341 protein-coding genes, 2 tRNA genes, 5 pseudogenes and 1 riboswitch (1 of these 349 running past the window's edge) are annotated in these 366,651 nt (G+C 46.6%); of the genes and pseudogenes, 176 read left to right on the top strand and 172 right to left on the bottom strand.

The features are described from left to right. The 4 genes and pseudogenes from NDI44_RS08880 to NDI44_RS08865 all read left to right on the top strand — a co-directional run. A pseudogene (locus NDI44_RS08880) lies at positions 1 to 96 on the top strand (IS5/IS1182 family transposase); the annotation flags it as partial. Continuing rightward, a complete protein-coding gene (locus NDI44_RS08875) occupies positions 93 to 281 on the top strand; it encodes a hypothetical protein (RefSeq protein ID WP_190410886.1) in 189 nt (62 codons plus the stop codon). The pseudogene NDI44_RS08880 and the gene NDI44_RS08875, both read left to right, overlap by 4 nt. 75 nt (positions 282 to 356) lie before the next feature. Continuing rightward, on the top strand, positions 357 to 683 hold the full coding sequence (locus tag NDI44_RS08870; protein WP_190410885.1) for a diguanylate cyclase: 327 nt from the start codon (positions 357 to 359) through the stop codon (positions 681 to 683). Positions 684 to 828: 145 nt separating this feature from the next. After that, entirely contained in the window at positions 829 to 2,013 is a 1,185-nt protein-coding gene (locus NDI44_RS08865) for a ferrochelatase (protein WP_190410884.1), read from the top strand. Between the two features lie 134 nt (positions 2,014 to 2,147). On the opposite strand, the gene NDI44_RS08860 is transcribed toward NDI44_RS08865, so the two are convergent. Next, a complete protein-coding gene (locus NDI44_RS08860; RefSeq protein WP_190410883.1) occupies positions 2,148 to 2,693 on the bottom strand; it encodes an NADPH-dependent FMN reductase in 546 nt (181 codons plus the stop codon). 324 nt (positions 2,694 to 3,017) lie between these two features. Here NDI44_RS08860 and ftsH point away from each other — a divergent pair, with 324 nt between their 5' ends. Beyond that, complete coding sequence (gene ftsH / locus NDI44_RS08855; RefSeq protein ID WP_190410882.1) at positions 3,018 to 4,928, top strand: ATP-dependent zinc metalloprotease FtsH; 1,911 nt, start codon at positions 3,018 to 3,020, stop codon at positions 4,926 to 4,928. A gap of 276 nt (positions 4,929 to 5,204) precedes the next feature. Here the strand turns inward: ftsH and NDI44_RS08850 are convergent, their stop codons facing one another. Beyond that, a complete protein-coding gene (locus tag NDI44_RS08850; protein ID WP_347275884.1) occupies positions 5,205 to 5,840 on the bottom strand; it encodes a M23 family metallopeptidase in 636 nt (211 codons plus the stop codon). Between the two features lie 355 nt (positions 5,841 to 6,195). Here NDI44_RS08850 and NDI44_RS08845 point away from each other — a divergent pair, with 355 nt between their 5' ends. After that, complete coding sequence (locus tag NDI44_RS08845; RefSeq protein WP_190410880.1) at positions 6,196 to 6,570, top strand: hypothetical protein; 375 nt, start codon at positions 6,196 to 6,198, stop codon at positions 6,568 to 6,570. Between the two features lie 3 nt (positions 6,571 to 6,573). Here the strand turns inward: NDI44_RS08845 and NDI44_RS08840 are convergent, their stop codons facing one another. Continuing rightward, complete coding sequence (locus tag NDI44_RS08840; protein WP_190410879.1) at positions 6,574 to 7,863, bottom strand: lipid-A-disaccharide synthase; 1,290 nt, start codon at positions 7,861 to 7,863, stop codon at positions 6,574 to 6,576. Positions 7,864 to 8,143: 280 nt separating this feature from the next. On the opposite strand from NDI44_RS08840, the gene NDI44_RS08835 reads away from it, so the two are divergent. The 5 genes from NDI44_RS08835 (at position 8,144) to NDI44_RS08815 (ending at position 15,958) form a co-directional block, all read left to right on the top strand. Beyond that, positions 8,144 to 12,121, top strand: coding sequence for a magnesium chelatase subunit H (locus NDI44_RS08835; RefSeq protein ID WP_190410878.1), 3,978 nt, complete (start codon positions 8,144 to 8,146; stop codon positions 12,119 to 12,121). An 85-nt stretch (positions 12,122 to 12,206) separates the two neighbouring features. Next, on the top strand, positions 12,207 to 12,782 hold the full coding sequence (locus NDI44_RS08830; RefSeq protein ID WP_190410877.1) for a Uma2 family endonuclease: 576 nt from the start codon (positions 12,207 to 12,209) through the stop codon (positions 12,780 to 12,782). Positions 12,783 to 12,916: 134 nt separating this feature from the next. Beyond that, positions 12,917 to 13,756: a GTPase gene (locus tag NDI44_RS08825; RefSeq protein WP_190410876.1), complete on the top strand. Its 840-nt coding sequence runs from the start codon at positions 12,917 to 12,919 to the stop codon at positions 13,754 to 13,756. Positions 13,757 to 13,796: 40 nt separating this feature from the next. Further along, positions 13,797 to 13,937, top strand: a complete 141-nt coding sequence (locus NDI44_RS08820; RefSeq protein WP_190410875.1) for a hypothetical protein — start codon at positions 13,797 to 13,799, stop codon at positions 13,935 to 13,937. A 53-nt stretch (positions 13,938 to 13,990) separates the two neighbouring features. Continuing rightward, positions 13,991 to 15,958 (top strand): hypothetical protein, encoded by a 1,968-nt coding sequence (locus NDI44_RS08815; protein ID WP_190410874.1) that lies wholly within the window; start codon positions 13,991 to 13,993, stop codon positions 15,956 to 15,958. Between the two features lie 92 nt (positions 15,959 to 16,050). Here NDI44_RS08815 and NDI44_RS08810 read toward each other — a convergent pair whose 3' ends face one another. Together NDI44_RS08810 and NDI44_RS08805 are read right to left on the bottom strand one after the other, a co-directional pair. Beyond that, entirely contained in the window at positions 16,051 to 16,869 is an 819-nt protein-coding gene (locus NDI44_RS08810; protein WP_190410873.1) for a DUF3598 family protein, read from the bottom strand. A gap of 46 nt (positions 16,870 to 16,915) precedes the next feature. After that, the gene (locus NDI44_RS08805) at positions 16,916 to 17,818 is read right to left on the bottom strand and encodes a permease-like cell division protein FtsX (RefSeq protein ID WP_190410872.1); all 903 of its coding nucleotides are present in this window, start codon (positions 17,816 to 17,818) and stop codon (positions 16,916 to 16,918) included. Between the two features lie 178 nt (positions 17,819 to 17,996). Here NDI44_RS08805 and NDI44_RS08800 point away from each other — a divergent pair, with 178 nt between their 5' ends. The 4 genes from NDI44_RS08800 to NDI44_RS08785 all read left to right on the top strand — a co-directional run bounded on the left by NDI44_RS08800 (position 17,997) and on the right by NDI44_RS08785 (position 21,347). Further along, positions 17,997 to 18,872 (top strand): GNAT family N-acetyltransferase, encoded by an 876-nt coding sequence (locus tag NDI44_RS08800; RefSeq protein ID WP_190410871.1) that lies wholly within the window; start codon positions 17,997 to 17,999, stop codon positions 18,870 to 18,872. Between the two features lie 125 nt (positions 18,873 to 18,997). Then, the gene (gene def / locus NDI44_RS08795) at positions 18,998 to 19,561 is read left to right on the top strand and encodes a peptide deformylase (protein WP_190410870.1); all 564 of its coding nucleotides are present in this window, start codon (positions 18,998 to 19,000) and stop codon (positions 19,559 to 19,561) included. Between the two features lie 17 nt (positions 19,562 to 19,578). Beyond that, positions 19,579 to 19,773 carry a hypothetical protein gene (locus NDI44_RS08790; protein ID WP_190410931.1) on the top strand — a complete coding sequence of 65 codons (195 nt, stop codon included), beginning with the start codon at positions 19,579 to 19,581 and terminating at the stop codon, positions 19,771 to 19,773. A 215-nt stretch (positions 19,774 to 19,988) separates the two neighbouring features. Next, positions 19,989 to 21,347, top strand: a complete 1,359-nt coding sequence (locus NDI44_RS08785; protein WP_190410869.1) for a PrsW family glutamic-type intramembrane protease — start codon at positions 19,989 to 19,991, stop codon at positions 21,345 to 21,347. A 57-nt stretch (positions 21,348 to 21,404) separates the two neighbouring features. Here the strand turns inward: NDI44_RS08785 and NDI44_RS08780 are convergent, their stop codons facing one another. The 6 genes from NDI44_RS08780 to NDI44_RS08755 form a co-directional block, all read right to left on the bottom strand. Continuing rightward, complete coding sequence (locus tag NDI44_RS08780) at positions 21,405 to 22,463, bottom strand: alpha/beta fold hydrolase (RefSeq protein ID WP_190410930.1); 1,059 nt, start codon at positions 22,461 to 22,463, stop codon at positions 21,405 to 21,407. Between the two features lie 188 nt (positions 22,464 to 22,651). After that, positions 22,652 to 23,260, bottom strand: coding sequence for an exopolysaccharide biosynthesis protein (locus NDI44_RS08775; protein ID WP_190410868.1), 609 nt, complete (start codon positions 23,258 to 23,260; stop codon positions 22,652 to 22,654). A 923-nt stretch (positions 23,261 to 24,183) separates the two neighbouring features. Further along, positions 24,184 to 24,810 (bottom strand): hypothetical protein, encoded by a 627-nt coding sequence (locus tag NDI44_RS08770; protein ID WP_190410867.1) that lies wholly within the window; start codon positions 24,808 to 24,810, stop codon positions 24,184 to 24,186. A 119-nt stretch (positions 24,811 to 24,929) separates the two neighbouring features. Then, entirely contained in the window at positions 24,930 to 26,567 is a 1,638-nt protein-coding gene (locus NDI44_RS08765; RefSeq protein WP_190410866.1) for a CHAT domain-containing protein, read from the bottom strand. A 363-nt stretch (positions 26,568 to 26,930) separates the two neighbouring features. Then, positions 26,931 to 29,300 carry a protein phosphatase 2C domain-containing protein gene (locus NDI44_RS08760; protein WP_190410865.1) on the bottom strand — a complete coding sequence of 790 codons (2,370 nt, stop codon included), beginning with the start codon at positions 29,298 to 29,300 and terminating at the stop codon, positions 26,931 to 26,933. 153 nt (positions 29,301 to 29,453) lie between these two features. Continuing rightward, positions 29,454 to 29,693, bottom strand: a complete 240-nt coding sequence (locus tag NDI44_RS08755; protein ID WP_190410864.1) for a DUF6737 family protein — start codon at positions 29,691 to 29,693, stop codon at positions 29,454 to 29,456. A 356-nt stretch (positions 29,694 to 30,049) separates the two neighbouring features. On the opposite strand from NDI44_RS08755, the gene NDI44_RS08750 reads away from it, so the two are divergent. Next, positions 30,050 to 30,397 carry a hypothetical protein gene (locus NDI44_RS08750; RefSeq protein WP_190410863.1) on the top strand — a complete coding sequence of 116 codons (348 nt, stop codon included), beginning with the start codon at positions 30,050 to 30,052 and terminating at the stop codon, positions 30,395 to 30,397. 85 nt (positions 30,398 to 30,482) lie between these two features. Continuing rightward, a complete protein-coding gene (locus NDI44_RS08745; protein WP_190410862.1) occupies positions 30,483 to 30,755 on the top strand; it encodes a hypothetical protein in 273 nt (90 codons plus the stop codon). 79 nt (positions 30,756 to 30,834) lie between these two features. Here the strand turns inward: NDI44_RS08745 and NDI44_RS08740 are convergent, their stop codons facing one another. Both NDI44_RS08740 and NDI44_RS08735 read right to left on the bottom strand, forming a co-directional pair. Further along, a complete protein-coding gene (locus NDI44_RS08740; RefSeq protein WP_190410861.1) occupies positions 30,835 to 31,179 on the bottom strand; it encodes an NAD(P)H-quinone oxidoreductase subunit M in 345 nt (114 codons plus the stop codon). 134 nt (positions 31,180 to 31,313) lie between these two features. Continuing rightward, the gene (locus NDI44_RS08735; RefSeq protein WP_190410860.1) at positions 31,314 to 31,859 is read right to left on the bottom strand and encodes a 3-isopropylmalate dehydratase; all 546 of its coding nucleotides are present in this window, start codon (positions 31,857 to 31,859) and stop codon (positions 31,314 to 31,316) included. Between the two features lie 370 nt (positions 31,860 to 32,229). On the opposite strand from NDI44_RS08735, the gene NDI44_RS08730 reads away from it, so the two are divergent. From NDI44_RS08730 to NDI44_RS08715, 4 genes are all read left to right on the top strand, one after another. Further along, positions 32,230 to 33,120, top strand: coding sequence for a hypothetical protein (locus NDI44_RS08730; protein ID WP_190410859.1), 891 nt, complete (start codon positions 32,230 to 32,232; stop codon positions 33,118 to 33,120). Positions 33,121 to 33,591: 471 nt separating this feature from the next. After that, the gene (locus tag NDI44_RS08725; RefSeq protein WP_190410858.1) at positions 33,592 to 33,852 is read left to right on the top strand and encodes a hypothetical protein; all 261 of its coding nucleotides are present in this window, start codon (positions 33,592 to 33,594) and stop codon (positions 33,850 to 33,852) included. Between the two features lie 219 nt (positions 33,853 to 34,071). Beyond that, the gene (locus tag NDI44_RS08720; RefSeq protein WP_190410857.1) at positions 34,072 to 36,300 is read left to right on the top strand and encodes a GAF domain-containing protein; all 2,229 of its coding nucleotides are present in this window, start codon (positions 34,072 to 34,074) and stop codon (positions 36,298 to 36,300) included. Between the two features lie 220 nt (positions 36,301 to 36,520). After that, positions 36,521 to 38,203, top strand: a complete 1,683-nt coding sequence (locus tag NDI44_RS08715) for an AarF/ABC1/UbiB kinase family protein (protein ID WP_190410856.1) — start codon at positions 36,521 to 36,523, stop codon at positions 38,201 to 38,203. Positions 38,204 to 38,472: 269 nt separating this feature from the next. Here NDI44_RS08715 and NDI44_RS08710 read toward each other — a convergent pair whose 3' ends face one another. The 6 genes from NDI44_RS08710 to NDI44_RS08685 form a co-directional block, all read right to left on the bottom strand. Beyond that, the gene (locus NDI44_RS08710; RefSeq protein WP_190410855.1) at positions 38,473 to 39,366 is read right to left on the bottom strand and encodes a hypothetical protein; all 894 of its coding nucleotides are present in this window, start codon (positions 39,364 to 39,366) and stop codon (positions 38,473 to 38,475) included. Continuing rightward, positions 39,366 to 41,492: a hypothetical protein gene (locus NDI44_RS08705; protein WP_190410854.1), complete on the bottom strand. Its 2,127-nt coding sequence runs from the start codon at positions 41,490 to 41,492 to the stop codon at positions 39,366 to 39,368. The genes NDI44_RS08710 and NDI44_RS08705 overlap by 1 nt, the downstream gene beginning before the upstream one ends. A gap of 32 nt (positions 41,493 to 41,524) precedes the next feature. Further along, positions 41,525 to 41,821, bottom strand: coding sequence for a hypothetical protein (locus NDI44_RS08700; RefSeq protein ID WP_190410853.1), 297 nt, complete (start codon positions 41,819 to 41,821; stop codon positions 41,525 to 41,527). Between the two features lie 93 nt (positions 41,822 to 41,914). After that, a complete protein-coding gene (locus NDI44_RS08695) occupies positions 41,915 to 42,097 on the bottom strand; it encodes a hypothetical protein (protein ID WP_190410852.1) in 183 nt (60 codons plus the stop codon). Beyond that, on the bottom strand, positions 42,097 to 42,924 hold the full coding sequence (locus NDI44_RS08690) for a hypothetical protein (protein WP_190410851.1): 828 nt from the start codon (positions 42,922 to 42,924) through the stop codon (positions 42,097 to 42,099). Before NDI44_RS08690 ends, NDI44_RS08695 begins: the two co-directional genes overlap by 1 nt. An 18-nt stretch (positions 42,925 to 42,942) precedes the next feature. After that, the gene (locus NDI44_RS08685; protein ID WP_190410850.1) at positions 42,943 to 43,098 is read right to left on the bottom strand and encodes a hypothetical protein; all 156 of its coding nucleotides are present in this window, start codon (positions 43,096 to 43,098) and stop codon (positions 42,943 to 42,945) included. 192 nt (positions 43,099 to 43,290) lie between these two features. Between NDI44_RS08685 and NDI44_RS08680 the strand changes: the two genes are divergently transcribed. From NDI44_RS08680 to NDI44_RS08640, 9 genes are all read left to right on the top strand, one after another. Then, entirely contained in the window at positions 43,291 to 43,539 is a 249-nt protein-coding gene (locus tag NDI44_RS08680) for a hypothetical protein (RefSeq protein WP_190410849.1), read from the top strand. A 34-nt stretch (positions 43,540 to 43,573) separates the two neighbouring features. Next, positions 43,574 to 44,233 carry a hypothetical protein gene (locus NDI44_RS08675; RefSeq protein WP_190410848.1) on the top strand — a complete coding sequence of 220 codons (660 nt, stop codon included), beginning with the start codon at positions 43,574 to 43,576 and terminating at the stop codon, positions 44,231 to 44,233. 13 nt (positions 44,234 to 44,246) lie between these two features. Next, positions 44,247 to 44,489 (top strand): hypothetical protein, encoded by a 243-nt coding sequence (locus NDI44_RS08670; protein WP_190410847.1) that lies wholly within the window; start codon positions 44,247 to 44,249, stop codon positions 44,487 to 44,489. Then, a complete protein-coding gene (locus tag NDI44_RS08665; RefSeq protein ID WP_190410846.1) occupies positions 44,477 to 44,860 on the top strand; it encodes a hypothetical protein in 384 nt (127 codons plus the stop codon). The genes NDI44_RS08670 and NDI44_RS08665 overlap by 13 nt, the downstream gene beginning before the upstream one ends. After that, complete coding sequence (locus tag NDI44_RS08660) at positions 44,857 to 45,561, top strand: hypothetical protein (protein WP_190410845.1); 705 nt, start codon at positions 44,857 to 44,859, stop codon at positions 45,559 to 45,561. Before NDI44_RS08665 ends, NDI44_RS08660 begins: the two co-directional genes overlap by 4 nt. A 323-nt stretch (positions 45,562 to 45,884) precedes the next feature. Then, positions 45,885 to 46,241 carry a hypothetical protein gene (locus tag NDI44_RS08655; protein ID WP_190410844.1) on the top strand — a complete coding sequence of 119 codons (357 nt, stop codon included), beginning with the start codon at positions 45,885 to 45,887 and terminating at the stop codon, positions 46,239 to 46,241. A gap of 5 nt (positions 46,242 to 46,246) precedes the next feature. Continuing rightward, positions 46,247 to 46,585, top strand: coding sequence for a hypothetical protein (locus NDI44_RS08650; protein ID WP_190410843.1), 339 nt, complete (start codon positions 46,247 to 46,249; stop codon positions 46,583 to 46,585). Next, entirely contained in the window at positions 46,582 to 47,037 is a 456-nt protein-coding gene (locus NDI44_RS08645) for a hypothetical protein (RefSeq protein WP_190410842.1), read from the top strand. Before NDI44_RS08650 ends, NDI44_RS08645 begins: the two co-directional genes overlap by 4 nt. Before the next feature lie 7 nt (positions 47,038 to 47,044). Then, positions 47,045 to 47,866, top strand: a complete 822-nt coding sequence (locus NDI44_RS08640; RefSeq protein ID WP_190410841.1) for a peptidoglycan-binding protein — start codon at positions 47,045 to 47,047, stop codon at positions 47,864 to 47,866. 318 nt (positions 47,867 to 48,184) lie between these two features. Here NDI44_RS08640 and NDI44_RS08635 read toward each other — a convergent pair whose 3' ends face one another. The 12 genes from NDI44_RS08635 to NDI44_RS08580 form a co-directional block, all read right to left on the bottom strand. Continuing rightward, positions 48,185 to 49,738, bottom strand: coding sequence for a hypothetical protein (locus tag NDI44_RS08635; RefSeq protein WP_190410840.1), 1,554 nt, complete (start codon positions 49,736 to 49,738; stop codon positions 48,185 to 48,187). Continuing rightward, positions 49,738 to 50,145 carry a hypothetical protein gene (locus NDI44_RS08630; protein WP_190410839.1) on the bottom strand — a complete coding sequence of 136 codons (408 nt, stop codon included), beginning with the start codon at positions 50,143 to 50,145 and terminating at the stop codon, positions 49,738 to 49,740. The genes NDI44_RS08635 and NDI44_RS08630 overlap by 1 nt, the downstream gene beginning before the upstream one ends. A 17-nt stretch (positions 50,146 to 50,162) precedes the next feature. Beyond that, a complete protein-coding gene (locus NDI44_RS08625; RefSeq protein ID WP_190410838.1) occupies positions 50,163 to 50,825 on the bottom strand; it encodes a hypothetical protein in 663 nt (220 codons plus the stop codon). Between the two features lie 57 nt (positions 50,826 to 50,882). Next, on the bottom strand, positions 50,883 to 51,056 hold the full coding sequence (locus NDI44_RS08620) for a hypothetical protein (protein ID WP_190410837.1): 174 nt from the start codon (positions 51,054 to 51,056) through the stop codon (positions 50,883 to 50,885). Then, positions 51,053 to 51,175, bottom strand: a complete 123-nt coding sequence (locus NDI44_RS08615; RefSeq protein WP_277877490.1) for a hypothetical protein — start codon at positions 51,173 to 51,175, stop codon at positions 51,053 to 51,055. The genes NDI44_RS08620 and NDI44_RS08615 overlap by 4 nt, the downstream gene beginning before the upstream one ends. Then, entirely contained in the window at positions 51,172 to 51,369 is a 198-nt protein-coding gene (locus tag NDI44_RS08610; RefSeq protein ID WP_190410836.1) for a hypothetical protein, read from the bottom strand. Before NDI44_RS08610 ends, NDI44_RS08615 begins: the two co-directional genes overlap by 4 nt. Then, positions 51,362 to 51,580, bottom strand: a complete 219-nt coding sequence (locus NDI44_RS08605; protein WP_190410835.1) for a hypothetical protein — start codon at positions 51,578 to 51,580, stop codon at positions 51,362 to 51,364. Before NDI44_RS08605 ends, NDI44_RS08610 begins: the two co-directional genes overlap by 8 nt. Before the next feature lie 61 nt (positions 51,581 to 51,641). Beyond that, positions 51,642 to 52,169: a hypothetical protein gene (locus NDI44_RS08600; protein WP_190410834.1), complete on the bottom strand. Its 528-nt coding sequence runs from the start codon at positions 52,167 to 52,169 to the stop codon at positions 51,642 to 51,644. Beyond that, positions 52,132 to 52,470, bottom strand: coding sequence for a hypothetical protein (locus NDI44_RS08595; protein WP_190410833.1), 339 nt, complete (start codon positions 52,468 to 52,470; stop codon positions 52,132 to 52,134). The genes NDI44_RS08600 and NDI44_RS08595 overlap by 38 nt, the downstream gene beginning before the upstream one ends. A gap of 138 nt (positions 52,471 to 52,608) precedes the next feature. Then, positions 52,609 to 52,830: a hypothetical protein gene (locus NDI44_RS08590; RefSeq protein WP_190410832.1), complete on the bottom strand. Its 222-nt coding sequence runs from the start codon at positions 52,828 to 52,830 to the stop codon at positions 52,609 to 52,611. Positions 52,831 to 53,013: 183 nt separating this feature from the next. Then, positions 53,014 to 53,328 carry a helix-turn-helix transcriptional regulator gene (locus NDI44_RS08585; protein ID WP_190410831.1) on the bottom strand — a complete coding sequence of 105 codons (315 nt, stop codon included), beginning with the start codon at positions 53,326 to 53,328 and terminating at the stop codon, positions 53,014 to 53,016. A 263-nt stretch (positions 53,329 to 53,591) separates the two neighbouring features. Beyond that, complete coding sequence (locus tag NDI44_RS08580) at positions 53,592 to 53,882, bottom strand: KGK domain-containing protein (protein WP_190410830.1); 291 nt, start codon at positions 53,880 to 53,882, stop codon at positions 53,592 to 53,594. Positions 53,883 to 54,003: 121 nt separating this feature from the next. Here NDI44_RS08580 and NDI44_RS08575 point away from each other — a divergent pair, with 121 nt between their 5' ends. From NDI44_RS08575 to NDI44_RS08545, 7 genes are all read left to right on the top strand, one after another. Beyond that, positions 54,004 to 54,210 (top strand): hypothetical protein, encoded by a 207-nt coding sequence (locus NDI44_RS08575; protein WP_190410829.1) that lies wholly within the window; start codon positions 54,004 to 54,006, stop codon positions 54,208 to 54,210. A 45-nt stretch (positions 54,211 to 54,255) separates the two neighbouring features. Further along, on the top strand, positions 54,256 to 54,528 hold the full coding sequence (locus NDI44_RS08570) for a hypothetical protein (protein ID WP_190410828.1): 273 nt from the start codon (positions 54,256 to 54,258) through the stop codon (positions 54,526 to 54,528). Then, positions 54,525 to 54,758 (top strand): hypothetical protein, encoded by a 234-nt coding sequence (locus NDI44_RS08565; RefSeq protein WP_190410827.1) that lies wholly within the window; start codon positions 54,525 to 54,527, stop codon positions 54,756 to 54,758. The genes NDI44_RS08570 and NDI44_RS08565 overlap by 4 nt, the downstream gene beginning before the upstream one ends. 74 nt (positions 54,759 to 54,832) lie before the next feature. After that, a complete protein-coding gene (locus NDI44_RS08560) occupies positions 54,833 to 57,217 on the top strand; it encodes a DnaB-like helicase N-terminal domain-containing protein (RefSeq protein ID WP_190410826.1) in 2,385 nt (794 codons plus the stop codon). Between the two features lie 3 nt (positions 57,218 to 57,220). Beyond that, on the top strand, positions 57,221 to 57,436 hold the full coding sequence (locus tag NDI44_RS08555; protein ID WP_190410825.1) for a helix-turn-helix domain-containing protein: 216 nt from the start codon (positions 57,221 to 57,223) through the stop codon (positions 57,434 to 57,436). Between the two features lie 2 nt (positions 57,437 to 57,438). Then, positions 57,439 to 57,594: an HNH endonuclease gene (locus NDI44_RS08550; protein WP_199304724.1), complete on the top strand. Its 156-nt coding sequence runs from the start codon at positions 57,439 to 57,441 to the stop codon at positions 57,592 to 57,594. Between the two features lie 206 nt (positions 57,595 to 57,800). After that, positions 57,801 to 58,250, top strand: coding sequence for a hypothetical protein (locus NDI44_RS08545; RefSeq protein ID WP_190410824.1), 450 nt, complete (start codon positions 57,801 to 57,803; stop codon positions 58,248 to 58,250). Here the strand turns inward: NDI44_RS08545 and NDI44_RS08540 are convergent. Next, the gene (locus tag NDI44_RS08540) at positions 58,244 to 59,359 is read right to left on the bottom strand and encodes a site-specific integrase (RefSeq protein ID WP_190410823.1); all 1,116 of its coding nucleotides are present in this window, start codon (positions 59,357 to 59,359) and stop codon (positions 58,244 to 58,246) included. The genes NDI44_RS08545 and NDI44_RS08540 overlap by 7 nt on opposite strands. 150 nt (positions 59,360 to 59,509) lie before the next feature. Then, positions 59,510 to 59,582: transfer RNA gene (locus tag NDI44_RS08535), tRNA-Glu, on the bottom strand. Between the two features lie 291 nt (positions 59,583 to 59,873). Between NDI44_RS08535 and NDI44_RS08530 the strand changes: the two genes are divergently transcribed. Beyond that, complete coding sequence (locus NDI44_RS08530) at positions 59,874 to 60,365, top strand: hypothetical protein (RefSeq protein WP_190410822.1); 492 nt, start codon at positions 59,874 to 59,876, stop codon at positions 60,363 to 60,365. 59 nt (positions 60,366 to 60,424) lie between these two features. Here NDI44_RS08530 and NDI44_RS08525 read toward each other — a convergent pair whose 3' ends face one another. Beyond that, positions 60,425 to 62,110 carry an iron uptake porin gene (locus NDI44_RS08525; protein ID WP_190410821.1) on the bottom strand — a complete coding sequence of 562 codons (1,686 nt, stop codon included), beginning with the start codon at positions 62,108 to 62,110 and terminating at the stop codon, positions 60,425 to 60,427. Between the two features lie 216 nt (positions 62,111 to 62,326). Between NDI44_RS08525 and NDI44_RS08520 the strand changes: the two genes are divergently transcribed. From NDI44_RS08520 to NDI44_RS08500, 5 genes are all read left to right on the top strand, one after another. Further along, complete coding sequence (locus NDI44_RS08520) at positions 62,327 to 63,304, top strand: aldo/keto reductase (RefSeq protein WP_190410820.1); 978 nt, start codon at positions 62,327 to 62,329, stop codon at positions 63,302 to 63,304. A 258-nt stretch (positions 63,305 to 63,562) separates the two neighbouring features. Further along, entirely contained in the window at positions 63,563 to 64,597 is a 1,035-nt protein-coding gene (locus NDI44_RS08515) for a multicopper oxidase domain-containing protein (RefSeq protein WP_190410819.1), read from the top strand. 97 nt (positions 64,598 to 64,694) lie between these two features. After that, positions 64,695 to 65,726, top strand: a complete 1,032-nt coding sequence (locus NDI44_RS08510; RefSeq protein WP_347276891.1) for a helix-hairpin-helix domain-containing protein — start codon at positions 64,695 to 64,697, stop codon at positions 65,724 to 65,726. A gap of 24 nt (positions 65,727 to 65,750) precedes the next feature. Further along, the gene (locus tag NDI44_RS08505; RefSeq protein WP_190410818.1) at positions 65,751 to 66,185 is read left to right on the top strand and encodes a ferritin-like domain-containing protein; all 435 of its coding nucleotides are present in this window, start codon (positions 65,751 to 65,753) and stop codon (positions 66,183 to 66,185) included. 240 nt (positions 66,186 to 66,425) lie between these two features. Beyond that, complete coding sequence (locus NDI44_RS08500; RefSeq protein ID WP_190410817.1) at positions 66,426 to 67,394, top strand: FTR1 family protein; 969 nt, start codon at positions 66,426 to 66,428, stop codon at positions 67,392 to 67,394. Between the two features lie 317 nt (positions 67,395 to 67,711). On the opposite strand, the gene NDI44_RS08495 is transcribed toward NDI44_RS08500, so the two are convergent. After that, complete coding sequence (locus tag NDI44_RS08495) at positions 67,712 to 68,011, bottom strand: 30S ribosomal protein PSRP-3 (protein WP_190410816.1); 300 nt, start codon at positions 68,009 to 68,011, stop codon at positions 67,712 to 67,714. 127 nt (positions 68,012 to 68,138) lie between these two features. On the opposite strand from NDI44_RS08495, the gene NDI44_RS08490 reads away from it, so the two are divergent. From NDI44_RS08490 to NDI44_RS08480, 3 genes are all read left to right on the top strand, one after another. Next, entirely contained in the window at positions 68,139 to 68,972 is an 834-nt protein-coding gene (locus tag NDI44_RS08490; protein ID WP_190410815.1) for a TIGR01548 family HAD-type hydrolase, read from the top strand. A gap of 154 nt (positions 68,973 to 69,126) precedes the next feature. Beyond that, on the top strand, positions 69,127 to 69,600 hold the full coding sequence (locus NDI44_RS08485; RefSeq protein WP_242029116.1) for a peptidoglycan-binding protein: 474 nt from the start codon (positions 69,127 to 69,129) through the stop codon (positions 69,598 to 69,600). A gap of 314 nt (positions 69,601 to 69,914) precedes the next feature. Further along, a complete protein-coding gene (locus tag NDI44_RS08480; RefSeq protein WP_242030323.1) occupies positions 69,915 to 70,958 on the top strand; it encodes a WD40 repeat domain-containing protein in 1,044 nt (347 codons plus the stop codon). 290 nt (positions 70,959 to 71,248) lie between these two features. Here the strand turns inward: NDI44_RS08480 and NDI44_RS08475 are convergent, their stop codons facing one another. Beyond that, entirely contained in the window at positions 71,249 to 71,551 is a 303-nt protein-coding gene (locus NDI44_RS08475; RefSeq protein WP_190410814.1) for an RNA-binding protein, read from the bottom strand. Between the two features lie 394 nt (positions 71,552 to 71,945). Between NDI44_RS08475 and NDI44_RS08470 the strand changes: the two genes are divergently transcribed. Beyond that, on the top strand, positions 71,946 to 73,010 hold the full coding sequence (locus tag NDI44_RS08470; RefSeq protein WP_190410813.1) for a WD40 repeat domain-containing protein: 1,065 nt from the start codon (positions 71,946 to 71,948) through the stop codon (positions 73,008 to 73,010). 218 nt (positions 73,011 to 73,228) lie between these two features. Here the strand turns inward: NDI44_RS08470 and NDI44_RS08465 are convergent, their stop codons facing one another. The 4 genes from NDI44_RS08465 to NDI44_RS08450 all read right to left on the bottom strand — a co-directional run bounded on the left by NDI44_RS08465 (position 73,229) and on the right by NDI44_RS08450 (position 82,389). Further along, positions 73,229 to 75,649, bottom strand: a complete 2,421-nt coding sequence (locus NDI44_RS08465; protein ID WP_190410812.1) for a sucrose synthase — start codon at positions 75,647 to 75,649, stop codon at positions 73,229 to 73,231. Between the two features lie 184 nt (positions 75,650 to 75,833). After that, the gene (locus NDI44_RS08460) at positions 75,834 to 77,357 is read right to left on the bottom strand and encodes a carboxypeptidase M32 (RefSeq protein WP_190410811.1); all 1,524 of its coding nucleotides are present in this window, start codon (positions 77,355 to 77,357) and stop codon (positions 75,834 to 75,836) included. Positions 77,358 to 77,461: 104 nt separating this feature from the next. Further along, entirely contained in the window at positions 77,462 to 81,016 is a 3,555-nt protein-coding gene (locus tag NDI44_RS08455) for a tetratricopeptide repeat protein (protein ID WP_199304723.1), read from the bottom strand. Positions 81,017 to 81,459: 443 nt separating this feature from the next. Continuing rightward, positions 81,460 to 82,389 carry a tetratricopeptide repeat protein gene (locus NDI44_RS08450; protein WP_199299447.1) on the bottom strand — a complete coding sequence of 310 codons (930 nt, stop codon included), beginning with the start codon at positions 82,387 to 82,389 and terminating at the stop codon, positions 81,460 to 81,462. A gap of 565 nt (positions 82,390 to 82,954) precedes the next feature. Here NDI44_RS08450 and NDI44_RS08445 point away from each other — a divergent pair. The 3 genes from NDI44_RS08445 to NDI44_RS08435 all read left to right on the top strand — a co-directional run bounded on the left by NDI44_RS08445 (position 82,955) and on the right by NDI44_RS08435 (position 85,829). Next, on the top strand, positions 82,955 to 84,382 hold the full coding sequence (locus tag NDI44_RS08445; RefSeq protein ID WP_190410809.1) for an aspartate ammonia-lyase: 1,428 nt from the start codon (positions 82,955 to 82,957) through the stop codon (positions 84,380 to 84,382). Positions 84,383 to 84,441: 59 nt separating this feature from the next. Beyond that, the gene (locus NDI44_RS08440; protein WP_190410808.1) at positions 84,442 to 84,744 is read left to right on the top strand and encodes a hypothetical protein; all 303 of its coding nucleotides are present in this window, start codon (positions 84,442 to 84,444) and stop codon (positions 84,742 to 84,744) included. Positions 84,745 to 84,866: 122 nt separating this feature from the next. Beyond that, positions 84,867 to 85,829, top strand: coding sequence for a DUF362 domain-containing protein (locus NDI44_RS08435; RefSeq protein ID WP_190410807.1), 963 nt, complete (start codon positions 84,867 to 84,869; stop codon positions 85,827 to 85,829). A gap of 263 nt (positions 85,830 to 86,092) precedes the next feature. On the opposite strand, the gene NDI44_RS08430 is transcribed toward NDI44_RS08435, so the two are convergent. Beyond that, positions 86,093 to 86,338 (bottom strand): HNH endonuclease, encoded by a 246-nt coding sequence (locus NDI44_RS08430; RefSeq protein WP_190410806.1) that lies wholly within the window; start codon positions 86,336 to 86,338, stop codon positions 86,093 to 86,095. A 33-nt stretch (positions 86,339 to 86,371) separates the two neighbouring features. Between NDI44_RS08430 and NDI44_RS08425 the strand changes: the two genes are divergently transcribed. Further along, positions 86,372 to 86,665, top strand: coding sequence for a DUF4090 family protein (locus tag NDI44_RS08425; RefSeq protein WP_190410805.1), 294 nt, complete (start codon positions 86,372 to 86,374; stop codon positions 86,663 to 86,665). A gap of 64 nt (positions 86,666 to 86,729) precedes the next feature. Here the strand turns inward: NDI44_RS08425 and NDI44_RS08420 are convergent, their stop codons facing one another. Both NDI44_RS08420 and NDI44_RS08415 read right to left on the bottom strand, forming a co-directional pair. Beyond that, positions 86,730 to 87,122 (bottom strand): KGK domain-containing protein, encoded by a 393-nt coding sequence (locus tag NDI44_RS08420; protein WP_190410804.1) that lies wholly within the window; start codon positions 87,120 to 87,122, stop codon positions 86,730 to 86,732. Positions 87,123 to 87,276: 154 nt separating this feature from the next. Beyond that, positions 87,277 to 89,733: a dynamin family protein gene (locus NDI44_RS08415; protein ID WP_190410925.1), complete on the bottom strand. Its 2,457-nt coding sequence runs from the start codon at positions 89,731 to 89,733 to the stop codon at positions 87,277 to 87,279. Positions 89,734 to 89,870: 137 nt separating this feature from the next. Here NDI44_RS08415 and NDI44_RS08410 point away from each other — a divergent pair, with 137 nt between their 5' ends. The 3 genes from NDI44_RS08410 (at position 89,871) to NDI44_RS08400 (ending at position 92,815) form a co-directional block, all read left to right on the top strand. Continuing rightward, positions 89,871 to 90,275: a PPC domain-containing DNA-binding protein gene (locus NDI44_RS08410; RefSeq protein ID WP_190410803.1), complete on the top strand. Its 405-nt coding sequence runs from the start codon at positions 89,871 to 89,873 to the stop codon at positions 90,273 to 90,275. A 356-nt stretch (positions 90,276 to 90,631) separates the two neighbouring features. Continuing rightward, positions 90,632 to 92,119 carry a DUF2157 domain-containing protein gene (locus NDI44_RS08405; protein ID WP_190410802.1) on the top strand — a complete coding sequence of 496 codons (1,488 nt, stop codon included), beginning with the start codon at positions 90,632 to 90,634 and terminating at the stop codon, positions 92,117 to 92,119. Positions 92,120 to 92,134: 15 nt separating this feature from the next. Beyond that, entirely contained in the window at positions 92,135 to 92,815 is a 681-nt protein-coding gene (locus tag NDI44_RS08400; RefSeq protein WP_190410801.1) for a GDYXXLXY domain-containing protein, read from the top strand. A 91-nt stretch (positions 92,816 to 92,906) separates the two neighbouring features. Here the strand turns inward: NDI44_RS08400 and NDI44_RS08395 are convergent, their stop codons facing one another. From NDI44_RS08395 to NDI44_RS08365, 7 genes are all read right to left on the bottom strand, one after another. Further along, a complete protein-coding gene (locus tag NDI44_RS08395) occupies positions 92,907 to 93,149 on the bottom strand; it encodes a hypothetical protein (protein ID WP_190410800.1) in 243 nt (80 codons plus the stop codon). A 110-nt stretch (positions 93,150 to 93,259) separates the two neighbouring features. Further along, on the bottom strand, positions 93,260 to 95,074 hold the full coding sequence (gene sppA / locus NDI44_RS08390; protein ID WP_190410799.1) for a signal peptide peptidase SppA: 1,815 nt from the start codon (positions 95,072 to 95,074) through the stop codon (positions 93,260 to 93,262). Between the two features lie 88 nt (positions 95,075 to 95,162). Next, positions 95,163 to 96,236, bottom strand: coding sequence for a type 2 isopentenyl-diphosphate Delta-isomerase (gene fni / locus NDI44_RS08385; protein WP_190410798.1), 1,074 nt, complete (start codon positions 96,234 to 96,236; stop codon positions 95,163 to 95,165). An 88-nt stretch (positions 96,237 to 96,324) separates the two neighbouring features. Next, complete coding sequence (gene pyrR, locus NDI44_RS08380; RefSeq protein ID WP_190410797.1) at positions 96,325 to 96,861, bottom strand: bifunctional pyr operon transcriptional regulator/uracil phosphoribosyltransferase PyrR; 537 nt, start codon at positions 96,859 to 96,861, stop codon at positions 96,325 to 96,327. A gap of 169 nt (positions 96,862 to 97,030) precedes the next feature. Continuing rightward, positions 97,031 to 97,648 carry a peptidoglycan-binding protein gene (locus tag NDI44_RS08375; protein WP_190410796.1) on the bottom strand — a complete coding sequence of 206 codons (618 nt, stop codon included), beginning with the start codon at positions 97,646 to 97,648 and terminating at the stop codon, positions 97,031 to 97,033. Between the two features lie 244 nt (positions 97,649 to 97,892). After that, entirely contained in the window at positions 97,893 to 99,026 is a 1,134-nt protein-coding gene (cbiB, locus tag NDI44_RS08370) for an adenosylcobinamide-phosphate synthase CbiB (protein ID WP_190410795.1), read from the bottom strand. Further along, positions 98,971 to 99,414 carry an Rrf2 family transcriptional regulator gene (locus tag NDI44_RS08365; RefSeq protein ID WP_190410794.1) on the bottom strand — a complete coding sequence of 148 codons (444 nt, stop codon included), beginning with the start codon at positions 99,412 to 99,414 and terminating at the stop codon, positions 98,971 to 98,973. Before NDI44_RS08365 ends, cbiB begins: the two co-directional genes overlap by 56 nt. Positions 99,415 to 99,807: 393 nt before the next feature. Between NDI44_RS08365 and NDI44_RS08360 the strand changes: the two genes are divergently transcribed. Then, positions 99,808 to 100,221 (top strand): AbrB family transcriptional regulator, encoded by a 414-nt coding sequence (locus NDI44_RS08360; protein ID WP_190410793.1) that lies wholly within the window; start codon positions 99,808 to 99,810, stop codon positions 100,219 to 100,221. A gap of 79 nt (positions 100,222 to 100,300) precedes the next feature. Here NDI44_RS08360 and NDI44_RS08355 read toward each other — a convergent pair whose 3' ends face one another. Further along, complete coding sequence (locus tag NDI44_RS08355; protein ID WP_190410792.1) at positions 100,301 to 102,259, bottom strand: chloride channel protein; 1,959 nt, start codon at positions 102,257 to 102,259, stop codon at positions 100,301 to 100,303. A gap of 259 nt (positions 102,260 to 102,518) precedes the next feature. Between NDI44_RS08355 and NDI44_RS08350 the strand changes: the two genes are divergently transcribed. Beyond that, the gene (locus NDI44_RS08350) at positions 102,519 to 102,713 is read left to right on the top strand and encodes a hypothetical protein (RefSeq protein ID WP_190410791.1); all 195 of its coding nucleotides are present in this window, start codon (positions 102,519 to 102,521) and stop codon (positions 102,711 to 102,713) included. Positions 102,714 to 103,195: 482 nt separating this feature from the next. Further along, entirely contained in the window at positions 103,196 to 104,848 is a 1,653-nt protein-coding gene (locus tag NDI44_RS08345) for an alpha-amylase family glycosyl hydrolase (protein ID WP_190410790.1), read from the top strand. A 367-nt stretch (positions 104,849 to 105,215) separates the two neighbouring features. Here NDI44_RS08345 and NDI44_RS08340 read toward each other — a convergent pair whose 3' ends face one another. Continuing rightward, the gene (locus tag NDI44_RS08340) at positions 105,216 to 105,449 is read right to left on the bottom strand and encodes a hypothetical protein (RefSeq protein WP_190410789.1); all 234 of its coding nucleotides are present in this window, start codon (positions 105,447 to 105,449) and stop codon (positions 105,216 to 105,218) included. A 490-nt stretch (positions 105,450 to 105,939) separates the two neighbouring features. On the opposite strand from NDI44_RS08340, the gene NDI44_RS08335 reads away from it, so the two are divergent. The 5 genes from NDI44_RS08335 (at position 105,940) to proB (ending at position 111,699) form a co-directional block, all read left to right on the top strand. Next, positions 105,940 to 107,607, top strand: coding sequence for an alpha-amylase family glycosyl hydrolase (locus NDI44_RS08335; protein WP_190410788.1), 1,668 nt, complete (start codon positions 105,940 to 105,942; stop codon positions 107,605 to 107,607). Between the two features lie 195 nt (positions 107,608 to 107,802). Further along, the gene (locus NDI44_RS08330; RefSeq protein ID WP_190410787.1) at positions 107,803 to 108,372 is read left to right on the top strand and encodes a DUF3727 domain-containing protein; all 570 of its coding nucleotides are present in this window, start codon (positions 107,803 to 107,805) and stop codon (positions 108,370 to 108,372) included. A gap of 110 nt (positions 108,373 to 108,482) precedes the next feature. Continuing rightward, the gene (gene mltG, locus NDI44_RS08325) at positions 108,483 to 109,568 is read left to right on the top strand and encodes an endolytic transglycosylase MltG (protein ID WP_190410786.1); all 1,086 of its coding nucleotides are present in this window, start codon (positions 108,483 to 108,485) and stop codon (positions 109,566 to 109,568) included. A gap of 167 nt (positions 109,569 to 109,735) precedes the next feature. Beyond that, a complete protein-coding gene (locus NDI44_RS08320; protein WP_190410785.1) occupies positions 109,736 to 110,284 on the top strand; it encodes a YqeG family HAD IIIA-type phosphatase in 549 nt (182 codons plus the stop codon). Between the two features lie 305 nt (positions 110,285 to 110,589). Beyond that, positions 110,590 to 111,699, top strand: a complete 1,110-nt coding sequence (proB, locus tag NDI44_RS08315; RefSeq protein WP_190410784.1) for a glutamate 5-kinase — start codon at positions 110,590 to 110,592, stop codon at positions 111,697 to 111,699. 44 nt (positions 111,700 to 111,743) lie between these two features. Here proB and NDI44_RS08310 read toward each other — a convergent pair whose 3' ends face one another. Beyond that, the gene (locus NDI44_RS08310) at positions 111,744 to 112,901 is read right to left on the bottom strand and encodes a helix-turn-helix domain-containing protein (RefSeq protein ID WP_190410783.1); all 1,158 of its coding nucleotides are present in this window, start codon (positions 112,899 to 112,901) and stop codon (positions 111,744 to 111,746) included. A 1,601-nt stretch (positions 112,902 to 114,502) separates the two neighbouring features. On the opposite strand from NDI44_RS08310, the gene NDI44_RS08305 reads away from it, so the two are divergent. Next, the gene (locus NDI44_RS08305; RefSeq protein ID WP_190410781.1) at positions 114,503 to 115,480 is read left to right on the top strand and encodes a DUF2382 domain-containing protein; all 978 of its coding nucleotides are present in this window, start codon (positions 114,503 to 114,505) and stop codon (positions 115,478 to 115,480) included. A gap of 162 nt (positions 115,481 to 115,642) precedes the next feature. On the opposite strand, the gene NDI44_RS08300 is transcribed toward NDI44_RS08305, so the two are convergent. Continuing rightward, positions 115,643 to 118,288, bottom strand: coding sequence for a DUF3536 domain-containing protein (locus tag NDI44_RS08300; RefSeq protein ID WP_190410780.1), 2,646 nt, complete (start codon positions 118,286 to 118,288; stop codon positions 115,643 to 115,645). A gap of 492 nt (positions 118,289 to 118,780) precedes the next feature. Between NDI44_RS08300 and cax the strand changes: the two genes are divergently transcribed. Then, a complete protein-coding gene (gene cax, locus NDI44_RS08295) occupies positions 118,781 to 119,902 on the top strand; it encodes a calcium/proton exchanger (protein WP_190410779.1) in 1,122 nt (373 codons plus the stop codon). Positions 119,903 to 119,964: 62 nt separating this feature from the next. Here the strand turns inward: cax and NDI44_RS08290 are convergent, their stop codons facing one another. The 4 genes from NDI44_RS08290 to ruvB all read right to left on the bottom strand — a co-directional run bounded on the left by NDI44_RS08290 (position 119,965) and on the right by ruvB (position 122,451). Beyond that, positions 119,965 to 120,186, bottom strand: coding sequence for a hypothetical protein (locus NDI44_RS08290; protein ID WP_190410778.1), 222 nt, complete (start codon positions 120,184 to 120,186; stop codon positions 119,965 to 119,967). 76 nt (positions 120,187 to 120,262) lie between these two features. Then, the gene (locus tag NDI44_RS08285; RefSeq protein ID WP_190410777.1) at positions 120,263 to 121,084 is read right to left on the bottom strand and encodes a tetratricopeptide repeat protein; all 822 of its coding nucleotides are present in this window, start codon (positions 121,082 to 121,084) and stop codon (positions 120,263 to 120,265) included. 87 nt (positions 121,085 to 121,171) lie between these two features. Then, a complete protein-coding gene (locus NDI44_RS08280) occupies positions 121,172 to 121,327 on the bottom strand; it encodes a hypothetical protein (protein ID WP_190410776.1) in 156 nt (51 codons plus the stop codon). 20 nt (positions 121,328 to 121,347) lie between these two features. Further along, a complete protein-coding gene (ruvB, locus tag NDI44_RS08275) occupies positions 121,348 to 122,451 on the bottom strand; it encodes a Holliday junction branch migration DNA helicase RuvB (RefSeq protein WP_190410775.1) in 1,104 nt (367 codons plus the stop codon). Between the two features lie 103 nt (positions 122,452 to 122,554). On the opposite strand from ruvB, the gene hisF reads away from it, so the two are divergent. From hisF to dndE, 5 genes and pseudogenes are all read left to right on the top strand, one after another. After that, positions 122,555 to 123,325, top strand: a complete 771-nt coding sequence (gene hisF / locus NDI44_RS08270) for an imidazole glycerol phosphate synthase subunit HisF (RefSeq protein WP_190410774.1) — start codon at positions 122,555 to 122,557, stop codon at positions 123,323 to 123,325. A 102-nt stretch (positions 123,326 to 123,427) separates the two neighbouring features. Then, complete coding sequence (locus NDI44_RS08265) at positions 123,428 to 123,640, top strand: hypothetical protein (RefSeq protein WP_190410773.1); 213 nt, start codon at positions 123,428 to 123,430, stop codon at positions 123,638 to 123,640. A gap of 67 nt (positions 123,641 to 123,707) precedes the next feature. Then, positions 123,708 to 123,780 (top strand) — tRNA-Ala (locus NDI44_RS08260). Positions 123,781 to 123,877: 97 nt separating this feature from the next. Then, positions 123,878 to 124,522 (top strand): annotated as a pseudogene (gene dndD, locus NDI44_RS08255) (DNA sulfur modification protein DndD); the annotation flags it as partial. Positions 124,523 to 124,527: 5 nt separating this feature from the next. Continuing rightward, positions 124,528 to 124,923: pseudogene (gene dndE, locus NDI44_RS08250) on the top strand (DNA sulfur modification protein DndE). An 11-nt stretch (positions 124,924 to 124,934) separates the two neighbouring features. On the opposite strand, the gene NDI44_RS08245 reads toward dndE, so the two are convergent. The 6 genes from NDI44_RS08245 to NDI44_RS08220 form a co-directional block, all read right to left on the bottom strand. Then, the gene (locus NDI44_RS08245; RefSeq protein WP_190410771.1) at positions 124,935 to 126,170 is read right to left on the bottom strand and encodes a DGQHR domain-containing protein; all 1,236 of its coding nucleotides are present in this window, start codon (positions 126,168 to 126,170) and stop codon (positions 124,935 to 124,937) included. Continuing rightward, complete coding sequence (locus NDI44_RS08240) at positions 126,133 to 126,951, bottom strand: HNH endonuclease (protein ID WP_190410770.1); 819 nt, start codon at positions 126,949 to 126,951, stop codon at positions 126,133 to 126,135. Before NDI44_RS08240 ends, NDI44_RS08245 begins: the two co-directional genes overlap by 38 nt. A 74-nt stretch (positions 126,952 to 127,025) precedes the next feature. Next, the gene (locus NDI44_RS08235; RefSeq protein WP_190410769.1) at positions 127,026 to 127,271 is read right to left on the bottom strand and encodes an HTH domain-containing protein; all 246 of its coding nucleotides are present in this window, start codon (positions 127,269 to 127,271) and stop codon (positions 127,026 to 127,028) included. Between the two features lie 12 nt (positions 127,272 to 127,283). Continuing rightward, the gene (locus tag NDI44_RS08230) at positions 127,284 to 128,096 is read right to left on the bottom strand and encodes a restriction endonuclease (RefSeq protein ID WP_190410768.1); all 813 of its coding nucleotides are present in this window, start codon (positions 128,094 to 128,096) and stop codon (positions 127,284 to 127,286) included. A gap of 19 nt (positions 128,097 to 128,115) precedes the next feature. Beyond that, positions 128,116 to 129,297 (bottom strand): phosphoadenosine phosphosulfate reductase family protein, encoded by a 1,182-nt coding sequence (locus tag NDI44_RS08225; protein WP_190410767.1) that lies wholly within the window; start codon positions 129,295 to 129,297, stop codon positions 128,116 to 128,118. 186 nt (positions 129,298 to 129,483) lie between these two features. Continuing rightward, on the bottom strand, positions 129,484 to 129,957 hold the full coding sequence (locus tag NDI44_RS08220; RefSeq protein WP_190410766.1) for a hypothetical protein: 474 nt from the start codon (positions 129,955 to 129,957) through the stop codon (positions 129,484 to 129,486). A gap of 54 nt (positions 129,958 to 130,011) precedes the next feature. On the opposite strand from NDI44_RS08220, the gene gcvT reads away from it, so the two are divergent. After that, positions 130,012 to 131,157, top strand: a complete 1,146-nt coding sequence (gene gcvT, locus NDI44_RS08215) for a glycine cleavage system aminomethyltransferase GcvT (RefSeq protein WP_190410765.1) — start codon at positions 130,012 to 130,014, stop codon at positions 131,155 to 131,157. A 4-nt stretch (positions 131,158 to 131,161) separates the two neighbouring features. Beyond that, positions 131,162 to 132,196, top strand: a complete 1,035-nt coding sequence (locus NDI44_RS08210) for a M28 family peptidase (protein ID WP_190410764.1) — start codon at positions 131,162 to 131,164, stop codon at positions 132,194 to 132,196. Positions 132,197 to 132,270: 74 nt separating this feature from the next. On the opposite strand, the gene NDI44_RS08205 is transcribed toward NDI44_RS08210, so the two are convergent. Beyond that, positions 132,271 to 133,113, bottom strand: a complete 843-nt coding sequence (locus tag NDI44_RS08205; protein WP_190410763.1) for an alpha/beta hydrolase — start codon at positions 133,111 to 133,113, stop codon at positions 132,271 to 132,273. An 84-nt stretch (positions 133,114 to 133,197) separates the two neighbouring features. Here NDI44_RS08205 and gcvH point away from each other — a divergent pair, with 84 nt between their 5' ends. From gcvH to NDI44_RS08190, 3 genes are all read left to right on the top strand, one after another. After that, the gene (gene gcvH, locus NDI44_RS08200; RefSeq protein ID WP_190410762.1) at positions 133,198 to 133,587 is read left to right on the top strand and encodes a glycine cleavage system protein GcvH; all 390 of its coding nucleotides are present in this window, start codon (positions 133,198 to 133,200) and stop codon (positions 133,585 to 133,587) included. A 254-nt stretch (positions 133,588 to 133,841) separates the two neighbouring features. After that, complete coding sequence (gcvP, locus tag NDI44_RS08195) at positions 133,842 to 136,790, top strand: aminomethyl-transferring glycine dehydrogenase (protein ID WP_190410761.1); 2,949 nt, start codon at positions 133,842 to 133,844, stop codon at positions 136,788 to 136,790. Between the two features lie 121 nt (positions 136,791 to 136,911). Then, complete coding sequence (locus NDI44_RS08190; RefSeq protein ID WP_190410760.1) at positions 136,912 to 137,544, top strand: type I restriction enzyme HsdR N-terminal domain-containing protein; 633 nt, start codon at positions 136,912 to 136,914, stop codon at positions 137,542 to 137,544. A gap of 115 nt (positions 137,545 to 137,659) precedes the next feature. Here NDI44_RS08190 and NDI44_RS08185 read toward each other — a convergent pair whose 3' ends face one another. Together NDI44_RS08185 and NDI44_RS08180 are read right to left on the bottom strand one after the other, a co-directional pair. Then, complete coding sequence (locus NDI44_RS08185; protein ID WP_199304721.1) at positions 137,660 to 139,789, bottom strand: tetratricopeptide repeat protein; 2,130 nt, start codon at positions 139,787 to 139,789, stop codon at positions 137,660 to 137,662. Positions 139,790 to 139,852: 63 nt separating this feature from the next. Then, positions 139,853 to 140,254: a hypothetical protein gene (locus tag NDI44_RS08180; protein ID WP_199304720.1), complete on the bottom strand. Its 402-nt coding sequence runs from the start codon at positions 140,252 to 140,254 to the stop codon at positions 139,853 to 139,855. 164 nt (positions 140,255 to 140,418) lie between these two features. Between NDI44_RS08180 and NDI44_RS08175 the strand changes: the two genes are divergently transcribed. After that, complete coding sequence (locus NDI44_RS08175) at positions 140,419 to 140,931, top strand: DUF1648 domain-containing protein (protein WP_190410759.1); 513 nt, start codon at positions 140,419 to 140,421, stop codon at positions 140,929 to 140,931. A 147-nt stretch (positions 140,932 to 141,078) separates the two neighbouring features. Here the strand turns inward: NDI44_RS08175 and NDI44_RS08170 are convergent, their stop codons facing one another. Next, entirely contained in the window at positions 141,079 to 141,954 is an 876-nt protein-coding gene (locus NDI44_RS08170) for an NAD(P)-dependent oxidoreductase (RefSeq protein ID WP_190410922.1), read from the bottom strand. Positions 141,955 to 142,225: 271 nt separating this feature from the next. Between NDI44_RS08170 and NDI44_RS08165 the strand changes: the two genes are divergently transcribed. Beyond that, a complete protein-coding gene (locus NDI44_RS08165) occupies positions 142,226 to 143,815 on the top strand; it encodes a cation:proton antiporter (protein ID WP_347276890.1) in 1,590 nt (529 codons plus the stop codon). On the opposite strand, the gene NDI44_RS08160 is transcribed toward NDI44_RS08165, so the two are convergent. Continuing rightward, on the bottom strand, positions 143,781 to 144,488 hold the full coding sequence (locus NDI44_RS08160; protein WP_190410757.1) for a TrkA family potassium uptake protein: 708 nt from the start codon (positions 144,486 to 144,488) through the stop codon (positions 143,781 to 143,783). The genes NDI44_RS08165 and NDI44_RS08160 overlap by 35 nt on opposite strands. Positions 144,489 to 144,683: 195 nt before the next feature. Continuing rightward, on the bottom strand, positions 144,684 to 145,727 hold the full coding sequence (locus tag NDI44_RS08155) for a WD40 repeat domain-containing protein (protein ID WP_190410756.1): 1,044 nt from the start codon (positions 145,725 to 145,727) through the stop codon (positions 144,684 to 144,686). A 93-nt stretch (positions 145,728 to 145,820) separates the two neighbouring features. On the opposite strand from NDI44_RS08155, the gene der reads away from it, so the two are divergent. The 9 genes from der to NDI44_RS08110 all read left to right on the top strand — a co-directional run bounded on the left by der (position 145,821) and on the right by NDI44_RS08110 (position 154,647). Further along, positions 145,821 to 147,185: a ribosome biogenesis GTPase Der gene (der, locus tag NDI44_RS08150; protein WP_190410755.1), complete on the top strand. Its 1,365-nt coding sequence runs from the start codon at positions 145,821 to 145,823 to the stop codon at positions 147,183 to 147,185. 71 nt (positions 147,186 to 147,256) lie between these two features. Beyond that, on the top strand, positions 147,257 to 148,216 hold the full coding sequence (locus NDI44_RS08145; RefSeq protein ID WP_190410754.1) for a CbiQ family ECF transporter T component: 960 nt from the start codon (positions 147,257 to 147,259) through the stop codon (positions 148,214 to 148,216). Between the two features lie 15 nt (positions 148,217 to 148,231). After that, complete coding sequence (locus NDI44_RS08140; protein WP_190410753.1) at positions 148,232 to 149,653, top strand: anthranilate synthase component I; 1,422 nt, start codon at positions 148,232 to 148,234, stop codon at positions 149,651 to 149,653. An 87-nt stretch (positions 149,654 to 149,740) separates the two neighbouring features. Continuing rightward, the gene (gene acpS, locus NDI44_RS08135) at positions 149,741 to 150,133 is read left to right on the top strand and encodes a holo-ACP synthase (protein WP_190410752.1); all 393 of its coding nucleotides are present in this window, start codon (positions 149,741 to 149,743) and stop codon (positions 150,131 to 150,133) included. A gap of 190 nt (positions 150,134 to 150,323) precedes the next feature. After that, positions 150,324 to 150,593 (top strand): transcriptional coactivator PipX, encoded by a 270-nt coding sequence (gene pipX / locus NDI44_RS08130; RefSeq protein WP_190410751.1) that lies wholly within the window; start codon positions 150,324 to 150,326, stop codon positions 150,591 to 150,593. An 85-nt stretch (positions 150,594 to 150,678) separates the two neighbouring features. Beyond that, positions 150,679 to 151,350, top strand: a complete 672-nt coding sequence (locus NDI44_RS08125) for a YggS family pyridoxal phosphate-dependent enzyme (protein ID WP_190410750.1) — start codon at positions 150,679 to 150,681, stop codon at positions 151,348 to 151,350. Between the two features lie 197 nt (positions 151,351 to 151,547). Further along, positions 151,548 to 152,138: a cell division protein SepF gene (locus tag NDI44_RS08120; RefSeq protein WP_190410749.1), complete on the top strand. Its 591-nt coding sequence runs from the start codon at positions 151,548 to 151,550 to the stop codon at positions 152,136 to 152,138. Positions 152,139 to 152,247: 109 nt separating this feature from the next. Continuing rightward, positions 152,248 to 153,060 carry a pyrroline-5-carboxylate reductase gene (gene proC / locus NDI44_RS08115; protein ID WP_190410748.1) on the top strand — a complete coding sequence of 271 codons (813 nt, stop codon included), beginning with the start codon at positions 152,248 to 152,250 and terminating at the stop codon, positions 153,058 to 153,060. Between the two features lie 60 nt (positions 153,061 to 153,120). Further along, on the top strand, positions 153,121 to 154,647 hold the full coding sequence (locus NDI44_RS08110) for a VanZ family protein (RefSeq protein WP_190410747.1): 1,527 nt from the start codon (positions 153,121 to 153,123) through the stop codon (positions 154,645 to 154,647). A 70-nt stretch (positions 154,648 to 154,717) separates the two neighbouring features. Here the strand turns inward: NDI44_RS08110 and plsY are convergent, their stop codons facing one another. From plsY to NDI44_RS08090, 4 genes are all read right to left on the bottom strand, one after another. After that, positions 154,718 to 155,392, bottom strand: coding sequence for a glycerol-3-phosphate 1-O-acyltransferase PlsY (plsY, locus tag NDI44_RS08105; protein WP_190410746.1), 675 nt, complete (start codon positions 155,390 to 155,392; stop codon positions 154,718 to 154,720). Positions 155,393 to 155,428: 36 nt separating this feature from the next. Continuing rightward, positions 155,429 to 156,727 carry a DUF3086 domain-containing protein gene (locus tag NDI44_RS08100; RefSeq protein ID WP_190410745.1) on the bottom strand — a complete coding sequence of 433 codons (1,299 nt, stop codon included), beginning with the start codon at positions 156,725 to 156,727 and terminating at the stop codon, positions 155,429 to 155,431. Between the two features lie 66 nt (positions 156,728 to 156,793). Continuing rightward, positions 156,794 to 157,192, bottom strand: a complete 399-nt coding sequence (locus NDI44_RS08095; protein WP_190410744.1) for a DUF3119 family protein — start codon at positions 157,190 to 157,192, stop codon at positions 156,794 to 156,796. Between the two features lie 137 nt (positions 157,193 to 157,329). After that, the gene (locus tag NDI44_RS08090; RefSeq protein ID WP_190410743.1) at positions 157,330 to 158,127 is read right to left on the bottom strand and encodes an MlaE family lipid ABC transporter permease subunit; all 798 of its coding nucleotides are present in this window, start codon (positions 158,125 to 158,127) and stop codon (positions 157,330 to 157,332) included. Between the two features lie 292 nt (positions 158,128 to 158,419). On the opposite strand from NDI44_RS08090, the gene NDI44_RS08085 reads away from it, so the two are divergent. Continuing rightward, positions 158,420 to 158,713, top strand: coding sequence for a hypothetical protein (locus NDI44_RS08085; RefSeq protein ID WP_190410742.1), 294 nt, complete (start codon positions 158,420 to 158,422; stop codon positions 158,711 to 158,713). Positions 158,714 to 158,900: 187 nt separating this feature from the next. On the opposite strand, the gene glgA is transcribed toward NDI44_RS08085, so the two are convergent. Then, a complete protein-coding gene (gene glgA, locus NDI44_RS08080; RefSeq protein ID WP_190410741.1) occupies positions 158,901 to 160,373 on the bottom strand; it encodes a glycogen synthase GlgA in 1,473 nt (490 codons plus the stop codon). Between the two features lie 190 nt (positions 160,374 to 160,563). On the opposite strand from glgA, the gene NDI44_RS08075 reads away from it, so the two are divergent. Further along, the gene (locus tag NDI44_RS08075; protein WP_190410740.1) at positions 160,564 to 161,127 is read left to right on the top strand and encodes a Uma2 family endonuclease; all 564 of its coding nucleotides are present in this window, start codon (positions 160,564 to 160,566) and stop codon (positions 161,125 to 161,127) included. A 133-nt stretch (positions 161,128 to 161,260) separates the two neighbouring features. Here the strand turns inward: NDI44_RS08075 and NDI44_RS08070 are convergent, their stop codons facing one another. The 5 genes from NDI44_RS08070 to NDI44_RS08050 form a co-directional block, all read right to left on the bottom strand. Next, a complete protein-coding gene (locus NDI44_RS08070) occupies positions 161,261 to 161,923 on the bottom strand; it encodes a hypothetical protein (protein ID WP_190410739.1) in 663 nt (220 codons plus the stop codon). A 165-nt stretch (positions 161,924 to 162,088) separates the two neighbouring features. Continuing rightward, positions 162,089 to 162,508, bottom strand: a complete 420-nt coding sequence (locus tag NDI44_RS08065) for a hypothetical protein (protein WP_190410738.1) — start codon at positions 162,506 to 162,508, stop codon at positions 162,089 to 162,091. Positions 162,509 to 162,702: 194 nt separating this feature from the next. After that, positions 162,703 to 163,158, bottom strand: a complete 456-nt coding sequence (locus NDI44_RS08060; RefSeq protein WP_190410737.1) for a DUF29 domain-containing protein — start codon at positions 163,156 to 163,158, stop codon at positions 162,703 to 162,705. A gap of 126 nt (positions 163,159 to 163,284) precedes the next feature. Beyond that, positions 163,285 to 165,207, bottom strand: coding sequence for a plasmid segregation protein ParM domain-containing protein (locus NDI44_RS08055; RefSeq protein ID WP_190410736.1), 1,923 nt, complete (start codon positions 165,205 to 165,207; stop codon positions 163,285 to 163,287). Positions 165,208 to 165,345: 138 nt separating this feature from the next. Then, positions 165,346 to 166,248, bottom strand: coding sequence for a hypothetical protein (locus NDI44_RS08050; RefSeq protein ID WP_190410735.1), 903 nt, complete (start codon positions 166,246 to 166,248; stop codon positions 165,346 to 165,348). Positions 166,249 to 166,974: 726 nt separating this feature from the next. Between NDI44_RS08050 and dnaK the strand changes: the two genes are divergently transcribed. Then, positions 166,975 to 168,906 (top strand): molecular chaperone DnaK, encoded by a 1,932-nt coding sequence (dnaK, locus tag NDI44_RS08045; RefSeq protein WP_190410734.1) that lies wholly within the window; start codon positions 166,975 to 166,977, stop codon positions 168,904 to 168,906. Positions 168,907 to 169,193: 287 nt separating this feature from the next. On the opposite strand, the gene NDI44_RS08040 is transcribed toward dnaK, so the two are convergent. Further along, a complete protein-coding gene (locus NDI44_RS08040) occupies positions 169,194 to 170,855 on the bottom strand; it encodes a Ppx/GppA phosphatase family protein (protein WP_190410732.1) in 1,662 nt (553 codons plus the stop codon). Positions 170,856 to 170,964: 109 nt separating this feature from the next. Here NDI44_RS08040 and NDI44_RS08035 point away from each other — a divergent pair, with 109 nt between their 5' ends. Then, positions 170,965 to 171,849: a 4-hydroxybenzoate solanesyltransferase gene (locus NDI44_RS08035; RefSeq protein WP_190410731.1), complete on the top strand. Its 885-nt coding sequence runs from the start codon at positions 170,965 to 170,967 to the stop codon at positions 171,847 to 171,849. 75 nt (positions 171,850 to 171,924) lie between these two features. On the opposite strand, the gene NDI44_RS08030 is transcribed toward NDI44_RS08035, so the two are convergent. Continuing rightward, complete coding sequence (locus NDI44_RS08030) at positions 171,925 to 173,874, bottom strand: HEAT repeat domain-containing protein (RefSeq protein ID WP_190410730.1); 1,950 nt, start codon at positions 173,872 to 173,874, stop codon at positions 171,925 to 171,927. A 176-nt stretch (positions 173,875 to 174,050) separates the two neighbouring features. On the opposite strand from NDI44_RS08030, the gene NDI44_RS08025 reads away from it, so the two are divergent. The 7 genes from NDI44_RS08025 (at position 174,051) to NDI44_RS07995 (ending at position 181,486) form a co-directional block, all read left to right on the top strand. Further along, complete coding sequence (locus tag NDI44_RS08025) at positions 174,051 to 174,548, top strand: TIGR00725 family protein (RefSeq protein WP_190410729.1); 498 nt, start codon at positions 174,051 to 174,053, stop codon at positions 174,546 to 174,548. Positions 174,549 to 174,776: 228 nt separating this feature from the next. Continuing rightward, positions 174,777 to 175,382 (top strand): superoxide dismutase, encoded by a 606-nt coding sequence (locus tag NDI44_RS08020; RefSeq protein ID WP_190410728.1) that lies wholly within the window; start codon positions 174,777 to 174,779, stop codon positions 175,380 to 175,382. Between the two features lie 135 nt (positions 175,383 to 175,517). Further along, positions 175,518 to 175,727, top strand: coding sequence for a hypothetical protein (locus NDI44_RS08015; RefSeq protein WP_190410727.1), 210 nt, complete (start codon positions 175,518 to 175,520; stop codon positions 175,725 to 175,727). A 350-nt stretch (positions 175,728 to 176,077) separates the two neighbouring features. Next, a complete protein-coding gene (ppk1, locus tag NDI44_RS08010; protein ID WP_190410726.1) occupies positions 176,078 to 178,246 on the top strand; it encodes a polyphosphate kinase 1 in 2,169 nt (722 codons plus the stop codon). 206 nt (positions 178,247 to 178,452) lie between these two features. Then, entirely contained in the window at positions 178,453 to 179,742 is a 1,290-nt protein-coding gene (locus NDI44_RS08005) for a glucose-1-phosphate adenylyltransferase (protein WP_190410725.1), read from the top strand. A 144-nt stretch (positions 179,743 to 179,886) separates the two neighbouring features. After that, positions 179,887 to 180,402 (top strand): AAA family ATPase, encoded by a 516-nt coding sequence (locus NDI44_RS08000; RefSeq protein WP_190410724.1) that lies wholly within the window; start codon positions 179,887 to 179,889, stop codon positions 180,400 to 180,402. Between the two features lie 76 nt (positions 180,403 to 180,478). Beyond that, positions 180,479 to 181,486, top strand: a complete 1,008-nt coding sequence (locus tag NDI44_RS07995; RefSeq protein ID WP_190410723.1) for a DnaJ C-terminal domain-containing protein — start codon at positions 180,479 to 180,481, stop codon at positions 181,484 to 181,486. Between the two features lie 66 nt (positions 181,487 to 181,552). Here the strand turns inward: NDI44_RS07995 and NDI44_RS07990 are convergent, their stop codons facing one another. Then, positions 181,553 to 183,736, bottom strand: coding sequence for a serine/threonine-protein kinase (locus NDI44_RS07990; RefSeq protein ID WP_190410722.1), 2,184 nt, complete (start codon positions 183,734 to 183,736; stop codon positions 181,553 to 181,555). A 151-nt stretch (positions 183,737 to 183,887) separates the two neighbouring features. On the opposite strand from NDI44_RS07990, the gene NDI44_RS07985 reads away from it, so the two are divergent. Beyond that, positions 183,888 to 185,459: a phenylacetate--CoA ligase family protein gene (locus NDI44_RS07985; RefSeq protein ID WP_190410921.1), complete on the top strand. Its 1,572-nt coding sequence runs from the start codon at positions 183,888 to 183,890 to the stop codon at positions 185,457 to 185,459. A 16-nt stretch (positions 185,460 to 185,475) separates the two neighbouring features. Here NDI44_RS07985 and NDI44_RS07980 read toward each other — a convergent pair whose 3' ends face one another. Next, positions 185,476 to 185,796 carry a helix-turn-helix domain-containing protein gene (locus NDI44_RS07980; RefSeq protein WP_190410721.1) on the bottom strand — a complete coding sequence of 107 codons (321 nt, stop codon included), beginning with the start codon at positions 185,794 to 185,796 and terminating at the stop codon, positions 185,476 to 185,478. Between the two features lie 523 nt (positions 185,797 to 186,319). Here NDI44_RS07980 and NDI44_RS07975 point away from each other — a divergent pair. The 5 genes from NDI44_RS07975 to NDI44_RS07955 all read left to right on the top strand — a co-directional run bounded on the left by NDI44_RS07975 (position 186,320) and on the right by NDI44_RS07955 (position 191,202). Further along, on the top strand, positions 186,320 to 187,018 hold the full coding sequence (locus NDI44_RS07975) for a pirin family protein (RefSeq protein ID WP_190410720.1): 699 nt from the start codon (positions 186,320 to 186,322) through the stop codon (positions 187,016 to 187,018). A gap of 185 nt (positions 187,019 to 187,203) precedes the next feature. After that, positions 187,204 to 187,563, top strand: coding sequence for a VOC family protein (locus NDI44_RS07970; protein ID WP_190410719.1), 360 nt, complete (start codon positions 187,204 to 187,206; stop codon positions 187,561 to 187,563). Between the two features lie 10 nt (positions 187,564 to 187,573). After that, entirely contained in the window at positions 187,574 to 187,732 is a 159-nt protein-coding gene (locus tag NDI44_RS07965) for a hypothetical protein (protein ID WP_190410718.1), read from the top strand. After that, positions 187,729 to 189,003: a recombinase family protein gene (locus NDI44_RS07960; protein ID WP_190410717.1), complete on the top strand. Its 1,275-nt coding sequence runs from the start codon at positions 187,729 to 187,731 to the stop codon at positions 189,001 to 189,003. The genes NDI44_RS07965 and NDI44_RS07960 overlap by 4 nt, the downstream gene beginning before the upstream one ends. Positions 189,004 to 189,546: 543 nt before the next feature. Next, positions 189,547 to 191,202 (top strand): glycosyltransferase family 39 protein, encoded by a 1,656-nt coding sequence (locus tag NDI44_RS07955; protein ID WP_190410716.1) that lies wholly within the window; start codon positions 189,547 to 189,549, stop codon positions 191,200 to 191,202. Here NDI44_RS07955 and NDI44_RS07950 read toward each other — a convergent pair. Both NDI44_RS07950 and NDI44_RS07945 read right to left on the bottom strand, forming a co-directional pair. Beyond that, a complete protein-coding gene (locus NDI44_RS07950; protein ID WP_190410715.1) occupies positions 191,192 to 192,241 on the bottom strand; it encodes a DUF1611 domain-containing protein in 1,050 nt (349 codons plus the stop codon). The genes NDI44_RS07955 and NDI44_RS07950 overlap by 11 nt on opposite strands. A gap of 38 nt (positions 192,242 to 192,279) precedes the next feature. Continuing rightward, complete coding sequence (locus tag NDI44_RS07945) at positions 192,280 to 193,371, bottom strand: dipeptide epimerase (protein ID WP_190410714.1); 1,092 nt, start codon at positions 193,369 to 193,371, stop codon at positions 192,280 to 192,282. A gap of 43 nt (positions 193,372 to 193,414) precedes the next feature. Between NDI44_RS07945 and NDI44_RS07940 the strand changes: the two genes are divergently transcribed. Continuing rightward, complete coding sequence (locus NDI44_RS07940) at positions 193,415 to 193,987, top strand: NUDIX hydrolase (RefSeq protein ID WP_190410713.1); 573 nt, start codon at positions 193,415 to 193,417, stop codon at positions 193,985 to 193,987. A 102-nt stretch (positions 193,988 to 194,089) separates the two neighbouring features. Here the strand turns inward: NDI44_RS07940 and NDI44_RS07935 are convergent, their stop codons facing one another. Continuing rightward, positions 194,090 to 194,392, bottom strand: a complete 303-nt coding sequence (locus NDI44_RS07935) for a DUF6464 family protein (protein ID WP_190410712.1) — start codon at positions 194,390 to 194,392, stop codon at positions 194,090 to 194,092. 454 nt (positions 194,393 to 194,846) lie between these two features. Between NDI44_RS07935 and NDI44_RS07930 the strand changes: the two genes are divergently transcribed. From NDI44_RS07930 to NDI44_RS07915, 4 genes are all read left to right on the top strand, one after another. After that, entirely contained in the window at positions 194,847 to 195,560 is a 714-nt protein-coding gene (locus NDI44_RS07930; protein ID WP_190410711.1) for a hypothetical protein, read from the top strand. 106 nt (positions 195,561 to 195,666) lie between these two features. Then, positions 195,667 to 196,737, top strand: a complete 1,071-nt coding sequence (locus tag NDI44_RS07925) for a CHAD domain-containing protein (protein ID WP_190410710.1) — start codon at positions 195,667 to 195,669, stop codon at positions 196,735 to 196,737. 80 nt (positions 196,738 to 196,817) lie between these two features. Continuing rightward, positions 196,818 to 197,243 (top strand): thioesterase family protein, encoded by a 426-nt coding sequence (locus tag NDI44_RS07920; protein WP_190410709.1) that lies wholly within the window; start codon positions 196,818 to 196,820, stop codon positions 197,241 to 197,243. Positions 197,244 to 197,521: 278 nt separating this feature from the next. Continuing rightward, positions 197,522 to 197,872, top strand: a complete 351-nt coding sequence (locus NDI44_RS07915) for a hypothetical protein (protein WP_190410708.1) — start codon at positions 197,522 to 197,524, stop codon at positions 197,870 to 197,872. 73 nt (positions 197,873 to 197,945) lie between these two features. Here NDI44_RS07915 and NDI44_RS07910 read toward each other — a convergent pair whose 3' ends face one another. The 5 genes from NDI44_RS07910 to NDI44_RS07890 form a co-directional block, all read right to left on the bottom strand. Continuing rightward, a complete protein-coding gene (locus NDI44_RS07910; RefSeq protein WP_190410707.1) occupies positions 197,946 to 198,395 on the bottom strand; it encodes a hypothetical protein in 450 nt (149 codons plus the stop codon). A gap of 279 nt (positions 198,396 to 198,674) precedes the next feature. Beyond that, entirely contained in the window at positions 198,675 to 200,222 is a 1,548-nt protein-coding gene (locus NDI44_RS07905) for an alpha/beta hydrolase (RefSeq protein WP_190410706.1), read from the bottom strand. Between the two features lie 480 nt (positions 200,223 to 200,702). After that, entirely contained in the window at positions 200,703 to 201,785 is a 1,083-nt protein-coding gene (gene uvsE, locus NDI44_RS07900) for a UV DNA damage repair endonuclease UvsE (protein ID WP_242036951.1), read from the bottom strand. 214 nt (positions 201,786 to 201,999) lie between these two features. Then, complete coding sequence (locus NDI44_RS07895) at positions 202,000 to 202,638, bottom strand: hypothetical protein (RefSeq protein WP_190410705.1); 639 nt, start codon at positions 202,636 to 202,638, stop codon at positions 202,000 to 202,002. 125 nt (positions 202,639 to 202,763) lie between these two features. Further along, positions 202,764 to 203,915 carry a hypothetical protein gene (locus NDI44_RS07890; protein WP_190410704.1) on the bottom strand — a complete coding sequence of 384 codons (1,152 nt, stop codon included), beginning with the start codon at positions 203,913 to 203,915 and terminating at the stop codon, positions 202,764 to 202,766. A 343-nt stretch (positions 203,916 to 204,258) separates the two neighbouring features. On the opposite strand from NDI44_RS07890, the gene dacB reads away from it, so the two are divergent. Then, a complete protein-coding gene (dacB, locus tag NDI44_RS07885; protein ID WP_339380881.1) occupies positions 204,259 to 205,764 on the top strand; it encodes a D-alanyl-D-alanine carboxypeptidase/D-alanyl-D-alanine-endopeptidase in 1,506 nt (501 codons plus the stop codon). Between the two features lie 131 nt (positions 205,765 to 205,895). Here dacB and NDI44_RS07880 read toward each other — a convergent pair whose 3' ends face one another. Next, complete coding sequence (locus NDI44_RS07880) at positions 205,896 to 206,954, bottom strand: ABC transporter ATP-binding protein (RefSeq protein ID WP_190410702.1); 1,059 nt, start codon at positions 206,952 to 206,954, stop codon at positions 205,896 to 205,898. Between the two features lie 582 nt (positions 206,955 to 207,536). On the opposite strand from NDI44_RS07880, the gene NDI44_RS07875 reads away from it, so the two are divergent. Next, positions 207,537 to 208,778: a hypothetical protein gene (locus NDI44_RS07875; protein WP_190410700.1), complete on the top strand. Its 1,242-nt coding sequence runs from the start codon at positions 207,537 to 207,539 to the stop codon at positions 208,776 to 208,778. Between the two features lie 338 nt (positions 208,779 to 209,116). Here NDI44_RS07875 and NDI44_RS07870 read toward each other — a convergent pair whose 3' ends face one another. The 5 genes from NDI44_RS07870 to NDI44_RS07850 all read right to left on the bottom strand — a co-directional run bounded on the left by NDI44_RS07870 (position 209,117) and on the right by NDI44_RS07850 (position 216,586). Next, positions 209,117 to 210,703 (bottom strand): iron ABC transporter permease, encoded by a 1,587-nt coding sequence (locus NDI44_RS07870; RefSeq protein ID WP_190410699.1) that lies wholly within the window; start codon positions 210,701 to 210,703, stop codon positions 209,117 to 209,119. Between the two features lie 125 nt (positions 210,704 to 210,828). Continuing rightward, positions 210,829 to 211,935 carry an extracellular solute-binding protein gene (locus NDI44_RS07865; protein ID WP_190410698.1) on the bottom strand — a complete coding sequence of 369 codons (1,107 nt, stop codon included), beginning with the start codon at positions 211,933 to 211,935 and terminating at the stop codon, positions 210,829 to 210,831. 560 nt (positions 211,936 to 212,495) lie between these two features. After that, positions 212,496 to 213,275, bottom strand: a complete 780-nt coding sequence (locus tag NDI44_RS07860) for a superoxide dismutase (RefSeq protein ID WP_190410697.1) — start codon at positions 213,273 to 213,275, stop codon at positions 212,496 to 212,498. 180 nt (positions 213,276 to 213,455) lie between these two features. Further along, entirely contained in the window at positions 213,456 to 215,813 is a 2,358-nt protein-coding gene (locus NDI44_RS07855) for a TonB-dependent receptor (RefSeq protein ID WP_190410696.1), read from the bottom strand. Positions 215,814 to 215,905: 92 nt separating this feature from the next. Further along, positions 215,906 to 216,586, bottom strand: coding sequence for a tetratricopeptide repeat protein (locus NDI44_RS07850; protein WP_190410695.1), 681 nt, complete (start codon positions 216,584 to 216,586; stop codon positions 215,906 to 215,908). Between the two features lie 222 nt (positions 216,587 to 216,808). On the opposite strand from NDI44_RS07850, the gene NDI44_RS07845 reads away from it, so the two are divergent. Beyond that, complete coding sequence (locus tag NDI44_RS07845; protein WP_190410694.1) at positions 216,809 to 217,240, top strand: BlaI/MecI/CopY family transcriptional regulator; 432 nt, start codon at positions 216,809 to 216,811, stop codon at positions 217,238 to 217,240. Beyond that, on the top strand, positions 217,231 to 218,073 hold the full coding sequence (locus NDI44_RS07840; RefSeq protein WP_190410693.1) for a M56 family metallopeptidase: 843 nt from the start codon (positions 217,231 to 217,233) through the stop codon (positions 218,071 to 218,073). The genes NDI44_RS07845 and NDI44_RS07840 overlap by 10 nt, the downstream gene beginning before the upstream one ends. Before the next feature lie 97 nt (positions 218,074 to 218,170). Here NDI44_RS07840 and NDI44_RS07835 read toward each other — a convergent pair whose 3' ends face one another. After that, a complete protein-coding gene (locus NDI44_RS07835; RefSeq protein ID WP_190410692.1) occupies positions 218,171 to 218,833 on the bottom strand; it encodes a HupE/UreJ family protein in 663 nt (220 codons plus the stop codon). Positions 218,834 to 218,854: 21 nt separating this feature from the next. Further along, positions 218,855 to 219,005, bottom strand: a riboswitch (cobalamin riboswitch). Between the two features lie 95 nt (positions 219,006 to 219,100). Here NDI44_RS07835 and NDI44_RS07830 point away from each other — a divergent pair. Beyond that, the gene (locus NDI44_RS07830) at positions 219,101 to 219,226 is read left to right on the top strand and encodes a hypothetical protein (protein WP_277877478.1); all 126 of its coding nucleotides are present in this window, start codon (positions 219,101 to 219,103) and stop codon (positions 219,224 to 219,226) included. Between the two features lie 12 nt (positions 219,227 to 219,238). On the opposite strand, the gene NDI44_RS07825 is transcribed toward NDI44_RS07830, so the two are convergent. From NDI44_RS07825 to NDI44_RS07810, 4 genes are all read right to left on the bottom strand, one after another. Continuing rightward, positions 219,239 to 220,987, bottom strand: a complete 1,749-nt coding sequence (locus NDI44_RS07825; protein ID WP_190410691.1) for an ABC transporter ATP-binding protein — start codon at positions 220,985 to 220,987, stop codon at positions 219,239 to 219,241. A 128-nt stretch (positions 220,988 to 221,115) separates the two neighbouring features. Beyond that, on the bottom strand, positions 221,116 to 222,162 hold the full coding sequence (locus NDI44_RS07820) for a YdcF family protein (protein ID WP_190410690.1): 1,047 nt from the start codon (positions 222,160 to 222,162) through the stop codon (positions 221,116 to 221,118). Positions 222,163 to 222,237: 75 nt separating this feature from the next. Then, positions 222,238 to 223,725 (bottom strand): polyphosphate:AMP phosphotransferase, encoded by a 1,488-nt coding sequence (gene pap, locus NDI44_RS07815; RefSeq protein WP_190410689.1) that lies wholly within the window; start codon positions 223,723 to 223,725, stop codon positions 222,238 to 222,240. A 226-nt stretch (positions 223,726 to 223,951) separates the two neighbouring features. Next, positions 223,952 to 225,442 (bottom strand): choice-of-anchor Q domain-containing protein, encoded by a 1,491-nt coding sequence (locus NDI44_RS07810; RefSeq protein WP_190410688.1) that lies wholly within the window; start codon positions 225,440 to 225,442, stop codon positions 223,952 to 223,954. Positions 225,443 to 226,094: 652 nt separating this feature from the next. Between NDI44_RS07810 and NDI44_RS07805 the strand changes: the two genes are divergently transcribed. From NDI44_RS07805 to NDI44_RS07790, 4 genes are read left to right on the top strand one after another with little or no spacing between them, the layout of a single operon-like run. Further along, positions 226,095 to 228,749 (top strand): filamentous hemagglutinin N-terminal domain-containing protein, encoded by a 2,655-nt coding sequence (locus NDI44_RS07805; protein ID WP_190410687.1) that lies wholly within the window; start codon positions 226,095 to 226,097, stop codon positions 228,747 to 228,749. Positions 228,750 to 228,808: 59 nt separating this feature from the next. Then, positions 228,809 to 228,952: a hypothetical protein gene (locus tag NDI44_RS07800; protein WP_190410686.1), complete on the top strand. Its 144-nt coding sequence runs from the start codon at positions 228,809 to 228,811 to the stop codon at positions 228,950 to 228,952. A gap of 45 nt (positions 228,953 to 228,997) precedes the next feature. After that, positions 228,998 to 229,996, top strand: coding sequence for a UDP-glucose 4-epimerase GalE (galE, locus tag NDI44_RS07795; protein ID WP_190410685.1), 999 nt, complete (start codon positions 228,998 to 229,000; stop codon positions 229,994 to 229,996). Continuing rightward, on the top strand, positions 229,989 to 230,390 hold the full coding sequence (locus tag NDI44_RS07790) for a hypothetical protein (protein WP_190410684.1): 402 nt from the start codon (positions 229,989 to 229,991) through the stop codon (positions 230,388 to 230,390). Before galE ends, NDI44_RS07790 begins: the two co-directional genes overlap by 8 nt. 44 nt (positions 230,391 to 230,434) lie before the next feature. On the opposite strand, the gene NDI44_RS07785 is transcribed toward NDI44_RS07790, so the two are convergent. Then, positions 230,435 to 230,581, bottom strand: coding sequence for a hypothetical protein (locus NDI44_RS07785; RefSeq protein ID WP_190410683.1), 147 nt, complete (start codon positions 230,579 to 230,581; stop codon positions 230,435 to 230,437). Between the two features lie 27 nt (positions 230,582 to 230,608). Between NDI44_RS07785 and NDI44_RS07780 the strand changes: the two genes are divergently transcribed. From NDI44_RS07780 to NDI44_RS07740, 9 genes are all read left to right on the top strand, one after another. Then, the gene (locus tag NDI44_RS07780) at positions 230,609 to 230,920 is read left to right on the top strand and encodes a hypothetical protein (RefSeq protein ID WP_190410682.1); all 312 of its coding nucleotides are present in this window, start codon (positions 230,609 to 230,611) and stop codon (positions 230,918 to 230,920) included. A 240-nt stretch (positions 230,921 to 231,160) separates the two neighbouring features. Continuing rightward, positions 231,161 to 232,327 carry a glycosyltransferase gene (locus NDI44_RS07775; protein WP_339380879.1) on the top strand — a complete coding sequence of 389 codons (1,167 nt, stop codon included), beginning with the start codon at positions 231,161 to 231,163 and terminating at the stop codon, positions 232,325 to 232,327. 160 nt (positions 232,328 to 232,487) lie between these two features. Then, positions 232,488 to 233,237, top strand: coding sequence for a sugar transferase (locus NDI44_RS07770; RefSeq protein ID WP_190410681.1), 750 nt, complete (start codon positions 232,488 to 232,490; stop codon positions 233,235 to 233,237). Between the two features lie 553 nt (positions 233,238 to 233,790). Continuing rightward, the gene (gene gmd, locus NDI44_RS07765) at positions 233,791 to 234,870 is read left to right on the top strand and encodes a GDP-mannose 4,6-dehydratase (protein WP_190410680.1); all 1,080 of its coding nucleotides are present in this window, start codon (positions 233,791 to 233,793) and stop codon (positions 234,868 to 234,870) included. Positions 234,871 to 234,999: 129 nt separating this feature from the next. Then, positions 235,000 to 235,944 (top strand): GDP-L-fucose synthase, encoded by a 945-nt coding sequence (locus tag NDI44_RS07760; RefSeq protein WP_190410679.1) that lies wholly within the window; start codon positions 235,000 to 235,002, stop codon positions 235,942 to 235,944. Positions 235,945 to 236,103: 159 nt separating this feature from the next. Beyond that, complete coding sequence (locus NDI44_RS07755) at positions 236,104 to 236,676, top strand: 5-formyltetrahydrofolate cyclo-ligase (protein WP_339380878.1); 573 nt, start codon at positions 236,104 to 236,106, stop codon at positions 236,674 to 236,676. Between the two features lie 329 nt (positions 236,677 to 237,005). Beyond that, a complete protein-coding gene (locus NDI44_RS07750) occupies positions 237,006 to 237,803 on the top strand; it encodes a carbohydrate ABC transporter permease (protein ID WP_242030340.1) in 798 nt (265 codons plus the stop codon). 329 nt (positions 237,804 to 238,132) lie between these two features. Beyond that, positions 238,133 to 238,609, top strand: a complete 477-nt coding sequence (locus tag NDI44_RS07745; protein ID WP_190410677.1) for a hypothetical protein — start codon at positions 238,133 to 238,135, stop codon at positions 238,607 to 238,609. Between the two features lie 318 nt (positions 238,610 to 238,927). Then, complete coding sequence (locus NDI44_RS07740) at positions 238,928 to 239,590, top strand: ElyC/SanA/YdcF family protein (protein ID WP_339380877.1); 663 nt, start codon at positions 238,928 to 238,930, stop codon at positions 239,588 to 239,590. Positions 239,591 to 239,672: 82 nt separating this feature from the next. Here the strand turns inward: NDI44_RS07740 and NDI44_RS07735 are convergent, their stop codons facing one another. Continuing rightward, complete coding sequence (locus tag NDI44_RS07735) at positions 239,673 to 241,181, bottom strand: CIA30 family protein (RefSeq protein WP_190410676.1); 1,509 nt, start codon at positions 241,179 to 241,181, stop codon at positions 239,673 to 239,675. A 78-nt stretch (positions 241,182 to 241,259) separates the two neighbouring features. Here NDI44_RS07735 and NDI44_RS07730 point away from each other — a divergent pair, with 78 nt between their 5' ends. After that, positions 241,260 to 241,805, top strand: coding sequence for an HAD-IIIA family hydrolase (locus NDI44_RS07730; RefSeq protein WP_190410675.1), 546 nt, complete (start codon positions 241,260 to 241,262; stop codon positions 241,803 to 241,805). A 257-nt stretch (positions 241,806 to 242,062) separates the two neighbouring features. After that, on the top strand, positions 242,063 to 242,983 hold the full coding sequence (locus NDI44_RS07725) for an alpha/beta hydrolase (RefSeq protein WP_190410674.1): 921 nt from the start codon (positions 242,063 to 242,065) through the stop codon (positions 242,981 to 242,983). 52 nt (positions 242,984 to 243,035) lie between these two features. Here the strand turns inward: NDI44_RS07725 and NDI44_RS07720 are convergent, their stop codons facing one another. From NDI44_RS07720 to NDI44_RS07710, 3 genes are all read right to left on the bottom strand, one after another. Further along, positions 243,036 to 245,489 (bottom strand): HD family phosphohydrolase, encoded by a 2,454-nt coding sequence (locus NDI44_RS07720; protein ID WP_190410673.1) that lies wholly within the window; start codon positions 245,487 to 245,489, stop codon positions 243,036 to 243,038. 241 nt (positions 245,490 to 245,730) lie between these two features. After that, positions 245,731 to 246,618 carry an ADP-ribosylglycohydrolase family protein gene (locus NDI44_RS07715; protein ID WP_190410672.1) on the bottom strand — a complete coding sequence of 296 codons (888 nt, stop codon included), beginning with the start codon at positions 246,616 to 246,618 and terminating at the stop codon, positions 245,731 to 245,733. Positions 246,619 to 246,710: 92 nt separating this feature from the next. Then, the gene (locus tag NDI44_RS07710; RefSeq protein ID WP_190410671.1) at positions 246,711 to 247,403 is read right to left on the bottom strand and encodes a hypothetical protein; all 693 of its coding nucleotides are present in this window, start codon (positions 247,401 to 247,403) and stop codon (positions 246,711 to 246,713) included. A 308-nt stretch (positions 247,404 to 247,711) separates the two neighbouring features. Here NDI44_RS07710 and NDI44_RS07705 point away from each other — a divergent pair, with 308 nt between their 5' ends. Then, complete coding sequence (locus NDI44_RS07705; RefSeq protein ID WP_190410670.1) at positions 247,712 to 249,079, top strand: mechanosensitive ion channel family protein; 1,368 nt, start codon at positions 247,712 to 247,714, stop codon at positions 249,077 to 249,079. 64 nt (positions 249,080 to 249,143) lie between these two features. On the opposite strand, the gene NDI44_RS07700 is transcribed toward NDI44_RS07705, so the two are convergent. The 3 genes from NDI44_RS07700 to NDI44_RS07690 all read right to left on the bottom strand — a co-directional run bounded on the left by NDI44_RS07700 (position 249,144) and on the right by NDI44_RS07690 (position 252,151). Next, positions 249,144 to 249,971 (bottom strand): DUF3153 domain-containing protein, encoded by an 828-nt coding sequence (locus NDI44_RS07700; protein ID WP_339380875.1) that lies wholly within the window; start codon positions 249,969 to 249,971, stop codon positions 249,144 to 249,146. Between the two features lie 56 nt (positions 249,972 to 250,027). Further along, complete coding sequence (locus NDI44_RS07695; RefSeq protein WP_190410915.1) at positions 250,028 to 251,335, bottom strand: metallopeptidase TldD-related protein; 1,308 nt, start codon at positions 251,333 to 251,335, stop codon at positions 250,028 to 250,030. A gap of 291 nt (positions 251,336 to 251,626) precedes the next feature. After that, complete coding sequence (locus tag NDI44_RS07690; protein WP_190410669.1) at positions 251,627 to 252,151, bottom strand: tetratricopeptide repeat protein; 525 nt, start codon at positions 252,149 to 252,151, stop codon at positions 251,627 to 251,629. Positions 252,152 to 252,484: 333 nt separating this feature from the next. Here NDI44_RS07690 and NDI44_RS07685 point away from each other — a divergent pair, with 333 nt between their 5' ends. After that, complete coding sequence (locus NDI44_RS07685; protein WP_190410668.1) at positions 252,485 to 253,045, top strand: hypothetical protein; 561 nt, start codon at positions 252,485 to 252,487, stop codon at positions 253,043 to 253,045. Positions 253,046 to 253,069: 24 nt separating this feature from the next. On the opposite strand, the gene argB is transcribed toward NDI44_RS07685, so the two are convergent. From argB to NDI44_RS07670, 3 genes are all read right to left on the bottom strand, one after another. Next, the gene (gene argB, locus NDI44_RS07680; RefSeq protein ID WP_190410667.1) at positions 253,070 to 253,963 is read right to left on the bottom strand and encodes an acetylglutamate kinase; all 894 of its coding nucleotides are present in this window, start codon (positions 253,961 to 253,963) and stop codon (positions 253,070 to 253,072) included. 89 nt (positions 253,964 to 254,052) lie between these two features. Then, positions 254,053 to 254,628, bottom strand: coding sequence for a shikimate kinase (locus NDI44_RS07675; protein ID WP_190410914.1), 576 nt, complete (start codon positions 254,626 to 254,628; stop codon positions 254,053 to 254,055). 73 nt (positions 254,629 to 254,701) lie between these two features. Beyond that, the gene (locus NDI44_RS07670) at positions 254,702 to 256,153 is read right to left on the bottom strand and encodes an NB-ARC domain-containing protein (RefSeq protein WP_190410666.1); all 1,452 of its coding nucleotides are present in this window, start codon (positions 256,151 to 256,153) and stop codon (positions 254,702 to 254,704) included. 270 nt (positions 256,154 to 256,423) lie between these two features. On the opposite strand from NDI44_RS07670, the gene NDI44_RS07665 reads away from it, so the two are divergent. After that, the gene (locus tag NDI44_RS07665) at positions 256,424 to 256,651 is read left to right on the top strand and encodes a hypothetical protein (RefSeq protein ID WP_190410665.1); all 228 of its coding nucleotides are present in this window, start codon (positions 256,424 to 256,426) and stop codon (positions 256,649 to 256,651) included. Positions 256,652 to 256,697: 46 nt separating this feature from the next. On the opposite strand, the gene NDI44_RS07660 is transcribed toward NDI44_RS07665, so the two are convergent. Further along, positions 256,698 to 258,206, bottom strand: a complete 1,509-nt coding sequence (locus tag NDI44_RS07660) for an NB-ARC domain-containing protein (protein WP_190410664.1) — start codon at positions 258,204 to 258,206, stop codon at positions 256,698 to 256,700. Positions 258,207 to 258,587: 381 nt separating this feature from the next. Between NDI44_RS07660 and NDI44_RS07655 the strand changes: the two genes are divergently transcribed. After that, the gene (locus NDI44_RS07655; RefSeq protein WP_190410913.1) at positions 258,588 to 258,779 is read left to right on the top strand and encodes a hypothetical protein; all 192 of its coding nucleotides are present in this window, start codon (positions 258,588 to 258,590) and stop codon (positions 258,777 to 258,779) included. Positions 258,780 to 258,908: 129 nt separating this feature from the next. On the opposite strand, the gene NDI44_RS07650 is transcribed toward NDI44_RS07655, so the two are convergent. The 3 genes from NDI44_RS07650 to NDI44_RS07640 form a co-directional block, all read right to left on the bottom strand. Then, positions 258,909 to 259,646, bottom strand: coding sequence for a LapA family protein (locus NDI44_RS07650; RefSeq protein ID WP_190410663.1), 738 nt, complete (start codon positions 259,644 to 259,646; stop codon positions 258,909 to 258,911). A gap of 78 nt (positions 259,647 to 259,724) precedes the next feature. After that, positions 259,725 to 260,333: a flavin prenyltransferase UbiX gene (locus NDI44_RS07645; protein WP_190410662.1), complete on the bottom strand. Its 609-nt coding sequence runs from the start codon at positions 260,331 to 260,333 to the stop codon at positions 259,725 to 259,727. Positions 260,334 to 260,412: 79 nt separating this feature from the next. Then, positions 260,413 to 262,716, bottom strand: a complete 2,304-nt coding sequence (locus NDI44_RS07640; RefSeq protein ID WP_190410661.1) for a ribonuclease R family protein — start codon at positions 262,714 to 262,716, stop codon at positions 260,413 to 260,415. Between the two features lie 926 nt (positions 262,717 to 263,642). Here NDI44_RS07640 and NDI44_RS07635 point away from each other — a divergent pair. Beyond that, the gene (locus NDI44_RS07635; RefSeq protein WP_190410660.1) at positions 263,643 to 264,500 is read left to right on the top strand and encodes a hypothetical protein; all 858 of its coding nucleotides are present in this window, start codon (positions 263,643 to 263,645) and stop codon (positions 264,498 to 264,500) included. 295 nt (positions 264,501 to 264,795) lie between these two features. On the opposite strand, the pseudogene clpP reads toward NDI44_RS07635, so the two are convergent. Next, positions 264,796 to 265,407 (bottom strand): annotated as a pseudogene (gene clpP, locus NDI44_RS07630) (ATP-dependent Clp endopeptidase proteolytic subunit ClpP); the annotation flags it as partial. Between the two features lie 68 nt (positions 265,408 to 265,475). Beyond that, entirely contained in the window at positions 265,476 to 265,664 is a 189-nt protein-coding gene (locus tag NDI44_RS07625) for a hypothetical protein (protein ID WP_190410658.1), read from the bottom strand. 90 nt (positions 265,665 to 265,754) lie between these two features. Between NDI44_RS07625 and NDI44_RS07620 the strand changes: the two genes are divergently transcribed. The 4 genes from NDI44_RS07620 to NDI44_RS07605 all read left to right on the top strand — a co-directional run bounded on the left by NDI44_RS07620 (position 265,755) and on the right by NDI44_RS07605 (position 269,529). Continuing rightward, positions 265,755 to 265,922 (top strand): hypothetical protein, encoded by a 168-nt coding sequence (locus tag NDI44_RS07620; protein ID WP_190410657.1) that lies wholly within the window; start codon positions 265,755 to 265,757, stop codon positions 265,920 to 265,922. Between the two features lie 17 nt (positions 265,923 to 265,939). Then, positions 265,940 to 266,212 (top strand): hypothetical protein, encoded by a 273-nt coding sequence (locus NDI44_RS07615; RefSeq protein ID WP_190410656.1) that lies wholly within the window; start codon positions 265,940 to 265,942, stop codon positions 266,210 to 266,212. 316 nt (positions 266,213 to 266,528) lie between these two features. Beyond that, complete coding sequence (locus NDI44_RS07610) at positions 266,529 to 267,344, top strand: hypothetical protein (protein ID WP_190410655.1); 816 nt, start codon at positions 266,529 to 266,531, stop codon at positions 267,342 to 267,344. Between the two features lie 118 nt (positions 267,345 to 267,462). After that, positions 267,463 to 269,529, top strand: coding sequence for a thioredoxin domain-containing protein (locus NDI44_RS07605; RefSeq protein ID WP_190410654.1), 2,067 nt, complete (start codon positions 267,463 to 267,465; stop codon positions 269,527 to 269,529). Between the two features lie 532 nt (positions 269,530 to 270,061). Here NDI44_RS07605 and NDI44_RS07600 read toward each other — a convergent pair. The 3 genes from NDI44_RS07600 to NDI44_RS07590 all read right to left on the bottom strand — a co-directional run bounded on the left by NDI44_RS07600 (position 270,062) and on the right by NDI44_RS07590 (position 275,190). Further along, positions 270,062 to 271,717 carry a penicillin-binding protein 2 gene (locus NDI44_RS07600; RefSeq protein ID WP_199302347.1) on the bottom strand — a complete coding sequence of 552 codons (1,656 nt, stop codon included), beginning with the start codon at positions 271,715 to 271,717 and terminating at the stop codon, positions 270,062 to 270,064. A 321-nt stretch (positions 271,718 to 272,038) separates the two neighbouring features. Beyond that, a complete protein-coding gene (locus NDI44_RS07595) occupies positions 272,039 to 272,563 on the bottom strand; it encodes a hypothetical protein (protein WP_242031517.1) in 525 nt (174 codons plus the stop codon). 239 nt (positions 272,564 to 272,802) lie between these two features. Next, positions 272,803 to 275,190, bottom strand: coding sequence for a GAF domain-containing protein (locus NDI44_RS07590; RefSeq protein WP_190410653.1), 2,388 nt, complete (start codon positions 275,188 to 275,190; stop codon positions 272,803 to 272,805). A gap of 606 nt (positions 275,191 to 275,796) precedes the next feature. Here NDI44_RS07590 and NDI44_RS07585 point away from each other — a divergent pair. The 4 genes from NDI44_RS07585 to glgB all read left to right on the top strand — a co-directional run bounded on the left by NDI44_RS07585 (position 275,797) and on the right by glgB (position 280,186). After that, entirely contained in the window at positions 275,797 to 275,970 is a 174-nt protein-coding gene (locus tag NDI44_RS07585; RefSeq protein WP_190410652.1) for a hypothetical protein, read from the top strand. Positions 275,971 to 276,264: 294 nt separating this feature from the next. After that, positions 276,265 to 276,981, top strand: coding sequence for a glutathione S-transferase family protein (locus NDI44_RS07580; RefSeq protein ID WP_190410651.1), 717 nt, complete (start codon positions 276,265 to 276,267; stop codon positions 276,979 to 276,981). 40 nt (positions 276,982 to 277,021) lie between these two features. After that, a complete protein-coding gene (locus tag NDI44_RS07575) occupies positions 277,022 to 277,330 on the top strand; it encodes a hypothetical protein (RefSeq protein ID WP_190410650.1) in 309 nt (102 codons plus the stop codon). 549 nt (positions 277,331 to 277,879) lie between these two features. Continuing rightward, complete coding sequence (gene glgB, locus NDI44_RS07570; protein ID WP_190410649.1) at positions 277,880 to 280,186, top strand: 1,4-alpha-glucan branching enzyme; 2,307 nt, start codon at positions 277,880 to 277,882, stop codon at positions 280,184 to 280,186. A 93-nt stretch (positions 280,187 to 280,279) separates the two neighbouring features. Here the strand turns inward: glgB and NDI44_RS07565 are convergent, their stop codons facing one another. The 13 genes from NDI44_RS07565 to rpsF form a co-directional block, all read right to left on the bottom strand. Beyond that, positions 280,280 to 280,816, bottom strand: coding sequence for a type II secretion system protein (locus tag NDI44_RS07565; protein WP_190410648.1), 537 nt, complete (start codon positions 280,814 to 280,816; stop codon positions 280,280 to 280,282). Between the two features lie 324 nt (positions 280,817 to 281,140). After that, positions 281,141 to 281,833: a prepilin-type N-terminal cleavage/methylation domain-containing protein gene (locus NDI44_RS07560; protein WP_190410647.1), complete on the bottom strand. Its 693-nt coding sequence runs from the start codon at positions 281,831 to 281,833 to the stop codon at positions 281,141 to 281,143. Positions 281,834 to 281,872: 39 nt separating this feature from the next. After that, positions 281,873 to 282,961, bottom strand: a complete 1,089-nt coding sequence (gene hpsC / locus NDI44_RS07555; RefSeq protein WP_190410646.1) for a hormogonium polysaccharide secretion pseudopilin HpsC — start codon at positions 282,959 to 282,961, stop codon at positions 281,873 to 281,875. Positions 282,962 to 282,991: 30 nt separating this feature from the next. Beyond that, positions 282,992 to 283,681 (bottom strand): hormogonium polysaccharide secretion pseudopilin HpsB, encoded by a 690-nt coding sequence (gene hpsB / locus NDI44_RS07550; protein WP_190410645.1) that lies wholly within the window; start codon positions 283,679 to 283,681, stop codon positions 282,992 to 282,994. A 47-nt stretch (positions 283,682 to 283,728) separates the two neighbouring features. Beyond that, positions 283,729 to 288,732 (bottom strand): hormogonium polysaccharide biosynthesis protein HpsA, encoded by a 5,004-nt coding sequence (hpsA, locus tag NDI44_RS07545; protein WP_190410644.1) that lies wholly within the window; start codon positions 288,730 to 288,732, stop codon positions 283,729 to 283,731. Positions 288,733 to 289,330: 598 nt separating this feature from the next. Further along, a complete protein-coding gene (gene rpmB, locus NDI44_RS07540; protein ID WP_190410643.1) occupies positions 289,331 to 289,567 on the bottom strand; it encodes a 50S ribosomal protein L28 in 237 nt (78 codons plus the stop codon). A 94-nt stretch (positions 289,568 to 289,661) separates the two neighbouring features. Then, on the bottom strand, positions 289,662 to 291,674 hold the full coding sequence (gene htpG / locus NDI44_RS07535; protein ID WP_190410642.1) for a molecular chaperone HtpG: 2,013 nt from the start codon (positions 291,672 to 291,674) through the stop codon (positions 289,662 to 289,664). A 194-nt stretch (positions 291,675 to 291,868) separates the two neighbouring features. Further along, positions 291,869 to 292,507 (bottom strand): methyltransferase domain-containing protein, encoded by a 639-nt coding sequence (locus tag NDI44_RS07530; protein WP_190410641.1) that lies wholly within the window; start codon positions 292,505 to 292,507, stop codon positions 291,869 to 291,871. A 43-nt stretch (positions 292,508 to 292,550) separates the two neighbouring features. Further along, the gene (locus tag NDI44_RS07525; protein WP_190410640.1) at positions 292,551 to 293,726 is read right to left on the bottom strand and encodes a glycosyltransferase family 4 protein; all 1,176 of its coding nucleotides are present in this window, start codon (positions 293,724 to 293,726) and stop codon (positions 292,551 to 292,553) included. 18 nt (positions 293,727 to 293,744) lie between these two features. Continuing rightward, complete coding sequence (locus NDI44_RS07520; protein ID WP_190410639.1) at positions 293,745 to 294,920, bottom strand: glycosyltransferase family 4 protein; 1,176 nt, start codon at positions 294,918 to 294,920, stop codon at positions 293,745 to 293,747. Beyond that, on the bottom strand, positions 294,917 to 295,927 hold the full coding sequence (gene hpsE / locus NDI44_RS07515; protein ID WP_190410638.1) for a hormogonium polysaccharide biosynthesis glycosyltransferase HpsE: 1,011 nt from the start codon (positions 295,925 to 295,927) through the stop codon (positions 294,917 to 294,919). The genes NDI44_RS07520 and hpsE overlap by 4 nt, the downstream gene beginning before the upstream one ends. A gap of 97 nt (positions 295,928 to 296,024) precedes the next feature. Beyond that, entirely contained in the window at positions 296,025 to 298,688 is a 2,664-nt protein-coding gene (gene clpB / locus NDI44_RS07510) for an ATP-dependent chaperone ClpB (RefSeq protein ID WP_190410637.1), read from the bottom strand. 187 nt (positions 298,689 to 298,875) lie between these two features. Then, a complete protein-coding gene (gene rpsF, locus NDI44_RS07505; protein WP_190410636.1) occupies positions 298,876 to 299,208 on the bottom strand; it encodes a 30S ribosomal protein S6 in 333 nt (110 codons plus the stop codon). A gap of 237 nt (positions 299,209 to 299,445) precedes the next feature. On the opposite strand from rpsF, the gene NDI44_RS07500 reads away from it, so the two are divergent. Next, complete coding sequence (locus NDI44_RS07500; RefSeq protein WP_190410635.1) at positions 299,446 to 300,237, top strand: fumarylacetoacetate hydrolase family protein; 792 nt, start codon at positions 299,446 to 299,448, stop codon at positions 300,235 to 300,237. 25 nt (positions 300,238 to 300,262) lie between these two features. Here NDI44_RS07500 and NDI44_RS07495 read toward each other — a convergent pair whose 3' ends face one another. From NDI44_RS07495 to NDI44_RS07485, 3 genes are all read right to left on the bottom strand, one after another. Further along, positions 300,263 to 300,736 (bottom strand): Tic20 family protein, encoded by a 474-nt coding sequence (locus NDI44_RS07495; RefSeq protein WP_190410634.1) that lies wholly within the window; start codon positions 300,734 to 300,736, stop codon positions 300,263 to 300,265. 223 nt (positions 300,737 to 300,959) lie between these two features. Further along, positions 300,960 to 301,157, bottom strand: a complete 198-nt coding sequence (locus NDI44_RS07490) for a hypothetical protein (RefSeq protein ID WP_190410633.1) — start codon at positions 301,155 to 301,157, stop codon at positions 300,960 to 300,962. An 83-nt stretch (positions 301,158 to 301,240) separates the two neighbouring features. Next, complete coding sequence (locus tag NDI44_RS07485; RefSeq protein WP_190410632.1) at positions 301,241 to 301,483, bottom strand: hypothetical protein; 243 nt, start codon at positions 301,481 to 301,483, stop codon at positions 301,241 to 301,243. 282 nt (positions 301,484 to 301,765) lie between these two features. Between NDI44_RS07485 and glyA the strand changes: the two genes are divergently transcribed. From glyA to aroQ, 5 genes are all read left to right on the top strand, one after another. Beyond that, complete coding sequence (glyA, locus tag NDI44_RS07480) at positions 301,766 to 303,049, top strand: serine hydroxymethyltransferase (protein ID WP_190410631.1); 1,284 nt, start codon at positions 301,766 to 301,768, stop codon at positions 303,047 to 303,049. Between the two features lie 210 nt (positions 303,050 to 303,259). Beyond that, positions 303,260 to 304,318 (top strand): MraY family glycosyltransferase, encoded by a 1,059-nt coding sequence (locus NDI44_RS07475; protein ID WP_190410630.1) that lies wholly within the window; start codon positions 303,260 to 303,262, stop codon positions 304,316 to 304,318. Positions 304,319 to 304,354: 36 nt separating this feature from the next. Further along, entirely contained in the window at positions 304,355 to 305,626 is a 1,272-nt protein-coding gene (locus tag NDI44_RS07470; protein WP_190410629.1) for a competence/damage-inducible protein A, read from the top strand. A gap of 167 nt (positions 305,627 to 305,793) precedes the next feature. Next, a complete protein-coding gene (locus NDI44_RS07465) occupies positions 305,794 to 305,937 on the top strand; it encodes a hypothetical protein (RefSeq protein ID WP_190410628.1) in 144 nt (47 codons plus the stop codon). 23 nt (positions 305,938 to 305,960) lie between these two features. After that, positions 305,961 to 306,419 carry a type II 3-dehydroquinate dehydratase gene (gene aroQ, locus NDI44_RS07460; RefSeq protein WP_190410627.1) on the top strand — a complete coding sequence of 153 codons (459 nt, stop codon included), beginning with the start codon at positions 305,961 to 305,963 and terminating at the stop codon, positions 306,417 to 306,419. 278 nt (positions 306,420 to 306,697) lie between these two features. Here aroQ and NDI44_RS07455 read toward each other — a convergent pair whose 3' ends face one another. Further along, positions 306,698 to 307,168, bottom strand: a complete 471-nt coding sequence (locus NDI44_RS07455) for a tetratricopeptide repeat protein (protein WP_190410626.1) — start codon at positions 307,166 to 307,168, stop codon at positions 306,698 to 306,700. On the opposite strand from NDI44_RS07455, the gene NDI44_RS07450 reads away from it, so the two are divergent. Together NDI44_RS07450 and NDI44_RS07445 are read left to right on the top strand one after the other, a co-directional pair. Next, on the top strand, positions 307,167 to 307,673 hold the full coding sequence (locus tag NDI44_RS07450) for a DUF1499 domain-containing protein (RefSeq protein WP_190410625.1): 507 nt from the start codon (positions 307,167 to 307,169) through the stop codon (positions 307,671 to 307,673). The genes NDI44_RS07455 and NDI44_RS07450 overlap by 2 nt on opposite strands. A gap of 129 nt (positions 307,674 to 307,802) precedes the next feature. Beyond that, complete coding sequence (locus NDI44_RS07445) at positions 307,803 to 309,314, top strand: FAD-dependent oxidoreductase (RefSeq protein WP_190410624.1); 1,512 nt, start codon at positions 307,803 to 307,805, stop codon at positions 309,312 to 309,314. On the opposite strand, the gene NDI44_RS07440 is transcribed toward NDI44_RS07445, so the two are convergent. Further along, positions 309,295 to 310,371, bottom strand: coding sequence for an alpha/beta hydrolase (locus NDI44_RS07440; RefSeq protein ID WP_190410623.1), 1,077 nt, complete (start codon positions 310,369 to 310,371; stop codon positions 309,295 to 309,297). The two genes, NDI44_RS07445 and NDI44_RS07440, sit on opposite strands and share 20 nt — an antisense overlap. A 188-nt stretch (positions 310,372 to 310,559) precedes the next feature. Here NDI44_RS07440 and NDI44_RS07435 point away from each other — a divergent pair, with 188 nt between their 5' ends. The 5 genes from NDI44_RS07435 to NDI44_RS07415 all read left to right on the top strand — a co-directional run bounded on the left by NDI44_RS07435 (position 310,560) and on the right by NDI44_RS07415 (position 312,710). Beyond that, a complete protein-coding gene (locus tag NDI44_RS07435; RefSeq protein WP_190410622.1) occupies positions 310,560 to 311,213 on the top strand; it encodes a Uma2 family endonuclease in 654 nt (217 codons plus the stop codon). 71 nt (positions 311,214 to 311,284) lie between these two features. Next, on the top strand, positions 311,285 to 311,665 hold the full coding sequence (locus NDI44_RS07430; RefSeq protein WP_190410621.1) for a calcium-binding protein: 381 nt from the start codon (positions 311,285 to 311,287) through the stop codon (positions 311,663 to 311,665). 13 nt (positions 311,666 to 311,678) lie between these two features. Continuing rightward, on the top strand, positions 311,679 to 312,020 hold the full coding sequence (locus tag NDI44_RS07425; RefSeq protein WP_190410620.1) for a 2Fe-2S iron-sulfur cluster-binding protein: 342 nt from the start codon (positions 311,679 to 311,681) through the stop codon (positions 312,018 to 312,020). 15 nt (positions 312,021 to 312,035) lie between these two features. Further along, entirely contained in the window at positions 312,036 to 312,242 is a 207-nt protein-coding gene (locus tag NDI44_RS07420; protein WP_190410619.1) for a hypothetical protein, read from the top strand. 30 nt (positions 312,243 to 312,272) lie between these two features. Further along, positions 312,273 to 312,710 (top strand): hypothetical protein, encoded by a 438-nt coding sequence (locus NDI44_RS07415; RefSeq protein WP_190410618.1) that lies wholly within the window; start codon positions 312,273 to 312,275, stop codon positions 312,708 to 312,710. Between the two features lie 60 nt (positions 312,711 to 312,770). Here NDI44_RS07415 and NDI44_RS07410 read toward each other — a convergent pair whose 3' ends face one another. The 9 genes from NDI44_RS07410 to NDI44_RS07370 form a co-directional block, all read right to left on the bottom strand. Next, positions 312,771 to 313,055 (bottom strand): DUF2470 domain-containing protein, encoded by a 285-nt coding sequence (locus NDI44_RS07410; protein ID WP_190410617.1) that lies wholly within the window; start codon positions 313,053 to 313,055, stop codon positions 312,771 to 312,773. Positions 313,056 to 313,081: 26 nt separating this feature from the next. Next, on the bottom strand, positions 313,082 to 314,032 hold the full coding sequence (locus tag NDI44_RS07405) for an alpha/beta hydrolase (protein WP_190410616.1): 951 nt from the start codon (positions 314,030 to 314,032) through the stop codon (positions 313,082 to 313,084). Between the two features lie 70 nt (positions 314,033 to 314,102). After that, complete coding sequence (locus NDI44_RS07400; RefSeq protein WP_190410615.1) at positions 314,103 to 315,038, bottom strand: aldo/keto reductase; 936 nt, start codon at positions 315,036 to 315,038, stop codon at positions 314,103 to 314,105. Positions 315,039 to 315,108: 70 nt separating this feature from the next. Continuing rightward, positions 315,109 to 316,278: a pyridoxal phosphate-dependent aminotransferase gene (locus NDI44_RS07395; RefSeq protein WP_190410614.1), complete on the bottom strand. Its 1,170-nt coding sequence runs from the start codon at positions 316,276 to 316,278 to the stop codon at positions 315,109 to 315,111. A 245-nt stretch (positions 316,279 to 316,523) separates the two neighbouring features. After that, positions 316,524 to 317,345 (bottom strand): SDR family oxidoreductase, encoded by an 822-nt coding sequence (locus tag NDI44_RS07390; RefSeq protein WP_190410613.1) that lies wholly within the window; start codon positions 317,343 to 317,345, stop codon positions 316,524 to 316,526. Further along, positions 317,342 to 317,770 (bottom strand): DUF1824 family protein, encoded by a 429-nt coding sequence (locus NDI44_RS07385; protein WP_190410612.1) that lies wholly within the window; start codon positions 317,768 to 317,770, stop codon positions 317,342 to 317,344. The genes NDI44_RS07390 and NDI44_RS07385 overlap by 4 nt, the downstream gene beginning before the upstream one ends. 12 nt (positions 317,771 to 317,782) lie before the next feature. Continuing rightward, the gene (locus tag NDI44_RS07380) at positions 317,783 to 318,268 is read right to left on the bottom strand and encodes a glutathione peroxidase (protein WP_190410910.1); all 486 of its coding nucleotides are present in this window, start codon (positions 318,266 to 318,268) and stop codon (positions 317,783 to 317,785) included. 41 nt (positions 318,269 to 318,309) lie between these two features. Then, complete coding sequence (locus NDI44_RS07375) at positions 318,310 to 319,065, bottom strand: phosphatase PAP2 family protein (protein ID WP_190410611.1); 756 nt, start codon at positions 319,063 to 319,065, stop codon at positions 318,310 to 318,312. Positions 319,066 to 319,085: 20 nt separating this feature from the next. Further along, positions 319,086 to 319,316 carry a hypothetical protein gene (locus NDI44_RS07370; RefSeq protein WP_190410909.1) on the bottom strand — a complete coding sequence of 77 codons (231 nt, stop codon included), beginning with the start codon at positions 319,314 to 319,316 and terminating at the stop codon, positions 319,086 to 319,088. A gap of 229 nt (positions 319,317 to 319,545) precedes the next feature. On the opposite strand from NDI44_RS07370, the gene NDI44_RS07365 reads away from it, so the two are divergent. After that, on the top strand, positions 319,546 to 321,789 hold the full coding sequence (locus NDI44_RS07365; RefSeq protein ID WP_190410610.1) for a flavin-dependent dehydrogenase: 2,244 nt from the start codon (positions 319,546 to 319,548) through the stop codon (positions 321,787 to 321,789). Between the two features lie 169 nt (positions 321,790 to 321,958). On the opposite strand, the gene NDI44_RS07360 is transcribed toward NDI44_RS07365, so the two are convergent. Next, entirely contained in the window at positions 321,959 to 323,518 is a 1,560-nt protein-coding gene (locus NDI44_RS07360; RefSeq protein ID WP_190410609.1) for a hypothetical protein, read from the bottom strand. 135 nt (positions 323,519 to 323,653) lie between these two features. On the opposite strand from NDI44_RS07360, the gene NDI44_RS07355 reads away from it, so the two are divergent. Further along, positions 323,654 to 324,208, top strand: coding sequence for a GNAT family N-acetyltransferase (locus NDI44_RS07355; protein ID WP_190410908.1), 555 nt, complete (start codon positions 323,654 to 323,656; stop codon positions 324,206 to 324,208). 43 nt (positions 324,209 to 324,251) lie between these two features. Here the strand turns inward: NDI44_RS07355 and csaB are convergent, their stop codons facing one another. After that, positions 324,252 to 325,301: a polysaccharide pyruvyl transferase CsaB gene (gene csaB / locus NDI44_RS07350; RefSeq protein WP_190410608.1), complete on the bottom strand. Its 1,050-nt coding sequence runs from the start codon at positions 325,299 to 325,301 to the stop codon at positions 324,252 to 324,254. 145 nt (positions 325,302 to 325,446) lie between these two features. Here csaB and NDI44_RS07345 point away from each other — a divergent pair, with 145 nt between their 5' ends. After that, positions 325,447 to 325,788, top strand: a complete 342-nt coding sequence (locus NDI44_RS07345) for a DUF2499 domain-containing protein (protein ID WP_190410607.1) — start codon at positions 325,447 to 325,449, stop codon at positions 325,786 to 325,788. Beyond that, the gene (locus tag NDI44_RS07340) at positions 325,788 to 326,081 is read left to right on the top strand and encodes a DUF3593 domain-containing protein (RefSeq protein WP_190410606.1); all 294 of its coding nucleotides are present in this window, start codon (positions 325,788 to 325,790) and stop codon (positions 326,079 to 326,081) included. The genes NDI44_RS07345 and NDI44_RS07340 overlap by 1 nt, the downstream gene beginning before the upstream one ends. Here NDI44_RS07340 and NDI44_RS07335 read toward each other — a convergent pair. Next, entirely contained in the window at positions 326,074 to 327,579 is a 1,506-nt protein-coding gene (locus NDI44_RS07335; RefSeq protein WP_190410605.1) for an adenylate/guanylate cyclase domain-containing protein, read from the bottom strand. The genes NDI44_RS07340 and NDI44_RS07335 overlap by 8 nt on opposite strands. A gap of 514 nt (positions 327,580 to 328,093) precedes the next feature. Then, the gene (locus NDI44_RS07330) at positions 328,094 to 328,699 is read right to left on the bottom strand and encodes a CPBP family glutamic-type intramembrane protease (protein WP_242036949.1); all 606 of its coding nucleotides are present in this window, start codon (positions 328,697 to 328,699) and stop codon (positions 328,094 to 328,096) included. 408 nt (positions 328,700 to 329,107) lie between these two features. On the opposite strand from NDI44_RS07330, the gene NDI44_RS07325 reads away from it, so the two are divergent. Both NDI44_RS07325 and NDI44_RS07320 read left to right on the top strand, forming a co-directional pair. After that, positions 329,108 to 329,425, top strand: coding sequence for a hypothetical protein (locus NDI44_RS07325; RefSeq protein WP_339380869.1), 318 nt, complete (start codon positions 329,108 to 329,110; stop codon positions 329,423 to 329,425). Positions 329,426 to 329,566: 141 nt separating this feature from the next. Next, a complete protein-coding gene (locus NDI44_RS07320) occupies positions 329,567 to 329,863 on the top strand; it encodes an acylphosphatase (RefSeq protein WP_190410603.1) in 297 nt (98 codons plus the stop codon). An 8-nt stretch (positions 329,864 to 329,871) separates the two neighbouring features. On the opposite strand, the gene ggt is transcribed toward NDI44_RS07320, so the two are convergent. Next, entirely contained in the window at positions 329,872 to 331,428 is a 1,557-nt protein-coding gene (ggt, locus tag NDI44_RS07315; protein WP_190410602.1) for a gamma-glutamyltransferase, read from the bottom strand. Positions 331,429 to 332,028: 600 nt separating this feature from the next. On the opposite strand from ggt, the gene NDI44_RS07310 reads away from it, so the two are divergent. Further along, complete coding sequence (locus NDI44_RS07310; RefSeq protein WP_190410601.1) at positions 332,029 to 333,075, top strand: 3-deoxy-7-phosphoheptulonate synthase; 1,047 nt, start codon at positions 332,029 to 332,031, stop codon at positions 333,073 to 333,075. Positions 333,076 to 333,170: 95 nt separating this feature from the next. On the opposite strand, the gene NDI44_RS07305 is transcribed toward NDI44_RS07310, so the two are convergent. The 4 genes from NDI44_RS07305 to NDI44_RS07290 form a co-directional block, all read right to left on the bottom strand. After that, complete coding sequence (locus NDI44_RS07305; RefSeq protein WP_190410600.1) at positions 333,171 to 333,428, bottom strand: hypothetical protein; 258 nt, start codon at positions 333,426 to 333,428, stop codon at positions 333,171 to 333,173. A 362-nt stretch (positions 333,429 to 333,790) separates the two neighbouring features. Continuing rightward, complete coding sequence (locus NDI44_RS07300; protein ID WP_190410599.1) at positions 333,791 to 334,957, bottom strand: pyridoxal phosphate-dependent aminotransferase; 1,167 nt, start codon at positions 334,955 to 334,957, stop codon at positions 333,791 to 333,793. 317 nt (positions 334,958 to 335,274) lie between these two features. Beyond that, positions 335,275 to 336,357, bottom strand: a complete 1,083-nt coding sequence (locus NDI44_RS07295) for a class I fructose-bisphosphate aldolase (protein ID WP_190410597.1) — start codon at positions 336,355 to 336,357, stop codon at positions 335,275 to 335,277. Between the two features lie 205 nt (positions 336,358 to 336,562). Next, positions 336,563 to 337,681, bottom strand: a complete 1,119-nt coding sequence (locus tag NDI44_RS07290) for an aldo/keto reductase (RefSeq protein ID WP_190410596.1) — start codon at positions 337,679 to 337,681, stop codon at positions 336,563 to 336,565. 146 nt (positions 337,682 to 337,827) lie between these two features. On the opposite strand from NDI44_RS07290, the gene NDI44_RS07285 reads away from it, so the two are divergent. Further along, a complete protein-coding gene (locus tag NDI44_RS07285; RefSeq protein ID WP_190410595.1) occupies positions 337,828 to 338,205 on the top strand; it encodes a VOC family protein in 378 nt (125 codons plus the stop codon). A 114-nt stretch (positions 338,206 to 338,319) separates the two neighbouring features. Here NDI44_RS07285 and NDI44_RS07280 read toward each other — a convergent pair whose 3' ends face one another. Together NDI44_RS07280 and NDI44_RS07275 are read right to left on the bottom strand one after the other, a co-directional pair. Next, positions 338,320 to 338,619 carry a hypothetical protein gene (locus NDI44_RS07280; protein WP_190410594.1) on the bottom strand — a complete coding sequence of 100 codons (300 nt, stop codon included), beginning with the start codon at positions 338,617 to 338,619 and terminating at the stop codon, positions 338,320 to 338,322. Between the two features lie 112 nt (positions 338,620 to 338,731). After that, positions 338,732 to 339,448, bottom strand: coding sequence for a phosphoribosyltransferase family protein (locus NDI44_RS07275; RefSeq protein WP_190410593.1), 717 nt, complete (start codon positions 339,446 to 339,448; stop codon positions 338,732 to 338,734). Between the two features lie 262 nt (positions 339,449 to 339,710). Here NDI44_RS07275 and NDI44_RS07270 point away from each other — a divergent pair, with 262 nt between their 5' ends. Next, positions 339,711 to 340,418 (top strand): uracil-DNA glycosylase, encoded by a 708-nt coding sequence (locus NDI44_RS07270; RefSeq protein WP_190410592.1) that lies wholly within the window; start codon positions 339,711 to 339,713, stop codon positions 340,416 to 340,418. 10 nt (positions 340,419 to 340,428) lie between these two features. On the opposite strand, the gene NDI44_RS07265 is transcribed toward NDI44_RS07270, so the two are convergent. Then, positions 340,429 to 341,193 (bottom strand): HEAT repeat domain-containing protein, encoded by a 765-nt coding sequence (locus NDI44_RS07265; RefSeq protein ID WP_190410906.1) that lies wholly within the window; start codon positions 341,191 to 341,193, stop codon positions 340,429 to 340,431. Between the two features lie 1,344 nt (positions 341,194 to 342,537). Between NDI44_RS07265 and NDI44_RS07260 the strand changes: the two are divergent. Further along, positions 342,538 to 342,636, top strand: a pseudogene (locus NDI44_RS07260) (IS1 family transposase); the annotation flags it as partial. 180 nt (positions 342,637 to 342,816) lie between these two features. On the opposite strand, the gene NDI44_RS07255 reads toward NDI44_RS07260, so the two are convergent. From NDI44_RS07255 to argF, 5 genes are all read right to left on the bottom strand, one after another. Further along, a complete protein-coding gene (locus NDI44_RS07255; protein ID WP_190410590.1) occupies positions 342,817 to 343,356 on the bottom strand; it encodes a GNAT family N-acetyltransferase in 540 nt (179 codons plus the stop codon). Position 343,357: 1 nt separating this feature from the next. Then, a complete protein-coding gene (locus NDI44_RS07250) occupies positions 343,358 to 343,582 on the bottom strand; it encodes a hypothetical protein (RefSeq protein WP_190410932.1) in 225 nt (74 codons plus the stop codon). A 57-nt stretch (positions 343,583 to 343,639) separates the two neighbouring features. After that, positions 343,640 to 344,899, bottom strand: coding sequence for an AmpG family muropeptide MFS transporter (locus tag NDI44_RS07245; protein ID WP_190410905.1), 1,260 nt, complete (start codon positions 344,897 to 344,899; stop codon positions 343,640 to 343,642). 262 nt (positions 344,900 to 345,161) lie between these two features. Next, positions 345,162 to 345,800 (bottom strand): transcriptional repressor LexA, encoded by a 639-nt coding sequence (lexA, locus tag NDI44_RS07240; RefSeq protein WP_190410589.1) that lies wholly within the window; start codon positions 345,798 to 345,800, stop codon positions 345,162 to 345,164. Positions 345,801 to 345,935: 135 nt separating this feature from the next. Beyond that, entirely contained in the window at positions 345,936 to 346,856 is a 921-nt protein-coding gene (argF, locus tag NDI44_RS07235; RefSeq protein ID WP_190410588.1) for an ornithine carbamoyltransferase, read from the bottom strand. A 637-nt stretch (positions 346,857 to 347,493) separates the two neighbouring features. Between argF and NDI44_RS07230 the strand changes: the two genes are divergently transcribed. From NDI44_RS07230 to NDI44_RS07170, 13 genes are all read left to right on the top strand, one after another. Beyond that, positions 347,494 to 350,547, top strand: coding sequence for a response regulator (locus NDI44_RS07230; protein WP_190410587.1), 3,054 nt, complete (start codon positions 347,494 to 347,496; stop codon positions 350,545 to 350,547). 115 nt (positions 350,548 to 350,662) lie between these two features. Continuing rightward, positions 350,663 to 352,447 carry an alpha/beta hydrolase gene (locus tag NDI44_RS07225; RefSeq protein ID WP_348235264.1) on the top strand — a complete coding sequence of 595 codons (1,785 nt, stop codon included), beginning with the start codon at positions 350,663 to 350,665 and terminating at the stop codon, positions 352,445 to 352,447. A 7-nt stretch (positions 352,448 to 352,454) separates the two neighbouring features. Then, a complete protein-coding gene (locus tag NDI44_RS07220; RefSeq protein WP_190410585.1) occupies positions 352,455 to 353,198 on the top strand; it encodes a DUF1963 domain-containing protein in 744 nt (247 codons plus the stop codon). Between the two features lie 20 nt (positions 353,199 to 353,218). Next, entirely contained in the window at positions 353,219 to 354,130 is a 912-nt protein-coding gene (gene truB / locus NDI44_RS07215; protein WP_190410584.1) for a tRNA pseudouridine(55) synthase TruB, read from the top strand. Between the two features lie 149 nt (positions 354,131 to 354,279). Then, the gene (locus NDI44_RS07210; protein ID WP_190410583.1) at positions 354,280 to 355,062 is read left to right on the top strand and encodes a hypothetical protein; all 783 of its coding nucleotides are present in this window, start codon (positions 354,280 to 354,282) and stop codon (positions 355,060 to 355,062) included. Positions 355,063 to 355,432: 370 nt separating this feature from the next. Then, positions 355,433 to 357,403, top strand: a complete 1,971-nt coding sequence (locus NDI44_RS07205; protein ID WP_190410582.1) for a S9 family peptidase — start codon at positions 355,433 to 355,435, stop codon at positions 357,401 to 357,403. Then, on the top strand, positions 357,400 to 358,368 hold the full coding sequence (locus tag NDI44_RS07200) for a transposase (protein ID WP_190410581.1): 969 nt from the start codon (positions 357,400 to 357,402) through the stop codon (positions 358,366 to 358,368). The genes NDI44_RS07205 and NDI44_RS07200 overlap by 4 nt, the downstream gene beginning before the upstream one ends. A 29-nt stretch (positions 358,369 to 358,397) precedes the next feature. After that, the gene (locus NDI44_RS07195) at positions 358,398 to 358,592 is read left to right on the top strand and encodes a hypothetical protein (protein ID WP_190410580.1); all 195 of its coding nucleotides are present in this window, start codon (positions 358,398 to 358,400) and stop codon (positions 358,590 to 358,592) included. Positions 358,593 to 358,821: 229 nt separating this feature from the next. Beyond that, a complete protein-coding gene (locus NDI44_RS07190; protein WP_190410579.1) occupies positions 358,822 to 359,106 on the top strand; it encodes a TIGR02450 family Trp-rich protein in 285 nt (94 codons plus the stop codon). Between the two features lie 8 nt (positions 359,107 to 359,114). Further along, positions 359,115 to 359,963 (top strand): ABC transporter ATP-binding protein, encoded by an 849-nt coding sequence (locus NDI44_RS07185; RefSeq protein ID WP_190410578.1) that lies wholly within the window; start codon positions 359,115 to 359,117, stop codon positions 359,961 to 359,963. 89 nt (positions 359,964 to 360,052) lie between these two features. Continuing rightward, positions 360,053 to 360,541 carry an SMC-Scp complex subunit ScpB gene (scpB, locus tag NDI44_RS07180; RefSeq protein ID WP_190410904.1) on the top strand — a complete coding sequence of 163 codons (489 nt, stop codon included), beginning with the start codon at positions 360,053 to 360,055 and terminating at the stop codon, positions 360,539 to 360,541. A gap of 141 nt (positions 360,542 to 360,682) precedes the next feature. Then, complete coding sequence (locus tag NDI44_RS07175; RefSeq protein WP_190410577.1) at positions 360,683 to 361,039, top strand: DUF760 domain-containing protein; 357 nt, start codon at positions 360,683 to 360,685, stop codon at positions 361,037 to 361,039. Positions 361,040 to 362,010: 971 nt separating this feature from the next. Continuing rightward, complete coding sequence (locus NDI44_RS07170) at positions 362,011 to 362,388, top strand: rhodanese-like domain-containing protein (protein WP_190410576.1); 378 nt, start codon at positions 362,011 to 362,013, stop codon at positions 362,386 to 362,388. A gap of 126 nt (positions 362,389 to 362,514) precedes the next feature. On the opposite strand, the gene NDI44_RS07165 is transcribed toward NDI44_RS07170, so the two are convergent. The 5 genes from NDI44_RS07165 to NDI44_RS07145 form a co-directional block, all read right to left on the bottom strand. Continuing rightward, positions 362,515 to 363,138 carry a ribonuclease H-like domain-containing protein gene (locus NDI44_RS07165; protein ID WP_190410575.1) on the bottom strand — a complete coding sequence of 208 codons (624 nt, stop codon included), beginning with the start codon at positions 363,136 to 363,138 and terminating at the stop codon, positions 362,515 to 362,517. Between the two features lie 10 nt (positions 363,139 to 363,148). Further along, positions 363,149 to 363,691, bottom strand: coding sequence for a CAP domain-containing protein (locus NDI44_RS07160; protein WP_190410574.1), 543 nt, complete (start codon positions 363,689 to 363,691; stop codon positions 363,149 to 363,151). Between the two features lie 134 nt (positions 363,692 to 363,825). Next, positions 363,826 to 364,698: an alpha/beta hydrolase gene (locus tag NDI44_RS07155; RefSeq protein ID WP_190410573.1), complete on the bottom strand. Its 873-nt coding sequence runs from the start codon at positions 364,696 to 364,698 to the stop codon at positions 363,826 to 363,828. A 13-nt stretch (positions 364,699 to 364,711) separates the two neighbouring features. Beyond that, the gene (locus NDI44_RS07150; RefSeq protein ID WP_339380866.1) at positions 364,712 to 365,905 is read right to left on the bottom strand and encodes an alpha/beta hydrolase; all 1,194 of its coding nucleotides are present in this window, start codon (positions 365,903 to 365,905) and stop codon (positions 364,712 to 364,714) included. A gap of 10 nt (positions 365,906 to 365,915) precedes the next feature. Further along, positions 365,916 to 366,651, bottom strand: the 3' portion of a protein-coding gene (locus NDI44_RS07145; RefSeq protein WP_347276889.1) for an ABC transporter ATP-binding protein. The gene runs 20 nt beyond the window's last position; the window shows 736 of its 756 coding nt (coding positions 21–756); its start codon lies beyond the right edge, outside the window; the stop codon is at positions 365,916 to 365,918.

Raw genomic sequence — 366,651 nt, 5'->3', positions numbered from 1 at the left:
TTTTCAGGACGGTATCGCAACCGCAGAAAGCGCTTTGGCTTGCGTTTAAACCTAATTGCTGGCTTGCTCAACTACGAACTGGCACACCCTTCATGATTCATGCAGGAGGTCTACTGAAGAGCGATCGCATTCAGCAGAAAATTGACTTGGAAGCCAAGAGTATAAAAATCGAACTCACCGGGGAAATGAAAGAGCGATTTTTAGCACTGGTTCGCATGACAAAGCGCTGGGAAAATGCGGGGAAGCCATCTCAGCAAAATTGGAAGCAGATGCAACGCTGAATATTCAGTATTTCAGCGGCTATCAAGCGATTGAATGGGTAGATCCGGAATTTAATCTGTGCTGGGGTATAACCAGTGACAGTCGCAGAAAATCTTGCCCTAGCGCTAGCCAATTTATCGCTGTACGAAACTTTACAAAAACAAAAGGTACAATCTCGGCGTCAGCAACTGGGTACGATTTCGATCTCGCTGGGAGTTGCTTGCTTCCCGATTCATGGCAATACGGAAGAGGCAGTCATTCATGCGGTGGATGCGGCACTTTACAAAGCGAAGGCGCAAGGACGCGATCGCGTCCTTGCGTATGCCACTAGATGCAGCTCTTCCCCCGATCGCTCGCTCCTGACTTGTATCAATCATTGGATGGATGAATTGCGCATCAAAACTCGCTGCAATATTATCTAACTACTAAATTTTTTACCTTAATCCCCCCATAGGGGATGTTAACCTAAAAAAGGAGTGGTGCTTTGAGGGGATTGAATCTGTACGACAACGCGATCGCCCCAGTTTCCACTCTGATGTAGACACCATTCAAGTTGAGGAACGCGACTTGGTAGCCACCCCAGAAAAACTTCAACAAAATAACGATTCAGCCACTGGTAACGACCGCGTAGCCGTATTGCTGATGGGCTATGGCGAAGTAGAAAGCTACGACGACTTTGCCAACTATAACGAACAAGCTTTAAATCTACTCACCGCTAAGTTTGCGCCGGTACCGACGTGGATTTATCCACCACTCGCAAAGCTTTTGGCAATCTTTGACCTGCACGAGTGGAACCACCAGCACGATCATTTTATTTCCCCCCACAATGCAATTTTTGAACAGCAACGAGCGGGGATAGAAAAAAATCTACAAGAAAAATGGGGCGATCGCGTTAAAGTTTTCAAAGCCTTTAACTTCTGCGCTCCCTTCCTTCCCGAACAGGTTCTTGCTGAAATCAAAGAGCAGGGTTTTGACAAACTGCTGATCTACCCGCTCTTAGTAGTAGATTCTATCTTTACCAGCGGGATTGCGGTCGAGCAAGTAAATAACGCCCTTTCCAAACTCTCTGACGGTAGCGAACATTGGATTAAGGGACAGCGCTATATTCCCTCCTTCTACAACGAACCCGCCTACATCGAGTTGTTAGCGCGTCTAGTAGAGGAGAAAATTGCCCGCGATTTAGCAGTCGCCCACCTGCCCTCCCAAACTGCCATCGTGTTGATGAACCACGGTTGCCCTCATAAAGCTAAAGGATTTACCTCAGGCATCACTGAAAGTGAGGCACTCTACGAGAGAGTTAGAGAGAAGCTGATCAATAAATATCCGCTGATTTCAGTGGGTTGGCTCAACCATGACACTCCTCTGATTGAATGGACTCAACCCAATGCCACCCAAGCTGCTGAAAATCTAATTCTGCTGGGTGCTACCTCCGTCGTTTTCATGCCAATAGGCTTTGCTACTGAGAATCACGAAACTCTGTTAGATGTAGACCACATCCTGCATAACTTACGGCGTAAGCATCCGGAAGTGACCTACGTACAAATGGAGTGCGTCAACGACCATCCAGAATTTTTAAAGATGGCAGCAGAATGGGCGCATCCTCAGATTGAAGCTTTATTTTCAGAACAAGCTCTTTCCGTTAATCCTCAGATGGCGGCGATGCAAGCGGCTCATACCCACGACCACCACGATCACGGTCATCATCACCATGACCACGGTCATCACCACGACCACGATCACCACCATCATTAAATAATTGGGTGTTTTTTAACGCCTAGAACCACAAAGGAATAAAGCAAAGATACGCAAAGAAAAATCATCTCTGCGTACCTTTGCGATTTCCTTGGCGTACCTTTGCGTTAAAACTTCCCAATTGAAGCCGAAAACTAGGCAGCCTTTCTCAGTTTTTGGGTATTTTCTACTAAACTTTTAGCAAATTCATCAAAGCGCTCAGAAAGTTTATCATCCAGCAAGTTCCCATTAGCATCAAACGCTTTCCAAGCTTGTCCAATGGCAATTTGTTCCGGAATTACCCAAGCATGAACCCAGCGCATAATCACCCGCAGATCGTTGAGAGCGTTACTATTTGACTGACCTCCCAAGACACTAATTAAACCCGCAACTTTATCGCTTAGCTGGTCAAAGCTCATTAAATCTAAGGCATTTTTCAGCACACCACTGACACTACCATGATATTCAGGGGTTGCCAAAATTAAGCCATCTGCCTCAGCGACGGCTTTCCGCATCTTTGCAACATCCGGAAAGTCTGGAAATTCCTTTTCCCCATTACAAAAAGGCAGATTCATTTGCCGCAAATCAAGAACTTCTACCTCAGCACCAAGCGATCGCATTCGCAAAGCTGCCAAATTTAGAGCCAGCTGACTTTGAGATTCAGCCCGTAAACTCCCGCCAATTCCCACAATTTTGACCATATCAATCCTCCATGAAGATGAAAACAAGCTTTAGTAACCGCAAAAATAGTTAATTTTAGGCAATCACCTGTCACCGAGACATCGGTAGATAAATTTACGCTGATATTAAAACGTACTCGTTATGAATACGTTTAAGATAACAAGTTCCACCCAACTTCGTCAACAAAGCAGCCAAAACCAGCAAACCGATTCTCGGCAAGGCTGGAATCGAGACAGTTAAACTAGAAGATGGAAAGGTCTGCTCAACTCCTGATTTAGGCAGATTCCTCTGGAAATCCAGCAACCTAGGGGTTGAGTCAAAGCAGCAGGGAAAGGGCAATAGTTATGAACAATAATTCTGGGATCGAAGCATGGATAGGGGATCGACCGGCAAAAAGGTCTAAAGATTCCGTTAAACCAGCGCCACGACGCTTCTGGCAGATCGCCGCCAGTTTGATGATTTTCCAGGGGATGCTGCTGAGTCCTCCTGCCCTCGCCAAGGCAGAGCAGAACACCCTCACCTATGGCGATTTATTGCAGAAACTTGAGGCAAACCAAGTCACCAAAGTGGAAATTGACCCAGCCACCCGGATGGCTAAGGTTAGATTAACGGGGCAAAAGCCAACCGATCCGCCGCAAGAGGTAATGCTTCTAGAGCAAAACCCAGAATTGATCGAACAACTCCGCGACAAAAATGTCGAACTTGATGTACAACCTTCGACCGATAACACCGCAGCGGTGGGAGTAGCGGCAAACTTACTATTACTCTTCTTCTTACTGGGAGTATTAATGTTTATTTTCCGTCGTTCTAGTAATGCCTCTGGGCAAGCCATGAACTTCGGGAAATCAAGAGCCAGATTTCAGATGGAAGCCAAAACCGGCGTCAAATTTGACGACGTCGCCGGAATCGAAGAAGCCAAAGAAGAACTCGAAGAAGTCGTCACCTTCCTCAAACTCCCAGAGAAATTCACCGCCGTAGGTGCGAAAATTCCCAAAGGCGTCCTGTTAATTGGCCCTCCTGGAACCGGGAAAACATTACTCGCTAAAGCGATCGCAGGAGAAGCCGGGGTTCCCTTCTTCAGCATCTCCGGTTCGGAATTTGTGGAGATGTTCGTCGGCGTCGGTGCATCCCGCGTCCGGGACTTATTCAAAAAAGCCAAAGAAAACGCTCCCTGCTTAATCTTCATCGATGAAATCGACGCCGTCGGACGGCAAAGAGGCGCAGGAATTGGCGGCGGAAACGACGAACGGGAACAAACCCTCAACCAGCTCTTGACAGAAATGGACGGGTTTGAAGGCAATACTGGAATTATTATCATTGCCGCGACCAACCGTCCCGATGTTCTGGATTCGGCGCTGTTGCGTCCGGGACGTTTTGACCGACAAGTGATGGTGGATGCACCGGATCTGAAGGGACGCCTTGCGGTTCTGGAAGTTCATGCGCGGAATAAGAAAATCGCTCCCGAAGTCTCGCTGGAAAACATTGCTCGTCGGACTCCAGGCTTTACAGGTGCTGACTTAGCGAACTTACTCAACGAAGCTGCCATCTTGACCGCCAGACGGCGGAAAGATGCGGTTACAGAGCTAGAAATCAACGACGCCGTTGACCGGGTGGTAGCGGGGATGGAAGGCACACCGCTGGTGGATAGCAAGAACAAGCGATTAATTGCCTATCACGAAATCGGTCATGCCGTGATCGGCACCCTGTTACCCGGTCACGACGCGGTACAGAAAGTCACCCTTGTACCACGCGGTCAAGCACGAGGACTAACCTGGTATACTCCGGGTGAAGAGCAGGGTTTGTTTTCGCGATCGCAGCTGCTGGCTCGAATTACCGGAATCTTGGGTGGACGTGCAGCGGAAGAAGTCATTTTTGGCGACGACGAAGTAACGACGGGTGCCTGGAATGACTTGGAGAAAGTGACATCCCTGGCGCGGCAGATGGTCACGCGCTTTGGAATGTCGGATTTGGGGCCGCTGTCGTTGGAAACTCCGAATGGGGAAGTATTCTTAGGGCGCGATTGGGGGAGCCGTAGCGAGTATTCTGAAGAAATAGCGACTCGCATTGATACCCAAGTCAGAACAATTGTTGAGCATTGCTATCGGGAAGCTTGTCGGCTGATTTTGGAAAACCGAGTCTTGGTAGACTATCTGGTAGATCTTTTGTTAGACCAAGAAACGATTGAGGGCGATCGCTTTCGTCAAATTGTAACTGAACGCGCCCAAGTGCCTAAGAAAGAGGTAGCACTTCCTTAATTACCTTAATTAAAAGTGCTTGTTCTTTAAACAGAACACTTCTATAAAAGAACTCGTTTTCCTGAAAAAAACGGGTTCTTTTATTGCTAAGATTTGAGCCTGCCAATCTTCGGGGCGTTCCTGTATAACGTTTCTCAGTTGAGTGCAGTATATTGCGGTTTCTAACAAGTAGGGACATGGCATTGCCATGTCCCTACTGATGTATTGCACCCAGTCCTTGAATTGCTTTTGTCTTAGGTAAGAAGGATTGAGCCTAAGAAAATGTTGTCAAGTCGATCAATAATCAATCGTTCGTTGCCCCTGACGTTTCCACCATGATGTCTGACTTCTAGACGGTTGAAGCAAACGTTGCCCAACTTGCCGAACATTACCGGGTTGTTGAGCATACATTGCTTTAAGAACCTGAGCCGGATCTACATAGTTATCGCCATACTTTAATCCCCAGTGGAGATGAGGGCCAGTAGTGCGCCCAGTCATCCCTACCCGACCAATCCGGGCACCTGCTGGCACTTGTTGCCCTTCCCAAACTACAAGACCCCCGCTGCGATCGATGAAATAACGACCGCCATTGGCGGTTTCCACGCTCCCTTTCATGTGACAGTAGACGTGACGCCACGCACCGGACTCCACAGTAATTGAGGTGCCGCAAAGTCTATCTTGTGAGACTTTCACGACTTTCCCTGCCCACCAGTTACGAATGTAACTTCCTTCAGGTGCAGCAATGTCTAAGCCCCGATGGAATTCCAAACCCCCAGAACCAGAAGGAGAGCGACGGTAGCCAAATGCAGAAGTATAGCCTTGAAAATTTTCAACTGGGAAAGATGCCCCTTGCCAACTATTGCCAGTTAATGCCGAACTTGCTCTAACTTCCAATGCCTCAACTGATTTTGGCTGTAATTCTACTGCTGGCATTAACCAGGCTAAAGGCAGCCCTAATAAAAATAGAAATCGTCTTGGATGGAGAAAGCGGTTTTGAAGGTTTTGTGGTACGGACCCTTGCTGCATTGCTTTACTCTTCGTTTGCCCGAATTAAGATCGATAACCGAGAACTGTGGTGCTTATCTACGCAGCCAATTAACCGAAAGATGTTACTTTAGATTGCTGCCGTGTCAAGTTTGGCAGTCAAGCTTTGAGCTGGGGTCTGTCCCAGGGTGGAAATTGTCGGCACCTCACAACTTTTTTAGGCAGTGAGGAACAACCTATATTCACAGATTCTTGACTTTTGTTAAAATCCCTGAAGAGTAACTACTATAGTGTTGTAAAACCCATGCTGATTGAAATTCTACCGTTTAGATTCGAGCTAAATGCGACCGCGATCGCAGGTGCAGGTCTATGGTCGCTGGCTTTATATCTCGGTTGCTCTCCGGTCAGCGAATGGGTGATGGAGCAAATTAATCGCTGGTTTAACTTTGCTGAGCGATCGCTCTACACTTCACAAGAAGAATTTGACAGAACTCGCAAGGGTAGAGAAGCTCAAAATGCCTTCTATGCTTCTATTTTCAGCATTGTGCCTTTTTTCCTGATTGGCGCGGTTTGCAACTACGGAGTAGAACTTGGCTTAGGGCGCAGCTGGGCAATCAGTATGGGAATGCTGGCTTGTGTCGGTTGCGGGATCTACGAACTAGGGCGTCGTAGTGCTTAAAAATTAAGCATTTTGTCTTTCTAACTCCTCACAAACTAGCTTTGCCAGTTTTTGGGCAGCACCCGCTTCACCTCGAATGCTGCGGAGGCGATCGCGCATTTCCTGCAATTTTTCAGGATGATTTAAATAGTCCAAAGCAAATTCTGCAACTTCTGCCGCTTGGAGTTTACCGAGTAATTCTGGAACTATCTGGGTTTTTGCCCAAATATTAGGCCAAGCATATAAACGCCCTTGTTCCATGACTTTTTGCATGATAATCCAGTTGATCGCTTTGGCAAAACTAGAACCGAGAACTGGCAAATTAGCAAGTAAGCCCGGCAACCCATCCCAGCTTCGCATGGCGTCCAGTTGTTGAGTTGGCAATAAGACAATCATCGGGACGGCTAAAGCAGCGAGTTCAGCAGTATTGGCTCCTACGGTCGTAAAACACAGAGAACATTGAGATAGTAAGTCATAAGCTGGCGATCGCGTCCACAGTTCTACTCGCACTCCCGCTGCTGTTTTTAAATACGGAAGTTCTGGCGGATCGGGAGTTATGAGTTCTGCTGTTGCGCCTTTGACTAACTCAATCACTGGATTTTGCCTAGGATCGGCGAATCGAGCTAAAGTTTTTAGATCCAAAGTCGGCGCGACGGGGATCACAAAGCGAGTTTGGGGACGTTTAGCATAGATGCATTCTGCGATCGCCAAGCACAAAGGCACTCCTTGAGCAAGTTTTGCTGGTTTCGACCCAGGCAATAACCCAATCGTTTCGCCCGGATAGATTGCCTCGGAAATTTCTAATTTTTCATTTTTAGTGTTTAATTCTGCCGCTTCTGCCATTAAATCCCCGACAACCGAAAACTTATGAGCATATTTCTGGGGAATGCGGGCGATGAGTTCCGGTTTCATGACGCCAAATCGGTCAATCAAACTGTGCCAACGGGCGTCCCACTCTGCATAAATCACTGTGCGATAACCCAAGCGTCTGCCAATGACGACGGGAAAAACTTGATCTCCACCGAGAAACAGAACCACACCGCGATCGCGCCAATCCCAGTTTTCCGCCGTCTTTCCCCACAGTAAGAACTCCCAAAACTTCTCTGCCCCCTGTACTCGGTCTACTTCCGGGTAAGACTGGGCAATTTCTGCTTCTTTGCCACTCGCGTTGGGACAAGGAGACAGAACGACCGAGATCCGCACTGCCGAACGGTCATCCCCTAGTTGTTCCCGTAAAGCTTTTACCACAGGACGAACCCAGGTCGCTAACTCCCCAGGGCCATTTGAAAGAATCAAGATGTCCGATATTGGCATTCCACGCCTCTCCAAAACTTAATACTTATTTGCAAAAAAATGAGTAGGCACTTTCATATTTGTCAATAAATATAAAAAATTGTTGCAAAGTTTTTATCGAATTGTGTCAGATAATGCCCAAACCCCGCACTGGGTAAGCATTTTTTGGTAAAAACACTTCATAAGCCAATCAATCATCAGAACCCAGAATTCAGAAAGATGAGCGATCGCCTCAGACTTCTGTATCTTTAATTCTGCCTTCCAAAATAAGAGAACACGTTATCATTTGGAGCCTACGCGAATGTTCACTCACGTCAAGTCCACCATTCGCCACATTGCCCCGGACAACCTGCGGGGGCGATCGCTACTCAAGGTGGTCTATGTCGTGCTGGAGCCACAGTACCAGAGTGCCCTTTCAGGAGCGGTTCGCTCAATTAACGAGAACCATCCCGGCTTAGCCATCGAAATTAGCGGCTATCTGCTTGAAGAACTGCGCGACCCGGAAAACTACGAGGGTTTTAAGCGAGAAGTTGCGGGTGCCAATATCTTTATCGCTTCCCTGATTTTTATTGAAGACTTAGCCGATAAAGTTGTTGCGGCAGTAGAACCCCACCGCGACGCGCTGGATGTCGCTGTCGTCTTCCCGTCGATGCCGCAAGTGATGCGCCTGAACAAAATGGGCAGCTTCTCGATGGCCCAGCTGGGGCAATCTAAGAGCGCGATCGCCCAATTCATGCGGAAGCGCAAAGAAAAATCCGGTAGCGGCTTCCAGGATGGGATGCTGAAGCTGCTGCAAACTTTGCCCAAAGTTCTGAAATACCTGCCAATGGACAAAGCGCAGGATGCTCGAAACTTCATGCTCAGCTTCCAATATTGGCTCGGCGGTTCCTCAGAAAACCTGGAGAACTTCCTGCTGATGCTGGCGGATAGATACGTTCTCAAGGGTGTAGAGACGCGCCGTGGTTCGTCTTTCCAATACAAAGACCCCGTCACCTATGTTGATATGGGAATCTGGCACCCCTTGGCACCGCAGATGTTTGAGGATGTCAAGGAATATTTCAACTGGTACAACAGCCGCAACGATATTCCTGTCGATCTCAAAGATCCCCTTGCTCCTTGTGTGGGCTTAGTGCTGCAACGCACTCACCTCGTCACTGGCGACGATGCCCATTATGTAGCGATGGTGCAGGAACTCGAAGCAATGGGCGCACGGGTAATTCCCGTCTTTGCTTCCGGTTTAGATTTTTCTAAGCCAGTTGAGGCTTTCTTCCTCCAAGGAAACCAGACAATCGTGGATACAGTCGTATCCCTAACCGGATTTGCCCTGGTCGGGGGTCCTGCTAGACAAGATCATCCCAAGGCAATTGACACGCTTAAACGCCTGAATCGCCCCTATATGGTGGCACTACCGCTGGTATTCCAAACAACGGAAGAGTGGGAAAATAGCGATTTAGGGCTGCATCCGGTGCAAGTGGCATTGCAAATTGCCATCCCCGAACTAGATGGAGCGATTGAGCCGATTATCCTTTCCGGAAGGGATGGAGCCACTGGGAAAGCGATCGCCCTTCAAGATCGAATAGAAGCGATCGCGCAACGCGCCTTAAAATGGGCAAACCTGCGCCGCAAGCCAAAACTCCAAAAGAAAGTTGCTATCACCGTCTTCAGTTTCCCACCGGACAAGGGTAACGTCGGAACTGCTGCTTATCTGGATGTATTTGGTTCCATCTACGAGGTGATGAAAGCCCTCAAGCAGAACGGCTACGACCTCCCAGAACTGCCAGAGTCAGCGATGGCGTTGATGCAAGAAGTCATCCACGATGCCCAAGCGCAGTACAGCACTCCGGAACTGAATATCGCCTATCGGATGTCAACGCCGGAGTATGAAGACTTAACTCCTTACTCTCAACGGCTCGAAGAAAACTGGGGCAAACCGCCTGGACATCTCAACAGCGACGGGCAGAATTTATTAATCTTCGGCAAACACTTCGGCAACGTCTTTATCGGCGTCCAGCCGACCTTTGGCTACGAAGGCGATCCGATGCGGTTGCTATTCTCCCGTTCTGCCAGCCCCCATCACGGTTTTGCCGCTTATTACACCTATTTAGAGCGAATTTGGAAAGCCGACGCCGTGCTGCATTTCGGTACGCATGGATCGCTGGAATTCATGCCTGGTAAGCAGATGGGGATGTCTAACGAATGTTACCCCGATAACTTGATTGGCAACATTCCCAATCTCTACTACTACGCGGCGAATAACCCCAGCGAAGCCACCATCGCCAAGCGTCGCAGCTACGCCGAAACCATCTCCTACTTAACTCCCCCGGCTGAAAATGCTGGACTCTACAAGGGTTTGCAGGAATTGAGCGAGTTAATCGGTTCTTACCAAACCCTCAAAGATACGGGACGCGGCATCCAGATTGTTAACACGATCGTAGATAAGTCCCGCATGGTGAATCTGGATAAAGATATCACCCTGCCAGAGAAAGACGCCAAGGAGATGACCAGCGAGGAACGGGACACCCTGGTCGGTTTGGTGTACCGACGACTGATGGAAATTGAGTCGCGGCTATTGCCTTGTGGCTTGCACGTCGTTGGGAAACCGCCAAGTGCAGAAGAAGCGATCGCGACCTTGGTCAATATCGCCAGTCTCGACCGCAACGAAGAAGAAATTCTTAGTCTTCCCCGCATCATCGCCAACAGCATCGGACGCGACATTGACGACATCTATAAGAACAACGACAAAGGCATCTTAGAAGATGTCCAACTGTTGCAAGACATCACCCTTGCCACTCGTGCCGCTGTTTCCGCCCTCGTCAAAGAACAAACTGACGCCGATGGTCGCGTTTCCCTCGTTTCTAAGCTCAACTTCTTCAACATGGGCAAGAAGGAACCTTGGATCGAGTCCCTGCATAAAGCAGGCTATGCGAAAGTTGACCCAGAAGCGATTAAGCCTCTATTTGAGTATTTGGAATTCTGCCTCCAACAAGTTTGTGCCGATAACGAACTGGGTGCCTTACTCAAAGGCTTAGAAGGCGAATACATCCTTCCGGGGCCAGGTGGCGATCCTATCCGCAACCCGGATGTCCTGCCTACAGGCAAAAACATCCACGCCCTCGACCCCCAATCTATCCCCACCGCAGCCGCAGTCAAATCCGCCAAAGTCGTTGTAGACCGACTGCTAGAACGGCAACGGGCGGAAACAGGTGCCTATCCCGAAACCATTGCCTGCGTTCTCTGGGGAACCGACAACATCAAAACCTACGGTGAATCTCTCGCCCAAATTATGTGGATGGTCGGCGTTAAACCCGTGCCAGATGCTTTGGGACGAGTCAACAAACTGGAACTGATTCCCCTGGCTGAACTCGGACGCCCCCGCGTTGATGTGGTCATCAACTGTTCTGGTGTCTTCCGCGACTTGTTCATCAACCAGATGAACCTACTCGACCAAGCTGTGAAGATGGCAGCAGAAGCCGATGAACCCCTATCGATGAACTTTGTCCGCAAACACGCCTTACTACAGGCGGAGGAAATGGGCATCAACCTGCGTCAAGCGGCAACTCGCGTTTTCTCCAACGCTTCCGGTTCCTACTCCTCCAATATCAACCTGGCAGTAGAAAACAGCACTTGGGAAAGCGAATCTGAGTTACAAGATATGTACCTCAGCCGCAAATCCTTTGCCTTTACCTCCGACAGTCCAGGCACAATGGAACAGTCGCGTCAGATTTTTGAAGCAACGCTGAAAACTGCTGAAGTGACGTTCCAAAATCTCGACTCTTCCGAGATTAGCCTCACGGATGTTTCCCACTACTTCGACTCCGACCCCACTAAGGTTGTCGCCAGTCTGCGTGGGGATGGCAAAACGCCAGCATCCTACATTGCTGACACCACCACTGCCAACGCCCAAGTCCGTACCCTCTCCGAAACCGTCCGTTTAGATGCCCGTACCAAACTACTAAATCCCAAGTGGTACGAAGGGATGCTAAGTCACGGTTACGAAGGTGTCCGCGAACTCTCAAAACGCCTGGTAAATACGATGGGTTGGTCTGCAACAGCTGGTGCTGTCGATAACTGGATTTACGAGGATACAAATACCACGTTTATCCAAGATGAAGAGATGCGGAAGCGGTTAATGAACCTCAATCCTCACTCTTTCCGCAAAGTTGTCGCAACCTTACTTGAAGTCAATGGTCGCGGTTACTGGGAAACCAGCGAAAGCAACTTAGAGATGCTGCGCGAATTGTATCAGGAGGTCGAAGACCGGATTGAAGGAATAGAATAGTCGGTAACTGAAACTCATGTAGAGACGCGATTAATCGCGTCTCTACATGAGCTAAATAATCCAAAATCTAAACCCCAATGTCGGTATGACTGCCCTAACCGTCAACTTCAATCCAATTATTAAGCTGACAGATGAGCAATTTTTTCAGCTTTGCCAAGTAAATGAAAATCTAAGGTTTGAGCGCACTGCTACGGGAGAATTAATCATTATGTCACCCGCAGGGGGAGAAACAGGAAATCGAAATGGTAGACTGACGCAGCAATTATTTAATTGGGCAGATACAAATAATTTAGGGATTGCTTTCGATTCTTCTACAGGTTTTAAACTTCCTAATGGTGCAGATCGTTCACCTGATGCAGCTTGGCTAAAATTGGAACGTTGGGAGACTTTAACATCTAACCAAAAAGAGAAATTTATCCCCCTTTGTCCTGATTTTGTCATTGAGTTACTTTCACCGAGTGATAGTTTGAAAGTCGCTCAAGAGAAAATGAAAGAATACCGAGAGAATGGCACTGTTTTGGGTTTGTTAATTAACCGTAAATCCAAACAAGTAGAAATTTATCGCCAAGGTCAAGAAGTAGAAGTGCTGCAATCTCCTACTACGCTCTCAGAAGAAAATGTTCTCCCCGGATTTGTCCTAAATCTTGAACCAATCTGGTAGTGTAATAAATTCTTGATAATCTCGATACTACACACTGTACGGGATGGCTGCACAGTTGTTTAAACAAACTTAGAAATAATATTAGTGATACAGATACATTAGCCACAAACTTTCTTCAAGCTCTTAGAGCAAAAGTGCAAGAACTTAGCGGACAGCGATTGGTATTTTTTGTTGTTGGTCGTGCAGGCTGGGGCAAATCCAGTACCGTAAATTCATTAATAGGCGAGGAAAAATGTAAAGTTGATGATGATGAGGTAGCAACAACAGAAGTTACTGAATTTGATTTTGACATGAATGGTGTTAAAGCTAAAATTTTTGATACTCCTGGTCTTTGCGATGGAAGTGGGAACGACCAAAAATATATAAAAGAGATTAGTCAAAAAATAAAAAATCCTGACCTTATGTTATATGTTAATAGACTCGACGAAACTAGAATTACAGGCAACGATCAGCGCGGAATAAAAATTATTTCAGATGCTTTGGGTTGGGAAATTTGGGAAAACGCTGTTATTGTTTTCACTTTTTCAAATAATGTTAGTCCTTCTGAATATAATACAAAGCTGGCAAAAAGAACGGATCTTATCCGAAAAGCAATAGCAGATTGCATACAGAATCCCGATTTAGCATCTCAAATACCAGTAGTAGCAATAGATAATAAAAATTCTATAAGACCAGATGGCAAAGAATGGCTTGCAGAATTTTTCACAGTAGTAGCCGATCGAGTATCGTTGTACGGTCTTGTTGCTTACTTGTCTATGTTGACTTTGACAATAACAAAAAGAACTCAACTTAGTAAGCAACAGAAAGAGATTATTAGGAAAAAATTTGTCTCAGCAGTTTTTTCAAACGCTGCATCAGCGATGGGAATTGGAGTAGTCATAGCTGGACTTACCAATGCTCCAATAATATTAGGTTTTTCAAGTGCTGGTATACTAGGAACTCTCGTAGGAGCATGGCTATCTAAGGATGATTGAGAATCATCAACGTGCTTACATCAGAAAAATTTGATGGTAAGTGAACAGTGATCCCGTCTCTTCTTCCCAGAATGCGATCGCGCTTATCTTCCGGAAAATGCCCTCACGTCTATTTCCCCCAAGGTGCGATCGCATTCATCTTCACCAAAGCGCGATCGCGTTTATCTTGCCCAAAGCGTGATCGCGTCTATTTTTCATGCCAAAATCAAAGCAACTGAATTCCCTCTGTTGCGAATGAAACGCCTTACAATTTTTCGTCATACAGCGACAGCATTCGTACTGTTAGCAGTATTGGCTTGCAGCACCAAAACCACTTCTTTATCTAGAGCAAATACACCGAGTCCTATTGCATCTCCATACATTACCAAAGATGCAAACGGTTTAGTCCAGATTCAGCCGCTACTCGTCGATGCGAAGTTTCAGAACCAGTGGACACCTGAACTTGAAAAAGAGTTTCAGCAAAGAGCGAATGAGGTTATTCGCTACTACACGGGTAAAAAATACAACAACAACAGTGGGGAAAACGAAAAGCAAACTTATCCTCTTGCCATGTTTGACTTTTTAGCTGGCAACCGAGAGAAAGCGATCGCTTTTTTGGAAAAGGAAGACAAACAAGCCAAAGATAACGCCCACACTGACGGTATTGACTATTACTATTCTTTTACTCTCAAAGGTCAAATTAGAAAATATTTCTTTTTCGGTAAATTTCTAGATTCTGCCTACAAACAACGGATGTTTGACGGGGCAAAAAAATGGACAAAGCAAGATCCGAATGGTCGTCCCCACCCGATTTATGGGAGAGGTCGTGGCGGTGATGGTTGGGGGCCAAAGGTTCGTGGTAGCTGGGTAGACGGGCGCAATACCGATAATCTTAGAGCGATGCGCGAGATATCGGTTTATCTAATGGCGGAAGAAACGGGTAATGAAGAGGTGCGCCAGTTATACAAAAAGAAAATTCAGCGATATGTCTGGGCACTTTATCACATCGGGATGGGCGAGTGGGATTCGGAAAATTACCACGGTCATACCCTAGCTGCATATCTGAATCTCTACGATTTTGCGAAAGATCCGGAAGTCAAACAACTTGGTAAAGCTGCTCTTGATTGGCTTTGTGCTGCGGGAGCAGTGAAGTATTATCATGGTGGTTTTGGAGGGCCAACGAAGCGAGATTATAACAAAAGTAATGTCGTGTATGGTTCATCTGCCGCTCGTTTACTCTGGCTATATTTTGGGGATAATTCGCTGCCTAACCCTAAACCAGAACATGATTCAATTCACATCATTACTAGCGCTTACCGTCCCCCACTCGCAGTTGTGGCATTAGCTCGCAAGCAGTTTAAGAAGCCGGTTGAACTACTCGCTACAAAACCAGTTTATGAAAATTGGAAGCCTGGAGGAGAAGACCGACCGGGTTATTGGGAAACTACATTTTTTGGCAACACTTATCAGATGAGTAGTATAGCCGGTGAGTTTAGCGATGGTGATGTTGGCCCTTTCAAATTGATGGCTGAAGATTCTAAGCGAGGGGTTGATTATTTTGTCGTTAACACGGGCGACGACAGAATGAAGTCCGGGAAAAATCCAGGCGATCAAATAGGACAATACCGCAACTTGGCGCTTTGGCTACGACCTGCTTCTGATAAATCCTTTTTCTTTCAGCTACCTAAAACAGCGAAATTAGAAATAGAAGACAAGCTTTGGTTTATTAAATTAGAAAAAACTTGGTTAGCCATTCATCCAATTAATCTTAATTCTTCTACTACTGAAGTTAAAATTCAAGATAAGAAAGCAGCGCAGCTTTATCAAGATGAAAAGATATTAAAAGTAACCACAACAGGAAATCAATATGCTGGCTTTGCTCTAGAAGTAGGCGAAGCAAAAACGACGGGTAGTTATGAGAATTTTAAAAAAGCTGTAAAGACTAAGACTCAGCTAGATTTAAGCTTAATAGCAACGGGCACCGTGCAGCTCAAAGGAACAACTGGCGATACTCTCAAAATCACACATAATTCTAAGAACGAGCTACCAATTCTTATCCGAAACGGCGTCCAGCATAACTGGTTTGAAAATTTTGAACTCTACAAGTCGCCTGAAGGGAATAGCTCTATTTCTCTTGGCTGGAAAACAGGAAAACTTCGTGTTGAAGCGGGTGGTTCAGTGTTTGAAGAGACTGTTTCAAAGGATGGGAAGGTGAGTTTTTAATTATTTTTTAAACGCAAAGGTACGCGAAGGTTCACGCAAAGGTTCGCAAAGTTAAAAATTTTTCTGTGCTTCTGTGCGATTAACTTTGTTTGTCACACTTTACGCTCTGTAACTAGGGTAAGGCTAATCCATTCCCCTTTATCGCTATAGCGACGAATCATTCGCTGACGCAAATCAGGCTTCAATAACCAACCTACTTCTAGAACAAAAGATTGACCCGTTTTTACTTGCAGCGGACAATTGCAAGAGGCACCATCCGGTAAGAACAACACTTGAACGGCTAGGGAACCTTGCTCAAAGCGGAGAATGTTACCGTTCATTCTTGCAGTTGAGGTAAAAGTACGATCGCCAAAGCTCAATTGCTGAATTACGTTTCCACTCTCTTCATAATCAACTTTGAGTGTAGTGGAATAAGTATCGGGTGAGCGATAATCTGGATAGATTGTTACTGCTTCTCCCTGCCATTTTCCTATCAGTTGGTCTAGGGTTAAATGCGGTCGATCCGGAACGTCTGAATCAGCTAGCTTTTCTCGAATTAAAGTAATTTTATCTAATTGACTGTCTCGATTAAATATCTGCACGAGACGCAGACGCCGGTTGCTGTCAATTAAGCCGAGTTCAGCTCCAAATTCGGAAAAAGGAGCGAGTTGAATCGAACCTTGGGAAAAAGCTCCATTTTCAAAAAATAGAACGCTTTTTCCTAAAGAACTATATTCGAGAACTTTCTCATCGGGGGGTTGACCGGGTGGTAAGCGGCGAATGATTTGGCGAATCGTTTGGTTATTATCCAAACCTTCCAGGGAAACAACTGTAGGAGTGTCTTCCAGTAATTCTCCCGTGGGGGAGAGACGGGTAAATGAACCTTGCCATTCTCCTAAATTTTGCAGCAAACGTTCCCATTGTGATGCCATAAAAATTTTGAATTTTGAGTCTTGATTTTTGAGTTTTAACTGCTAACTATCGCAAGGCAAAGCGGCGGACAGCAAACAAACTTCCCATTAAGCCGACTGAACCGCCTAAACAAAGCAAAATCAGCGGCAACATTAAAACTTGTAGAGGACTTAATTGCAGTCCGTTCGCCAGAAATTGAATAAAATCGGGTTGGGCTGATAACAAATTGCTCAAAGTACGCTGGATAGTGCTAATCAGAATCCAAGCGATCGCTGCCCCAACTAAACCAAAGCTAATGCCTTGTAATATAAACGGTAGATAAATCCAAGCTGTCGTTGCTCCCACCAGTTGCATAATCTCGATTTCGCGCCGTCGCGCCATCACAATCAGGCGAATCGTTGTGGTAATTACTGCAACTGCGGTCATCGTTAGGACAGTAGTAATCGTAAGACTTACATAGCTCAAACCTTTATTGAGCTGAGCCAGCCGTTGTACCGCCTCATCGACATACTGCACGTCATCTACCCCTGGTACTTTCCTCAGCTTCTGCGCCAAGACAGGTACTGCCTCAGAAGTCCGCGCCTTGACTTTCAGCTCATCCACCAGAGGATTCCCTTCGAGTTGCTGGGTGGCACCATCAATCTCTGACATTCCCAGCTCTTTGACCAAAGATTCCCAAGCTTGCTCTTTGGAAATGGTTTTTACATCGACCACTTCTGGCATTTTTCCCACGATTGGGGCAACAAGTTCCACCCGCGCTCCGGGATCTAAATATACCGATACTTCCAACTGGCTCCCAAATTGAGTCAGCAGGCGTTCTAGCTGCCAGGATGCCTGTAAACTCATGCCGAATAGGAACAGCAAAACGGTAACGGTACTGATTGCCGCCCAATTCATCCAACCTCCACGCCGCAATCCCAGGAAGGTTTCGCGCAGCAGGTAGTCTAGTTTGCTCAGGAATTTAAACACGAATTTTCTCCTCAACCACAGGCATCATCAGAGAGTTTATAGCATGGGCGTTCGATTCTTTGAAGAATAGATTTTAGAGCTGGATTAGATTCTACTCTCCCGAACTGCTCCCGCTTGCCTTGAAAGTCTAAGATGTTGTAGTATTTGTAGTATAAAGGTTAATAATTATGCTTAAGTTATGAATCAGTATCGTTTTAAACGGTCATTCTCTACTGACTCCAGTTTAAGTAATAAGTTATTTGAATTGGTTGAAATCGTATTTCCTGGACTAGGGGAATTAACAGAATGCGGGAGAAAATTAGGTGCAGCTTGGGAAGATGCTTCAACTCCGTTTATTCGCTTCCATGAGGACATAGCTATTACCCATATAGGAGTGTTAGAAATTCCTATGCAAATTATGGGACAAAAGGTGAAAGTGGGGGGAATACATGGAGTCTGCACGCGGGCAGAATTTCGTAGGCGCGGCTACTACCGCGAAGTAATGGAGGAGGTGCTGGAATATTGTGATAAACGCTATGAAACGCTGGTATTGACAACACCGAACCCGGAGTTTTATACGCCTTTCGGCTTTCGGAAACTCGAAGAATACGTGTTTAAAATTAGATGGGATTCCCAGAGCGGCAGGGATAGTTTTAGAATCCTGAATTTTGATAATGACAAGGATTTAAAATTGCTACATAGACTGTTAGAAACGCGGATACCAGTTTCTAATATTGTTGGAATTGTGAAAGAGAAAGCCGTATTTTGCTTCAATGAAGGAATTCGCCCTATATACTATGCAGAAGATTTGGATTTAATCGCTTGCATGGAGATAAAAGAGACTCAACTCCACCTTTTTGATATCGTGGCAACGCAGATATACCCATTGAAAGAAATTATCGACAGAATACCCCAAACTATTGAAGACATCACGATATACTTTAGCCCTGAACTTTTGGATGCAGGAGATATCAGGGCGTTTCCCCACGCATTTGATGAGACGGTGCTAATGGTGAAGGGGAAATTTGCGGCAGAGGGAGAAAAATTTATGCTACCGCGTTCGGCGCGTTGTTGATGAAAGTAGGTGTTGGGGAAGAGAGTAAGTGAGTTAAGTAGTAAGGGAGGCAACAACTGAGAACTGTTAAGATAAAAAAACTCCACCCATTGAACATATAAGCTGTATCTGCGAGCCAGAATGCTATGACGACTGAAGTTGCCGTCGAAAAGAAAAAGTTAGAAAAACCGCCATTAGAAATTCACTATATGGGCGATCGCGTCCTGCGTCAGCCAGCTAAACGTATTGCCAAGGTAGACCAGGAAATCCGGCAGCTGATTCGGGAGATGCTGCAAACCATGTACAGCGCAGATGGCATCGGTTTGGCAGCCCCCCAAGTGGCAGTGCAAAAACAGCTGATTGTCATTGACACCGAACCGGATAACGCCGCTAATCAACCTTTAGTGTTGATTAACCCGACTATCAAGAAATTCGGGCGCGACTTGTGTATGTTTCAAGAAGGCTGTCTTTCTATTCCTGGCGTTTATATCGACGTGAAGCGCCCGGAAATGGTGGAAGTGGCTTTTAAAGACGAACAGGGACGCCCCCGCACCATGAAGGCGACTGGACTCCTCTCCCGCGCTATTCAACACGAGATGGATCACCTCAATGGCGTGCTGTTTGTGGATCGGGTGGAAAATGCGATCGCTTTGAATGAGGAGCTGAAAAAGCATGGCTTCTCTGCTCAAGCTGTCAAGCCAGTAGCTTAAGGATATCACCGCCCATGATGACCCCGAAAAGTGGTGTATTTTTGCTCGGTTCTTGCGTAGCAGCGATCGCTGCCGTTGGCTCTATTTTTGAACTCGCTTCTGGAAACCCCGACTTGGGCAACTTGCCTACAGGGATCATCCTGGCTGCCAGTATTCCTCTCGTAGGATTTCTGTTCTATGCCGCAGTTCGGGAAGCCAACTCTCACCAATAAATAGCATTGAATCAGGGTGATAGAAATCAACAAAAATCACCTACCAAAGCTTGAGACCCGGTTTCTTAAAGAAATCGGGTTTCTTCTGATAGGGTTTTTTGTAATGATGTGCTGAGTTGTTAGCTTTTAGCCGGACAGAGGGGGTCAATCCCAGCCTCTACAACTCCCCACTAATTGCTAAGCTATCGCTAATCGCTTTCTCGCAATCTACTAAAATGACAGGCCAGAGCTACACAAGTGGGTTTCTCCGGCTGCTTTCTACTGGTGCTGCTGGTACGCCGCTGCCCCCATACTTGCTTCCGCTCGATCGGGAGGTCGTGATTGGGCGCGAACCCAGTTGTCAAATTGTGTTGGATTCTAACCAACATGGTGTTGTATCCAGGCGTCATGCGGCAATCCGTCCCCTTACTCAGTCGGGAGTAGCACCCAATTGGCAAATTTGCGATCTCAACAGTGCCAATGGTACCTACGTGAACGGGAGACGCCTACAGGGATGTCAAATTTTGCACGCAGGCGATCGCATTGAGTTGGGACAAAACGGCACAGAGTTTATTTTTGAGTTTCAAACTCCCTCGATCAGAACTCAACTGTCGTCTCAGCCATTCGCACCAGTGCAGCCATCCCAGCCGGAAGGAGTGACATTTACCCAGTTATTTCCGATTTTTTCCACCGGACGAGATTTAACGAAAAAAGCTTATCTAGTACCGGGGATGGTCACAGTCGGATTTGTGGTCTTGATGTTTGCCGCTGTCGGTGAGTCGGTGGTATTCAATCTGTTACTGGCAGCTTATCTCGCTTGGGCAGCTTATTACTTTGTCTACCAACTTTGCGGCAAGCATAAGCCTTGGTGGGTACTCCTGGGTTCAGCGGTCACAACCGCTTTGATTTTGGTGAGTCCTGTCTTGCTGGCTTTCATCTATGTTTTTCGCCGTGTTTTGCCCGGAGACGTAGAAGCAGTACTCCGAGGTTCGGAACAGGTGAGTTTGATCGACTTTCCCGGTTTGTTGATCCGAATGTTTTTCGGAGCAGGATTGATGGAGGAGTTGCTCAAGGCGTTGCCAGTGCTGGGATTGTATTTAATTGGGCGGGGATTTCGCTCTCCCCTGCGCGATCGCATTGGCGTCTGGGAACCCTTAGATGGAATCCTGCTGGGAACCGCCTCAGCCGTTGGCTTCACGCTTTTGGAAACACTGGGTCAATACATCCCCCAGATTATCCAAAATGTGACACTACAAGCTGGAGAAGGTGCTGGAGAATTGGTGGGATTGCAACTCCTGATTCCCCGAATTTTAGGATCGGTGGCAGGACACATGGCTTACAGCGGCTATCTAGGCTATTTCATTGGGCTGAGTGCCCTAAAACCCAAGAAGCGCTGGACAATTTTGCTGATTGGTTATCTGACAGCATCAGGACTCCATGCGTTGTGGAACGCTACAGGCGCTGTCAGCGGCTTGTTGTTGGCGGTGGTGGGAATCATTTCCTATGCCTTTTTGACCGCAGCAATTCTCAAAGCGCGGGCTTTATCTCCAACGCGAAATTCAAATTTTGCCACCCGTTTTACTGCCCCGCCATAGTTAGTAGTGCAATTAAAAATTAAGAATGTAAAATGGCAAGTCTTACATTTTGCATTTTTAATTTTTAATTTCCTTGCACCATTCTAAAATTCGATTCCACGCCCACCAGGGATCGGGATCTCCGGTTTGACGCTGACATTCCTGACTACTGATGTACCCAACATGACCGCCATATTGCGTCAGTACTAAAGTAATGTCAGGATTGCGATCGCTAGACGCTTGCAACTCAGGCACAATTGAAGGGTCAAACATCGGATCGTCAGCGGCGTACAGAATTAGAGTCGGTTTTTTCAGGTGAGGCAACAGGTGTAGGGCACTGCTAGCGTCATAATACGCTTCGACAGATGGAAAGCCCAATCGCCCGATTACCAACTCATTGTCAAAGCCCCAAATGCTGTTAGCCCGCTCAATGGCTGCGGGATCGATTGCTTCAGGATGAACATGATGAACGCGCCAAGCCAGTCTTTTCAATTCTCGCGCGATCGCTTGTTCTAAATACTTACCCAACGGGTGTTTCACCAAATAAGATAGGGAACGGTTGGAATCCAGGCTGGGACAAATCACCGCAGCCCCCCCAATCTCCCTTTCTTGCAACTCTAGTTCCTGGCTTCTCCCCGTTAACAACTCCTGTGACGCTTTCACCGCCCATAGTGCTAGTTGCCCTCCTAACGAGTACCCCGTAAACCAGAACGGTGCAGGACAACCCATCGCTTTAGCTTGGGCAGCAATGTAGACGAAATCTTCTCCCTCGTACAAGCCATCAGAAGTCAAGGTCGGAGACAACTGAGCGGTTTTCCCGTGGGCACGCCAATCAAATAGCACCACTGCATAACCTTGTGCAAATGCCTTGCGCCCCAACAGTCTCAGAAACCATTGATTCTCTAAATCGCCGGTAATGCCATAAGTCCCCACAATCGTACCGTGAGGGCGATCGGGGATAGCAACCCATCCATAAATCGGCACGTCTCCGGCACCTGTAAAAGTTGTCTCCTGGTAACTTGGCTCCGGATCTACAGTCGTCTTCTCCCACTCGCGACCCGCCTGCAAAGCAGTATATAAGGTCATTGACAGACCATTTCTCAGCAACCAAGGCGGTGTATAGGACAAATTCGGCATCAACAAGCGCATCTGTGGAGTTCTGAGCATGAGCTGAGCATTACTTAATACAGCTTAACAAAGTAATGCTGGGTGCCTACATCCTAATTGAGATAGTGAAAAATAATCATTCTAGAGGTATCAAGATATGCGCCTTTACACTTCTATCTTGTAACCCCGAAGAACGAGAAAGCTCTAAATTATAGAATTTACTGAAACAAGCTTTGCAGCATCGAACTTAACGCTTGCCACAACGTCCCAGCAGCCACTGCAAACAACAAAGTAATCGCAGCAGTTAATCCATAACTGAAACACATCAGCAAACCATCGGCTTCTAGCATGGCAATGACGAGTAGCAAAATCCCAATTGTTGGAATCGGATTCGTAAAAGGGATGGGTAACATCAGCAACACAGACAGCCATGCAATACAAAGCCCGTTTAATTGCCAAATTTGAGGATTTTCTGCGATCCAGCGTAACCGGGGACGAGTCACTTTCTCTAGCACTCCTGTGACTCGTTGCAGATTTTTTAAAAGTTGCTGGGCAAACCAGCGGGGAAATCTGAACTGGCGAATTCTTTTGGGTAGCCAAGGAAAACGTTGCCCTAAAGCCATTTGCAACGCTAATATCAAGCTGCCGCTACCCAATATCACTGTAAATCCGGGTGGCATCGGAAACAGAAACGGCAAAACAAGTAATGCAATAACTAAACTAAAGCCCCTTTCAGAAGTTTCTGCCAGAACATCCGCTAAAGTTAACGGTTTATTCGCTAACTTCTCTAGAAGAGACTTGATATTTTGAGAGAATCTGAGATGCATGGGGTGTTAAATTCTCGGCTTTTAGGTCAACTTTTTTTCAATAAATAAATATCTCTTCTAATTTTAATGTAAAGTAAGATTGCTTTTTTCAACTGCGCTTAACTATTGGTCAGAGAAAAAAATGCAGTGGTGAAAAGCAGATCAACCCCTGCTTTTACGGGCAGAACAATTAAATAAATCCCACTAAATAGGGATGTTATCGAGGGGACTCTCATTACTTGGTATAGCAAGAGATATTTGCACAATTACGATCCCCTACCTTATTTTAGCTAGCCATTCTGTCGAATGAGAATATCCTAAGAGATACTCAATCTTGCAGTTGCTTACTCACTTAGGAACAACTAGCTATGCCAGCAGGAAGAAGTGCTGTTGACTTCCCGAAGTGGGGGTATTTTACAAAGGGCAAGCAAATTTTTCAAACGCCTGACTTCGCCAAGTGTCAACTACTCTAACAACAGATCGAGAATACCTCTAACGATTGGTGTGTATCCTTTCCAGGGATTCAGTAATAGGGAATTATTGTACCGGAGTAGGATGATCCTTAACCAAGTGGAAGCGATCGCCTGCCAGGGTCAGAAAAAAATAATGATGTTTTGTAACAAAAATTCTAGTTCTTGCATAAAAACCAGAATTTGACCGATATCTATACAGAGGGGACGGGTCTACTGATAAGCAGACCCTCGTTAACAACCCTCCAATCCTCTCCCACGTCGTCCATAGGAGCCTCTAGAATGACTGATTAAATGAACTGTTGGCAAAATGCCATCATCGATGTGTTGGCGTCGATCTGCACTATAAGGCAGCCAGGAATCGAAGTACACCTTCCTGATTCCCTGTTTGAGACTCTTTGGGATTATTCTTAAACGCCAATCACAACCAAAATCACGCTCGATATTACGCAGAGAATAAATCCGATAAAGTGTCTACTCAGGGGACTTATTTTGTGCTGAAGGGTTAAGGTCGTTGAATTGTCTGAGCGCATACCGGGCAACTGCTAAACTCAACCGTGCCCGTTCGCTCTCCGATAACTCATCCCACTCAACTGGGCGGGCAATTTCAGCTTCCGAGCCTCGCATGGCGGAAGCCAAAGGACGCGCCCATACCTGCAACACATCTTCTCCCCATTCCGGCAGCAGCTCTTGAACGCACTGTACCATCTGATCCGCGATTGACAGAGGGCTTGATACAACCTGTTGGGCTTTGTGAGCGATCGCATCCAGCCAAGCTTGGGGAACGCGGGCAGCAAACCGCTCGCTTAAACTAGATGTAACTGCGATCGCTGCTGTCGGCGCAACTGCCACATTTGTATTTGCCCAGCATTCATCGAACTTTGCATAGAGTGCTTGCGACCCCCTACTAATTTCTTCATCTAACCATCCCTCAAGTTCAAATCCTTGTTCCAGCTCTGTCCAATAGGCTTCCACATTTGGATCGGCTGGATTCCAGGGATAGGGAGCTTCTTCAGGCTGGAGGAGTGCCTCTAGTAGTTCTGCTTGCACTTGAGAAAGAGAATTCTCATAAAATCCTTCGATTGATTTCCTTGCCATCATGATGCTCCTGTGTATTGATATACCGTTCTTGGCAGGGGTAGCTACAGCGGCACTTTGGCGAGTTCCGTAAATATTATTTAGCACTCAGTATTCTGTAGGGCGATCGCTTTTACCATGCCCTAGCACTTCGTACTATCTTGAATAATGAACTCCCAAGTTTGACCCTGCATACTCCCAAACTTTATCTGGTCTCCCGATTGCAAAGGCACTTCCGGATGATAGACTTTCTGCCATCCACTCGGTCTTAAAATGAACGTGCCGTAACGAGATTTATCTTTTAGAAAGTAAGTAAGTTTACCGTCTGGGAGAGCATCGCAAATAATTTCAGCGTGCTGCCGAGAAACTTCCTGTTTTTCAATCACCAAGTCGTTTCCCTTAGGATTACGCCCCACTCGCAAACTCGTGCCACTAATTGGCGAAACTTTGCTGGTTACTCCTAACGGACGAAGATAGGCAGAGGGAGTAGATAAATCGTGCCCGGATGACTTCACATCCACCGGCAGTATCGTCACTTCCTCGCCAATTGGTCGAATCAACTCACCCTCAAAATCTGGGTGCATATACAGAACCGGCAAAGTCCAGGCAGGTTGGTTGAACTTGTAAAGCGTCAACAACTTTTGCCTTGCTACCGCCACCGCCTCATCTATAGGCATCCGTGCTGCCAGAGCTTGTGCAAAAGCCTGAATAAACGACAGAGCCTCCTCGTCGGCAATCGAGTCGCGCATTCCCAAAACTGCTGGAACACCGTGATGAATTAATACCTCTGCCAAACTGCTGCGCGGCAAACTTTGTTGGTTGTGCCGCTCTGGTTGAGCGCCCCAACAAGCATTAAACACCGCTAGCGTCACTTGACAGCGAACCAAAACCTGGGCTAACTCCGTGCCATTGATCCTGGCATCAGGTCGCAAAAACAGTAATCCACCATCCGCTGCTGGGATGCCATGACCGGCATAGAACAAGATGTTGTAATTTTCTGTTTCCAGGCGTGAAATCAATTCTGCTTTTGTAGGTTGTAAAAGCGTATCTACCTGGCACAGGACTGTTGCACCAGTATGTTCGCCATCTGGGTGTAAGTCTGGTCGTCCGCAGCGTTCCAAAATATTAGCCAGCGCCTCCGCTTCTTGTTCCAGCTGCAAGCTGGGAGCGACTTCGCTTTCTGTATCGTGTCCCAGTACCAACAGGATGTTTAGAGCCTGCTCTAAGCGCTGGGGTGGAAGCGGATCAACCGCATTGCTGGTACGACTAAACAATAGTTGTTGTGATAGAGAAATCGCTTGTTTCCCTGGTTCGGGCTGCATAATTTCCCAAGGCACAGGAATTAAGTCTGGGTCTCGAATTTCTAAGCGCAGCCGCAGACGTTTTTTTTGCCCAATTGCAATTCCCTGACTTTGAGCGAAACTATTTTGAATTTCCCCGTCAAATAACCACTTCCAGAGGCTAATCCCTAAATCTTGCATCAAACGAGCCGTATACGGAAGTGCTTGACCGTTGACATTCAGGGCGTCGAGTGGCACTGTCAAGGCGGGAGGGTTTGCCTGATGTACCAGCGGAACATCAGGGAGTCCCCGTGGGGAAAACATTTCCTGCCATGCCAGCCACTTTTGGGTCAACATTTCAGGCCACGTACAGTCATGCAGAACGTGACCACCCGGACAGGGTGCTTTCATCACCCAAATGGCAAAATGTTCTGCCCCAAGGGAAGTTTTGGAGAGCCGATTGATGGCTAAACTGAGGCAGGGATTCTCAGACTGGGACATTCTAAAGACATTAACCTTAAACCTAGCACTATACGAGGTTTTTTATCAGTCTACCCGAACAACAGGGGAATACTCACCGAATATTCTTCACTCGCTCTTATCACCTCAAATAGGGTAAACAAGGTTATTGAAGAGATATTTTAGCTTTAGCGATTCACTATCAATCGTTTTTGGGCAGTGAATCGTGAGTAATGGGTGGCAAGTCTCTGGCAGTCGTCACTGGCAGCAAAAGACAACTGACCTAGAGACGCGATTCATCGCATCTTTACCAATTGACGAATGACTCCCAACTAGCAACTACCCAAAAACACCTAACCCTGACAAAAACCGAAGTCCTAACAATTAAAGGCTAGCAACTAATTGCTATTTAGAGGGGGACGAAGTGACGGTAGGTGTTGGAGAAGCAGCCCCAATGGCACATTCGCCCAAATTAGCCGATGTTGGTGCGAAATTTGGATTAATTACAGGTAAAACGTCGGATTCTCGAATCCAGCCAATTTCTCCTGGTTTTATTGGGCGATAGGTCACTTCAGGGATGGCTCTTGGGTTTGGGGTGCTGGAATTAACTTGTTCAGGGGGAAGCTGCGGATTGGATGTAGGGAGCGTTGAGCAAACTTTTACCTGTAGCCAGCTGTCAGGGTCTTGATTTCGTTGGATGGAGCTGACTTGCAAAATACTCCCATCTAAAACTAACCCGACTACAGATTGGTTTTGGGGTGCCTGGGCACCACGTCGCAGCAAAACAGGAACTTCTTTTCCCTGAACGTTCTTGGTTGTGGAACGGGTGGTTTGGAGCAGCAAGCCAGCCTCTAAAGAGGGCACAGAGGTGGAAGGAGTCACGACAGGTTCTGCCGATGGAGATGAACTGGCTGCGGATGGTTCAGGACTAGGGCTAGAGGGGGGTGTCAGCCCGATTAGAGGCTTGACCCTGTCTTGGACTTCTGGAATCAACCAATAAGCGATCGCTCCGCTGACACCTGCTAACAGAAGCAGCACCAGAAGGAGCGGCAAAGGACTCCTAGTAGTAGACTGCGGTGAAATGATCTTGGTTTTGATTCTGGAAGCAGATGCAGATTGAGAGCGCACCGAAGCCGCTGGAGCCGGAGTTGGAGCTGCGGGTGGAATGGCTCCCATCTGTAGTGCTGTGACCTGTTGCCCAGTTTGAGCTGATGCCACTTGGCAGTAGACCAGGGCTACCGTAACGTTGTCGTGCCCGTTTTTGGTGTTGCCAATTTCAATCAGCCGGGTTCCGGCGGTTGACAAATCAATCTGACCTTCTAGGATTGGCAGAATCTCTGTTTCCCAGTATTGCTCTACTCGGTCATTGTCACTCAGACCATCCGAACAGAGAAGAAAAACACCGTCTTCATCTAAAACAAAGCGCTGTACGGAGGGGTGCAGGGTTGCTGATGAACTCATACCCAACGCCTGAACGAGAGAGCCAGCGCCGGATTGTTCCACTGCATCCCGGTAGAGGGCGTATCCGAGCCGCACCTCCCGCGAAGCAATATCATCATCTAGGGTGATCTGCCGACACCCCGTGCGAGTAATCCAGTAAGCTCGACTATCTCCCACATGAGTGATATACATTTCATGAGCGTGGGCTAACGCCATCACCAACGTAGTGCCCATGCGTTGCCGGTCGAGCCGCTGTTCCGTGTCGTTGCGCTGGCTGATAACATCATTGGCAGCACAGGCAAAGTTTTCCAATTCTAGGGTAAGAGCGGTCGGATTTAAAGGATTGGCTGGATTCGCCAGCAGATTCTGTACTCGCTCTTGGATAGTTGCAATTGCCAGATGGGAGGCGACTTCCCCGCCTTCATGTCCCCCAATACCGTCGCAGACTATTGCCAAGGGAAGGGAGGGATTGGTACTGCTTGGACTGGGGGGATAGCAGGCATCCTCATTTTGCCGACGAGTTGGCCCTGTATCGCTGCGGGTGACAATTTGATAGGTGCAAGATTGCGATGATCGCCCGATGGTTTCCATTGCCTCATCCAACAGCCTCACCAGCTGCTCTGCCGTCTGTACGGCTCCTTGGTTGAGCTGCTGACAAACTTGTTCCAAAAATTTTCCAATGGTTGGGTGTGAAGCGGCGACCCATTTAGACCAGAGTTGACCTAAGTTTTGCAGCGTTACCGGGGAACTTCGATCCGCCTGCAATATCAATAACCGAAGGATGGAACCTTCTACTCGCAGCAGCGCTGGTGTCAACAAACTCGACCCTACATGATTGATTTGCAGGGGTTCCCACAAATTTGCCATCTGCCATAGCCAAGTCAGTTGGCGCATTGCCGAGGCGTTTTTCCAGACGCTGGTTAGTTCTGGCATGAGGGTGCCTTCCCCGTTCCCGCAGCTGTAAATCGGTACCTGCTCTAGCAGCCAAGTTTCGGCGTTACGCTGCCCTTCTGTTGGTGTCAGAAGTCCGTATAGTTGGGGAACGTGCAGCTGATAGGGAGACAGCTTGAGATAGGGCATAAGGCTATTGGATATCTCCGGCAACATTTCCGGAGACAAAGCCGGTTTGGTATCTAAAATGATGCGATCGCTTTTCAGCAAATATCGCTCAGCAATCAGATCCCCAGCTTTGTAAGCCTCTATCCCTTCACCAACTGCCCACAAGTACCGTTTGAGCAGCGGCGTGCGGCATTTCTGACAAAAGTTATGGCTCTGGGGATTAGGAGCCTGACAATTGAGATTCGAGCAGTAAAGCGTTGCCGCAGAATTGTTCATGAAGGTTATGCGCTCCCATCAGCCTGTTGTGATTTGACTTGCTGTTACCAGAAGCTACTGAGAAAGGTAGCTCTTTCTCAATTCGCCAAATCTGAGCGTTAATCTGGATTGTAGCCTCTGACACTCAATAGATTTGCGATCGGTCAATAAAACTCATTCTTCACTTACAGAATTTTCTGTTTGCTGATAATAACGCCGCATTAGTCGAGGCCAGAGTAGCAAAAAGTATGACATCCACACAAGAATGGGAATCGAGACGCCAGCTGTTATCCAAATTGTTTTGGTTAGTGTCCAAGAGGCAGTGATGACGGTAATAGTTGTCAGCAAAATAGACCAAGGCTGACACCACCAAGGTTTATACGTCCAAGGGCTTTCGGGGTCTTTTTTATACACTAGAGGTAAAAAATAATCAAGTTTCTATTTCCAGAGTTTAGCGGTTAAGGGTCTTCTCGTGCTTGAGAAACTGACACTTCGCGTTAAATTTGAATCAGACTAGGCGATGCTTTTTTAAACGTTGGGTAAAATCACTCCGGCTACCAAACTTCAACCGGGGCAGTTTAACTCCTCTTTCAACTCCTCACGAGCGAGGGGCGAAATCCTCCCCTTTCTTGGTAGAAATGGGGAGTCGAGGGTTTACATTTGTTGTCCTGCTTTGATACCGCATTGTGCCCTTTGCAGGTTCTCCGGTTTCGCCAATCAAGGATTGTTGTTCCAATTTGCTCTGTGTACTGCCACTTTCCCCAATTGCCATGCCCAAGTCCGAAGCTTATACTGCTACAGATCCACCATTTGCAGAGCTTAATTCACCTGCTAGTGCAGAAATTAAGCAATTAATTGACTCTTTAGAGGAGTCTCACCGCCTGCGTTCCAAGATGGTAAATTTGGAAACTTGGGCGCTGGCTGAAACGATGGATCATTTTCTTCCAGGGTTTTGGAGCCGCTTCTTAGAAAATCGCCGCATTGCTCTTAAGCAATTTTTGGAGCAGAAACGAGCGGCTAAATCCCAAGTTGCTGCAAATGCTCAGTCTTTGGATGGTAGCGTTATCAACCCAACTCCGCAAAATCCCTCATCTATGCAGAAACAGACAGAGCGCTGACTTACACCCACAGAAAGAGGCGATCGCACACCCATTTCTCTAATCTAATATTAGTAACATTAAGATTCAAATCTTTAGGAGTTATATGGAAAACCCACCCAAAGATACAACCAATAGAACTACTAATCCGGGCGATAGAATTTCCGATAAACCCGAAACCGTTGAAGAAAAAGCCCAGCAAATTGCGGTAGATGCGCCAGATATTACCGGCGACCATATCGTTGTTCCTACTTACTTTGAAGTGGAAGAGCCGGACGGAGAAAAGAAGGCATTACACCATGTTAAGGATGCCGAGGAAATCTCTGATGTGATTCGCCAAGCTCGCGTTGATGAAAATGGGAATCGGATTTGGCGGTAAATTATCTGTAGTGACCAGTAATTAGTTGTTAGAAAGTTTTCTGATATTAAACTCAACTTTTCTAACAACTAAAAAAGAATTACTCAGCCGATTGAGTGCTAACCTGAGGCAGTCCCATGCTGTAATTGAGAACGCGGCTACTCAGGTTGTAACTAATTTGCCCCTGCTGTAGCAGGCTTCTCAGGAAATGTTCCAAGTCGGAACCGATACGACGCAGATTATATTCTGTTAAATCTGCACCGTTGTAAGCTTCAACCATCTCATCGAATTTGCCATAAACCTGTTGCAGAGCGTCTTCGTTCCAATTAAATTCATTATCTGGATCGACATCTAGGGTCAATACATTGTCACTCTCGACGAGTTCGTTGTTCTTCACTTCAGCGGTATAGATGCGGATGTGGCGGGTTGTACACTTTAGGAGCATAGTCGTCAATAGTTTTTGGCTTACAGACATTAATAACTATTTTAAAGAATTGTAAAAGCGATCGCGCTTAGATTCAAAAGTTTTGAGTGTTGGAAGATTAAACTCAAAATTCAACACTCAAAATGTTGCGATCGCTACCGGGTAGGAATCATTCCCGTTTGCCGAGCATAAGCGAAAATTCCCCCTGCATCAATCACTGGGCCTACATCACCCAATGGCTGGAGAGAATAAGTTCTACCTAAGCTATGGTTAATCAGCTGATTTTGTTCAAAATCAATTGAAACGTCCTGTCCCGTTTCAAATTCATCGCACAACCGCTCAGAGGATTCCCAAGGGTAAAGTTCCCCAGTAGCCGCACAATTGCGGAAAAAGATCCGAGCATAAGACTGAGCCACCACCGCTTTAACGCCGCTAGCACCCAAAGCAATCGGTGCATGTTCCCGTGAAGAACCGCAACCAAAGTTTTCCCCAGCAATAATGATGGGATACTGGGTCTTGATTTCTCCAGAAGCCACAAACTTTCCATAACGATCCGGCAATCCAATCAAGGCATAACTGCCCAATTTTTCGTACTCGTCAGGCTTGGAAGGAACCAGAGTTAGGTATTCAGCTGGGATAATTTGATCGGTATCAATGTTGTCATCCAAAACAAAAATTGCGCCGCGAATCAATGCGCCCATGATTCAGTTCCCGGTTTTTCCAATCTTCTGTTTAGCTATTTCACTTTATCATTCAAGAGCGCGACTGGCTGCTCTGCGACAGATAGCATCTCGCGATGGGAGGTGCTTGCGTGCCTCCCAAGCGCCTTAACAAAGCTTCGTAAGCGAATCTTCCGCTCAATGTAGAAAAAATATCTTCTGACAGGGACATCTTGCCACAGCAAGACCCTTGGCAATCGTCTGCGCTGCTTCATGAAACTAAGAGCAAAAAAGGAGCGATCGCAGTTGCCGGTCAATTATACTACTCTGACAGAGTCTCTTAAACAAAAAGACTGATACTCTTAAATAAAAAAAGTCAGGTTGAACTACCGGCATCATTTACTCAAACAAAATGGTTGATCCGATGGATGATATCGCCAAACAAGCTCGCCAGGGGAGCGTGGCGGCGATTATTCAAATACTCAATGACAAGCTGGCAGAGGCTGGTGTCAGAACTAGAGCCATTTTTGCCGATGGTGTCTTGCAGCTTTTGTGTGAGGCAGCTACGCCAGATCAACTCGAACAATCTAGCCTGGTACAGCGCATTCGGCAGATTCTGGAATCAATTTCACCGCGAAATATTCGTCGAGTCAATATCAACAGTCGGATTGTCCGAGAGCAACAATTACTCTGGCTAGAAGAAATTCATCGAGATCCGGAGAGTCAGTTACTTTGGGCTGAAGAAATTACCCTTGCCAAGCCGAATGTTTTTCGACGTTTAGGAGAAGATTTCAAGGGACGGAAACCTGCCAAAAAAAGTCAGCCACCATTCCCCCAGCCGTCCTCCCGGTTTGTACGGGAAAAACGCCAATTCTGGCGTGGTATTGTGGGCGGTGCCAGCTTATCGTTACTTTTACTGCTGGTAGGCTGGGCACTTTATGATTGGCTAGGGCCATTTACGATTACTCGGACGCCAGCTTCTGCGCCAAACTCTTCCCCAAAGACGACAGCGCCAGCAACCTCTTCAGCTCCTGTAGCATCAAGCACCCAAACAACTGCATTGCCTTCGTCAGATCCTTTTGCAGACGCGGTGCGACTGGCGGAACAAACGTCAATTGCGGGGAGAAATGCTCAGACTTCTGCTCAGTGGTTGGATTTGGCGGCTAAATGGCAACAAGCTTCCGATTTAATGGCTGCTGTACCCCCCTCTGATAGTCGTTACGGAACGGCTCAGGATCGGGTGGAATCTTATCGGAAAAAGAGTGAAATTGCCCAGCAGGAAGCAAAAAAAAGGCGTTCTTAAACATCAAACATTGTTGTTCCCTAGCAAAACCGCTGAAAATCACTTCTTTACTGAGAAACCCGTTTTCTTCAAAAAATGAGCTTCGCGTTGCTCCAATGGTTTTTCTGCCGACTACCTGACATTAGACTGGCAAGACTGCGCTAGCGCTACGCCAACTTCTCCTGACTCCTCTTGTTTTAGGGATGAAACGCTTACGGAGGAAGGGGAGAAAAGAAGTTACGTCACTGTGATTTAGAGCAAGTCTGCCATTGAGCTTTATTTAAGAAAAAGCCAATTTGACATTCAGGTTTTAGTAGACATTTCAGTGATTTCAATCACAAAAGCCCTAACTGGAAATCACAAGAATCAGGATGTATACATCATAAAGTCATTGCCGGCAGGGTCACTTAGACAGAAAGATTAGCGTCACCTGATGGCAACTGGATAAATTGGATACTGACCTTGCTGAGCAAGTCGTCTAGGAGGTGCACGATGATTCTAATTCGAGAAGTGGTTCAACAAGCTCTCAGTACTGGTTTTTTGACAGTGGAAGCAGAAGATCTGCTCCGGGAGATGCTCCAAGGCAAATATGGCTCAGAGGATCTGAAAGCTTTTATGAGCCTACAACAAGCTGCCATGTCTGGTCAGGTGACGCAAGAGTCGCGCGTGCAGATGGAAGAAAAAATACTGGGGCAGGCTGAGTCGTTGAAACGTTTACCCACAGAGGTACTGGTTACCACTTCTAGAAATTAGGCATTTGAACTGGTAGAAATCTAAAAAATCTGGGAACCCTAGTCTATAGAAGAGTGAGGGTGAAATCTGGTTGCCCCAGTCATGGTTGTAAAAGATTGACAGCGGATTGCTCCCGACAAACGACTGTTTTTATTGCTGCCGTGCCAACGCCTCTCCCTCTATCCAGCAGAGTGTCTTTTAACCCCTGCCTTGATGTCCTCATAATGAAGCTCGGCTAAGATGAATGATGCACAAGCGGATATGGATGCAGCCACTGCGATCGCAACGCGGATGTCCCAAGAGTTGGTCGCAAAGCGGCACGCTAGCGTTAGTAAAGCGGCTCAGGAAGAGCTGGCGGCTGTCAAAGAGCTGCAAACAGATGCAACCCTGATGGTAGAGCCTCTCACTTCACCGATGCCCAGTCCAGTTGAACCGGGTTTTATAGAGGAATACAAGGGCGCACTCATGCATTACCCCAGCGATCGCTGCATTCACTTAGGGCAACAGATTACTCAAATCCTTCTGACAAGCTCAGCTGCGGAAGCGGTATTGCCCAAAATTGCGGAGGTGGTGGGAAGGAGTTTGCAGGCAGACGCTTGTTTTATAAAAGCGATCGCGAGCCATCAGGCGACGCCACAGGCTGCTTTTTGGTATGCAGAGGCATTTTCAGGGTCTAACAAAACATCCAACGTGGCGGAGGCGGGAACCGTTGAGTTTAAGAGCGTGCGTCCTCTGTCCTCGAAAGGATGGATGCAAGAAAATGCCGTGCTAGAAGAGATCCTAAGCGATCGCCAACCTGTAGCGATTTCGGATACTCAGGCAATTGAAACTGGACGTGCCTGGGAAGATCCGGTACGTGCCGTGCTGGGAATTCAAACCCAATTTCAATCTTCAGCAAATGGGGTGATTGTCGTCGGGCGATCGCAACCCGGCGATTGGACAGAGATTGAAAAAGAATTGCTGAAAGCTGTGTCAGACTCAGTTGCGATCGCAATTTCTCAAGTCCAACTCCAGCGACAGGTGCGGATCGCCGCCCAATACCAAATCCTGATCAACCAGCTGACCTTGGCAATTCGAGCAGGCAAAGACGTGAATCAGATTCTCCAACTCGCGCTTGCCGGTACAGCTCAAGCTTTCCAAGTTCACCGTGGCTTTATTCTTCTGCTGAAATACGTCGCTCCCCCGTTGAAAAACCGTTCTTTAAAGCAGATTCCTAAAGCGAAAGTTACGGTGGTTTGCGAATGGTCTTCCCAAAGCAACAGCGAACAAGCAGCAATTAAAGAAACAACCGCTTCTGTTTCACCTTCTTGGTTAAACCATTCTTTTGCGCTCTCGGAGTGTCACTGGTGCCAACAGGTCTTCATGCAGTCACCTGAGCTATTGGCGATCGCGAATCAAGCGGATCTCGCTACCAGCAACCCAGCAGACACCTCTGCCAGCCAATCCTCCGACCTGTTTAAAGAAGCCATGCCTGCTCTGCTGATGGTTCCCCTGGAAAGCCAAGGTACCGTGTTAGGGTTCCTGGTGCTACAGCATCATCAGCCTCGTTCCTGGCAATCCGAGGAATTAGAGTTAGTAAAATTAGTCAGCGCTCAGGCGAGTACGGCAATCATTCAAACGCAATCATTACGCCAAGTGCAAGCTCTTGTCGAGGAGCGTACCGCCCAGCTGCAAGGCAGTATGGAAGTGCAGGCAAAGTTGTACGAAAAAACTCGCCAACAACTCGATCAGTTGCGGCAACTCAATCAAGTGAAGGATGAATTCATCAGCAACCTGAGCCATGAGTTGAACACACCGCTCACCACGATGAAGCTAGCGATTCGGATGTTACGTCAAGCCGAACAGTCGCCAGAAAGTCGTGCTAAGTATCTGCAAATGCTGGACGAGCAGTGTACTCGAGAAATTGATTTGATCGCGGACTTGCTCGCTCTCCAGAAACTGGAGTCGAAGAAATCTTCAATTCATCTGCAAAAGATAGACCTCAAGCAGGTTATTCAAGAGTTAGTTGAGCCGTTTGAGCAGAAATGGGTGGATAAAGGATTAACGCTAGCCGTAGAGTTCCCCAAGCGATCGCTAATGCTTCAGACTGACGCGGATAGCCTCAATCGCATACTGCATGAACTTTTGACCAATGCTGGCAAATATTCTGAGCCAGATTCTACCGTTCATTTGCGTGCTACTCACGAGATTAATCCGCAAGGGAATCAGATTGTTCTTTACTTGAGCAACAATGGTCCTGGCATCTCGCCAGCAGAAATGGGGTATATCTTTGATAAATTCCGCCGGGGTAAAGGCATCACCGAACAAGCAATTCAAGGCACTGGGTTGGGCCTAGCTCTGGTAAAGTCTTTAGTACAGCACCTCAATGGTGCGATCGCTGTCTCTAGTTGTTCTACTGAAGATACTCACGCTTGCGAAACCTGCTTCACGCTCACCTTGCCTCAGTCTTTTGACAGCACTCAAGTCTGAAGCCAGAAACTAGACAACCAGACGCCAAATCTGAGAATTTATAAGCTGTTGCACGTTTAACTTGCATATTCTGAAAATAGGGGAAAAGTGGTGAATTCCTCTCTTCTGTTCTTGTAGCAGTTCAGACTGGCTTGCTTCGAGATTTCACGGCTTACTAATTCTTGTAAGGCTTACCTGCCAAGCACCCCGATTCTGACTCCTGACTTTATTAAGGGATGATATGCTCGCAAAAGCTCCACTAAAACCCCTACGTTGGCAACGAACGAAATATACTGCCCTTGCTCGTCAACTAGACATTTTTGGAGCAGCAGCAGAGTGGGTGTTTTATTTATGGTGGGATAATATCTTTAGAAATACTTCCCCTTTACATAAAAAGCGTCGGGCACAGTGGTTAGTTGAAACTTTACTAGATTTAGGTCCCACTTTTATTAAGATTGGGCAGGCATTATCTACCCGCGCAGATTTGCTGCCTCTAGAATATGTAGAAGCGTTGGGGCAGCTACAGGATCGGGTTCCGGAATTTAGTGCCGAGCAAGCAGTCGCGCTGATTGAATTGGAACTTGGTAATTCAATTCATGCTCTGTATCGGGAATTCGATCGTTTTCCGATTGCTGCGGCTAGTTTAGGGCAAGTCCACAAAGCACGGCTGCATACGGGTGAAGATGTCGTTGTCAAAGTACAACGTCCGGGATTAGAAAGGTTATTTAAATTAGATTTTCAAGCTTTGGGTAGGCTTGTCCGTTTTTCGCGGCGCTATATGCCTTGGACAAGAAAATATGAATTAGAAGCAATTTATAGCGAATTCTTTAATCTTCTTTATCAAGAGATTGATTATATTCAAGAAGGTAAAAATGCCGAACGTTTTGCTGCCAATTTCCTCGGTTATCCCCGGATTCTGATTCCGAAAGTTTACTGGCGTTACACAACCACAAAAATTTTAACTGTAGAATATTTACCTGGAATCAAAGTAAGCGATCGCAAAACTATTGAAGCCTGTGGGTTAGACCCGAAAAGAATCAACCAACTTGGAATCTGTTGTTATTTAAAACAACTCTTACAAGATGGTTTTTTTCAAGCAGATCCTCACCCTGGAAATATGGCAGTGAGCCAGGATGGCAGCTTAATTTTTTATGACTTTGGCATGATGGCAGAACTGAAGTCTATTGCCAAAGATCAAATGATCAGAACATTTTTTGCTGTCCTAAAAAAGGATACAGACGAGGTATTAGATACCTTAATTGATATGGGTTTAGTGGTGCCTGTCGCGGATATGACTCCGGTACGAAGGTTATTAACTTTTATCTTAGATAAGTTCACTGAAAAACCGATTGATGTCAAAGCTTTTAGTGAAATGAGTACCGAAGTTTATGCCATGTTTGAGCAGCAACCCTTTCGCTTGCCTGCCCAAATGACGTTTATTTTAAAGGCATTAACCACACTCGATGGGATCGCTAGGACACTCGATCCTGAATATAATCCAGTAGCAGCGGCTCAACCCTTTATTAAAAGTATCACTGTCTCTCAAGCCAAAGGAAATTTAATCGGGGAACTTGCCCGACAAGCCAAGAATTTTATTGGTTATAAATTGCGACAGCCAAAAGCTTCGGAAATTTTAATCCGGCGCTTAGAAGAACGAATTGAACAGGGAGAGTTACAACTGCGGGTGCGAACCCTTGAAAGCGATCGCATCCTCAAACGGATTAATTTAGCCCTAAAAAGCCTAGTTTATGCCTGTTTAACAGGTTTTACCCTCCTGTCAGCGGCAGTGCTGCTGGCGCTACCTTCCTATAGTAGTTGGGCGATCGCTATTTTTGGTTTATCAGGTCTATGGTTCTTGGTGTTGCTACGCTCTTTATTCAATTTAGGCTTGAAAGAAAAAATAGACAAACTCACTGAAAAATAGCTGTTAGCCGTTCGTTCTTTTCTCATCTAGTAACGATGAGAATTTATTCCCTTAAATTAAAAAGGGAAAAGGCAAGAAGTTTTTCTTGCCTTTTCCCTTTTAATACCCCCAGGGGAATTCGAATCACTCGCCTAATCTCCTGTAACGTTCTGTTGGTAAGGTGTCTATTCGCAGGATAGCAGCTCTTGCCTAAAATTTAGGCTAAAACCTTCACGAGACTATCTTGCTGATTTGACAATTAGAGCAAGTAAGAAGGCATTCACTGAGAATTAAGCGATCGCTTCGTCGGCCTGACGATTCAAAAGAATTTCTACCGTAGTCTCTTCCCCTAAGATTGCATCCATGCTGACTTGGTTCTGGACTGCGAATTGCTCCGCCGCGCTAGCAACGATATAAGCCGCATCACGACAACTGTCGCTAAACTCTTCCCCAAATTCCTCAACGAAGTTTCTGACAATCGGGTTTTTTATCCCGTCAAGCCATTCTTCATAAGCACTGGCAAAGCTCCACGGCTTCTTCCTATCCTTCCTGAGTTCTTCCAGCTTTGCGGGGGTCATGCCCGCTTCTAGAAGTTTGGCGTCTCCTATGGCGTCCATATTCTCGCGAAAGAAGTTTTTAACGTTCGCGTATGCCCAGACGAACGCCGCAGCGGAACCCATCTTAATTGTTGAAACAATTAAATTACCAACGGTTGATCCAATTTCTTCTAAGGCTTCTTCCCCGACTTTTTTAAGTACAAAAGCTCCCATTGCTGGGTTAAATTTGAGCATCACCACCCCTGGCAATGCTCCACAAACTGCATAACCTGTAGCCTGTCCTAGCGCCCCTCCAACCTGTCCAGCGAGTTGAGCAAGTAAGGCTTGTATTTTTTCGTTGGCTTCTTCTGGCTGGATGTTCCAGTTAAAATTCCATAAGAAGTCACGAGCGGAAAAAATTAATCCAACAAACTTTGTCGCACTCCATTCTAAAAACGGCGCTACAAACTCTTTAATTTTGGAAACTGCAAAACCTACACTATTTTTTAAACCTTTCCAAACGACATTTTCATTTTCATCGTCACCGTCATTTGATAAGGCATTAATCGCAAATCTTCTTAACCCCGTTCCCTCCGTCGCATCAGAACGGGCTTGTCTACTGCCTAAGCTTTCCTCTGTTATTTCCATTATGTTTTACCTGCATTATCTCCAATTTCTCGCAGTTTCGGACGCTGAGAAAAAGGTCTGCCATAAGGATTTAAAGCGTCTGTAATTCCGGTTTCATCAGTGAAGCCTTTTTCGGCAGATTCTAAGAAGGCGTCAAAGTCTTGACCCTCATCTGCTTTTCCTCCCGCCTCTTCCTGTACTTTGCTTTGTAATTTGATATCGTCGGTGATTTGTTTGCCGATATCACCATTCGGATCAACCTCCCTAGTATGAACCGCACGAATCACAGCGGCAGCGTGTAATAAGGTATAGAGCGACTTTGCGAAATTGTCCTTACCTTTAAATTTGACAACTGAAGTATCAACTTCAGTTTCTGTAAACAGTTGGTCAAAGTTCTTAAAATTAGGATTTAGAAGCAATTGCAACTTTTGGACTTCTTCCGTTTGCTGGAAGCCAGCCCAATCTGCAATCGCGTCACAGATTGAATAGGTTTTAAAACCCTGCTGTTTAATCTGCGCGGTTTCAAGCAACGTTCTCATTGCTACTGACATCACCGTTTCGGTAGTAATGGAGTTACTAAACTGTAATTGAATTAATTCAGCTACAGCTTCTGAAAGGTTTCGAAATTTCATCCCCTTGGGTTGGTCGCCTGGAGTGTTTGGGTCAGCGTCTTTTACTTCCATTGACACTTCCCACTGCCCTAAAATCTCGTCAAAATATCTGATAAATCGACCGATTAAGGTTGTTAAATTCCTTTCTTCTACGGGGAAGTTAGGAATTAAATTTCCTAAAAATCCTTCGTCTCTTTTAATCAAAGATTCAGGCAATTTAACCGGATACTCATGTACCCCGATAACTTTAGCTACGGTTTCAACCCTATCAAAAGTAACAGGTATCGAATCAGCCAAATTATTAATTGTAATAGTCTTAGTCTGTCTGCCCACTATGTCTTCGTCACTATCCCAGTATGAAATTTGCTGTGGAAATGTCCCAATATTTTTTTCAATTTTTGTCACCCTTTGGTCAATTTGAACAACTTTAGACAGAATAAGTCTTAACAACGCATCATTATTATTATTGTTAGATGGGCAACAACTCATACAACAACGCCTTTTAGGTGGGGGAGGTGGATTGGGATGTCTGCGCGGAACGGGTAAATCGGGTTGAAAGCTGCAATCACCTTTAAGAATAAAATCACACCTCACCTGTCCAGAGTATACAAAATCAAAAGCATATCCATCATTTTGTATTTCAGAAAAACTGAGGTTACGCCAGTTTTCCACCATTTGAGTTAACCAGCGTTTTATATCTCCATACTTTCCCGATAACATATCCGCACCACCCATCTGATTTAGGGTAGGATTTATAAAAAATTCGTGTTCTCTTATGGTAGACTTTTCACCGTTAGAATAGGTTACAGTTCTGTCTATATTTGTAAGGGTATCATCCCTTAAAGAAAACCTATCAACTGTATAACTACCCTCTACAGGTTCACTACCGTAAATATTGTAATTTACACCCTTATAAATTTCTTTATAAGTCCAGTTACCTTTAGCCTGAGTTAGATAAGGGTAAAAACTATTTGTAAAGAAGTTGTATTTTTGTATAACTATACCTGGACAACTAGCATTATGCCATTTACCTTCATAGTCTATTGTTAATAGCCTACCGTGTGTATCACCTCTTTCAAATGAAAATCTTTTGCCTATAAAACTACAAAATACTGTTACATAAGCTTCATTCGACACATTAGCAGGAAAATCAATTAATGGCGGTCTATTATCTTTAGGTGGTATGTCAAACGGTGGTTTAGGCTTTTCAAAACATTCAGGGTGATAAGTTGCTAACTGAACCGATGGAAGTTGCACAAATGCAACCACGGGAACTAATTCTAGTCCAACCACGTTTCCGCAGGGATCTACAACTACGTTTGGTTCAACTGCTAAAGGTTCCGGCGAAAAAGGAATACCGCCACAATAAAAACTATTAGGGTATCTATCGCAATCCCACGGATCGGCGGGAGTATCGGGCGTGATACTTAAGCCTGGAATCCCGCTAGGAACTAAAGATTTTTGACGAGGACTGATTCCAATAAATGGGGGTAAACCTAATCGCTTTTTAAGGGCGGGTTGTGGTTTCTTTTCCAAATCTGGGAGCGGCGGCTTTTTATCTGGCAGATCTACCGGCGGCGGATCTGGCGGCCTGGGCGTGTCCCTAAATCTGTCGGTTGGGTTATCTTTAGGGGCATCTCTAGGGGTGTCCCTAGGAAAATCTCTCGGACTATCCCGAAACCTATCCGTAACGTTATCTGGTGGAATATCTCTGGGAATATCTCTGGGTGTATCTTGAATTGGCGGCGGCAGTTTGTCCTGAATCGTCGTGTCTCTTGGAATTGCAATGTCACTCCGAGGCGGCGGAATTGGCGGCGGTACGGGTCGATCGACTGGCGGCGTTTTGTCCCGTGGCGGGTTGTCATACTTTTTAGTCCAATCCTCATCATCGGGGACTTCTACAATTTTTCGGGCGTTACTTCCAAAACTGTCTTGCCGCGTCTCCCGCATTTTGACCATTAGGTTAAAAACCTCGCTGAATAAGTTAAGCGGCGGTTGTAACCGTAAGAATGGTTATTTAATGAAAGGTATCGCCGCCGCATAATATCTTTGTCGGTTTTAGTTCCTAATTTCCAAGGCACTTTAAAGTCTTGCAAATCGGGGGAAAACTCAACATAATCAACTTGACTACTAGAAGCCATTACCAACACTCCATTCCTACTAAAAACACTTGACTTTCATGTTCTGGCAAGCAAACAGCGGACACTTCACCAAAGTAAGGGTAATTATCCGTGTTGTATTCATAACTTCCCCCAGCCGCTAGATAAATTCCTTTTCGAGCGGTAGCAGTATCCCCAAAATTTAAATAAGCTGGTTTAGTTCCAGCGTTGGTGATTGTAAATTGCTTACGTTCGCCACGACCACCTAATAAAATTCCAGAAGTAGGCAATACTACATGATTAAACGGTTCAGAATGTTGAATTGAAGGTAAGTCCGCTTCTGTTGTTACGTACTCTGTAACGTAGCTGCCATGAATTACAACGCTGTCATTAGTATCCAACAATCCATAATCCACGTCTGCAATTGCTACCCCGATCCGACTTCCGGTTCCTAACTCAGCCGCTAAATTATCCGTAAATAAATCCAATAAATTATGCACTCTAAACGGATAACCAAAAGGCGCTAAAAGACTTGCAGCGCCAACGGGGAGCCAGTCAGAATCACCAACACCGTAATAAACATCTAAATGCTTTCTAGCGCTTCCCCACTCAGTTTGTAAAGTTTTACCAAGTCTATCCGTTTCTGTGTCCGCCACTTCAAATCTTGGCAAATTTCCTGAAGGAATGCTTTTTATCATTGAATGACATTTAAGATTTTTTAGATAAGTATTAACTGCTAATACTTCTAATTTTCTTCCTATGTAATGCGGCAAATCTCCAAAATTTTCATACAAGGTCATAATATTAGATGAATTTGGTCTGAGACGAGCCGCGATATTATAAACTTTGCTGTGTGTATAAACTGCCATTTTTAACCTTTGTAGTTTTTACTTATTTAAACCGATTAAAACTTCTCTTTCTTTTTGAATTTGTTTTAAAACTTCGGTTTCGCTCATGCCCAAAGTTTCTATTAAACGTTTTAACAATCTATGGCGTGGGAAATATCCGTAATATCCCTGATGCGTTTTTTTAACTTTTTTCATAGAACGTTTGGATCGAGTTGATAAGAGTGGATAGATTTTAAACTCCATAAATCTTTATTACCTGTAGCTATAACCCATTGGGTTGCTGTATTGCACTAACTCCAGAACTATTGTATTACATGGCTTTCAGCCATTGACAACCTTTTTAAAAAAAATCATTATAAAAGAGTAATTCAACGACAAAAACCAAACATGAGCGGACTTACTGGGGACGATTTAAAAGCTACAACTGCTGAGGGATTAGCTTTAGAAGCTTTGATGAAACTTCAAGCTCTAGAAAGAACTCCAGCCAAAAATCCGGACAATCGAAACTTTGTAACGGGTACATATAACTCGGACACCGGAGTTTTCTCTGGAACTTACAGTTTTCCGGTAATTCAAACGATTGACGCTACCACAGGTAACTTAACCCTAGTTGCTGACGAATACCTAGAAGATTAGGGATTATCAGCAGTTAAAAAAGGAGGATAGTTAAATGCCCTACGGGGAAAGGCGATTAGTTGGGGTTGATATTAAAGGAATGCCCGGAGTCCGCTATGCGTTCCGAACAGACGTAAGTACCGGCACCTCGACAGCGTTAGGCCATCAAGAAATAATTGGAGCCAGTGGCGGGTTTGTCCCTGGTGTCGTGTTTGGGGCGAATAGTCCCAAACCCCCTACAGCTAGGAAGTTTTTTGGGACTGCTGGCAAAGGGTACGAAAGCAGTTTTGTGGATGACGGCTCAATTGCTACAGCTAGAGCAGCCGGTTGGGAAATTAAAGCCGGAAGTATCGCCGGTTTTAGAGGTGCTGCGGGGTTTGTCCGCAGTGTGTTTGTTCCATACAGACCTTTTGGAGCAACTACGGCTATCAACTACGCTTGGAAAATGCCCTTGTATCAATACAACAAGCTAACCACGACTGATAAAACTGCTTTGGGAATAGAGGATGTTACAAACAACAATTACACAACTGTATTGTTTGGAATTAACAACCCCAAACCCAACCGAGCAAACAAGCGAGTCAGCACGACAGACGGGCAAGTAATTAGCATTACTACTTTTGTCGCTGCTGCTAAAGAAGATACTGTTGGGGACAACAATAGCGGTTGGAAATTAGTAGGCGCTGGCGGCGGCGGTATTCCGTTCGGTCTTTAATCCTTTTAATTCAATGGAAGAATCAATTCTTATTTATCCGGGCGATCCGGAGTTTGAAGGAATTTTAGGAACTGTTCTTCCTTTGGATTGGCGGAAGACAGCGTGGCAGTTTTGCGGCGATTTTAATTTTATTGTCGATTCTCAATCAGGATTAATGAGAGTCGCCAACTTTGAGGAAACTAGGGAATATTTAGAGGGGGGAGAATATGACGAGCGCTTAAACAATATTGGGGACTCTGAAGAGTGGGTACACTAAACGATAGTATTGGAGTTTGGAACGACCTAGGGGCGGTTGTTCCAAAGCCTAACGAGTGGGTAAAATTTCCTACTACCGCAAACGGCGGAAATGATTTGATCCGCCTTTCTTTTTTCTTCCCGTCAGAAGCTGTAATCAATAGCTGGGGCTGGATTCGGGCAATTTATACCACGGCAGACACTGCGCCAGTCTCGCAGTCGGTTAAGGTTTATCCCAAACTTCAACCGATGCTTTTAGACCTAACAATTCCAAAAGATTTACGCGATAGAGGAATAATTTTTAGGGACTTCGAGTTTTTAAAAATTGTCCGTCAATCTTACAATTCAATTGACTATGATTGGTCAGTAAAGCTTGAGGAATTGTGGGGATGACAAGAATTGTTCTCAAAGGGCGAACCCAACTTTTAAAGCCAGTTATCACCGAGATTTTAGCGATTCATCAATTAGTTGAATCGCTCGATATGGGTCAATTTGTTGGTTATCCTTGGGAAGAATTTGTTAAACTCAAGCGTCAAACTCCTCTATGCCTTGATATTGTTTGGTATTCGGTGCCGGTTCCACCGTGGAAGAAACGCAACAAGAGCGACCGATTTGTTCGCGCTTCTTATGCGGTTCCAGATATCAAACGGTCGGCCTTGGACTGGGAGCAGATAAAAACCGCTGCTGGTGGCAAAAATGGTTATTCGTGGGGGCGCTTCCGAGCGACGGCTAATTTATCCAATGGCGGGCAGATGCAAGTCCACGGCGGCAGTGAAAATGAGGCAGAAGAAAGGCTGAAAGCGCTTTTATCCCTTAGTACGGCGGAAATTGTCACTTTATCGACAACTGAGGAGAAGAAAGAAGGTCGCAGAGCCGTTGACAAAAAGCTTTATAAGGAGACAACCCGTGTCTTCCCGGCATATTTCACGGTGACAAACCGTGAAAAAGTCATAACCGAGTCAAACCTATCAACGCTAGAAGGCGACTTCCACGAGACGCAAGGGAAGATTAACCTCTGGACTGAAGAGGCACCCCCAAATCTTAGAGAAATCATCGCAGAGGTTTTAAGGGTAAGAGGGGCTAATCCTAGCTAGAGGCGAGTGGCGGGAAGAAAGCGCAGCGACCGGGAAACGAAAAGCGAGCGCTTATCATTTTGGGTCACTCCTTCTGATAAACGGCGATTGAGGGAGAAAGCGATCGCTTATAAAGTTTCGATGCAAGAGTTAATTTCACGGTTTATTCGTGACCAATTAAACCCAAATGATAGTGACAATACTCGCTAGCGGGTATTGATTCGGATAAGGCTTAAACCCTTGTGATACGGAGGTTTGGGGCTGTAAGTGAGGACTCTGTAAAGGTTGCGGATTGTAATAAAAACGACCGCATACTGGGAACATAGACCCATCCCAAGCAACCCATGAAAACTTCAACCGCTATCCTTGCCGTCAGCGATTCTCCTTCTATCAATCTGCCCTCTTCTGGATCAACTGCCTTTGTTGAGTGGTCAATTCTCGCAGGTTTAGCCGTGTTTTTGGTTCGGGAGGGTTGGAAGCACTTCTCCACGACCGACCAAAAAGACCGGGACGCAGATCGCGCTTTAATGCAGACTTTGATCGAGGATCTACGGTTAGGCAACCAACAACGGGCGCTAGAACAACGACAAACGACTAAGGAATTACAACAGGAAGTAATTGAGCTAAAAGGCTTAATTGCGGCTTGTTTGGTCAAATTGACGGGTGAAAGTGTCTCAGAAATCTTGAAACGTAAGGATTAATTAAAATGCCAATTTCTAACCCTGGCTCGACTGGCGGAATCCAAACTTTTGACGATGCGACGAATACAACCGTCACGCTTCTCGCTAATACGGCGGCATTGGTACTAGCGGCGAATCCCTTAAGAAAATATTTCTCAATTGTTAACAATGGTGCTTTTGACGTAACCGTGGTTTTAGGTGGGACCACCGCAGAGGAAGGAGCGACCACGGGCGTCACATTGGGATCGGGAATAATTCTCAAAGGCGGCGGCGGAAGTGTCGATCCGGGCTTTCTAGTCTACACCGGGCAAATTTCCGCCATTTGTGCCGCCGCCACAAGTCTCGCAGTTGTCGAGGGAACATGATTAATAATGATGTGGTCGGGAACGCCGGTGGAATAACGGTAGTTAGGGCACGTCGCACGACTGACCAAACCGGAGTACCTAATAGTTCACTGACCACACTTGTTTTTAATGTTGAAGATTTTGACGCCGAAAGCGCCTGGAATGGAACCACTTACACGACACCGCAAGCGGGATTCTATGAGTTTTTGGTAGCCTTCCGTTTGCAGGCGACGGGTGCAACTGCCGCTTGTGATCTTCAACTCATTCTAAGAATCGGGACTGTGACTCATGGAATCCAGCGCATATTGACCCCAAGCGCTGTGGGGACTTGGTTTATGAGCGGTTTTTATTATGCCTCGATTGCAAAAGGGGTTGCGGTTCAGTTTCAAATATTACCGAGTTTTCCGGGTGCAACTGCGATCAAAATTGATGCGGCGTTAACTCCAACCGCTTTAATCATTCGGCGTCACTAAAAATTTTATGCAGATTAACCAATATACGTCCTGCTCAACTGCTGGCGTCAGGCCGCTGGATCTTCAGTTAATCAATCAAATTAATCGGATCGCCCCCGGCCTGCTAGTTGATTTTTCCAAATTAAATGTTAGTTGCGGCGGCGGTTGTCATCCATTCTTACAAGCACCGGCGGCGGTCGCGCTTGAAAAAGCGATCGCTGCTAGGGGTCAAAGGTTGATCGTCAATTCAGCTTACAGAACAATCGTTCAACAATATATTTTATATAGTCATTTCCGACACAAGCGCTGCGGCATAACCGCCGCAGCTAAACCGGGTCAATCAAACCACAACACCGGACTATCAATAGACGTGGAGGATTCCGCCGGTTGGCGTCCGTACTTGGAGCGCTTCGGATGGGATTATCTAGGCAGTTTTGACCCTATGCACTTTGACTATCACGGGACGGGCTGCAAAAACTTGTCATGGTTGGCGACTAAAGCGTTCCAACAACTGTGGAACTATAACAACCCAGAACGCCGCATCATTGAGGATGGTGATTGGGGCGTTCAGACCGAGCAAGTTTTAAAACTGGTGCCGGTGACTGGTTTCGATTCGGTGCCCGGTTTTGAACGTGGGGAAAAGTTAGAAGACTTATCGCCAGTTGCCCAAAGCTTGAGGATTGGCGATAGGGGTGAAGCGGTTGCCCAACTTCAGCGCAAATTAGGCATTCTATCAGACGGTATTTTTGGAGCGCGAACAACCACCGCCGTCGAAAAGTTCCAGCGAGAAAACGGTTTAACTGTTGATGGAGTCGCAGGGGTGCAAACGATGCGATCGCTTAATGGTTAAAAGTGATCGCTTTCACCTTTACGAGCGCTCGTGTCTTAGATGCTCTATCACAGACCTAAAAATTATTAAGTCTGAATTGAAATCATCGCAAAATTTGCAATCAGTGCTTTGGGTCACATCTCCATCTGGAAGTTCTATTAGTCCCGCTGGTTGTCCGCAGTAGGAACACTCGCCACTATCTAAGATTTCATATCCAATCCAGTCTGGATGCGGTTTTTCTTCAGGAATCATTTTATTGTTCAATTGTTAATAATAAAAACCCCTGTGTCGCTCAGGGGTTTTTTAATATGATTCGGCCTTGTCTAAAATTCTACCCGGTTATCCCTCCAAACAATCTTTAAATTTTTGCATCAGTTCCAAGTTTCCATGCCGCCGCAACACGAACGAGATCGCTTTTTTAGCGATGCGGTATTTCTTGCCGTTAGTTACCTTAAGGACTTCTTTAATGAATCTTCCAGCGGGTAAGTCCGTATCCTTCAGCATGGTTAAAAGCTGCTTTTCTGGCGGGAATCCTTGCCCTTCCGGATACGCATCTAGCGTATCATTGTCGCCTGAATTGCTCTCTATGTCTTCATCCTGGCTAGATACGCTCGTATCTGTCGTATCTAGCTGGTAAGTTGAGTTGAGCCGGTCGATCGCACGTTGCCAAAGCTCGTTAGGCGTCCCTTCATCGGTTGTTTTAGCCGGTGGATTGCTTTGTTTAACCTGCTTAAAAACAGTTATCTTTTTATCAATTTTTGGGGTTGTAACTTCCATCCATTCGGTTGAACCATCCAGTCTAATTAATGCTTTACCACTCGCTACGGGTTGGGCTGTTGTTGGGTCAGTTGTCGCAATCAGTTGTATTTGTTGCATCCTTCCGATTAAATTACCGAGTCCTTTAATGTCACCTAAACAAGTTTGAGTGTTGTCGTGGGTAACAAAAGTTACTGGCATTTCTTGTTTCCGGCTGAGCGTGGCACCGCACTTGATAAACTGTTTTACCAGTTCTTTATCTTCAATAAAATCGCTGTAGGTGGTTGCTTCTTCCGCGATAATTGTTATCGCTTTTTCATCCTTCCAAAGTTGCGCTCTCCACTCTTCTTCAGAGATAGTTGACTTACAAAAATTCTCGTATCTCTGCTTAACTTCGGCTACATACCAACGCATCTTTTCTTCTATGGCGCTGTAGGTGTTGTACAGTTCTACTCCTTTCCATTCGGTCGCATTTGAATTAGGGTCAAAAGCGATTACCCGGTAGCCCATCTCGATTTTGTGTTTAGCGAGTAACCGGACAAACCAACTTTTGCCGCTGCCTTGATTGCCCCAAGCGAGAGAAGTGCTAGACAGGTAGCCTCTAAGCCAGGGATAAGGATCGAGTTTTACTTCGATTTGTTCAGCCGGTGGGGATGCTTCATTAGGTGTTGCTGCGGTCGCTTCTGTCATCACTTCCGCTTGTAACGGTTCTTGATAGGGTGCGAGTACAGCGTAGGATTGCTCAGCCGCTTGGATCATCACTTGCTGGTTAAAGCTTTCGAGTTCCGCTTGTGCTTGTAGCTTGAGCTTTTGCAGGTTTAATCCCTCCCAAATTCCCTGATATTTTTGGTGTTTGGATTCAATAGTTGAGAGCGATCGCGCTAAACTCATAGACGCCCCAAACCCAGCAACGGCAAGCAATGCGCCGCATAGTTTCCATCCCGCAGCGCCAGGGGTGCGTTTAATCTGGCTAGCGCTTTGGTTAACTTGTATCCAGTCTGGAACCGTTCGCGGTTCGCATCCGTTCGCGGTCGGGTGACAATATTCAATCTTGCCGTCGAAGTGTCCAGCGGTTGCCACTGACGATCCGACGATGCCAACGGCGAACGCTCCCAGCATGGCTAATTTAGGATTCATCAGCGACCTCTCCCCATAAATACAGATAAGCCAACGGCGAACGCTCCAAGCATTATTCCGATCCAAATCAACGGATTCACCATTGCAATCAGATTGACAAGGGCATCCCAAAAACCGGCAATGGTTGAGAACGCGATCGCAAGTCCGATCACTGCTCCTTCCCGCCTATCTCCCCTGATTGCGATCGCAATGTAACCAGCGGCGATTCCCAGCAGTAGCCCGTAGGTAATGAGCATCCCTGGAATTAATCGGGATAGCAGCGCCAGGGCTAGGCCACCGCTAAAGTACAATCCAAACTCTGATAGATTCCCAGTCGCTTTGTAGAATCTAATTTGATTTGTTTCGGGGGTTTCATCTTCAAAAAAATCAGCCTCGTGGTGAGGCTGATGATTGTTAAAATTCAGCATCAGCTTTCACCTTGTAATTAACGACCTTTGAACCAGTCACCAACACCTTGCCAGAATCCCTTTTTCTGAGAGCGGGAACCGTTAGTGATTAAGTCTTTGCGCTCCTCCTTCTCTTTTCTCACTTGTTCAGATAAAGCTTCCCGTCGTTCCATTTGGGGAATCTTTTCTTGAATGCGATTTACACCGCTTTGGTGGCGACGTGCCACAATTTGCAGCGCTGTCTGAAAGTCCATGCGCTCTAAGGTCATAGCGCTACGTCCTTCTGCACCCAGTAACCGAACGCCGTTAGCGGCTTTCTCTCCCATCATTCGGATGTGCTGCTGGTAGCCTTTCCCAGCGAGAAACACGTTTAGAATCTGCTGGTCAATTTTCTTGGCACCGGCAGCAGCGTCCTTTTGGACTTCTGCTACGAATTGCTCGTATTTCACCTGCCCGTCAATCAAGGTTTTGAAGTGTTTTTCGAGAATTGGTAACACTTCAATTAACCGATCCATTGCAGCGGCTCGATCCGCATATTCGGCAAGCTGCTGGTCGGTCATGTTTGGGAGTTCTGCTAGGTCAATCCCAAAGTAGTTTTTAGTTAGTCCAACCAGGTTTCTATCTAGGGCGTGTACCTTGTGAATCCCTGATTTTTTGCCTTCGTATTTAACAATCGCAGTGCTTTTAGATCCAAATTCCATGATTAATCCTTAGTGAAGTGCGATCGCTCTCAGCATTGAAAGCGATCGCTTGATTGTTTACCGACTCAATCCGAGCGCTCGTTCCATTCCCCGCTGTTCAGCTTGAAGCTGTTGGATGTGCTGCTCTTGCTGCTGAATGATTAAGTCTTTGGGGTCAACTTGGGGTTGTTTGGTCATGAAGTAGAACCCAATCCCACCCAGAATCAAAGCGAGTCCGATGTAGTCCTTCATGCCATCTCCCCCTGGTGCATCCCTTTTGTGATTCGGTGGAGGGGCACTCTGGCGCTACCTGGATGAAAGCCAGGAGCAATTAGCACGCCTCCGATTGCAAGCGCTATCGCGTATTTCATGATTCTTCCCCCTGGCGCTGTTTAGCGGCATACCATTGCCACGCACTGCTTACGATGTGCTGGTCCGGCTCTGGCAGAGGATAAGGGAGTTCTCCTGCGTCCTGTCGGCTGAGGATGTCAGCGGCTTGTTCCGAAAGCTTTTCGGGTACTCCAACGCTGCGGAGGTTTTCTGTCCAAATTTCTTTATTAGGCATGATCGACCCCCTTCCCACGCGCTGGATGATTGGTGAGGCGATCGGTTATCCGTTGGGCGACTTCGCGCACTTTCGGATCTTCAATACTGTCAATGATTGGCTGTGGGTCAGTGCCTTTATGGAAGGCTTCCCAAAGCAGCTGGGCTGCTTGTTGGTCAACCCCGTGGGCAAGATATTGCCCATCTGGGAATCCGACTTCAAAATCTGTCATGATCGGAATATCTCCTTAGTTCATTGGGGAGCCAGCAACCAGCGGTTGGAAGCCTACGAAACTATCGCCGCTGGTTACTGACAAATTTGAAATTTTTTAGAAGGGCACGCCGTCTGCAACGACGGAAATTGAGTAACTGGGATAGGTAACGGTTGAGGCGTGCCACCAGTGCGAGAGCTTTTGACAGATGAGGTTGATCATCATTAGTTCTCCTCTGCTTCGGTGGTGGAGAAGGAGGCGAGGAAGATGAACCACTGAATTCTCCAGCGGACAGTAGAAATTTTGGGTCATGTTCGTCTGCCTCCAGTGTCAGACGAACGTCATCAATACCATTTACAAAGGAATCCAAGGCTTCAAAAACTTCGTTGCCAATATCGCCAAAGTCACCGGCTGCAATGTCCTGAAGGGCATCGGCAATGCCACCACCAACAATGTAGTTTTTGGTGGATTTTCTGACTGTCTGCCGCGCTTCGTCTAATTTGGTTTGGATAGTGCTGACGCCTTGCCCTGCGTTGGTTTGGCTGCGTCCGGCTTTGGGAGCCTTGCCTTTTTTAGCTTGCTCTACTGCTTTCTTGTCGGCTGCGTTCATTGTTGTATTTCTCCATTACTTGATTGATTTCTGCGATCGCACGGCGGCGACCTTTGAGCTGGATGAGCTGGCGGAACTGCCAGAGGGCTAGCAGTGCATCTTTACTGAAACCCCCGTCATAAGGCCGGTAATCAAAGCCTGGGGTTTCAAGTGTCAAGAGAACTGCTTGGTCACGGCGCAGTTGGGCATCCGAAAGATTTAACAGTTCTCTAACTTGCGATCGCGCTATCCAGCTAATTTGTGGCGGGACATCCATGAGCGACCTGTGAGCGACCTGTGAGCGACCTGTGAGCGCAATCATAAGTCGCTCATAGGTCGGTCACGATTACCCGTAATGGTTGCAGGGATTGAAATTGATTGCATAATGGAGAAGCTCCTTATCTGTTTGGTGGGAGTTGAAGCCAGCGAATACCACCCCGCTGGCTTTGCCATTTCTGGGCTAACTGATGACGAGGGGGACACCCTGATAAGCGCAGAATTGATTTAGAAAGTAGATCATCATCTGCCGCTGTTCATTGGTGAGATCGCGCTTTTCTTTGTTCAACAAACCAACGTGGACACCAACCTGCTTTAGAGCCGCAGCTTTGCGGGTTTGACTTTGAGCTTGGTTGTATTTTCGGATCTGGTTGAAAATAAGGTTTTGGTCGATTGCTCGTTCCATTGGATTTAGCCCTTAGTCATCAGTCATTAGCTATTAGTACAAACGCTCTTCAAACTGTGAATTGGCTGTGTGGAAAGCCGGGGTGTCGGGAAGCCCCGGCTTTTTCTATGGGGCGATACCAAGAGCCAGAAGCTGAGAAATCCTCCTTTGGTAATTTCAAGGTGTACGGCAGCCCCAAGCTTGTTAGTTGACCATTCGCTTCCAGTCGTCAAACGTAAGCTCTGCCCGGTCAAGAAAGACTTTAAGTTGCGATAGCGTTAACCTGATTTGAGCATCCTTGAAGGCTTCGGCAAACTCAGAAAAACTACATTGATAGGCAATGATCGCGGCTTCAACCTCTTCCGGGGTGTCGAAGATCGGAAGCTTGGCTCCTCTTTCCCAGTTACTGATTGTCCCCACAGTTTTTTGTAGGTCTACCGCTAATTGCATTTGGGTTTTTCCGGTTCTGTCCCTCAGGTACACAGGCGTTATGGGGTTGGTATTTTCTTCGGATTTCATAATATACTAGCAGTGCTACTACCCCAGTGCAAGTACCGGGAGTAGAAGTGGCAGATACAACAGTGGGGCAGACCTGGATTTTGCCGTCTGGTCTGCCCACATCAACATCGTCCCACTAGGGGGATATGCAGTTTAAAGCGAATTAGCACAAGGGCGGAAGATAGGTTTCACCCCGCCATAGAAGTGCTAGATCGCTCCGGCTCCTTAACCCCCAAGCTGGACTCCATTCACATCAAGGGAGGTGATGCAGCGCGATTCAGAGTTTATTGGTCAGTTTCGAGTTCCCTTCGGAATGAATCCAAGGAATTAGGGTCATCCTCTTCTTCAGGGACAAAGTTTAGGTAAAGGCGAAGCGTCCCCTTCTTCCACCCTCCGCCAGAGGTTCTTAGATACTCAATTTGGACGCCTTCTTTAAACCACTGCGTAAGCCCTGCATTGCTTAATGTCGTGCCAAGGTTTTTTGCAAGGTCGCCATACTTCTGGATTCCACCGAGCCTAGTCGCAGATACGACCACAACATCTTCATCACTGAGATCGAGGTCTTCTATGTCCATATAAATCACCCAAGTACAACGCTGGGCAGGCCTAAAGTTAGCCGCTCCGGTCTGCCCATCTAAATCGTCTCATTAGAGCCATTTGCGCGATCGCCGGTACTCTTTTCCAAGAATTCAAATCATGAGCGAAAACCTTATCCGAATTAACAACCGGATCATCAACCTGAACTACATCGTTAGCGTTGAGTACGGCCCTAATAAATACTTCGGCTCATCCCTGCTGTTAATCCGTTTCACAGATGGAATCAACATACGCTTCTTTGCTGAAGAAGCCGATCAACTTTGGGCACTATTGCAAGGTGCATCGCTTGGCGTTGTACTTCATTGATACTCGAAGCGCGATCGCACCCCCTAGTAACAGAAGGAGAAACCAATGAACAATCGACTAATGCGAATTGGAGATAGGCTATCTATCCCCGATTCACGTCTAATCCGAATCGGCAACAAAATCATCAATCTCAACACAATCGATTACATCGAATACCGCGAAAACATTTTGACTTTGCAGATTTTTCAGGGCGGCAGCGACTGCTCTGTAACGCTTCACGATGCCGAAGCTCAACACCTCTGGAATCTTCTGAGTAATTCAGCCCTGGATGTCACCCCTCAGCCCCAGGTCGAGGAAGCGATCGCAACAACACCATGAGCAATGATCTGATTCGTAATTTGTTATGGAACACGACTCCGCGCTTCGGACTCCGAGAAGCGGTGGATATTCCAATGCTCAATCTGAGGGGATGGATTATGGGCGTTGCTGTCCGCGAAGACGGCTGGGCTTATCAAATCAACTCTGACGATCGCCCTCCGGTCTGGCTACCAGAATCTGATTTACAAAAGATCCCTTTATCAAGGGAAGAGTTACACGATGAATTTTGAAAATTAGCCAAAGAAAAAAGCGATCGCCCCTGACCCGTTGAAGGGAGCGATCGCCAAAGAAGGAGAACTAAAAAATGATTGCAACTTCTCAATTTATAAGCGGTGACAGATTGCCGCCAATGAATCTCGAAGCAGAAGAAAGCGTTTTAGGCGGCATCTTAACTTATCCAGAATCCTTTTCCCTAGTTGCCAAACAACTACTTCCAGAACACTTCGCCCTCAAAAGCCACCAACAAATATATAAGGCTATTGTAGCAGTTTCAAGCCTTGCCAAACCACCTGATTTAATGCAGGTTTTAACTTATCTTCATGACCGAGGATTGCTTGATTCGATAGGCGGACAGAGTAAGCTAGCTCAATTGGTTGATTGCACAGTATCCGCAATTAATATTGACGGATACGCCGAATTAATCATCGAGAAATACCAAAGAAGAAGATTAATTCAGCTTGGAAACGAAATCAGTAGTGCTGGATACGAAACCTCAGCAGAGCTATCAGAACTACTTAGCTGGGTGCAGGAGCAATCTTTTAATACTACTCAAGAGGCGCTAGGAGGTGTAAAAGATTCCAAAGCATTTAAACACCAGCAAATTGTCTCTCAAGTAGCAAAGCTGGAGCTAGAAGAAGAAAATCCTTCTTTGCGATACTTCAAGCTCATTGATATTGCCAAAAGCTCAGGATTATCCGTTGCTCAACTGGAGACAATCTACTACAAACATTTAATAAACGATGAAAACGAACCAGCTATCCCCCTAGCAGAATTCCGCCAAAAATATGGAGCATCGGTAAGCCGCTGGTTTCTGCATGGCTTCCTCTCTGAAGGTAAGGTTTCTCTCTTCTACGGAAAGGGTGGAGTTGGCAAAACCCGACTCATCTACGACCTAATTTATAGTGTTGCCAAAGGTCAAAGCTGGAACGGTTTTCCAGTCACAGCCAAGAGCCGAAAAATTCTGCTTGTCCAGACCGATGAAAGTCAAGGGGACATGATCGAGGCTCTCAACGCCAGGGGCGTCACCGACGATCTCCCAATCCTGTGTAAGAGCCGGTGGACGGTAGACCATATCCAGCAGCTCAAGAAAGAGATTGTCGAGTTGGGGATTAACTGGGTTGTCATCGACTCGCTGACCGCAGTATCCCAGAACTCGATCTACAGCGAGAATGATGTTCCTTATGCACGTCCAATCCTCCTCTTGAAAGCGCTAGCGCAAGAATTGGGAATTCACATCAGCATTATTCACCACGCTGTTTCTGACGGGTCGAAGCCCAGAGGAACGACAGCGATCGTCAATGCTGTCTCGGATGTTTTCTGCATCGCTGCAAAGTGCGACGCCCAAAAACCAGACTCACTCAACCGAGTGCTAAAAGTTGAAAAATCCCGCTCTAGGGCACCCGGAATTTACGACCTGCTGTTTGACCCAGAGGATAACTCCTGGCTGCTACTAGGCAAACAAGGAGAAGAGGAGGACAGCCCCAACCTGACGATCAAGGACAGGATCATCAGTTTTTTACAATCCAATCCCAACATCAGCTATGAGGCCGCTGAAATTCACGAAGAAATTGGTGGGCATCTCGATAGCGTCCGTCGCTGTGCAAGTCAGCTGGCAAGAGATGGTGAAGTCAGTGCTAAGCGCCTCCCCTCCGGTGCTAAAGGTTACTGGATCGCTTTGGACGGTGACGAGCTGCCAACCCACATTCCACCGGATCGGGTGAAGATTGCCAAGCTAAAAGCTGAGATGAAATCCGCCGACATCGAGGAGGGTGATCGCCCCGATGATCACCCGATGATCACCCCCAATGATCACCCTTGTGATGACGGATTAGCAAGCCTTTCGGAGATCCGCCGACATCCGATCATTCAGAGCCAAGAGTTTTCCACCCAAAAATCCGCCGACATCGATGATCAGATGTCGGCAGATCCTGAAAACCCTCACCAAAAGGAAGTTCCAGGGGTGATCATCAAGGGTGATCATCAGGTGATCATGGGTGATCATAGCGATCGCCCTAACCCTACCTCCTCCAGCTGGATCGCAATTGGCAATCTGGTTAATTACGGCAGTGCCCTAGCCAAAATTGCTGGCTGGGAGAAGGGAGGAAGAGAAATCTATCTGGAGATTGACGGGCAACTCCTCAAGAATCCGGTGAAAGCCGATCGACTGAACCCCTTGGTGAAGGCAGAAGAACCACCAGAAGAGAAACGCTTTGAACAACTTGATTTAGTTGACTTCCTCCGTGACCATCCAGCAACCGATGAGCCTGTTATCACTACATCTAGTGATGAGAAAAACGCGATCGCCCCTCCACCACCAACCTTCCACGAAGGTCAAAAAGTTCGGTGGAACGGATGCAACTGCCAGATTGTAAAGCTCTGGAAAAACAAAGCCAAGATTGACGGGTACAATCCCGAAACCAAAGATTTTGTAACCCAAATCGTACCAATCGCGGAACTGAAGGAGAGTTGACACATGGCGAGTACATCGCAATGGCTCGACACTGCCGCCGCTGCGGTCGTGCTGGGCATTTCCGCCAGACAACTTCGGAAGCTGCGGAAAGAAGGACTGTTCAAACTTGGCAAACATTATCGAATTCCCAGCGCCCCTGGTGCAGCCCGACCAACTTACCAGTGGCACCCCGAACGATGCGCCCAAGCGCTAGAAACCCCTCTGGAAAAAAGGAGTTAGAGATGCCAATGGATCGTCGTCTCTATCCCGCCAATTGGGATGAGATCGCCTTGCAAATCAAGGAAACAGCCAATTGGAGCTGCCAACAATGCGGCAGGGAATGCCGCCGCAAAGGAGAAACCCTCTCAGAATTTTGTACGCGCAGGAATCGTCCCTGAGACGAAGTTGTGGAGCATCCGCAGAGATTCACTCTCACAGTGGCTCACTTAAACCACATCCCTAGCGACTGCGACCCCTCCAACCTAAAAGCCCTCTGCTCAGGGTGTCACTGCCGCTACGACCTCAAAGCAATGCCGCTAAAGAAGCGGCTCAAACGAGAACGATTAGGTCAACTAACGCTGCCTATTTAACGAGGAGTTATTAAATGGCTAAAAGACGACCATGCCCTTTATCCCTACATTGTTCAGATATGGGGGCTTTAAGGGGACGCCCTTGTGTTAATTGGGACACCTGCAATTGGTGGGTGCAGCCTCGGCGTTTGCCTTACGAATTTAAATTACTTGAGTCGGAGGGATTGTCCTATCTATCCGTAAAATGGTCGGACTCATTTGAACGACCAAGGTGGCAAGAAGCGGGGTGGGCTGCCGCAGAACCATTACCTTTTGTTCATTTAAAAGCGTCAGATGGGTGTCGGATTCTGTACGTTAATCGATCTAGGGGAGATTGGGAGAAAGCTGAGCTACTTGGAAAGAAATACTTGCTCTGGGCTGCCGCTCAATCAATGAAGTACACAGATTTTTACGAGTTCGATCCAGACGTTTATGAAGACTGGCTGTACAAAGAGCCTTGGTACAACGTTGAACAAATTCATTGAGTTGGAGGACGCGGGCGATCGCTCCGCATCATCAGCGCCTCAAACGCCTTCTGGTGATGCTTATCCGTAATCCAGTGGTGGTAGGTGTCGGTGTGCATTTGAACTGAATGACCCATTTGAGCCGCTGCCAAGCTTAGGTCTAATCCAAACTCCAGGGTACGCACCGCCCAGCAGTGGCGCAGGTCATACAGTTTAAACCCTGGTAGTAGGGGATTTAGGTACTTTGAGCATGATTCCCCGATCCGCGTGTTGTTTCTGTCCAGGCTGATGTTCGGTGTCTGTACCTGTTGAATTTGAAATTGGTTGTACCACTCTGGATAACAAGGCCAAACGCGGCGCGCTCCGGTCTTCCCTCCCAGCACGCTAACAACTTGGGAGCCGGACCTAATCTCATCTAAATCGAGATTAAAAACTTCGTGCGGCCTCAGCCCATAAGTAGCCAGCACCCCATAGACCCAGCGCCACGCCGGGTTTTTAATCGTTGAATAGCATTGGGCAATTGAACTGTCATCGGGAAGCGTTCTCGGTGACACCCGCCGCGGCGAATATCTACCGGCGTAGGGGCGAAAGTCACACGGCAGCTCAGCAAATTTGGCTAAAGCATTAAGTACCATGCACACCCGCTTTCTAGATTTACTGTCGGGTGCTGTTGCCAGTACCAAGTTTTTTAACAGTTCGACCGATAGCGCCTGGTCCGGGGGTATCTGTCGCAGCACTTTTAGATAGTCTCCCTTCCGGGTCGATTCGCTCTTATCAGTGCGCTGTCGCCGGTGGAAGTAATCTGCCTCGAACCGCTCGATCCAACCGGCTACCGTGTCAGCAGTCTCGGTGTCAGCTGTCGCTGCCCGTACATAAGGTGCCCAACTAAATTCGTTGCAGTCCAGCAGCGCCCCAATTTTTCGGGCTTCTTTTTCTGCCTCACTAACGCCAGCGGGGTTCGCGTGGATGCCTAACGCTAGCCGCTGCTGATAAGGGATCTGTTTTTGGGAAGAAGACTTTGGCGGAAACGTCGCCCGAAGATAAAGCCTATCCCCAATGACTTCAATTTTCACTCCGACCTTCGCCGCTTTCAGGCGTCCGTTGGCTTGTGCTAATTTCCCTTGGATCACGCTTGCCTAAAATCCAGCCTAGTTTTTTAAGTATATTTAGGTCTATTTAAGTATGTTTGGGTATATTTCATCCATGCTGCAAATACTAAAATCGCGTCATTGCAAGGTTTTTAAGGCTTGCGATGACGCGATTTCGTTGTGATTTACGGATACCCCCAGGGGAATTCGAATCCCCGTCGCCTCCGTGAAAGGGAGGTGTCCTAGGCCTCTAGACGATGGGGGCCTGCTCCGTTGCACTTTTATTAATTTAGCCAATTGAAAAGCTTTTGTCAACACCTAAACGAAAAAAATTTGAGCGGGGAGTTAAGACAGGCAATTTCGGAGTTTTGGGGCAGGAGGAGCGCGATCGCGTTAGGCTAGTGGCTGGGTAAGCAGCCAGGGTATGCGGCAATAATTTGCCGCTCGCGATCGCGGGACGCGACCAATCGGGACGTAATTTTAGTGAAAAGCCCGATCGCGTCAGCTAGAGCTGCTAGAACAATAGTAGTCTTTAATTTCTATCTCCTCAGATTCCATGCTGACCCATCACCGCAGACCTGTCTGCCTATCACTTGTATCTACTGATATGCCGGTTTGGTCTACCATTGAAACCGCTGCTACCTTATATCAAAAAGACAAACAGCGCTTTCATCTGCTGCTCACGGAACCAGAAATTCGGGATTGGGAACGCTCTGAAGAAGCGCCCGCTGTTGCTAAAGACCAAGCGCCAGAAACTCCCAGACTTTTGTGGTTGGAAATTTCCCCTTCTAGGGTGATCATGACCATGCAGGGAAACGGCAAGTTGAGTTATCGCCATCTCTGGGAACGAGGAATTTATGGTCTTAGCCGCTATTGGTTACATAGCGAGTCCTTAGCCGCGCATGGACAGGTGCGTCTGCGAAACTTTACCAAAAGTTTGACTCTAGAAGGGCGTCTCTTGCCAGAACATCTGCGGCTGGAATATGAATTATGGTCGGAGAAAGTCCAGTTGGGGAGCTATATCCTGAATCTGGAGATTCATCATTAGTCATTCGTCCTTAGTTGCGACTCCTCAACTAAGGACGGATGACTAATGACTTCAGACTTTTAAAAAGTAAATGTTGTTCGGATGGTGCCAATCACCAAATCGTCATTAGCCGCATTATGATCGGGAGCAGTGAGCCAGATAATCCCCGGTGTTATCGCGATGTTATCCGTCACTTGGTACTGATAGAACGCTTCTAGGTGCAATGAAGTATCTGAATCCTGAATGCCCAACTGGCTAAGGCTATTAGCCCGATTTTTCACCTTTGGTTCCATGCCAACAATCACACCTGCCAAATTGCCGGTTTTTCCCAAGTCAGGAAATGCCAACGTTAAAGCCCAGTTCCAGATGTTGGCATCTCCCAGCGCGCTCGCCCTCGCCGCCGTGTAGCCAACCCATCCTCCGACGACAAACCGGGGACTAATCTGAAAAGAGGCTTCTACACCGTAGGAATTGCTAACCACTGGAAACCCTAACGGATTTAACTGATTATTCAGGTTGGCGTCATTGCTGCCAGTTTGCAGGTCATTTTTATAAGCGTGAACATAAGTTAATCCAATGCTGGCGCGATCGCTGGGTTTAAATAATACTTGTGCTAGTGCCCCATAAGAACCATTGAACAATCCGTTTCCAGATTCCGGACTATCAGCGTCCCCGGCTAAATAGCCTAAGCTCAGTTCCAGTTTGTCGTTGAAAGCGTGCCGAATCCCAATACCTGCCCCCTCAACCAGGTAGTAAATGGAAGGACGGGTTCCGAAGCGAGATAAGGCACCGCTGCCACCGTCGCCATCCAGGTAAGGGTTGACGGTATTCGTAAAGTTTTCTGCATCAGCGGCATTGGCAGCAACCACGACTTCTGTATTCTTGCCGACGGGGAACTGGTAAAGCAGCTCATCAATCACGACATCACTGCTAGTATCGCCCGTAAAAAATAGGTCGCCTTCTGGGGTAAGGGTACGTTCGGAAAGCGAACCCAATCCTTCAGCTTGCAGTCGAGTTCTCAGGATATCTCGACCTGTAAAGCTAGTTTCTAAGTTTAGGCGCGTCCGATGCCCAAAGATTGCCACGTCATCGATCGGCTTGCCATCAGCATTTTCCCCGGTTGCAACGCCTGCCACCCCAAAAATCGCTTCCCCAGCAAGTTTGGTCGTGGTGGAAAATCCAATCAGTTTCAGTTCCTCAGTCCGCGCTGTTAGTTCATCGACTTTCCCGCGCAGCAAGGCGAGTTCAAGGGTATATTCTTCTTTTAAACGCTCCAATATCACTAAGTCTTCTTTAGCAATGGCGTCTCCGTTCGCCACAGGCAGTACCTGGCTAATTCGGTTGAGGGCAAGATTTAGGGCAGCAGCGAATTCATAGCGGCTCAAGGCTCGATTGCCCCGAAAGGTGCCATCGGGATAGCCAGCAATGACCCCATATCGCTCTACTAAAGACCGTAGCGCCTCATACGCCCAGTCACCTGGTTGAACATCCTTTAGCTGGGAAACGTTGGTGACTTGGTTCATGCGGTCATCAACAGAGTCTTCCTGCGCCGAGTCTGGCTGAGCGTAGCCATCAATTTGTTCTAAAACGCTGGATGATGACTCCGGGGGGTCATCGACGGGCATGACAACTTCTGGAGTGTCAACAGGAACGGGATTTTCTGGCGTTGTCGGAATTTCAGACGCGATCGCTTTCCCACTGACAATCAGGATTGCTCCTAAAACTGCTGAGCTTAGCCACTGAGAATTCCTGAGGATTTTGCACATCTCTACTCTTCACACCACTTAAGCTTCTTCCCCATTGTTCATTGTCAAATGCTTTCTAACATGACAACAGAGAAGATTTGTTTTATTTCAGCCAGAGTGTTCCGTCGTTGAAATTTCAGACGCGATCGCATCCGATGAAACAACCAGAATCATTGCGATCGCAAGCAGGAATCGCTGCTAAAACAAAGAGTAGAAGCACTACTCTATAAAATCACCATGACACCGAAAACAACGCGCCGTGCTTTCTTAGCCACTAGCATAGCTGTAGCAGGAGGAATTGTCGGCACTGCGGCGTTGAAAGAAGAGCGGACGCCTGCGGAGTCATCTCCAACGCCGGTGACAGCAACCATACCGGAACGGGAATTGGGAAGTACTGGGGTGCGTCTCCCGATTCTCGGTTTAGGGGGTGCTGGACAGACACCATTATCCTGGGAAAATTCGGAAGAGAAAGCGATCGCCCTCGTTCAAAAAGCTTTAGATTTAGGTATTCGTCACTTTGATACAGGGGCAAGCTATGGCCCTAGCGAAGACTATCTAGGAAAAGTGCTACCTGCACATCGAAGTAAGTTATTCCTGAGTAGTAAGACGGCTATCCGCGACCGAGATGGGGCTTGGCGGGAGTTGGAGCGCAGTCTCAAACGTCTGAATACAGATTACCTTGACCTATGGCAACTCCATCATGTCTCTTTTGAGCAAGAACTAGACGAAATTTTTGGGCGCAACGGTGCAATTCAGGCTTTGGAAGAGGCAAAACAGCAAAAGCTGGTGCGTTTCGTTGGCATCACCGGGCACCACGAACCGGCAATCATCGCTGAAGGCTTGCGCCGCTATGCCTTTGACACAACACTTATTCCCATAAATCCTGCGGATAAACACCATCCACGCCCGTTTATCCCCGCAGTGCTACCAGTGGCGCGGGAGAAAAAGACGGGTGTGATTGCCATGAAGGTGCCAGCTTACGGGCGTCTATTTAAGCCGGGAGTGTTGGAGGGAATGCATCAAGCGTTAGGATATTCGCTGTCAGTCCCAGGTGTACATTGTGCAGTCATCGCCGCTGAAAATCCTACACAGTTAGAGTCAAATGTCAAGGTAGCCCAGGCATTCCAACCACTTGCTGAGACAGCGATCGCAGAAATTGAGCAACGCACTGTTGCTGCTTGGGAGGATAATACTTTCTTCCGCGCTTGGACTTGATTGTTTTAACCGCAAAGGACGCAGAAAAATTCGCCCTCACGACGATTACCGAACCTCACTATCGAAAAAACGGCGATGAAAGTCGCACGACGCCTTAATGCTATGTATGCACTGTCAAAACTAGGCAAGCAATTTTACTAACGTTTATCTTGATTTACTTATTGAGAATAATTGACAATAAATGAACAGAGTTTTATACTCTTCTGGAATTATTTACAAACTTTCCTCAATTGATCGGCGCGAACCGTCGATCGTGTCATGCCGAAGAACCCACTACTATTACTACAACAAGGACAACCTTTGAGCCGCCGCAAACTGCTGGCACTAGGATTAGCAGGAGTCGGTGTGACTGGTGCAGCGTTAGCCGGAGGTAATGCTTTACGCTTGGCTTTACCCGCTCTCAATAAAAAACGAACGCTCCCAGCAAGAGTGCCACCCGTTGCCAGCGATACACCCGCCGATCCGAGTGGCTTAAACCCCATGACGGTGTTGCGAGATTTTGATTATGGCACGATTAAGCAGGAAAATGGACGGGCAATCCGGGAATTTCGGATTGTTGCGGAGAATTCCATGCTACAGCTCAATAGTGCGGTTTCTTATAACACCTGGACTTTCAACAATCGCGTACCAGGGCCAACATTACGGGCAAAAGAAGGCGATCGCATTCGCGTTCTTTTCCTCAATCAAGGTGGACATTCCCACTCGATGCACTTTCATGGCTTCCACCGTTCTGAGGTGGATGGAGTGCGTCCGGTGCGCCACGGAGCCGCAACGATTTATGAGTTTGACGCAGAACCGTTTGGCGTGCATCTGTACCACTGTCACACGGAGCCTGTGACGCGGCATATTAGCAAAGGTCTGTACGGTATGTTTATCATCGACCCTCCTGAGGCTCGTCCACCGGCGGATGAGATGGTGTTGATGATGGCTGGCTATGACATCGATGAGGATCGGAAAAATGAACTGTATGCCTTTAATGGTCTGCCTGACTATTACATGATGCACCCGATCCCGATTTACCAGAATCAACTGATTCGCCTATACGTTCTGAACATGATTGAGTTCGATGTAGCGGCGACGTTTCACCTGCACGCCAATATGTTTCAGGTGTATCGCACTGGGCGCACTCTAACTCCCAGCGAAGAAACCGATGTGATCACGATGGGTACCGCTGAGCGGCATATCCTAGAATTCTCTTTCCGGTATCCGGGAAAATATATGTTTCATCCCCATCAGGATGAGATGGCAGAACATGGTTGTATGGGTCAGTTTGAAGTAATGGGTTCCGCTTAGTAGAAATTTTCGCAAAAAGTAGTTGATATAGTTTTGCAACTACTAGATAATAAACCCCGGAATCTGAATAAAAAAAATGTCTCAAAACTCTTCAATGATGCCCTCTTTTTGGTCTTTATCTTATACCGTGGCGATCGCTGGTTTAATCGCTCTCACCAGCTGTGGGAATGCCCCAACCACCGACAACACCGCATCCCCAGCAGCGAGTCCCTCGACCGCAGCTTCTTCCCCTGCAAGTACCACAGAAACGGCTGCTCACAATCACAGTAGTGGTAAGCAAATCAACATTAACACGGCTATTCTCTCCGAGTTAGACAAATTAGAAGCAAAATTAGGCATTCCAGCACTGTCTAATAAAATTCAAGCAAGTCGTCCCTACGGCAGTCCTGAGGAATTAGTTACCAAAAAAGTAATTAGCCAAGAGCAATATGACCAAGTGAAAGACATGGTCACGATTCAGGATGTGGTGCTAACTGGGGAAGCCAAAGACGTTGATTATATGACAAAGTTAGGCTTGATGAAAGGTCATCTCTTGGTTGCCAGAGAACTACTCGATCAACAAAAACCCGACCAAGCGGAGCCTCACATTGGGCACCCGGTAGAAGAAATCTACGTGGATGTAGAAGACCAACTCAAAGAACGCAACGTCAAAGAATTTAAGACAACTTTGATTAGCCTGCAAGATTTAGTGAAGTCCAAACCCAAGGATGCCAGCGTAAAAACGAGTTTCGCTCAGTCCACACAGGCTGTTGACGCGGCAATCCAGGCTTTACCCGAAACCCAACGCCAGTCTCCGAAATTTGTGTTACAGACGATTAACGGGTTGCTAGATGCGGCGAATGCAGAATATGGAGCCGCGATCGCGAACGGCAAAATCTCCGCTGCGATTGAGTATCAAGACTCGCGGGGGTTTGTTAACTACGCCGACACTTTGTATAAAGGGATCGCCGATAAAATGGTTAAAGAAAATCCGGAAGCCCACAAAGCGATCGCAGACAGCATGACCCAGTTGAAAACTGCTTGGCCCTCCGCCATTCCCCCGGCTGCACCCGTAAAGACTCCGGAGGAAGTAAACCAGCTAATCAAGACTATTGAGAAGAACGCTCAAACTGCGATCGCAAAGAGTTAACCAATCTAGGACATCACCGAAAGCATGAAAGAGCTTGACCAAAAAAAGACTATTGACCTGCTGAACACCATCATGGAATTTGAGCTGGCAGGAGTGGTGCGTTATACCCACTATTCCTTGATGGTGATTGGCCCCAATCGAATTCCGATTGTGGAATTTTTCAAATTGCAGGCAACTGAGTCCTTAACCCATGCCCAACAAGCGGGAGAAATTCTGACAGGTTTAGAGGGACATCCTAGCCTGCGGATTGCTCCCATTGAGGAAACCTATAAACACTCGGTGCAGGACATTTTGCGGGAAAGCTTCAATCATGAAAAGAAAGCGCTAGACCTCTATAAAACCTTGCTAGACACGGTTGCAGATGCCAGCATTTACTTGGAAGAATTTGCCCGCACGATGATTGGCACCGAAGAGATGCACACCATCGAAATCAAAAAGATGTTGCGCGACTTTAGCTAATGGGTAATAGGTCAGCAGAATGTTGAGTTTTGAGTTTTGAGTTAAAAGAAGGTTCTGATAGCGGTTCTCAGTTATGTGAGGTACATTCTCAAAACTGAAAAGCTTGATAATCCTGAATTTCGGCATACCTCACGGGTGTAATAACTGCGATAATTCAAAACTCAAAACTCAAACGAGATAAATCGAATCTCTACAACTTTTCCCCGGTTCCCAATTTTCTACTACCAATTACCAATTGTCATGGATTTTAGTTCTGCGCTACCGACCTTTGCGATCACCCTGCGGGAAGGAGTTGAAGCCGCCCTCGTTGTGGGAATCGTGCTGGCTTGCTTGAAAAAAGCCAAGCAGAGTTCCCTGAACCCTTGGGTTTATGCGGGGGTTGGGGCTGGGCTTGCCGCCAGTGCCGTAGTCGGCGTTCTGTTAGCCTGGATAGCTCAAGCGCTCTCGAAATCCAATCAACCCTTTGCACCCGTGCTGGAGCCACTTCTGGAGGGTGTATTCAGTGTAATCGCGATCGCGATGCTCAGCTGGATGCTCATCTGGATGACTCAACAGGCACGCTCTATGAAAGCATCTGTCGAAGGAGCCGTTACATCGGCTCTGAGGCAAAAAGGGGGTTCCGGTTGGGGTATTTTCAGTCTAATTTTTATCGCAGTTCTGCGGGAAGGTTTTGAAACTGTTCTCTTTATCCTTGCCAAATTTCAACAAGGTTTAATTCCAGCTTTGGGTGCCTTGGCTGGCTTAGGAGTTGCTGCTGGGATTGGTGTTGCTTTATTCAAGTGGGGAATTCGGATTAATATCCGCCTATTTTTCCAGGTGATGGGCGTTTTATTGATCCTAGTTGTTGCAGGTTTAGTCGTATCCTCGTTGAGCCATTTTGACTCAGCGATTGCTACATTAGCTCAAATGGATCGGAAGTCAGAAGCTTTGTGTTTCTACTACGAACGGTTTGCTAAAAATCCCTCCTGTATTTTGGGACCAATGGTTTGGAATACGACCCAAATCTTTCCTGATGACAAGTTTCCTGGGCTACTTTTTAGCGCCTTGTTCGGATATACCGATAAGCTCTACGTCGTTCAAGCATTCAGTTACCTGCTGTTTTTGCTGACTATTGGGGGCATTTATTTCCGCAGTATTACCGGAGGCACCAGTGTAGCCGCGGCAAATGGTAAATCGGCACAAAAACCGATTAGCTATCGGCAAGAATAGCGCCAATTGCAAGATTCTAGAGATTGGTATAGAGGTAGTCATAGAAAAACCCGTTTTCTTCTCAGAAAACGGGTTTTTCTATTTTCGGATTGTTTTAGCGACATACCGATTGTCCCACCGCTTCAGGGTGACAGGAACAATAAGTCCTTTGCAAAAATGAGCGATCGCCAGTTGCTAAGCAGGAAAGTTTAGCCCTAGAAAAGAAATTGCTACTCTCTTTAGTCACATAAAGGTTAGCTTATCTCTCTTGCTCAACTCCGAAGTGCTTTGGCAGCAGGACAAAAGCATTAAACTCTGGCAGATGCACAGGAGAATTCTTAAGCACTACCTGTGAAGGCGACTTCTGGAAATTTTGCCTGAGCATCAGACATAGAACGGCGTTTGCCTTCTTCTTGCCAGTAGTTAATCACTTCTGTCGCTTTGTTGAGCAACGCGACGCGCTCTTGATCGGTAATCCAATGCTTGGCTTCCAACTCATTTTTTAGCTGTTCCCAAGCATCGTTCCGAGGCCAAAAAAAGTAAGATGTCAGAGGGCTGGTGCCTTTGCCTACTACTTGGTCAACCGCTAGTGCTACGTTCTCTTCCAGCCAGAGAACCTTTAAAATAAACCTCGACAATCACACCTCCAGGGAAGTCCCAGGCTTGTTGAATACTCTACAAACGATTATTTTACACCTAGGCGATCGTGGATAGCTATGTGTTTGCTCATCGGATATTTTAATTGGGATTGGGAGGTGCTTTGCAGTGGTTCAAGAATCTAGTTGCCTAAGTTTAGTCGTTTTCGATATTGACGGTGTGGTGCGAGATGTTGGGGGATCTTACCGACGGGCGCTGGCTGATACTGTGGAGCAGTTTACAGAGGGTGCTTACCGACCAACCCCAGAGGAAATTGACCATCTGAAGTTGGAAGGGATGTGGAATAACGATTGGGAGGCATCCCAAGAGTTGGTATATCGTTACTTTGAAAGCGCTGGACAGAAAAGATCGCAGCTAAGCCTTGATTATGACGTTTTGGTTGCTTTTTTCCAATCGCGGTATCGAGGGCCAGATCCTCACCATTGGACGGGTTATATCTGCGATGAACCGCTGCTATTACAACCGAGCTATCTAGAGCAATTGACAGCGGCTGGGATTCCCTGGGGCTTTTTTAGCGGTGCTACCCGTGGATCGGCTAATTATGTCTTGGAGCAACGCCTGGGTTTAAAGTCGCCGTTGCTCATTGCGATGGAGGATGCTCCGGGTAAACCTGACCCAACAGGGCTGTTTGCGGCAGTACAAGCGATGGAAGAAAGATCGTCGGTTCCCCCCTCAACCCCGGTTATTTATGTGGGAGATACGGTTGCTGACATTTACACGATAGAAAAGGCGCGATCGCTTAGCGTCTCCCCAGGAGAATCGCTCCACCCTGACCGTCGTTGGATTGCAGTGGGCATTTTGCCACCCCACGTTCAGGAAAACCAGCAACAAAGGGATGCTTATGCAAATGCTCTCAAGGCTGCTGGTGCTGCTGCGATTTTCAGCAATGTACAGGAATTGACACCCGTGCAGATTTTACAACTGGTCAATTCACCAGAATGAGCGAATCGTGTAGCAGCGGGCGAGTGGGTATTGCTTCATACGAATGGGTGAGCGGTTAAGGTGAGTTTAAATACACCTAGCAGGGCGAAGGGGAAGCGGGGCTGCCATCAGTAGATTGGAACAGTAGAAACAACACTTCCCAGGAAAATTCATCATGCAATCAACCAATCAATTTGAAGCCATGACTCCTCAAGCCGCTGCTACCAATGCGATTAAAAAGCCAGTTCTGCGTAGAGGTTCCCGCGATCGCGCAGTGGTAGAACTCCAACAACTACTCGCTCATTGGGGCTATTATGCCACTCCTTTCGATGATGTGTTTGACCTCCCCGTCGAAAATGCCGTGAAAGCTTTTCAACACCGCGTCTTTCTAGTAGAAGATGGGATTGTTGGCGCTAAGACGTGGCAAGCTCTTTACTCTGGTGCCCCCGTTGATATGCCGGAACTGAGACTAGGTAGCCGTGGTGAAGCAGTGAAAACCCTTCAAAAAGTCCTACAGTTGATTCCCGATGGTATATTTGGGTCAATTACCCAGAATACTGTGAAAAGCTTCCAAAGCTCCCGTGGCTTGGTAGCGGATGGAATTGTCGCTTCTCGCACTTGGTTTGAGTTGAGCAAGCTACCTCACTAAGAAGTTGTTGCATCGGGATGTGGTGGCGCTCCTTTTTTGCCCGCATCCCTCGTATCGAATTGGAACTTTCAACCAGCGCGATCGCTCTAGAAGTCTTAGGGCGATCCGCTGTGCTTTTCGTGCTGGTTATTTAATCGGGAGTCTCAACTGTGCAGAAAATCGATAAATTTTTACTCAGAATGCAGCTTCTGACCGCAGAGAGTGTGCGGAGCGGGTATCGCCATCTATATTAAGAAACGACCTGTAAAATTCTGCAATTACTGCCCATATTTCAGCAGATGTGCAAAATTTCTTCCCATTCGTCTGTTATTTTTATGTTTTCTGCTCAAACTAGGACTTTAGTCGGTACGATAGGCGCGATCGCCACAGTCATGGCTACGAGCGTTATAATTCCACCAAGCAACATCAAGGCATACGCAGCTCCAATTGATGCTTCTGTTGCAGTAGCGAACTTAAACGCTTGGGAAAACGCTCAACTAGAACGCACCCTCAGAGGGCATTCAAATTGGGTAAATGCTGTCGCCATCAGCCCTGATGGAACAACCTTAGCCAGTGGCAGTTCTGACAACACGATCAAACTTTGGAATCTTTCCAGCGGACAAGAAATTGGCACCCTTACCGGGCATTTCAAACCAATTTTCACAATTGCATATAGCCCCAATGGGCAGCTTCTCGCTAGCGGATCTCAGGATAATACAATCAAAATCTGGAATCTTGCTACAGGTCAAGTCATCCGCACTCTCAGGGGGCATTCTAGCTCCATTGATTCGGTTGTTTTCAGTCCTGACGGGCAGTTTATTGCCAGTGGGGGTAAGGACGACACGATCAAGATTTGGAATCTGACTTCCGGCGAGCAAATCTTAAGCCTCACAGGGCATTCTAATGGGATTGATGTTGTTGCCTTTACCCCAGATGGGCAGACCCTCGTGAGTGGTTCTGAGGACAAAACCATCAAAGTTTGGGATCTCTCTACAGGTCAAGTCATCCGCACCTTGAGAAAACATACAAATGCGGTTCATTCCTTGGCAATTACCCCAGATGGACAGACACTTATAAGTGGGGGTTTTGACAAAACTATCTACCTTTGGGACATGACCACATGGCAGCTCAAAGGTCGCCTGAGAGGGCATGCAGACATGGTTTATGCAGTTGCTATTAGTTCAGATGGACAGTTTCTCGCTAGTGGTAGCGAAGATAGAACAATTAAAATTTGGAGCCTAAAAACTGGGAAACAAATTACAACGCTGACGGGTGATTCTAGTGCAATTTATTCCCTCTCCATCAGCCAAGATGGACAGACGATTGCAACGGGTAGTTATGACAAAAACATCCGAATTTGGCGAACGCAGGGACTTTAAATTGAATAGCTAAAAACTAAAATCTGGGCTAAAAGCTTAAACCCATTGAAGCGAGTTTTAGCTTCCCCACGAAACTTTTAGCTTGACCAATGCTATAAATGTCGCTCGTTGACGTACATCTTGAATCGTCACACTTGAGAGGCATACCTGCAAAAAAAAGGCTTAAGCATTATGCTTAAGCCTTTTTAAATTTAATACGAGTAACTGAAACTAATTGCGCTTACAAATTACTCAGCCCTTTTTGTCTCAGCTTTTTCAAGGAAAAACTAAAAAGGTTTAGTTTCTAAAGCTTAGTAGCGGCGAGAAAAGCTGTTGTTTCCGCGACCACCACCACCAGAGGGGCCTCTATCTTCTTTGGGCTTCGCCTTGTTAACTTTCAAGTCGCGACCCATCCATTCAGCGCCGTCAAGCGCTTCAATGGCAGCTGTTTCTTCAGCTTCTGTACCCATTTCTACGAAACCAAAGCCACGTAGACGACCTGTTTCCCGGTCAGTGGGTAGCTGGACGCGCTTTACAGAACCATATTCTGCAAAAACCCCAGTTAGGTCTTCTTGCGTAACTTCGTAGGATAGATTGCCTACATAAATAGACATAGATTGTCTCCAAAATCAGAGGGGTGAAGAGATTTGAATTTCGGAGAGAAGCCTGTCAAGACCAAAAGGAAAACACCTATCAATACTATAAACAAACACTGCAACCGAATTTATTCTCACTTATTACGGTAGCACAACAGATTCTGGAATGGGGCTTTTGGTATCTAAGTTTTCTCCAACTAATCTTTAAACTTTGACCGAGTATAGCTTCTAGCTAATTTCCCGGATTCGGAAAAGTCCGAGCGATCGCTTTCCTTGCGACTGCATACTTCTAAGAAATTTGCAACGGTAACATTACATAAATTTTCTAATCCTGGGCACACAGGTAAATCAACAACGTCTCAGTGTAAAGCAACACATTTTTGTAGTGTGCGTTGTGTCCCAATTTACTAAAATGACAAATCAGCAAATTTCCGCTAAGGTTTTCACGGCGCTGGTCGTGGTGGCAACGATTGGCGTTTCTGCAATGCCTATGTTTAAAGCAGTATCTCAGCCGCCTGTCATTCCATCTACCTTAACGGCTCAAATACCCACCAACACTTGGCAAAATGTGCGACCGATTCGCACCATCGAGGCTCATTCAGGGAGCGTGGGAGCGATCGCGATCGCTCCCAACGGACAGCTAATGGTTAGTGGCAGCGATGATGGCACGATCAAAGTATGGAATCCGAAAACGGGTCAACCAATTCGCACCCTAACTGGGCATACTGACACCATTTGGGCACTTGCGATTAGTCCTAATGGGCAAACCCTCGCCAGCAGTAGCGCGACCAACGATGGCTCGCTAAAACTGTGGAATTTAAAAACTGGCAAGGTAATCCGGACTATCACGCGGGATTGGTACGTTAAATCTCTCGCCTTTAGCCCAGATGGAGAACGCCTTGCGATTGGTAGCTGGAACACGACTGCACGGAACGCAGAGATTGAAGTGTGGAATGCACGCACGGGTAAATCGATCTATAGCTTCCAGGGATCTCCTCAGTCGAATTTAATGGTCGCCTTTAGTCCCGATGGAAAAACTCTCGCTAGTGGGAATGAAGACAGTACGATCCAACTATGGGATCTTAGGTCAGGCAAACCCATTCGCACCATCAACAATGGAGAGGCTGTCAGAGCGATCGCTTTTGGTCGAGATAGCAAAACCCTTGTCAGCGAGACTTATAACCAAATCGTTAAAATCTGGAATCTGCAAACCGGCGAACTCATCTCTACACCGATTAAGGATTCAGGCACCGTTTTCGTGAATGCTGTTGCTTTGCATCCGAATAATCAAATACTTGCAAGTGCATTAGGCGGATCGGAAGGCAGTTTAAATTTATTTGATTTGCAAACTGGTAGTGTAATCAATCCTCTTACAGGGTCTTTTAACGTTATCTCCTCACTCGCATTCACCCCAAACGGGCAGACTCTTGTTAGTGGTAATTTTGACGGAACAATTACCTTCTGGGAACCCCAATAGTTATACTGTTTCGCTTTTGCCTGAAGTGAGATTGGCATCGCTTCAGGCTCTATTTCCCTTCTCTTGCGTAGGAAAAGCCCGACTCTAGACACATTGGTTAAGAATGTTATCTGCGACCTTCTCTTAGCTCCCAATAAATTGGGGGTTGGAGGGATCGAAACGTAATGCAAATCACGTCAGATCCCCCTAGCATCCAATTTATTAAGAGGAGAAACTCCCTATCGCTGCATTTGCTGTTCCAACAGTTTCTGCGCTCTCGGCTTGTAAATTAAATAGAACAACGCCTCAATGTAACGCAGTAGATCTTCGCGGTTCTCCTTGGAAGTATAATTCCAGAAGCCGTAAATTCGAGCTAAAGATAGAAGTTTGGTTGTGTGAATCTTCCACGTATAGGTGCTATAAACTCGATCCATTGCTCGCGTAGAAATTTCATACCAGTAGTTAGGATTTTGGTCGCATTTAGAGACAAACTCCAGGATTTTTTCCGCCGTCTCTTCAAGATGCGTCGGGTTAATGTAGAACCCATTAAACTTATCCTGAATAATCTCTAACGGGCCACCAAATTGAGTCGCGAATGTCGGTAAACCAGAAATCATTGCCTCTAAAATTGTCAGACCAAAAGCTTCAAACAGTGCTGGTTGAACAAAGACCCCTTGGCGATCGGCAATCACGCGATAAATTTCACCGGAATCGGTTTTAGAAAGGCGCACGCCCAGCCAACGAATTTTGCCTTGTAGATTGTACTGTTCAATAATCTGGTAAAGCTTGACAATTTCATCTTTTTCTTCGTTGTCGCTTGATTCCTCAACGCGCAATTTTCCAGCAACTAAAATTAAGTTGCAATGTTCTTGTAATGCTTCGCTCTTGCCAAAACACTCAGCCAAGCCGGTGAGGTTTTTAATTCGGTCAAGACGTGCCATTGAGAAAAGGGGACGCTTGTTAGGGTCGTCCAATTTCCCAAATATTTGGGATGGATCTTCCAGAGTAAAGAGCATTTCATCGATCCGGGCGCGATCGCTCGGTATCCGATCTTCGGTACGCGAATAGGGAAAATAAGCCTTTTCATTTACTCCAGGGGGCACCACGTTGAATTTGGGGCTAAATAGCTCAACTCCACTCACTACATGGTACAAATCTGGCATTGTGAAACACTTGTAAGATTCATACTGTCCCACACTATCCGGCGTTCCGACAATTTCTTGATAAGTGCTGCTAATGATGAAATTTGCCGCATTCATCGCAATTAAATCGGCGGTGAATTGTAGGGAGAAATGATATTTTTCTTCTAAGTCGTTCCAGTAGAGATTACTGAAAAGATATTTAGATTTTTCTAAGGCGTGGGCAATGTTGCATTGAGTCACCTTCAAGCGACGCGCTAGTAGAAATGCCACCAAATTACCGTCGGAATAATTTCCGACAATTAAGTCGGGCTTACCTTGAAATTCTGCCAACAGTTCTTTTTCGGAGTCAAGGGCATAGCTTTCTAGATAAGGCCAAAACTCAAATCGGGAAATCCAGTTTTGAGTCACGTTGGGATTAAACTCCCGCAAAGGCACTCGCAAAATCCAGGCATTATCTGTACCGTGAACTTTTTCCAAGCGTTGGTTACACAAAGTACCATCGCTATTCGGAATTAGGCGAGAGAGAATAATTACCTTCGGCTCAACACCCAGGACATCCAATCCAGCCAGCGAGAGGTCTTCTTGCATCTGCTGTTCGAGACTCTTGGCTTGGTCGAGAACGTAAACGACCTGTCCGCCAGTATCTGGACGCCCTAAGACACCTTCTTGCCCAAACCAACCGTGGGGAGACACTAGGACAATCCGGAAGACCATTGGAATCCGGGAGAGAAAGGCTTCTAGTGTCTGGTGATCGGGAGAGTCGAGGAGTTCATCAAGAATTTCTAGAGTTTCTCGCACTCGTCCCGCGGTGTTTCCCCACCCAGGCTCAAAGCCCATTGCTTGCAAATCATACCGAAATTCATCGTAGCTTTGCTCAAAAGGGCGATCGCCCAAAAATCCCAAAGCTTGCTTGACACGACTAGAAAGTTGCTGCTGCGATTTAATTCGCCCGTTGATCAGCAGTTGCAGATTGTTATAGGAATGGACGCTTAAAAATTGAAACAAGCTCTCCAGCCATTGTCCGGGGTCTTGAAAGAGTTTGCTCGATAAATAACGGTTGAGATACTGTACCCCCTTACCAATATTTTTAGGGTCGCGAATGGTCGGGGTATAGTCATAAAACGGCTGAAAATCGAGTTCTAGGATGTCGCCTTCCTGGGGATGGAAGCGATTCACCAGGCGATCGCGTACATCCAGCAGTTCTTGCACCGTCATTGGTTCGACAATTAAATCTTCCGTTAACCGATAGATTTCTTGAGAAGCAATGGTTGGGCGGACGATCAAACAGATGTTTCCATCCTCCCGAATAATTTCTTGAGTGTAGTAAATTAATTTACCTAAATGGGAGGATTGGTCAAAATGTTCAGGCTTTTGGTGATTTGTGCAGTATTCGGAAAAAGCATTGAGAATGTCGTTTCTCAGTAAATACGACTTGTCCTGTTGGCGTAACTCACTCACAAATTGGCGCAGATCGATTTTTTCATCACTCTCTAAAACAGCCTGAATCAAATCGGACATGACAACTCCCTAGATTAGTTCAATAACATTCACAAAGACTAAACTACAAAATGTTTTTCCTGGTGACGCCCTTCCGAAGGTGGAAGGAGTACGTCTCAAACCAAAATTAATTCACCGTTCATCTTTCTTAAGAGTGAATCGGCTAGGCATAGCCTAGCCTAGCTTCTTTTCACGCTGTTGTGTATCACAAAGCGTAAATTTCTCCGTATTTTTGCTGAATATAACGAATCAAGGGATTAATACTCAAACAATTGCCAGTGACGCGCTCGATAATTTCAGCGGCGGTATATTTCTGTCCGTGTTGGTAAATATTCTCTCTCAGCCAATTATGTAGAGTGCTGAACTTCCCTTGCTCGATTTCGGTAGGAATTTGGGGATTTGCCTTGAGTGCAGCTTCAAAAAACTGGGCGCTCATCATGTTGCCAAGAGTATATCCTTGGAACATTCCGCCGATGCTACCCGTGTACCAATGGACATCCTGCATGACGCCAACACTGTCGTTGGGGGGAACAACACCCAAGTCCGATCTGTAGCGTTCGTTCCAAGCTTCCGGGAGATCGCGCACTGCCAGATTGCCTTCGAGTAGCGCCAATTCCAAGTCAAAGCGGATCATGACGTGCAGGTTGTAGGTGACTTCGTCGGCATCGGTACGGATGAGCGATCGCTCGACTTTATTAATCGCCCGGTAGAATGCCTCCAGGGGTACATTACTGAGTTGATTTGGGAAAGCTGCTTGTAGTTGCGGATAGCAGAATTTCCAGAAGTTGCGACTGCGTCCCACCTGATTTTCCCACAGCCGTGATTGGCTTTCATGCACGCCCGATGAGGTGCCACTCGCTAAAGGCGTCCCTTCATATTCTGGGTTAATCCCTTGCTCGTACAAGGCGTGTCCCATCTCGTGAATGGTGCTAAACAGTGCCTCATTCAGATCGTTCTCTCTGACGCGGGTAGTAATTCGCACATCCCCAATCGAGAAATTGGTCATAAATGGGTGCAGGGTTTTATCTTGCCGTCCCCGTTGGAAGTCATATCCAATCTGTTCGATGACCTTTAAGCTAAACGCTAGCTGTTCGTCTTCTGGGAAAGTTTGGTGCAAGCAACTATCATCGGCAATCGGTTGGGAAGCGATCGCATTTACAATTGGAACCAGTTCTTGACGCAGTTCCGCAAAGAGCGATCGCACGGTTGAAGCCTTCATCCCATAATCAGCACCGTCAATCAGCGGATCTGCAATATGCTCGTAGCCAGAGAAAAAGCTAGCATAGTCGCGGCACAGATCCAGCGTTTTTTCCAGATAAGGCTGCACGGCGGCAAAGTTATTTTCCGGACGTGCTTTTGCCCAAGCACCATAAGACTGAGTTCGGTGGAGAGACATTTTTGCCATAAAATCCGCTGGCACTCGCACCGCGCGCTCGTAGCTGCGTCTGACGACACGAATTAGGCTGGCTTCATCAGAGTCGTAGGGCAAGCTTTCCTCGTAGGGACGCAAATCTTCCAACAGTTGCGCGATCGCTGGATCGCTAAACTTAGTATGGGCAATTTGCCGCAGAGTCGCCATCTGTCGCCCTCGCGCTGCTGCACCCCCAGGCGGCATATAGGTCGCTTGATCCCAGTAGAGTAGGGAAGACGCTGCATTAATGTCGTCGATTTCGGTGAGGCGGGTTTTGAGTTCTTGAAGTTTGGGGTGAGTCTTGTCCAGAGTCTGCATGATTCGCTGTTGATACTCGTTTCCTATAGTGTGGCGCAGGACGAGCAAATATCAGTTCACAGAGCCAAATCCAGGACTATATAGCTGATACTCTGTTCAAAACCTTATTCCTCAATTAATGCCTGAAAGTTCTGATCTGCTCGAATAGTGTCAAAATCCAAGTTATTTTTTGCCATATTTCGGTAGTCTTCAGAATTTCGGCTGATAGCTTGTGCAAGATTTTTGATTGTCTGTTCAACGTTACCCTGTAAAGCGTAACAGCAGGCTTTGAGATAATATGCTTGAATATCATTGGGTTGCATTTGCTGGGCTTTGTCGTAGTTAGCGATCGCCTCATCAAACCGTCCTAGATTTCTCAGGGCATAACCCCTACCATAGTAGGCATAGTGGTCGTCCGATTTTATTTCCAGAGCTTTGTCGTAGCTAGCGATTGCTTCTTCTAAACATCCCAAGTCCAACAGCGCATTGCCTCGGTTATACCAAGCTTCATCGTTGTCGGATTTAATCTCTATCACCTTTTCCCAGCAAGTGAGTGCTTCTTTTGAGCGTCCCAAGTTAAATAGCGCCAAGCCACGCTTGTACCAAGCTTCATAGGAGTTAGATTCAATTTCTATGGCTTTATCGTAAGAAACGATTGCCTCTTCCAAGCTTCCTAAGTCATCAAGAGCAAGACCTCGAATGTACCAGGCTTTATAGTAGTCAGGTTTAAGATCCAAGGCTTTATCGTAGGAAGCAAGTGCCTCTTCGTACCGTCTGAGACTCAAGAAAGCAAGACCCCGGCGTTCCCAGGCTTCGTAGTAGTTAGGTTTAATTTCTATTGCTCGGTCTAGAGCAGTAAGCGCTTCTTCGTAGCGTTCTAAGTTTGCCAAGGCAATAGCTTGGTTGTACCACGCTTCATGCGAGTCAGGCTTGATTTGAATCTCTTTGGTAAAGCTAGCGATCGCTTCCTGATAGCATCCTAAGTGAGTTAGTAAAAGCCCCTGTTTGTACCAAACTTCATACAAGTTAGGCTTAACTTCAATTACCTTTTTCCAGGATGTGAGTGCCTCTTGATGCTGTCCCAATATCAACATGGCATTACCTCGCTTATCCCAAGCTTGGTAGTCATCAGGTTGAATTTCTATTGCTTTATCGTAACTAGCGATCGCCTCACTGTACCTTCCTAGCTGATCCAGCACAGCACCCCGCTTATACCAGGCTTGATGAGACAAGTTGGGTTCTAATGCTATCGCTTTGTCCCAACTGATGATGGCTTCTTCATAGCGCCCTAAGTTTGCTAAGGCAGCTCCCTGACTGTACCAGACTTCGGAATAATCAGGCTGAATGTCAAGAGCTTTTTCAAAGGAAGTGAAAGCCTCATCGTGGCGTTCCAAACATCCTAAAGAAATACCCCTAAGATACCAGGTGTTATAAGCACTAGGTTTAAATTGAATGGCTTTGTCAAAGGCAGCAAGTGCCTCTTCGTGATGTCCTAAGTTTTCTAGCGCAAGTCCCCAGTCGTGCCAAACATCATAAGAGTCAGGTTTTATTTCTATTGTTTTATTAAAGGCCGCAACTGCCTCCTGCTGATGTCCCAAGTAACCCAGCGCAATAGCTCGATTAAGCCAAGCTTCAAATATGTTTGGCTCGATCAAGATTGCTTTGTCAAAAGCAGCAACGGCCTCTTTGTAATAACCAAAATTTCTTAATACAATACCCTTATTGTACCAAGCTTCGTGAAAGTCAGGTTTAATTTCTATCGCTTTGTTGAAGATAGTAAGTGCCTCTTCCAAAAGGCTTAATTTACCCAACACAATACCCTGATTGATCCAGGATTCATGAGAGTCAGGCTTGGTTTTTATTGCTTTATCGTAACTAGTCAGTGCTTCTTCTAGACGTTCTAATTGAACCAGTATATTACCCCGATTGCCCCAAGCTTCATAAAAATCAGGTTTGATTTTTACTGCTTTATCGCAGCTAGTGAGTGCCTCTGAATATTTTTCTAATTCGAGTAGCGTAATAGCACGTTTATTCCAAGCTTCATAGTCATTAGGTTCAAACTCTAGTGCTTTGTCATAATTAGCAAGCGCTTCCTGATAATTTTCAAGACTCAATAGGGCAGCGCCTCGGTTGTACCAGGCATTTTGGTAGTCAGGTCTGATTCCAATTGCTTTATTGAAGGCAGCCAGCGCCTCCTGATGGCGTTTTAAGCTAACGAGTACAGCACCCTGGTTAATCCAAGCTTGGTAGTCATCAGGTTGAATTTCTACAGCTTTATTGAAAATAGCTAATGCTTCCTCATAGCGGTTCAAGTTGATAAGCTCGACCCCAAAATGCAGCAATGAACCCGGCATTTTCTGAGGGTATTTATCGGCTTTTTTTAAAACCAAGCGGCATAAGAGGTAAATATATTTTTCTAAATCAACTTGCCTTTCCTTCGCTTCAATCTGCCTATCGCGTGGTTTGAGAATATATTGCTCAATGAGATAGGGTATAGCGTTTTTGATTTGCCACCAATGCCAAAGTCGCCTCAAGAAATGTCCATCTGCAATAAACAGTGCTGTGGGTTTGACAGTGAAAGGGTAAAGTTCAATCCCCGCCATCTGTAACAACTCAACTGCATCGTAAATATATGGCGCTATAGGATATTTTTTAACTGTGTCTTGGTAGCGTTTTTTCCAAGTTCCTTTAAGTGTGTCGCGGAAGGTTTCTACTGCAAGTAACTGGTGATTATTTCTCGCACTTCGGAGATTTTCGACAATCTTGCTGAAGGTATGATCGTTTCTCCGTGCGAGGCGTGGATAGTCATCAGGATTAGCTTGGATATTCGCTTTGGGTACAGTTTCTCTTAAAACACCGATAATTGCTTCCTCATTAGGTTCCGCTAATTCATAAAGGGCGAAGCGTTTCCATAGCGGGTATTTTTCAAACTTCAGTTTTTCCCATTCGTTCGGTTCATCGGGAAATTCCCGTTCCTTTTCGTTTCGGGCTGTGGCAATAACGCGGATTTCTTCTTTACCACAAAATATTTCATAAGCGTTGATTGCCCGAAGCAATCTCTCTTGTAGTGGCTCGTTTCTTGGTTGCAGTGGATCGTCTGCTTTAGGTGATTGCTCAATGTGCCAACTGCCCATTTTTTTGTTAAGGTCATCGAGGAAAAAGAGCAACTTCCGATCCGTACCAATCTTGTCCTCTGGAAATTTGGGTGGTGCATCCAGCCATTCTCCTCGCCTGAGTTTGAGAATTGTCCAGCCTTCGTTATTTAGTCTCTGTGCCAAGTTTGCGGCTTCCCGTGTTTTCCCTAAGCCTGTTGGTGCGAGAATCAAGATCCAGCGTGATTCGTCAAGCTTCTGTTTAAGTTCGTCGTGAATGCTACGCCCTGAAATGCGCTCTTGATAAGGAATTTTGTAATCAGCTAGGGGATCGTTCTCATCACCGCCCACAATGGTTTGTAAAACATTGCTCTGGGGCTTGATAACATCAAATGGAAAGGTTTCGGGAGCATCTTGACGCTTTCGACCCTGTTGGAGCAACCACCAGATGAACTTCGCAACAAGAGGCAGGCTACCAGTACCAAGGATGACAATCAATGTATCCTTGTTCTGGTTAATGAATTCTTGGATGGCGGCTAAAAAGTTCTGCACCTGCTGAAGTGAAACGTAGAAAACTTGATTGGTCATGTGGGTGTGGATGCGATCGCACTCTTCCCCAGATCCTAACCTTTGCTTCTAGAGCAGCGTGAGAACTGTAGTGTTCAGCTACGCAGAGATGTCCGGTGCTGTCGCCCTGTTTAGCGCATTCATGATGCTAAAATGCGCCAAGATGAAGGTCATGACGTGTATTTAGGCGACTTTGAGGAAATGATGAATTAACTACTGGGGCGAACAGGTAATCATAAAAAATCGCTGTGGCGGTTGGAAAATGTACCTGTAATCAAACCCAAAGTAGACGATTAGGAGACTTAGCGCCGTTCACATGGTTGGAGACAGCGGCAAGACCTTATACAGTGAAAGAACTGGTCGCGATCGCTAAAGAAAAGATCAGCTCGATCTAACAGATGTAGGTAGGGTGGAGGCGTCTATCTCCAACCCTACATTGAGGGGGAATGAGCAATAAAACTGGATCAAAACCTGGGTGCTTCCAGCAGCGCCTCAAACAAATCTTGATCGCGAACTGCGTCGAAATCTGGGTCGTATTTCGCCATTTCCCGATATTTTTCCTCACTCAGACGAATCGCTTGTTGCAAGTTGTGGACTGTCTGCTCGACATTGCCCAGCAGGGCGTAGTAGCAAGCTTTGTTATACCAAGCGGTGGGGTAGTCAGTCTGAAGTTGTAACGCTTTATCACAAGCAGCGATCGCTTCTTCGTAACGAGCTAATTTCCCTAGAGCAATGGCTTGGTTGAACCAAGCTTTGTAGTATTCCGAATTAATTTCCAAACTTCTTTGGAAGCTAGAAATTGCCTTTTCATAAAGCCCCCAATCATTTAGGGTAATGCCTCGGTTGTACCAAGCATTGCAGGAATCTGGTTTAAACTCAATCGCCCGGTCATAGCTATGAATCGCCTGTTCGTAATGATTGAGTTGGGCAAGAGCATTGCCTCGGTTGTACCATGCCCAGTAGGCGTCTGGACGCAGCTTCAGAGTGCGGTCAAAGCTGGCAACCGCTTTTTCATAGAAACCCCAGTCAATTAAGGTAATGCCCCGGTTGTGCCACGCAGCGGAAGCATCCGGGTTAAATTCTATGGCGCGATCAAAGCTATTAAGCGCCTGTTCGTAGCGACATAATTTCCCCAGCGCAATACCCCGGTTGAACCAAACCCAAGAAGCATCGGGTTGAATTGACAAGGCGTTGTCGAAGCTGGCGATCGCTTCTTCATGGCGACCTAAATTCCCTAGGGCAAAACCCCGCTGCGATAAGGCATCGGGGTAATTGGGTTCGCACTTGAGGGCGTTGTCTAAACAAGCGATCGCCGCTTCATATTTTGCCGACTGAAGCTGGCGTAGTCCTTGCTGGAAGAAGAATTCTGCTTCGAGAGTAATAGTTTGACCCATAGAATTTTGCATCTTACTTTAGGAGGATCTTGTATTTAAGATTCCCAAAACAATAACATAAGTCAACATCAAGACGGTAAATCCCTTTCTAAAATACATTCAAAGCAAGAACGATAAATTCCAGATGACCGCTGGGCAAGGGATTCAGCCGCTAGAAGCAATAAAAAATTTCCTTGAGCAGTCGGTACGGTAATCCTGATTTAACCTCTCTCTCACCCACCTGGTGCCAAGGGAGGAGCGATAAATATTCTCTTCTATAAGAAATTGACTCCACTTCCCTCTCTCTTAGGGCAGGATTAGGAACCCTAGGCAGGGGTTATCCCATTTTAGATTTGGGATTTCAGATTCTGGGTGATACCAGTCTTGTCAGTAGACACTTCTAACAATTTATTTGTGCCGACCTTCAGGTGACATGGGATTTAGACGGATCTTTTCTCAGAAGGATTGCGCCGGTACTGCGTAATCCTTCTGAGAAAAGAATGCTGCCAAATCTGAAGACTGACTCATCGAATCCCCCAGCTAGACATGGGATGATCTCATCTAAAAGAATCCATAGACAACTAACATGACTGAACAGATAGGTAGAACCTACCGCATCGAACGCGATTCAATGGGCGATCGCCAAATCTTGGATAACGTTTACTACGGGATTCAGACGCTACGGGCGATTGAAAATTTCCCGATTAGTGGAATTAAGCCGTTACCCACTTATATTGATGCTTGCGTGCTGATTAAGAAAGCAGCGGCGATCGCAAATGGGGAACTTGGCTGCATTCCCCAAGACATCAGCCAGGTGATTGTCCAGGCGGCGGATGAAGTGCTTTCCGGGAAGTTCCGCGATCAGTTTGTCGTGGATGTCTACCAAGCGGGTGCGGGGACTTCGCACCATATGAATATCAACGAAGTATTGGCAAATCGGGCGCTGGAACTGCTGGGCGATGAAAAAGGCAATTACAAGCGCGTCAGTCCCAACGATCATGTTAATTACGGTCAATCGACGAACGATGTAATTCCCACGGCGATTCGGATTGGGGCGCTGGTGGCGCTGGAGAGGACACTGTACCCAGCTTTAGCCGATGCGATCGCTGCTTTGGATAACAAAGCTGAGGAATTTCAGGATGTCGTCAAATCTGGAAGAACCCATCTGCAAGACGCCGTACCTGTACGACTGGGCGAAAACTTCCGCGCTTGGGGGCAAATTCTCGCAGAACACATGATTCGCATCGAGAGGGCGTCTGAAGATTTAATGGCGCTGGGTTTGGGTGGAAGCGCGGCGGGAACTGGGTTAAATACCCATCCCCAATACTGCGATCGCGTTGCCCAATTATTATCAGAATTAATCGACCAACCCTTGCGCCCAGCCCCTCATCTGATGGCGGCAATGCAGAGTATGGCACCTTTTGTCAGCGTTTCCGGTAGCCTGCGGAACTTAGCCCAGGATTGCGTCAAGATATCCCATGACTTACGGCTGATGGATTCCGGGCCAAAAACAGGTTTAAAAGAAATTCAGCTACCACCAGTACAGCCTGGATCGTCGATTATGCCAGGGAAATATAACCCGGTGATGGCAGAAATGACTTCGATGGTGTGTTTTCAGGTGATGGGGTACGACAATGCGATCGCTTTAGCCGCCCAAGCGGGACAGCTAGAGTTAAATGTGATGATGCCGCTGATTGCCTATAACTTGATTCACAGTATTGAAATTTTGGGCAATACCTTAAGCGTACTGACGCAGCGTTGTTTGGAAGGAATTACCGCCAATCGCGATCGCTGCCTTGCCTATGCAGAAGGAAGCCTCGCCCTCGTCACTGCCCTCAATCCCCACATCGGCTATCTCAACGCGGCTGCTGTTGCCAAAGAATCTCTCGAAACTGGCAAATCCTTGCGGCAAATTGTCCTAGAACGAGGTTTGATGAGTTCCGAAGAACTAGCCAAGGTCTTAGACTTGGAGGAAATGAGTGCTATGTCAGGAGTGCAGCGTCCAGAGTTGTAGATACACCAAAATTTGCATCTATCCAAAACTCAAAACTTTCTAACCAGGAGTCTCGTTCTATGCATAGTCATGATGGTTTGACCCAGTTAACTTTTCACTATATTGATGGGCACACAGAATCCTTTACTATCTATGAGTCAGTAGAGGAAGGCTTAGAAACAAAGCAGGAAATTCGGCAAGAAGTCCGTCGGCTTTTAGATAAATCCTGGTGGATTCTCCACTTACCTGAAGAAACGGTTTTTATTAACACCGCCAATATTACCAAAGTTGAGGTGAAGCCCCCGATTCCTCACCTCCAGGGAGAAGATGTCTTCTCGAATGCCCAGCGGGTAACTGCCCTGACTCGTGGCAGCAATCGCTGAGAATTTGAGATTTTAGATGAAGAATTGCCAGGTCTTCATGAAGAATTGGAGACTGGCAATTCCCGCTTTAATTGATTCAAAATTCTTGTATTCGCTCAATCCTCAATTACAAACCCAGAATTATGAAACCTTCCGTTAGTTTAATTCGTGCAAATTCCTACGATCGGCAATTATTGCGAGAATCGGTGGAAAGTTTGCTGGAAACGTTGGGAGGAATCAAAGCTTTTGTCAAAGCAGGCGATCGCGTTCTCCTGAAGCCCAATTTACTCACTGGCGGACATCCGAGTAAAGAATGCGTCACCCGTCCCGAAGTGGTTCACTGTGTTGCCAAACTGGTACAGGAAGCGGGTGGCAAGCCTTTCCTGGGAGACAGTCCCGCGTTTGGCAGCGCGATGGGTGTGGCAAAGGCAAATGGTTATCTTCCCCTTATGGAAGAACTCAATTTGCCGCTAGTGGAATTTACAGGGAAGCGTTACGAAACCGTTAGCGAGGGGTTCAACCATCTGTTGTTGTGCAAAGAAGCAATGGATGCAGATGTAGTAATCAACCTGCCTAAACTGAAATCCCACTGTCAGCTAACGATGACAATGGGGGTCAAAAACTTATTCGGTTGCGTACCGGGAAAAATGAAAGCCTGGTGGCACATGGAAGCAGGGAAAGATAGCGCCCGATTTGGGGAAATGTTAGTAGAAACTGCAAGGGCAATTAATCCTACCCTAACGATTTTAGATGCAATTATCGGGCATGAAGGGAACGGCCCTAGCGGTGGCGAACCTCGCTTCTTAGGAATTTTAGCGGCATCGGCTGATGTATTTGCCCTGGATCGGGCGATTGTAGAAATTCTCAATGTAGATCCTCTCAACGTCCCTACTATGGCGGCTTCGATAAGGTTAGGGCTATGCACAAATGTGGAGGAAATTGACTTTCCCCAACTGCATCCGGAGGATCTAAAGGTGCTGGATTGGCAACTTCCTACTAACATGATGCCTATCGACTTCGCGATGCCTCGCGTGATTAAGTCCACGTTTAGGCATCTTTACATTCGGTTTATCAAGGAACCGATGAATGCCTACGCAGGACGATAAGAGTTTATCGATAAAAAAACTCGGTTTCTATAGAAATCAGGTTTAGAAAGCCATCAATAAACAATTTTGAGGTAGATTCGGTAAATTCTGTTACAGTAGGATACAAAATCATCAGCGTAATCTATTATCTACCCTCCGATTGCTTAGGAAGACCGCCCTGACTCATGCTAGAGGCGGTTTTTTTCTGCCCGTCAAATGACGGAGTGTTAGCAGCGCTGCGCGGACGGTATATTTTAAAAACCGAGTCTAGTGTGTTTTCTGGATTAAAGATCGAAATAACGCCGGAACCGAGGATCTAAATGGTTGGTTTTGCGCTGGTTACAGGGGAGACAGAGGGTTTGTAGATTGCTAATGTCATTGGAACCGCCACGAGAGAGCGGTATGATGTGGTCAATCGTGAGGTTTGCTTCTAGCGCCGTTTTGCCGCAACTTTGGCACTGACAGCGATCGCGCTGAAACACATACTTCCTCACTTCTGCCGGGATGCGAATTCTGGGCGTTTTAGTCATAAAATGCTCTTGTAAACACGATCCCACGCTGCAATGAATCCAGACAATCAAACAACTACAGGCGCTGATGCGATTGATGTAGCGATCGCTCAGGGAATTGATTTTGACGGTTCCCCGATTCCAACACCAAAACTAGAATTATACACAAAAGTAATGGGGCTGGAAGCTGGACGGCAGCGCAGCGGCGTATCCAATACGATGCGTTCGAGGATTGTTCGCATCGGCGCTAAGCATATTCCTCAGGAAGAACTCAACCAGATGCTAATCGATGCCGACTTTGCACCGCTGAAAGAAAAAGAAATCGCTTTTTACTATAGCGGTAAATAGTATTAGTAATAGTAATTACCCCCTAGATGAATAAAAATCTAGGTTTTTTTTATCAATTTCTCTCCTAATTTTCTTGATTAATCATCTTCCGAAGATCGTCAAGCGGCGATTCTAGTTGGCTGATTTCTGGTGTTTCTTCAGCATCAGGTTCATCAGCACAAAACTCTACAGTAACCTGGAGTTTGAGTCTAAGTCTTCCTTTTTTCCAGCCCTTAGCACCGATTCTAAGTATTTCACAATCTATACCTTTATCAAGCAATATATTTTGAGGTCGAAGGTTATTAATCTTATTTATGGACACTCCCTTAGATGGTAGTGAATAACTTAGCGCCTGTGCTACTGAGTCGGTATGGGATGATTGGTTCACTGCTTTCCTGATTTTATCTACTTTGAATAGTTCAGGAAAGGAAAAAACATCATTCTCGTTGAAATCCATCACATCTATCCAGTTTTCCATGCTAACCTCCAACTATTTATTTTTACAGGAACCAGTAAATAGAGTTTGCGGCTGTATAAACAAAGTTCACATACGCGGACTAAGAGTCTTGAAACCCGCCTACGCGGGTTTCGTTTGTGTAGCCGCGATTTCCAATCGCCAAGACTATGATGAACTATACTTCTGAAGGAACAAGTCCATTACCCATAGCGCTAACCTTGGCAGCTTCTAAATTAGGCTCAATTGAGCTAACATCAGAATCAGTAATTACAGGCAGTTGACGATCGTACAAGCCTATCGCCTGCAAACAACCATTGATACTGGCAACCGCAGAGTTGTAAGCCGATATTTTTTGCTCAACTGCACTTTGCAAACGGCGATTAGTAGCAATTTTTTCCTCAGCTTCTTGTTCTAGTGTTTGCTCTAAATAAGCACGAGCTTGAGTATATTGCTGTAATATCTCATCAGCTTGATGCGCTGCCATTGGCAATAAATTAGTTGTGAGGGTTTGATTAACAGTTGCTGGGAAACCACTGCTAATTGTTGCTTTAACTTTTGGCTCAAAATCTAACTTCAACAACTGACGAATTGCTGGTTCTGCTGCTATCATGCTTTCACAACCGTAGCTTTGGGAAGTTTGCAGCAACGTTTGTCGAAATTGATAAATCGAGAAAGTACCTTCATCGTAAAAGCGAGGACTTTCACGGACATAGCGATTACATTCGTCACTTGCTGCATTGACTAAAGCATGATGAACCTGTTTTTCTATCTGTTTTAACTTTTGCTCAATCCCACCATCATTACCTAGCAAACGATAAAGCTGGCGATAGTAGTCAGATTTGCGAACTTGTTCAATTAAACGCTGGAATAGGTTGGTAACTACTTCCTGGCAAGATTCTTTCAAGATATCTTCTAGTTGATTCGCCAAGTAATAAAGCGCTTCAACTAAAACAGCAATCAAAGGTGCTGTAGAATTGCGGGGATGGCTAAGGATAGCCCGACTATAAGCATCTGCAACCGAGAAAGTATCCAGCAACTCATCTAAACGCCGAACCATTCGAGATTGCAGTTGGCGAAAATCTGCCTCGAAAGCGCTAGATTGACCTGTTACAACCTGATTTAATTCTTCTGTAATATGCTGGTGAAATTCTTGACCAATTTGCTGTAACTGCTGGTTAAGGCGTTGTAATTCCTGCGTCTTCATTGCCTCAATTTCGCGGGGTTGGCTATCCAAGTCGCGCAGCGCAGATTGGTAATGTTTCTTCAGACTAATGCAGGCATCTTCGAGATCGTCGGCTAGATTCTTGAACAGTTGAGGACGCTTCTCTTTGGTAAGATAGTTTGTAATAGCAGCGCGAAACTCTTCTATTCCACTATCTTGAATTAACTGTTGAATGATAGGTGTACCTTGTTCAGCTAAAATCCGCACGTAATTTTCATTTGGGGATTCGTAGCTATTAACGGAAATTCGGAACTTGTTAGGAGGTAATTTTCCAGAATTCGCGCAGTAGTTATTAAAGGCTGTAACAAATTGTGGTGTTTCTTCTCGTTCATCCAAGCCTTTAACACTATCAGCAAAGACAGAATCTAAACCAAAGCGATCGCGTCCACTGGTCTGTTTAATCTGACTGCCGTAAAATCCTAATAGTCCGCTCGTTTTATAAACCCTAGTAGTATCTCGAAACTGAGCGCTAATCAAACCGTCTAAACGTTGCCTTAACTGACTGTTATACCAAGTTTCATCGATACGGTTGAAGGCAAAGAATACGCGATCGCGTATCCCCGGATTTGAGCGCATTTTCTCCAGCAGTTCCGTTTCTTCCTTCGTCATGTCGCCAGCAGATGCGGGTTTAAGAACGCACACCACCGCTGACGTATCCGGGTGTTCAATCTTAGCGTAGGTCAGTTGTGCGTCTTTCTCCACTGGCGCATCAATTCCCGGCGTATCGATAATCACATTCCCATCCCGCAACAGCGGATGATAACAGTAATACTCAATTCGCTTCAAAACCGCGCTGTTACTGCCACGGCGAGCATAACCAGCCGCTTCTTTGAGGTTGGAGAAGTTAAATTGCTCCATTGAATATGTAGCATTATTAACCGTATTGATGCGATCGCGATTGGCAACAAATCCTTCCAGCAACAACATCAGCGCATTCGCTTGTTTTGCTCTTTCTGATTTACTTTCTCCACCCTCAATCTCGATAATTGCTTGGCATCCATCGCTTAGCAATTGAATCACTTCAGATTGATTAATATTGCTAGCTGTCCCTAACCCCAGCATCTGAGATACCGCACTTGCCTGTTCCCGAATTTCTACCTCACTCAGAAACGTCAGCACCACTCGTTCTTTATCCGGTTCGGCGTACTCAATTTTACATTCCGTACCTGTAGCGTGTCCCTCTGCACTGTAAAGCAATTCCCGCTCTAACAGAGCGTTAATTAGCATCGATTTCCCTGCACTAAAAGCACCCGCAAATACAATCTCAAACTTAGGGGAAATCGCTTTACCGAGAGATGTCTGTACGGGTGTAACATCTTGCGATCGCAGAGACGGCTCCTGATGCAACAGTTGTAGTATAGTCTCGACCTGTTCTTTCAGATTTTGACACTGAGGCGGCAATTCAGGCACAGTTTGCATCCTATCAATATAAAGTAGAAGCCTTTACGCATATTTTAGGAATGGCAATTCATGATGGGTATGATGGAATTACCGATACAATTAGTAATTATCCGCGTAATCCCAGTAGATTTACCAGTCTTTAATTAATGAAAGTATTTGCTATTCGTCTGAAGCCAGATCAAGATTTAAAAAAAAGCTTACAAGATTTTGCAATCAAGCAAAATCTTCAATCGGGCTTTATCTTAACCGGAGTTGGCAGCTTGAAAAAAGCGACTCTTCGCTTTGCAAATCACAGGTATAGTACAGCTTTTAACGACAATTTTGAAATTATTTCTCTCAATGGCACTCTGGAAGCGGCTGGCATTCACCTGCATATCGCCATTGCAAATAAAGAAGGAAAAACCATCGGCGGACATCTCATGGAAGGCTGTATTATCTATACAACTGCTGAAATTGTCATCGGAGCTAGCGAAGAATTAACTTTTTCAAGAACAATGGATGAGCAGACAGGCTATAAAGAGTTGGAGATTTTTCCAAATCCTAATTATTAACTAAATGCTATTTAGCCTTAAATTACTTAAAGTAAAAGAGGTCAGCAGTCTACAAAAATGTATTGCCAAGTCGTCGGCATAAGAATAGCTAAGGACAAATTCCCCGTTTTTTCCTGACATCAAAGAAAGTAAGGAGGAAAAGGTTAAGGATGAATTAAGAGTTCAAGAAACTTTGCTTGTTCGCCTAAGTCATCGAATAGACGCCGACTGAGTTTAAGCAGTAACGTAGAAGGTTTTCCCATCTGTAGATAGTGAATCTAACTGTCACATCCCCTTGAATTGAATCATGGGAGGGCGTTAAAACTAAGTTTATAGTCAAAAAAATTAGACTACAGAGCGGATTGTAATTGAGGGTTATGGTTTCAGATAAATTTCGCCGTCAGTTACGTCAGGAAGCAAATCTTTGGCGAACTGAGGGGCTGATTGATGCTCAACTATACGAACAGTTATCAGAGCGTTATCAATTTAATAGGCTGGAGACTGCTGCCCGCGATCGCTTTGTGATGATCTTGTTAGGGTTGGGGAGTATCCTCATTGGCTTGGGGACGATTAGTTTTGTCGCAGCGAACTGGCAGGAGTTGCCGCGAAATGGCAAGGTAACGCTGCTATTGAGTTTGTTTATCGGTCTGAATATTGCTGGTTTTTACTTGTGGCGGCGTCCGAATGGGGCGCAACAACGTCTCGGTCATGGATTCTTGCTCTTAGGAGCAATCATTTTAGGGGCAAATATGGGGCTGATGGGTCAGATGTTTCACATCAGCGGTCCCTTCTATGAGTTATTGCTAGCGTGGGGAGTCGGTGTACTAGCAATGGCTTACAGCCTGCGTTTGACTTCCTTAAGCGTTCTGGCAATCATCATTATCGGGTTGGGTTACTGGAGTTTTTGGTGGAACTGGGAAGGGGCAAGCTGGTCAAATTCCTACTATTATGAAGAGTTTTCCTGGTCATCCCAGATGGGGCAACATATGCCGCTGTTGGCAAGCTTGATGTTTGTGCCGCTGGCATACTGGTGTCGTTCGCGCGTTATTTTTGGACTGGCAGCGATCGCAGTTATTTCTTCTTTGGAAGCAAACCTCCGACCGCTCAGCTTAGGACTATTTAATCTATTTTCCCTGAAGTCTACGGGTATCGTATTAGCGATCGCCTTGGCACTGCCCCCCGCACTGTTGTGGGGCTATGATGACTCGCTGTGGGTCTACAGTGACTTAAATCGGGTTCCGAAGCCAAACCAAATCTTTCCCGCCTCTTGGCAAGGGGGAAGCTGGGGAGGTTCCTTTCGACCCCTCGCCCGTCGTTTGGCGCTGGTATTTCTAGGCGTTGTACTTTATCTGTCGTCCTCGCTTTGGTTCTGGGGTGTTTTATCCAAAATGTCTTCTGCGGAGCAATCCGCGAGAGTTACTTGGTTTCCCCTGGTAGATGTAGTGATTTTGAGTGGGTTGGCAATCTTTGCGTGGTTGCGTCTGCTGTGGCTTACCAGAAGCCCTCGCACTCGTCGGGAGGAAATTCTGACCACAATTGCCATCGGTATCTTTATCTGCTTCATGGCTGGGATACCCGTTTGGCATCTCACCGTCCAGCCAATTCCCCTGCTTGCCACTTTTATTGGCAATGTGCTGTTGTTCTTGTTAGCCGCGGGATTGATGCGCCAAGGGCTAGCACAAGCAGAACGCAGCGCCTTCTGGGGGGGCATGATGCTATTAATTGTGCGAATTCTGACTTGGTTTGTGTTGTCTGCGACGGGATTAGTCTTCAAATCCTTGCTGTTTATTCTGTGCGGTATCACTGCGATCGCTATCGGGCTTTGGTTCGAGCGCTATGTCCGCACGCTGGAAATTAAAAATTGACTCAGAGGATTTTTAATGAGGCACACTTCTCAATCATCTTCAATCGCTCCGACTCTCATAGAGCCACAAAAGCGAATGCCTGCTTGGAGACTCTGGGTGCCTCTCCTGTTGCAAACGGCAATTGTTCTTGCCGCACCTGCCCAGCCACTTTATACGACCCTCACAGGGAAAACGGTGATTCTCAAGACATTTCCCGTAGACCCTTACGACTTCTTGCGAGGCTATTCGCAGACGCTAAGCTATGACATCTCGCGTCAAGAGAATTTGCGATCGCTGCCGGGTTGGAAAGCCTTAGTGAAACAACACCTCGAAGCAAAAGCAACGGATTTGCCACCGTCCGTACCGCCTTTAAATTCTTTACCGACAGGAATTCGCTTCTACGTGATTTTAGAAGCGCCTGCTGCTAAAACAAATTCTCCCCAAGCATGGAAACCCGTGCGGGTGAGTAGCAAGATGCCCAAATCTTTACCAGCAAATCAGATAGCGTTAAAGGGCAAATCTAGCGGTAATTCCATCGACTACGGCTTAGAAAGCTACTATATGCCAGAAGCGCGGCGGGATGAAATTAATCAGGAGATTAATCAAGCCCAAGAGGGCAGACAACGGCAATCGATTGTGGTGGAAGCGAAGGTGGATGCCCAAGGTCGTGCAGTCCCCATTAGCTTCTGGGTAAGCGATCGCCGTTATCGATTTTAATAGTGGGATTTTAATAGGGGAATGAAAGTATGGCTAATTGTTCGAGATATCTTATCAATTAGCGATACTTTCATTACTAAGAACAAACTTTCTAATCTTCTTGCCGCTTTAGCTGCAAAGTAGCACCCAGTGCTGCTCCTGCTCCCGCTATCAAACCCATACACATTCCTTGAATCGTTTGGCTCGTGGGGTCTTGCATCAAGCATTCACTGGTAGGCGTTTTGGCTTGCAGACATTGATTACTCTCTATCCAGTTGGAGACGCCTCCCACAAGGATACCAGCAGCACTACAAGAAACGATCAGCAGGACAAAGCGGTTAGATTTTCTATCCATAGATAGATGCTTTTAATTATTGGGTGGGCTGTTCCGTTCAGTCTACTCTACCTATCGGAAGACTGTTACCGTATATTCCACATTTTCAACTGCCTATTCCGGACGTTGCACTAATCAATTCGCAAATTATAGGGCAAACGGGCGTAAATACCTCTAGGATCGTTCATTGTTTTGAGCGCTACTAATTCTTCTTGTAACTTGAGGAGTTCTGCACTCAGCAGATCGGATGGCTGCTTGGTTTGGGCATTGTCCCCACCGGCAAACTGTTTCAAAATGCGTTGTTCTAGACTGCGAACCTTGGGGTACTCTTCCAACTCCCAATTCTCACCCAGTTTAGCCGCAACGGCAGCAGATTTGATCGCATCATCAATACCGCCAATCTCATCAACCAGTCCCAGTTGCTTGGCATCTTGACCCGACCACACTCGTCCTTGAGCAATCTCAGCGACTTTCTGCTTTGAGAGTTTTCGAGAATCCGCCACTTTGTTGAGGAACTGACCGTAAATTTGGTTAACAAATCGTTGATGAATTGCTAATTCTTGAGGCGTTTTTGGACGAGAAACCGTGTTGCTGTCCGCAAATTTGGAAGTTTTGACGACATCCCAGGTAATGCCATTATTATTCGCAAGCTTTTGGAAATTGAGCAACATCCCAAAGACACCGATCGAGCCGGTAATGGTATTTGGTTCGGCGTAAATCTGATTAGCATAGGTGGAAATCCAGTAGCCACCGGATGCTGCCATATCTCCCATAGAAACGATGATTGGCTTCACCTGACGAGTTAGCCGTACCTCTCGCTGAATCACCTCAGACGCCGAGGCGCTACCGCCGGGACTATTTACCCGTAGCACGACTGCCTTCACATCTTTATCAAGTCGCAGCCGTCGCAGCTGTCTGGCAAAGCGATCTCCTCCCACTTGCCGAGAGCCACCTTCGCCGTCTACGATTTCCCCTTCGGCGTAAAGTAGGGCAATTTTGTTGTCAGAAGTGCGATTTTTACCTTCGGTTTGAGTCGCTCTAGCGTAAGTAGCAAGGCTAATTTGACGGAATGTTTTATTCTCTTCGGTTCTGCCAGTTAGTTTTTTCAGGTCTGCCACCACCTGATCTAGATACGCCACCCGATCCACAAAGCCACGCTTTTTCGCATCCGGTGCGGTTAATATTCCTTGAGTGTCTGCGATCGCTTGTAGCTGTTTCGGGTTTAATTTTCGACCCTGGCTCACTGTTGTCAAAAAGTCTCCCCACAAATCGCCCAACAAATTCTGAGTTTGTTGTCGGTTCTCCGGACTCAGTTTCGTGAGTACATAAGGTTCCACCGCTGACTTAAATTTCCCAACCCGGATCACCTGAACCCCAACCCCATATTTCTGCAAGGCTCCTGTTAGGAACATCGACTCAGAACGCAAACCGTTCATTTCGATTGTTCCCAACGGGTTCATCACAATGGTGTCTGCCACTGAGCTTAAATAATATTCCCGTTTCCCCAAATCCATGTTGTAGGCAATAATCTTTTTGCCAGACTTACGGAATTTTTCCAGCGCCGAACGGACTTCTTTGAGCGTGGCAAACCCGGTGCTAGAACTAGAGGAACCACTGCCGTCTAGATATACGCCTACAATCCGTTTATCTTTAGTTGCCTGCTCAAGGGCATTCAAAACCGTTCGCAGCCGCACGCTATTATTTTCCTCACCAGATAAAGCTTCGCTGATTGCTTCGCTGGTGCTGGATATCGGATCGCTATCCGTAATCGTCAAAGACTGATCGATTACCAGTACCGATTTATCCTCAACTTCCGGCCCTGTATCTTTAGATGCCACCGCAATCAATAACAAGATTAGCCCGCTCGTTCCCAAACCGAAAAATAGGATGAGTCCGAATAGGCTTCCAAGCAAGCTAGCAAAAGTTTGTTTTAGGAAACTACGCATTAGGCTGGGGTTAGGGTAATGGGTAATTGGGAATGGGTAAAAGTTTTAAGCTTTGAATTCACTTATCGCTTTCCCATTTCCAACACAGTTATCGTAATGGTTGCAACGCGCCAGACTGTTTCAGAGCAGACAAGGTGGGATTGCCAGTGCAGAATAATACAGTGGTGATTTCGGCGACTAATACTTCAACCAAAGCATCAAGGGCGTCTTCCGATTCTACGGCTGCCTGGAGAAAAGGCCACGCCAGACCCGCGAGATCGGCTCCTAGCGCGATCGCTTTTGCCACTTCCAGACCGTTGCGTAATCCCCCAGAGGCAATCAAGGGAATATTTGGGGCAATGGCTCGAATACTGGTAATGCATTCTGCTGTGGGCAAACCCCAATCAGCAAAAGTTAGTCCTAACCGGCGCTGCTGGGCATTTTCAGCCCGTTCACTCTCCACCTTTGCCCATGATGTCCCACCGGCACCGGCAACGTCAATGGCGCTCACACCCGCATCAATCAACTTCTGCGCGATCGCAGCGGAGATGCCATTTCCCACCTCTTTGACAATCACGGGTACTGGTAACTTATTGCACAGATTTTTAATTTTGTCAAGTAAGCCTCGGAAGTTAGTGTCACCTCTGGGTTGAATGCACTCTTGCAAGGCATTGAGATGCAAAATCAAGGCGTCTGCCTCTAACAAGTCAATTGAGCGCAGACATTCATCAACGCCATAGCTATAGTTAAGTTGCACCGCGCCCAAGTTCGCAAATAGAAGAATATCAGGAGCAAGCGATCGCACGGCGAAAGTTGAAGCAACCTGGGGATTCTCCACCGCTACCCGCTGGGAACCCACGCCCATCGCTAGGTTATAGCGTTGCGCCGCAGCAGCTAGACGATAATTAATCATCCTCGCCAGTTCCGTTCCCCCCGTCATCGAAGAAATGAGCAAAGGCGCACCAAGCTGTTTTCCCAAAAATGTTGTTGAGATATCAACTTCACGTCGATCTAACTCTGGCAAACAACAGTGATTAAAGCGGTAGCCTTCCAATCCATTCGTTGTGGAGTGAAATTGCACATCCTTATCGAGACAAATTTTTAGATGATCTGCCTTTCTCGTTTGGGTTTCTTTGGTAAGAGCCGGGTTATTAATCAATCTACTATCTCCAACGTTCTGCATAGACAGCGCCTGACAAATCTGCACAGACTGGTTTATTAACAATCTCGATTTTCCCACCAACACACCAGGGAAACCGAAGACAGACCGCTTAAACCTTTAATAATTCCACAGCATCTCGTCCATCAATCTCTTGTAAGTAAACCTTCACCTGTTCTTCTTTGGACGTTGGCAACTTCTTGCCAGTGAAATCCGGGTGAATGGGTAACTCCCGCTGTCCCCTATCCACCAGAACCGCTAACCAAATTGCCGCCGGTCTACCATAATCATTCACCGCATTCAGGGCAGCACGAGCGGTACGCCCTCGATAAATGACATCATCCACCAGCACTACCGTCTTACCAGAGAGATCGAAAGGGATGTCAGTTTTGGCGGGTGTGCGAATGCCAATTTGATCCAAATCATCTCGATAGAAGGTAATATCTAGCGCTCCCACGGGCACTTGCACTTGTTCGAGCGCTTCTATCTGACGAGCCAAGAGATTGGCTAATACAGCGCCTCTGGTATAAACACCTACTAGCGCTAACTCAGACAAGTCGCGTGACTTCTCTACCACCTGGGAAGCGATACGATTGAGGGTTCGACGGATTTCGTCTGCGGAAAGAATTTCTACAACTTCGGGAGACATGGTTTAGGAAAATCCGATGATAACTACGGACAAATTACAGCCTCAGTGTACAAGTTCACCTAAACCATCATCGTTATCATTTCAACAAAAATAACTTCCTGTTCCTACCAGGAACAGGAAGTTATGTCATTGAGTTATAGATAGCTCAATCTCATCAAGCTATATAAGATTAGTCCGCGGCAAGTGCTGCTTTCGTTCTTTGCCCAACTATTCCGTCAGCGAATAGCCCTCTGCTTTGCTGAAATCTTGTAACGGAGGTCTCAGTCAACCGACCATAGTATCCAGTAATTGGCCCGTTGTAATAGCCTAAGGCTTTCAAAGTATTTTGAAGCCTCGTTACGGAGGAACCGCTGCTGCCGCGTTTCAGGGTGCTGCTGCCAAAACCACCCCCCGTAATCGGTTCATCATAATTACCACCCCGATTTTCTAGAGCTGCTAGAGTTCGAGAGCCTGCAACGCCATCGGTTCTCAGTCCAACCGCTCGCTGAAAACTGCTGACGGATGCCTGCGTCAATTGACCGTAGTATCCAGTAACCGGGCCGTTATAGAAGCCTGCGATTTTCAGATTTCTCTGAAGCGTGGCGACTTGAGAACCGCTATTCCCTCTCTGGAGTGCTAATGCATGACCGGCTGTCCCGATAACGGATAAGGCAAGGGCAACGGATAGTAATCGAATCCATGCTGAACTTGGAAGCGGGTTCCGATTTTGGAACAATTTAAATTGGTGAGGCTCCGAGTTAGGGTCTTCGTAATTGGCAGATAAATGAAGATATGCAAGAGTTTCCATCGTTTTAGTCGCAGATGATGACTTCGTAGGTCAGACTTAGGCGATCGCTTCCGTGGTTTAGCGGGGGTTAAGTTTTTGGGTCGCATCTCCTCATTGGCATTTCACTTGACCAATCACTAAAAAGTGCGATCGCTTTCCCAGATGAATCAGTGATTGATTACCTTTCAACTGGTTGCTCTATATTCAAAGATATGCTTACACCTATTCAGTAGCCATCGCCCGTTGAGTTCACCTGATAGGGCGATTAAAAAGTCATCAAGTTGATTCCAAGCGAGCGCCCATTTCTAAACCCCAACAGCAGCAAGATAGCGCTCGCTATCCCCAACCAAATCAAAAAGTTATATCGTGTTAACTGCAAGGCTTGTTGAATGCATTCTGCATTGATAGGCTGGAGGTCATCTCCCAGTAAGGCTTTGTGTTTAGCAACGCCACGATACCAATTTGTGCCCCCCACCTGAACGCCCAAAATTGCTGCATAGGCGCACTCACTCCAGCCAGAGTTGGGACTAGGATCTTTCGTCGCATCGCGTTGACAAATACTCCAAACATACCCAGGTTTTCTAGATAGTAAAGCCAAGCTAATCACCGTGAATCGGCAGGGCAACCAAGTCAGGATATCTTCTAATTTGGCACTAAACCAACCCAAATCGGTGTAGGGTGCTTCTCGATAGCCGACCATTGAATCTAGGGTACTGGCGGCTTTATAGGCAAGGGCGAGAGGAACCGTTCCTAGTAAAGGTAAAAATGCCCCGATAATCGCATAAAAAAGGGGTGCCATTACTCCATCGGTAGCATTTTCTGTGACGGTTTCCAAAACAGCCCGAAGAATTTCTGTTTTATGAAGATTTTCGGTATCACGCCCTACATATTGGCTTAACTTAGAACGCGCCGCGACAAGATCGTTCTCATTTAGAGGTTGCAAGACATCTTCAGCAGCAGCTCTCAAACTTCGACCGGCGAAACAACTGGCGAGTAAAATACTTTCTATCGCAATTCCTAAAAAAGGATGCACCCAGTTCGCTGCGTGAACGATTAACCACCCCATCCCGTAGCTGCCAGTTATCAGCCCAATTCCTAAAATTACTCCAGCCCATCGGAGCGTGAGAGGATGACTAAATAATTGGAAAGCCATCTGGCTGTAGCGAGAAATTAGCCAGCCCATGACTCGGACTGGGTGAGGCCAACCCCACGGATCGCCGATGATGTAATCAAAAAGGGAAGCGATCGCTAATGATAGGACTGAGGAATGAGAAAGCAGGACTGCGGCAAATAAATCTTGGAAATTCACAACACCAAAGCTGCTAGAGATCCGCTGACAGTTTCTATACAACAAAACTGGTTTCTTCGCCTTGGGCTGCTTGCCAACTGCGAGCGTCATAGTAAAGGTCTGCCAGTGTAATACTGTACAACGCTTCTTTAAGTTTTTGATGCAATCGGTGCCAAAGTGTAAACGTTACCCAATCCTCAGCAAGCTCTGCATCTGGGGTATGGCGAGGCAGCGGTTCAATTGTTTCACCGACTGCTTCTAATATTTGTCCTAGGGAAATTTGTGCTGGGACGCGGGATAGTTGATACCCCCCCTGGGCACCTCGAACTGATTGGACTAACCCAGATCGACGTAACTCTATCAACAATTTTTCCAGATAGGGTGCGGGTAAGTCTTGCCGAGTTGCGATCGCTTTTACAGAAGTTGGTCCATACCCAGGTTGTAGACTCAAATCCAGCAGTGCTTTAACACTGTAGTGTCCGCGGGTTGTCAGCTTCATACTGGAAAATATTCCTTAGGGTAATGGATAATTAGTCAGTGGTCATGAGGCGGTAGTCAATGGAAAAAAAAACAGCTCAGAAGCGATCGCTAATGATAGACTAACGACTACCCTACAGCGTACCCCTTCATTTTTTCTCAGGTTGATGCTGTGAGGAACTCCGATCATCGAGATGCATCGGTTGTTCGCAAGGCACAGATATTTATGCTTAAGCAAGAACTTGGATTAAAAAGGTTAGTAGTGAATAAATTATCGATCTTATTGAACTAGCTTTCCCCAATCCGTATGATATAGTTTTATGAGCTGATATAAAGCTAAGCTAAAATTAGCTTAGAAACAGTCAGTCGAAAACACTGTACACACTCGCTATTCCTTACTTTTCGCTCCAAGTTGATGAATAAAAAGAAAAAGATCGATCCCTTAACGGGGGAAGCGCTAGTCAAGAAAGTTAAAGAGCTAGAAAACCTCAGCAAAGAAGAAAAGGCTAGAGCCTGCGGTTACTACACTGTTACCAAAAGCGGTGTAGAGCGGGTGAATATGATGAAGTTCCTGAATGCTCTCATTGATGCTGAAGGAATTGAGTTAGACGGCAAACAAAATGGTAACGGACGTGGCGGTCGAAGTGCCAGCTATAAAATTAGCGTGCAATCGAACGGCAACTTACTGATTGGTTCTGCCTACACCAAACAAATGGGTCTAAGGGCAGGGGATGAGTTTGAAATCTCTCTGGGACGGAAGCACATTCATCTGCGGCAACTGGATAGAGAAGAAGGCGCTGAAGACGAAGAATTGGAAGAGGCATCCTAAAACTTTAGTTTTAGTTAGCAGTTATTCGTAATGAGTCATTGATTTGTAACCAATGACTCATTAACGATTCTCTAAATTTTCAAACTGTTTGCTTGAGGGGCGGTAAATTTAACTCTTTCGACACTGGATTGAGGGGAAGATAGCGGCGCAGTGTCTTGCGAGTGGCAGCGACACTATAAGCTAAAGCGATTCCCTCTTGTTCCAGCACACCTAACACTTGTTGGGGGCGATCGCGGTCAACGACGGGTAACTGGTGGAGACCGCGTGCTGCCATCCGGTCTATCGCTTCTGCTACCGATTCATCAGGGTTTGCATACAGAATTTCAGTAGTACAGATGTCAGCAACTGGCTGATGAGCCAGTTGACTGGTTAAATTGTTCGAGACATTGCAAAGAACGTTGTTTGTTTCTACGGTTTCAGTAGGAGCGGTAACTGGCGTTCGAGCTGTAGACATTGCTCGATTAATATCCTGTAAAGTGACGATGCCAATTAACTGCTCGGCATCATCAATGACTAAAGCGCTGCGGCAGCGACCATTGGTTAAAGCTAAACCTGCCTCTAATACTGATAAAGAACCACTTAGCATCAAACCTGGTACTTGCATTGCTTCTGCAACTAACATTTGTTGCAAAATTTCTAGCTGCTGGTCTTTCTCCACATTGAGTTCCAGCTGTTGGAGATTTTGACCTTTCGTTGGCGCTGACTTAAAGCGCTCCACCAGCCAAATGCTCAAACCGACTGCTGCCATCAGCGGCAAAACAATCCGGTAGTCGCGCGTTAGCTCAAACATTAACAGTATCGCTGTCAGGGGTGCCCTAGCGCTGCCAGCAAGAACGGCTGCCATTCCCACCATTGCGTAAGCCGGAGGTGCGGCAATCTGAATCGGTGCGCCTGGAAGCATCGCTGCCAGAATTTTTCCATACGCTGCCCCCAAAGAAGCACCGAGGAACATGGCAGGGGCAAAGATACCCCCCACCAAACCGCTACCCAGACTAATCGCCGTCACGATCAGCTTGACCACTAGTAGGACGAGGAGTAACCCTAACGGAAAATCCACATCCTGAAGCATGGCGGCAATCGTTTCGTAACCGATTCCCAGAATTTGGGGCCACTGCAAAGCAACCAAGCCCAAACAGGCACCACCAATTACCGGACAAAGCGATCGCGGTATCTTTCCCAGCCACTCAAGACCGGCAATCTGTCCCCGAAAGAAACAACGAGCCAGTTGAATCGACTGGGTATAGGTCAGCGACACCAAACTTGCTAATACACCCAATCCTAGATAAAGCGGTAATTCTAGAGGACTGCGGACTTCATAGACGGGCAGCGTAAAAGCTGGTTGGGCACCCAAACCAATCTGAGCAATTAAAGACGCCACAACTGCTGCCAGCAACACGACGCTAACCGCTGAAGTTGCAAAGGTGGTTCCCAAGACCACCTCTAAGGCGAAGAAAACCCCGGCAATCGGTGCGTTAAAACCCGCCGCCAGACCCGCCGCTGCTCCAGCACCCAAGAGTAACTGCTGCCTTTCTCTGGAGACTTGCAGCACTTGACCGAGCAGCATTCCAAAATTACCGCCAATTTCCACGCTCGGCCCTTCTGGGCCTAAAGAGGCTCCACTGCCGAGGGAAACAGCAGCGGCTACCATCTTGGTGACGGGTCGCAGGGGTAGCAACTCTCGGACGCCTTGGGCAGCGGCAATCAGCGAAGAAATACTCGGCCCAAAATCGGGCCAAGCAAGACGCATTAAACCGACGATTAATCCTCCCAAAATGGGAATACAAGCTAAAGTCCAGGCACCCCAGCCTCCAATTATCCCCATCACCCCTTCCAGCATCAAGCTGTGGATGACAGTGATTAAATAGTGAAACGTGACAACGCCCATCCCGGTGCCGGTGCCAATTAGTACAGCCAACAGCAGGACGACGCTTTCGGGTGAGGGTTCGAGTCGATTGAGAATTTTAGTAAGACGAGAAGCCGGAGAAGTTGGTGCGGATGATTCCGCCAACAGCACATCTGACAATGGAGTGGCGCTCATTGATGGAGGTTAACAGGAAAAATGAGAAAAAGCTTAATTTTTATTCATGATTTTCATTGTAACTGCGAGCGATTGGCTATCAGCTTTAAAAGGCGAACAATTAGGGAAAATTTTGGGTTTTTAGCCTGCATAAACAGAGCATCCGGCATTTTGCTCGTTTTATGGTTTGCATGATGTACAACTTTGATGTGTGAAAGCTTAATTTCTATCCATAGCGATCGCTAGAGATATACTGTTTGCCACTCTCAAACAAAGCCGGTTGAATCAGGAAGCAACCCAACTCGAATCTGGAGCAGCTATTCAACGTCTGTGTGTGTTAGCGTTGTCTGCTGCTGTGCGTCTGCTTCAATTCCTCAAAGGCTTGAAGATGTCACTCAATCAGCAACAGTCATCTTCTGTGATGCCCAGCAGCATTGCCTCACAGAGCTTACACCCACACTTAATGGTCGCTTAATAGTCGCATCCCAAAACAACGAATTCCTTGTCCTCCCCTAAGGTTGGCTTAGGCAACTTGATTGCTCTACTAGACGGTTGACTCGGCTAGTAGAGCCAACGGACTACCGAAATTGCCACTCTTTTTCAGGATCTGCGACAGTTTGATTCTCTGTGTCTCGGTTGGTCTTTAGCTTCTTGCCTAGATGTGTATACACAGTAGTCGCTTACAAAGGGACGCAGGGGTGGGGTTCTCCCCTATTTCAGTTGGCTGAAATAGGTAAATTTTTTCTACAACCGATCGCAACAATAACGCTAAATTCGGCATTAATCGCTATTAATCGCTGAAATTCAGCTTAAATTACCTTTAGCATTCATTACCACTTCTCTCCTGGGAATTAGGGCACCAGAGGCAACTTTATTTCTCAAGAACGATACCTCAGCGGGATGAAAAGGAGAAAATACTGCTCTAAGCATTTTTTTCATCAAACTCCAAACACTTCTATGGCAACTCCGATTGAATTTAATTTATTTGCTCCCTATAACAATGGAGCTGCTTTAATTGGGGATTTTTCTAACTGGGAAAGCATCCCAATGAAAAAAGGTAATGATGGTTATTTCCGTACCACAGTTGAACTGGAAGATGGAGTTTATCAATACAAATTCCGTGTTCAATCCAAATCTTGGTTCTTTGAACCGGATCAATGGATAGAGGTAGTTGACCCCTATGCCACCGATATTGATAATCCCACCCAAAACGGTGTTGTGAGAATTAAAGATGGTGAGCGGATTGTGGATACATACGTTTGGCAACATGACGATAAGCCACTGCCAAGCGATCGCGAATTAGTCATTTACGAATTGCACGTTGGCGACTTCTCCGGTGGTGAAGATGATCCCTACGCCCGAGGCAAATACGAACACGTTGTAGAAAAATTAGATTACCTATGCGAGTTAGGAGTTAATGCCATTGAGTTAATGCCAGTGAAGGAGTATCCAGGGGACCATAGCTGGGGCTATAATCCTCGTCACTTCTTTGCTACAGAATCCAGTTATGGCACAACTGAAGGGTTAAAAAACCTAATTGATGAGTGTCATGGTCGTGGAATTCGCGTCATTATGGACGGAATTTTTAACCACTCAGAAGCAGAAAGTCCACTGACGCAAATAGACCACGATTATTGGTACCATCATTCTCCGCGCGACCCTGATAATAACTGGGGGCCAGAGTTTAACTATGAACACTATGATGAAAATCTAGATCTTAAGCCTGCATGGAAGTTTGTTGGCGATACCGTGCGCTTTTGGATTCAGGAATTTCACATTGATGGCATTCGCTACGATGCAGCCAGACAAATTGCCAACTACGATTTCATGCACTGGATTGTTCAGGAAGCAAAAAATGCAGCTGGGCCAAAGCCGTTTTACAATATTGCCGAACACATTCCTGAAACCCCCAGCATTACGAATGTAGATGGACCAATGGATGGCTGCTGGCATGACAGTTTCTATCACTGCATTCTAGAACATATCTGCGGCGATACCTTTGACTTAGAGCGTCTCAAGGATGCCATTGACTGCAAGCGGCAAGGCTTCATGGGTGCTACGAATGTTGTGAATTACCTGACGAATCACGACCACAATCATGTTTTAGCTGAGTTAGGCGATCGCGGCATTTTGGATGAAGAAGCATTTAAGCGGAGAAAGTTAGGTTCTGTCATCAATATGACCGCTGTCGGCGTACCTCTGCTGTGGATGGGTGAAGAGTTCGGAGAGTATAAATACAAAACAACTGAACAAGCAAAAATTGATTGGACGCTCTTAGGTCATGACCTCAATCGCGGGATGTTTGAGTTTATCAAAGGCTTGATTCATCTCCGTAAAAATAATCATGCCCTCTACACCGAAAATATTGACTTTATCCATGAAGATCCAGAAGCAAAGGTATTAGCCTACAGCCGCTGGAATGGCGAGGGTTCTCGTGTTGTCGTTGTTGCAAACTTCTCTGACAATTTCCTAGGAGGCTATCACGTTCCTAACTTCCCCGAAGCAGGAACCTGGCACGAATGGACTGGCGATTATGATGTCGAAGCAGGGGAGGATGGCATCCAGCTCGACTTAGGAAGTTACGAAGCCAAAGTATTAGTTTGGCAGTAATCGAAACTTGCTAAAGCCTTGAACAGTAGCTTCTCTTTGCCGCCCTTAAAAAAGCAAAAAACTACTGTGTCTATACAGTGAACCTGCCAGTCTCGTTTTACTCCCCGTTAGCCGCTGCGCTAATGCTCTGCTATGGCGCAGCGTGGATTGGGGAATTGAATTATTCGTTAATATACTGCCTCACAACTCGAACGGTATTAAATGGATAGGTTTAGGAAAACAATTATTTCCTAAAAGAAGTATTGATTAGAGCCTTGCTTTTTAAGAAGCGAAGTTTCAACCCTTACTAGAGGTAAGAGCCGAAACCCATAAGGCTAATGAAGCAACAACTCTATTAGATACATTGCCTAAAAATCAGTGGATAATTTTAAGCACTTTTCAGTTGCTGGCTCTGCGTACTGGGTGCTAAAGCCCAACCTTCGCATCTTAATTTTTGGTAGGTTGCCCAACCCTTAGAACCGCCTGGAACTGGATAGTCTGGTACAGCATATTCGGGAAAAGCCGTATAAGGTCGCCACGGTTGATTGGGTGCAGTTCGTAAATGCAACAACTTTTCTCCACTGACTCCCATCGCTGGCAACCAACACATTTGTTTCAACATTTGAAACTCCTTAATTCAACTTAGAAATAATTGATTAATCAGACAATCTCTTTCTAGGAAAAACTAGATAGTAACTGCTGCAAAGCAGTAAGCAAGCATGATAAATGCAAGACCGAGACTAAGAGTAGAAAGTAGGGGAATCCATTGTAATGTACTCATCTTCAGCTCCTTTGAGCTGTTATTTATGACCCGATCTTCCCTATTCATCCCTGAATTGACATCTCTCGCTAGCCTTATTTGCAGTCTTTTTAAACCTATCTCTTAAAGTTTAGAAAATAGTTTTTGTCTACTTCTCCAGATATAAAAATCCGGAAGTTAGTTAATTTTGTTTTTGAAGATACAAACTTGATTAATGTTCTGCTATTTCTCAAGATAGATAATTCAGTATAATTCATTACTAAACTTTAAAATTATAAATGCAGGCTTTAAAAATGTTTGCAAAGAACCATTGGTCAACTAAGTAAGCGAATCTACTTCATTAAAAGCTTTTATGGCAGCAGTCGAATTCAATTTATTTGCTCCTCGCAACCAAGGAGCGGCGTTAATCGGCTCTTTTTCTAACTGGAAAAACATTCCAATGGAAAAAGGTGAGGATGGATATTTCCGAACCCAGGTAGACTTGGAGGATGGCATTTATCAATATAAATTTCGAGTTCAATCGAAAAGCCCAAAATTTGAACCCGATCAATGGGTGGATGTAATCGACCCATACGCTACAGACGTTGATGAAGCAAGAGGCCACAGTGTCGCACGGGTCAAAGATGGGAAGCGAATTGTTGATACTTACGTTTGGCAGCATGACGATACGCTCTTGCCAGACAATCACGAATTAGTCATCTATGAAATGCACGTTGCAGATTTTTCCGGTGGTGAAGATGACCCACACCAGCGAGGCAAATACCAAGACGCGATCGCTAAGTTAGATCATTTGAGCGAACTCGGCATTAATGCTATCGAGTTGATGCCAGTAAATGAGTATCCCGGTGATTACAATTGGGGCTATACAGTCCGCCACTACTTCACTACAGAATCCAGTTACGGCTCCACAGAAGATTTGAAGCGGTTTATTGACGAGTGTCATGGTCGAGGCATTCGCGTTTTCATGGATGGGATTTATAACCACACAGATGAAGAATGCCCGTTAATGCTGATTGACCGGAATTACTGGTACTACGAGCATATGCATTATCCAGAAGACCCGGGTAATTACTGGGGACCAGAATTTAACTACGACAACTACGACGAAAAGTTAGACGTTAAGCCTGCTTGGAAATACGTCGGAGATGTGGTGCGTTTCTGGGTTCAGGAATATCACGTTGATGGGATTCGCTTTGATGCCGTGCGCCAATTGGCAAATTATGAATTTTTGGATTGGCTTGCGAAGCAAGCCAAGAAAAATACTGCTCCTAAGCCGTTCTACAACATTGCCGAACATATTCCTGATACCAAAACTGTAGTTTATCCAGAAGGTCCGCTGGATGGTTGTTGGCATGAAAGTTTTCGCTACTTTGTGCTTCCACATATTTGTGGCGAAATGTTTGAATTAGAAAAACTGAAGGAAGTTTTAGATCCCAGAAGGCAGGGTTATACGGCTGCTACGAATGTAGTGAATTATTTGGCAACTCACGACCGCCAACGCTTGATGAGAGAATTAGGCGATCGCGGGATTTTTGACAAAGCCGCATTTGGCAGAGCGAAGTTAGGAGCTGTTTTGTTAATGACGGCGGTAGGTGTGCCAATGCTCTGGATGGGAGAAGAGTTTGGAGAATACCAGCGCAAAAGTGAAAACGTGACTCAGCCCAAGAAAATTGCTTGGCCTTTGTTGTCACAAGACTTAAATCAAGATTTGTTTGAGTATTACAAAAGATTAATCGCTCTCCGGAAAGAAAATCTGGCTCTTTGTAGCGACAACATTGAGTATTTTCACGAAAATCCAGAGGCAAAAGTTTTGGCGTACTACCGTTGGAACGAACCCGCTTCCCGTGTGGTTGTTGTGGCGAATTTCTCAGATAAGTCTCTGTCAGGGTATCGCATTCCTAACTTCCCATCCTCTGGGACGTGGCAGGATTGGATGAATAACTCCCGCATCGAAGCTGGAGAGGATGGCTCTCTAGTTGACTTGCCAGAGTACGAAGCGAAGGTGTTTGTCTGTCAGTAACCGAATCTATTGCTTGGAAGAATCTTTCAACTCAAGGAGGGACAATTGATAAATTGTCCCTCCTTGACGTATGGCGTCTCTACAACTCTTATGCCGTGATATCCTGATTTTTGCAAGCTACTTCCCCACGGTGTGCAAACTTTGGGGTTGGAGTTTTTTAGTCCACAATCTCACGTTGATAGCAGCATATCTGCAATGTTCTCATCCCAACCCCCTGAAGAGAATGGGTCTTCCGTCCAAACCGTCTCGTTGACGGATGAATCCGGGCGATCGCTTAGTTGTTACATTGAGCATTCAATAGAAGTAGATGGTGAAGAATACGTCATCCTCCTGCCGGTAGATTCACCTGTAGAAATTGTGGCGTGGGACGAGGAGAAGGAGGAGGAAGAAGCCACCTTAGTCGAAGACGACGCCGAAATTGACGAAGTTTTTCCTACGGCTCAAGCAGTCCTGGCAGAGCGGAATCTCGCCTTAAAGCGAACCGCATTTGCTCTGACTGTTGCCGGTGAACTGCCTGCGGTTGAAGAGGAAGAAATCCTCACCTTGGAAATCGAAGATGACGATACTCAGCTCGAACCAGAGGAATTTCAGTTTCTAGCCAGCTTTTATCACAAAGAACAAGAATACACAATATACACGCCTCTAGATCCGCTGCTACTGTTTGCGCGGATTAATAGTGCGGGTGAACCAGTGCTACTTTCCCCTGAGGAATTTAAAAAAGTGCAACCGCTGCTGGAAGATCAGCTATTTGATGAAATGGAATAGGTAAAGAATTAAAAATTAGAAATTGAAAATTAAATATGAAGAATTTTCTTTTTTTAATTTTTAATTTTGCCTTCTTAATTCCATGACAGCGGTTGTTACCCGCAATCAAGATGAAAGCAATCCAACGCATCTCCAAATGGACGTTTTATCTCGCCTTAATCCCAGCAACGCTTGGACTCTGTGCATGGCAGGGTTGGGCGTGGTGGAGCTGGGCGAGTGCGCCCCCCGTTGCCGAAACTCAACCGTCAGCGAATGCTGGAAAAGATACATCAGTGCTAATCCGGATTCCTCAAGGAACCTCGGCGCAGCAGATAGGGCGCGATCTAGAAGCAGCAGGGTTGATTCGCTCCGCTGATGCTTGGAAGCTATGGACGTTTTGGTTGGACTTGCAAAAGCGACCGGGTGGGTTTAAAGCTGGGACTTACCAGTTGTCACCCACCCAGCCGCTGCCAGCGATCGCTGATAAAATTTGGACGGGCGATGTAGTGCAGCTTTCCTTCACAATCCCTGAAGGATGGTCGCTTCAGCAAATGGCGGCTTACTTTGAATCTCAGGGATTTTTCAAAAGCGAAGAATTTCTCACTGCCGCAACTCAGATTCCCAAAGACCAGTATCCTTGGCTACCTGCGGATTTGCCTTATTTAGAAGGTTTTTTGTACCCGGATACCTACAAGCTAAATAGCGATCGCATCACCCCCCAAGCCATCATCAAACAAATGCTAGATCGCTTTGAACAGGTGGCACTCCCCATCTATCAACAAGCGCCAAACAAAACCCAGATACCTCTTCTTCAATGGGTGACATTGGCTAGTATTGTCGAAAAAGAGGCAGTGATTCCGGTCGAACGCCCTCAGATTGCTGGTGTGTTTACACAACGCCTTCAGAAAGGGATGAGACTGGAATCCGATCCAACAGTTGAGTATGGACTCGGCATTCGGCAAACAGCGGATCAGCCCTTAACTTTGGCTCAGGTGAGAACAGCCTCCCCGTACAATACTTATCTCAACGCAGGATTGCCCCCAACTCCCATCGCCAGCCCTGGCTTAGGAAGTCTCAAAGCCACTCTCAATCCTGAAAAAACAGACTACCTCTTTTTTGTGGCTCGCTACGATGGCACCCATGTGTTTAGTCGGACGCTACAAGAACACCAAGCCGCTACAAACGCGATTCGCCAACAACGGCAACAAAGCCGCTAACAACAGTACCTAGATTGGTCTAGTCGCCAAGCTGCCAATAAGTCTAATTAAGATCGGGGAAGTTGGACTTGCAACTACTAGCAATCCCATTGATAACTTTGCCGGGTTGAAAAAGCTCTTACCTGGGAGTTCTCCTAACAACTCACACTTACAATTAAAAACTGCTTATGTCCTGGGTAACACGGTTACAGCCTGACTTAATTCTGGGCAGACCTATTGTGAGTCTGACCCCCGATCTTCTCCAGCAATATCATCTCAAAGGTTTAGTCTTGGATGTCGATGACACGCTGGTACCCCTAAAAGCAGCCGAGGCGTCTGAAGAACTCGTGGAATGGGTGAAGGAAATTAGACAGGTGGCGACGCTATGGCTGGTGAGTAATAACTTGAGCGAAAACCGAATTAGTGGCATCGCTCGCTCGTTAAATTTGCCTTACATTACCAGCGCTGCTAAGCCATCGCGGCGCAAGCTGCGGCAGGCTGTCACCGCGATGAACCTTCCTATTGAACAAGTGGGGATGGTGGGCGATCGCTTATTTACAGACGTTTTAGCAGGCAACCGACTCGGTATGTTTACCATTCTCGTCGAGCCGATGCTTGACCCAGCGCTTGCCGTGCGCTCTTATCCAGTCCGTACCTTTGAAGTCTGGGTGTCCCAAGCCTTGGGCGTCTCGCTCACCGCAAAGCAACAAAACTTAAAAAATCCAGACAAATCCTGAAAAACCAAAATATAAAGAAATAATTATGAGATTCTCAATTGTCAAAAATCCCTGGTAGCATACATATGGTTCAAATGGGGTCAGCCAATATAAAGACCCTAAACATTAATCCCCGTGAATACCTGTGTAAAGCGTCAGTTCCCCGATGGAGGAGCTGGCGTTTTACAATTTGGAATGGGAAATCGGCTGAAGCTAATCACTCATTGTCAATTCCCAGCCTCCAGACGCGATAAATCGCATCTGATTTATCGCGTCTCGACAATCTGCTCCCCCTCCCCTCTACTCCCCTGCGCCCCCTCTCTTTTGTGAGTCAAACCCTTGTCATCAAAATTGGTACTTCCAGCCTGACATCGCCTGAAACAGGTCATCTGGCTCTTTCCACCATCGCTGCCTTAGTAGAAACCCTCACAGATTTACGGCGGCAAGGTTATAAAGTGGTGCTAGTTTCTTCGGGTGCTGTCGGAGTGGGTTGCGCCCGTTTGGGACTCGTGCAACGTCCGCGCACCCTAGCACTCAAACAAGCAGTGGCAGCAGTCGGTCAGGGACGCCTGATGCGCGTATACGATGACTTTTTTACAACCTTAGAACAACCCATTGCCCAGGTTCTCCTGACTCGCAGTAGCTTCAAAGAACGCTCAGCTTATATCAACGCCTCCAACACCTTTCGGGAACTGTTGCGGTTGGGCGTCATCCCCGTGGTGAATGAAAATGACACCGTAGCCGTAGAGGAACTGAAATTTGGGGATAATGATACGCTTTCAGCCCTAGTCGCCAGCTTGATAGAGGCAGATTGGCTATTTTTAATGACCGATGTAGACCGACTGTACTCCGCCGATCCGCGTCAAGTTCCGGATGCTCAGCCGATCGCTCTAGTGAACCACATTGATGAGCTGGAAGAATTACAAGTGCAAACAGGCGATCGCGGCTCTCAATGGGGCACAGGCGGCATGGTTACAAAAATTACTGCCGCCCGCATTGCTACCAGCGCCGGAGTTCGGACAGTCATCACCGAAGGGCGATTTCCCCGCAACATCCAAAAAATCTTGCAAGGAGAACCCCTCGGCACTCAGTTTGAACCCCGCGACACGATGGGCAACGCCCGTAAGCGTTGGATTGCCCACGGGTTGATTCCCGCTGGGAAGCTATATCTGGATAAGGGAGCGATCGCGGCAATTAGTCAGGCAGGAAAATCCCTCTTAGCTGCTGGGATTACCCTAGTCGAGGGAGACTTCCAGGCGTCAGACGCTGTGCAGTTATGCGACCCCCAAGGACGGGAAATAGCTAGAGGGCTGGTGAACTACAGCAGCGACGAGCTACAGCAAATTAGTGGACGCCGTTCCGAAGAAATTCCTGCCATTTTAGGCTACGCCGGTGCAGAAACCGTCGTCCATCGAGATAATCTTGTCATTAGTTAGTCAGCAGTCAGTTGTTTTTTCTGCCAATAACTAATAACAAATGACTAATTACGACTAATTGCTTCAGGCGGAGCAATATCAGGCCCAACCGCCACTCCTTTCTGGCCCGCTTTTAAACCGGGTTTCGCAGCAGGTTTCACAGGACGATGCGACTCAGAAGCAGATGAGTTGTTAGGAACATCCGGTGGAGAATCAGCAGACGCTGATGATTGTGAATGGTTTGACATCAACGCGAGTCCCCCCACTGCCCCTGCCACTAGCGCAGCATAACCCACGTATAAATGAACTGTATTGAGCTGAAATCCAAGCCCAGGCACTGATTTCGGTCGGTACCAAGAAGGCAGTACAGATTTTGCAGGATCGGGCGCGGGTAAGGAAGCAGCCATTGCAGCACCATCTAACCCCAAGGCGACCCCCATCCGGCGAATAAAACCTCGGACATAGATATCCTCAGGCAAATGCTCGAAGCAACCGACTTCCAAAGCCTGAATGTGATGAAGCGGCACGAGTGTTTGATTGTGAAGTTGCCGCAGAGTCATTGACTGTGCATGACGTGCTTGCCCTAATTGCTGACCAATTTGACGCAGGCACTCTTGCCGTTGCTCATCTGCGATTTGCGCTGCCAGTTCCGCCTTGGAGAGCTTTTTGAGTGGTTTGGGAAAAACCGGATCTGGGCTGGTTGGGAGAGGCAGTGGCGTAATGTCTACTAAATCGGCAGGTGAGGCATTCATACTGCGTCCTTGGTCATTCGTTAAAGTTAAGTCATTCGTCGTTGATTCTAGGTGATTAACGGATGACTGTTCGCTATGGACTGATGACTCTTGAGGCTGAGTGCTGGCTTGCGGCTCTTGTTGATTGTTACCAATTTCTGGAGATGTGACTGGGACAACCTTATAAGTTTTCGCAAACTGCTGGAACGCTAGCCGGATGGCTTCTCTCCCTACTGCCTTAACCATAATCTGGGCACTCCCAGCAGCTTCTCCCAAGATTGTCTGTAACCCAGCCAAGGCACGATTGTAGACTTCGCTGCTATGGAGTTCAGATTCTATCCGGCTAAGGATAGACCGTAATACTTCCTGAGAAATTTCAATGGTTGGGCTTTCGGTAATACCGCTACCATATGCCGATTGTAATGCCATGACTTTTCTTGTCGAGCGTGCTTGAGGAAAACCAAACTTATGCGATCGCTCGCGAGCGTGCATTCCTGAGAGCCTAAAACGGCTCCCCACGACGGTTACAGGGGCTTTTTACCCATAACTGACGCTGAATTCGCAGGCTGTTTGAGCTATCTGAGTAAAGTATTCGGCAAGCGGGAACTAGATTCCGGATCGAGCAAAAGTCAATTTTCTCTGTTCAGCGGCGTCACTTAGAACCTGAAGTGCATTTAAACTTAATAAATTAAAATAACAATTTTCGCCTTATTTAGAATCCAGGGGTCAGACTGAGGATAGATTCTGGCTCCTGGATTCTGTAGAGACCTTGTGGTGGTCAGTCTCAACTTGGCTCCTGACAACTGAATGTAATTTGGCGGTTTAGTGCTGACGGCGGTTTCCTGGCTGGTAATCTTTAACCCAGCAGCGTTCCAAAAGGTGAATTCTGTAACAATACGAGAAGCGGCGGGGATTGAGCACTAATTTAGTTTTGGAACTAAACAGGGGCTGATTGAGAAACTGCCACAGAGGGAACCGAATCTTGCCGTTTTGGGGAGCCATAGTTTGAAAATTCCAGATAGCAGTAGTACAAAACAGGGGCACCGTGCATCTATCTATGGTGACATCTGCTTGGTTAATATTACCTTGCCAAAGATTACTACAAATTTGCTTGGGTTAGATTACGGAATCTCCAGAAAGTGTTTTTGCAAACTCTGTACTTCCACGGATGCGCTGTTGAACTGCCCAGTTAGGGTACTCTGCTACTAGAGCGTAAGCGCTATGTAAGCGCTCTTCTAGAGAGCGTGTCAAGATATTTCAAGGAGCAGCTCAACAATTGAATTTTAGGTACTTATACTTAATAGATGTAGCGAGATTTTCTACTACTACCAAAGATAGAAAAAATTTATAGGCGAGCAGGCTTCATAAATTTACAAATCTTAAAATATCAGGGGCACCAAGGCTAGTAAGTTGCGTAAGTTTTAATCTGCAAAGATCGATTACAACCTCAATTAAGTTCACAAGATACAGCAATCCTACTCAAGTTGTGATATTTCAGGGCTTGAGATACCCAACTTCTTAGAGAAGTTGGGTATCTTGCCTTCGGGAATCATTTAGAACTGCTGTAGCAATCCCATTCGACTTGTGAAATAAAAAAACTGCGTAAGCGATGCTACCGTACACGAACTCCGCTTTAGGTGCAAAGAAGGCCAAGAAAAGCTCAGAAGCAGTCTATTAGTTTTAAAAAATATTGAATTTAAGATTGCAAGAGCAATTCATCTCATTCAAAAAATGTTAGATGCTACTCTAGGTTAAGAATAATTTAATTTTTTAAAGAGTTTATTAATTAAATTCTATATCTATCCATTGAAATATATACATACCTGTCTGAAGGGAGATAAAAAATCAAAACTTGCTGCTTTCATTAGCAAATATAGAAAGACAATTGCTAATCAGTTGTAAAAAAACTTATTTTTATCTCTACTTAATAATTAACTGACAAAATCTGATCAAATGCTCCATAATTGTGCATCCTCTTTAGGGCTTATGTATTGAATTTATTGAAGTCAGTCGCTAGCCAGATGGAGCCAGCGTAGAGACTTTTAGCATAGATACATAAGAAATACACAAGAAATTTGGAGGAAAAGAAAAGCATGGTTTTATACAAGCTTGAAGATTTCGACACAGACTATCAAGACACTTTTGGCGGTGAAGACGTTAAGGGATTTGACGTCTATTCAGATATCAGCGATGACAAGGTTGGTAGCGTCAAAAATATCTTAGTTGATGAATCGGGGCGTTTCCGCTATTTAGTTGTTGATACAGGCTTCTGGGTTTTCGGTAAGCAAGTATTGCTACCAGTGGGTCGTTCTCGGATCGACTATGATAATCGGCACGTCTACGCTGTTGGGCTTACCAAAGAGCAAGTAGAAAATTTACCGGAATTTGGCGACGAGCTCAAGGTTGATTACGATTACGAAGAGCAGGTGAGAGGAGTTTATCGCAACTCGGCGGTAGAGCCATCTGTGGAAACATCGGCACCGATAAACACAGCAACACCTTTAGATGCATCTGCACCTTTGGGGGCACCTGTTGTGGAACCTAGTTACGCCGCTCCGATGGCAGGTGCTGTACCTGTTGAGGATAATTATGAAGCTTACGATCGCGATCGCTACAATTATCAGCAAGAGCCATCTTTGTACGATATGAACGATCGGGATCATCAAACCCTCAAGTTGTACGAAGAACGGTTGATTGCTAATAAAACCCGCCAGAAAACAGGCGAGGTAGCGGTTGGTAAACACGTTGAAACTGAGACAGCGCGAGTTTCAGTCCCCATTGAAAGGGAGCGAGTGATCGTTGAGCGCGTGACTCCAGCAGATGCGGGAAGAGCTGTTACTCCGGGCGAAGCTGCCTTCCAGGAAGGGGAAGCTGCACGGGTAGAAATCTACGAAGAAACTCCTAACATTCAAAAGGAAGCTTTTGTACGTGAGGAAGTCAGAATCAGAAAAGAAGTAGATCGTGAAACGGTTAATGCTGAAGAACAGCTTCGTCGAGAAGAACTGGATGTGAATAGTAACGATCTGCCCATTCGGGATCAAAACATCCGCACCGATCGCGATCGCATCTAATCGCGTAGAGGCTACACCCTTTGAATCTGAAATAATGGGTGAAACGCTTCAAGTGTAAATATTAAGGGGTAGGTTACAAAACCTACCCCTTAATATTTGAGAGCAGCTAATCGATTCAGGTAATGGGTGATTCGTCGGACAATTCCCCATTACCCGTGACATTTATGACAGTTGGTTCAACCAGGGACTGACATCTACAGCTAGCTTTTGACCGAGTAATAGCAACTGACGTAGCTGAGACGAATTGCCGTTAGTTTCTGACTCCAGCAGCGGCACAATTTGGCTGTGGAGACAGCTAAAGTAGAGTTCTTGAGGGCGATGCAAAGATAAGCCGAGGTGTAGCTGATTGCCTACAGAAATCATGCGCTCTAAGCGTTGGATATCTGCTTCTAGAGTGGCTGGGTTAGAGTCGTGCAGAAGCTTCCAGAGCGATCGCAAGATCAACTGCTCTAACGTTTGCTTGGCATCGGGAATATTTAGCTGACAGCGCAATTGATTCGCTTCTTTCGCGATCGCTTCCAGTTCTGCCAGCTGATTCAAACCTTGCTGGGGTTCACCGTTTTCTTGCTCCAGTGCCCGTAGAGACATCCGGGCGCGGTTAGAAATTGCCACTTCTGCCGCTACTTGCAACTCTTGCGGAACAGGTAGCTCATCGCGCTGGAACGCCATCAAGATGCCGTAGTTATCCCGGTAAACCTGCGTATAAAGCTGGTCTAAGCGCGTTAAAGTTTTCTGACTCAGCAGCCGCATAATCCGGTGCCGTTCCTCAGCAAATAATTTCTGCAAATTGAATGAATTACCCCCAAATAGTTGGGACATCGCCAGGATCGCGTGAGCAGCACTAGCCTGTTGCAGCGCCGCAAACAGCTTTTCCTTCATCTGGCTATAAGTGCGGCGACCGCCAAATGGTTGAATGCAGCAATGGAAATCCCAGCCGCCCAAATGAAGAACGGCAAAGACTAAATGAGTGCTTTCCCAGGTAATTTCTGAAGTTAGTCGCAGTTGCCCCACCGCTAGAGTCAGCGATCCCATGCGTTGCATCTGGTAATCCAACTGATGGGCATCGTAACAGTAGACCCGCTGTTGTTGGGGATAGGTAGTGAATAGGGAACTGATGGCATAGTGTGCTGCCACTTGCTCTATACCAATCTGGGCACTGACTACCAGCTGCCGGTACACCTCAGCACCATGCTTGAATAAATCAACATTACTGGGAGCTTGGGAGAGACGTTTGATAAATCCTTTTTCCAACTGCACACCAGAGACATCACCAGCAAGTTCCAAGGCTCTAGCGGCGTAGCGGAGAATCTGCGTTCCTTCGGGTCTTGAGAGTTCTTCAAAAAACCAGCCGCAACTGGTGTACATCAGCAGACTATGGCGCTGCATCTCCAATAGGCGCAGGGCGTCTACTTGTTCTGATGGTGTTAGTTTGCGGGTGCGATGGCGGGCGAGGAAGCGCTCTACATTGGCAGGAGAGCGATCGCGAATTACGTGGATATATTCATCCCGTGTCGCCCAAGGATCGCGGAAAAACTGGCGACCCGTTTCCTCATAAACTTTGCTTAACTGATCCCGCAACCAATCCAAAGCATTCCGCAGGGGACGCCGCCATTTTTGGTGCCAAACTCCACCTTCGCCACCGCAACCGCAATCATCCTGCCACCGATTCACTCCGTGAGCGCAACTCCAAGCCGTCACGGGCTTCAGTTCTACTTCCCAAGTGGGAGGATTCAGACTCAGGTAATGAGCATAGTTGGTGACAGTCCAGCCGCGCCGAGGAAACTCGTCCACAAAGGCGAAGGCTAAGGTTTTTTCTGTACCGCTTTTGTGGTGTCCAAAAGTTTCGCCATCTGTGCCAACAGAGATGAGCTGCGAAGTCCGGCGATCCCCGCGTACTGCTGAACCGATGCGCCCAGCTAGCGTACCCGCCCAGCCCAGCACATCGTTAAATCCCATGTCCCGCGAGATAGGGCCATCGTAGAAAAAGATATCGATGTAAGGGGTATCAGGGGTTTGGTTGGCGGGGAATGAATACTCAGTGCTAAGGGGTGAATCTTGATTGCTAAGTGTAGGTTTCAGATAACAGCGATAGGGACGGGTGGGATCGATCTGAGATCCGCCTACTTCCAACCACTGAGTCACTGGCTGCTCATCTGTGGGGATCGGGCGGCAACGTTCAGCTTGAGAAGGTGCTAAAACAATGAACTTAATTCCTTCTGCAACCAATGCTTCTAAGGTTGCATAGTCTACGGCAGTTTCAGCCAGCCACATTCCTTCGGGATCTCGCCCAAATCGGGAGCGGAAGTCTTCTTTACCCCAGCGGATTTGGGTGTACTTATCCCGCTCGTTGGCAAGCGGCATGATGATGTGATTGTAGACTTGTGCGATCGCATTGCCGTGTCCGTTCAGGCGATCGCTACTTTTGCGATCCGCTTCCAGAATTCGCTGATATACCTCCACGTCGTAGCGTTCCAGCCACGACATCAATGTGGGACCAATATTAAAGCTGAAATACTCATAGTTATTCACGATCCCCACGACTTCGCCCCGGTCATTTAGCACTCTGGCAAAGGCATTCGGGCGATAGCATTCATGGTGAATCCGCTCATTCCAGTCATGGAACGGAGACGCACTCGGCTGCCGTTCAATCGCATCTAGATAAGGGTTTTCGCGGGGCGGTTGGTAAAAATGACCGTGAACCGTAACATAAACGCCGGTAGCCGTTTGCAGGGGATCGGTCGCTACACTGGTGTTTGCTGTTCCCTCAGCAGAATACTGTGAAGCTGGTCTTTCAGCAGCAGAAGTCATAGGATCGCATCCAAAATTAGTAAAAAATTAGGGTCAATAACTTATCCAGATAGACTGAGCATCCCCGCGTTTACTTGAACGCCAGGGAAACAGCAAGTTAAATCAGTCCATCTGGAGAAGGCGAAGACTCACCACCCAAACATGGTAAAGACTCTTGGGGGCGAAGCCTTCTCTCCTTAAATGGGGGGATCAAAGCAATCGGTTTAACATCCAATTATTTTGCCCGTACCGATGAGCAACTGCCTGTGCCCCATGCCGGTAACGGTCAATGAACAAAATTGAAAAGCCAGGATAGTTACTTGTTACTTACATGATTCAAGCGTAATGCTGCCATGCTTGGAACACTAACTTCATGCAAATGAATAGTAAATTAACTTTGCTTAAGGAATCCTGCATCTAAAGAAATATTCTGTTACATACTCAAAGACTGAAAGAAGCCAGAACACTCAACAAGCGGCTATCCTAGACACGAGCTAAATACGAATAATTTGGATGCTGTCTCTAAACACGCTTTTTTCCATTCTTTTGTTGTTTATCCCTATTTCCATTACGGCCCACTTTCTGGAATGGGGATCGTCAGTCGTCTTCATCACCGCTTGTCTGGGGATCATTCCCCTTGCCGCTTGGATGGGCACCGCCACAGAGGAAATCGCGGTTGTTCTTGGCCCCTCCTTGGGAGGACTGCTGAATGCTACTTTTGGCAACGCCACCGAACTAATTATCTCCCTCGTTGCCCTCAACGCGGGGCTGGTGGATGTCGTCAAAGCGAGTATCACCGGCTCTATTATCAGCAACTTACTCCTGGTCATGGGCTTTTCCATGCTATTGGGGGGCTTGCGCTTCAAAGAGCAGGAATTTCAGCCAATGGTGGCAGGGGTAAATGCCTCGGCAATGAACCTAGCAGTGATTGCAATGCTGTTACCAACCGCGATGGACTATACCTCCACCGGGATTGATGAAGCCATCGTCCAGCAACTTTCGGTCGCCGTTGCCGTAGTATTAATCGGAGTCTATGGGTTGACGCTGCTATTTTCGATGAAGACCCACAGCTATCTCTACGATGCGGGTGTGGCAGAACAGGAGATACTCACTGAGTTAGCTGAGTCAAATCTCGCTCCAGAAGATCCGGAACATAAAGTTAACCTGCCCCTATGGATTGGAGTGCTATTAGGCGCAACGCTACTGGTTGCGGCGGAGTCGGAACTATTGGTTTCCTCCTTGGAAGAAGCCACCTCCCAACTGGGTCTGACGGCGCTGTTTACAGGGGTGATCCTGGTTCCGATTATTGGCAATGCTGCCGAACACGCTACCGCTGTCACCGTAGCGATGAAAAATAAGATGGATCTTTCTATCTCAGTGGCGGTGGGTTCTAGCTTGCAGATTGCCTTATTTGTGGCTCCGGTTCTCGTTCTGACGGGTTGGGCGTTGCACAAACCGATGGATTTGGACTTCAACCCCTTTGAATTGGTAGCAGTAGCGGTGTCGGTACTCATTGCCAATTCGATTAGTTCTGATGGCAAGTCTAACTGGTTAGAAGGCACGCTGCTATTGGCTGCTTATGCAATTTTGGCGTTGGCTTTTTACTTCCACCCAGTCATGGGGGGGATCGGGTAGAAACACAAAAGGTAAAAGTTCTTTCTTCGAGCTTTTGTGTTTTTTGATGGCTCCTGTGGCGTCTATCGACCGTTGAAAAAGGCGATCGCTAACCTGAATGGGTGATTCTTTTTTACCTGGTAGGGTGAGGGGGAACCGTGGCAAGGCAGATTACCTTGGAACTGTAGAAAAGTTTTGATTCGCTTCCAGGTCATCCCTAGAAGTGAATCAAAACCGCGATCGCCCTTTCTCACTAAACGCGATCGCTCTTTATATACAGAAGCTCTATACGGAAAATTCCTCAATCAAAAAACCGCTTTCGTGAAGAAAGCGGTTTTCTGATTTTTGTGGCACAAACCTTGGCGCTAATTGCAATCGCCTTTATTGTATACTCAGAAATTTCTCTAAGGCGGCAACCATGACAGGAGGCCAACGGCGAACATTTTTCACCCAGTCAATATCTTTATAGCGACGATCGATTCCGACAACAGCAACCCAGTTACTTTCGGCTTCACCCCGATTTCCCTGTTCCCAGAGAGCCGCGGTGAGGGCAGCCCGCATATCAGGAAACTGGGGGTATTTGCGAACAATATTCTTCATCGTGCGAATCGCTTCTTTTTGTTCGCCCATTTGATACAGCGCGATCGCATAATTGGCTCTGGCAAACGCAAAATTGGGAGCGAGATCGGCGGCTTTTTTGTAGTCAGCGATCGCGTCCTCCCACTCGCCCAATCCTGCCTTGGCATTACCCCGATTGTTGTAAGCCATTGCATCCTTGGGATCGATTTCCAGCACTCGATTGTAATCGGCGATCGCTTCCAAATATTTCCCCTGTCCTTCTAATGCTGTGCCGCGATTCAGGTAGGGATCGGTGGCGTCTGGAGCAAGTTCAATAGATTTATTAAAGTCAGCGATCGCCTCTGACAATTTATTCTGGCTTACCTTGGAATTTCCCCGATTGCTCCAAATAGCCGGATTAGTGGGAAATCGCTCAATCAGTTGCGTCCAAAGTCCTTCAGCCGTAACAAAATCACCGGCATTTGTCGCGGTAAACGCTTTAGCCGCGAGTTCATCTCCTTCCTGCAACTCAGTTTCCGTGTAAGTGGAAGGTTGTTCTTGGGCGATCGCTAGCGGCGCATTCACAAACCCAGTTGAAACAGTAATAAACAGAACACTCAGTAAAGTCAGAATCCAACGAATCATATTATCTTGGCTTTTAGATTTTGGTAGCATAGGCGCTGCCCAGCAGAAAGTTATCGCGGTTCTCCCTTTGTTGCAATATACACTTCGTCACCTCATCCCCAACTCACCGAAAAGCGGAGGACAGTATTCAACCCCTCCTCGCTTGCGGGGAGGGGCAGGGGTGGGGTTAAACGGTACTGCATCCAAACGAGAATTGCGATAATCCGTAGGCAATGCCCATCCTACTACTGCTGTATTCGTCATTTGTCTTTAGCTTATTATCCTTAGAATAATGACGAATCATATCCTAAGTGCTTTCGGGCTGCGGGAGTGGCAATGCGACCGCGAGGCGTGCGGTGCAAATAGCCAATCTGCAATAAATACGGCTCATAGACATCTTCAATTGTTTGGGCATCTTCCCCAGTCGCGGCGGCGATCGCTTCCAAGCCTACAGGCCCCCCATTAAATTGTTCTATCATGACGGTCAGCATCAACCGATCTGCCCAATCTAAACCCATTGGATCGACACCGAAGACTTCCAAAGCTTCCACTGCAATAGGTTGTGTAATTTCCCCAACTTTTTTTACCTGAGCAAAATCTCGCACCCGTTTTAAAAGGCGATTGGCAATTCGGGGAGTTCCACGGGAACGACGCGCAATTTCTTCAGCACCATCCGGCGTAACCGGGGCTTGGATCACTTCAGCCGTCCGCTGCACAATCAAAATCAGTTCATCCAACTCATAAAAGCGTAACCGTTGAATTAAACCAAAGCGATCGCGCAAGGGTGACGACAGCGAACCTACCCGCGTCGTTGCTCCTACTAGCGTAAATGGCGGTAGCGGCAAGCTGCGAGTTTTCGCACTTTGACCCTTCCCAATCGTAATATCTAACCGAAAATCCTCCATTGCCGGATAAAGCAATTCCTCGGTCATCCGACTCAATCGGTGGATTTCGTCAATAAATATAATATCTCCCGGCTTCAGGCTCATCAGTATCCCCACAATATCGCGGGGACGCTCCAACGCGGGTGCAGAGGTGATTTTACAAGTGGTTCCCATCTCCGTCGCCAAAATCAGCGACATCGTGGTTTTTCCTAAACCCGGCGGGCCATACAGCAGCAAGTGATCCATCGACTCGCCTCTGCCTTTTGCTGCTTGAATCGCAATTTCTAGAACGCCCTTGAGGTCTTTTTGCCCAATATACTCAGCTAGTCGTTGGGGTCGCAGACCTTCTTCTTGCTTCTCGGTTTCGTCCATTGCGACAGTTGGCTGCAATAACTCTTCAACCGTTTCTTCTGGCTGAGATTTGCGGCGTCCCGCTGGCTTTCGGCGTTCCTGGGGTTTCCCATTAGGTTCTTGCGGCTGCTGTTTAGAAGAAATTATCGCCATGATTAAAAATTTATTTTAAAAACAATACCAAGACATGAAGACACAGAAGGTCTAGAGTGTATAGGCTTTCATTATCATTACATCGGGGAACCAGAGGATTGTCATGCTTGCAAAAAGAATACTGCCTTGCTTAGATGTGAAAGCGGGGCGAGTTGTCAAAGGGGTTAACTTTGTCAATCTCCAGGATGCTGGCGATCCGGTGGAACTGGCACAAGCTTATAATCAGGCGGGTGCGGATGAGTTGGTGTTTCTGGATATTACTGCCACTCACGAAGACCGGGGCATCATTCTGGATGTGGTATATCGCACCGCTGAGCAGGTATTTATCCCCCTTACCGTGGGCGGGGGAATTCAATCCTTAGAAAATATTAAACAATTGTTAAGGGCTGGCGCAGACAAAGTCAGCATTAACTCGGCGGCGGTACGCGATCCAGAGTTGATCGATCGGGCGAGCGATCGCTTCGGCAACCAGTGCATCGTGGTAGCAATTGATGCACGGAAACGGCAAGATCCCAGCAATCCCGGTTGGGATGTTTACGTGCGGGGGGGGCGGGAAAACACAGGCATCGATGCGATCAATTGGGCGCAAGAAGTCGAGCAGCGCGGCGCGGGCGAACTGCTCGTTACCAGTATGGACGCTGATGGAACCAAAGCTGGCTATGACTTAGAGCTTACGCGCACTATAGCGGAACAAGTACAAATTCCAGTAATTGCCTCCGGTGGTGCTGGTAACACGAGTCACATTTATGACGCCTTAACGGAAGGCAAAGCAGAAGCTGCCCTGCTGGCTTCCCTTCTGCATTACGGAGAACTCACTGTATCAGAAATCAAAAACTATCTCGCAGAGCATCAGGTGCCGGTGCGGCTTTTGTAAAGGCGAAACTTCTTCCTTCTGGAAGAAGCGGCTTTGGCTTTGTAGCATCAATCTGTTCGGTTGTATATATTAGAATAAAGGAAGTGTTACAAAACGTAAATTATGTTAGTTGGTATTTTAATTTTTGATGTGGCTCTGGTGGCGTGGTCGCTGCACCTGATGCAGGAAGCCTTCGACCAACAGGAGTTCTCTTTAATGCTTGCTGGCACCCTGGTGGCGCTATCCGCAGCCGCCATGCTAGTTGTATATTTCCTGATGAACAGCTACATGGGTTATATCAGCCATCTTGCTCAACACCCCTGTTCGTTTTATTAATTTATCGTTGCGGAAATTTTACTTGACGACTTGCGAATTTTTAAGGCATAATCATAAAGCACCGTAAGGGGTTATAGCTCAGTTGGTAGAGCACCTCAATGGCATTGAGGGGGTCAGCGGTTCGAATCCGCTTAGCTCCATAAGAATAAACCTCACCCCCAATCCCTCTCCTGTGACTTTACCCATAAGTTTGCTGGAATGGCAAACTTATGGGTAAAGTCATAAGAAGTCGTGAGCCTCAAAGCGGATCGCGAACATAGTCAGCGGCTTCTTGACCAAGCAGAACAAACACTTGCTCGCACCAGGCAAGAACTAATGGATTATGGCAAGCTGGCGATCGACCGCAAAAATGACGAGCATACACTAGCGGCGATTGCTAAAGTCCAAGATACCCTCAAAGTCTTCAAGCAAAAGCTGAAACTCCGTAAGCTGAACCAGCTTGAAACTCTGGTGACGGAGTGCTTTCTCTACTTGCTGCACAAGTCGAATTTGGTGCATCGTGTCCAAATCGACACCGAAACCTTCAGCCTTTCCCTGTTTGATTACGAAGGGCAGCCCGTACCTAAACATCGGCTGTCCCCTGGTGAAAAGCAGCTACTGGCGATTTCCCTATTGTGGGGATTAGCTCGTGCCTCTGGTCGGCAGTTACCTGTGGCAATAGACACTCCACTGGGTCGGCTCGATTCCTCCCATCGTGCCAATCTGGTCGATCGCTACTTTCCGCAAGCAAGCCACCAAGTGCTTTTGCTCTCGACCGATACTGAGATTGGCAAGACGGAGGTGAAGCGGTTGCGGGAGAATGGGGCGATCGCTCGTGAATACTTTCTTAAGTACGATCGCACTAAGCACCAAACTCAAACGAAGTTCGGTTACTTCAGGTAAAGGCTATGGAACCTCCTGTTGATCGAGTTCGTATTTCTCAGGCTGCCAAGGATCAACTGATCAAACTTAAGCGGTCTACTAAAATTGACCAGTGAAACGTTCTCTGCCGTTGGGCGCTTTGCCGTTCTTTAGCAGAACCGACCCCACCATCTCCTATCCCGATTCCTGTGGATAGCAATGTTGAAATGAATTGGCAGGTATTTGGCGGTAATATGTCTGACGTACTTTTAACAGCACTCAAACAACGTTGTCACAATGATGGTTTACCTATTAACCAAGAGGTTCTTGCAACTCAGTTCCGTTTACATTTACATCAAGAAATTGGTTATCTAGCAGGGGATTCCAACATTAAAAGCGTAGAGAAATTAGTATCCTTAAAAGAGAATACGTCTAGCAAATGAGGTAATTGCTTTTAATCGTTCATGGCTGGCAGCTGTAGCTTTGCGTGCCATACTTCCCTTAATCTCTCATTACGTATTATCTGCTCTAGATCCTCTTTAATCATCTTCCTAACATTGGCATTATCTTGAATTCTGATTGACCACTCAGCTTGCCAAAACTCTTCTGGAACTTGTCCAATAGCTTTCTCAACGACTTGTGTTTCTACACTCTCAGAGGAAAAAATATCTACTAGTCCAAATTCCCAAGCCTTCTGCAATCGATCAATTACAAATTCGTTCAGCGCATTAATATTAACTTTCGTCATAAATTTGTTTTCTTTTCCCCATAAGCTTGAATAATTTTTGCTTATGGACATCCATATAGAACAGAAAAACTCAGTCATTGAGTCTTCATCTTCATCCAGGAACGGAAATACTGACCTAATGTACCTTAATGCTTGTTCTATAGCAGTGAGAGGAACTAATTTCTGACCAACTTTGTTATAAGGCCAATCTAGTAATCCTCTAAATGGACTAATTAGTAAATCGTTAATATCTCTTAACACTGGGGAGGTATCCCCATATCTTACTCCTGCTTTTAACAGTCTACTTTGAAGTGATTCCTCGTCTAAGTTTGCAATGATTGCTTTAACATTGTCTGTTGGTACTCGAACAGCTTTGTTATTAATTACAATGAACTGAAATGCTTGTTCTTCAAGAGAGGCATCTAATAAAGTTACAGCAAGCACAGGTAAATCCTCTCCCTGAAAATCAGATATTCCAAATATACGATGCTGTCCATCCACAATAAATGCAGGACGAAGATGCTCCGGTAAGTTCTGTTCAAATGAAAAACTTAATATTCCCCATGTCAATTGTCCATCGCAGTTATTGTAGGGATCAACTTCGGATAAGCAGTCAGAAACTTCTTTATTCAAAGATGTAAACCTGGCTCCACTCGGTCCAAATGCTAGAAGAACATTATTTGGGATAGTATTCTTAGAATCAGAATTGATGAAGCGAGTAATTGCTTTTACTCGTGACTCTCGGAAAGGACGTTGGGTGCCTTCAGAAAAATCTTGAACCCTTCTTACGCCTGCCCATTCCTTAATATCTTTCGCACGAGCATAGAAAACAAAAAAGGCTGTGGTGTCACTATCGGAACGTTGAATTACGCGACAGCCAAAATAATTTCTGCTTTCCATAGTTTTATAATCTCTTCTATTTTGATTATTCCCTAGCATGTTGACTACAATAAGTATCAACATTTAGGAAATGCCAGCTATCTTCAGTCTCTTGCCTGCAAAATTCTAATTCACCTTCATAGGCTGGTTCTTTGCCACATATTACACAACTGAAGCTATTTTTCATTAAAATCGCTATTCTATATTCCCACTCCAAACTATTGAAGAAATGCACACTGTTTTTGTCGCTGCTTAAGCAGATTTCCTCATAGTGGAAATCTGCCACGTCAATATAATTAGACTTGATCTCGCTGCAACGTTTGCAGGAAACTCTCAGATTAGTATTGTCACTCGCTCCACCTAATGATCTGGGCCAAACGTGCTCGATAATTGCTGAATTGTATAGATTTTCTTGCTCAAAATCCAAAGAGCATCCGCATATATAGCATCTTTGACCAGTATCTCTAGCTCGTCTTATTAAATTACGCTTTGTTGTAGCACTAGGCTCTTTAAATTTCTCTCTTAAACAATCTAGAAGTAAGATGAGCAACTTTTCAGTTTTGTTTCTTGGAATATGCGTGTATTCCTTCAAAAATCTTCTAACTTCCTCAATATACCTTCCACTAGGATACTCAGCAGGATTGAATTTATTACTTAGGTATTCAGTAGTAGTTAAAAGTCGCCTAATTAGATAATTGATACTGCTTTCATAAGCCAATTCAAAAAGACGCCCATCAGATGCTAAAGCATCATCCATCTTGAAGATGGAGCAGGTTTGATCTCGTTGACTAGGAGGATAAAGTTCCTTTAAAAAGAGCTTCAGTGCTTGCCCTGGATTAATGTCATATTTGTTCTGACTTGACATACTTACTGTCCTAAATTTTCAGCACTAAGCCTCTATGCTTTCTTAATAACTACTACAAGAGCAGCAAAAGATGGTCAGTTAATAACTGAATATCTGCCATCTGGAAGTTTCTTAAAATACTTTTCGGAAGTTGTATTCTTCCGGTTTATCCCTTCACAGCGACGCTCAATTGCTCCACGCACAATTCCTTTAGGATCTTTAGCACTAAATTCATACAATTTCCGGTCAACAATTGCATGGGTGATGTCAGCCGCAGACATAGGTTTTTGAGCGGCTTTCAGCACCTCGATTACAGCTTGAGCAATTGTTCTATTTTCCATAATTTTACTTGTTTAACTAAGTGAACCATCTATCTCAGATATTACCAAATCCAAGGCATTGCTATAAATTGGAAGGCTTTCAACCTCAACGCCAAATTTTTTATCTATCATTAAATCAACAATCAATGAACTATCAACTAAAATGATAGGAACAGCACCCGGTTGAAAAGAGGCTTTTTCAGCTTCTGACGTGAAGTTAGATGTCGTAAAAAAGTATCCCTGCTCACATTTACCCTGAATATCACCTCTAAATTGAGCAATTTCCTTCCTTCCAACCGGAGTCTTTTTCCATCGTTTAGACTGAAAAGAAACCTTTAAATCAGCCAACCCAACTTTCAGCTTTCCAAAACCATCGATTCCTCCATCCCTACTTTTTCGAGTAACTTCAACATCATGAAAACCATATACTTCTAAAAGTCGCTTACTAAAGATTTCAAAGGTAGTTGGATCAAGTCTTTTCAGTTGCTCTAAAATTCTTGTTCTAAAATCAGCAATATACTTTTTATGAAGTAGTGTTAATTCTTCAAGAAAGCCACCACGAACCTCTTCCTCAACTGCTTTGTCGCTTTGCTCTAATGGAGCACCTTTCAACCAATAGGTTCCATTCTTCAATAGAATAAAGTATTTCTTGGAAGAGGCAGAAGAGAAATTTAATCCTTCACAATGGCGTCTAACCTGACTGCGAACAATATGAACCGGATCATCAGCTTTGAATTTGTAGAAATCGTGATCAGTGATAAGTTGATAAATTTCTGAAATTGACAGAGATCTATTGGCTATCTGCATTACTTTAGCAATTGTTTGAACAATAGTTCCCTCTTTCATACTTGTCATTTAGCTAGTATCAAAAGTCTGACCCAAAGAGTAGTGACTGAATGCTACCATCCGATAGAATCTCAGGCAGCCATTCATCTCCTCTTGGCTCTGTACTATCCCACTTTTCGGGGTAAGTATTTGCTGCAATCAATTCCTCAATGCGGGTATGCTCCTCCTGGTTGATTAGGCTGATCGTTGGACGATTTTGGGCGATCGCGGCTTGATTAACCTCATCCTGAATTGCCAAAACCTGCTCAAGCATCCAACGACGAGCATCCATATGAAGTGGTCCTAAACGATTCTGCTTGGCTGAGAGAGAGCCATCTTTTTTGACCTCTCCATGTTTACGGTGACGATACTGCGGCTTCTTAATTTCCCAATACAGGGGTCTTAGCTTTTGTAAAGGTGCCAAGTAAGTCCATTCTGGCTGAGCCACGACGCGATCGAGGGGACAGCCAATACAACCTGTTCTGGCATTAAGCGGCTCCTCCCCATCGCTGACATCCTGCCCGTAGACCCTGGCAATCTCAAAGGTGGGGAATCCAAGTTCTAAATCGGCGTGAAGCAGCCAGTCCCAAACATGGCAGACCCGCCAATGACCGATCGGTGCTAACGTATCTGCTACAGCCCCCGAAGACGAATGCTGGAACCAACCTTGACCACACTCTCCGCCGTCCTTCGTACAGCTAATCGCAATCCGCTGATCTCTGGCGGCACTCTCTCCAATCCGTACTCCTGTGATCATCAAAAACTTTTCGCCCCGCTCCTGCCGTAGGGCTTCTAGCTCCCGTTCCATGCTCATCACCTTCAGCTTGGGTGTACACCAGCGAAAGGTATTAGAGGGTGGCGGAACTCCTCGACCTAGAATGTAAACAAAATAGCGGTGATCTAGTTCCGGTAAGACTACACGGGTTTCAAACCCGCGTTTGCGAAGCTCCTCCGAAATCCCCAGTGCAGACGAATACAGGGGTGGTAGCTCTTGGCGAGTGTCGGCGTAAAGGACGGTTAAGCTCTCAGGTTTGGGAACTTGCTCCGTTTCGATCAGGTGGGCAATGAGGGTAACAGTAGCAGAGGAATCCTTCCCTCCAGAGAAGGCGATCGCCCAGTGTTTGTAGAAGCAGCCATAGTGACGCAACGATTCCACCGATAGCTCAATGCTCCTCGGCAGCGTCAATCGATCTTCTTCAAACAGACTTAGCGTTTTTGCCACAAATACCCACTACCAATAGCGTTGTTTGCTTACTTTAACAGTTAGTTTTCCCTACGCCATCTCTTTTAGATGTGAATCGTCTACCACTATATCTAGTGGAGTGCCATTCAAAACTAAAATTTTAGCTGTAAATTATGGTTTTAATGTGCTAATAGTATAGCCGTACTGCGATCGCCCAGGTCGCTTCTAACTGGCAATGTTGGCATCAAATAGGCTCAGGACATGAGCTAGATGGCGATGCCAGTTTAAGCCACCCGAATGCAGCGTCAGAATCAGAAGCGTCAGCGGGAGCTTGCTGGCGATATGGTCAACGCCTGGATTGCACCGCTCCATGTACTCCACCCACGCATCAAAAGCCCACTGCTGGATCTGGGCATCGTTCTCTTGTAGGTAAGTCGCCCAATCAGGGTGAAGGACGATCGCCTGCTGGTCATCCGTAAAGGTGTAGAGTGGCTTGCGGGTTTCGTCTGTGTAGCTGCGATTTCCAATCGCCAAGCTACAAAAATTAGAGGCACTGAGTGAAAGCGCGAACTGACAAGTCAGCGCTTCGCTATCGCATCCAATACATCCAAAGAGTGCGAACTGACAAGTCAGCGCTTCGCTATCGCATCCAATACATCCAAAGAGTGCGATCGCTACCTGCCGTTTTATACTGCTCAAGCAAGAAGCATCCCGTAGGATAAAAGATATCCACCTGCGACGGAATGACTATCTGTGGCTAAGTCAGAAGAATTGCATCCAGAGGCGGCGCTTGCCCGTACTCCCCTATATGAACTTGCCCTCGAACAAAAAGCCCGATTGACTGCCTTTTCCGGCTGGGAAATGCCCGTACAATACACCGGAATCGGACAAGAACACCTGGCAGTCCGCACCACAGCGGGAATGTTCGACATCTCCCACATGGGGAAATTTACCTTCAAAGGGAAACAGCTGATTTCGTACTTGCAGCCTCTCGTTCCCTCAGATTTAAGCCGCCTGAAAGCTGGTGAATCTCAGTACACCGTCCTGCTGAATTCTCACGGCGGCATTTTGGACGACATTATCTTCTATTATCAGGGCGAAGATGCAGACGGCGAGCAGCGAGGAGCGATGATTGTCAACGCCGCCACCCGATCTAGAGACAAAGCATGGCTGTTTGCCCAACTGGAATCTTCTCAAATTGATTTCGAGGATCTTTCCCTGGCAAAAGTTTTGATTGCCATTCAGGGACCCCAAGCGCTTGCATATCTTCAAGAATTTGTCAAGGAAGACCTGACACCGATTAAGGCATTTGGACATTTAGAAGCAACCGTCTTGAATGAGCCAGCTTTCATTGCCCGGACTGGGTACACCGGAGAGGATGGATTTGAAGTCATGGTAGACCCAGAAGTGGGGGTAGACTTGTGGCGCAGTCTCTTCACTGCTGGCGTCGTACCCTGCGGACTCGGTGCCAGAGACACCCTGCGCCTGGAAGCGGCAATGGGTCTCTATGGGCAAGATATGGACGAAAGCACCACCCCTTTAGAAGCTGGATTGGGTTGGCTGGTTCATCTGGATACGAAAGGCGATTTTATCGGGCGTCCAGTCTTAGAACAACAGAAAGCAAATGGCGTAGAACGACGCTTGGTAGGGCTGCAAATGCAGGGGCGTTTTATTGCGCGTCATGGCTACCCGGTGCTATCCAAAGGTGAAGCCATCGGCGTCATCACCAGCGGCACCTTAGCACCAACGGTAGGGCAACCCATCGCCCTCGCCTATGTTCCTCCGAATCTGGCTCAGATTGGTCAGGAATTGGAGGTAGAAATCCGGGGCAAAGCTTATCCAGCCGTTGTGGTTAAAAAACCTTTTTATCGCTCTCCCAGCCGTCTTCCTAGCAAGTAAATGTATGGCGAACCGAGGTGGCTGGAGAAGGTGGTTGGTGAATCAGGCAGCATTAATCGGACTCGCCATCATTGGCATTCTCCTGGGTGTAGCCGCTTGGGCGTGGTTTACATCGATTTGGATGCCCGGAGTCAGTTATCAAGCTGCATTGCCGCCGCTGACTCCGCAGGAGGAAACGCTGCGAGATGCCCTCCGACAGGATGTGGAAAAGATTGCCGGTGAACTGGGAGAACATAACTTCTCAAACTATAAGAATCTGGCGGCGGCGGCTGATTTCTTGGAAGTATCGTTGAGTAGTGCTGGCTATAAAGTTCAACGACAGGGATACAAAATTGCTGAGAATACCTACTACAACCTAGAAGCCGAGATTGTCGGGACAAATCGAGCCGACGAGATTGTGGTGATTGGAGGTCACTATGACTCTGTATTTGGAAGCCCCGGTGCCAATGATAACGGCACGGGTGCCTCAGCCGTCCTAGAGTTGGCGCGTGCCTTTGCTGGAAAAAAGACCTCCCGAACTCTGCGCTTCGTTGAGTTTGTGAATGAGGAACCGCCATTTTTCCAGACGCCGGAGATGGGAAGCGTCGTTTATGCCAAACGCTGCCGCAACGCCGGTGACAATATTGTCGCCATGCTCAGTTTGGAAACCATCGGCTATTACTCCGACAAGCCAGGAACCCAGAAATACCCATTTCCTTTGAGCCTGTTTTATCCCTCACAGGGTAACTTTATTGCCTTTGTGAGCAACCCAACCTCCGCTGATTTGGTGAGGAAAGCGATCGCCTCTTTCCGTCGTCATGCGAAGTTCCCCTCCGAAGGTGCCGCCCTCCCAGAAAGGATTCCCGGCGTCGGCTGGTCGGATCAATGGTCTTTCTGGCAGCAAGGTTATCCCGGCATCATCGTCACAGACACCGCGCCTGCCCGTTACCCCAACTATCACACTTCAGAGGACACCCCCGATAAAATTGATTACGACCGCTTGGCGCGGGTGGTGGCTGGATTAGAAGGCGTTGTTGCCGACTTGGCAGGGCTTCAGTAATTCAGGTTATCTGTAAGGCTTCGAGCGATCGCGTTTTCAGTCAAGCCTGCGGGGAGTGTGCCTATCCCCAAGCTTCATCCTCTGGGCAGATTGCGCTGAAACTGCTCCACCAACTGGGCAAACTCCCGTACAGCTTTCTCCGACTGCTGTGCTGCAACCCAGCCAAAGTCATTGTGACCTGCCTCATCCACCCACAAAAAGCGCTTCGGTTCGTTCGCAGCCGCAAAAAGTTGCTCCCCGTGCCAAAAGGGAATCACTTCATCCCGCCTCCCGTGCATGACCAAGACTGGGCAACGCACCTTTTTAATCTTGTCGAGATTGCGGAACCTATCAAACGGCACAATTGGGATGCGCGTCAGGACTCGAAATGCTGTAACAAAAGCACTTTCCACAATTAAACCCGCAAGCGGTTGACGAGAAGCCAAATCCACCGCTGGCCCACTTCCCACCGAACGCCCATAGGCAATAATTCGATTCGGTGGCACACCCAGCTGCTGAGTCAGATAAGTATAAGCAGCGTCGATATCCCGATAAGAATTGCGCTCGGTAGGCGTTCCCTGACTGGTTCCGTAGCCGCGATAATCGTAGGCGAAGACCGCAAAGCCCATGTCCCGCAAACCTTGACGCACCGATAGCACATCAAATAAGTCTTCGGCGTTACCGTGACTATATAAAATTGTGTAAGTGGCATTGGGATTAGGCAGATAGGCTGCCGAGATTTGCACGCCATCCGCTGTGGTTAGCTTGAGAATCTCGTTACTGTCCCGATAGCTGGACGGCTGGGGCACAAAAATCATCCTATCGGAAAAGAAATAGGCGTAGAAGCAAAGAAAAGCGTAGATGAAGATGGCAGAGCGCATAAGTCTTTTTACAGAAAATTCACCGAAAAGCAGGCGCTTAAGCTTTTTCTTATCCATAATGTTTCTGATATTACGGTTTGAAGCTGTAAACTTAATGGCTGGTTAAAGCTATTTGAGCGCGTATTTGAGGAAGGAAGTGCAATGGCTCTGGAATATCCTGAAGACCTAAAATATCTGGATTCTCACGAGTATGTGCGACTGGAGGGTGAAATTGCCACAATTGGCATCAGCGCCTTTGCAATCGATCAGCTGGGCGATATTGTATTTCTGGATTTGCCAGAAATCGGCGACGCCCTCTCAAAGGGAGAGAGTTTTGGGACAATTGAATCGGTGAAAGCCGTTGAAGATATGTATGCCCCAGTCAGCGGAACCGTTATAGAACGCAATACTGCCATCGTGGAAGCTCCGGAACACGTGGCGGAAGATCCTTACGGCGAAGGATGGTTTTTAAAAGTTCGGATTAACGACCCTGATGAGCTGGATGAAGCTTTATCGGCGGATGAGTATCGTTCGCAGGTGGAAGGAGAGTAGCTCGGGACTTACCCACTGCAAGCTTGAAACCTAGATCCCCCTACTACCCCGATAAATTCGGGGGAATCGGAAAAGTCCCCCAACGCATTGGGGGATTTCGGGGGATCTCTGCGTAAGTCCTATTGGTAATTCCTTCCAAAATCTAAAATCTAAAATCGCGGTAACTTCGAGACGCGGCAAATCGGTGTTTCTACAGCGCCTGACCCCGAAAAATTATTGCAAAATATGAAATAGTCGCGTCTGGAGAGCAACCTGTGGTAATTTCTATCCCTCATACCGAGTCTAGCCGTCAGCATCTGCTAGAAGAAATGGGAGAGCCGATTTCTTTTGTACAGAGACATATCGGCCCTAGCCCGGATGAAGTCCAGCAAATGCTTGAGGTATTGGGGATCTCGACCCTAGATGCCTTAATCGACCAAACGATACCGCAGGCAATCCGGCGATCGCGTTCTCTGAATGGGGCAACTCCGAAAATAGATTCGCTCCAGCTTCCCCCAGCCCAGAGTGAGTACGCAGCGCTGAGTCGATTGAAAGCGATCGCTTCCAAAAATCAGGTGTTTCGCTCCTTGATTGGCATGGGGTATTCCGATTGCATTACCCCACCAGTCATTCAACGGAATATTTTAGAAAACCCCGGCTGGTACACCGCCTACACCCCTTATCAGCCAGAAATTGCCCAAGGGCGACTAGAGGCGTTGCTGAATTTCCAAACAATGATAATTGACTTGACAGGTCTGGAAATTGCCAACGCTTCCTTGCTCGATGAAGCAACCGCAGCCGCAGAAGCGATGACGATGAGTTATAGCCTCTGTAAAACCAAAGCAAACGCCTTTTTTGTCTCCAGCGCCTGCCATCCCCAAACGATCGAAGTATTGCAAACACGGGCGAGACCGCTGGGCATTAAGATTATTGTCGGCACTCATCAGAGCTTTGATTTTGAGCAAGCAATCTTTGGGGCAATCCTGCAATATCCTGCCACGGATGGCACGATATACGATTATCGGAGTTTTGTAGAAAAAGCTCATGCAGCGGGTGCTTTAGTCACCGTGGCAGCAGATCCCTTAAGCCTAACTTTGCTGACACCACCGGGAGAATTTGGCGCAGATATTGCGGTAGGAAGCACTCAGCGGTTTGGAATCCCCCTCGGATACGGGGGACCTCATGCAGCCTACTTTGCCACCAAGGAAGAGTATAAGCGGCAGGTGCCGGGGCGGATCGTCGGAGTCTCCAAGGATGCTAACGGCAAGCCAGCGCTGCGTTTAGCTTTGCAAACCCGCGAACAGCATATCCGGCGTGATAAAGCGACCAGTAATATTTGTACCGCGCAAGTTCTCCTGGCGGTGATGGCGAGTATGTATGCCGTTTACCACGGGTCAGCGGGACTGAAAAAAATTGCCCAGAATATTCATCAGCTAACGGGAATTCTGGCGTCAGGATTGAAGCGGCTGGGGTACGGCATCGGTGCAGAGCAATTTTTTGATACGTTGCGGGTTGAATTACGCGATCGCACTCTCGAAGACATTCTCGCAGATGCCCAAGCTCGTCAGATTAACTTGCGGATTCTGGATGCAAATACTGTCGGAATCAGCTTGGACGAAACCACGACCGTACAGGACTTGCAAGACTTATTTGAAATTTTTGCCGGGACACATGAGTTGCCCTTTACGGTGGAAGAGTTGGGTAAAGGCGTAACCTCGTCCCTACAAGGGGAACCTTTTGCCCGTCAAAGCAGCTATTTAACTCATCCCGTCTTTAACCGCTATCACTCGGAAACCGAGTTATTGCGCTACTTGCACCGTCTAGAGGCGAAAGACTTGTCGCTGACAACATCGATGATTCCCTTGGGTTCATGCACGATGAAGCTGAATGCGACTGCGGAAATGATCCCGGTAACATGGGCAGAATTTGGCAAAATTCATCCTTTTGCCCCCCCTTCGCAAACACGGGGTTATCAAATTCTGTTCCAGCAGCTTGAAGCGTGGTTAGCTGAGATCACTGGCTTTGCGGGCATTTCTCTGCAACCCAATGCCGGATCTCAAGGCGAATATGCGGGACTGCTGGTAATTCGTCAGTATCACGAAAGTCGCGGGGAAGAACATCGGAATGTCTGTCTGATTCCCCAATCTGCCCACGGGACAAATCCTGCCAGTGCGGTCATGTGTGGGATGAAAGTGGTCGCGATCGCTTGCGACGATCGAGGCAATATTGATGTAGACGATCTCAAAGCCAAAGCCGAAAAGCATCGCAATGAACTCGCCGCCTTGATGGTGACATATCCCTCGACTCACGGCGTCTTTGAGGAACCGATTAAAGAAATCTGCAATATCGTCCACGCTAACGGCGGACAAGTTTACATGGACGGGGCGAATATGAACGCCCAAGTCGGTTTGTGCCGTCCCGGAGACTTCGGGGCAGATGTTTGTCACTTAAACTTGCACAAAACCTTCTGTATCCCCCACGGCGGCGGTGGGCCAGGAATGGGGCCAATTGGGGTAATGCCGCATCTCGTCCCATTTTTACCGGGGCACTCGGTTGTCCCAACTGGTGGCGAACAAGGCATCGGTGCCGTAGCAGCCGCCCCTTGGGGTAGCGCCAGCATCCTCCCCATTTCTTGGATGTACATTGCCATGATGGGGTCGGCAGGCTTAACAGAAGCGACAAAAGTAGCGATTCTCAATGCCAACTACATCGCCCGTCGCTTAGAACCTTTCTATCCCGTTTTGTACAAAGGGCAGAATGGTTTGGTGGCGCATGAGTGTATCTTGGACTTGCGATCGCTCAAAAAGTCTGCGGGTATCGAAGTGGATGACATCGCCAAGCGTTTAATGGACTATGGTTTCCACGCCCCGACTGTATCTTGGCCTGTAGCAGGTACAGTGATGGTAGAACCCACAGAAAGCGAATCGAAGGAAGAACTGGATCGTTTCTGCGATGCGATGATCTCGATTCGTCAGGAAATTGCGGAAATTGAATCGGGTAAGATGGACGCTCAAGATAATGTCTTGAAGAACGCACCCCACACCGCGGAAGCCTTAATGACTTCCGAGTGGAATCATTCCTATTCCCGCGAACAAGCTGCTTATCCTGCGCCGTGGACGAGAGAACACAAGTTCTGGCCTACTGTCGGACGCATAGATAATGCTTTTGGCGATCGCAACTTTGTTTGCGCTTGTCTCCCGATGGAAGCTTATTCACAAGGCTAATCCAGTTAGGCTGGCATCAAGTAGGGGTTTCTCTGGTTAGTAGCGAGAAACCCCTATTTTCGTTATTAGTTATTAATCGCTACAATTAATTCATAAAATAACGCTGATAACTAATAGCCGTATGATTCAAACAATTCAAGCTAAGGATATTACACTTCGAGGTTTAGAGACCAAATTTGGTTTGTTACCTTCTAAAAATAATAGATTTTTTACTGAATGGGTAGATAATTTACCTCAAATCACCTCTGAGGAGCAGCAGTTTTTAGACGAAGTTAAAGAGGAATATCTACATTTAATCGAACGCCGCCCGATGCTAGAAGATTTAGTAAAGATGGTGGTGCTTTCTCCGTTGCTGAAATTAGCTGGTTTTTATCGTCCACCTTATGAAATTGAAACGGAAAAATCTGTAACGATTTCAGATGAAGATGAAGACGGAGTTATAGTACAGGGAAAAATTGATATTTTGGTTTTGCAAAGTGAACTATGGGTGGTGGTTATCGAGTCTAAAAGACCGCTATTTTCTTTGGATATAGCAATCCCTCAAATACTCGCTTATATGTTAGCTAATCCTCATTTTGATAAACCAACATTTGGATTTATTAGTAATGGCAGTCATTTCAGATTTATAAAACTCACCAAGCAAGACACGCCCCAGTACGCCTTATCGGATGAATTTACGCTTTATCGGAGAGGGAATGAGTTGTATAGTGTTCTGAGTATCTTAAAGCGATTAGGTGAATTGGTGGTCAGGTAGCGATCGCATTTAATAATTTGAACCCCAAAGACGCGCTAGTGTAGCGAAGGCGATCGCATCCTTTTTTAAACCGCGAAGACGCACAGGACGCAGGGATATCGCCCTTGACTCATCGCTACCTGAGGAAGGTGTGTAGCAGTCGCCATAGGCGATAAACCCATCGCAATAGAAAGCTGATTATAGCTTTTGGCAAACTTTTCCAAATGTTAGTCTTTTTGGAAAGGCTCTGAATAGCATTCTCAGCATATTGGACATTTCCATCCAGTCCCATTGCTTGATACAGTTCGCGGGAATTTTGGTAAGCAGCAATGGCTTCTGATTTTCGACGTAGCTTTGCGAAGGCCGTTCCTAAATTAAATAAAGAATTCGCTTCCCCATTGCGATCACCTATCTCCCGTGTTATTTCCAGAGACTGCTGATAGTAATCAATTGCTTGTTGGTATTTTCCCAGACAACGGTAAGCAATGCCCAAATTACCGAGAGAATTCGCTTCTCCATTGCGATCACCAATCTCCCACGTTATTGCCAGGGACTCCTGATAGTAATCAATTGCTTGTTGGGATTGTCCCAGAGAATCGTAAACCGCACCTAAATTATTGAGAGAAAGAGCTTCCCCCTTCAGGTCGCCAATCTCCTGTTCTATTGCCAGGGACTGCTGATAATAATCAATTGCTTGTGCATATTGTCCCAGGGAACAGTAAGCATTGCCCAAATTACCGAGAGAACTCGCTTCCTCATCGCGATCGCCTATATCCCGTGCTATTGCCAGGGAATCCTGATGGTAATCAATTGCTAGTGGGTATTGTCCTAGGGAATGGTAAGCATTGCCTAAACCTATGAGAGAATTCGCTTCTCCATTGCGATCACCTATCTCCCGGAATACTGCTAGAGACTGCTGATAGTAATCAATTGCTAGTGGGTATTGCCCTAAAGAATTGTAAGCATTGCCCAACCTAGTTAGAGAATCTGCGAATTCCCAACTTTTGGAGTTATTTTGCAGCCATATTTCAACTAACAGCCCGTACAATTCAACTAGGTCAGTATTGTAACCTCGTAAAGTTAGAAAATCGTTACAGACGCGAATAATGTTGAAGGCGTAGTCATACTTTCCTAGCTGATAGCAGTGATAGAAAACTTCTAGGTATTCTGCTACATCACCTATTAGCCGCCAGGGTTTTGATTTGGCATTTTCCAAGTAGTATGCGATCGCCTTTTGGTGTGCCTTGGTTAGATCGCCCGCCTTTTGCTTGACATACGCCAAAACGAACGGGTGAAACTGAAACCATTGCCCCCCGTTCTTGTCCCTTTCCTGCTGCAACAGAGAACACCTAGCCAACTGCCTTAAATCCTGCGCCGATACATTCTCTCCCAGCAACTGGGCATCTGCTGCGGCAGTATTGAAAGGAATCCGATAGACACTCAAATTTAGTAGCAGTCTTTGCAACTTGCCGCTGAGGCGGTTAAAGCTGGCATCTAACACTAGGCGCATCCAAATATCGATTTTGCCCCGGTGCAACCCTTTTAGCTTCTCGTCAGTCACTAGCTGGACTACATCAGCCAAACCATACCTCTGCAAATGACTAATCTGCGGATCTGACTCCTCCTCTGCCCGCAAAAAACCTGCAACCAGCGTCAGCAGCAAGGGATGCCCTTCTGCCTTTTTCGCAAACTCTTGCAATTCTGCCTCAGTCCCCAGAATCCCCAAAGCCCTCAACAAATTAGCCCCCTCTGCTGGTGACAATCCCGGCAAAGGAAGCCATTTCAACTTAATTTCTGGCAAATCCGGGCGTTCCCGCGTCGTTACCAGAATGACACTCTTACCGCCACATCCCAACCAACCGTGAAAAAACTCCTCGTAAATAGCATCCAACCATTGCCCATCGTGTTGCAGCAGACTTTCCAGGTTGTCAATGACAAGTAAATGCCGCCCCTCCCGCAGATGGTTCACCAACGCATCCACCAGCGACAATTCTGGAATTGCATCCACAGTGGACGCGGAAAATCCCAACCGCAGCAAAACTCGTCGCGCCAACTCGGTAAAAGTCACGCGGCGGCTGACATCTGCCCAGAACTTTTTATCAAACTCAGGGCTATCGTCTTCATAGATTTTGGCAGCCAGAGTAGATTTGCCAAAGCCACCCAAACCCGTAATGCCAATCAGCCGGATATTTCCATCCGCCATCCATTCCCCGATTTTCTGCCGTTCCTCCGTGCGCCCTTGCCAACAATCCAAGCTAGGGCGCATTTCATCGAGGTTAGCTGAGTTTTGAACTGGTTGAGGGTTGGTTTCCTGGTTGACTACCAGCAGTCAGGGGTTATGGATAACGTCACCAATATGCCCAACTGTATCAGCTTTGACTTGATAGCCTTTACTGCTGTCGTAGTTACTCTGATTCATGCTGCTGTTGTCTTCCAGGTTGCTGTCATTAATTTCCCTGGCAAGTGCTTGAATCTCTTGGGCAAAGGTTGGCTCTTTATCCATGCAAGCCTGCAAATATTCAGTAACCTCCACTAATTCGGACTTCGAGCCTTGCTCAACGGCTTTAATGGCTCTTTCTGCCTCCGGATTACCCCATAATTGATTCCAAATCTTCTGACGTAGCAGATTTAACTTTTCAATGGCGATTTCCGTTAACTTACCAGCGCCACCTTCTATCATTCCACCAAAGGCGATTTCTGCAATCTTTGCTGCTGTAAATTCAAATATCATCTGTCACTGATTGGCTATGCTTGCCATTTGGTTGTAGCCCATCAACCCTCTATCTGCCAATGTTAAGATTGATGGCTTTACTAACTTTTCTCTAATTATGGCAATTGACTTTAAAGATAGACTGTGTATTAAGTATATGGCGTTATCGCCTAGCAATTCACCCTATGACGAGGAATCCATCAAATCAACGACCGATTTTGACAATAGCGCGATCGCCTATGAGTTGGGTATTAGAAATAGCCGCAGTTACAGGGATTGTCTGCATCATTGTAATCACCCTACAATCTTGGGCAAATCTCCCCAACAGTATTCCCATCCATTTTGAGATGGGAGGCAAACCAGATGCTACGGGTAGCAAAAAATTAATCTGGCTTTTCCCCAGCTTAGCTATTTTAGTTTATGTAGCATTTACAGTGCTGCGTCAGTTTCCCCATACCTTTAATTATATTTGGGGAATTACAGAGCAGAATGTCGCAAAACAATATCAGCTAGCTGTTAATTTATTAGACTGGAACAAGGCAGAAATTATGTGGATACTTGCATTTGTAGAATGGCAGATTATCCAGGTAAGTTTGGGTCATTTTTCTGAATTGAGGGTCGATTTCTTTTCTACAGTAATGCCATTGTTTCTTATCACAAATGGGCTGTATTTTTGGCAAGCATATCAAGCTCGTTAGTGAATATTTTTAATACTCAATATCTACCTTTCATGAACCACCTTTAACTTAGCTCTCTTTGCCTCCCCCTCTCTACCTCCGGCACCCCTCTCCGCCTGCGGAGAGGGGCTGGGGGTGAGGTTCTAACTGACAACTAAACAGTTAATCTCAAACCTTCTCCCGCAACGCCGCTAACTCTTCCCGCACCGATAAAGGCGAGTATCCTAATTCAAAAGCTTTTGAACTATCTAAAGAAACATCTGCTGGTCTTGGTGCAGCCATTTTCACATCTTCTTGTCGGCAAGATTTAAGCCCTGCTTCAGGAAGTTGCAATACTTCCACTAATAAGCGTCCAAAATCATAACGCGAAATCCGCTCTTTTCCGCCCAAATGAAGGCGTCCGTTTACTTTCTCCAATGCCAATAAAAGCCCTTTTGCTGCTGTTGTTCCGCTAACTGGCGTGCGGAATTCATCCATAAACAAACTTAATTCTTTCCCCTCTCTCAGCATTTCGATAAATGGCTGCATAAAACTTGTGGCGGTAGGCGTTGCCATCCCATACATTAAAGGCATTCGGCAAACAGCAGTCATCGGATAACGTTCTAACATCCCTTCCTCCGCCATCACTTTTTGCTCCCCGTAAACATTGACAGGAGACATGGGGTCTGCTTCCCGGTAGGGAGGGTTTAAACCATCGAAAACTAAGTCAGTTGAAGTGAAAACGCAAGGAATCGAAGCATCCGCACAAAGTCCAGCAATATTACAAGATGCAGTGACATTAATCGGGTAGGATTCATCAGGATATTGTTGGCAAAAATTAGGTTGCGATCGCGCGGCGGTATGAATCACTCCATCAGGCTTAATTTCTTGGAACAAATGCTTGAGTTCCTGAAAATCCTTTAACTCAACTTTCAGCAAATTTACGCCAGGAATCTCTAGAGAATGGGAAAAATAAGTTCCATAAACCTCCCATTCTTGTTTTGCTAGCTGGCAAAGATGCCACCCTAAAAAACCACTGGCACCTGTAACTAAGAGTTTTTTCATCGGATTACCAAACCTGTCATATAAGCCCACAAGCTTCCGCCAGGGGCTAAACCAACCAAGCCTGCGATCGCTCAGGCAAAAATTGGAAGCGTCAACCGCAGCCAAAGCCCACGAAAGCCGCACCCTTAAAGGTGATGGCTGCTAACTTAGAACAAAAGCATCGTAGCTCATCCTTTAAGATACTAAGGGCAGTTTTGTAGAACCTGACCCTTGGTGTATCGTTCATCACTTGTGAGTACGCGCTATGCAGTGGCTAAGCGAGCGATCGCTCATGGCAGTCCCAACGGTCACAGGCAGCGAGAATCAGGGAAATGTTGCTGAATTAGTGATTTTTCTGATCGTCTTGTTGTTGGTTGCCACGGGGGTTGCCTTACTATCTCGACGATTTCGGATTCCCTACATTACAGGGTTAGTATTGGCAGGGTTAGCGATTACAGAGCTTTTGCCAGGTCGCATCCGTCTCGATTCCTCTCTGATTTTTAATCTTTTTTTGCCGATTCTACTGTTTGAATCGGCAATTAATACCGACGTCAGTCGTCTACGCAGCACATTTAAACCCATTGCCTTATTAGCAGGAGTGGGATTTCCCTTCTGCGCTGCCATCACCTCAGTCTTGCTGAAACTAGAACTCGGCTTAGATTGGGTTCCCGCATTGCTAGTTGGGGTCATTTTGTCAATTACAGACACCGCCTTAGTTATTGCGGTTTTCAAGGAAGTGTCTGTTCCCCACCGACTGATCACACTCGTAGAAGGTGAAAGCTTAGTTAACGATGATGTGGCACTGGTTTTATTTAGCCTGATCTTGACGGCAAATTCAACCGGGTCATTAACGCCCCTCGATGTCGTACAAGCATTTTTGTTCGTGATCGTCGGCGGAATCTTAGTTGGCTTAGCCTTGGGCTATCTCAGTATTGGTTTATTTAGCCAAGCAGACGATCCTCTCAGCGTGATTCTACTGACGATTGCCGTAGCGCTGGGAGCCTTTCAACTGGGCGAATTTTTCCACGTATCCGGTGTGGTTGCCGTTGTAGTGGCAGGACTAATTGTCGGCAACTTGGGGGTTTCTCGCAGTACCTCTGCTTCTACTCAAGTTACTTTGTTCAGCTTCTGGGAATTCGCCGGGTTTGGTGTCAATACCTTTATTTTCTTACTCATTGGCTTAGAGATTAATCTTGTCACCCTTTGGCAGACGCTACCAGCCGTTCTTCTCGCACTGATTGCCTACCAAGTCGGGAGGGCACTCACCGTTTATCCACTCCTAGACGTAGTGCGTTTTTTTGACAAACCCATTCCTGTGAAATGGCGGCACGTTCTCTTTATGGGCAATATTAAAGGCTCACTTTCAACCGCCTTGGCGTTAAGCTTACCGACTAATTTACCAGGGCGAGATAAGTTGGTTGTCATTGTCTTAGGGATTGTGCTGCTATCGTTGGTTGGACAGGGAGTAAGTTTACCGGGGTTTGTACGCCGTTTAAAGCTCGATCGCCATTCCGAATCACGGCAGCAGATCGAAGAATTGCAAGCTCAATTGATGACATCCAAAGCAGCGCAGGATGAATTGGAGAGCCTCCTGAAATCGGGAGTTTTACCAAAATCAATCTACGAAGAGATGCGAGCCGCTTATCAGGTGCGAGTGGCAGCTTCTGAAAGAACGTTGCGGGAGATATATAATCAGCGTCCCGAAGACTCTGCTGATGAAAGTAGCGATCGCCTAAAATTAGACACGATTCGTCGGCAATTACTATTGGCAGAAAAGCAGGTACTCAATGACGCCCTCCGCAGGCGGATTCTCTCAGAAGAAGTGGTGCAAGAACGTATCAAAACCATTAACGAGCAACTTCTAAGTTTGGAAGATGACTAGAACACAAACCTAAGAAATCAATCACTTGATGTAACTTTTCCGATTTCGTGACGACTAGCACAGTTGCTCCCGCCTCTAGCACTGTCTTTCCATTCGGAATGACGAGATCGGTTTGGGGATGGGATTGATAGCCAATAATTAAAGAACCGCTGGGAAACCGAGAATCTTGAGCGACTTGTGCCACGGTACGACCCGCAATGTCAGACTCTGGTGGCACTTTGAGTTTGAAGACTTCTACCTGACCCTGCTCAAAGTGCATCATCGATTCCACTTGGGGATATTCGATCGCATTCACCATCGTGGTCACGGCTAGGTCAACCGTACTGATGACATGATGCGCTCCGGCAATCCGATAAGGTTCGGCAAAATCACCTTGGCGCATCCGAGTCACAATATGGGAAACCCCATAGTGCTTGGCAAGTGTCACCATTGCCAGATTTAAAGCATCATCGCGGAGGGCAGCAACAACCGCATCTGCCTTGCGAATTCCAGCCTCTATTAGCACTTGCGTACTGACGGCACTGCCTTCAAAAGCCATCGCTCCGACTTGTTCGCGAGCATACCGGCAGGCGGTGGGATCGGTATCGATGACGGCAATCGTGTGTCCTAATTCTACTAATTGTTGGGCTAAGTCCAGCCCGACCAGTCCTGCTCCACCAATCAATACGTACATGGCTCACCTCTGTTGCAGGTATTTACGTCTGACCCTCAAAATCTACAGTGTAGTTGCTGGGCGGCGAAAGGAGTAAATTATCCCAATTGTTACTCAGGGCGATCGCGTTTTTAAATTTGCACCGCAACGGACAATGGCAGAGGAAAGTTGAAAAGCTGGCATCATATCCACTTGAAAATTGTTAATCAGACCTATTCACTCTTGAGCAGGCACCTGCCAAATCTTAATGCTGCCATCATGACTGCCAGTCGCTAAAGTTTGCCCATCGGGACTGAAAGCGAAGGAATTTACTTTACTGTCATCTCCTGCCAGAGTGCTTTTGAGTTCGCCAGTGCGAGGATTCCACAGTTTGATTGCATTGTCCAAACTGCCGCTGGCGATTGTCTGTCCCTTGGGGCTGAAAGCAACAGAATTAATTAACGTGGCATTTCCCTTCAAAGTAGCGATCGCTTCCCCGTTACGAGGATTCCACAGCTTGATGGTGCCGTCATTACTGCCACTGGCGAGGAGTTTTCCATCAGGATTGAAGGCGACGGAATTTACCCAATCGGAATGCCCTTCTAGGGTGCGAATGCGGATGCCCGTGCGCGGATTCCATAAGTTGATCGAGCGATCGGCACTACCACTGGCTAATGTGCCCCCATCAGGGCTAAAGGTAACGCAATTCACCGCATCTAAATTCCCCGTCAGGGTGCGGATGAGTTCCCCGTTGCTCAGCTGCCAAAGCTTGATCGTCTTGTCTAAACCACTGCTGGCTAAAGTTTTTCCATCGGGACTGATGGCAATGGATAAAACTGAGGTGGAATCCCCGTTAAGGGTGTGGATGAGTGCCCCGTTACTGAGTTGCCATATCTTGATGGTGCCGTCATAACTGCCACTGGCGACAAGTTTTTTATCCGGACTAATGGCAACGGCATGAATGGGTTTGATATGTCCTGCTAGGGTACGGATGCGGATACCTTTGGGTAAATTCCACAACTTGATAGTGCCATCTTCACCGCCACTGGCAAGAATCTGCCCATCGGTACTGATGGCGATCGCCTGCACATACTTAGAATGCCCTGTAAGCGTGTTGAGTGGCTGGGCTGGCTGAGATGCCGTAGTTGATGTATAGGCGGTTAAATCCTCCCCTGTTACAGGGTTGGCAGAGGATTCGAGCGAACTGCACCCAGTCAAAGTCGTCACTGCACCCAAAGCGATCGCCACGAAAACTTTTCCGAACGTTGGCTGATGTGTCATGGATAGTCACCGCAGAAAACATCACGTCTATCCAGGATGGATACAATATAAATTTGGAGCTGTCATCATCCACTCGGATGAGCATATCTGGTTATGTCCCTGCCTGTTGTCGCTATTATCGGTCGCCCGAATGTGGGCAAATCTACTCTTGTCAATCGATTGGCAGGTGTACAAGACGCCATTGTGCATGATGAACCTGGAGTCACGCGCGATCGCACCTATCGTTCCGCCTTCTGGGAAGACCGGGAGTTTGTCATCGTCGATACCGGCGGCTTGGTGTTTAATGATGACACCGAGTTTTTACCCCTAATTCGGGAACAGGCAATGTTGGCACTCTCAGAAGCGAGTGCCGCAATCTTTGTCGTCGATGGTCAGAGTGGCTTAACAGCAGCGGATGAAACGATCGCCGACTGGTTGCGTCAACAACCCGTGCCCGTCCTGCTAGCGGTGAATAAATGCGAATCCTCCGAACAAGGTCTCACCCAAGCAATGGAGTTTTGGGAACTGGGATTGGGCGAACCCTTCCCCGTCTCTGGCATTCATGGGAGTGGCACCGGCGAATTACTTGATGCCCTGATTACCTATATCGTGCCCGCGGGAGAAATCCCAGAAACTGAAGAAATTAAAGTCGCCATTGTCGGACGTCCCAATGTCGGGAAATCTAGCTTGCTGAACGCCTTTGTCGGCGAAAATCGTTCTATCGTTAGCCCGATTTCTGGCACGACCCGCGATGCCATCGATATGGTAGTAGAACGCAACGGTAAAACCTACCGATTGATCGATACCGCCGGGATTCGCAAAAAGAAAAACGTTGAATACGGCCCGGAATTTTTTGGGATTAATCGCGCCTTTAAAGCGATTCGTCGCGCCGACGTGGTTTTGTTAGTCATTGACGCGGTGGATGGCATCACCGAACAAGACCAAAAACTGGCTGGGCGGATAGATGAAGAAGGTCGCGCTTGCGTCATCGTCATCAATAAGTGGGATGCAGTTGAAAAGGATTCCTACACCATCTACGAGTTTGAACGCAACTTTAAAGGACGGTTGAACTTTATCGATTGGGCAGAAACAATTTTTGTCAGCGCTCAAACAGGTCAGCGGGTGGAAAAAATTCTAGATTTAGTGAATACAGCCGCCGAACAACACAAACGCCGCGTCACGACTGCTGTAATTAATGAAGTGCTACAAGAAGCGATTTCTTGGGTTTCCCCGCCCACGACCCGTCAAGGGCGTCAGGGCAAGATTTATTACGGCACCCAAGTGAGCAGCCAACCCCCAGCGATCGCGCTATTTGTCAACGATCCCAAGCGCTTCAATGACAACTATCGCCGCTACATCGAAGGTCAATTCCGAAAACAGTTGGGTTTTACTGGAACCCCAGTACGCTTATTCTGGAGAGGGAAAAAAGTCCGCGAGGTGGAAGCGGGCAGTCGTAGTAACCGAGCTACTCGCGTTTAATCGATTAAAAATTAAAAATGTAAAATGAATTTTTGCATTTTTAATTTTTAATGTTTAATTTTTAATTTTCTATGGATTTACTGCGATCGCTGCCGCTGGGGCTGTACCTCGAACAACCAATCACTTGGCTGCATCACCTCGACCCCCGGGTGAAAATAGCTTGGTTGATGAGCTTTCTCATCGCTCCAGTCCTGGCAAATCCCATCTGGCGTATCGCTCTGGCGGTGCTGCTAGTTGCCATTACTGTGACGGCGGCGATTCCATTGCGCGTATGGAAGCAACAAATGGGTTGGCTGTTGATGCTGTGCTTTTTTGTCTTCATCCTGAGCATGATTGCTCCCGATGGACTTGGAGCAGACTCTCAGCGACGTCTCCCAGCCGATGAAATATCTTTTATTCAGACTGCTACTCCCAAGCCAGGAGTTGTCAAATCCGCTGCAACTCAAAAACTAGAGGCGACAAAACCAGTCTCCTCTCAAAACCCTTCAAACTACCGTTACGTGCTGTTCCACCAAGGGCCAGTCAAAATTACTCGCAAGTCCTTGGCGCTAGCGATTAACGTGAGTACCTTACTATTTACCTTGATTTACAGCACCAACCTGTTTTTGCTAACCACAGCTCCAGAGGAGATTACTGCGGGGATCGAGAGTTTGATGCGACCGCTGCGAGCATTCAAATTTCCCGTGACAGAAGTTGCTCTAACCTTAACTTTATCGCTGCGCTTTATTCCCCTGGTTTTAGAAGAAGTGCAAAATTTAGTTCGTTCCGTGCGGACACGGGCAATTAACTGGAAAAAACTGGGTATCCGCAAAAGTCTGCAACTTTGGTTGATGGTTGCCGAACGGTTGCTTGAAAATCTCCTCTTACGAGCCGAGCAAATTGCTAGCGCCATGAAGGTTCGCGGCTTTACCAGCCCCAATAGCCATCGCGTCCAATGGCACCAGTTGCGTCTCAAAAAGAGCGACTGGGCGGGACTGGTGAGTTTAGCCGTACTTTGGGGGGCACGGCTGATGTGGGGATGGGAAAGTTAAAAATTAAAAATTAATATGAAACCTTGGTTTTGGCGATCGCTTCCTCTACAACATAGAACTGGCTCAGAAGTATTCGCCGCCCTGTTTCTGGACGCTGGTAAAATTGCTACCCTACTCGAAAGTCCCTACAATCCGCTCCTTCAACACTCAACTGAAGCCAAGAACGCGATCGCCAGATATTCAATTTGTGCCGGTGCGCCGCGCTTTATAGATGGCGTGCAAGCAGTGTGGACTCCACCCGTTGGCGAGATCCTCCCCTTCCTACGCCGCTTGCGGCAACGTTCTGCCTTCAGGGATGAATCTCTACAGCCGTCACTACCTTTCACTGGCGGCTGGCTGGGATGGCTGGGTTATGACCTCGCTTGGGAGATCGAGCAGCTACCCAATTTAAATTCTGACCCCCTACCATTCCCGGTTGCTTATTGGTATGAACCAGCATCCTTTGCTGTCCTCGATCACTGGGAACAAACCCTATGGCTAGCCGCTAGCGATGAAGCCGAACTCGATTTCTTGCAAAACCTGCTGGAAAGCCGAACGCAGTGCGGGATAGCAGAGGAGCCAGCATCTTCAATCCAAAATCCAAAATCCCCCCATTTCCATTTTTGGACGCCTCAAACTGATTACGAAGATGCGGTGCGGCAAGCGAAAAAGTATATCCGAGCTGGAGATATCTTTCAGGCAAATCTTTCCCTACGCTTTGAAAGCCGCGTAACCGCCAGTCCTTGGGCAATTTATCAAGCGTTACACCAAATCAATCCTTCTCCCTTTGCTAGCTATTGGCAGACCCCGTGGGGGGCACTCATCAGCTGTTCTCCAGAACGATTGGTTCAGATGCACGATCGACAAGCGCAAACGCGACCGATTGCGGGAACGCGATCGCGCGGCACTACCCCCGCCCTCGACGAGCATTTGGCGCAAGACTTGATTGCCAATGCCAAAGAAAGAGCCGAACACATTATGTTGGTGGATTTAGAGCGAAACGACTTGGGGCGAGTGTGCGAGTGGGGTTCTGTAGAAGTTAACGAACTTTTCACAATTGAGCGCTACAGCCATGTCATGCACCTCGTAAGCAACGTTATCGGTAAAATTCGCCCAAACTACGACGCGGTTGACCTGATTCGCGCCTTCTTCCCAGGCGGTACTATCACTGGGTGTCCGAAAGTCCGCTGTATGGAAATCATTGAAGAACTCGAACCCGTGCGTCGCAATTTGTTCTACGGTTCCTGTGGCTTTCTCGATTGGCGCGGGCACCTAGATTTAAATATCTTGATCCGTACTCTCCTCTATCCCAAGCGTGCCGATGCAGCGATGGTTTACGGGCAAGTCGGGGCGGGAATCGTTGCCGATAGCGATCCAGAACGAGAATGGCATGAGTCTCTACACAAAGCTCAAGCTCTGCTAGCAGCCCTGGGAAGTTTTAATGTTATTAGTGATTAGTTCTGGGTCATCAGTCAAATACCATTAGCGAATGGCTACCAGACAGGGTTTTGAAGAGCCACTCTTCTATTAGCAACTAGCAACAGAATGATTCGGCTGGGAACAGATATTGTTTATATGCCTCGAATTAAAGCCGCTGTTGAACGCTTTGGCGATCGCTTCTTGCAGCGCGTCTATACTTTTGATGAACAACAAGATTGCGGCTACACTCAGAACGATATCAGTCGCCTCTCTATCAACCAGCTAGCAGGGCGCTGGGCGGCAAAAGAAGCCGTTGCTAAAGCACTGGGAACTGGATGGCGGGGAGTCAGCTACACCGATATTGAGATTCGACGTTTACCCACAGGTGCGCCGCAAGTATTTCTTCACCATTCAGCCGCCGCCCAGACAGCAGGGTGGGAAGATTGTCAGTGGCAGCTAAGCATCAGCCATGATGGCGATTATTCGGTAGCCACCGCCATCCTCGTTTGCTCACCCTGAAAAGTGTCGCCAATTCCCAAACATTCTCTCTGAGGTGCCCGAATACAAGCTATCATCTGCATAGTTTGAACTAGAGTGAAACATCTTGGGTTTCAACAGAGAGCGGCTGGCGCGAGTCGTACTGCCGCTTAAACTCTTCGACTTTTCCCAATCTCTCCCTTAGGGATGGGCATTCTTCGCGTGGATGTTAATGAGCAGCGAAACCTATTTAAATCACCCTACATTTGGCTTACTTTACAGAGTGTGTCTGCTTGAGGACAGCCAGGAACTATTTACGACCCTTTATGCCCAGCGTCTCTTCTTTTTGGTGAATACCAGTCCTACCGGCATCACGTTTGAACCGATTACCCGCAGCGATGGTCGCCTCATGGTGGAAAACCGTTTGCGGATGCTCCGTCGCAACGGTCAAATGGAGGAGTACACCCAACTTCAGGCTATTCATAAGCGAACATTTCAATAGGGGCAAGCAATTAAAAATTAAAAAATCCTTTTTAATGCAAGCATTTTTAATTTTTGCTTCCCTGTTTATTTTCAAGTGAAGTCAAATGACTGGAGCGATCGCCCAACGCCTTTCTGAAATTCGCCAGCAACTACCGGAATCTGTCCGCCTCATCGCCGTTACGAAACAGGTTTCCCCTGAAGCCATGCGCGAAGCTTATGCAGCGGGAGTAAGGGATTTCGGCGAAAGTCGCATCTCTGAAGCTGAACTTAAACAAGCGCAACTGCAAGATTTACCAGACATCACCTGGCACCTGATTGGACACCTTCAAAGTAATAAAGCTCGAAAAGCCCTAGAACAATTTCAGTGGATTCACTCGATAGATAGTTTAAAATTAGCCCAACGATTAAACGAACTGGCACTTGAGCTGTCGCGATCGCCCTTCATCTGCCTGCAAGTGAAACTACTGCAAGATCCCAACAAGTATGGGTGGACAGTTCCTCAACTGCTTGCCGATTTACCAGCCCTGAATGAGTGCTACAATCTGCAAATTCAAGGTTTGATGACAATCCCGCCTTTCGATCTCAAGGCTTCTGAAATCCTGTCAGTTTTCGATAGAACCCGCAAACTAGCCGATGAAATCAGACAGCAAAACTGGTCAAATATTCAAATGCAGCAGCTATCAATGGGAATGTCAGGTGATTACCCGTTAGCTGTGCAATCTGGGGCAACAATGATACGTTTGGGGCGAATTCTTTTTGGAGAACGGGCATCCTGAAAAGCCTTACTCCGCTTACAAATGTCAACATCTATTCCGAACAGATGAGTGGGGTAATGAAGAGGCATCGGATATTATATTGCCAGCACGACTATATGATTGTTATTGTCGTTTCCTTAAACTAGGACTGCTGCCTCAAGGGTGCCCTGCGATCCCAGCCCCAAAGTCTAACCTTAAATCGTGATGGAGCGTGAACTGTGAATAATATTTTTTCTAAGCTACGAGATTTCGTGGGTCTCAATGAGCCAGCTCAATACGAGTATGACGAGTACGAAGAAGCCGAGGGAGAAGAGTACCAAAATCTCTATCAAGAACAGCATCCTCAACCGACGACAGCAGAAGAAGAACGTCGCCAGAGCCGTCGGGCGCGGACAAACACACCTGTTGCAAGAGAAATAGAAATGGGGACAACAATGAATAATGTAATTGGGATGCCCGGTTCGGTGAATGGAATTTCGGAAGTAATCGTGATGGAGCCACGTTCTTTTGAAGAAATGCCCCAGGCGATTCAAGCTTTGCGCGAGCGGAAGTCAGTCGTGTTAAACCTGACGATTATGGACCCAGATCAGGCGCAACGAGCTGTAGACTTTGTGGCTGGTGGCACTTATGCGATCGATGGGCACCAAGAGCGGATCGGCGAAAGTATCTTTCTGTTTACACCGAGTTGTGTTCAAGTCAGTACCCAGACTGGCGTGGTTCACGAAGTGCCTCAACCACAAGTCCGGATTCCCCGTCCCTCTGCCCCCTCCCCAGCTTGGTCAAACGAACCGACCCGGATGGCGCAGTAAAATTTCTGAGTCGAGACGCTTGTTAGCGGTCAATGGTCAGTCGTAACGGCTAAAAACAACTGACCGCCGACAACGGACTTTTCATGCTGATAGGGATTGGGGGACGAGGTTGGCTACTAAATTCGGCATGATTGGTGGCGGGGTAATGGGAGAAGCTCTATTATCCCGCCTGATGCAAAAACAGGTTTATGCCACAGAAGAAGTCTTGGTGAGTGAGCCGCAAAGAGAGCGGCGAGACTTTTTGGCGCAGCAGTACGGCATCCAGGTGACGGCAGAGAATCGGGCGGTGGCGGCGGCAAAGGATGTGCTGTTACTGGCGATTAAACCTCAAGTGTTTGCAGCAGTGGCGGCAGACTTGGAGAAAGAAATTTCTGCCCAAGCGTCGCCGCCAGTGGTGATTTCGATGATGGCGGGTGTTTCTTTGAGTCAACTGGAAGCAGCTTTTCCCCAGGCTCCAGCAATTCGGGCGATGCCGAATACTCCGGCGACGGTAGGGGCAGGAATGAGTGCGATCGCGCTGGGTCAGCACGCCACCGAACGCCACTTAGAACAGGCAAAGGCGATCTTCCAGGCGGTGGGAGAGGTCGTTGAAGTGCCAGAATCTTTAATGGATGCGGTGACAGGGCTTTCGGGTTCGGGTCCCGCTTATGTGGCGCTGATGGTGGAAGCACTCGCAGATGGTGGGGTAGCGGCTGGATTGCCAAGAGCGATCGCGTCTTCGTTAGCCCTGCAAACCGTCTTGGGGACTGCCCAGCTGTTGCACGAATCGGGAATGCATCCCGCTCAACTAAAAGACCGCGTGACTAGCCCTGGAGGTACAACTATTGCTGGGATTGCCCAGTTAGAAAGGGCTGGTTTCCGCTCGGCTTTGATTGAGGCAGTGGTGGCGGCTTCTCGGCGCTCTCAGGAGCTTGGTCGTTAATGCATCGCTGAATACTCTTTTCCGGCTACCAAAAGTAAAATGATTTGTTAAAAATCCTTTATGCGGCAAAAATGGGCAAATAAAGTCTTTATTTTTAGCCTTTTGCTGATACTGGTCGTTACACTTTTTCCGTATGATTTTGCCTTTAAAGAGAATGCTAGTAAAATAAATTATCGCTTTCTCACTTCAGAATTTTTTAAGTTAAGAAATTTTTACGACTTAATCACTAACGTTTTATTATTCTCCCCCTTTGGTTTCGTCTTTTCCTCCTTGATGCAGCAAAAAAGATTCTTAGGGAGAAAGACACTTGTTTTCATCTTATTAACTTCTTTTTGTTTAAGTTTTACAATTGAAATTTTACAGCTATTTATTCCTTCTCGAAGTTCCTCTTTTGTCGATATTGGTGCCAGTATTTTAGGTGCTTTTATCGGGTTTTTAAGCTTTCGTTTAGGGGGAGATAAAATCTTAGGAGCAGCTTTAAATCTTCTTAGAAGTAGTAATAGTTTTCTTTCGATCAAAAAGTTAACGACTGCTTTTATTGGATATATTATATTGATTTTTCTAACAACGCTCCTTTGGCAAAGTTCTGGAAGTCTCAGTAATTGGAATCACACTTTCCCCCTGAGTCTTGGCAACGAGCCAACCGGAAATAGACCTTGGAAAGGATATATTTCAGAGCTATACGTCGCGAATAAAGCAGTTTCAGCTCAAGAAGCAGAATCCGCATTTTCCTCGGAAATCCCATTTTCTGTCGTCAAAAAAGACCTAGTAGCTGTATATCAATTGACAGGTACAGGTAGTTACCCCGATTTAACTGGGCACCTTCCAGATTTATCTTGGCGAGAAAATTCCCCAACTACTCAGGATCAAAGGGGTGCTTCTCTCGATTCCAATCATTGGCTAGAGACAAAAAGCTCTGTAGCCTTGATGACACAAAAGATTGCTGAAACTTCTCAGTTTACAATAGGTGCCGTTGTCGCTACTGCTGACACAATGCAGGCTGGCCCTGCTCGAATTATTTCCCTTTCAGCAGATGATGAAAACCGCAATTTTACCCTTGGACAAAGGGGATCGGATTTGGTGTTTCGGGTGCGAACTCCAGTCACCGGGAAAAATGCAACAAACTATCAACTAGCTGTTCCAAATGTTTTTGGTGACACCAAGAATCATCAGATACTTCTTACCTATGAAGGGTCAATTCTTAAAATTTATATAGATGGATTGAAACAACCTTACTCGCTGAAACTGATTCCAGAGGTGATGATTTTTCAGCTATTACCTTTTGATGCTAATAGTATTAATCTAGAAATCTACAAGATTTTCTATTATGGATTGATTTTTATCCCTATTGGCTTCTTTCTAGCACTCATTAGTGCAAGAGCCAGAGAAAAACTTATTTTTTATGCCGTATTGCTTTTTGGAGGAATTTTATTCCCATCTTTAATATTAGAAGCCATATTAGCGATTGGAAACCAGAGAGCAATTAGGCTGGATAATCTACTATTTAGCATGGCACTAGCTGTTAGCACCATGCTGATAATGAAAAGGTGGGCTAACTCTTGGTTACGCAGGGAGATAACAGCATAAAAACGAGTAAAGATGCGAAATGACGTTTAGTATCACAACACCTAAGCATCTCTATAAGTTAGGAAATAAGTTAGGAACTTTGTTCGGGTTCTGTTGATAATTTTTGACCGATTTGGGGTTCGGTACCGGCAAGTAAACGCTCAATGTTGCTCTGGTGTCGCCAGATGACGTAGATACCGCCAGCGATCGCAAAGATTAGATAAGGTAAGGGCTGTTTGAAAATCAACATCCAAACCGAAACCGCGATCGCACCCGCAATGGAACCGAGGGAAACAATTCGGGAAAAGGCAATAACTGTGCCAAACACCGCTGCTGTTCCCAACGCCACAGGTAAGGACATGGCAAATAAAACGCCCAGGCTCGTGGCAACTGATTTCCCGCCCGTGAAGTTCAGCCAGACAGATTTACTATGACCGATGCTGGCAGCGAATCCGGTGCCAGCGACTAACCAAGATTCCCAGGTGACAGGCAGGACAGACGTTGGCGCAAAAGTTGGCGCGAAGGCATAGAAGGCGTAAACCAAAGCGATCGCGCCGACTCCTTTAAATAGATCGATCAGTAACACCGCGATGGCTGGCCCTTTTCCCAGGTTTCTGAGAACATTGGTGGCACCCGTAGAACCAGATCCCTGCTCTCGAATATCAATCCCTTTGAGCCAGCGTCCTGCCAAATAACCCGTAGGAATCGAGCCTAAGAGATAGGCTGCGATTAACAATGCCCCACTTAAAGCCAGCTGTAGACCCATCTAACGCCTCTTGCTTGTAGCTCAATTCGTCTGTCGCTAATATCTCATATCAGCGGACATCTGCTGAGGATCGGGTGCAAAAGCTAACCACAGAGGAAATTGCAGCAGCGACAGATTAATCTGATCTTCTGTCTCATCAATGATAATCAGCGGCATCTGGCGTTCCTTAACCAGACGCTCTGCCTTTTGCACGACCGCTTCCGGGGATTCAAACAAAACAATTCCCTGTTCTGGACCAAAATCAGAGCGGGAAATGCCCAGACAGTCTTGCAAACCCCGCCGCCATTCTCCCAATCGTTCTGGGGAGTTGGCGAGGATCAGGGCGCGAACGCGATCGCCATACAGCGTGCTTAATACCGAGATGACGGAAGAAGCAATCAGGATATTTTGCAGGCGACTGCCCATTGTCCGCAAAGCGCCTCTTCCTCCTTGCGTGAAAAACCAGTTCGCAACTCGCTCCGCATGAACCGGCTCAAAGGTACGACGCAATTGCCAGGGCGGGCCATAATAGTCAGGTCGCGTCCGGTACTGGTCTAAAATACTGCGAATTTGTTTTGCTGTTGATTGAAAGCTCTGTTCTGTAAATTTGGGGTTTACAGGCGATGTAGCCTTCGACTCTTCCACGACTGGAACTACCTTGGGGGGTTCTGGTTCCTTCTGGAGTTGCAATTCTTCTGCGGCTACTACCAAATCTTGTAAGCTACCGACCAGATAATCTTTAAAGCCTTGCACTCGAATGGCTAATTCTTGGGAGGTGCCAGCAAAGGTTCTTCGCATTTCCTCTCGAATGCGTTCCCGTCGTCGTTCCAGTTGTTCAACGGAAATTTGTAGTGTTTGTCTGCGTTGTTCCAGCTCGTTCAAAGACTCCTGCACCAGACGGTTTAACGCCGCTTGGGTTTGAGCCAGCTGGTCTTGCAGAACTTTATTATGAGAAGCTTGCAGGGCGGCAATTTCCTGAATTAATGCCTCTTCCTGCTGTTGTAAATCAGCCACCCGTTGCTCTAAAACAGAGACGGAATTTTCCATCGCTACTGTTATATTTGGCTCCTCAGCATTATCTGATTCCTCAACAACGGCGACTACAGTTATATCTGGCTCCTCTGGCTCCTCAGAATTATCTGATTCCTCAACAACGGCGGCAATTTCCGCTTCTGAATCATCAAATGCCTCCACAACAGCGGCAATTTGTAATGCTATAAGATTGTCTGAGGCTGGATCGGCAGTTACAGTTTCCTCTTCTGGCGCTTCTAAATTGTCCGAGGCTTCAACAACTGGCTGTTGCTTTTGTTCTTGCTCTTGTTCTTGTTCTTGGGTTTGAGGTTCGTCTGAATTCATCTAACAATTAACACTTAACAACTAACAATTAACTACTCATCTGTAAGGACGCCCATCTGTGTATCCCTACGCACTTGCTTTTGGACAGCGTTGTTCCAAGCAAGTTTTTAGCATTTTGGGATCGAAGAGAACCGGCAAAAAGTGAATGCTTTTAACTTCTTTGAAGTAAAACAGAATCGGCACTGGAGTCCAGAATATCTGCCAATTTTGCCATTCCTGGTAGGGAAAACGCCGAATTAAGGTTTGGGAACGATAAACATCTAATGCTGTTTCGGTGAATTGCAGGCGAATCGTTGCCGCCTGAAACAGCAAGAACAAACCAAATGCAGCGATCGCTAAACTCACCCAAGGTTGAACGAATAACAGCCCAATCGAAGCCGCCACTAACACCAAAGGAATTGCGTAGCTGGGTGCCAGTTCAACAGTTTGTGAAGGTAAAGAAGATGTAGTAGTAGTCACAGGCATAAACCCGATATTGTAAACTATCGTACTAGACCTACCCACTTTCTTAGCGTTCAAGCTGAAGTGGGGCGGCAGTTCAAATCCTGATTCGAGATTCAAGCTCAGGATTGCAACTTTATTTATTTTAAAGGTTTTCCGCCTCAGACCCCTTTAAGTACGGCACTGCCCGTTCCCTGAAACATCAACCACGATAAGAAAAAGTTAGAAATAAAGATAGCTAACAAAGCTGTGACGACTGCTGTGGTGGTCGATTGTCCAACACCTTTTGCTCCCCCAGTGGTTGTTAAGCCCCAACTGCAACCAATTACGGCAATCAGCGCCCCAAAGAAAAATGCCTTAATTAAGGCACTACACAAATCCCAGACTTGCAGGAAATTTCGGGCAGACTCTAAAAATACATTTGGGGCAATTCCGTAGAGATTTCTGGCAATGAGCAATCCCCCTGCCATGCCAGTGAGGATAGACAAAATGGTTAAAACTGGCAGCATTAAGCAGCAGGCGATCGCGCGGGGAATCACTAGGTAATCAATCGGGTCGGTTTTCAGCATATAGAGGGCGTCTATTTGCTCGGTGACGCGCATCGTGCCAATTTCAGCGGCAAATGCCGAACCGACTCGTCCCGCCAAAATCACGGCAGTCAGGACGGGGCCAAGTTCCCGGCATAAGGAAAGCGCTAACACTCCGCCCACAGCACTGCCCGCACCCAAGTTGACAAATTCTCGCGCCACCTGAATGGTGAATACCATGCCGACAAAACCGGCTGTTACCAACGCAATTAAGAGCGATTCTGGGCCAACCATCGCCATTTGGTCGAGGGTGTTGCGCCGATGGATTTTTTTTGTCAGAAGGTGAACGACCACCTGCCCACCCAGCAAAATCGCCGCCAGCAACCGCTGACCCCATAACTCTAAGCTGGAACTGGAAGGAGTCTCGCTCAAGGATGTCCTGCTGACTCAACGACTTTGTAAAGCATAGCTGATGAGTGGCGACGACCTACAAGAATCTCTTTTGTACTGTTCGCACGGCTGTGGCTCAGCACTCTGGGCGCGGGGCTGGGGAATCTCTGGGAGATTCCTGAGATATATTTACGGACTTTAAACAAGATTTTTAAGGTTTATTTAAGATTTCTGACAGATCGGGATAGTGACAGCGATCGCTTCTATCGTATATAGAGGTTCAAAGTAACGTTCTCAATTCCCCGCTCGGCAGTTCATTCGCACTTACGGTTTCATGAACATTTTGCCTAACTATTTCCGTTCCCTACTCTTGACGAGTTTTCTTAGCTTCACCGCCCCGATTCTGCTGTTCGCTAGTGTGTTGGCAAGTCTGTCCATACTAGGTTACATTCCCCTCCTTGAAGCAGTCAGTCAGTGCGGCAGAGCGGTAATTCTAGAGTTTCTTACCGTCTTTGGTAGCGGGTGTTCCATTGAAGGTCTCCTGGTAATCGGTTTTACCTGTAGCGTTGCTGGAGCCATGTTTGACACCTACGCCTTTTATCGTTACCAAAATTTACGTGGAAATTAATCTTTCGCGATCGCTTTCGTCGTCGCCTAATCTCCAACCCTCAATAAGAGTTCTGTCGCGCGATCGCAGTTCTGACAGAATTTGTTAGAGAATGCCGTCTCTACCCAAGTTAGGTAATTGTGCCCCCAAAAGCGAGGCACAACCACAAAAGACTTACTTTACAGATTCCACCGATCGCAATTTCGCTTCATTTGTGTCGGATCTGGTCGTAAATCTTCAAATATTCCGCCCCTGGATCTTTCCACGAGTAGTCATACTCCATACCCTGGAGCGCAAGCTGACGAAACTCTTCGGGATGGTTGTACCACAGCTTAAAAGCACGCTCCATTGCTGATTCAAACGCAGGCTCATCACTGTGCTCAAACACAAAACCATTCCGTTTTTCCGGGGGCTTTGTTTGGTCGTAGTCTCGGTCAAACACAGTATTCACCAGTCCACCAACTGCCCGCACGACTGGCACCGTGCCGTACTTTAAGCCAATCATCTGAGTCAGTCCGCAGGGTTCGTAGTTGCTAGGGACAATAATCATATCCGCCCCTGCATAGATCAGGTGGGATAACTCTTCATTAAAGCCAAGTTCTAGATGAACGTCAGGATTCTCATTCAAAAAGGCTTTTTCGTGCTGGAAATGGGTGTTGATTCCCGGTTCCGTTGCCGAACCCAACAGTACAAATTGCGCCCCATTGTTAAGCGCGTAGTAGATCGCATGATGGACAAGATGAACGCCTTTTTGAGCGTCTAAACGACCGATGTAGGCAACGATAGGTTTATCAACGTCGCGGAGCAAAAGTCTCTCCCGGAGGGCTTTTTTAGTCTCGGCTTTCCCTTCTAGATTCTCTTTGCTGTAATGAGCCGGTATATAGCGATCGCTTTCGGGATTCCAAAAATCACGATCGATGCCGTTGAGTACGCCAGTGAATTTATCCTGGTGCAGATGTAAGGTATGACCTAAACCAGAGCCAATCTCCGTGCAGCGGGCTTCCCAAGCATGATGGGGCGAAACGGTCGTCACAGCGTTGGCATAAACAATCCCCCCTTTCATAAAGTTCAAGGCAAAAGGGTTGAAGTTATCTTGCAGGCGATCATAAGTGAAGTAGTAAGATTCGTTATTCAGCCCGGTTGCCCACAGGGTCTCTTGACCGCCCATCCCTTGATGTTTGAAATTGTGAATGGTGTAGCAAACCCGTTGAAGACCCATCTCATACTTGTAATTCTCGAAGAGCATGACTGGAATTAAGCCGGTCTGCCAGTCATGGCAATGAATGATATCGGGTCTTTTGTTGCTTTGCAGTAGAAATTCTAAAGCGGCTTTGCTGAAGAACGCAAACCGCATATTGTCATCGTTGCACCCGTAATAACAGCCTCGATTGAAGAAATTATCTTCAGAGTGGGGTTCGATAAAGAAACACAGCCGCCCGTGTACCCAGCCGCAATAAACAGAACAGTGGACTTTACCGCCATACCAGGGTACCCACAAATCGCGGTAAGCATCGTGAAGTCCCCAGATGTGGTCGTACCGCATGCAATCGTACTTAGGCAAAATCAGCTCGACGCAATTTCCCTGATTTTCTAACTCCCGACTCAGCCCGTAAACGACATCTCCCAAACCACCAGCTTTGATGACCGGAGCGCATTCAGAGGCAATTTGTACGATGTACATCCTTACTCCTCCTGAGATAGAAATCTATTTTCTTAATTTCACAAAAGTATATATACACCTAAGCAATAACGACCCCGTCATTCGGTATAAACAAGCCGGACATCGTGGTTTGATTCCGGCTGCCTCCGCTGAATGCGACCCCTAAAATAGAGAGCAAAGCTCGTCTGAGTTCTTTTGGAGGCGATCGCAAATGGTACGGACACCATCTAAACCCTTAACTTTGGAAGAGTTTCTGAAGCTGCCAGAAACCAAACCCGCTAGCGAATACATTGATGGTCAAATTATTCAAAAACCTATGCCGCAAGGAAAGCACAGTACAATTCAGGGTGAACTGATTCCTACTATCAATACAGCCGTTAAGCCTCAGCGCGTTGCAAGAGCTTTTCCTGAACTGCGGTGTACTTTTGGCGGACGTTCAATTGTGCCGGATGTATCGGTATTCGTTTGGGACAGAATTCCCCGTGATGAGAATGGCGAAATCGCTAACGTTTTTCTATCGGCTCCTGATTGGGTAATTGAAATCTTGTCACCCGACCAAAGCCAAACGAAAGTTACCAAGAATATCCTGCATTGTCTGAAATATGCCACTCAAATGGGTTGGTTAATCGATCCAAAGGAGCAAACAGTATTTGTTTATCTTCCCAATCAGCTTTTACAAGTATTTGATGAACCAGAACAGCAACTTCCCGTGCCATCTTTTGCGAATGAGCTGCGACTTCCAGTAGGAGAGTTGTTTGGTTGGCTTTTGGAGTAACTTAAACTAATTAGCGATCGCGTCTTGGTCTGTTTGAGTTGGGAGATAGCGCCTTCGACTGTTCAAGTTAAGCGATCGCTTCCCTACATCTACAATGCGATGGCAAAGAGCTATCTTTAGATAAAATTGCCTTTTACTCTCTTAAGACTCTACCTTTACCTCTACGATAAGGGCGTCTGTATTTATCTTTGGGTACGTGGGTTTCACTCTCGAACCACCAAGCAGCATCGTAATCAAAATAATCATCGTCATCTGGTCTGTAGTAAATGCCTTTATAGCGTTCCTTAGTCAAGTTCTTAGTAACCTTAATAGGATATCCTCGGGGCGGGTGCTTTAGATTATTTGGGTCTGGTGGATGTCCGCTAGGTTCCCCAGCTCTCGCTCTTTGCTCATTTAGAGTTTGTTCGCGTTCCTCCCGTTGCCTCTGTTCTTCCTGTTCTCGACGAGTCCGCTCTTTCTTCTCAATATCAATCTTATTTGAAGCTTCTGTCGCCCCCTGTGTTATAGTTTCAAATATTTCAGCGAGTTCTGGGTATTCCTGAATCAAATTGGGAAAATTTTGTGTCAACTCGTTAATCGCTTTAATTTGGCGATTCTTTTCCTCAATTAAATTATTGCCTGTAAGAGAATTTACTCTTTCTGTTTTGATTTTTGAGACATTTTTAAGAGTGTTTACGGCTGACTTTGTCGCTATATTGTTATGAATTGTGTAAGCAGGCGCTAAGAAAACAAACATTCCAGCGGCTATAGCGCCAAAAATTAATGCGAGAATTATGAAGATACCTTGATACCACACTAGGTAACCACAAGCCATTAGCGTAGCCGTCACAGCTAACGTCTCAAACCAAGCTTTTGGTCCTTCCTCAGATGAGTGAATGCCTATTGTAAACAGCTTGATCACCAGCTCAATTATTGAGAACCGGCTTGTTAGAGGCGAATTGGTAAATGGCATTTAAGAAGGCTAATTTGACTTAGATTGTTTTCTTTTCAGTTGAAAGGTTCTGTTTTCACCTGAGTCGTTCTTCAGGTTAATTATGTGCTTTTTAGTCTCGTATCCTTCTTTACTGAGCGTGACTTCTACATCTTCAGTAGAGGGCATTTTTATTTGTGCATAACCGTCATCAGTAGTTATTCGCTCTGTAGGTGAGCCTCTATAAGAAAAGCGTATAGATGCACCTTTTATTGGCTTTCCTTCTTCGGTTTCCGTAACGATACGAACATCTACTAGTTTTGGTTCAACTTCTTTTGAAGCTGTTTCTTGTTGACCCACTGTAAGTTTTGTTAGCTCCGGAAACTCGCGTAAACCTGCTACAGTTACAGCCAAAGCGACAACACCCAGAAAAACCTTAATCCAAACGTCCCAATTGCCGAAATTCTGCATGGGTATATATCAACTAGGTCAAAAGTATTCCCAATATCATAACCAAATTACCTCACAAGCCAAAGGCACGAGAGCGCTGCAAAATCAGACTTATTGGGCTGTCTAGCCCTTAATTTGGGTATTGCGCACCTATCATCACAGAGCAAGGTTGCTGAGGGCGATCGCTATCTTCCGTCATAAGGGAAGGCGATCGCTTATTCTGGCAAAAAGTTAGAATCTAAAACTTCTGTGGATGTATAGGGACATAATTGCGGAAATATCTCTAATGGCAGTTCAGTTTCAGCACTCGCCTGTTCAACTGCATCTGCATAAGATTCAGCAAAGACTTCTTCAAGATAAGGCTTGAGGCTGGGAGAATCTTTTAGAGCTTCACGAATGCGTCTGCGATGCTCAACGATACTACCTTTCCAGCTACCGCTTCTTTTCTCTGGCTGAAATTGCCATTTAAGTAAATGAGTCAGGACAATAATAAGATTACTCTTTAGGCTCCGGCGCTCACTTCGTCCCATGTCCTCGATTTCTTCAATTAGATTTTCCCATTCGATATTAGAGTAGTCTCCAACCCGCAACTTTTCTACAGTAGTTTGAATCCATTTCAGGTAGTCCGTCTCGTACAAACTCTGTCGGTTAGCTTCTAGTTCTCTTGTCATAACCATTTCCTCTCAAAGTCCTGAACTAGCTGACACAAGACTTCTCCCAATGGATTGTCAGTAATATTGTAGCGATCGCTCTTACCCAATCTAGCCCTAAGCAGCGAGTAAAAAGCGATCGCATCCCTACTGAATGAGAATTACTGCCTCTTCCGCCTTAGTATTTAGAGCTTTTTTCAATTCTTGCCCAACTTTCCCAATCAGTTCGTCAAAAGCTTCCTGATTCTCTGTTAGTTGTTGTCTAAAAACCTTCTCTAACTCAGGTTTCATTTGCTCGCAGGTAGAGTCGATCTTGCTATCGCTCAAAAGAAGAGAACGAGTCCAACTCGGAACATCTACCTTTGTCTTAATTGCTTCTTGGGTTTTGCTGCGGGTGATCTCTACTCCTGCGGCAAGAACTGAGGCACCATAGATTAGCACGATGGGCCAAGTTAAATGTCCGGTTAAAATTAGAGCGATGATGCTACCGACAGTCCCTCCACCAATCACCACATTGACGATAAATCCTACCGTTTCGGCAAGAATAGTGTCGCCAATCGATAGGTCTGGACTAACCACATCAGGGTCAATACTTTCCTCAAACCTCAAGCTACTTCTGGGTATCTGAAACTTTTGGCAAATGGGATCGGTTTCCTCAGCTAATTCGGGTTGGATCTTACTGTTAAACCAAGTAGCACATTGCGTATTGACGATTTGCCGAGCGCCAGGACTTTCAATCCACTGCTCCGCCTGCTTTTTCATAGACTCTTCCAAATCAGCCAAAGTGCGTATTTTGTTGTTTTGCCAGTTTTTTAAACTTGGTTGAATTGTGCTTTTAATCAGCCCCTCTGATAGTGGCTTAGCCAGCAATTCGATTAACTCTGGAATATGTTTTTTGACCAGGTCTTTTAACTTTTTTGAGTCAAATAGTGTATTGACCTCTTCTTTAAAAGCAGCAGCACGCAGATCCCATCTTCCTACCCGTGCTAGACCCAAGGCAATGCAGCGTTCGGGTTCTGGATCGGGGCGAACTTGAGTATCTGGTTCAGGGAAGATTTCCTCGCAAATCTGGCGGGTAAATTTCATCCGAGATGCACCCCCAGTCATCAGCAAAAGTTGCGGTACAAAGCCTTGTTTATCCAGCCTTTCTTTCGCCTCGTTCACTGCTTCTCGGAACGAATGAAGCCAACTCTTGCCGCCCAATTCTGGCAAAGATTGATTCAAGATTTCATCCATAACCCCTTTATTCACTTGAGGCACAAAGTAAATCTGTTCGTTGATCGACTCAAAGCCGCGTGCAAAGGATTGAGGATTGCTGTATACCTGTTCGTTAGAAAAGTAATCTTCCTTCGCTTTGCGACAAGCAAGTTCGCAACGCGCTTGGTGATGAGGATATGCCTCAAATACTCGTTCCAGTAACGCTTTTTCCTCGTGGTTAGCGAGAGTCTGGGCAAAAATTGCTTTATCGATTAAAGAAGCACCCAAAGCATTACTTCCGAAATCTATCGGGATTTCGTGCAAACTCTTAACCAGAGTAAAATCTGTAGTCGAAGAGCCAATATCAACTATTAGCACCGACGATTTAAGTTTGTCATAAGAAAGCTTACCGGCTTCCTTCGCTTGCATGAAAGCTGCCCGCGACTCTGGGACAACACTCACTAAGGGAATACCAGATTCCTTCAGTAACTTTTGGTATTCTTCTCGTTCGTCAGCAGACCATCCTGAAGGGCAACCGACATAAAATTGGCTGGTTTCTCCACCTTCGATTTGTTTGCTTTCTTTCAAAAGACGATAGTAAGTTTCTAGAAACTTGCTAATTGTTTCCCGATAAGTTGGGTCGGTATTTGGTTTTTGTTTGAAAGCGATTTTGAGCTGAGTAACGCCAGCTTGGATTAATGCTTGTTCTCCAATTAGATAACCGATATCGGGATGCCAAGCTAGTGCTGTGATTTGAACTTTTTTATTATTAACTTCAAGCATCCCTGGCGGCTCGATGCTCTCCACTCTCGCCTGAGCGACAGCGGTTTCACCGTGCCCCAGATCGAATCCGATAGTTTCTAAAACTTCCATTTTTATACTTTCCGTTAATCAACCATGTAAATGAGAGTTTTGATCCCCCCAACCCCCCTTGAAAAAGGGGGCTAAGAAAAAAGGGAAATACTATCTAAATGAAGATGCGACTACAAACAGCCACGATGACAAGACATCTTACTCCCTAGCCTCGGAGTACGCTGGCTCAATCACTCGACCGCGTCGGAGCAAGCGATCGCCTTTAAACAAAGCGGGAGTTATCGTTACAGACTCTTTCGCGGCAGGATCGATACTTGGCTCGAAATCAAAATACTCGCGATGAGTATCATCCGCCTGGTAAATCTGAACCCGAATCCCCTGTTCCATTAAAATCTGTGGCAGCAGTTTGGTAAGTTCAAGCGACATCTGGGGTTTCCCTAGAATTGACGCACCCATTAGTCTCTGAAGCAGATTCAACAGTTCTGGTAGCTCTTCTATTCCACTATCATCAAGCGGTTTTTTTACTTCCTGAGTCCGGGCGACTGCTAAATCAATGGTGTTCAGGGCATCGGTCAGGTTGTCTAGAAAGACTTGGCTATCAACGCGAACGATCGGCTGGGGCGCTTCTACAGGTTGAAGAGAAACTGAACGATTGGCGCGATCGCGTTTATCGATTTGGAACACCACTTCTAGTCCAACCAGCAGAGACACCAGCAAGATATCCATCCAAGCTCCTGGTGCATCTGAAACCAAGGAGAATAGAGAATCTAAAATTCCTACGCAGATGAGTCCCTGTAGCACTTTCAGGATTATGGTTTTGGGAGAAACCCTTCCGACTGGGTTAGCACTCTGCTGAGGCTTTGGCTCCAAAACTTTCGTCTCATTGGCAGCGGTGAGAGTCCCCAAGGACTGCCGCAAAGTGTCCAGGAATAAAGAAGCCAGACGTACTTGAGCGACGCTTAACTCGCCAACGTAACTGCTCTGAATATTATCGAGTCGCTTTTGAACCAGCTTAACGACCTGCTCCGGGCTAGTTGCCTTATCAATCTCTGTCTGAACTTCGCTCCGTTCTTTGGTAAAAAGTGTATATAGTGTTTTCATCGCAAATTAAGACTTCAGCGTTGCTAAAATATTGAACAATCGGTTATTTTACTAAAATTTTATATAAGTGCTAAAGCTAGTTTTATAAACTGATTTTTACAAAGCATTTTTAAGTTTAGGAAGTTTATCAATATTTTTTTCAAAATGTCATTAGTTGAATTTGCTTAAAAAGGGACAAAGTTAATCCCAAACTTTCTGTTTACCTTGATACTTTACCTCTAATAGCTCGGTAAGGAATATTGCTATTTTTCTTACCCAGCAAAAGTTTTGAGAAGAGCTTCCTGCACGGTACTTAACTATAAAGATAACTTTTACGGCTAATTCTAACTTCTACCCTAAGGAACAGCGCGATCGCTAGTGGATTATCAATGGCATTCTAGCAATCGCACTCAGAAGAAGCTCAGGAGAATTAGAGCCGAAGCAGCGGAGCGATCGCCTTGATATAGTAACGTTGAGCAAAATCAGTTAACTAAACTAAGCTTCACTGTTAAAATAGCTGCTAAATATTTTTATTTTGGCTGGAATTGCGAGGCAGAGTTTCGATGGCATACTTGCTGGGCAAATTTTAGCGAACTGATAAGAATGCTAACTTCTACTTTAGAGCGAAACTAATAAAAAATAATTCGCTCTAAGGTACGGAAAAGAGAACTTGCCTTGGAGGTATAACCGAACCTACTATTTTTTGAACTGCTGTTAAGCTCAAGCCACCTTTAGATATTGAGCATCATGGGAAAGGTAGCTGGAATTAGTTTAGGTGCGACAAATTCTTGTATTGCAGTGATGGATGGGAAGCAACCCATCGTCATCGCCAACGCTGAAGGATTTCGCCTCACTCCTTGTGTTGTAGCTTACACTAAGAACGGGGACACATTGGTTGGTAGGATTGCTAAACGTAACGCACTGATGCAGCCAGAAAACAGCTTTTACTCTGTTAAACGCTTCATTGGACGCAAATACGATGAAGTTATCGACGCAGCAGATAAAGTTTCTTACCAAGTTCTACCCGATAGCAATGGCGGCATTAAAATCAACTGTCATCATGTAGGCAAAGAATTTACTCCTGAAGAAATTTCTGCCCAAATTCTGCGTAAACTTGTTGATGATGCCAGCAAATATTTGGGGGAAGAAATAACTCAAGCGGTTATTACTGTTCCTCCCTACTTCAATGATTTTCAACGTCAAGGCACCAAAGAGGCTGGGAAATTAGCGAATTTAGACATCCTCCGCGTCATCAACGAACCGAATGCTGCTTGCCTTGCCTACGAACTAGATAAGAAAAATAACGAAACTATCCTCGTCTTTGACTTAGGCGGTAGCTCGTTAGATATTAGCATTCTGGAAGTAGGTGATGGTGTATTTGAAATTTTGGCTAGCAGCAGCGACCCTGACCTTGGTGGTGACAACTTCGACCAAAAAATTATCGATTGGCTGACTAACCAATTTCAAAGTCAAGAAGGTCTCGACTTACGCCAAAATATACAGGCTTCCCAACGGCTTACAGAAGCAGCCGAAAAAGCAAAAATAGAGCTTTCCCTCCTTACGCAAACAGAAGTTGACCTACCCTTTATTACAGCCACCCCAGATGGGCCAAAACATCTCAACGCTACCCTTACTAGAGCTGAATTTGAAGAAATGTGTTCTGAGCTTTTAGCTCGCTGTCGCCTTAACATCGAACAAGTAATTAAACAGGCGAAACTAAGCCTTAGTGACATTAATGTTGTTGTCCTGGTTGGTGGTTCTAGCTGCATTCCGGTTGTCCAAGACTTAGTGCAGGAGGTGACGAATCAAGAACCCTTGAAAAGCATTAACCCGGACGAGGCTGTAGCAATTGGGGCTGCTATTCAGGGGAAAGTAGCCAGAAGAGACAATTCCATTTATTGCATGAGGGATGTCACTCCTTTATCTTTGGGAATCGAAACTATAGAGGGTACTATGACAAAAATTATCTCCCGTCATAGTAATATTCCTGTCATCAAATCTCAAAAGTTTTATACTGCAACTTATGGGCAAACCAGTGTAGAAATAAATATTTTAAGGGGTGAACGAGAATTCGCTAAAGATAACCAGAGTTTGGGGATTCTTCGATTAGATGGGCTTTCTTTGGAGAGAACAGAAATTCAAGTAACTTTCGACCTTGATGCCAATGGTATTCTGAATGTTTATGCCAAAGAAATAAGCACCGGAAAAGAGCAATCAATTAGCATTATCGGCGCTGCCACTATCCCTGCAACTGAAGTGGAGAGTATGGTGAGAGATGCAGAACGCAATGCTGAAGCCGATCGCATACTTCGCCAAAAGATTGACATGGCGAACTTGATAGAAGCTCGTAAAAATGAGGGACAAAAACTTAAAAGTTACTCTTTGAAACTAACCTCCAACGATAACTCAGATTTCAAGACTGGAGATTTTACCAAGATGAATGATGCTTATCGGGTTCTTTTTAATTTGACGAATCAACTGGTAGAGCAAGTGCTTGCTGCCCAGAAAAGGCAAATCGAAGGGTTGTTAAAGGATTTAGAGAAAGCGATCGCTCAAGGGAATTATGATCAGATCACTTCGCTTGGTAATGAATTGCAACAACTCATGATGCAGATAGGTGATGCTGCTTCGCCAAGAGCGATCGCGACTATTGACGATGAATTCTATGAAGTGATTTGAGCTGCGAAGGGTAGAATATCTACCCTTCCTCAGAGTGATCGCATCTTAATATCGCTTTCTTTTTGTGATGTTACACATCAGATTCCTCAACCCCCGCTCAATGGCGGCAGTAAACGGCTTGGTTGCAGCCATATCAACTAATATTGTCTTTCCTCCCTTAGCTGAGCAACTGGGAATTTTAGAGCCGGGATTTTATTTGCGCGATCGTTTCAAAGTTTGAAGACTCCGTTTTATTGGAGACGGGGACTTTTAATGTTTGACGATTGCTCGAAAAGCTCTTTATGGAACTACTGGCTAATTGGAACAGCAATAGCATTCAAAACTGGCAGTAGTTTAATGCCGTATTCTGCCTCAAAAACGTCTTTTTTATAATCTAAACTCCAGATTTCTAAGGCACAATCATCATCCGGTTGAGTTGGCTTTAGGTGGAGCTGAAGTTCTTTCGTTTCCTCGTTGTATTGGCACTGCACTTCCCGAATTGCCCCAATTTGTCTCCGGTCAAGAGCCACTGCTAATCTGAGCAAGGCACTCAACTGAGCAACGATCTGTCGGTGCTGTTTAGTCGGCAGATTTTGATAGTTCTCGTGCTTTTTCCTCGGCGCACTCTTGCGGTGATAGCGGGCTAAATTCGCAATTACATCAATTTCGGCTTCCGTATAGCCTAAAAGTTCACCGTTGCGAATTAAGTAAAAAGAGTGTTTGTGGTGGGAAGAATGACTGATATGGTGTCCGCAATTGTGTAAAATTGCGGCTGCCCAAAGTAGTTCCCGTTCTTCTGAACCCCAGTGATGGAGGATGCCTTGGGTTTGGTCAAATAAGCTAAGGGCAAATTCTGCGACTCGCTGAGCGTATTCCAGGTTAACGCCGTATTTACGGGCGGTTTTGATTACATTACGCTCGCGTACAGAACTTTGGTAGCGCAGCTTGTCTTCGATCAAGCCGTGCGCGAGCATCCAATCGACGATCACTCCTTCGCGGAGACTCCGTTCGCAGACCGTTAGCAATTCAGCGCCTAGCAGCGTCATCGCTTCTTGTAAAATAACCGCCCCGGCAACAATAATTTCTGACCGCCGCTCTGACATTCCTGGTATGGCGGCTCGTTCTAAGTAATTGAGCCTTCGCAAGCGATTCACTAAGTCTCTCAAGTCATTAAGACTCAGCTGGTAGCCATTTAGCGAAAAGGGGTTAGTACCTAGTTTTTCTCGCGCGTGTATCGTCACCAGCGTCTCAATCGTCCCGGACGTTCCCACTAAACGCGGCTGTTCCCCTGGTTGGAGAACTGCCCGCAATTCATCAACGGCTCGTTCTAGCTGTCCGCGCACATAAGCTTGTAGGGACTGAAATTCGCCATTGCTGATGGGATCTGTGGTAATCAATTCTGCGGTTAGTCGGACGGCACCGACTTTAGTGCTGCTGAGCGATCGCGGTTCGTGACTATCCCCTAAAATTAACTCGGTCGAACCGCCGCCAATGTCAATAATGATGTGGGGATGGTTATTTAATTCCATTCCCGACAGCACGCCTAAGTAAATTCTCCGGGCTTCTTCTTGACCGGAAATTAGGTTGACAGATAAGCCCAAGTCTGCCTCTACTTGTTTTAAAAAGTCTCGCCCGTTGGGAGCTTCTCTTACCGCACTAGTTGCTACGGCGATTATTTGTTCGGCGTTGAGACTTTTGGCAATTCCCTGGAAACGGCGCAAGGCTGCGATCGCTCGTTCCATTGCCGCTGGTGTCAGATTGCCCGTCTTTTTATCGCGATCGCCCAGTCTCACCGTGTCTTTTTCTCTGGCAATAATCGAAAAAGCAGGCAGCTTGGGTTGAATTTGCACGACTACCATGTGCAGGGAATTGGTCCCTAAGTCAATCGCAGCGAGAATCCGATCTCGATCCACGCTAGGAGTTGAAACACCCGCAGAATTATCTTTAGCGTTGGCAACTAAATTGACCATTTCGATGTATCCAGGGTTGCAGAACCAGCCGAGATTTGATGAATAAGGATATTCTATAGGGGATAAAGATGTGATTAATGATATTTCTGGATACTCATTTTTCTAGACCATGCTGACCCAGCAAGAACATAAAGAAACAGAACCCACCTGGCTTACAGTCGTCCGGCTTTTGAGATGGGATAAGCCAGCAGGACGCCTGATATTGATGATTCCGGCACTATGGGCGGTCTTTCTGGCAGCAGCAGGAAAGCCACCGTTGCCGCTGGTAGGGGTGATTGTACTGGGTACTTTAGCGACCAGTGCTGCCGGGTGTGTTGTCAATGATTTGTGGGATCGGGATATCGATCCGCAAGTAGAAAGAACGCGATCGCGTCCCCTCGCCTCTCGCGCTTTGTCGGTCAAAACTGGCATCGTCGTTGCCTTGGTAGCGATGAGTTGCGCTGGGGTTCTCGCACTCTACCTTAATTCCCTTACTTTCTGGTTGTGCGTGGCGGCAGTTCCCGTAATTATTTTCTATCCCACCGCCAAGCGTGTGTTTTCAGTGCCTCAGCTAGTGCTGTCGATTGCTTGGGGTTTTGGCGTGCTGATTAGCTGGACTGCTGTAACTGCCAAGCTAGATGAACCCACCTGGATTTTATGGGGCGCGACGGTACTCTGGACACTTGGATTTGACACCGTTTATGCCATGTCAGATCGGGAAGATGACCGGCGGATTGGCATTAATTCTAGCGCTTTATTTTTTGGCAATTATGCGGCTGAAGCTGTTGGTGTCTTCTTTACTGGCACGGTTATTTTGCTTGAATGGCTGGGAATTGTGATGGATCTAAAGCTAAGTTTTTGGTTGGCTTTGAGTTTTGCAACCTTAGCCTGGATTTGGCAATATTCGCGACTCAGCCAAAAAGATATCCCGACGCCAGTGTATGGTGAAACTTTTCGCCAAAATGTTTGGATTGGCTTTATTTTACTGGCTGGAATGATTGCCGGTTCTCTGTAGGTTTGGGTTTGTAGGGGCGACCTTTGTGGTCGCCCTGAGTTATAAATTGGATGAGCGCGATCGGGCAAGTTTGAGTTAATTGTGCCAAGCTTTGTAAAAATCTGGATAAGTCATATTTTGGCTACAATGCCAAATGATGCGATCGCAAGCTTCAAAGCGATAAAAACAGTTTTTAAAAACCTGTTCGTCTAGATAATCCTTTAAGGCAGTAACGACTTGCATTAATTGGCTGGTTTGGGAAATTCTCTTGAAGCTGTCAGCTAGACGCTGGAGGCTGTCAGCTAGACGCGGGAGGAAGTATTCATCTTCATTCTCATCCTGAACCGTTTGAATGAACTGGATGAGGGTCGCAACTGCCGTTTCATCGCTTGCATGAATTTCCCCTAAACTACAAGCTGCTTGCCTACGCCAATAAGCTTCCTCAGAAGTTTGAACAAGTTTAACTAAGGTAGCGATCGCTATTTTATTACCTGGGTCAATTCGCCCTAAGCTTTCAGCCGCAGCCCAGATATCAGATTCATCCTGAGTAGTCTGGATTAAATTAATTAAGGCAGCGATCGCTATTTTATTACCTGGGTCAATTCGCCCTAAGCTTTCAGCCGCAGCCCAGATATTAGATTCATTCTGAGTGGTCTGGATTAAATGAATTAAGGCAGCGATCGCATCTTCATTTCCTGCACCAATTCGTCCTAAGCAATCAATAGCTTTCCAAAGCCAAGAATTAGGCTGATTTTGAATTAGATGAGCCAAGGCATTAATTGCGAGTTGATGACTGGGGTCACTACTCTCCAAGCTATCGACTGCTCGCAGAGGAGGGTAATCCTTTGGAGAGGTTTGAACTAATTCAAATAGAGCATCGAGCGCGAGTTGATGGCGATCGCCAGTTCGTACTAGACTGTCAGCTGCTCTCCAACGGATAGTTTCATTCTCAGTAGTTTCTAGTATCTGGGATAGAGTAGCGATCGCATCTGTATTACCTGGATCGATCTTCAATAAATTGGCGGCAGCACTACAACGGATCGCTACATCCTGAGTAGTTTCAAGTATCTGGGATAGAGCAGCAATGGCAGTTTGATTACCAATGGCAATTTTTCCCAAAGCCTCAACCACTTCCCAATAGATGTAAAACTGACTTGAGGAAATACTGTCTGGACAAAACTGCGTTTTCTGCATCAGCTGGATCAAAGCAGCGATCGCGGTTTCATTGCCTGCGCCTATTTTCCCTAAATTCCTCGCTGCATACACATGAATGGATTCATCATAATGGCGACTCTGTTCTTTAGGAATAAACCGATCTTCTGCGATCTGCATCAGCTGGATCAAGGCAGCGATCGCCGTTTCATTACCTGCACCAATTTCCCCTATCCTCTCAGCCGCATCTCGAAGTATCTGCACTTGGGCTGGAGTAGTCTGAGTCAGCTTTACTAGAGCCGGGATTAAGATGGGATTGCCAGGGTCAATTTCGCTTAGGTTAAGAATGACCTTCAACAGCGTCAATTGATTCTGTGTCACCTGAATCAGCAGCCTTAAGGCAGCGATCGCTGTTTTATTCCCCGGATCGAGTCTCCCCAATCGAACAGCCGCGTGTCGGAGAGTAAGCCGACTCTCAGTCGTATGCAATAGCTGGACAAAGGCAGCAATTACCCGTTCTCTGTCCGTCGTTTCCAGTGTTTTTCTTGCTGCTTCAGCCAGCCGATCGGGAAATTTTTTCCAGTCTTGTTTGTCCTGGTTGAAATAGACATAGCTCCATTTGAGCAACTGTCCGACAATTGCATCACCCAAGCTACACTCCTTGAAGTGAGCGATCGCCTCTGCTGCTAGGAAATATGCACGGGTATGATAAAAATCTCCGCATCCGTCGTCAAAATCTACCAGAGCCTTGATAAACTCTTCTTTTTGCTCCTTTGCCACATCCTCTCGCCCAAACCAGTGCAGAATCTCTGCTTTCCACTGCGGCTTAAAGATGCGGTAAGTGCCTTCTTCTAGATTGTGAGAGTGGTGAAAGAAATAGCGCCAATCATGCATTGCCTCCTACCCACCAAAGATGTGGGACGAAAGAATTTAAGAGCTGCTACATCACTTTGCTATGAAGTTTGTTTGATATAGCCTAGTGTTGCAATAGTAACTTAAATTTTCACTTTGCGGGTTAGGCACTGCCTCTTACCGACGATATTAAAGCTAATGGCGAAAAGCTAATCTGTATGAAAAAAACCATCATTGGCGTTATGGGGCCAGGTGCCAACGCCACCGAAACCGACTTACAAAATGCCTACAAACTAGGCAAACTCATCGCCCAATCGGGATGGATATTGCTGACTGGCGGTAGAAATGCGGGTGTGATGGATGCGGCGAGTAAAGGTGCAAAAGCTGGCAATGGTTTAACAATTGGCATTCTTCCTACTAACGATACCAGCGCTGTTTCTGATGCCGTAGATATTGCGATTGTTACCGATATGGGAAATGCGAGAAATAATATTAATGTCCTCTCCTCTAATGTTGTGATTGCCTGTGGCATGGGTGCGGGAACGGCTTCGGAAATTGCCCTGGCTTTGAAGAACTATAAAAAAGTGATTTTATTAACGAATCATCCAGAAAGTACGGCTTTTTTCCAAAGCTTGTCTGAAGACTCTATTTTGATTGCCAATACTCCAGCAGCGGCAATCGAAATGGTTAGAGGAGTTTTGAGCGATCGCCATTAATTATCCCTTTGGGTAGATGCAACAGGAAGAAATTAGTGGCTAGTCCTGCCTAAATTGGCACAAATCGTTGATTTTGGCTGTCTCTCGACTTTTAAGGTACAATCCAGTGGTTAAGTTTTATATCGCTAGCGATCGCAACCTCGATCGGGCGAGACTTATATCCTTAAGAAGAAAAAAACTTCTCCATTAGTTTTAAGCTAGAAAGCAGTTAGCAGAGGATTGAACACAATGGCATTTGAACTACCCCCTTTACCTTACGACCAAGACGCTTTAGAGTCGTCAGGTATGTCGGCGCGGACACTTGAGTTCCATTACGGCAAGCATCATGCTGCTTACGTGAACACTCTTAACAACCTAGTTAAGGACACAGAACTAGCCGACAAGTCGCTTGAAGAAATCATCAAGGCAACCTACAAAGCCTCAGACAAAGCTGCTGTATTCAACAACGCTGCTCAGGTATGGAATCATACCTTCTATTGGAATGGCATCAAGCCAAATGGAGGCGGCAATCCGAGTGGCGAACTAGCGGAAAAAATTAACGCCAGCTTCGGTAGCCTTGACAAATTCAAAGAAGAGTTCAAAAATGCCGGAGGCACTCAATTCGGTAGTGGTTGGGCTTGGCTAATCAAGGATGGCGATACCCTAAAAGTAACCAAGTCTCCGAACGCAGAAAACCCGATTGCCTACGGACAAACTCCCTTGCTAACAATGGATGTTTGGGAACATGCCTACTATCTGGATTACCAGAATAGCCGCCCCAACTTCATGCAGAACTTTGTTGACCACTTGATCAACTGGGACTTTGTTGCCCAGAATTTAACGGCTGCTGCTTAAATAACAGCTGATGTTTCAGTTACATCAAATTTAATCATCTGGAAAACAGCCACGTTAGTAGTGGCTGTTTTTTTATTATCTGTAAACTTCGGCTGCCTGTATCTTTAAAGAAGATAAATTCACACCAGATAAATCATGGATAGCAAAGAACTAGCCCAATACATTGAAGCCACAGATAGCATTTCCAAGCCTTGGCTATTAGTGCAATTGCGGCTAAAAAAACTCCAAGAACGCCGCCCGACTATCTCTCCAGAGGAATATGTTCAAGAATTAGCAGATATTCATCAGGACTTGATGAATCTGGGTGAGTGGTGGCGGGGAAGGGAAGAGGAGGTATTTGGTTAATAAAACTCATCGAATCGCTATCGTCAGCTGGGTAGAGACTTGGCAACGCGTGCGGGTGAAGTATCCAGTTAAAGGAGGGAGTAGCGATCGCTCGCCCGGAGCCTGCCTTGAGAGCATAAACCTATCGCTTTTGCATGAGGTCATGATATTTAACGCCTTTCTGTAGATAGGTTTTGGGTCCTCTAAGTCAGGATACGATGAATTAATAACACAGCCAGAATTAAGATAAGCGCATTTTAAAAATGAGTGCTAAAACAATCAGCGCGAATCTGCGATCAATTCAGATGGAATTCACTGGTTGGTGTTGCAAGTAACAATGAATACCTGCCAGCCTGACTGCCATTAGAATTATGTCAAAAGCGAAAAAGACCGCAGCAACACACCATAATATTGACCTAAACCATCCGCAGTACTATTTCAACCGCGAACTCAGCTGGTTGGAGTTTAACAATCGAGTTTTGCATGAAGCGATCGATCCTCGGACGCCGCTGCTAGAACGCCTGAAATTCATGGGGATTTTTAGTGCCAACTTCGACGAATACTTCATGGTGCGCGTTGCTGCTCTTAAGCAACAGGTGGAAGCAAAAGTGAGCCAGCTGACGCCCGATGGTCGGACACCAAGCGACCAGCTAGAAGAGATTAGCTTGGCAGCGCGACCTCTGGTAGCACAACAGCATCAACACTTTGAGAAAGCATTGCGACCCTTGATGACCGCGCAAGGCATTCATCTTCTAGACTACGTGGATCTGAACCAGGAACAGCGGGCTTACCTGCAAAACTATTTTGAAGAGCAAATTTTCCCAGTTCTGACCCCCTTAGCTGTTGATCCCAGCCATCCTTTTCCCTATATGTCTAACCTCAGTCTGAATCTGGCTGTGGTGGTGAAAGACCCAGACACGGGGGAAGAACTGTTTGCTAGAGTGAAAGTCCCAAAAGTTTTACCTCGATTTTTGCCCTTACGGTTGGAGTCCGGGCTGGGAAGTCGGTCGTCTGGACTCGAAGAGGAACGATTCCGGAATGAACGCCTGATTTGGATGGGTGTGCCCCTAGAACAGGTAATTGCTCATAATCTAGAGTCACTGTTTCCGGGGATGAATATCCAGGAATATCACCCCTTCCGAATCACTCGTAATGCAGATTTGGAGGTGGAAGAAGATGAAGCCGACGATCTGATGCTAGCGATTGAGCAAGAACTGCGGAAACGTCGGGTGGGTGGTTCGGCGGTACGGATGGAAATTCAAGCTTCAATGCCCGAATCCATGAAAGGGATGCTGATGCGGGAACTGGGGCTGTTGGAGCGGGATGTTTACGAGGTGGACGGGCTATTGGGGCTGGCAGACTTGATGTACTTCATGCAATTGCCACTCCCGGAACTGAAAGACCCTGTGTGGACGCCAGGGATACCCCCACGCCTGCGGCGGCTCAGTGAAGGAGATTTGGATGAGGGAGAAGATATTTTCTCGGTCATTCGCACCGCAGATTTGATGGTTCACCATCCTTATCAATCTTTTGGAGGAACGGTACAGCGCTTCATTACCCAAGCGGCAATCGATCCAAATGTGCTGGCGATTAAAATGACTCTCTACCGAACATCTGGGGACTCGCCGATTCTCAATGCCCTAATTACAGCGGCTGAGCATGGCAAGCAAGTAGCGGTTCTGGTGGAACTAAAAGCCCGTTTTGATGAAGAGAACAATATTAACTGGGCACGCAAGTTAGAACAAGCGGGCGTTCATGTGGTCTATGGTTTGGTGGGTTTAAAGACGCATACCAAAGTGGTTTTGGTGGTACGCCGAGAAGAAAACCAAATTCGCCGGTATGTCCACATCGGCACGGGGAACTATAATCCCAAAACCGCTCGAATTTATACAGATGTGGGGCTATTAAGCTGCCGTGAAGACTTGGGGGCGGATTTGACGGATTTGTTTAATTACTTGACGGGTTACTCGCGGCAACGGTCTTACCGCAAGTTGTTGGTGTCGCCAGTGAACTGCCGCGATCGCTTTTTGAGTTTGATCCACCGCGAGATAGAACATTGCCATCATGGCAAAAGCGGTCGAATTGTCGCCAAGATGAATTCACTGACAGATCCCCAACTCATTGCCTCGCTTTACGAAGCTAGCATCGCTGGGGTAAAAATCGATTTGATTATCCGCGGAATTTGCTGTCTGCGACCCGGTGTGGAAGGAGTCAGTGAAAATATCCGGACGATTAGTGTTGTCGGGCGTTATCTAGAACACTCGCGGATTTTTTACTTTCAAAATGCTGGCAGTGAGGAAGTTTATATCGGCAGTGCTGATTGGATGCGCCGCAACTTGGATCGACGAGTAGAAGCGATCGCGCCAATAGAAGATCCCGAAATTTCTAAAGATTTACAAGAAATCTTAGGAATTATGCTCGCCGATAACCGTCACGCTTGGGATTTACAACCAGATGGTCGTTACATCCAACGCCACCCCGGTGACAAGGAAAGAGAACAAAGTGCCCAGAAAATTTTGATGGAAATGGCACAGCAATAGGGTAGTGGGAAACGAGCGTGTTGAGTTTTGAATTTTGAGTTTTGAATAAAAAAGAGTGCTTTAATTCAAAACTCAACACTGATTCCTTGAAACTTTTTCCCAATTATCTATAACCTCTAACATTGATTCCCCCTCCCCCCCTTGCCAACTGCTCCAGACCGTCCGACACTGGTTTTGGGAGTTGACTGGCAATCGAGAGGTTTGAAGTGAAAAAAGTTCTAAGCATTATTCTCGGAGGTGGCGCTGGCACCCGCCTTTACCCGCTGACCAAGTTGCGAGCGAAGCCAGCCGTGCCTCTGGCAGGAAAGTATCGCCTAATCGATATTCCGGTCAGTAATTGCATTAACTCAGAAATTTACAAAATCTACGTTCTGACCCAATTCAACTCAGCTTCCCTCAACCGCCATATTGCCCGCGCCTACAGTTTCGCAGGGTTCACAGAAGGGTTTGTGGAGGTGCTAGCCGCCCAGCAAACGCCAGAAAACCCCAACTGGTTCCAAGGCACTGCCGATGCTGTCCGTCAGTATCTCTGGCTGTTGGATGAGTGGGATGTTGATGAGTACCTGATTTTGTCAGGAGATCATCTCTACCGCATGGACTATCGCCAGTTCGTGCAACGCCACCGCGACACTAATGCCGATATCACCCTCTCCGTTGTGCCAATGGATGAGCGACGGGCGTCCGATTTCGGCTTAATGAAAATCGATGATACCGGACGGGTGATAGATTTCAGCGAAAAGCCTAAAGGCGATGCTCTCAAGGAGATGCAGGTCGATACGACAACGCTGGGATTGAGTGCGGAACAAGCGAAGAAAAATCCCTACATCGCCTCAATGGGGATTTATGTCTTCAAAAAAGACGTGCTGATGCATCTGCTGCAAACTAACCAAGAGCGAACCGATTTTGGTAAGGAGATTATCCCCGCTTCGGCGCAGGATTATAACGTTCAAGCTTATTTATTTAATGACTACTGGGAAGATATTGGAACGATGGAGTCGTTCTACGAGGCGAACTTGGCTCTCACCAGACAACCGCAGCCGCCTTTTAGTTTCTACGATGAGGATGCTCCGATTTACACTCGCGCTCGTTACTTACCGCCCAGTAAGCTGTTAGATTGCCAAATCACCGAGTCGATAATTGGGGAAGGCTGCATCCTGAAAGAATGCCGGATTGAGCATTCAGTTTTGGGAGTGCGATCGCGCATTGAATCGGGTTCCTTAATTGAAGACTCCCTCGTCATGGGTGCCGACTTATACCAACCCTTCGCCGAACGACAAGCTCACTGTGAAGACGGTAAAGTTCCCTTGGGAATTGGTTCGGACACCCGGATTCGCCGCGCTATCATTGACAAAAACGCCCACATTGGTTGCAATGTGCAAATCATTAACAAAGACAGGGTGGAAGAAGCCAACCGCGAAAGCGAAGGTTTCTACATCCGTAGCGGGATTGTTGTGGTACTGAAAAATGCCGTGATTCCCGATGGAACCGTCATTTAGGGTGGAAATTAGTACCGGGAGTTGCTAATTGGGAAAAAGTTGAAGTAGAGACGCGATTCTCGCGTTTGAATTTGGGTTTTGAATTAAAGAACTCTCTTTAACTCAAAACTCAAAACTCTAATTACCCACTCCCAACACCGAAACATGACTCGATTAATTCTCCTAATTGGGTTGCCCGGTAGCGGCAAATCTTCTCTAGCACAACAGCTCGTAGCAGAATGCCCTCAGCATCGGCTAATTGCCACAGACGCGATCCGGGAACAACTGTTTGGGGATGAAGCGATTCAAGGGTCGTGGCTGTTAGTGTGGAGCGAAGTACAGCGCCAATTAAGCCAAGCAGTTGAGGAGAAAAGACAAGCGATTTTCGACGCGACGAATGCGGCTCGTAAACATCGCCGGGAAGCGATCGCTACTTCTCGCGATCGCGGTTTTACCCACATTACCGGCTTGTGGCTGGATACGCCAGTGCAGGAATGTCTAGAAAGAAATCGATTAAGACTCCGCCAAGTTCCAGAAGAAGTTATTTTACAGATGCACCGCCAACTGGTAGACGCTCCGCCCACCCTAGCTGATGGACTCGATCGTTTAATCCGTTATTCAGCGACAAGTACGGAAATCGCGATCGCATCAGTGCGGAAAAGCCGAACTTATATCCATTGACTGATTTGATACCCTATCTCTGAGAAGGTAAAAAATAAAACTTAAACTAAATATTTAGACGAGAGGAGGGAGTTTGATGGCTGCGACCGATTTTAAAGACTATTACGCCATCCTGGGAGTTACTAAAACCGCTAGTGCCGATGAAATCAAAAAAGTCTACCGGCGACTGGCACGAAAGTACCACCCCGACATGAACCCTGGCAACAAAGAAGCTGAAGCTCGCTTCAAGGAAGTCAGCGAAGCCTACGAAGTGCTATCCGACCCAGAAAAACGTAAAAAGTACGATCAGTTCGGACAGTACTGGAAACAAGTCGGGGAAGGATCGTCACCCTATCCAGGCGGAGTGAACGTTGATTTTGGCGGCTTTGACTTTAGTCAGTACGGCAGTTTTGATGAATTTGTCAACGATCTCCTGGGCGGTTTAGGGGGTGCCAGTGCCCGTTCTGGCAGCCGTGCTGGACGCCGCACGACTTATCGCACTTCTACAGGCCCCACTGGGTATACAGACTTTGGCGGGTATTCTGGCTTCGATCCGCAAGCTGCCGCAGCCGCCGATCGAGAAGCGGTCATCAAACTCAGCCTATCCGAGGCTTTTCATGGCGTCCAGAAGCGTTTAGATTTAGGCAATGAAGCCATTGACGTTCGGATTCCTCCGGGTACGAAACAGGGCAGTCGAATTCGCGTCAAAGGCAAAGGTTCAGTCAGCCCCTATACTCAGCAGCGGGGTGACTTGTACTTAACCGTGGAGCTGCTGCCCCACTCGTTCTTCCAATTCGATGGTGATAATCTCGTCTGCGAAGTGCCGGTAACGCCAGATGAAGCCGTGTTGGGGGCACCCGTGGAAGTGCCGACGCCGGATGGTTCTGTCACTGTCAACGTTCCCCCTGGTGTCCGTTCGGGACAATCTCTGCGGTTGCGCGGTAAAGGTTGGCCCAATCCTAAAGGCGGACGTTCCGATCAGCTGGTAAAGATTTTGATTGTGACGCCGAAAGAACTCAGTGCTACGGAACGAGAATATTACGAGAAAATCCGGGAGAGCCGCACCTTCAATCCCCGCAGCAATTTGCCGCAGGTACGGCTGTAGACGTTATCCGAGCTTTTCATCTGAACCCCACCCCTTACTCTCCCCCAAAGAGGTAAGGGGTTTCATTTAGGGGGAAGGAGTGGTTGTTTGTGCCGGTTCAGGAGAAGCAGTGGTCGTTTCAGCCGGTTCAGGTGAGGGAGCCGGAGGGTTTTCCACGCCGATATCAAGTTGATAATCAACGGGCTGGGAAGCTTCGGAAACAACGATGAATTCGTAGTAGCCTGATTGAGGCAAGGTTCCCGACCAAGTTTTTTCGGTGGAGTCTTCGAGGATTGGGGGAAATGTACTCGTTGGGGGGTAAAGGGAAAGCCGCAGTTTTGAACTCCCCGTAAAGTTAACTGCTAATAATTGATTTTGGGCAAAGTTGCCGATGTAGGCTTTTCCTTCTCCTGGTTGGAGGGTGCCGCTGACTCGTTTGCCCACTGCCCCTGGAGCAAAGCGAATTGTTTCCAGCGCCTCTTGAGATTGCACTGCTTTGACTTTCTCCCCAGCGATCGCGTGCCAGATTTGACCGACTGGCTGATTGATAAAATCTCTGCCCCGCTGTTCTGGAAATACTTGGAAAAATGCCACATCTGCGAGATCGTAGAGGGCGCGACTGCTCAGGTTTCGCTGGTTGACTTGCCCTTTCCAGCGATCGCGATCCGCTGCACCATAGCTTCCTAAACGCTGTCTCGCTGCGCCTGGTAATTTCGCCTGATCTAGCTTATCGAGCAATTCAGTTGCGATCCGATCCCATTGCTCTCGTAATTGCTCATTTTCTGGCCCATTCCCCAGCGTGCGCCCTAGTTGATTGGGGTTCTGAGTCCAGAAAACTTCATTCACCCAGTTGACATAGAAATTGTAGTTAACTCCGAGACTTTGACGGCGATCGCGCAGCTGTTGCTTGCGTGCCTGTTCCGCAGGCGAAAACTGCGAGGAAGGATTTTCCTGATCGACGGGCGGCGAAGAACTGGGTGAGGGTGTGGCATCGGAGGTTTCTTCCCCAGACTTCGATAGTGATTGTATCCAAAGATTGCCAGCCCACCAGCCGATTCCAGTCGCGCCCGTAATCAGCAGCGACACGACCAAAGTTTTTCCCACTAAACCGAGAAAGGGAGATTGCGGTTTGGGGGCTGGCGGCGGTAATGGATTGGGGGTTGGGATGGGCTGGGTAGCGTTGGGGATTGCCTGTGGGGGGTTGGCGATTGGCTGGGGGGGCAGGGGAATTTGGGCACGAGCCACCACCATTGTCGGTGCCATCGGGGGTTTGGTGGGCGGCTGAGTGGGAGAAAGATCGGGTGCTGGGGCAGGCGAGTGGGCAGATGAAAGGCTCTGTAGCACGGCGCTGGCAGATTGATAGCGATCGCCCGGTCGTCGTGAAAGCATTTTATCCAACACCGCCCCCAGAGCGGGGCTAAGGTTCACGTCCCGCCGCCAGTTCCACAAAAGCGTTCCATCGTCGATTAGCTCTTGCGGCTGTTTACCCGTGAGCAACACCAACATCGTTGCTGCCAAAGCATATAAATCGCTATGGGGAAACACAATTCCCCGTTGCATCTGTTCATCGGGGGCGTATCCGGGCTTACCTAACCGAGTATGGATGGTCGCTGTTTCCATCCCTGGTGTCTCGCTAAACTCCGATTCCACGGTGGCTGCGACTTCCTTGACGCCACCGAAGTCAATCAAAACGGGCAGTTGGTCAGAAGCTCGCGAAATCATGTTATCTGGGGCAATATCGCGGTGAATGACCCCCATCGAATGGATATATTCCAGAACTGGTAAAATTTGCAGCAGAATCTGCCGTACCTCTGCCTCGCTAAACCGCGCTCCTTGATGTTTCCGACTTTCGAGAAGCGCGCGATAAGTTTGACCTTCCACATAGTCTTGTACTAGAAAGAGGCGTCCGTTCCCTCGCTGGTTTACCCGAAATAACTCTCGAAAGTTGGGAATTTGCGGGTGTTTCAGCTTGTAAAGGACACCCGCTTCCCGCTCAAATAGTTCGGAAGCTTTTTGCAAAGCGTAAGTGCCTTGCACCTTGGGGGCAAATTCCTTTAAAACACAGGGTTCGTTGAAGCGGTTGAGGTCTTCAGACAAATAGGTGCGTCCAAAGCCACCGTGTCCCAATTCGCGCACAATTCGATAGCGATCGCCCAGCGTCATCCCCGGCAAAACAGTATTACTCACCACAGCAGGTAGCGGTTCGCCACAATGCTGGCAAAAGCGACCATCAATGGGATTCTCGTGTCCTTTGGTGCAATAGAGGGGCATGATTAACCTGGGGCAATTCTGTGGAAGATCCAGTAACGGTATAACAAATTGACCGAGATTCTACCAAGTAATGCGATTGATGAAAGCGATTGAAAGCGATCGCCTTCCCTACGTTAGCCTGATCTTAAATACAAAACTGAGAGGGAGGACAATGCTAGAAGAACAACGTCAACGGGTACTCACCGCTTTTCAATCGTTCCTGGGTACTCCCCTCCAGTGGCGGCTGCAACAGTATCGCAGCACCTCCCCAGAAGCCGCTACGATGCAATTATTCCACGAGGTTTCTGCGAGTGTCCCCGCCTACCAAGCTTTTGTGAAGGAACAAGGTATCGATCCGGATTCGATACAAACTTTTGAAGATTTCCAAAAACTTCCCTTCATTACCAAAGAAAATTACCTGTTGCGTCACTCCCTTGCAGACTTGTGCCGCAATGGACAATTAGAAGCGTGCGATACGATTGCTGTTTCCTCCGGTTCAACGGGAAAGCCGACATTTTGGCCTCGTTTCCTCACGGATGAACTGCAAATCGCGATTCGCTTTGAACAGATATTTCATGATAGTTTTCAGGCTGATACCCGCCGCACCTTGGCTGTCATCTGCTTTACCTTAGGGACTTGGGTTGGGGGAATATACACAGCAAACTGCTGTCGCTATCTCGCCAGTAAAGGATACCCGATTACAGTGATTACTCCTGGCAATAATAAAGAAGAGATATTTCGAGTCGTGCAAGAACTGGGTTCTGCATTTGAGCAAGTGGTGCTGCTGGGATATCCACCATTTTTGAAGGATGTCATTGATAGTGGCATAGCGCGGGGTGTGGAGTGGCAGCAATATCACATCAAAATGGTGTTTGCGGGAGAAGTCTTTAGCGAAGAATGGCGCAATCTTGTCGGAGAAAGAGTCGGTTCTCAAAATCCTTGTTATGACTCTGCTTCGCTTTATGGGACAGCCGATGCAGGCGTCTTGGGCAACGAAACCCCGCTGAGTATCCGCATCCGTCGATTTCTGGCAGAACATCCAGATGCTGCTAAGGCATTATTTGGGGAATCTCGCTTGCCAACGCTGGTACAGTATGACCCACTGAGTCGCTTTTTCGAGGTTCACGAGGGCACATTGCTGTTTTCCGGCGATAACGGGATTCCGCTGATCCGCTATCATATCTCCGATACGGGAGGCTTAATCCCTTACGATGAAATGCTCCAGTTTTTAGCAGAATGGGACTTCGATCCAGTCGCGGCGTTGCAAGGTGAAAGTGCCATTCCTCATCCCGAAACCTCCGGTTTAGGGCTACCCGAACTCAATCCGGCGGCGCGGGCTACACAAAGAGGAATTCCTCCCTTACCGTTTGTTTATGTGTTTGGACGGTCTAATTTCACGGTTTCCTATTTCGGCGCAAATATTTACCCGGAAAATGTGACGGTGGGGTTAGAACAACCCAGGATTCGAGAGTGGGTGACGGGTAAGTTTGTCATGCAGGTTCAGGAAGATGCAGATAAAAACCGCTTCCTGTCGGTGGTTGTGGAGTTAGCGCCCCAAGTGGAAGCCAGTGAAGACAAGCAGGAAGCGATCGCATCTTCAATTTTGTCCCAGCTACAACGCCTCAACAGCGAGTTTGCAAACTATGTCCCCCCAACCTACCAAATGCCGCAAGTTACCTTAACTCCCACCGGCGATCCAGAATATTTTCCGATTGGGGTGAAGCATCGCTATACTCGCCAATAATTTCTGCCAATAATTTCTATAATTGCGTGCCTAATTCGTGCATTGCCTGAATAATCGGTTTCAAACTTTCTCCTAAAGGGGTCAAAGAATATTCCACTTTTGGGGGAATCTGCGGATAAACCTGACGATGGATAATTCCGTCTTCTTCCATCTCTCTGAGTTGCTGTGTGAGCATCTTTTGAGTGATTCCCTCCAGCCCTCTTTGCAGTTCCCCAAACCGTTTAACGCCTGACCATAGTTCTGCCACAATCAAAAGCTTCCAGCGTCCGCTAATTGCTTTTAAGGTAGTTTCTGCTGGACAAGTCTTCCTTTCAAAATTCTCGCTTTTAGCTTCCATAGTATCTTTTTGGGTACTATCTTACTTTAAAGTGCATACTTTACACTTTATGGTTACATTTTTTAAACTATAAATATACAAAAATAAGGCACCAAAGAAAGCCAAGGACAAGCAAAATGAGTGAACCCGTCATTGTAGATACAAAACCTATCATTCTTGCGCTTGAATTGGGTACTTAAATTTTGGTGTAGTTGCGGTCAATCTCACAATCAACCTTATGGCGATGGTTCCCATCAAAACACGGAATCCCCCCCTGTAAAGTTTGTAATGAAAGACAAAAAACACGTAGCAGTATGCCAGTGTGAGTAAACCAGAAATCCACCGTTTTGTGATGGTTTGTACAGTAAACTTTAGTATTATTCATGACAAAACCGTAGCCTGTCTAAATAAAGTTTACTTGTACCAACTGGCAACAGATCCCATTTTTTTAGTCTGCGAAGGGAGACGCAATAAATCGCCTTTCTACAACCAGGATAACTCTAGGCTCTAGCCGCTGGACATTCAAGTTAAATAGGAGATGAAAATGATTGCAATTCGGAAAGCAGAAGAACGCGGACATGCCGCTCATGGCTGGCTCAATTCCTATCACTCATTCTCTTTCGCCAACTATTACGATCCCCAGCACATGGGATTTAAAACTCTGCGCGTAATTAACGAAGATAGAGTGCAAGCGAACCAAGGCTTCGGGACACATTCTCATCGAGATATGGAAATTATTTCCTACGTACTAGAAGGTGCTTTGGAGCATAAAGATAGCATGGGAACTAGCTCTATTATTCTTCCGGGTGAAGTGCAAGTTATGAGCGCTGGTACAGGAGTTACGCACAGCGAATATAACCATTCTAAAACTGACTTAGTGCATTTTCTACAAATTTGGATTACGCCAAATCAAAAGGGATTAAAACCTAGATATGAACAGAAAATGTATTCAGCTGAAGAAAAGCACGGGAATCTCCGTTTAATTGCTTCTCAAGATGGTCGGGATGGTTCGGTTACTATCCACCAAGATGCCAATCTCTACGCAAGTTTGCTCGATGCAGGACAGCAGGTTAATTATCAAATCAACCCTAACCGCCATGCTTGGCTGCAAGTTATCAAAGGCGATATCAGTTTGAATGGTAAGCCACTGGCTGCTGGAGATGGCGCTGCAATCAGTGATGAAAACCAGATAGCCATAGAAGCCAAAAATAGCACGGAATTCCTGTTGTTCGATTTGGCATGACAGCCGAAGGTTTATATACCCTTTAGGCGAAGACGATGATTCCGGTCATGGTTTTTAAGTAAACAGTTCTTTAAGTAAGAGAAATCAAGCGATCGCTTGATTTCTCTTATTTATTTTTTGGTTCTAAGGAATTCGTTTACCTCCAGGTAAAAATGGTATGATTACAGGCAAAAGTATAACTAGCGATGCAGATTACTCAATGTCTCCATGCAGCCATTCTCGTTTCTGACTTGGAACGAGCCGAGCAATTTTATGGGAACGTGTTGGGATTATCGAAGGTGGATAGAGTGCTGAAATTTCCCGGCGCATGGTATCAAGTCGGCGAGTTTCAAATTCACCTGATTGTTGCCAACTCTATACCATCAGATTTAGTCAATTCTGAAAAATTAGGTCGGAATCGGCATTTAGCCTTCTTGGTCGCCAACTTAGACGCTGCTAAGGAGAAGCTTATGGCTCACAACTACCCCCTACAAATGAGCGCTTCTGGTCGCGCTGCGCTGTTTACTCAAGATCCTGATGGCAACATCATTGAGTTAGGTGAATGAGCTGTCAACCATGAATCCTAATCAGGGCACTTTGGGAGCATCCCGCAAATTGCGAATACCTGCCCACACGCTAGAAGCGCGGGGGTACAGGAACGAAGTCTACCGACGCAAGCTAAAATTAAACTCTTCAGGCTGCTTCCGGCAGCTTGGTACATTAATTGTGCAATGAAAATCATTGCATATTCCTATACTGACCCGTTGCTTGAAGTTGCGCCCGATCCCTTAATTTGGGGTTGGGAAATCGATAGCGTTTATCAAGATTTAGGGGAACGTCAACAACTACGTCAGCTGTTAGAAGATTGTAAAGAAGAACCCGTTAATTATTTATTAATCCGACGATTGGCAGAATTGGGAGACTCGGTGGAAGAAGTATGCGATCGCATCCTCGATCTCGAATCCCTCGGCATTCAAATTATTACTACCGAGTCAGTCGCGTATCATCAAACACCCCTGCAACTCCTGCAAGAAATTCAGAATCGGCAGCGCAGCGATCGCATCCGTCAAGGACACGCTCAGCGGCGGCTCAAAGCCTCGCCAGCGCCTGGAAAAGCTCCTTACGGCTACCGACGAGGTAAAGACCGCTATATCCTAGACCGCAGCGCCGCGCCGGTCGTCAAAGATTTTTTTGAACAATTTCTGCTGTATGGTTCTTTACGCGGTGCGGTGCGATATCTAGAAAAGAAATACGGCAAGAAAATTTCCGCTTCTACGGGACAACGCTGGCTAACGAACCCAGTCTATCGGGGCGATACTGCGTATAAAAATGGTGAGATTCTCTCTGATACTCATACTGCCATCGTATCTAGGGAAGAAGCCGCGCAAATTGACCGATTGCTGCGCCGTAACCGCCGTTTGCCTCCTCGTACCGCTAGTGCAAACCGTTCTCTAGCGGGATTAGTGGTTTGTAGGGAGTGCCAGTCGCCAATGACGATTACCCGCGTTACCGCCTCCCGCAAACAGGGAGAATATCTTTATCTGCGCCCAACCAAGTGCCTTAAACAGCCCAAATGTAAGGCTATTTCTTATCAGGAAGTATTGGAGCAAACGATTGAGAGAATCTGCCAGGATTTACCCCGCGCAGTAGCGGCGGTGAATGTTCCCAATATGGATGGAATTAAGGGCACGATTACCCATGAAATTGCCGCGAAGCAAGATATCTTAGCTCAGTTGCCGACGCTTACAGAGAATGGCATTTTAGATTCAGAAACTGCCCAGTTACGCGCCTACAAGCTACGCACAGAAATCTCTCAATTGCAATCGCGGATGGCGAGTCTGCCGCCAGTAGATTTACAAGCGATCGCGCAGGCTGTATCTATCTCACAATTTTGGCTAGATTTGTCAGAATCAGAGCGACGATTCTACTTTCGAGAATTTATTCGCCAGATTGAAATTAACCGCCAGGATTCATCTTGGGAGATCCAGCTAGTTTTCATCTTTTAGCGATTAACGATAAAGTGTTGCGATCGCAATTCTATTTGAGCTGTGAGCCAGCACTTCAGATACCCCGCTTCTCACAGCAGCCAGTTATCTCGCCTTGCCGAATCGTTAAAGAGTGCGCTCGCTCTTCACAAAGCCGCAACACGTACGCTAGCAACACTTACGCGAACAGAGTAAGTCGGCGTTACACTTGCATGGTGGCGATGCTAAATGTGCCGATAGATGACTAAAAAAACTTTCCGTATGACTCTCACTACTGGTATAAATTTTATAATTCGGAACGCAACGAGCGTCTAACCGCTGTAAAACTGAGTCTAAACGCTGCGAGTGTTTCCAACTCTGAGATTGTCCTACAGAGTTAGAGCAGGCATGGCGAGAGTTTTCCTCGGTCACTTTAAGATAGAAAATCCGGCTTTATTCTATAGAGTTATGCAAACTTCATAAGGACATGGAAACTTACCTTGTGATTTTAGTCAGATGATTGAGTTAGATAAATCGCAGGGAATGAAGTTGGATTGCCGCTAAATACCACGGGCTTTGTTAAATATGGATCGTCAAACTTTTGCGTGGGGTCGTTCAAAAAAGAAGATTAGAGGAGCTGACAGATGGGTGGAAAGGCTGTGGGTCTTAGGGTTATTCCTAGCGGCTATCCTGCTATTTGGAATCAATCTGGGCGTACTGCCTTTACGGGATTGGGATGAGGGAACGGTTGCCCAGGTTGCTCGTGAGATTTGGCAGGCAAAGTTTGATTCTTTGAGATGGCTGTATCCGACGTTGGGAGGTACGGAGTATTTCAATAAACCGCCTTTAATGCATCTGTTGATTGCCGGTGCCTACGCAATCGGCGGTGTAAATGAGTGGACAACGCGCCTACCTGGGGCGCTGCTGAGTGCCGCTTGTGTGCCGCTTTTGTATGGCATTGGACGGGAACTATTCCGGCGACGCCTTCCAGCTCTTTTCTCGGCTTTGATTTACTTAACGCTACTACCCGTTGTGCGTCATGGGCGTCTGGCGATGCTGGATGGGGCAGTGCTGTGCTTTTTCCTGTTCATGATGTGGTGCGTGTTGCGATCGCGTCGAAACTTGCGCTACGCTCTCGGTGCCGGTATCGGGTTTGGGTTGATTTGCCTGACTAAAGGCATGATGGGATTATTACTTTTAAATATTGCCCTGGTATTTTTAGCTTGGGATACTCCCAGACTGTTAACTTCCCTCTATTTCTGGATTGGTTTGCTCTTGGGCAGTGTGCCAGTTGCCGCTTGGTATGGTGCCCAATTTCTCCACTACGGGCAGGCTTTCGTAAACACCGGCATCTTCAGTCAATCCTTGCAGCGGATTTGGGCACCCGTCGAGAATCACGCGGGTCCCCCCTGGTACTATCTGTTGGAAATCTTAAAGTACGGTTGGCCCTGGTTATTCTTATTGCCCCAAGGATTGCGCCTTGCTTGGGAAAATCGCAATATGAGCTGGGCAAAACTGGTACTGGTGTGGATGAGTGTTTATCTAGTAGCCATTTCGGTGATGGGAACAAAGCTTCCCTGGTATGTACTGCCGATTTACCCAGCAGTGGCTTTATTGGGAGGTGCCCAGCTTGCTGAAATTTGGAATGCGCCGAGTAAGAAATCCTATCCCCGCTCTTGGGTACCGCTTTTGACAGTCATGGGTTTAGCGGCGCTAAGCGGTAGTTTTTATTTTGCTGCGTTTGGCCCCCAACCGAACTGGAATTTGCAACTGGTGTTTGCATCGGCTGCTTTGACTTTATTGATAACGGCAGTTTTGATTTATCAAAAAGACCTGCAATTTATTCCCCTGCTATTTTGGGGTACGTATGTAACGCTACTGCTACTCATGACATCGCCGCACTGGAATTGGGAACTAGCAGAAGCTTATCCGGTTAAACCGGTTGCCGCGATGATTAAGCGCAAAACTCCCATCAATAAGCCAATCTACACATCCTACGATCATGGTCGTCCTTCTCTGAATTTTTATAGCGATCGCCAAGTCATCCCCGCAACGGATGCCGAACTCCAGCAGCGTTGGAAAGGTGACGCTCAACCTTATTTTTTACTTGACCAACCCACCTTCAAGCACCTGAATTTAAAGCCGGTGAAAGCGATTAATCAGGCGGAGGGTTGGCTGCTGATTACGAAACCGGCAGCTGTCAAACCAGCGAAGAGTCAGAAGCCCCAGATTAAAGATTAGACATTACGGCATCTAATAGTGTGTCAGCACCAAAGCGGACTGGATCGGTGCAGGGACGCTTTGTTTCTGCCTGTATCTGCTCGATCGCTCGTTGTGCAGTATCAGCGTCAAGATGGGCGGTGTTGAGGGCGATCGCAACTACTCGCACTGGCGCAAATGCACCGGCAGCCGCTGCCAGTGTCTCGTAAAGCTGTATGACTTCTGGCAGCGGCGGAATCGGAACGTGGGGATGATTGCGAATGGTTGCTTGTTGCGCTCGATGTACCAGCACCAGATGCGTCGGCTGAGTCCCGCGAATCAGTGGCAGCGTTGCAGTTGAACCGGGATGCAACAGGGAACCTTGCCCCTCAACAAACAGAATCTCATGCTCTTCGCCAAACAGCATCACCATTTGCTCGATAGCACCCGCAGCAAAGTCAACCCGCACGGCATCCAGGGGTATACCATCCCCCGCTATCATTAAACCGGCTTGACCTGTAGCTAGGAACTTGGAACGCAAACCGCGCTGCAATGCGGCTTTATTGAGTTCCAAACAGGTTGACATTTTGCCGATTGCCATATCTGTGCCGACAGCGAGAACCCGTTTGCAAGCGAGCGATCGCGCCTGTCCGCTTCCTATCTTTAATCCTGCGGGTTCCTGACGCACATCCCAAATCCACTGCCCATCTTTCAACAATGTCTGGATCTCCGGATGGGACGCCATTGGAGTATGCAGTCCATTGACGATAGACAACCCCGCTGCTATCCCTTGTTTTACTTCCTGCCACCATTCGGCTGGCAGGGCACCCCCAGGCGGTGCAATCCCAATCGCCAGGATATCGGGTGTATAAGCTAGCGCCTCTTCCAGAGAAGCGACAATCGGAACCTCGCGGGGGATACCTGTCAATTCTCGCAACGACTCTCCCGCACACTGGCGATCGATGACTGCCACTACTAGCGCTTCGCCATAGCGCAATAGCGCCAGTCCGGTCTTGCCGTGGATGCCGCGAATCCCTTCATGTAGCAGAATTGCGACTCGATGTTTAGATGTCAAATGCACAGCTTTTTAGAAAATAGGGAACAGAAATTTATCCAGCACTAAGGCGCTGCTTCGCTAATATTCTCCGTCCTTCTGATAACTCCCAATCCGGGTAAATCGTTGGGTAGCAATCGCCCATCTTGTATGGATGCGCCGCTAAAAGGATCGTCGATGAGATTCAGATGACTATCTAAATCTAGATAATCCGCTAGGGGGGAGAGTTGTGCCGCCGCCGTATTCGAGATGGCGCTGTCAGAATAGCAACCGAACATTACCTGCAATCCACAAGCTTTCGCTGTATGTACCATGCGAATCGCTTCCGTTAAGCCGCCACACTTCATTAGTTTGATGTTAACGCCATGAACGCGGTCTGCCAGTTGCGGGATATCCTTGCGAGTAAAGCAACTTTCATCTACAAAAATGGGTAGAGGCGATCGCGTGTACAATTCCTTAAACGACGATTCCCCCATTATCCCGACTTCTGCTTCTCGTCCTAGCGGCTGTTCCACATACTTAACACCCATCTTTGCCAGCCAACTGCACATCATCACAGCGTCTTCCAGATTCCAACCCCCATTGGCATCGACGCTTAGCTGAGCATCCGGTGCTGTCTCCCGAATTGCCATCAGCATCGCTTGATCCGCTTCAATTCCTTCGGAACTACCCAATTTCACCTTCAAAACATTTGCCCCTGTCACCTGCCGCCAATCGCGCAATCGCTGTAAAGCACCCGATGGGGAATTAATCCCAATCGTCACAGAGATGGGAACAATCCGATCTCGATCCAACCCCCACAGACGCCACAACGGTAATCCTAGCCGCTTTCCCTGCCAATCGTGCAACGCCATATCAATTGCCGCCCACGCCGCAGAAGGGATTTGCGCTGCTTGCAATACTTCCTCAATTTTCTGCTTTTCCCAAGGGCTATATGCCTCCAACAGCGGCGCGATGCCTTGCAATGCCTCCAAGAGAATCTCTGTGGTTTGTCGCGGTTGTCCGACTCCAATGGAAAAAGGCGAAGCTTCCCCCCAGCCTTCAATCCCCTCTGCGATCGCGCGTACCCACACATTCATGGTTTGCGCTGTCGTCCCGCGACTGATGGTTAAAGGAAATCGCTTGTTTACCGTGAAGGTTTCTACGCTAATCTGCATTGTTGTATGCTTTATGATTTTTGAATCTACTTTGGATTAGTTTATGAAAAACCTTAGCAAGTGGAAAATTTTAAATTCTAAAATGGTGATAAATAATCAATGGTGTAAAGTTAGGCAAGATGAAGTCGAATTACCCAACGGGCAAATCGTCGATGACTTTTTTGTAAATATTCGACCTGATATTGCTGTTATTTTACCAATCACTCAGCAAAAAGAAATTGTTTTTGTCCGTCAATACCGTCATGCCGTCGGAGAAATTTTATTAGAACTTCCTGCGGGTGCTTTTCATCCAGCGGAAGAGGATAGTGTTGTAGCCGCTGCCAGAGAATTAGAAGAAGAAACAGGATATGTTGCAGAGCAATTCATTCATCTGGCAACTTTATATGATAATCCACCCAAAGATACAAATAATATTCATTTGTTTCTAGCTGAAAATGTGCGTCTAGCCAGTCAGCAAAGGCTAGATATCACCGAAGATATTGAAGTTATATTAATTCCTATCTCCAAAGTCAAAGAAACAATCGCTCAGGGTGAAATTTGTGTTTCTGGAACAATTGCTGCTATTTTCTTAGGATTAGATTTTTTATCTTGTCAAGCTGCTAAACAAGCAAATTAAAATACCCTGAAGCTTCAAGGGTGATAATATTAAATGTTTTTTAAATGAATTTTTAATCAACTACGCCTATTTTAGACATCTTCATATTTATATAAGGTTAACTTAATTGTATTCTCTAGATTTATAAGAAGAACATTCGTGGCAAGGGCCAAACGGGTTTACTGCACAACGGATATAAGCAGAATGAGCATTAAACTGACAAGTAATATCCCCAATTAAATAACCCACGCCTTCAATGTAATGTTGATCTGAAGGCATTTGCATTCTTTGCATTTGCCGAGCTTCTATCCTCCGCATCGCTGCTTGCAAACCCGCCATGTTTCGTGCTTCTATCCTGCGGACGTGCCACACTGAAAGCAGCCCTGGTATTAGACTAACAACAAAAATGAGGAGAATTTCTAACACACGCTTATCCCTTCATCTTATCCTTATACAATTCTATCCGATTCATATAAGTAGGTAGCCGTAAGTATTTTTAAAGTCAGTTTAGCTTATGCACTACCCATTGAAACTTTGCGAATAATGGGTTTCTCTATTGTTCAAGTTAAGGCTAAATTCGCTTTGCCGTTTAAGCATCTCAATTATAACTTTCCAGACATTCTCTAGGTCGAGTGGTCTGAAACGCCACATTCCTAATTGATGGAAGTTATTAACGTCTATTCTTTAGTCTTCAGTCTGCAACTAGCGTACCGCTACACTAACCATTCTATTTTTAAGGTTAGCGTGATTTCCCTCTATCTCGAAAGAGAGCCAATGAAGCTTAAACTTATTCAACCAAAGGTATACAAATCTCTAGATCCAAGAGCCTATTCTAGGATCTAGAATGGAACACTGCATTAGGTGTAGTGAGAGAATATCCGTGCTGAACCTCGACTCCTTCTTCCCCCAAGAAATGACGACCGCGCCCGAACATCCCCTAGCAGCAAATCGAGATTTGCCGATTTCGGGACAAAGCGCATCTAAGGAAAAAATTCGTCACATCCAACAACGCGATCGCATTCCGGGAGTCGTCAAGCGGATAGTTTCCTTAGATGCGAATAGTTTCTGGGAATACTGGTGGTGTGTTCCAGGGCGCATCTTGCTACCGGAAGATGTAGAACTTTTAAGAAGCGATCGCCTCCGTGTAGAATCGATCCTGTCAAAACTGGTTTGGCTGTTTGGCGGTTACTGCTTTGGAGACGATACTCCCCAGCAGGGAGAGCAAAAACCCATCTATGATTGGCAGCAAATCATAGAATTTGCCCGACAGCATGGGTTTGAATCTTATGTGCTGGATATCGATTTTCTCCCCAGCGCCATTCAGCTTGATAACCGAAATTCCCAGCTAACTGAAAAGACTTCCTCTACTACTCATGTTGCCGTTGAACCTGCTCATTGGCATATTGAGTTTTTTCGACTGCAACCCGCCGAAGCTGAATTTTTTGAGATTCAGGAAGTAAAAAACCTCTGTAGCTGCCAAATCTGGACTGGCAAGCCGTTCCTCAAAAACCTACAAACTGGCGAAGCCGTAACCCGATACGACTTGTGGGTTTCCTATCCGGGTCATATCACAAATACTCCCTGGATGCAATAGACTCCAATACCAAAACCTGGGTGGAAATGTGGTACTTTGACCGTTCAACTTAACTCTGTCCTGCTATTAACTAATCCAATCCATCGCGTTTAGAGCCAATATTGTCATGAAAAAGCATACTCAAGAAAAAGCCAAGACTTTAGGAGACTGGGCATACCTAGCGATAGAAAAACACTTTCAAAAAACGATTAAGCACGAATCTGACGTTATCAAAGACAAAGATCCAGAAGCGTTACACCAGATGCGCGTGGGAATTCGTCGCCTACGTTCGGCGGTAAAAGGTTTTGCACCCGCGCTGGATCTTCCCAAGTCAGCCCAAGAAAACAAGATTGGCAAAATTGGTCATCGTCTTGGCGGTTTGCGGGATTTAGACGTGCTTCAGGACGCCCTAAAAAATCGTTACCATCCGAATTTACCCTCTAAAGAACAGAAATCTTTAAAAGAGGCGATGAATGCTCTGGATAAACAACGCCAGCACGCGCTAGAACAAGTCCGGGATACCCTAGAGCATCAGCAATACAACAAACTCAAGCAATCGTTGCAAGGGTGGTTGAAGCATCCGACTTATCAAGAAATTGCTCAGATGCCGGTAGAGCCGGTTCTGCCAGATTTACTGTTGCCAGAAATAAGTCAGTTATTGCTCCATCCAGGTTGGTTGCTAGGAGTTGAATTTAAAGCAGGACAGATTGAAGGCAAAGAACTAAAACAATCAGCTGTATCGCGACTTTTAGCAGATGAGGGAGAAGTTCTCCACAGCTTGCGAAAAGAAGCCAAGCGCGTGCGTTACCAAATGGAACTATTTTCTGACTTCTATGGCCCTGCTTATGCAGGTTATCTGCAAGACGTAAAGTCAGTTCAAGAAACTCTGGGGAAAATTCAAGACTGCGTTGTTTTAGTAGATGTGCTGAGTGATGTCTTGCACTCCAAACTCAAACACCAACTGCCAACACTAACTGAACAGCTAGATCAAACTGTTTATGAAGCTTGGGAAGAGTGGCAACCCCTACAAGAGCGTTACTTAAATTCCCAAACAAGACAAGCCTTTCACCTGGCATTGTTGCAGCCGCGCGATGAAAGTGATATTGACAATGAACCGAAAAATGAACACACAAACGAACACAAGAATCAACAAAGTGGCTTAAAAGATGGGACTAGCGGTATCGGTTTTGGCACATAGCTTTAGGGATGCAAAAGGAGCTTTTATTCTGTAAAACGATGGGCTAGCCTGAAAGTTGGAAAAAATATTCTGATTAACGGATGCAAAAGTTCATAAGCCGACTGCGCGTGCGATACCACGAGATGGACTCCTTGGGGCACGTTAACAACGCAGTCTATCAGCATTACCTAGAACATGCAGCAGTCGAACACGATGAACATCTCGGCTTTAACCAGAAAGTCTACCAGGAACTCGGCGGCGGCTTTGTAATGCGGCGGATCGAGATAGACTATTTGCGTTCTGCTGTTGCAGGCGATCGCTTAGAAATTACCACCTGGCTACACCTAATTCAAGGAACCCGTGCCATCCGTCGCTATGAAATCCGCAAACAGGAAGAAGCTCCGCTATTAGTGACAGCAGAGGCGTTGTGGGTGTGGGTGGATCTTGCCGCAATGCGTCCGCGAGCCATCCCTAAGCAGATCCTAGATGCCTTTGGGCAATTGTTTGAGTCTGCGGTATCCGAATAAAAAATCCCTTGCCTAAGGCTAATTAAGTCATTAGTCACCAGTCCATTGTTATGGGTCATGCATTCTTTGTTACTGACCCATGACCTATGACTTGTAACAATCTTTAATTATTTTGACTCCTTGAATATATCTTGCGGCAGAAGGGTGTGCGATCGCCATACCCGTAGAATCTCTCTGGTCTAATCAATTGACCACTGGTTCTATAAATGACCTTGATGGTCAGCGATTCTCGCGTATTGCCAGATTCTACGAAATACAACAACAAGGAGAATTAAATAATGCAGCGCATTTTTTCAGCATTAGGGCAAGCATTTCGCAACAGTATTTTGATTCTGGTTACGGTGAGTTTGCTTAGCCTCTCCAATTTATTCATTTTTGCAAATCAGCCTGCTTATGCAGCGACAAGCTCAAGTGCAAATATTAACCGTACTTCAGACCCTACTGAAGACGCTAGTTTTCGAGAAGAAGCTTACGAAGAAGCCGCAGAACAAGCTCGGAATCCAGATAAGCAGGATGAGATTTACAACGAAAGTGTAAAAGCAAACAAAGGGCCACAGGCAGAGAATGGCTTAGTTGAAGGAGCCAAAGAACTGGTTGAGAAAGTAACAGGTCAAGGCGATAGCAAATAGCTATTTAGGTAATTGATTCGTGAGTCATTAGCCCTTGCTACGGATTAATGACTCATGACAAATGGCGTAATAATTAGGGATTAGACTTAGCGCAATTTGGAACGTCAGCACCAGCTTGTCTCTTTGATAAATTGACTTCCCATCCAGGTAAGTTCCACCAGACAACACGCTTTTGCGGCTGTATCCAAAAGTCTAGATGGTTGATATCGCCGTTTTTAAACACAAGCGTTGGAAATTTTGGATAGTCGCGATCGCTCGTTTCTGAGTAATTGCGTCCGAAATAATTCATGCAAACTCTTAAGCCCTGAGCAACGCCCAATTTTTCAACTCCAGTGCCTTTTAAGGTTGAATCATCGTAGCTAAGCGTTCCACTATATGATTGTCCGGCTAATGACCCTTGAGTCACATTAACCGTGAAGTCATAGGTAACGATAGACGCTTGGGCTTGACTGGTTGCGATCGCAGCAGAACCAAGAGTGACAATAGCGATCGCCACTGAAAATTTGGGGGACAGGTTGAGCATGGCAGTGTTGATTGATGTTTTAGAGGTTAGTTGTGAGTATCACTCATGAGATGCAATAAACAGGACAATTTCAGCGATTCTTGAGTCCTGGTGGATAGGAATGCTTAATGGACAGTTGCCGATGTACAGGGATTTAGATAACTATCAATTGCGTTATTGAACCTAAAAAGAGAATTTCACATTAGATTCCGTTAGAAAATTGCAGAAATTCTTTCTTTTGTACCACGTTTTTTATTGAGAATTTATTTCAATACATGAAATTTTGTTTGACATCGACCTCTAGATTAACCCTTGCACTTGTAATTCAGGAATTAGCATATTCATAATTAGCCGATGATCTTCGTGATCAGCATTCGGATTTACAACAGAGGTCGCATTGTTGCCAAACTTGTTATTTTGCCCTGCCCAAGCTGCAAGTGCCTGATCTTCAGCAGATAATACGTCTGCTGCTCCACCGCTTGTAAAGAGTACAGGTAAATTGGCTCCTCCCGCCAAACTCAATATCTTTTTAAGTTTTGCTTTCGTATCCATGTCGCCTGCTAAAGCTTGACCAATACGTGCCTCTACTTTATTGCTACCCTTCGCTTTTGCTGCTTTGTAGGTGCTTGGCATTGCCCGGTCTAAAATCAAAGCTTTCACGTTTTCGCCCCGACTCTTCATAACTCGCTTCACTAAAGTAGCAGCTACTGGACTACCTAACGAATAGCCATGAACAATGATGTCAGTTGATGGGACATTCAATGTATTTCTCACATAGTCATACATAGCTTCGGCATCTTCATAGAGTCCGGCTTCGCTGGGATCGCCCCCGCCGCCACCGGGTCCATTGACGGTCTTGTAACTGTCTCCAAACCCTCGATAGTTTATAGCTAAAACTTGTGCCCCAGCAGGAACATACTCACGAGCAATCTTTGTCATATAGTCCTCTGCTGAACTCCCACTTCCCGATAAAGTCAGAACTGTTGTGTTTGCTCCACCACCAACAGGTCTGTAGAGTTTTCCTGTAAGAGTATTTCCATTGGTGCTTTGAATCGAAACCGCTTGCGTAGCGATAGCGTTAGGATTTATTAATCCCCCACCCAAGGTATTACGACGAGCGGTCTCGTCCCCAAAAAGCTCATTCCGGGCTACACCAGCTACATCATTTGCTACTGTTTTCGCACGCTGGAGTGTAGGGCTATGATTCACATGAGTAACTAACTTTCCTTTAGGCTGTGGTTGTAACTGGCACTGAATAGCTCCCCTATTTTGCTGTACAGTTTTTCCCAGTGAAGGTTGCAAGGTTGTTGGAGAATTTAAGCGATTGATTACTTGAGCCGCAACACGATCCGCTTCCTGCTCATACTTATCTCCTGGCTCCCCAATGGTCAACTTTGCCTGTATTGGTGGTTTTGACAACTGTTGCGAAGAGTTCAAGGGCGATCGCTTTCCCCCCAGTTCCACTCCAGGTGTCCCCAGCCGACCCATAGCCTGGATTTGTGGGGCAGCTTGTTCCCCAGGCAAAGTAACCGCAACCTTAGAAAAGTCAAATCCGCTTCGCGATGCCCTTTCCTGGTTCTGCTCCCAGTAATCATTCATTTTCGCTTGCAACAGACCTAACTGTTCCTGCTCGACAGGGGTGATGGTGCCACGCTCTTCCTTGAGCTGAAGTCCAAAAGCTTCAAACTTGTTCTGATTAAAAGCTTGATTCGCTAACTCTTCTGGTGTCTGTTGCTCCTTCGGCTTCATCTGTATGGGAGCCGCAAACGGGCGACTTCTCAACTGAATCGTCGGCTGTGATATGTAAGACTTCTGCTTTTGGAATGAATGCGTTCTCTCAAATCCCATATCAGCCTTTGCCTCTGGTAGTGCGTGTCAAGTGGTATCAGATGCCCTTGATTATCGGTACCGCTGCGATTTCTATATCATAAAACAAGCAACAAAATACTCTAAGTTTAAAAAACTTGATTGTAATTTTTGAGTCAATCCTATAATTATAAGTTCTAAAATTATGTCAGCTAAATGACGGTTTGTAAGACATCTATTTCAACTTGATGGTTCAACTTGATTGAACCTGGCTAAAATCCTTATTTGGCGTGTTCCATAATCTTTTTTCTATGTCTGTTGCGATAATTATAGAGATGAGTGACGGGACAAATTTTCTTAAGAACTGGCAGAAGTGTTGAAAGATAGCTCAACACTTCTGGGCAATTTGGTATTTTGTGCATTACTAGAACACATCATTACCTGTTTAGGATTACCAAATTAAGTTGCAATATTCAACGCAAAGGTACGCCAAGGAAAACGTTAAGGTTCACAAAGAGATTATTACTCACCGTCCAAGTTTGAACTCAAAACTTTGTCCTTGGGTTGTTCAGCTTTCTTAGAAGTCCGTTTTTTTTGCTGAGTTTTCGGTTTAGTAACCTTGTCCTGTGGCTTCTCTTCTAGCGGTTTGGGTGGGGGTGCGGTGCCAAAGACAGGCGACCATTCTTCTCGCAGTTTCGCGATCGCTTCTTCCTTCAGTTTCGCTTCTATCTCAATCCAGGGAACGTTGCAGTAGGCACTGGGCATCACGGTGATAAAATCGCTATGATGCGGATCGCCAAAGGATTCCCGCCCGTTGGAGATATGAACTAGCTGCCATTCTGGCACGGGCCAAGTCGTCCGTGCTGCTGCTTTCATCTGAGCGATGCTGGGGTGTTCGTAGCTGTCCAGCTTTTCGTGAATAATGTGGTGATGGGCGTCAAAGACCATTGGCACGCCAGCTTCGCGGCAAACAGCGAGAATTTCTGCCGCACTATAAGCGTATTCGTCGTTTTCTAGGGCTAATCTTGAGCGAATTTCATCGGGTAAATCGCGGATGACTTGGATCAGTCGCTCAGCGCGATCGCCCTTACCACCATGTATCTCCATCATCGCCCAAGGCGATCGCGGTTGCCCCAATAAATCCATATTCCGGGCGTGCATTTGCAGAATCTTGATACTGTTCTCAATCACAGAGGGTGTATCTGAACTGAGGACAACAAACTGATCCGGGTGTACGACTAATCGGATGCCAAGAACCGTTGCGCGATCGCCTGTTGCTCGCACCTGTTCCGTAAATTCCTCTAGCATCGCCTCACCCAAATCAGTATCGGCAAAAGGAAATATCCCTGAGGGAAGTCGATAAAGCCGGAGATTATTTTCTACGCAGAAATCCAACGCATTATTTAAGCGTTGCAAATTGTCGGTATACAGCTCCCGCAGCACTTGCTGCTGTTCCGCTGTTTCTAGTTGCAACAGTCGTTTGCGAGTGAGGGCGCGGTAACGCACTTTGTCAGACGTTGTGATGCACACCAATCCTAATTCGGGTGGTGATTTTGTAGAAGTGGAATGCGCGTTTGTCCGGTTAGGCAGATTGCTTATCATCATTGTTTTATCCTTAGTTTTCGTTTGGTTTCAAAAATTTGGATTGCCAAGGCGGTTTGTTAAAAAAATATCTGACAAATTCAATAGGACTCAATCCAGTTTTGTTCGTAAAAAAACGCGAGAATTTTCGCTGCGTAGAGACGCGATGAATTGCGTCTCTACAATCTCGCTGTTTAACGAGCCATGTTATCCGAACTTTGCATTTACCCTCGCTAAATTAATTAGAAACCGGCACGCCTTTAAATGGCTGGGTATTGGGAATATAAATGTCTAACGTATTGATTCCCTGCGGAACTTGTAGCCAAACATAGGCATCGGCTGAGGCACCTTGTCCAATGCTGCCAAAATCCACTGAAGGAGTCGCACGTTTAGGAGAAACCGCCTTGTAAGTCTCGTTTGTATTCGGATTGCGGGCAGTTATTGCAGATGGGTTTAAAACATCTATATCTGGATCGGTCGGACTTGCAACCCGTCGAATCCGAAACTGCATATTTACGACATTCCGAGATCCCGTTTCTGGATCGGCAACGCGCCTGACCGAAAGTAATTCTACTTGCGCCTTGCTGTTAAAAGCCGGTTGTACAAACTGCCCTGGTTGAATTTTGGCATTGGTGTTGGTGGCGTTAGTCGGAGTAGGCACTGAAGAGGCGGCGCTAGTGGGGCTGACGGTGGGAGTACTCTCTGCATCTGGTGTCGGGCTAGATGTTGGCTCTCCGGCAGGCGTCGAACCGCTTTTTAAATTAGCGATCGCGTTGAGTTCCTCCCGCAGTTCAAAAACTTGATAGGCACTGAAGCCACTGCCAATAATCGCCAAAATTGAAAGTACAACTGCAATGCCAGATAAAAAATTGCTCATACCGTTTTGGTAAGGGGTAATGGATCGTGAGTCAGAAGCAACGAACTCAGAAGAAATGACTAAAGACTCATGATTATGGACGAATAATGACTGACAAATCTCCACGATCCATTACCGATTCCCTCCTATTTAGAAATGGGCACATTCTTAAATGCCTGTACCTCCGGCACGTAGAGGTCAATAGAATTGACGTTTTCTGGCACCCTCAGCCAGACATAGGCATCTGCTGACGCTTGTGGGCGCAGCTGGAACAAAGAAACGGTTCCCGTCGAGCGATTAATCAAGTCAACGGCTTTGTAGGTTTCGCTCGTCTCTGGATTCCGCCCAGTGGTTCCGCCCACAGTAATGATGTCACCCCCAACCACTCGATCCGCTGACAGACGTCGGACGCGCATCTGCACGTTTACCACGTCGCGGTTTCTGGAATCGGGATCTTGAATTCGCTTCACAGACAGCAACTCTACTTGCCCCTTGGTGCCCAAAGCAGGCTGTACAAATTGACCGGGTTGAATGTCAGCGCTAGATGCTGGCGCAGCTGGCGCAGTAGTCGCGGGTGCTTGAGCTTGGGGCGATGGCGCGATGGTGGGTACTGGGGAAGCGGGGGCGGTTCCGCTCACTGGGCTGGTGTTCGCATCCGCAATCGGCACATTTTTAAACGCCTGCGTTTGATCGACATAGATATCGAGGGTGCTAACACCTGCGGGGACTTTTAGCACGACATAGCCTTCTTGCGGTTGCCCCAGGCGCATCTGATATAAAGAAACCGTTCCTGATGAACGCTTCAAGGGATCGAGTGCTTGATAAGTTTCGCTGGTGATCGGATTCCGGGCAGTTGTCCCACCGACATTAATCAGGTCTCCTCCCACCACATCGTCTGCAAGACGATTAATTCGCATATCCACGCTGACTTCATCAGGCGCACCGAGAATTCTGCGGACGGCGATTAATTCTACCTGCCCTTTGTTGCTTAAAGCAGGCTCAACAAATTGACCGGGTTGGATGCCAAGGCTGGGCACTAGCGCGACTGGGGCAGTTGGGGGGACGGTGGGGCTAATGGTTGGGCTGACAGGAGGGCTAGCGGTCGTCACTGGAACTTCTGCGGGAGCGATCGCATTTTCTTGTTGCATTCGCTGATACAGCCACCAACCAGCAGCAACTAAACCCAATGTCGAAAGTGCGCTTAATAGAGCAACCAAAAAATATTTACTTCCGTTGTTCCGACGGGGTCCCTCTGTATGGCGATTGCTTTTCTCAAAATCGCGCTCTTGAAGTGCCATGATTATAAGTACCTATTTTTTTCGGTTGTAAATACAAAAAAATCTATGATTATTCTGTATTTTATTCACTTTTTAAGACTCGATAAGCTCTACCATTAGAAATATTTTTATTGGTAAACTAAATCGTGCTTTTGCACCTATCCAAGGTAGTATTTTTATTGACAAGTCAGTTTTATTTGGAAAAATCTGAATGGTAAGTAGGTTGTCAAAAGAAAGTATCAGCTTATCCCAGCATAAAGAAACCTGTAGTCTCAAAAAAACAAGTTTATCTATTTTTAGCTTTTTCCCGCGCCCCTACTTATTCCTAAAAATTACTAAAATCAGTAAATGCCTGAGTTTCCTGTTGCTCCTAAACACACAATTGCTATCCTGGCAGGAAGCGGCGAGGGCAAATAATCCCGCTGTTTCTCCGAATCCTTCGATAAATTCAAAGCAGGTTTCTCAAGCAGAAAAACCCCAATCCCCTGCGTTGGTTTGTCCTGCCCAACTAGGAAACGCGATTGAAGCTGTCACCAACCGTCCGGAATTTTCTCGTACTCGTTGGGGAATTTTAATAGAACCATTATCGACAAATTCAAAATTTCCAGAACGCACCCTCTACAGCCGCGAACCAGACCGTTACTTTATCCCCGCATCGAATACAAAGCTGCTGACAACAGCAGCGGTTTTAAACAAGTTAGGTTCTCAGTTTCGGATTCGCACCTCAGTTTATGGCACAAACGGGGGAGAATTGCGCGTAGTGGGACGAGGTGATCCTAGTTTCAGCGATACCCAGATAAGAGGCTTGGCACAACAGCTAAAGCGCCAGGGAATTCGTCAGGTGCAGCAGCTAATTGTCGAGGATGATTACTTTCAAGGACAGGCAGTAAATCCCAGTTGGGAATGGGGCGATCTACAGGCACCTTATGCGGCACCCGTTAATAGTTTAATTTTGAATCAAAATGCTACCGTGCTGACCCTATCACCGCGATCGCCTGGGCAACCGCTACAAACCGCTTGGATCGATCCAATTGCGATCGCGCAATGGCGGCTGGAAAATAATACGGTGACAGCGGAAGTGAAATCACCCGCAGCGATCGCCGTTAGCGCTGTACTGGGGAAACCTGTATTGCAGATTAAAGGTCAGCTGCCTGCGGATGCCGAACCTGCATCTTTAGGTGTGGCAGTTCTCGACCCAGCCCAGTATTTTTTGCAGCACTTCCGGCAGGCTTTAGTAATTGCGGGGATTCCTGTCGCACAGTCGCAGCTGGGATCTGGCAAGGAAAGCCGGGAGGAACGGGAATTAGCTGCTGTGGAGTCGCCGCCGTTAGAAACTCTGTTGGTGGAGACGAACCAGAACAGCAATAATCTCTACGCAGAAGCTTTATTGCGAACTCTGGGTGCCACCAGCAAAGGCGAGGAAACCCCGCCTTCCGAGAATTCTGCGGCAATGGGATTGGCTGCTGTCAAGCAGACTTTAACGGAATTAGGCGTCGATCCTAATAGTTACGTGATGGCTGATGGTTCCGGGTTGTCTCGTCATAACTTAGTGAGTCCAAAAGCACTGGTGCAGACTCTCGAAGCGATCGCACAAACGAAAGAAGCCGCAATTTACCGCGCCTCTCTCCCAGTTGCCGGTGTCAGCGGCACCCTAAAAAGTCGCTTTCAAAATACCCCAGCTCAAGGCATTGTGCAAGCGAAGACAGGAACGATGAGTGGAACGGTTTCCTTATCTGGGTATATGAATCACCCAGAGTATCAAACGATCGTTTTTAGCATTCTCGTCAATCAATCCGACCAATCTGCCCCAACAATACGGCAGGCGATGGACGAAATTGTGCTGCTACTCACTCGCTTGCGTCGCTGTTGAGTGCGATACATCTGTAGGGGCATGGCAATCAAAAAGCCCCGACCAAGCCCAGTTCGCCGGGTCGGATTTGGAGATCCCCCAACCTCCTTAAAAAGGGGGCTATGAGCAATTTCCCTAATTTATCGAGAGTTTTAGTTGGGAAAAACTCGAACGGTATCACCGGCAATCGATAGCTGCACTCGCGTTCCTACCGGCAAGGCGGTATCAGTCATCGTGCGAGCGTGGAGTTCTTTGCCAGAGGGAGTTTGGAGGCAATATCGGTACTCGCGCCCTAAAAACCGTCGGGTTCGGATGACAACCGATGCATCAGGAGATGGCTGTAGGATCAAGTCTTCCTGGCGAATCATCAGTTCGCCGGTGAGGCTAGAAGTAGAGTCTTGCCGTCCGTTATGGGCGACATCAAAACAACCGACTTCTGTTTCCCACAGATGACCTTGGCGTTGGGCGGGAAGGAAGTTGGCTTGGGTGACAAATTCAGCAACAAACCGCGAGGCGGGGTAAGTATAAATTTCTTCCGGCGTACCCATTTGCTCTAAATGTCCTTGACGCATCACACCCACCCAATCAGAGATGGCAAGTGCTTCTTCTTGGTCGTGGGTGACAAAAATTGCTGAAGTGCCAATTGCTTTGAGAATCTCTCGTACTTCTTCGCGCAACCTCAAACGTACTTGGATATCGAGATTGCTCAGAGGTTCATCTAACAGAACCAGCTTGGGTCGCGGCGCTAAGGCACGGGCGAGGGCAACCCGTTGTTGCTGACCGCCAGAGAGTTCGTGAGGATAGCGCTTTTCTAATCCTTGCAGACCGACGAGAGCGATCGCATCTTGCGTGCGTTCCTTGACCTGCTGTTTACTCAACTGTTGCAACCCAAAAGCAACATTCTCCGCCACACTCAGATGAGGAAACAGGGCATAGTCTTGAAAGACAATTCCCACGTCCCGATGCTCTGGCGGCACCCAACAACGGGAATCAGCTACCGTTCGTCCCGCAATCTCCACGCTTCCGCGGTAAGGTCGTTCAAAACCCGCAATCAGCCGCAACAGTGTAGTTTTACCGCAGCCAGATGGCCCCAGCAATCCTAACAAATCCCCTGGCTGCAAAGTCAACGTTACATCTTCAACAGCCGGAATTGTATTTTGGCTAAACTGCTTCGTTACATTCTGTAAGCGTAAAATTGCCGGTGATTGCATAACTCAAAATTTAAAATAGGCGGCTTGATTAAATATCTCTTTGGCACAACAAATAATTTCAGGACTTACACAACTGTCACATGCGATAGCGAAGCGCTGCTGCGAAGCGCAGATTGCATCTCCACAATTAGGCCAAGGACATGGCTAACGATGGACGCCTGAGTTGAGCAACTAATTTTCTCCTGAGAACCTGAATGTCAACCCTACGACAAACATTTGCAATGGTACGGGACCTGTAGTGGTAACAACAAGCTCTGGCAGGAATGCAAAGAAGAATAAAATTCCCTTTGGATTAGTGATACTGGTGACCAATCCAGTCCAGAAAAGTCTTCGGTAAACAATTGGAGTAACCGTTTTCGATGACTGAACCTGCTGCTTGCTCATCAACATTTGTACTCCTAAGAACAAATATATAGCACCAGCGAAGCGTATTAAATTAAACAGAAGCTCTGATGCCTGTAGCAATGCTGATAGCCCCAGCATGGCAAAACCAATTTGTTAGGTTCTTGTAGGAAGTCGTCTTCGGTTGCTAAAGCTGAAACATCAACATTTCTTATTTTCAATCCTTGCTTCAAAGTTGCTATGACGCAAATTGCTGAACAGTCTCCAAATAAATTAGTTCTCCGCCAGAATTACGTGTCCTTCGGTCGTGTGTTCCGAGAAATTCTCGTGACCGGGATAGGAGTTGGATTCCTTCTCTGGACCGGGCCTGCAAAATTGAACTGCCAACGGATAGAACTGACGCAGGTTACGTGTCAGTTAAGCAAACCGGGCTGGTTGGGGTTGGGGGTGTGGCAGAACACACCCATTCGTAATTTGCAGGCTGTGGAGTTGACAACAAATGTCGATGATGGGGTATTCTACCAAGTTCTGTTACAAACTAGTGAAGGTGAAGTTCCTTTAAGAGAATATAAAACCTCTGGGCTGGATAATACACAGGAGAGTGTTGATCGCATCAACACCTTCCTAAAAGACCCTACAGCAACTCGCTTAAGCATTGCACAGGTAGACTGGTTGCAGTGGTTTGGGTTAATTCCTGGTATGTTCTTCCTTGTGGGAATCAACGCGCTGTATGTCAGTCTTTTGAGTATCCGCTCTAAATTGATTGAGTCTTATTGCATTGACCAAACCCAGAATCGACTGACTTACCAATATGGGAGTCTGTGGAGACAACGCCAGGAACATTATGATTTTTCAGATATTCATCGGGTTGTTTTAGATATAGACCCTTGGGCAAAGGTGCGGCTCTTTGTCGAAATGCGATCGGGCGAGTTACTTTGTCTGTGTGGGCAGGCTCACCCATCTGTAAAGTCTCCCTGGGAGGGAGCAGAGTGGCAACAAGTGCAGCCAATAGCAGATGAGGTCAGTCGTCGAGTTTACCGTCCCTGGCAATTGGCACTTGGATTTGGGCAAACCTGGATTGACAAATATGTGGCTCCAAACCCATACGCAAAAGTGACCGCACAGTGGCTGAAAGCGAACGTGCAATCATCTAAAGTTTGGGTCTTCGATCGGTCAGGCGACTGTATCCTTTCCCAGGACAGTAATACGGTCAAGACCTACACGCTGAGGGATTTTGTTGATGTTCAGGTTCAACTGACTCCTAGTAGAAGACTGGTTGCAAAAGAAGATGGTGATGGTGACAAATTCTACGATGTCAACTATCAGATCGTTTTGGTGTTGACTTCCAACAGACAGGTTGCAATTCAGCACTATTTCAGCCGCGAGTACAACTGGGAACCCGAAAGTGGCAAGCAGGCAACCGCACAAGTTCGGGCAGAAGAGACGGCTCAACGTATCCGCCAGTATGTCCGCAAAGATTAGCACAGCGATCGCCATCATCCATCAGGAAGGATCGCGTGCATGAGGAGAAACGCCTTGCCATACGGGGCATAGCGTAGTTCTTCTGAGCGATCGCGCTTTCGTGGTGTTCTTATGCGATCTGCGCTTCGCAGCAGCGCTTCGCTATCGCAGTACCAGTTGCGTAAGTCTTGAATTCGATAAAAACCATCTAGATAGCAATCTTAAGTAATTCTTGAAACTCTCTTCCTTGGCGTCCTATAGCGAAGAGAGCGCATCTCTCTAGCGCATTCGCGCCGCTTCGCGAACGCTAGCGCGTCCTTGGCGGTTCGTCAAAAAAATCTCCTACAAACCATTTCCGCCTACTTATAACTCCTCACACGCTCTTGAGATAACAGTAATAAAGTCGAGCCAATCGAAACTAATAACATAAATAGAGAGCCAGTTGCTGCCTCAGCAAACTCAACATTTTCCGTCGCTTTCCAAATCTTTACAGCCAAGGTTTCAAAGCCAATCGGTGCTAATAGCAAAGTAGCCGGTAATTCTTTAATTGCCGTCAGAAACACCAACATAGCTCCAGCAATAACACCCGGACGCACCAGCGGAAGCGTAACTTCTCTGAGAGTTTGCCAGGAACTTCTGCCCAAACTCCGCGCCGATTCTTCCAGCTGCGGATTCACCTGTAAAAGCGAACCCCGCACGGTTCCCACCGACTGGGGTAGAAACAAGACAAGATATGCAAACACCAACATCGGCAGGGTTTGATACAACTGTGGCAAGTAGTTTGCCCCAAAAAATACCAGCGACAGCGCCACCACAATTCCAGGCAAGCCAAAGCCAATGTAAGAGCAGCGTTCAATTATTGAAGTAATTCGCCCAGGAAACCGCACCGCTAAAATTGCCACAGGTAAGGCAAAAAGAGTGGCGACACCCGCTGTAATTCCTGACGCCAAAATGGAATTGAGTGCAGCCGGTACCAGATTCGGCAGGCTGTAGCCATTATGGAGTCCGCGAATCAGCCAGAACACGGTAATGCCAATAGGAAGCACTAAAGCGATCGCTGTCACGACCGCACAAAAAGCCACCGCAGGCCACTTCCAACGCCCCAGCAGCAAGACTTTAGGGGGGCGCTGGGAGGTGGAGCCGCGACTGTAGTATGCTGCACGCGATCGCGCTCGGTACTCTAACCACAAAATCAACAGTACCAGCCCCACCAATACCAACGCCAAAGCCGCTGCTGAATTGCGGTTAAAACTTGCCTTGTACTGCAAAAAAATTGCCCGTGTAAAGGCATCAAACCGCATTAACGACGGCGTCCCAAAGTCCCGCAGCGAGTACAACGCCACCAATAAACCCCCAGCCACCAATGACGGGCGCAACTGGGGCAAGATAACCCGAAAGAAAGTAGCTTGACCGCTTTGACCTAAACTCCGGGCGGCTTCCTCCAGGGTGGGGTCAATTCCTTGCAATCCAGAACGGACACTCAATAGCAGATAAGGGTAGGTAAATAAGGTGAGTGCCAAAATTACCCCAGGCCAACCGTAGATGGAAGGTAATTCCTGTACCCCCAAAGGTTCCAGCAACAACTGCAACAAACTACCTCGTGGCCCAAAAGTGGCAATTAGCGTAAAACTCCCTACATAGCTAGGAACTGCCAAGGGTAAGGTCGTCGCTATTAGCCAAAATCGGCGTCCCGGTAAATCGGTTCGCACGGTTAAAAATGCCAGTGGAACGGCAATCAATGCCGAACACAGGGTCACGATTGCCGCCATCGCCGCACTGTTGAACAAAATGGTAAGAGTTCGCGCACGGGAAACTAATTCCCAAAGCGCTTCCCCGCCTACACCAGCCGTCCGGATGACCAAATAAGTCAGAGGCAGAGCGATCGCGATCGCTACTGCCGCTGCTGTTAAAGTCAGAAATAAAGGGGGTCGAGCTGCTTTCTCCAATCAGTTAATCGATATGAGGATTAACAACCAGCAATTCAACAAAAGTGCGGAAATAACATCACTTTTGAAGGCTAGTAATGGGTAATAAGAGTTATCAGTACTTATTCCCCATTCCCACAAACGACTTAAATTACCTGTGTCTCCTGCAAAAGCTTCAACGTTGCATCCAAGTCGTTCAGATTGCTTAAGTCAATGGCAGTCGCTTGGCTGGGAATTCCGTTCAGTGCTTTTAAATTCCCCGCCGGAGCGATTCCCGAAGCTAGTGGATACTCATAAGTCTTGGTGGCAAAGTATTTCTGAGCATCCTGAGCCAACATGAAGTCCACAAACTTCTGAGCAATATTGGGATGTTTTGCACCCTCTAAAATTGCCACGCCCGCCACGTTAACCAAGGAACCAACATCATTGGTAAAGTGATGATCCACCGGAGCTTGGGGATTTTCTTGCTTGAACTTTTCTAAGTAATAGTGATTGACAAATCCGACCGCAATTTCCCCACGGGATAGCGCTTCTACAATTGCCGCATTTTTGGGGTAAGTTTTGGGATTGTTGGCTTTAATGCCTTCTAGCCATTGCTTAGCTTTCTCATCCCCTTGCGAGACGCGCAAAGCGGTGACAAAGGACTGGAAGGAGCCATTCGTAGGTGCCCAACCAATTTTTCCTTTCCACTTTGGATCGGTAAAGCCAGTGATAGATTCTGGTAAATCTGCTGCCTTAACTAACTTGGTGTTGTAGTCTACTGTCCGCACTCGACCCGTAATTCCAACCCACTTCCCATCCGGTGAGCGGTAGCGGCTTTCTACCCGATCGAGCAGTGAAGTTGGCAACTGCGATGCCCTACCTGCCTTTTGCATTGCTCCGAGTGCCCCGGCATCTTGAGCAAAGAAAACGTCAGCCGGACTATTTTTACCTTCTTCCAGAATGGCTGCTGCTAACTCAGCGGTGTCGCCATAGCGGACTTGTACTTTCGCCCCAGTTTCCTTTTCAAACTGTTTAATCAGGTCGCCAACCAGTTTCTCGTCCCGTCCTGAGTAGACCACCAGTTCTTTTTCCAATGGGCCGGTGGCGGCAACTGGGCTGGCAGATGGACTGGCGGCAGTCGTACTGGCAGGGCTGCTGGTTGGGGAGGTTGCATTGGGAGTCGTGGCACTCTGGTTGTCAGAGCAGGCGATCGCTAACCCACCGCTCGCAGTTGCCAGTCCCATTAAAAACACAAACTTTCGACGCTTCACCAGGTTACTCCTCAATAAAATCTTATATTGACAATGTTTTTTAACTAGGTAGCTAAGAACCGTTTGTTAAGTTACCACAAACAAATTCTCCACCCACTACCTGTACAAAGGGTTGCTTTTCTTTGAAGCCATCTTCTATAGCCTGTGTTATCAACTTTTAGTAACGTAATTGACAACCTTTGAATATAGCTGCAAAAAGAGTTATTGTCAATTATTATCATTAAGCTACAAAAATAGCGCTGTAGAGGCATTGGGTTCCCAGGCTCGGGAGCATCCCGATGAGAGCAAATTGCCCAGAGGCGGGAATCCGGCGAGACAAACGAAGTCCATCTAGCACTGCGAGAGCCACCTCGCGCTTCACAGCCTCAATTGAGCCTGCTAACTAAGGCTGCGAGCAACTAGGCTAGGCCGGGATGGCATTAACACAAAGAGTTTGCAAATAAATTTCCGGATTAAAGCTGAAGTAAGCTTTAACTTACTGGTCAGCCTTTAAACCCGTTTAAACGGGTTTAAGCTATTAGCCCAAACTTTAGTTTAGGGCTGAAATCAGCGGCATTCAACTAAGCTGATGCTTTCTCAAATCGCTGGTTTACTGCATTCCAATTAACGACGTTCCACCAAGCATCTAAATAATCAGCACGCTTATTTTGGTATTTCAAATAGTAAGCGTGTTCCCAGACATCATTGCCCATAATCGGATACATTCCTTCCATCAACGGACTATCTTGATTCGCCGTACTCATCACTTGCAACCTCCCATCCTTGCCGCGAACCAGCCAAGCCCAGCCGCTGCCAAAACGCTTGCTACCGGCTTCATTAAATTGCTTTTTGAAAGCATCAAAACTGCCAAAGCTTTGATTAATCGCTTCGGCAATTCTTCCTGTCGGCGCTCCACCAGCATTGGGTGCCATGATTTCCCAGAACATCGTATGATTTACGTGACCGCCACCGTTATTGCGTACTGTAGTACGAATATCTTCTGGCACGCTATTGATGTCACGAAGCAATTCTTCAGGACTCTTGCCTTTGAGTTGCGAGTATTTATTCACGGCTTCATTCAGATTTTTGACGTAGGCGGCATGGTGTTTATCATGGTGAAACCGCATCGTCGCCTCATCAATATGGGGTTCCAGAGCATTGTAGGCATAAGGTAAAGGCGGCAGTGTAAAAGTATTTGCCGTTTGCCCCTGCTGTTGTGCTTGCGGTGTCTGCTGCTGTGCTTGCTGGTTTTCACTTTTTGGAGTTGTTTGAGCTGCACAAGCTGCGGGGAAAGCCCCAATGACGGCTGCTCCGGCAGTGCCACCTAGCAGAAACAGGAAATTTCGACGATAAAGAGCCATAATTCAATCAATTTCGGTAGAAAGTTGCGCTTTCATCAAAAATTACACCTGTCTAGCGGCATAAATACCTCTATCTCAAGGAGGTAATTTCGGGATGACGACAGGATTGCGTTAAGCGATCGCTCTGACAAAAAGCAGTAAAATTCTACTCTTACCCTATCCAATACCTATCCAAAATTTTTAAAAATTGGACTGTAAGCCAACTCGTAAAGTTAAACCGGGATGATAGATTCGATTAGCTTTCTCGTACCTTACATCAGCCAAATTTTCTAAATTCACTGTAATCCCAAAATTCTTAGTAATCGGAATCCGACCGCTTAAATCTAAATTTAAAAAGGACGGGGAAAAATCTTTGTTACTCTCCCCAGGATTATTAAAGAAAGCTCTCCGTGCCCCGCCGTGGTAACTTGCATATAGATTCAGTTGCCATCCTCCACTCGCATAACCAATCCCGAATTGTCCTACTGAGTAAGGAATTAAACCTAGCTGTAATCCCTTCTCCAATCCTGTCTCGATTCGCGCATCTGTATAAGTATAGTTAAGAAAAGTTGACCATTGCGGAGTCATTTGCCACCGTAATGCTGCCTCCAACCCATTTGTATTAACTAGACCAATATTCGCCCAGCGTCCTGATATAACTCCGAGGCGGTCGTTTAAACGGCTGCCGAAATAGGTAAACTGTCCTGCCAAATTTTCTAAAAACTGGATATCGACTCCAGCCGTCCAAGAAGAGCCGGTTTCTGGATTTAGATCCGGGTTCGGCAACCAGTTATGAACCGTATCAAAAACATACAATTGATCTAATCCAGGATTGCGCTGAACCGAAGCCCAACTGCCCCGCACAGCCACCGTTGGAGTAACAGCCCACCGTCCCCCGACACTGGGATTCAAATAGCTCCCAAAGTCACTATTAAAATTTTGCCGCAGACCAAAATCTACTTGTAATGAGTTGCTTATTCTCCAAGTATTTAAAGCAAATATTGCTGTATGAAATCTATCTCGATTTTCAGTTTCGTTAAGGGCAATCTGATTTGGAACCGTACTTAACACATCCCCATTCAAGTAACTATTTTGTACATCGAATCCCCAAGTTAGAGTATTTCGAGGAGATGTTTGCCACTGATGTTCTACCCTAGCATTGAGAGCTTGGGAATTTAGGGTACCAGTCCGGTAGAAGATATTTTGAGTTGGGCCATAGGTGTTAAAGTAATCTTGATTATAGGAAAGTGTCGTTTTCAGAACAGAATCCTCACCTTCTCCTAGCAAAGTCTTCCAAGATAACCCAATATTAAAAGCATCGTGGTCTAATCTGTCTTTTTGCAGAGGAAACCCAAAATAAAGTAACCCACGACGACTGCTAATTTTAGAAGCATCTAAACTAAGAGTATTTCTAGAATTCAAATCTAGTGAAATCCCGCCAAAGTAGTTGCTAGTTGCGGTATCTCCATTAAATAAAAGACCTTCGGAATCCCGATTAGCTGCACCTTTAGGGACAGCATAACGATTATCTGCCTCGTAATCTTCATAGCCGAGATTAAATCTTAGATTGTCCGCAGAACCCCCGTAGCTAATCCGATAGTTAGATTGATTAAAAGAGCCATATTCAACTGAAGCATTGAGTTTAGGAACTTCTTGCCCTTGTTTGGTGATGATATTAACAACTCCTCCAAAAGCTTCCGAACCATATAAAGTAGAACTGGTGCCGCTGGATAATTCCACTTGTTCGATTGCTTCTACTGGAATACTATTAAGGTCGGTAGCGCCATGATAAGTATTAATATTCGTGTTAATCGGTCTGCCATTGAGGAGGAAAACAGACTGATTAGTCGAATGTCCCCGGTAGTAAGTACCCGTATGAATATCTGCGCCAAAACCAGCATCGTTAATGGCAAATCCAGGAAGTCCTCTTAATACTTCCGCTGCACTATTAGCGCCTTGCTTTTGAATTTCTTCTTGATTAATTGTATAGACGGGCGTAGATGTTTCTGGAAAAATTTCTCTTTTCGCCGTTACGACTAATTCAATTTCTTCATTTGTTCCTACTTGAATTTCTGGCTCAGTTGCCAACTCGCTTGATTCAAATGCTTCAGGCGTTTCATCAGACTCGCTATCAGGCTCAGATGCTATGGAATCAGTAGTATTATCTAGGTTGAAAATAAGCGCGGAATCACTTTGATTAACTTCTCCGGGCGGAATCCCAGCCTTTCCAATTATGACTACCTGAATACTATTAGAATCCAAAGGAGTAACAGATACAGCAGTAATTGCATCAGTAGGGTTGTTTTGATAGAAACGATTTCCTTCGGGTAAGCTCAACTGAGCATTGATGATGTTAGCGGTAAAGATATCGTTGTTGCTGGATGTCAAAATTTGAGAAAGTGTACCACCCGTAGTTTCTAAAATTACCTGAATGCCGTTACTTGTTGGAATTAAACGAATGCTAGTGACTTGCGTAACTTCAGCTAGAACTGGATGGCAAACTAATACTGCTACAGCATTCGCTACCAAAAAGCTATTGAACAGTAAGTGTTTATTCATATATTTTTTTCAATAAAGTTTTAGTTAATAATCGTTTTAGCAAATTGCTTTGAGTTTTAGCGATCGCATGGATGATTCAAGGTAACAAATGATTAAGAAAACAGAAAATGACTTGACGAATGAAGCTCTTTGATTTCTTGTAGTAAACTTTGATATTGTTGTCGTTTCCCTTGTTGTAGATAGAGATCGGTGGCTTTCTCAAAATCTGCTCTCACTCCCTGCTTATCTCCCAGCGTGTAGTGAATGAGACAGCGACAGTGATAGGCATCGCCATCCTGAGGATTGAGTTCAATCGCTTGGCTAAAGTCTTCTATTGCTCCCGGATAATCTTGTAGTTGGGAGCGGACAAAACCCCGATTATAGTAAGCTAAAGCGAGGCTGGGGTCGATCTCAATTGCTTGGCTAAAGTCAGCGATCGCTCCTTGCGTATCTCCGAGGGCAGCGCGGGCAAGACCTTGATTCGTGTAAGCTTGAGCATTATCGGGATTGAGCCGAATTGCTTGGTTTAAATCAGCGATCGCTTCAGGGTAATCTCCGCTCAATACCTCGTAAACTCCGCGCTTGAAGAAGTCCTCAGCGCTCATTTGATCTGTATCGGTACTCGCCGTTAGCGTGATTTGTAATGGCTGAGCTTGAGCCATCGACGGCGAATTCAGCAGTGGCATTACAATGCTGAAGATAATGCTGAAGATGACAATCTTGCGGGAAAGGCGACTCATAACATAGACGTTGAGAACATAGATGTTGAGAAAGCACTGCGTAACACCCGTCATTTAGTAGCTAATTGCTCACAGGCTGTAAGTTTGTGGCTACACAAACAAAGCCTGCCTACGCAGGCTCAATGTCAGCAGATTTTGCTCTGATTGGGATGCAACCCCATTATTTTGAGTTGAGTCGTTGTTGCCGTCAAAAGACAAGCTGTCAAACTTGAACAAGAGTGCAAGTTTGGAGTGTAAGCTTATTCAGAGATTGCACAAGGCACAAAGTTCAGATGTATGGTTCCTCTACCTAACTACCGTCCCAAACAACTTTCCCTTGGCCCTTTAGAAGCGGAGATTTTAAATATCGTCTGGGAACTCGGCTCTGCCACCGTTAAGGATGTACACGATCGCATTCTGGCTGACCCAGACCGGGAGTTAGCTTATACTTCTGTAACTACGGTGCTGCGTCGCCTGACCCAAAAAGGTTGGCTAGCTTGCGATAAACAAGAACGAAGCTTTTGCTGGCAACCTTTGGTATCGCGGGAAGAAGCGCAAGTCATTAAAGCTCACGAACAGTTACACCAGTTTTTGGCAGTGGGGAACCCAGATGTCGTCGCCGCCTTTGCAGATAGCCTAGATAGCGCTAGCGTAGAGCAAATAGAAGCGATCGCGCTTCGTCTTCAATCCGCACGCAAAGCGAGAGAGGAGGGAAAATCATGCATCTAGCGATGATTCTGACGGCGTTAGGATTGGCGTGGTGTCTGAGATGCACAGGGTTAGAGCCATCGGGAACTTGGACGCAACGCTGGCAACGATCCTTTGGGTTATTTTTGTTTCCGCCGCTGCTATTGATCGTGACAGCGATCGCGGTTATTTGTATGGGTGCAGACGGAAAAATGGGAGGACTGCAAGCCGGATGGTTCAGTTACTCCTTCGCCTGGGGATTTTTAGGCGTTGCCGGAATTTTATGTCTAAAGCTGGCACATGAAGGATGGCGTTCGGTACAACAGACACGCACTTATCCCCAAATCGAGCTTGAAGGTAAATTGGGTCGCCTTCTCAATGCCAGCGTTCTATTTAGCGCCCAAATTGGTTTCTGGCAGCCTGAATTAGTCGTCAGTCAGGGATTGTTAGAAACCCTCGATCGAGATCATCTAGAAGCAGTTCTCGCCCACGAACAAGCGCATTACTATTATCGGGATACGTTTTGGTTTTTCTGGCTTGGCTGGGTGCGCCAGATAACCGCTTGGTTGCCGAATACAGAAGCTTTGTGGCAAGAACTTTTACTATTGCGGGAACTTCGTGCGGATCGATGGGCGGCGCAACAGGTAGATCCCTTATTGTTAGCAGAATCTCTGCTATTGGTGGTGAGTGTCTCGCCAGTACAGTCTGAAAGTTTCTGTGCAGCGTTCAGTGCCATGACCCCTCGAAATCGTTTAGAGGAGAGAATCGAAGCGCTTTTGGCACCATCAGAGGAGTCAGCTTCACCCAGCTTATGGCTTTGGCATTGGATACTACTAGGGTTTCTGCCGCTAGTAACCGTGCCGTTTCACACTTAAATTTTGGTGTTGCACAATCAGGATAATTTCCTTTCAAATTTCGCGCAAAGACGCAAAGTTTTTGTTAGCGTCTTTGCACCTTTGCGCGAGATTATCATTAACCGAGGACGGAATTACTCAAGAAAACCACTCCAATCGAGCAGATAGCCAAACCGGCGAATCGCTGCCAGGGTAACGGTTGAGTGGCAGATTTCCGGCTCACTGCATTGCCAAGCAGCATGGCAACCAAGGCAACGCCATATTGAATGAAAGTGAAACCCAGAAGGTAAGCAACAAGCGGCGTCATACCAGCACCGACGATTGCCTCGCCATAAGCATAGCCGTGAAATAAACCAGCAAGCGCTCCCAGCGCTATAAGAACCATCCAGTTTGGTTTGTTTGGCGTTAGCAGCAGCGCCCCAAAGACAATCACGGAACCGGCGATCGCTATCTCATCTGCCGGTAAATCTAGATTGAGTAAATGAATCCCAGTTCCCGCCAAGGCTGCCAATACAAACCCGACTGGGATGAACGCGCCCCGCACTTGCCCAACCGCCAGTAGCCCAATCGCCACCACAAACGCAAAATGATCCAGTCCAATTAAGGGATGGGCTAGTCCTGAAAAGAACCCTTCAAATAAATTAGACGGCGTCTTGCCACCCATTGGATGGTGAGCGATCGCCCGCTGGGCGCATAGGAAAGTGCTAATTAAAACCAAAAATACAATTACTGTTCGGCTTTGCATCAGATTTAAGAAAGCAAAGCGTCTATCTTTAGACATAATTCTGTACCTCGCAGATTTCGCAAATCAATTTCTCTCGGCGGGTATTCTGGCTGAGAGACCAAAACGACGGATCTCATTACAGCTGCGGGACAGCGACGGTTTTACACCGAACTTTCCCCGTTACCTCTGGTGGCTGCTCCCCACCAGAACCGATTGAGTAGGGCAATCATATCACTTCAGTGCTGGCATTTTAAAAAGTATGGGTAAAATGAACCTCAAACAGATGACTCCAAGAGCCGCTTTATTTGAGGAGGAATCGGAAAAATGTGCGTTAATTGTCTGCTGGGTTCGGCTTTAATGTTCTTTACACCCAGGGTTTCCGAAGTACCATCCAACCCGACGAATCAAATTGCATTACCTCAAGAAACTCAAATAGCGATCGCTGCTTGAGTGCCACTAAAATTAGCTGAGGATTTCCTTTAGCTCGTGCTGGTTCCAAAGTGAACGGTAAAGTCCAGGTTGTTGCAAAAGTTCGGCATGAGTCCCAGACTGCACAATTTGACCTCGATCCATCACAAAAATGCGATCGGCAGTTGCAGCCGCAGACAATTGGTGAGAGATAAAAATAACCGTTTTGCGCTGGATGCCTTCCGAAAGATTATTCAAAATGGCTGTGGCAGTTTGATTATCAACGCTGGAGAGAGCATCATCCAAAATCAGAATCGGGGAATCCATCAGTAAAGCACGGGCGAGAGCCGTCCGTTGTCGCTGTCCCCCTGAGAGGGTAATGCCGCGCTCACCCACAACGGTTTCGTATTGCTGGGGAAAATTGAGAATTTCCGGGTGAATTTGCGCTTGCTTGGCAGCATTAATAATCTCTGTCTGTTCGCTCAGAGGATTGCCGTAGCGAATGTTGTTTTTGATGGTGGTACTAAACAGAAAGCTGTCTTGCGGGACATAAGCGATCGCTCCGCGCAAATCGGGCAATTTGATCTGCGTAATATCATTGCCATCTACGAACAAACTATCGCTTGGAATATCCACTAATCGCGGCAAGGCATTGGCAAGTGTCGATTTTCCGGAGCCAATTGGTCCCACAATCGCCACGGTTTCCCCTGGTTCAATCGTAAAGCTAACATTCTTAAGCGCGGGAGTTTCGGCTCCCGGAAACGTATAACTGAGTTGACGGGCTGTTAATTTACCGCTTACTTTTTCAACGGGTAATGCGAGTGCATTCGGAGAATCTTTAATTTTGGCTTCTGCCATCAGAATTGACTCAATGCGGTCGATACTCACCTCACCTCGTTGGTAGGCAGTAATCGTAAAACCCAGTAGAGCAGTGGGGAAAACTAATCGTTCAGTATAGAGAATCAATGCCAGAAAATCGCCAATTGTGATCGCACCCGCCACAATTGATCGCGCTCCAACCCATAGCAATATCAGTAAGCTGATAAAAGCCATGCCTTGAATGATTGGAAACAAGACATTTCTGGTCTTTGCTAATTGGATATTGGCTTGCAACAGGCGATTATTTAACCGGGAGAAGGCGCGGCGTTCGTTCTCCTCCTGAGCGTAGATTTTGATCAGACCAATCCCGCTCATATCCTCTTGAATCAACTCGCTGATGCTAGAGAGTTCCTCTTGCAACACCAGCTGTTCGTTCCGTAGGCGATCGCTAAATAGCTGCACAGCAATCAGCATAAACGGATAGACTGCGATCGCCAGCAGACTCAGCTTCAAATTAATCGACAGCATCACCGGCAATGTCAGTCCGTAGGCAAAAACTGTATTCGCCAAACTCAATACCGCAAATCCCAGCAGACGCCGGATATTATCCACATCGCTAGTCGCCCGGTTAATCAAATCTCCCGCTGTGTTGCTAGCAAAATAAGACGGTTCCAGAGTGAGTAAATGCTGAAAAATCTTTTGTTTCAGGTCAAATTCTACTTGTCGCCCGACTCCAAACAGCAAGATGCGCGAAGCCATCCGCACTACCCACATTGCCGAAGCCAGAATCAGGATTAGCGCTACATACTTCCAGATTTGAGCGAAGTCGAACGCTTGGCGGAGTTCGTCAACGCTATCTCGAATCAGCAAAGGGATATAAACGCCCACTGCATTCACAACAAACAGCGCGATAACGCCTAAGGTAGCCTGTCGCCAGTGGGGACGCAGATAAGCACCCAATTTTTGCAGCCGAGAGTGAGCCATTCTGTGAGGACTGAGGATTAAAAACTGAGAAAAGGCAACAGACAAAAAACTTTCTTGCAACCTGCAAGAAGCTTTCGCCTAACATCCAATCCCAAACCATCGTAGACGAATTGGCGCTCGTGCTGCTTCTATAAAACGAGGGGTGTCAACCAGCCGCGTAAGAAGTAGTAGATGAAAGTGAGATATTCTTCTACCACTCGCGTTGTCGTGACTAGCGCTTCCACGGTGGGAACAAAATCCGTGACGGTGATGCGTCGGGCAGGCGTTGCCCCACTTTGAAAGGTAAAGAAATCTGTAGCTCTGGGAATGACCGTGACGCCCAAATTGGCAAACGTAAGGTTGGCACGGCGAATATTTAAGCCGGAGGCAACGAGAATAATCCGGCGCGATCGAATACCGCGCTGCCTCAAGATTTCCTCAACCCTGACGGCACTGGTGCGGAGATCAACCCCACGCGGTTCAATCACAATTCGGTTGCGGGGTACACCCATCCTGACCAGCAGCGCCGCGACATCGTTAGCCTCGTTAACACTATCTTGATTTCCTGTCAGCTCCGCTCTAGGTCCTGCACTGACAATCACTAAGGGGTCATTACCGCTCCGTAGCTGTTCTTGATACAGCTGAGCAGAGTATAGAATGCGATCGCCCGTATCAGTTAATTGAATCTGCGTCCGGTAGGGAAGATTGGGTTGTGTCGTTCCTCGCCCCAGCACCACAATCGCCCCCACAATTTGAGATCCGGTCGGCGTAATATCAGCCGGACATTGAGTTTGACAAATCAGTTGGCGTCGTTGCTCCAGTTGAATCGCCTCCACTTCCGCTTGCTGAGCCAGCCAGTAGGCAACGATTGGCAAACTAGACAACAACAAAACGAAGAAGGCTATCCTAAGTTGGTTCCAAGCTACGCCTGTTAGCGCATTCTTTTTCACTCCGCCGATGGCGAACAACAAAAGCATAATCGACAACCCCAACGGTTTGAGCGGAAACGAAAGAATGTTCCAGGCGCTCGATACCAACCTTTCATTGGGGTTGTAAAACGCCATCACCATGATGACAAACAACAGCAGCCCGCCCAACCAAGCGAGATATTGTTTGGGAATCCATCGCACTAACAAAAAGTAGACTAAGGTGCCAATCAGCAGCCACAGTAGAACCCGCGTTAGTAGTAAAAACATAGTAGGTAATTGGTAATGGGTAATTGGTAATGGGTAATTGGTAACGACTATTCACCAGCGATTACCGATTGCCTCTTATTGACGTTTCAATTTTGCCCGAATCGCCTCGGTTACGGTTTGAATTACCTTAACACGGGCATAGTATTTATCATTCGCAGCAACAATTGTCCAGGGAGCGTTAAAAGTGTTCGTCCGCTGAATTGCTTGATTGACTGCCACTTCATAGAAAGCCCAATTGTCCCGATTTCGCCAATCTTCGGCGGTGAGTTTGTATTCTTTAAAGGGGTCATTCTGACGCGATATGAATCGCTGATACTGTTCTTCAGGACTAATATGCAGCCAGAACTTGACCAAAACGTAGCCTGCATTCGTCAGTTGGCTCTCAAACTCATTGATTTCCTGGTAGGCTCTGCGCCATTCCAGTTCTGTGGCAAAACCTTCAACACGCTCTACTAACACTCGCCCGTACCAGCTGCGGTCATCAATTCCAATTGTCCCTGCTGTTGGCAACCACCGCCAGAACCGCCAGAGGTAGTGATGCGCTTTCTCTTCATCCGTAGGTGCTGCGAAGGGATGAACGGCATAACTGCGGGGGTCGAGGACATCGGTTAAGCGTTTGATGGCTCCTCCTTTCCCAGCCGCATCCCAACCTTCAAACAGCACCAAGACGGGCACTTGATGTTTGTGAATCTTCATCTGAAGCTTCAGCAGTTCTACTTGGGCATCGCGTAACTGCTTTTTGTACTCATCCCTGGAGAGAGCAAGATTGAGATCGACTTGCGCTAAGAGATCCGGCTCTGCTGGGTTGAGGTGTTTTTGAGGGGGTACAGGGGTGATAGGCGTCCGAATGTGAAGTCGGTCGAGGGCTTCTGTAAGAGTGGCAGCGAATTGGGTGAGGACTTTGACCTGCGCCCAGCGTTGGCAGTTGCCCTCCACTAATGTCCAGGGGGCGGAGCCAGTGCTGGTTTGGACGAGCATTTCTTCGGCATAATCTACATATTTACCGTAGTGTTTCTCTTGTTTCCAGTCTTCCGGACGCACTCGCCAAGCGTCTAACGGATCTTTGGCATATTCTTTGAGTCGGTGCTTTAATTCTTTGCGGCTTAGATGAATCCAGAATTTAGCGATCGCATTTCCATCATCCACCAGTTGGCGCTCAAAGGCGTTTATCTGGGCCATCACGCTTGGGATTTTTGAGTCCTCGATTCGTGCAAACAGCCGGTCTTCCAAAACATGGGTGTACCAGCTGTGATAAAAAATCCCAATACTGCCCTTTACTGGCAGTCTCCGCCAGAAGCGCCACAAAAAAGGGTATTGTTGCTCTTCCTGGTTGGGAGGCCAAATCGGGTGAACCGTAAACCCTCGCGGGTCCATGTAATTGACCATTTTCTTGACTAAAGCACCTTTCCCCGCTGCCGCCCAACCTTCCAGCACGACAATCATGGGTAGCTTTTTGTCCCAGCAAGCCTTTTGGAGCGATCGCACTTGACGCATTAGCGTCTCAATCTGAGAATCATAGATATTTTTATCGAGGCAAAGATCCAAGTCCAGCGTATCTAGCATGATGTTGACTAGAAAAGAGCAGTATCTTTAACTATCTCCTAGTCTTGCACTTGTTGCGCTGACTATTCAGTAACAATCTGCAAATGTCAAAGCTTAGACATAAAAATACAGGAGCCAAAAACGAGAAGAAAAAGTGCTTTTTTCTTCTCGTTTTTGGCTCCAAGCACTAGATAGTTTGAAAATCGGTAATTGGTAAATTACATCCCGTTACCAACTACCCATCTGATTATTTTGCTTCAAATGCTCCGATATCGCAAACACCACCTTGCGGTCTGGCAACACCTCGTTGATCCGTTGCCAAGCAAGTCGCGTTATTTCCTGTATTAATCGCTGGACTCCCTGCTAATAAGGGTAGAGTCTGAGTCAAACCACCAGTCGCAGAAAGTACACCTAGCATTGGTTCAACAATCGTGATGCCAACCACGCAGTTTTTGTCAGTGGGATCGTTTGGGTTTTTGGCGGGAAATTGGATATTGTTGCCGCCATTAGTCATTTCGTCAGAACAATTCTGCTTAATATTCCAGGTATTCCCGCCATTATCCGCTTTATTGTTAGCGATAATTGTATTTTTCAGGGTTATATCTGGACTGCTGCCAAAAATACCAGCCCCCATAAACCCAGCATAATTGTTAGCAATCGTGACATTATTGATGGTCATCTTGCCACTGGTTCTCATGATTGCGCCGCCTAGACCCCCCTTGGCATCTGGAGTCACAGCACGATTCCCTGAAAAAGTACTATTAGAAACTTCTGCGCTTACGTCATTTCCCGTCCACAGTCCCCCGCCCTGATTCGCAGAAATGTTGCCAGAGAAGGTAGTGTTCCTCACTATAAAAATAGTGCTGTTTGTTCCGGCAGTGTAATTAGGGGCAGTTGTGGTGCCACCGACCACGAAAATAGCACCGCCAAATCCTTTGTCGCCAGTGCCCGTAACGCTATTTCCAGAGAAGGTATTATTTTCGATTGTCGTCGTATTGTTGTTATAAAGTTGGTTAAAAAAAGCCCCACCTTGATTGGTGGCAATATTGTTTGTGAAGGTGTTGTTCCGGAGAATAATTTTACCTAAATTACCATTCGCACCATCATTATAAATGGCACCACCCGCCCCCCCAGCAGCCACAATTCCAGCGGTATTTCCCGTGAAAGTGCTATTCGTTACGGTTAAGTCGCTGAGCAAGTCATAGATTGCTCCGCCAAGGCTAGCTTGGTTTCCGGTAAAAGTGCTTTTATCTACAACAATTGTACTTTCACTTTTACTATAGATTGCACCGCCTCCGGCCTCCCCCGGCTTCGTGGATTTGTTGTTGTTAAAGGTACAGTTAAGTACCACTAACTTACCTCTGTAGCCGCTATAAACGCCGCCACCATTTTCGGTACTGAAGCCATTCGCAATAGTGAGATTTCTTAGGGTCAATTGAACGAGGCTATCAGTGGAAAAAATCCGATTAGTTCCATTTCCGCTGAGAGTTACTACACTTCGTCCGTCGATTACTGTATTCGCGGAAAGTACCTTTTCTTTCACTACAATCGTGTGCGGACTGGAACCACAATTAAAGGTTATAGTCCCCCCGCCTACTAAAGCAGTATCTAAAGCAGCTTCAGTACAACTTGCAGCAGTTCCATTGCCGACAATTCCAGCCGCATCAGCCTTTTGGTGTGAGGGAATCGTCAAGGCGGCGCAGAAAGCGAGAGTTAAGAAAAAGAGCGGTTGCTTCATACCAAAAACCTCATTATTTAATATTAGAAGGGATACTACTATTTGCAATTGCTCGACAAACTGAACTTACTTATTTCTAGCCGTAGAATACTGTGCAATTGCAAAACAAAGCTTGGGAGTGAGAAAGGTTAGAAACTGAGCTAACAAACCAGATATTTGACAAACTCAATATTTATCGGGTTTCTAACAAATCCAGCAGTCTCGGATCGAGGAATAATTTGCAACCCGAAATAGAGTCTTTACCAAAACTAGAAATTTTAATCCTCCGCGAATATACGTAGTTTTCACTTTGTGAAATTGTTTTACAACAAAACTAGTTAAATAGTTCTTTATTTTGGCTATTAATCCGGAAGCTTTTCAATTTTCAGTAAATCTACACACGCTTTATAGTATTTAGAGCATTGATAAGCTCCAAGTATTTTTTATTTAAAAATAGAAATTATGATTAACCGTGAAACTAGCTATTAGTTGCAATTGCACGTACATAAAAAAGTGCTTTTATCCATATATTTACACAAATAGAGTTTAATAAAATTCGCTATTAAAAATATTTTATTTATTTATTAATGAAGCCTACTTGAGATCCTGATAGTTCTATCAATCCTGGTAATGAGGAGCAGGATAAATCATGACCCCAATGGGTTAACACCAGATGAAATCAGCTTTTGAAAGTTCTGGCGTATTGCTTGGATTACTTGCCGTTGCACCTGCGATCGCTGTGAAACCGGCACAGGCAGAAACGATTGTTCCAGCTCAAGACGGTACGGGCACAATTGCCGCTCCTGAAGGCAATACAATCAATATCGGCGGAGGAAAACTGTCTGGTGATGGAGCAAACCTTTTCCACAGCTTTGAGCAATTTAACCTCAATGCAGACCAAATAGCTAACTTTATTTCTAATCCCAAAATTGAAAATATTTTAGGCAGAGTAGTGGGTGGAGATCCCTCTACCATTGATGGCTTAATTAAAGTCAGCGGAGGAAATTCTAATTTATACCTGATGAATCCATCGGGGATTATATTTGGTGCCAATGCCAGATTGGATGTGCCGGGAAGCTTTACCGCAACCAGTGCTACAGGGATTGGTTTTGGCTCTAATTCTTTTAATGCTACCGGCGATAATAATTACGCAACCTTAACGGGAATGCCCAGCAGTTATTCGTTTAATACTGCTCAACCGAGTGCTATTGTCAACTCTGGAGAACTAGCAGTTAAAGAAGGGCAAAATCTTACCTTGCTGGGTGGCACTGTTGTTAGCCAGGGAACTCTGTCAGCACCAAGCGGTAAACTGATTGTGGCAGCAGTACCGGGTCAGAATACAGTCCGGATTAGTCAACCCGGACAATTGCTAAGTTTGGAGATTCAACCCATTTCTCCTGATGCTAGTCAGTCCTCAACCGCAACAGTTTCCTCTCTACCCCAGCTACTAACAGGTAGCAAAGCGGGAAATGCCACTGGACTGACTACAAATAGCAAAGGAGAGGTAGAACTAACAGGTTCTGGTATCAAGGTAGAAGCGGGGGATGTGGTAGTCCGTCAGCTCAATGCGGGAACAGCAACTCTTTCAGCCAACCATAATTTGACCCTAGTTGAAAGCCAGATACAGACATCTGGGGATATGAATTTGCTGGCAAAAGATACCGTGCGAGTGCGGGATAGCGTCGCGACCCCTTTTGTAGCGAAGGCGGGAGGGAATCTCACCGTTCAAGGCAATCAAGCAGTTGATATTTTGGCGCTGAATCACCCAGAAACACCCTTTCAAAGTGGCGGCAATCTCAGTTTAATCAGTGATGGAGTGATTTCTGGAGATGCTCACTATTCAGCAGGGGGGAATTTCTCAATTCTCAACTTATCGGGAGCAGGCGGCAAGTTTCAAAGTATTTATGACCCCATCATTACGTCTGATGGCGATGTCATGCTTCATTCTTATACGGGCGCTTCCCTGAAGATAATCGCAGCCGGAAAAATTACGATTAGTGGAGATATCGTCATTAATGCGATCGATCCAGAGGTAGATCCTAATAGTCGTGCCCTGATTTTACAAGCAGGTGCGACTGGGACAACTGATAACGTACCCTTCACCGAACCCTTTCCGGGTGCCCCTCCCGAATATTTTGACGATGCAGGCGCAAATCCCTCCTACACAACCTTTGTGAAATCTCCTACCTCAGCTGGAACGATTACAGTTGCAGGAACCATTAAATCTGATGATTTATTGGGACCAGCGGAACCTTTAAATGTTACCTTGTCGGCACCGGGTGATATTAATGTTCAAACCATTCAGTCGTCTGGTGGAAATATAAGTATTAGCAGCACCAGCGGTTCTATTAATGCCGCCGATCCAGTTAATCAAGTTTACAATTTAGACTCTCGTAATCGCCCTGGTAATGCAGGTGCAATTACCCTCAGCGCCCCATCGGGAAATATTACAACCGGAGATATCTTTTCCTCTTCTGATAACTTTGGCACGGCTGCTTCTGGGACTGGCGGCGCGATCGCAATTAGCGCCGGAGGCAATATCAAGACTGAAACCATAGACTCCAGTTCTAAGTGCAATTCTTGCTCTTCCTCTGGCGATGGCGGTGACATCACGCTGATTGCTGGCAATGATATCGCCGCCAAAATCATCGATGCTCAGAGTCTTGGCAGCGGCAAAGGCGGTAATGTAACTATCGCGGCGGGACAGAATCTCACCGTTGATAATAAGTTCGTTACTTTTACCTACAACAACCCCAGCATTAACACGACAGGAACGGGCGGGGGTGGAGCCATTAATATCAATCATCACGGGGGAGTTCCAGTCCCCTCGACTCCATTTGTTGTTGGCGATCCCACGACGAATGGAACTGCCCAAGCCATCACCACGGGCACTTCGACAATTTCGCCCCCCGAATCTTTCCCCGGTGGAACTGTTCAGGGCAATATTACGATCAATACCACTCCTCCACCGCCAATTCCCGCGCCAATTCCTGCACCAAGTCCTGCGCCAACTCCCGTGCCAAGTCCTGCGCCAACTCCTACCCCCGTACCCAGTTCAAATCCCCAACCGGAACCTGGGAACCAACCCAAGACAGAAATTGTGACAGACTTTCAAGGAAATACACTCTCACCTGTACCAGTAGCGGGTGCAGAAAATCAAAGACCGATTTTGTGTACGGTAGAGAGTCTCGAAGATGAAAAGCTGCCACTTTTACACAGGTTGCCTCGCTGTCAAGAACACCGCGATCGCCGCAATCAACCACCGGCAAGCTCTAAAACCCTGTTTGTTCCCCGACAACAAAGCGATCGCGCAGTTCCTCAAAAGTAATCAAGGTCACTAAAGCGCTGGTTTGTAAGCTCAGCCGCAAAAATCTCTAAGATATAATTTTGAATCGCACAGAAATGGGGATGCTTCCGCGTTTCTGTGCGATTTTCCGACGAAAGAGGTATGCGATCGCTAGTTTGGTGAAGGAAAGTATTTATAAGGAACACAAGCTCTCTTACCGAGGACAACGCATTGCCCTCAGTTAGCTATCCTTATAAAGCACTGATTCAAAGTTTGAGAAGGTATTGAACGTGTCGCAAGTCAAACCAACCATTCTGGTGACGGGTGGAGCTGGATATATTGGAACCCATGCCGTACTGGCGCTGATCAAGGCAGGCTATGGGGTAGTGGTATTAGATAACCTGGTGTACGGACATCGGGAATTGGTGGAAAATGTACTCAAAGTAGAACTGGTAGTGGGAGATATGAGCGATCGCGCTCTCCTCGACCAACTCTTTGCCACTCGCAACATTGCGGCAGTTATGCACTTTGCCGCCTATATTGCGGTGGGAGAGTCCGTCACCGATCCCGCCAAATACTACCAGAACAACGTCGTTGGCACTTTGACACTGCTAGAAGCAATGGTGGCAGCAAACGTGAAGAAATTTGTCTTTTCTTCCACTTGCGCCATCTACGGGATGCCCCAGGAAGTTCCCATGACCGAACACCATCCCCAAAATCCCCTCAGTCCTTACGCGACGAGTAAGTGGATGGTAGAGAAAATTCTGGCAGATTTTGATATTGCCTACGATTTAAAGTCCGTGGCGTTCCGCTATTTCAATGCTTCTGGTGCGAATCCCGATGGCTTACTCGGTGAGGATCACGAGCCAGAAACGCACCTGATTCCCCTGGTACTTCAGACAGCTTTGGGCAAACGGGAATCTATCTTCATTCTCGGCACCGATTACCCGACCCCAGATGGCACCGGAATTCGGGACTACATCCACGTCAGCGACTTGGCAGATGCTCACGTTTTAGGGCTAGAGTATCTCCTGCAAGGGGGAACGAGCGATGTCTTTAACTTAGGCAATGGCAATGGTTTCTCAGTCAGAGAAGTGATTGAGACAGCCAAAGCGGTCACGGGGCGGGAGATCAAAGCAGTAGAACGCGATCGCCGTGCCGGGGACGCCCCTATTTTAGTTGGCAGCAGCGATAAAGCAAAAAAAATCCTCGGTTGGTGTCCGCAATACGCAGACCTGAGTAAAATCGTTGCTGACGCTTGGCAATGGCATCAGCATCGTCATGGATAATTCTGGAGTGGAAGTTAGATTAGGTCGTTTAGAATCGATTGTTGAACAAATTGCAGAGGCAGTACTTGCCAGCGCTGACACAATTGACCGTCTTGGCGAGCGAGTAGATGCTCTCACAATTCAAGTACAACAACAGGGAAACCTTAGGGAGGCAGTAATTGCCACTAATGAGACAATTAACCGCCTTGCTGACCGAGTGGATGCCCTGACCATTCAAGTACAAGAACAGGGGCATCAAGTCCAACAGCAGCACTATCAAATTTTTGCCTTAAGCGATGCGGTGCAAACTTTAGCAGAAACCCAAGATGATTCTCTTGTGCGGTTGATGCAGCTAACAGAAGCTTTACAACGCCTTGTGGATGCCATTGAAGCAACCGAAGAGACCGAATCTTAATCTCGGTCTCTGGTTTGCCATCGTATCCCGATTGGCTGTCAATCTTAGGGAAATAAAGTGGAAGTACCCATCAACTCATCAGGAGAGTTTTCATGCACTTTCTTCGTCGGTACGCTGTCATCCTTCCCGTGACTGCCGCCGTCAGTTTCTCGATCGTCAGTTGCACCGAAAGCAAAATCACTCAGTGTCAAAAGATTTTCAAGATTACCAATGAAACGGTGAATGAAACCAAAACCGTGACCAATGGAGGTCAGAATAGCTCTCCAGAAGCGCTAGCTAAAACAGCCGAGATTTGGGATAAATCAGCTCAAAAAATGAAAAATATTAGCGTCAACGATCCAAAGCTTAAAAAGTTTCAAGCTGATTTTATTAGAATGTATCGAGAGAGTAGTAAGGCAACTCGCGAATATGTTTCAGCTCTCAAAAAAAGGGATTTTCCCGCAGTTGACGCTGGATTTAAAAAATTGCAGAAATCCTATAATCCAGAAAAAAATTTAGTAAACGGGATAAACAGTTACTGTGGAAGTTAACCAAAAGCTGCCTGCGATTTCCACTCGCTCTCTAAAGCTCAAAAAAGTAGTAGAAGAGAAGAATCAGGCTATTTTTCTAAGCTAAGTTCTAGGAAGTCTATTTTTAATTCCCTGTAATCCAGTGTCAGGCGTGCAAAAGTGCGGTAATGCACTTAGAATCTACAGCGATCGCTAGCTCAAGAGCGATCGCTGGCTGAGGAGTGAGTAAAATTTACACTCAGCCCTTAAGTACGCGCAACTGTGAAGTCAGCTTTGTCATTAAAGTATGCCCTCGTCCATGAATGGTTGACCCCCGAAGCTACTGGCGGGTCAGAACTTGTTGTCCGGGAAATCCTCAAGCACATTGATGCCGACCTCTATGCCCTAATTGACTTTGAATCCACCAATCCCGAAAGTTATCTCTTCAATCGCCCCATTAGCACCACATTCCTGCAACACTTCCCGAAAGCCCGCAGTGGCGTCCAAAAATATCTCCCTCTATTGCCGCTAGCGATTGAACAGCTAGACTTACGTGACTATGACGTCATTCTCTCCTCTGCCCACGCTGTCGCTAAAGGAGTCCTCACCAGCCCGCAACAACTGCATATCTGCTACTGCCATACGCCCATGCGCTACGCCTGGGATTTAACTTTTGATTATCTAGACAGTAGCCGACTAGGACGGGGTCTCCCAGGCATCCTGACGCGGTATCTACTTCATCAACTGCGTCAGTGGGATGTACTCTCCGCAAACCGCGTTGATTATTTCATCGCCAACTCCCAACACACCGCACGTCGCATCTGGCGCTGCTATCGGCGGCAAGCAGAAGTCATTTATCCACCCGTCAATGTTGAGCGGTTTTCCTTTCAGCCCCAAAAAGAAGATTTTTACCTCACCGTTTCCCGGCTGGTGAGTTACAAGCAAGTATCTTTAATTGTCCGATCTTTTAACCAACTGGGACGCCCGCTTGTGGTGATTGGCACGGGGCCGGAACTTGACGAAATGCGCCAGCTAGCGAAACCCAATGTAAAAGTGCTAGGGTCACAACCAGATGATGTTGTTGAGCAGTATATGGCTCAAGCAAAAGCATTTGTATATGCAGCCTGTGAAGACTTTGGCATGGCGTTGGTAGAAGCCCAAGCTTGTGGCACTCCTGCGATCGCCTATGGTGCTGGTGGGGCATTAGAAACCGTTCTGGATATTCGGGAACACCCGACACAGGGGACTGGCTTATTTTTTCCAGCCCAAACAGAAGCGGCTTTGATAGAAGCGGTAAAAACCTTTGAAGCATCGCAAGGATTATTTAATCCGGAGATTGCTAGAGTCCGCGCTTCTCAGTTCGCCCCTCAAACTTTCCAGAAGCGCTATCTAGCCTTTCTAGAGAGCTGTTATCAAGAATTTCAGTCATCCTCAGCCATTCGTCCCTAATCATCAGTCATGCTCTTTAGCCGATTGCTAAAAACCCATGACTAATGACCAATGACCCATGACTAATGACCAAATTCTACTTTCTGGGACTCCATTAGCTGTCTTCAGGCGTCTTGTGGCTTTATGATCGGGACTGTGTGGTGTGAAGTGAAGGAGTAAGATGACTGCCGAAAGCCAACTTATCTCCGGCAAGATGTTGTGGGCGTTCGTGAAGCGAGGTTTTCAACCACTCGCGCCGACAGGTAGGCCCAGAGGTTTGAGCAAACAGCGAGACCTCCCCCTACAGCGTCTAGACCGAGATTTCGCTAAGCGATGTTTTGATGTTCTGTTTTCACTGTCGGTTTTGATTTTGTTTTCTCCGGTTTACCTGCTGTTGGCCTTGCTGATTGCTCTGAGCACACGAGGTCCCATTTTTTATGTCCAGGAACGAATCGGGAAAAATCATCGGCCTTTTGGCTGTCTCAAATTCAGAACGATGGTGCCAAATGCAGACGAAGTTTTGCTGCAAATGATGGCAACCTCACCCCATCTGCGTCAGGAATTCGAGGATAATTTCAAACTCAAAGACGACCCTCGAATTACATGGATTGGTAAATTCCTACGGGTGACTAGCCTGGATGAGTTTCCCCAATTCTGGAACGTTCTAAAAGGGGACATGAGCGTTGTCGGGCCAAGACCTCTCGTTGCCGAGGAGTTGTCAAAATACGGGCATCACATTGACAAAGTGCTGACGATTCGACCTGGAATCACCGGATTATGGCAAGTTTCTGGGCGCAATGACATCCCTTATCCGCGCCGAGTCCAGATAGATGTCTATTACGTCAATGCCAGGAATTTCTGGCTGGATTTGTGGCTAGTTGTAAAAACAATTGGCGTTGTCGTTTCCCCCAAAGACAATGGTGCCTACTGAAACATAGCTAATGTTCGGCAATCTATAACTCAAGTCAAGTTCTTTGAACAACGGCTCCTACAGCTTTCCTCCTTGTGTAGAGAGAGCTGTAGTATTTTGTCGTTCATCGTTTTATGAGTTAGTACAGCGCTGGGAGTTACGCTTGCCTCTACAGCAGGTAAACTCTTCATGTCTAATTTCAGAGTTTAGATAAATTGGTTGTTGTAATGGCGATTAATTAATTTGTGTCGCTCAAAATTTATGCAACAGGTACTGTAGGTACTCTTGCAAGAAGCTTTTCCCCTCTTCTTTGCTCAACATTTAGTCCACCGTCGAAATACGTAAGTCTTATTGCCGATGCTTAGCAGAATCTACGTATATTCCTGATGTTGCGCCAGAGATTTTGCGTTAACGTAAGGAGTGAATTAAGGATTTCCTCTACTTACAGAGGGATTTTTCATAAATTTGGGTGCAAGTGACTCTTGCTGCAATGTTAGCGAGAGAAAGCTTACAGGATAATTACCAGTTACTGTTAAGACGATTGTTTCGTCACAGGCTATAGGGAATACTAAGTATGACGCAACGCAAGCGAGCGCTAATTACGGGCATTACGGGACAAGACGGTTCTTACTTGAGCGAATTTTTGCTTGAGCAAGGCTATGAGGTTCACGGGATCATTCGCCGGACTTCTACATTTAATACAGACCGGATCGATTATATGTATGAAGACCCTCACAAAGAGGGGGTGCGGTTGTTTCTGCACTATGGCGATTTAACCGATGGCACAACTCTACGCCGGATTTTAGAACAAGTCCAGCCGGTAGAAATTTATAATTTAGGTGCCCAATCCCACGTCCGCGTTAGTTTTGACTCGCCGGAATACACCGTTGATGCGGTCGGGATGGGGACGCTGCGCCTGTTGGAAGCGATTCGGGACTACCAACAACGTACCGGCATTGAGGTACGGTTTTATCAGGCGGGTTCTTCTGAGATGTTTGGTAAGGTACAAGAAGTGCCTCAGAAGGAAACCACACCGTTTTACCCCCGTAGTCCTTATGCCTGTGCGAAGCTTTACGCTCACTGGCAAACGGTGAATTACCGAGAATCCTACGGGCTGTTTGCGTGTAACGGGATACTCTTCAACCACGAAAGTCCGCGGAGAGGAGAGACGTTTGTAACGCGCAAGATTACCAGGGCGATCGCTCGCATTGTTGCCGGGAAGCAGAAAAAAATCTACCTGGGCAATCTCGATTCCAAGCGGGATTGGGGCTATGCAAAAGACTATGTAAGAGCAATGTGGCTGATGCTACAGCAACAGGAGGCGGATGATTACGTTGTAGCAACGGGAGAAACTTACTCCATTCGTCAATTCCTAGATATTGCCTTTGAACACGTCAATCTAGATTGGAAAGACTACGTAGAGTTTGACGAACGCTATTTACGTCCAGCGGAAGTGGATTTACTGATTGGCGATCCCACGAAGGCGCACCAAAAGCTGGGTTGGAAACCATCGGTTACTTTTGAAGAATTAGTTCGCTTGATGGTAGAAGCGGATATGCAAGCTTTGGGCTTGAATTGTCCGAATGGCAATGGTTCGCACTCGCCTCTGGATCTTGCCACGATTCGCCAGAATGTAGGTAGTATGCACGATTAAGTCGTCTTGACTTGTAGGGGCAAGAGCGATCCCCGCGCCCTACTGAGTGATGAGTGATGAGTTTTTCATTAACTCATCACTCATCAATTTTTGGAGATATCCTGAATCCAGTGGAGGATGGCAAGAGATATGGCTACTTTAGATTTAAGCGATAAACGGATTCTAGTCACTGGCGGAGCTGGTTTTTTGGGGCGTCAGGTCGTAGATCGGTTGTGTAAAGCCGGAGCCGATCAAAACAAGATTACGATACCGCGATCGCGCGAGTACGATCTCCGCTCCTTAGAACACTGTCAACGCGCCGTTGAGCAGCAGGATGTCGTGATTCACCTCGCCGCTCACGTCGGTGGCATCGGTCTGAATCTGGTAAAACCCGCTGAATTATTCTACGACAACCTGATGATGGGTACTCAACTGATTCATGCGGCCTATCAAGCAGGAGTTCAAAAATTTGTTTGTGTAGGGACTATCTGCGCTTATCCCAAGTTCACGCCAGTACCATTCAAAGAAGATGACCTCTGGAATGGCTATCCGGAAGAAACTAACGCCCCCTATGGCGTTGCGAAGAAAGCTTTACTGGTGCAACTCCAATCCTACCGGCAGCAGTACGGCTTTAACGGCATTTACCTGTTACCAGTGAACTTGTACGGCCCGGAAGATAACTTCGATCCCAAGAGTTCCCACGTAATCCCCGCCTTAATTCGCAAAGTCCACGAAGCTCAAGCTAGAGGCGATAAGCAGCTACCTGTATGGGGCGACGGGAGTCCCACTCGCGAGTTTCTCTACTCTACAGATGCGGCTTTGGGTATCGTCATGGGTACCCAGGACTACAATGGCGCAGAACCCGTCAATTTGGGAACGGGTTATGAAATTTCTATTAAGGATTTGGTAGAACTGATTTGCGAACTGATGGGCTATCAGGGCGAAATTATCTGGGAAACCGATAAGCCGAACGGTCAACCGCGCCGCTGTTTAGATACAGAACGGGCGAAGCAAGAGTTTGGCTTCACTGCCCAAGTGGACTTCAAGCAAGGGCTGAAGAACACAATCGATTGGTATCGGCAGCACGCTGAGTAAGCGTGAAAAACTCGCCAGTGTAAAGAACCCGTTTTGCCGAACAAAACGGGTTTCTGCGTTGTCAGGAGCGAAAATAGCGCTCGCAAAACAAGTCCCCAGGATATCAAGTCAAAGGATGGACGATAACCCCCTCGCCACAAACCTTAAGTTATAAGACTTGTGAACAAAGTCGATCATCAACTGGATAAACAGCAATTAAGGCGATCGCTTCTCAAAACACGGCAATTGATGCCTGTGGAGGAATGGAGAGAAAAGAGCGATCGCATCTGTACCCACCTGGAATCTTCCCACCTATTTACCCAATCCAAAACGGTCTTAGCTTATTTCAGTTTTCGACAAGAACCTGACCTTAGCCCTCTCATTAGCGCTCGTCGCCAATGGGGATTTCCTCGCTGTGTTGGCGATCGTCTTATTTGGCATCTCTGGAAACCTGGAGACTCCCTACAAAAAGGTGCCTATGGTATTCTTGAACCGCACCCAGATAGCCCTGTTTTACACTCAACAGAGGTAGATTTAATTCTTGTGCCATCTGTAGCTTGTGATGTGCGGGGATATCGTTTAGGTTATGGTGGTGGTTATTACGATCGCTTGCTCAATTCATCTGAATGGGCAACCAAATTAACTATCGGTATTGTCTTTGACTTTGCTTTTTCCCTAGAGTTGCCAATTGATAGCTGGGATAAATCTTTGCAGGGCATCTGTACAGAAACGGGGTTGAGGATGATGCGATGAAATCTCAATTTCTCAATTTTTATTTTTTAATTTCCGCGCAGCGGACATTGTCCTCTGCGCTCCAACAACCTACTTAGAACAAGCATTTGGTTAGACCCATACACTTACTATAATATGACTTAATTAGATTAAAAACAAGATTTTTTCCAAAAATAAACATCATGAATTAATAATAATAATAATAATAGAAATAATTATTTATTTTCTATTGACTGATTCTAATTAAAGAAAACAGCTATTGTCGCCCAATGATAAATTCCAAAACTCAAAAAACAAACGTGATATATCGCCTTTTTACAACTCAAAACTCAAAAGTTAAAACTTTTTGGATGTATGGGTTCCTGGGAGCGATCGCGCTAGTGATGCTTTTTCCTCTACTTTGGCTCATCAGTACTTCCTTAAAATCTCCCACTGAAAATATCTTTCAGTTCCCACCCCAGATAGTGCCACAAGAGCCGACATTCCAGAACTTCATCACCGTTTGGCAAACCAATCCCTTTGGTCAGTATTTGTTCAACAGTACCCTGGTGGCAGTGCTGACAGTGGGCTTAAATCTGCTATTCTGCTCGCTTGCCGCTTACCCCTTGGCACGGCTGGATTTTCGGGGGCGGGACATGGTTTTTGCGGCTGTCGTCTCCACGATTATGATTCCGTTCCAAATCGTGATGATTCCCCTGTACATCTTGACCGTACAGCTAGGTTTGAGAAATACCTATTTGGGTGTTATTTTGCCAAGCATCGCCTCTGCCTTCGGGATTTTCTTGCTGCGGCAAGCATTTCAGGGCGTGCCCAAAGAACTAGAAGAAGCGGCTCGGATGGATGGCTGCTCGGAGCTAGGCTTGTGGTGGCACGTCATGCTTCCAGCAATTCGCCCAGCACTGGTAACGCTGGCAATTTTTGTCTTTATCGGTTCTTGGAGTGACTTCCTCTGGCCCTTAATTGTCCTTGACCGACCCGAATATTACACCCTCCCCTTAGGCGTCGCCACCCTTGCCGGGGCATTATCTCTAGATTGGCGACTGGTTGCAGCGGGTTCTGTCATTTCCATTACTCCAGTGCTGCTTGTCTTCCTCTTTTTGCAGCGATATATTGTGCCGACAGATGCAGGGAGCGGCGTCAAAGGTTAATGGTGCTTCAGATCAAGGCGATCGCGCAAAGATTTATCAAAACACTCTATCCAACCAGAAATTTCCCTTAGAAACAGAGCGGTGCTACTGTTAGCTTTATTTTCAGTTCCAAGAGTCCTGAATTCGACCTGGAAGCGATCGCGCACGAGAGATTTAAGTGGATTCACCTCGATTTAAGTCATGCAATCAGGTGATGGAAACTCACCCAATCGGGTGAACTTTGTGGGAACAACCTGGCTGTTTGCGAAATTTCAATGACTCAGATGGATGTTTCAGAAGTACCTAATTTAAATTCTTGCAGCGATTTCCTTCAGGAGCAGTCACTCTCTATGATTCACCACATTTCTCTCCCCGCTGAAAATCCCCTTCACGTCGCCAATGTCTTTGCAGAGATATGGAATGGAAAGGTTGCCCCATTCCCACCAAACCCAGGCAGTTATATCGTTATCGCCTGCGATGAGTACGGGACGATGATTGAGATTTATCCGGTTGGTACCGAAATGATACCTGGTGAAGGTTACGAGCAGGCAGCATTCATTCAAAACGTTTTGTACTCACCGTTTACAGCTACCCATGCTGCCATATCTGTACCGACGAGCCAAGAACAGATTGAGAAAATTGCCACCCGTGAAGGCTGGCGCGTGCTGCGCTGTAGCCGGGACTCGTTTTTTGATGTAATCGAGTTGTGGATTGAGAACAAGCTATTGATTGAACTGCTACCCCCAGAGATTGCCCCTCAATACGTAGCATTTATGCAGCCACAAAACTTAGAGAAGTTGTTCTTTGCCACTGCTACAGCAGCGTGAAACGTGGATTAGACAGGCTGGGCGGTTCCTACTCTGCCTAATTAGACAAAGTTGATTCGCTCATTAATCTTTCAAATTCTGCTCGGAAGAACAACTGAAGACGTAGAGATATAGAAATTAGATTTCTTCCGGATATAGCTACGTTGTCTATGTAAAACAAAGATTAGTTAGATGCACCCTGATGTTTACCCCTGGAGACAAGCCAGGGGTTTTTCTTTTTAAGGGGTTATTTTGACCAATTGATATTTTCCGGAGTTGGGATGCAATTCCTTGAGGCTAGCTAGAACAGATTTCTGATAACCTTTGAGGGGAGTTTGAGTGAGCGTGCGTCAATGGTTTTTGTCTAACTGGCGTCGTGTTTTTCTGCTCCTCGTGTTGGGAAGTGCCGCGATCGCTCCAGCGACGATCTACTATGTGAGTGCAGTTACCAGAAGCGATCGCTATACCGATCCTGCCCAAGTTCCGGCTGAGCGTGTCGCCATTGTTCTTGGTGCAGGCGTATTGCCCGACGGTAGCCCCACACCGATGCTAGCCGATCGGGTGGAAGCGGCTGTGCAACTTTATCAGATGGGTCGCGTTAAAAAACTCTTAATGACGGGCGATAATAGCCGCACCGACTACGATGAAGTGAGCGTGATGCAGCGCTACGCAAGCGATCGCGGTGTACCGGCTGCTGATATTGCTCTGGATTATGCTGGTTTCAGCACTTATGAAAGTTGCTATCGCGCACGAGAGATTTTTGGGGTGACACAGGCGGTTGTCATCACGCAGCAGTTCCACTTGTCACGCGCCGTGTATACTTGCCGTCAATTAGGTGTGAATGCGAGCGGCTTGGGTACACCCGATTGGGGACGGTATGGAGATGGGGTGATGAAATCTTATACAACGCGGGAAGCACTCGCGACGGTGAAAGCCGTTTTAGAGGTGAATCTTCTCCGTCCTCAACCAACTTTTTTGGGGCAATTTGAGGGAATAAAGTAGGGACAGGCAAATATCTGTAAAGATAGTAGACTTCTTGCACGGAGTTTTTTATAAAACCGCAGAGGCAAGAAGTCTATTTGTTTTACGATTTGATTGCTGCAATGCGATCGCTTTGCAAGCTGGAGAATAAGCTTTCCCAGTCGGGATTTTGGCTATCTTCTGCCTCTTTTACCTCAAAGGTGAGATTACACGCTTTCGGTTCTTCTAGCGATCGCAAGCACAATTCGGCAATATCTTCCCGGCTGACTTTGCCCCGAATATTGTCACCTTGCTCGAAAACTAACGCCTTGCCTCCCGGTTCTTCAGTCAACGCACAAGGTCTAATAATTGTGTAAGGAATTCCACTTTCCCGGATACTCTCTTCCCCGCGCAATTTCCAAGTAAGGATTCCTCCTAGTTGGTCATTCATTCTCACCGCTGGTGGTTCTTCCTCTAAATTAATGCCAGGACGACCAGGACGAGTTACACCTGCCGAACTGACCATGATAAATTGAGGCACCGCGCCGCCATAAGCTTTGATTGATTCCACCTGCAAAGCAAAGCCGCCTGGTGAAAATTTTGGATTTAGTTCTCCGTCGTATTCAAACTTGCTCAGCATCAACTGGAACGAGCAAATTTTGCTAGGGTTAATTGCTTCGCCATCTTGCAAAGTTTTGGCGCGAAACACAGGAGTTAAGTCAGCGAAGGGAACGCGAACATCGATCCAGGTATTTGCTACGGTATCAAAAGAATAAGAATAAGCAACGCCATCCCATCTGGATTCGGTGCGGATAAAAAATTTGTAGCGTTTTCCATCGCCTCTAACGCGCAATTCCACACCCTCGTATCCTGCCAAATTAATCGGAGTGTCGAAGTTGCGGGTGCGAACGGAAGCAAAACCACCAGAGTTGTCGGTTGACACGTTGCCAGCAAACAGCGCCGTGCCTTCCACCAGTTGTATCCCACTTTGGCTTACGCCACCCATAACGACATCATCCACCGCACCCCAAGTATTCTTGATGTCATCTGAAAGGTTGCTAAAATCAAATACTACTTTTTCAGCTCCCCCCTTCGTCTGAGGGCTAAAGTAGTTGGCAGCAACTTGCACTAAGTTCTTGATGCCTTGATAATCCACGATTTCCGGGCTGTCTACGACTTCGGGCATATAAAACTTGATACCCTGATAATACTTCGCCCGATCCGGTGTATCTCCCCCAACTGGCTGCACGCGAACGCCAGTGCAACAAATCACAGCACTAACGTTCAACATCATTTCCGGAGTCAACGTTTCTGGGATGGTGATATCTCCCTCAAAGAGTTCTACGTTGTCGCCAAGCATTTCCCGCGCTTTCTGAGTATTTCTGACAAGGGCACGCACTGGATAACCCCGTTCAACCAGTCGCCCCACGACTCGCTTACCAACACCACCCGTCGCCCCAGCAACCAGTATCACTCCCACGCGCTTTTCTCCAGTAGGTTTGTCTTGATTATCCTTGGTGCGACCTTGCAGCAACCGCTGAAGGCAGTTGAAGAAAGGAATCACCTCGAAATAGGTCAACGTTTGCAAAAATCTGCCGAAATCCCATTTAGATCGGTTATTTTGATTCGTCATTTTCTTGTAAAGTTCACGTTTTTAGCTGATTCCCTTTATCTTTGTTTAATAGCCCACTGATTTGAAAACAACTCTCTAATGGAGCAAGATCCTTCAGCCGTCAATGCTGAGACGAATTTACTCATCCTCGATCTTGATGGCACGGTGCGATCGCCACTCTCAAATCACAAGTTTATCCAGCGTCCCGGCGATCAGCAGATTATTAAAGGCGCTGAGGGAGCGATTGCTTACTTCGCCGCGACTGGCTGGAAAATTGTCGGCGTAACCAACCAAGGGGGTGTCGCCAGTGGTAAAAAATCTCTGCAAAGTTGCATCAAAGAGCAGCAGTATACTTTGGATTTATTACCAGAGATAGAAGAAGTTTATTTCTGTCCCGATTTTGAAGGAAAAAAATGTTTTTGCGTAACCCGCAGCGATGTTGTTAACCACAGCCAGCACTCTGAATCTGGAAAGTTTCGCAAACCGAATCCAGGAATGCTGAAATTGGCGATAGAAAAGCACTTGCCAGACAAGGTTTTAATGGTAGGCGATCGCTCGGATGATAGGAATGCAGCAAAAGCCGTAGGCATCAAATTTCAGCAAGCAGAAAGGTGGAGGCAAACTTATGGCGATACTGACGTTTGAATAAATGGGGATAAAGATGCGATCGCTGACGCGCTTTCCAGTCCCAATCCGCTGTGTGGCTTAACCATTACTGTGCCAGAATCAGTTATCAATACTTACGCAACTGTAATTGCAATTGATTTTGCTCCAGCAAATGCAGATTCATCGGTTACTATTTCCTTTAGCTCAAAATTGGCTGTCTTTTAACGCAAAGAGCGCAAAGGTAAGCGCAAAAGTACGCAAAATTAAAGATGTAAGCTTAAGGTTTGTTAGCGCCTATGCTTCAGTTTCAACCGCCTGGTTTTGAGCAAAAAGTCATAGAAACCTCCCTCGGTTCGATGGTTTACTATACCGCAGTAGAGGACTCGTGGTTAGGGCAACGACAAGCTGAATTGCCACCGTTAATCTTCCTGCATGGCTTTGGTGGCGGAGCTTCTGCCTACGAGTGGTCGAAGGTGTACCCGGCTTTTGCAACGACTCACCGCATATTCGCACCAGATTTAATTGGTTGGGGAGAGTCAGCTCATCCAGTCCGAGATTATCAAATTGCAGACTATTTGAAGACGCTGACGGAGTTTATTGAGAAAATTGCGATTTCTGGAGGAGAGCAAAGCTTTACCCCGGTAAAAGTTGTGGCATCTTTGCTGACGGCGGGTTTCACAATCCGTCTGGCAACTGAACGTCCGGAGTTATTCCAAACGCTATTTTTAGTCTGTCCATCTGGTTTTGCCGATTTTGGGCAAGATGCTGGGCGCAGATTACCGCTTCAAGTAATTGGGACGCCGCTGTTAGATAAGCTAATTTATACGCTTGGGGCGACAAACGAAGTGGCGGTGCGGAGTTTTCTCGAACGGTTCCTGTTTGCTCAGCCAGAACGATTGTCTGAAGAGATAGTAGAGGCTTATTTGGCGTCAGCGCAGCAGCCGAATGGGGAATACGCGGCGCTAGCGTTTTTGCGGGGCGATCTTTATTTTGACCTCGCCCTGTATATCCAGCAATTGACGGTGCCGACTTTTATCCTGTGGGGTGAGGAGGCACAATTTATCAGTGTGAATCTAGGGAAGCGTTTGGCTGCACTAAATCCAAAAGCAATTCGCGAGTTTCAGCCAATTGCGGGAACGGGAGTGCTACCTCATTTGGAGCAGCCAGAAGTGTTGATTGGACTGCTTCAAGGTTATTTGTCAGCAGTTAATAGATAAGTGTGTTTTTCTCAATCCGCGAGGAGAGTCTAGCTACGCGAATAGTCTTCTATTAAACGGATGCTTTACATCCTTTGTCTGAGCTAACCGTGAATTTGGGATAAGCAATGCGTTGGTGATTATATTGTTGCCAGACTTGGACGAAAACTTCCGCAATGCGGGATAGTTCTTCTCGCGTTAACCTAGACTCAGCTAACTGGCTGTCTTGCCAACGGGCGCGGAGAATTTTGTTAATCATAGAGAGGGCTTGTTCTGGAGTTGCATCTTTAAGCGATCGCAATGCTGCCTCACAGGAATCTGCCAACATCATTATCCCCGTTTCTCGCGACTGGGGAATCGGGCCATCATAGCGGAAATCTTCTTCCCTCACAATTTTCGTCGGGTCTTTCTCGGCTATCTGCTGCGCTTGGTGATAAAAATAGGCAATCAACATTGTTCCCTGGTGTTCCGGGATAAACCCCTGAATTGCCTTGGGCAAACGGCATCGCCGCGCCATTACCATGCCCTCAGTCACGTGTTTTTTGATAATCTCAGCACTCTTCCAGGGGTCATTAATTTCATCATGCTTGTTGGGACCACCCATCTGATTTTCAATAAATCCTAATGGATCGTGCATTTTCCCAATATCATGGTATAAAGTACCAGCCCGAACAAGTTCTACATTGCAGCCCAGTTCCCGCGCTGCGGCTTCTGCCAGGGTGGAAACGAACAATGTATGTTGAAAAGTTCCCGGAGCTTGAGCGGCTAAACGTTTCAATAAGGGACGGTTGGGGTTCGCGAGTTCCGCCAGACGAATCGGTGTCACCAAGTCAAAGACGTGTTCTAGATAGGGACTCAGACCCAGCGCCACAATACTCCACGCTAAACCGGAAAAACCGCATAAGGCAGCTTCTTGGAGTACGGTGTACCAAATTGAACCCGTTGCGGCACCGAGAATTAGATTTACAATCAGGTAGACAGTGCCTTGAGTTAATCCGACGCCAACGCCAAGGAAAGCGAGTTCTTCGCGCGATCGCATTTTCCCTGCCAGTAAGCTCATCATGATTCCACCCGCCGCACCCGCCAGCAAATAATCCCAAGTAATTGGCAAGCTGACCGATAACACTCCACCCAGCAGTCCGACAACGGTGACACCCAGCGCAGAACCGTAAAAACTGCCCACTAATAAACCAACCGCTGGCAAATTCGTATAGCGAACGCCCAAACTTACTAACACTGGAGTACTCAAAGTCAGCAGCAATATCAGCAAGTGATCTCGTTGCCGAATTTGGGGATGAAATCGCTGTTCCACCCGCCAGAACGTACCCACGGCACCCGTGACCAGAATTCCAAAACCAATCAATCCAGACCAGCTGAGGCTCCGGCGGCTTAATTGAAAATACTCTAACAGCACAAAATCTGCCTGAGAGATGGTTTCACCGGCGCGGACAATCACCTCATCCTGCCGAACTGCGATCGTTTGCAGTGCCACCGCTTTTGCTGCCTGTTCTGCCAGTTGTTTCGTTTGTTCTGGATCTTCTATTAAGTTGGGGCGCAGTCCCCAGAGCAACATTTGGGTTGCCACCGGCTCAGCTTCCGGGGGAACGAGCAAATTCATTTGCACTCTCAACGCTTGCTGTAAGATACTGTCAGGCAAGCCTGGGGGAATCCCTTGGGTGAGCATCCGTTCGGCAACCTGGGGGATGCCGGTTTTTGTTTGCTGCCAAGCTTCATTCGACAAGTCAAGCAGGGAGGCATCGTAGCGCCTTTCTGGATTGCCATCTGAGAAGGCGGCGACAGCTTTGGCGTATTGCGCGCGGGCTTGGTTAATCGTGCTTATTAGGGCTAAAAAATCTTGAGGACTTGCGACCTGGTGGTAAGCTTGGAGTTCGGCGACAGCAGGGGTTGCGGAAATATTCGATTGACCGTTGGCATCTGGCAATAACCCTGACTGGGGTTGATTCACTTTCATGTCAGTGTCCACCGCTGCCAATATGGAGCGCCACTCCCACTCCGCGCACTTGCGGAGGTCAATCTGAGTGGCAGCAGACAATATGGCAGTCGGAACCATTGGAAAAGAACCGGCTAGTTGTCGGAGGTCGTCGGCGGTACGCAGCGATCGCGCCAAATCATCGTAAACTTGTTCGGTTACGTCTTGCTGGATCGTCAAGACGGGCACGGCACCTGTGCGGGCTGCCTTCCGTTTTTCTTCTGTGGTGAAAGTATCTACGACATTAGCGTCAAAGGTTGCCCGAATCGTCTGCGGTGCTATCTTGCCGACGGCGAGCTTTGGCGCATTGTAGTAGCGCTGCCCCATTGTTCCGGTGAGGGACACCACTGCCAGCAGCCAAACAATCCGAGGACGGTTTCTGCGGTTTTGGAGAGTAGCGCCAAGACCTAATCCTAGACCTTGCCCTGGTATAGCGGCAGGCGAATCAAAAAGTCGGGATGGTAAAAGACTGCGAAGGGGCTGGTACGTCCGCCGCCATTGATCAAGCTGGTGCGTCAATGACTGAAGCGTCTTCATGTTTATAGTATGGCTGTCGTTTTAGGCGACAGGAGTTATGGTAGCGAAAAGTAGATTGGCATTCATAAAAGGCACCTTACAGCAATCTTTACCCTTAATGGCACCCCTTTGTTGGCTTCATCCTACCTTACAAAACACTGCCCAAATTGCCTATCCCCCTTGGGGGATTTATCCGATTAAATTTAATTTTCTTTGACCAGCTTAGCTTGCATGGAGTAGCGATCGCTGGTATTAAAAAAAATTAACGCCGTTGAATTACATGGGGCGCTGCTACAGCGCTGATTTGCTGGACTGGCTTTGCTGTTGAGGCATCATAAACACCAGACCAAACAGCAAGGAGATTGTCTGCTAGTTGAAACAACTGAGCATCTGAGGTGATTCCCCACTTAGGTTGATTCCAAGATAGCCGCCATCCCGCAGGAATCCCCACTGTACCGTTATATGCTCCTGACAAAGCACCCGCGATCGCGCAGGTAATCGGGGGTTGGTAGCCGCTACGGGCAGCACGGGCGACACTCAGGCGAAAATCTTCTAGAGTACTGAGGAAGCAGTAAAAGCCGAGAGCGATGGGGGTACTCTGGGGCTGGGGATTCCGACATAGCTGAGTACGAGCCAATTCTAAGCTCGCATTTTCTGCTAATAAAATTTGGACTTGCTCTAATTGTTGCACCAGAGGCGTCTGGGAATCAGCTAAGAAGGCAAGGGTTTTGGGAATCAAAGTAGCCCGATTGAGTTTTTCTCGAAGGCATTGAGCGATCGCGTATCCCACTGCTAACGCCCCATCTCTTAACTCTGGCTCATCTTGCCAGATGCTGACAACTTGTTCTAAATTTTGCCGCAGTTTGGCTTTATATTCATGGGAGAACAGCACAATCGGCAGTGTGGCAATGATCGCTCCTGGCGTTGGCACGTTAGCACTGCTCGCGTCTATCTCTAAAAATTTTTCCGTGAGGTGACGCCAATCTGCGAAATCGAATTTACCCTGCTCAATTAAGCTTTCTGCACCCCAAACCGCCATTTTGCCCCAGCTAGTAGGCTGCTGAGACTGTTTTTTACTCAAAGGGGTGAAATCCCCGAATGCAGCGCCCAACAAGGTGCCGCGAAACCGACTTAACAGAGAGTAGCGCATGATTTCTATCGTAGAGGCGATCGCGACTTAGACAGCGTTCTCTCAACATCTGCCGTGCTATAGTTTACCGTCTCCCCAGTAGAATCGCATCTTCACTGAAAATTTTCCCTTGTAATGACTTCTCCCGTTTGGATATTTTTCAAAAAAGGAATGCCTATCCAAACTTCTATCGAGAAATTATAAGATGAATTGTAGTCATCGACGATATAACATCCATTAAAACTGCGAGTTTTCTTCAGGGAAATATTCCAACTCGGTGGAGAAATACTCCAATATTTAGCTTTTTCACTAGATTCGTTTTGTAAATTTGTTTTACTAATTTTATAAGGAACTTCAATAATATCGATTAAATCATAAGCATATTCATACTTATCCAAAATACTTAGAATATCTTCCCAACTTTGAACTTTTATTTTTTTGTCAAAAATTCGTGAATTCAGCCAAGAATTACCAATTCCAACCAGTTGTTTCGCGATTAATTCTACCCGATGCTTGTCTTGCTTGAGAAACTCTAAATCTTCGGGAAGTAATACCCTGTTGGGTAGAATAGTCCAAACTTCAAAGGAAGTCTCTGTCTCTGTATCAAATGAGAAAGTAGATTTTTTTATACCTGGTATGTCTTCAAAAACTTGCACAGCACTAATGGGTGCTAGGGAGTCTAAGTATTTAGATTTAGTAGAACCTATTTCAACTTCTGGTAAATCTTTTGGGTAATTCTCAGCTAAATGATAATCTGGAGCCTTACATAGCTCTTCTGGAAGATAGGATTTTGTTGAAGTTTGCACTGCGCTTCTCCATTGGAATAATTTTTGTTTCAACAGAGTAGCAGAGCGGGTAAGACTATTCAGTGTTGCAGTTTACTAAAAATAAAGAGTTTTAATTATCAATTATTTTCATCCGCCTAAAGACAGATAAAAAAATGAATAACGAACACCAAGCGATCGCTCATCAAATTTTATAGACGGAAAACAAGTCAAGTATGGGGAAGAGAAATGCAACAACTGAAACTTAGAGTAAGATTCCCTATCTATAGCAAGAATTCAGATGCCAAATGCGCGAATTATGCTAAATTTGGTCGTCCTTCGGAATGGATATGAAAATTCTTTTTCATCGTTGCACTTGGCAGCAAGGCTCACAGCGACTCCAGATTTTAATGGTTATCACTGGCATTTTCTTCATTACCATTCCATCTGGACTTGCCCAGGAGGCTACCTCGCCAAAATCCACACCCGTAAGGATTTCAACTGAAGAACAATATTTTGCTGATGTTGTTGTCAGAGGACGCCCAGTTTTTCAAGTAGGTAGTTTATCGGGAATCAGCGCTCAAGAGCGATCGCAAATTATTAATCGGCGGATTGCCAGTATACTGCTGCAATCAGAGGCTTTGGGGCAAGTCACCGTTAAACCAGACAATCCACGGAAGATAGCCACCTTACAACTCAATAACCGAGTCTTAATGTCAGTAACTCAACAGGACGCCCGCGACTTTGGGGTGTCTGTAGAGGTGCTTGGCGAGAAATGGGCGAACCAATTAAATCAAGCTTTCAAAAAACCGCCCCTAGCCATTGATGTTGGACAGCGACTTTATCTTACGGTGAGCGATCTAGTACGGGATGCCATCAGCAGCTTGCCCTCAATTTTAGGGGCGCTGGTAGTTGTTGGCATCACCTGGGTAGGCGCTAGAGGCGTGCGTTACATAGCTTTGAAATGGGCGCAGAAAGAGACAGAAGGCGATCGCAGCACAGAAATTCTGATGGGGCGAGTGGGATACGGTGGAGTCTGGGTTATTGGCTCTGTCATCGCTCTAGGCGTCTTGGGGCTTGACATTGGGGCCTTGCTGGGAGCCTTAGGACTCACTAGCGTAGCGATTGGTTTCGCCCTCAAAGAGGTTTTCAGTAACTACATTTCCGGGATGATTTTACTTGCCGCCCGACCTTTTCGGTTAGGCGATCAAGTGACGATCAAGGAATTTGAGGGAACCGTTACTCAAATCCAACTGCGGGCAACCACTCTAAATACCTATGATGGGCGGAAAGTGTATATCCCGAATCAAGAAGTTTTCCTTGCCAGCATTATCAATAACACAGCTTTCAAGCACCGCCGCAGTTCGGTTACAGTTGGCATTGCCTATGGTGCCAATATCTCTACTGCTAAACAAGTGATTACTGATGCCGTTCTTAAAGTCAAAGGCGTGCAGCCAAAACCAGTGCCAGAAGTCCTTGTCCGGGAACTGGATTCTGGAAAGGTGAATTTGGAAATCCGCTTTTGGGTGAATTCTCGGCGTTTGGAGTTTTTAGAAACCACTTCTAAAGCGAATGAGGCGATTAAAGAAGCCTTGCACAAAGCGGAGATTGAAATACCTACCGAAATTTATACATTGTTGGTACGCAAATCGCAGACTGAGGCTGATGTCTACCCCACCGACTGGGATTCCCAGAAGCGGCTTCCGAACGGCAAGTAAGCTGTTCTAGGCTCCCAGTCTGTTAGCTCCGAATGTTAGCTCCGAATAAAGCGCGATCACTTTTTTACGGCACCTGTGGCACCGATGGGGGTGCAGAACTGACACCGCTTCCCTTGCCTCGGTTGTATTTTAAATAAAACCCTGCCACTACTAACAAGATAATCATCAGGGTACCAATACCGAGGGGACTGGGAAGCCAGAATACCGCCTCAAGATGGTTCACCTCACCGGGTTTGAGCGTCCAAACTAACAGATGGCCTTTCTCTGAGATAACTGGGTTGAGTGCATTCTCCGCCTTCTCAACACTCCGCGCCCCCCAAGGGGTTCTCAAGCTAAAGTCCAAATCGAACAGCGAACCGGGACTAACGATAACGTTACCGTTAGTAGAAAGAACGCCGAGCGATCGCAAATCCAAATCGTAGCTTAAGCGATTCCGTATCCAGAACAGGAAATTCCCCTGTCTCAGACTCAGGTGGGAATTAATCTTTGGTAAATCTGTATCTGTCGCCGCCTGAGAACCTTTCTTTGCCGGGGGATTAAAAAACTGGTTAAACTTCTCCTCCAGTTCCGCACCGCTAGCAAACGGAATTGTCACCACAACTTCCTGGTTTGAGATGCGCTTCGTTTTCCCTTGCAATTGTCGCGCCCGACGCTGAAGGCTATCTAACCATTCCTGTGCCTGCTCGCTGCTCAATGCAGTCAGTTGTTCGCCCAACTTGATATGCTGGACAATCTCGCCCCGGTTCGGATTCTCGAACCTCACCCCAGCATCATACTGAACGCAGCCCGACAGCAATACGACCGCTAACAGCATCGCCCAAAAAACCCGCATTTTCGGCAATACTTTACCGAAAGCACCCCTCGCACTCCGACTCAACACAGCTAACTTCACGCCTTTCTCTCCTCCTTACTTCTCTGGTTGCCTTCTCTCGTGCCGGAAGTCGTTCGTTACCCTTGCCGCGCCGCTACACCCAACTGCTGGAACAACAAACTCGGCAAGAAACTACCCCCGCCTACCCATTCCGGCTTATCGCCCAAATCCACCAAATTTTTAAACGCCTCAAAAATACTACCAGCCACCATCGTATTCTTGACTCGACCGACAATCTGACCTTTTTCTACCTTGTAGCCTAAATCCAGATTGACAGAAAACTCTCCCGCCATTTGATTCGACTGTCCAGCACCGAGAACCTGATCCACAATCACCCCCTCATCCATGCTGGCAATTAAATCCGCTGTCGATGTCTTCCCAGGCGCAAAGCAGAGATTTACTAACTCTGGGCTGGGACGCGACAAACCACCCCGAAAGCCGTTTCCTGTTGACTCACAGCCAGCCCTGGCTGCCCAGCGCCGATCCCAATAAAATTCTTTTACCGTGCCTTTCTCGATAAGCACTTTGCGACGGGTGGGCGTTCCTTCATCGTCAAAAGCACAGGCAGATGGCCCGATGCTGGGATCTTCAAATAAATTTAAGCGTTCGTCAAATAGGGTTTCGCCCAGTTTACCGACGAGAGGAGAGGCTTTTTGGACGATACTTTGACCGGAGAGAACCGTTTTAAATAGGCGTCCGATGGCACTAGCGGCAGCTCTAGGATTAAACAGAACGGGGAAAGATCCGCTCTGAATGGTCGCTGGCTGCTCTGCTAGAGCGTATTTTCGTAACAAATCTTCTAGAAGGCGATTAAAATCTGGGACGCCTTCACGGGCAATATCGGAGCTATAAACCTGGAGAAAATCTTCACCCCGTACCAAATTCCCCGAAAGGCTGGCACTGACAACTTGGCTAGTGCGCGAGGCGTAGACATCCGCACTGGTTGCAATTTTTACGTTATTTGTCCGGACGTGGAACCCCACATCTACCAGAATATCGGAGTTGTAGTCGTGGATTTGAGAAATTAAGCGATCGCCCACTTCCACTAATTCCTGGGTTGCTGGTGGCGTATATTTTTTTTCCGGTTCCGTCACCTGTACATCCGCAGCAAATTCAAACTCAGCCTTGTCGCCAATTTCTGAAGTTTGTACGGCAGCATCCACCAAATCTTCCAGCCGCGTCAAGTCTGTGGAACTGGCAAAACCCAGCCTCCCCTCGTGTAGCACCCGCAGCGCGACTCCTTGCAGTGCTTTGGTTTGCAGGGATTTTAAGCGATTGTTTTCAAACTCAACTGGTGTGTCTTGGCTTGATAGATAGTAAACCTCAGCGGAGTCGGTTCGTCCCTTCGCCAATTTCAGAATCTGCTCCAGCGTCGCATCAGTCACCATCTCAGGTTCTCCCGCTTCACCCATACCATCTTAAAGCTACCAGAGGGACTCGTCGCACTACTGCCCTAAATACCGCTGTAAAGACAGACAGGAAGTTTACCGACTGCTGCTAATTGTTCTACGACTTTTAATTGGAGAAAAATCTCCTCAACAACTCAAACAGAAGCTGGATTTGCGATTAGATGAATTTTCCCAACCTAGGAAAGCCCATCCAGTCACGCCATATTGGGCATAAAAAAAGGTTTGCGGGAAGCCAAACAAGAACCCAATCACAGATAAAATTAGCGTTCAAAAATTAAACCAAGCTAATCCACCGAGTGTCAAACCAATGGCAACCAAGGCAACCCAAATAAACAAATTGTCCTTGGTATTTACTTGGCTGAGATCGATGGGTTCCGGTTCTGGACGCTTTTGAGGAGTTTTCGTAGCACCCTGAAGATTGCTCCCCCGGCGAAATTCCGGTTCGCTGTCAGCGAGAGTTGTGAGATCGGGAATCTCTGTCAACCATTCTGGACGCCTGCTGAGTTGCGGGGCTTCCATAATGTAGAGTAGGCGACGGCTTTGCTTGCTAGTTTGTGGATCGGGATGATGTCGCAGCTGTTTGCAGAGGGCGATCGCTTCTGTTGTTTGTCCTGCTGCTTCGTAAGCCGTCACCAGCCAAATCAAGATTTCTCCTCCCAATCGGGAGTTTCGAGTCACCAAGCTACTTGCCTTCTCTAAATGCTGCACTGACTGGCGGTAATTTCCTCGCTCAAATGCTGCTGTGCCAGTCTGGTACTCGGTTCTAATAATTTCCTGGGTTTCTGAATTCACTGTGCCAATCGAATTTAAAGAGAACTTTTTTGTGCTTTGTACGTCATCACCGATAGCCTCTTTAAATTTTAGCGAAGCAGATTATCCTGTAATCAGGACGGCTAAAATCAATTGCCTTTGCCAGGGTTTTCGAGAGCATCCAAAGACAAAAATTGCAAGCTGCCAGCTCGGAAGATTTATCGTCTGTAAGGGGTGGTTTCTGTTTCGTTGTTTCAACATCACCCGTTCAGGTGAATCAACGAGGGGAATTTTCCTCGCCTTGCCAGGGTTTATCTTAAGAAGTCATTCAAAATTTCATACTTAGCACCATCCAAAAGATTAGGATGTAAAACCATGCTCAAAACCCTACCTCTGCCGTTGCATCGTTTTCATCGGTTTTGCCTTGCCACCGGCTTAGCACCCTTGACGCTGGGCATTACGGTACTAACCGGGGCGATTTCCCCAGCCAAGGCACAATTAATCATTCAGCAAGGCGTGCCTACTTATGGATTTCCCCAGCATGGAGTTCCCCAGCAGTCATCAGGTAGCTTTGTTTATGGCAGTCCGATTCCCAGCCCGATTCCGATCAACCCAACGACAGGGATGAGCGATCGCGGATCGAGTAATTACTACCGAGTCAATCCCAACCCCTATTCAAATTATCCCGACTACTATCAGGGTTATCCCAACTCCTATCCAAGTTATCCTGACTACTACCAGGGTTATCCCAACTCCTATCCGAGTTATCCCGGCTACCCGGTGGGATCGCACAGGAGAGTCAACAACTCAACACTGATCAACCCCACCTTAATCAATCCCCAGATTCGGGATTCTATCCTGATTAATCCAGTGATTGTGAATCCGCGAGGCAATCGCAGACGCTTCAACCAACCCAGGCAGATTATTATTCGTTAATCGCGCACGCCTAAGTCATAAACCCTAAGTCATAAACTCAGAGGCGATAATCATCGAGCCGATACCGGCGTCGGTGAAAATTTCTAATAGCAGTGCGTGGGGAATACGACCGTCAATAATATGAGTAGCCCGAACGCCTTGAGCAAGCGATCGCACGCAACATTTCACCTTGGGAATCATCCCACCGCCCACGATACCCTTCTCAATTAGACGCCTCGCTTCGGCGATATCCACTTTGGCAATCAGAGTGGAGGGATCTTTATAATCCTGCAAGATCCCTGCTGTATCTGTGAGCAAAATCAACTTTTCTGCCCCCAAAGCTGCCGCAAGTTCCCCAGCTACGGTATCCGCATTGATGTTATAGGCTTGTCCACTGTCATCGGTTGCCACGCTAGACACTACAGGGATATATCCGCTACTGACCAGTGACTGCAAAAGCTTGATATCAATACTGTTCACTTCTCCCACAAAACCAATGCCCTCTACCCCTTCTGGTCGGGCTTTGATCAAGTTGCCGTCTGTGCCGCAAAGTCCAACAGCGGAACCGCCAGCACGGTTAATTAAGGAGACAATTTCTTTATTGACCCGACCCACTAAAACCATTTCCACCACCTCCATTGTGGCGGCATCGGTCACGCGCAGGCCATTTTTAAATTGGGGTTCGATTCCCAGTTTGCCCAGCCAAGAGTTTATTTCTGGACCACCGCCATGTACCACGACGGGACGCAAGCCTACACAGGATAAGAATACAATGTCGCGCATTACCTTATCTTTGAGCGAAGCGTCTTTCATCGCCGCGCCGCCGTATTTAACGACAACGGTGCGACCGGCAAATTGCTGGATGTAGGGTAGTGCTTCGCTTAGCACTCGAACGCGAGTCGCTTCAGCTTTCTTGAGGTATTCGCTATCGTTAAGCATTGCTTAGCAGGATGATGCCAGTAATCGTTTTCTAGAAGTTTAGTGCATACTGGCGTCTGCGGCACGATTAGAGGCGGCTGTTTCCAGTTTTACTGACCGTTATTGTCTGGCTTTGGCTTAAGAACTGTGGGAATAGCTTCAATTACTTGCGTCGCAATTTGTTCGGGAGTTTGCCCCTCGCCAACGGTGATGTGCAGGTCGGCTTGGGCGTACAGCGGTTTTCGTTGCTCAAACCGCTTTGGGAATTCGGTCGCGATGTCAGCGTTTTTTAACAGAGGTCGGGTGGTATCGTTTTGCAAACGGGCGACTAAAAGTTCCACAGGGACATCCAGCCATACGACGAGACCGTGTTGGAGATAGCTCCAATTTTCTCGCTTCAGGATAATACCGCCGCCAGTAGCGATCGCTAACTTCGTATAAGCCGATAATTCCGACAGCACTTGGCTTTCCAGCTTCCGAAAGCTTTCTTCCCCGTCACTGGCAAAAATCTCATTAATCGATTTTTTGGCAACTTGCTCAATCACCGCGTCGGTATCGAAAAAGTGATAATCCAGATGCTGCGCCAATAAGCGTCCTACGCTTGTCTTTCCCGCACCCATCATGCCAATCAGATAGACATTGATGCCCTTGAGTCGGTCGCGTAGGTTCTGATTGCTTTTTTCCATATTTACAATTGCAGGAGCGATCGCTGTCCTAGTGTAACCATCAACGGAAGAAATTAACTCTTTTACCTCCATATCAAATTTCCCGGTAGCTATCTTTATCCAAGTCTTCCAGCGACGATTGCCACTTTTCTACCAATCCTCCGCGCACGCTGCTTCTCACCCAAGGATGCAGATCGTAGCGGGGATTACCTAGCTCATCTTGTACGTCTTCAATCAAATACCATCGTCTCAGATCCGCAAGTGCTGCATCTAAGTCCGAATCCAGTAATTTCCCAACTTGAGACAACTCGGCTCTGCTAACCGTTGCATCCACCCCGCCCATATAACGCAGTACACTTTTTGCTACCACATTGATTCGCTGCCATGCTGCCTCCAGACAGAAGCGGTAGAAAGTCTCCACTTGTCGGCTGGCAAGCTTTAATTCCGACAAGATTGGCTCAAGTGCTTGATCGTGGAATACTCGCCCAGCCAGAAAATGCAGTGCTAAGGGTGCGCCGCAAGACAATTGATGCATTTGATAAAGCTGTTCGTTGCTTGCCTGCCCTATTACCGAAATGTTGTTGTATTTTGCCTCATCCTCCAACAATTTAGACGACCATCTTGCTTCGAGTCCTGGGATTTCAATTAATCTCACATAGGGAGGTTTAGTTCGGTGTCGGCTGGTAATCAGTGCCCGACTGGGGTTGAGCATTTTGATAAGGTTCGCCAGAATATCTTCAACTTGTGCGGTCTCCGCATTATCCAAGACGACAAGCAATTTCTCTGCTCTCAAACGCTGGTGAACTCGCTCAGGGGGACAATCCAGTTGATGCGCGATTTCATTTAAAAATTTCTTCCACGTCAGCGCCTCAAACTGCTTTTCCTGGCTGATGTAACCATCCACCCACTCGCTTTGCCTCGCTGTCACCCACACCACATCCGCGAACAGATTTCTGTCGAGTGCTTCTTTCGCAATTTGGCTGGCAGCTTCAGATTTGCCATACCCTGGACTGCCGCTGAGGGAAAAAATAGAGAGTTCTGTGGGATCGTCCAAGCGGTTCAATACTTCTTGAATGAAGCTTTCTCGCCCCCACACCATCCGACATCGCGGATTAGGGATAAACAAGCCCTGCTGGCGTTTTTCGTTCCGCTCTAGTGGTGCTTCGGCTGGGGCGTTGAGGGTTCCATTCTCCTGCCAGTATCTTGTACCAGGAGTAGTAGACAAGGAGTCTTGAGGAACGACCTCTTCCCCGATTGGACAGGATAGCAAGCTCTGAGAATTGTCCGGAGCATTCTTAGAAAACTCGCTCCATTCATCATAGGAACAGTTCAGTAACAGATGACATAAGCCGTTGGCAATCCGATACTCGCAGGTTTGGCGGCTCTCCGAGTTCAAAATCGCTTGTAAAGCTTGGCGGGAGGGTTCAAGTGTATTGAGTTGTTTCCGCCACGCACTCAAAAATTCTTGCATTAAGGCACGCTTGCCTTCAGGCTTGTACTTTCTGTTGAATTCTTCGTGTAGCTTTTTCTTTAAGCTTGCGGACAAAAAAACGTTACTGTTATCTCTTCTGAGGTCAAATCCACCAGCCATATAGATACCGATAGACCTTTTTGCGTATTTCTGACAAAATTTGGAGCTTTGTGTCAACAAAATCCTGCAAACTATTAACTTGAGCAACCAACTTGGCTTTGAATTACTTTGAAATTACCCTATAATTGCTTTGTTTCAATTTCAGTAATGTTACGGTTGCCTAATAAGGTTAAATTGTGAAGCACGGTAATCTCACTTAGGATCATCAAAGTTGGGTGTTCTACCATGAAAAATAACCTCAGCAATATCCGCGAAGTCGTCCAACACGCTTTGAGTACAGGCTACTTAACTGTTGCAGCCGAAGAACAGCTGCGGAGACTTTTAACAACTAAGTATGGATTAGAAGACTTCAACGCTTTTATGCAGTTGCAGCAAGCTGCAATGCTGGGTCAAGTGAGGCAAGAGTCCCGCGAACTCGCCCTTTCTCAGCGACTTTCCTGTGGGAGATGCTAGCGGCTAAGCCAAGCATTGGCGAAAAATCGTCCTTTCCAGCCCTTTGTTAACCCGGTAAGGTTAGACGACGGTTGGTTTCGTATCTCCCAGATGGAGCGTTAATTAGCCCCAAGCTTAATAAAAGAGCCACATCTTTAGTCGTCATTTCTTCACAAATCTGCTCAACTAATTTGTCAGCGAGATACGCCCTGACAACAGGTGGCAAGGTGAAATTATTCGAGGTTTTTTCAATCAGCGATCGCCGTCGCAAAGATTCCATTGCTTCTAGCTGCTGCCGTTTCGATACTCCCGGCACCACCTCGTCTCGCAAGGAACGTATAGGAATTAACTTGTGACGAATTGCCAGCCAGTACATTACTTTTTTTTCTAAGTCCGAGAGGCGATTGAACTGCCGATCTAATAGATCTCGGATATCCCCAAAGACAACCAACCCTTCTGCTAAAAAGTCGGTGATATTCCCGTCAAAGACATCTTGAATCGTCGTTGCCACAATTTTCAGGACTAACGGATTCCCGGCATAGCGGTTGATCAGGACTCTACATTCTTCAGCTGAGCCAACTAAACCTTTGAGTTGCAGTAACTCTTGTCCATCGGATGCTGACAACCCCCTCAATTCTAAGGAACGAATGGGTAAGTTTTCCCCTTCTAAGGATGCAATTTCTTTCGGTTTCTCCCGACTGGTGAGAACCAGACAGCTAGGATGGCGTTCTTCTCCCAGACGTCGGAACAGTTCCCCATATCCCTCATATTCGGGACGATAGTATCCAGCGTGTTGGATAGGAGATAAAACTTCCTCAGCTCGATCGAGGACGATCAGACAGCGGTGCGATCGCAGATAAGCCATCAGTAGGGAAATTCCCTCGTCTGCGGTTGCGTCACCGATGATTTCCTGTCCTTGAGACAGAAATTGAACCAAGTTTGCCACCAAATCTTGAACTGATGGAGCATGACGTAGCGATCGCCAAATGACAAACTCAAAATCTTGCTGAATCTGTTCTACTAGCTTCACAGCAAGAGCAGTTTTCCCGATTCCCCCTATCCCTAACAATGCCACTAAGCGGCAGCTGTCGTGGACAATCCACTGCTCTAAGGTTGCCAGTTCTTCCTCGCAACCGTAGTAAGCTGCTACATCAATCACTTCTTCCCAATCCTGGGAAGCGATCGCCGTCCCGATGGCAGATGTCTCAGCTTGACCGTGTTCGGATACGTTAGCGGAATCTATTTTATATCCAGCTTTTGAGAGCAAGTTGGTGACGCGGCTCCAGTTCTTGATTTTTATAACGTCACCCGTCTGGCGAATCAGGAGTTCTTGAATGTATTTGTACAGCCCATTCGATAAGTAAACTCTAACGGCACTGCTAGTGCGACTTTTGTAGACAGTGTCTGCTATTTCTGCTGGACTATAGCCACACAACAATCCTCTTAAGAATTTCTTCTCAACAGGTGTCAAACTCCTTCCTTTGGCAGATGCTAAATCTAGATAAAGCTTCTCCAAATGCCAATTATTTGCTGCTTCTGTAAACTCGTCGTCCTGCCGCTCAACAGTTGATACCATTCTCTCGCGTTGCTAACCTCAATAAAGGCTGTCAACGCCTGATTCTAACGGATTAATTATGAAATCCTAACGAAGTTACGATGAAGTTCTAACGAATTTAATAACGATTGTTAGATGAAGTTTTTTTAATATTTTGGCTATCCTTAAATTTTAGGGAGACTTTATCTAACTTTCATCTAAAGTTCATTAAAATTTCACAGTTTTTGAGAGGGAGAAAAGAGGTGAAGCGATGGTTTTCCTAGGTTTTAACGGCATTACCCTACCCTGCGGCTCAATTATATTGCCCTGGCTCAGAAAAGGCATCCGTAAATTAACTGACGTGAATTCCCTATTTAAAAACCTAATGGTTTCTCCTGGTGTTGATTGAGTTGGTGACAAATTATTATGCTCATCCGCGAACTTGTCGAACAAGCACTGACTATTGGATATTTAACCGTTGAAGCTGAAGATCAACTGCGACAGTTATTAAGAAAAAAGTATGACAATGAGGATTTTAATGCCTTCATGACCTTGCAGAAAGCCGCAATGACAGGTCTTGTTAAGCAGCAATCGCGCGAACTGATGCGGTTATAAGCAGTGGTTTGGAGTTAATTCTTGGGGTTAATGACTTGAGCATTCAGGAGTCAAAATAATAAAGCGTGTGAATGCTTCCCCGGAGAGGGGTTGAGGGAAACCCTCACAAAAAAAAGTCACCCTCTAGGCTTATCGGTTCTTCCAATCAGTGTCAAACTCGTCGTCCTCGTCTTCAAATCCCCAGTCGTCCTCATCCGGATTGGTTTTCCGTACAGGTTCAGGTTCCTGATAGGGCGGGGTAATTACCCGGTAACTAGCATCATAAACGGCTTCAGTTTTTCCCACCCCAGAATTGCGCGGTTCCCGGTAGCTGTAAGAATAGACGGAACCCGATCGAGAGGCGCTTTTCGGTTCTTGCTGACGCTCGTAGGTTGTATGTTCTGCTACAGATTCTTTTGCAAACGGTTGTCGGCTTGGAGTGCGATCGCGCGGTTCCTCCGATTCATCCCCCCAATCATCATCCTCCGCAACCTCCTCTTCCCAGTCATCTCCATCTGCATCGGTATTCGTTGGCTCTGGCGGAGGGGGAGGGGTGTAACTGGTTTGTTGAGTGGTAGAGGTTTGTTGAGTGGTATAGGTAGATTGGGAAGTTTCCCGCCGCGACTGGTTGGCACGAGGGGGTTCTGTAGCTTCTAGTTTGCGGATGCGTGCTTGTAAGGGACGCCGTTGTAGATAGCTCAACAATTGTAAGAAACTGCCAGTCAGGGCACCCGTTGCGATCGCTGCCAAAATCCAAACCCCTACAGGTAGCACTTGCGTCTTAGCACCCAAAAATACCAGCGCTAGCACCGGCGACAAATTTTGTAAAGCAAGTAGTGCTACGGACCCTAGCACCAACATCAGCAGTAAAATCCGAATCGCAGGCATAATCTATTAAAAATTAAAAATTAAAGCTTAAAAATGCAGAATTTCTTCTTGTATTTTCAATTTTACATTTTTAATTTTTCATTTTCCTTCCCATCGGTTAATCGGGATACAGTCAATATCTAGCTGATCTAAGGCACGCGCCACCACAAAGTCTACTAAGTCTTCAATTGTTTGGGGATTGTGATACCAAGCAGGAATTGCTGGGACAATTCGGGCACCTGCTTCTGCCAAAGCCGTCAGGTTACGCAGGTGAATCAAGCTAAAGGGCGTTTCGCGGGGCACAAGAACCAGTTTCCGCCCTTCCTTGAGTTGGACATCTGCTGCTCGCTCCAAAAGGTCGGAACTTAAGCCAGCTGCCAGTTTCGCCACGGTACTCATACTACACGGCATAATCACCATCCCTAGGGTGCGGAAGGAACCACTGGCAATATTGGCTCCCACATCGCCCCAAGGATGGCAGTAAAGTTTACCCTGCGTTTCGACTCCAGCTTGCTGTCGCCAAAATAGTTCCTGTGCCACTGCTTCTACAGGCATCCGGATAGTTTGCTCTGCCTGCCAAACCATGTAAGTAGATTTGGAGGCAACCAGTTCAACGCTGTACTCAGCTTGGAGCAGAAATTTTAAGGCACGTACGGCATAAATTAAGCCAGAGGCACCCGTGATGCCGAGGATAAGGGGTTTGGTCATTAGTAGTAGGTAATGGGTAATTAGCTAAACGGTTAATGGCTCATGGTTCTTGAACACACCATGAGCCATTAACGATTAGCTATTCATCCAATTCAGGATCGACAGAAGGATCTGCTTCTATATCCTCATTGCTGGCTTCGCTACCGCCGCCGACAATGACCAAGTCAATTTGCTGACGATAGTAATCAACGCTCTTAACTTGGACTTCCACGCGATCGCCTAGACGATAGGAAACGCGGCTTTTCCGCCCAACTAGGCAAGCATGACGGGAGCGAAACTCGTACCAGTCATCTTTAAGAGAGCTAACGTGTACCAGTCCTTCCACCAGCAAGTCTTCAATTTCCACAAAGAACCCGTAAGACTGGACGCCGGTAATTAACCCCTGGAAGACTTCTCCCGTGCGTTCCTTCATTAGCTCGGCTTTTTTGAGTCCTTCCAGATCCGCTTGTGCATCTGAAGTCAGCTTTTCACGCTCGTTGAGATGCACAACGATACCCTGTAGCTGGCTTTCTAAATCTTCTTGCACGTCTGGTGGCAAGACATTCCAGTTGATATTGCCGTGGGCGGAACTATGACGCAGATTCACGCTTTCTTTGGCGCGAGTGGTTCGGCGATCGCGTCCTTTCTCGAACACGGCAAGCAATACCCGCGACATCAGTAAATCTGCGTAGCGTCGCAGCGGTGAGAGACAGTGGGTGTAGGGGCTTTCGTCCTCGCCTATTCCCAAAGCCAAACCAAAGTGAGAGCCTGGAGCTGTACTGTAACCACAGGGTCTCAGGGTGGACTGCAACAGATACATCAAGACTCGCTCTGACTGAGATTGAGCGAACATTTGAGTAAAACGTTGATAATCCCGTGATGTCACGGCTTCTTCCTGCTCTAAGCGCAGTTCCATGCCTAGATTACTCGCCAACTTCATCAATTCCTGCACATCCTCCGGGTCTGGAGAAGGCTGAATGCGATACGTTGCAGGCAGAAAGAGTGCTTGCAAATGGGTAGCGATCGCTTGATTTGCCAGGAGCATCAACTCTACGACTAGAGAACGCACTCCTCCCGAAAATACAATCGCTCCTAGGATGCCTTCATCGTTGTAGGGCAATTGAGTACCGGGCAGATTCAGTTCAAATCCTCCCCTCCCTAGGCGCTGTGCTTTCACCGCCGGACTCAGCTCGTAAAACAACTGACTGAGCATTTCAAACACTGGCGCTTCGGCATCTTGATGACGCTCTAAAATTGCTGTCGCTTCGTCGTAACTGAGTTGGCGATCTACTTGAATCACCGTGGGTTGAATCTCATACTCCACCATTTGTCCGGTGGCGGAATCGAGAGTTAACAGTACCGAGATCGCTAAGCGAGCTTCGCCCGGTACCAAGGAGCAGCGACTTGCAACAGCATCCGGTAGCATTGGCAGCACCATGTCTCCCAGATAGACGGTGTTTCCTCGCTTGCGAGCTTCCCGATCCAGGGCTTCTTGTGGCTCAATGTAGTGGGCAACATCCGTGATGTGGACGCCCAACTGCCACACTCCAGCCTCTGTTTTGTTAAGAGTCAGAGCGTTTTCTGTGACGTGCTGAGCGGTTTCGTTCTCACTTCCCGCTCCTGAAGGCTCAGGAATAAAGGCAAGCGTTAACAAATTCCGCAAATCCAGCCGGTGCTTGAAATCTTTTTGACTCGGCTGTTTGGGCAATTCCTCTGCGGCTCTAAGCACCTCAGATGGAAAGTTGCGAGGTAAGTCGTGCTTGCAACAGACAATATCGGTGTCTGCGGCGGCTTCTGCATTACTGCCGAGAATGCGAGCGACTTTGCCAATCGGCGGCTGCGATGCCAGGGGATAGCGTAAAACTTCGACGTGAACGAGGTAATCGACGGCTTCCGCCAAGTTTTGACCGTTCGGATGCAGATTCAGTTCAAATAGCAGTCGATCGTCTAGAGGGACGGCTCTAAAGCCGGTTTCGACTTGCTTGACTCGTGCTAAGACCGAGGGATTGGCTCGTTCTAGAATCAGCCGTACTTCCCCTTCTGGAGAGCGTTTGCGGTTTCCTTCTTTGGTGACTTTGACGAGAACGCGATCGCCATTCCAAGCAGTACTCAGATGGCTCTCTCGGACGTAAATATCCTCCGCTCCTTCTACCTCCTGAATGGCAAAGCAGAACCCTTTACTCGAACAGCGCAGTTTGGCTTCGACGACATCTTCTTCTTGGACGCGCCGATACTTACCGCGATCTTTGACCAAAATGCCAATTTTTTCCAAGGCATCCAAGGCAATTTGTAGTTTAGTTAAGCTCTCTTCATCCTGGCAACGCAGTTTTTTTTCCAGAACCTTAGGAGCAACTAATTTGTCATCTGTGAAATTAGAAAGTAGTGTAGCGATTGAAAATTCCATGCAGCTATGAGTTTGCCTCCACCATAAAAACAATTCTGTTTGTCTAAATTTGTCAGCTGATAGAGATGAGCTAACCTTGTCTCTACAACAGTTGCTTCTTTCTTCTTACCGACTACTGACTGTTGACCGCTGACGATTGAAAGCGATTTTTCTCCTTGTTATCCTGACGCCATGCTTAGAAAGCATGGGTATTTTTACCCTGATGTGGCAGCGCCAAATTCGCCGCGTTTTTAACAGATGTCTCGCTACTACCTGGGTGGCGCGTTTCTCACCCTACAGTATGCGAAACCTTGTCATCGTCATCGAACGCGATGCTCTAGCCTTCTTAGCGCTACACGAGGAGATGCATATCGCGATATACGCTATGCGAGGAGTCGCAGTTAATCGCGGCATACACTACGCGAGCGGAAGATTTTGGACTATCGATTTTAGACTTTGTAAACAAACAAAATTTTGTCTTTTTACAGATTTTGGACAACAGACGGCTGCGTTTGGTAGTCTCTAGTCCACGGTTGGTCGTCTTTAATCTACAGTCCACAGTTGAGCGTCAAGGGAACATCGTCAGGCAACCATCCCTCCTTCAGCCCGCCTTTGCGAATATCAAGCAGATGTCCCGAACAAGAACTCTGGATGCAACCAGCGACTGGCAGCAACCAGTGCTTTCTCTGTTCAGGTGCTTGACGACAAAAGCGACGACAAGCACTTTGTCTGACTGCCTTTTCTCAAGCCAACCACTGTGAAACGGACTCGGTCACTTGCGAGCGTAGCGGGCAGTAGCGAATGGTTTTATACCATACCGATGAACAGTCTCTAATTATTTTAGTTTCTTGCGGTACCTTCTCTAAAATCGTTTTTCAGGGGGCGTACTATACTTAACGTTGATGGGAGCCAAAAAACCCGACTAGGTTTGGGTGGCGTGGAGTATTATGTTTTCTCAATTCCGAGTTCGTTATCCCTTAGGCAGCCTGACCACTGAGTTACTGACCATTCATGAAGGAAAGTACGTGGTCAAAGCCGCTGTTCAAGTCGAAGGTGTCATCCTAGCGACAGGTTTGGCAGCAGCCGGTGAGATTGAGCTGGCAGAAGACAAGGCAACAGCCAGAGCGTTGAACTGTTTGGGAATTCCTGCTGGAAGTTCTAGCCACAACACTCCAGTTACGCAGTCTGATGCTCAGATTACGCAAACTGTGGCGGTTGAGGTGCCAGTGGGGGCGATCGCAAACCCCAGACGCGAAACGGTCATTCCGTCAGAAAGCCCCTCGCAGCCAAGCCCAAATCGGCTGTATTCCGATCCAGTCAGCTTCAATGATATGGCTGGAATGTCCTTCTCAGATCGGGGACAAAAAGAAGCTGCTTCACCACCTCCCGTCGTGCTATCGAATCAGGATGTCCCGTTTGCAGAAGAGTATTCCCCTGCCCATACTGAGCTTTATGGGGATGATGCTGCGATCGAGACACCCGAAGAAATGTCGGGAGGCTTGTTTAGCAGCCAGCATAATCAGCCAATGATCTCATCGCCTGGTTATCACGCTAGCGAAGAGGTTATTCAGCCAAGTCCGATGGATATGACTATCGGCAGCACAAGTTCTGCTGCTGAGGAGATGGACTTATCCGAAGCGATGGCTAGAACGACGGTAGAAATTAAGCGTTTGCGCTGGACTGCTGAGCAAGGAAAAGATTATCTGAAGCGAACCTACGGTAAGCGAGGTCGTTCGGAGCTGAATCAGGAACAATTGCTGGATTTCTTGCATTATCTTGAATCTCTCCCAACACCGGAAAAGTAACCGAGCAAAATTGTCAATAAAAAATGGAGCTTCCCCCATTTTTTATTGACGGGATGTGTAATTTTCTGTATTTCTCCCTCAATCAATCGGGAGCGAAGGATCGTGGATTGATTAACCTCCCATTTTTGCGTAGTAGGGACATAGCATTGCCATGTCCCCACAGAACGTGAACGACCGTAAGTTATTTAATCTATGTTCCTGGGGGATCTCACAACATTTGCTTGACTCGATCCTCCCAAGCCCCGCTTGATGGAGGGACTAACCAGAAATTGCACGTCCGTTAACTTTTAATTCTCTATACCGCTGCAACGGCTGTGCGGGTAGCAGAGGGACTGCGTTTAATCACCTGATCGATCAAACCGTAGTCCTTGGCTTCCTCTGCCGACATAAAGAAATCGCGTTCGGTATCTTCCTCAATCCGCTCGATGGGCTGACCTGTGTGTTTAGCCAGATATTCGTTCAGCTGTCTTTTGTGGTACAGGATTTCCTTGGCTTGAATCTCAATATCGGTGGCTTGACCTTGAGCGCCGCCGAGAGGCTGGTGGATCATGATCCGGGAATGGGGCAGACTCATCCGCTTGCCTTTAGCACCCGCGCTGAGGAGGAAAGCGCCCATACTAGCGGCTAATCCGAGGCAGATGGTGCAAACATCCGGGCGGATTTGATTCATCGTGTCAAAAATGCCCATACCTGCGGTGACGGAACCACCGGGAGAGTTGATATACAGGTAAACGTCTTTCTCTGGATCTTCAGCGTCTAGAAACAGCAGCTGAGCCACGATTAAGTTGGCAAGGTCGGAATCAACCTGTTGTCCCAGGAAGATGATGCGTTCCCGGAGGAGCCGGGAGTAGATATCAAAGGCACGTTCGCCACGACCTGATTGTTCAATAACGGTAGGAATCATGGAGTCTGCTTTTTCGGGTGATTTTTCTTAATTTTAGCGATTGTAGGAGAAAGTACCGGGTGCTGGAAATACTACCGATACAACCCTAGCGAGAAGGTGCGCTTGCAGCAGGTGGATTGGGCTTGTCGGCTGGAATGTAGAACATCAGGGAAAACCCGTCGGTAGCACTGAAAGGGTAGGGGTGTTTTGTCGTTGTGTCCTCTGGGGTTCGGTTTTTCAACAGCGATCGCATCTTGCTGGTTGTCTGCGTCAGGAAACAATCGCCCAACCGGGTGAATCAATGGGACGAAGTGCGATCGCTATAGCAAATCGTACTGTTAGAACTATTCGGGGATGGAGGGAACCGAGTCATGCCTAAAAGACTTCTGCAAGCCGCCACGATCACCTTGTTGCTCAATGTAATCGCAGCACTAAGCGTCCCAACCACAATTCAAACACCGCGATCGCTCTCAACTGCTCAACCCAACGCTAATGGGGAGTTGACTGGATCGACTTCTGTACAGATGCGTCCTTATTAACAAAGGAGTTGCTCGATATGACCGTGCAATTTAAAGATTTAGAAGCGATCGCTCAACAGAAGATTGACTTAACGCCAACAGCAGCACTGGCTGCACAGACACGGCAATATCAGGATGTACCTTTAGAAGAAATCTACGATTTACTCGAAAGTGTCACAGAACCTTTTACCGTGTTAGCGGATTCTCTTCCTACACCACTCCAACAAAGTGCCCGACAAGAAATTGAGTTTTTTGTCTGTTTGTACCAACAGCGCCTCGATCGCCCCCTCCATCAATCAAGCCAGAGATAGGATGCTTTAATTGATGGAAGTTATTGGTAGGCGCGGTAGCGAAGCGGTGTTGCTCTTAGCACGCTCCTAGCACCCCTGTCCTAGCGCTCTAGTTGCTCGCTTGGATAGGGGCGGCATCTATAATCTACGCAAGCTAGAGCAGTTGGGGCGCTTTTCTTTTTCTCGTCCCTCTGCTTCCCGTGAACCAGGCAATGTTATTCAAACCCAAAGACATAAAGAACGCTAAGAAAGGAAAGAAACTAATTTTGTTATAAACAAGGATAAAATCTCTATATATCAATATCAAACTTTGTTACGAAAAGAAGTTGACTTGAACATGAAAAAAAGCATTTTTCTATTTTTGTTATTAGCCTTGGGTTCTTTTTCAGTAGTTTATTATTACTGGAAACAGGCGACCCAACTTCCTGAGTGGTACGTTACCAAAGAAAAAACTACAAATCCTCAAGTTAGGCAAATTAACTTTCGCAATGAAGCTGAAGTCCAAACAGTCAAAGACAGATTGCAAAGAAATGTTGATGCCAAAATAGAAAATAGCATTGGGGCTAGCCAAGGATTGCCAACAAAACTAGGCAGACGCGATGGAGGTGATGAAAAAACTGCTATTGATAAAATTACCGAAAACCCGCAAGCGGAATTAGGCACTCAAAATATAGAAATTGATTTGAGCGAACATGAAGTTAATGATTTGGTAATTTCAACAATTGCTAAAGATAAAAATACCAGTAAGTTACTGGCATCTACCAAGGGCCTCAATACAACCATCAAGAATGGTCAGGTAGAAAGCGGGGTTGTATTCAATGTCTCAGAAGTTCCCAAAGAAGAACTGAATCAACAAGAGAAAGAATTGTTGGAAAAAGTTATAAAAACATTCCCTTTTTTAGAAGAGAAAGAAGTTTATATTGGTGTGGAAGGTAAGCCAAGGGTAGAAAATGGGCAATTAAAACTTGAAGAACAAACAAAAATAAAAGTGGGGAATTTGAGTTTTACGACAGCAGAACTTTCCCAGCGGCTGGGAATTCCTCAAGAGAAAATTGAACAAAGATTGAAACTGGAACTGGAATTGGGACGTTTAAAAATAAACGATATCGAAATTAAAGAAAATAACGCTTCGCTCAAAGGTTCGGTTAACTAATGTACTCACCCAGCCACGATTGACCAGAATCTAGCGTGGGATGGAGCGATCGCTCCATTCATCACGCTAAACTGCTAGGGGTGAAAACGTACTCATATCGAGTTCTGCTATTAGCCCCATGACCAATCGCCTCAATCAAGCTGAAAGCCTGTACCTCCGCAAACACGCTGAAAATCCCATCGACTGGTGGCCTTGGAGTGAAGAAGCCCTAGAAGCTGCCAAGCGGGACAATAAGCCAATTTTCCTATCGATTGGCTACTCCAGCTGCCACTGGTGTACGGTGATGGAAGGAGAAGCGTTTTCCGACCAGGCGATCGCAGAGTACATGAACGCTAACTTTATCCCGATCAAGGTAGACCGGGAAGAACGACCTGACATTGATAGTATTTATATGCAGGCGTTACAGATGATGGTAGGTCAAGGCGGTTGGCCCTTGAATGTCTTTCTCTCTCCTGAGGATCGGGTGCCGTTTTATGGCGGTACCTATTTTCCGGTAGAACCGCGCTACGGGCGTCCCGGATTTTTACAAGTGCTACAAGCGATTCGTGGTTACTACGATACAGACAAAGCGAAGTTGCACGCGGTAAAAGAAGAACTTCTGGGTCATCTCCAGCAAGCAGCCATTCTGCGACCAAGTATGGGGACGGGTTTAAAACCTGCCTTGACCAACAAGGATTTGCTACAGCAGGGGTTAGAAACGAATACCGGGATAGTGGCTTCTAGCGAACATGGCGCTAGTTTCCCAATGATGCCCTATGCCGAGTTGGCGCTGCGAGCAATTCGATTTAATTTTGAATCCAAATACGACGCCAAGCAGGCGTGTACCCAGCGCGGTTTAGATTTAGCACTGGGCGGGATTTACGACCATGTAGGCGGCGGTTTTCACCGCTACACGGTCGATCCGACTTGGACGGTACCGCATTTTGAAAAAATGCTCTATGACAATGGTCAGATCGTGGAGTATCTGGCTGATTTGTGGAGTGCTGGGATACAAGAACCGGCATTTGAAAGAGCGATCGCAGGCACATTTCAATGGCTAAAGCGAGAAATGACGGCACCGGAGGGGTACTTCTATGCTGCCCAAGACGCGGATAATTTTACCCATCCAGAGGAAGCAGAACCAGAGGAAGGGGCATTTTATGTCTGGACGTACCCTGAAGTAGTCGAATTGCTGACTCCAGACGAGTTAGACGAAATTCAACTGCAATTTACCGTGACGCCGGGGGGCAACTTTGAAGGTCTCAACGTCTTACAGCGCCGCCATCCAGATATTTTGAGCGAAACAGTAGAAAAGGCACTCGCAAAGCTATTTGAAGCGCGTTACGGTACGTCTCCCGCCGCCATAGAAACCTTTCCTCCTGCCCGCAATAACCACGAGGCAAAAACTGGCAACTGGTCGGGTCGAATTCCGCCAGTAACGGATACTAAAATGATTGTGGCTTGGAATAGCCTGATGATTTCAGGTTTAGCGAGAGCTTACGGGGTATTTGGGAAGGAAGAATATCTGTCCTTAGCTGGAAAAGCGGCTAATTTCATTTTGGATTGTCAGTGGGTAGAAGGACGCTTCCACCGTCTCAACTACGACGGGAAACCTTCGGTACTGGCGCAGTCGGAAGATTACGCTTTGTTTATCAAAGCGCTGCTAGATTTGCACCAAGTAACTCACGCTAGTTTCTGGATGGAGAAAGCGATCGCCCTCCAAGAAGAATTTGACGAATTCCTCTGGAGTGTGGAACTAGGTGGATACTATAACACCGCCAGCGATGCTAGTAGCGATCTGTTAGTGCGAGAACGCAGCTATGTGGATAGTGCCACACCATCCGCCAATGGGATTGCGATCGCTAACTTAGTGCGTCTGGCTTTACTCACCGAAAATCTTACCTATCTCGACCGCAGCGAACAAGCTTTGCAAGCCTTCAGCAGTGTGATGCATCAGTCACCTCAAGCTTGTCCCAGTTTGTTTACTGCCCTAGATTGGTATCATCACTGTACCTTGGTTCGCACTACTGTTAACCACTTGACTTCTTTGGTTGGGCAATATCTGCCTACAACGGTATCGATGGCAGAGTCGAATTTGCCATCAGGTGCGGTGGGATTAGTTTGTCAAGGACTAACTTGTCTGGAACCTTCCCAAAGTCGCGACCAAATGTGGGAACAAGTGCAGCGAAGTCAAATTCGCAATTAAAAGTACCAAGTTAGAAATTAAAGAGGTAAGATTTAATTCTTCTTTTTTAATTTCACCTTCGGAATTGGCTTTAGCGATTAGCCGCAATTTATTTTAGGATGGTGCTTCACAAATCATTTAGGGCTGCGATAGCAATCCTATTTTAATTGTGAGATGCTAGATTTCCGAATCCCCGGCTTCTCTCAGCCGGCGGGGATCTTGCCTTTACATACAATTATTGAGGGCTACGATATAGACTTTTTATTTTATTTCTGTTAAAGTAAAATCGCCAAGGAAGAACTAGCTTTTAATATTTAAATCAGACATATTTATATTATTTAAGGATACCTTGGGCAGCCTAATTAAGAAAGTCATATTAAATAAAAATTTTGCGCGATCGCCTGCAAGCCGTTATCCCCACTCGTAATTAAAAATGTAAGGGTCAGCAGATTTGCACAACTAATCTAACGGTTGGTTGCGATTAGTTATTAGCTCTGAATTATCACCAATAACTAATGACAGCTTCAACATAGGTTTCTTTACGCTCTCCTACTTAATTTTTAATTTCAGAAGGCGGAATTTTCTCAAGGCTAATTAAGGCTTCCATCACTGATTTCACTACAGGTGCGGCTACGGTGGAACCATAGACCTTGCCCTTCGGTTCATCGACAACAGCTAGAACCACATAGCGGGGAGCATCAACCGGAAAAATGCCCACAAAGCTAGTGATTCTGGCAGAGCTAGAATATCCCCCAGTAGCGCTGGCTTTCTGGGAAGTGCCCGTTTTCCCTCCTATTCGATAGCCTGGGATTTGCGCCGCTTTCCCGGTGCCCTTCGTGACGACCGCTTCCATCATTTCTAACACCGTCTGAGTCGTCGATGGGGAAAAGACGGGGCGCGGCGTGGGTAGCGTTGGCTGCCAGTACATCTGCCCTTGGGAGTCGATGAGTCCCCGGACGAGATGAGGAGTTACCAGTTTGCCACCATTGGCGAGAGCAGCGTGCAACTGAGCCAGATGGATGGGGGTGAGAGAAAAGCCCTGACCAAAGGAGGTGGTAGCGGGTTCAATTCGAGATGACGTAAACTGCTCTTGGCTTTTCATTTGTCCGGGTGATTCAAAGGGCAGGTCGATACCAACCGCTTGCCCCAGCCCCAGCCGTTCCAGCCAACCGTAGTAGATACTCGGCTTGAGTTGTTGGATGACTTGCACCATGCCGACGTTGCTCGACTGTTGCAGAATCTGAGAAATCGACAGGGCACCGTGACTGCCCTCTTCAGCATTTTTGATCTGCCAGCCAGCTACCTGAATCTGACCTCGATCGTAGAATACAGTGTCGGGTTTGATGGCTCCCGCTTCTAGCGCGATCGCTATATTGAGCGGCTTAAACGTCGAACCCGGTTCATAAAGGTCTGCCAGCGCCCAGTTCTTAAACAAACCCACGTCAGATGTAGAATACTCATTCGGGTTGTACGTCGGCTCTGCAACCAGCGATAGCACCGCACCATCCCGCGCATCCATCACGATGATAGTGCCCCGTTTGGCACTAAACAATTCCATTTGTTGCTTGAGGGCAGAACGAGCAGCACGTTGCAGGCGATTATCTATTGTCAGTTGGAGTTGCAGCTCATCAAAATGCAGCAATCCTTCGGGCAGGTGATCCGGCATCAACGTTCCGTTACCAGCGCGGCTAAGCCGAACGGTGCGAACAGCCCGGGTGAGTAAATTTTCCTGGCTATACTCCACACCCGCCTGACCGCGATGATCCACATCCACATAGCCCACCACGTCTGCGGCTAGATCCTGCTGGGGATAGAGGCGGGCGTAATGTTGAATCAGCTCTAAGCCATCGGTTCGCAAATGGGAAATACCGTCGGCTTCTTCTTCTGTCAGGGCGTAGGCAACCCGAATTCCACTTTCCTGCTTGTTGAACTGCTTAAGCAAATTGTCAGCAGAAACTCCCAAAATCACCGCCAATTTCGTCGCAATTGCCTGTTTAGATTGTTTAAACAGCTTTGGATGGGCGTACAGCGTATAGGCGGGACGGTCAGTTGCCAAAACGTTACCACTGCGATCCACAATCGAGCGTCGGGGAACAAAGGGGCGCAGATAGACCATCTGCTGCTGTCGCGCTTTTTGCAGCAGGCTCGGTGCCTGCACCACTTGTAGGCGATACAAATTGATCGCCAGCCCTAGCCCGCTCAGAGACATGATTAGCCAAACAAGCAGCAACCGTAAGGATGAAGTACCCAGCAACAAGGACGGAGAACGCAATAGGCTCCAATCAAAAGACTTCTGAGGTAAAGACTGCTGTGGTGATATCTTCTCCTGTTGCCGATTTTCGCCGCCTTGCTTTGGTTCTGATGACTGACGGCTTTTTCCGTTTTGAGTGGGTTTTCGAGGCAGTTTTTTCACTGACTCTGGCATTCCACTTCCATTCTGGTTCAACTCGCTCGTCCCTTTAGCAGTTCCAGAAACCTTTTGCGTAGGCAGCGACCTACGATTGCTGACTCCTGACTTTTCCATACCTCGTTAATAGCCTAGTGGCGTAGTTGGGGATGTTTCTGAGTTAGGAGCTGCCACTGGCTTGGGCCGTGACTGGCGCTGGGGTGCTGGCGGCAGAAAGATGGTGTTAGCTGGATTGGGAGCAACCAAACCCGTACCCGGACGCTCAGCTTCTTGAGCCAACTGATTTTTTAGGGCTTCATTTGCCGCTGTCATTTGCCGCTCGTTGCGTTGCAGATTTTCTAACTTGCGGTACTCCTGGCTCCACATCTGCTGAGTATAGACCGTCCAGGCATAAACTCCCAGGGTGCTAGCAATCAGGAAGAAGCATACCAGGTTGGAGGTGCGCTGCAATGTCACCAGCGATCGCAGCCATGCGGGTGTCTGTGCCTGAAAGTCCCGCTGTTGGGAGCTTCTGCTACGGGTTCTAGACGATGAACCGCTTTCGGAACGCAGGGGTATTGCCTTTCCTCTAGGTTGCCGCGAGGAAACAGTGCTTCTTCTATCCGGACGGTGACGATCTGGAGTCAGGGAGTGAGGGGCAGCAGCCATAAGTAGTTCTTTTTATTAGTATCAGTTGTCAGAAATGAGTTTTTTTCTCTTCTCAAGGTCAGTTTGCTTTGCCACTGACTGTTGACCACTGACAAAGGACAATAAACCAATCAATTTAAACTCTAGACACAAGAGCTGTCTATAGTCCATATTTTCTCGCATCGAATCCAACATTCTTGTCGAGATGCCTAATCGATAGCGAACGTGTACCTAGTCGCTACCTTCGACGCAACCACAGCTTAACACTCTCTAATTGCTTCTTTTGGCAAGGTCGTCGCGATTGCTTTGAGATGAACAGGAGAAGGTTCGCCAGGATGAAGAATGTAAGATTTTGGGATGCTGAGGGAAGCTGCTGGAGAGCTGCTCTCGTTACCCACCGGATAGGATGAGGGATAAATTTCTGCTTCCGAGTTTCTGACTGCTGACTCCTGAATGCTAGCGTCCTTCTCCTCACCCCGCGCTAACAACGGTTGGGGGGGCATTAAGGGAATTTCTACAATAAACTCTGCACCTTGACCGACTTGGGAGTGGCATTGTAGCTTGCCTTTGTGTTGGGTAACGATGATTTGATAACTTACTGCTAAGCCCAATCCGCTGCCCTGACCAACGTCTTTGGTAGTAAAGAAGGGGTCAAAGATTTTCGACTGAATTTCTGGGGGAATTCCTGGCCCATTGTCAGCGATCGCAATCCGCACACTAGCGACCCCTGGAGAGCAGTCCGGCACCAATTCGGTACGCAAGGCGATTTTTTTGTCCTCGGAAGACCACCGATTGAGCGCTTCTATCGCATTCATCAGAATACTCAAGAAAACTTGATTGAGTTGCTTCGGGTAACACTCCACTAAAGGCAAGTCGCTATAGTTTCTCTCTATTTGGATCTCATTGCCCAGCTGACTGTGCAGCAAGAACAGCGTATTTTCCAGCCCGATGTGAATATCTACTGGTTTCAGGGACGCTTGATTATGGCGCGAGAAGTTCTGCAATGATTTAACAATTTCGTGAATTCGCTGGGCACCTGCCTGCATCGAATTCAAAATGCGTGGTAAATCTCTCAGGAGGAAATCTAGCTCTAGTTCCTCAGTGAGCTTTTGTAATTCAGCATCTGGATTGAGATAGAAAGTTTGATAGCTCCGCACTAATCGAATCAGGTCATCTACATACTTTTCCACATAAGGAATATTGCCGTAGATAAAGTTCACTGGATTATTAATTTCGTGGGCAACGCCAGCTACCATCCGACCCAGACTTGACATTTTTTCACTTTGAATCAACTGGGATTGCGTTAGCCGCAGTTCAATCAGCGTTTGGGCCAGTTGCTTAGCTTGAGCGGCGCTTTCTACTGCCTGCTGCTGAGTTTGGGCGTATAAGTTGGCTTGTCGAATGGAAATCGCCAGCTGATCGGCAACCGCTTGGGCAAGTGTCCGGTCATTTTTCGACCAATACCGGATATGCGAACACTGATTGAGATAAAGAATTGCGTTGAGTGTTCCATTTGCCTGTACTGGCACGACCAGGGAAGATTTTATCTGGGCTTTTTGATACTCTTCGTTTGCTTCCCCAATTCGGGGGTCTTGCTTGATGTCAGGAATACTCACTTGTTGACGATGCTGGATCGCCCATTGGGTCAGTGGCCCGTGGGTATCAAAATCATCAATGGTAGAGGGAAAAGGCTCCCGACACACCTCAAAAAGGTATTTCCGCCGAAAAGCGGCACCGTCAGCGGGCAAGGGTTGCAATAAGCAAGTTTTATCTGTTTGCTCCTCTGCTTCTTGCTCCCCGGCTTCAGACGCGATCGCCTTTGTCTCTACAAGCTGCTTCCCAACTCCCCGGTTTCGCTCCTCTTCCAAAGTGTCGCTATGTTCCACCAGATGCACTAGACACCGATCTGCTGACAGCGCCTGCATCAGATGAGCGATCGCTTCGGTCAGAATTGTTTCCAAGTTAAAACTCTGCCGGGTTTGACTGGTAATTTGATTCACCAGTTGCTCTCTTTGAGCCTGTTTCTGGGTTTGCTCGTAAAGCTGAGCTTGACAAATCGCAATTTCTAGCTGTTGGGCGATCGCTTGCAGAAATTCAATTTCGGAGTTTGACCAGGTGCGGGGTTGCTCTGAAATACAGACAATAAAGCCAACCCATCCTTCTTTTCGCTTAACCGGAACGAACAAGTTAGCCCTGTCCCAGGGAGAAGACCCTTGGGAGCGTCCACTGGTGTCGATTTGCTGGTTATCTCGCTTTAGCCAGGAAAGCCATCGATTCATCATCCCCCCTGTCGTCGGGTGAGAACCTGCTGTTTGGCTGTTGATAATTAATTTCCCAGAAGCGATCGCACTCTTCACTGCGCCAAAAGTTTCTAAGGGATGGTACCCCAGTTGAGAATTCTTTTGCTCTCCATTAATCCGCTCGCAGACAACTTGTACCCGCTTGGTATCCTCGAAATACCACAAAAAACAACACCTATCTAGGTGTAGCAACGTGGCAATTTCGTCCACTGCCGTTTGCAGCACCACTTGCAACTCCAACGAGTTGCGGATGCGATCCACAATTTTCTGTAGCAGTGCCCAATGCTTTCGCGGGTACTGAATCCAGGCTGGAAATAATTTGCTGGTATAAGCCACAAGCGGAAACACGCCGCCTCCCTTGAACTCTTCTTGCGCGTCTAGTTTGGTAAAAATTTTAGGCAGCGGTCAATCGTCCTGTTGTCAAATCACTAGCAATTGGTAAGCCATGTTAGTTTATCAGTCACTTTGGTTAGAAATTGTATTCAGAATAACTGATAGTGAGTCTCCACATCTCCATAAAGGTTGATTTTTTAGCTTCATTCCGTTGCTTTGACTGAGAAAACTAAATTCGCTCCCGATGTGGAAATCCTCGAAAAGTCGCGGATAGACAAAATTACCACTTGCTGGTACAGTTTGCTCTGTTTTTCCGAGGCTTCTGCTAAAAAAGAAATTGAAAAAAACTCAAAGCAATATCACTCCCAAGAGTGAGTGTGAATCCAGCAGTACGAGAGTATTCTTTCCTAAGTACGAAATCCGAAGAATACGGTGGGGCGCACCGGAATTCAAGCTTGGGAGCAAGGAACCTCACTCTTTTGGAATACCCAAAACTGGCTAAGAGGACTGGTGAAACCAAGAATTCCAGATTTCACCTGCGGGAGCGTCTAAGCAAAAACCGCAATATTGTGATTAAATAGCAAACGATTCCTTTGGTTGCAATCTCTTAAAGAGGAGTGTATGAACAAAAAAATAGTGAGTCTGCTTTTAGTTCTCGGCTTGGCTACCACCTTGGGAGCTTGTCAGGAAGGACCGAGTGATAGTACTACTAGCCCTTCTCCTACCACATCTCCAACGACTGGTGGAACGACTGGTGGAACGACTACTAGCCCAGCGCCCACAAAGTCTCCTTAAGGAGCTGGTTTTCGCTCCTTACTTCTCCTGAAAGGGATTCATACCGAATCGACGGGTATGAAAGTTAGTAGTGAGTTCTAAAACATCTGAACCCCGATCTGGTAATTGCTCCTCACACATTCACTGGGTATCTACTACTATCTGAGTCAATATTGACACCCAGGACAACTGTTATGTTGGCAACAACTGACTGCCGAAAACAACTGGGGTCACAAGCATTAGTTGGCTCACCTAGAGTCGGAGTAAGGTCTGACTATGTTTATCTGTTGTTGCGGTAGGCGGCTTTGGCATTAAATGCGACTACTGCAATTTAGTACTTCTCACTATTGTCGGAAAGCAAGACTGGGGCTAGGTTATAAGCAAATTGCTTATCAGGTTGAAAATTTAACCCCAGGGCTACATATCCTCAAACTCAAGCCAATCACCGGACTCACGACAGTGCCGGTGCTTTTGTTAGAGGCAGAAGATATGCAGGGAGTCAGCGAAGCCATCCCGTCAGGGACGCGGCAGGAAGTGCAAGCGATCGCTGACTCGACGCAGATTTTACAATTTCTAGATCGCTATCGCCCAGAACCAGCGCTATCGTTACCGGATCGCCAACTACAGACAGAAGCCTTGATGCTGGAAGATTGGCTGGATGAAAGTATCGGCACGGCGACTCGCTTTGTTTACTATGATTTTCGTGCCGGTGCTGGTAAGCAAATCGACCCTTCGCCGTCTAGTCAGCTGGTGATTCAGGTGGTGCGGCGGCAATATGGAATTAATCAGGCGGCGGTGGAACTGGCAGCAAATCGGCTGAAGGTAGCAATGGAAGTGTTATCCAGTCGCTGGCAGAATAGCCTCTACCTGGTGGGCGATCGCTTAAGTGTTGCAGACATCGCCGCAGCCGCTTTACTCAGTCCTCTGGCGCTGATTCCTCAATACCGAGAAGATTATCCTTGGTTGTTTGAGCGCATTGAGCGGATTCACCTTCTTTGTCGGGAACCACTACCCCCCGGATTGGGAAATTAAAAATTAAAAATTAAAAATACACTGAAAATTAAAAATAGAAATGAAAAAGCCCATTATTTCACTATGGATTTTGCAATTTTCATTTCAACTGCTGGGGGTGATGCCTGCTAGGGGACTGCCACCACCGGAGGATACTCCTGAGGAAGTATTGCGGACGGAGATTATTACGGAAGCGCGATCGCCTATCGACGGCAAGCAACTCACGGCTGCTGAGTATGCCCAATTGCAGAACGCTCTGCAAACCCGTCCTGCTGCAACATCCCAGGTAAATCCCAAACTGCGAGAATTAGTTTTTCTGCTCCGGGTGCGGCGGCTGCTACGTACCTTTGGTATCCCCACGCCCAAATAAATCCCGCATTCTAGCGATTAATTTTTCTGCTTTGCATGCGGTAACTGTTATAAATGTTCGCGTTCCTGGGACAGTGATGGCAACGCGAAAAACGTTTGCCTAAGCAAGTCGCTATCATAAACTGCGTACACCCTACTTAAAAGCTGCCTTTGTTTACTTTACCTACTTGCTTGCTCCGACTCTTAACTCAATACTCAGATGAAGACGTAAATTTCAATAACTCTAAAAACAGCCAGTTTCACGCTAGATGACGATGCACTTTTATTGACATTGTCCTAACTAGAAGAAACAACTGTGTCCTGCTACCGATGACAAAATATACAAAAAACAAAAAATGTATATAAATATTAAAGTGCTGTTAACCAGAGGGAGATGCTCGTTCTTCAACCGCTAGCTGCTATAGCCCTACCTTACGGGAAGACTTTCAGGCTTAGGGCAGACGCTACGCGATCGCCTTAAGCCAACGATACGGGCGATCGCAACACACGTGCGCGTCCAAAAAGCCCTATCGAGAACCCATTCATTCAAGACCTTTAGATAAATAGGTTTATGTCCATGACCATCGCCCCCGAACAGATTGAGCGGATTGTTTGGAATCAACATCAAGACCCATTTGAAATCCTGGGTGCCCATCCCATTCAGCAAAATGGCAAAACCGTCTGGGCAGTGCGAGCCTATCTACCCAATGCCAACGCCGCGTGGGTAGTTTGCCCCCAAGAACGCACAGAATATCCCATGCAAGCAGTGCATCACCCTCATTTTTTTGAATGCACTATTGAGATGCCAGAACTGGCAAACTATCAGCTGCGGATTCAAGAAGGGGAACACGAACGTGTTATCTATGACCCCTACGCCTTCCGTTCTCCCCACCTGACAGAATTTGACCTGCACCTGTTTGCCGAAGGGAATCATCATCGCATCTATGAGAAACTAGGTGCCCATGCGACGGAAATTGATGGGGTGACAGGAGTTTATTTTGCAGTTTGGGCACCCAATGCCCGCAACGCCTCTGTCTTGGGGGATTTTAACAACTGGGATGGTCGCAAACATCAAATGCGTAAAGGTCCCACCGGCATCTGGGAAATGTTCATTCCAGGTTTGGGTGTTGGGGAACACTATAAATATGAAATCAAAAACGCCGATGGTCACATTTACGAAAAATCCGATCCCTACGGCTTCCAGCATGAAGTGCGTCCTAAAACAGCATCGATTGTCACTGACTTAGATTCCTACCAATGGAATGACCAAGATTGGATGGAAAAGCGCCGCCACACCGACCCGCTCACCCATCCTATCTCTGTCTATGAAGTTCATCTAGGGTCTTGGCTGCACGCTTCCTCTGCTGAACCGCCACGGTTGTCCAATGGAGAGACAGAGCCAGTGGTAGTCGTCTCTGACTACAAACCAGGAGCGCGTTTCCTCACCTACCGGGAACTGGCAGAACGGTTAATTCCTTACGTTAAAGAGCTGGGATTTACTCATATTGAATTATTGCCAATTGCTGAGCATCCTTATGATGGCTCTTGGGGTTATCAGGTAACTGGGTATTATGCCTGTACTTCCCGTTATGGGACACCTGAGGACTTCATGTATTTTATTGACCAGTGCCACCAGAACGAAATTGGGGTGCTAGTGGACTGGGTTCCGGGTCACTTCCCCAAAGATGGTCACGGTCTCGCTTTCTTTGATGGCACCCACCTTTACGAACACGCCGACCCCCGCAAAGGCGAACACAAGGAGTGGGGGACTCTAGTATTTAACTACAATCGCAATGAAGTGCGGAACTTCCTGGTTGCCAACGCCCTGTTCTGGTTTGACAAGTACCACATTGATGGAATTCGTGTGGATGCTGTGGCGTCGATGCTTTACTTAGACTATTGCCGTGAGCCTGGGGAATGGTTGCCTAACCAGTACGGCGGCAGAGAAAACATTGAGGCGGCTGATTTTCTACGTCAGGCAAATCATACGATTTTCAGCTATTACCCAGGCACCCTGTCAATTGCGGAGGAGTCAACTTCCTGGCCTATGGTGTCTTGGCCTACTTACGTAGGAGGACTGGGCTTTAATTTGAAGTGGAACATGGGCTGGATGCACGACATGCTGGACTATTTCCACATGGACCCTTGGTTCCGCCAGTTCCACCAGAACAATATTACTTTTAGTATGTGGTACAACCACAGCGAGAACTTCATGCTGGCGCTATCTCACGATGAGATAGTCCACGGCAAGAGTAATATCATTGGCAAGATGCCGGGGGATGAGTGGCAGAAGTTCGCGAATGCTCGCTGCTTATTCGCCTTTATGTTTACTCACCCAGGCAAGAAGACTCTGTTTATGAGCATGGAGTTTGGGCAGTGGAGTGAGTGGAATGTCTGGGGTGACTTGGAGTGGCATTTGTTGCAGCATGAGTCACATCAAAAACTGAAGCGGTTTATGAGTGAACTCAACCATGTCTACCGCAGCGAATCAGCTCTTTTTACTCAGGATTTTGCTCAAGAAGGCTTTGAGTGGATTGATTGCAGCGACAACCGGCATAGCGTGGTCGCGTTTATCCGCAGAGCGAAAGATTCGGAGGAGTTTATTATCACAGTGTGCAATTTTACTCCTCAGCCGCATAGTCACTATCGTGTAGGTGTCCCCGAACCAGGATTCTATACCGAACTGTTTAACAGCGATGCCCGCGAGTACGGTGGGAGTAACATGGGCAATTTAGGCGGTAAGTGGACGGATGAGTGGTCGTTCCACACTCGTCCTTATTCGCTAGACCTATGTTTGCCGCCACTAGGAGTGCTGGTTTTGAAGCTTGACCGGCAGAAGACAGCAGCCGCGATGCAGTCTTGGCTGTCTCAGGGATAGTCGGGTTTCTTGTTCCCAGAACGGTTGTCTGGGAACAAGAATCTCAATGCGATCGCATTCCCTACTACCGAGCGATAATTGCGATCGCATAGATTACACTTTGCAACTTTTATCTTGCGCTGTTCGCATCGCTCCCAGAAGAGTGGAAACAAATACACACCGTTTGACTTCCCCACCATTCTTAATGTTCAGCGTTACCCTTGCCAGATATAAGTTCTCTTGCGGATTCATGATTACGCAACCTCTATAGTCAAACCGGACTCGGCGCGGACTACCTAATGACTGTGAAGCTAAGGTGGTATTAGGAGCGTCTATTTGAATATTTTGCTCAAAATTCTGCCATTGTCCGGGGCTGGGGTTAATACCGGCACGATTAACTGCCCACTGAACGACCCCATTTTGTTCTTGAAAGCTGGCTTCCCAAGCAACTTTGTCACGCTTAGCATTGCTTTGGGCTTCTCTCATCGCGCGGTAAACTTGGTCTTGTGCTGTTCTGAGATGTTGGGCATTGAGAAATCCTAACCAACTAGGGGCAGCGATCGCGCTCAAGATCCCGATTATTAAAATTACTACTAAACTCTCTATTAGCGTGAACCCGCCGCTGGAGCAATTAGATAACTTTTTACGCATTAGCTAGATACTAAAAAGACACACCCAATTTCTCAAGTTTCCTTGTTTGATGTGTCTTTTGAGTTCCGTATCTTTGCTGATTTTTGTAATTTACTATTGGTTTTAGTCAGTATTTTTTCCAGTAGCGATAGCGCTCAATATTCCAAATAATCAAAATTATTACTAAACTCTCTATTGGCGTAAATCCAGCGATTAACTGTTGCAGTCTTTTGGAAATTACCTATATTCCAAAAAATCCGCGCCCAACTTCTCAAGTTTTCTCTTCGGGGAGGTATTTTGAATTCCGTACCTTCGCTGATTTTTAATTAGCTATATTTCTAGCCATTAACTAGGGCAGTTATCATCTGTCGCAGCTTGGATTGCCCCCAATAAAGTTGTCACCTTGACGCACCGCTTGGGTCCTGTAGGCGCTGTATAACTACTATTGGCTGTAGCCACTGCGATAGTTAAACCTGTGTCGGCATCCTGGGGTAAAGTACCCTGATAATTAAAAGTAATTGTTTTCGCAGTTGTTGGAGCATAGCTGATGACACCACCAACGGGAGCTTTGTTAGGAGTACTGATGTTGGTGTAAAGTAAAATTTGTCCTGGTTTGATGTCTTGGTTTTGCCCTAACTTCTTCCACTCATTGAGGGGAATATTAGGGGCGGTAACATCACCACGATGAACGACCATCTTCGGAACTTGACCTTCAGTTTTAAAACTGACACTATAATCGCGCTTTGTTCTTTTAGCCTCTCTCTGGGCTTCTCTCAGGGCGTTTAAGGCAGCGTCGTTAACGGCATTCACCCGTTGCCGATTCAGAAAGCCAAGCCAGCTTGGCGCTGCGATCGCGCTTAATACTCCGATGATTATAATTACTACCAGCAACTCGATCATGGTGAATCCAGCAGATTGATAGCGCTCTCGCTCAGAGTCTCGAGCAGAGATCCGCGTCCATTGCCGCTGACCAGGTTTGCCAGCTATTTTCCCTGTTTGCAATAGCTGTAATATTTTTATAAAATCTAGGCTACCCATCTTTTCTTTTCTCGCTGATTAGATTGTTCTTAGGCACGATCATTTAGTGAATAGAAAACCACGGCCTTTAATTTGAATAGTTGCGGTAGGGAAATACACCGACTGAGGACTATAATTAGGCGCAGTATTTTGAATTCGAGCTAAAGCATTGCCCCGGATAAAAACCTGCGCCCTGTTGTTTAATGAGTCTACACAGGCATAAAAGCTACTATTGTTGATTCCCAGAGCATTCACACTAGCAGGTGATGGTACTGCTTTTCCTAAGGGGGTGGGTGGAGTTGTTGTTGTATCTTGAAAAACTGTTCCGCAATCTACGCGCGTTGGTACCCCTGGTGTTACTGAAGGAGTTTGGTCAATATAATCAATCAGTACATTGGTTGGATTGCTGTAATTGCTATTAGCACCATTGGCATTCGTTTGCAGCTTCTGCCACTGATTCATTTTCTGCTGAAGAGTGCCAGAGATGCTTAAGTTAAATAGAGCGAAACCATCATCAGGTCGTTTCTTTGTAGTTGCTGTATCTGCAAGGTAAGGGGGGCTATTGGCAGGAGGATTAGGATTCCTAACCCCGTCTTTAATTTCAAACCTACCGATACGAGCAGCAGGTGACCAAGGAGTCTGAACACCATTACTATCTTTGATAAGATAGTAGGCCACAAGGGAGTAGACAAAGGCGTCGTCACAGTTATCTGCTGCACCCCCTGCTGGTGGACAGTTAGCAGCAGCCGTGTTAACTGGTATTACATTTTCCCTCTGCGTTCGCCTCCAAAATACAAGAACTGGTACGCAGCTATTCGTGGTACCACAACCATTAGAGCCAGAAGCAGCGGGTGGTAGTTGACTGCTAATCGCGGACAACCCAACATCGTCATAAATATAGACTGCTTGTTCTAAATCTTGAGCGATATAGTCGAGGGCTGCTTTGATTTCTTGCTCGGAGTTTGCCTTAGCTTGTTCTTTTCGATCTGTATCCAGGATGTTGGTCATAAATCCCAGCAATGGTCCAATGACGAGGACGGAAAGAATCATCGCCACTAGCAATTCGATGAGGGTAAAGCCGCCTGTCTTTTGAGCCAGCTTAGGGCGTTTCAGCTGATTGATTAAAAGAAATTTCAGTGAATTGATCATGCTGCGGGTCCCCTTTTGGTTGATAGATATTTAGCAACCAGAATTAGTATTGCTAGGATTTCTCAGGCGTTGGCACCAATCACTAAAATTGGTGTCCTTAGTAACAATTTCTGTTGTTGTTTCTACTAATGGTGCTTTGCGATCGCCTAGTCCCCCAGTGTAAGCCGCTTGAGTTACTTTCTCAGATGACGTATTTCTCTTCAACGTAACCGTATCGCTAAAAGCATCTGCTCTATATACTCGCACCCCGAGACGGTAGCCAGTTTCGGCATTAGCGCTTGTAGTAGCTGTGCGAAAACCCTGAACGACTAAGTCCTTAGGGCTATTAGCGCTACAACCAGCAGTCTCATCAAGATCGACACAATAAACACTAGCTGGCGACGAGCAATAAGTTCCACCTGTATTGCAGGTTAAAGTTCCTGAGGGAGCGTTAGCGACAAGAAAACTACTGCTGCCAGCCGTAGCAGTGGGAGCGCTGCCAACCGTGGTCGTGGGAGCAGATATCGCTCCCGACCGAACGCCGTCAATGTAGGTTTTTGCCGCCTCGGTTGCCCGTTCCACGCGCCTTGCCTGAACCCGTGTGGCAGTCGAGAGGACAATAACGGGTGCCAACCCCACCATCAAGACACTCACGACGATAATCGCCAGCAACGATTCAATGATGGTGAAACCGGCTTGACTGGAATCAGGGGGATGTTGCTTCTGCTTTCGGGGAATCATAGGGGTCTCCAACCAGACATTGTCATTTGTTAAGTAAGTCCTTATCCTTAGGGGCAGCCGCTACTGGGGTGTTGGCTGGTATCGATTGCGTAGCCAGTGTAGTTGTAGTTATTAGTCACGCCTATTCTTTGACCAGGAGACGCACACAACAGCGTTTTCACCCAAGGATCATCTCGGCCCACTTCCCGATAGAACTCACTTGGCTCGCCCGCAGACGGTGTAGTGATCTGTTGGGAAAATAAATCAGGCAGCTGAGATAGCAGCCCCACATCGAAGCCCCACTCACGTCTGGGTGCTGAATAATACGGTGTTCTACCCCAACCAGTGGCACCAGATGGTGTATTATTCGCAATTCTGTACAACTGTGGGTAAGTAAAAATACCTGTTGAAGTCACAGTAGGGCTTAGAACAGATAGGAAGGGAGCTGTGGCATAGCTATTACGTTTGAACTGAATGAACGAACCGTTGATTCGAGCAGTTAATGGGTTGCTATTGTTGTTGTTCCAGTTTTCTAGGAACATTACAAAGTTGGGCAGACCCCCATTGAACTCAGCAACTGGTGGTGTGGTTGCTGTAGTGTTACGTATGGGATTATCGCCTGCGGCGATGATCAGATTAAATGTTGTATTAGCGTCGGGTTTCTGCATCCAGGTTTCTTGTTCGCCAGAGCCATCTACAGAAGCGAAGAAACCACTGTTAGGAGTACCAGTCGGTGTATGAACTTGCAGCATAGGCACTAACAGCGGCTGCTGAGTGGTTCCGACTCCCAGCGATGTGACTGCTAATGGCGTTAGATAGAACAGCGGGCGATCGCTACTGTATCTTCCCCCCAATGCTGACGGATTAGGTGGATTAAGAATATTGGTTGTCCTAAACCACAGAGCATTATCTACTGAATGAGGAAGACCAGCTACTGTAGTGAGGCCTCCTCCTATGGGTATGGAAATACCAGAGTAGGAATAGTACTGTACCTTATCAGTGCTATCAATTCCTAGAGGAATAGGTCTGTTACTACTATCTAACACCAGCCTATTTAGAGTATCTCGCAAGAATGCAACGCGGCGCGGATAGCGTTGCTGCGCTGGATTGGCAGGAAGTCTGGCTGTCGTGCCTGCCCCAAGCGTTGTTCCTGTAGCTACAAGTTGGGTTACTGGTGTACCAGCTGGTATTTGTCTGGCTTTTATATCTGAGATTCCATCAATATTAACTACCCAATCCTGAGGCTGGCATGCGGAAACTAAGGGTTTGCGGCATATTTCCATTACATACTCTGAGAAATCCGTCCGTCGCTGAATTGGAGTGACGAAGTTGTTTACGTAGGAACTGCCTTGCTGTCCTCCAGCTACATCAAAGTCTTTAGGATAGCCATTACTGGGATCGAACCAATCTGCACTGTTGAGGTAGTTGTTGTCAAAAAAGCCATTTAACCTACGAGCTGCGGTGACAGTTATTTCTGTCTCCTTAACGTTGGTGTTAGTTGCATTACCGTTTCCGTTGAGGTCAAAGCCAAATTTAGTTTCATCTACTATCTCGGCTACCGAGACGCTACCGTTACCGTTAACGTCATATCCGTTAAATACTAAGTTGTTGCCTAGATTCTCTACATTCTTTCTTAAGTCATAGTCTCCTTCATTGCGGAAACCGAGCCTGAAGTTGTTAGAAAGTAGGGTAACGGAATCGGCAAGTACGGTTGCAGATCGCCATAAGTCACCAGGGCTACAATTCAGGCCAGGCTGACCATCACGACAGGCAAAGTTAGTTTCTTTAGTGCTACGGTTGTAGAATTGGTTTCTTGTCCAGGTTGGTGTCGCTGCTAACTTCAGGTCGCTAAACTCTTCCAAAAGAGTTCCATCCGGTTTTTGGTGCTGGTTAAAGGTATTCGTACTATCAGCTTTGACATAAACTGGCAAGTTAGTTGCTAAGATCAGACCCTTTTCCGTCTGCTTGTAGGTGTTGTCGCCATTACCAAACCCAGTACCACCACGCGCTAGGATGCTGCCCTTGATTAGCATAATCCCATTTGGACGGCGGGCAGGGTCAAGCGCAAAGTCAACTGGGCTGTTGAGCTTCCGGGTTGCTAGACGTTTTTGTTCTTCTAGTAGGTCAGAGGGTGATGCGGTAGGTGCTGGATTATCTCCTGGCGCGCTTAGATCCGGCAGAGCATCATCACGAGTGGCATAGATAATTCCACTGTCTGGCAGGAGGTACTCTGGTTTTGGCGTAGTTGGCACAGGTGATGTACCAGTAATTCCTCCTGTTGGAGAGCGTCGCAGTAAATCTAGATCCAGTACAGTAGTGCGGATTTCTATGGGCTGACGCTCTTCAATGCTGAGATCGTAGTTGCTTGGTATTGCATCACTGCCCTCAGTTGCCTTGACTTGTCGAGCATCTAGAAACGCTGTTTCGTAGATTGCCCCATGGGGAATGACGCTAGCATTTGGAGTTAGAGTGCCATCGGCAATTTGCAGGGCACAGAGAGTGGAGTCAATGGCAGATTGGTGGGCTAAAGTCAGTGGTTGGGGTGTGTCTAACTGTTTCAGTGCTGCCCGGAGTGGCTCGTTCGCGAAGCGTCCATTCGGGAAGATCAGGTTAGCTTGATAGTTAAGTTTTGCTCGTAAGCTGCCAGCTCCACTAGGCGGAACTGGTACTGGAGTCGTAAACACGCCCGCAGCATTGCGCGAGCCAGCTCCTATGGTACTGGGAGTTTGAGCAGGAATTCCGTAACTGATACCGTTGTTAGAGAGACCTGTTGCCCCTGCGGGTACAGTAAGCGGAACACCAAGCGGTCCGGGAAATAAAGTTGCTAATCCGCTTGTGTCTGTGTTCCTAGCTGTGAGACTGGTGCTGGGGTCGTAGTAGCTGCTAACACAGGCGATCGGTCTTTGCTCAGGAGCTGTAGGGACAGGATAAGTTGAAGAATAAGGATAGGCACTATTCCTATAGTGATAAACTGCTGTGGCTCGCATCAGCAGATCGCCTTTTTTGTCAGTGGGAGCAAGAAGACTGGGAATGCCATTTTTATTCGTGTCTTCCCACATCGGCATAGAATCAGGCAAGACAACTGTAAACCCGGTTGATTCGTCTTCCAGGGTTGAGTAATCGTCAGGAATAGGGAAAGAGGAAGGTGGTTTAGGCAGGAAAGAGTTGGTTGGATCGTAAACGCCAGCTCCAGTGACAACGCGCAACCCTCCAACTCCAGCAAGTGCTATGTCCGGTTTCTCCGCAGCTTTTCTCTCCCAGAAACCATCCCGATCGGTGTCGCCTAGATCGGATAAGGGTACTGCCTGGGTCATGCGGGTACGCAGCTTGGAGGAGCTTTCCCAAGTTGTACTCGTATCAACTTGTTGGGTTGTTTGACTGTAGAAATCTGCAAATTTTCCTTTTGTCTTGTCCCACCATTTGGCTGGCAGACCATTGCCAACAAGGATGCGATCGCCAAGTTTTGTTTCCGTTCCGTTTATTTTGGTCGGATCTTGTGCAGGTGGCTGAGTCTTCACAAGCGTCAGGGAGTTATTACTACCCCCAGTAGTCACCCCAGTAGCTGCGTCTGGAGTGACCGGATAGCTCAAGCTATCGACAGGTCGCAAATTATCCCCAGTACCTTGCAGGTCTGAGGCGGTCAATGTATTGGGGTTCGCCGTGGCAGCCACTTCAGCAAAAGGAACGCGACGCATCCGGTCTTTAAAGTAATTTTGTAATGCCTTGTTGCCATCGCCACCCGCGTTAATTTTTGCTTGAATCTCTGGTGGTACAGATGTCGTGCTGTTTACTAAGTCGTCAATACGTTTAGCATAGGCTTGGCTATTGTAGGTTGCTTCAGTGGTTGAGTTAGTAACAGATTGATTGGCCGTGCTTAAGGTTGCAGGCCCATTAGGCACGTTGTTTTGCTTAAACAAATCAACTGCAACACTGCCCGTAGCTCCGCCCTCGGCACTTCCAATTAGCAAATTACCGCCAACAGTAATCTTGCCGTTTTCTTCTTTATAGAAGCATGAATTTTTGCTGCTGACTTGATAATACTGAATAGCAGCACCCCTACTGCCTGTGAGGAAGTTGCCGTTCGTCATGATGCGACCGTTTATCCTTAGGGGCGAACCAGGGGTAATCTCTAAGTCATCTTCATATACAACGGCATTATTAGTCAGAGGAATCCGAGCTTGGTCTTGTTGGTACTCTAGAGCAGAAAAGCCTTTGTTCCCCTTATAAGCCTCATAGTCGCCCGCAGGAGGAGTGACAATTGGAACTGTTGTACTAAATACGAAGAAACTTTTTTCTAGATTCCCATCTGATGACTTATACCAACCAGAACTACCTACTAAGCTAGCGCTCGTACCCCCTGCCGTACAGCCATCACCTGCCGAGCTACTGTTCATCGGTGGCGTTCTGGCTTCCAGGAAGGTTCTTGGTCTGTTGGCATTGACAGTAGGGCTGCGGAAGTAGAGGCCGTAGAGGGTATAGCTATCAAATTTCCCGTTGTTATCCGTATCAACCGGAAATCTCCAAGCAGTGGTGAGAGTTTCGTCATTTTCTAATGAGCTAGCTCCAGTACCGTTAGGAGCTGTAGCTTCAATACTTCCGTTTGCACCTCCCCCTGCTCCGTTGCCAAAGTTATGAACAAGCTTCAGAGGTGTTTCATCACCCAGCGTATAACTGGGTAGATTGCCAGCAATAGCGTTGTGTAGAGCGACATCCGTTGGCGTTGACCGCGGAAGCGTCGGGTCTGCCAGTAATTGTTTGATTTTTGCTTTAGCACGGTCGATTCCTGGTCCTGCGGCTGCCAACACTGCCTGATTGACTCTCACGTTGCTGGCATTTTTGGAACGATCAAACGACCGGAACACCATCGCTGTCGTCAGCAAGATGACGACCAGGATCACCATCGTCACCGTTGGCAAGATAAATCCAGACTTGGCAAGCTTTGAGCTTCGACCGATAACCATTAAGCTCCGCAAGAGCCAGTTCATGAGCGTTTTGGTAATCACTCTTGCTAGCTGCATCATTTGTCGGACAAGATTCTGGATAGCTTTAACTAGCTTGTTGCGGGATGACATGGCTGCTTTCCTGTCAAAGGTGAGAGATTAGTGGAATGAAGAGTTTAAAACTTAAAAAATTAAGAACTAGCGTTGAAAAGGCTGAATGCCTGAAATTTCGCCTTTTATGAGGTGAAGGGAAGCTTCATCAAAAATTTATAGTTCAACATTTCTCCTCTGTCTTAACAACCCAATTTCTGGTGGGCAACCGGGAAACTACGCACTCAGATGTTTAACGGCTGTTTAACGGCTTGTTAAATTTTTCAGTACCTTTCCGGAGTAGAAATGTCCGTTCCGTATTTTGGAATAAAGGCTAGATGTGCGCTTCCCTCAAGGGATAGATTTAAGAGTCCTTATAAACCATCTTTGCAAACATAGCGTTTCGCTTCAACACAACTTAACAAAAAATCGGGGTAGATTCACTGTAGTTAAGATACCCAGATGTTGTGCAAAACCTATCATCTCTAGTAAAAAAATAAAGAAACTGCCCAACACGCACCATGAAGTGAGGTATCAGGCAGCACATAAATAACAAAGTGTAGAGACATCGCAGGCAACGTGCTCTACTAGAAGCCATAAGCACTCAGGGATTCTCTAGAGGCTGTACTAATAGTGTGTACTAATAGTGATTCAGGTTAATTCCCGCTTCTTTAGCCATCGTTTGCAGACCCTTTAGCTCTAGAGTCTTGATTGCCTTCGTAGAAAGCCTTAGCTTCACCCAGCGATTTCCTTGAGGCCACCAAACCCGCTTCCATTGCAGATTTGCTTCCTGTAGCTTTTTGGTACGTCGGTGAGAGTGGGAAACTGCATAGGCATTATTCGCCTTTTTGCCGGTCAGCTGACATTTGCGCGACATAGTCTAGTCTCCAGATTTTCGGTCGTTATTTAGATATAGCTTTTAGATTGTACCCAAGCTATTGCTTAGGTGGGCACTGCCCACCCATACTCGCCTAGCGTTCTGTCAGACGAGTTAGCACTTGATTCGACCGTTCCACAAAGGATTTCATCCCTTCAGCGTCAAATCCTTTCTGAGCCATTAGCGCCAAATCATAGATATGCTGGCACATCAGATTAGCCAAATCGCCGGTGGGCGATTGACCCTCACCTTGGATAATACTACCTTGGCTCAACTGAACCAGATTTTGAATCAGCGGGTGCGCGGTATTTACCACTAAGGTGTGTTCTTCAGGAAATTCAACGTTTTGCTGCTGCATCAATGCGTTCATCTCCCGCAGACGCCGCAGAACTTCTGGCAAGAGTACCATTGCTGGTGGGGTTCCCTGAGGATCATCTGACTTGAGCGCCTCGGTGCGGATGTTTAGTTTGGGCTTGTTGAGGGCTTTCTGAAATAACTCTTTGATCTGTTCTGAGCGAGTTTTGTTAGTTTTGGGGTCAACAATTTCTCCTGCTTTATCCTGGTCAAGCAGGGTTTGGTCGAGGTCAGAGTCTACGCGGGAGAATTTAACATTCGGATGTTCATGCTCTAGGAAGCTGATGAAGTGAGAGTCTATGAAGGAGTCCATAAACAGGACTTCTAGACCTTGGTTTTTGTGTAGTCCTACGTAGGTCGCCTGGGAGACTTCATCGGTGCAGTAAAAAACTCGATTTTCGTGGCGGTCTTTATTCCGTTCCAGGTACTCTTTGAGGGTGGTGTAGTTAGTGGCGAAGGCTTCGGACTGAGGGCTGAGAGGTGAAGAAGCCGAGGTTTGACTTGGGGTCACTTCTTGCCAGACATCGCCCTCTTGAGATTGCACTTCAACGGCTGGGATATCGGATTGGGCAGTTTCTGGAGCCGCAGGTGTAAGGTTCACAGTGGTGCGATAAATCAGGATGTCTTCGACTTGCTTTTTGAATTTGTCGTCGTTGAGGGAGCCAAATTTGACGAAAGTGCCTACGTCTTGCCAGCAGCGGATGTACTCGTCGCGATTTTCGCGGTAAAGTTCTTTCAGGCGATCGCCTACTTTCTTGGCAATGTAATCGGCAATTCTCCGCACCGTCCGGTCGTTGGTTAAGGAACTGCGGGAGACATTCAAGGGGATGTCAGTGCTATCAATGACGCCTCGCAGCGGCAGCAGGAACTTGGGAATAACTTCTTCGCAATGGTCGCTGACAAATACTTGATTGCAGAACAGCTTAATTTGCCCTTTGGTGGTGTCTACATCCGGCTTGAGCTTCGGGAAGTAAAGAATCCCATTCAGGATGAAGGGATAGTCGGTGTTAAGATGCACCCACAGCAGCGGTTCTTCTTGGAAAGGGTAGAGGTAGCGGTAGAATTCTAGATAATCTTCTTTGGTCAGATTTTGGGGCGATTCCTTCCAAGGTGCCTTTTGGCGGTTGATTGTCTCTCCGTCCAGTTGGATAGCTACTGGCATGAAGTCGCAGTAAGTTTTTACCAACTGCCGAATCCGCATTGGTTCCAGGTATTCCACTTCCTCATCCTGAAGTGTGAGAGTGATAGTAGTGCCGCGTTCAGTTTTTGGTGAGTCTTCTAACTGAAATACGGGTGAACCATCACAAGACCAGTGGACGGCGGAAGCTCCTTGCTGGTAAGAAAGGGTATCAATCTCGACTTTTTGCGCCACCATGAAGGAGGAGTAGAAGCCAAGACCGAAGTGACCAATAATCTGTTGATCTGCGCTGGCTTTGTACTTTTGGATAAATTCTTCGGCGCTAGAGAAGGCAACTTGGTTGATGTATTTCTTGACCTCCTCTGCCGTCATGCCGATACCGTTATCCGAGATGGAGAGAGTTTTTTTGGCTTTGTCAATTGCGATTTTGATTTCTGGTTCGCCCAGTTCGCCGGTGAATTCGCCTGCGAAGGAAACCATCTTGAGTTTCTGGATGGCATCCACAGCGTTTGAAACCAGTTCCCGCAAGAAGATCTCGTGGTCTGTGTAGAGAGATTTCTTGATAATCGGGAAAATATTCTCGGTATGAATCGTGATTGTGCCTTGTTCCAGCATAGTTAGGGATCTCTAATTCGCTTGCTTGGAGTATCTTAAATATTGATTGTGAGCGATCGCTGTTCGTTCTGAGTAGAGGACAAAGCTGCTTAACCCTATGGGATTCCCGCCCATAGAGATGCGGATTTCCCTACTTTCTAGTTTAGTAAGGGAAATTGTATTTGGGAGCGATCGCTCAATAGCCACCTAAAATGCTAATTATTCGTGTTCTTTTCCAGTACGAAAAAGTAGTGATAGGGGTTTAAGGGATCGATAAATTCTCTCTTAATCGTGAGACCCGCTTTTTCAATTGAGTTAATCAGACGCTTTTTCGGATAGCCTTTGAGTCCCATCTCCCAGTAGTGTTCATCAGTCAAAGGCTTTTGACTCCAGAAGAGTGGAATCCGGACAAAAAAATACTTAGGTTTTAATGACAAGGAAAATTTAAATTGAATTGACAAAAATCTACTTCTATATGGAACCGAAATTACTAAAAATTTTTTAGTCGCATCTGCCAGCTTTTTGAGGGCTTTTTCTGCATCCTCGTAAGGGATATGCTCTAATACTTGAAAAATAGCGATCGCATCAAATTTTTCTTTTGGTAGCGAAAAATTACTTCTTAGATCCAGAATTAGGTCGGGCTTTAAGTCTGCGTCAACATCAGCTGTGGTGACATTGTATCCACCCCGTTTGAGCATTTCTGTAAAAAGAGAATTAAAGATCCCGATTTCAAGGATATTGTTGACTTGCTGTCCCAAACCTCTAATAAGACGAGCCTGATTGTAATAGCTGATGAGCCGGTCTTTTGATATGTATTCTTCGCTCGAAATTTTAGGTGTGTTAATGCTCTGCATAAAGGTGTCTATGGTTAACAAATTATTCAAGCTTAAATTATACCTATGCTATTATCTCTGTTAACATTTTTTTTACGGTTTGGTTTGCAACAGCCCAATTAAGCCGATTTTGATACTCATTAAATGATGAAAAAGCTAGTTTTTTATAGTCTTTATAATTTTCCATCATAGACATAATATAGTTACAGTATTCAGATATATGAGCGTCTATTGCAAAAGTTCTTCCATTCAAATTATCTTTAATAATTGTTGGTATGCCACCTATGTTTGTTGCTAAACAAGGAACTCCAAAAGAGTTTGCCTCGCAAAAAACCACTCCATAACACTCAGCGCGTGACGGTAAAATTAAAAAATGAGAGTCAGCTAACAATTTCTGAATTTTTTTATCACCTTCTTTTGAAGATTTATTTATAAATCCTAATGATTTTACATAGCTTGGAATTGGTAAAGATTCATTAGTCATAGGCTGACAGCCCACAATTGTCAATTCAGTAATCAAACCCCTTCTATTTAATTCTTTAGCCACTTCAAGTGCTACATCTCCTCCTTTCCTGTACCAGTCAACTCCTAAAAATAATAATTTACATGGGTTTGAAGCTCTGGATTCCACTAGATTATGAATATCATCAGTAGTTCGATTGCAATTGATATTTGCTCCTGAAGGAACTACTTTCACCTTAGATGGATCAATCCCGTAAATGTTAATAGCTGTCTGAGCAGCCCAATCCGACCAATATATTACCAATTCACATTTATTTAAAGCATAATTTTCCATTCTATATATATTTTTATGAGTTTCACTGCATAGGTTACTTAAATAAGGATAAAAATTAATCAATCCAGCTAGGGTTGAATCTGTCCATAAAACGATTGGCTGTTTACATTCAAGATAGGCAATGGGTATGGCATTTTCTGGACAAAGAACTATATCTGAATTTAATCCTGACAACTTTTTAGTAACTTGATATGCATAATCTTTAAGCACTAAAGGTTCTGCCCATCGATAGTAATCTTTCTGAAGTAAATTGCGATAAAAACTCCACTTAATTCTCGTTACTACTGAAAGTTTTTTCTTCAAAGGCCCAATGTAGTCAATTTCAACAGACTGATTAGTTAGAGATTGAGCTATGTGATAACCAGCACCACAAAGCCCTACTAGATTTTTAGGCCAGCTTGACGTATCCAATACATCATAGGTTGTAATATAGCCTATTCTCATAATTTAAATTAAAAATCATTAAATTAAAGTACTAAACATTTGTTTCGCCATATTGGTAGCAACGAACCAATTTAACCGTTCCTGATATTCCTTGAATGAAGATAATGCTAATTGTTTATAATCCCCGTAATTGCCAAATAAATTAGAAATATAGGCGCAGTATTCATTAATACTGGCATTCAGGGAAAAAACTTTTCCATTCCGATTTTCTTTGATAATTGTTGGTATACCACCGATGTTTGTAGAGATACACGGAACCCCAAAAGAGTTGGCTTCACAAAACACATTACCATAAGCTTCTGCTCTCGAAGGTACAATCAAAAAGTGAGATTCCGCTATTAATTTATTGATTTTGTTTAATCCTTCTTCTGTGGATTTACTAATAAAACCAAGACTCACGACAAAATCAGGAGGAGGATTTTCTTTAATTGGCTGGCACCCAACAATCGTTAATTCAACATTCAAGCCAGTTTTATTTAACTCTCTAGCTACTTCCAGAGCGATATCTCCGCCTTTTCTTAACCAATCTACACCCAAGAAGAGTAGTTTGCATTTATTCAGAGGTCTAGCTTCAACAATTTCTTTAATATCCTCTAGTGTTCTATTACACTCTACATTCGCTCCTGACGGAATCACTTTGACCTTAGAAGAGTCAACTTGATAAGTATCAATTACAGCTTGAGCTGCCCACTCGGAGGAGAATATAGCTAAACTGCATTTATCTAAGGTAAGTTTATCCATAGTAGTTAATTGCTGGATGGTCTCGCTACACAGGTTACTGAAATCAGTGTAAAAGTTCATCAATCCAGCGTAAGAAGCGTCTGTCCAAACCACAGTAGGTTGCTTACAGTCAAGATAAGAAATCAAATTGATATCTGGGCATAAAACGATTTCGGGATTAGTTTCTAGAATTTTTTTTGCGATTTGGGATGCATAGCCTTGATTGACAGTGGGTTCTGCCCAAGGATAATAGGTTTGTTTAGATATATGCTTATGCCAGCGATTCTTTGCCTTAGATAATAATTTTAAAGAGGGGGAGTATCTTTCCTCAAGAGGACCAATATACTCTACCGTTCCCAATTGCCCTTCCAGAGCTTTCGCTTTGTAGTAATTAGTGCCACAGTGCCCAATTAAGTTTCGAGGCCAAGTACGGCTATTGAAAATGTCATAGTGAGTAGCGTATGCTATCTTCATTGACTTTGTTCAAGATTTGCTTTTACGTTGATAAAATCTTTGGCTGGCAATTTTTTATATATTCCTAAAAAAGGGCTGTAAAGTTGGCCTAATTGGGACTGAAGTTCACAAGCTTGCACAACATTATTGGGTAGAGAATTTTTATTTCTTAGGTAGTAAATTAATATTTTTAAGCTATTGCGTAATGTAAAAAATGGTATCAAAAAAGGTAGGAAGGGACGCTGCCATCGATAAAACCGAGTGACTCGCGTGAGATGATTGGAAAGGCCATATCCACGAGCAAGTCTGAGTAGATAGGCTTCTTTTAAGCGATAGGGAGGAATGTGGTGCCAAATCTCTATTTTGGGATTGTGCCAGACTTCCCACTTACTATTTTGAATATAGAACATTATTTCTGCGTCTTCCCCGGCAGCCATTGTTTTCTCGTCTCTGCCGGGTATTAGGAGTTTTTCTGGAGGAGGAACGGCGTCTTTCCATGCCTGTTTCCGGATGACTGAACCGGGTGCAGCAGGAATTCGGCGTGGTTTATCAGAACGCTTGTAGTGAAAAGGCGTTGCACCTCGGTTATAGATAGTGAGATATCCTTTTACTTGCTCAAAGTAGGGGGGTGGTGGTTCATCGAGTTTGGCATGAATAATGCCACCATAGGCTCCCACTTTAGGGCGATCGCTACCAAAGCGATAAGCTTCGGCTATCCAGTTATCTGCTGGTAGATTATCATCATCCAAAAATCCAATCAAGTCGCTGCTTCTAGCTTCCTGTACGGCTCGATATCGCGCATAGGCAGCGCCTTGTTTGGCTTCAAAAATATACCTCAACTGGCTATCTTGACGCCAATTGGTTGCATAGCGAGCAACGACAGCAGCAGTATCGTCATTGCTGTTGTTGTCAACAACTAGCACTTCCCATTCAATATCCTCTGTACCAACTTGATGAAGCAGTTGATCTAGAACTTCGGGCAGACGTTCTGCACCGTTATATGTGCAAATGGCTACAGTAAAGTCCACGGATATGTTCTTGGCGTTGTCGCATCAATTTTGGATGTTGTATTGCTTTCAGACTAACAGTAGAGACGTTTAGAGGCAACGTCTCTACTGATGATTGTTAAATGATTTGAGCTTCAAGGAGGCTGAGGGACTGTTTTTTGCTGAAAGTCAGCGTATTGTCCACACAATCAACCAAGATGGTGTCGCCACTCACGAAGGTATTTTCTAGCAGCGCTGTGGCAAGGGTATTTTGCAATTCACGCTGAATGGCGCGTTTCAAAGGACGAGCACCATAGATTGGATCGTAGCCGACTTCTGCCAAGTGGTCTTGGGCAGCTGCCGAGAGTTCGATGGTGATTTTTTGATCGGCTAGCAGCTTCTCAATCTGCTTGATTTGAATGCTGACAATCTGGCGCAGTTCCGAGCGTTCCAGCCGGTGGAAGAGAATAATGTCGTCCACGCGGTTGAGGAATTCGGGGCGGAAATGCGATCGCAAAGCATCCGTTACTTTCTTCTGCATCAATTCGTACTGGTCCTCGTTCCCCCCCAGATCGAGAATATGCTCGCTGCCGATGTTGCTTGTCATCACAATCACCGTATTCCGGAAATCTACCGTCCTGCCTTGGGAATCGGTAATTCTTCCATCATCCAGCACTTGCAGCAAGATGTTGAACACATCGCGGTGGGCTTTTTCCACTTCATCTAGCAGCACGACCGAGTAGGGGCGACGGCGAATTGCCTCAGACAGTTGACCGCCTTCCTCGTAACCGACGTACCCTGGAGGGGCACCTACGAGGCGCGAGACGGCGTGTTTTTCCATGTACTCGGACATATCAATCCGTACCAGGGCGTCCTCGCTGTCAAACAGGAACTGAGCTAAGGCACGGGCTAGCTCGGTTTTGCCCACGCCTGTTGGCCCCATGAACAGGAAAGAACCGATCGGGCGACTAGGATCTTTCATCCCTGCGCGGGTGCGACGGATAGCAGCAGAAACGGCGGCAACGGCTTCTTGCTGACCGATCACCCGTTCGTGGAGATGAGATTCAAGCTGGAGTAGCTTTTGCCGTTCTGACTCTAGCAGGCGGTTGACTGGGATCCCCGTCCATTTAGCGACAATTTCGGCGATATCGTCTTCGCGTACCTCTTCCCGCAGCAAGGCAGCACCGCGAGATTGCAGTTCCAACAGTTGGGCTTCTTTGGCTTCCCGGTCGCGTCCTAAAACCTCCAACCGTCCATACTTCAGCTGAGCAGCTTTGTTAAGGTCGTAGGCGCGTTCTGCCTGCTCTATTTGCACCCGGAGTTTATCTTCTTCCTCCTTCACTGCGTTAATGTCTTCTAAGAGCTGTTTTTCTGATTGCCACTGGGAACTGAGTTGAACTTGTTTTTCGCTCAGGGAGGCAATCTCTTGTTCAATACGCTCTAAACGCTCTTGAGAAGAACGGAAGGCACCCACAACGGTTGTTAAACCCGTCCGTTGACCTTCTCCTTGCAGGGAGAGCTTTTCCATCTCTAGCTGCATCACCCGTCGGTCAATTGCCTCTAGTTCTACCGGCTTGGACGTAATCTCCATTTTCAGCTTGGCAGCAGCTTCATCGACCAAGTCAATTGCTTTATCTGGCAAAAACCGCTCGGTGATGTAGCGATCGCTCAAGCTGGCGGCGGCAACTAAGGCAGAATCGGTAATCTTCACGCCGTGGTGGACTTCGTAACGTTCTTTCAGCCCCCGCAGAATCGAAACCGTGTCTTCTACGCTGGGCTGATTAACATAGACTTGTTGAAACCGGCGTTCGAGTGCCGCATCTTTTTCAATGTGCTTGCGGTACTCGTCTAGGGTCGTCGCCCCAATGCAACGCAGTTCTCCCCGCGCCAGCATCGGTTTGAGCAAGTTACTCGCATCCATTGCCCCTTGAGTGGCACCAGCACCAACCACCGTGTGCATCTCATCAATAAAGAGGACAATCTGACCGACTGAATCGATGACTTCTTTTAAAACCGATCTGAGGCGGTCTTCAAATTCTCCCCGATATTTGGCTCCCGCAATCAGACTCCCCATATCCAGGGCAATTAGGCGGCGATTCTTCAAAGATTCAGGTACATCGCCGTTGATGATGCGCTGGGCTAACCCTTCTGCGATCGCTGTCTTACCTACTCCTGGTTCCCCAATCAAAACGGGGTTGTTCTTACTCCGGCGAGATAGCACCTGCACCACGCGGCGAATTTCCTCATCTCGCCCAATTACGGGGTCTAACTTACCGGATTTGGCTGTTTCTGTCAGGTCGCGCCCGTACTTTTCCAAGGCTTCATAGCGAGCCTCGGGATTTTGGTCTTTTACTTTCTGCGTACCCCGAACCTCTTTGATCGTTGCTTCTAGCTTTTGCCGATCGAAGTTGAAGCTTTTGAGCAACCGGCGTCCGATGCGGTCATCTTCGACGAAGCCGACTAATAGATGTTCTACCGAGATGAATTCGTCCTGCAAGGTAGTTCGTGAGGCTTCAGCTCGGTCTAACATGACATCTAAGCCCCTCCCCAGGTACAACTGGTCAACGACAGCGACTTTGGGCTGGCGTTGGGTGAAGGCTTCGAGTTGCGACTTTAACGCCTGGATGTCCACATTGACTCGACTCAAAATCCGATTTGTCAGCCCTTCTTCTTCTTCCAGAAGCGCGATCGTTAAATGCTCTACCTCTAGCTGCTGATTTTTGAATCGACGCGCCACATCTTGAGATTTGATGATGGCTTCCCAGGCTTTCTCAGTAAACTTGGCAGGGTCAGTAGGCTGCATTTTATAAAACGAATCTCAGTCGAATACCGTGTCTCACACGTCAGTATAACAATCTGGAGTCAATGGCTCATTGCCAGATTGCGAATTAAAAAAAATTCCCTCCCTGGTGTGAGGGAAGGAATGGAGGGTGGGATGAAAGTCCACCTTGCGACTCAACAAGGGCGGAGAGACTCCACCCCAATCGCACTTAACTGACTGCTTCTGCCTCAACAGGCTCTGGCTTCGGTTCGCGCACTTCCTGCTTGATGGTGAGGTAGCGAATGACTTCTTCCGACAGACGCATTGCCCGTTCCATTGGCGCTATCTGGCTGCCATTGCATTGGTAATTCATCTGGACATAAATGCCTTCCCGATGCTTGCCGATATCTTGAGCTAGACGCCGCCGACCCCGATGCTGGATTTCGATGTCGTGTGCCCCATTGTCGCTCAAAATACCTTGATACTTGGCGATCGCCAAGTTTACTTGTTCCTCGGTCAAATCGGGACGGAGGATGTACATAGTTTCGTAAACGATCTGCATTGCTGTTAATCTCCTTATGGACAAGACGGCTTCTTCTAGCACTGGGACTAGGAAGTTTGGGATTGGGAATGGAAGTCGCACCTTGAAAATCTCAACTCGCTAGCCTATAGCGTCTAAAGATGAAGAAGCAAGGAATTAAAATCTTACTACCAGTCCATCAATTGTACAAAGTTACCAGGGTAAATTCACCTCAACGTCCAGACCACACATCAGCATAATCAAATAGCAGTCAACATTATGGCGCAGCGCTACGTCCGAGTCCGAACCGCAAAAGGACAGACTTACTACGGTTTATTGCAACTAAGCCGAGGCGTTCAGGTGCTTGATGCGCCTCCCTGGTTACACGGGCAACCTACGGATTTGCAGTTAGAACCCGATACTTATCAAATTCTGGCTCCTTGTGCCCCGTCTAAAATTATCGCGGTGGGCAAAAATTATGCCAGCCACGCCGCTGAAATGGGGACGGATGTGCCAAAAGAACCGTTACTATTTCTCAAGCCGCCAACGTGTGTCACCGCAGCGGGGACAGAAATTCACTACCCCCCGCAGTCACAGCGAGTGGACTACGAGGGCGAATTAGCTTTAATCATTGGCGATCGCGTTTATTGCTGTACGCCAGAAGAGGCACAAACTAAAATTTGGGGTTACACCATTGCCAATGATGTTACCGCCCGCGATTTACAAAAGCAGGATCTTCAATGGACGCGGGCAAAAGGATTTGATACTTTTTGTCCTTTGGGGCCGTGGATCGTCCGTGAGTTGAGTCCGGCTGCCCGCTTGCAAACTTTTCTGAACGACGATCCCCAGCCGGTGCAGTCAGCACTCATTAATCAGATGGTGTTTGCGCCCGATTTTCTAGTGTCTTACATCTCTCAGGTGATGACACTGTTGCCGGGAGACGTGGTGTTGACTGGAACGCCTCAAGGGATTGGTCCGATGCAGGTGGGCGATCGCGTTCGCATCGAAATTGAAGGCATCGGTCACATGGAAAACACGATTGTGTCACGTCCCACACCAGCCGCGCCCTAACGAAGATTCTGCCTGCGGCAAGAAACTAGGGAACTTGGCTGTAAACTGCCTCTGAAATCCCAGGAATTTCTGCGTAACGTCCTATCACAGACTGAACAACTGAATAGGCGCAGGCAGCAAGCGTTCCTAGAAAAACAACATTAAACAGCGTTTGTCCTACCAGGCCAGTTCCTAGCGCTGGAGTCAAAATTTGCAATGCCATAGTACACAAAAATAGAGCAATGTCTATTAAGAGTGCCTGCATCGTGTTAAAACGAATGAAATGGCTAATCTTTTCGTTTCTAACTACGCCTAAGAACAAGACAAAGAAAATGATTAAACTGGCAAACGGTATACTGTAAATTGCTAGCAACGGTTGTAGCGGCAATAAAATCAGTGCTAAGACAGGAAACTGTCTAAACAGATACGCCCCAAAGGGAAGCACAGAAAGCAAAGGGAGTAAATAAGGAAGGCAAGCGAAAACCCGGTCTTTCGCTGTTGCTGAACCACGCCAAGTCATCGTGCGTTCTCCTGAAATAATATATTTATCGCCAGTTATTACTAAGTTCAGGATAACGCAGATGCGATGTCAACCAGGACACCCCTAGGTCAGACGTGCCTCATCAAAGACAAGGAGCCTGTAGCGTAGGCGCACTCTTGTTTGTCAGAGAAAGTAGCGATCGCTATTAAGCCCCAAATCGCAGCTAGCGCCTCAGCAGGCTTTAAACTTCAGCAAAACGAGATTACTCAATATTGGCAATCCGGAAGCCCATAAGACACTCGTATTGATCGGGTTGATTTTCGGTAAGCTTGTGAATCGCTTGAGCGCAGCGGAGCTGCCCCTGACGCCAGCGGGGTTGACCACTTTGATCGGCAAGTAAACAGGTCTGACAAACTTGTTTGGGGGAGAGTATCTGCTCATCCGTAAGAATGACTAACATTTAATACCTCCACGAGAGCTTTAATTCGCCCGCATCCATTCTAGGTCAGGTTTTCGGCGAGATATGGTAAATTAACATACAGCTTAATGTCCTCTCCTAAAAGTAGGAGTGAGGATGGTTACTAAAGCAACGCTTTGCGCGTGTGGGAAGAGAGGAGGGCAGAAAATAAATTTGGCACCTAACTTTGGGAGCTGAACAGTATGGGCGTCTAATCCCTCTAAAGTCTTGCAGTTTGCGATCGCATCGGTTGCCAAGTGGGTAAGGTTAACATCATGGGCAACTTTTTCTAAACCCCAATTTATCCGGGGTTGGCGATCAAATGTCAAGGAAATTTTTCCAGATCCTCTAGCCCCTTATGAATGGGCGAGAGAAATACAGCAAAATTGCATACTGCGCCAGGTTAGCTAGTTTGGATAAAAGGTTGCCAAAAATTGTTCGCTTCAAGTGTTAACAGAAAAGTTGGGTAGAGACACGACTCCAACAGCGTTAAGATTGAAGACTCCCGAAAATACTGACCTGGGCTAGTAGCGCGGACATGGCGTTGACCGAAAGCGCACCCGAATCAAAGTTTGAAAGGAAGACTGACACTATTTCTAGGGGTTCACTTTGTGAGTAAAACAAACTTAGACTTTCTAGCCGAAACCGATCCTACCGTTGCCAGCTTTGTCCACGAAGAACTCCAGCGCCAACGCGCCCACTTGGAGCTAATTGCCAGTGAAAACTTTACCTCCGCAGCAGTGCTGGCAGCACAAGGCTCGGTATTAACAAATAAGTATGCCGAAGGTTTGCCGGGGAAACGCTATTACGGCGGCTGTGACTTTATCGACAAAATTGAGCAATTGGCGATTGACCGCGCCAAACAGCTATTTGGAGCGGCTCACGCGAACGTGCAACCGCATTCGGGGGCGCAGGCGAATTTTGCCGTTTTCTTGACCCTGTTGCAGCCAGGAGACACGATTATGGGGATGGATTTGTCCCACGGGGGGCATTTAACCCACGGTTCGCCAGTAAATGTCTCGGGGAAGTGGTTTAAGGTTTGCCACTATGGAGTCAGTCAGGAAACCGAGCAGCTAGACTACGATCAGATCCGGGATTTGGCGCTACAACACCGTCCTAAGTTAATCATTTGCGGCTATTCAGCTTATCCGCGCATCATTAACTTTGAGAAATTCCGCGCGATCGCTGATGAAGTCGGAGCTTATCTATTAGCGGATATCGCCCATATTGCGGGTTTAGTTGCCACAGGCCATCACCCCAATCCTCTACCCCACTGCCACGTCGTCACCACCACTACCCACAAGACCCTGCGCGGTCCTAGAGGTGGCTTAATTATGACCAGCGACCCAGAACTCGGAAAGCAACTAGATAAAGCCGTGTTCCCCGGTACTCAAGGGGGTCCCTTAGAACACGTCATTGCCGCTAAGGCGGTGGCATTTGGGGAAGCACTGCAACCCGCGTTTAAAACTTATTCGGCGCAAGTAATTGAAAATGCTCGTGCGTTGGCAACTCAGTTGCAAAAACGCGGCTTCAAGATTGTTTCTGACGGGACTGACAATCACTTGATGCTAGTAGACTTGCGTTCTATCAGCATGACTGGCAAGCGAGCTGATCAGCTAGTGAGCGGAGTGAACATTACCGCGAATAAAAATACTGTACCCTTCGATCCAGAGTCGCCATTCGTAACCAGTGGCTTGCGGCTGGGTTCGCCAGCGATGACGACGCGCGGGATGTCTACTGGTGAATTTACAGAAATCGGGGATATTATTGCCGAACGGCTCCTGAATCCAGAAGAGGAAGCAGTGGCGGCGGAATGTCGGCGGCGAGTGGCAGCATTATGCGATCGCTTCCCCCTATACCCCCACCTGACAATTCCCGTACCAGCCTTGGCATAAAAATCGTAGGGGCATAGTCAGGGCGGCTATGCCCCTACTCCCCATTCCCCCGCTTAATTCCCCATCCCCCTCTGCCTCTTCCCGTCTGAAATGTAGTAGACTCTGCCTGACGATTGTTTTGAAGGATGAAAGATCAATAGCGATTAGCAATCAGCTAACAGCTTTTTTTAATTTCTCCCTTCTGATGTCTAGTACCCTACTTAATTTCAGATGCCCCCCCAGCTGTATCACCTGGTTGCCTTTCTCGTATCTGCCTGTGTTGTCCTCTGGGCAACACCCGTTGTGAACAAAATTGGCCTCCAAAAGGGACTGGTTGATTTACCCAGCGAGCGCAAAGTCCATAAGCATCCTATCGTGCGGGTGGGAGGTGTCTCTATCTTTGCAGGCACCATTATTGCCCTACTGATTGTTTGGGGAACCGGGGGATTTGGCGCTTTGAGCGCAGAGAAATCCCTAGAAGTTTGGGGCGTTATCTTGGGTGGTCTTGGTTTTTTCCTAGTTGGCTTAGCCGATGATTTGTTTAGTTTGTCGCCTTTCTTGCGGCTGTTTCTGCAAATTATCATTGCCAGCTGGGCTTGGCACCTCGGCGTCCAAATTGACTTCCTCACCGTTCCCTTCGCTGGACTGGTCACATTGCCAGACACAATTAGCTGGCCGATTACCGTCATTTGGCTGGTCGGTCTGACTAATGCCATCAATTGGATTGATGGTCTAGACGGTCTAGCTGCTGGTGTTTCTGGCATCGCTGCCGTGGTAATGCTGATTGTGAGTTTGTTTATGAACCAACCGGCGGCAGCACTGATTGCCGCAGCGCTTGCCGGTGGCTCATTGGGATTTCTTCGATATAATTTCAACCCCGCTCAGATTTTTATGGGGGATGGGGGAGCCTATTTTATGGGCTTTACCCTTGCTGGTGTCGGCGTAATTGGCTTAGTAAAAAGTACTGCTGTCACTGCGGTATTACTGCCTTACCTGATTCTGGCTGTGCCAATTGTGGATATGTCAGCGGTGATTGTGCAACGGCTGTTGCGAGGCAATTCGCCTTTTATTGGCGATAAATTCCATCTGCATCATCGGCTGCTGCAAGCGGGTCTGCCACAACGTTTGATAGTTTTGTTTATCTACGCTTTGACGCTCTGGGTGGGAAGTTTAGCCCTGGCTCTGGCTAAAATACCAAGCGGACTTGCTTATGCGATGGGTGCAACGTTGTTGTTGGGGTATACCAGCTGGCAAGTTTGGCGAAATTCGCGTATGAGGAGTGAGGAATGAGGAAAAATACAAAATTAAAAAATAAAAAACTTTTGCATGAGTGCTGAAATTATTTGTGTTGGTACAGAACTGCTACTCGGCGATATTCTCAATAGCAACGCCCAATTTTTGGCGCAGCAACTAGCCTCTCTGGGAATCCCCCACTACTATCAAACGGTGGTGGGAGATAATCCTGGACGTCTCAAGCAGGTGTTGGAGATTGCTGCTGGGAGATCCCATCTGCTGATCTTTACTGGCGGTCTGGGTCCCACTCCCGACGACTTGACCGTGGAAGCGATCGCTGATTTTTTTGGCGTTCCCTTGGTAGAACAACCGGAAATCGTCGAAGACATTACTCGCAAATACGCTATGCGGGGGCGTCAGATGACCCCCAGCAATCGGAAACAAGCGCTCATTCCCCAGGACGCCTCAATTTTACCCAATCCAGGCGGTACAGCCCCCGGCATTATCTGGCAACCCCGCACGGGTCTGACGATTCTGACTTTCCCCGGCGTCCCTTCAGAAATGAAGCGGATGTGGCAGGAAACCGCCGTCCCCTTTCTCAAGAATCAAGGCTGGGGCAAAGAAATCATCTACAGCCGGATGTTAAAGTTCTGGGGAATTTCGGAATCGGCTCTAGCTGAAAAAGTCGCGCCGTTCCTCGACCTCCCTAACCCCACCGTTGCTCCTTACGCCCTTCACGGAGAGGTGCGGCTGCGAGTCTCGGCAAGAGCGGCGTCAGAACCGGAAGCGCTAGGACTAATTGAGCCAGTGGCGCAACAACTGCGGCAGATAGGAGGGCTGGATTATTACGGCACTGACACTGACACCCTTGCTTCTGTTGTCGGCTTTTTGTTGCAAGAAGCCGGGGAAACGCTTTCGGTGGCAGAATCCTGTACGGGTGGAGGATTGGGGCAGATGCTAACCAGTATCGCTGGGAGTTCCAATTATTTTTTGGGCGGTGTCATTTCTTATGACAACTCGGTGAAAATTTCTCTTTTGGGCGTCAATCCAGAAGACTTAGCCCAAGTCGGTGCGGTGAGCGACGCGGTCGCCAAGCAGATGGCAGTGGGTGTAAAGACACGCCTCTCAACCACTTGGGGACTTAGTATCACAGGGATTGCTGGGCCGGGAGGTGGTACGGAAACCAAGCCGGTGGGATTAGTCTATATTGGTCTAGCAGGGCCGGATGACACGGTAGAAAGTTTTAAGCACAATCTGGGTCAAAATCGAGAGCGAGACTCGATGCGGTACGCTAGTGCTTCAATTGCCCTTGACCAACTGCGGCGAACAATGTTGAAGAAAAAGTTAACGACGGATGTGTCTTAAGACGGATAGACGCCGCCCGGTCACACACATCCATAGTGAGATTACTCACCTGTTTCTCCATGTGCTAGGGTTAGAATAAATCTTAACCACAATAGGATTCATAAACTCTCACGTTTGCCCTGTTGTTAAGTACTCATCCTGGTTGTATTGCAGGAGTTTTCAATTCAATGGACTATATAGAAAATGTGTTGGAAAAGCTCAAAGAATGGGCACGTAAGCTCATCGAAACGCTCCTGGGACCGGAAGCTGAGCCGGAACCAGAACTGATTCCAATTCCAGTGAATGAGAGATCGTCGCGCCGTCGTAGTTAGTCTATTGAGTTGCTGCTGAAACCTTGGGCATAGTTACTGTTCTGGTGCTGCACGGACCAAACTTAAACCTATTGGGACTCCGAGAACCAGGGATTTATGGCTCTGTGACGTTGGATGAGATTAATCGCCTGTTAGAACAAGAAGGGCAAACGCTCGACTGTAAGGTCTTTACTTTACAGTCAAATCATGAAGGCGTCTTAGTGGATGCAATTCAGAATGCCGTTGGGCAGCACCAAGGAATTTTAATTAACGCTGGGGCATATACTCATACCAGCGTAGCGATACGGGATGCGATCGCGGCTGTTAACCTTCCGACTGTAGAAGTGCATCTGAGTAATATTTACCGACGCGAAGCTTTCCGACATCATTCTTATATCGCACCCATTGCAATTGGACAAATCAGCGGCTTTGGTGCAGAGAGTTACCGCTTGGGGTTAAACGCTCTAGTTCATCACTTGAGACAAAAAAGTGGCGGTGAATAAACTTCGTGGCGAATGATTGTCTTTGTTTGAGGAACAGATGACCGACCCGATTCGGCGTTGCTTCCCGGCGTAACAAGCGATCGCCTGAAAATGAGCTTCATTAAACGCATAGCATCTTGGCTCGGTCGTCTTAGCAGCGACCGGGTTTTTTTTGGAGTTTATTCCCTCCCCATCAGGGAGCCATTTACTGCCAAACTTCTTATGTATGGGTATTTTGAGTAACAAGTGCTGTTGCTTGTAGCTGAATAGTTCTTAGCTCAAGTTCTTAGCTTAAATTCTTAGCTCAGCTGTGCCGTACATTCAAGAATCAATCTTTGATTTTCTAAGGCGTAAGGCTGAATTTCCAGCGCTTGTCGAAAAGCTTGAATGGCAGCGCTGTAGTCCCCCAGTCCGATATGGCACAACCCCATCCCATGCAGCGCCCCAAAATGGAACGGGATGAGCTTAACCACCATCTGGCAGTCTTGGAGCGCCTTTTTGTACTCCCTGAGAATATAGTAAAGAACGGCTCGTCTATTCCAGGCTTCCGCGAAATTTGGTTGAGTCTCGATCAGATCGGTGAGTAACGCCTCTGCTTTGGCAAGCTCTCCTGCCTCTAGCATTGCCTGCGATCGCCCAAGTAGTTCAAACCCTACCGCTCCCTTTTGATGAAACCAGACGCGCCACAGCTCTGCTGTAGCCTCATAGCGGACGGTTTCATCAGGATTTTTTAGGTCTTCTAGTAACGAATTGATAGAAAATTCATTCATGAATATCACTTCCAATCGGTCGCGTTGGCTTCTAATCTCTCTATCCTTATGTTTAGCAGCTATCTGTTGGATAGGGGCAACTACCGCTTTGTCAGGAGGAACGATCGTGTTTGCCGGAAAACCACCCACTAATCTCGGTGTCCAGTCAGGCCAACTAGCGCCTTGCCCTAGTACGCCCAACTGTGTCAGCAGTCAAAGCCAAAATGCCCAGAATAAAATTGAGCCTTTGACCTACAACTCTTCCCCAACGGAGGCGATCGCTAATCTCAAAACAGTTATCAACTCCCTCCCGAAAACCAAAATTATCACTGAAACGGAGAATTACCTCTACGCGGAATTCACTAGTGCGCTGATGGGGTTTGTCGATGACGTGGAATTTTATCTCGATGAAAGCGCAAAAACGATCCATATCCGTTCAGCCTCCCGCCTAGGACAGTCGGATTTGGGCGTGAACCGTAAAAGAATAGAGACAATCAGAGCCAAACTCAACGAACTGAGAAGCTAGGTGTAAGTAATAAAACCCCTTCAATCGGTTCGCCCCCACAGAAAAGCTCCTCTTCGCCTCCTCCTTGCTTGCGGGGAGGGTTGCGGGTGGGGTTCTTGTCATCCTGAAAACAGAATGGAGATGTGCGCGATGCCAACAGAAACACAAACCCCAAAAATAGTCGTCGTTGGTGCTGGTTGGGCAGGGTTGGGGGCTACCTACCACCTAGCGCGTCAAGGCTATGACGTAACCCTTCTAGAAGCTGGCCCCTATCCGGGTGGCTTGGTGGCGGGCTGGAAGACCGCAGGGGGGCGCTCTGTAGAAGCGGGGATTCATGGTTTCTGGTATCCTTACCGAAATATCTTTTCTTTGGTAAAGGAATTAGGGCTGAGTCCGTTTACGCCTTGGACTCGTTCCTCCCAGTATTCTCCAGCCGGTTTAGAAGTCGAATCTCCCATTTTCCAAGACTTACCGCGACTTCCCACTCCACTTGGAACTTTTCTCTACACGCAATTTAAACGGTTGCCATTAAGCGATCGCCTATCAGCTTTACCGCTACTCTACGCAGTTATTGATTTTGACAATAGCGACGAAGCTTGGCGACGCTATGACTCTGTAACGGCGCGAGAACTCTTCAAAGATTTTGGGGTTTCGGCGCGGCTTTACCGCGATTCCTTTGAGCCGATGCTGCTGGTTGGTTTATTTGCCCCTGGAGAGCAATGTTCCGCCGCTGCCGCGCTGGGTATGCTTTATTACTTCATTTTGGCTCACCAACCCGATTTTGATGTCGTCTGGTGTCGCGGAACAGTTGGTGAGATGATCTTTCGTCCTTGGGTGGAACGCATCGAACAAGCAGGGGGAAAATTACTCGCTAACCGACGAGTCAGTGACGTAATTGTTGATAGCAATAATCAAGCGACAGCAGTTGTCTGTGGGGATGAAGTTTTTGAGGCAGATGCGATTATTTTTGCTGTTGGTATCAGTGGCATGAAGAAGATTGTGTCTGGTAGCCCCAGCTTACAAAACCGTAAAGAATTTCGAGATATTCACAACTTGGGCGCGGTTGATGTGTTGGCAACTCGCCTATGGTTTAACCGCAAAATTAATATTCCTCGTCCTTCCAATGCCTGTTTTGGTTTTAATGCAACAACTGGATGGACGTTTTTCGATTTAAATGCCATACATGATGAGTACCGCGATGAGCCAGGGACAGTTATTGAAGCAGATTTTTATCACGCCAATCAGTTTCTTCCCTTAAATGATGAAGAAATCGTTTCGCTTGTACAACAAGATTTAGCAACTTGTATCCCGGCTTTTCGAGATGCGAAAGTAATCGATAGTAGTGTAATCCGCTTACCGCGTGCAGTGACTCACTTTTTCCCTGGTAGCTATCAGTATATGTTACCCGGAGAGACAAGTATCAAGAATGTATTTATGAGCGGTGATTGGATTGTGACTCGTCACGGTTCTTGGTCGCAAGAAAAGGCTTATGTCACTGGTTTGGAAGCGGCAAATTTGGTTATTTCTCGCTTTGGGCGTGGGAGTAAGGCTTTGATTCTACCAATAGAGGCGGATGAGCCGCATATTCAAGTTGGTCGGTCAATTAACCAAAGCATACGTAATTTCGGTAAAACATTCTTACCTAATATTTGGCTCCCTTAGAACTATTTAGCTGTGTTTTTTTCTTCAGTCCAAACACTGCACCAAAACCACTTAGCAACATCAATGCAGATGTCAAAGAGGATTCAGGAACTGGCTTTGATTGGCTAGTTACATTCACATTTGCATCGAGAGCATCCCCTGTAGAATACACATAATTAAAAGCATCTTTGTCATCGAGAACGCTGGCACGCAAGAAAAGTGCGCTCCAGCGAGCTACCGTTTCTACTGCTACATCTTGAGTTACTGTCGGAGTGTTGCTGTCTGGTCTTGCACCTATGGGGTTGTTCGTATCTGTGATGCCATAGTGGTTAGCACCCAAAATGGTAATCAATACTTTAGGAGGATTTTGGATCTGATTGTAGGTTTTTTGGGCGTTGACAGGAAGAGCAATACTATCAAGATTTCCCTGTAAGAGAGCAGTGGGAATTTTTGAATTGTTGATGGGAATAAACTCTTGAGTATTGAAGTTCCGTAAATTTGCACCGAAAAACGCTCCTGCTACGAGTTCATTAGGTCGGCTGAAGGAGCCTTCACATAAAATAGGAAGGCAGAGGTTGGCAATAGCAGATAGTCCGACAGCACCCCCTTGGGAATGACCGAGTAAGGCTAGTTTCTGTGTATTGATAACGCCAGCAACAGGTGAAGTAGAGTTAGAGTTTTCTTTCACCATTTGTGCTAGAACGGCGTTTAATTGTGACGTTTCGGGTAGAAGTCCCGTAAATCCTAACTCTGGCAGTGACTTCTGGTGATTGGGTACAACTACTACGAATCCGTAGCTTGCTACTGTACTAGCAAAATTTGTGTAATTTGATTTATCAACATTCGCACCTTGCAAGAGCAGCGCAATGGGAAACGAATAGTTGCCAGTTTTAAGGTTTGATGGGTTTGGAAAGTAAATATCGGCTAAGTCATTATTAGCGGAGATTGTTGTGCTGTAGCTACCTACATCGTTGAATAAAGGAGCATCGCTGAACTTTGCAGCGGCAGTTTCCGCGATACCAGCAACAATAAACACTGCACCAGCAGAAGCGATTGATAACACTTTTAGGGTAGTCACAGAACTTACTCCTTTATCAACTACGTATGCAGAATGAGAGATTATCAAATAATCTTACTGATAATATTGCTGACAGCAACGTTCTTTAGATACAGAATGCGACGCCCAAGAAAGCAGCCGCTTCGCTTCACGCATCCACACTGCCTACTCAACTTGATATCTTGGTAGAAAACGCGGGGTTAAGTCCTATGGTGACGACAACGAAAACCACTCAAGGGCGGGGTGTACTTAGAAACATTAGTTGGCAGACTTTTGAAACAATACTTGCAGAGATGGGGGAAGATCGTAACACTCGGCTGGCTTATGATCGCGGAACGCTGGAAATAATGACTCCTCTGATGCCTCATGAGCATAACAATAGACTGCTGGAACACTTGGTTTTCGCTTTAGCTGAGGAACTGAACCTCAACCTCAGAAGTGCTGGATCTCTCACTTGTAAGCGTCCAGACTTACAGCGGGGTGTTGAACCGGATTCTTGCTTTTATATTCAAAATGAACCGCTAATCAGACAGAAAAGGGATATTGACTTAACGATTGACCCACCTCCTGACTTAGCAGTGGAGGTGGACTATACCAGCGCTTCGGTTGACAGACTTTCAATTTATCTGGCTTTAGGTGTTCCGGAAGTTTGGCGTTATGACGAACCAGTGATGCAAATTTATAAATTGCGAGATGGAGTGTATGTTCCTGGCGCAGGTTCTCATACTTTTGCAAATTTACCCTTAACAACAGAAATTCCAGGGTTTTTGGAAGAAAGCCTAAGAATTGGGGAAATCCCCATGATTCGGTCTTTTCGCGCTTGGGTAAGACAGCAAATAGAGCATCGTGACGACAATTGTTGAGGAGAATTGAGGACGCGATCGCTCGAAAGATTTATTATATTCAAAGTTTAATTATCCGGAGCTAATGTCTTATGCCTAACGTTGAGGAAGACGAAATCCGAGAGAATCGCATTGCAATGGAAATAATCGTCGATGCCTATGACGAAGAAGAACAGGCGATGGGATGGTACTACTACCTTAACGATAATCTCAACTTCCCCTTTAAAGCTAAGTGGGTGAGAAAGGGAGGCAAATCATCCTCACCTGAAGGCAAAGAAGTTGAGGTAGTGGAAATGTCATCAGAAGATGAATGCTTGCACGATATGTTTGTGGAAGTGCTTTACAAAGATGCTACAGGTGAAGATACGTTCTCGGCTCGTTTATCAGAAATAGAACCGATTGATGCTGATAGCGAAACCTTGGAAGCAGTCGCAGACTGGCACTATTGGCTTGACAGAGGATACGAGTTTTAAAGGAGTCGTTTTAATGGCAGTTTATCAAGTCCGGCTGGTAAATCCAGCGATCGCGCTTGACCGTACCATCTCCGTGCCAGACGATCAGTATATTCTAGATATGGCTGAAGATGCGGGCATTCGATTACCTTCTGGGTGTAAGCAAGGGGAATGTTCGGCTTGTATCGCCAAGTTGGTGAGTGGTGAAGTAGACCAAAGCGAACAAAAATTTCTACGTCCAAAAGAACTAGAGGCTGGGTATACTGTTACCTGTGTGGCTTATCCGCTGTCGGATTGCACTTTAGAAACCCACCAAGAACAAGTGTTATATAAATCAGCTCTTTACTTTCAGCCAGATACTGCTAAATCTGAATAATTTTTGTGCGAATGCTTGCAATATTTCGGACTTAGCAATCAGTCAGTTTTAACTAAAGATACAGATGGTTTTGTCGCCATGTTTTTAGGTGGCAATTTGGTTAAACTTGCCGCTACAAAAGTATTTACAGGGAAGATTATTGAGTGCGATCGCGCTGACGTATATGAAAAAGCCGAAGGATGCCATTCTTTTGAGAAAGAACACACCGTTTTGAAGAAATGAAGGGTGAAATAGCCAGTACGGAGGATAAAAATGAGCCGGTTACTCTACGAAAATTCAGTCTCTTATAAAGGATATCTGATCATCCCATTTGTTTTTGGGATAGCGGATGGTCAAAATATTTACTCTTATAGTTTACTTTCTGAATTAGGGCATAAAGGTAAATTTCATAAATTAGAAAATCCGGCTGGTATTTATTCAAGTTGCCTTGAGACGATTATTGAGGCTGCTAAAGAACATCTAGAGGAGAATTCAGATGTTGTTAGCCAAAACGATTATTTTAAAAATAGATACATTTATCAAGATAATTTGATTATTGTTTATCAATTAGCAAGTAAATATTTTTACGATCCTTACAAACCTGAGAACTTAAATAATGTTGCCGCACCAAAAATATTTGGAACTGAACAAGAGTGCATTACCTGGATAAAAGAGGGACTAGATAAGTCACAGATTAATCAACAAGTTTAAATTTTACGAGCATAGAAGTAAGGTGGACAATGCCCACCCTACTCAACGTTCTTTTTGGTACTATTTTGAATGAGAACGCGCTTGTTTCACCATTGCAATGAGCGTATGGTGAGCATCTTCGGCATCTTTAAGAATATGATCGAAGTGAATGCGTATCGGCACATCCGAACCTTTGACTTGTGCCATGAGATTCATGCCTTCTGGATCTACTGAAACCATTTCTGCCTTTGCAGCATCGGGAGAATTGCCATAAGTTTGGGCGTAAAGAACGACAGCATCAGCATGATCGTCGTTCATGTGAGCGCAAATGCGATCGCTTATTTCAGACGTTATTGCATCGGACATTAGATAGCATCCTCTGATGTAATTAATTAAGAATGTTTAGCGACAAAATTGGTAACTACATTGACAAATTCAACCGTTGACTCATAGGGTAGAACATTACGACCTAACATTTTGATACCCTCAGCGTTGGGTAAAGACTTCTGATAGTCAGCCAAGCGTTCATCGGGAGTTTCACCTTTGCCAGATTGACTAATGCTGGATGCCGTGTCGCCGACGACTACTAGAGTGGGTTGAGAGATAGATGCGATCGCGTCTCGATAATCTTGCCGCCAAAACCCTGCTAGGAAGGAAAAAACAGCATGGCGAGTCTCTGGTTCTGTCGCACCTTTCTCCAAAGTTTGCAGCCACTCCCGATCGACTGAATCAGCCTTTTCAAAGAGTTGTTTAGTTGAGAAAGAACGTAGGAACTGTTCGCGCCGCGCATAGCGATAAAAGGCACTCCCAAAAGGAGAGTCTAACAGATTCCAGGTAAGTTTTTGCCGCCAATTTGCTCTAGGTTTAGCAAGCAATGTCAAAGCGGGAGGGCCAGCCAGCACCAAGCCTCGAATAAAATTAGAATTCGTTTCTAGACGAACTAACTCAATTGCTACCGGCAGCAAAGCCCCTTGTACCACTACAATCACAGGTTTTTTTACTACAGTCTGCAAAAAATGTTGCAATTGCTGTGCCCAATCAAGAGGATTATAAGCCACATGAGGCATATCGCTCTCACCACATCCCAGTAAGTCTGGATTATAAATTGGATTCCGGCGACCCGCTTCATACCATTGTCGACAGAATCGCTGCCAAAACTTTCGGGATAATCCTACACCAATGGGATGAATTAATAGGAGGGGAGTCCCATCATTTGTATTTGAATTAATTGCAGTATGAACTTCGTAGGCGCAGCGATAATTTTTCCAAGTGTAAAACTGCGTAGGAGTTACAGTTTCAGTTGCAGAAGTTTGTGAATTTTGAGTTGAAGACAAGGGTTGCATAGTTATCCAGAAAGCAATTAACGTTACGAGCATCCCCTAACACATTGCCTCCTGGCAAAGCTCAGCTCATCTATCGCTCGTAAGAATAAATATCTCCGGGTTGCTTGAATAGGGTAGATGAACGATCGGAAAGCAATTGCACATCGTCCTTATCTAGTTGGAAACCCAAAGCTTCTACATTCTTTTGAATCTGCTGACGATCTTGAGTAAAGCCTGAGATGACAGCCGCAACACCCGGCTGCTGCTTAACCCAGTTTAAAGCTACTTGAGAAATTGTTTTCTCATATTTTTTTGCCACCTGTGCCAACGTGTCTAGCATCTCTAAGACAGGTTGCCAGCCGCCGTGGGCGCGGATCATACTATTGTAGTAGAAGCCACGGGCATGAGAGCCTTCGCTGGGGGGTGACGAGATGCCCCGGAACTTATCCGACAAGAAGCCGCCTGCTAGAGAACCGTAGGACAACAAAGCAATATTATGCTGGAGGCATAGATTTTGCATTGAGTTTTCTACTCGTCGGTCAATTAAGCTGTATTGCACTTGATGAGTGCTAATTGTGGCGTATTGCAAAGCTTTTTCTAACATTGGCGTATTGAAATTAGTAACGCCAAGTTTGCGAATCTTACCTTGTTCTAAAAGTTCTGCGAACACCCTAAAAGTAGAGGCAAAATCTAATTCTGGATTGTGCCAGTGGATTTGTACGCAATCGAGAGTATCGCGCTGCAAATTGCGGAGAGAATTCTCAATTTTGCTGCGAATTTGTGCCGGAGTTGGAATATTGCCGAAAAAGACGGCTTTGGTCAAAATGGTGCAGTTCCTTCCTGTCAGCAAGCGACCGAGAACACTTTCGCTGCGTCCGTAGATGTCTGCGGTATCGAAATGAGTAGTACCCAGCGCTAAGTAAATATCCAAAGCACGGGCAATATCGGTTTCTGGAATTCGTTTCCAACTGCGATCGTCGAGTTGCCAGCAGCCGACAATTAAAGAGGATTTTTCTTGGCTATTCATGCTTTCCGTCAATATTCCTTGCAATTCATGGCAAAAAGGTGTAATTCTTCGCTAAATGCCCCCTTGACGATTATGCGCTTAAAATCGCTGACAAACCCCTCACGAATCGCCCAATTCCCTCGGCTGCGGTTTCTTTTTGCAGGGCACCATAGGCAACGCGCAGATAACACCCGTCTTCCATGCCAAAGGTTGTACCTGGAATAACCGCGACACCATGTTCGCGGATCAGTCTTTCTACCAAGTCCATTGCAGGTAATTTTGTATGGACTCTCAGCAGAAAATAAAAAGCTCCATCTGCTGGGGGAATGGTGCATAAATGTTGGATGCGATCGCATTCGTTGAGGACAATTTCTCGCACGGAGGCGATCGCTTCTAGCTTTTCCTTGCAGTAGCCTACTCCCGCTTGTAATGCCCCGAAGGCGGCATACTGGGAAATCACTGGCGGACAAATCAAAATCGTATCCTGAATCTTCTTGACGGCGATGAGGAGGTGTTTCGGCATCACCATATACCCGATGCGCCAGGACGCGAAACCGTAAGCTTTAGACAGCGAGAAAAGGGAAATTGTATGGAGGTGGCTGTCTGGAATCGCTGCTGGGGAAAAATGCTGCACGCCGTTGTAAGTAAAGTATTCATAGGCTTCATCGCTGATGTGATAGATGCCGCGATCGCGACAAATTTGATTCACTTCGCGTAATGCAGCTTCCGAATACACAGCTCCCGTGGGATTATTAGGTGAAATTGTGACAACTGCCCGCGTTTTTTCGGTAATTGCTTGCCGAATCGCCTCCGGACGGAGTTGATAATTCTCATCCGTTGCGACCAGAACCGGACGACAACCCGCCATTGTAATTGCCATCTCTTGGTTGAAGTAATAAGGCGTTTGGAGAATAATTTCGTCGCCGGGATTCGCGATCGCTAACACCACATTCACGAACGCCATGTTACTGCCAGCCGTGACTACAATGCAGTTCTCAGCATTCATGTCAATCGCGTTCTCAAATTTTAATTTTTGAGCGATCGCCTCCAGCAACGGCGAGATACCTTGTACGGGTTTGTACTTGTGATTCTCTGGATCTGCCAGGAAATGGGACAGTTGCGCGATCGCTTCTGGCGGCGGACTATAATAAGCAACGCCTTGTCCCAAGGAAATCGTTCCCGGACAGCTACGAATCAATTCCCCAACAACGGGAATAATTGGCGACTGCACCGCCTGCATTCGAGAAGATTCGGTAAGCATACAAAACTCATCGTTCAGGGTTTATTGTGCGTATTTCATAGTATTTAAAATTTAACAATTACCTTTTTCTTGTTCTCCTTTTTAAAGGAGTTTAGGAATCAAAGGGTAAATTGTACAAGCTTAAATCCCCTAGCCCACTTTAAACGGGAAAGTTGGAAATTTGCATACAGTGAAGCCGAGATTCCTGACTTCTCTAAGAAGTCGGGAATCTAAATCGATGGCCTCTCATAACTCCAATAAGATTGCTATATCGTTTCCGGATGACTCAATTGAAACCCGGCTGCTTTTAGCTTCTGAGTTGACACTCGCGCATTATAAGGTCGAACACTTTTCTGGGATTCATCCCAAGAAACTTTGGGTAGATTATTTTGGTTGCACACTCGCTCAAGAAGTTCTCGATAGGTCAAATGTGCATCATCCACCAAATTGTAAATACCTTGCAATTGATGCTTGCGGGCAAACTCGATAGCAGCAACAATGTCATTTAGGTGAATCCAATTTGTTGGGTCTTCGCCATTTCCTGGGCGAGTTGTACCAACAACTCGACTGAATATTTTGGATAATTCACGACCTGGCCCATGAATTCCCCCTAGACGAAGGATACAAACGCCTAACTTTTCAGTGGAAGCTGAGAGCAATATTTGCTCAGTATCACAGAGAATTCGACCATTTTGGTTAGCAGGTGTAACGGGTGATTCTTCATCCACCCATTCCCCATTTTTATCCCCGTAGACCGCATAACTTCCGGTGTAAATTAGCTGTCGCACCGAAGGAGTTTGTTTCAAGGCTGAGACTAAGCTATGGGCAGTTTTTAAATAAGTTTCTTCGTAAACATCGGCATTTTTTGCTCCAATACTCAGCAGTACAGTATCCTGATTTTCCAGCACCGATTGTAGACCTGCCAAATCATCACCTTTTGTAAGGACGACTCGTTGGCCAACTGCTTCTAATTCTGAAATTCGTTCGGGAGAAGTTGTGGTTGCGGTGACAGTAAATCCTAACTCCTGACGCCAATATTGGGCAATTGTCTTACCCACATAACCACAGCCGATGATTGCAACGTTCATGAAAATTTCGGTGTAAATAAATCTAAAGGTAAATGACCGTACATCTCGTTAATTCCGTCTTCATTCGCAGACTGGCAGGACACCAAAACTCCACGATGTTCTCCTATGTACGGATTGAGATAACACAAGTTAGTCTTGGGGTTAAATTTAATATAAACAGAGCCATCAATCGGTGCTAAATCTTTATTGACTTCATAACCTAAAGCCATTGCATAGGTTTTTAAAGCTTTAATCCCTTGCTCGGTTGTATCGGCACAAACCCCTAGTATTTGGTTATCAGAAAGCTCACTTACCAAAAGTAGCGCTTGGCGAATTGAATCTTTATCCGGTGCATCTTCACTGGAATCTATCCTTAAGCAGTCGAAAACTTTGAGGATTTTATGTGCTTCTTGAACGGTTAAGTTTGACAAATTCTGGACAGACATAAATTCCTTGACTTACTGGGCTAATTCCCGCTCAATCGCTGCAATCAATTCTGGTGAATCTGGCTTCACACTGCTATTAAATCGATCCACGACTTCACCTTGCTTACTGACTAAGAACTTCTCAAAGTTCCAAGAAACATTTCCCGTAGGCTGTACTGCACTGGTAAGTCGAGCATACAGCGGATGCTGTTCTTGACCTTTGGCATGAACTTTGTCAAACATCTCAAAGCTGACGCCGTAGTTGGTCGTGCAGAAATTCACAATCTCTTCATTGCTACCGGGTTCTTGCGCTCCAAAGTCGTTGCAAGGGAATCCTAGAACGCGCAATCCCTGATCCTGGTACTTTTGGTTTAACTGCTCTAATCCTTTGTACTGAGGCGTGTAGCCGCACTGGGAAGCGACATTCACGATTAAAAGTACCTTTCCGCCGTACTCGGAAAGTTGCTTATCTTCACCGTTGATAGTTTTTACTGCGATATCAGAGACTGTACTGCTCATTAATTTCATTCCTATACACCCTGATTGAGCTGTGTTTTCCCTTATCTGCGGTTAGCGATATTGGATTCTTCTTCGTTAGGGATGGGCGTTTTTTGAGGGGCTGGCTTGTAATATTCTTGCCAAATTTCTAGGCTGAGGATACAGGTCATCAACCACACAATCCCTGCTGCATAGCCAGCGACGACATCCGTAGGCCAATGGACGCCAAGATAAAGCCGACTCAGACCAATACCCGTAACCAATAGCAGTGTCCCGCTAGCGATCGCTATATGCCATTTACTCAACTGCTTGACCAGTAAATAGCCAAGTGCGCCGTAAACAACCATTGAAATCATCGCATGACCGCTAGGAAAGCTGTATTGACCCACATCAATGACCCGATCCCAAAGCGCCGGACGGGCGCGACCAAATACCACTTTGAGTAAATAGTTTAAGCCAACTGCACCCACTCCAGCGATCGCAAGTGTTATGGCTTGCCCTCGCCGACCGTCTCGGTACAGCCAAATCCCGAAGCCCAAGCAAATGACCAGCAACACCGTGGGTTCTCCCACAAATGTGAATCCCAGCATTAGCCGATCGAGCAGCGGCGCGTGCAGGCTTCTGATAACCACTAGAATTGCCGTATCAATGGCTTGGGTTTCTTTGTCTAAAACTTCGTCAGCAATTTGGGCAAATCCCCACATCCCTAGGGCAGCAACGAATAGACCCGCTGCTGGAATCGTAAATAACAAGGGCAATATGTGCGATCGCCACCACTGCGGCAACGCGGAGATAACTCGCTTGGCAATTTCGCGCATGATCTGGCGGTTCTAATTTGCTAGAGGCTAGCCCAAGCTTGGGCAACGATGTCGCTAAGCCAGTGTCTTTGTGCCTGATCCAGCAGACTATCTTCTTCTAGCACTTGAGCGGTTAATTCGTCTAAAGACTGCCCCTCTCGACGGGCAATTTGAACGACTCCAGCGATCGCTGCTGCCACTAATTCTTCATCAACGGGCTTTTGCCGTAAGGCGACAATTTCTTGAGGACTGGCTGGGATGGGATAATTCATGGCGTAGGTCATAGTCTATGGGCGGGTTTAAAGGATTCATCGCTCAGGGCTTTCGTCGTGAGCGGTTCCCCGCCCGTCCAACAGTTGCACCCCTGTACATTAAGAAAATGAGAATTGTGTAAAGTTTTTTAATCGATTCTAAGCAATTCGTATCCGGAAGTTTAGCGCACTTTGACCCCGGTTCACTCTGTCTTTCTCAGGAATAGGTTCCCTAATGCAGATCGCCAATATGAGAGAAATACTTTACTTAGAAGTTCCTACCCCGGATATAGCCGCCGTCCGCGCCTGGTTGCAACAAGAGTACGATCCAGGAGCAGGGGAGAAAATGTTCACGCCTGACGGTATCAGACTGCAATTTCCCAATCCTGAGAGTCTTAAAAAAACGGATACAACCCAAAATCCCGCGATTCCGCAACCCGAACTCTCAATTTTTATTTGGTCGGTGCAGCGAACCACGTATCTGAAGGTCTTCCGTTGGGCACAGCAGGCTATCCCCGGTGAAAGAGAGATCCTGAAACAACTTACCTCGAATCTGAGAAGCCGGTTTCCCCAACAATATCCAGAACCACCGGCGATTGATTTGTCAAAGCAATCTATCTTTGAAGCTTTGGCTCACGATTACCCGGAAACCGTCCGCTTCTTTCAAAAAATGCCGAACGGGGAATATGACCTGAATCGCGTCTATTGGTGGGAGAAACGTTGGCGCGAGAGCGTTCGCAATCCGAAACAGCCAGCGCAGGTTATCTTCCGAAGAGACAGGGAAATCAGGAATCAAAAGGGAGATGAAGCCTTCACTGACTCTTCCTCCCTCCCCTCTGAGTCCATCCTTCGGGAAGGCGAAGCGCCCTCAGCCCTAAACCCTCAGCCCTCAGCCCTCAGTCCTCAGTCCTCAGTCCTCCCCCCTCAGTCCTCTTCCTACGACCTGATTTATGTAGGTGGTGCCTTGGGCGTCATCCACGCTGCTGTCATGGCTCAACTCGGCTACCGAGTGCTATTGCTGGAACGGCTCCCTTTCGGGCGCATGAACCGGGAGTGGAACATTTCTCGCGATGAATTTCAAAGCTTGATTGATTTAGGCTTATTTACCCCGGCGGAATTTGAAAGCATTATTGCCGCGGAGTATGTAGACGGGTTTCACAAATTCTTTGATGCCAATAATCCACCCAAGCTAAAAGCACAGGTATTGCATACCCCAACGGTGCTGAATGTGGGATTGGACGCCGAGAAACTACTGCGTCTGTGTGGGGAAAAACTCACCAAAGCGGGCGGGGAAATTTGGGATGAGACGGAGTTTATCCGAGCGGATATTGAGCGATCGCAAGTTACCGTGCAAGCGAAACATCTGCCCAGCCAAACTCAGCGCCAAGCTAGCGGACGCCTGCTAGTAGATGCGATGGGCACTGCTTCGCCGATTGCGTGGCAGTTGAATGGGGGTCGCACTTTTGATAGTGTTTGCCCAACCGTTGGGGCTGTGATTGCCAGCGGGTTTGAGCCGGGGGTGTGGGATGCCCAATACGGGGATGTGCTGAACAGTCACGGCGATATTTCGCGGGGACGGCAGCTGATTTGGGAGTTATTCCCCGCTGAAGGTGAAGAAGTGACCTTCTACTTATTCCACTATCATCAAGTGCATCCCGATAACCCCGGCTCGTTATTAGAAATGTATGAAGATTTTTTCAACATTTTGCCGGAGTATCGCCGCTGCGATATGGAGAAGCTGGTGTGGAAAAAACCGACATTTGGGTATATTCCGGGTCACTTTAGTGTTGGAAGTCGCGATCGCACGGTTGCTTTCGATCGGCTAATTAGCATTGGCGATGCCGCCTCTCTCCAATCTCCCCTCGTTTTTACCGGCTTTGGTTCCCTGGTTCGCAATCTCTCCCGTTTAACCAACCTTCTCGATACCGCCCTCAAACATGACTTGCTCCAAGCCCATCACTTAAATCAGATTCGCGCTTATCAAAGCAACGTCTCCGTTACCTGGTTATTTTCTAAAGGCATGATGGTTCCCACCGGCACCTACTTACCGCCGCAGCGAATTAACTCGATGCTGAATACCTTTTTCGGGCTTTTGGCGACAGAACCCCCAGAGGTGGCAGACACGTTTATTAAAGACCGAGTGAATTGGCTAACCTTCAATCGACTGGCGCTAAAAGCCGCTTGGATCAATCCAGCTTTGCTGTTATGGATTTGGCAACTTGCCGGTGCTAAAGATATCTTCCGCTGGCTGGGCAGCTATTTCAGCTTTACACTTCATGCCCTAGTTGTTTGGTTGCTGGGGGGTTGGTTTCCGGGTGCCCTCCGGCGTCTACAACCTTCACTAGAAGAACACTATCCTGCTTTGTGGTTATGGCTGCTGGCTCAGAGCTATGCCCTCACTGCTGGGATGGGGCGTCCTCAAAAGAACCATCAGCTTTCTACGCGGAAAGAGCAGAGGCAAACGTCTTCCGAGCGGGTCGCGATTAAAAATTAAAAATGCAAAATTAAAAAGAACAATGTTTAATTTTGTATTTTTAGGACTTACGCCGAGATCCCCCTTGCATCTCCCTTAAAAAGGGGGAACCGGAAAAGCCCCCTTAAAAAAGGGGGCTAGAGGGATCTAGATTTCAAGCTTTCAATGCGTAAGTCCTGATTTTTAATTTCTACGCGCCAGTTTTTCTGGGAAACGTTGGCAATTCTATCGACGCCAAGGATTTCCGCCCTTTCGGGGGACGTGTCGGATAAAGGAGAGGGGAAGGCCAGTTTGGTTGGGAGGGGATGGCATCAGGGCGCTGGGTGGGCACAGCAGCCGGAAATTCTCTGCGGGATATTACCTCCTCTTCTTGCTCAGCATTGTCTCCACTCGCATCCTCTGACCAGATTGCCTCTGGTTCAGAAGGCTCAAAGATGTACGAGGCAGGAGAAGCTGATTCGGCATTTTCTAGGGCATAGATCGTTCCAGCTTCATCGTTCTCATCTGGCTCGAAACTGACAGCCAGCAGCAGGTCTTCCAGTTCGTTCTCAATCGCGATACTTTCCTGGGTAGAAGCGATCGCTAATTCATCGCTGAAATCGTCGTTACCAGAGATTTCCAGCTCAGGGGGCATGAGAAAATCATCCATGAGCGGATCGGAGTCTGAGTCTAGCATTCCCCATTGCCATATCTCCTCTTCATCGGTGGCTTCGAGGCTCTCAGAGGCGGGTATTTCTTCTAACGGCTCCCATTCCCTCGAAACGAAGGCAGTTGGCTCTGTAATCGGTGCATAAGCCGGAGATGGTACTGAAATCTCCCAATCTTCCTCATTCTGGGCGGGGTCTTCCTGAAATGCCGGTTGCGCTGACCAAGGTTGAATAGGCGGCGCTTTGGGGAGGAGAGATTGAGAATCGTGGGCGTTTTTAAGATGGCGATGCGCCCAAGTGGGAGAAGGTCTGGTATCTGGTTCGATTTGGGTGGGGGGAGGCATTTCCAGACACTTTTCTAACGCCGACTTGAATTGCAGGGTTTGGCGCTGCTGGCGTTGCAAACGGGTACGGAGTTCGCGGATTGTATTTTCGCTTTGCAACAGCGCGTGAGATTGTTCGTTATAGCGTTGCTGGGTGAAGGCACATTCCCGTTCTAGCTGGGCGATGCGTTCTTGGCTGTTTTCCAGCTGTTCTGTTACGGTTTCAATTAAGATCTGTTGGCGCTGGGCAGCTTGATGAGACGATTCTAGTTCTCGGAACATCCGGGTGACTTGTTCTTGCGTCCCGTTGAGTTCCTGGGTTGTAGAGGTGAGGATATTTTCTTGAGCTTGCGATCGCTGTCTTTGCAATTGCAACGCCTCCTGACAATCCCCCAGTGCCTTCTCTAGGTGATTCACTCGGCTGACTAAGTCCCGATTGCGCTGACGCATCTCCGCCAACAGTGGAAACAAATTTCCCGCCTCTGCTGGCAATGACTGCGGCTCAGACTTTTCCCGATGCACCCCATCCCCATCATCAGTTGTCTTTGCGGCATTCGCCTCATCGTCTACTAGCGCGGGTGAACGATGCACTAAGCTGACGACTTCTATTACTTCCACGAGAGTCTCGTCCTGTGCCGGTGCTGTCTCCTGTACAGGATCAAGGTTAGGATCTGTTTCATCCTTCACCGGATCTTCCACAGGATCGTCCATTGGAGAATCGGTTGATTGGGGGAAGGACTGGGACTGGTTAGCTTCTTGGGGGGTGTCAGCTTCACTCATTGCTCTGATTTAAGAGAAGGTCATGGGTGCTTGGAATGGACTAGCTGTAGCTTTATCAATTCACAGCTTTAGTTGCGCCTAGATTGCAATAATTCTAATAAGATTATTCCACGACGCTCTCGGAGTCACTCTACCATTTTCAAATTTCGCATCGACGAGGAAATCGAACTCAAATTGCTTGAGGTGCGACACGCACAAGAAGTTTATGCTTTGGTTGATTCTTGTCGCACCTCCCTACGGGAATGGCTTCCCTGGGTTGATGGCTCGAAAAGTCCTGAAGATACCAAGTTTTTCATTGAGGCTGCATTGAAACAATTTGCCGCCAATAATGGATTTCATGCTGGCATTTGGTATCAGGGCAAAATGGCAGGAGCAATTGGATGTCACGAAATTGATTGGGAAAATCGAGCCACTAGCATTGGGTATTGGCTGGGCGAGAATTTCCCAGGATGCGGGATAATGATTAAATCGTGTCGCACTTTGGTAAATCATACTCTGGTTGAGTTGAAGCTGAACCGAGTTGAAATTCGCGCTGCCGTGGAGAACTCTAAAAGTCGAGCGATTCCAGAGAAACTAGGATTTACCAATGAAGGAACGCTTCGCCAAGCTTGTTGGTTATACGACCATTTTGTAGATTTGGTTGTTTACGGGATGTTGGCACGCGATTGGCAAAGGTTAGCCCCACAATAATACTTTTCAAACTTAGGGCAGAAGGCGTTGCGCTCCGACAGGACTATTTTGCCCCTAAAGCATCACTCAACAAATCCCGATGCATCAGTGCCCGATCGACTAAAGATTGTATTTGATGGGGTGACAGGGGGTCGCCGTTGACGTAGTGTTCTAACCAAGTTTGACTAATCAAGTTGGGGTCGTCAGGCAATTGGGTTAAGTCCCACCCTGGCATATTGAGTTCTTCCATCAGCAAGCTAACTTTGGGGTCGTAGCTGAGGGCGAAACAACGGCATTCTTGTGCTGCCGCCATAATTAAGCTGTGGTAGCGCATCCCGATTGCCATCTCGACACCCTGAAATAATCCTTTCAATTCTCTAGGGTCTTGAAGAGAAAAAATATGGCTGGCACCCGTTAATTGCGGTTGAATTGACTGAGCGATCGCTAGATCCTGACTTGCTTGAAATGGCACCAGTAAAATGCAGGTCTGAGTAGCTTTTTGAAAGTCAATCAAGGCGCGAGTTAAGTTATCAAGTCGGGCGGGAGTCAGATGGGGATGCGATCGCAAGGTGACGGCGACTCTGGGTGCTGGTAAATCCCACAGTCCCTTCACTGGCTTCGCGTCTAACGCCCAAACCGGGTCTGGGGCTTGGATATAGGGGATTTTCCAATCCATCAGCAGGGCAGCAGAGGCGCGATCGCGCACGCTGACGGCATGGCAACCCGCGATCGCTTTTCGCGTTATCCAGCGAGTCGAATTGCGGTTCAAAGGGCCAATTCCCTGCGCCCAAGCAATGGTTTTTAAGCCCCGCTTCTGGGCTAATCCCATCAATCCCGCGTAGTAGAGGGGACTTAGGGCACTGGTGGCGTCTTGCATCAGACTCCCACCGCCCCAGATGAAAACATCCGATTTACGGAGTGCTTGCTGCACTGGGAAAAAAGCTTTGCGCGAGCAACTTTCTACGCCATAGCGATCGCGCGTCTTTTTCGGATTCCCAGAAAGCACAATCGGCGTCACATCAGCCGGTAACATTTGCAGCAACGATGCCAGCAATGCTTCATCGCCTGCATTGCCCTGCCCATAATATCCACACAAAACCGCTCGAATTCCCATGCTCAAACTTTACCAGCAAAGCCGAGCGGTACTATAAGAAAAAGAGTGATGAGTTTTGAATGATGTTAGCGAAGCGGTGCTTAGCACGGGTTGAGTTAAGACTTCTAATTCAAAACTTCAACCTCGACCCTCAAAAACTTCATTTATGCACGCACTCTCAATTCCTACCTGGATTATTCACGTTTCCAGCGTCATCGAGTGGATTGCCGCTATTTGGTTGATCTGGATTTACGGCGAAGTAACTCACAATCGGGCTTGGTGGGGATTATCCTTTGCCATGCTACCGGCATTAGTCAGTGCCATGTGTGCCTGCACTTGGCACTATTTTGACAACCCAAAATCCTTAGAATGGCTGGTGACGCTTCAGGCTGCGATGACTTTGCTGGGTAACTTCACCCTTTTGGCGGCTGCTTGGTGGATTTGGCGTTCATCACCCGTGGCTAATCAAAAAGACGATGCGCCAATTATCTCTCCAAAATCACGGTAATGTCTAAAGAAACCCTTTTTGCACTCTCTCTATTCCCCTATTTAGGCTTTCTCTGGTTTCTAACGCGAAGCGGGCAGATGCCGCGTTTAGCTTTAATTGGTTTCTACATGACCTTGGTTTTTGTGGGCGTCACAATTCCGGCTGGAATTTATGCCCAAGTTGCCTATGGGGAATCCTTAGCAAATGTCGATTGGCTGCACGGTGGCGCAGAGGTTTTTCTGACGCTTTCTAATATTCTGATTGTGTTGGGATTTCGGCAGGCAGTGATTCAAAAACGCCAAGTCATTAAGTAAGGGAAACCTCACGCTTTCTCCCTTTTAGAAGGTAAGTTTCCATTTCTCCTTTGCCTTTGACCTGAATCGAGCCTCTCTGCTCCAACGCATATCGATTCTGTAAGTATTCGTAAGTTGTAGCCGTTACTTGAATTTCACCTGGCAATCCGTGGGATTCCATCCGGCTGGCGATGTTCACGGTATCCCCCCAAAGGTCATAGATGAACTTTTTAGTGCCGATAACTCCAGCAACTACCGGGCCAGTATTAATGCCAATGCGGATACTGAGTGTTTGATGATGTTTGGCGTTGAATTGGTCAATTTCTTTTTGCATATCGATTGCCATTTGGGCGATCGCTTCTGCATGATCGGGTCGGGGTTCGGGAAGACCTCCTACCACCATGTAGGCATCGCCAATTGTCTTGATTTTCTCCAAGTTATGCCGTTCGGTGAGGCGATCGAACCCGGAGAAAATTTCGTTCAGCAACCAGACAAGTTCTTTCGGTGATATCTTTTCTGAAAGCTGAGTAAAGTTAACCAGATCGGCAAATAAAATCGTCACTTCAGCAAATCCATCGGCAATGTTACTTTGCCCGTCTTTGAGTTGTCTGGCAATCGGCTCTGGCAAGATATTAAGTAACAAGTTGTCAGACTTCTCCTGTTCTACCGTCAGTTGCTGATTTGACTCCCGCAATTGCGCCGTGCGTTCGATGACGCGCAACTCTAGCTCCTTGGAAGTTTGGCGCAGCCTGCCGATCACCAGAGCAATTCCTAACAGCCCCAATAGAGATAGGAGCGCTAACATTACGAAAGTTCCTCGCAGTCCTGCATGAGTTTTTGCCATGAACTCATCCAGAGGACTGGAGATTTCCAAAATCCCTCGAACATCCCCTACTTTCCAGTCTTTTTTAGGGCTATCCGGGTGAGTGTTGTGGCAAGCAACGCAGCTAGCCTTCATGAGATCGGCTTGTGCATATCGCAATGACAAACGCCCTTGAAACTTCTCCAAGCGAACAAAGGGTCGATCGGGATGTTGCCTCAAGGCGCGAAGCGCTTCCCACTCAAAATTGTCTTTGGGGCCACCTGTCGCTTGCCGCTGGCGAAAGGGATACTCACTATAAAGTCGGACTGACATCCCAGGGTTTTTTTGAACGAGGCGGTGACTGAGTTCTATCAAGAATGTCGCTGGTACGGGAATTGCCTTTTCTAGAGCAGTGTAGTTGTCGGTAATGGTGATTTCAGGAACTGCTTCTATCCGCTTCAGGATCTCGGAGCTGTAGAGAGTGCGTGCTTCCTCTATCGCTTGGGCATACAAGGCTGCATTCTGAAGTGCTTGTGATTGAATTAGGTTTGACGAGAGATGGGACATATTCCACAAAGCTCCCGCTACTCCAGCACACAATAGGAGTGTCAAGACCAGAATTGTCTGTTTATTTAGCAGTTGAATGATTTTTGCTAGACTTTTCGCAATTGACTGGCGAATTGTACGCCTATCTACACGGGAGCCTTGCAGCGTCATCGAATCTCTCCTACTGTTTCCTATAGCGATACCTTATATTCCAAGCAGAACACCCTTTAGCTTCTGTTTTAAGCTACGACAAGCCTAACTAGACTACCGCAGTCAGGCTAAATTTCCGGAGACTTTGCAAAAGAGCAAAAGTTTGAGGCTTGTTCTAGCGCCACGCTGAAAAAATGCCTTATGTCAAGGTTTTACACCCATTTTTTTATCTATCTTTTATCTAAATTAGGATTAGATTTTACTGACTAAACGTTGGCACGCTTTGAATTGACTTAAATAATATAAATTTTCAATACTATTATTAGTAGACAAGTTCTTATTTATTAAATTTATTGTATCACAAAAACTTTATTACAATCTAGATACTAGCAATAATAATTTGAATATCGCCATAAATAAACAATTTTAAAAGTTCGCATAAAATACCTAAGATTGACGAGCGTTATTATAAGCGATCGCCCATTAAATCTACATACTACTTGAAGAATTTTGATAAACATTCAAGACAAAAATGTTACGAGTTTAAGGTTTTATATCCTCCCAATAGAAGTAGCCAAACCACCACAATTAGCCAATGAATTGCCACGGGCATCCATAGAGAGCCACTTTGAAAATAGGCAAGAGTACAAATAACACCTAGAAGTGCTGCCAAGAATAGAAAAACTGGATTAAAAAAAGTTCGGAGTCCATCGGGATAGAAAGTTACGGCATTTAGCGGATGGTAGATGATAAACATTGCTAAACTAATACCTCCCCAAAGCCATAGAGTAGTAGGGGTAGCTTTTTCTGTAGGGTGAGGAAGTAGTAAGATCCGAAAAAATAACTCTTCAGATATGGCGGGAGACAACAGACAACGGGCCATTACACCAATAATCATTTCCCAGGATGTTTCTACATCAAGTTTTAAAAAACCAAATTTGAATCCAATAGGTAGTGAAATTAAGGTATATATCAGTACCAAAGCAGCAGAATATAGCCACGCTTTGGCATCAGGAGTTGTAGAGGCGGCTGTAATTAAGCGAGAGACAATTCCCAGGCTTGGCGTAAGCGCGATCGCATCTACGGAAAGCTCAAATAGCCCTGCGATAACTGGCACATTACTCATATATACGTTAACCATTAAAAATATTTCCTCAGATAGATATTTTTTGAAGATAAAATTATACTACCGATAGCTTTTTCGTTAAGTTCAGTAATGTTTCAGTGTCATTGACGATAAGACTTTATAAAGCTTTCTTATAAAGGGCAAAAATTGCCAATACAATAAAAAATCATCTAAAGAAAAAAGGTAGCACAAGAAGTACATACGGGAAAGTTTAAACTCTGGGTATGTCTGCGTAAACCTTTGCACCCTTGGTGTTGAAAAACATATTGTTAAGCAAGTTTGCGAAGCTTCTTCTGGATGAGAAGCTCTACCTGTTGGAAGAGATATTGACCAAATTCCTGTGACAAACTTCTAGAATTACGACAGCTTTAATAAATGAAATTCTCAACTTAACTTTGGAGGGACATTATGGGAATCGGCGATATGTTCAGAAACATACCGGGTTTGAATAGGGAAGGAGGCGATCGAGATCAGGAGTACCGCGATCGCAATGAAGATCGGGAGTATAGCGATCGCAATGAAGATCGGGAGTACCGCGATCGAAATCGGGAGTATAGCGATCGCAATGAAGATCGGGAATACCGCGATCGCGATAGATATCGTGACGGAAATGATGATGACGATGATGACGATCGCAAAGATAGATATCGTAGTGAACATCGCGATGATGATGACGACGATGATGACGAACATAAGCACAGCCATCGCCGCAAACACCATGACGATGATGACGACGATTAAAATGGTCGGGTTGGATTAACCATCCACACAATCTGCCAAAGAATTAAATGGCGTTAGCTCAATAGCTGACGCCATTCCTGCTTAAAATGAACCCAGGCAATACTTTCGAGCTTAAAAGCTGTCGTAGACAGGAAAAAATAGATGCAGAATTCATCACCCCCGACGGGGCAAATCCGCGCCCACGTAATCGTTTCAGGAACCGTTCAGGGAGTTGGTTTTCGGTTCTCAACGTTGGATGAAGCAATCCAGCTAGGCGTCAACGGTTGGGTGCGGAATCTCCCCGATGGGCGTGTAGAAGCTGTTTTTGAAGGAAGCGAGGCAGATGTTGAAGAGGTAATTCAATGGTGTCACAAAGGGCCACCTGCTGCTGTGGTGAAAGCGGTGGCGGTTGAGTACGAAACGCCAGAAGGATTGCGCGGATTTGAAATGTGGCAATAGAGGCAATTTTAGCAGGTCGCGATGACTCCACTTCTACGGCGATCGCCAGCGCCGGTTATTAATCCTTCCGAATTTTCCATGACACTATGAACGCCACCAAAAAACATATTCTTCTGTTTCCAAAAAATCAATTCATTACTACCTGGAAGCATCAGATTTTTAAGTTCTTCTTCGCTAAAGCCGGGTTCAAGATTAAAAATATCACTTTCCCAATGAACGCGAGGATGATTTACTGCTGCATCAACGTCCATTTTAAAATCAATAATATTAGAAATAACTTGTAAAATTGCAGTTCTAATTCGATTCGAGCCACCAGAACCTAAAACAATCTCTGGTTGATTATTCTTAAGTACAATAGTCGGAGCCATCATTGAAGAAATCCGCGTATTTTCTTCCCAGTTATGAAATCCATGCGGATTTAAATCAGCTTCTCCTAGCATATTATTCAGCATAATCCCAGTTCCCGGAATCACATAAGAAGAACCCTCTCCGTTGGAAGTGGTAACACTCGCCGCATTACCTTCGCTATCAACCACACTGATATGAGTAGTGCTTCCCCATTTATTGACAACTTCAGTTAATTGATCTTCATAAATAGCCAAATGTTCAGATGATAAGAAAGTTTGGGCAATCTCTTCTGTATGAGTATAAGCGTCATATCTATCCGTTCTGGCTTCATTGGTTAGGCGCATCACATGAGCTAATATTCCTAAATGGCCAGAACTGCCAAACTCTATATTAGTTAAATCAACTTTTGAAAGCAGTTCTAAAGCAAAATCAATCAGAATGCCTCCAGAACTGGGTGGAGGATTTGTTAAGAAGGTGTTCCCCCGGTAATTCATCACCAGCGGCTTTCTCTCAATTACTCGATAATTCTTAAGGTCTTCTAAGGTTAAATAACCTCCATAATATTGGCAATCCTTGACTAAGCGTTGGGCAATTTCACCCTCGTAAAATTCTCTGATTCCACTTTCAGCTAAATAAGTTAACGTATCAGCAAAATCACTCATCAAGACTGTTCCTCCAGGCTGGACAAGTTTCCCGTCTGGGGCAAAAACCTGCTGCATCTCTTTAGAGCCTAGCAGCATGGGGCTGAGGATTGTTAAACAGTAATAGGTAAAATCGTTTAGTTCGACACCCGTTTTTGCATAACGGATTGCCGGTTCAGCAACCACATTAAAAGGTAATCTCCCTAATTTCTGATGAACGTAAAAAACGCCCTTGAGGTTTCCAGGAACAGCCATTGAACCAAGCCCAATATGGAACTCTTGGACTGCATCGCCAAAATTAATTGCAACTGGATAAAAATTAAGCTGTTCCTGACTTTTTTTCTGTTGTGGCGTTTGAGAAAAGAAGTCGAACAAAATATTTTGATTATCCTGAGTATGGGCTAAAAGAAACCCACCACCCCCCGCAGATGTCAGCGCAGTTTCAGTAACGCAAGAGGCTAAGATTGCAGCCGCCGCCGCATCAAATGCGTTCCCTCCTAATTGAAGCATCTCAATTCCAGCTTCGGCAGTTTTTTGATGTCCAGCAGCGATAACACCGTGAGTTTTTTTATACATAAATATTGAGTACGAAAAGCTAGAGTGAATAGAAGCTAGGTTGTCAGTATGTAGGGCAATCGCGCTTTCTTATATTTGCATGATGAGAGTGCCACGAGCGCCGGAGCGCGATTGAATATAATAAAATTGGCAGGACAAACGAAATGATATTACCGACTTTACTAGAGATCGAGGATTCTATCTGTGCCTTATGCCTCGAAAAACAACAGTGGTTGCTGAAAGGTATCCCTTGGTAAGGGCAAAACAGGAGATCTACACAAGATAAACTCGTTGATTTAAAACACATGAAAAACTACCTGAGAGGGCTAGCACTCCAAGCATCTCAGCAAAAATCGCGGAAATCGATGAGGAGTTGCCGTTGCTGAAATAGATGGTTTAGCAACCCGGAGAGATTCAGGGAAGCGATCGCTCTCAGCTTGGATGAGGGTGCATCCAGGTAGCGATCCCTTCCCTAAGATGTGCTTCGGGGAATCCTTGCAGCTAGGGTTCAGCGTTTTTATTAATTTTTTTATCTAAGTTAGATGAATTTTTTCACCCTGTCTATAACATTACATTTGGACTTCAATCCCTAACGCATACAAAAACCAGGAATTATACCCGATGGAAACTCAATTATTCAACACTCATATTGAAGAATCGCATATTCTCTTAACTCCAAATGAAGTTAAATCAAAATTACCTTTAACAGATAAGGCAGAAAAAACCGTTTTAAACTTTAGGAATGAAATAGAGGATATCCTAGATGGGAAAGATAGTCGAAAATTTATTGTAGTTGGCCCTTGTTCTATCCATGATATAAAGTCGGCTGAAGAATACGCCTATAGGCTAAAAAATCTCTCCGATCGAGTGAACGATAAACTGCTGCTGATCATGAGAGTGTATTTTGAAAAACCAAGGACTACTGTGGGATGGAAAGGATTAATTAACGATCCGGATATGGATGATTCTTTCCACATAGAAAAGGGTTTATTAACTGCACGGAGTTTATTAATCAAAATAACTGAATTGGGATTACCAGCTGCTACAGAAGCTCTCGATCCTATAGTCCCACAATATATTGGCGAATTGATTGCATGGTCTGCAATTGGGGCACGCACAACCGAATCGCAAACTCACCGCGAAATGGCAAGCGGACTTTCAATGCCTGTAGGTTTTAAAAATGGTACTGATGGTAGCGTTCAAGTCGCTTTAAATGCTCTGGAGTCAGCTAGAAAACCTCACCATTTTCTAGGGATTAATGCAACGGGACAGGTGAGCATTTTTAAAACGAAAGGAAATGCTTACGGTCATATTATTTTACGGGGCGGTGCCAAACAGCCTAACTTTGATGCTGCAAATGTAAAAATTGCGGAGGAAAAATTAAAAGCAGCTAATTTACCTCCAAAAATTGTCATTGACTGTAGTCACGGAAATTCAAATAAAGACTATAAAAAACAGTCAGCAGTTTTTGAAAATGTTATTCAACAAATAATGGAGGGGAATGCTTCTATCGTTGGCATGATGCTGGAATCAAATTTGTACGAAGGCAATCAACCCATTCCTAGCCAATTAGAAGAATTAAAATACGGTGTTTCGGTAACAGATAAATGTATTAATTGGGAGGAAACAGAAAGAATTATTTTAGCTGCCTACGAGAAGCTAAAGTAAAAAAACAGTTTTTTAAAAGTGAGAACTGACAAGTCAGCGCAACGCTCTCGCCTGTGCTTGTAGTATCGGTGAATGTAGTTTCACCGATACTAAAACTAAGTGTTTTCTCCTTCTACTTGGAATGGATGTTCGCCTACACCTAGCTGCTTTTTTGAAGCTTCTAACTGTTTCCAAAGCATTTCAAGGTCTTGGAAAGCTTTCTCTAGAGGAATTTTGCCATTGCTTGCCAGACAACTGATATAAGTTGCTTTTTGAGCAAATTCTTGTAGATTTGCATTAAAAACTAAATTTTCTGGTTTTACATCGCCATAGTAACGGCTGTGAGAATATATAAAATTGGAAGTTACTAACATTTTATTTATCTCCGCTTGTGAAATTCTGTATCTTAATTCTTACTATGCACTGCAATCTCTGTCGGGATAAGTGATAGCTGTCTACAAAAAAAGTGACGCATATCAACCTTATGAGTGATGAAACTAATCAATAAGAGTTAAAGTCGCACTCGATTGAGTGACAGCAATCTTAATAAATGCGATCGCTATCTTCCACTTATGTGATGCAAATCACAAAAAGCAGCTTCTTTGTATTTTGCTCGTGGCAAATTTTAGACAAAGCGATCGCAAAGTAGCATCCCAGAAACCCTAAGAATCGCGGGTGCTACTTTACCAATTTTGTTCAGTTAGTGAGTGACGAGATCGTTTTCCCCAGCTCTGGACTAAACTAGCGATCGCACAAACTTATCTAATCTGTCCATGCCTTTCTCAATCGAGGTCATATCCGTCGCGTAAGATAAACGGATGTGGTCATCGGCACCAAAAGCAATCCCTGGAATGGCAGCAACTTGCTGAGATTCTAGTAAAGCATCACAGAATTCTAGAGAAGTTAAACCCGTCTTGCCGATATTAATGAACAAATAGAAAGCACCGTCAGGCTTGGCACAACTGAGTCCAGAAATAGCGTTGAGACGCTCTAACATTACCTGTCGCCGTTCGGCAAAGGCGAGGCGCATTTGTTCCACGCACTCTTGAGAACCTTCCAAGGCAGCGATCGCGCCAAATTGTGCAAAAGTACACACATTCGAGGTGCTGTGCCCTTGGATGGTACTCATTGTTTTAATCAATTTTACGGGACCCGCGAGATAACCAATTCGCCAACCCGTCATTGAGTAAGCTTTTGCAAACCCATTGCTAATGAGGGTGCGCTCAAAAATCTCTGGTCCCAGCGAACCAATACTAATCTGTTGCACTCCATCATAGATAATCTTTTCGTAAATCTCATCGGAGACAACCAGAATATCTTTCTCTACCACCACCTCTGCCAATGCTGCCAACTCTGCTGGCGTATAGACGATGCCGGTGGGATTAGAAGGGGAATTGAGGACAAAGAGCTTCGTCCGTTCGGTACAAGATGAGCGGAGTTGCTCCGGCGTAATTTTATAGCCGGTGGAGGCATCTGTCTGCACAATCACCGGAGTCCCACCCGCTAGAACCACCATATCCGGATAACTGAGCCAGTAGGGAGCGGGGATAATCACCTCATCCCCCGCCTCAATCAGCGCCATGTGCAGGTTATAGAGGGAATGTTTGCCACCGTTGGTAACGATGACATTTTCAGCCATGTAGCTGAGTCCATTATCAGTTTGTAGCTTGTGAGCGATCGCTTGCCTTAACTTCGGTTCCCCCGCCGCTGGCCCGTACTTGGTCTTGCCCTCGTCTAGCGCTTTTTGGGCAGCGACTTTGATATGCGTCGGGGTATCGAAATCCGGTTCCCCAGCACTCAAACTACAAACATCCATTCCTTCTGCCTTCATCGCCTTGGCTTTAGCTGCGATCGCCAATGTTAAAGAAGGCTGTACTTGCTCCACTCGTGCTGCCAGCTTCATCCTTACCCCACTCTTGAGACTAACTTAGAGAGCCGTTGCCAAAGTAACTTAGCTTGTGCGATCGCGTTGCGCTGACTTGCCAGTTCGCTCTTGGTAACTCTCTAGTCTTTCAGAGTAGCCTGCAATCAGGCTCCAGGTTGGCATTTTTTTTACTTTTTCAACGAATTCCTTGTTTTTACCTGCATCCTGACAATTAACCACTAAGGCACAAAGACACTCAGGAAACACAAAGTTTTCCTTTTTAGTGTCGTTGTACCTTAGTGGTTCTTTGAAAACACGCTTTGGCGCTTATGGATCTGGATAAACAGACCCCGCGCTCAAGCAATGGTTACATCTGGTGAGAGATAAACATCTTGGATGGCGTTAAATAGCTTCACTCCTTCCTCAAACGGACGCTGGAAGGTTTTACGACCGGAAATCAATCCAGTACCCCCAGCCCGTTTGTTAATGACGGCGGTGCGGATTGCTTCGGCAAAGTCGTTTTTACCTGACGCACCTCCGGAATTAATCAATCCAGCGCGACCAGAGTAGCAATTCAGCACCTGGTAGCGAGTGAGGTCAATCGGATGGTCGGTCGTTAGGTCGGTGTAAACTCGATCGTGGGTTTTGCCGTAACTTTGACCTGCGGCTTTGGCAACCGCAGCATATCCGTTGTTGCATTCAGGCAGCTTTTGTTTAATGATGTCTGCTTGAATGGTCACACCCAAGTGATTTGCCTGAGCCGTGAGATCCCCTGCCAGGTGATAGTCTTTGTCTTGCTTAAAAGCGTTATTCCGGAGATAGCACCAAAGGATGGTTGCCATCCCATATTCGTGGGCAAGTTCAAAAGCTTGGCTGACTTCCTGAATTTGGCGGGTAGATTGCTCTGAACCAAAGTAAATCGTTGCCCCGACCGCAGTTGCCCCCAAATTCCATGCTTGCTCGATAGAGGCAAACATTATCTGGTCGAATTGATTGGGGTAAGTGAGCAGTTCGTTGTGGTTAATCTTGAGAATGAAGGGGATTTTGTGGGCATACTTGCGAGAAACCATGCCCAAAACGCCCAGCGTGGTAGCAACGGCATTGCAACCGGCAGCGATCGCGAGTTTGACGATATTCTCAGGATCGAAATACATCGGGTTGGGTGCAAAAGAAGCACCCGCTGAGTGTTCGATTCCTTGGTCTACTGGCAGGATGGAAAGATAGCCAGTATTGGCTAAACGCCCGGTTGAATACAGTTGCTGGAGACTCCGCAGCACTTGCGGGTTGCGATCGCTAGCAGCAAAAATTCGGTCTACGAAATCAGGCCCTGGCAGATGCAGTAAATCTTTAGAAATCTTCGCTTTGTGAGTCAGAAGGTCTTCTGCTTCTTGACCAAGATTCGACTCTAGAAAACTGGGCATAGATAGCGTAGTAGTCATAGCCGTTTTCCTAAAAACTTGAGTTTTGGTGGGCAGTACTGATGCAGGGAAGAGGGGTAATCAATCAAAAGTTTTGTTAGAGTAGCGCGTGTTTAATTCTGAGTTTTGAGTTTAAAATGCTTTATTCAAAACTCATCACTCCAATTCCAATTACCACCCGTCTTTAATCAACGAGAGAACTATCCTTAAAAGCTAGCGTACCGCTTCAAGTTTCAAGTTGCTCTTTTGGTGGAAATCCGTGCTGTTCTCTACCCGGTGGCCCGTCGTACTTCTTTGATGTTTTGTAAAGTTCAAAGCGCCCATCAGCCGCATAGGTTGCATAACGCGATCGCACGGCTTGCATTTCCTCTGGAGTCATCGGCGTGAAACCCCTGGCAATATTCAAGTTCTGGCGCAGCACTTGTAGCGAGTCAATCCCACTCACTGTCGTTGCCACGGGAAGACTCATGGCATAGCGTAACGCTTCTTGAACGGTGACAACGCCTGCTTTAATCGGTTCGCCCTCACCGCCGAGACTTTTCATGCCAATGGCGGCAATCCCGCGTTTGTTGAGTTCTGGGAGAACTTGTTTCTCAAAGCTGCGAAAGCTGGCATCAAAACAATTCAGTGGCAGTTGCACCGTATCAAAGGGGTAATCATAGGAAAGCATTTTCAGGTGAATTGCCGGATCTTTGTGACCTGTGAAGCCAACAAACCGAACTTTACCCTGCTGCTTGGCTTCATCTAAAGCCTCGATAACACCCCCTTTGGCGAAATGCCTTTCCGGGTCGTTGTCGTAAACAACTTCGTGAACTTGCCATAAGTCGATATAATCCGTCTTCAGACGCCGCAAAGATTGCTCTAGTTGCTGCATGGCGACTTTGCGATCGCGTCCGTGGGTACAAACTTTGGTCATCACAAAAGCTTTATCCCGCCGCCCTTGCAGCGCCTTCCCCAGCCGTTGTTCGCTGACACCTTCGTTATATTCCCAGGCGTTGTCCATAAAGGTGACACCCGCATCCAGCGCTTCTTGAACAATCCGAATCGCTTCGGGTTCGTTGGGAACTCCCAAGTGAAAGCCGCCGAGTGTCAGCGCGGAAACTTCTACGCCAGTGCGTCCGAGTTTTCGGCGGGGAATCTCGCCTGCTTTGATGGGCGTCGCCTGGGAAGTTGGCGATAGATTCGTTTCAGCATTGACTTGTTGGTGTGGGTGTAGCAAAATCCGATCGGCGATCGCGACTCCAGCTCCCAAAACGCCGAGTCGTTGCAGAAACTGCCTGCGCTTCCAGTTCAGAATTTCTTGGCGACGATTCTGGGCTGCGGTATCATCATGTGCATCTGGCATGAACTGACCCTGCTGATTTCTTTTATTTCTTCCTAGAATTAATAGTTTTGTTAGTGTATTTCACCCGTCTCTAGATAGGTTATTCACTTCTCTTAAAAATCCAATTTATTAAGGCTTAACCTTTTTTCAGGTGATTCCTAACAAATATGCTTTTCCAATGCACCGCCGCACTCGTCACTTTAGCAACCGTTGACCTTGAAGTTCTAGTGCTTTTCTATACCAATCTGCTCAACCAAAACCCAAATCCCTACATCCCGAATATTTACGCTGAATTTCAGTTGCCTGGATTTCGCTTAGGAATTTTCAGACCTAAAGAAACGCACTTATCAGAGTTTGAATCAGCTAAAAGTGGAATGAGCTTGTGTTTAGAAGTGACTGACTTAGAAGGGGCAATTTCTCACCTAACTGCCCTCGGATACCCACCCCCAGGAGAAATTTTTATCGCTTCTCATGGCAGAGAAGTCTATGCTTACGATCCCATAGGAAATCGGTTAATTCTTCACCAAGTATTTGCTATTTGTTAAAATTTTTACTTATTTTTGAAGAAAAGGTATCGCTTGATAATTTTAAATTTGCATGATTTAAAATTATCCAATAGTGTGTGAAATTAGATTTTGAAATCTAAATTTGAAACAGGATTACTTGAGGTAAACGGCTAAGTCAGAAAAGCTACAAAAACTATAGATTAGTAACAGGATGGCGAGAATCTGCATCACGCGCAAATGGGGCGAGGGCATGAGAGTTTCGCGTACCCACATTGACATCGCAGCTCCAATGGCATAGCTTGAACTTAAAAGCAGATAAGGCCAGTCTTTGGTAATTTCCCAGCTCATCAGTAAGCCGATAGCTAACCCGGTCATCAGCAACTCAACGAACCAAGGTGGATTGTACTGGCTAGAAAAAACTAAAGTGCGCCACCAAAATTGTATAGGTCTCATCGATCGGTTGTTATTTTTTAAAAGAGCCATTAACGATTAACTAACGGTTAATCGTTAATAAAAAAATCAATCTAGGACTACTAGTTAAGATAATCAAAATTAAACAGTTTGGCTATCTGCTTAGAGGTGCATCTGGAGGAGTTCCAGGGAAAATCTGCTGATTGTGCTGTTGTAAGTCAGCGATCGCTTCTTGTGTCTCAACTTGGGGAAATGCCTCATAGAAGCGACTGACACTGAGGAAAGGATCGGGTGTTTGGAGAATAATCACGCGATCGCTCCAAGATAATAGCCAATCGCCTAATCCTATCGGTGCCACCGGACTACAAACCCAAACCGCAGCAGGTTCTTGGGCTTTCAAAGCGTAAGCGGCGGCTGCCATTGTCATGCCGGTAGCAATGCCATCGTCAATCAAAATAGCGATCGCACCGCGAGGATTCACGGACAAGCAGCTAGGAGAAAGCTGACTGTATAGCGCCGCAGCTTTTTCTTGGGCTTGGTGCAACGCCGCTTCCCGTAGCTGATTATTTTCGGGATCTTTCCGCGATCGCTTTGCCTGGTACCAGATAACGTGCCCATCTGACGTGACGGCACCAATCGCCAGTTCTGGATTTTCAGGACGGGTAATTTTTTTAGCGACAACGATATCCACCGGGCAACCCAGACAGCGTGCTACCGGCACAGCCACCGGAATACCGCCGCGAGGCAGTGCATAAACGATAGGCTGAACGCTCAAACCTTGAGCCTGGAGCTGCTTAATCTCTGCCAGAATAGGCTGAGCTAGCTGCTCGCCAGCAGTAATGCGATCGCGGAAAATTGGGGCTGATGACATGGCACCCTCCAGAAGTTGGCAGTGCGCTCGCCTCTATAATGGCTGATTTTCGCCAGATAAGGCAGAAATCGAGAGTCCATCCAAAGTATGAACTATCAAAGGGCAAGTGTGAACCCACCTTCAGCCTAAGAGTAACCGGAAGCTCAGAGAACCTAAGCCTCACGCTGACCTAAGTCGGAAGAGTGAGCTTCCGACTTAGGTCAGCGGAGGGTCAATATTGTTAGGATTATTTCGGAAAAACCATAGACTATCCGCCAAATTCATGCCAAGCGAAGACCAACTCAGCCTTTTTGACACCTCAGGGATTAGCGAATCTACCACAGCCCAGCCTCAAGCACTAGAACTGATTCCGACAAGTGCCAAAATTCCTATTCCTGCTGGCACCTATCAAACAATGGCTCAGATGGCTGAGCATTGCAACCAATGCTATCGCTGTCAATTGGGCGAAACCCGCACAAACGCTGTAGTTGGACGCGGCAATCTCCAGGCACCCATCATGATTGTGGGGGAAGCGCCCGGTCAAAATGAAGACGAACAAGGCAAACCATTTGTCGGTAAATCGGGTCAGTTGCTAGATAAAATACTCGCGTCGGTGCAGCTAGATACCGAACAGGACGTCTACATTGCCAATATTAATAAGTGCCGTCCCCCCGCCAATCGGGTTCCCACCCCCGATGAAATCGCTGCTTGCAAACCGTATCTGTTAGAACAGATCCGCATGGTAGACCCGAAAATTATCCTATTGACGGGCGCTACAGCAGTGAAAGGATTGACTGGCGATAAAAGAGGCATTACTAAGATTCGCGGCACTTGGATCGAGTGGGAAGGACGCCTGTGTATGCCGATTCTCCATCCAGCCTACCTGCTGCGGAATCCTGCCCGTGAAGCGGGCAGCCCCAAATGGTTAATGTGGCAGGATATTCAAGCAGTACGGGCAAAGTTGGATGAAATCCGCAGTTCTCCAGCGTAATGTTGTCGGTTTACACGAGTCCTTCCTGTTCTAAGGTTTCAATCAACTGAAGACCTCTGGGATCGCCGACTCTCAAAAGCGCAGCTTTTGCATCTTCTCGGACACCCATCTCTTCATCTTCTGCGAATGCTTCAATTAATCCATCAATGGCACCGGCGTAGACGGCATTAGAAGGCATTTCGCGGCAGAGTTGTCCTAACGACCAAGCACAGTTGCTACGGACTGCGGCGATCGGGTCTTGCCTTAGAGCTTCAATCAGGGGTGGAATTGATGCCACAATGGCTTCGTAGCCCAGTTCAGCCATTTGAGCTAACCCACTGGCTGCCCACAGACGCACGGCAGAAATATCGGTTTTTAAGGCGTCGGTGAGGGGTTCTAGCGAGCGGCGATCGCGGCAGTTTCCCAAAGCCCAAACAACGCCTTTGCGGACGTAGCCATTCCAATCGTTGTTGAGCTGGGTAATCAACGGCACTACGGCGGTAGAACTGGGATTGCGCCCCAGTCCATAAGCAGCACTCACCCGCAGCAACGGGCAGGGGTCACTCAGCAAGTGAATTAAATGAGGAATCGCTCGTTCATCCTGGAGTTCGCAGAAAGCTCGTGCTGCTAGCATCCGTTGCTGCGTTCCGGGAGCCGTTAACAGTGCCAGCATCGCATCTGGATCTGGTTTAGGTTGGCTCTCTGCGTCGGCATCAAGCGGCTCTATTTGATCCAGAGGGCTTTCTAGCTCTATCTCTGGATCGAGTAAGCTCAAATCGTCATCGTCGTCATACATATTTGAATAAAGTACCACTACCGCTCCCATTCCTCTAGTCTCTACTGGCAATGCCTGCTTGAGAGAGGCACGAAAGTTAAGAAAACTAACATTATGAGTTGCTAGACCCGATCAAAAAGTTGAATTTGGTATAGTACACGACACCAAGAGCCTTCTATTGTGATCCTTGATAACAGGGGGAGTAATGTGACAGACCACCTAGAGCCATATCGCCGGATGGTTCGTTCCATTCGATTCGTTCCCGCCTTGGGACCTACCCACCAATCTCAGCAGCCGGTGATGCCATTGCCGCAGGTCAATTTATCACCGTCAGTGCCATCTACCCCTCAACCTGCCCCTCAACCTGCCCCTCAACCTGCCCTCGATCCGTCCGAACACGTTAGCGGCTTGGTGCGAGAGGCAGTCTCGAAACCGACGGTGCTTCCCGTGACCTATGCGATCGCGGAAAATCTCGGCGATCGCATCAGCCGACTGACTGCTGCCAAACCAACGCGATCGCAACCGCCGGAAATTATAGCATTCAAAATTCCCCAGCCTGACCCCAACTGGAAGCCTGCCCCTCCAGTACCTGGTTGGGAGCAGCCAGTAGACGCGAGTTCTACGGTTCCCTCAGATGTCGCGGCACCGGAAGTTGAGTCACCATCCAGCTCAGTGCCAGGGACAGAAGCCCAAACTCCAGTCGCGGCACCGGAAGTTGAGTCATCACCCAGTTCAGTGCCAGAGACGGAAGCAGCACCCATTCCCGAACCCGTCAAGGAGACGCCCAGCGCCCTTCCACAAGCAATATCTGAAACTCCAACGGCGGCACCGGAAGTGTCAGTTCAACCGACTGAGGAGACGACTGCTGCTGAGGCTGAGTCGCCAGAGGCGATCGCTCCGATAGAGGAACCAAAAGATACCCAACAACCCTCTTTATTAGACAGGGCGGCGGCGGCGCTTCAGGCAGTGGTATCTGTTTTCGACAAGCCAGATGCCGACCAAAAAGAGCCTGCTGTAGAACCAGCACCTCCAGTCGAAGCCGAAATATCAGCGGCTACATCCGTTCCAGTCGAAGAGATCCCCAGCGAATCGGAAGTCGAAACCGAAACACCAACAGCCGAAGCTCCAGTGTCAGTTCAACCAGACGAGGAGACGGCTGCTGAGTCTTCGGAGGAAGCGATCGCCCCCAATGATCAACCAGACGCCCCTCAACCAACTTTATTAGATAGAGCTGCATCAGCGCTTGAAGCAGTGGTATCTGTTTTCAACCAGCAACCAGAAGCAGACGACCAGAACGAACCCGCGGTAGAATCAGCACCCGCAGCCGTCCCAGAAGCCCAAGCAATAGAAACACCTCAGATTAACTGTCCAAAATGCGGCGCTACTGAGGTTCGGAAAAATGGGCACTATAAAAACAAGCAAAGATATGTTTGTAAAGACTGTGGGAAACAGTTTGTTGCCGCTGATGCTGGTGAAGAAGCTGAGCCACAAACGCAGACAAAGCCTGCTGTAACATCTGAAGCCCAGGCATTGCCAAAGACGCACAGCGTTCCTGCCGTACCGGAAAAAACTTCTAAGGGCAAAGGGAAGAAACAGGCAAAAGGTTTTGGACGACCCAAAACAAAATAGCTGGCTTGGTCTTCCTTATGGCTGCGGTGTCTCAGGAAACAGCGGTTTCAGCATCCACAAAGACTGGGTTTGGTAGCCGAGGCTGCGGTAAAGATTCAACGCGGGTTGATTGGTTTGAAAGACTTGCAGACCCATTTGGCGATCGCCTCTTGCCCGCGCCCAGTCTTCGGCATGATTGACCAAAGCTTTTCCTATGCCACGTCGGCGGTGTTCTGGCAAGACATAGAGTAAAAAAATGTGGGCATGGCGATCGCCTGTCACCTGATCCACGGCATTTCCCAACCAAAGACAAGCTACTTGGGAAGGATGATGAACGGATGAGCCAGGAATTGAAGAATCTGTTTCTTCCTTTTTTCTTCCTTCTTCCTTTAGTTCAACCCACCACAAAGGCGTTTTTTTAGAAAAGTATTGCTCAACCGTTTCCGCTAGATGAGAAAAATCTTTTTGTTCTGGAAAAAGCTCCTGGTAAGTCAGCTGCATGAATTTCACGAGACTTGCTCGATTCAGACTCGATCCTTCGCGCAGCTGATACCCCGGCAATAACGGACAAGGCATTTTAGACTATCGATTTTAGATTGGAGGTCAATCCTAAATCCATCATTTCTAAGCCAAAATCAGATGCCGGTGCCTGAGCGTGTTCTCCAGGAGGATTGACTTCCTCAATAGGTGCGGGTGCTGCCATGTCAGAGGGTAAAAAGATGCGGGCGCTAACTGCCACCAGCGCCACAAAAAAGATCAACACCACGATCAATGGAACAATGTACTGACGAAAGATAGCCATAGAGAAAGACTTTTCTAAGAATTGTGTTTAAGATTTGTTAAGCTCTCTGTTTCTATCCTACAACTGTTGAGAGTCATCGTCTTCATCATCTAGTACCTCTCTAGGCATTTCTGGCACGGAACGCGAATTCCAAGGAGCAAAAATAGGCAGCAGCAGTAATCCAGGCAAGGCAGCGGCGATGCTAATTAGGAAAAAGGAAGGCCAACCAGTGGCTTCTGCGATTCGACCCGCCGGGGCAACTAAAATATCGCGGCTGACTGCCATTAAGCTGGAGAGTAAAGCATACTGGGTTGCCGAGAAGCGCTGGTTACAAAGACTCATCAAAAAGGCTACAAAAGCGGCGTTTCCGAGTCCAGCACAAAAGTTTTCAATATTAATAGTCAGTACAAGTAACTGATAGTTTTTCCCGACTTGTGCAAGGAGAAAATAAGCAAAATTACTCACTGCTTGCAAAGCACCGAATACCCAAAGTGAGCGATTAATACCGATTTTGCTGAGAATTGCACCGCCTGAAAGAGCGCCAACAATGCTTGCCAGTAATCCCATGCCGCCCTGAATTGCACCAACTTCTGCGGAAGAGAAGTTTAAGCCGGTCTTCTCCAACAAAAAGGGCGTAGACATATTATTAACAAGCGCGTCACCCAGTTTGTAGAGAACAATGAAAACTAGAATCAAAAATCCTTGGCTCTGACCATTGCGTTGAAAGAATTCAATAAATGGCAAAGACACCGCTTCTGATAAGGAATCGGGTGGGCGATCGCGCTGTATGGGTTCCGGTGCCCAAATTGAACTCACGAACCCAATTGCCATCAACAGCGACATCAACAAGTAAACTGTAGGCCAAGACAATTTTTCCGCTAAAATCAGCGCCAAACCACCCGTAATCAGCAAGGCAACGCGATATCCTAAAACAAAAATCGCTGCCCCGGCTCCCATTTCCCGTTCTTCCAGGACATCTGTGCGATAGGCGTCAACGGCGATGTCTTGAGTCGCGCTGAAAAAGGCAATGAATAAAGCATTGACGGCTAACAGTTGCAAAGCTTGGGAGGGCTTTTGGAGCGCCATTGCTGCGATCGCTAACAACAATGCCGCTTGCGTCAGAACTAGCCAGCCACGACGACGCCCCAGAAACGGCGGCACAAAGCGGTCGAGTAAGGGCGACCAAATAAACTTGAGCGAGTAGGGCAAACCTACCAAGCTGAACAACCCAATCGCACTTAAATTCACGTTCTCGACTGTCATCCAGGCTTGCAACGTCTTACTCGTCAAGAACAAGGGCAAACCTGACGCAAAGCCCAGAAACAAAAGAGCCGCCATCTTGCGGCTTTGAAAAACTTGAAAAAAAGATTGGGTTGCTTTCACGACTGACAAAGGCTCCTTACGAACTTTGAGCCATTAGTTTGCTGTCCTTGGTAGTGGGTAATCGGTAATCGGTAATGCCTTGTATGAATTACCAATTACCAATTACCGTTTCTCCAATTCCTAATGACTCAGGAGAATGGCTCTTTTGGTCTTGAGATATCATCCCATAGAGAGAAACCTTTTCCCGGAGACTTTGATAAGAGGAACGCGAAGAATGCTATCGCCTTCGAGATCCCGATTTCATGGAAGCAAATTCATAGCCGCGCCAGACGCCGACCAACACACCTTGCACCTCCACTTGGTTCGCCTTTACCTTAATGGGGTCGTATTTGGTATTGGCTGGTTTGAGCGTAATTTGCTCTCCCTGCCGGTGATAGCGTTTCAAGGTCGTTCCGTGTCCTTCGACTCGTGCTGCCACAATCGTGCCATTTTTCACGCGATCCGGTTCGGGTACGGGTCGCATGATGACCATATCGCCTTCAGCAATTTGGTCATCAATCATGCTGTCTCCGACCACCCGAAGGGCATAATAATCCGGCTGACGAAACAGGGCAGCCAAATCCAGCTGTTCGACCGTATCGGTGAAAGGTTCGACAAGACCACCGGCAGCGATCGCTCCTAAAACCGGCACTCCACCCGCACCAGAGCGCACAATCCTAATCGTGCGGGCTTTTCCTTCCGTCCAGTCAATATAGCCTTTCGCACGCAAGTGTTCCAGGCGGCTCTGAACCGGCGCAGGCGACTTCAGTTCCATTGCCCGCATCATCTGCCGAATTGAAGGCGCGTGTTGATATTGACTGATATATTCCACCAGCCAATTATAAAGTTGCTGCTGAGCATCAGTTAGGGGTTCCATAAAACAATAGGGGAATACTAATCTACGTCCTATAGAACATTCGTACTACTAAAATCCACGTCTGTCCAGTGGTTAATGGCTAATGTTTTTTAAACAATTAGCCATTTGCATTGGCGATTAGGGATTAGCAAATTATCAATCTGCTCCCAAAAGACTCACCAACAAAGCCTTCTGCGCGTGCATTCGGTTTTCTGCCTGATCCCAAACCCGCGACTGAGAACCTTCGATAACAGCATCGGTAATTTCTTCCTCTCGATGAGCAGGTAAACAATGCAGCACAATTGCATCAGGATCGGCAATACTCAACAGCTGCTCATTCACTTGGTAAGGTTGAAAAATTGGAATTCTGGCATCTGCTTGTTCCTCTTGACCCATACTTGCCCAAACATCGGTATAAAGCGCATGGGCACCTTTGGCGGCAGCTTCAGGGTCGTTAGTAATTGTCACCTCAGAGTTAGCCTGTGCAATCTTTTTCGCTTGCTCGACAATTGCCGCATCGGGTTGATACTCCGTAGGTGTAGCAATTCTCACATTTATCCCCATCAACGCGCAGCCCAAAAGCAGCGAGTTTGCCATATTATTGCCATCTCCCAGATAAGTCAAAGTCAGCCCATCTGGCGTTCCAAAGCATTCTTGAACAGTTAACAAATCAGCTAAAACCTGACAGGGATGTTCTAAATCCGACAGCGCATTGATAATCGGAATCTTGGCATAGTTCGCAAAAGTTTGCAGATCCTCCTGCTCAAATGTCCGAATCGCTAAGATGTCTAGATAGCGATCCAACACTCGTGCTGTATCGGCTAACGGTTCTCCCCGGCTCACCTGGGTAACATTAGGATTAAGGTCTATCACCTGACCGCCTAGTTGGTACATTGCCACTGAAAAGCTGACGCGAGTCCGTGTAGACGCTTTATAAAACAACAGCCCTAACACCTTATTGCAGCGCAAATTTAGCTGATGCGTCTTCAGCTGAGCTGCCAAATCCAAAAGTTCTTTCATTTCCTCAGCACTGAGGTCTGCCAGACTTAGGAGATCTCGTCCTTTCAATGCTTCCATTTTTATCCCCGATGAGTGAAGTAAAATGCGTTCCCGCAGCGTGAGTCTTAACGGAGCGCGTCGTTTAGACTCTACTTGGCTCTTGTTATACCGTTTTAAAACCCTACCAGATTTTTATCAACTTAGCTGTGGCAGAGAATTGTAAGGACAAGTTCATGAGTAACCAGAAGTGTTTCCAGGTACATCCAGGGTAAAACTTTCGGGATAGCAACCCATTTTTGCAGAATTTAACGGGTTTGAAGGGAAAATGTTTTTTCTGTTCCAGCAGCTTAATAGAGAGTTATTGATCCCAAATTTAGGCTTCTCCAGTCTCTTTCAACCCTAGTCATCGAAAATATTTTTTCAACCGAGAAATAAACCACTATAAAGTCAAAATAAACCTTAAAAAAGGTATTGATATGGTAAAAGTTCCTTTTGTATCCTTTCAGCAAAAAAAGTAAGCAAAAGCTCAGCCTGTTTCCCCTACCTAGAAAATAGGTTGCAAGAATTAACAAACTGATGTATACCGCTTAGGGGGGTTAGACTTAAAATTTTTAGTATAACCTCAAGCCATTTAAGGATATTTACTAAGATAATCGTTGATTCATAAAAATAATTAGAAATATCACAGAAATATAACTTTTCCAGAATCCCGAATATGAAATTTCCCTTCGCGGTGAAAATAGGGCTGGCTATCTCGCTTCTTTCAGTTGGAGTCACCAGCACTAGCGTTTATTTTTTCTACTCAAAAACAAATCAAATTGTTTTAAACCAGATGTCAGAGCGGCTTAAAGATGTAGGTCGTCAAGGAGCATCTTCGTTAGAGCAAGACGAAAAACAAACAATTCAGCAGCTTCGTCAGTCTCTTGAAAAAAATTCTCTGCCTGTCAGCGAAAAAATCAGAACCCTAGAACCTGGAGAAATTACGGCTTCTTTACCACCTAAAATTGCTCAAGAATATATAAAATCCCCGGAGTATCAAGCTCTTGTAAAAATTTTGATAAAAATTAGAAATAGCAGCCGGAGAAAAGTATTTCCTGTGAGATTTTTGAGGCAAAACTCGGAAGCAAAAGACAAGATTCCCCTCATTCGCTCAACCTATCTTATTGTCAGCATTCCAGAATCGCCGAGATATCGAATTGTCAAGTTTATAGCTCATGACAATTCTCAAAGAACACTAGCTCAGAAAGAAAAATTGATTGGGGATTTATACGCAACTGAGCAAAATGAACTACAGCAAGCTTTTGAGGGGGAAGCACAAGCTGGCAAGAAATTTTATACAGATGAAATTGGCACTTTTCTCAAAGCAGCTATTCCCATTAAAGATGAAAAAGATAATGTTATTGCTATTTTAGTTTTAGAATACGACGGTACCCACGAAATCAATCAAATTCAGAAATTACGATATATTTGCATCAGTATTATTAGTATTAGTTTAGTCCTGTCACTGCTCGTCGCATTTTTGCTGGCGCGTTGGTTGGGAAACCCTATCGAAAAATTATTAGAAGGTGCTCAAAAAGTATGCGATCGCAACTTTGACATCTTTATAGATGTTAAAAGCAAAGATGAGTTGGGACTGTTGGCAGATGCCTTTAATTCGATGGTAGCGGAAATACGAGACTATGCCCAAAACCTAGAATCCAAAAATAAAGATTTATTACAAATCAATCAACTAAAAGATGAATTTTTAGCTAATACTTCCCAAGAGCTACAAACTCCTTTAAATGAAATAATCGGTATCACTGACTCTCTTTTAGAGGGAGCTGCTGGACAACTGTCGGAAATTCAAAAGCAAAATTTGTTAATGATTTTGCAAAGCGGTCAACGGCTAGCAAATATGGTTAACGATATTGTTGATTTAGAAAAACTTAAGCATAAAACACTGGGGTTAAAACTCAGACCAGTAGGAATGCAAGAAATTGCCGATGTAGTTTTAACTCTTGCTAAACCTTTCGCAGATATCAAAGGTTTGCGCTTGGTTAATCGAATTGAACCTACTGTACCAATGGTATGTGCTGATGAAAATAGAGTTCAACAAATCCTGCATAATTTAGTTAGTAATGCGATTAAATTTACTGATACAGGTAGTATACAAGTTGTTTCTTCAGTTGCGAATAATTACATGGAAATCACGGTTGCAGATACCGGAATTGGCATTCCAATCAATAGAATAAATACCATTTTTGATGCTTTTGAACTTACCGAAGAATCTATTTCTAGACCTTACGTAGGGACGGGCATCCGCCTTGCAGTTACTAAACAACTGGTGGAATTGCATGGCGGCAAAATTTACGTAGAATCCATTCTTAAAAAAGGTTCGCGGTTTACTTTTACGCTACCGCTGGCAGGAAAATTGGAAAGTATACAACAAACGCTTTCCAAAGAACTCAGTTCAAAAGAGGTTGAAATTCAAAACTTTCAGTTTGAAAGGTTACAAGATTACCTACAACCTGCACCCCAAGAAGGAAAATTTAAAATTTTAATTGTAGATGACGATCCGGTTAATCTTCAGATCCTTAACAATTATCTCTATTTGGAAAATTATACGGTTTATCAAGCGAGGAATGGAATCGCTGCTTTAGAAGCCATTGAGCAAGGTCTAAAGCCTGATTTAATTTTACTTGATGTAATGATGCCAAAAATGTCAGGCTATGAAGTTTGCAAAAAAATTCGCCAAACTTTCCCTGCCAATGAATTACCAATTGTGATTGTGACAGAAGCGCATAGCGTTGCTAATTTATTAGAAACCTTTGGGTCAGGAGCCAATGATTATCTAACTAAACCTATTTCAAGACACGAATTGATAGCACGAATAGAGACTCATCTTGAGCTTTCCAAAATAAATATTGCTTATGGTCGATTTGTGCCCCGTCAATTTATTAGTTTGCTGGGAGAAGAAAGCATTGTTAATGTAAAGCTAGGCGATCAAGTGCAGAAAGACATGACAATCCTCTTTTCTGACATTCGCAACTTTACGAGCCTTTCAGAGGCGATGTCACCCAAAGAGAATTTTAATTTTATTAATTCCTACTTGAGTCGGGTGAGTCCCGTTATCCGGAATAATAATGGTTTTATAGATAAATATATTGGAGATGCGGTGATGGCGCTTTTCCCGGAAAGCGCTGAAGATGCTTTGCGGGCAGCGATTGAAATGCAAAAACAAGTTTCGCAGTACAATATGGAACGCCGAAGAAGCAATTTACCTCCTATCGCTATCGGCATTGGCATCCATAGCGGCAGTTTGATGCTAGGCACGATTGGAGATGAACAGCGTATGGAAGGAACAGTGATTTCAGATGCAGTGAATCTGGCGTCTCGTCTGGAAGATTTGACCAAAGCCTACGGAGCTTCTATTATTATTAGTGAAAAGACTTTGCTGGGTTTAGAAGATCCCACTCGATATAATTATAGATTCTTGGATAAAGTTCATATTAAAGGTCGTAAAGATTTATCGCCTATTTTTGAAGTTTTTGATGGTGTTATCTTAGAGACTTTAGAGCTAAAAAGCAAAACCAGAAGCTCTTTTGAATTGGGAATTCATCTCTATTACAGCCAAAAATATGCCTCTGCGGAAGAAATTTTCAAGAACGTCTTAGAGCAAAATAATCAAGATAAAGCGGCTAGCCTCTATGTTAAACGTTGCCAGAGATTGCAAAAACAGGGAACCGATGAAAGATGGGACGAAATTGAGTCTTTCGAGGAAGCCTTTTAGGCAAAACAACAGGGAGGGATGTTTAAAGAGTGGGTTGCCTTTGCAACCTACATCGCCGATTACCAATTCTGCGATTAAACGCTTGCTTTTAAGCCTTCCAGGTCTCTGTCTAGGAATGGTTTTACCTTCTGTAACGGCTTTGATGCCGAGTCGGGTTTTGGCTGCGGAAAAAATATTTATTTCCTATGGACCGATACAGTTATCCCTTCCGGTTTCGGCACTGGAAGAATATGCCAGGGAAGGCAAAATCAATCAGGATTTAGGGTTTTATGCTCAATTTTTTAAGCCGGAACAGCTAGAGCAGTTACGGAGGATTTTGCAAACTCGTGCGAATGTGAGTCCGGTGGCAGTGGCTCAATTTCTCTACACGCCGCAGGGGGAAATTCTGCTGCGGCGGGTTGGCGAAATTATTCAAACAAAAGCGTTTCAACCGGGTTTTTATGCAATTCGAGCTGCTTTAATTCAAGCTGCTGCCGATCCACAAGGATTGACGCCACTGAATGTACTGCGAAAGTTTCCGACTTACGCAATTCGGATTAATTCGGATCGGGGCTTTGAGATTATTGATGAGCTGAGCAACCTAATCGGGAAAACCCAAGGAGCGATCGCTGCCGTTGAACAGGCAGCTTTGGCTGAGATCTCAGCTCAGTCATCCACTCAGATGCCCTTTCAGCCATCACAAATGGCAACACCGTCTAATATTCCCGCAGGGCGAGATTTACAGCAACCAGGGCCGCTAAGCTGGGAAATGCAGACCCTGACGCTCAATGACCTCAGCCGCAGCCGTACCTTCCCAGTCGATGTTTATCTGCCGCAGTTGAGCGGACGAGCCGCACCCGTAATTGTAATTTCTCACGGGCTGGGAAGCGATCGCTTGTCCTATGCTTACCTGGCGAGACACCTAGCTTCTCATGGATTTGCAGTAGCTCTACCAGAGCATCCAGGTAGTAATTCCCAGCAATTGCAGGCTCTAATTAGCGGTCTGACAAGCGATGCGGCTCCTCCCAGCGAGGCGGTTGACCGTCCTCTGGATATGAAGTATTTGCTAGATCAACTGGCAGCTACTTATAGAGGACGACTAGATATGCAAAACGTCGGCGTCCTTGGTCAATCGTTTGGCGGCTACACAGCATTGGCGCTGGCGGGTGCAGAAATTAATTTTGAGAACCTGGAAAAAGATTGCACTGCCATCAATAGTTCGTTGAATCTGTCGCTGTTGCTCCAATGTCGGGCGTTGCTGTTGCCGCAAATTGATTATCAGTTGGGGGATGACCGAATTAAGGCAGCGATCGCGATCAATCCAGTTGATAGTAGTATTTTCGGAAAAACTGAGATGAGCGGCATCAAAGTTCCGATAATGTTATTTGCCAGCAGTAACGATACTGCTGCACCTGCTTTATCAGAACAAATTAAACCCTTCACCTGGCTGACAACTCCCAACAAATATCTGGTTTTAATGAAAAAGGCAACGCATTTTTCCACTTTGGGAGAAGCGTTTGAAGGCACTGGCGTAGTCAAGATTCCGCCGCAAGTTGCGGGACCAAATCCCGTGACTGCTTTTGGATATGTGAAAGCCTTAAGCCTAGCTTTTTTTAAAACCTATGTTTCTAACGAGCCAGAATATCAAGGCTACCTGAATGCTTCTTACGCTCAATATATCAGTCGAGATGAGATTCCTTTAGTTTTGATTCAGTCTTTAACAGAGGAACAATTGCAGGGAATCAGCAATACTTCTACTGCTCAGCCAATCCCATCTCCTACACCCAATACTTTTCAGTTAAGCTCTCCCCCAGCCCTTCCCCTGCAAGGGGACGAGAGGAATTCTTCCCCATCTCTCCCAGGGGATAGGGTAGAGGCGTTAGGTGTGCCTTACCCGAAAAATATTGCTCCTACACCTTAACTAGAATATGCAATCGGATGATTTGAAATTAGCTCAAATAAGACAAAAACTAAGCAGTGTTAGGCGTTCAGCTTGGAAACCTATCGTTCAAGAAGGTGATGGAGATTTAACTGCATCAAAGTTTGCTGGAAAACCTTGGCTGAGTGCCAATGAGACTTGGCCTACTTGTCCTAATTGTCAAAAGCCAATGCAGCTATTTTTGCAACTGAATCTTGACAAGTTGCCTGAAAGCTTGAATGGAAAGTTTGGCAGCGGTTTATTACAATTTTTTTATTGTACTAGCTACGACGAGCCTCTTTGCGAGGTTGATTGTGAGGCTTGGGAACCATTTGCAAAAACTAAACTTGCGAGAATTATTCAACCAAACACCACACCATCAGAGATGGACATACCAGGAATAGAAGATTTATTTCCTGCTAAGTTAATTACGGGATGGGAACAAAGGGACGAGTACCCTGACAGGCAAGAGATAGAGCTAGATAACAATACACTAGATAATAAAGCTTTTGATATTGTCTACCAGCGCCCTCCAAGAGAAGACAAGTTGGCTGGTTGGCCTAGTTGGGTACAAGATCCTGAATATCCAAATTGTCCAACTTGTAACCACGAAATGAATCAATTCATTTTTCAAATTGATTCAGGAGATACTAACAATAATATTCTTTATAACTGGGGTGATATGGGAGCAGCATATCTCGTCCAATGCCCAGAACATAAGGAACAAGTTGCTTTGGTGTGGCAGTGCCACTAATTAAAAACTTATAGGATTAAATGCAAGGATTTCTTAACTTAAACAAACCAGTTGGATTCACTTCTCACGATTGTGTCGCCAAGGTGCGAAAACTCTTGCGCCTCAAGCGCGTGGGACACGCAGGAACTTTAGATCCGGCTGCGACTGGCGTGTTACCAATTGCGCTGGGCAAGGCGACGCGACTGTTGCAATATCTGCGGCAGGATAAAGCTTATCGAGGGACGATTCAGCTGGGGGTAAGGACAACGACTGATGACTTGGAAGGAGAAATTATCAGCGCCCATCCAGTACCAGGATTAACCTTAGAACAAGTGCAAGCAGCCTTAAAGAAATTTGAGGGCAAAATTCAGCAAGTGCCGCCAAATTATAGTGCCATTCAAGTTGAGGGAAAACGCCTGTACGATAGAGCACGGGCGGGGGAAATTATTGAAGTTCCAGCGCGAGAGGTGGAAGTTTATAAGCTAGAAATATTGGAGTGGAGAGAAGGAGATTTTCCCGAATTAGATGTAGCGATCGCTTGTGGCCCTGGAACTTATATTAGAGCGATCGCTCGCGATTTAGGTTCAGCGTGTGCAACTGGCGGCACCCTTGCCGCCCTGACTCGCACTGAGAGTAGCGGTTTCCAGATAGCAGATAGTCTGACTTTTGAAGAATTGGAAGAACAGCTCAAACAAGGAACGTTCCACCCAATTCTAGCGTCGGCAGCTTTGGGGCATCTCCCAGCTGTCACCTTACAAGCAACAGACGCTAAAGCCTGGTGCCAAGGTCAGCGCATTCCTTTTCGCCCCCTTTCCTTTCCTGCCTTGACGGACGCTGAAGAGGGAAAGTTGCGGCTGAACGATGAAGAGGGTCGTTTTTTGGGCATAGGCTGCCTGCTTGCCTCAGAAACTGGCTATCTCCTCGTTCCTCTGATGGTATTTGAGCCACTTTGAGCCATATTTAGAGGAACACCCGCTTTCTCGCGTGCGCGATCGCACCGACGCCTCTGCCATCCGATTGTCAGGATAATCGTTTTAGAGTTAGAACTGGCAGCATGATAGCTGTCTGCGAGCGACTTAGCTGCTTTTAGAGAGAATTTTGGATGCGATCGCTAAAATCAACGTTAATTTATATTGCAATTATTCTTGGATTTATTTCGAGCTACGCGAACAAATCATCGGCTCAAGATTCCGATTTCGCCACTTTAAGTCGAGAAATTATTAGCAGACTGAATGGCAATTGTCAGGGTTCTACGCAAGTTAGCTATCAATCCCAGAAACTAACCTCACCGAATGGGATCAATTCAATTTATCTGAATATGAATATTCGGAGAGTTGGTCAAGCCAACAGTCGGGCAAACAATAACTTGTTTATAAAATGTAATCCCAATACTGCTGATAAAATTCTTGGAGAATTAGTGATTGAAAAGGATGGACTATCAAGTACAACAAGGCTGGGAGATATTCTGGGCTTAAGTAACAATATTCATAACTACGTTATTGCTAATCCAGTCTCTTTTTCCCCGGATGATAGATATTTAGTGTTAAGATTAGATGTTTTTGATGGATTAAATAATTCTTGGGTTAATCATTTAGTTTTAGACACTCTTAATCGCTATAAAATATTGGCTTTTTCTAATTGTGAAGGATTTGAAAGCAATTCCTATTTAGGATTTATTTCATCTTCTGAGATAGTTTTTGCCTGCGAGAATCCTAGCGAACCAGGCCCTATAGAGGTCTTTAATTTCCAAAAAAGGTCGCGACAGAAGATTTCTACCCGGAAACCTTCAAGGGAATTAGTAAAAATTTTTGACAAAGTTCGTTCTTACGGCTCAGTTTCTTCAGGATTTACCATCGTCAACGAGCAGCAGTTTCCTCCTCAATAGAAGTTAAGCCCTTGGATCTAAAATCTTACTAGAGTTTTTTAGTGCTATAGAGTTTGTATAGCAGACATCAATAATTCGTGAAGGCGAGATCCCCGACTTCTCTAAGAAGTCGGGGATCTGAAACTCTGGCATCTCAAAACTTAAATATAATTGCGATGAATATGCAACATTTCGCATTTTCAAAAAGTTTCTGTCTGCCCCAAAATTACTGAATCCTTAGCATGGATTCAAAGATATTGAAACCCAACTCTTCTGCTGGGTTAAAGAACGAAAACTAACTGACAAAACTCCAGTAATCTAATACTCGGAAGATAGTAGTTTAGTCCTAAAGTATATACATTCATCAATATTTGGTTGTAGAAGTAAAAACATGATCCAAGCACAAGTAGCACCTTATGGTTCCTGGAAATCGCCCATCACCTCTGACTTAATTGTTTCTGAAACGATTGGAGTGGGGCAGATTGCCTTTGATGGCGAGGATATTTACTGGATTGAGGGGCGACCCGCAGAAGCGGGTCGGAGTGTCATTGTGCGACGTACCCCAGATGGGAAAACCATTGATGTCACGCCACCTCCCTTTAACGTCCGCACTCGCGTCAATGAATACGGCGGTGGTGCCTTCTGCGTCGCTGATGGCACCGTTTATTTTTCCAATTTCGCGGATCAGCGCCTTTATCGGCAGACTCCAGGTGCAGAATCGCAACCGCTGACACCAGAAGGAAGCTTCTGCTATGCGGATGGAATAATTGACCGGAAACAGCGGCGGTTGTATGTTGTGCGCGAAGACCACACCACAGGCGATCGCGAACCAGTCAATACCTTAGTTAGCATCAACTTGGAAGATGGGGACGATATTCGGGTGCTGGTGTCTGGAAACGACTTTTATTCATCTCCACGCCTCAGTCCTGACGGTTCTCAACTGGCTTGGTTAACTTGGAATCATCCAAATCTGCCGTGGGATGGAACGGAATTATGGGTCGCAAAGATAACAGCGGATGGTTCCTTGAGTGAAAGCCAACGGGTTGCTGGTGGCGTTGATGAGTCTATTTTTCAGCCAGAATGGTCGCCGGATGGCATTTTACACTTTGTTAGCGATCGCAGTGGGTGGTGGAATCTCTACAGATGGCAATCTCGATCCTCCTTAATCCCCCTCGAAAAAGGGGAAAAAGAGATCAAACCGCTATGCGAAATGGAGGCTGAATTTGGGCTTCCACAGTGGATTTTTGGGATGTCCACCTATGCTTTTGAATCTGAAGAACGGATTATCTGCACCTACACTCAGCAAGGCATTTGGCATCTGGCAAGTCTCGACACGGAGACAGGACTGGAGCAAATTGAGACGGACTACACTGAAATTTCATCCCTCAAAGCATCTGCGGGTCGTGTGGGATTTATTGCTGGTTCACCGACCAAATTTAGCTCGATTATCCAAATGGATCTGGCTACGCGGCAAATAGAAGTGTTGCAGCGATCCAGTAAGTTAGAAATTGACGCTGGGTATTTGTCTGTCCCGCAACCGATTGAATTTCCAACTGAGAACGGATTAACCGCTCACGCTTTCTTCTATCCGCCCCAAAACCGCGACTATACGGCACCCGATGGTGAGTTGCCGCCCTTAGTCGTCAAAAGCCACGGAGGGCCGACAGCAGCCACCTCTAGCCAGCTGAACTTGCGGATTCAATACTGGACAAGTCGCGGATTTGCTTATCTAGATGTGAATTATGGGGGCAGCACCGGCTATGGACGCGCCTACCATCAACGGCTGGATGGGCAGTGGGGCATTGTGGATGTCGATGATTGCGTGAATGGGGCGCGATATCTTGCCCAGCAAGGCTTGGTGGATGGAAACCGGATGGCGATCGCTGGTGGTAGTGCGGGTGGCTACACGACGCTGTGCGCCCTGACTTTCCGCGATGTCTTCAAGGCAGGTGCGAGTTACTACGGCGTCAGCGACTTAGAGGCGCTGGTCAGAGATACCCACAAATTTGAATCGCGCTATCTGGATCGGCTGATTGGCCCTTACCCAGAACGGCAAGATATTTATCAAGAGCGATCGCCTATTTACTTTACGGAGAATCTCTCTTGTCCGGTCATTTTCTTTCAAGGGCTAGAAGATAAAGTTGTCCCACCCAACCAAGCAGAAATGATGCTAGAGGCCCTACGTGCCAAAGGGTTGCCCGTTGCTTATGTTCCTTTTGAGGGCGAACAACACGGTTTTCGCCGTTCGGAGAATATTAAACGCGCCATTGATGGGGAATTTTACTTTTATTCTCGCGTCTTCCGGTTTGAGCTTGCCGATCCAGTGGAGCCAGTTGCGATCGCGAATCTTCCTGAATCATGACCAACCCTCAGGCTGATTACGATAGCCCTTGGAAGGAAGCTTTGGAGATTTATTTTACTGACTTCATGGCTTTCTTCTTCCCGCAAGCTTATGCTGACATCAACTGGTCGCAGGGCTACGAATTTCTCGACACCGAACTTCAACAAGTCGTCCGCGATGCAGAACTGGGGAGGCGTCGAGTCGATAAACTGGTAAAAGTCTGGCGACAAAACGGCGAAGAAACTTGGGTACTGATTCACATCGAAGTTCAAAGCAAAGTCGATGCTAATTTTGCTGAGCGGATGTATGTCTATAATTACCGCCTTTTTGACCGGTACCGGCGGCAAGTTGCCAGCTTAGCAGTTTTAGCAGACGAGCAAGTGTCTTGGCGTCCGCAGAGTTATGGCTATGAAATTTGGGGCGCAAGAGTTAGTTTGCGGTTTCCCACTGTCAAACTATTGGACTATGAAGCGCAGTGGCAAAGTTTAGAGCAAAGCACTAATCCTTTTGCTGTCATCATCATGGCTCATCTGAAAGCACAGGCAACGCGCCGCAATCCCGAAGGACGGTTAGATTGGAAATTGAGCCTAGTTCGAGGGCTATATGAACGAGGCTACAGCCGAGAAAACATCCTAGAGTTGTTCCGGTTAATTGAATGGATGATGGTGTTACCAGAGGAATTACAGTTTGGGTTTGAAGAAACACTAAGTCGTTACGAGGAGGAAAGAAGAATGCCCTTTATCACGCCAATTGAGCGGAGAGGCATCCGCAAGGGAATCGTACAGAATTCTAGAGAGAATGTCATCGAAGTTTTGGAGACACGGTTTGAAACGGTGCCCAGCTCGATTGCTGAGAGTATCAATAATCTCGAAGATTCGGCAGTGCTAAAACAGCTTCTGAAGCGGGCAATTACCATTAGCTCCTTGGAAGAATTTCAACAAGCGATCGCCCAGCTTACCTCTCAGGAAGAATCGGGAACAGTCTAAAATTACAATTTTTAAACGGAGATGAATTCATGCCTGAAGAACCCATATTCAACATTAACGAAGAAATGTATGAGACGCTGCTAGAATTCCAGCAGCAAATTGAAGCAGGCGAAGTCGAATCACCAGCGGGAACCACACAAGAACAAGAGAATCTCGACACGGCTAGAGAATCTCTAGAAAATGTTTACTTGGCTGAGAGTGATTCAAAACACCCTCTTGAGTAAAGCCAGTAGTAGGATGCGATCGCGCTTGTGAGGGATGGGAAGAGCGAACCGACAGGTCGGCGCTTCGCTATCGCATCCTTCACTTCTTCATTCGTCTCGTCTGTTGCGTGCGTAAAATCAAGAGCAAATTGTCCTGATGATGCCGTGCAATAAATCTAATTCAGAAGTGCCAAAAATCTAGCAACATGATTTAGTATTTTTTGTTGAAAAATATTTTATTAAATAGAAAATGCAGAAAAAACAAAAATTTCCCTACTTAGTTGGTTCCAAATGGACAGCCCAGCAAAAAACGTGGGGATGGCGACATTTTCAGGTAGTGAATCGCAAAAACCAAGGCAAGTTTGTTTTTGCAGAAATGGTTGCTTCCTGCGACCCAAATGTGCGTTTCTGGATTAACGCCAAGCTGCTAAAAAATCCCTCCCAGTGGCAAGCAGGCTGGCAATCTTTGCAAGAAATGGAGGAAAAGGAAAATAGCGAATTAAATATTGAAAGTCCAATCATTTCTAATTTTTAATAATTCCTATGACTGCTGTTTCCCTTGAGAACGTCCGCAAACTCTACAACAAAATCCCTGTCGTCAACGACCTCTCCTTTACGATTAAATCTGGAGAGATGTTTGGACTCCTTGGCCCTAACGGTGCAGGGAAATCTACGACAATTCGGATGCTAACCACATTGACAAAACCCAGTGAAGGTCAAATTGAGGTCGCTGGATATGATGTGGTACGACAACCTTTGCAGGTAAAACAAAATATTGGGGTGGTATTGCAACAAATCAGCGTGGATGCCGATTTGACGGTTTGGGAAAATATGGAACTGCATGGGCGGATGCACCATATTCCCCAGCACCAGCGACAGCAGGACATCGATCGATGGCTGGAATACGTGGAACTGGTAGACAGGCGAGATAGCCTGGTAAAAACCCTTTCAGGTGGCATGAAGCGCCGATTGCAGATTGCCAGAGCCTTATTGCATCAACCTTCTATTCTTTTTTTGGATGAGCCAACGGTGGGATTAGACCCGCAAACGCGCCGCCGTCTCTGGGAAATTATCCGAGATTTGAATAAGCAAGGGATGACGATGCTGCTGACGACGCATTACATGGATGAGGTGGAATATTTGTGCGATCGCATTGGTATCATGGATGCCGGTCAATTGATTGAGCTTGGCACCTTGCAACAGCTGCGCTCTAAACACGGCGAAGGGTTGGTGATGAAACAACAAGGAGATCGCTGGGAATACAAATTCTTCCCCAATCTGGAACAAGCCAACGCTTATCTTGACGCTGCACCGGATAAAACTGGTATGATGGTTCGCCCGTCCAATCTAGAAGATATTTTCGTTGAACTCACAGGACGCCAGCTAGACTAACCCATTTAGTCATTCGTCTTTTATTCAGAGTCTCTTCCCCATGACGAATGACGAATGACGAATGACTGACTAATGACGAATGACTAATGATGCCTCGCCTCGCCTCGAAAATTGAAGCCATTCTTTATCTCAAGGGTAAGCCGATCTCGGTTAGCGAAATTGCCGAATATGCTGAATGCGATCGCGATAACGCCGAAGATGCCCTGATTGAACTCATGACTGACTATGCCCACCGGGATAGCGCCCTAGAAGTGGTGGAAACGCCTGAAGGCTTTACCTTACAATTGCGCTCGCCCTTTCAAGGTTTGGTAGAGGCGTTAGTGCCGCTAGACTTAGGCGTGGGAGCCTTAAGGACGCTGGCAGCGATCGCCCTCAAAGGCCCCATTACCCAATCTGAGTTGGTCGATTTGCGCGGTTCGGGAGCTTATCAGCACGTCCAGGAACTTGTCGAACTGGGTTTTATCCGCAAGCGCCGACAAGCCGATGGTCGTTCCTACTGGTTACAGGTTACGGAAAAATTTCATCAATATTTTGAAGTCGAACAACTCCCCCAACTGACTCAGCAGGATGTACCGTAAAACCAGCCATTTGGTGTTTCACAGAGCATATTTTTCAAAAAATCTCTCTATCGGCTTACATTTGATAACCAATAGTATGGAGTAGCCAAACAACACAATCGTTTACAGTAGAAGGAAAGCTACTCAAATCTTTTTATTCCAATGGTGTTTAACCCTGAATTGTTCGACCGCGAGCCTGAAGATGCACAAGTCAATCAGCTCCTCCAATATATTCAGCACCAATCTCCAGAAGTTTTAGCGCGAGTTGCCAAATCTGTCACGCCGGACATTAAGCAAATCGTCTCGCAGAACGTTCAGGGACTGGTGGGAATGCTTCCCTCAGAGAATTTTAACGTTCAAATTACGACCGACAGAGAAAATTTAGCAGGTCTATTGGCATCAGCCATGATGACTGGCTATTTCTTACGCCAGCTTGAACAACGGATGCAGCTGGATGAATCGTTGACTGGTTCTTCCCTGTCTCACAAACCTTCTAACAGCGAAAAATTCGCTGATTAAATTTAGTCAAATTCTCAGCGATATGTCATCTGCGATCGCAATTCTGTCTCTAGCTCAAGAGAGGATATTGTTTCGATGAGAAGTTATCGCCTATTTTTGGCATTTTAGGCGATCGCTTCGGTTAAAGTTGCTCGTTCCATTACCAACTTGCGATCGCATAGTTGGCAACTAGCCAATTGGCTTCCTGTTTCAGGGAATTTCCCATTTGAACCTAAAAATAGTCTTAGCCGCCAGCCGCAAAAGCAGCCAATATCAAAATTGACAGTAAAAGACCCGGACTAAGCATCAGCGCTAAGGTTAACAGTTCATTGAATTCCATTTTCTTGCACCACTACTAAAGCTCATCTAATCGATAGCGATCCTAACACGGCAATCGTTTCTTCAGAAGCAATAAGCAGAATGAATTATGATTTCAAAATGTAATGAATTAGCTAGATTAAATATTTGAAATTTAATCTAGCTAATTCATTACATTCTCTTCCTGCAATTCCCGAAACCTAACCAGGCTCCCCAAGCCCGGTTGGATTACTTTATGATGAGACGGATTTGACAGGGAACATTTTTACTTAATGCCAGTCCTGAAACACCTTATATTTTAAATCTTATTACAGCCATTTTCTATGAAGCATTTTTGCCTGATTTGCAGTTAAAGCTTTCAGTTCCTTGAAAAAAATTTCCTATAGTTTTGTCAAAATGCCTTTGTTAAAGATTATTTTGCGTTTAATAGGATTGAAAGTTCCCAGAAAATAAATTTTAAAAAATACTTAGTAATCAGCCAATACAGGAAAAGAAAATCTTAGATTTTTTCTAGCATTTATTGTCAAAGCTAATGATTATACTTTCTAAGTAATTTCACCTATACAAATAGGCATAAATTCCCCCAAGTGTAAATACTTTATCTATAAAAATTTGCAAATGTTAAAAATTATTGTTAAATTTCAGGGAACGCCATAGAAGAATGATACCCAGCGATGAATAAGTTCTTTTGGATTATTCCGTCACCGCCAACGCTGCAAGCCCAATCTCGTGTTTATGACCTGAAAGCGCGGCTAGACTGGGGTGAACCGGCTTTGACGATTATTGATGTAAGCGATCGCAGCCAATTTAATATTAGCCACATCATGGGAGCTATCCCCATGCCGATGAACGAATTAGTTGATCGCGCCCTCACCAAATTGGAACTCACCCGTGATATTTACATTTACGGTGAAACCGATGAAGAAACCGCAGTTGGTGCTACAAAACTGCGTGCGGCTGGCTATCAACAAGTGTCTGAAATCAGAGGGGGGGTAGCGGCGTGGAAAGCAGTAGGTTTTCCAGTTGAGACGGTTCTGACTGCTAGCTGTTAATGAATTGTGAATCAGTAATCGCTAATAGATGAGAAACGTAGATTTAACCGCTATTTCTTGTGTAGGGGTATGGCATTACCATGCCCCTAGAGGACGTGAATTTTATAAGTTATTGTATCCACGTTTTTAGTGTTCAAAAATATCTTTATATTGCAGCAAATCCAAAGTCACAATCGTGGGCAAACATTCAAAACATTGCTGAGCAACTTCCCACCGCCCTTCGCGTTGCAGCATTGCAATTAGTTTTTGTCGCACGCTGAGTAGATAACGAACATCATTCGCTGCATAGCGGAGTTGTTCTTCGGATAAGTTTGCAGCATTTCCCCAGTCTGAACTTTGAGCCGTTTTGTCAAGTTCTACCTTCTCTAGCTCTTGCACCAACTCCTTTAAACCGTGGCGGGAAGTATAGGTGCGAGCAAGCTTGCTGGCAATTTTAGTACAAAAAATTGGAGTTACATGGATGCCTAAATTTTGCCGTAGTTGGGCAACATCGAAACGGGCAAAGTGGAATAGTTTTAGGACATTGGGGGCTTCCATCAGTTGTTTTAATTTGGGAGCGTCTATCTGTCCTTTGGCAATTCGCACGACTGTAACCCGGTTTTGAGCGTCACACAGCTGCACCAAGCATAAGCGATCGCGTTGGGGTATCAATCCCATTGTTTCAGTATCCACAGCGATCGCTGACTCTTGCAGATATTGAGACAATATCTCCTCGGAAAGGTCGCGATCGTATACTTGAAAATCTTCCAATTCTCTCTCCTTAGCGGCGTTTAATGAATATTTGAGTTAAGTAATACTCGCCCTTTGCGTTCTTAGCAACACCTACCCCAGTTAAATCATACTGACCTTGAATATTTTTCAGATGACCGGGGCTTTTTAGCCAACCTTCTACTGCTTGCTTGGCTGGATCGCTAAAGCCTTGATTGTATGCCACATTTTCAGATGCACCGCCATAAGAAATTGATTTACCAATTGCCTTCGCTCGCTGCTCAAATCCATTATGGCTGAAAGGAACCGCACCCTTTGCCATTGCCTGACTGTGTGCCCTTGCCTCTTTGCTAATTCGAGGATCTAGCGTCAGAGGTGGCAAATTTTGGGACTTTCGATATTGGTTGATGAGTTCGTGAGTATACTCTTCCAAGGTTAGGAAATTATTGGAGGAACTAGGCGTGGGGCTTGGGGCGGTTGGTGATGTTTCATCTGGCGAAATTTCACCATCAGGGCTAGGGATCAAATCGCAGCCTCCAGCGCCAACAGCCAGGACAAGCATTCCGAAAACAAGCCCCGCAGCTAATTTTTGCATGAGTTCTGGATATATTTGAGAATCAATTTGGCAATTTTTTTAGGATGAGAATATAAATTTTCACTGTAGCAATTCTATTTTTTCAGCTATCTCTTCAGATTCCGGGTTCTTTTAAAAAGTCCGGGATCTCGCCTTCACGTTGCCAAGAATTCATACAGAGCGAGATAAGTTTCTTCTGGCGCTTCTTCGGGTAGAAAGTGACCGCAATTGATAGCCTTACCTCGTACATCAATTGCGCGATCGCCCCAGGTTTCTAAAACATCATATTTGCGCCCAATAATTCCTTTTCCGCCCCAAAGAGCTAGCAGCGGACAGAGAATTTTTTTCTCCATATCTAGGGTATCGTGTTCTAAATCGATGGTAGCAGCGGCGCGATAATCTTCGCAGGTGGCATGAATCGTAGCGCGATCGCTAAAGCACCGAATATACTCAGCCAAGGCTTCCGGAACAAAGGCAGAAAAATCTTGACTCCATCTTTCTAAACAGGTGCGGAGGTAATATTCAGGATTAGCGCCAATCAAGGTTTCGGGTAAGCCATCGGGTTGAATGAGAAAAAACCAGTGGTAGTAAGCCGTGGCAAAATCTCGATCGGTAGTCGCGTACATTTTATGGGTGGGCGCGATATCTAATAATGCTAGTTTCTTAACTTGGTTAGGATGATCGAGAGCCATGCGATGAGCGACTCTTGCACCTCTGTCATGACCGACTACATAAAATTCTTCATAACCTAATTTTGACATCACCTCGACTTGATCTTGCGCGATCGCTCGTTTTGAATAATTCCGATGATCTGGTTCGCCTTCCGGTTTAGAGCTGTCGCCGTAGCCTTTCAAATCCGGTGCCACTACTGTAAAATTCTCAGCGAGACGAGGTGCTATTTTATGCCACATGACGTGGGTTTGAGGATAGCCGTGCAGCAACAGTAGTGCAGGGCCAGATCCCGCCTTGACTAAATTGATTCTTGCTTCAGGGGTATCAATTTTAGTCACATCAAAATTAGCGAACATAGTCATTTTTGAATTAACGCAGTGCCCAATCTAAAAATCGCTCAGTATGATAGAGCGCTAACTGGTTGCTCAGCCCCTGGAAGACAGCATCAAAAGCGTGTTCAGCCCAAGGAATTTCCAGCAAAACCGATGTATTTCCATCTGCAAGCAGCCGTTGGTGCATTTGCTGGATAAATTTTAATTGCACTAGATTATCGCGGCTTCCATGTACAAATAAAGTTGGTGGTAGCGATCGCCTAACATAACTAATCGGTGAGGCAAGACGATACCGATCGGGCATGGTCGCAGGCGTTCCCCCCATAAATGTTTCTAAAACCGCTCGCGTATCGATGGGATCGGGGCGTGGCGGGTTGGCATAGCCTCCAGGCAGATCCACTGGGCCATAATAGCTAACCACTGCTTTTACAGGCAGTGCATCCGGCTCATAAGCCGCTAACATTGCCAAATGTCCGCCAGCGGAACGTCCCACGATGGCAATCCGTTCGGGATCGGCCTCGTACTCGGCGGCGTGTTGGTGGATGAAGGCTAAGGCAGCACGCACGTCATCTAGCTGCGCCGGAAAACGGTAGCGCGGCGTGTGTCGGTAATCAATGGCAAAAACACTATAGCCCCTCGCAGCCATATAACGGCTGAAATCAGCGTTTTGGGTTGGGTCGCCGCTCCGCCATGCCCCAGCGTAGATGATAATTAGCGCTGGATAATTGCCGACTTGCGGCGGTCGGTAAAGATCCATGCTCAAGGGGACACCATCTGGTTGTGAAAAGACGATGCCAGAGGTATAACGACTCTCACCGGGATTGATGCCTCGAAACACATCAGCCAACACGAACGGTTGTTGGCGCATCCGTTTTTGCTGAGAACTGGGCAAATTTACGCTGTAGTCGCCAAGACCATCGCGCATTGCTGCTGCTAGATGCTGTTGTGTCGCTGGCATCTGCAAAAGTGGCAAAACACTCAAAAGCAGTGCTAGCAAACTAGCAGCCAAAGCCAGAAATTGCCACGGAGTGCGACGGATCGTTACCAGCACCAACAGACTTGCGATCGCGTTTATCATCACCAACCAAGGACTGACTTCCGGTGCCCCTACCCCTAATGGCAGTAAGGACATTGTGGGCGCTGGAACCACAATCCAGGAACTTAAGAAAAGTGCCGCGCCACTCAAGAGCAAAACTAACGTCTGGGTAATTACTGCTAACCAATGAGACACAATCGCTGCTCTATTGCCCCAGGTAAGCTTCTAAGACTTGTGGATTGCGCTGAATTTCAATCGGAGTCCCCACAGCAAGATTGCGACCTTCAGCGACAACCCAGACGCGATCGCACAAAGACATGATTACGTCCATATTGTGTTCAATAATCAAAAAGGTCATGCCCTCCTGATTCCATTGGGTGATGTAGTCGCAAATTTGTCTAATCAGCGTCGGATTCACTCCAGCCGCCGGTTCATCCAATAAAATTAGCTTTGGCTGCGTCATCAGCGCCCGTGCCATTTCCAGCAGCTTGCGTTGCCCTCCAGAGAGCGCCCCGGCGTAATCCTGCGCCTTCGCGGCCAACCCTACTGATTCCAGCAGAATCGTGGCTCTTTCTCGCTGCTGCCGTTCTTCCTTAGCCACCAGATGGGGTTGAAAGCAAACTTTCCAAAAATTTTCCCCCGTCTGTTTTTGAGCTGCCAGCAGCATATTTTCCATCACTGAAAGCCGCGATAGCACCCGCGCGACTTGGAATGTGCGAACCATTCCCATCTGAGCAATTTGATACGGCTGCAAAGAATGAATCGGTTCGCCGTCAAAAATCACCCGCCCTTTGTCTGGATGAATGAAGTTTGAGAGGAGATTAAATAGCGTCGTTTTGCCAGCACCATTCGGGCCAATCAGCCCCGTGATACTGCCTTGCGGTACCGTAATCTCGACATTATCGACAGCCCGAACTCCGCCGAAACTTTTACAGAGTCCG

It is taken from the genome of Trichocoleus sp. DQ-A3, assembly GCF_039961975.1.
Classification (GTDB): domain Bacteria; phylum Cyanobacteriota; class Cyanobacteriia; order Cyanobacteriales; family FACHB-T130; genus FACHB-T130.
The sequence above is the reverse complement of the archived record's forward strand: the minus strand, read 5'-3'. Positions and strand labels throughout refer to the sequence as shown.

What these genes read in the sequence shown, in the direction of transcription:
- NDI44_RS08875 (WP_190410886.1), top strand. Translation starts at nt 93, where the DNA reads ATGATTCATGCAGGAGGTCTACTGAAGAGCGATCGCATTCAGCAGAAA.
- NDI44_RS08860 (WP_190410883.1), bottom strand. Translation starts at nt 2,693, where the DNA reads ATGGTCAAAATTGTGGGAATTGGCGGGAGTTTACGGGCTGAATCTCAA.
- ftsH (WP_190410882.1), top strand. Translation starts at nt 3,018, where the DNA reads ATGAACAATAATTCTGGGATCGAAGCATGGATAGGGGATCGACCGGCA.
- NDI44_RS08850 (WP_347275884.1), bottom strand. Translation starts at nt 5,840, where the DNA reads ATGCCAGCAGTAGAATTACAGCCAAAATCAGTTGAGGCATTGGAAGTT.
- NDI44_RS08845 (WP_190410880.1), top strand. Translation starts at nt 6,196, where the DNA reads ATGCTGATTGAAATTCTACCGTTTAGATTCGAGCTAAATGCGACCGCG.
- NDI44_RS08840 (WP_190410879.1), bottom strand. Translation starts at nt 7,863, where the DNA reads ATGCCAATATCGGACATCTTGATTCTTTCAAATGGCCCTGGGGAGTTA.
- NDI44_RS08835 (WP_190410878.1), top strand. Translation starts at nt 8,144, where the DNA reads ATGTTCACTCACGTCAAGTCCACCATTCGCCACATTGCCCCGGACAAC.
- NDI44_RS08830 (WP_190410877.1), top strand. Translation starts at nt 12,207, where the DNA reads ATGACTGCCCTAACCGTCAACTTCAATCCAATTATTAAGCTGACAGAT.
- NDI44_RS08815 (WP_190410874.1), top strand. Translation starts at nt 13,991, where the DNA reads ATGAAACGCCTTACAATTTTTCGTCATACAGCGACAGCATTCGTACTG.
- NDI44_RS08810 (WP_190410873.1), bottom strand. Translation starts at nt 16,869, where the DNA reads ATGGCATCACAATGGGAACGTTTGCTGCAAAATTTAGGAGAATGGCAA.
- NDI44_RS08800 (WP_190410871.1), top strand. Translation starts at nt 17,997, where the DNA reads ATGAATCAGTATCGTTTTAAACGGTCATTCTCTACTGACTCCAGTTTA.
- def (WP_190410870.1), top strand. Translation starts at nt 18,998, where the DNA reads ATGACGACTGAAGTTGCCGTCGAAAAGAAAAAGTTAGAAAAACCGCCA.
- NDI44_RS08790 (WP_190410931.1), top strand. Translation starts at nt 19,579, where the DNA reads ATGACCCCGAAAAGTGGTGTATTTTTGCTCGGTTCTTGCGTAGCAGCG.
- NDI44_RS08785 (WP_190410869.1), top strand. Translation starts at nt 19,989, where the DNA reads ATGACAGGCCAGAGCTACACAAGTGGGTTTCTCCGGCTGCTTTCTACT.
- NDI44_RS08780 (WP_190410930.1), bottom strand. Translation starts at nt 22,463, where the DNA reads ATGCCGAATTTGTCCTATACACCGCCTTGGTTGCTGAGAAATGGTCTG.
- NDI44_RS08775 (WP_190410868.1), bottom strand. Translation starts at nt 23,260, where the DNA reads ATGCATCTCAGATTCTCTCAAAATATCAAGTCTCTTCTAGAGAAGTTA.
- NDI44_RS08770 (WP_190410867.1), bottom strand. Translation starts at nt 24,810, where the DNA reads ATGATGGCAAGGAAATCAATCGAAGGATTTTATGAGAATTCTCTTTCT.
- NDI44_RS08765 (WP_190410866.1), bottom strand. Translation starts at nt 26,567, where the DNA reads ATGTCCCAGTCTGAGAATCCCTGCCTCAGTTTAGCCATCAATCGGCTC.
- NDI44_RS08760 (WP_190410865.1), bottom strand. Translation starts at nt 29,300, where the DNA reads ATGAACAATTCTGCGGCAACGCTTTACTGCTCGAATCTCAATTGTCAG.
- NDI44_RS08750 (WP_190410863.1), top strand. Translation starts at nt 30,050, where the DNA reads ATGCCCAAGTCCGAAGCTTATACTGCTACAGATCCACCATTTGCAGAG.
- NDI44_RS08745 (WP_190410862.1), top strand. Translation starts at nt 30,483, where the DNA reads ATGGAAAACCCACCCAAAGATACAACCAATAGAACTACTAATCCGGGC.
- NDI44_RS08740 (WP_190410861.1), bottom strand. Translation starts at nt 31,179, where the DNA reads ATGCTCCTAAAGTGTACAACCCGCCACATCCGCATCTATACCGCTGAA.
- NDI44_RS08735 (WP_190410860.1), bottom strand. Translation starts at nt 31,859, where the DNA reads ATGGGCGCATTGATTCGCGGCGCAATTTTTGTTTTGGATGACAACATT.
- NDI44_RS08730 (WP_190410859.1), top strand. Translation starts at nt 32,230, where the DNA reads ATGGTTGATCCGATGGATGATATCGCCAAACAAGCTCGCCAGGGGAGC.
- NDI44_RS08725 (WP_190410858.1), top strand. Translation starts at nt 33,592, where the DNA reads ATGATTCTAATTCGAGAAGTGGTTCAACAAGCTCTCAGTACTGGTTTT.
- NDI44_RS08720 (WP_190410857.1), top strand. Translation starts at nt 34,072, where the DNA reads ATGAATGATGCACAAGCGGATATGGATGCAGCCACTGCGATCGCAACG.
- NDI44_RS08715 (WP_190410856.1), top strand. Translation starts at nt 36,521, where the DNA reads ATGCTCGCAAAAGCTCCACTAAAACCCCTACGTTGGCAACGAACGAAA.
- NDI44_RS08710 (WP_190410855.1), bottom strand. Translation starts at nt 39,366, where the DNA reads ATGGAAATAACAGAGGAAAGCTTAGGCAGTAGACAAGCCCGTTCTGAT.
- NDI44_RS08700 (WP_190410853.1), bottom strand. Translation starts at nt 41,821, where the DNA reads ATGACAACCCGCCACGGGACAAAACGCCGCCAGTCGATCGACCCGTAC.
- NDI44_RS08695 (WP_190410852.1), bottom strand. Translation starts at nt 42,097, where the DNA reads ATGGCTTCTAGTAGTCAAGTTGATTATGTTGAGTTTTCCCCCGATTTG.
- NDI44_RS08690 (WP_190410851.1), bottom strand. Translation starts at nt 42,924, where the DNA reads ATGGCAGTTTATACACACAGCAAAGTTTATAATATCGCGGCTCGTCTC.
- NDI44_RS08685 (WP_190410850.1), bottom strand. Translation starts at nt 43,098, where the DNA reads ATGAAAAAAGTTAAAAAAACGCATCAGGGATATTACGGATATTTCCCA.
- NDI44_RS08680 (WP_190410849.1), top strand. Translation starts at nt 43,291, where the DNA reads ATGAGCGGACTTACTGGGGACGATTTAAAAGCTACAACTGCTGAGGGA.
- NDI44_RS08675 (WP_190410848.1), top strand. Translation starts at nt 43,574, where the DNA reads ATGCCCTACGGGGAAAGGCGATTAGTTGGGGTTGATATTAAAGGAATG.
- NDI44_RS08670 (WP_190410847.1), top strand. Translation starts at nt 44,247, where the DNA reads ATGGAAGAATCAATTCTTATTTATCCGGGCGATCCGGAGTTTGAAGGA.
- NDI44_RS08660 (WP_190410845.1), top strand. Translation starts at nt 44,857, where the DNA reads ATGACAAGAATTGTTCTCAAAGGGCGAACCCAACTTTTAAAGCCAGTT.
- NDI44_RS08655 (WP_190410844.1), top strand. Translation starts at nt 45,885, where the DNA reads ATGAAAACTTCAACCGCTATCCTTGCCGTCAGCGATTCTCCTTCTATC.
- NDI44_RS08650 (WP_190410843.1), top strand. Translation starts at nt 46,247, where the DNA reads ATGCCAATTTCTAACCCTGGCTCGACTGGCGGAATCCAAACTTTTGAC.
- NDI44_RS08645 (WP_190410842.1), top strand. Translation starts at nt 46,582, where the DNA reads ATGATTAATAATGATGTGGTCGGGAACGCCGGTGGAATAACGGTAGTT.
- NDI44_RS08640 (WP_190410841.1), top strand. Translation starts at nt 47,045, where the DNA reads ATGCAGATTAACCAATATACGTCCTGCTCAACTGCTGGCGTCAGGCCG.
- NDI44_RS08635 (WP_190410840.1), bottom strand. Translation starts at nt 49,738, where the DNA reads ATGAATCCTAAATTAGCCATGCTGGGAGCGTTCGCCGTTGGCATCGTC.
- NDI44_RS08630 (WP_190410839.1), bottom strand. Translation starts at nt 50,145, where the DNA reads ATGCTGAATTTTAACAATCATCAGCCTCACCACGAGGCTGATTTTTTT.
- NDI44_RS08625 (WP_190410838.1), bottom strand. Translation starts at nt 50,825, where the DNA reads ATGGAATTTGGATCTAAAAGCACTGCGATTGTTAAATACGAAGGCAAA.
- NDI44_RS08620 (WP_190410837.1), bottom strand. Translation starts at nt 51,056, where the DNA reads ATGAAGGACTACATCGGACTCGCTTTGATTCTGGGTGGGATTGGGTTC.
- NDI44_RS08615 (WP_277877490.1), bottom strand. Translation starts at nt 51,175, where the DNA reads ATGAAATACGCGATAGCGCTTGCAATCGGAGGCGTGCTAATTGCTCCT.
- NDI44_RS08610 (WP_190410836.1), bottom strand. Translation starts at nt 51,369, where the DNA reads ATGCCTAATAAAGAAATTTGGACAGAAAACCTCCGCAGCGTTGGAGTA.
- NDI44_RS08605 (WP_190410835.1), bottom strand. Translation starts at nt 51,580, where the DNA reads ATGACAGATTTTGAAGTCGGATTCCCAGATGGGCAATATCTTGCCCAC.
- NDI44_RS08600 (WP_190410834.1), bottom strand. Translation starts at nt 52,169, where the DNA reads ATGAACGCAGCCGACAAGAAAGCAGTAGAGCAAGCTAAAAAAGGCAAG.
- NDI44_RS08595 (WP_190410833.1), bottom strand. Translation starts at nt 52,470, where the DNA reads ATGATTGCGCTCACAGGTCGCTCACAGGTCGCTCACAGGTCGCTCATG.
- NDI44_RS08590 (WP_190410832.1), bottom strand. Translation starts at nt 52,830, where the DNA reads ATGGAACGAGCAATCGACCAAAACCTTATTTTCAACCAGATCCGAAAA.
- NDI44_RS08585 (WP_190410831.1), bottom strand. Translation starts at nt 53,328, where the DNA reads ATGAAATCCGAAGAAAATACCAACCCCATAACGCCTGTGTACCTGAGG.
- NDI44_RS08580 (WP_190410830.1), bottom strand. Translation starts at nt 53,882, where the DNA reads ATGGACATAGAAGACCTCGATCTCAGTGATGAAGATGTTGTGGTCGTA.
- NDI44_RS08575 (WP_190410829.1), top strand. Translation starts at nt 54,004, where the DNA reads ATGAGCGAAAACCTTATCCGAATTAACAACCGGATCATCAACCTGAAC.
- NDI44_RS08570 (WP_190410828.1), top strand. Translation starts at nt 54,256, where the DNA reads ATGAACAATCGACTAATGCGAATTGGAGATAGGCTATCTATCCCCGAT.
- NDI44_RS08565 (WP_190410827.1), top strand. Translation starts at nt 54,525, where the DNA reads ATGAGCAATGATCTGATTCGTAATTTGTTATGGAACACGACTCCGCGC.
- NDI44_RS08560 (WP_190410826.1), top strand. Translation starts at nt 54,833, where the DNA reads ATGATTGCAACTTCTCAATTTATAAGCGGTGACAGATTGCCGCCAATG.
- NDI44_RS08555 (WP_190410825.1), top strand. Translation starts at nt 57,221, where the DNA reads ATGGCGAGTACATCGCAATGGCTCGACACTGCCGCCGCTGCGGTCGTG.
- NDI44_RS08550 (WP_199304724.1), top strand. Translation starts at nt 57,439, where the DNA reads ATGCCAATGGATCGTCGTCTCTATCCCGCCAATTGGGATGAGATCGCC.
- NDI44_RS08545 (WP_190410824.1), top strand. Translation starts at nt 57,801, where the DNA reads ATGGCTAAAAGACGACCATGCCCTTTATCCCTACATTGTTCAGATATG.
- NDI44_RS08530 (WP_190410822.1), top strand. Translation starts at nt 59,874, where the DNA reads ATGCTGACCCATCACCGCAGACCTGTCTGCCTATCACTTGTATCTACT.
- NDI44_RS08525 (WP_190410821.1), bottom strand. Translation starts at nt 62,110, where the DNA reads ATGTGCAAAATCCTCAGGAATTCTCAGTGGCTAAGCTCAGCAGTTTTA.
- NDI44_RS08520 (WP_190410820.1), top strand. Translation starts at nt 62,327, where the DNA reads ATGACACCGAAAACAACGCGCCGTGCTTTCTTAGCCACTAGCATAGCT.
- NDI44_RS08515 (WP_190410819.1), top strand. Translation starts at nt 63,563, where the DNA reads ATGCCGAAGAACCCACTACTATTACTACAACAAGGACAACCTTTGAGC.
- NDI44_RS08510 (WP_347276891.1), top strand. Translation starts at nt 64,695, where the DNA reads ATGCCCTCTTTTTGGTCTTTATCTTATACCGTGGCGATCGCTGGTTTA.
- NDI44_RS08505 (WP_190410818.1), top strand. Translation starts at nt 65,751, where the DNA reads ATGAAAGAGCTTGACCAAAAAAAGACTATTGACCTGCTGAACACCATC.
- NDI44_RS08500 (WP_190410817.1), top strand. Translation starts at nt 66,426, where the DNA reads ATGGATTTTAGTTCTGCGCTACCGACCTTTGCGATCACCCTGCGGGAA.
- NDI44_RS08485 (WP_242029116.1), top strand. Translation starts at nt 69,127, where the DNA reads ATGCAATCAACCAATCAATTTGAAGCCATGACTCCTCAAGCCGCTGCT.
- NDI44_RS08480 (WP_242030323.1), top strand. Translation starts at nt 69,915, where the DNA reads ATGTTTTCTGCTCAAACTAGGACTTTAGTCGGTACGATAGGCGCGATC.
- NDI44_RS08475 (WP_190410814.1), bottom strand. Translation starts at nt 71,551, where the DNA reads ATGTCTATTTATGTAGGCAATCTATCCTACGAAGTTACGCAAGAAGAC.
- NDI44_RS08470 (WP_190410813.1), top strand. Translation starts at nt 71,946, where the DNA reads ATGACAAATCAGCAAATTTCCGCTAAGGTTTTCACGGCGCTGGTCGTG.
- NDI44_RS08465 (WP_190410812.1), bottom strand. Translation starts at nt 75,649, where the DNA reads ATGTCCGATTTGATTCAGGCTGTTTTAGAGAGTGATGAAAAAATCGAT.
- NDI44_RS08460 (WP_190410811.1), bottom strand. Translation starts at nt 77,357, where the DNA reads ATGCAGACTCTGGACAAGACTCACCCCAAACTTCAAGAACTCAAAACC.
- NDI44_RS08455 (WP_199304723.1), bottom strand. Translation starts at nt 81,016, where the DNA reads ATGACCAATCAAGTTTTCTACGTTTCACTTCAGCAGGTGCAGAACTTT.
- NDI44_RS08450 (WP_199299447.1), bottom strand. Translation starts at nt 82,389, where the DNA reads ATGGGTCAAACTATTACTCTCGAAGCAGAATTCTTCTTCCAGCAAGGA.
- NDI44_RS08445 (WP_190410809.1), top strand. Translation starts at nt 82,955, where the DNA reads ATGACTGAACAGATAGGTAGAACCTACCGCATCGAACGCGATTCAATG.
- NDI44_RS08440 (WP_190410808.1), top strand. Translation starts at nt 84,442, where the DNA reads ATGCATAGTCATGATGGTTTGACCCAGTTAACTTTTCACTATATTGAT.
- NDI44_RS08435 (WP_190410807.1), top strand. Translation starts at nt 84,867, where the DNA reads ATGAAACCTTCCGTTAGTTTAATTCGTGCAAATTCCTACGATCGGCAA.
- NDI44_RS08430 (WP_190410806.1), bottom strand. Translation starts at nt 86,338, where the DNA reads ATGACTAAAACGCCCAGAATTCGCATCCCGGCAGAAGTGAGGAAGTAT.
- NDI44_RS08425 (WP_190410805.1), top strand. Translation starts at nt 86,372, where the DNA reads ATGAATCCAGACAATCAAACAACTACAGGCGCTGATGCGATTGATGTA.
- NDI44_RS08420 (WP_190410804.1), bottom strand. Translation starts at nt 87,122, where the DNA reads ATGGAAAACTGGATAGATGTGATGGATTTCAACGAGAATGATGTTTTT.
- NDI44_RS08410 (WP_190410803.1), top strand. Translation starts at nt 89,871, where the DNA reads ATGAAAGTATTTGCTATTCGTCTGAAGCCAGATCAAGATTTAAAAAAA.
- NDI44_RS08405 (WP_190410802.1), top strand. Translation starts at nt 90,632, where the DNA reads ATGGTTTCAGATAAATTTCGCCGTCAGTTACGTCAGGAAGCAAATCTT.
- NDI44_RS08400 (WP_190410801.1), top strand. Translation starts at nt 92,135, where the DNA reads ATGAGGCACACTTCTCAATCATCTTCAATCGCTCCGACTCTCATAGAG.
- NDI44_RS08395 (WP_190410800.1), bottom strand. Translation starts at nt 93,149, where the DNA reads ATGGATAGAAAATCTAACCGCTTTGTCCTGCTGATCGTTTCTTGTAGT.
- sppA (WP_190410799.1), bottom strand. Translation starts at nt 95,074, where the DNA reads ATGCGTAGTTTCCTAAAACAAACTTTTGCTAGCTTGCTTGGAAGCCTA.
- fni (WP_190410798.1), bottom strand. Translation starts at nt 96,236, where the DNA reads ATGCAGAACGTTGGAGATAGTAGATTGATTAATAACCCGGCTCTTACC.
- pyrR (WP_190410797.1), bottom strand. Translation starts at nt 96,861, where the DNA reads ATGTCTCCCGAAGTTGTAGAAATTCTTTCCGCAGACGAAATCCGTCGA.
- NDI44_RS08375 (WP_190410796.1), bottom strand. Translation starts at nt 97,648, where the DNA reads ATGGAAACTCTTGCATATCTTCATTTATCTGCCAATTACGAAGACCCT.
- cbiB (WP_190410795.1), bottom strand. Translation starts at nt 99,026, where the DNA reads ATGACGCTCGCAGTTGGCAAGCAGCCCAAGGCGAAGAAACCAGTTTTG.
- NDI44_RS08365 (WP_190410794.1), bottom strand. Translation starts at nt 99,414, where the DNA reads ATGAAGCTGACAACCCGCGGACACTACAGTGTTAAAGCACTGCTGGAT.
- NDI44_RS08360 (WP_190410793.1), top strand. Translation starts at nt 99,808, where the DNA reads ATGAATAAAAAGAAAAAGATCGATCCCTTAACGGGGGAAGCGCTAGTC.
- NDI44_RS08355 (WP_190410792.1), bottom strand. Translation starts at nt 102,259, where the DNA reads ATGAGCGCCACTCCATTGTCAGATGTGCTGTTGGCGGAATCATCCGCA.
- NDI44_RS08345 (WP_190410790.1), top strand. Translation starts at nt 103,196, where the DNA reads ATGGCAACTCCGATTGAATTTAATTTATTTGCTCCCTATAACAATGGA.
- NDI44_RS08340 (WP_190410789.1), bottom strand. Translation starts at nt 105,449, where the DNA reads ATGTTGAAACAAATGTGTTGGTTGCCAGCGATGGGAGTCAGTGGAGAA.
- NDI44_RS08335 (WP_190410788.1), top strand. Translation starts at nt 105,940, where the DNA reads ATGGCAGCAGTCGAATTCAATTTATTTGCTCCTCGCAACCAAGGAGCG.
- NDI44_RS08330 (WP_190410787.1), top strand. Translation starts at nt 107,803, where the DNA reads ATGTTCTCATCCCAACCCCCTGAAGAGAATGGGTCTTCCGTCCAAACC.
- mltG (WP_190410786.1), top strand. Translation starts at nt 108,483, where the DNA reads ATGAAAGCAATCCAACGCATCTCCAAATGGACGTTTTATCTCGCCTTA.
- NDI44_RS08320 (WP_190410785.1), top strand. Translation starts at nt 109,736, where the DNA reads ATGTCCTGGGTAACACGGTTACAGCCTGACTTAATTCTGGGCAGACCT.
- NDI44_RS08310 (WP_190410783.1), bottom strand. Translation starts at nt 112,901, where the DNA reads ATGCACGCTCGCGAGCGATCGCATAAGTTTGGTTTTCCTCAAGCACGC.
- NDI44_RS08305 (WP_190410781.1), top strand. Translation starts at nt 114,503, where the DNA reads ATGGTTTTATACAAGCTTGAAGATTTCGACACAGACTATCAAGACACT.
- NDI44_RS08300 (WP_190410780.1), bottom strand. Translation starts at nt 118,288, where the DNA reads ATGACTTCTGCTGCTGAAAGACCAGCTTCACAGTATTCTGCTGAGGGA.
- cax (WP_190410779.1), top strand. Translation starts at nt 118,781, where the DNA reads ATGCTGTCTCTAAACACGCTTTTTTCCATTCTTTTGTTGTTTATCCCT.
- NDI44_RS08285 (WP_190410777.1), bottom strand. Translation starts at nt 121,084, where the DNA reads ATGATTCGTTGGATTCTGACTTTACTGAGTGTTCTGTTTATTACTGTT.
- NDI44_RS08280 (WP_190410776.1), bottom strand. Translation starts at nt 121,327, where the DNA reads ATGACGAATACAGCAGTAGTAGGATGGGCATTGCCTACGGATTATCGC.
- ruvB (WP_190410775.1), bottom strand. Translation starts at nt 122,451, where the DNA reads ATGGCGATAATTTCTTCTAAACAGCAGCCGCAAGAACCTAATGGGAAA.
- hisF (WP_190410774.1), top strand. Translation starts at nt 122,555, where the DNA reads ATGCTTGCAAAAAGAATACTGCCTTGCTTAGATGTGAAAGCGGGGCGA.
- NDI44_RS08265 (WP_190410773.1), top strand. Translation starts at nt 123,428, where the DNA reads ATGTTAGTTGGTATTTTAATTTTTGATGTGGCTCTGGTGGCGTGGTCG.
- NDI44_RS08245 (WP_190410771.1), bottom strand. Translation starts at nt 126,170, where the DNA reads ATGTTGATACTTATTGTAGTCAACATGCTAGGGAATAATCAAAATAGA.
- NDI44_RS08240 (WP_190410770.1), bottom strand. Translation starts at nt 126,951, where the DNA reads ATGTCAAGTCAGAACAAATATGACATTAATCCAGGGCAAGCACTGAAG.
- NDI44_RS08235 (WP_190410769.1), bottom strand. Translation starts at nt 127,271, where the DNA reads ATGGAAAATAGAACAATTGCTCAAGCTGTAATCGAGGTGCTGAAAGCC.
- NDI44_RS08230 (WP_190410768.1), bottom strand. Translation starts at nt 128,096, where the DNA reads ATGAAAGAGGGAACTATTGTTCAAACAATTGCTAAAGTAATGCAGATA.
- NDI44_RS08210 (WP_190410764.1), top strand. Translation starts at nt 131,162, where the DNA reads ATGGCGAACCGAGGTGGCTGGAGAAGGTGGTTGGTGAATCAGGCAGCA.
- NDI44_RS08205 (WP_190410763.1), bottom strand. Translation starts at nt 133,113, where the DNA reads ATGGATAAGAAAAAGCTTAAGCGCCTGCTTTTCGGTGAATTTTCTGTA.
- gcvH (WP_190410762.1), top strand. Translation starts at nt 133,198, where the DNA reads ATGGCTCTGGAATATCCTGAAGACCTAAAATATCTGGATTCTCACGAG.
- NDI44_RS08190 (WP_190410760.1), top strand. Translation starts at nt 136,912, where the DNA reads ATGATTCAAACAATTCAAGCTAAGGATATTACACTTCGAGGTTTAGAG.
- NDI44_RS08185 (WP_199304721.1), bottom strand. Translation starts at nt 139,789, where the DNA reads ATGCGCCCTAGCTTGGATTGTTGGCAAGGGCGCACGGAGGAACGGCAG.
- NDI44_RS08180 (WP_199304720.1), bottom strand. Translation starts at nt 140,254, where the DNA reads ATGATATTTGAATTTACAGCAGCAAAGATTGCAGAAATCGCCTTTGGT.
- NDI44_RS08175 (WP_190410759.1), top strand. Translation starts at nt 140,419, where the DNA reads ATGACGAGGAATCCATCAAATCAACGACCGATTTTGACAATAGCGCGA.
- NDI44_RS08170 (WP_190410922.1), bottom strand. Translation starts at nt 141,954, where the DNA reads ATGAAAAAACTCTTAGTTACAGGTGCCAGTGGTTTTTTAGGGTGGCAT.
- NDI44_RS08165 (WP_347276890.1), top strand. Translation starts at nt 142,226, where the DNA reads ATGGCAGTCCCAACGGTCACAGGCAGCGAGAATCAGGGAAATGTTGCT.
- NDI44_RS08160 (WP_190410757.1), bottom strand. Translation starts at nt 144,488, where the DNA reads ATGTACGTATTGATTGGTGGAGCAGGACTGGTCGGGCTGGACTTAGCC.
- NDI44_RS08155 (WP_190410756.1), bottom strand. Translation starts at nt 145,727, where the DNA reads ATGACACATCAGCCAACGTTCGGAAAAGTTTTCGTGGCGATCGCTTTG.
- der (WP_190410755.1), top strand. Translation starts at nt 145,821, where the DNA reads ATGTCCCTGCCTGTTGTCGCTATTATCGGTCGCCCGAATGTGGGCAAA.
- NDI44_RS08145 (WP_190410754.1), top strand. Translation starts at nt 147,257, where the DNA reads ATGGATTTACTGCGATCGCTGCCGCTGGGGCTGTACCTCGAACAACCA.
- NDI44_RS08140 (WP_190410753.1), top strand. Translation starts at nt 148,232, where the DNA reads ATGAAACCTTGGTTTTGGCGATCGCTTCCTCTACAACATAGAACTGGC.
- acpS (WP_190410752.1), top strand. Translation starts at nt 149,741, where the DNA reads ATGATTCGGCTGGGAACAGATATTGTTTATATGCCTCGAATTAAAGCC.
- pipX (WP_190410751.1), top strand. Translation starts at nt 150,324, where the DNA reads ATGAGCAGCGAAACCTATTTAAATCACCCTACATTTGGCTTACTTTAC.
- NDI44_RS08125 (WP_190410750.1), top strand. Translation starts at nt 150,679, where the DNA reads ATGACTGGAGCGATCGCCCAACGCCTTTCTGAAATTCGCCAGCAACTA.
- NDI44_RS08110 (WP_190410747.1), top strand. Translation starts at nt 153,121, where the DNA reads ATGCGGCAAAAATGGGCAAATAAAGTCTTTATTTTTAGCCTTTTGCTG.
- plsY (WP_190410746.1), bottom strand. Translation starts at nt 155,392, where the DNA reads ATGGGTCTACAGCTGGCTTTAAGTGGGGCATTGTTAATCGCAGCCTAT.
- NDI44_RS08100 (WP_190410745.1), bottom strand. Translation starts at nt 156,727, where the DNA reads ATGAATTCAGACGAACCTCAAACCCAAGAACAAGAACAAGAGCAAGAA.
- NDI44_RS08095 (WP_190410744.1), bottom strand. Translation starts at nt 157,192, where the DNA reads ATGCCTGTGACTACTACTACATCTTCTTTACCTTCACAAACTGTTGAA.
- NDI44_RS08085 (WP_190410742.1), top strand. Translation starts at nt 158,420, where the DNA reads ATGAACATTTTGCCTAACTATTTCCGTTCCCTACTCTTGACGAGTTTT.
- glgA (WP_190410741.1), bottom strand. Translation starts at nt 160,373, where the DNA reads ATGTACATCGTACAAATTGCCTCTGAATGCGCTCCGGTCATCAAAGCT.
- NDI44_RS08075 (WP_190410740.1), top strand. Translation starts at nt 160,564, where the DNA reads ATGGTACGGACACCATCTAAACCCTTAACTTTGGAAGAGTTTCTGAAG.
- NDI44_RS08065 (WP_190410738.1), bottom strand. Translation starts at nt 162,508, where the DNA reads ATGCAGAATTTCGGCAATTGGGACGTTTGGATTAAGGTTTTTCTGGGT.
- NDI44_RS08060 (WP_190410737.1), bottom strand. Translation starts at nt 163,158, where the DNA reads ATGACAAGAGAACTAGAAGCTAACCGACAGAGTTTGTACGAGACGGAC.
- NDI44_RS08055 (WP_190410736.1), bottom strand. Translation starts at nt 165,207, where the DNA reads ATGGAAGTTTTAGAAACTATCGGATTCGATCTGGGGCACGGTGAAACC.
- NDI44_RS08050 (WP_190410735.1), bottom strand. Translation starts at nt 166,248, where the DNA reads ATGAAAACACTATATACACTTTTTACCAAAGAACGGAGCGAAGTTCAG.
- dnaK (WP_190410734.1), top strand. Translation starts at nt 166,975, where the DNA reads ATGGGAAAGGTAGCTGGAATTAGTTTAGGTGCGACAAATTCTTGTATT.
- NDI44_RS08040 (WP_190410732.1), bottom strand. Translation starts at nt 170,855, where the DNA reads ATGGTCAATTTAGTTGCCAACGCTAAAGATAATTCTGCGGGTGTTTCA.
- NDI44_RS08035 (WP_190410731.1), top strand. Translation starts at nt 170,965, where the DNA reads ATGCTGACCCAGCAAGAACATAAAGAAACAGAACCCACCTGGCTTACA.
- NDI44_RS08030 (WP_190410730.1), bottom strand. Translation starts at nt 173,874, where the DNA reads ATGCATGATTGGCGCTATTTCTTTCACCACTCTCACAATCTAGAAGAA.
- NDI44_RS08025 (WP_190410729.1), top strand. Translation starts at nt 174,051, where the DNA reads ATGAAAAAAACCATCATTGGCGTTATGGGGCCAGGTGCCAACGCCACC.
- NDI44_RS08020 (WP_190410728.1), top strand. Translation starts at nt 174,777, where the DNA reads ATGGCATTTGAACTACCCCCTTTACCTTACGACCAAGACGCTTTAGAG.
- NDI44_RS08015 (WP_190410727.1), top strand. Translation starts at nt 175,518, where the DNA reads ATGGATAGCAAAGAACTAGCCCAATACATTGAAGCCACAGATAGCATT.
- ppk1 (WP_190410726.1), top strand. Translation starts at nt 176,078, where the DNA reads ATGTCAAAAGCGAAAAAGACCGCAGCAACACACCATAATATTGACCTA.
- NDI44_RS08000 (WP_190410724.1), top strand. Translation starts at nt 179,887, where the DNA reads ATGACTCGATTAATTCTCCTAATTGGGTTGCCCGGTAGCGGCAAATCT.
- NDI44_RS07995 (WP_190410723.1), top strand. Translation starts at nt 180,479, where the DNA reads ATGGCTGCGACCGATTTTAAAGACTATTACGCCATCCTGGGAGTTACT.
- NDI44_RS07990 (WP_190410722.1), bottom strand. Translation starts at nt 183,736, where the DNA reads ATGCCCCTCTATTGCACCAAAGGACACGAGAATCCCATTGATGGTCGC.
- NDI44_RS07985 (WP_190410921.1), top strand. Translation starts at nt 183,888, where the DNA reads ATGCTAGAAGAACAACGTCAACGGGTACTCACCGCTTTTCAATCGTTC.
- NDI44_RS07980 (WP_190410721.1), bottom strand. Translation starts at nt 185,796, where the DNA reads ATGGAAGCTAAAAGCGAGAATTTTGAAAGGAAGACTTGTCCAGCAGAA.
- NDI44_RS07975 (WP_190410720.1), top strand. Translation starts at nt 186,320, where the DNA reads ATGATTGCAATTCGGAAAGCAGAAGAACGCGGACATGCCGCTCATGGC.
- NDI44_RS07970 (WP_190410719.1), top strand. Translation starts at nt 187,204, where the DNA reads ATGCAGATTACTCAATGTCTCCATGCAGCCATTCTCGTTTCTGACTTG.
- NDI44_RS07965 (WP_190410718.1), top strand. Translation starts at nt 187,574, where the DNA reads ATGAATCCTAATCAGGGCACTTTGGGAGCATCCCGCAAATTGCGAATA.
- NDI44_RS07960 (WP_190410717.1), top strand. Translation starts at nt 187,729, where the DNA reads ATGAAAATCATTGCATATTCCTATACTGACCCGTTGCTTGAAGTTGCG.
- NDI44_RS07955 (WP_190410716.1), top strand. Translation starts at nt 189,547, where the DNA reads ATGGATCGTCAAACTTTTGCGTGGGGTCGTTCAAAAAAGAAGATTAGA.
- NDI44_RS07945 (WP_190410714.1), bottom strand. Translation starts at nt 193,371, where the DNA reads ATGCAGATTAGCGTAGAAACCTTCACGGTAAACAAGCGATTTCCTTTA.
- NDI44_RS07940 (WP_190410713.1), top strand. Translation starts at nt 193,415, where the DNA reads ATGAAAAACCTTAGCAAGTGGAAAATTTTAAATTCTAAAATGGTGATA.
- NDI44_RS07925 (WP_190410710.1), top strand. Translation starts at nt 195,667, where the DNA reads ATGAAAAAGCATACTCAAGAAAAAGCCAAGACTTTAGGAGACTGGGCA.
- NDI44_RS07920 (WP_190410709.1), top strand. Translation starts at nt 196,818, where the DNA reads ATGCAAAAGTTCATAAGCCGACTGCGCGTGCGATACCACGAGATGGAC.
- NDI44_RS07915 (WP_190410708.1), top strand. Translation starts at nt 197,522, where the DNA reads ATGCAGCGCATTTTTTCAGCATTAGGGCAAGCATTTCGCAACAGTATT.
- NDI44_RS07910 (WP_190410707.1), bottom strand. Translation starts at nt 198,395, where the DNA reads ATGCTCAACCTGTCCCCCAAATTTTCAGTGGCGATCGCTATTGTCACT.
- NDI44_RS07905 (WP_190410706.1), bottom strand. Translation starts at nt 200,222, where the DNA reads ATGGGATTTGAGAGAACGCATTCATTCCAAAAGCAGAAGTCTTACATA.
- uvsE (WP_242036951.1), bottom strand. Translation starts at nt 201,785, where the DNA reads ATGATGATAAGCAATCTGCCTAACCGGACAAACGCGCATTCCACTTCT.
- NDI44_RS07895 (WP_190410705.1), bottom strand. Translation starts at nt 202,638, where the DNA reads ATGAGCAATTTTTTATCTGGCATTGCAGTTGTACTTTCAATTTTGGCG.
- NDI44_RS07890 (WP_190410704.1), bottom strand. Translation starts at nt 203,915, where the DNA reads ATGGCACTTCAAGAGCGCGATTTTGAGAAAAGCAATCGCCATACAGAG.
- NDI44_RS07880 (WP_190410702.1), bottom strand. Translation starts at nt 206,954, where the DNA reads ATGCAATCACCGGCAATTTTACGCTTACAGAATGTAACGAAGCAGTTT.
- NDI44_RS07875 (WP_190410700.1), top strand. Translation starts at nt 207,537, where the DNA reads ATGACGCAAATTGCTGAACAGTCTCCAAATAAATTAGTTCTCCGCCAG.
- NDI44_RS07860 (WP_190410697.1), bottom strand. Translation starts at nt 213,275, where the DNA reads ATGGCTCTTTATCGTCGAAATTTCCTGTTTCTGCTAGGTGGCACTGCC.
- NDI44_RS07855 (WP_190410696.1), bottom strand. Translation starts at nt 215,813, where the DNA reads ATGAATAAACACTTACTGTTCAATAGCTTTTTGGTAGCGAATGCTGTA.
- NDI44_RS07850 (WP_190410695.1), bottom strand. Translation starts at nt 216,586, where the DNA reads ATGACGGGTGTTACGCAGTGCTTTCTCAACATCTATGTTCTCAACGTC.
- NDI44_RS07845 (WP_190410694.1), top strand. Translation starts at nt 216,809, where the DNA reads ATGGTTCCTCTACCTAACTACCGTCCCAAACAACTTTCCCTTGGCCCT.
- NDI44_RS07840 (WP_190410693.1), top strand. Translation starts at nt 217,231, where the DNA reads ATGCATCTAGCGATGATTCTGACGGCGTTAGGATTGGCGTGGTGTCTG.
- NDI44_RS07835 (WP_190410692.1), bottom strand. Translation starts at nt 218,833, where the DNA reads ATGTCTAAAGATAGACGCTTTGCTTTCTTAAATCTGATGCAAAGCCGA.
- NDI44_RS07830 (WP_277877478.1), top strand. Translation starts at nt 219,101, where the DNA reads ATGTGCGTTAATTGTCTGCTGGGTTCGGCTTTAATGTTCTTTACACCC.
- NDI44_RS07825 (WP_190410691.1), bottom strand. Translation starts at nt 220,987, where the DNA reads ATGGCTCACTCTCGGCTGCAAAAATTGGGTGCTTATCTGCGTCCCCAC.
- NDI44_RS07820 (WP_190410690.1), bottom strand. Translation starts at nt 222,162, where the DNA reads ATGTTTTTACTACTAACGCGGGTTCTACTGTGGCTGCTGATTGGCACC.
- pap (WP_190410689.1), bottom strand. Translation starts at nt 223,725, where the DNA reads ATGCTAGATACGCTGGACTTGGATCTTTGCCTCGATAAAAATATCTAT.
- NDI44_RS07810 (WP_190410688.1), bottom strand. Translation starts at nt 225,442, where the DNA reads ATGAAGCAACCGCTCTTTTTCTTAACTCTCGCTTTCTGCGCCGCCTTG.
- NDI44_RS07805 (WP_190410687.1), top strand. Translation starts at nt 226,095, where the DNA reads ATGAAATCAGCTTTTGAAAGTTCTGGCGTATTGCTTGGATTACTTGCC.
- NDI44_RS07790 (WP_190410684.1), top strand. Translation starts at nt 229,989, where the DNA reads ATGGATAATTCTGGAGTGGAAGTTAGATTAGGTCGTTTAGAATCGATT.
- NDI44_RS07770 (WP_190410681.1), top strand. Translation starts at nt 232,488, where the DNA reads ATGACTGCCGAAAGCCAACTTATCTCCGGCAAGATGTTGTGGGCGTTC.
- gmd (WP_190410680.1), top strand. Translation starts at nt 233,791, where the DNA reads ATGACGCAACGCAAGCGAGCGCTAATTACGGGCATTACGGGACAAGAC.
- NDI44_RS07760 (WP_190410679.1), top strand. Translation starts at nt 235,000, where the DNA reads ATGGCTACTTTAGATTTAAGCGATAAACGGATTCTAGTCACTGGCGGA.
- NDI44_RS07750 (WP_242030340.1), top strand. Translation starts at nt 237,006, where the DNA reads ATGTATGGGTTCCTGGGAGCGATCGCGCTAGTGATGCTTTTTCCTCTA.
- NDI44_RS07745 (WP_190410677.1), top strand. Translation starts at nt 238,133, where the DNA reads ATGATTCACCACATTTCTCTCCCCGCTGAAAATCCCCTTCACGTCGCC.
- NDI44_RS07735 (WP_190410676.1), bottom strand. Translation starts at nt 241,181, where the DNA reads ATGACGAATCAAAATAACCGATCTAAATGGGATTTCGGCAGATTTTTG.
- NDI44_RS07730 (WP_190410675.1), top strand. Translation starts at nt 241,260, where the DNA reads ATGGAGCAAGATCCTTCAGCCGTCAATGCTGAGACGAATTTACTCATC.
- NDI44_RS07725 (WP_190410674.1), top strand. Translation starts at nt 242,063, where the DNA reads ATGCTTCAGTTTCAACCGCCTGGTTTTGAGCAAAAAGTCATAGAAACC.
- NDI44_RS07720 (WP_190410673.1), bottom strand. Translation starts at nt 245,489, where the DNA reads ATGAAGACGCTTCAGTCATTGACGCACCAGCTTGATCAATGGCGGCGG.
- NDI44_RS07715 (WP_190410672.1), bottom strand. Translation starts at nt 246,618, where the DNA reads ATGCGCTACTCTCTGTTAAGTCGGTTTCGCGGCACCTTGTTGGGCGCT.
- NDI44_RS07705 (WP_190410670.1), top strand. Translation starts at nt 247,712, where the DNA reads ATGAAAATTCTTTTTCATCGTTGCACTTGGCAGCAAGGCTCACAGCGA.
- NDI44_RS07685 (WP_190410668.1), top strand. Translation starts at nt 252,485, where the DNA reads ATGCTCAAAACCCTACCTCTGCCGTTGCATCGTTTTCATCGGTTTTGC.
- argB (WP_190410667.1), bottom strand. Translation starts at nt 253,963, where the DNA reads ATGCTTAACGATAGCGAATACCTCAAGAAAGCTGAAGCGACTCGCGTT.
- NDI44_RS07675 (WP_190410914.1), bottom strand. Translation starts at nt 254,628, where the DNA reads ATGGAAAAAAGCAATCAGAACCTACGCGACCGACTCAAGGGCATCAAT.
- NDI44_RS07665 (WP_190410665.1), top strand. Translation starts at nt 256,424, where the DNA reads ATGAAAAATAACCTCAGCAATATCCGCGAAGTCGTCCAACACGCTTTG.
- NDI44_RS07660 (WP_190410664.1), bottom strand. Translation starts at nt 258,206, where the DNA reads ATGGTATCAACTGTTGAGCGGCAGGACGACGAGTTTACAGAAGCAGCA.
- NDI44_RS07650 (WP_190410663.1), bottom strand. Translation starts at nt 259,646, where the DNA reads ATGCCTGCGATTCGGATTTTACTGCTGATGTTGGTGCTAGGGTCCGTA.
- NDI44_RS07645 (WP_190410662.1), bottom strand. Translation starts at nt 260,333, where the DNA reads ATGACCAAACCCCTTATCCTCGGCATCACGGGTGCCTCTGGCTTAATT.
- NDI44_RS07640 (WP_190410661.1), bottom strand. Translation starts at nt 262,716, where the DNA reads ATGGAATTTTCAATCGCTACACTACTTTCTAATTTCACAGATGACAAA.
- NDI44_RS07635 (WP_190410660.1), top strand. Translation starts at nt 263,643, where the DNA reads ATGTTTTCTCAATTCCGAGTTCGTTATCCCTTAGGCAGCCTGACCACT.
- NDI44_RS07620 (WP_190410657.1), top strand. Translation starts at nt 265,755, where the DNA reads ATGCCTAAAAGACTTCTGCAAGCCGCCACGATCACCTTGTTGCTCAAT.
- NDI44_RS07615 (WP_190410656.1), top strand. Translation starts at nt 265,940, where the DNA reads ATGACCGTGCAATTTAAAGATTTAGAAGCGATCGCTCAACAGAAGATT.
- NDI44_RS07610 (WP_190410655.1), top strand. Translation starts at nt 266,529, where the DNA reads ATGAAAAAAAGCATTTTTCTATTTTTGTTATTAGCCTTGGGTTCTTTT.
- NDI44_RS07605 (WP_190410654.1), top strand. Translation starts at nt 267,463, where the DNA reads ATGACCAATCGCCTCAATCAAGCTGAAAGCCTGTACCTCCGCAAACAC.
- NDI44_RS07600 (WP_199302347.1), bottom strand. Translation starts at nt 271,717, where the DNA reads ATGTCTCTGAGCGGGCTAGGGCTGGCGATCAATTTGTATCGCCTACAA.
- NDI44_RS07595 (WP_242031517.1), bottom strand. Translation starts at nt 272,563, where the DNA reads ATGGCTGCTGCCCCTCACTCCCTGACTCCAGATCGTCACCGTCCGGAT.
- NDI44_RS07585 (WP_190410652.1), top strand. Translation starts at nt 275,797, where the DNA reads ATGAACAAAAAAATAGTGAGTCTGCTTTTAGTTCTCGGCTTGGCTACC.
- NDI44_RS07580 (WP_190410651.1), top strand. Translation starts at nt 276,265, where the DNA reads ATGCGACTACTGCAATTTAGTACTTCTCACTATTGTCGGAAAGCAAGA.
- NDI44_RS07575 (WP_190410650.1), top strand. Translation starts at nt 277,022, where the DNA reads ATGAAAAAGCCCATTATTTCACTATGGATTTTGCAATTTTCATTTCAA.
- glgB (WP_190410649.1), top strand. Translation starts at nt 277,880, where the DNA reads ATGTCCATGACCATCGCCCCCGAACAGATTGAGCGGATTGTTTGGAAT.
- NDI44_RS07565 (WP_190410648.1), bottom strand. Translation starts at nt 280,816, where the DNA reads ATGCGTAAAAAGTTATCTAATTGCTCCAGCGGCGGGTTCACGCTAATA.
- NDI44_RS07560 (WP_190410647.1), bottom strand. Translation starts at nt 281,833, where the DNA reads ATGGGTAGCCTAGATTTTATAAAAATATTACAGCTATTGCAAACAGGG.
- hpsC (WP_190410646.1), bottom strand. Translation starts at nt 282,961, where the DNA reads ATGATCAATTCACTGAAATTTCTTTTAATCAATCAGCTGAAACGCCCT.
- hpsB (WP_190410645.1), bottom strand. Translation starts at nt 283,681, where the DNA reads ATGATTCCCCGAAAGCAGAAGCAACATCCCCCTGATTCCAGTCAAGCC.
- hpsA (WP_190410644.1), bottom strand. Translation starts at nt 288,732, where the DNA reads ATGTCATCCCGCAACAAGCTAGTTAAAGCTATCCAGAATCTTGTCCGA.
- rpmB (WP_190410643.1), bottom strand. Translation starts at nt 289,567, where the DNA reads ATGTCGCGCAAATGTCAGCTGACCGGCAAAAAGGCGAATAATGCCTAT.
- htpG (WP_190410642.1), bottom strand. Translation starts at nt 291,674, where the DNA reads ATGCTGGAACAAGGCACAATCACGATTCATACCGAGAATATTTTCCCG.
- NDI44_RS07530 (WP_190410641.1), bottom strand. Translation starts at nt 292,507, where the DNA reads ATGCAGAGCATTAACACACCTAAAATTTCGAGCGAAGAATACATATCA.
- NDI44_RS07525 (WP_190410640.1), bottom strand. Translation starts at nt 293,726, where the DNA reads ATGAGAATAGGCTATATTACAACCTATGATGTATTGGATACGTCAAGC.
- NDI44_RS07520 (WP_190410639.1), bottom strand. Translation starts at nt 294,920, where the DNA reads ATGAAGATAGCATACGCTACTCACTATGACATTTTCAATAGCCGTACT.
- clpB (WP_190410637.1), bottom strand. Translation starts at nt 298,688, where the DNA reads ATGCAGCCTACTGACCCTGCCAAGTTTACTGAGAAAGCCTGGGAAGCC.
- rpsF (WP_190410636.1), bottom strand. Translation starts at nt 299,208, where the DNA reads ATGCAGATCGTTTACGAAACTATGTACATCCTCCGTCCCGATTTGACC.
- NDI44_RS07500 (WP_190410635.1), top strand. Translation starts at nt 299,446, where the DNA reads ATGGCGCAGCGCTACGTCCGAGTCCGAACCGCAAAAGGACAGACTTAC.
- NDI44_RS07495 (WP_190410634.1), bottom strand. Translation starts at nt 300,736, where the DNA reads ATGACTTGGCGTGGTTCAGCAACAGCGAAAGACCGGGTTTTCGCTTGC.
- NDI44_RS07490 (WP_190410633.1), bottom strand. Translation starts at nt 301,157, where the DNA reads ATGTTAGTCATTCTTACGGATGAGCAGATACTCTCCCCCAAACAAGTT.
- NDI44_RS07475 (WP_190410630.1), top strand. Translation starts at nt 303,260, where the DNA reads ATGCCCCCCCAGCTGTATCACCTGGTTGCCTTTCTCGTATCTGCCTGT.
- NDI44_RS07470 (WP_190410629.1), top strand. Translation starts at nt 304,355, where the DNA reads ATGAGTGCTGAAATTATTTGTGTTGGTACAGAACTGCTACTCGGCGAT.
- NDI44_RS07465 (WP_190410628.1), top strand. Translation starts at nt 305,794, where the DNA reads ATGGACTATATAGAAAATGTGTTGGAAAAGCTCAAAGAATGGGCACGT.
- NDI44_RS07450 (WP_190410625.1), top strand. Translation starts at nt 307,167, where the DNA reads ATGAATATCACTTCCAATCGGTCGCGTTGGCTTCTAATCTCTCTATCC.
- NDI44_RS07455 (WP_190410626.1), bottom strand. Translation starts at nt 307,168, where the DNA reads ATGAATGAATTTTCTATCAATTCGTTACTAGAAGACCTAAAAAATCCT.
- NDI44_RS07445 (WP_190410624.1), top strand. Translation starts at nt 307,803, where the DNA reads ATGCCAACAGAAACACAAACCCCAAAAATAGTCGTCGTTGGTGCTGGT.
- NDI44_RS07435 (WP_190410622.1), top strand. Translation starts at nt 310,560, where the DNA reads ATGGTGACGACAACGAAAACCACTCAAGGGCGGGGTGTACTTAGAAAC.
- NDI44_RS07430 (WP_190410621.1), top strand. Translation starts at nt 311,285, where the DNA reads ATGCCTAACGTTGAGGAAGACGAAATCCGAGAGAATCGCATTGCAATG.
- NDI44_RS07425 (WP_190410620.1), top strand. Translation starts at nt 311,679, where the DNA reads ATGGCAGTTTATCAAGTCCGGCTGGTAAATCCAGCGATCGCGCTTGAC.
- NDI44_RS07415 (WP_190410618.1), top strand. Translation starts at nt 312,273, where the DNA reads ATGAGCCGGTTACTCTACGAAAATTCAGTCTCTTATAAAGGATATCTG.
- NDI44_RS07410 (WP_190410617.1), bottom strand. Translation starts at nt 313,055, where the DNA reads ATGTCCGATGCAATAACGTCTGAAATAAGCGATCGCATTTGCGCTCAC.
- NDI44_RS07405 (WP_190410616.1), bottom strand. Translation starts at nt 314,032, where the DNA reads ATGCAACCCTTGTCTTCAACTCAAAATTCACAAACTTCTGCAACTGAA.
- NDI44_RS07400 (WP_190410615.1), bottom strand. Translation starts at nt 315,038, where the DNA reads ATGAATAGCCAAGAAAAATCCTCTTTAATTGTCGGCTGCTGGCAACTC.
- NDI44_RS07395 (WP_190410614.1), bottom strand. Translation starts at nt 316,278, where the DNA reads ATGCTTACCGAATCTTCTCGAATGCAGGCGGTGCAGTCGCCAATTATT.
- NDI44_RS07390 (WP_190410613.1), bottom strand. Translation starts at nt 317,345, where the DNA reads ATGAACGTTGCAATCATCGGCTGTGGTTATGTGGGTAAGACAATTGCC.
- NDI44_RS07385 (WP_190410612.1), bottom strand. Translation starts at nt 317,770, where the DNA reads ATGTCTGTCCAGAATTTGTCAAACTTAACCGTTCAAGAAGCACATAAA.
- NDI44_RS07380 (WP_190410910.1), bottom strand. Translation starts at nt 318,268, where the DNA reads ATGAGCAGTACAGTCTCTGATATCGCAGTAAAAACTATCAACGGTGAA.
- NDI44_RS07375 (WP_190410611.1), bottom strand. Translation starts at nt 319,065, where the DNA reads ATGCGCGAAATTGCCAAGCGAGTTATCTCCGCGTTGCCGCAGTGGTGG.
- NDI44_RS07370 (WP_190410909.1), bottom strand. Translation starts at nt 319,316, where the DNA reads ATGAATTATCCCATCCCAGCCAGTCCTCAAGAAATTGTCGCCTTACGG.
- NDI44_RS07365 (WP_190410610.1), top strand. Translation starts at nt 319,546, where the DNA reads ATGAGAGAAATACTTTACTTAGAAGTTCCTACCCCGGATATAGCCGCC.
- NDI44_RS07360 (WP_190410609.1), bottom strand. Translation starts at nt 323,518, where the DNA reads ATGAGTGAAGCTGACACCCCCCAAGAAGCTAACCAGTCCCAGTCCTTC.
- csaB (WP_190410608.1), bottom strand. Translation starts at nt 325,301, where the DNA reads ATGGGAATTCGAGCGGTTTTGTGTGGATATTATGGGCAGGGCAATGCA.
- NDI44_RS07345 (WP_190410607.1), top strand. Translation starts at nt 325,447, where the DNA reads ATGCACGCACTCTCAATTCCTACCTGGATTATTCACGTTTCCAGCGTC.
- NDI44_RS07340 (WP_190410606.1), top strand. Translation starts at nt 325,788, where the DNA reads ATGTCTAAAGAAACCCTTTTTGCACTCTCTCTATTCCCCTATTTAGGC.
- NDI44_RS07335 (WP_190410605.1), bottom strand. Translation starts at nt 327,579, where the DNA reads ATGACGCTGCAAGGCTCCCGTGTAGATAGGCGTACAATTCGCCAGTCA.
- NDI44_RS07330 (WP_242036949.1), bottom strand. Translation starts at nt 328,699, where the DNA reads ATGGTTAACGTATATATGAGTAATGTGCCAGTTATCGCAGGGCTATTT.
- NDI44_RS07325 (WP_339380869.1), top strand. Translation starts at nt 329,108, where the DNA reads ATGTTCAGAAACATACCGGGTTTGAATAGGGAAGGAGGCGATCGAGAT.
- NDI44_RS07320 (WP_190410603.1), top strand. Translation starts at nt 329,567, where the DNA reads ATGCAGAATTCATCACCCCCGACGGGGCAAATCCGCGCCCACGTAATC.
- ggt (WP_190410602.1), bottom strand. Translation starts at nt 331,428, where the DNA reads ATGTATAAAAAAACTCACGGTGTTATCGCTGCTGGACATCAAAAAACT.
- NDI44_RS07310 (WP_190410601.1), top strand. Translation starts at nt 332,029, where the DNA reads ATGGAAACTCAATTATTCAACACTCATATTGAAGAATCGCATATTCTC.
- NDI44_RS07305 (WP_190410600.1), bottom strand. Translation starts at nt 333,428, where the DNA reads ATGTTAGTAACTTCCAATTTTATATATTCTCACAGCCGTTACTATGGC.
- NDI44_RS07300 (WP_190410599.1), bottom strand. Translation starts at nt 334,957, where the DNA reads ATGAAGCTGGCAGCACGAGTGGAGCAAGTACAGCCTTCTTTAACATTG.
- NDI44_RS07295 (WP_190410597.1), bottom strand. Translation starts at nt 336,357, where the DNA reads ATGACTACTACGCTATCTATGCCCAGTTTTCTAGAGTCGAATCTTGGT.
- NDI44_RS07290 (WP_190410596.1), bottom strand. Translation starts at nt 337,681, where the DNA reads ATGCCAGATGCACATGATGATACCGCAGCCCAGAATCGTCGCCAAGAA.
- NDI44_RS07285 (WP_190410595.1), top strand. Translation starts at nt 337,828, where the DNA reads ATGCTTTTCCAATGCACCGCCGCACTCGTCACTTTAGCAACCGTTGAC.
- NDI44_RS07280 (WP_190410594.1), bottom strand. Translation starts at nt 338,619, where the DNA reads ATGAGACCTATACAATTTTGGTGGCGCACTTTAGTTTTTTCTAGCCAG.
- NDI44_RS07275 (WP_190410593.1), bottom strand. Translation starts at nt 339,448, where the DNA reads ATGTCATCAGCCCCAATTTTCCGCGATCGCATTACTGCTGGCGAGCAG.
- NDI44_RS07270 (WP_190410592.1), top strand. Translation starts at nt 339,711, where the DNA reads ATGCCAAGCGAAGACCAACTCAGCCTTTTTGACACCTCAGGGATTAGC.
- NDI44_RS07265 (WP_190410906.1), bottom strand. Translation starts at nt 341,193, where the DNA reads ATGTATGACGACGATGACGATTTGAGCTTACTCGATCCAGAGATAGAG.
- NDI44_RS07255 (WP_190410590.1), bottom strand. Translation starts at nt 343,356, where the DNA reads ATGCCTTGTCCGTTATTGCCGGGGTATCAGCTGCGCGAAGGATCGAGT.
- NDI44_RS07250 (WP_190410932.1), bottom strand. Translation starts at nt 343,582, where the DNA reads ATGGCTATCTTTCGTCAGTACATTGTTCCATTGATCGTGGTGTTGATC.
- NDI44_RS07245 (WP_190410905.1), bottom strand. Translation starts at nt 344,899, where the DNA reads ATGGCGGCTCTTTTGTTTCTGGGCTTTGCGTCAGGTTTGCCCTTGTTC.
- lexA (WP_190410589.1), bottom strand. Translation starts at nt 345,800, where the DNA reads ATGGAACCCCTAACTGATGCTCAGCAGCAACTTTATAATTGGCTGGTG.
- argF (WP_190410588.1), bottom strand. Translation starts at nt 346,856, where the DNA reads ATGGAAGCATTGAAAGGACGAGATCTCCTAAGTCTGGCAGACCTCAGT.
- NDI44_RS07230 (WP_190410587.1), top strand. Translation starts at nt 347,494, where the DNA reads ATGAAATTTCCCTTCGCGGTGAAAATAGGGCTGGCTATCTCGCTTCTT.
- NDI44_RS07225 (WP_348235264.1), top strand. Translation starts at nt 350,663, where the DNA reads ATGGTTTTACCTTCTGTAACGGCTTTGATGCCGAGTCGGGTTTTGGCT.
- NDI44_RS07220 (WP_190410585.1), top strand. Translation starts at nt 352,455, where the DNA reads ATGCAATCGGATGATTTGAAATTAGCTCAAATAAGACAAAAACTAAGC.
- truB (WP_190410584.1), top strand. Translation starts at nt 353,219, where the DNA reads ATGCAAGGATTTCTTAACTTAAACAAACCAGTTGGATTCACTTCTCAC.
- NDI44_RS07210 (WP_190410583.1), top strand. Translation starts at nt 354,280, where the DNA reads ATGCGATCGCTAAAATCAACGTTAATTTATATTGCAATTATTCTTGGA.
- NDI44_RS07205 (WP_190410582.1), top strand. Translation starts at nt 355,433, where the DNA reads ATGATCCAAGCACAAGTAGCACCTTATGGTTCCTGGAAATCGCCCATC.
- NDI44_RS07200 (WP_190410581.1), top strand. Translation starts at nt 357,400, where the DNA reads ATGACCAACCCTCAGGCTGATTACGATAGCCCTTGGAAGGAAGCTTTG.
- NDI44_RS07195 (WP_190410580.1), top strand. Translation starts at nt 358,398, where the DNA reads ATGCCTGAAGAACCCATATTCAACATTAACGAAGAAATGTATGAGACG.
- NDI44_RS07190 (WP_190410579.1), top strand. Translation starts at nt 358,822, where the DNA reads ATGCAGAAAAAACAAAAATTTCCCTACTTAGTTGGTTCCAAATGGACA.
- NDI44_RS07185 (WP_190410578.1), top strand. Translation starts at nt 359,115, where the DNA reads ATGACTGCTGTTTCCCTTGAGAACGTCCGCAAACTCTACAACAAAATC.
- scpB (WP_190410904.1), top strand. Translation starts at nt 360,053, where the DNA reads ATGCCTCGCCTCGCCTCGAAAATTGAAGCCATTCTTTATCTCAAGGGT.
- NDI44_RS07175 (WP_190410577.1), top strand. Translation starts at nt 360,683, where the DNA reads ATGGTGTTTAACCCTGAATTGTTCGACCGCGAGCCTGAAGATGCACAA.
- NDI44_RS07170 (WP_190410576.1), top strand. Translation starts at nt 362,011, where the DNA reads ATGAATAAGTTCTTTTGGATTATTCCGTCACCGCCAACGCTGCAAGCC.
- NDI44_RS07160 (WP_190410574.1), bottom strand. Translation starts at nt 363,691, where the DNA reads ATGCAAAAATTAGCTGCGGGGCTTGTTTTCGGAATGCTTGTCCTGGCT.
- NDI44_RS07155 (WP_190410573.1), bottom strand. Translation starts at nt 364,698, where the DNA reads ATGTTCGCTAATTTTGATGTGACTAAAATTGATACCCCTGAAGCAAGA.